Source organism: Micromonospora luteifusca, from assembly GCF_016907275.1.
Lineage (GTDB): Bacteria > Actinomycetota > Actinomycetes > Mycobacteriales > Micromonosporaceae > Micromonospora > Micromonospora luteifusca.
Genome location: NZ_JAFBBP010000001.1, coordinates 6003683 through 6465055 on the forward strand (window position 1 = coordinate 6003683; position 461373 = coordinate 6465055).

General features: G+C 69.4%; 369 protein-coding genes, 3 rRNA genes, 3 pseudogenes and 2 riboswitches (2 of these 377 only partly in view). Of the genes and pseudogenes, 187 read left to right on the forward strand and 188 right to left on the reverse strand.

The features are described from left to right. The 7 genes from JOD64_RS27240 to iolB form a co-directional block, all read left to right on the forward strand. A protein-coding gene (locus JOD64_RS27240) for a DUF2264 domain-containing protein (protein ID WP_204944856.1) crosses the window boundary here: on the forward strand, positions 1 to 768 show its 3' portion. Its footprint begins 1266 nt before the window's first position; the window shows 768 of its 2034 coding nt (coding positions 1267-2034); its start codon lies off the left edge, out of view; its stop codon occupies positions 766 to 768. Between the two features lie 10 nt (positions 769 to 778). After that, positions 779 to 2083: an ABC transporter substrate-binding protein gene (locus JOD64_RS27245; protein ID WP_204944857.1), complete on the forward strand. Its 1305-nt coding sequence runs from the start codon at positions 779 to 781 to the stop codon at positions 2081 to 2083. Between the two features lie 116 nt (positions 2084 to 2199). Continuing rightward, positions 2200 to 3063: a carbohydrate ABC transporter permease gene (locus tag JOD64_RS27250; RefSeq protein ID WP_307813706.1), complete on the forward strand. Its 864-nt coding sequence runs from the start codon at positions 2200 to 2202 to the stop codon at positions 3061 to 3063. Further along, the gene (locus JOD64_RS27255; protein WP_204944859.1) at positions 3063 to 3959 is read left to right on the forward strand and encodes a carbohydrate ABC transporter permease; all 897 of its coding nucleotides are present in this window, start codon (positions 3063 to 3065) and stop codon (positions 3957 to 3959) included. The genes JOD64_RS27250 and JOD64_RS27255 overlap by 1 nt, the downstream gene beginning before the upstream one ends. 5 nt (positions 3960 to 3964) lie before the next feature. Further along, the gene (locus JOD64_RS27260) at positions 3965 to 4642 is read left to right on the forward strand and encodes a hypothetical protein (protein ID WP_204944860.1); all 678 of its coding nucleotides are present in this window, start codon (positions 3965 to 3967) and stop codon (positions 4640 to 4642) included. Positions 4643 to 4726: 84 nt separating this feature from the next. Continuing rightward, positions 4727 to 5911 carry a glycoside hydrolase family 88 protein gene (locus JOD64_RS27265; RefSeq protein WP_204944861.1) on the forward strand — a complete coding sequence of 395 codons (1185 nt, stop codon included), beginning with the start codon at positions 4727 to 4729 and terminating at the stop codon, positions 5909 to 5911. 46 nt (positions 5912 to 5957) lie between these two features. Next, positions 5958 to 6782 (forward strand): 5-deoxy-glucuronate isomerase, encoded by an 825-nt coding sequence (iolB, locus tag JOD64_RS27270; protein WP_239561781.1) that lies wholly within the window; start codon positions 5958 to 5960, stop codon positions 6780 to 6782. A 389-nt stretch (positions 6783 to 7171) separates the two neighbouring features. On the opposite strand, the gene JOD64_RS27275 is transcribed toward iolB, so the two are convergent. Next, positions 7172 to 7654, reverse strand: coding sequence for a hypothetical protein (locus JOD64_RS27275; RefSeq protein WP_239559685.1), 483 nt, complete (start codon positions 7652 to 7654; stop codon positions 7172 to 7174). 191 nt (positions 7655 to 7845) lie between these two features. Next, a complete protein-coding gene (locus JOD64_RS27280; protein ID WP_204944863.1) occupies positions 7846 to 10116 on the reverse strand; it encodes a glycoside hydrolase family 44 protein in 2271 nt (756 codons plus the stop codon). A gap of 540 nt (positions 10117 to 10656) precedes the next feature. Here JOD64_RS27280 and JOD64_RS27285 point away from each other — a divergent pair. After that, a complete protein-coding gene (locus tag JOD64_RS27285; RefSeq protein WP_204944864.1) occupies positions 10657 to 11004 on the forward strand; it encodes a hypothetical protein in 348 nt (115 codons plus the stop codon). Between the two features lie 13 nt (positions 11005 to 11017). Here the strand turns inward: JOD64_RS27285 and JOD64_RS27290 are convergent. Continuing rightward, a protein-coding gene (locus JOD64_RS27290) for an IS5 family transposase (protein ID WP_204946279.1) occupies positions 11018 to 11883 on the reverse strand; the annotation gives its coding sequence in 2 pieces (ribosomal slippage) (positions 11018 to 11550 and positions 11550 to 11883; 867 coding nt in all). 197 nt (positions 11884 to 12080) lie between these two features. Here JOD64_RS27290 and JOD64_RS27295 point away from each other — a divergent pair. Next, complete coding sequence (locus JOD64_RS27295; RefSeq protein ID WP_239559687.1) at positions 12081 to 12410, forward strand: hypothetical protein; 330 nt, start codon at positions 12081 to 12083, stop codon at positions 12408 to 12410. Positions 12411 to 12491: 81 nt separating this feature from the next. Further along, on the forward strand, positions 12492 to 12983 hold the full coding sequence (locus JOD64_RS27300) for a hypothetical protein (RefSeq protein ID WP_204944865.1): 492 nt from the start codon (positions 12492 to 12494) through the stop codon (positions 12981 to 12983). A gap of 167 nt (positions 12984 to 13150) precedes the next feature. On the opposite strand, the pseudogene JOD64_RS33265 reads toward JOD64_RS27300, so the two are convergent. The 14 genes and pseudogenes from JOD64_RS33265 to JOD64_RS27365 form a co-directional block, all read right to left on the reverse strand. Further along, positions 13151 to 13309, reverse strand: a pseudogene (locus tag JOD64_RS33265) (cell division protein DivIVA); the annotation flags it as partial. 435 nt (positions 13310 to 13744) lie between these two features. Beyond that, a complete protein-coding gene (cspE, locus tag JOD64_RS27310) occupies positions 13745 to 13948 on the reverse strand; it encodes a transcription antiterminator/RNA stability regulator CspE (RefSeq protein WP_043326981.1) in 204 nt (67 codons plus the stop codon). Between the two features lie 451 nt (positions 13949 to 14399). Continuing rightward, a complete protein-coding gene (locus JOD64_RS27315) occupies positions 14400 to 15632 on the reverse strand; it encodes an MFS transporter (RefSeq protein WP_204944867.1) in 1233 nt (410 codons plus the stop codon). Positions 15633 to 15776: 144 nt separating this feature from the next. Then, positions 15777 to 16361, reverse strand: coding sequence for an NAD-dependent epimerase/dehydratase family protein (locus JOD64_RS27320; protein WP_204946280.1), 585 nt, complete (start codon positions 16359 to 16361; stop codon positions 15777 to 15779). 419 nt (positions 16362 to 16780) lie between these two features. Further along, on the reverse strand, positions 16781 to 17746 hold the full coding sequence (locus tag JOD64_RS33270; protein ID WP_307813709.1) for an aminotransferase-like domain-containing protein: 966 nt from the start codon (positions 17744 to 17746) through the stop codon (positions 16781 to 16783). After that, positions 17671 to 18222 (reverse strand): GntR family transcriptional regulator, encoded by a 552-nt coding sequence (locus tag JOD64_RS33275; protein ID WP_307813711.1) that lies wholly within the window; start codon positions 18220 to 18222, stop codon positions 17671 to 17673. Before JOD64_RS33275 ends, JOD64_RS33270 begins: the two co-directional genes overlap by 76 nt. A 110-nt stretch (positions 18223 to 18332) precedes the next feature. Continuing rightward, on the reverse strand, positions 18333 to 19151 hold the full coding sequence (locus JOD64_RS27330; protein WP_204944868.1) for a hypothetical protein: 819 nt from the start codon (positions 19149 to 19151) through the stop codon (positions 18333 to 18335). Then, positions 19148 to 20008: an MbnB/TglH/ChrH family RiPP precursor modification enzyme gene (locus JOD64_RS27335; protein ID WP_204944869.1), complete on the reverse strand. Its 861-nt coding sequence runs from the start codon at positions 20006 to 20008 to the stop codon at positions 19148 to 19150. Before JOD64_RS27335 ends, JOD64_RS27330 begins: the two co-directional genes overlap by 4 nt. Positions 20009 to 20037: 29 nt before the next feature. Next, a complete protein-coding gene (locus tag JOD64_RS27340; protein WP_204944870.1) occupies positions 20038 to 21897 on the reverse strand; it encodes an ABC transporter ATP-binding protein in 1860 nt (619 codons plus the stop codon). Between the two features lie 4 nt (positions 21898 to 21901). Further along, on the reverse strand, positions 21902 to 22561 hold the full coding sequence (locus JOD64_RS27345) for a nitroreductase family protein (protein ID WP_204944871.1): 660 nt from the start codon (positions 22559 to 22561) through the stop codon (positions 21902 to 21904). Next, entirely contained in the window at positions 22552 to 24192 is a 1641-nt protein-coding gene (locus JOD64_RS33860; protein ID WP_204944872.1) for a nitroreductase family protein, read from the reverse strand. The genes JOD64_RS27345 and JOD64_RS33860 overlap by 10 nt, the downstream gene beginning before the upstream one ends. Beyond that, a complete protein-coding gene (locus JOD64_RS27355; protein WP_204944873.1) occupies positions 24182 to 24841 on the reverse strand; it encodes a TOMM precursor leader peptide-binding protein in 660 nt (219 codons plus the stop codon). Before JOD64_RS27355 ends, JOD64_RS33860 begins: the two co-directional genes overlap by 11 nt. Continuing rightward, positions 24820 to 26103: a YcaO-like family protein gene (locus JOD64_RS27360; protein WP_204944874.1), complete on the reverse strand. Its 1284-nt coding sequence runs from the start codon at positions 26101 to 26103 to the stop codon at positions 24820 to 24822. The genes JOD64_RS27355 and JOD64_RS27360 overlap by 22 nt, the downstream gene beginning before the upstream one ends. A gap of 81 nt (positions 26104 to 26184) precedes the next feature. Next, positions 26185 to 26328, reverse strand: coding sequence for a hypothetical protein (locus JOD64_RS27365; protein ID WP_204944875.1), 144 nt, complete (start codon positions 26326 to 26328; stop codon positions 26185 to 26187). A gap of 163 nt (positions 26329 to 26491) precedes the next feature. Between JOD64_RS27365 and JOD64_RS27370 the strand changes: the two genes are divergently transcribed. Next, positions 26492 to 27799: a YcaO-like family protein gene (locus tag JOD64_RS27370; RefSeq protein ID WP_204944876.1), complete on the forward strand. Its 1308-nt coding sequence runs from the start codon at positions 26492 to 26494 to the stop codon at positions 27797 to 27799. 35 nt (positions 27800 to 27834) lie between these two features. Here the strand turns inward: JOD64_RS27370 and JOD64_RS27375 are convergent, their stop codons facing one another. The 5 genes from JOD64_RS27375 to cspE (JOD64_RS27395) all read right to left on the reverse strand — a co-directional run bounded on the left by JOD64_RS27375 (position 27835) and on the right by cspE (JOD64_RS27395) (position 34247). Further along, on the reverse strand, positions 27835 to 28593 hold the full coding sequence (locus JOD64_RS27375) for an AfsR/SARP family transcriptional regulator (RefSeq protein WP_204944877.1): 759 nt from the start codon (positions 28591 to 28593) through the stop codon (positions 27835 to 27837). A gap of 124 nt (positions 28594 to 28717) precedes the next feature. Beyond that, a complete protein-coding gene (locus JOD64_RS27380) occupies positions 28718 to 31906 on the reverse strand; it encodes an AfsR/SARP family transcriptional regulator (RefSeq protein ID WP_204944878.1) in 3189 nt (1062 codons plus the stop codon). A 296-nt stretch (positions 31907 to 32202) separates the two neighbouring features. Then, on the reverse strand, positions 32203 to 33246 hold the full coding sequence (locus JOD64_RS27385; RefSeq protein ID WP_204946281.1) for an NAD(P)-dependent alcohol dehydrogenase: 1044 nt from the start codon (positions 33244 to 33246) through the stop codon (positions 32203 to 32205). Between the two features lie 335 nt (positions 33247 to 33581). Beyond that, positions 33582 to 33863: a hypothetical protein gene (locus JOD64_RS27390; protein WP_239559691.1), complete on the reverse strand. Its 282-nt coding sequence runs from the start codon at positions 33861 to 33863 to the stop codon at positions 33582 to 33584. Between the two features lie 180 nt (positions 33864 to 34043). Further along, complete coding sequence (cspE, locus tag JOD64_RS27395) at positions 34044 to 34247, reverse strand: transcription antiterminator/RNA stability regulator CspE (RefSeq protein WP_043326981.1); 204 nt, start codon at positions 34245 to 34247, stop codon at positions 34044 to 34046. A gap of 926 nt (positions 34248 to 35173) precedes the next feature. Here cspE (JOD64_RS27395) and JOD64_RS27400 point away from each other — a divergent pair. Beyond that, positions 35174 to 36217 (forward strand): LacI family DNA-binding transcriptional regulator, encoded by a 1044-nt coding sequence (locus JOD64_RS27400; protein ID WP_204944880.1) that lies wholly within the window; start codon positions 35174 to 35176, stop codon positions 36215 to 36217. Between the two features lie 42 nt (positions 36218 to 36259). Here JOD64_RS27400 and JOD64_RS27405 read toward each other — a convergent pair whose 3' ends face one another. Next, positions 36260 to 37285, reverse strand: a complete 1026-nt coding sequence (locus JOD64_RS27405) for a LacI family DNA-binding transcriptional regulator (RefSeq protein ID WP_204944881.1) — start codon at positions 37283 to 37285, stop codon at positions 36260 to 36262. Between the two features lie 517 nt (positions 37286 to 37802). Here JOD64_RS27405 and JOD64_RS27410 point away from each other — a divergent pair. From JOD64_RS27410 to JOD64_RS27455, 10 genes are all read left to right on the forward strand, one after another. Beyond that, positions 37803 to 39044, forward strand: coding sequence for an ABC transporter substrate-binding protein (locus JOD64_RS27410; RefSeq protein ID WP_307813715.1), 1242 nt, complete (start codon positions 37803 to 37805; stop codon positions 39042 to 39044). A 146-nt stretch (positions 39045 to 39190) separates the two neighbouring features. After that, positions 39191 to 40069: a carbohydrate ABC transporter permease gene (locus JOD64_RS27415; RefSeq protein WP_239559692.1), complete on the forward strand. Its 879-nt coding sequence runs from the start codon at positions 39191 to 39193 to the stop codon at positions 40067 to 40069. A gap of 5 nt (positions 40070 to 40074) precedes the next feature. After that, a complete protein-coding gene (locus JOD64_RS27420; protein ID WP_239559693.1) occupies positions 40075 to 40986 on the forward strand; it encodes a carbohydrate ABC transporter permease in 912 nt (303 codons plus the stop codon). A gap of 2 nt (positions 40987 to 40988) precedes the next feature. Beyond that, positions 40989 to 42911, forward strand: a complete 1923-nt coding sequence (locus JOD64_RS27425; RefSeq protein ID WP_204944884.1) for a glycoside hydrolase family 127 protein — start codon at positions 40989 to 40991, stop codon at positions 42909 to 42911. Between the two features lie 109 nt (positions 42912 to 43020). Continuing rightward, positions 43021 to 47745 (forward strand): Ig-like domain-containing protein, encoded by a 4725-nt coding sequence (locus JOD64_RS27430; protein ID WP_307813717.1) that lies wholly within the window; start codon positions 43021 to 43023, stop codon positions 47743 to 47745. Between the two features lie 68 nt (positions 47746 to 47813). Further along, a complete protein-coding gene (locus tag JOD64_RS27435; RefSeq protein ID WP_307813718.1) occupies positions 47814 to 50999 on the forward strand; it encodes a family 43 glycosylhydrolase in 3186 nt (1061 codons plus the stop codon). A 24-nt stretch (positions 51000 to 51023) separates the two neighbouring features. Next, complete coding sequence (locus JOD64_RS27440; RefSeq protein WP_204944885.1) at positions 51024 to 51656, forward strand: hypothetical protein; 633 nt, start codon at positions 51024 to 51026, stop codon at positions 51654 to 51656. Between the two features lie 65 nt (positions 51657 to 51721). Continuing rightward, positions 51722 to 52783: a hypothetical protein gene (locus JOD64_RS27445; protein WP_204944886.1), complete on the forward strand. Its 1062-nt coding sequence runs from the start codon at positions 51722 to 51724 to the stop codon at positions 52781 to 52783. A gap of 26 nt (positions 52784 to 52809) precedes the next feature. Beyond that, complete coding sequence (locus tag JOD64_RS27450; RefSeq protein WP_204944887.1) at positions 52810 to 56208, forward strand: beta-L-arabinofuranosidase domain-containing protein; 3399 nt, start codon at positions 52810 to 52812, stop codon at positions 56206 to 56208. 307 nt (positions 56209 to 56515) lie between these two features. Further along, positions 56516 to 57544, forward strand: coding sequence for a LacI family DNA-binding transcriptional regulator (locus JOD64_RS27455; RefSeq protein WP_204944888.1), 1029 nt, complete (start codon positions 56516 to 56518; stop codon positions 57542 to 57544). A gap of 251 nt (positions 57545 to 57795) precedes the next feature. Here JOD64_RS27455 and JOD64_RS27460 read toward each other — a convergent pair whose 3' ends face one another. Further along, positions 57796 to 58689: an oxygenase MpaB family protein gene (locus tag JOD64_RS27460; protein WP_204944889.1), complete on the reverse strand. Its 894-nt coding sequence runs from the start codon at positions 58687 to 58689 to the stop codon at positions 57796 to 57798. Positions 58690 to 59084: 395 nt separating this feature from the next. On the opposite strand from JOD64_RS27460, the gene JOD64_RS27465 reads away from it, so the two are divergent. Continuing rightward, on the forward strand, positions 59085 to 60221 hold the full coding sequence (locus tag JOD64_RS27465; RefSeq protein WP_204944890.1) for a hypothetical protein: 1137 nt from the start codon (positions 59085 to 59087) through the stop codon (positions 60219 to 60221). A gap of 292 nt (positions 60222 to 60513) precedes the next feature. Here JOD64_RS27465 and JOD64_RS27470 read toward each other — a convergent pair whose 3' ends face one another. The 3 genes from JOD64_RS27470 to JOD64_RS27480 form a co-directional block, all read right to left on the reverse strand. Then, the gene (locus JOD64_RS27470) at positions 60514 to 61056 is read right to left on the reverse strand and encodes a hypothetical protein (protein WP_204944891.1); all 543 of its coding nucleotides are present in this window, start codon (positions 61054 to 61056) and stop codon (positions 60514 to 60516) included. 143 nt (positions 61057 to 61199) lie between these two features. Then, entirely contained in the window at positions 61200 to 61712 is a 513-nt protein-coding gene (locus JOD64_RS27475) for an NUDIX domain-containing protein (protein ID WP_204944892.1), read from the reverse strand. A 238-nt stretch (positions 61713 to 61950) separates the two neighbouring features. Further along, the gene (locus tag JOD64_RS27480; RefSeq protein WP_204944893.1) at positions 61951 to 62151 is read right to left on the reverse strand and encodes a hypothetical protein; all 201 of its coding nucleotides are present in this window, start codon (positions 62149 to 62151) and stop codon (positions 61951 to 61953) included. 769 nt (positions 62152 to 62920) lie between these two features. Here JOD64_RS27480 and JOD64_RS27485 point away from each other — a divergent pair. The 13 genes from JOD64_RS27485 (at position 62921) to JOD64_RS27545 (ending at position 78946) form a co-directional block, all read left to right on the forward strand. Continuing rightward, positions 62921 to 64437 (forward strand): 16S ribosomal RNA (locus JOD64_RS27485). A 385-nt stretch (positions 64438 to 64822) separates the two neighbouring features. After that, positions 64823 to 67931, forward strand: a 23S ribosomal RNA gene (locus JOD64_RS27490). Between the two features lie 86 nt (positions 67932 to 68017). Next, a 5S ribosomal RNA gene (gene rrf, locus JOD64_RS27495) occupies positions 68018 to 68134 on the forward strand. The 16S, 23S and 5S rRNA genes sit together here, the layout of an rRNA operon. 365 nt (positions 68135 to 68499) lie before the next feature. Further along, positions 68500 to 68727 (forward strand): MmyB family transcriptional regulator, encoded by a 228-nt coding sequence (locus JOD64_RS27500; protein ID WP_307813720.1) that lies wholly within the window; start codon positions 68500 to 68502, stop codon positions 68725 to 68727. Between the two features lie 811 nt (positions 68728 to 69538). Then, entirely contained in the window at positions 69539 to 70870 is a 1332-nt protein-coding gene (locus JOD64_RS27505) for a nitroreductase family protein (RefSeq protein WP_204944894.1), read from the forward strand. Then, positions 70867 to 72294: a class I adenylate-forming enzyme family protein gene (locus JOD64_RS27510; RefSeq protein WP_204944895.1), complete on the forward strand. Its 1428-nt coding sequence runs from the start codon at positions 70867 to 70869 to the stop codon at positions 72292 to 72294. The genes JOD64_RS27505 and JOD64_RS27510 overlap by 4 nt, the downstream gene beginning before the upstream one ends. Then, a complete protein-coding gene (locus JOD64_RS27515) occupies positions 72291 to 72548 on the forward strand; it encodes an acyl carrier protein (RefSeq protein ID WP_204944896.1) in 258 nt (85 codons plus the stop codon). Before JOD64_RS27510 ends, JOD64_RS27515 begins: the two co-directional genes overlap by 4 nt. Further along, a complete protein-coding gene (locus tag JOD64_RS27520) occupies positions 72545 to 73276 on the forward strand; it encodes a dihydrodipicolinate reductase C-terminal domain-containing protein (protein ID WP_204944897.1) in 732 nt (243 codons plus the stop codon). Before JOD64_RS27515 ends, JOD64_RS27520 begins: the two co-directional genes overlap by 4 nt. Then, positions 73254 to 74027: a class II aldolase/adducin family protein gene (locus JOD64_RS27525; RefSeq protein ID WP_204944898.1), complete on the forward strand. Its 774-nt coding sequence runs from the start codon at positions 73254 to 73256 to the stop codon at positions 74025 to 74027. The genes JOD64_RS27520 and JOD64_RS27525 overlap by 23 nt, the downstream gene beginning before the upstream one ends. After that, entirely contained in the window at positions 74024 to 75133 is a 1110-nt protein-coding gene (locus JOD64_RS27530) for an acyl-CoA dehydrogenase family protein (protein WP_204944899.1), read from the forward strand. Before JOD64_RS27525 ends, JOD64_RS27530 begins: the two co-directional genes overlap by 4 nt. A 9-nt stretch (positions 75134 to 75142) precedes the next feature. Continuing rightward, positions 75143 to 76489: an MFS transporter gene (locus JOD64_RS27535; protein WP_204944900.1), complete on the forward strand. Its 1347-nt coding sequence runs from the start codon at positions 75143 to 75145 to the stop codon at positions 76487 to 76489. A 28-nt stretch (positions 76490 to 76517) separates the two neighbouring features. After that, positions 76518 to 77711 (forward strand): LLM class flavin-dependent oxidoreductase, encoded by a 1194-nt coding sequence (locus JOD64_RS27540; RefSeq protein ID WP_204944901.1) that lies wholly within the window; start codon positions 76518 to 76520, stop codon positions 77709 to 77711. After that, positions 77708 to 78946 carry a nitroreductase family protein gene (locus tag JOD64_RS27545; protein ID WP_204944902.1) on the forward strand — a complete coding sequence of 413 codons (1239 nt, stop codon included), beginning with the start codon at positions 77708 to 77710 and terminating at the stop codon, positions 78944 to 78946. The genes JOD64_RS27540 and JOD64_RS27545 overlap by 4 nt, the downstream gene beginning before the upstream one ends. Before the next feature lie 38 nt (positions 78947 to 78984). Here the strand turns inward: JOD64_RS27545 and otsB are convergent, their stop codons facing one another. After that, positions 78985 to 79773, reverse strand: a complete 789-nt coding sequence (gene otsB, locus JOD64_RS27550) for a trehalose-phosphatase (protein WP_204944903.1) — start codon at positions 79771 to 79773, stop codon at positions 78985 to 78987. A 62-nt stretch (positions 79774 to 79835) separates the two neighbouring features. Here otsB and JOD64_RS27555 point away from each other — a divergent pair, with 62 nt between their 5' ends. Both JOD64_RS27555 and JOD64_RS27560 read left to right on the forward strand, forming a co-directional pair. After that, positions 79836 to 81305 carry a trehalose-6-phosphate synthase gene (locus JOD64_RS27555; protein WP_204944904.1) on the forward strand — a complete coding sequence of 490 codons (1470 nt, stop codon included), beginning with the start codon at positions 79836 to 79838 and terminating at the stop codon, positions 81303 to 81305. After that, entirely contained in the window at positions 81302 to 82624 is a 1323-nt protein-coding gene (locus JOD64_RS27560) for a condensation domain-containing protein (RefSeq protein ID WP_204944905.1), read from the forward strand. Before JOD64_RS27555 ends, JOD64_RS27560 begins: the two co-directional genes overlap by 4 nt. 1 nt (position 82625) lies before the next feature. On the opposite strand, the gene JOD64_RS27565 is transcribed toward JOD64_RS27560, so the two are convergent. The 10 genes from JOD64_RS27565 to JOD64_RS27610 form a co-directional block, all read right to left on the reverse strand. After that, positions 82626 to 83495 carry an MBL fold metallo-hydrolase gene (locus JOD64_RS27565; protein WP_204944906.1) on the reverse strand — a complete coding sequence of 290 codons (870 nt, stop codon included), beginning with the start codon at positions 83493 to 83495 and terminating at the stop codon, positions 82626 to 82628. Further along, complete coding sequence (locus tag JOD64_RS27570; protein ID WP_204944907.1) at positions 83488 to 84741, reverse strand: putative PEP-binding protein; 1254 nt, start codon at positions 84739 to 84741, stop codon at positions 83488 to 83490. Before JOD64_RS27570 ends, JOD64_RS27565 begins: the two co-directional genes overlap by 8 nt. Positions 84742 to 84836: 95 nt before the next feature. Then, on the reverse strand, positions 84837 to 85589 hold the full coding sequence (locus JOD64_RS27575; protein ID WP_204944908.1) for a hypothetical protein: 753 nt from the start codon (positions 85587 to 85589) through the stop codon (positions 84837 to 84839). Positions 85590 to 85680: 91 nt separating this feature from the next. Continuing rightward, positions 85681 to 86328 carry a dTMP kinase gene (locus JOD64_RS27580; RefSeq protein ID WP_204944909.1) on the reverse strand — a complete coding sequence of 216 codons (648 nt, stop codon included), beginning with the start codon at positions 86326 to 86328 and terminating at the stop codon, positions 85681 to 85683. A gap of 74 nt (positions 86329 to 86402) precedes the next feature. Then, on the reverse strand, positions 86403 to 87335 hold the full coding sequence (locus JOD64_RS27585; RefSeq protein WP_204944910.1) for a diiron oxygenase: 933 nt from the start codon (positions 87333 to 87335) through the stop codon (positions 86403 to 86405). After that, the gene (locus tag JOD64_RS27590) at positions 87335 to 87601 is read right to left on the reverse strand and encodes a PqqD family protein (RefSeq protein ID WP_204944911.1); all 267 of its coding nucleotides are present in this window, start codon (positions 87599 to 87601) and stop codon (positions 87335 to 87337) included. Before JOD64_RS27590 ends, JOD64_RS27585 begins: the two co-directional genes overlap by 1 nt. Before the next feature lie 46 nt (positions 87602 to 87647). Further along, on the reverse strand, positions 87648 to 88427 hold the full coding sequence (locus JOD64_RS27595; RefSeq protein WP_204944912.1) for a nucleotidyltransferase domain-containing protein: 780 nt from the start codon (positions 88425 to 88427) through the stop codon (positions 87648 to 87650). After that, positions 88424 to 90619 carry an asparagine synthase (glutamine-hydrolyzing) gene (gene asnB / locus JOD64_RS27600; protein WP_204944913.1) on the reverse strand — a complete coding sequence of 732 codons (2196 nt, stop codon included), beginning with the start codon at positions 90617 to 90619 and terminating at the stop codon, positions 88424 to 88426. Before asnB ends, JOD64_RS27595 begins: the two co-directional genes overlap by 4 nt. A 64-nt stretch (positions 90620 to 90683) precedes the next feature. Next, positions 90684 to 91949, reverse strand: coding sequence for an MFS transporter (locus JOD64_RS27605; RefSeq protein ID WP_204944914.1), 1266 nt, complete (start codon positions 91947 to 91949; stop codon positions 90684 to 90686). A gap of 1029 nt (positions 91950 to 92978) precedes the next feature. Beyond that, positions 92979 to 94208, reverse strand: a complete 1230-nt coding sequence (locus JOD64_RS27610; protein WP_204944915.1) for a PucR family transcriptional regulator — start codon at positions 94206 to 94208, stop codon at positions 92979 to 92981. A 255-nt stretch (positions 94209 to 94463) separates the two neighbouring features. Here JOD64_RS27610 and JOD64_RS27615 point away from each other — a divergent pair, with 255 nt between their 5' ends. The 4 genes from JOD64_RS27615 (at position 94464) to JOD64_RS27630 (ending at position 98704) form a co-directional block, all read left to right on the forward strand. Then, the gene (locus JOD64_RS27615) at positions 94464 to 95381 is read left to right on the forward strand and encodes a dihydrodipicolinate synthase family protein (protein WP_204944916.1); all 918 of its coding nucleotides are present in this window, start codon (positions 94464 to 94466) and stop codon (positions 95379 to 95381) included. A 182-nt stretch (positions 95382 to 95563) separates the two neighbouring features. Further along, positions 95564 to 97609, forward strand: a complete 2046-nt coding sequence (locus tag JOD64_RS27620; RefSeq protein WP_307813723.1) for a M6 family metalloprotease domain-containing protein — start codon at positions 95564 to 95566, stop codon at positions 97607 to 97609. An 85-nt stretch (positions 97610 to 97694) separates the two neighbouring features. Then, complete coding sequence (locus JOD64_RS27625; RefSeq protein ID WP_204944917.1) at positions 97695 to 98129, forward strand: hypothetical protein; 435 nt, start codon at positions 97695 to 97697, stop codon at positions 98127 to 98129. Then, on the forward strand, positions 98126 to 98704 hold the full coding sequence (locus tag JOD64_RS27630) for a TlpA family protein disulfide reductase (RefSeq protein WP_204944918.1): 579 nt from the start codon (positions 98126 to 98128) through the stop codon (positions 98702 to 98704). The genes JOD64_RS27625 and JOD64_RS27630 overlap by 4 nt, the downstream gene beginning before the upstream one ends. Before the next feature lie 131 nt (positions 98705 to 98835). Here the strand turns inward: JOD64_RS27630 and JOD64_RS27635 are convergent, their stop codons facing one another. From JOD64_RS27635 to JOD64_RS27655, 5 genes are all read right to left on the reverse strand, one after another. Next, complete coding sequence (locus JOD64_RS27635) at positions 98836 to 106434, reverse strand: SpvB/TcaC N-terminal domain-containing protein (protein ID WP_204944919.1); 7599 nt, start codon at positions 106432 to 106434, stop codon at positions 98836 to 98838. Then, a complete protein-coding gene (locus tag JOD64_RS27640; protein WP_204944920.1) occupies positions 106424 to 107419 on the reverse strand; it encodes a methyltransferase domain-containing protein in 996 nt (331 codons plus the stop codon). The genes JOD64_RS27635 and JOD64_RS27640 overlap by 11 nt, the downstream gene beginning before the upstream one ends. Next, on the reverse strand, positions 107416 to 108372 hold the full coding sequence (locus JOD64_RS27645) for a hypothetical protein (protein ID WP_204944921.1): 957 nt from the start codon (positions 108370 to 108372) through the stop codon (positions 107416 to 107418). The genes JOD64_RS27640 and JOD64_RS27645 overlap by 4 nt, the downstream gene beginning before the upstream one ends. A gap of 2 nt (positions 108373 to 108374) precedes the next feature. Next, on the reverse strand, positions 108375 to 118394 hold the full coding sequence (locus JOD64_RS27650) for a Tc toxin subunit A-related protein (protein WP_204944922.1): 10020 nt from the start codon (positions 118392 to 118394) through the stop codon (positions 108375 to 108377). Positions 118395 to 118685: 291 nt separating this feature from the next. After that, positions 118686 to 118886, reverse strand: a complete 201-nt coding sequence (locus JOD64_RS27655; RefSeq protein ID WP_204944923.1) for a hypothetical protein — start codon at positions 118884 to 118886, stop codon at positions 118686 to 118688. A 339-nt stretch (positions 118887 to 119225) separates the two neighbouring features. On the opposite strand from JOD64_RS27655, the gene JOD64_RS27660 reads away from it, so the two are divergent. Next, a complete protein-coding gene (locus JOD64_RS27660; protein WP_204944924.1) occupies positions 119226 to 119984 on the forward strand; it encodes an SDR family NAD(P)-dependent oxidoreductase in 759 nt (252 codons plus the stop codon). A gap of 190 nt (positions 119985 to 120174) precedes the next feature. After that, complete coding sequence (locus JOD64_RS27665; protein WP_204944925.1) at positions 120175 to 121074, forward strand: AraC family transcriptional regulator; 900 nt, start codon at positions 120175 to 120177, stop codon at positions 121072 to 121074. Between the two features lie 87 nt (positions 121075 to 121161). Here the strand turns inward: JOD64_RS27665 and JOD64_RS27670 are convergent, their stop codons facing one another. Then, on the reverse strand, positions 121162 to 121500 hold the full coding sequence (locus tag JOD64_RS27670) for a hypothetical protein (protein WP_204944926.1): 339 nt from the start codon (positions 121498 to 121500) through the stop codon (positions 121162 to 121164). Positions 121501 to 122021: 521 nt separating this feature from the next. Here JOD64_RS27670 and JOD64_RS27675 point away from each other — a divergent pair. Further along, a complete protein-coding gene (locus JOD64_RS27675) occupies positions 122022 to 122408 on the forward strand; it encodes a RidA family protein (RefSeq protein ID WP_204944927.1) in 387 nt (128 codons plus the stop codon). Between the two features lie 80 nt (positions 122409 to 122488). Further along, a complete protein-coding gene (locus tag JOD64_RS27680) occupies positions 122489 to 122833 on the forward strand; it encodes a cupin domain-containing protein (RefSeq protein WP_204944928.1) in 345 nt (114 codons plus the stop codon). A gap of 197 nt (positions 122834 to 123030) precedes the next feature. Here JOD64_RS27680 and JOD64_RS27685 read toward each other — a convergent pair whose 3' ends face one another. Beyond that, positions 123031 to 123375: a hypothetical protein gene (locus JOD64_RS27685; protein ID WP_204944929.1), complete on the reverse strand. Its 345-nt coding sequence runs from the start codon at positions 123373 to 123375 to the stop codon at positions 123031 to 123033. A gap of 239 nt (positions 123376 to 123614) precedes the next feature. On the opposite strand from JOD64_RS27685, the gene JOD64_RS27690 reads away from it, so the two are divergent. Further along, complete coding sequence (locus JOD64_RS27690) at positions 123615 to 124121, forward strand: GNAT family N-acetyltransferase (protein WP_204944930.1); 507 nt, start codon at positions 123615 to 123617, stop codon at positions 124119 to 124121. Between the two features lie 18 nt (positions 124122 to 124139). On the opposite strand, the gene JOD64_RS27695 is transcribed toward JOD64_RS27690, so the two are convergent. Both JOD64_RS27695 and JOD64_RS27700 read right to left on the reverse strand, forming a co-directional pair. Then, complete coding sequence (locus JOD64_RS27695) at positions 124140 to 124730, reverse strand: GNAT family N-acetyltransferase (protein WP_204944931.1); 591 nt, start codon at positions 124728 to 124730, stop codon at positions 124140 to 124142. Between the two features lie 99 nt (positions 124731 to 124829). Beyond that, positions 124830 to 125300: a hypothetical protein gene (locus JOD64_RS27700; protein WP_239559695.1), complete on the reverse strand. Its 471-nt coding sequence runs from the start codon at positions 125298 to 125300 to the stop codon at positions 124830 to 124832. Between the two features lie 305 nt (positions 125301 to 125605). Here JOD64_RS27700 and JOD64_RS27705 point away from each other — a divergent pair, with 305 nt between their 5' ends. Then, positions 125606 to 125806, forward strand: coding sequence for a hypothetical protein (locus tag JOD64_RS27705; RefSeq protein ID WP_204944932.1), 201 nt, complete (start codon positions 125606 to 125608; stop codon positions 125804 to 125806). Between the two features lie 58 nt (positions 125807 to 125864). On the opposite strand, the gene JOD64_RS27710 is transcribed toward JOD64_RS27705, so the two are convergent. From JOD64_RS27710 to JOD64_RS27740, 7 genes are all read right to left on the reverse strand, one after another. Then, positions 125865 to 127550, reverse strand: coding sequence for an NACHT domain-containing protein (locus JOD64_RS27710; RefSeq protein WP_204944933.1), 1686 nt, complete (start codon positions 127548 to 127550; stop codon positions 125865 to 125867). Continuing rightward, positions 127547 to 128992 (reverse strand): VWA domain-containing protein, encoded by a 1446-nt coding sequence (locus tag JOD64_RS27715; protein WP_204944934.1) that lies wholly within the window; start codon positions 128990 to 128992, stop codon positions 127547 to 127549. Before JOD64_RS27715 ends, JOD64_RS27710 begins: the two co-directional genes overlap by 4 nt. A 35-nt stretch (positions 128993 to 129027) precedes the next feature. After that, positions 129028 to 131172, reverse strand: a complete 2145-nt coding sequence (locus JOD64_RS27720) for a serine/threonine-protein kinase (protein WP_204944935.1) — start codon at positions 131170 to 131172, stop codon at positions 129028 to 129030. Further along, positions 131169 to 132029 carry a hypothetical protein gene (locus tag JOD64_RS27725; RefSeq protein WP_204944936.1) on the reverse strand — a complete coding sequence of 287 codons (861 nt, stop codon included), beginning with the start codon at positions 132027 to 132029 and terminating at the stop codon, positions 131169 to 131171. Before JOD64_RS27725 ends, JOD64_RS27720 begins: the two co-directional genes overlap by 4 nt. 12 nt (positions 132030 to 132041) lie before the next feature. Next, positions 132042 to 133136, reverse strand: a complete 1095-nt coding sequence (locus JOD64_RS27730) for a transporter substrate-binding domain-containing protein (RefSeq protein WP_204944937.1) — start codon at positions 133134 to 133136, stop codon at positions 132042 to 132044. 20 nt (positions 133137 to 133156) lie between these two features. Then, a complete protein-coding gene (locus JOD64_RS27735; RefSeq protein WP_204944938.1) occupies positions 133157 to 134515 on the reverse strand; it encodes a GlnX family signal transduction membrane protein in 1359 nt (452 codons plus the stop codon). 435 nt (positions 134516 to 134950) lie between these two features. Then, positions 134951 to 135379, reverse strand: a complete 429-nt coding sequence (locus tag JOD64_RS27740; RefSeq protein WP_204944939.1) for a hypothetical protein — start codon at positions 135377 to 135379, stop codon at positions 134951 to 134953. Positions 135380 to 135845: 466 nt separating this feature from the next. Between JOD64_RS27740 and JOD64_RS27745 the strand changes: the two genes are divergently transcribed. Beyond that, positions 135846 to 136481, forward strand: a complete 636-nt coding sequence (locus tag JOD64_RS27745; RefSeq protein ID WP_204944940.1) for a hypothetical protein — start codon at positions 135846 to 135848, stop codon at positions 136479 to 136481. A 72-nt stretch (positions 136482 to 136553) separates the two neighbouring features. On the opposite strand, the gene glnA is transcribed toward JOD64_RS27745, so the two are convergent. Beyond that, positions 136554 to 137978, reverse strand: coding sequence for a type I glutamate--ammonia ligase (glnA, locus tag JOD64_RS27750; protein ID WP_204944941.1), 1425 nt, complete (start codon positions 137976 to 137978; stop codon positions 136554 to 136556). 292 nt (positions 137979 to 138270) lie between these two features. Between glnA and JOD64_RS27755 the strand changes: the two genes are divergently transcribed. The 5 genes from JOD64_RS27755 to JOD64_RS33865 all read left to right on the forward strand — a co-directional run bounded on the left by JOD64_RS27755 (position 138271) and on the right by JOD64_RS33865 (position 146221). Next, the gene (locus JOD64_RS27755; RefSeq protein WP_204944942.1) at positions 138271 to 139725 is read left to right on the forward strand and encodes an alkaline phosphatase PhoX; all 1455 of its coding nucleotides are present in this window, start codon (positions 138271 to 138273) and stop codon (positions 139723 to 139725) included. Positions 139726 to 139922: 197 nt separating this feature from the next. After that, a complete protein-coding gene (gene lanKC, locus JOD64_RS27760) occupies positions 139923 to 142520 on the forward strand; it encodes a class III lanthionine synthetase LanKC (protein ID WP_204944943.1) in 2598 nt (865 codons plus the stop codon). 6 nt (positions 142521 to 142526) lie between these two features. Then, positions 142527 to 142646, forward strand: a complete 120-nt coding sequence (locus JOD64_RS27765) for a SapB/AmfS family lanthipeptide (RefSeq protein WP_120569348.1) — start codon at positions 142527 to 142529, stop codon at positions 142644 to 142646. A gap of 72 nt (positions 142647 to 142718) precedes the next feature. Further along, positions 142719 to 144446: an ABC transporter ATP-binding protein gene (locus JOD64_RS27770; RefSeq protein WP_204944944.1), complete on the forward strand. Its 1728-nt coding sequence runs from the start codon at positions 142719 to 142721 to the stop codon at positions 144444 to 144446. After that, positions 144443 to 146221: an ATP-binding cassette domain-containing protein gene (locus JOD64_RS33865; RefSeq protein ID WP_204944945.1), complete on the forward strand. Its 1779-nt coding sequence runs from the start codon at positions 144443 to 144445 to the stop codon at positions 146219 to 146221. The genes JOD64_RS27770 and JOD64_RS33865 overlap by 4 nt, the downstream gene beginning before the upstream one ends. Positions 146222 to 146251: 30 nt before the next feature. On the opposite strand, the gene JOD64_RS27780 is transcribed toward JOD64_RS33865, so the two are convergent. From JOD64_RS27780 to JOD64_RS27790, 3 genes are all read right to left on the reverse strand, one after another. After that, positions 146252 to 146836, reverse strand: a complete 585-nt coding sequence (locus tag JOD64_RS27780) for a response regulator transcription factor (protein ID WP_204944946.1) — start codon at positions 146834 to 146836, stop codon at positions 146252 to 146254. A 121-nt stretch (positions 146837 to 146957) separates the two neighbouring features. Next, positions 146958 to 147563: a response regulator transcription factor gene (locus tag JOD64_RS33870; RefSeq protein ID WP_307813727.1), complete on the reverse strand. Its 606-nt coding sequence runs from the start codon at positions 147561 to 147563 to the stop codon at positions 146958 to 146960. Between the two features lie 201 nt (positions 147564 to 147764). Then, positions 147765 to 148385 carry a hypothetical protein gene (locus JOD64_RS27790; protein WP_204944948.1) on the reverse strand — a complete coding sequence of 207 codons (621 nt, stop codon included), beginning with the start codon at positions 148383 to 148385 and terminating at the stop codon, positions 147765 to 147767. 282 nt (positions 148386 to 148667) lie between these two features. Here JOD64_RS27790 and JOD64_RS27795 point away from each other — a divergent pair, with 282 nt between their 5' ends. The 3 genes from JOD64_RS27795 (at position 148668) to JOD64_RS27805 (ending at position 151180) form a co-directional block, all read left to right on the forward strand. Next, a complete protein-coding gene (locus tag JOD64_RS27795; protein ID WP_204944949.1) occupies positions 148668 to 149012 on the forward strand; it encodes a hypothetical protein in 345 nt (114 codons plus the stop codon). A gap of 136 nt (positions 149013 to 149148) precedes the next feature. Then, entirely contained in the window at positions 149149 to 150321 is a 1173-nt protein-coding gene (locus JOD64_RS27800; RefSeq protein ID WP_204944950.1) for a DUF4241 domain-containing protein, read from the forward strand. 118 nt (positions 150322 to 150439) lie between these two features. Then, positions 150440 to 151180, forward strand: a complete 741-nt coding sequence (locus JOD64_RS27805; RefSeq protein ID WP_204944951.1) for a hypothetical protein — start codon at positions 150440 to 150442, stop codon at positions 151178 to 151180. An 83-nt stretch (positions 151181 to 151263) separates the two neighbouring features. Here the strand turns inward: JOD64_RS27805 and JOD64_RS27810 are convergent, their stop codons facing one another. Further along, positions 151264 to 152019, reverse strand: coding sequence for a formylglycine-generating enzyme family protein (locus tag JOD64_RS27810; protein ID WP_204944952.1), 756 nt, complete (start codon positions 152017 to 152019; stop codon positions 151264 to 151266). Between the two features lie 404 nt (positions 152020 to 152423). Here JOD64_RS27810 and JOD64_RS27815 point away from each other — a divergent pair, with 404 nt between their 5' ends. From JOD64_RS27815 to JOD64_RS27830, 4 genes are all read left to right on the forward strand, one after another. Next, entirely contained in the window at positions 152424 to 153134 is a 711-nt protein-coding gene (locus JOD64_RS27815) for an OBAP family protein (protein ID WP_204944953.1), read from the forward strand. A 140-nt stretch (positions 153135 to 153274) separates the two neighbouring features. After that, positions 153275 to 153433, forward strand: coding sequence for a hypothetical protein (locus JOD64_RS27820; protein ID WP_204944954.1), 159 nt, complete (start codon positions 153275 to 153277; stop codon positions 153431 to 153433). 226 nt (positions 153434 to 153659) lie between these two features. Then, positions 153660 to 154895, forward strand: a complete 1236-nt coding sequence (locus tag JOD64_RS27825) for a low temperature requirement protein A (protein WP_204944955.1) — start codon at positions 153660 to 153662, stop codon at positions 154893 to 154895. A gap of 378 nt (positions 154896 to 155273) precedes the next feature. Beyond that, on the forward strand, positions 155274 to 155831 hold the full coding sequence (locus JOD64_RS27830; protein ID WP_204944956.1) for a hypothetical protein: 558 nt from the start codon (positions 155274 to 155276) through the stop codon (positions 155829 to 155831). Between the two features lie 137 nt (positions 155832 to 155968). Here the strand turns inward: JOD64_RS27830 and JOD64_RS27835 are convergent, their stop codons facing one another. Next, positions 155969 to 156577, reverse strand: coding sequence for a TetR/AcrR family transcriptional regulator (locus tag JOD64_RS27835; RefSeq protein WP_204944957.1), 609 nt, complete (start codon positions 156575 to 156577; stop codon positions 155969 to 155971). 406 nt (positions 156578 to 156983) lie between these two features. Then, positions 156984 to 157568, reverse strand: coding sequence for a DoxX family membrane protein (locus JOD64_RS27840; protein WP_204944958.1), 585 nt, complete (start codon positions 157566 to 157568; stop codon positions 156984 to 156986). Positions 157569 to 157901: 333 nt separating this feature from the next. On the opposite strand from JOD64_RS27840, the gene JOD64_RS27845 reads away from it, so the two are divergent. After that, positions 157902 to 158891, forward strand: a complete 990-nt coding sequence (locus JOD64_RS27845) for an Acg family FMN-binding oxidoreductase (protein ID WP_204944959.1) — start codon at positions 157902 to 157904, stop codon at positions 158889 to 158891. 128 nt (positions 158892 to 159019) lie between these two features. On the opposite strand, the gene JOD64_RS27850 is transcribed toward JOD64_RS27845, so the two are convergent. After that, positions 159020 to 159985: an Acg family FMN-binding oxidoreductase gene (locus tag JOD64_RS27850; RefSeq protein ID WP_204944960.1), complete on the reverse strand. Its 966-nt coding sequence runs from the start codon at positions 159983 to 159985 to the stop codon at positions 159020 to 159022. Between the two features lie 201 nt (positions 159986 to 160186). Here JOD64_RS27850 and JOD64_RS27855 point away from each other — a divergent pair, with 201 nt between their 5' ends. Beyond that, positions 160187 to 160825: a response regulator gene (locus JOD64_RS27855; protein WP_204944961.1), complete on the forward strand. Its 639-nt coding sequence runs from the start codon at positions 160187 to 160189 to the stop codon at positions 160823 to 160825. A 3-nt stretch (positions 160826 to 160828) separates the two neighbouring features. Here the strand turns inward: JOD64_RS27855 and JOD64_RS27860 are convergent, their stop codons facing one another. The 4 genes from JOD64_RS27860 to JOD64_RS27875 form a co-directional block, all read right to left on the reverse strand. Next, positions 160829 to 162457 (reverse strand): GAF domain-containing sensor histidine kinase, encoded by a 1629-nt coding sequence (locus JOD64_RS27860; protein WP_239561809.1) that lies wholly within the window; start codon positions 162455 to 162457, stop codon positions 160829 to 160831. Between the two features lie 189 nt (positions 162458 to 162646). Then, complete coding sequence (locus JOD64_RS27865; protein WP_204944963.1) at positions 162647 to 164152, reverse strand: serine/threonine-protein kinase; 1506 nt, start codon at positions 164150 to 164152, stop codon at positions 162647 to 162649. A 112-nt stretch (positions 164153 to 164264) separates the two neighbouring features. Then, entirely contained in the window at positions 164265 to 164924 is a 660-nt protein-coding gene (locus JOD64_RS27870; protein ID WP_204944964.1) for a response regulator, read from the reverse strand. Beyond that, positions 164921 to 166033 (reverse strand): ATP-binding protein, encoded by a 1113-nt coding sequence (locus JOD64_RS27875; RefSeq protein ID WP_204944965.1) that lies wholly within the window; start codon positions 166031 to 166033, stop codon positions 164921 to 164923. Before JOD64_RS27875 ends, JOD64_RS27870 begins: the two co-directional genes overlap by 4 nt. Positions 166034 to 166252: 219 nt before the next feature. On the opposite strand from JOD64_RS27875, the gene JOD64_RS27880 reads away from it, so the two are divergent. Together JOD64_RS27880 and JOD64_RS27885 are read left to right on the forward strand one after the other, a co-directional pair. Next, on the forward strand, positions 166253 to 166630 hold the full coding sequence (locus JOD64_RS27880; RefSeq protein ID WP_204944966.1) for a DUF6223 family protein: 378 nt from the start codon (positions 166253 to 166255) through the stop codon (positions 166628 to 166630). After that, on the forward strand, positions 166623 to 168194 hold the full coding sequence (locus JOD64_RS27885; RefSeq protein WP_204944967.1) for a nucleotidyl transferase AbiEii/AbiGii toxin family protein: 1572 nt from the start codon (positions 166623 to 166625) through the stop codon (positions 168192 to 168194). Before JOD64_RS27880 ends, JOD64_RS27885 begins: the two co-directional genes overlap by 8 nt. Positions 168195 to 168270: 76 nt before the next feature. Here the strand turns inward: JOD64_RS27885 and JOD64_RS27890 are convergent, their stop codons facing one another. Beyond that, positions 168271 to 168927, reverse strand: a complete 657-nt coding sequence (locus tag JOD64_RS27890) for a TetR/AcrR family transcriptional regulator (protein ID WP_204944968.1) — start codon at positions 168925 to 168927, stop codon at positions 168271 to 168273. 377 nt (positions 168928 to 169304) lie between these two features. Beyond that, on the reverse strand, positions 169305 to 169811 hold the full coding sequence (msrA, locus tag JOD64_RS27895) for a peptide-methionine (S)-S-oxide reductase MsrA (protein WP_204944831.1): 507 nt from the start codon (positions 169809 to 169811) through the stop codon (positions 169305 to 169307). A gap of 667 nt (positions 169812 to 170478) precedes the next feature. Here msrA and JOD64_RS27900 point away from each other — a divergent pair. Then, complete coding sequence (locus JOD64_RS27900) at positions 170479 to 170682, forward strand: hypothetical protein (protein WP_204944969.1); 204 nt, start codon at positions 170479 to 170481, stop codon at positions 170680 to 170682. Positions 170683 to 170879: 197 nt separating this feature from the next. Continuing rightward, the gene (locus JOD64_RS27905; protein WP_204944970.1) at positions 170880 to 171797 is read left to right on the forward strand and encodes an NADP-dependent oxidoreductase; all 918 of its coding nucleotides are present in this window, start codon (positions 170880 to 170882) and stop codon (positions 171795 to 171797) included. 49 nt (positions 171798 to 171846) lie between these two features. Here the strand turns inward: JOD64_RS27905 and JOD64_RS27910 are convergent, their stop codons facing one another. The 4 genes from JOD64_RS27910 to JOD64_RS27925 form a co-directional block, all read right to left on the reverse strand. Then, a complete protein-coding gene (locus JOD64_RS27910; protein WP_204944971.1) occupies positions 171847 to 172140 on the reverse strand; it encodes a DUF6510 family protein in 294 nt (97 codons plus the stop codon). A 2-nt stretch (positions 172141 to 172142) separates the two neighbouring features. Then, the gene (locus JOD64_RS27915) at positions 172143 to 172883 is read right to left on the reverse strand and encodes a ferredoxin reductase (RefSeq protein ID WP_204944972.1); all 741 of its coding nucleotides are present in this window, start codon (positions 172881 to 172883) and stop codon (positions 172143 to 172145) included. Then, entirely contained in the window at positions 172853 to 173449 is a 597-nt protein-coding gene (locus JOD64_RS27920) for a sulfite oxidase-like oxidoreductase (protein ID WP_204944973.1), read from the reverse strand. Before JOD64_RS27920 ends, JOD64_RS27915 begins: the two co-directional genes overlap by 31 nt. Before the next feature lie 834 nt (positions 173450 to 174283). Next, the gene (locus tag JOD64_RS27925) at positions 174284 to 175489 is read right to left on the reverse strand and encodes a low temperature requirement protein A (RefSeq protein WP_204944974.1); all 1206 of its coding nucleotides are present in this window, start codon (positions 175487 to 175489) and stop codon (positions 174284 to 174286) included. A 187-nt stretch (positions 175490 to 175676) separates the two neighbouring features. Between JOD64_RS27925 and JOD64_RS27930 the strand changes: the two genes are divergently transcribed. The 3 genes from JOD64_RS27930 to JOD64_RS27940 all read left to right on the forward strand — a co-directional run bounded on the left by JOD64_RS27930 (position 175677) and on the right by JOD64_RS27940 (position 177958). Next, positions 175677 to 176144: a YkgB family protein gene (locus JOD64_RS27930; RefSeq protein ID WP_204944975.1), complete on the forward strand. Its 468-nt coding sequence runs from the start codon at positions 175677 to 175679 to the stop codon at positions 176142 to 176144. A 123-nt stretch (positions 176145 to 176267) separates the two neighbouring features. Further along, positions 176268 to 176750 carry a carboxymuconolactone decarboxylase family protein gene (locus JOD64_RS27935; RefSeq protein WP_204944976.1) on the forward strand — a complete coding sequence of 161 codons (483 nt, stop codon included), beginning with the start codon at positions 176268 to 176270 and terminating at the stop codon, positions 176748 to 176750. 320 nt (positions 176751 to 177070) lie between these two features. Next, positions 177071 to 177958, forward strand: a complete 888-nt coding sequence (locus JOD64_RS27940; protein ID WP_204944977.1) for a ferritin-like domain-containing protein — start codon at positions 177071 to 177073, stop codon at positions 177956 to 177958. A 207-nt stretch (positions 177959 to 178165) separates the two neighbouring features. Here the strand turns inward: JOD64_RS27940 and JOD64_RS27945 are convergent, their stop codons facing one another. Continuing rightward, a complete protein-coding gene (locus JOD64_RS27945; protein ID WP_204944978.1) occupies positions 178166 to 179416 on the reverse strand; it encodes a PP2C family protein-serine/threonine phosphatase in 1251 nt (416 codons plus the stop codon). A gap of 194 nt (positions 179417 to 179610) precedes the next feature. Between JOD64_RS27945 and JOD64_RS27950 the strand changes: the two genes are divergently transcribed. Together JOD64_RS27950 and JOD64_RS27955 are read left to right on the forward strand one after the other, a co-directional pair. Next, on the forward strand, positions 179611 to 180048 hold the full coding sequence (locus JOD64_RS27950; RefSeq protein WP_204944979.1) for an ATP-binding protein: 438 nt from the start codon (positions 179611 to 179613) through the stop codon (positions 180046 to 180048). A 218-nt stretch (positions 180049 to 180266) separates the two neighbouring features. Then, the gene (locus JOD64_RS27955) at positions 180267 to 180665 is read left to right on the forward strand and encodes a ChaB family protein (RefSeq protein WP_204944980.1); all 399 of its coding nucleotides are present in this window, start codon (positions 180267 to 180269) and stop codon (positions 180663 to 180665) included. A 24-nt stretch (positions 180666 to 180689) separates the two neighbouring features. Here the strand turns inward: JOD64_RS27955 and JOD64_RS27960 are convergent, their stop codons facing one another. From JOD64_RS27960 to JOD64_RS27980, 5 genes are all read right to left on the reverse strand, one after another. Beyond that, positions 180690 to 181403: a GAF and ANTAR domain-containing protein gene (locus JOD64_RS27960; RefSeq protein ID WP_204944981.1), complete on the reverse strand. Its 714-nt coding sequence runs from the start codon at positions 181401 to 181403 to the stop codon at positions 180690 to 180692. A 205-nt stretch (positions 181404 to 181608) separates the two neighbouring features. Then, positions 181609 to 182067 (reverse strand): hypothetical protein, encoded by a 459-nt coding sequence (locus JOD64_RS27965; RefSeq protein WP_204944982.1) that lies wholly within the window; start codon positions 182065 to 182067, stop codon positions 181609 to 181611. Between the two features lie 3 nt (positions 182068 to 182070). After that, on the reverse strand, positions 182071 to 184506 hold the full coding sequence (locus JOD64_RS27970; protein WP_204944983.1) for a molybdopterin oxidoreductase family protein: 2436 nt from the start codon (positions 184504 to 184506) through the stop codon (positions 182071 to 182073). Further along, positions 184475 to 185032: an HPP family protein gene (locus JOD64_RS27975; RefSeq protein WP_204944984.1), complete on the reverse strand. Its 558-nt coding sequence runs from the start codon at positions 185030 to 185032 to the stop codon at positions 184475 to 184477. The genes JOD64_RS27970 and JOD64_RS27975 overlap by 32 nt, the downstream gene beginning before the upstream one ends. Before the next feature lie 85 nt (positions 185033 to 185117). Further along, positions 185118 to 186911: a thiamine pyrophosphate-requiring protein gene (locus JOD64_RS27980; RefSeq protein WP_204944985.1), complete on the reverse strand. Its 1794-nt coding sequence runs from the start codon at positions 186909 to 186911 to the stop codon at positions 185118 to 185120. A 312-nt stretch (positions 186912 to 187223) separates the two neighbouring features. Here JOD64_RS27980 and JOD64_RS27985 point away from each other — a divergent pair, with 312 nt between their 5' ends. The 3 genes from JOD64_RS27985 (at position 187224) to JOD64_RS27995 (ending at position 190603) form a co-directional block, all read left to right on the forward strand. Beyond that, positions 187224 to 187589 (forward strand): STAS domain-containing protein, encoded by a 366-nt coding sequence (locus tag JOD64_RS27985; RefSeq protein ID WP_204944986.1) that lies wholly within the window; start codon positions 187224 to 187226, stop codon positions 187587 to 187589. Between the two features lie 161 nt (positions 187590 to 187750). Beyond that, positions 187751 to 190150: an aminopeptidase N gene (pepN, locus tag JOD64_RS27990; protein ID WP_204944987.1), complete on the forward strand. Its 2400-nt coding sequence runs from the start codon at positions 187751 to 187753 to the stop codon at positions 190148 to 190150. A gap of 87 nt (positions 190151 to 190237) precedes the next feature. Continuing rightward, a complete protein-coding gene (locus JOD64_RS27995; RefSeq protein ID WP_204946287.1) occupies positions 190238 to 190603 on the forward strand; it encodes a DNA polymerase ligase N-terminal domain-containing protein in 366 nt (121 codons plus the stop codon). A 113-nt stretch (positions 190604 to 190716) separates the two neighbouring features. On the opposite strand, the gene JOD64_RS28000 is transcribed toward JOD64_RS27995, so the two are convergent. Then, positions 190717 to 191298, reverse strand: coding sequence for a lytic polysaccharide monooxygenase auxiliary activity family 9 protein (locus JOD64_RS28000; protein WP_239559697.1), 582 nt, complete (start codon positions 191296 to 191298; stop codon positions 190717 to 190719). A 338-nt stretch (positions 191299 to 191636) separates the two neighbouring features. Further along, positions 191637 to 192218, reverse strand: coding sequence for a hypothetical protein (locus JOD64_RS28005; protein ID WP_204944989.1), 582 nt, complete (start codon positions 192216 to 192218; stop codon positions 191637 to 191639). A 541-nt stretch (positions 192219 to 192759) separates the two neighbouring features. Between JOD64_RS28005 and JOD64_RS28010 the strand changes: the two genes are divergently transcribed. Continuing rightward, on the forward strand, positions 192760 to 193974 hold the full coding sequence (locus tag JOD64_RS28010) for a PQQ-dependent sugar dehydrogenase (RefSeq protein ID WP_204944990.1): 1215 nt from the start codon (positions 192760 to 192762) through the stop codon (positions 193972 to 193974). Between the two features lie 362 nt (positions 193975 to 194336). Here the strand turns inward: JOD64_RS28010 and ybiA are convergent. Then, positions 194337 to 194804 (reverse strand): annotated as a pseudogene (gene ybiA / locus JOD64_RS28015) (riboflavin biosynthesis intermediates N-glycosidase); the annotation flags it as partial. Between the two features lie 9 nt (positions 194805 to 194813). Beyond that, positions 194814 to 195752 carry an AraC family transcriptional regulator gene (locus tag JOD64_RS28020; RefSeq protein ID WP_204944991.1) on the reverse strand — a complete coding sequence of 313 codons (939 nt, stop codon included), beginning with the start codon at positions 195750 to 195752 and terminating at the stop codon, positions 194814 to 194816. 71 nt (positions 195753 to 195823) lie between these two features. Between JOD64_RS28020 and JOD64_RS28025 the strand changes: the two genes are divergently transcribed. After that, positions 195824 to 196663: an NAD(P)H-binding protein gene (locus JOD64_RS28025; RefSeq protein ID WP_204944992.1), complete on the forward strand. Its 840-nt coding sequence runs from the start codon at positions 195824 to 195826 to the stop codon at positions 196661 to 196663. A gap of 31 nt (positions 196664 to 196694) precedes the next feature. Here the strand turns inward: JOD64_RS28025 and JOD64_RS28030 are convergent, their stop codons facing one another. Continuing rightward, positions 196695 to 197438 carry a phosphotransferase gene (locus JOD64_RS28030; protein WP_204944993.1) on the reverse strand — a complete coding sequence of 248 codons (744 nt, stop codon included), beginning with the start codon at positions 197436 to 197438 and terminating at the stop codon, positions 196695 to 196697. 200 nt (positions 197439 to 197638) lie between these two features. On the opposite strand from JOD64_RS28030, the gene JOD64_RS28035 reads away from it, so the two are divergent. From JOD64_RS28035 to JOD64_RS28060, 6 genes are all read left to right on the forward strand, one after another. After that, complete coding sequence (locus JOD64_RS28035; protein ID WP_204944994.1) at positions 197639 to 198202, forward strand: RBBP9/YdeN family alpha/beta hydrolase; 564 nt, start codon at positions 197639 to 197641, stop codon at positions 198200 to 198202. A 427-nt stretch (positions 198203 to 198629) separates the two neighbouring features. After that, a complete protein-coding gene (locus JOD64_RS28040; protein WP_204944995.1) occupies positions 198630 to 200069 on the forward strand; it encodes a glycoside hydrolase family 43 protein in 1440 nt (479 codons plus the stop codon). A 52-nt stretch (positions 200070 to 200121) separates the two neighbouring features. Beyond that, positions 200122 to 201612: an RICIN domain-containing protein gene (locus tag JOD64_RS28045; RefSeq protein WP_204944996.1), complete on the forward strand. Its 1491-nt coding sequence runs from the start codon at positions 200122 to 200124 to the stop codon at positions 201610 to 201612. A 188-nt stretch (positions 201613 to 201800) separates the two neighbouring features. Continuing rightward, positions 201801 to 203075 carry a sensor histidine kinase gene (locus tag JOD64_RS28050; RefSeq protein ID WP_307813731.1) on the forward strand — a complete coding sequence of 425 codons (1275 nt, stop codon included), beginning with the start codon at positions 201801 to 201803 and terminating at the stop codon, positions 203073 to 203075. Next, the gene (locus tag JOD64_RS28055) at positions 203072 to 203740 is read left to right on the forward strand and encodes a response regulator transcription factor (protein WP_204944997.1); all 669 of its coding nucleotides are present in this window, start codon (positions 203072 to 203074) and stop codon (positions 203738 to 203740) included. The genes JOD64_RS28050 and JOD64_RS28055 overlap by 4 nt, the downstream gene beginning before the upstream one ends. A 90-nt stretch (positions 203741 to 203830) precedes the next feature. Then, the gene (locus JOD64_RS28060) at positions 203831 to 204454 is read left to right on the forward strand and encodes a hypothetical protein (RefSeq protein ID WP_204944998.1); all 624 of its coding nucleotides are present in this window, start codon (positions 203831 to 203833) and stop codon (positions 204452 to 204454) included. An 81-nt stretch (positions 204455 to 204535) separates the two neighbouring features. Here JOD64_RS28060 and JOD64_RS28065 read toward each other — a convergent pair whose 3' ends face one another. The 6 genes from JOD64_RS28065 to JOD64_RS28090 all read right to left on the reverse strand — a co-directional run bounded on the left by JOD64_RS28065 (position 204536) and on the right by JOD64_RS28090 (position 210121). Further along, positions 204536 to 205831, reverse strand: a complete 1296-nt coding sequence (locus JOD64_RS28065; protein ID WP_204944999.1) for a ricin-type beta-trefoil lectin domain protein — start codon at positions 205829 to 205831, stop codon at positions 204536 to 204538. A gap of 80 nt (positions 205832 to 205911) precedes the next feature. Beyond that, entirely contained in the window at positions 205912 to 207285 is a 1374-nt protein-coding gene (locus JOD64_RS28070; protein ID WP_204945000.1) for an RICIN domain-containing protein, read from the reverse strand. A 423-nt stretch (positions 207286 to 207708) separates the two neighbouring features. Further along, positions 207709 to 208278 carry a DM13 domain-containing protein gene (locus tag JOD64_RS28075; RefSeq protein WP_204945001.1) on the reverse strand — a complete coding sequence of 190 codons (570 nt, stop codon included), beginning with the start codon at positions 208276 to 208278 and terminating at the stop codon, positions 207709 to 207711. 120 nt (positions 208279 to 208398) lie between these two features. Continuing rightward, positions 208399 to 208920 carry a hypothetical protein gene (locus JOD64_RS28080; protein ID WP_204945002.1) on the reverse strand — a complete coding sequence of 174 codons (522 nt, stop codon included), beginning with the start codon at positions 208918 to 208920 and terminating at the stop codon, positions 208399 to 208401. 137 nt (positions 208921 to 209057) lie between these two features. Beyond that, positions 209058 to 209480, reverse strand: a complete 423-nt coding sequence (locus JOD64_RS28085; RefSeq protein ID WP_204945003.1) for a LysE family translocator — start codon at positions 209478 to 209480, stop codon at positions 209058 to 209060. A 26-nt stretch (positions 209481 to 209506) separates the two neighbouring features. After that, a complete protein-coding gene (locus JOD64_RS28090; protein WP_239559699.1) occupies positions 209507 to 210121 on the reverse strand; it encodes a hypothetical protein in 615 nt (204 codons plus the stop codon). 131 nt (positions 210122 to 210252) lie between these two features. Here JOD64_RS28090 and JOD64_RS28095 point away from each other — a divergent pair, with 131 nt between their 5' ends. The 4 genes from JOD64_RS28095 (at position 210253) to JOD64_RS28110 (ending at position 213974) form a co-directional block, all read left to right on the forward strand. Next, positions 210253 to 210894, forward strand: a complete 642-nt coding sequence (locus JOD64_RS28095; RefSeq protein ID WP_204945004.1) for a TetR/AcrR family transcriptional regulator — start codon at positions 210253 to 210255, stop codon at positions 210892 to 210894. 120 nt (positions 210895 to 211014) lie between these two features. Continuing rightward, positions 211015 to 211440: a DUF6924 domain-containing protein gene (locus tag JOD64_RS28100; RefSeq protein ID WP_204945005.1), complete on the forward strand. Its 426-nt coding sequence runs from the start codon at positions 211015 to 211017 to the stop codon at positions 211438 to 211440. Between the two features lie 100 nt (positions 211441 to 211540). Further along, positions 211541 to 212302, forward strand: coding sequence for a cyclase family protein (locus JOD64_RS28105; protein WP_204945006.1), 762 nt, complete (start codon positions 211541 to 211543; stop codon positions 212300 to 212302). A gap of 13 nt (positions 212303 to 212315) precedes the next feature. Then, on the forward strand, positions 212316 to 213974 hold the full coding sequence (locus JOD64_RS28110) for a thiamine pyrophosphate-binding protein (protein WP_204945007.1): 1659 nt from the start codon (positions 212316 to 212318) through the stop codon (positions 213972 to 213974). Between the two features lie 51 nt (positions 213975 to 214025). Here JOD64_RS28110 and JOD64_RS28115 read toward each other — a convergent pair whose 3' ends face one another. Beyond that, positions 214026 to 215321: a GAF domain-containing protein gene (locus JOD64_RS28115; protein WP_204945008.1), complete on the reverse strand. Its 1296-nt coding sequence runs from the start codon at positions 215319 to 215321 to the stop codon at positions 214026 to 214028. A gap of 221 nt (positions 215322 to 215542) precedes the next feature. Here JOD64_RS28115 and JOD64_RS28120 point away from each other — a divergent pair, with 221 nt between their 5' ends. Beyond that, positions 215543 to 216175 carry an MBL fold metallo-hydrolase gene (locus tag JOD64_RS28120; RefSeq protein ID WP_204945009.1) on the forward strand — a complete coding sequence of 211 codons (633 nt, stop codon included), beginning with the start codon at positions 215543 to 215545 and terminating at the stop codon, positions 216173 to 216175. A 532-nt stretch (positions 216176 to 216707) separates the two neighbouring features. On the opposite strand, the gene JOD64_RS28125 is transcribed toward JOD64_RS28120, so the two are convergent. The 3 genes from JOD64_RS28125 to JOD64_RS28135 form a co-directional block, all read right to left on the reverse strand. After that, positions 216708 to 217184, reverse strand: a complete 477-nt coding sequence (locus tag JOD64_RS28125; protein WP_204945010.1) for a hypothetical protein — start codon at positions 217182 to 217184, stop codon at positions 216708 to 216710. Between the two features lie 2 nt (positions 217185 to 217186). Continuing rightward, positions 217187 to 217543, reverse strand: coding sequence for a PadR family transcriptional regulator (locus JOD64_RS28130; RefSeq protein ID WP_204945011.1), 357 nt, complete (start codon positions 217541 to 217543; stop codon positions 217187 to 217189). Positions 217544 to 217608: 65 nt separating this feature from the next. Continuing rightward, positions 217609 to 218256: a TetR/AcrR family transcriptional regulator gene (locus JOD64_RS28135; RefSeq protein ID WP_204945012.1), complete on the reverse strand. Its 648-nt coding sequence runs from the start codon at positions 218254 to 218256 to the stop codon at positions 217609 to 217611. Between the two features lie 78 nt (positions 218257 to 218334). Between JOD64_RS28135 and JOD64_RS28140 the strand changes: the two genes are divergently transcribed. From JOD64_RS28140 to JOD64_RS28160, 5 genes are all read left to right on the forward strand, one after another. After that, the gene (locus JOD64_RS28140; RefSeq protein ID WP_204945013.1) at positions 218335 to 218760 is read left to right on the forward strand and encodes a nuclear transport factor 2 family protein; all 426 of its coding nucleotides are present in this window, start codon (positions 218335 to 218337) and stop codon (positions 218758 to 218760) included. Continuing rightward, the gene (locus JOD64_RS28145) at positions 218757 to 219152 is read left to right on the forward strand and encodes a nuclear transport factor 2 family protein (protein ID WP_204945014.1); all 396 of its coding nucleotides are present in this window, start codon (positions 218757 to 218759) and stop codon (positions 219150 to 219152) included. The genes JOD64_RS28140 and JOD64_RS28145 overlap by 4 nt, the downstream gene beginning before the upstream one ends. 501 nt (positions 219153 to 219653) lie before the next feature. Further along, the gene (locus JOD64_RS28150) at positions 219654 to 220481 is read left to right on the forward strand and encodes an alpha/beta hydrolase fold domain-containing protein (protein ID WP_204945015.1); all 828 of its coding nucleotides are present in this window, start codon (positions 219654 to 219656) and stop codon (positions 220479 to 220481) included. Further along, positions 220454 to 221404: an RNA polymerase subunit sigma-70 gene (locus JOD64_RS28155; protein ID WP_204945016.1), complete on the forward strand. Its 951-nt coding sequence runs from the start codon at positions 220454 to 220456 to the stop codon at positions 221402 to 221404. Before JOD64_RS28150 ends, JOD64_RS28155 begins: the two co-directional genes overlap by 28 nt. Positions 221405 to 221474: 70 nt before the next feature. Then, a complete protein-coding gene (locus JOD64_RS28160) occupies positions 221475 to 222932 on the forward strand; it encodes a hypothetical protein (protein WP_204945017.1) in 1458 nt (485 codons plus the stop codon). Here the strand turns inward: JOD64_RS28160 and JOD64_RS28165 are convergent. After that, complete coding sequence (locus JOD64_RS28165) at positions 222929 to 223312, reverse strand: cyclic-phosphate processing receiver domain-containing protein (RefSeq protein ID WP_372434205.1); 384 nt, start codon at positions 223310 to 223312, stop codon at positions 222929 to 222931. The two genes, JOD64_RS28160 and JOD64_RS28165, sit on opposite strands and share 4 nt — an antisense overlap. Positions 223313 to 223383: 71 nt before the next feature. Then, entirely contained in the window at positions 223384 to 224022 is a 639-nt protein-coding gene (locus JOD64_RS28170) for a DUF4291 domain-containing protein (RefSeq protein ID WP_204945018.1), read from the reverse strand. Positions 224023 to 224273: 251 nt separating this feature from the next. Here JOD64_RS28170 and JOD64_RS28175 point away from each other — a divergent pair, with 251 nt between their 5' ends. From JOD64_RS28175 to JOD64_RS28200, 6 genes are read left to right on the forward strand one after another with little or no spacing between them, the layout of a single operon-like run. Beyond that, positions 224274 to 225149, forward strand: a complete 876-nt coding sequence (locus JOD64_RS28175; RefSeq protein ID WP_204945019.1) for a DUF4132 domain-containing protein — start codon at positions 224274 to 224276, stop codon at positions 225147 to 225149. After that, complete coding sequence (locus tag JOD64_RS28180; protein WP_204945020.1) at positions 225146 to 229876, forward strand: hypothetical protein; 4731 nt, start codon at positions 225146 to 225148, stop codon at positions 229874 to 229876. The genes JOD64_RS28175 and JOD64_RS28180 overlap by 4 nt, the downstream gene beginning before the upstream one ends. Next, positions 229873 to 230988 carry an ATP-binding protein gene (locus tag JOD64_RS28185; protein WP_204945021.1) on the forward strand — a complete coding sequence of 372 codons (1116 nt, stop codon included), beginning with the start codon at positions 229873 to 229875 and terminating at the stop codon, positions 230986 to 230988. The genes JOD64_RS28180 and JOD64_RS28185 overlap by 4 nt, the downstream gene beginning before the upstream one ends. Beyond that, positions 230981 to 234424: a DUF5682 family protein gene (locus JOD64_RS28190; RefSeq protein ID WP_307813737.1), complete on the forward strand. Its 3444-nt coding sequence runs from the start codon at positions 230981 to 230983 to the stop codon at positions 234422 to 234424. The genes JOD64_RS28185 and JOD64_RS28190 overlap by 8 nt, the downstream gene beginning before the upstream one ends. Beyond that, on the forward strand, positions 234421 to 236259 hold the full coding sequence (locus tag JOD64_RS28195; protein WP_204945023.1) for an SWIM zinc finger family protein: 1839 nt from the start codon (positions 234421 to 234423) through the stop codon (positions 236257 to 236259). Before JOD64_RS28190 ends, JOD64_RS28195 begins: the two co-directional genes overlap by 4 nt. A gap of 9 nt (positions 236260 to 236268) precedes the next feature. Further along, positions 236269 to 237447 (forward strand): MalY/PatB family protein, encoded by a 1179-nt coding sequence (locus JOD64_RS28200; protein ID WP_204945024.1) that lies wholly within the window; start codon positions 236269 to 236271, stop codon positions 237445 to 237447. A gap of 8 nt (positions 237448 to 237455) precedes the next feature. Here JOD64_RS28200 and JOD64_RS28205 read toward each other — a convergent pair whose 3' ends face one another. The 4 genes from JOD64_RS28205 to JOD64_RS28220 all read right to left on the reverse strand — a co-directional run bounded on the left by JOD64_RS28205 (position 237456) and on the right by JOD64_RS28220 (position 241218). Beyond that, positions 237456 to 238133 carry a TMEM175 family protein gene (locus JOD64_RS28205; RefSeq protein WP_307813738.1) on the reverse strand — a complete coding sequence of 226 codons (678 nt, stop codon included), beginning with the start codon at positions 238131 to 238133 and terminating at the stop codon, positions 237456 to 237458. 519 nt (positions 238134 to 238652) lie between these two features. Beyond that, a complete protein-coding gene (locus tag JOD64_RS28210) occupies positions 238653 to 239435 on the reverse strand; it encodes an ABC transporter permease (RefSeq protein ID WP_204945025.1) in 783 nt (260 codons plus the stop codon). A 31-nt stretch (positions 239436 to 239466) separates the two neighbouring features. Next, positions 239467 to 240225 (reverse strand): ABC transporter permease, encoded by a 759-nt coding sequence (locus tag JOD64_RS28215; protein WP_204945026.1) that lies wholly within the window; start codon positions 240223 to 240225, stop codon positions 239467 to 239469. Positions 240226 to 240240: 15 nt separating this feature from the next. Then, positions 240241 to 241218 (reverse strand): ABC transporter ATP-binding protein, encoded by a 978-nt coding sequence (locus tag JOD64_RS28220; RefSeq protein ID WP_204945027.1) that lies wholly within the window; start codon positions 241216 to 241218, stop codon positions 240241 to 240243. A 498-nt stretch (positions 241219 to 241716) separates the two neighbouring features. Between JOD64_RS28220 and JOD64_RS28225 the strand changes: the two genes are divergently transcribed. The 3 genes from JOD64_RS28225 (at position 241717) to JOD64_RS28235 (ending at position 244158) form a co-directional block, all read left to right on the forward strand. Beyond that, entirely contained in the window at positions 241717 to 242184 is a 468-nt protein-coding gene (locus tag JOD64_RS28225; RefSeq protein ID WP_204945028.1) for an SAM-dependent methyltransferase, read from the forward strand. Between the two features lie 162 nt (positions 242185 to 242346). Then, complete coding sequence (locus JOD64_RS28230) at positions 242347 to 242826, forward strand: GNAT family N-acetyltransferase (protein ID WP_204945029.1); 480 nt, start codon at positions 242347 to 242349, stop codon at positions 242824 to 242826. A gap of 222 nt (positions 242827 to 243048) precedes the next feature. Beyond that, positions 243049 to 244158: a pyridoxal phosphate-dependent aminotransferase gene (locus JOD64_RS28235; RefSeq protein ID WP_204945030.1), complete on the forward strand. Its 1110-nt coding sequence runs from the start codon at positions 243049 to 243051 to the stop codon at positions 244156 to 244158. Between the two features lie 206 nt (positions 244159 to 244364). Here JOD64_RS28235 and JOD64_RS28240 read toward each other — a convergent pair whose 3' ends face one another. After that, on the reverse strand, positions 244365 to 244850 hold the full coding sequence (locus JOD64_RS28240) for a hypothetical protein (RefSeq protein ID WP_307813740.1): 486 nt from the start codon (positions 244848 to 244850) through the stop codon (positions 244365 to 244367). A 343-nt stretch (positions 244851 to 245193) separates the two neighbouring features. Here JOD64_RS28240 and JOD64_RS28245 point away from each other — a divergent pair, with 343 nt between their 5' ends. The 3 genes from JOD64_RS28245 to JOD64_RS28255 all read left to right on the forward strand — a co-directional run bounded on the left by JOD64_RS28245 (position 245194) and on the right by JOD64_RS28255 (position 250103). Further along, a complete protein-coding gene (locus JOD64_RS28245) occupies positions 245194 to 248712 on the forward strand; it encodes an ALF repeat-containing protein (protein ID WP_204945031.1) in 3519 nt (1172 codons plus the stop codon). An 87-nt stretch (positions 248713 to 248799) separates the two neighbouring features. After that, positions 248800 to 249546 carry a hypothetical protein gene (locus JOD64_RS28250; protein ID WP_204946294.1) on the forward strand — a complete coding sequence of 249 codons (747 nt, stop codon included), beginning with the start codon at positions 248800 to 248802 and terminating at the stop codon, positions 249544 to 249546. 35 nt (positions 249547 to 249581) lie between these two features. Then, complete coding sequence (locus tag JOD64_RS28255; RefSeq protein ID WP_307814002.1) at positions 249582 to 250103, forward strand: serine hydrolase; 522 nt, start codon at positions 249582 to 249584, stop codon at positions 250101 to 250103. A 71-nt stretch (positions 250104 to 250174) separates the two neighbouring features. On the opposite strand, the gene JOD64_RS28260 is transcribed toward JOD64_RS28255, so the two are convergent. Beyond that, positions 250175 to 251179 carry a LacI family DNA-binding transcriptional regulator gene (locus JOD64_RS28260; RefSeq protein WP_204945033.1) on the reverse strand — a complete coding sequence of 335 codons (1005 nt, stop codon included), beginning with the start codon at positions 251177 to 251179 and terminating at the stop codon, positions 250175 to 250177. 140 nt (positions 251180 to 251319) lie between these two features. Between JOD64_RS28260 and JOD64_RS28265 the strand changes: the two genes are divergently transcribed. Genes JOD64_RS28265 through JOD64_RS28280 form a run of 4 tightly spaced genes read left to right on the forward strand, consistent with a single transcriptional unit; the run spans position 251320 to position 256849 of the window. After that, positions 251320 to 252627, forward strand: a complete 1308-nt coding sequence (locus tag JOD64_RS28265; protein ID WP_204945034.1) for an extracellular solute-binding protein — start codon at positions 251320 to 251322, stop codon at positions 252625 to 252627. Continuing rightward, positions 252624 to 253622 carry a carbohydrate ABC transporter permease gene (locus JOD64_RS28270; RefSeq protein ID WP_204945035.1) on the forward strand — a complete coding sequence of 333 codons (999 nt, stop codon included), beginning with the start codon at positions 252624 to 252626 and terminating at the stop codon, positions 253620 to 253622. The genes JOD64_RS28265 and JOD64_RS28270 overlap by 4 nt, the downstream gene beginning before the upstream one ends. Continuing rightward, the gene (locus tag JOD64_RS28275; RefSeq protein ID WP_307813741.1) at positions 253619 to 254485 is read left to right on the forward strand and encodes a carbohydrate ABC transporter permease; all 867 of its coding nucleotides are present in this window, start codon (positions 253619 to 253621) and stop codon (positions 254483 to 254485) included. Before JOD64_RS28270 ends, JOD64_RS28275 begins: the two co-directional genes overlap by 4 nt. A 39-nt stretch (positions 254486 to 254524) precedes the next feature. Further along, positions 254525 to 256849, forward strand: coding sequence for a beta-xylosidase/alpha-l-arabinosidase (locus JOD64_RS28280; protein ID WP_204945037.1), 2325 nt, complete (start codon positions 254525 to 254527; stop codon positions 256847 to 256849). A gap of 112 nt (positions 256850 to 256961) precedes the next feature. Here the strand turns inward: JOD64_RS28280 and JOD64_RS28285 are convergent, their stop codons facing one another. Together JOD64_RS28285 and JOD64_RS28290 are read right to left on the reverse strand one after the other, a co-directional pair. After that, the gene (locus JOD64_RS28285) at positions 256962 to 257741 is read right to left on the reverse strand and encodes an ABC transporter permease (RefSeq protein ID WP_204945038.1); all 780 of its coding nucleotides are present in this window, start codon (positions 257739 to 257741) and stop codon (positions 256962 to 256964) included. Positions 257742 to 257820: 79 nt separating this feature from the next. Further along, complete coding sequence (locus JOD64_RS28290) at positions 257821 to 258837, reverse strand: ABC transporter substrate-binding protein (protein WP_239559700.1); 1017 nt, start codon at positions 258835 to 258837, stop codon at positions 257821 to 257823. A 245-nt stretch (positions 258838 to 259082) separates the two neighbouring features. Here JOD64_RS28290 and JOD64_RS28295 point away from each other — a divergent pair, with 245 nt between their 5' ends. From JOD64_RS28295 to JOD64_RS28315, 5 genes are all read left to right on the forward strand, one after another. Next, on the forward strand, positions 259083 to 260018 hold the full coding sequence (locus tag JOD64_RS28295; RefSeq protein WP_204945039.1) for a DUF6282 family protein: 936 nt from the start codon (positions 259083 to 259085) through the stop codon (positions 260016 to 260018). Then, positions 260015 to 260731: a PIG-L deacetylase family protein gene (locus JOD64_RS28300; protein WP_204945040.1), complete on the forward strand. Its 717-nt coding sequence runs from the start codon at positions 260015 to 260017 to the stop codon at positions 260729 to 260731. Before JOD64_RS28295 ends, JOD64_RS28300 begins: the two co-directional genes overlap by 4 nt. Then, complete coding sequence (locus tag JOD64_RS28305) at positions 260728 to 261384, forward strand: RraA family protein (RefSeq protein ID WP_204945041.1); 657 nt, start codon at positions 260728 to 260730, stop codon at positions 261382 to 261384. Before JOD64_RS28300 ends, JOD64_RS28305 begins: the two co-directional genes overlap by 4 nt. Before the next feature lie 281 nt (positions 261385 to 261665). Beyond that, positions 261666 to 263204 carry an FGGY-family carbohydrate kinase gene (locus JOD64_RS28310; protein WP_204945042.1) on the forward strand — a complete coding sequence of 513 codons (1539 nt, stop codon included), beginning with the start codon at positions 261666 to 261668 and terminating at the stop codon, positions 263202 to 263204. After that, positions 263201 to 264835 (forward strand): fucose isomerase, encoded by a 1635-nt coding sequence (locus tag JOD64_RS28315; protein ID WP_204945043.1) that lies wholly within the window; start codon positions 263201 to 263203, stop codon positions 264833 to 264835. Before JOD64_RS28310 ends, JOD64_RS28315 begins: the two co-directional genes overlap by 4 nt. 206 nt (positions 264836 to 265041) lie before the next feature. Here the strand turns inward: JOD64_RS28315 and JOD64_RS28320 are convergent, their stop codons facing one another. Then, the gene (locus tag JOD64_RS28320; RefSeq protein WP_204945044.1) at positions 265042 to 266040 is read right to left on the reverse strand and encodes a LacI family DNA-binding transcriptional regulator; all 999 of its coding nucleotides are present in this window, start codon (positions 266038 to 266040) and stop codon (positions 265042 to 265044) included. A 715-nt stretch (positions 266041 to 266755) separates the two neighbouring features. Between JOD64_RS28320 and JOD64_RS28325 the strand changes: the two genes are divergently transcribed. The 7 genes from JOD64_RS28325 (at position 266756) to JOD64_RS28355 (ending at position 276841) form a co-directional block, all read left to right on the forward strand. Continuing rightward, entirely contained in the window at positions 266756 to 270010 is a 3255-nt protein-coding gene (locus JOD64_RS28325) for a DUF2961 domain-containing protein (RefSeq protein ID WP_204945045.1), read from the forward strand. A gap of 84 nt (positions 270011 to 270094) precedes the next feature. Beyond that, positions 270095 to 271633, forward strand: a complete 1539-nt coding sequence (locus JOD64_RS28330) for a sugar ABC transporter ATP-binding protein (protein ID WP_204945046.1) — start codon at positions 270095 to 270097, stop codon at positions 271631 to 271633. Further along, positions 271630 to 272694: an ABC transporter permease gene (locus JOD64_RS28335; protein WP_204945047.1), complete on the forward strand. Its 1065-nt coding sequence runs from the start codon at positions 271630 to 271632 to the stop codon at positions 272692 to 272694. The genes JOD64_RS28330 and JOD64_RS28335 overlap by 4 nt, the downstream gene beginning before the upstream one ends. A 23-nt stretch (positions 272695 to 272717) precedes the next feature. Then, positions 272718 to 273719 carry a substrate-binding domain-containing protein gene (locus tag JOD64_RS28340; RefSeq protein ID WP_204945048.1) on the forward strand — a complete coding sequence of 334 codons (1002 nt, stop codon included), beginning with the start codon at positions 272718 to 272720 and terminating at the stop codon, positions 273717 to 273719. 118 nt (positions 273720 to 273837) lie between these two features. Beyond that, the gene (locus JOD64_RS28345; protein WP_204945049.1) at positions 273838 to 275529 is read left to right on the forward strand and encodes a family 43 glycosylhydrolase; all 1692 of its coding nucleotides are present in this window, start codon (positions 273838 to 273840) and stop codon (positions 275527 to 275529) included. Between the two features lie 271 nt (positions 275530 to 275800). Continuing rightward, positions 275801 to 276187 carry a DUF302 domain-containing protein gene (locus JOD64_RS33625; RefSeq protein ID WP_275581604.1) on the forward strand — a complete coding sequence of 129 codons (387 nt, stop codon included), beginning with the start codon at positions 275801 to 275803 and terminating at the stop codon, positions 276185 to 276187. A 324-nt stretch (positions 276188 to 276511) separates the two neighbouring features. Next, entirely contained in the window at positions 276512 to 276841 is a 330-nt protein-coding gene (locus JOD64_RS28355; protein WP_204945051.1) for a TraR/DksA family transcriptional regulator, read from the forward strand. Positions 276842 to 276974: 133 nt separating this feature from the next. On the opposite strand, the gene JOD64_RS28360 is transcribed toward JOD64_RS28355, so the two are convergent. The 5 genes from JOD64_RS28360 to JOD64_RS28380 form a co-directional block, all read right to left on the reverse strand. After that, a complete protein-coding gene (locus tag JOD64_RS28360) occupies positions 276975 to 277646 on the reverse strand; it encodes a DUF2306 domain-containing protein (RefSeq protein WP_204945052.1) in 672 nt (223 codons plus the stop codon). Between the two features lie 123 nt (positions 277647 to 277769). After that, a complete protein-coding gene (locus JOD64_RS28365) occupies positions 277770 to 278432 on the reverse strand; it encodes a response regulator (RefSeq protein ID WP_204945053.1) in 663 nt (220 codons plus the stop codon). Next, positions 278429 to 279568: a sensor histidine kinase gene (locus JOD64_RS28370; RefSeq protein ID WP_204945054.1), complete on the reverse strand. Its 1140-nt coding sequence runs from the start codon at positions 279566 to 279568 to the stop codon at positions 278429 to 278431. Before JOD64_RS28370 ends, JOD64_RS28365 begins: the two co-directional genes overlap by 4 nt. An 84-nt stretch (positions 279569 to 279652) precedes the next feature. Continuing rightward, positions 279653 to 280300 (reverse strand): hypothetical protein, encoded by a 648-nt coding sequence (locus JOD64_RS28375; protein WP_204945055.1) that lies wholly within the window; start codon positions 280298 to 280300, stop codon positions 279653 to 279655. Between the two features lie 368 nt (positions 280301 to 280668). Then, positions 280669 to 280956, reverse strand: coding sequence for a hypothetical protein (locus tag JOD64_RS28380; RefSeq protein ID WP_204945056.1), 288 nt, complete (start codon positions 280954 to 280956; stop codon positions 280669 to 280671). 176 nt (positions 280957 to 281132) lie between these two features. Here JOD64_RS28380 and JOD64_RS28385 point away from each other — a divergent pair, with 176 nt between their 5' ends. Continuing rightward, the gene (locus JOD64_RS28385; RefSeq protein ID WP_204945057.1) at positions 281133 to 281567 is read left to right on the forward strand and encodes a glutaredoxin domain-containing protein; all 435 of its coding nucleotides are present in this window, start codon (positions 281133 to 281135) and stop codon (positions 281565 to 281567) included. A gap of 131 nt (positions 281568 to 281698) precedes the next feature. On the opposite strand, the gene JOD64_RS28390 is transcribed toward JOD64_RS28385, so the two are convergent. Beyond that, positions 281699 to 282187 (reverse strand): ribosomal maturation YjgA family protein, encoded by a 489-nt coding sequence (locus JOD64_RS28390; RefSeq protein WP_307813746.1) that lies wholly within the window; start codon positions 282185 to 282187, stop codon positions 281699 to 281701. 25 nt (positions 282188 to 282212) lie between these two features. Next, positions 282213 to 283397: an amidohydrolase family protein gene (locus JOD64_RS28395; RefSeq protein ID WP_204945058.1), complete on the reverse strand. Its 1185-nt coding sequence runs from the start codon at positions 283395 to 283397 to the stop codon at positions 282213 to 282215. A gap of 181 nt (positions 283398 to 283578) precedes the next feature. On the opposite strand from JOD64_RS28395, the gene JOD64_RS28400 reads away from it, so the two are divergent. Then, entirely contained in the window at positions 283579 to 284385 is an 807-nt protein-coding gene (locus tag JOD64_RS28400; RefSeq protein ID WP_204945059.1) for a class I SAM-dependent methyltransferase, read from the forward strand. Between the two features lie 21 nt (positions 284386 to 284406). On the opposite strand, the gene JOD64_RS28405 is transcribed toward JOD64_RS28400, so the two are convergent. The 6 genes from JOD64_RS28405 to JOD64_RS28430 form a co-directional block, all read right to left on the reverse strand. Continuing rightward, positions 284407 to 285258, reverse strand: a complete 852-nt coding sequence (locus JOD64_RS28405) for an SMP-30/gluconolactonase/LRE family protein (protein WP_307813748.1) — start codon at positions 285256 to 285258, stop codon at positions 284407 to 284409. Positions 285259 to 285687: 429 nt separating this feature from the next. Then, positions 285688 to 286722, reverse strand: coding sequence for a quinone oxidoreductase family protein (locus JOD64_RS28410; protein WP_204945060.1), 1035 nt, complete (start codon positions 286720 to 286722; stop codon positions 285688 to 285690). A gap of 44 nt (positions 286723 to 286766) precedes the next feature. Next, positions 286767 to 287627 carry a helix-turn-helix transcriptional regulator gene (locus tag JOD64_RS28415; protein ID WP_204945061.1) on the reverse strand — a complete coding sequence of 287 codons (861 nt, stop codon included), beginning with the start codon at positions 287625 to 287627 and terminating at the stop codon, positions 286767 to 286769. A gap of 75 nt (positions 287628 to 287702) precedes the next feature. Then, positions 287703 to 288566, reverse strand: coding sequence for a TIGR03620 family F420-dependent LLM class oxidoreductase (locus tag JOD64_RS28420; protein ID WP_204945062.1), 864 nt, complete (start codon positions 288564 to 288566; stop codon positions 287703 to 287705). Positions 288567 to 288663: 97 nt separating this feature from the next. Continuing rightward, the gene (locus JOD64_RS28425) at positions 288664 to 289281 is read right to left on the reverse strand and encodes a hypothetical protein (protein ID WP_204945063.1); all 618 of its coding nucleotides are present in this window, start codon (positions 289279 to 289281) and stop codon (positions 288664 to 288666) included. 336 nt (positions 289282 to 289617) lie between these two features. After that, on the reverse strand, positions 289618 to 290517 hold the full coding sequence (locus JOD64_RS28430) for a helix-turn-helix domain-containing protein (RefSeq protein ID WP_204945064.1): 900 nt from the start codon (positions 290515 to 290517) through the stop codon (positions 289618 to 289620). 134 nt (positions 290518 to 290651) lie between these two features. On the opposite strand from JOD64_RS28430, the gene JOD64_RS28435 reads away from it, so the two are divergent. Then, positions 290652 to 291671 (forward strand): aldo/keto reductase, encoded by a 1020-nt coding sequence (locus JOD64_RS28435; protein WP_204945065.1) that lies wholly within the window; start codon positions 290652 to 290654, stop codon positions 291669 to 291671. A 153-nt stretch (positions 291672 to 291824) separates the two neighbouring features. Here the strand turns inward: JOD64_RS28435 and JOD64_RS28440 are convergent, their stop codons facing one another. The 5 genes from JOD64_RS28440 to JOD64_RS28460 form a co-directional block, all read right to left on the reverse strand. After that, on the reverse strand, positions 291825 to 294305 hold the full coding sequence (locus JOD64_RS28440; protein ID WP_204945066.1) for a M14 family zinc carboxypeptidase: 2481 nt from the start codon (positions 294303 to 294305) through the stop codon (positions 291825 to 291827). Positions 294306 to 294567: 262 nt separating this feature from the next. Then, the gene (locus tag JOD64_RS28445) at positions 294568 to 296742 is read right to left on the reverse strand and encodes a HelD family protein (protein ID WP_204945067.1); all 2175 of its coding nucleotides are present in this window, start codon (positions 296740 to 296742) and stop codon (positions 294568 to 294570) included. Positions 296743 to 296980: 238 nt separating this feature from the next. Then, the gene (locus JOD64_RS28450) at positions 296981 to 298321 is read right to left on the reverse strand and encodes a M1 family metallopeptidase (protein WP_204945068.1); all 1341 of its coding nucleotides are present in this window, start codon (positions 298319 to 298321) and stop codon (positions 296981 to 296983) included. 64 nt (positions 298322 to 298385) lie between these two features. After that, positions 298386 to 302297: a Pls/PosA family non-ribosomal peptide synthetase gene (locus JOD64_RS28455; protein WP_372434258.1), complete on the reverse strand. Its 3912-nt coding sequence runs from the start codon at positions 302295 to 302297 to the stop codon at positions 298386 to 298388. Positions 302298 to 302538: 241 nt separating this feature from the next. Continuing rightward, positions 302539 to 305277: an ATP-binding protein gene (locus tag JOD64_RS28460; RefSeq protein WP_204945070.1), complete on the reverse strand. Its 2739-nt coding sequence runs from the start codon at positions 305275 to 305277 to the stop codon at positions 302539 to 302541. A gap of 134 nt (positions 305278 to 305411) precedes the next feature. Between JOD64_RS28460 and JOD64_RS28465 the strand changes: the two genes are divergently transcribed. Both JOD64_RS28465 and JOD64_RS28470 read left to right on the forward strand, forming a co-directional pair. Beyond that, complete coding sequence (locus JOD64_RS28465; protein WP_204945071.1) at positions 305412 to 306008, forward strand: dihydrofolate reductase family protein; 597 nt, start codon at positions 305412 to 305414, stop codon at positions 306006 to 306008. Between the two features lie 81 nt (positions 306009 to 306089). Continuing rightward, entirely contained in the window at positions 306090 to 306434 is a 345-nt protein-coding gene (locus tag JOD64_RS28470; protein ID WP_204945072.1) for a DUF1801 domain-containing protein, read from the forward strand. A gap of 381 nt (positions 306435 to 306815) precedes the next feature. Here the strand turns inward: JOD64_RS28470 and JOD64_RS28475 are convergent. From JOD64_RS28475 to JOD64_RS28495, 5 genes and pseudogenes are all read right to left on the reverse strand, one after another. Continuing rightward, positions 306816 to 307145, reverse strand: a pseudogene (locus JOD64_RS28475) (GyrI-like domain-containing protein); the annotation flags it as partial. Between the two features lie 29 nt (positions 307146 to 307174). Beyond that, positions 307175 to 308242, reverse strand: a complete 1068-nt coding sequence (locus JOD64_RS28480) for a glycosyltransferase family 2 protein (RefSeq protein ID WP_204945073.1) — start codon at positions 308240 to 308242, stop codon at positions 307175 to 307177. Positions 308243 to 308296: 54 nt separating this feature from the next. After that, entirely contained in the window at positions 308297 to 310081 is a 1785-nt protein-coding gene (locus JOD64_RS28485) for a putative glycosyltransferase family protein (protein WP_204945074.1), read from the reverse strand. 193 nt (positions 310082 to 310274) lie between these two features. Then, complete coding sequence (locus JOD64_RS28490) at positions 310275 to 310730, reverse strand: MaoC family dehydratase (RefSeq protein WP_307813750.1); 456 nt, start codon at positions 310728 to 310730, stop codon at positions 310275 to 310277. A gap of 136 nt (positions 310731 to 310866) precedes the next feature. Beyond that, on the reverse strand, positions 310867 to 311565 hold the full coding sequence (locus JOD64_RS28495; protein ID WP_204945076.1) for a haloacid dehalogenase-like hydrolase: 699 nt from the start codon (positions 311563 to 311565) through the stop codon (positions 310867 to 310869). Between the two features lie 84 nt (positions 311566 to 311649). Here JOD64_RS28495 and JOD64_RS28500 point away from each other — a divergent pair, with 84 nt between their 5' ends. From JOD64_RS28500 to JOD64_RS28530, 7 genes are all read left to right on the forward strand, one after another. Next, positions 311650 to 311907 (forward strand): DUF1737 domain-containing protein, encoded by a 258-nt coding sequence (locus tag JOD64_RS28500; protein WP_307813751.1) that lies wholly within the window; start codon positions 311650 to 311652, stop codon positions 311905 to 311907. A gap of 459 nt (positions 311908 to 312366) precedes the next feature. Further along, the gene (locus JOD64_RS28505; RefSeq protein WP_204945078.1) at positions 312367 to 313140 is read left to right on the forward strand and encodes a GntR family transcriptional regulator; all 774 of its coding nucleotides are present in this window, start codon (positions 312367 to 312369) and stop codon (positions 313138 to 313140) included. 147 nt (positions 313141 to 313287) lie between these two features. Beyond that, positions 313288 to 314490, forward strand: coding sequence for a tryptophan synthase subunit beta (trpB, locus tag JOD64_RS28510; RefSeq protein WP_372434207.1), 1203 nt, complete (start codon positions 313288 to 313290; stop codon positions 314488 to 314490). Then, entirely contained in the window at positions 314487 to 315269 is a 783-nt protein-coding gene (trpA, locus tag JOD64_RS28515; RefSeq protein WP_307813753.1) for a tryptophan synthase subunit alpha, read from the forward strand. The genes trpB and trpA overlap by 4 nt, the downstream gene beginning before the upstream one ends. 118 nt (positions 315270 to 315387) lie before the next feature. After that, positions 315388 to 315957, forward strand: a complete 570-nt coding sequence (locus JOD64_RS28520) for a hypothetical protein (RefSeq protein ID WP_204945079.1) — start codon at positions 315388 to 315390, stop codon at positions 315955 to 315957. Between the two features lie 231 nt (positions 315958 to 316188). After that, entirely contained in the window at positions 316189 to 317232 is a 1044-nt protein-coding gene (locus JOD64_RS28525; protein ID WP_204945080.1) for a fatty acid desaturase family protein, read from the forward strand. 35 nt (positions 317233 to 317267) lie between these two features. Further along, the gene (locus JOD64_RS28530) at positions 317268 to 318065 is read left to right on the forward strand and encodes a TioE family transcriptional regulator (RefSeq protein WP_307813755.1); all 798 of its coding nucleotides are present in this window, start codon (positions 317268 to 317270) and stop codon (positions 318063 to 318065) included. 50 nt (positions 318066 to 318115) lie between these two features. Here the strand turns inward: JOD64_RS28530 and JOD64_RS28535 are convergent, their stop codons facing one another. Continuing rightward, positions 318116 to 318610 carry a MarR family winged helix-turn-helix transcriptional regulator gene (locus tag JOD64_RS28535; protein WP_204945081.1) on the reverse strand — a complete coding sequence of 165 codons (495 nt, stop codon included), beginning with the start codon at positions 318608 to 318610 and terminating at the stop codon, positions 318116 to 318118. Between the two features lie 72 nt (positions 318611 to 318682). Here JOD64_RS28535 and JOD64_RS28540 point away from each other — a divergent pair, with 72 nt between their 5' ends. Both JOD64_RS28540 and JOD64_RS28545 read left to right on the forward strand, forming a co-directional pair. Further along, positions 318683 to 319159: a cupin domain-containing protein gene (locus JOD64_RS28540; protein WP_204945082.1), complete on the forward strand. Its 477-nt coding sequence runs from the start codon at positions 318683 to 318685 to the stop codon at positions 319157 to 319159. Positions 319160 to 319502: 343 nt separating this feature from the next. After that, a complete protein-coding gene (locus JOD64_RS28545) occupies positions 319503 to 322502 on the forward strand; it encodes a glycoside hydrolase family 95 protein (protein WP_204945083.1) in 3000 nt (999 codons plus the stop codon). A 73-nt stretch (positions 322503 to 322575) separates the two neighbouring features. Here the strand turns inward: JOD64_RS28545 and JOD64_RS28550 are convergent, their stop codons facing one another. The 3 genes from JOD64_RS28550 to JOD64_RS28560 form a co-directional block, all read right to left on the reverse strand. Beyond that, the gene (locus tag JOD64_RS28550; protein WP_307813757.1) at positions 322576 to 323439 is read right to left on the reverse strand and encodes an aminoglycoside phosphotransferase family protein; all 864 of its coding nucleotides are present in this window, start codon (positions 323437 to 323439) and stop codon (positions 322576 to 322578) included. Positions 323440 to 323535: 96 nt separating this feature from the next. Beyond that, positions 323536 to 324735 carry an MFS transporter gene (locus tag JOD64_RS28555; RefSeq protein ID WP_204945085.1) on the reverse strand — a complete coding sequence of 400 codons (1200 nt, stop codon included), beginning with the start codon at positions 324733 to 324735 and terminating at the stop codon, positions 323536 to 323538. Positions 324736 to 324768: 33 nt separating this feature from the next. Beyond that, a complete protein-coding gene (locus JOD64_RS28560; protein WP_204945086.1) occupies positions 324769 to 325551 on the reverse strand; it encodes an SDR family NAD(P)-dependent oxidoreductase in 783 nt (260 codons plus the stop codon). A gap of 57 nt (positions 325552 to 325608) precedes the next feature. Here JOD64_RS28560 and JOD64_RS28565 point away from each other — a divergent pair, with 57 nt between their 5' ends. Beyond that, on the forward strand, positions 325609 to 326598 hold the full coding sequence (locus JOD64_RS28565; protein ID WP_204945087.1) for an ArsR/SmtB family transcription factor: 990 nt from the start codon (positions 325609 to 325611) through the stop codon (positions 326596 to 326598). Positions 326599 to 326804: 206 nt separating this feature from the next. Here the strand turns inward: JOD64_RS28565 and JOD64_RS28570 are convergent, their stop codons facing one another. Further along, positions 326805 to 330260 carry an alpha-glucuronidase family glycosyl hydrolase gene (locus JOD64_RS28570; RefSeq protein ID WP_204945088.1) on the reverse strand — a complete coding sequence of 1152 codons (3456 nt, stop codon included), beginning with the start codon at positions 330258 to 330260 and terminating at the stop codon, positions 326805 to 326807. Positions 330261 to 330407: 147 nt separating this feature from the next. Further along, the gene (locus JOD64_RS28575) at positions 330408 to 331490 is read right to left on the reverse strand and encodes a LacI family DNA-binding transcriptional regulator (RefSeq protein ID WP_204945089.1); all 1083 of its coding nucleotides are present in this window, start codon (positions 331488 to 331490) and stop codon (positions 330408 to 330410) included. Between the two features lie 255 nt (positions 331491 to 331745). On the opposite strand from JOD64_RS28575, the gene JOD64_RS28580 reads away from it, so the two are divergent. The 4 genes from JOD64_RS28580 to JOD64_RS28595 are packed head-to-tail and all read left to right on the forward strand — an operon-like array spanning position 331746 to position 335870. Then, on the forward strand, positions 331746 to 332966 hold the full coding sequence (locus JOD64_RS28580; protein WP_204945090.1) for an extracellular solute-binding protein: 1221 nt from the start codon (positions 331746 to 331748) through the stop codon (positions 332964 to 332966). Beyond that, positions 332963 to 334087 carry an ABC transporter ATP-binding protein gene (locus JOD64_RS28585; protein WP_204945091.1) on the forward strand — a complete coding sequence of 375 codons (1125 nt, stop codon included), beginning with the start codon at positions 332963 to 332965 and terminating at the stop codon, positions 334085 to 334087. Before JOD64_RS28580 ends, JOD64_RS28585 begins: the two co-directional genes overlap by 4 nt. A 23-nt stretch (positions 334088 to 334110) precedes the next feature. Next, positions 334111 to 334983 carry an ABC transporter permease gene (locus JOD64_RS28590; protein ID WP_239559703.1) on the forward strand — a complete coding sequence of 291 codons (873 nt, stop codon included), beginning with the start codon at positions 334111 to 334113 and terminating at the stop codon, positions 334981 to 334983. Continuing rightward, a complete protein-coding gene (locus JOD64_RS28595; RefSeq protein WP_204945093.1) occupies positions 334983 to 335870 on the forward strand; it encodes an ABC transporter permease in 888 nt (295 codons plus the stop codon). The genes JOD64_RS28590 and JOD64_RS28595 overlap by 1 nt, the downstream gene beginning before the upstream one ends. Positions 335871 to 335897: 27 nt before the next feature. Here JOD64_RS28595 and JOD64_RS28600 read toward each other — a convergent pair whose 3' ends face one another. The 4 genes from JOD64_RS28600 to JOD64_RS28615 form a co-directional block, all read right to left on the reverse strand. Continuing rightward, positions 335898 to 337481 (reverse strand): gluconokinase, encoded by a 1584-nt coding sequence (locus JOD64_RS28600; protein WP_204945094.1) that lies wholly within the window; start codon positions 337479 to 337481, stop codon positions 335898 to 335900. Positions 337482 to 337556: 75 nt separating this feature from the next. Further along, complete coding sequence (locus JOD64_RS28605; RefSeq protein WP_204945095.1) at positions 337557 to 338270, reverse strand: hypothetical protein; 714 nt, start codon at positions 338268 to 338270, stop codon at positions 337557 to 337559. Between the two features lie 107 nt (positions 338271 to 338377). After that, positions 338378 to 339040, reverse strand: coding sequence for a response regulator (locus tag JOD64_RS28610; protein WP_204945096.1), 663 nt, complete (start codon positions 339038 to 339040; stop codon positions 338378 to 338380). After that, complete coding sequence (locus JOD64_RS28615; RefSeq protein WP_239559704.1) at positions 339037 to 340170, reverse strand: sensor histidine kinase; 1134 nt, start codon at positions 340168 to 340170, stop codon at positions 339037 to 339039. Before JOD64_RS28615 ends, JOD64_RS28610 begins: the two co-directional genes overlap by 4 nt. A gap of 142 nt (positions 340171 to 340312) precedes the next feature. Between JOD64_RS28615 and JOD64_RS28620 the strand changes: the two genes are divergently transcribed. From JOD64_RS28620 to JOD64_RS28655, 8 genes are all read left to right on the forward strand, one after another. Beyond that, a complete protein-coding gene (locus JOD64_RS28620; RefSeq protein WP_204945097.1) occupies positions 340313 to 341302 on the forward strand; it encodes a carboxymuconolactone decarboxylase family protein in 990 nt (329 codons plus the stop codon). Positions 341303 to 341311: 9 nt separating this feature from the next. After that, positions 341312 to 341767: a DUF6220 domain-containing protein gene (locus JOD64_RS28625; RefSeq protein ID WP_204945098.1), complete on the forward strand. Its 456-nt coding sequence runs from the start codon at positions 341312 to 341314 to the stop codon at positions 341765 to 341767. Continuing rightward, the gene (locus JOD64_RS28630; RefSeq protein ID WP_204945099.1) at positions 341764 to 343503 is read left to right on the forward strand and encodes a multicopper oxidase family protein; all 1740 of its coding nucleotides are present in this window, start codon (positions 341764 to 341766) and stop codon (positions 343501 to 343503) included. Before JOD64_RS28625 ends, JOD64_RS28630 begins: the two co-directional genes overlap by 4 nt. A 164-nt stretch (positions 343504 to 343667) precedes the next feature. Next, positions 343668 to 345095, forward strand: a complete 1428-nt coding sequence (locus JOD64_RS28635) for a glycoside hydrolase family 62 protein (RefSeq protein ID WP_204945100.1) — start codon at positions 343668 to 343670, stop codon at positions 345093 to 345095. A 146-nt stretch (positions 345096 to 345241) separates the two neighbouring features. Further along, complete coding sequence (locus JOD64_RS28640; protein WP_204945101.1) at positions 345242 to 345625, forward strand: hypothetical protein; 384 nt, start codon at positions 345242 to 345244, stop codon at positions 345623 to 345625. Between the two features lie 206 nt (positions 345626 to 345831). Then, a complete protein-coding gene (locus JOD64_RS28645; RefSeq protein ID WP_204945102.1) occupies positions 345832 to 346446 on the forward strand; it encodes a dihydrofolate reductase family protein in 615 nt (204 codons plus the stop codon). Between the two features lie 123 nt (positions 346447 to 346569). After that, complete coding sequence (locus tag JOD64_RS28650) at positions 346570 to 347463, forward strand: SGNH/GDSL hydrolase family protein (RefSeq protein WP_204945103.1); 894 nt, start codon at positions 346570 to 346572, stop codon at positions 347461 to 347463. A gap of 112 nt (positions 347464 to 347575) precedes the next feature. Next, entirely contained in the window at positions 347576 to 349033 is a 1458-nt protein-coding gene (locus JOD64_RS28655; protein WP_204945104.1) for a protein kinase domain-containing protein, read from the forward strand. Positions 349034 to 349131: 98 nt separating this feature from the next. Here JOD64_RS28655 and JOD64_RS28660 read toward each other — a convergent pair whose 3' ends face one another. Next, positions 349132 to 350118 (reverse strand): glycoside hydrolase family 11 protein, encoded by a 987-nt coding sequence (locus JOD64_RS28660; protein WP_239559705.1) that lies wholly within the window; start codon positions 350116 to 350118, stop codon positions 349132 to 349134. A gap of 345 nt (positions 350119 to 350463) precedes the next feature. Then, positions 350464 to 350883, reverse strand: a complete 420-nt coding sequence (locus JOD64_RS33630; RefSeq protein ID WP_204945106.1) for a VOC family protein — start codon at positions 350881 to 350883, stop codon at positions 350464 to 350466. On the opposite strand from JOD64_RS33630, the gene JOD64_RS28670 reads away from it, so the two are divergent. The 11 genes from JOD64_RS28670 (at position 350788) to JOD64_RS28720 (ending at position 365764) form a co-directional block, all read left to right on the forward strand. Continuing rightward, positions 350788 to 351243, forward strand: coding sequence for a Fur family transcriptional regulator (locus tag JOD64_RS28670; RefSeq protein WP_307813761.1), 456 nt, complete (start codon positions 350788 to 350790; stop codon positions 351241 to 351243). The two genes, JOD64_RS33630 and JOD64_RS28670, sit on opposite strands and share 96 nt — an antisense overlap. After that, complete coding sequence (gene katG, locus JOD64_RS28675) at positions 351240 to 353516, forward strand: catalase/peroxidase HPI (protein WP_204945108.1); 2277 nt, start codon at positions 351240 to 351242, stop codon at positions 353514 to 353516. Before JOD64_RS28670 ends, katG begins: the two co-directional genes overlap by 4 nt. A gap of 227 nt (positions 353517 to 353743) precedes the next feature. Further along, positions 353744 to 354562 (forward strand): basic amino acid ABC transporter substrate-binding protein, encoded by an 819-nt coding sequence (locus JOD64_RS28680; RefSeq protein ID WP_204945109.1) that lies wholly within the window; start codon positions 353744 to 353746, stop codon positions 354560 to 354562. Positions 354563 to 354638: 76 nt separating this feature from the next. Then, positions 354639 to 355433 (forward strand): amino acid ABC transporter permease, encoded by a 795-nt coding sequence (locus JOD64_RS28685; RefSeq protein ID WP_204945110.1) that lies wholly within the window; start codon positions 354639 to 354641, stop codon positions 355431 to 355433. 73 nt (positions 355434 to 355506) lie between these two features. Then, positions 355507 to 356277: an amino acid ABC transporter ATP-binding protein gene (locus tag JOD64_RS28690; RefSeq protein ID WP_443673905.1), complete on the forward strand. Its 771-nt coding sequence runs from the start codon at positions 355507 to 355509 to the stop codon at positions 356275 to 356277. 377 nt (positions 356278 to 356654) lie between these two features. Beyond that, entirely contained in the window at positions 356655 to 357659 is a 1005-nt protein-coding gene (locus tag JOD64_RS28695; RefSeq protein WP_204945111.1) for a multicopper oxidase domain-containing protein, read from the forward strand. A 22-nt stretch (positions 357660 to 357681) separates the two neighbouring features. After that, positions 357682 to 361629: a ThuA domain-containing protein gene (locus tag JOD64_RS28700; protein ID WP_204945112.1), complete on the forward strand. Its 3948-nt coding sequence runs from the start codon at positions 357682 to 357684 to the stop codon at positions 361627 to 361629. An 8-nt stretch (positions 361630 to 361637) separates the two neighbouring features. Then, positions 361638 to 363164 (forward strand): OmpL47-type beta-barrel domain-containing protein, encoded by a 1527-nt coding sequence (locus tag JOD64_RS28705; protein ID WP_204945113.1) that lies wholly within the window; start codon positions 361638 to 361640, stop codon positions 363162 to 363164. A gap of 32 nt (positions 363165 to 363196) precedes the next feature. Further along, positions 363197 to 364174: a hypothetical protein gene (locus tag JOD64_RS28710; protein WP_204945114.1), complete on the forward strand. Its 978-nt coding sequence runs from the start codon at positions 363197 to 363199 to the stop codon at positions 364172 to 364174. A 117-nt stretch (positions 364175 to 364291) separates the two neighbouring features. Continuing rightward, positions 364292 to 364924 carry a hypothetical protein gene (locus JOD64_RS28715; RefSeq protein ID WP_204945115.1) on the forward strand — a complete coding sequence of 211 codons (633 nt, stop codon included), beginning with the start codon at positions 364292 to 364294 and terminating at the stop codon, positions 364922 to 364924. Between the two features lie 306 nt (positions 364925 to 365230). Next, positions 365231 to 365764, forward strand: a complete 534-nt coding sequence (locus tag JOD64_RS28720; RefSeq protein ID WP_307813763.1) for a GNAT family N-acetyltransferase — start codon at positions 365231 to 365233, stop codon at positions 365762 to 365764. Positions 365765 to 366091: 327 nt separating this feature from the next. On the opposite strand, the gene JOD64_RS28725 is transcribed toward JOD64_RS28720, so the two are convergent. Further along, on the reverse strand, positions 366092 to 367705 hold the full coding sequence (locus JOD64_RS28725; protein ID WP_204945117.1) for an MFS transporter: 1614 nt from the start codon (positions 367703 to 367705) through the stop codon (positions 366092 to 366094). Here JOD64_RS28725 and JOD64_RS28730 point away from each other — a divergent pair. Continuing rightward, positions 367685 to 368287 carry a TetR/AcrR family transcriptional regulator gene (locus JOD64_RS28730; protein WP_204945118.1) on the forward strand — a complete coding sequence of 201 codons (603 nt, stop codon included), beginning with the start codon at positions 367685 to 367687 and terminating at the stop codon, positions 368285 to 368287. The two genes, JOD64_RS28725 and JOD64_RS28730, sit on opposite strands and share 21 nt — an antisense overlap. Before the next feature lie 110 nt (positions 368288 to 368397). On the opposite strand, the gene JOD64_RS28735 is transcribed toward JOD64_RS28730, so the two are convergent. Then, complete coding sequence (locus JOD64_RS28735; RefSeq protein ID WP_204945119.1) at positions 368398 to 369492, reverse strand: ROK family transcriptional regulator; 1095 nt, start codon at positions 369490 to 369492, stop codon at positions 368398 to 368400. Positions 369493 to 369533: 41 nt separating this feature from the next. Here JOD64_RS28735 and JOD64_RS28740 point away from each other — a divergent pair, with 41 nt between their 5' ends. After that, on the forward strand, positions 369534 to 370760 hold the full coding sequence (locus tag JOD64_RS28740; protein WP_204945120.1) for an MFS transporter: 1227 nt from the start codon (positions 369534 to 369536) through the stop codon (positions 370758 to 370760). Positions 370761 to 370787: 27 nt separating this feature from the next. Here JOD64_RS28740 and JOD64_RS28745 read toward each other — a convergent pair whose 3' ends face one another. Together JOD64_RS28745 and JOD64_RS28750 are read right to left on the reverse strand one after the other, a co-directional pair. Next, entirely contained in the window at positions 370788 to 372116 is a 1329-nt protein-coding gene (locus JOD64_RS28745) for an alpha/beta hydrolase (RefSeq protein ID WP_204945121.1), read from the reverse strand. A 97-nt stretch (positions 372117 to 372213) separates the two neighbouring features. Next, entirely contained in the window at positions 372214 to 373599 is a 1386-nt protein-coding gene (locus tag JOD64_RS28750) for a serine hydrolase domain-containing protein (RefSeq protein WP_204945122.1), read from the reverse strand. Positions 373600 to 373776: 177 nt separating this feature from the next. Here JOD64_RS28750 and JOD64_RS28755 point away from each other — a divergent pair, with 177 nt between their 5' ends. Continuing rightward, positions 373777 to 375153 carry an FAD-dependent oxidoreductase gene (locus JOD64_RS28755; RefSeq protein WP_204945123.1) on the forward strand — a complete coding sequence of 459 codons (1377 nt, stop codon included), beginning with the start codon at positions 373777 to 373779 and terminating at the stop codon, positions 375151 to 375153. Positions 375154 to 375201: 48 nt separating this feature from the next. Here JOD64_RS28755 and JOD64_RS28760 read toward each other — a convergent pair whose 3' ends face one another. From JOD64_RS28760 to JOD64_RS28785, 6 genes are all read right to left on the reverse strand, one after another. Further along, entirely contained in the window at positions 375202 to 375678 is a 477-nt protein-coding gene (locus JOD64_RS28760) for a heme-degrading domain-containing protein (protein ID WP_204945124.1), read from the reverse strand. A 33-nt stretch (positions 375679 to 375711) separates the two neighbouring features. Beyond that, a complete protein-coding gene (locus JOD64_RS28765; RefSeq protein ID WP_204945125.1) occupies positions 375712 to 377172 on the reverse strand; it encodes an SDR family NAD(P)-dependent oxidoreductase in 1461 nt (486 codons plus the stop codon). A 130-nt stretch (positions 377173 to 377302) separates the two neighbouring features. Further along, the gene (locus tag JOD64_RS28770) at positions 377303 to 378208 is read right to left on the reverse strand and encodes a siderophore-interacting protein (protein ID WP_204945126.1); all 906 of its coding nucleotides are present in this window, start codon (positions 378206 to 378208) and stop codon (positions 377303 to 377305) included. 27 nt (positions 378209 to 378235) lie between these two features. Continuing rightward, positions 378236 to 380344, reverse strand: a complete 2109-nt coding sequence (locus JOD64_RS28775; RefSeq protein ID WP_239559707.1) for an iron ABC transporter permease — start codon at positions 380342 to 380344, stop codon at positions 378236 to 378238. Then, complete coding sequence (locus JOD64_RS28780; RefSeq protein WP_204945127.1) at positions 380341 to 381324, reverse strand: ABC transporter substrate-binding protein; 984 nt, start codon at positions 381322 to 381324, stop codon at positions 380341 to 380343. Before JOD64_RS28780 ends, JOD64_RS28775 begins: the two co-directional genes overlap by 4 nt. A 35-nt stretch (positions 381325 to 381359) precedes the next feature. Then, positions 381360 to 382193: an ABC transporter ATP-binding protein gene (locus JOD64_RS28785; RefSeq protein WP_204945128.1), complete on the reverse strand. Its 834-nt coding sequence runs from the start codon at positions 382191 to 382193 to the stop codon at positions 381360 to 381362. 113 nt (positions 382194 to 382306) lie between these two features. Here JOD64_RS28785 and JOD64_RS28790 point away from each other — a divergent pair, with 113 nt between their 5' ends. Continuing rightward, complete coding sequence (locus JOD64_RS28790) at positions 382307 to 385486, forward strand: ATP-binding protein (RefSeq protein WP_204945129.1); 3180 nt, start codon at positions 382307 to 382309, stop codon at positions 385484 to 385486. Here the strand turns inward: JOD64_RS28790 and JOD64_RS28795 are convergent, their stop codons facing one another. Both JOD64_RS28795 and JOD64_RS28800 read right to left on the reverse strand, forming a co-directional pair. Next, positions 385487 to 386314, reverse strand: a complete 828-nt coding sequence (locus JOD64_RS28795) for an ABC transporter permease (RefSeq protein WP_204945130.1) — start codon at positions 386312 to 386314, stop codon at positions 385487 to 385489. Beyond that, positions 386311 to 387291, reverse strand: a complete 981-nt coding sequence (locus tag JOD64_RS28800; protein WP_204945131.1) for an ATP-binding cassette domain-containing protein — start codon at positions 387289 to 387291, stop codon at positions 386311 to 386313. Before JOD64_RS28800 ends, JOD64_RS28795 begins: the two co-directional genes overlap by 4 nt. Before the next feature lie 240 nt (positions 387292 to 387531). On the opposite strand from JOD64_RS28800, the gene JOD64_RS28805 reads away from it, so the two are divergent. Further along, positions 387532 to 389907, forward strand: a complete 2376-nt coding sequence (locus JOD64_RS28805) for an acylase (protein WP_307813765.1) — start codon at positions 387532 to 387534, stop codon at positions 389905 to 389907. Positions 389908 to 390056: 149 nt separating this feature from the next. Here the strand turns inward: JOD64_RS28805 and JOD64_RS28810 are convergent, their stop codons facing one another. The 11 genes from JOD64_RS28810 to JOD64_RS28860 all read right to left on the reverse strand — a co-directional run bounded on the left by JOD64_RS28810 (position 390057) and on the right by JOD64_RS28860 (position 402085). After that, positions 390057 to 390860, reverse strand: a complete 804-nt coding sequence (locus JOD64_RS28810) for a methyltransferase (RefSeq protein WP_204945133.1) — start codon at positions 390858 to 390860, stop codon at positions 390057 to 390059. 32 nt (positions 390861 to 390892) lie between these two features. Continuing rightward, positions 390893 to 391663, reverse strand: a complete 771-nt coding sequence (locus tag JOD64_RS28815) for an ABC transporter ATP-binding protein (protein WP_204945134.1) — start codon at positions 391661 to 391663, stop codon at positions 390893 to 390895. Next, positions 391663 to 392406 (reverse strand): ABC transporter ATP-binding protein, encoded by a 744-nt coding sequence (locus JOD64_RS28820; protein ID WP_204945135.1) that lies wholly within the window; start codon positions 392404 to 392406, stop codon positions 391663 to 391665. Before JOD64_RS28820 ends, JOD64_RS28815 begins: the two co-directional genes overlap by 1 nt. After that, positions 392403 to 393422: a branched-chain amino acid ABC transporter permease gene (locus JOD64_RS28825; RefSeq protein ID WP_204945136.1), complete on the reverse strand. Its 1020-nt coding sequence runs from the start codon at positions 393420 to 393422 to the stop codon at positions 392403 to 392405. The genes JOD64_RS28820 and JOD64_RS28825 overlap by 4 nt, the downstream gene beginning before the upstream one ends. Continuing rightward, positions 393419 to 394315, reverse strand: coding sequence for a branched-chain amino acid ABC transporter permease (locus tag JOD64_RS28830; RefSeq protein ID WP_204945137.1), 897 nt, complete (start codon positions 394313 to 394315; stop codon positions 393419 to 393421). The genes JOD64_RS28825 and JOD64_RS28830 overlap by 4 nt, the downstream gene beginning before the upstream one ends. Next, positions 394312 to 395505, reverse strand: a complete 1194-nt coding sequence (locus tag JOD64_RS28835) for an ABC transporter substrate-binding protein (RefSeq protein ID WP_204945138.1) — start codon at positions 395503 to 395505, stop codon at positions 394312 to 394314. Before JOD64_RS28835 ends, JOD64_RS28830 begins: the two co-directional genes overlap by 4 nt. A gap of 52 nt (positions 395506 to 395557) precedes the next feature. Beyond that, a complete protein-coding gene (locus tag JOD64_RS28840) occupies positions 395558 to 395962 on the reverse strand; it encodes a roadblock/LC7 domain-containing protein (protein ID WP_184185936.1) in 405 nt (134 codons plus the stop codon). A 16-nt stretch (positions 395963 to 395978) separates the two neighbouring features. Next, positions 395979 to 398375, reverse strand: coding sequence for a sensor histidine kinase (locus JOD64_RS28845; protein WP_204945139.1), 2397 nt, complete (start codon positions 398373 to 398375; stop codon positions 395979 to 395981). 252 nt (positions 398376 to 398627) lie between these two features. Further along, positions 398628 to 399107, reverse strand: a complete 480-nt coding sequence (locus JOD64_RS28850) for a helix-turn-helix transcriptional regulator (protein ID WP_204945140.1) — start codon at positions 399105 to 399107, stop codon at positions 398628 to 398630. A 257-nt stretch (positions 399108 to 399364) separates the two neighbouring features. After that, a complete protein-coding gene (locus JOD64_RS28855; protein ID WP_204945141.1) occupies positions 399365 to 400663 on the reverse strand; it encodes a cytochrome P450 in 1299 nt (432 codons plus the stop codon). A 297-nt stretch (positions 400664 to 400960) separates the two neighbouring features. Further along, a complete protein-coding gene (locus JOD64_RS28860) occupies positions 400961 to 402085 on the reverse strand; it encodes a glycoside hydrolase family 183 protein (RefSeq protein ID WP_204945142.1) in 1125 nt (374 codons plus the stop codon). A gap of 220 nt (positions 402086 to 402305) precedes the next feature. On the opposite strand from JOD64_RS28860, the gene JOD64_RS28865 reads away from it, so the two are divergent. Continuing rightward, positions 402306 to 403748 carry an FG-GAP repeat domain-containing protein gene (locus JOD64_RS28865; RefSeq protein WP_204945143.1) on the forward strand — a complete coding sequence of 481 codons (1443 nt, stop codon included), beginning with the start codon at positions 402306 to 402308 and terminating at the stop codon, positions 403746 to 403748. Beyond that, entirely contained in the window at positions 403745 to 405835 is a 2091-nt protein-coding gene (locus JOD64_RS28870) for an N-acetylmuramoyl-L-alanine amidase (RefSeq protein WP_307813768.1), read from the forward strand. The genes JOD64_RS28865 and JOD64_RS28870 overlap by 4 nt, the downstream gene beginning before the upstream one ends. A gap of 145 nt (positions 405836 to 405980) precedes the next feature. On the opposite strand, the gene JOD64_RS28875 is transcribed toward JOD64_RS28870, so the two are convergent. Then, entirely contained in the window at positions 405981 to 408335 is a 2355-nt protein-coding gene (locus JOD64_RS28875) for an AbfB domain-containing protein (protein WP_204945144.1), read from the reverse strand. 330 nt (positions 408336 to 408665) lie between these two features. On the opposite strand from JOD64_RS28875, the gene JOD64_RS28880 reads away from it, so the two are divergent. Together JOD64_RS28880 and pdxY are read left to right on the forward strand one after the other, a co-directional pair. Next, positions 408666 to 409460, forward strand: coding sequence for a S1 family peptidase (locus JOD64_RS28880; RefSeq protein WP_204945145.1), 795 nt, complete (start codon positions 408666 to 408668; stop codon positions 409458 to 409460). 142 nt (positions 409461 to 409602) lie between these two features. Beyond that, positions 409603 to 410454 (forward strand): pyridoxal kinase PdxY, encoded by an 852-nt coding sequence (pdxY, locus tag JOD64_RS28885; RefSeq protein WP_204945146.1) that lies wholly within the window; start codon positions 409603 to 409605, stop codon positions 410452 to 410454. A gap of 74 nt (positions 410455 to 410528) precedes the next feature. Here the strand turns inward: pdxY and JOD64_RS28890 are convergent, their stop codons facing one another. The 7 genes from JOD64_RS28890 to JOD64_RS28920 all read right to left on the reverse strand — a co-directional run bounded on the left by JOD64_RS28890 (position 410529) and on the right by JOD64_RS28920 (position 419654). Beyond that, positions 410529 to 410861, reverse strand: a complete 333-nt coding sequence (locus tag JOD64_RS28890) for a putative quinol monooxygenase (RefSeq protein WP_204945147.1) — start codon at positions 410859 to 410861, stop codon at positions 410529 to 410531. Positions 410862 to 410898: 37 nt separating this feature from the next. Continuing rightward, positions 410899 to 414159 (reverse strand): ATP-binding protein, encoded by a 3261-nt coding sequence (locus JOD64_RS28895; protein ID WP_204945148.1) that lies wholly within the window; start codon positions 414157 to 414159, stop codon positions 410899 to 410901. Then, on the reverse strand, positions 414156 to 414884 hold the full coding sequence (locus JOD64_RS28900; RefSeq protein WP_204945149.1) for a hypothetical protein: 729 nt from the start codon (positions 414882 to 414884) through the stop codon (positions 414156 to 414158). Before JOD64_RS28900 ends, JOD64_RS28895 begins: the two co-directional genes overlap by 4 nt. Next, positions 414881 to 415984, reverse strand: coding sequence for an endonuclease domain-containing protein (locus JOD64_RS28905; protein WP_204945150.1), 1104 nt, complete (start codon positions 415982 to 415984; stop codon positions 414881 to 414883). The genes JOD64_RS28900 and JOD64_RS28905 overlap by 4 nt, the downstream gene beginning before the upstream one ends. A 65-nt stretch (positions 415985 to 416049) precedes the next feature. Then, entirely contained in the window at positions 416050 to 417468 is a 1419-nt protein-coding gene (locus JOD64_RS28910) for a WGR domain-containing protein (protein WP_204945151.1), read from the reverse strand. Positions 417469 to 417576: 108 nt separating this feature from the next. Beyond that, positions 417577 to 418515 carry an acetamidase/formamidase family protein gene (locus JOD64_RS28915; RefSeq protein ID WP_204945152.1) on the reverse strand — a complete coding sequence of 313 codons (939 nt, stop codon included), beginning with the start codon at positions 418513 to 418515 and terminating at the stop codon, positions 417577 to 417579. 92 nt (positions 418516 to 418607) lie between these two features. Continuing rightward, positions 418608 to 419654 carry a polysaccharide deacetylase family protein gene (locus JOD64_RS28920; protein ID WP_204945153.1) on the reverse strand — a complete coding sequence of 349 codons (1047 nt, stop codon included), beginning with the start codon at positions 419652 to 419654 and terminating at the stop codon, positions 418608 to 418610. 722 nt (positions 419655 to 420376) lie between these two features. Here JOD64_RS28920 and JOD64_RS28925 point away from each other — a divergent pair. Both JOD64_RS28925 and JOD64_RS28930 read left to right on the forward strand, forming a co-directional pair. Next, positions 420377 to 425938: a GH92 family glycosyl hydrolase gene (locus JOD64_RS28925; RefSeq protein WP_307813771.1), complete on the forward strand. Its 5562-nt coding sequence runs from the start codon at positions 420377 to 420379 to the stop codon at positions 425936 to 425938. Between the two features lie 84 nt (positions 425939 to 426022). After that, a complete protein-coding gene (locus JOD64_RS28930) occupies positions 426023 to 426682 on the forward strand; it encodes a phosphotransferase (protein ID WP_204945155.1) in 660 nt (219 codons plus the stop codon). 51 nt (positions 426683 to 426733) lie between these two features. Here the strand turns inward: JOD64_RS28930 and JOD64_RS28935 are convergent, their stop codons facing one another. Then, on the reverse strand, positions 426734 to 427351 hold the full coding sequence (locus tag JOD64_RS28935; RefSeq protein ID WP_307813773.1) for a TetR family transcriptional regulator: 618 nt from the start codon (positions 427349 to 427351) through the stop codon (positions 426734 to 426736). A 320-nt stretch (positions 427352 to 427671) separates the two neighbouring features. On the opposite strand from JOD64_RS28935, the gene JOD64_RS28940 reads away from it, so the two are divergent. Further along, positions 427672 to 429174 carry an MFS transporter gene (locus JOD64_RS28940; protein WP_204945156.1) on the forward strand — a complete coding sequence of 501 codons (1503 nt, stop codon included), beginning with the start codon at positions 427672 to 427674 and terminating at the stop codon, positions 429172 to 429174. A 10-nt stretch (positions 429175 to 429184) separates the two neighbouring features. Here JOD64_RS28940 and JOD64_RS28945 read toward each other — a convergent pair whose 3' ends face one another. From JOD64_RS28945 to JOD64_RS28955, 3 genes are read right to left on the reverse strand one after another with little or no spacing between them, the layout of a single operon-like run. Beyond that, positions 429185 to 429781, reverse strand: a complete 597-nt coding sequence (locus tag JOD64_RS28945) for a histidine phosphatase family protein (protein ID WP_204945157.1) — start codon at positions 429779 to 429781, stop codon at positions 429185 to 429187. Next, a complete protein-coding gene (locus JOD64_RS28950) occupies positions 429778 to 430551 on the reverse strand; it encodes a CbtA family protein (RefSeq protein WP_204945158.1) in 774 nt (257 codons plus the stop codon). The genes JOD64_RS28945 and JOD64_RS28950 overlap by 4 nt, the downstream gene beginning before the upstream one ends. Then, on the reverse strand, positions 430542 to 430745 hold the full coding sequence (locus JOD64_RS28955; protein WP_204945159.1) for a CbtB domain-containing protein: 204 nt from the start codon (positions 430743 to 430745) through the stop codon (positions 430542 to 430544). The genes JOD64_RS28950 and JOD64_RS28955 overlap by 10 nt, the downstream gene beginning before the upstream one ends. Before the next feature lie 34 nt (positions 430746 to 430779). Further along, a riboswitch (cobalamin riboswitch) is annotated at positions 430780 to 430926 on the reverse strand. 237 nt (positions 430927 to 431163) lie between these two features. On the opposite strand from JOD64_RS28955, the gene JOD64_RS28960 reads away from it, so the two are divergent. From JOD64_RS28960 to JOD64_RS28975, 4 genes are all read left to right on the forward strand, one after another. Beyond that, positions 431164 to 432042 (forward strand): amidohydrolase family protein, encoded by an 879-nt coding sequence (locus JOD64_RS28960; RefSeq protein ID WP_204945160.1) that lies wholly within the window; start codon positions 431164 to 431166, stop codon positions 432040 to 432042. A 240-nt stretch (positions 432043 to 432282) separates the two neighbouring features. Then, positions 432283 to 433290 carry an ABC transporter permease gene (locus JOD64_RS28965; protein WP_204945161.1) on the forward strand — a complete coding sequence of 336 codons (1008 nt, stop codon included), beginning with the start codon at positions 432283 to 432285 and terminating at the stop codon, positions 433288 to 433290. Positions 433291 to 433330: 40 nt separating this feature from the next. Then, positions 433331 to 434383, forward strand: a complete 1053-nt coding sequence (locus tag JOD64_RS28970; RefSeq protein WP_204945162.1) for an ABC transporter substrate-binding protein — start codon at positions 433331 to 433333, stop codon at positions 434381 to 434383. Continuing rightward, on the forward strand, positions 434383 to 435201 hold the full coding sequence (locus JOD64_RS28975; RefSeq protein ID WP_239559708.1) for an ATP-binding cassette domain-containing protein: 819 nt from the start codon (positions 434383 to 434385) through the stop codon (positions 435199 to 435201). The genes JOD64_RS28970 and JOD64_RS28975 overlap by 1 nt, the downstream gene beginning before the upstream one ends. Positions 435202 to 435208: 7 nt before the next feature. On the opposite strand, the gene JOD64_RS28980 is transcribed toward JOD64_RS28975, so the two are convergent. Beyond that, positions 435209 to 435931, reverse strand: a complete 723-nt coding sequence (locus JOD64_RS28980) for a FadR/GntR family transcriptional regulator (protein ID WP_204945163.1) — start codon at positions 435929 to 435931, stop codon at positions 435209 to 435211. Positions 435932 to 435939: 8 nt separating this feature from the next. Next, positions 435940 to 437334, reverse strand: coding sequence for an enolase C-terminal domain-like protein (locus JOD64_RS28985; RefSeq protein WP_204945164.1), 1395 nt, complete (start codon positions 437332 to 437334; stop codon positions 435940 to 435942). 545 nt (positions 437335 to 437879) lie between these two features. After that, a riboswitch (cobalamin riboswitch) is annotated at positions 437880 to 438096 on the forward strand. A gap of 196 nt (positions 438097 to 438292) precedes the next feature. Here JOD64_RS28985 and JOD64_RS28990 point away from each other — a divergent pair. After that, positions 438293 to 440611, forward strand: coding sequence for a ribonucleoside-diphosphate reductase subunit alpha (locus JOD64_RS28990; RefSeq protein WP_239561861.1), 2319 nt, complete (start codon positions 438293 to 438295; stop codon positions 440609 to 440611). 11 nt (positions 440612 to 440622) lie between these two features. Further along, positions 440623 to 441657 (forward strand): ribonucleotide-diphosphate reductase subunit beta, encoded by a 1035-nt coding sequence (locus JOD64_RS28995; RefSeq protein WP_204946308.1) that lies wholly within the window; start codon positions 440623 to 440625, stop codon positions 441655 to 441657. Here JOD64_RS28995 and JOD64_RS29000 read toward each other — a convergent pair. After that, complete coding sequence (locus tag JOD64_RS29000; protein ID WP_204945166.1) at positions 441654 to 442568, reverse strand: MerR family transcriptional regulator; 915 nt, start codon at positions 442566 to 442568, stop codon at positions 441654 to 441656. The two genes, JOD64_RS28995 and JOD64_RS29000, sit on opposite strands and share 4 nt — an antisense overlap. 118 nt (positions 442569 to 442686) lie before the next feature. Between JOD64_RS29000 and eno the strand changes: the two genes are divergently transcribed. Further along, on the forward strand, positions 442687 to 443952 hold the full coding sequence (eno, locus tag JOD64_RS29005; protein WP_204945167.1) for a phosphopyruvate hydratase: 1266 nt from the start codon (positions 442687 to 442689) through the stop codon (positions 443950 to 443952). Positions 443953 to 443985: 33 nt separating this feature from the next. On the opposite strand, the gene JOD64_RS29010 is transcribed toward eno, so the two are convergent. From JOD64_RS29010 to JOD64_RS29020, 3 genes are read right to left on the reverse strand one after another with little or no spacing between them, the layout of a single operon-like run. Next, positions 443986 to 444393 carry an arsenate reductase ArsC gene (locus tag JOD64_RS29010; RefSeq protein WP_204945168.1) on the reverse strand — a complete coding sequence of 136 codons (408 nt, stop codon included), beginning with the start codon at positions 444391 to 444393 and terminating at the stop codon, positions 443986 to 443988. Between the two features lie 18 nt (positions 444394 to 444411). Next, positions 444412 to 445503 (reverse strand): ACR3 family arsenite efflux transporter, encoded by a 1092-nt coding sequence (arsB, locus tag JOD64_RS29015; RefSeq protein ID WP_204945169.1) that lies wholly within the window; start codon positions 445501 to 445503, stop codon positions 444412 to 444414. Continuing rightward, on the reverse strand, positions 445500 to 445853 hold the full coding sequence (locus tag JOD64_RS29020; protein ID WP_204945170.1) for an ArsR/SmtB family transcription factor: 354 nt from the start codon (positions 445851 to 445853) through the stop codon (positions 445500 to 445502). Before JOD64_RS29020 ends, arsB begins: the two co-directional genes overlap by 4 nt. A 95-nt stretch (positions 445854 to 445948) precedes the next feature. Between JOD64_RS29020 and JOD64_RS29025 the strand changes: the two genes are divergently transcribed. Beyond that, positions 445949 to 446446, forward strand: coding sequence for a GNAT family N-acetyltransferase (locus JOD64_RS29025; RefSeq protein ID WP_204945171.1), 498 nt, complete (start codon positions 445949 to 445951; stop codon positions 446444 to 446446). A gap of 75 nt (positions 446447 to 446521) precedes the next feature. Then, on the forward strand, positions 446522 to 447805 hold the full coding sequence (locus JOD64_RS29030; protein WP_204945172.1) for an FAD-dependent oxidoreductase: 1284 nt from the start codon (positions 446522 to 446524) through the stop codon (positions 447803 to 447805). Between the two features lie 75 nt (positions 447806 to 447880). On the opposite strand, the gene JOD64_RS29035 is transcribed toward JOD64_RS29030, so the two are convergent. Beyond that, positions 447881 to 448234 (reverse strand): TraR/DksA family transcriptional regulator, encoded by a 354-nt coding sequence (locus JOD64_RS29035; RefSeq protein ID WP_204945173.1) that lies wholly within the window; start codon positions 448232 to 448234, stop codon positions 447881 to 447883. A 117-nt stretch (positions 448235 to 448351) separates the two neighbouring features. Here JOD64_RS29035 and JOD64_RS33635 point away from each other — a divergent pair, with 117 nt between their 5' ends. After that, positions 448352 to 448942, forward strand: a complete 591-nt coding sequence (locus JOD64_RS33635) for a TetR/AcrR family transcriptional regulator (RefSeq protein WP_204945174.1) — start codon at positions 448352 to 448354, stop codon at positions 448940 to 448942. A gap of 116 nt (positions 448943 to 449058) precedes the next feature. Further along, entirely contained in the window at positions 449059 to 449409 is a 351-nt protein-coding gene (locus JOD64_RS29045; protein WP_204945175.1) for a DUF1330 domain-containing protein, read from the forward strand. Positions 449410 to 449472: 63 nt separating this feature from the next. Here the strand turns inward: JOD64_RS29045 and JOD64_RS29050 are convergent, their stop codons facing one another. The 5 genes from JOD64_RS29050 to JOD64_RS29070 all read right to left on the reverse strand — a co-directional run bounded on the left by JOD64_RS29050 (position 449473) and on the right by JOD64_RS29070 (position 454614). Further along, positions 449473 to 450690, reverse strand: coding sequence for a ferritin-like domain-containing protein (locus JOD64_RS29050; RefSeq protein ID WP_204945176.1), 1218 nt, complete (start codon positions 450688 to 450690; stop codon positions 449473 to 449475). After that, positions 450687 to 451532: a phosphate/phosphite/phosphonate ABC transporter substrate-binding protein gene (locus JOD64_RS29055; RefSeq protein ID WP_204945177.1), complete on the reverse strand. Its 846-nt coding sequence runs from the start codon at positions 451530 to 451532 to the stop codon at positions 450687 to 450689. The genes JOD64_RS29050 and JOD64_RS29055 overlap by 4 nt, the downstream gene beginning before the upstream one ends. Then, positions 451532 to 452701 carry an acyl-CoA dehydrogenase family protein gene (locus tag JOD64_RS29060; protein ID WP_204945178.1) on the reverse strand — a complete coding sequence of 390 codons (1170 nt, stop codon included), beginning with the start codon at positions 452699 to 452701 and terminating at the stop codon, positions 451532 to 451534. The genes JOD64_RS29055 and JOD64_RS29060 overlap by 1 nt, the downstream gene beginning before the upstream one ends. A 78-nt stretch (positions 452702 to 452779) precedes the next feature. Beyond that, a complete protein-coding gene (locus JOD64_RS29065; protein ID WP_204945179.1) occupies positions 452780 to 453727 on the reverse strand; it encodes an ion transporter in 948 nt (315 codons plus the stop codon). A 50-nt stretch (positions 453728 to 453777) separates the two neighbouring features. Then, positions 453778 to 454614 carry an alpha/beta fold hydrolase gene (locus tag JOD64_RS29070; RefSeq protein WP_239559709.1) on the reverse strand — a complete coding sequence of 279 codons (837 nt, stop codon included), beginning with the start codon at positions 454612 to 454614 and terminating at the stop codon, positions 453778 to 453780. A 62-nt stretch (positions 454615 to 454676) separates the two neighbouring features. Between JOD64_RS29070 and JOD64_RS29075 the strand changes: the two genes are divergently transcribed. Together JOD64_RS29075 and JOD64_RS29080 are read left to right on the forward strand one after the other, a co-directional pair. After that, positions 454677 to 455375 carry a TetR/AcrR family transcriptional regulator gene (locus tag JOD64_RS29075; protein ID WP_204945181.1) on the forward strand — a complete coding sequence of 233 codons (699 nt, stop codon included), beginning with the start codon at positions 454677 to 454679 and terminating at the stop codon, positions 455373 to 455375. Between the two features lie 143 nt (positions 455376 to 455518). Then, positions 455519 to 455878 (forward strand): hypothetical protein, encoded by a 360-nt coding sequence (locus tag JOD64_RS29080; RefSeq protein WP_239559710.1) that lies wholly within the window; start codon positions 455519 to 455521, stop codon positions 455876 to 455878. A gap of 83 nt (positions 455879 to 455961) precedes the next feature. Here JOD64_RS29080 and JOD64_RS29085 read toward each other — a convergent pair whose 3' ends face one another. Beyond that, a complete protein-coding gene (locus JOD64_RS29085) occupies positions 455962 to 456819 on the reverse strand; it encodes an SDR family oxidoreductase (RefSeq protein ID WP_204945182.1) in 858 nt (285 codons plus the stop codon). 90 nt (positions 456820 to 456909) lie between these two features. Here JOD64_RS29085 and JOD64_RS29090 point away from each other — a divergent pair, with 90 nt between their 5' ends. Beyond that, positions 456910 to 457314 carry a winged helix-turn-helix transcriptional regulator gene (locus JOD64_RS29090; protein ID WP_204945183.1) on the forward strand — a complete coding sequence of 135 codons (405 nt, stop codon included), beginning with the start codon at positions 456910 to 456912 and terminating at the stop codon, positions 457312 to 457314. A 21-nt stretch (positions 457315 to 457335) separates the two neighbouring features. Here the strand turns inward: JOD64_RS29090 and JOD64_RS29095 are convergent, their stop codons facing one another. Beyond that, entirely contained in the window at positions 457336 to 458313 is a 978-nt protein-coding gene (locus JOD64_RS29095; protein ID WP_204945184.1) for a phosphotransferase family protein, read from the reverse strand. A gap of 280 nt (positions 458314 to 458593) precedes the next feature. Between JOD64_RS29095 and JOD64_RS29100 the strand changes: the two genes are divergently transcribed. Together JOD64_RS29100 and JOD64_RS29105 are read left to right on the forward strand one after the other, a co-directional pair. After that, a complete protein-coding gene (locus JOD64_RS29100; protein ID WP_204945185.1) occupies positions 458594 to 460594 on the forward strand; it encodes a Xaa-Pro dipeptidyl-peptidase in 2001 nt (666 codons plus the stop codon). A 202-nt stretch (positions 460595 to 460796) separates the two neighbouring features. Further along, on the forward strand, positions 460797 to 461373 hold the 5' end (the start) of the coding sequence (locus JOD64_RS29105; protein WP_239559711.1) for a CehA/McbA family metallohydrolase domain-containing protein. The gene runs 923 nt beyond the window's last position; the window shows 577 of its 1500 coding nt (coding positions 1-577); the start codon lies at positions 460797 to 460799; its stop codon lies beyond the right edge, outside the window.

Genomic DNA, 461373 nt, shown 5'->3' on the forward strand with positions numbered 1-461373 from the left:
CGGCTGGGCTACTCCACCGCCACCACCCCGGTCCTCGACGACAGCGGCTGGGTCAGTCCGCTCGACCAGTCCGTCACTCTCGTCGACGACGTGGGTCGGGTCACTCACCGCGCCGGCATGCGCCTGCTGACCGTGCATGTCAACACCGACGGCGTGGGTGTGGCCGGATCACGTGCCCTCGCCCACTGGGTCGACCCGGATCCCGGTCAGCGCGATCACGGCGGCGGCCGCCTGGGCCAGTCCCGACCGGCCGGGCACCTCACGGTGTACTCGCTGGTCCGCGGCCCCTGGGAGCTCCGCCTGACCCGCGTCGACGACCTCGCCGACGGTGTCGAGGCGGCTGCGCTGCGGCTACGGATCGGCGGCTGGGCCGTTGCCGGGGACGCGATGGCGACCGTCGGCGACCGGGTGGCGGCCGTGACCGGGGCCGGCCTGACCAGCAGGCTCGAAAGCGTGCACGGCGGCGGAACGGCCGGTGCCACCGCCGTGCCACACGGCGGGCCGCTGGCTGGCGGGCTGGTCGTGCCCTGGCTGGACCACCCCGTCCGGCCGGGCGCATGGGCGGCCGCCCTCATCGAGTTGTCCACAGTGCCGGCAGCCGCGGCGGGGCAGGCATGCCAGGTCGTGGCCGACGAGGACGCCGACGGCCTTCACCTGGCGGTCGACTGGCCGGACGGGATCAGCACGTCGACCCGTCTGGACACGGAGTATGCCGGGCCCACCGTGTGGCCTGGTAGCAGTGCGGGCCCGTCCGGGCCCCTGACCTAAGGAGAAAGGGATGAAGCGTGCGATACCGGCCGTCATCAGCGCTGCGACGGCCCTGACGCTTGTTCTCGCCGGTTGTGGTGGCGGAGACGAGCCAGTCGACCCCAACGCCCCGGTGACGATCACCCTGGCTGGCTGGAGCCTGTCGTCCACCCCGGAGTTCAAGACGCTCGCCGACGGCTTCAAGGCGACCCACCCGAACGTGACGGTGGAGCTCAAGGAGTACGCCGCAGGCAACGACTACGACACCCAGATGATCACGGACCTGGCCGCCGGCACCGCCCCGGACGTCTACGTCATGAAGACCCTCAAGAACTTCTACACGTACCAGAGCGGTAATCAGCTGCTCGACGTCTCCGACGTCACCTCCGGTCTCGGCTCGGTCCCGGCGCTCGCGTCGTACCAGGTGGACGGCAAGGCGTACGCGGTGCCGTACCGGCAGGACTCGTGGGTGCTGTTCTACAACAAGGACCTGTTCGCGAAGGCGAAGGTGGCGCCGCCGGACGGCAGTTGGACCTGGGACGACTACACCGACGCGGCGAAGCGACTACACACCGGGCTGAAGGGGGCCGGCTCGAACGCTACCGGCGCGTACCAGCACACCTTCCAGTCGACCGTGCAGGGATTCGCGCTCGCCCAGACCCCCAACGCGGACCTGCTCTCCGGGGACTTCGGCTACCTGAAGCCGTACTACGAGCGGTCACTGGACCTGCAGGCGACCGGCGCGCAGCCGACCTTCGGCACCGCGAAGACCAACAAACTCACCTACCAGGCGCAGTTCGGCAAGCAGCAGTCGGCGATGCTGCTGATGGGCACCTGGTACGTGGCCACGCTGCTCAACCAGCGACAGAGCGGTGACGCCGACAAGTTCCAGTGGGGGATCGCCCCGGCGCCGCAGTTCGACAAGTCCACCACCGGCACCTCCGCCACACCTGTCACCTTCGGTGACCCGACCGGCTTGGGGATCAACCCGAAGATCAGCAAGTCGAAGGTCGCCGCGGCCAAGGAATTCCTCAAGTACGTGGCCGGCCCGGATGCCGGCAAGGCGCTGGCCGGGATCGGCATCACCCCGGCCCAGGCCACCGACGCGGTCACCGCGACGCTGTTCGGGCTGGACGGCGTACCGCAGGACGACCTGTCGAAGTTCGCCTACGCCAAGCACACCACCAAGCCGGAGAACCCGGTGTCGAAGCACACCGCCGGCTTGCAGAACCTCCTCAACGAGACGCACTCGGCGATCCTCTCCGACAGCAAGGGCGTCGACGCGGAGTTGAGCAAGGCGCAGTCCCGCGCCAAGAACGAAGTCCTCAACCAGTGAGCTGATGGCGGGCCCGGCGCGCCTGAGCCGCACGCCGGTCCCGCCCCCAGGCCGAACGCTCCCGGAGACTCCCTATGGCAACATTGCCGCGCACGAGACCCAGAAACCGGCGGCTGGTGTCGCGCAACACGGTCGCCGGCTGGTCGTTCATCCTTCCCAACTTCCTCGGCTTCGCCGCGCTCACCCTGCTACCCGTCGTGGTGCTGTTCTACGTGGCCTTCACCAACTGGAACGTCTTCGGGGTGGCCGAGTGGACCGGCACCGCCAACTTCCGGCGGATGTGGGACGACGCGAGCTTCTGGACCGCGTTACGCAACACCGTCTACTACGCCGTCTTCCACATCCCGCTGACCCTCGCGGCAGCACTCGGGCTGGCGCTGCTGCTCAACCGCAAACTGCGCGGCGTACGGTTCTTCCGCACCGTCGCCTTCTTCCCCTACATCACCTCGATCGTGGCGATCGCGGTCGTCTGGAACCAGCTGTTCAGCCCGGAGTACGGCCCGATCAACGCTCTCCTCGGTGCCGTCGGGGTGGACGATCCGCCGGGCTGGACCGCGTCGTCGACGTGGTCGATGCCGGCGGTCATCATCGTCGGCACCTGGCGGTACATGGGTTACTACATGCTGCTGTTCCTGGCCGGTCTGCAGACCATTCCGGCCCAGCTCTACGAGGCGGCCGAGACCGACGGCGCCTCACCATGGCAGCGGTTCGTGCACGTGACCCTCCCCGGGTTACGAACCACGACCTTCTTCGTCACCGTGCTGCTCACCATCGAAAGTTTCAAGGTCTTCGACCTCATCCTCGTGATGACCGGCGGCGGACCGGGACAGTCGACACTGGTGCTCTCGCAGTACATCTACCAGAAGGGCTTCGAGGAGAACCAGTTCGGTTACGCCTCGGCGGTCTCCATCGTCCTGTTCGCCATCTGTTTCGGCATCACGGTCATCCAGTTCTGGGTCAACAAGCGGAGGAACAGCTGATGACCGCGACCGACCTCTCCACCCCCGTCCCGGCCATCGCCGCGCCCGGCAACCACGCAACGTCCGCCCGACGTGTCAGGTCTCGGGGCTGGCGGCTCGTCGGGTACGTCGCTCTCGTGCTCGCGGCGGCCGGGCTGCTGCTGCCGTTCTTCTGGATGGTGGTGACGTCGTTGAAGACCAACAACGACGTCTTCACCATCCCGATCACCTGGCTCCCTGATCCCGTGGTGTGGCGCAACTATCTCGACATCTGGCAACGCTCGGACATGACGACGTGGCTACGGAACACACTGTTGCTGGCGGTGATCGTCACCTTCCTGCAGGTGCTCACCGGCAGCTTTGCCGCCTACGGCTTCGCCCGCGTCCGTTTCCCCGGCCGCAACCTGCTCTTCCTGGCATACGTCGGGACGATAGCGGTGCCCTGGCAGTCGTACATGATCCCGCAGTTCATCCTCATGTCGAAGCTGCAGTTGTCGAACACGCTGTGGTCGATCGTCGCGATCCAGGCGTTCGGCGCGATCGGCGTGTTCCTGATGAAGCAGTTCTACGAGACGATCCCCGAGGAGCTCAGCGAAGCGGCGCGGGTCGACGGACTCAGCGAGTTCGGCATCTGGCGACGGATCATCCTGCCGCTGTCCCGGCCGGCGCTCGCTAGCCTGGCCCTGCTGACGTTCACGACCACCTGGAACGACTACCTCGGCCCACTGATCTACCTGCGCAGTCCGGAGCTGCGCACCATCCAGTTGGGGCTGAACACCTTCATCTCCCAGTACAACGCCGAGTACGCGCTGATCATGACGGGCTCGGTGCTGTCCGTGCTGCCCGTCGCCGTCATCTTCCTGCTCGGCCAGCGCTACTTCGTCGAGGGCGTCGCCTCGACCGGACTGAAGGGCTGAGGCCCATGCGTTCGCGCCACACCATCATCACCGCCGTCTTCGACGGGTTCTACGTCGCGCTCGTCACCAACCTGCTGCTGGTGCTCGGTTGCCTGCCGCTGGTGACGCTCGCGTTCACCACCGATGCGGCGCGCTCCTGGCCGCTCTACGCGCTGACCGCCCCGCTCTGCGCGCCCGGGCTCTGTGCGGTCTTCGCGGTCATGTCCGCCTACTCCGCCGGCGACTCCAGCGGTGTGCTGCGCACCTACGGCCGCGCCTGGCGAGCCACCGCCCGACCGGCGATGCTCTGGACGGCGGCGGCCATGGCTGCCCTGGTGGTGCTCGCCGTCGATGCCCGCGCCGCGTGGGGCCACCGGGTCGGGGCACTCGCCCTGCCGGTGCTGGCGACCCTGATCGTCCTCACCGTCGCGGCCACGCTGCTCGGGTTGGTGACCGTCGCCGAGCGACCCAGCGCACCGCTGCGCGAGGTGGCCCGCGCCTGTGTGTATCTGGCGGTGCGCCGGTGGTATCTCACCGCCGTGTCCCTGCTCGTGCTCGCGCTGCTCGCCCAGCTTCTGGCGGCCCGCCCCGCGATCGCGCTCGGCCTCGCCGCCGCGCCGCTGCTCTACGTCGTCTGGGCCAACAGCCGCTTCACCCTGCGCGCCGCCCTCGACCCACCGACGGCCGCACCCCAGCCCACCTGAGCGCCACGTTCCGGCCACTGAGCCGGGACGCCGATGACACACCTGCCCGGCACCGGACCGGACCCACGAGGGAGAACAGCATCCATGACGGCGACCGACGTCCGTCCCAGCTCCGACGCAGAGGCCACGTCAGCCGCGGTGGCCGCCGCGATACGCACCGTCGACGCGAACATCGTCACCTTCGGCGACCGGTACCCCGCGGATACCACCGACGCCAATCGCTACCCGCTCCGGCCACCGAGCGCTGGCCAACCCGAGGGCGCCAACGTCGGCTGGACCACCAGTTTCTGGCCCGGCATGCTCTGGCTGGCACACGACCTGACGGGTGACGACCGCCACCTGCGGGCCGCGTTGTCCCACGTGGACAGCTTCGCAGATCGGGTGCACCGCGGCATCGACCTGGACACCCACGACCTCGGGTTCCTCTACACCCTCTCCTGCGTCACAGCGGCCCGCCGTACCGATGATCCGCAGGCCCGAGGCGCGGCTCTCGCCGCCGCCGACCACCTGATGACGCGCGTGCTCGAACCCGCCGGCATCATCCAGGCCTGGGGCGACCTCAACGATCCGCGCCAACGCGGCCGCACCATCATCGACAGCCTCATGAACACTCCGCTGCTCTTCTGGGCCAGCCACACCACCGGCGACGACCGATACGCCGCCGCGGCCCGCCGGCACACCGCTCAACTGCGCCAGCACATCCTGCGCCCGGACGGCACCACCTTCCACACCTTCTACTGGGACACAGACAGCGGTGTGCCACTGCGTGGCGAAACCGAACAGGGCCACGCCGACCACTCCTGCTGGGCCCGCGGACAGGCCTGGGGCATCTACGGGTTCAGCCTCAACCACCGGCACATCGGCGACCCCGCGCTGCTCACTGCCGCGAAGACCTGCGCCGACCGCTTCCTCGCCCACCTACCCGACGACCACGTCGCCTACTGGGACCTGGAGTTCGGCGACGGCAGCGGCCAGGAACGGGACAGTTCGGCCGCGGCCATCGCCGTCTGCGGCCTGCTCGAACTCGCCGACAGCCTCACCGACCCGGCCAGCGCCAGCCGGTACCGGACAGCCGCCACCGCGATCCTGCGCTCGCTCATCGACCACTACTCCACCGGTGGCCATCCGGCCTCGAACGCACTGATCCTGCACGGCGTCTACGACAAACCCAAGGACGTCGGCGTCGACGAGGGAACCCTGTGGGGCGACTACTTCTACCTGGAAGCCCTCACCCGCGCGACTATCCCCGGCTGGACCAGCCCCTGGTGACCACCGCGACCGACCCGCACCGCCCCGCATCCTGTGAAAGGTGACCATGGACTACCGCTACCACTGCACCATTCCCGCCGCCGCCGGCCGGAACACGCTACCCGTCAATCCCTGCCGGCTGCTGGACTTCACCCTCCTGCGGCTGTCGGCCGGCGAGTCCTGGACCGGCGAATCCGGTGACCGGGAGATCCTGGCCGTCATCCTCGGCGGCACCGCCAACTTCACCGTCGCCGGCCACCACTTCCCACAGGTCGGCAGTCGTCCGGACGTGTTCTCCGGCAAGCCGCACTCCGTCTACCTCCCGGCCGGCTCCCCGATCACCGTCGAGGCCGTCACCGACGTGGAGATCGCCCTCCCCAGCGCCCCCAGCGACCTGGCCACCGACCCCTACGTCATCGCGCCGGAGCAGGTCGCGACCGGCCGCTGGGGGGCGGCCAACTTCGGCCGCACCTACCACCAGATCCTCACCGAGATCGCCCAACCGGACCTGCCCGCCCGCCGGCTCATCGTCGGGGAGACCTTCACGCCCTCCGGCAACTGGAGCACCTACCCGCCACACCGGCACCGGGTCGATGACCTGCCCGCCGAGGCCGCACACGAGGAGATGTACTACTACCGCGTCAACCCGGCGGACGGGTTCGGTATCAGCCGGGTCTACACCGACGACGGATACGAGGAAAACGTCACCATCCGCGAGCATGTGATGCAGATGATGCCCGAGGGCTACCACACCGTGGTCAGCGCACCCGGCTACACCACCTACTTCCTGTGGTTCCTGGCCGGCACACAACGCACCCAGGGCGCCCGCGAAGACGCCGCCCTCGCCTGGGTGGGCCAGACCGTGCCAACCCTGCGCAGCCTGGGCCTGTAGCGGCGGTCCTGGGCACCTTTTCGCCTCGACGGCCGAGTCGCGATGGTTACCAACGACAGCCGGGGGATCGGCCGCACACCACATACAACGGAGACCTGGCTGCGACACTGAGCGGGTTCGAGGTGCGCGGTCGGTTCAACACGTGGCTGCCCGCCAGCCCGGGCCACATGCGACCGCCGGAGTGCCGGACGCCGCCACCCCTGACGGGATGACGGCGTCCGGAACGATTCGTCACTCAGAAGACGAACTTGAAGGCGTTCCAGCCGGAGCCGATGGTCTCGGGCCTGGTGCCTGGCTGCGGCCGCCACAGCACGAGGAACGTACGTAACGATCCGGAACGCGCCGACCTGCATGGCGGCGCGGCGCCCTGCCTGGAAATTCCGTTAGCCTCAGGTTTTGGAGGCCACCAGGACGATGCTCGCTCCGCTCACGCTTCCGTCCCCCTCCCGTATGGCAAAGATCAGGTTGTAGTAACCCGGGAGCGCATCCTCGGCGATTGGGATGACGCTGGAGGGCCGTTCGTCCGCCGCCCCGGAAGGCCGCACCGGGGGAGCCTGGAATGTCGCCTCTTTCGAAGCGGGGCGGACCTTGCCGGTCGTGGCGTTCTTCAATTCGCTGGGATCCGCATAGGGGCCGGTCAGACGCGCAGTCAGCTCGACCTGGGGTGACTTCGCGGCGGGCGCGGTCCCCGGCATGACGATCCATTGGAGAATGATGTTCTGGCCAGGCTGATAGACCGTATCGACGTCCGTGGCATCGCAACACGTGTACGTCGTTGAGGTGCCTTCCGCGGTGGTGAATTGCCCTAAGCCACAACCCGATGTGACCAGGCAGACCAGGAACGCGGCGACCACCAGCCGGCACGCTTTCATGAGCATGAGCGTACCGGGCACTGCCCTCGATTGGCGGGTGCGTCACTACAGCACGGACGGCGAGTTCAACAACCGAGCGCGGTTGCCGGTACCGCAGCCAAGCGCGCCTGCCTGGGGGCCCGGGACGCGGCTGCGCCCCGGACCCCTCTGGCCTGCTCCGCCGGTGTGGTACGGAGTAGGGGTCTCTCAGGTCACCCGCAGCGTTGACCGTTGAGGTTGAAGGCGGTTGGTGCCGGATTGGTGCCGCTCCACGTGCCGTTGAAGCCAGTGCTGGTGGACGCGCCGGGGGCGAGTTTGCCGTTCCAACTCATGCTGTCTGCGGTGACGCTCCTTCCGTTCTGTTTCCAGGTGGCCGACCAGCCCTGGCCGACCTTCTGGCCGGTGGTGGGGAAGTCGAAGGCGAGTTTCCAGCCGTCGATCGCGGTGGTGCCGGTGTTCTTGATCGTCACGGTCGCGGTGAAGCCGCCCGGCCAACTGTTCGCCGTGTAGCCGACCGTGCAGCCGACAGTCGGGGCGGTGGGCGCGGTCCGCACGGTCAGGCCGGGCGAGGCCGCCGAGACGTTGCCCGCCGCGTCGCGGGCGGTTACCACGAAGGTGTACGGGGTGCCCGGCGTCAGCCCGGTCACGGTGTACGTGGTGCCGGTGGCGCTGCCCACCTTCACGGTGCCGGTGGTATCGACGCGGTGCACGTCGTAGCCGGTGACGGCGGTGTCGTCGGTGGACGGCGTCCAGGCCAGCGCGGCGCTGTCGCCGGTGATCGTGCCAGCGGTCGGCTTGCCCGGGGCGGTCGGCGCCTGGGTGTCGCCGGGAGTGGTGCCGCGCGGCAGCACCAGGTGGGTGATCGAGTTGGCCGGGAAGGTGGCCGTGAGGCCGCTGGCGGTCACCGGCTGGTCAGCCTGCCGGACGACGCCGGCGAGGTCCGCCCCGCTGTAACGGTAGACCTGGGCGGTGCTGGCGGAGGCGCCGGTGAGGGCGACCGGGCTGGTCAGGTCGTCGCTGGTCTTGTTGATGACGACCAGGGTGAGCGCCTTGTCGGCGCTCCGCTCGGCGGCGTACACGGCCAGCCTGCCCTGGTCGGCGCTGGTCGCCTGGACGGAGGTTTCGCCGAACGCGCCGCCCTTGCCGTCGTAGTTGCGGTAGACGCGGAAGGCGTTGGCCACCGGTTGGTCGGCCGTGGGTGCGGTCCAGAGGGTGGCCAGGTCGAGCCCTTCGCGGCCGAAGATGCCGAGTACGTCAGCCTGGGCGAGCGCGCCGTTGAGCGACCCGTGGGCGCCCCAGTTGTACTCGGTCATCGCGATCTTCGTGCCCGGGTAGTGTTGGTCGACCAGCTCGCGCAGTCGCGGGATGTACCGGACCGGACTGTTGATCCAGCTCTCGTCCACGTAGGTCGGGTCCCAGAGCTGGCGGGTCGAGCGCAGTCGCAGCGCCTGGGTGTCGGCGTCGCCGGCCGCGTCGCCCAACACGCCGGCCTGCTGCGGGTAGAGGTGGACGTCGAAGTAGTCGAGGATGCGGGTGCCGTGCTGCTGCTCGTACTCGCGCATCCGGTCCAGGTACCACGGGCCGAGGTCCTGGCCGCCGTGCGCGGCCTTGTCCGGCGGGTTCGACCAGCAGCCGGTGCGCGAGCAGGTGTCCTGGTCGAGGCCCGAATACAAGATCGAGTTCAGGCCCCAGCCGACGGGACCGAGCGTCTTCGCGCCGGGGTCGGCAGCCTTGATCGCGGCGGCGTACTCGTAGGTGCGGTCGCGTAGCTCGTCGTAGCCCAGCCCGGTCGGGCGGACGTCGCGGTGGGTGGAGTGCCACAGGTCCGGCTCGTTGTCCAGGTTGTAGAACTGGACCCCGCCGTCGGCGGCGGCGCCGAACTGCCCCTTGAGGTGGTTGACGAAGTCGGTGGCGTACTCCGGACCGACGGCGACGCTGGTGTCCTCCGGATCGTTGCCGGTGACCGGTGACCCGTCCGGCTTGATGCCGTTGCCGCAGTCCGGCGCCCAGGTGTCGGTGGACTGCTGCGGGCCATACTTGGCGACGCTGAAGCCACACGCCCGCGACCGGTCCTTGGCGATCCAGCCGAGCATCGGCATTGTCATGACCGTGGCGGCGCCGGTGGCCTTGTTCTGCTGCACGAACCGGTCGCTCTCCGAGCCCTTTGGAAGGTCGGCCGGGTTCGGGTTGTCGTTGGGGATGTTCTCGAAATACCAGTCCGCCGCGCGGTTGGTGGTGTCGGCACGAAAGTTGTAGCGGGTGGTGGCGTTGCCGCCGTAGCGGTGCACCGGCAGCCGCAGGTCGCGGGCGAGGGCCTCGTCGGCGAAGTTCATGCCGTAGACGTACGGGCTGATCTGGTGCCGGGCGGCGGTGGTGTCCACGGCCAGCGCCGGGCCGGCCGCGGCCAGGGCGGGTTCCGGCAGGGCCAGACCGCCGAGGGCCGTGGCGAGCACGACCGGGAGTAGAGCTGCAGTGGGACGCACGAGCATTCCTTTCGAATAGAAGCTCGACGATGGGAGCGCTTCCACAGCGTTGCGCTTTCCTGGCTCCGAGTCAACGCCGGAGGGCTCCAATGTGGATCATGCGGGTTCGACGTCATGCCTGGCGCTGACCCATCTCGGGCGCGGGGCTCACTTCGAGCCGCTGCCCGTCGACGAGCGTTACGCGGAACGCGGGGTCGCCGGATCGGCATCGACCGGGCATGATCCTCTACGCACCGTACCCGGCGGATCCTTCGCCCCGTGCGGCGAGATATGCGATACCCAGCTCAACTGGCCTGGCGAAGTCTCGGCCGCCCCGTTCAGGAGAACACGTTGCACTGCACGAAATGCGGAACCGAACTCGAACACCTCGGTCAAGGCCACTCGTGCCGGCCCTCGACACCGCCACCCGCGCTCAGGACAGCAGGTTGGAACGCCGCGACCTGGTTCGTAGTCGGATTCGCCATCCTTTTCGCTCTAGGGCCTGTCCTGTCGATCTTGAATCGACTGGTCAGGTGACGTCACCCCGAGGGATCATGAGGCGTGACCGATGCTGATGCGGTGCTGAGGATCGCGGATTTGCGCCGAGCGTGCTTGATGCTGTTGGACGCGGCGGAGAGCCGGTTCGGTCCTCAAATCCAGCTGTCACAGCTAAGCGTCGACCACTACTGGAACGTCGATCTTCGTGCGGCATTCGCGATGGTCCCGCGGCCGGAGCTGGAGATCGACTGCGGGCAGAGCAGCGACGATCTCGCAGAGCTGTCCAGCCTCCTCCAGCGAGATCCGGAGGACGTCGTATCGCTGTGGCACGACATCGCGCACGTGAGCGGGCTCTTGCGGCTGCTGGCGTACCTCGACCTGCCAGACTCAGGCGAGGTTCGCGGCAACTAGCTGTTGCTGCCGATTACCGGAGCCAGATGATGGCGGCGATGAGGATCAAACTGGACCGGTAGAGCGATGCGCGTTTGGCGTAGCGGGTAGCCAGGTCGCGCCATTGTTTGAACCGGTTGAAGCAGCGTTCCACGACGTTGCGCCTCTTGTAGATCACCTTGTCGAAGGCTGGCGGTCGCCCGCCGACGCTGCCTCTGGCCGCTCGGCGGGCGACTTGGTCGGTGCGCTCCGGGATGACGTGCCGGATTCCTCGCTGCCGCAGGGCTCGACGAGTCGAGTCGTGCGCGTAACCCTTGTCCGCGATCAGCACCTCGGGACGCTTGCGGGGCCGGCCGGGCCCGGGCCCGTTAACGCGGATCGCGTCGAGCAACGCCAGAAGCTGCGGGTTGTCGCCGGCCTGACCTGGAGTGAGCAGGATCGACAACGGCCGGCCGCGTCCATCGACGGCCAGGTGAATCTTTGTGCTCAGCCCTCCACGTGACCGGCCGATGGCCTCACCATCTTGCGCACCAGGCGTCGCCGCACTTGCCGGGGAGCCCCCTTTTTACGGGCACCAGCGGCATGCTGGTGCGCCCGCACGATCGACGAGTCGATACTGATCGTCCACTGCACCGGTGTGCCGTCGTCATGCACCTGCGCCGCAGCCAGGATCCGATCCCACGTGCCGTCCGCCGTCCAGCGGCGCAGCCGCTCATGGCAGGTCTTCCACGGCCCGAAGCGCTCCGGCAGGTCACGCCACGGCGCACCCGTGCGCAGCTTCCACAAAATCCCGTTGATGACCTGACGGTGATCCCGCCACCGCCCCCGCGCACCACCCGGCTCCGGCAGCAGCGGCGCGATCACCACCCACGCCTCATCGGTCAGCTCACCACGACGCACCACCGGAACATCGTCAACGACCAACCACTACAAGATCGACAGGACACGCCCTAGCCGCGATCGCCGCGGCCGTCTTCGGCAGCACCCTGAGCGACCGGGCCCAGCCGCTGCCGCCGTCCGGTACCGGCGCAGCGATCGGCTACGTCCTGGCCAATCTGATCCTGTTCGTCGCCATCATCGGCCTGGTTATCAGCGGGTTGATCTGGGGACGCGCCACCCGCCAGCTCGCCGAGGCGCACGGCTCCTCCGGCCGCTCGTACAGCCGCCACTGGGGCACGCGCGTCCTCCCCTCGTGCATCGTCCTCAGCGCCGCCATCGCCTGGCTGGCCACCGACCGAACCGCCCCGGCCGTCCTGTTCGGCCAGGCGGCCCTGCGCACCCTCGGAGCCGCCGCGCTGGTCGGGGGCATGCTGCACAGCCGGGCGCGGGTCCTGCGGTTGATCGCCCACGTCGACCGAGTCGTCGCCGGACACTACTCGCCGGTCGACGGGCAAGACCCGGGCAGCCTCACCCGACAAGCGCGATAGCGTGCGCCGGTCTCGCAATATCCTCTCTCTCCTCGCGGCAACCCCGAAGGACTTCGAGCGTTGACCACTCAGCCTCGGCGCGTGGATGACGGACTACTTCGCCGGCTTCGGACCGAACAGGCCCGGGTGCTGCTCGACGACGTCGACCCGCACCACGCGGTGATGCTGGCCTGCGACCTGCTGATGGCCGGCGTCAACGGCGAGGCTGTGGCGGCACTCGCCGCCGAGTCAGCTCGGACACTGCCGGCGCACGACGCGAATCGGCGCCTGGCGGCGGTCACCGACGAACTCGGGCTCCCGGAGCCGGACCTGCCAACTGCGGTGGCGCTGATCGCCGCCGACACCTGCGAGCGGATCCTCGAGCGCAGCATCCCCGCCGAGGTGGGAACCCACCGTCTCTACGTGGTGGGACACGAGGGCAGCCCGCTGGACGACCTGCTCCCTGCGGTCGCCGCCCTTGCCACGCATCTCGAAGACGATCTCGGTGGACGGGCCGACGACGACCTGCGAACCCGGCTCGCCGCGCTGGCCCGGACCATCCTGAACCGCCTGACAGCTGGAAATCCGGCTTGAGGCCGCGCTGCCCGGCGGCAGGGGCGACCGGCGACTCGCGCGCCTGATGATCACCGACAGTCCGTACCCATCGGCTTCGGGTTGCTGTCACGGCATGGAGCCGGACGCCACTCACGGCCACGATCGGTTGAGTATGACGACGGCGGCGCTCGTCCGCCGTTGGGCTACTGGCTCCGGCGCAGGATCTCTTCCGCCTCCCGTCGGGCAGCGGTAACGATTCCCTCGGCTTCGCGTCGCGCCTCGGCACGGTGGTCCGCGGCCTGCTCCTCGGCGAGTCGGAGGATCTGTTCCACCCGAGTGCTCAGGCCGCTGAGGGTTGGCCGTTCCCGATCCTGCCGTCGTTCCATAGTTCTTGTGGTCGTACCGGCGCCTGCTAGTTCGGTCTTCTCGTCACGATCGACCAGGCCGTCGCCTATGAGATCGGATTCCGTCGTGCCGAGCAGGGAGAGCGCGACGCCGAGCGTGGCCACCGCGACGCCGGACCAGAGGGCAGCCGGCCCGAGGGACGGGCCGACCGTGGCACCCACACCGAGTCCGAACAGGACGGCGGCGGTCTTGGCCGGCTTGCGCACAGGTCCTCCTCGCGTGATCCGGGCAGGCGGTTTCCGGTTCCAGCATGGCGCACGCGTCAAGCTCGTAAGGTTTGGGCGCGGTGGCCGGACTTCTGCCGATCAGACGATTTTGGGATGCCGTGGTGAGCGCATGAAACGCCGAACGGCGGCCCGCTGAATCAGTCGGGCCGCCGTTCGGCAGAGTGTGGATCAGAGCGGGCGGATGTTCTCCGCCTGCGGGCCCTTCTGGCCTTGGGTGACGTCGAACTCCACCTTCTGATTCTCGTCGAGGCTGCGGAAGCCGCTCGCCGAGATCGCGGAGAAGTGGGCGAAGACGTCGGCGCCGCCGTCGTCCGGGCTGATGAAGCCGAAGCCCTTGTCGGCGTTGAACCACTTCACGGTACCTGTAGTCATGTCTGCTCCTGCGCAGGCTGTTAGAGACCGCACTGTGCGGACCCTTGCGCCGCCGCATTGATCACCCGCGTCGAAACGACACGAAAAACGAAAAGCGCCTGGATGGGTTTCAGATGCCCCATCAGGCGCCGGAAAACGTCTACGGAAATCAAAACTGCAACGCGGTCACCGTAGCACATGATCCTCGCCGACCCCGTGGAGGTGAGTGGACCGCACACCGCCCACCCTGGAGCGTCTGTGCGGAGACCCACAACTCGAAAAAGCCCTCGCCCACGGCGGTGGCCCGGTGCACCTGGCTGCGGTCTTCGGGCTCGACGCCACGACCGCGAGCCGCTACGCCACCACTGCCCGCCAGCTCCTAGAGTCGAATCCGGTTTCCCGCACTCAGGCGGGCCGGCTCTTTTCCGAACGGTGCGAGGATTCCCACCCCCGGTTGCCTACGTTGCGTCCGTCAGCCGCGGGTGCGCCGTGTAATGCGGGTCTGGGCGGCGAGGCTGATGAGCGTGAGCAGGACGGTCAACGCGGTGTAGCAGACGACTGCCGGCACTTCACCGAGAGGGCCGACGAGCTGCCCCTCGATGACGATGGGTAGCCCGAAGGCGACGTAGGAGACGACGTAGATTCCGCCGACGACTCCCGCGCGCTGGTGCGCTGCCGCGAGCGGGAAGATGAGGCGTAGCGCGGCGGTGAAGGACGCGCCGAAGCCGACACCGGCGATGGCCTGCCCGATGATCATGACGGCCAGGCTTTCGGCGAACACTCCACCGATGATGCCGATGGCCCCGGCGAGGGACGCGTAGATTCCGATGGTCATCGCTCGCCGCGGGTTGATGCGGGCGAAGGTCAGTCCGACGATGGCCGATACCGCCGGCGCGATGAACCCGGCCACGCCGTTGAGCAGGCCGCTGTCCAGATGGAAGACGCTGCGAACCATGCTCGGGGCCAGCCCGCCGGACAGACCTGCGAGCATCCAGACGGCGGCGACCACGGGTGCCGCGGCGGCGAACTCCGCTCGGGCGGTGGGCGGGATGGCGACGCGCGGAACCATCGAGCGGAGCCCTCCCGGGGTACGGGGCATGGTCTCCGGAGAGAGAGCGATGACGACGGCGCCGAGAATCGTGAGGACGACGAGGACGGCGAAGACGATCGAGTTCGCCCTGGGCGTGAGCTGGATGGCGAGACCGGCCAGCAGGGAGCCGACACTCAGACCACCGGTCAGGCCGACACTGCCGAGGACCGTACCCAGTCTCTTCTTGTTCGGCGGGGCGAGTTCGACGAGCGCTGCGGTGAAGGCGGCCGTCGCCGCGCCGCTGGCGACACCCTGCACGATGCGCCCGGCGATCACCCAGCTCACTTCGGGGGCGACGAGGAACAGCACATTCGACGCGAGCTGGACCACCAGTGCGCCGATCAGCACCGGGCGCCGGCCGACATGGTCGGACAGCGACCCCAGGGTGAGGACGGCGGCGAGGAAGCCGATCGCGTAGACCGCGAACGCCAGCGTGAGCAGCGACGGTGCAAAGTTCCACTGCTGGCGGTAGAGCACCAGCAGGGGCGTCAGCACACCCGCCGCGAGATACAGGCTGGTGAACGCGAGCGCCGTACCTGTCAACGCCAGTCCGGCGGGGAGAGTGCGCCGCCGGCGGGTCGAGGGCGCGTCGATGGTTCCCAGAATCGAGGACATGACAGCTCCATAGGGCGGCCGCAGCGATTCGCGGGCCAAGAATTGGTGAAGGTGGGAAGGGGAATCCGCCGCCGGGCCACTGCCGTCGGCCCGGAACTGGTCCACAGGGAAGTTCGGCGCGGCACGGCGGCCGGATCGTGATCGCTAGTCGGTGATGACGACGACGCCCGACGCTGCACCCAGCAGTTCCACCGTGCGCTCGGCAGCCCGATCGATCTGGACCCGAGGCTCGGCCGGGATCTGCTGCTCGTTGTAGGTGCCGGGCCCGTAGAACTGTCCGTAGCTCAGTACCACGCCACCCTCGGCGAGGACGGCGCGCTCCAACTCGGCGACAGCCCGGGCGTCGGGCCCGTCCGGAAGCTGCCAGGCGACGGTTTGGGCCAGGATCTTCGGCGATCCACTCTGCCGCGCCGCCTCGATGAGATTCTGGTTGCCCTCGGTCCGGATGCGAGCGTTCAGCTCCGCATGATCACCGATCCTCTCCACCTCATCCGGTAGATCGGTCAGTTCGTTCAGGATGACGTCTGGATTGAAGTCTCGAACCGCCTGGATCAGGGCGTCCCGGTCGAAGACGTCACACAGAATCGGCTCGGCGCCAAGTTGCGCCAGCAGTTCCGTCTTGTCGGACGATCGCGTCATGCCACCGACCACGTGCCCCATCTGAACCAGACGGGGGATCAGCCGCTGTCCGATCACGCCGGACGCACCGGCAAGAAATACCCGCATCATTTCTTCCAATCATTCTTGGTTCGGTAGGTCGAGCTATGTGCGCTGCCGCCGCCGGACGACACCGCTCCGCGCGACGACTGGCCCGCTATGGCAGCGCCGGTAACACCCGGTCGCTCAGCGGGAGCAAGATGTCCTGCCGTCCGCCGACCCTGATCGCCCGCACTGATGGGACGGAGCGAGGAGTGCCGGCCTGTCGCGGCAGCCATGCTCGGTGGGAATCAGCCCAGTTGAGGCGCGTCACGCGCTCTGGGAGTCTTGTCCGTTTGCTGGTGCTTGGTTCGTGGTCACGGCGGTAAAGTTACGCGACTGGTGGCACTGTGCACTGGTCCAGTTTCGCGGCAAAACCATGGGCCAATTAGGCATTGATCCGGAGCATCCACCTCACCAACCGGCGACACGTAACCCGCTGACCGGTCTGGCTAGGGCATGACCCTGCACAATGCGTCCAGCGCTCCCGCCCACGCGCTGTCCGAGGGAGCCGCGTAGTTGACCACCAAGGCGTCCCGCTCGGCCGACTGCCCTCTTGAGTCAGCCAGCTCGTGGCGGAAGTCGGCCATCCGGGCCACCGCCAGGCCCTGGCTCGCGGCCGCCTGGACGACCGAACCCTCGGTGCCGGGCGGGAGCTCGAGGACCGCTTGCAGCCCGGCTGCCAACCCGGTCACGCGGACGCCGGGCGCCCGCTGAGCCAGCGCCGCGACCAGTTCGTCCCGGCGGCGCCGGTAGCGCACACGCATCGAGCGCACCTGCCGGTCGTACGCGCCCGAGGCGATGAACTCCGCGAGCGTCAGCTGCTCCAGCGCGCTCGACATGTAGTCGATGTCCCCCTTGGCCGCCACGACCTCCGCGACCAGTTCCTTCGGCAGCACCATCCACCCGAGCCGCAGCCCGGGCGCCAGCGACTTGCTCGCCGTGCCGAAGTACACCACCCGCTCCGGGTCGAGGCCCTGCAGCGCGCCCACCGGCTGACGGTCGTATCTGAACTCCCCGTCGTAGTCGTCCTCCAAGATGAGCCCGCTGGTGGCGCGGGCCCAGTCCACCGCCGCCGTGCGCCGCTGCGGGGTCAACGCGACCCCCGTCGGATACTGATGCGCCGGCGTCAAGAGCGCCGCGCCCACCCCGTTCAACCCCGCCAGGTCGTCGGTGCGCGCGCCGTGCTCGTCGACGTAGAGGGGCGGGATACGCAGGCCAGCACTGGTCAACAGATCGCGATAGACGTCGAGGCCGTACGACTCGACAGCCAGCGCCGTCACACGCCGCGCCCGCAGGACCTGCGCCATCAGCGTCAGACCGTGGTGGAAACCGGCGCAGATCACGATCCGGTCCGGCTCGGCGTACACCCCGCGAGCCCGCGCCAGATAGTCCGCGAGAGCGGTACGCAGCTCCACACCCGCCCGAGAGCGTCGCCGTAGCCGAAGGCATCGTTTGGGGCCGCCGTCAGAGCCCGACGAGCCGCGGTGAGCCACTGCGTACGGGGGAACTCCGCGAGGGTCGGCGCACCCGGCAGCAGGCCGTACGTGGGACGGCGCTGGGCGGGCCTCGGGCGAGCGGCAGCGGGCGCCGCGCCGCGCGGTTCGGCCCGCTTGGCCACCCGCGTTCCGGAACCCTGTCGGGCGGTGATCCAGCCCTCGGCGACCAGTTCGGCGTAGGTGTCGGCAACGGTGTTGCGGGCGACGCCAAGATCGGCTGCGAGTGAGCGGGACGACGGTAGCCGCGTGTCGGGCACCAGACGTCCGGTCCGGATGGCCTCCCGCAGGGCGTCCGTGAGCCCGGCGCGCAGGCCGGAGCCGGTCAGGTCCAGATGTAGGTCGACGCCGAACACCGACGCTGATCTGGCCCCCGAATTGGCCCGCGAATCTGCCACGAAAACAGACCATATCGCAGTCCAACGGACCACGTAGCGATGCCGGCGCATGAGGTTGCGTCCGGGGAAGTGGTGTGCGAAGCGTCGATCCTTCAGACAGGGCCCATCGATTACCTGGCGTCGGGCCGTTCATACTCGGAGCCATCGGCGTCAATCCCGCCCAGGAAGCCCTTGGCGACCATGCCGCGCAGGCTCCGCTCGGCGGTGTCCGCGTCGAGCCCGACCCGGTACGCGACCGCCCGGGTTGTCCGCACGCCGTCGCAGGCGGCGAGCACTTCCGCCAACCGCGACGGCAGGCGGTACGTCCGCACCGGCCCTGAGCCGGTCGCGGCGTGTAACAGGTAGTGCGTGGTGCCCTCCGGCAGTTCGCCGACCGGCCGGACGGCGAGGACGAGACGCTGGATCTCCGCGATCGGGCGGTCGAACGTCCCGAGCACGACCCCCGGCCGTAGGGCGGGCGGGCCGGCTGGCGGGTCTGGCTCACCCGCGCCGACCCGCGCCTCGTACCAGAGGGTCTCGAACGCGAGCATCTGCCGGAGCAGCCGGACCCGGGCAGTGTTGGGCAACTCGGCGGCCGCCGCGACGAGTGCGCGGCCGACCGCCAGGCTGTCCTCTGGCCGGCTCAACGTTCGGCGTTCCAGGGCGGATCGCAGCAGGGCGTCTTCCTCGGCAGTGTCGCGTAGCAGGGCGGAACTGCCGGGGAAGGACGCCGTGACCAGGGCCTTCCGTTTAGAGGCAGTAATCGAGGCGGTGAGCTGGAGGCCGGGCAGCGGCGCGGCGGCCAGCCGCCGGACCAGCTCGGGGTCAGCTCCGTGCAGCCGGGCGAACCCCTCGGGGTCGGCGCGCAAATCCTCGGCGAGCGACGCGTCGATCAACAGCCTGGCCAGCAGTCCCTGCCCGCCGGCGGGGAGAGTGCCTTCCATGCTCATCGCCCACTCCTGGCGCTGCCGCCCGCCACGAGGGTGGTGCGGACCCGGTCCAACTCGTCGACCAGCTCGATGAAGTCGTCGGGGAAGTGGGCATCCCGCTCGATCATGGTGGCCCGGACAGGCTGGCGGCTCTCCAAGTATTCGAGCAGTGCGAACACGTCCTGCCCCACCGGGGCGTCGTGCCCGTCGATCACCTCCACGCCACCGATGCCCTGAGGGAGGTTGCCCGCCAGGTGCACCTGGACCACGCGGTCGAGCGGCAGCGCGTCGAGGAACTCGTAGGGATCGAACCCGTGGTTGGCCGCGTTGACGACCACGTTGTTGAGGTCGAGCAGCAGACCGCAATCGCAGCGGTCGAGGACGGCGGTGATGAACTCGGCCTCGCTCAGGTGACCAGGCAGGTCGAGGTAGTAGGTGATGTTCTCCAGCAGGAACGGTCGCCCCAGCCGGTCCTGCACCCGCTGCGCGTTGGCCGCTATGGTCCTGACCTTCTGCTCCGTGCGGAGCACCGGCGTCAGGTTGTGCAGCTCGACGCCGTTCTCTCGGGTGAAGCAGAGATGGTCGCTGACCCAGGGTGCGTCGACGGCGTCCGCCACCGCCGCGACGGCGTCCAGGTAGTCGGGATCCACCGAAGCGTCGGAGCCGATGGACATCTCCAGACCGTGGGTGACCACGACGAAGGAATCGCGAAGGCTACGCAGCAGTTCGTTGTTCGCCGGATCGACCAGATAACGATCCGTGACGATCTCCAGCCAGTCGATCGCAGTTCGGTGGGCAAGGATCCCATCGTGGAGTTCCTCGCGGTAGCCGAGCCCCACGCCCAGGTCGGGCAGGGCGGAGATTGCGGAATGGGGCATGGTGTCTCCTCGCGGTTCGTACGCGTGCTTCAGGTCAACGGCAGCGGCAGCGGCAGTTTCGGTTCACGGTGATTTGGTCCGCGGTGGCTCGGCCCCGGTCGGGTCGGCTCGATCTGGTGTTGCGCTGCCAGCAGGCTGGCGTAGGCGCCGCCGGACACGCTGAGCATTGCGTGCGTGCCCCGCTCCGCAACGCATCCCCGGTCCAGCACGACCACCCGGTCCTGCGGTTCCATCCGGGGCAGGCGATGTGCGATGAGAACCAGCGTCTTGTCCCGGCAGTGCTCCCGGAGTGCCGTGTTGACGCGGTCGGCGGTGTGGTGGTCGAGGGCACTGGTCGCCTCATCGACGATCAGCATCCGGTAGTCAGCCAGGAGCGTCCGGGCGACGCCGAGGCGTTGCCGTTCACCACCGGAGAGTTGTAGGCCGTTCTCCCCAATCGACGTGTCCCAGCCGTTGCGCAGCGCGGCAATCAGCGGGCTCAGCTGGACCGTGCCGAGCGCCCGGTCCAGCTCGGCCTGGGTGATGCCGCCACGGGCGAACAGCAGATTGTCCCGCAGAGTGCCGTGCAGCAGCGCGGTGTGCTGCGGGATCAGGGTGGCCTCCGAACGGAGGCGGCCGGACCGGCCGTCGATGCGAACGCTCCCGGCATCCGGGGACAGCAGACCAGCCAGTACGAGCCCCAGAGTGCTCTTTCCCGAACCGGTGTGACCGGTAATGACCGTCACCGATCCGGCGGGGAAGTCCAGGTCGACTCCGGCCAGGGCGGGCTTCGACGCCCCGGGATAGTGGCAGGAGACGTCGCGCAGCCGTACCTCCGCCGGCCCGCCGGTCCGGCGCCGGACCGGCGCAGGATCCTCCTCGTGCGCCTCCATGTCGAGGTATTCCAGGACCCGTTCGAACATGGCGACGGATGCCTGCACGCTGCCGCTGAGCCGCAGCAGGCTCTGGATCGGCTGAGACAGCCTCGTCTGGAGCATGACCAGGACCACCACGGCACCGACCGAAGCCGCGGATGTGAAGGTGCCGTAGGCCCAGAAGATCAGCGGCGGCACGCAGGCAAACGAGACACCGATGACGGTGTACGCCGACATGCCCGCCATCCGCTGGCGGAATGTCACGTCCCGGATGTCCTCGGCGACCTCGACGAAGCGGTCGCGTTGCCTGCCGGTACGGCGCAGCGTGCGGCCGAGTAGCACCCCGGAGAGGGACAGGTCCTCGGCGACGTACCGCAGGACGGTGGTGAGCAGGCGCTGCCGCTGCCGAAACAGCCGGCGGCGCCGCTTGGCGAAGCGGTTGTTGAACAGGCTGAGCAGCGTGGCCAGGGCCATCGAGACGAGGGCCAGTGGCCAGCTCAGGATAACCATGGCGACACCCGCCGCGACCAGGGAGACCAGCGCGGACAGCGCCTGATGGACGGTGCTGGTGAGGAATCGGTCGATGCCATCGATGTCGCTTATCAGGCGGGACTGGATCTGCGACTGCCCCTGCTCGCTGTAGAACCGTAGCGGCTGGGCTCTGGCGCGGTCGTAGACATCGACGCGCAACCGCGCCGAGACTCGCTGCCCGGTCCAGTTGGTCAACGCGGTCTCGGCCACCGCGAGGAGGCTGGCGGACAGGCCCAGGGCCATCATCAGGCCGCAGAGCACGGCGAGCAGGGTGGTGTCGTGGTTGGGCACGGCGTCGTCGATGACGCGCTGGAGCAGCAGCGGCGCCGCGGTGCTCAACCCGACGGTGACCAGGATCAACAGCAGTGAGCCGGCGGTGTGCCAGCGGTAGGGCCGGAAGCGGACGGCCATGCGGCGCAGTACGTGCAAGGTCGTGGCTTCCGCCGGTTCCCGCTCGATCGGCTCGGCTTTCGGGTGGGCCGGGTCAACAGTGGACTGTGCCATGGCGTCAACCGGCCTCGGGGAGCCGGGCCGGGTGTCCGAGCGCGACGGTGAACACGTGTCGCGCTCCCGGTTGTAGGCGGCACGCCTCCTGGCGGACCAGGTAGTGTCCGGCACCGAACACCGAGCACTCCAGACCGTGGGTCCGCGCGGCCAGCCAGATGGCGTAGCCGAGCGATCCCACGCGCACCAGCAGGCCACCGGCTGCGCCCGGCCCCACCCGCGACGGGGATCCGCAGACGAGCACGAACACCGGCGCGGCGGCGTAGTCGTCCGCTAGCTGGTCCAGCCAGTGCGGGACACCCAGCGCGCGCAGGGTGCCGTCGGGGGCCGAGGTGAACAGCCCTCGACCCAGGCCCTCGGCACTGCGCACCGCCAGCAGCAGCCGCAGGCCGGGATCTCCGTACCGGTGTACCGGCCACTGGTCACGCTGAGCCTGGGCCGCACGGTCGAGTACCGCGAGCAGCGTCGCCGCGCTCACCGGCTCGGCGGTGAACTCCCGTACGGACCTGCGGCCTTCGAGGACCGTCTCCAGCGGTGCGCCGTCGGTCACGGGCGCGGCCGCGCCGGTGTGCGGCCGCCGCTCCTCGACGCCGGGCAGCGGTGCTCGGCCGCGCACCAGTGCGGCGAGTGCCGCAGCCGGTTCGTCCAGGGGTATCAGTGGCATGTTCCACCTCGGTGAAGTCCGGCTACCGCGGTCACGTACTGGTCGTCCGGTGTCAGGTCGAGCAGCTCGGCCAGGCCCTCGTCCCAGCGGGTGGCGAACCCCGTGGAGAGTCCGTGCGCGGCGGCGACGGCGGCGAGTTGGGTGGTGGCGCAGCCTGAGTCCAGGTGAGTGAGGCGGTAGGCGAAGTCCTGGTACTTCCGCGCTACCCGCTCGTGTGCCGCGGTGAACACCAGCACAGCGTCCAGTCCTTCGGGGGGCAGGTCGGTACCGGCGAGCGCGTCCGCCAGCGGTAGGGCGTCGGCACGCAGCGAGATCAGCGCGTGGGCCAGGTCGTCATAGCGGAAGACGGTTCCGGGCAGGCCGGGCAGCCCTGTCTCGGTAACGAGGTAGAGCTCCACCGAGCCGAGCTGCCCGCCGCTGGGCACCCAGCGCTGCGACGCGCCGTCGGCGCTGCCCCGCCTGCGGCCGGCCACCCGGGCGAGCACATCGGTGATCAGCGCCTGGTCCAGGACCTCGGGCGCGCTCCGGCGCACCCCGTCGCCGAACGTTCCCCGTACCGGCAACCGCTCCTCCGGCAACGGCCGTCGTGGGTGCGCATGATAGGTCGGACGCTCGTCCGCCAGTTGCCGCCACCACCGTTGCACGGCTCGGGGCGGGGGGCCAGGGCGCAGGGCCGCGGGCACCACGCGCTCGGTCATCCAGAGGCCGACGTCCACGAGGTCCGAATCCGGGCCGTCGCCGCCGATGTCGGCGCAGGGGCAATCGGGGGAGGGCACGAGCACCCGCTGCTCGGTGTCCCCGGTGTCGACAGCGATCCTTGTCATGATTACGGGGGCCTGCCGGGACGCCCCGGAGACGATGTTCAGCGCCTCGGTTGCGGCGAGCCCAGCGAGCGTCTCCCCGGCTGCGGGGCCGGGATCGCTCTCCCTCGGCCACCCGGTCTCCGCTCGCCCGCGGCGCAGGCACGCCGGGCACGCCGTGAGAGCGGGCACGAAGCAGGGCCCGATCTCCAGATGGGTGCGGTCGGCGGCGGCCCGCAGCACGGGCACGGCGTACGGCGCGCACAGCGTGGCCGTCCGCGCCAACCTTTCCGGGTCCCCGCCCTCCTCGACCACCACGACCAGGAACCGCTCCGCTCCGGCGAGGGTCGCGACCCCGGCTTCGGTGAGCGGCCCCATGGTGGCGGCACCGACCCCGCACTCCCGCAGGTCGGCGGCGACGGCCGCCGCTACCCTGGCCGGCCCGACGACGTGCACGGCGACACCCGCCAGGGCATCGAGCAGAGCGCCGGTGCCGAGGTGGCCGCCGGTGCCGTCCAGACTGCGCGAGTAGTAGTCGACGACGTGGTCGAGGGCCGCGCCCCGGCAGGGCGGCGTGGCGAGTTCCAGCAGGCCGCGTTGGTCGAGCAGAGCCAGCGGCCGGTCCAGGCGTGCCGGGGTAAAGCCCAGTTCGGCGGCGACCTCCTCCCGGCTCCGGGAGCCGTCCAGCAGGGGAAACAGCCGGGGCAGTAGCGCGGTGGCGGCCCGGCCCCGGAACACGTGGCGTGGTCCTGAGCCCTGGACGATGAATGACTCGTCGGTCGGCAGCGCCGCGAGCCCTCGGCTCAGCCGGAACCGGGCTTCACCGGACACCGGTGTCCTCCTTCTGAGTCAGGCGCAGCAGGGTGCGCAGATCGCGTTCGGGCAGCGGTCGCCCGCAGCGGGCGCAGCCATGGCAAGCAACCACCGGATCCCGCCGGACGGACACCCCGCGCAGCGGTACGGAGATCACCCGGCCGGCCATCCCGTCGGGGCGCAGCAGTACACCAGCGGCCAGCCCGGCCGCCGTCCTGGCGTGCTGCGGCAGGAAACCGGCCGGCCCGAAGGTGGGGTCGCGGTCGTAAGCGGCGTACAGTGCCTCGGCCCCCGGCCAGTGCGGGTCGTGCTGTGCCCGGCGCTCCTCGAAGCAGCGGTGACAGGGCCCGGCTCCCGGCAACACCAACGGTCCGACCCGCAGGTGCGACGGTTCCAGGACGATCGGCAGCCAGGGGATGCCGGTCGCGTGGGCGCGTTCGTCGATGCGTTCACACAGGGTCGGCGATGGCCGCCACAGGGCCACCACCACCGCGCTGGGCGCACCAGCGAACGCGGTCTCAGCGGCACCATCCGGAGGGAGTTCCGTGCCGCCCGTCGTCTGGGCCAGTAGCCCGGTGACTCGGCGGCCGAACGGGCCGACCCCGAGCAGGGCTGTCCGTTCCGGCACGATGACCGCGGGAGTGGTTAGGCGAACGGCTGTGGCCATGGATTCAGCTCCTCTTCGGGCAGCACGCGGTAGCCCATCCGGGCGGGCGCTTCATACAGCCGTGGGTGTGCGGTGAACTGGGCGAGCGGGTGGAGGCTCAGCGGCTGGAGATCGGGGATGACGACGTTCACCGCGGTCAGCCCCACGTCCGCCAGTTCCCGGGTGGTCCGGTCGATGACGACGGGCCGCGTCCCGGCGCTGGCCAACCGCTCGATCAGCGCCGCGAGCGCAAGGTCCGGGTCCTCCGGTAGCGCCGGGCGTCGAGGCGGGGGTGCCGCAGCGGCGCCCGCCAGCAGGAAGTCGAACGCGGCTGCCCGCTCCGGCGCCCCCATGTAGCGGGCGCCGTCCTGCACCGCCGAGAACTCCGCAGGGTTGCCCGGCACAACGGTGCCCTCGGAGAGCAGTCCCAACAGGCCGACGGCCTCCTCCAGGGCCTTGGCCGCGGCACCCGGTAGATCCCGTGCGGTGCTGGCCGCGGTCCAGTGCCGTAGCCGCAGGTCGTGCTCGGCGGTCAGCAGGCAGTAGACCGTGGGGACACCGAGGTCGGTCGTCGCGTCGAAAAGGCGCACGGTGACGAAGCGGCGCCGGCAGCACTCAATCAGATGTCGCGTCGACGCGACCAACTCAGCGGGCGGGACGGCGGGAAGCGCCAGCCGCTGGAGCCAGAGAACGGCGACGGCGTCCCGCTCGATGACCTCGAAGGTGCCGCGGACGACGGCCTCCACCGGGTCGGTATGCACCGCATGGCCGGTGGAGAGCCGGTGCACGAAGCGTTCCGCGTCGTCCGCCGGTGCCAGGTCTCGACAAGCCATCACCGCCGGCACCCAGACCGGCGCACCGCTGATCAGATCGAGTCCGGTGACCCACCTGATCGCCGCCGCAGGGTCGAATGGGCGGACCGGGCAGCCGGGGTCGGCCAGTTCCCGCGCCGAGCAGCGCGGGTAGCGGAAGGGTTCGAGGCACTCGCCGGCCAGTGCGTGGGCAGTCGACCGGATGATCTCCCGCCGGTCGGGGCCCAACGCCATCGCGTACCGTTCGGCGCCTTCGGCTATGGCGACGAACCGGGCCAGCGCCGGGTCGGCCCAGCCGCGCCCGCCACCGCCGAGCCGGCCCGTTGTGCGGCGGGTGCTCGCCGGCCCCGGCGTGCCCACTTCGACCCCGCACGAGTAGAGCCGGTCGCAGATCCGCGACGGCCGCGGATCGCTGACGGCCGACACCACCCCGTAGGGAGACACCAACTCGTCGAGAGACTCCGGATTCACCATGCCTCCCCGGGCCCGCCCGTCGTGCTCGACGCACGACGGGCGGGCGGTCACATTCCACGAACTACGTGCGCCGGTGGCTCAGGCGCACATCGGGTTGGAGCACTGGACATTGGAGCTCTGCGACACGCCGCACATCTTGATCACACCCGTCGTCCCGAACTCGTCGAAGTCATCGACGTCGAGATCCAGCTCGACATCCGTGCTCGTGTCTTCCTCGGCCATGTTTCTTCTCCGTCCACTGGGGGTTGGTCGTGAGCAAGCTTGTCGGCACCGTCCGTCTCCGCCCGGTCGCCGCCCGGTCGGGCGGCGACCGGGCGCGGACCGGAGGCACTGCCAAGCTGTGGCCTGACAGACGCGAGCTGGCGGGGCTGGAACGGGAGTGATCGTGCGCCATCGGGAGATACCTGAAGATCTGACGTCGCTCGATGGCCTGGTCTCGTCCTACGGGCTGGTCTCGAGTGTCGGGGCGCTGCGCACGACCGGCCTTCCCACCGGCTTTTCCTACTGGAAGTCGGAGGTCGGTGCGCCGGGGCCTGCTCGCCGCCTCGGCCGCCTGGAACACCTCGTCAGCTCCGGACAGGCGTGGGACCGTCCGGACCTCGCGCGGTTCATCGCCATCGCCGAGGCCGCCGAACGGTACGCGGGCCGCGACGTCCTCGGGGAACACCGCATCAGGGCGACCGCCGAGGAGTTGAACGGCGAGTGTCTGGAGCCGGAGCGGTATCCGCGCTGCTCGGAGGCCGAGTACGCCCATCCGGACTGCCCGATCGTCCCCTTCGACGCGCGCGCGTCGATCCGGTGGACCTCCGGGCTCGACCTGATCACCGGGCAGTCGGTGTGGGTACCGGCCGTGATGGCCTGCTACGGACTTACCGAGACCGTGCCGGCGGAGCACTTCAGCTGTCGGATGTCCACCGGGTTCGCGGTCCACACCGACCCGGTGGAGGCCGTCGTCCGGGGCATGTTCGAGGTCATCGAGCGGGACGCCAACGCCGTCGTCTGGCTCCAGCGGCTCGCTCTGCCGGTGATCGATCCGGCCTGCCTCGGCGAACGGGTGAGGCGGCTGATCGAGTGGTGCCGCAGCCGGTTCAAGAAGGTCCGCCTCTTCGATGCCACCTCAGATCTGGGCGTGCCGACGGCCTACTGCGTGATCTCCGCCGAGTACGACCGGCGGGCCCACCGGGTGGTCGGTGCCAGTGCCGGCCGGGATCTGGCGGAAGCCGCGCAGAAGGCGCTGCAAGAGGCGCTGGGCGTCCCGCAGTTCATCCACTTCGTGGATCGGGCGGACGAGCCCGCGATCGAGGCGCAGATGCGAGCCGTGGGAGACACCACCCGCTACATGGGCCGGGCGGAGCAAGCTCACGCGTTCGACTTCCTCCTCAACGGTACGGACCGTCCCCCGTCCACGGGCCAGCCACCGCTGCCCGCCGATCCGTCCGAAGCGTTGTCCGAGGTCGTCGGCCGGCTCGCCAACGCCGGGATGCGGCCAGTGGCCGTCGATCGCACCACCCGGGAACTGGCCGATGTCGGGCTCACCGCGGTCAATGTCGTGATCCCCGACCTCCAACCGATGAGCGTCGAGCACCTGATCCGCTTCACCGCGCACCCCCGGTTGTACGACGCGCCCGCCCGGATGGGCTACCGCGTCCTGCGCCCAACGGAGTTGAACCCATGGCCGCAACCGATGGCATAACCAGGTGCGACGGCAGCGCCACGCCCAGTGGCGGATCACTGCGTGGCCCGGGAAAACTCGCCCGCGTTGCGCTGGAGCAGCCGCTGGTGCGTGTGCCGGAGGGCTGGTCCCGGTTCGTCTCCGAGCTGCTCCACCAGCCGGGCGCGGATGCCGGCATAGCGATCCAGGGCCTCGGCCTGGTGGCCGCACCGGTGCAGCGCCTCCATCAGCAGCCCCGTGATCGCCTCGTCCAGCGGATGCTCCTCGGCCAGGTACACCAGGTCTGGCACCAGCTCCGCATGTCGCCCAGCGCGCAGCCAGGCGTGGGCCACGGCCACCCGGGCCGACAGTTGCTCCCGGCGCAGCACCGTGCGGGCTCCGTCCGCCCACCGAGAGTCGACATCGGCCAGCGGCGTTCCGGCGGGCAACCGCAGGGCACGCTCGTAGAGGCAGGCGGCGGCGGTGTCGTCGCCCGCCTGTCGGGCCTCCCGGACCAGGCGACGGAACCGGTGCACGTCGATCCGCTCGGGGTCGAGGTCCAGCAGATAGCCACCACGCAACCGCACGAGCCCGCGTTCGGCCCCGCCAGCCTCCGCGAGGGCACGCCGCAGCCGCTTGGCACAGGTGTAGAGCGCGTCCCTCGGGTCGGTGGGCACCTCTTCGTCCCAGATCTGATCGATCAGCCGCTCGTCGGGGACGAGCTCGCGCGGCTGCCAGGCCACGCAGGCGAGCAAGCTCCTGACCCGGCCCGAGGCCGGATGGGTCTCCCTGTCCCCACTGACGATCGTCACCGCGCCCAACAGTCGGAACTCCACCTGTGCTCCTCGCGACGAAGTGCGAACATGTCGGGTCACAACGTCCCACCCGCCCGCATGGTCGCCGCTCGGATCGCGCATGGCGGCGGATCGCGCATGGCGGTGGGCAGCCCAGCAGCGGTGGTCAGCCCAGCAGCGCCGCCGTCTCGTCCTGGCGCGGGATGCCGAGTTCGACGAAGTGCCGGTGGGCCCGACCCCACGCTGTGCGGGCGGCCCTTTCGTCACCGACAAGCCGGCGTGCCCGCCCGAGCGGGATCAGCGCGTTGGCGTACCCCAGCCACTGCCCGGACCGGCGGGAGACCCGCAGGGCGCGTCGGCACTCCACGACGGCCCGGGGTGCCTCGCCCAGTTCCACGAGGATGGCCGCCAGCGTGGCGTGCGCCCTACCCAGCGCCAGCGGATTTCCCTGGACCGCAAGCCGCAGTGCCTCGGTCCCGTGCTCGTACGCCCGATCCGGGCGACCTGAGGACAGCGTGGCCCGGCCCAGACCGATGAGCATCTCGACCCGCCCGGCGTGGTAGCCGGTCCGGTCGGTGATGGCGGCGGCGGCGGCCAGACGAGCCAGCGCGTCCTCGATCCGACCCTGTCCCACCGCCGCCTCCGCAAGGCCGACCAGCGCGTCGACCTGGCAGTTCAGATTCTCCGCCCGGCGCGCGCAGAGCAGGGCCGCCTGGTGCGCCTCGGCTGCCAGCGGCCAGCGACCCGCGTGGTTGTGCACCCGGCCAACCGTCTCGTAGGTGATCGCCTCGCTGTACGGCATGCCGGCATTCCGCGCGATGGCCAGGGCGCGATCGAGCCAGTGCAGAGCGGCCGCCAACTGTCCCTGCTCCTGTCGGACAAGCCCGATATTCACCAGAACGATCGCCTGCATGTTCAGGTTTCCCGCCCGCTCGGCCACCGGAATACAAGCGGTGAGACACCGCTCGGCCGGGCCGAGTCGGCCGAGCTCGAGATAGGCGGACGCGAGGTTGTTCAGTCCCGACGACTCACCGCGCGCGTTGTCCAGCGCGTGGTCGAGCCGGATCGACCTGCGGTACCGGTTCAGGGCCTGCTGTGGTCTGCCCAGTTGCTTCAGGATGACGCCGATGCCCCGCAGCGCGTCCGCCTCCCCCCGCCTCCAGTTGGCCCGGCGGGCGAGCACAAGGGCCCGCTTGTACTCCGCCCCACCCGCCACGAGTCGGGTCATCCGCCAATTGGTGTGGCCGAGCGACAGGCGCATCGCGGCTTGGCCGCTGAGGTCGCCGCTTCCTTCCGCTGCCGCCAGCCCGATCGTCGCCATCCGCACCGACTCAGCCAGTGGCCTGAAGTGATGGAGGTAGTCCTGGAGGGCGATCACCAGAAGGCAGGCCATTGGCCTGGAGTCGAGCTCGGCGGAGAGGTGGACCGCCGCGGTGATTTCCTGCCAGGCATCGTCAAGCCACGCCAGCGCCTGTGACCTGTCCCCGAAGGCCTCCGGGGTGACGCCGGGCGGGATCATCGTCGGTGGGGACGAGATCAGGTAGAGTCCGCCGACTCGCGCAGCCTCGACGGCCGAGTAGAGGTAGTACGACATCAGCCGCTGGACGGCCTGCCGCCGCTCGGCCTGGCTGTCCTCCTCGGCGACGCGCTCCGCGGCGTACTCCAGCAGCAGGTCGTGGGCGGCGAACCGGTGGACGCCGACCTCGGTCACCAGGTGCACCCTGGCAACGCTGTCCAACAGTTCCTCCGCCTCGCCGCGGTCCACCCCGGCGAGCGCCGCCGCCGAGGCGGTGGCCAGACCGCCGCTCGGGGCCAGGGACATCAGCCGGAACATCCGCCTCGCCCGCAGGGACAGCGCACGGTAGGAGAGGTCCAGCGCGGCCCGGACCGCCGTGTGTTCGTCACCATCGACGCGGAGCCGGGCCAGCCTGCCCCGGTCGGCCAGCTCCGCGACGTACCCGCCGACGGTGTGGTGCCGCTGCTCGGCCAGCCGCGCCCCCGCGATGGACAGGGCCAACGGCATCTGTCCGCACTGGACCGCCAGCTGCACTGCGGCCTCGGGCTCTGCCCGCAGCCGGTCGGCGCCGACGCCGTGTGCGAGCAGCGCCAGTGCCTCCTCCAGCTCCAACGCGGCCACGCCGAGCCGGCTCGCCCCCTCCCGCGCCACCAGCCCGCCGAGCCGGTCGCGGCTGGTCATCACGACCAGGCAGCCGGGACCACCCGGCAGGATCGGCCGGGCCTGCTCCGCGCTCGCGACATTGTCCAGCACCAACAGGATGCGACGCTCCGCGAGCAGCGAGCGGTACAGCGCCCCCTGCGTCTGCAGATCGGCCGGAATGTCCTTGGGAGGCTGGCCGAGGGCTTGGAGCAGCACCGGCAGTGCCTCAGTGGGGGACATCTGTTGCCCCGGGTCAAACCCCCGCATTCCGAGGAAGATCTGGCCATCGGGGAAGTCGCGGGCCGCCCGGTGTGCCCAGTGCACCGCCAGGGCCGTCTTCCCCGCGCCGGCCGGACCGACCACCAACAGGACCCGGCCTCCGCCAGCCGCCAGCCCGTCAAGCTGCTTCAGCTCCGCCTCCCGGCCGACGAACCGCCCGATGTCGGCCGGCAGTTCCCGCGGAACCCTCGTCGGCGCAGAAGCGTACGGACGCTCCGGTCCGGCCGCGCCCGCCAGCACGCGCTGGTGCAGACTCCGCAGCTCCCCGGTGGGCTCCACGCCGAGCTCCGCGACCAGGCGGGCTCGGAAGTCCCGATACACCTTCAGCGCCTCGGCCGCCCGCCCAGCCGAGTACAACGCCAGCATCAGTAGCCGGTGGGATCTCTCCCGGAACTGGTTCTCCGCGACCAGCAGGGTCAGCTCCGCCACCGCCTCGTGGAATCGGCCCAGTGCCATCATGGCCTCGGCCCGTCCCTCCAACGCGGCCGTCCGGTACTCGGTGAGCCGTGCTGCCTCGGCCTCGACGTGCGGTCCCCGCAGGCCGGCCAGCGGGGCGCCGCGCCACAGCGCCAAGGCCCCGTCGTAGTCGGCGATGGCCTCCTGTGGACGGCCCTCGAACGTCGCCCTTCTGGCCGACTCCACCCGGCCCACGAACAGCGGCGCGTCGAACTCCCCGTCCCCGACCCGCAGCAGGTATCCGGGATTCCTGGTCTCGATCAACTCCGCACCCTCGGGCCCGCAGGCCCGACGCAACTCTGCCACCAGGGCCCGGACCCTGGCTGGGGCGGAGACGGGCGGATCCTCCCCCCAGAGCCGGTCGGTGATCCGCTGGACGGAGACGACGTGGTTGGCGTCCAGCAGCAGTGCGCCGAGTAACGCCCGCTGTTTGCCGGTCAACTCGATGCTGCGTCCTGCCACGGTCAGTCCCACCGGTCCCAGGAGACTGAACCGCGTGCCGCTCACCGCCATGGCACTGCACGGTAGAGCAGGATCCGCCCCGCTGCGAAACGGATCGGTTCAAATCCAACGGCTTCTACTATCGATCGCGTTGGGGGAGCAAGTGACGGTGCGGATCTCTGCGTCGTAGTCGAGGGACGGGATGAACTCGGTCCAGGCGTTGTTTCGCAGGCGGACCACCGCCGGCTACCGGTCGCCCTGGCCCGACTGTGGTCAGGGCCCGCCGTTCGGCGGACCCTGACGCACAACAGAGAAGATCAGCGCAGGGTGTCGATGTCGATGACGAACCGGTACCGCACGTCCGAGGCGAGCACCCGCTCGTACGCGTCGTTGACTGCCTCGGCGCCGATGACTTCGACCTCGGGAGCGATGCCGCGCTCGGCGCAGAAGTCCAGCATCTCCTGCGTCTCGGCGATGCTGCCGATGCTGGAGCCGGCGAACGAACGCCGATTGCCGAACAACGCGAAGACGGGCACCGGCAGCGGCTCCGCCGGGGCACCCACGCTGACAAGCGTGCCATTCAAACGCAGCAGACCGAGGTAGCTGGCCATGTCGATCGGTGCGCTGACCGTGTTGATGATCAGATCGAAGCTGTCCTTGAGCGCCTCGAACGTCGCCGGGTCCTTCGTCGCGTAGTAGTGCTCGGCTCCGAAGCGCAGGCCGTCGTCCTTCTTGCCCAGCGTCTGCGACAGCACGGTCACCTCGGCGCCCATCGCCGCAGCGATCTTGACAGCCATGTGGCCCAGACCACCCAGGCCCACCACGGCGACCTTCTTGCCGGGACCGGCGTTCCAGTGCGCCAACGGAGAGTACGTGGTGATGCCCGCGCACAGCATCGGCGCGGCCGCCTCGTACGGGATGCTCTCCGGCACCCGCAGCACGAAGTCCTCGTCCACGACGATGTGGGTCGAGTACCCGCCCTGGGTCACGGTCCCGTCCCGGTCGACGCCGGCGTACGTCGGGGTGTTGCCCTTGAGGCAGTACTGCTCGTTCCCGGTGCGGCAGTTCTCGCACTCGCGACACGAGTTGACCATGCAGCCAACACCGGCACGGTCGCCGACTGCGTGGCGGGTGACGTCGGCACCGACCTCGGTGATCCGGCCAACGATCTCGTGGCCAACGGTGAGCGGGTAGGGAACGCTGCCCCATTCGCCGCGCACGGTGTGGATGTCGGAGTGGCAGATGCCGGCGTAGCGGATCTCGATGAGAACATCGCGCGGGCCCAGGTCCCGCCGCTCGATCGTGGTACGCACGAGCGGTTCGGTGGCAGAGGGCGCGGCGATGGCGTTGACGGTGAAGATGATGTCCTCCGGTGACGTGATACTGACCTACCTGCACCTCACGAGAGCCGTGGCGGCGCTGCGAGTCTCTGTCAAGGCGTGTACTGCCAGTACCCCCTAGGAGCCCCGTTTGCGGCTCCGGTCGACCAGGCTACTTCGTTGCTGCGCTCAGTTTCCCGACAACACCAGTTGGCAGGCGGTGAGGCCGATGAGAATTGCCCTAGTCTGGGGGTGTGATACCAGAACATCCCCTTTTCTGCGGATTCGCCCTGGCCGTCGGGCTCCTGCCTCGTCGCTGCGTCAGCGCAGAGTGACCGCTTCGCGACGGCGATGTAGCGCGGCCGTGCGGCGCGCGCTCAGAATGGTGCGGGTCCGCGGCCTGCCAACGACATCAACACCTGCGTGGCGAGTAGCTTGCGTATGCCGGTGACGGCGACTGTCCCCATCCGATCGTAGGGCAGTTCCAGTTGCAGCCCTTCGACTGCGCTGCGAAGGTCTGTCGTGATCTCGTCCGGACGGAATGTGCCGCCCCAGCCGTTGAGTCCTCCGCGCTGGTTGGTACTGAGGGAAGCCATGCCGGATATGCATGCGCCGTCGGCCAGGATCAGCCTCGCAGGACCCGAGTAGGTCGTCGTCATAGTCATCAACCCTTCAGGATGTAACGCCGCGCGCCCCTTGTCCCGGCTGTCTGATTTTCATCAGGAGGCGAGGCGTCGAGTCCGACCATGGTGTGCTCCACCTGAGATGCCGTGGTGAGCGCATGAAACGCCGAACGGCGGCCCGCTGAATCAGTCGGGCCGCCGTTCGCAGAGTGTGGATCAGAGCGGGCGGATGTTCTCCGCCTGCGGGCCCTTCTGGCCTTGGGTGACGTCGAACTCCACCTTCTGGTTCTCGTCGAGGCTGCGGAAGCCGCTCGCCGAGATTGCGGAGAAGTGGGCGAAGACGTCGGCGCCGCCGTCGTCCGGGCTGATGAAGCCGAAGCCCTTGTCGGCGTTGAACCACTTCACGGTACCTGTAGTCATGTCTGCTCCTGCGCAGGCTGTTAGAGACCGCACTGTGCGGACCCTTGCGCCGCCGCGTTGATCACCCGCGTCGAAACGACACGAAAAACGAAAAGCGCCTGGATGGGTTTCAGATGCCCCATCAGGCGCTGGATAACGTCTACGGAAATCAAAACTGCAACGCGGCTACCGTAGCACATGATCCTCGCCGACCCCATCGAGGCGGACCAGGTCACTTGTCTGCTTCATCGATGCCGCCCTGGCCACAACCACCCGTAGTGTCCTGCGTTGGTTGCGGCGCCGACGTCGAACGCGGTAGCCGGATCACCAAGACTCTCCGGTGTGGCGACCGTCAGCGTTAGGTTCTCGTTCGCCGTCTCGCGGGGACGCCTCGAAATCCACAGGCAATGCGCGTTACGTGGCTCTTCGGCTTTGGGGCATCTTCGGCGCTCCACTGGGGAGCGTGCCTGCAACAGGGCCGTCCGCCCGCTTTGTGCTCGCCGGGCCGTCGCAGCACGCACGTGGTGAGTCGTCGTCCGAGGCCATCTCCTCAGCGTGGTCGTGCCAGCAGGGACGGCGGCGCTGCGCATCTGGCGGGGACCGGACGTGGTGCGGGATCGGCGGTCACGCCCCGCCGACGAAGAGCTCCCGCGAGGAGGTTGGGCCGGCGTGCCGAAACCGCGTGCGTGCCGTGCCGAAGATTTGCTGCAGATCTCCTGAGAGCCATTGCCGAAACCGTTTTCGGCATTCATTGTCATAGACCAGGCGGCCGGGGCCGATCGATGTGTACGGAAGGAGCACCTGTCGCCGGCGGCGCACGTCGAGACCTCCTGACGAGGGGATGCAGGGTGATCGAAGACGACGGACGTGACGGGCGAACCCTCCCGTCCACCTTGGCACGGCGCGACGAAGCCGAAGGGGCGACCAGGCTCCCCGATCGATCGCTCATGCGCGACGTCGCGGAGTTGGCGAAAGTGTCCTCGCAGACGGTCTCCCGCGTGATCAACGGGCACCCGTATGTCGCTGACGGGACCCGGCAGCGGGTCCTGGACGCGATGAGCAGGTTGAACTACCAACGGAATCCGGCGGCCCGGGCGCTGGTCACCCGCCGATCCGGCACGCTCGGCATCATCGGTTACGAGAGCCCGCTCTACGGGCCGACCTCGATGCTGTACGCGATCGAGGGAGCGGCCCGCGTCGCAGGCTACTTCGTCAGCGTCGCCAGCGTGCGCGACCTGGACCACCGGTCGGTGTTCGACGCGGTCGACTGGCTGCGGCGGCAATCGGTCGAAGGAATCATCGCCATCGCGCCCAAGCCCACGATGGCCGACGCGTTCGCCCAGGCGTCCTCCGGTCTGGCCTCGGTGACCGCGGGCGGCGGCCGCAGTCCGGCGGTTCCGAGCGCTCAGATCGACAACGTCGAAGGTGCGCGGCTCGCCACCCGCCACCTGCTCGAACTGGGGCACACCACCGTTCACCACGTCGCCGGCCCGGACGACTGGCCGGAGGCGGCTGAGCGGGCCGACGGCTGGCGCGACGCGCTTCGAGCCGCCGGTGCGCCGGTGCCTGCGGTGATGCCCGGTGACTGGAGTGCCGCAACAGGATACGAGCAGGGCGCGTGCCTGGCCCGTGATCCGTCCGTCACCGCCATTTTCTGCGCCAGCGATCAACTCGCCCTCGGCGTGCTGCGGGCGCTGCACGAGGCGGGCCGGCAGGTGCCCGACGACGTCAGCGTGGTGGGCTTCGACGGTGCCTTCGACGGCGCCCTTTTCCTGCCGCCACTGACGTCGGTTCGGCAGGACTTCGCCGAGCTGGGCCGGCGCAGCGTACGGCTGTTGTTGGCGCAGCTCGACCGTCCCGCACACGGATCGTTGCGGCGGCGTGACGTGCTCATGCCGGAGTTGGTGATCCGGGGGAGCGCGGCCGCACCCCGCGATCGTTACCGCCCGTCTGCGGAACAGACGCGCTCCGGCCTGACACACAGCGTCTGACCGGTCATATCTCGGCAACGCCCGCCCTGGCGATCCCGACCGTCAGCGGCGGGGCAGTGCCGGCCCCGTGGACTCACGCACCACCAGGCGGCCTTGTTGACGGATGACACCAATGCTGGGGCTGCCGTCCAGCGCCGCGATGAGGTGCTGGACCGCGGTTGCGCCGAGCTGCTCGAGATTGAGATCCACAGTGGTCAGCGTCGGTCGGCAGTCCTCGGCGAAGAACTCCCAGTTGTCGTAGCCGACGATCGCCACGTCGTCCGGGATCAGGCGGCCGAGATCGCGCAGCGTGTCGGCAACCCCGGCGGCCACCTGGTCGTTCCCGCAGAAGATCGCGTCCACGTCCGGCCTGGCCGCCAGTAGCAACCGTGCCGCGTGCCGGCCCCACCGCTGGGACCATTCGCCGAACAGTGGATCGCCAGAGGGGGACAGGCCCGCCTCGGCGAGCACCGTTCGCAGGCCGGCGGCTCGGTCCCGGGCGGCGCGGTAGCTGTCCGGGCCGGTGATGTGTCCGATCCGGCGTCGGCCGTGCGACACCAGGTGTTCCGCGGCGAGTCGGGCACCGCCCTCGTCGTCGGCGACGATCGACAGGTCGCTCGGGTCGGTGGACTCGGCATAGGCATAGACCACCGGGACCGGGATCTGCTGGGTCAGCGAGGGGCTCACCTCGTTGCTGTCGCCAACCACGATGAATCCGTCGACCTGGCGTGCCAGCAGGGTGCGGATGTAGTGCTGGCGGCGGATGGCGTCGCCCCGGGCGTCGCAGAGCAGCACGGACATCTGTCCGTTGCCCAGGGCGTTTTCCGCACCGAGCAGGATGGACATGGCGAACCTGCCGCCGAGTTCGTCGGTCAGCAGTCCGACCGTGCGGGTGCGTCCGGAGATCAGGCCGGCGGCCAGGGCGTTGGGCTGGAAGGAGAGATCGGCGGCGGCGCGCAGCACCCGTTCCCTGGTGGACGGCGCGACTTCGGCTCGACCGTTGAGCGCTTTGGACGCTGTGGCCACGGAGACGCCGGCGTGGCTCGCTACATCACTCAGCGTCACTGACTGCGATCGTCGCCGCCCCACCCGAAAGCCTTTCGCAACGTTTCAGGGCAACGGCAACTGCCCGCACACCCCTGCGGTTTCGGCCAGCGTAGTGCGCAGACAGGTTCAGGCGAAAGAGCGAGGGGCCATCGAAATCGATTCGGGTTTTACCCGCCCGACATCTTGCCGAAACCGTTTTCGTGGGACACCCTGGCGGCGGAACGTGATGCGCACCACCTCGGCCATGACGGTGACGATGTGCCGCACGAGCCGCGGGCCGGGACCGGCGACAGGGCGGAGAGGCGATGACGACACGGCAGGCATCGCCCGTCACGGCGGCGCGAGCAGCACCCACGTCACGGGGCGGATTCGAGCCGGCAGGCGGTCGACGGCGACGTCACCGCCCCAGCCGTCCGCATGCAGCAGCAAACCGGAGATCACATCTCGTCTTGTGGGGGCCGCCCAACGGGTCCCCTCCAAACGATGAACCCCCGTGGGAGGAATCATGAGGAAGACCCTGGGCAGGCGGACTGCCCTACGTTCGTTAGCAGGAGTCCTCGTGGCGGCGCTGACCGTGGGCGCGGCCGCATGCAGCAGCGACGACGGCGGCACCAGCGCGGCCGAGGCCGGCCCCAACGGCGTCGACGACGGCAGCGAACTCACCCTGTGGACCCGCGCGCCGCTGGAGAAGCAGGCGAAACTCCTCGTCGACGCGTACAACGGCGGCCACAAGAACAAGGTCAAGCTGACCGTCGTTCCCAACGACGACTACGTCGCGAAGGTCGGCGCGGCGGCGGGCTCGGACGGCCTTCCGGATCTCTTCGCCGCCGACATCGTCTACGTGCCGAACTGGGTGCAGCAGGGCCTCTTCCAGGACCTCAGCGCCAACATCGACGGCCTCAGCTTCAAGGACTCCATCAACAAGGGACACCTTTCGGCCGGCACGGTCGACGGCAAGAAGCACGTCCTGCCCTTCGTGCTGGACCTGTCGATGCTGTTCTGGAACAAGCAGTTGTTCAAGGATGCCGGTCTGGACCCGGAGAAGGCCCCGGCGACGCTCGAGGAGTACGCCGCTGCCGCCAAGGCGGTCCAGGCGTCGAAGAAGGACGGTGTCTACGGCACGGCGGCCGGCCTGAACTGCGGCGGGTGCCTGGTCTTCACCTGGTTCCCCTCCATCTGGGCCGCCGGCGGCGAGGTGCTGAGCGAGGACGGCAAGGAGTCCAAGCTCGCCGACGACAACGCCCAGAAGGTCTACAGCACCTGGAACGACCTGTGGAAGTCCGGAGCCGTGCTACCGGCTTCCGCCGGTGAGACGGGCCCGACCTGGACCGCCCCGTTCACCGAGGGCAAGGTCGGTTTGATGCTCTATCCGGCGACCCTGCTCTCCTCGACCCCGTTCGACGTCGGCGTGGCCCCGATCCCCGGCCCCAGCGGTGGTGGATCCACCTTCGTGGGCGGGGACGGCCTCGGCGTGTCGAAGGACTCGAAGAAGGCTGCTCAGGCCTGGAACTTCCTGAGCTGGATGATGTCCGAGGACGCCCAGGTCGGGGTGCTGGCGAAGAACAAGGACGTGGTGTCCCGCGCCGACCTCGCCAACAACAAGTACGCCGCCGAGGACCCGCGCCTGGTCACCATCAACGAGGCGGCCGGCAAGGGCGATACCCCCGTCGCGCTGAACTTCCAGCAGGCGTTCAACGCGCCGAACAGCCCGTGGCTGACCCTCGTTCGTAACCGCGTGCTGAACGGCAGCGGCGACCTGTCGAAGGACAACGGCGAGATCACCGCGGTGCTCAAGCAGTAGGCGCCCACCGCGGGTGTGTGCCGACGCACCGCTTCAGGCACACACCCGCGGCGGACCGACCCGCACCAGTCAACGAACACCCGTCGCCGACCGATGAGAGGGTTCCCATGAGAGTCACCGCACCGTCTCGCCCGCCCAGTGCGGCGATGCGGGGCCGTGCCCGGCCACGCGGCCGTCAGGCCCTGCTGGGCTGGCTCTACGCGACACCGACCGCGGTGTTCGTCGTGGCGCTCTTCGCCGTACCGCTGCTGCTCGTCATCAGGATGTCGGTGTCGAGATGGCCGCTGCTCACCGGCAACCAGGGGATCAACGCTCCCGACAACTTCGTGAAGGCGGTCAACCACCGGTTCTTCACCGACTCGGTGGTGTTCACCGTCAAGTACACAGTGCTCGCGACCGTGCTGCTCCTGGCCCTCGGCCTGGGGCTGGCCCTGCTCGTGCAGGAGTCGAGCCGGTGGAACAACCTGCTCCGCGCGTCGTTCCTGATCCCCAGTGCCCTCGGGCTGGCGTCGGCGTCCCTGCTGTTCTACGTGCTCTACTCGCCGTACGCGAGCCCCCTGGCGCCCGTGCTGGATCGGCTCGGCATCACCTTCCTCGGTTCACCGACCGCGGCACTGATCTCGACGACCTTCCTCATCGTGTGGCGCTACGCCGGCTTCTACATGGTGCTCATGCTCGTCGGCCTCCAGGGCATACCGGCGGACGTGTACGAGGCCGCCCGCGCGGACGGCGCCAGCCGGTGGCAGACCTTCCGGAAGATCACCCTGCCGCTGCTGCGGCCGACCCTGGCGCTGACGACCGTGCTCTGCGTGACCGGTTCGCTGCTCGCCTTCGAGCAGTTCTACATCCTGACGAAGGGCGGTCCGGACAACAGCACGATCACCGTCGTCCAGCTCATCTACATGGTGGCGTTCCAGGGTCAGAACGACCTTGGTGTGGCGGCGGCGCTCTCCCTCATCGTGCTGCTGGCCCTGGTCCTCATCAACGCGCTGCAACTGCGCGCCTTCCGGTCCGAGGAGAGCTGACAGCGATGGTCGCCGAATCCCGTTCCCAGATCGCCGCCGGCGGGCCTCTCCCGTCCGTCGCGGGACCCACTCGCCCCAGCAGACCCCGGGGCCTCACCATCGCCGGCATCGCGCTGCGCACACCGTACTGGGTGTTCTCCGGATCGGTCGGGCTGATCTTCCTGGCTCCGCTGCTCTGGACGGCGGTCGCCTCGGTCGGCCCACGGGCCGGCACCAACCAGGTGGACGGCTGGGGCTTCGGCAACTACGAGACGCTGGCGAACTACCAGGCCGGCATCTGGCGCTACCTCGCCAACACGGCGTTCGTCGCCCTGCTCGCGGTCGCGCTGACGCTGCTGATCTCCCTCCTCGGTGGTTACGCGTTCGCCCGGTTCCGTTTCCCCGGCAAGAACGTCCTGTTCCTGGTCACGCTCGCCATCCTGATGGTCCCGTACGCGACGTTGCTGATCCCGCTCTACGTGCTGCTCAATCAGGTGGGGTTGCAGAACTCCCTCGTCGGCGTCGCGCTGGTGCTGACGATGTTCCAGCTCCCGTTCTCCACCTTCCTGATGCGCATCTCCTTCGAGGCGGTGCCGCGCGAGTTGGACGAGGCCGCGATGGTCGACGGCTGCTCGACGTTCAGCGCGCTGTGGCGGGTGCTGTTACCCGCGGTGAAGCCGGGCCTCATCACCGTCGGGCTGTTCGCGTTCCTCACCGCGTGGAACGACTTCATGGCCCCGCTGATCCTCATCAACGACACCGAGCGCATGACCCTTCCGCTCGCTGTGTCCAATCTGCGGGGCCAGGTCCAGGGTGTCGTCGACTACGGGGCGACCGAAGCGGGCGTCGTCGTGCTCGCCCTGCCGTGCATCGTCCTGTTCCTGCTGCTCCAACGACACTACGTGCGCGGCTTCATGTCTGGCGCGATGAAAGGATGACCATGAGCGGCACCGTACCTGCGGCCGCCCCCGTCCTGCCGATCCGTGGCCGGCTCCGGCCGCTCGGGCTGGACCAGGTCCGGATCACGGGGGGATTCTGGGCCGAGCGTCAATCGATCAACAGTGCCGCGACTCTCCCGCACATCGAGCACTGGATCGAGCGGGAAGGCTGGATTCGCAACTTCGACCTCGCCGTGCGGGGCGACCTGGCACACAACCGCCGCGGCCGTGAGTTCTCCGACTCGGAGATCTACAAACTCCTCGAGGCGATGGCGTGGGAGATCGGCCGGACCGGCGATGCGCAGCTCGAGTCGAGGTTCCGCGCCGTCGTGCGGCGGGTGGCCGCGGCGCAGGAGGCCGACGGCTACCTCAACACGAGGTTCGGTCGCCCGGGGCAGGCGCCCCGCTGGTCCGACCTCGAATGGGGTCACGAGCTCTACTGCGTCGGTCATCTCCTCCAGGCCGCGGTCGCCCGCGCCCGAACGCGTCCGGGCGCGGACGACGGCCTGTTCGAGGTCGCCCGCCGTGCCGCCGACAACGTGTGCGAGACATTCGGGCCGGACGGTATCGACGGCCTCTGCGGACACCCGGAGATCGAGACGGCTCTGGTGGAGTTCGCCCGGGTCACCGGCGACGACCGCTACCTGACCCAGGCCGCTCTCTTCGTCGACCGGCGGGGCCACGGCCGGCTCAGCGATGTGGAGTACGGCCGGGAGTACTTCCAGGACGAGCTTCCCGTCCGGGAGGCGACGGCCCTGCGGGGGCACGCGGTACGGGCGAACTACCTCGCTGCCGGCGCCGCCGACGTCGCCGTCGACCTGAAGGACACCAGCCTGCTGGACGCGGTACGCAACCAGTGGAGCAACGGGGTGGCCCGCCGTACGTACGTCACCGGAGGACAGGGCTCCCGGCACCAGGACGAGGCGTTCGGCGAGGACTGGGTGCTCCCGCCCGACCGCGCGTACTCGGAGACCTGCGCCGGGGTCGGCTCGGTGATGCTCGCGTGGCGGCTGCTGCTCGCCGACGGCGACCCCCGCTACGCCGACCTCATCGAGCGGACGCTGTTCAACGTGGTGTCGACCTCGCCGTCGGCCGATGGGCGGAGTTTCTTCTACACGAACACCCTGCACCGCCGCGAGCTGGGCACCCTCCCGGACGCCGACCGGCCCAGCCTGCGCGCGGCGGCCTCCCTGCGGGCGCCCTGGTTCGAGGTCTCCTGCTGCCCGACGAACGTCGCCCGCACCCTGGCCAGCCTGACGGCGTACGTCGCGACGTCCGACGACGAGGGTCTCCAACTGCACCAGTACCTGCCGGGGACCATCGAGCACCGGCTCGCCGACGGGCGTGACCTCCGTGTCAGCGTGGCGACCGACTACCCACACGCCGGGCAGATCCGGGTACGGATCGAGAGCGACGACGACCAGCCCTGGTCGCTGACGGTGCGGGTGCCCGGCTGGGCGGCCGAGGGTGCGACGTTGACCATCGCCGGAGACACGCGGCCGGTCGGGCCGGGTGTCGTCACCGAGCGCCGGACGTGGCGCCGCGGCGACGAGGTCGTCCTGTCCCTGCCGATGGCTCCCCGGTTCACCCACCCGGACGCGCGCATCGACGCGGTCCGTGGCTGCGTCGCGGTGGAGCACGGCCCCCTCGTGCTCGCCCTGGAGTCAGTGGACGTGCCCGACGTCGAGACGGTCGACGAGCTCCGCGTCGACACCAGCCAACCGCCCCGCCTCGTGAACGGCCGGGTCACCGTGCACTGCCGACGCGTCCACCCGCGAGAGCACGACTGGCCCTACCGGACCGACGCGGTCGAGTCGACGCCGACGCTCGGTGAGGGCCTCGACGAGGTGGCGTTGGTGGCGTACCACGACTGGGCCAACAGAGGGCCCTCAACCATGCGCGTCTGGCTCCCGACCGTGCGCTGACCAGCTGTCACGGACCAAGAGGGCCGCTGATGTTAGCGCTAACTTCTACACCCGCCTCACCCGTTCAGCCGCACCGACGACAAGGAGGAACGACATGATCCATAGACGAGTGAGGAGGGTGCCCCTCTGGGCCGCCCTGGCCGCGTTGGTGGTGGGAGGGGCGGTCGGCATTCCGTCCCCGGCCAACGCCGCCAGCCCGATCCTGCCGGGCAACGAGGGTGACGTCGGCGTCTACACCAACGGGCAGAACCATGCCATGGAGATCGGCGACCCGGCCTACAGCAACCTCGGCGACGTCGTCAACCAGCTCAAGCCCGGTGTGCCGTTCACCGCGGGGAACATGCACCAGTCGATCTTCGAGAAGGATCTGGCCGCCGGCGGCACGGACTACTACCTCGACCGGGTGCTGGGCGTCCCCGGAACGCTCGGGTCGGCGGTGCTGATGACCCGGGGCCGCTCCCTCTACATGCGTGGCGCGAGCAACAACAACTTCAGCAGCATGGGCTTCGCCGGCAGCGCGTACGTCGGTGGCCCCAACAACCTCGGCAACCTGTACACCGTCACGGTGACCGGGCAGACCGTCACCGAGGTCAACGCCAACCGCTTCAACGCGCCGAGCCACGCCAGGACCCGGTACACGATCGGGACGACCGGCGTCACCGCCGACCAGACCAAGTTCATCACCGAGGACAACGTCGCCGTCACCGCCATCGACTTCGGCAATCCCGGCGACGCACCGGCCACCTTCACCGTCCGTGCCGCGTCACCGTTGGCCACCCAGGCCGGGCCGGGCACGGCCGCGCTGACCGGCACGCGCACCATCACCAGCGGCTCCAACAACGGCCTCGTCGACACCGCGTGGGACTCGGTCCGGGTCGACCTCACCGGTGCCGACTTCAGTCGTACCGGAGCAAACCTCGACCGAGAGATCACCGTGCCGGCCGGCGGCACGGTGTCGCTGTCGGTGGTCGGCGCCGTCTCCTCGGCCTCGCTGCCCCAGACGGTGCGGAGCTACCAGGAATACGCCGCCATGTCGCCGGCCACGGCCGTGCGTACCGGCATCACCGCGTTCCACCGCCGCTGGGCGCAGGACGTGCCCTACATCGACGTGCCTGACCCCGCGCTGGAGAAGGCCATCGTGTACCGCTGGTGGGGCGAGCGGTACAACACGCTCGACGCCAACGCACCCGGCCACGTCTACCAGTACCCCACGACGATCGAGGGGGTGAACCTCTACCAGAACGCCGTGGCGCTGACCCAGCCGATGCACCTGCAGGACACCAAGTGGCTACGCACGCCCTACCTGCCGTACGGCCAGGTCCTCAACATCGGTGAGCTGTCCGGCTCCTCGGCCTTCCTGGACAGCCCGGGGCACACGAGCTGGAACAACCACTATTCGCAGTACCTTGGCACCGCCGGGCTCGAGGCCTACAACGTGCACGGCGGTGGGAAGGAGATCGCCCGGAAGTTCGCGGGCTACTTCGAGGGCGACGGCGTCGGCCAGCTGGAGCACTACGACGGCAATGACGACAACCTCATCGCCTACGACACCAACTACATGCCGGGCAACGACGCCGACGCGATCACCTTCGGCTACCCGAAGGCCAACGCCGGCGCACCCGGCGCCCGCACCATCGAGCGCCCCGAATCGGCGTACGTGTGGGGCGCGTTCGACGCCGCCCGCCAGCTCTACCAGATGGCCGGCGCCGACCAGGGCAAGGTCGACGAGATGGCCGGCGACGCCAACGACATCCGCGCGGCGATCCTCGATCGGCTGTGGAGCCCCGACATGCGGATGTTCCTCGCCGGCACGTCGCACGGCGCCACCAGCGCGGCCACCGCCAACGGCCGACCCAACCCGCTGCCCGCGTCGGCCCGCGACCTGGTCCCCGCCAGGGAGTCGAACCTCTACGACGTCTACGCCGAGAACCTCATCCCGTTCGACCAGTGGCAGAACTACGTCGACGGGTTCCGGTTCCTGACCTACGGCGACAACTTCCCGATCTTCCCGTTCTACACCGCCAACCAGTACGACCGCACGGCCTACGGGATCGGCGGCTCCAACAACTTCTCCAACATCAACTTCACCGTGCAGTACCGCGGTGTCCGCTCGGCACTACGCCACTACGACCCGGAGCAGAAGTACATCACCCCGGCGTACGCCAAGCGGCTGTTGGACTGGATGGCCTGGAGCATCTACCCGAACGCGGACCTGCGCGCCCCGAACCAGGCGGAGTACTACTCCAACTGGAGCCCGACCGCGAAGACCTACAACCGCAACAACCCGAACCACGTGATGCTCGGCAACATGAACTACATCTTCGTCGAGGACATGGCCGGCCTCCAGCCGCGCTCCGACGACAAGATCGAGCTGTCGCCGATCCAGTTCGGCTACGACCACTTCATGGCCAACAACCTGCGCTACCACGGTCAGGACGTCACCATCGTCTGGGACCCCGATGGCAGCAACTACGGACTGGGCGCCGGCTACAGCCTGTTCCTCAACGGCCAGAAGAAGGTCAGCACCGACAAGCTCGGCAAGCTCACCTACGACCCGCGTACCAACCAGGTCCAGGCCGAGGACGGCCTGACCGTCACGTTCACCGCGACGACCGGGGCCAACTTCCCGAGCGCGGTCGACACCCCGATCGAGGACACCCGCGTCGTCGAGTACCTGAAGACGGCCGGCATCGACCTCACCGAGGACGCGCCGAACCTGGCGGCGGGCGCCAACCTCACCTCGTCGTACACCCAGCAGGGCGTGCGGCCGACGCCGTGGCGGCAGTTCCACACGCCCGGCTGGAGCGCCACCTCGATGAACCACACACCCGGCGCCATCAAGGAGACCGAGCGGCCGGTGTCACTCGCGGCCGTGACCGACGGCGTCACCGCCAACGAGCCGTACTGGGGCAACTACGGCACCACCGACAAGAACGGCTACATCGAGCTCGACCTCGGTTCGGCCAAATCCTTCGACAACGTGAAGGTGTACGCGGTCAGCGACCGCCAGGCCGGTGGCTACCGCGAACCCGCACGCTGGTGGGTGCAGGTCCCCGACGGCAACGGCGGCTGGAAGGAGGTGCCGGGCCAGTTCAAGAACCCGACCGTCCCGACGGCGAAGTTCAACGAAGCGCTGTTCCACACCGTCACCTCGAACAAGCTGCGCATCGCGTTCACGAACAACCCGACCTTCTACACGGCGATCTCCGAAATCCAGGTGTTCGACTCGGGACGCGACGTGCCGGAGGTGTCCAACCAGGCGCCCGTGGCCACCGCCGCGCGCGACGGCTCGGCGGACGGCAACCTGTCCACCCGACTCGTCGGCACGGCGTCCGACGACGGCATCCCCTACGACAGCGAGCTGACCTACGGCTGGGAGACCGTCTCGGCCCCGTCCGGAGCCGGCGTCATCTTCTCCGACCCGAAGGCACTGACCACGCGGGTGACCGGCACCGTCGAGGGTGACTACGTGTTCCGGCTCTTTGTCAACGATGGCGAAAAACGGTCCGAGGCGACCGTGGCCGTGACGCTCGCCAAGCGGGAGATGGTCGCGGAGTTCGGCTCCTCGGCGACGATCAGCACCAACGGCACCGCCTCGTGGGAAAACCACCAGCGGGTCAAGGAGAGCACCACCCCGACCAGCTCGAACCCGGGGGCCGGCAACGGCTGGGGCAACTGGGGCCAGCCGCAGAACGGCACCAGCCCCGAGCGGGAGGCGTGGATCCAGTACCGGTGGACCGCGCCGGTACGGCTGTCCTCGACCGACATCTACTGGTACGACGACAACGGCGGCACCCGCCGACCCACCGGCACGACGTACGCGATCGAGAGCTCCGCGGACGGCACCACCTGGACGCCGGTAACCCTCACCGGGGACTCGACGTACGCGAACGGGCTCGCCACCAACACCTACAACCACTTCGACTTCCAACCGACCACGACCAGCTATCTGCGCATCCGGATCTGGGGCCTCATGGGCAGCGGCGCGGGCACCGGCGTGCTGCGCTGGCGTGCCAACGGCGAGACCGTCGACTCGGTACGCTCGCCCGTACTCATCCGGACCACCGTGGGCGAGGTGCCCACCCTGCCAAGCACGCTCGACGCGGTCTACGCCAGCGGCGCCCGCGGCAGCGTCTCGTTCAACTGGCAGGAGATCACGCCGGCGGCGGTCGCGGAAACCAACGTCGAGCCGTTCGTGGTCTACGGCACGAACGACGCGTACGGCCTCCTCGCCGAGGCGCGCGTCTACGTGCGGCCCGAAACGGCGCCAGGCGGCATCTCGATCCAGGGCGCCGAGACGTTCGAGCGGTCCGTCGACGTGGGGGAGCTTCCCCACCTGCCGGACAAGGTAGAGGTTTCCTACAACGACGGCTCCCGGGACAACCAGGCCATCGGCGTCGACTGGGAGTTCGACGAGGACATCGTCGACACCGCCGGTCGCTACACCATCGTCGGCAACCTGATCCTGCCCGACTACGTCAGCCAGGCCGGTGCCACGCGGACCACGCTGACCCTCACCGTCGGCGACCCGCCGGAGACCCCGACGTGGAACGTCGAGGTGCAGGCGCGCACACAGTGCATCGGCACCCGCGCCTACGTCTCGCTCAACGCGCGCAACGCCGAGGACGTGCCGCTCAACATCGAGCTGATCACGCCCTACGGGTCGCGCACGGTGTCCAGCGTCGCCCCCGGAAAGTCAACGTACCAGGCGTTCACCACCCGCGCCGAGTCGGTGCCAGCCGGGGTCGCGACGGTGAAGGCCGCCGGCAGCGTGGACGGCCAACCGGTGACGGTGGCGTTCGAGGCGCCGTACGGCGCGCTCGCCTGCGGCTGACCCTTCGTGGTGGCGGCGCCGCACCGGCGCCGCCACCACCTCCGGACAACAGTGAGGAGAACGACACCGTGGACACCACCGTGGCGCGCGGCGCCGCCCCACCAACCCGCCGGCCAGCGCACCGGGTCCGCACAGCGCTCGCCGCGACGGCGGTCGCCGGGCTCGTCGCCGCCGGCCTGGTCGGGGTCGCCGCACCTGCCTACGCGGCCGACTCGTACACCTTCACCAACACCGTCAACCCGATCCTCGGCGACGGCAGCTACTACTCGGCCGACCCGGCGCCGGTCGTCGTGCCGGCCGGCGCCTCCGGCAACGACACCGGCCAGGACCAGCTCTACATCTACACCGGCCACGACCAGGCCGGTCCGTCCACCAACGACTTCATCATGAACGAGTGGGGCGCGTTCCGGACCACGGACGTCCAGGCCGGCCAGTGGACCCACTACCCGTCGCTGATGCGCCCGGAACAGGTCTTCTCCTGGGCGACACCGGGGCGCGCGTACGCCGGCCAGGTCGTCCGGGGCGTGGACGGGCGCTACTACTGGTACGTACCGATCAACGAACGGGACAGCCCGGCGTCCGACAAGTTCGCGATCGGCGTGGCCGTCTCGGACAGCCCGACCGGCCCGTGGACCGACCACGCAGGCGGGCCGGTCATCTCCCAACGCGTGCCGACCGCCAACACCATCCACAACATCGACCCGACGATCCTCATCGACGGCACCGCCCCGAACCAGCGGGTGTACCTCTGGTGGGGCTCGTTCAGCCAACTGCGGATGGTCGAGCTTCAGCAGGACATGAAGACCCCGGTCACCACCCAACGCTCGGTCACCGGCCTGACGGGCTTCTTCGAGGCGGCCTGGGCCTTCAAGCGCAACGGCACCTACTACATGGCGTATGCCGGAAACAACGCCGGCCCGACCTCGCCGTGCACCCCGGCGAACTACCACGCCTGCATCGCGTACGCGACGGCGTCGTCGCCGGAGGGACCGTGGACCTACCGGGGCACCATGCTCCGGCCGGTCTCCTCGACGACGAGCCACCCGGGCATCCTGGAGTTCAACGGCAGGTGGTACATCGCGTACCACACCGCCGACGCGGTGGGCGGCGGCCACTTCCGCCGGTCGGTCGCGATCGACCCGGTGGAGTGGGACGACACGCAGAGCCCGCCGAGGCTGAAGCTCGTGACGCCGACGCCGGTCAAGGGGCCCGACCGGACCCCACGGGCCAACATCGCCCAGGCGGCCAGGGTCACCGTGTCCAATGAGCCGGTGCCCACGCAGTACTGGGTGAAGGCGCTCAACGACGAGATCGTCCGGTCGAACCCGCTGCCACCGGACATGTGGGGGACGTGGACGGGCAACAACCCGCCCCAGCAGTCGGTGCAGTACACGTGGGACCAGCCGATGCGGATCTCCGGGTCGCAGATCGACTTCTGGAACGACCAGCCGCAGGGCACTGGCGCGGGAGTCGCCGCCCCCGCCCGCTGGCGCATCCAGTACTGGAATCTCGACAGCGGTCAGTGGGCCGACGTGCCGAACCCGAGCGGCTTCCCCACCAGCACACAGGGCTTCCAGGACACCACGTTCGACCCGGTGACCACGACCCAGGTCCGGGCCGTGTTCGACGCGTCCACCAATGGCAGCACCTATTCCGCGGTGGCGGTGGAGGAGTGGAAGGTCCTCGCCGCACAGCCGGAGTCCGTCACGGCCCCGGGGATGACGGTGGAGGTGGGGGAGACCGAACTGCCCGACAGCCTCCCCGTGGCGTTCGGTGCCGAGACGCTGCGGCTGCCGGTCTTCTGGGACCCGGTCACGCCCGACAACGTCGCGACGCCCGGGACGTTCACGATCGGGGGCAGCGTCCTCGGCTACGCCGCCGGTCGCGTCTCCGCGCAGGTCAGGGTCATCTCGCCGGAGGACACCGAGGGCGACGAGACCCCGCCGACGCTGACGCTCACGCCCAGCGGCAGCGCCGGCGGTGCCGGCTGGTTCCGGTCGGCGGTGCGGGTGCGCGTCGCCGGTGTCGACGACGGAGGCGGTCGGCTGACCATCGAGTCGCGGGTGGACGACGGCCAGCCGGTCATCGCGAGCGCCGTGCGGTCCGTCGACGTGACCGTCTCCGGCGACGGTCAGCACAGCGTCCGGGCGACCGCGACCGACCGTGCGGGCAACGTCTCGTCGCCCGCGACCCTGCCCGTGCACATCGACGCGACACCCCCGTCCAGCACGGCCACCGTGGACAGCGCCACCCGGGCGGTCACGGTGATCGCCAGCGACGCGACCTCCGGGGTCGCCCGCATCGAGTACGCCATCGACGCCGGCACGTGGACCACCTACAGCGGCGCCATCGCGGCGCCCGACTCGAACCGACACACCGTGTCGTTCCGCGCGCTCGACGTGGCGGGGAACCTGGAGACCGCGAAGACGGCCACCATCCCGGCCGACCTGTCCGGGCCACTCGCCGGCAACATCGGGCCCATCGCGACCCCGACCGCCTCCTACACGGCGGGCTGGAACAGCGTCACCGCCCTCAACGACGGCGCCGACCCGGCCAACCCGAGCCAGGCGCAACTCTGGGGCACCTGGTCCGGCACCCGCCCGGCGACCCAGTGGGTCCAGTACGACTGGGCGCGACCGGTGCGCATCACCGGCGCGGAGCTGAAGTTCTGGCGGGACACCAACCGCGGCACCGGCGACGGCGTCGCCGAACCCGACGGGTGGGTGCTGCAGTACTGGGACGAGGCGACCTCGGCCTGGCGCGACGTGACCGGCGCATCCGCGTACGGCACCAGCACCACCGCGTTCAACACCGTCACCTTCGACCCCGTCACCACGCCCAGGGTGCGCGCCACCATCCGGGCCAACGGCAACGGCACCACCTACTCCGCGGTCGCGATCACGGAGTGGCGGGTCGTCGCCGACGACCCGGGAGTCCAACCCGTGTTGCCCGTCACGGTCAGCGTGCAGGCGAGGTGTGTCGGCGGCAGGGCGTACGTCGCCGTGCAGGCGCGCAACGACCACGACGCGCCGGTGGACGTCGTCCTGGAGACGGCGTACGGCCAACGGTCCGTCGCCGGCGTCGCGCCCGGTGCGAACGCCTACCAGTCGTTCGCCACCCGGGCGGTCTCGATCCCGGCCGGCTCGGCGACCGTCCGGGCCACCGGACCCAGCAACGGTACCGACGTGACGAGCGTCCGCACCGCAGACCATGCCGGCGCCGATTGTGCCGGCGATCCCCGTCAGGCCCCGTAACCACTAGCGACGATGGAGCAGCACATGAAAACAGGAAACCGTAGGCGGTTGCTCGCTGCCGGTGCCGCAGGTGCGGTGCTGGTCGGGACGGTGGCGTTGCAGACGCCGGTCCAGGCCGAGCCCGGCGACAACACCGACGTGCGGGTGACGGTCGACATCGAGGAGATCACCGAACCCGGCGTGCTCGCCATGTCGATCGCCGGCAACGCGGTCGCGCTGTCCGAGGACGGCTCGACCCTGCTGGTCCGTCAGTTCGTCGGCAACCTGCCGACGGTGACGGTCACCGACACCCGTACGCCGGAGGAGGTGCCCGATAACGCCGCCTGGGCAGTGCTGGGCAGCGCCACCGACTTCGTCGGCGGCACCGGCCAAGCGCCGATCAGCGCCGGGCATCTCGGCTGGAAGCCGCGCCTGATCGACGGCGGCGACACCGGCGTCGTCACCGAGGGCGAAGAGGTGGTGACCGTCCTCGACGAGCCGACCCAGCCCGGCAACAACGTGGGCCTGGTCGACCAGGAGCTGCTGGTGTCGACGTTCGACTCCGAGGCGGTCACCGGCGACGCGTACTCGGTCGACGCCGACCTGTACCTGCGCACCCCGGCGGATGTCGCCGCCGGCTCGTACACCTCGACGTTGACCCTCTCCCTGTTCGAGTGACACACGGGTGGGGGTCGCGACGACGCGACCCCCACCCGTCACATCCCTCCGTCGAAGGACCCGCGATGATCCGGACCTCGCCGCGGACGCCGCTGCGACTGCTCGCCGTGCTGGCCGCAGTGTTCGTCACCGTGCCGATCGCACCCGCCGCCGCAGCGGCGCAACCGACCACTCCGACGCTGACCTGGTCGGTCCAGCCGGCCGACCAGCAGGGTCCCGACGGCCGCCGGTGGGTCGAGCGCACGCTCGACCCGGGTCAGGTGGTGACCGAGCACCTGGCCGTGCGGAACTTCAGTGACGGCGCGGTCGTCTTCGCGCTGAAGGCGGCCGACGGCTACCTCACCGACAAGGGCCGCTTCAACATGCTTGCGTCGAATCAGCAGTCGGCGGACGGCGGCACCTGGATCAGCGTGCAACAGACGGTCAGCGTCGGGCCCCACCAGACGAAGGTGGTGCCGTTCACCATCACGGCGCCCCGCGACGCCACGCCGGGGGACCACCCGGCCGGCATCGCGGCGGCGGTCACGAGCGTGGGAGGCACGGTCGCCGTCGAGAGCCGGGTCGGGTTCCGGGTCATGCTGCGGGCCAGCGGCACAGTCACCGCGTCCCTGGCGATCAGCGGCCTCACCGCCCGGTACGAGCGCTCGTGGAACCCGTTCTCGGCCGGCACGGTCCACCTCAGGTACACCTCGACGAACGACGGCAACATCGCGGCGGCCGGCACCGGCCGGACGACCGCCGCCGGACCACTCGGCCTGGCCGCCCGGCGCACCACAACGAACGTCGAGGAGACACTTCCCGGCGGCAGCCGCACCGTCGAGGCTCGCCTCGACGGCGTCTGGTCGGTGGGACGACTCGGGGCCCGGGTCAACCTCACCCCGGCCGTCCTCGGCGGTGACCCCACCGGCGCCCAGATCGAGCCCACCACCGCGACCGTGACGATCTGGGTGCTGCCATGGCCGCAACTGGCCCTGGCCGCCGCCCTCGCCGTTCTGGCCCTCGCCGTCCGCACCACCCTGCGTCGACGCCGGCGGCGACTCACGCAGCTGATCGCTGATGCCCGGGACGAGGGCCGGGCGGAAGCCCGGACATCGGCTCTCGCCGGCGGCGCGCCACAAGCTTCCTGATCCCCCGCGTGAAAGGACGGTCCGCAATGGTTCTCTCCGACAAGACGCCCGTCAGTCGACGTCAGGTACTTCAGGCGTCCGCCATCGGTGTCACCGCGGTGGCCACCGTGGCTGCGCTCCCCGCGACCGCCGCCCAGGCCGCCACCGAGGCGTCAGCGGGCCCGACTGCGCTCAACGTGACCCCGGCCGACCCCGGTCCCGGCGGCACCGCCCCCATCCGGCCGTTCCAGCTGCGCGACGTGACGCTGGGCGACGGCCTGCTCCAGGAGAAGCGCGACCGTACGAAGAGCTACCTCCGGCAGCTCGACGAGCGGCGCTTCCTCGTGTTGTTCAACAACCAGGCTGGCCGACCGAACCCGCCGGGCGTCTCCGTCCCTGGGGGCTGGGAGGACGGAGGGCTGCTCAGCGGCCACTGGGCCGGCCACTTCATGACGGCCCTGGCGCAGGGGTACGCCGACCATGGTGAGCCGATCTTCAAGAGCAAGCTCGACTGGATGGTCGACGAGCTCGCGGCGTGCCAGGCGGCGATCACCGCGCGGATGGGCGGGGGCGACCCGGGCGGTGAGGAGCCGCAGGAGCCACAGATCGGCCGGGTGCCGGGCCGATTCGGCAGCGGCCTGCGCCTGAACGGCCCCAGCCGGGCGCAGCACGTGACCCTGCCCCAGGAGGCGATCAGCCAGCTCGCCGACTTCACCATCGCCACCTGGGTGAACCTCGCCGCCACCCAGAACTGGAGCCGGCTGTTCGACTTCGGTCAGAACACCACGGTCAACATGTTCCTGACCCCGCGCGCCGGTGTCACCGGCAACGTGCCGAGGTTCGCGATCACGGTCAGCGGTAGCGGTGGTGAACAGCGGATCGACGGTACCGCCGCCTTGCCGACCAACCAGTGGGTGCACCTCGCCGTCACCCTCACCCAGAACACCGGCACCCTCTACGTCAACGGTCAACAGGCCGGCCAGAACACGGCCATGACCCTCAGCCCGGCCAACCTCGGAAACCCGGGAAACCGGTGGATCGGGCGCTCCCAGTACGGCGACGCGTACCTGGACGCGACCGTCGACGAGTTCCACATCTTCGACCGGGCACTGAGCCAGCAGGAGATCGGGTCGCTGCTGGACTCGGCGGCCGGGAGCACCAGCGGCGGGTCGATCGCCTGGTACCGGTTCGAGGAGGCCGACGGCTCCACGATCAGGGACGCCTCGCCCAACGGCCGCGACGGCGGCATCGTGGCCAGCCAGAGCGGCGGGGGAGCCCTCTGGGTCCCGACCCATCCCGGCTACCTGGGCGCGATCCCCGAGGACGCGGTGCTCCGACTCGGCCCGCCACGGTGGGCCGTCTACGGCGGTGACCTGAGCACCAACACCTGGGCGCCCTGGTACACCCAACACAAGATCATGCGCGGGCTGCTCGACGCGTATTACCACACCGACAACCAGAAGGCCCTCGACGTGGTCGTTCGGATGGCCGAGTGGGCGCACCTCGCACTGACCATCGGGGACAAGAACCACCCCGCCTACACGGGCCCGATCACCCGCGACAACCTGAACTACATGTGGGACCTCTACATCGCCGGCGAGACCGGCGGCGCGAACGAGGTGTTTCCCGAGATCTACGCGCTCACCAGCGACGCGAAACACCTGGACACCGCCAAGCGCTTCGACAACCGGGAGTCGCTCTTCGACGCCTGCGTCGAGAACCGCGACATCCTCGTCACGACACCACAGACCCGGCCCGGTCGTCGCCGTCCGGAACGGCTGCACGCCAACTCGCACGTGCCGCAGTTCATCGGCTACCTGCGCGTCTACGAACACAGCGGCGAGCAGGACTACCTCCAGGCCGCCAAGAACTTCTTCGGCATGGTCGTACCGCACCGTATGTACGCCAACGGGGGAACGGGCGGCAACTACCCGGGCTCCAACAACAACACCGAGCTGTTCCAGAACCGGGACAACATCGCGAACTCGATCGCCCAGGGCGGTGCCGAGACCTGCACCACCTACAACCTGATCAAGCTGGCTCGTAACCTCTTCTTCCACGAGCACGATCCGGCGTACATGGACTACTACGAGCGCGGCCTGATCAACCAGATCGCCGGTTCGCGGGCCGACAGCACCAGTGTCAGCAGCCCACAGGTCACCTACTTCCAGCCGCTGACCCCCGGGGCGACCCGCAGCTACGGCAACACCGGCACCTGCTGCGGTGGGACCGGCATGGAGAACCACACCAAGTACCAGGAGACGATCTACTTCAAGTCCGCCGACGGTGGAACGCTCTGGGTCAACCTGTACGTGTCGTCGACGCTGACCTGGGCCGAGAAGGGCTTCACCATCACCCAGCAGACCACGTACCCGCGCGAGGACCGCACCAGGCTGACCGTGCAGGGCAGTGGCCCGCTCGCCATCAAGCTGCGCGTGCCGGCCTGGGCGCGGAAGGGCTTCTTCGTCACGATCAACGGTGCCGCTCAGGACGTCACCGCCACACCCGGCAGCTACCTGACCCTGAGCCGGGCCTGGAACCCCGGCGACACCATCGAGATCCGGATGCCCTTCAGCATCCGCATCGAGCGGGCGCTGGACCGCCCCGACACACAGTCGATCTTCTGGGGTCCGGTCCTCCTGCAGATCCTGGGAAACCCGGGCGCCGGGAACTACCGGGAACTCTCGCTCTACCGGCACCTCAAGCGCGACGGCGACTACTCCCGCGCAGCGATCACCGACACGAGCACCACAGCGGCAGGCGACCACCTCTTCACCACGCACGGCTTCACCCTGCGGCCGTACTACATCGCCGACACCCAGGCCGCCTCGTCGTACTTCCGGCGGGTCGAGCCGACCATCGTGTTCGGCTCGGTTGACACCGGCGTACCGAACCGCAAGCGCAATGACGGCTTGCCGAACTACGACATCCCGGTGGCCGGGGTTCCCTCACCCGGCACCGACGGCCCCACCTTCCTCGACCTGGTGTGGGACCAGGCGCCCTTCGCCACCCACGGACAGTTCGTCTCGACGGTCACGCAGACCGCCGAGGCATTCGTCGCGGCGGGCACCTTCACCGCGGCGGAAAAGGACCTCGTCGTCTCGTACGCCGCACGCTCGAACAGGGAACTTGAGCCGGCGCCCACATGGAAAGTCGAGGTACAGGCCCGCACGCGTTTCATCGGCCCCAACGCCCACGTCTCCGTCACCGCCCGCAACGCCGACGACGTGCCGCTGACGATCGAGCTGAGCACGCCGTACGGCTCGCGGACCGTGGCCGATGTCGCCCCGGGGAAGACCGTCTACCAGGCGTTCAACGCGCGTGTGACGTCGGTGCCCGCAGGTACCGCGACCGTCAGGGCCACCGGGACGGTGGACGGTGGGTCGGTGACCGCCCAGACCGAGACGCCGTACGAGGCGATCGGCGGCGACTCGGGTAAGCCGTAGCCCTGACGGGGGTGGCGGGGGCCCGTCCGGACCCCGCCACCCCCACCCGGGTCAGCCGCCGCAAAGTTTCGGCCGAGATTTCGGTACGTGACCCGCCGGTGCATCGCTGGCACTGCCGCCGGTGTTCTCGGGTGTAGTGTTCCGCCCAGGTGAGGGCTTCGATGGGGGACCGCAGGGCCGCACCCCCACCGAAACATCGCCGAAAAGGCACTGAGATCCTCGTCCGCCAGGAGTGGTCATCACGGCACTCCCGGGCGGCCTGACGCCGCGTACCACGCCTGTGCCGGTCGCCGGGAGGGAGCACCACATGGCCAACGAACCCGAGATCCCCACCAACCGCACGCCCACGCTCACCGATGTCGCCAAGCTCGCGGGGGTGTCCATCGCGACCGCCTCCAAAGCGATCAACGGGCGTAGCGAAGTGCGGGCGACCACCAGAGTCCGGGTGTTGGAGGCTGCCGAACTGCTGTCCTTCGCACCGAACGCCCTCGCCCGCGGCTTGCTCAGTGGCCGCACCGGGACCGTGGGACTGTTGACGAGCGACCTCGAGGGGCGCTTCTCGATTCCCATCCTGATGGGAGCGGAGGACGCCTTCGGGGCCGGCCAGGTGTCGGTCTTCCTGTGCGACGCGCGCGGTGACGCCATCCGGGAGAAGCATCACGTACGCGCGTTGCTGTCGCGCCGGGTGGACGGTCTGATCGTCGTGGGATCCCGCACCGACGCCCGTCCACCGCTGGCCGGCAACATCCCCGTGCCGGTGGTCTACGTCTACGCACCCTCCTCGGATCCAGCCGACGTCTCAATCACCGTCGACAACGTGGGAGGCGGTCAGCTCGCCATCGAGCACCTGCTGGCCTGTGGTCGGCGCAACATCGCCCACATCACTGGAGAGCCGGGGTTCCAGGCGGCGCGGGATCGTGCCGAGGGTGCGGCGGCGGCACTCGCCTCCGCCGGCCTGAGCATGACCGGTGGGCGGCCTTACTACGGGACATGGGACGAGTCCTGGGGGCGGGCCGCAGCGCACATGGTCGTCGAGCACCATCCCGAGGTCGACGCGATCTTCTGCGGCAGCGATCAGATCGCCCGAGGTGCCCTGGACGTGCTGCGGGACCTCGGACGCAACGTCCCTGGTACGACCTCCGTGATCGGCTTCGACAATTGGGAGGTGATCTCCGCCCACTCTCGGCCCCGCCTGACCAGCATCGACATGAACCTCAAACAACTCGGGGCCATTGCCGGTCAACGGCTCTTCGAAGCCATCGACGGCGGCGTGCCCACCTCGGAGGAGTTCCCGAGTCGAGTCGTGATGCGCGAGTCGACCCTGCCGGTCGGCTGAAGTCCATAAGACTTGACGCGTCGTCCACGAGGTGACCGAAGTTCATGGTCCCCAGGCCGACCCGGCTGACTCTCCGGCCCAAGCATCTCGTCACTCATGCCGCGAGCATGCGTATTTCGGCCCTGACGACCTTCGTCGTCAGCCGCCGGAACTTGACGTCTTCGTCGTCCAGGCCGGTGGCGGCGACTCGCCGTGTGGAGCGTGGCTCTGTCGCGGACCGTGAGTCCTTCAGGACTCGCCTGAGGATCATGTCAAGCGTCTGGTGGGACGCGAGTGTCAAGCGTCTCCCGTGACCCGGCATGAGATTGCGGACCGAGATGGCTGACCTCGTACCCGTCGGGGTAGCTCTTGGCTTTGATCCCGTCGGCGAACAACGCGGTTGTCCGTGGTGCCCCGAACCACCGTAGAAGCCGCGAACGTATCTTCAACGCGGCGTGCAGGCCAGCCCGAACCGGCCACGCCGGCGCGTCGACCCGCATCGCGCGCCGCAGCGGCGCGTCGTACATGGCACTGACCAGAGCGTTTCCCAGCGGTGCGAGCATCCGTGGGATCCGGGTGAGCATCAGCATGCGGGTGGCCCGCTCGATGGCCGCCGCGTCGTCGTTGGGCTGCAGGTGAGCAGCGTCGTGGGCGGCGAACCAGGTTTCGAGCTCGTCGTACGACCCGGGAATGTCCGTGATGCCCATCCGCCGGCCCAACTCCCGGTAGAACAGGTACGTGGCCTGACGCTCGTGGCAGCAGGGCGGGCGCCAGCCGTACTCCTGCAACCACCGCGTCGGGATCACCACCAGGCAGCCGAGGACGTAGAGGAAGTCGTCGTTGCTGATGTCGTACGGGCGGTGGAGTTGGTTGACCCGCCGCAACGCGTCCCGGCCACGAGGCTGCTCGAAGCCGTTGAGCACCATCTCGTACATCAGCAGGCCGGTGTCGTCGATCCGCTTCTGGGTGCGTTCGGTCAGCTCGCCCGTGGCCATGTGCACCGCGGCGATGGCGGGGATGGAGAAGGATCGGTTGAAGGCCAGGTTGAGCCCGAGCTTCATGTCCCACGGGAACTCGTAGCGCAGCATGGTCTGGTAGATGGCCAGGTGGTCGCGCTCCGGGTCCAGCGTGCGGATACGCGTCAGGTTCGTGTAGCGGGCCCTCACCGGCGGGTGTCTCCAGCCGTGGGCTGCGTGACGTGCTGGGCTGCGGCCGGCGTTCGAACCGACCTGCCCGACGTGCTCGCGACGAACGGACCCACTGCCGCCTTCATCGATGACATTGTCTCCACCGGCCCCACCTTCGGACGTTGTGGTGGGCCACTCGGTCTCTTTGGCGTCCAAGGTGGTGCGTCGAGGTCGAGCGGCAGGTTCCGAGAGCCATCGTCACCGTCTCCGCAGGAAGGCGTAGACGATCTTCGGCCGTTGGCAGAGCCGCCCCTGACGGTGGCCCGCGCGAAACGGCGTTCTTACGGCTCTGTTACGGGCAGCGAGCTGGGTGCGCGCAATCCATTGACGAGCGCCACGCTGAAGGTCATCCACCAATCCAGGAGAGGACCACTATGCGATCACTGGCACGGCGCGGGCTGTCGGCGGCGACGCTCGCCACGGTGGCAGCAAGCATGTTGCTCCTGCCGGCAAACTCAGGCGCGGCCGCCATCCCGTCGGTGTGGAAGGCGACGGTGCCTCCGCTGATCCAGGACAGCCGGCTGACCGACGTGGCCGCTACCGGCCCGAACGATGCCTGGTCGGTCGGCTATCAGGCATCGACCTACACGGGGTATTCGATCGACGAGCCCTACGCACTGCTGCGGTGGAACGGGCGGGCGTGGACGGAACGGCGACTGCCGCACGAGGCCTTCCTGCTGTACAAGGTGGCGGCGGCGAGCGCGGGGGACGTCTGGACGGTGGGCCTCGGAGTCCACGGCCAGCCGTACGCCGGACACTTCGACGGCCAGACCTGGACGGGACACGCACCGATGGGCGCCTCGACAGGGCCCTCGACACTGCTGGACGTGGCGGCCACCGGCGGTGGGCGGGCGGTGCTCGTCGGCCACGAGGGCTCCGGGCCGCTCGTCCTCGAAGGCGACACCCGTCAGTTCAGCCGGGTGGCGGTGCCGGGGACGGCGCAGCTCAACGGTGTCCTGCGGGCGGTTTCGAGCACTCAGGATGGCAGCATTTTCGCCGCTGGCGATCGCTACGTCGCCGACGCCCCCTACCCGGAGCCCTTCATCGTGCAGCGCGTCGGTGGCGCGTGGCAGGTGGCGGCACTGCCGTCGACTCCCAGCACCCAACTGACCGGTGTGTGGGCTCGCTCGTCGACCGACGCCTGGGCGGTCGGCACGCAGGACTACGACTCGGCTCCCAAGCCCGTCATCCTGCACTGGGACGGCCAAACGTGGCAGCGGTTGGCTGGACCGGCGCCCGCCGGCCGGGCGTACGCGGTTGCCGGTGATGCGATCGGCAATGTTTGGATCAGTGGCACGAATCCGATTCCGCCGTACATCGAGTACCCGGGCACGCTGTTGCTGCGCTACACCAGCGGCCGGTGGAGTGTCGTGTACGGGCCGAAGGTCGACGGCAATGACCCGCACCTTGACGCCCTGGCCAACATCCCGGGCAGCTCGTCCTTCTGGGGTAGCGGCGCCGCTTCGAGCAACGGCCTCGGCATCGCCGGCGTCATCGAACGGACCAGGTGACGGAAGAGCCATGAGCACCGGTGCCGGCGTGTGCCCCGACCCGCGGGCCGCGCCGCACCGGGGCACGCGGTCCGCATCCCTGGCTCCTCCTGAACGCCCACCGGCACCTGGGGCGGGATCTCCAGGGCCGCTGGCAGTTCGGCCGTGGCGGCGGGGTCGCCGGCCAGCGCGGGAGCGAGAGCGGCGCAGGCGCGTACCGCCGTGTGAGGATCTGCAGGTGGCGGCGAGGCGACGCCGAGGTCACCGATGGTCAGGACCAAGGCGGCCCGCTCGTCCGGCCCGGCCGTCCGGGTCAATTCCTCCGAGCGAGAGGCGTCCCCCCACCGCAGGCGCCGATTGTGTGCGCGGCCGCGGCCTGGACCTGCGGGGACGGATCGGACAACGCCGCGGTGGCTGTGGCCAGCAACGCCGGCACGACCTGCCGGCAACCGCGCACGGCCCGGATGTAGAGGGCGCCCTGCAGCCGTCCGTCCTCCCAGATCCCTTCCTCGTCGCCGCCGCGGAGCGCCTGGGCCAGGGCGACGTCCACGTCGAAGTCCGGCTCGGACAGGTCCCTGTCCGTGATGCTGCCCGCCTCGGCCACCGCGGCCAGGAAGTTGAGCAATTCGGCACGCAGGCCGGGATCGGTCACCCGCGGGTCGGCGAGCAGCGCGGCTACCTCGAGGGCGGCCGGCGGGGTCGCGGTCCACGGCGTCCCCTGGTGGATGATCGCTGACCACAGATGCTCGAGCGCCCTCGCGCGGGCCGCCGGGTCGTCGCCGCCGAGCGCCGCCAGGTGGCCGGGGGTGTCCACGGCGAGGCCGTAGGCGTGCAGCAGAGCGGCGTACTCGGTCACGCCTGGAAAATACCCGGTCGGCATCGAGGATCACCGTATTGGCACTGCACCTGGCAACCGCCCATGGCTCCCCTCCTGTCAAGGAGTGTCACGCAGTCTGTGAAGCCAACCTGTAAGGCATCCAAGCGGAGTACGACACCTGTCTAGTCCCACCTGATGCTGGACGAAGCCGTCCCAGCGCACGCACGACAGTCGGTCTTGGTTCCTCGGTCGTCCTGGTTGCGGTCGGTGGCATCTGAGTGCCTGTGGGCGCACTCGAACTCAGGCAGAGAATGAACCATTGCCGCCAAGACGCCATGCACGAGGGGAAGGCCGTCCAGCTCGTTGATCCCGACCCATGCGATGTCGTCATGCTCGTCGGATGCACGGTTGGTCGGAGAGCCGACCCAGTCTCCAATTTGCCAGACGCCCACGTGCAGGGCGTCCTCACCACTGCCGGCATGCAAGACGCCCAACCGTGAAGCGGACTCCGCCACGATGTGAACACCGAGTTCCTCGTGCATCTCACGCGCGAGGGCCTGTAGTTCCGACTCACCCGCTTCGACCTGCCCCCCGGGCAGGTCCCAAACATCCGGGTACGCCCGTTTGGTCGGCCTGCGGTGTACCAGCAGGACCGCGTCGTTTTCAACGAGTGCGCCTGTGACGACGACATGCATGACGGGAGTAGAGCACAGGGATAGGACAAGCTCGCCAGAGCCAAAAGGGGGACGCGCAGGAGTCTGGATCTGCCGCGACCGCGTGTCCATCGGCCGATCGTGGTCAAGGTCAGCAACGGGCAGGTCGTCGACCGACCCGTCCACGTCGTCGCCGGCGTCACGGTCAACGGCGAGCAGGACATCTGGGGCCTGTGGGGCAGGCGACGACCACCTCGGGCTGAGGACGTGCCAGTAGGTCTCATGCACGGCGCAAAGCACGGACTTCAGTACTGATCGCTCGAACGGCAGGACCGGAGGGGCACCGGTACCGGCGGTCCATCAGGTCGTACCGCTCGTCCATGCAGTCGTAGCGTTGTTCGCCGTAGAGCTGCTTCCGTTCCAAGAAGGTGTGGAATACGCCGAAGGCGCTCAACCGTTCGCTGTCGCCGGCCCGGTCCATGAGCGGAGCGTGGACCACGGACAGGGCCTGGTTCAACACCGCGCGACGGACGGTGGTGACGAGTGGGGTCTGCCCGTTCGCGATGAGGCCCCAAGGTGTTCGAGGGCGACCCACGGGGACGGGCACCAGATGAACTGCGCGGGCTGGGGCAGGTAGGTGGCGCGGGCGAGGGCTTCGGCCCCGATGGTGGCCGGCCGGTTCGGTTGTCAGTGCTGCGCCACTCCAGGTGTGGGCGATGCCGTCGGCGGGGGAGGCAGCGGAGGTGTTCGAAGGGCTGAGGACCGGGCGGTGCGGAACCTCCGGGTGCGGATTTGCGAGCGCGACGCCGACCGGGTAGCTTACTGAAGCCGGCAGGAGCCGGGCGGAGAGCCGCGAAGCGGTGATCGGCCGGTCTGCGGTTTCCCACGACAGAAACGAACACTGGCGACGGTGTGCGTCATCGTGGAATTGAGAAATAAGAGTATCCGCATTATCGGGTGAAGCACGACGAGCCGGGAAACACCGGTTTGACGCGGCGGAAACGAGCGGGTAACGTAGTAAAAGTGCCTGGCGCTGGAAAGCGCTGGGGACGCTGAACGAAAAGCCCCGGTTGGGGTTCCGCTGAGGTGGGGCTTCTGGTCGGTGTGTGGTTGTTCTTTGAGAACTCAACAGGGTGCTTGTAAAGCCAGTGCCAATTATGATTTATACCCCGGACTGGTCAGTTTTTCTGGCTGGTTGGGATTCCTTTGGCAACATTTGTTTGTTGTCAGGATGCTGTTCAACTAATTTTTTGTTGGAGAGTTTGATCCTGGCTCAGGACGAACGCTGGCGGCGTGCTTAACACATGCAAGTCGAGCGGAAAGGCCCTTCGGGGTACTCGAGCGGCGAACGGGTGAGTAACACGTGAGCAACCTGCCCCAAGCTTTGGGATAACCCCGGGAAACCGGGGCTAATACCGAATAGGACCTTTGGCCGCATGGCCGGGGGTGGAAAGTTTTTCGGCTTGGGATGGGCTCGCGGCCTATCAGCTTGTTGGTGGGGTGATGGCCTACCAAGGCGACGACGGGTAGCCGGCCTGAGAGGGCGACCGGCCACACTGGGACTGAGACACGGCCCAGACTCCTACGGGAGGCAGCAGTGGGGAATATTGCACAATGGGCGGAAGCCTGATGCAGCGACGCCGCGTGAGGGATGACGGCCTTCGGGTTGTAAACCTCTTTCAGCAGGGACGAAGCGAGAGTGACGGTACCTGCAGAAGAAGCACCGGCCAACTACGTGCCAGCAGCCGCGGTAAGACGTAGGGTGCGAGCGTTGTCCGGATTTATTGGGCGTAAAGAGCTCGTAGGCGGCTTGTCGCGTCGACCGTGAAAACTTGGGGCTCAACCCCAAGCCTGCGGTCGATACGGGCAGGCTAGAGTTCGGTAGGGGAGACTGGAATTCCTGGTGTAGCGGTGAAATGCGCAGATATCAGGAGGAACACCGGTGGCGAAGGCGGGTCTCTGGGCCGATACTGACGCTGAGGAGCGAAAGCGTGGGGAGCGAACAGGATTAGATACCCTGGTAGTCCACGCTGTAAACGTTGGGCGCTAGGTGTGGGGGGCCTCTCCGGTTTCCTGTGCCGCAGCTAACGCATTAAGCGCCCCGCCTGGGGAGTACGGCCGCAAGGCTAAAACTCAAAGGAATTGACGGGGGCCCGCACAAGCGGCGGAGCATGCGGATTAATTCGATGCAACGCGAAGAACCTTACCTGGGTTTGACATGGCCGCAAAACTCGCAGAGATGTGAGGTCCTTCGGGGGCGGTCACAGGTGGTGCATGGCTGTCGTCAGCTCGTGTCGTGAGATGTTGGGTTAAGTCCCGCAACGAGCGCAACCCTCGTTCGATGTTGCCAGCGCGTTATGGCGGGGACTCATCGAAGACTGCCGGGGTCAACTCGGAGGAAGGTGGGGATGACGTCAAGTCATCATGCCCCTTATGTCCAGGGCTTCACGCATGCTACAATGGCCGGTACAATGGGCTGCGATACCGCGAGGTGGAGCGAATCCCAAAAAGCCGGTCTCAGTTCGGATCGGGGTCTGCAACTCGACCCCGTGAAGTCGGAGTCGCTAGTAATCGCAGATCAGCAACGCTGCGGTGAATACGTTCCCGGGCCTTGTACACACCGCCCGTCACGTCACGAAAGTCGGCAACACCCGAAGCCGGTGGCCCAACCCCTTGTGGGAGGGAGCCGTCGAAGGTGGGGCTGGCGATTGGGACGAAGTCGTAACAAGGTAGCCGTACCGGAAGGTGCGGCTGGATCACCTCCTTTCTAAGGAGCACCTTCCGACGAAAGTCGGTAAGGAGCCCGCACTACCCGAATGTGGTGGTGGGGTGCTCAGATGGCGGAGACACTGGCAAGTTTTACCCTGGCAACGGCCGGCGGCGCTTAGTACAGCCACTCTCTTCGGGGTGTGGTGGGAACGGATGACGTTGGTGCGGCTGGGGGAGAATGTGAGCACCCTGTTGGGTCCTGAAGGAACAACCATCGTGTTGTTGTTTCAGAGACTTGGCCAGCCTCCTTGTGGGGGCTGGAAGTCTGCCAGGCATGGCCTGGCTCCACATACCGCCGGCGGTTGTCGGGTTTGGTGTGGGGCGGATCGGGTTGTGGGTTGGTCGTTTGTTGAGAATTGCACAGTGGACGCGAGCATCTTTGTGGTCAAGTTGTCAAGGGCGAACGGTGAATGCCTTGGCACCAGGAGCCGATGAAGGACGTGGGAGGCCGCGATAGGCCTGGGGGAGCTGTCAACCAAGCTGTGATCCCAGGGTGTCCGAATGGGGAAACCTGGCACCAGTCATGTGGTGTCACCCACACCTGAACACATAGGGTGTGTGGAGGGAACGCGGGGAAGTGAAACATCTCAGTACCCGCAGGAAGAGAAAACAATTTAGTGATTCCGTGAGTAGTGGCGAGCGAAAGCGGATCGAGGCTAAACCGGCTGCGTGTGATACCTGTCAGGGGTTGCGTGGTCGGGGTTGTGGGACCCTGCTGAACAAGCTGACACTTGTTCGAGAAGTTACAAAGTTAGTGGCTAGTCGAACAGTCTGGAATGGCTGACCGTAGACGGTGAAAGTCCGGTAGGTGAAAGTTGCTGACCTTCTGTGGGTGTTCCCGAGTAGCGGCGGACCCCTGAAATCTGCCGTGAATCTGCCAGGACCACCTGGTAAGCCTAAATACTTCCTGGTGACCGATAGCGGACAAGTACCGTGAGGGAATGGTGAAAAGTACCCCGGGAGGGGAGTGAAATAGTACCTGAAACCGTTCGCCTACAATCCGTCGGAGCCTTGCGGGGTGACGGCGTGCCTTTTGAAGAATGAGCCTGCGAGTTAGTGGCATGTGGCGAGGTTAACCCGTGTGGGGGAGCCGTAGCGAAAGCGAGTCTGAATAGGGCGATTCAGTCGCGTGTCCTAGACCCGAAGCGGAGTGATCTAGCCATGGGCAGGCTGAAGCGCGGGTAAGACCGCGTGGAGGGCCGAACCCACCAATGTTGAAAAATTGGGGGATGACCTGTGGTTAGGGGTGAAAGGCCAATCAAACTCCGTGATAGCTGGTTCTCCCCGAAATGCATTTAGGTGCAGCGTCGCGTGTTTCTTGCCGGAGGTAGAGCACTGGATGGTCTAGGGGGCCCACAAGCTTACCGAAATCAGCCAAACTCCGAATGCCGGTAAGTGAGAGCGCGGCAGTGAGACTGCGGGGGATAAGCTTCGTAGTCGAGAGGGAAACAGCCCAGATCACCAGCTAAGGCCCCTAAGCGTGTGCTAAGTGGAAAAGGATGTGGGGTCGCATAGACAACCAGGAGGTTGGCTTAGAAGCAGCCACCCTTTAAAGAGTGCGTAATAGCTCACTGGTCAAGTGGTTCCGCGCCGACAATGTAGCGGGGCTCAAGCACACCGCCGAAGCTGTGGCATTCACATTTTATCCTCGCTTGGACTTGATTCCTTGTGCAGGTGTGTGGATGGGTAGGGGAGCGTCGTGCCGCGAGTGAAGCAGCGGGGTGACCCAGTTGTGGACGCGGCACGAGTGAGAATGCAGGCATGAGTAGCGAAAGAAGGGTGAGAAACCCTTCCGCCGGATGACCAAGGGTTCCAGGGCCAGGCTAATCCGCCCTGGGTGAGTCGGGACCTAAGGCGAGGCCGAGAGGCGTAGTCGATGGACAACGGGTTGATATTCCCGTACCCGCGAAAGAGCGTCCCTGATGAACCTCGTTGTGCTAACCGCCCGAACTTGGTGAGGTCTTCGGACTGAGCTGAGGGAGCGTGGGAACCTGATGGGTAGTAGTCAAGCGATGGGGTGACGCAGGAAGGTAGCTGAGCCCGGCCGGTGGTTGTGCCGGGGTAAGCGTGTAGGCCGTGTTGTAGGCAAATCCGCAACACATATAGGCTGAGACGTGATGCCGAGCCGATTCAGGTGAAGTCAGTGATCCTATGCTGCCGAGAAAAGCCTCTAGCGAGTTCTTAGCGGCCCGTACCCCAAACCGACACAGGTGGTCAGGTAGAGAATACCGAGGCGATCGGGCGAACTGTGGTTAAGGAACTCGGCAAATTGCCCCCGTAACTTAGGGAGAAGGGGGGCCGGAGACGTGAAGCCCCGCGCGGGTGGAGCGTTGTATGGCCGCAGAGAGCAGGGGGAAGCGACTGTTTACTAAAAACACAGGTCCATGCGAAGAAGTAATTCGATGTATATGGACTGACGCCTGCCCGGTGCTGGAACGTTAAGGGGACCTGTTAGCTCTTCGGGGCGAAGCGGAGAACTTAAGCGCCAGTAAACGGCGGTGGTAACTATAACCATCCTAAGGTAGCGAAATTCCTTGTCGGGTAAGTTCCGACCTGCACGAATGGCGTAACGACTTCCCCACTGTCTCAACCACAGGCCCGGCGAAATTGCAGTACGAGTAAAGATGCTCGTTACGCGCGGCAGGACGGAAAGACCCCGGGACCTTTACTATAGCTTGACATTGGTACTCGAATTAGCTTGTGTAGGATAGGTGGGAGCCGGTGAAGTCCATACGCCAGTATGGGTGGAGGCAATCTTGAAATACCACTCTGGTTGATTTGGGTATCTAACTTCGGACCGTTATCCGGTTCAGGGACAGTGTCTGGTGGGTAGTTTAACTGGGGCGGTTGCCTCCTAAAAGGTAACGGAGGCGCCCAAAGGTTCCCTCAGCCTGGTTGGCAATCAGGTGTTGAGTGCAAGTACACAAGGGAGCTTGACTGTGAGACTGACAGGTCGAGCAGGGACGAAAGTCGGGACTAGTGATCCGGCACTTGCGAGTGGAAGCGGTGTCGCTCAACGGATAAAAGGTACCCCGGGGATAACAGGCTGATCTTCCCCAAGAGTCCATATCGACGGGATGGTTTGGCACCTCGATGTCGGCTCGTCGCATCCTGGGGCTGTAGCAGGTCCCAAGGGTTGGGCTGTTCGCCCATTAAAGCGGTACGCGAGCTGGGTTTAGAACGTCGTGAGACAGTTCGGTCCCTATCCGCCGTGCGCGTAGGATACTTGAGAAGGGCTGTCCCTAGTACGAGAGGACCGGGACGGACGAACCTCTGGTGTGCCAGTTGTCCTGCCAAGGGCACGGCTGGTTAGCTACGTTCGGAAGGGATAACCGCTGAAAGCATCTAAGCGGGAAGCCTGCTTCAAGATGAGGTATCCCACCCACTTTGTGGGGTAAGGCCCCCAGCTAGACGACTGGGTTGATAGGCCGGAAATGTAAGCCCGGTAACGGGTTCAGTTGACCGGTACTAATAGGCCGAGGACTTGACTACTAAGCTGCTACGCGTCCACTGTGCAACTCTGAACAAGCGAACACCCGTGATTTTTGTGCCGGGGTTGTTTGATATGTTCATAGAGTTACGGCGGTCATGGCGGAGGGGAAACGCCCGGTCACATTCCGAACCCGGAAGCTAAGCCCTCCAGCGCCGATGGTACTGCACTCGTGAGGGTGTGGGAGAGTAGGACGCCGCCGGACAATCTTTCAGAAAGGGCCACCCCCACGGGGGTGGCCCTTTCTGCATATCCCCGTTTAGGGGTTGATCGACTCGGGTTCCCGGGAAACCGCGGTGTCCGGGATCGTTTGATTACCCCGGTATCAATGACACCGAGTCGATCATGCGCCAACCGGCGTGAGCGGGCCGGGGCGAGCGGCGGTGCAGTATTACCGCAAACGGTGGGTGCGCCGGCATGGTGGTCATCTGATTCCGTCCGCAGTGGGGCGAAAAGGTGAGCTGTGATGCCAGGACGCGGGCCGAGCCATGCACAGCGACGTCTACACCGGTCCGGCAAACATGCCTGACGTTGGTCGGTTCACCTTTCTCGGCAGTACCGCCGCCGTCGGTGCGCCCACAACGTCCGCACCCCCGGCACCGGCACCAAACAGTTCCACCACCAGCCGTCGGCGAGCTCGCCCTGGCGTACGAAAGCTTGGACCTGCGCGCCGAGCCGGACCTCACCCTGACCGTCTACGCCGCGGAGCCGGCCTCACCGACCGCCCAGGCACTGGACCATCTCGCCCCCTGGGCCGCCACCGCCGTCGACAGCGACAAGTCGATGCAACCGCAGTAACGGTGACGGTGGCGTGCGTGCTCTCGTCACCGTCCACTGGACGTCGCCGGGTCGAAAGGCCGATGGCCAGATCCTGCGGCGGCTGGCGTATGGCACGTGCTTTACTGTCCGACGGCGGTGCGGCTCTGCTGGAGCGAATGCCTGACCTCGCTTCGCCGCCGGCGAGGTGACCCCCCCCGAAGCCCCTGGGACGTCGAGTCGGGCAATCAGGTGCCACCCGACCATGGTGGCCGCACCTGTGGCGAGAACTGCGGGCCGACGGCGCACACTCTCCGCCGGGCATCATCCGAACTGGACGGATAGCCTGTATCGCCCCAGATCAGATGGCGGCCCTGACGGGGGATCACTTCTGCGAGTGCTACCGGTGGCGCTCCAGGTCCCTGAAGCGCATCGCTTGAGATCTTCCTCCTCTTGGGACATTGTGGGCCCTGACTGTGGGCCAAACCAGCGATCACAGCACCTTGCCGACGATCGATGGTCGTGTATCATCAATCGGGCCGCAAAGATCACGGGGGTGATAAGTCTTTTGGGTGATACGGCTCGACGTGTGCCGATTAGAGCTCCGCGTTTGGTGGTGCGCTGGCGACGATGCCGCGCAGCGAACGCTGTTTGCAGCGAATGCAACCTGACGCCGACCAATCGTCATTACGCCCACGTCTGAAATTCGGTAACATCACCTGGCTGAACAGGGCGCCCGCGACCTTCCCGCGCGTCTGTCCGGTCTTTCGCGAGGCGCAGCGTTGCCTTCCTCGCCTGCCGCTATCTCGACTGCAATCGGGGGATCGATGTCGCATGCCTGGGAACCATCGAGGTGTTGAAGCCCGTTACTCAACCCGGCTGGTCGGGTTCTGTGAAAGCGGCCTGGAATGCCTTTGAATACACGGAGTCGACGCCGGAGTACGGCACGATCAAAGTCGTCGACTATGGCATACGGCAGGCCGTAGATCTGATCGCATGCTCACTCTTCCCGGATGCGAATGGCAAGTGGCCAATTCCGTCCGCCGGTGGCATATACCCATTCACGGTCCTTGTCGTGACCATCGTCGAATCCTCCTGGCAGGTGTTCCGGCTGCCCGGCAGAGGTCAGGTGATCCGAGCCGACGTGCCACCCGGCCAGGCCGCCGCGCTCGCGACCGCGCTCGATCCCGCCCGATCGGGCCGCTCCTGCCACGTCCTGCTGCTGCTCCGGCCGTGGCTGTCGATGCGCAAGTACGGTCCGCGCGGCTACCTCTACACGCAGCTCGACGCGGCGCACGCCGCGGTGAACCTGACTGGCGCCACTCCGTCGCACTGGCGTCCCGTGCTGCGCGTCGGACCTGACCCGTGCGCCATCGAAGCGGCGGCGGAGGCCGCCGTTCCTCCCTTCCACGAGATTCACTCGGTGCTGTCCTTCGACCCCAGCCACGTCGTCGATCCGGCACCCGTCGCGGTGCGGGTGCCCCACGGGCGTGGCGCATTTCCGGAGCCTGATCCGGTGGAGGCGCTGTGCTGGGCGTTCCTGGTCGGAACGCTCCAACGCGGTGACCCGCCCCCGTCGGCGCCGGTCCGGACCGCGCTTGCGTCCACCCCCGGTGAGTCGTCGAACGACTGGCGGCGGTGGCGGAGATGGGCGGCGGCGCGACGGTCGTGCCGTCGCTTCGACGGTCCTCGTCTGGAGGCCCGGACGCTGTTGCGGACACTGTCGGTGTTGGAAGTCCGGCTGCCGGTGGATTTCGGGGAGACGGACGTCGGCGAGGTGCGCGCGACGGTCGTGTTGGGCCCGGGCTACGACGTGGACGAGAGGGTCCGCGCGCGCCTCGCCCCGTACGGCGATGTCGTGACGTGGCCGGACGACCTGTGCACGGAGGAGTTGGTGCGGGCGTGCGGCAGTCAGGAGCACGCCGGAGATGCCCAGGCCTTCGTCCTGCTGCATCATCCCGCCAGTCGCATCGTCGTCGACGGACGTCCTGATCTGCTGCGGGCGGCGTTGTTCCGGGCGGGGTGCGCTGCCCACCTGATCCAACTCGGCGCAGCCGGCGCCGGGGTGGCCGTGTTGACCATTGGCCGGTTCGATCAGGCCGTCTGGTCGCGCGCCGGCCGGCTCGACGTCGACGACCAGGTCCTCTACCTGATGGCCCTCGGGACGGCAAAGGAGAGCATGTGACCGCCCGACAACTGAGCGACGCACTCGACGCGGTGTTGCGCGAGCATCACGATCGGCTCGCGGTCGGCAGCCTCACGCACCAGATGACGTATCGGGAACTGGATGATGCCTCGGCCGCAACGGCCAGGGAGATCGCGGCCCGCGGGTGGCGTCGTGTCGCCCTCAAGGCGGGCAGTTCTCCCCGTTATGTCGTCTCGTTACTGGCCGTACTGCGTGCGGGGGCTGTCCCGTTCCTGGTCGACCCGGCGTTGAGCTCCGACGAGTCTGGCAGGTTGGCTGAGTCCTGCGGCATCGATGCCGCGATCACCGACGGGGACAATGCCGAGGCGGATCTGACCATCCAGCCGATTACGAGGTCGGAGCCCGCGCCAGACCTGCTGCCGGACACCGAGGTGTGCCGCTTCAGCTCGGGCTCGACACGCACACCGGGTTGCATCGAGTTCAGTGGCTCCGCCGTCCGCAACGCGGCCGCCGCCTGGACCGAGGTGAGCGGCCTGCACGCCGACGACGTGATCCTCTGCTTCGCCGGCCTCTACAACGGCCTCGCCTTCAACACCTCGCTGATTCCCGGCCTCCTGGCCGGTGCTTCTCTGTGGCTGCCTCGCGGGCTGCCTAGCGCCAGCCATGTGCAGCGGTACGTGGCGACCGTCCAGCCGAGCATCTTGGTCGGCTTTCCAGCGCTGTACGACGGGCTTGCCCGCCGCGCTGGTGGCCGACCGCCGATGACGGGCATCCGGATCGCCCTGTCCTCCGCCGCCCAGCTGTCCGAGGACACTGCCCGGACTGTGGCCGAGCATGACGGGGTGCGGATCGCCGACTACTACGGCATCGCGGAGACCGGGCCGCTCACCTTCGACCCCCATCCACGGCCTGGCGGTGGCCAGGGTGCGCTCCTGCCCGGAGTCGAGGTACGGGTCGTATCGCCGGACGGCCCGGGCGCGGAGCACGGCGAACTCGAGGTGCGGAGCCGCTCGATGGGTTCGCGCTACCTCAACTACCCCGGTGAGATGGAGCGCCGGATTACCGCGGACGGCTTCTACCGCACGGGTGACGAGGGATCGATGACCGACGGCCGGCTCAGGCTGACCGGACGCAGCGGCAAGCACCTCAACATCGGCGGTCGCAAGGTCTCGGCCGAAGAGATCATGGACGTCATCCGGACGCATCCCGCAGTGAGGGACTGTGTCGTCTTCGGGGCGACGAATCAGAGCGACACCGCAGTCATCGCAGCAGCGGTGGTTGCCGATGGCGCACTGACCGTCGAGGAGGTACGCCGGTTCTGCCTGTCCCGCATGGCGGCGTTCAAGGTTCCCGAACGCATCGCCTTCACGGACCGTATCCCACGCAGCGGCGCCGGCAAACCGCTCGCCGTGGCGCTCTCCGCACTGCTCACTGAGACCCGACCAGCCGGAGGAGACCGATGAAGGCCCAGGAAATCCTTCACGACCGTGTGGCCGAGCTGATCGCGGCGGCGTCCAACGGCACCGTCACGACGCAACAGGCCTTGGACGCCAGCAGCAATCTCCTGGAGAAGGGCTTCACCTCGCTCTCGTTTCTCCAGTTGATCGACGCGGTCGAGAACGAGTTCGGTCTCTACATCGACCTGGAGGAGGACACCACGTTCCTCGGGTCCGTCGATGGCATCGTCGGGTTCATCCACGCTCAGCAGGCGCAGTGACCGGATCGAGTGCGTCGGTCGCGGGCGTCGTCGGGGCCACGGGGCGGCTCGGCGCTGCGCTCTGCTCCGCGTTGGAGTCGGCCGGTGTTCCCATCGGGCTGCGGGCGAGCCGCGCGGGCTGGGCTGTCCAGGAGCCGCCCACCGTGGTGTTCGACGTGAGCGGGCCCGAGTGCTTCGACCGGACGGTGAGGCTGTGCCGGCAATGGTCTGCGGCGCTGGTCTACGCCGTGTCGGCGGTGCCGGATGCTCACGCCGACCGACTGCGGCAGCTAGGCAGGGAGGTGCCGGTCGTACGGGCGACCAACCTCTCGATCGGACACTGGATCCAGATCCGGCTGCTGGAGGCGGTGGCGAGCCTCGGCCCGTCCCTTCCGGTGCTGCCGGTCGCGGCGGTGTGGGAACGGCACCCGATCACCAAGGCAGACCGTCCTAGCGCCTCAGCGACGGAATTGGCCGAGGTGTGGCGCGAGTCCTCCGGCGCGCCGGCCGCCGACCTGACGAGTGTGCGCGCCGGGCACCCGGTCAGCGATCACGCGGTGCAGCTCGACCTGCCCGACGAGTCCGTCACCATCGCACACGCGGTAACCGGGATCGGTGCGGCGGTACGGGGAGCGCTGCTGCTCCTGCCCTGGGTGTCGACCGCTCCGGCGGGGCTGGTTACCGCACACCACATCTACGACGACCTGATTGCGAAAGGTGTTCCACATGCCGCCTCCCCCCAGCACTGAGTCGCTGTCGGCGGCTGAACGCAACCTCCGCGTTCAGGTCGCCATCGCCGCTCGCTCGCTGTCGATCGGCGGGCACGACGATTTCAACCAGGGGCAGGTTTCCGCCCGGATCCCCGGCTCGAACCGCTTCCTGATCAAGGCAGCCGTGACGGGTTTCGAGGAATGCACTCCGGAGGACCTGGTAGTCGCCAGCACCGATCCGAGTGCACCGCCACATCGCCTCGCACCCCCGGAACTCGTCCTCCACCAGGCCGTCTACCAGGCGCGCCCCGACGTCAACGCCGTCGTGCACAGTCACGCGGCGTACACGCTCGTCTTTGGCGCGACCGATCTGGAGCTGCGGGCCGTGTCGCATGACGGAGCGATGTTCGAGGGACGCCTGCCCCGGTACACGCTGACCAGCAACACCATCCTGGACCTGCCGGTAGCCGAGAGCGTCGCCAAGGCCCTCGGTGATGCGCCAGCCGCCCTGCTGCGTAATCACGGCGGTGTGGTCGTCGGCAAGTCCCTACGGCACGCCACGGTCCTCGCGCACCTCTTGGAGCGAGCATGCCGGCTGCAGCTGTTGGCCGAGCAGGTGCCCGGCGGCTATCACTCATCCAGCGGCGACGACGTCGACGCGAAGCGGGCGTTCAACTTTGCGGATCTGTCGGTCCGGTCGTACTGGGACTTCTGCGCCGGGCAGGTGGCCAGACGTTGGCCTGACACGGCGTTCTGGAAGCCCGTCCGCTCGGTCAAGCAGCCGATATGACCGTGACGGAACTGGCTGGAGCCGCCCTGCTCGACGAGGTGGTGCGGCTGACTCGCGACGAGCTGCGGCCGAGTGCCGACGCCGCGGAGGAGGCGAAGGAGTTTCCCCGTGAGCTCGTCCGCCGGCTGTGCGAGCTCGGCCTCGTCCGGCTCGGCCTGCCGGAGAGTCGCAGCGGACTGGTGTTCTGCCGCGCCATCGAGACGCTGGCGAGCGGTTGGCTGGCCGTCGCCGAGTCCGTGCATCTGCAGGTGCTGGCCGCCGTCGGACCAGCCCGCTTTGGCGGTACGCACGTGCGGGACGACGTGCTGCCGACGATGCTGTCCGGTGCGGTAATCGGCGGGAACTGCTTCTCGGAGCCGAACGCCGGCTCGGACCTGTCACACCTCGAGACGACGGCGGTGCTCGACGGCGACCGGTACCGGCTCAATGGCGAGAAGTCCTGGGTGGGGCACGCGAACGTGGGTGGTGTGTTCAACGTTTATTGCCGTACCGCCGGCGGTGGACTTGGTGGCATCACCTGCCTGCTGGTCGACGCCGACTCACCGGGCTTGAGCGTCCATCGCCCGGTGCGCAAGATGGGAGTACGCGCGCTGCCGACCGCGACCATCACCTTTACCGATGTCCTTGTGCCTCGCGATCGGGTGATCGGGCGACCGAATCGAGGAATGCTGGTCGCCTCCGACGTGTTCGTGCAGGGTCGGATCGGCCTGGCGGCATGTGCGGTGGGTCTGGCTCAGGGCGCGCTGGAGTACGCCGTCGCCTACGCGAAGAAGCGGATCCAGTTCGGTCAGCCGGTGATCCAGTTCCAGGGTGTGAGCTTCCTGCTCGCCGACATGGCAACGCAGATCCAGGCGGCCCGGCAGTTGCTGCACTACGCCGTGACGCGCCGTGATGCCGGGCACGACGTGTCGGTCGAGGCGGCCCAGGCGAAGTTGTTCAGTACGGACGTCGCCATGCGTGTCACGACTGACGCAGTACAGGTACTCGGCGCGTACGGCTACACGCAGGACAGCCCGGCGGAACGCTGGATGCGGGAAGCCAAACTGCTCCAGATCATCGAGGGCACCAACCAGATCCAGCGTGCGGCGATCGCCGCACGCCTTTAGGGAGTGACCGTGAAGACCGACATCGACGGCGCCGGCCCGGCAGCTCGCGGGCTGGGCCGGCTCACCGCCGTGGGACGTACCACGTGGTTACTATCGCTCAGCCAGGCACTCTACTTCGGTACGGTCAGCATTGACCTGACCCTGACCGCGGTCGTCGGTCTCCACCTGGCACCACGCATCGAGCTAGCCACCCTGCCCCTGGCCATGATCACTATCGTGGCCACCGTTGGTTCGGTCCTGGCCGGCTTGCTCACCAGCAGGATCGGCTACCGCGCCGTCATGATCATTGGAGCGGCGGCGGCCGTGGTCGGTGGCGGCCTCTCGGTCTACGCGGTCGTTCAGCACTCGTTCTTCCTGCTGTGCGTGGGCACCGGTCTGGTGGGTCTCTACCGGGCAACCGGGGGCTACATCCGCTTTCTCGCCGCCGACCTGGCACCCGACGGTTACCGCGAGCGCGCCCTGTCATTCGTACTCTTCGGCGGCCTGCTCTCCGCGTTCGGCGGGCCGTTCCTCGCCACGGCGAGTGTCGACTTCATCAGCACCCAGTTCGCCGGGCCGTATCTGATGGTGGCGCTGCTGTCGCTGGCCAGCATCCCACTGGTCCTGCTGGTTACCCGGGGACGGGAGGTGGCCAAGGCGCAGCCCAAGGATGCGTCGGTGAAGCCCGTTGCGATACGCGAGGTCGTCCGCTCCGCCAACTTCACCACAGCGCTGCTGGTGCTGACGGTCGCCGGTGCCACGATGACCATGATCATGGCAGTCGGACCGATCGGCAGCGAGCAGGCCGGCCACTCGATGCACCAGGGTGCCTCGATCATCCAGTGGCACCTCGTCGGCATGTTCGCGCCATCGATCTTCAGCGGCGCGCTGATGCAGCGGATCGGGCGGCGGTCCGTCGCCGTACTCGGCTGCGCTCTTCTGCTCATCGGAGCGGTCATCGGCAGCGCCGGCAGCGGGCACTACCACTTCCTCGCTGATCTGGCGCTCAACGGTCTCGGCTGGAACTTCCTGTTCCTCAGCGGTAGCGCGTACCTTATCGCCTGTTATCCACCCGGCCGCGGCGGGCGCGTCCAGGCCGCGGTGGAGGGCGTCTCCTCGGGTGCCGCAGTTATGGCCTCACTGTCGGCCAGCGCGATCTACAACGCACTCGGCTGGCGGATGACCAACGTCCCTGTGATCATCATCGGCCTCTTCGTGCTCGTCTGGCTTGGCGTGCGATTCGTCGCCGAGAGGTCGGCCTCGTCCACAGCGCCGCTGCCGGAAACGGTGGCCGTGCCCGAGCCAACCCAGGTGGCTGTGCTAGCCGGAACGGACGACGTCGAGCCGGCGGAGACCCGCAGCCCGCGTCGCACCTGAACATCCTCTCTGACAAGGAGAATCCTCGATGCTTCTGCCAACGACGTTCGGATGCTTTGTCTCGCCCATGCATCCCATCGGCGAGGACCCACGCTCGTTGATCGAGTACGAGCTTGAACTTGTCCAACTCGCCGATCGCCTCGGCTTCGACGAGTTCTGGGTGGGCGAGCACCACTCGAGCGGCTGGACGCTGATCGGCAGCCCCGAGGTGTTCCTCGCAGCCGCCGCTCAACTGGCCCGGCGGATCAAGCTGGCGACCGGCGTGGTCAGCCTGCCCTACCACAACCCGTTCATGGTCGCCGAGCGCGCTCGCCTGCTCGAGTACCTCACGGACGGACGCTTCATCCTCGGTGTCGGCGCCGGTTCCTACGTCGGCGACATGTACATGCTCGGCATCGACGCGGGCGAGACCCGCCGCCGAACCGCAGAGTCGACTGAGGTGATCGTCGAGCTCCTGAGCGGTGGACGGATTACCCGCAAGAGCGACTGGTTCGCGCTGCACGAAGCACAACTGCAGCTCGGCCCACTGGACCGGGCTGGTATCGAGGTCGTCGTCTCCAGCGCCGCCAGCCCCTTCGGTATGGAGTTGGCCGGACGCTTGGGCGTCAACGCGCTGTCGCACGCGGCTCCCCCATGGGGCATCGTGCGGCCCGGACGCGACCGCCTTGGTCTCGACCGCCTCGCCGAGCAGTGGAGCCGTCTGGAGGACGCGGCCGAGGGGACTGGAACGGTGCCGGATCGCGAGAATTGGCGCCTGACCATCCCGGTACACGTCTCGGACAGCCGGGAGCAGGCGCTTGAGGAGATCTACGCCGGCTGGGTGCGGCACCGTCAGGAGTTTCGTATCGAGACGCAAGGTCTGCCGATGTCACGGGCAGCGGAGGCGTCACGGAAGGCCTTCGACGCAACGGTCGAAGCCGGCGGCATTGTGGCGGGGACCGCGGACGAGTGCGTCGAGCAGATCTCCCAGCTGGCGAAGACCTGTGGCGGCTTCGGCTGCCTGCTGATCAGCATCCAGAACTGGGCACCACGTGAGGCGCAGCAACGCAGCCTGGAGTTGTTCGCCCGGTTCGTCGTGCCCAGGCTGCGAGGCCGTCTGGACCCGCTGCACGCCTCGCAGGCGTGGACCGTCGGAAAGAAGACAGCCTTTCAGGAGGCACACTTCGCCGCACAGAGCCGGGCCATGCAGGGCGTCGCCGCGGGCGAGTCGGATCATAGATGAGCACCTTCAGGGCGTACGCGGGGGACGGGCCGGACAGGAGCGACCTTTTGGTGCACGACCGGACCGTCGAGACACTGCGCTGGCGCGACATCGCCGTCCCGGTGGGGCGTGGTCCCGTGGTCGAACTGCGGACGGGTGACGCGGAGTTCGCCGGTCCACTGGAGATGCTGCGTGGCATCCTCCTGCGGAACAGTGAGGGCTGGACATCACCATCGGCCGGGGCCATCTACCCCTTCGAGTTGTGGGCGCACGACGACGTGACCGGAGCGCTCGGTCACGTCGACCTGGTCCGCCGCCGGGTGGTCACCACGAGCGTCGAGCCGTTCCGCAGCGCGCCGCGGGTGATGCTCGTGCTGCGGCCCTGGCTCTCCGTCCGGAAGTACGGCTCGCGCGGGCTCGCATACACACTGCTGGACGCGGGTCACGCGCTGGTGAACATGCAGATCGGGGCGAGCATGGTGGCGACCGACGCCACGGCGTTGTCCCTCGGGACCGCAAACACCGCACTTCCGGTGGGCCGCTTTCCGATCGCGGAGTTGTCTGGTGTGCCCGCGCGGCCCGTGGTCGCCGGCGAGCCGCAGTGGTGGCTTGAGCGGTTGGCGTCGGACGCGAAGGTGGCAGAGGTTGGGGAGTACGAGGAATTGTTCGCTCGCCGGCTGCTGGCGCACTGGCAAGTCCCCCCGGTTGACCTTCCGGTGCGCACCGGCTCCGAGGTTGCCGCCCGCCTGGCACGCCAACTGCGGCGGCGGCGGTCGGCGGCGTCCTTCGTCTCCGGCCTACCACCCGAGGACGTCCGTTCGGTGGTAACGGCGGGAGCGGCGGACAGTCGAGCGCTGGGATGGGCCGAGATCCTGCCGCCCGTCGAGAGCGCCCTGTTCTCCCGGGCCACTGACGTCGGGAAATTCACCATGGACAACCTCTTTCATCAACAGCACCTGGTGACCGCCGACCACATCGTTGCGCTCTCGGTACCACTGCCGGGCGGGCAGGCGCCGGTCACCGATCTGGTCGCCTCCTCCATCCTCGCCGCCGGGATGGTTGGCCAGTGCCTCTACCTCGAGGCCACCCAACGAGGTCTGGCCGCAACGGGAGTCGGCGGCTTCGTGCCCACGTCGTTCCGGTCGGCCGCGTCCACCTGGCCCGTCTACTGCATGGCGTACGGGCGGCTGCCCGAGCAACGGCAGATCAAAGAGGACGCGCTGGCCATCAATCGGGCGCACGGGTTCGGCTCGTGACCGGGCCACGCCCGACAGCAGCTTCCTTCGGCGACGGGTCAGCTCGGCGTTTGTGTGACCTCGACGAGGAAGTCGCGGAGCGATTCCGGCGAGGCCAGCGTGAAGTCGGCGCTCTGCGAGACTGCCGTCCCGGTCTCCGGGTTGAAAATGGCGACGCACACGTCACGGAACCCGGGATCAGCCGAGGATCGCGACCGCAGCGCGCGAAAGGCCGTGAGATCGGCCAGGTCGTCGCCGAAGAACCAGGCACCGTCGAGCTTCTCCGTCTCGTCACGCAGCACGGTGCCCTTGTCGCGCTCGACCGGCGGAAAGAATTCGACGGCCATCCGGGCAGTGTGCACACGCAGACCGAACCGCTCACCCGCGGCAACAGCCCAATCGCCGATCATCGCCGCGAGGTGGGGGTGGCGGCGGTAGTGCAACGCCACCGTCAGCCGCTTGTCCTCGATGGTCAGATCCGTGGGAAGCTCACGGCGAGCGAGAGCGACCACCGCGCGCAGCACCGGAATCCATTGCTCGGCCGCCGGGTGGACAACCGCGGTGGCGCCGGCGAGCCGGTGCTCCATGCCGTAGGCGCCGTGCAGGTCGACCGAAGGCAGCTCCGCGAAGATGGGCAGCAGGAAGCCGAGTGGACGGCCCGAGACCACCGCCACTGTCCGCACCTGGCGGGACAGTGCGGCAAGCGCCGCCACGACGCCGGTAACGGGCCGCGCGGCCGGGGGATCCGGCGTGATCGGAGCAAGCACACCATCGAAGTCAAAGAACAGGCCACCTGTGGCCATCCGGGGCGCGAACTCCTCCCAGTGGCGGTGAGGGCTTGGCAGCACGGCTGTGATCGTAGCGTGTCCTTCTCGTCCCCCGGGTCCCCGTCAAGACGAGGTGCTGACCAATGACCGCACGGCCGATCGTCATCTGCTCCAACCGAGGTCCGGTGACGGCGTACCCGCGCGGATCCTCCGGATACGACTTCACCCGGACCCGCCCCAACGGCCTGGTTCCCACGGTCTTCCCCGCGTTCGCCCGACACGGCGGCACCTGGGTGTACGCCGCCCGCTCGGAGGCCGACCGCGCGTTGGCGAAGGCTGCCCCGGTGCCTCTGTCCGGTATCGGTGATGCGGCGCCGATGAGACTGCGACCGCTGGCCGTGCCGTCCGCCCTCGCCCGGAGCCATTACGAGGACTTCTCAGTCGGCGTACTGGCCCGCTTGCTGCACTACCTTCATGACCGGAGCAGCGCGGCGGATCTCGACGGTGCGGCCTATGCCGCGTGGCCGGCCTATCAGGCGGTCAACGAGCAGTTCGCGGCCGCGCTGGCCGAGGAAGCCGCAGGTTGCCCCATTCTGGTGCAGGACTATCACCTGCTGCTTGTGGCAGCCATGTTGCGTCGTGCGGGCAAAGCGCCGCAAGCACCCCTGATCTACTTCCATCACGTGGCGTGGTGCGATCCCGACTACTTCGGCATGCTGCCCGTCGCGGTGCGGGAAGCGCTACTCGCCGCACTGGTGGACTTCGACGTCGTGGGCTTCCACTCACGACGGTGGGCGGACGCGTTCCTGGCGTGCTGCGCACGGTGGCTGCCCGGCGCGCAGGTCCGGCCCGACGCCGTACGCTGGAAAAATCGGACGTGCCGGACGGTCGTCGCACCGGCCGCGATCGACCGCGACGATCTGCTGGTCGAGACGCTGGACCCGCGGTACGAGTGGTGGCGGGCGCACCTGCGCGACGAGGCGGCCGGCCGGTGGATGCTCACCCGTGTAGAGCGGGCGGATCTGTGGAAGAACCCGCTGCGCGGCCTGCAATCGGTCGAGCGTTTCCTGACTGACAACCCCACCGTGGCGGACCACGTCTGGTTTCCCTGGGTGCTCACCCCCACCCGGGACTGGATGCCGGAATATCGCCTCTACCTTGACGACTGTCTGCGCGTTTCGAAGCGCATCAACGCGGAGTTCGGCCGGGCCGGCCGGGAGCCTGTCCAGTTGTTCGTCTCTCCCGATGCGGCGACCCCCGACCGGGCCCTCGCGTTGGCTGCGCTCAGCGTCGCGGATGGTGTGATGGTGACACCCACCTTCGACGGGCTGAACATCACCGCGAAGGAGGCGGCGATTCTGAGCGACGCGGATCCCGTGATGATCGTTTCCGAGAACGCCGGGATCATGAGCGAGTTTCCCGGGTTGATGATCAGCGTGAACCCGTTCGACGTCGCGGACACGGCCGGTGGTATTCGGCGGGCGTACCGGATGGGCCGGTCGGATCGCATTGGCCGATCAGCGGAGCTGAGGCGTCGGGTCCTCGCCAGAACGCCGCAGACCTGGCTCAACGACCTGCTCGGTGCGGTTCCGCTCCTGGAGAGCACCCGATGAGGAGCACTGGACGCTGGACGGTCAGGTGGGACGAGGGTCGATCGGGCATTGCCACAGCCACCTGGGGCCAGGGTTACATGTACCTCGTGCTGCGCACGCTGGAACCCGCGACGGCGCAGCTCAATCAGTCCGGCGGCGTCATCGTGCCGCCTGGCGTCACGCTCGACGGCGTGCTCGCCGCTGTCAGCCGGCTTCTCGTCCACTGTGAATCGCTGCGGACCGTCATTGTCGAGGAGGCGGACGGACGGCTCCTCCAACGTCTCACCACCGGTCCAGGATGGGTGGACGCCTGGGACACCACTGATCGGGACGACGAGGCAGCGATCGAGACCGCGCGGCTCGACGTGGCCGGTGTCTCATTCGACCCGGCCGGACTGCCCTTTCGGAGCGCCATCGTCATTCGCGACGGGATACCTGTCGGCCTGGTATGGGCCGCTTCGCACGTGGCCTGCGACGCGAACAGCATTCCCATCGTCAATCGCTGCCTCGCCGCATTCCTTCTCGGCGCAGCCCCACCCGACCCGGTGGACGAGTGCCAGCAGCCAATGGAGAGGGCCGCTTTCGAACAGTCCGAGGCCGGTCAACGGCTCGGTCGCCGAGCGCTCGACTTCTGGGAGCGGAAGGTTGACCTGTTACCCGTGGCAGCGCGCCGGCCCGAACACGATCCGGACGATCCACGGTTCTGGCGAGGCACCCTGACGTCCGCCGCGATCCAACCCGCCGCCGATGCGATCGCCCGGCGGCTCTCCACCGGCACGTCGGCTGTCCTGCTGGCGGCCGTTGCCCACGTGTTGAGCGACCTGCTGGGCACGGACCGGGTCGCGATGCAGCTCACGGCCGGCAATCGCGGGGCACGGGAGAGGATCCGCTCCGTAGCGAACATGACGCAGACCGGACTGGTCGTCCTGGACGTGGACCGATCCTCCCTCGCGACGACCGTCACTCAGGCGTGGCGGGCCGGGATGCAGGCGTACCGGCATTCGCAGTTCGACTTCGCCGAGTTCGAGGCCCTGTTCGATCGGCTCGGGCAGGCCCGCGGAGAGAGCGTGGACCTGGCGTACTTCTTCAATGACCTACGGACCGACACCCGGCCGGCGGAGGCCGCAGCGGATCCCGCAGAGATCGCGGACCTGCGGTCGGCAACCGTCTTCCGCTGGGAGGAGGGCATTCGGCAGCAAAACATCAAATTCCTGATCATGGTACGCGACGGAGGCGCGCTGACGATCCTCGTGGATACGGCCTTCTGCAGCAGGAAACGAGCGGAGATGGCCACCCTCGCCATCGAGGAGTTGTTGGTGACAACCGCCAACCCTGGTTGAGTCAGGGCTTCCCGGAGCCCGTCACGTCACCCAGTTCGCTGAGGAGCGTCGCGTCAGTGTCCTCCTCAACAGGCTCACCGGGATCGAAATGCGCGAAGGTCGGTGCGGCCGCCAGTCGGCTCAAAATCGCCGAACGACTCGCTAGGAGGTCGGTGGTGAGCGACGCCCGTCGCACCGCCTCGGTCGCCGCCGCGATCACCTCCGAGGCTCGCAGGCTGGCGGTGAGGATTCCCTGACAGTCGGCACCCCGAAACACACTGGTGCGGCCCCCCTGCCATTCCAGCGGGTGACCGACCACCATCAGGTCTATCCGCAGTTTCAGAAGACTGCGGATGCTGGCCCGGTACTGGCGGCCGGAGCCGTAGTAGACCGGGAGTTTCCGGGCGGATCCGGTGCCCTGCACGCTGTCGCCGACGATCAGCAGTCGTCGGACCGGTTCGTAGAAACAGACGCTGCCGGCAGTGTGCCCCGGCGTTTCGATCACGTCGAGGGTGATGTCGCCCCGGATGATCCGGTCACCCCCGGACACCGGCACGTCGGGCGCGAAACCGGCGAGGTCAGTGTCGTGCGGGGAGAAGTAGGAACGCGCACCACTGACCTCGCGGATCGCCGGGCTGCCACCCGTGTGGTCACGATGGCCGTGTGTGCTGCACACCGCGGTCACGTCCCGGACGCCTCTGCCGAGCAGGGTGAGCGCCGGGCTCAGTGCCGTCGGCATGTACTCGGACATCCCGCTGTCCACGAGGAGCACGCCCCCTGCTCCCGCGTCGATTGCCACCATCGTCACCATGCCGGTGTGGCTCTGGGGCTTGGGACAACGGGCCAGCACCACACCGGGCGCGATGGGGGTCGCCGCTTCATACTCAGGCACTGTTGATCCCCCGCCCGATGGCGTCGGCAACACCGTATGCGTCAACGAGCCGATCCGCCGCCACCGCCTGCGTCAACACTGGCGTCAGGCGATCGTGTGCCGCGGTCATCAACGCGGGTATCGGGCAGGACACCAGGAAACCGAGTTGCCGCGCGAACGCCCGGTATCCGGGGTCCTCGCCGGCGGCCCCGGACAGGACCGCGCTGATCCCTCGGCCGGTGCAGTCGTCGGCCAGCCTGCCCAGCAGTGCCAGGACCGCAGGGTGTGCCTCATGACGCGCGTCGACCAGTCGAACCGGCTTACGGCGCGGACGCGCCAGAGTGAACTGTGTGAGATCATTCGTGCCGATCCCACACAGCGCCGGGACGATTCCGTACTCCCGCTTCAGGTGGTCACTCCAGAGCCCCGTACAGAGACACGCGGCCGGGGTCTCGACCTCCCACCCGAAGCCCGGCCGAGTGAGGTCGTCGGGAGACGCCGCGAAGGTGACACCGCCACGACCCGCGAGCGCCACTGTCTCCGTCAACTCCGCGTAGGTGGCCACCATCGGCATCGCGAACACGTACCGGACAGCATGACGAGCCTGCGCCTCGGCAACGATCTTCGCAAGAAAACCCACCGCCTCGGGCAGTTGGTCTAGCAGCAGGGCCGCGCCACGCTGGCCGCCGCCGGTGCCGCTGTAGGCGTCGCCGTAGTCGAAACACCGGACGAACACCGGAGCGGACGGAGGGAAGGCGGAATTCGCCGCGTCCAGGATGAACATGAGCTGTTCAGCCAGCATGCGACGCAGCCGCTGATCAGCCAGCAGCCGGCAGAGAGTCCGCCATTCCCCGTCGCTCGCCAACGCGTCGGCGACCGTGCCACCTCCGGCGAACTGTTGGTTGACGAGCGCCGCAACCGCCACGGCGAAAAGGAACTCGCCGCGGACGAGCCCGAGTCCGATCGTCCCGAGCTCGGCGGCGCGCTTGAAACCGTCGGCCGTACACGCGTTGGCCAGCAGCTCCTCGCCGAGCGGCGGGCCGGCGCCGCCGTCCGCCGACGTGCGCCACGACGCGATCTCATCCCACAGGATCGAGGCGTGAGCGGCGGCCAATTCACCGGTGAACTGGACCTCCGCCACACCGACACGTTCCAGGAAGGCCACCGCCGGTAGGGGGGCGTCGACCGCGCACCGCACCGTCCTGCCCGTCACCAACTCAGGCGATCTATAGAAGGTGCTCGACCAATCAATCAACGTCCCGCTCACCGGCTCCCCGTCCGATTCATGTCCGCCGCTCCCCGCGTCGTCGTTCGGCCGCCGCGCGGAACGGTATGGCCGGCAGCCTCGGGTGTCGCGCTCAACTAGCGTGCGGGCTGCCAGATGCCGAGGACCTTCTCCAGCACCGTCTTGACGCGCGTCTCGTTACCCGTCAGCTCCGCGACCGTCTCGGCGCAAATCTGCCGCTCCTTGATGAGCTTGTCGCCAACCCCACCCGCGGTGAAGCAGTTTGTTCGGTATGCGAGCTGGTCGCCGCGATCGAACACGTAGATGCTGCCGAACTCGACGTCGCGTCCGGCCAGATGCTCGACCAACTGGTCGAGGTCGGGCTGCGGGGCGCTCCGGTCGAGGTTGAAGCCGTGGTGGTACTCGTACGACACCTGCGTGACGATCTGCCGGGCACCCGGCACGTCGAGTTTCACGCTGTCGTGCTCTTTCTGCACCGTCTTCGGCTGACCGTCCCAGGTGATCGCGAAGCTCACCTGCTCCAGCTCCACGATCGCGTGGGGGTACGCGAAGTAGACGTCGTTCAGGATCGCTGGCACCAGGGAGAGCCGCGCCACGTCGCCGAGGTAGACCGAGGCGAAGGAGTCAGCCTGTGGATCCTTGTCGTGCGCGGGGTGGTGTTCCGCGTAGGCGTCCGGTGACTGCTTGCGCTGCGGCCCACTAACCAGGTCCACAACAGGAACCGCCTTGCACGGCACGGGGTGCTTGGCATCGAGCATCTTCGCGATGTCGACGGCAGCGGCGAATCCACCGGCGTCGACGTGCATGTGGCAGGTTCCGATCCGGCTGAACATGCCGTCCTCAATGGTGTCGCCCTGATACCTGTTCACATTCTCTCCTCAGCTGGGGTTGGATCGATGCTGGAGCCACTCACTTACCGCGGAAATCATCTGATCGTGAAATCCGTGTCATGTTCTGCGCCTAGGCGGCCTTCTCAAATCTGTCCGGGAAGGCCGATCGGAGCGTCGCGCGCAGAAGCCCCGCCACGTGCTCTCGTGTGCCATTACCATCAACGACCACGAAATCATCAAATTCGGGAAGCGAACGGTACGCCTCCCGGAACTCCTTGAGAAAGACCACGTCCTCGGTGTCGATGCCACGATCGTTTATTCGCCGCGCCGCGGCTTCCGGATCCACGTCGAGAAAAATGGTCAGATCCGGACGGGGAAGACCAGCGAACATTCGCCGAAGGAAAGTCACGCTGCCGACCCGCTGAGCAACGGCGAGCGCGTACTGGCAGTAGGTGTATCGGTCAAGGATCACCAGGTCGCTGCTGTGACGCAGGGACTCTCGCAGGGCGGCGACCCTGGCCAGTTTGGAGCACGCCGAGATCAGCCGCATGGTCTCGGCTCCAATCATGTCGAGATGATCGGAGAACCCGTCTTCGTGTGCAATTTTCGTGAGCGCTGCACGTACTGGTGCCATCGATACGCTCGTCTGCGCCATGGCCGGCACTCCGCGCGATGCGAGCCAGTCGCCGAGGGCATGGACCTGGGTCGTCTTACCTGCGCCGTCGAGGCCCACCACCGCAACCAGGGTGCCTCTGCGCGGCGGCTCCTCCTCTCTCATGGGTGACGCCCTTCACTGAACGGTCTTTTATCGCGCATCGCGACCGGCCCCTTTCCGCTGTCGTAAACGCTGGCTCAACGGCTAATCAACAACCCCGCAGCCTGGAACGCGTCCTGCACTTCGGGATCTTCCATCGCCCCGACCTGCGAAAAACTCCGCACCGTGGCCTGGGATGCCTCACGGGTGTTGTTCAGAACCGCTTCAGGTTGATAAGACGTCCGAAGAATCTCGTCGATGTCAGGGCGGAGGAAACCGGTAGCGGTCAGAGCTGACGCCACTGCCGCATTGTCTGGATCGAGGAAGGTTCGGATGAACTCCGGCACTCTGGGCGCTATCATCCGGCGCTCCTGCAGCGACAACTGTGGCCACACCCGTTCGAGAACCTTACGAAAATATGCGTGATGTCGACCCTCGTCCGCGGCGTGGTCGGCGACGATCGCGCGCACCGGACCCGGCAGTCGGTGATCCTTCGGAATATCCGAGAGCAGCCCGGAGACCAGCGTTTCGCTCACCACCGCGAACATCAGGTCGACAAGGTAGCGAGAGTTCACGTCGAACGTCTCGCGCACTTCCGACAACCGCCGTACAAACTGAGGCTCGACGACAGTGTCCGCGGGAACCTCGACGGCGCGAGACACGTGCGTGATGAACTCGTGAGCGGACTGGGCGTGCCATGCCTCATCCGTGGTGATCTTGAAGGCGTCCGTTCGCATCGCGGCAGGCAGGTCAATCCCGCTGATCCCCGTGGCGATGCCGCAGGTGACCGGCAGAACGGCAACCTGCTCCAGCACCGTGGTGAAGTGCAGATACTGGTACAGGGAGTGCAGGAGGATCCGCCGAGCCGCCTCAGGACCGCGTGCCGCGACCAGCGGGTGGCTCACCGCCGGAACAAATTCTGGGGGAAAGAACAGCTGGACGTCGCGCGGGTCGTCCAGTGATCGACGCGGCTTGGTGCGCACACTGGCCCGTTCGTTCCAGTTGTCGAACGTGCTCCGATAGGGCTCCATTAGCGGTCCACCGAGGTGGGTGCCGCGTCTGAGGCCTCAAACAGGTCGACGATCCTCCGCTCACCCAGGTCAGCGACGAACTCGGCAACATCATCCATTATCTCGTCGACCGGAATGCCGAACGCCGCGGCCACCAACTCGCCTATCTCTGCCACGGAACGCTTGCCGTCGATGGCCCGGAACATCAACGCGCCGGAGTCGTTGAGCTCTATGTTGTCAGCAGGGTTCGGTGCCGCGATCAAAAGCGATCCCGCGAACTTTCGCATCCTCACCAGCCGGTGGCGTCTAGGAACTGAGCTGAGCCGCAACACTTCACACCTCTATTTCCATGCTCAGTTCCTTACACAGCTCGACGACTGTTTCAACCCACTCGCCGGGGTTGTTCGTCGAATATTCACGCATGGTCTCGATTGACCAGTACTGCTCATAGGAAACCAGACTGGGGGCCGCCGCACGCATCCTGCGCGGTCGCCACTTCATGTCGACGCTGTACTCACCATGACTGATGAGGAGCGCCTCCATCGACCACCCGAACGCCTGCCTGGCTGCCAGGACCGCGCCGTCCGCCTCGCCGCTCGCCATCAGCCCGAAGGCGGCGTCGGCTGCGCGGTCTGAATTGTTCAACGCTTGCATGATCATGAACCGTTGGAAGGCCGACTCCTGCAGATCCTGTTGACGCCGCAGGAGCCAGTCCTCGCCAAGGATCGGTATGCAGGTGCCCAGCCGGCCGAGAAAGAACTCCTCCACCTCGGTGAGTCGGCTGCCGATCCGCTGATCTTCGTCGAATGCCTTCCGGCTCACCTTGCCGAACAACTGGTCGACCTGAGTGTCAAGCCAGTACTTAACCTCGCCGCGGCGACCTTCATGGGTAAAAGCGGCCAGTCCCAACGAATCGGGTTCGAGGACAACGGTGATCTCCGCCAAGCGATCATCCGCGAAGGGCTCGGCCGACACCACGACGAGATCGATGTCGCTCGTCTCGTGGACCCATCCTCGAGCCAACGAACCCGTGACGAAGACGCACCGGGTGGACGACGGCAGCAAGCTGTGCTCCCGCAGGACGTCGACGTACTCAGAGAACTTCTGATTCATGTTCCGACCATCTTCAGAACGCCCGCATCGAGGGCATCGGACAGAGTCTTCTCGACAGCTGCGAACTCCACGCCGCCGCACACGTCGAGGATTTCGGCAACCGGTCGTTTGCCGTCGACCTCCCGGAGGAACGCCCACCAGGCGGCGTCCTCGTCTCGTTCGGCAACAAACTCGAATGTTCCGTTGAGGGCAATGAAGAGCCGGTCCGGATCGTCCGGCGTCTGAACCAGCAGCACCTCGGGCGCGAGGTCGATCACCGATTCAGGCGTCGGTTGCGGGCGATGGCGCAGCTGACGCATCACTGCGGGAGCGTCGCGATCCCAATCGGCGACAGCCAGTGCCGATAGCACCCGGTACGACGGCGCATCCAGTGGAACGGCGGGAAGCTCGCGGACCATCTGGTCCAACAGGCCGACGTTGACCAGCCGGAGCATAAACTCGACGTCCCACGGTTCCGGCTCGGTTTCCAGCCGCCGCAGCATCGTGCGCAACCCCTGTGGCGACAACAGGTCGCGGGCTCCGGGAGCGGCGAGCGCCTCCTCCAGGAGCGCGTCTCCGTCCTGGGCCAGCATCCGAACCATGGTGCGATGGGTGAACCCGGCCCCGTCGCCGTAGTAGAAGGGCACCTTCGGGCGGCCGGTTACGGCCGGCTCCAACAGGTCCCGGAAGCCGTCACGGAGGATCCGCTTGTCCCACAGCAGTTCGGCCCGACGCTGGGCGGGAATCCCGGCGAGGAGTTCGATGATTCGGTGGTCGAGGAAGGGCACTCGCGCCTCGACCCCGTTACCGGCAGCCGTACGGTCCTCGTGCCAGCAGTTGTACTGCTGCATGTGCCGGTGGCGCCACGAGACGTACGCCGAGTAGGCGTCCTCGAGGATGTCCCGAGCGGGCCCCAGCAGAAGGTCGTCGGTGAGCAGCGCCCCCTCCGGGTAGTCCCACCAGCGGGTTAGGCCGGGCTGACGATGCAGAGCCGAAGCCCGTGCCATCTGCTGGATGCCCGCTTCGAAGCCCGGCCAGTCCGGCTCCAGGCACAGCAGGGTGGAGAACCCGCCGTTGTACTCATCGCTGCCCGCGCCGAGCAGCATCCCGCGTAGTTCGGGTCGGACCTGCTTGGCGTACCGGTACAGCTCGTACTTGTAGAACTGCTCCGGACCACACAGGGGTGTCTCGAGGAGCCAGAGGAGCCGTTTCCACTGGTCGACACCAGGCACCGCGTCGGCGTCGAAGAACAGTTGGTGGTTGGGGAGGCCGAGACTCCGCGCTACCCGGTGGCCGAACTCCGCATCACCGTTGGTCAACGTGCTGCCGCTCAGGACGGTGAAGGTGTGCAGATTCTTGCCCTGCGCCGCCGCGAGAGCCGCCACGGCTGCCGAGTCGATACCACCACTGAGGAACATGCCCAGCTCGGCATCCGCGGTGGCGGCATCGCTCACGGCCGAGCCGAGCAGGTCCCGATATCGAGAGATGAACTCCTCGTTCGAGAGGTCGAGATCTCCGTCGAAGGTGGGGAGACGCCAGTAGCTGTGCTGTCGCGTTTCACCCGTGTTGAGGTCGATAACAACCAGCCCGCCAGCGGGCACGGATTCGATGTCCCGGAACCAGGTGTTGATGGGCGCGCTGGTGAGGTACGGCGCCCCATTCACTGATTGATCAGCCAGGGTGCTGTGCCAATCGAGTTCACGGCGACAATCCGGGTGCTGGAACAGGGCCTTGATCTCGGAGGCCACGAGAACCATGCCGTTGGTTCGGGTGTAGTAGAGCGGCTTGATCCCGAACCGGTCGCGGGCCAGTACCAGGCGGTTCGTCCGCTTGTCCCAGAGAATGATGGCGAACATCCCGACCACGTCGCGTAGGAAGTCCACACCGTCCCGGGCGTACAGGTGGGCGAGCACCTCGCAGTCGGAGCTGGTACGCAGCCGCATCCCATTGCGGCGCTCCAACTCCCGGTGGTTGTAGACCTCACCGTTGGCGATCAGGACGATCTGTTTGCCCGAGCTGAACAGCGGCTGATCCCCGCTGTCGGGGCCGACCAACGCGAGCCGCCGGAATCCCAGACCGACCGGTCCGTCCAAGAAGAACTGCTCCGCATCGGGGCCGCGATGTCCCACCGCCTTCGCCATGTTGCCGAGGACAGTCCCGGTACCAACGGGCAGGTCGGCACCCACTCTTGCCACAGCCGCTAGACCGCACATAAGTCGCTCCCGTTCCTCAGACGCCGGTATTGCCGATTTCGGCCGGAGCGTTCCCCGCCATGGGTCATCTCTTGTCGCCGTTTCCACTGACGCTGTGGACGCTTGCCGTTCTTGGTGAGGCAGCACCGCCGGTTGCGGAACCCTCGTCGATGAGCTGCTGCAGTTTTCGCACCGACAGGAGCATGAGCGGCAGCGGCGTGAAAAGTAAGGCGATACAGATGACCCAGATGGCAGAGCGAATCCCCATCAATTGACCCAGCGCGCCACCGCCCACCGCCCCGATCGGGAGGACTCCCCAGGACACGAATCGGACGGTCGCCGTGATCCGAGCCAGCAGATGCCGAGGTGCGGTCATCTGTCGGAAGCTGCGTGCGAGCAGGCTGTACATGGCGATGCCGGCTTCTCGACCGACCAGCCCGATCACGAAGAAGCCCAACCCCCAACCGACCCGACTGGCGGGTACCAGCAATCCAAGCCACGGGCCAACGACGGCGGCGATCATGATGGCGCGGGCACTGCCGACCTTGCGGGTGAGCAGCGGCCCGAAAGCGGCGCCCAGGAGGGCCCCCACCCCAGCGAGTGCCAATAGTGCACCGATTTGCGCCGGCGGCATCTTCATGTCGCGGAGTAGGAAGGGTATGAGTAACGTGTCAAAGGCGGAGCCGAACAGGTTCAGTCCGGTCACGACGATCAGAAGCGGTCGAAAGACAGGGTCATTCCATACGTACCGCAATCCCTCGCGAATCTGCGGCAGCATCCGCTCGGACGGGTTGCGCTGCGGCGCAGCCTCCCGGTGACGCACCCGCAGCAACATCAGCGCCGACAGCACGTACGTTCCCACGTCGATCAACAGGCTGAGCGCGGCTCCGATGAACTGGACGATGACGCCGCTCAGCGCTGGGCCGGCAGTCTGGGCCGCGGACTGACTGGCTTGGAGTTTGCTATTGCTCGACACGAGATCCTGTGCCGGCACGACTGACGGGAGATAGGTCTGGTTCGCGACGTCGTACAGGACTGAGCCGGTACCGATGATCAGTGCGACGATGACGAGGTGCGCAACGGTCAACGCCCCGGCGGCGAGGGTGATGGGGACGGTTGCCAGGGCCAGAGCACGCACGATGTCACAGGCGATCATGAGACGGCGGCGCTCGGTGCGCTCCACCCACACGCCGGCCGACAGGCCGAGCAGAAGCCAGGCGGTGACGCCAGCAGCGGTTACCAGCGAGACCTCGAATGTGGTGGCTTTGAGGTTGACAAGCGCGACGATAGGAAAGGCGACGGTCGTGACAGCGGTCCCGAACGAGCTGATCGTGCTGCCGAACCACAGCAACCCGAAGTCACCTTCGACAAACCTGAGTCTCCGGAAGTGACCTTCTCGTAGGGGCCGCACAGCCGTCCTTTCAAGTTTGCATGCAGGGAACACTTCACCGTGCCGCTCGGCGAGTGGACCACTATTGCCCGGGCAATAGTGGTCCACTCTCAGAGGGCTATCAGCCGTTGCCGCGCAGGACGGCGCTGCTGCCAACCTTCTTGATGGTCGGCTTGATGTACTTGGTCATGATGATCACCCCCATCCGAAGTCCAGGGAGAGCCGGGAATCATCTGGGACATCTACCCCGGCCAATCCGATTGGAATCGAACCACAGCAGACTGCCGCTGGCAAGGATGTGTCCTATTTATTGAGACGCACTTGGTTGCCCTAAAAAGGGCACGAAGAAAGGCGGCCTCGCGGGTGCGCGCGTCTAACAACACCTACCTCGTGTTGGCGCACAACAAAGGCCGCATTAAACAGGATCTGTCGTACCTGGAGAGACGCGAAGGTGCGAACGACCAACTGGCGCGGTGCCGACGAATTCGGCGTCAGCAGGATCAGGCCGTGTGGGTGCCAGGAATTTGCGCCCGGGAGCCCGGCACGCATGGCGGATAACTTGGTGTGGCGCCGACAGGCTCGAGCCAGAGCTGGAACCTCAACACAACCAGTGAATCCCGCACACCCATCGCGGGCCGGACCAGGCAGGGCCGCTCTGCCCGAATGCCTGGTGCCCGGTTGAACAGGCTCCGTGGAGCAGCGTGCGAGACGCATGCATACTAGCCATCAAATAAATCTCCCCCGTGACTAAGCAGATCTACTGTAAGCGACCGACTACACCTTGGCCACCCCGGAACCCTGGTGAAGTTGCCCGGTGATGCCGCATGGTTGCGGAGGGTAATGATCAACTCGACCGACGCCCGCCTCGGTCAGCACGGTGGCTGAGGGTGCGATGACACACATCAGTGGTCGTTCAGCCGGCGTCCACCCATGTCTCGCTGACGGTGTCAAGCACGCAGCCAATATGGCCGGCGGACCTGGCCGGCCGCGTCACGACGTGCGGTAGTGGCCGGTCAGCCGGCCGAGCTTCATAGCCAGGTGCAGGCACAGCCGTTCGTTGCCGTCCTTGAGGTCGGTCCCTGCGAGCTGTTCCACCCGTTGCAGCCGGTAGTAGAGGGTGGTCCGGTGCAGTCGGAGCTTTTCGGCGGTGGCATGCGCGTTGCCCGCCAGGTCGAGGTAGGCCTCCAGGGTCTCCAGCAGCACCTGGTGGGAGTCGTCGCGCAGCAGCCGCTCCACGCCGGGATGGACGCCCGCAACGTCGAGATGCTGGCTGTCCAGTTGAGACAGCACCCGGTAGATGCCCAGGCCGGCCCAGGAGACCACCCGGCCCAGCGCGGGAAGTTGCGTACCGACCCGGGCGGCCTGCGCTGCCTCCTGGTAGGACTCGACCGCGCTGGACAGCCCGGCGCGTGGCTGGCCGATCCCGGTCACGGTCCGGTCCACCGAGGCCAGGCCCCGGGTCGCGGTGCCCAGCGCCTCGTTGAGGTGCCCGGCGGAAGCTTCCGGCGAGGGGCGGCCGGCGACCCGGTTGCCGCAGACCAGCAGCACCCCGTGGTCGTGCCAGACGAGGTGCAGCGTCTCCCGTATTCCGATCCACCGGCGGGTGGTGACCAAGGCCTGTTCCAGGGCGATCCGGGCCACCTCGTCGGGTTGCCGCCCGCCGGCCGGCACGAGCTGGGCGACGAGCGCGACGGTCGACCCGTCGGCGGCCACCACGCCCTCCTCCAGCAGCGCCCGCGCCGCGTGCTCGCGCGCCTGCCGGCTCTCCACCAGTAGGGTGCGGGTGGCCTCGGTCTCCCGCTGCGAGGCGAGCTCACCGAGCAGGTTCTCCCGGTACAGGGCCAGCGACAGGTCGGTGAAGGGGCCGGTCGCGTTGGCGATGTCGGCGTCAGTCATCGAACCGTCCGCGTCGATGAACCAGACGAAGCCGAGCAGCAGGTCGTCGTGCCGGATCGGCACGCAAACCCTCGCCAGCAGGTCCAGCTCGGCGCACGCGGGGGTGCGGACCGGCGCGTGTGCCGTGAGCACGCCCATGCCTCGGAACCAGGCGATCACTTCCGGCGTCGTCTGCCGGCGCAGGATGGACGTCCGGCGGACGTCGTCCATCGGGCCGTCGTGCTCGCTGTAGGCGACCACCCGCTGCCGCCGGTCCTCGATGAGGGCGGGTCGCCCCACCCGGGCGGCGACGGCGTCGGCGATTCGCTGGAGCTCACCGTGCATTAAACTCCCCAGGTTGCGCTGCGTGACAGGGATCGCGCGGCGGCCAGTCCTTACCCTCCGGTGCGGTGGATGATCGCGCAAGTTCCACTGTCGAAAGTCACGACAAAGAGACGGGCGGCAACGCCACTGTTCCGGCACCTGTCCGAAGACCGGGGGCGACAGCGTTCCTAGGGTTCCGGTACGGAGCGCACCAGCGGCAGCGCGCACAGTGCGGGTGAGAGGGTGGGCGTTCCGGCGCGGAAAGGGGATTTCCGAGTGGGAACTGGTAGGCCCTGGCGGGGCGTGCTGGTCGCCATCACCACGCCGTTTCGCGCCGACCTGTCGGTCGACTTCGACCAGCTCCAGGAACACGTCCGTTGGCTCGCCGCCGAGGGGTGCCACGGGATCGCGCCGTGTGCGTCGATGGGGGAGTACCAGGCTCTCTCCGACGACGAGCGGGCCGCCGTGGTGAAGGCGACGGTGGAGGCCGCGCCGCCCGGCTGCGCGGTGGTGCCCGGCGTCGGCGGCTACGGAAGCAGGCAGGCCTGCCGCTGGGCGGAGCAGGCCGCCGAGGCCGGCGCCCACAGCGTGCTCGCGCGGCCACCCGACGGGCCCGCCGCCCGCGCCGCCGACGTGGTCGCCCACTACCGGGAGGTGGCGGCGGTCGGCCTGCCGGTGATCGCCCACAACGAACCGTACGACACCCGGATGGACCTCACACCGGACCTGCTGGCGACCGTCGCCGAGATCGACGGGATCGTCGCGGTCAAGGAGGTCACCGGTGACGTACGCAGGTTGCATCGCCTGCGGGACCTCTGCCCGCACGTCGACGTGCTGGTCGGCGCCGACGACGTGGTGCTCGAATTGGTGCTCTGCGGCGCCACGGGATGGGTCGCCACCCTGCCCAACGCGCTGCCCCGCCACGCCGCGCGGCTGTACGAGCTGTGCGTCGCCCGCGATTTGGGCCGGGCGCTACCGCTCTACGCCGAGCTGCACCCGATCCTCGGTTGGGCCTCCCGGCCGGAAGCCGTGCAGGCCGTCAAGCTCGCCATGGAGTGCGCCGGGCGGTTCGGCGGGCGGTGCCGCCCACCGCGCGGACCCCTGTCCGGGGCTGCTGCCGACCGGGTGCGCCGGGACGTGCTGCGGGCCCTCGCGGCAACAGCCGGACCGGCTTCCGGGGCTGGCCCTGGCTGATCCGCCGGTGGGCGCCGGTCCTTCAGGTGTCGGAAGTCGCCGGCCCACCTGCCGACATCTGCACGGTGACCGGCACCGGCCCGCCCTCCTAGATTCGCTGCGCGGCCTGCTGACAGGTATTCCCCCCGGATACCCCCACCGGGACGCCAGCGCCGCGTTTTCCTCCGACGAGAGGTGGTTCCGTGCACCGTGCTACCCCCCACCGAACCCGGCTGAGGCGGGCCGTGCTGGCCGCAGCCGTGGTGACCACGCTCGTGGCGACCGGGGCGGCGCAGGCCGCCGCCGCCCCGGCCAACCCGGCCGGCGGCACCGCGCCGTTCCAGGTCCTCGACCCGCAGGCCTGGCAGAACCCGGACACGATGACCTGGAACGACTACAAGGCCGTGCCCGGCAAGAACTGGGCCGACCCGAGCGTGTCGGGCTCGGTCCGTAACTTCAAGATCGCCTTGGTGGCGCTCGACTATCCTGACGAGACGTTCGCGGTCTCCCAGCCGGCGCGTTCGACGGTTTTCGGCAACCCCCAGTCCGTCGCGACCAACATTCCCCGGGCGGACGTGCCGAAGTTCTACCAGGACTTCCTGAACACTCCGAACACCCTCAACAAGGGCCACACCCTGCACGAGTACTGGATGCAGGACTCCAACGGCCGCTACGGTGTCGACCTCTCCGGGTTCGGGCCGTACCAGATGCCGGCGAAGTCCTACCAGTACGGGCTGGACAACGGGTTCAACCCGGGCGCCTGTCCGAGCGGCGACGTCTGCGGGAAGAACATCCGCACCGACGGCCTGGGCGCGTGGCGGGCGGCGGTCGGCGAGGAGGTCGCCAATCAGTACGAGCTGGTGTTCATCCTCAGCGCCGGCCAGGACGAGTCGTCGACCTGGCAGGAGTTCGGGCAGATGATCTTCCAGAACAAGGAGGACGTGCCGGACGCCTGGGGCCCCCCGGACCCCAACCTGCCGAACTGGGCGAAGACCCGCTACGTGGACTGGACCTCGTGGAGGGCGGCGGCGACGCTGTGGCCGAACGCCGGTGGCGGCTCCTCGACGCAGGGGGAGAGTTCCGGCATGGGCGTCTACGCCCACGAGCTGACCCATCTGCTGGGTATCGGCGACAACTACAACAATCCATATGGCGAACCGCTGCGCAGGGCGTACACCGGGATCTGGAGCATGATGTCTCGCGGGTCGTTCAACGGCCCGGGCGGTCCGCACACCCGTTGGCAGATCCCGCCGACCAACGGCGGCTCGATGGGCTCTCTGCACACCCTGCGGGACAAGCTCAAGATCGGCCTGCTCGGTGAGGAGCACGTGCTGCGGCTGTCGCGGGAGTCGCTGGCCTCCTCGGGCATGGTGGTCGCGCAGGTCAAGGCCCGGGCGGTTGACGCCGGCCCGAAGGGTCTGAGCGGCGTGAACATCGCGCTGAACAAGGACCTGTCGCCGACGTGTGGTGTCAGCACCGACCCCTTGTGCGACGGTGGCAACTTCAACAACTACACCGTCGAGGTCGTCGACCGGATGGGCGCCGACTCCTTCACCCCGGACAGTGGCGTGCTGCTGAGCAAGACGAAGAACGCCGACAGTGCGCCGTTTCAGTGGGTGGTGGACGCCAACCCGCAGGACATCGACATGATTGACTTCTACCGGCCCGACGGTACCCCGCAGAAGATCACCATGGGTGACTACCGGCAGCTCTCCGACGCGCTGTTCCACGCCGGCGCGGGCACCGGCAGCCAGTACGAGTACGTCGACGAGGCCAACCGGCTGCACTTCTACGTCATCGACCTCAAGCGGGACTCGGCCGGCTCACTTTCCTACACCGTGGCGGTGCGTTCGCTGGACGGCACCGGCGGGCCGAGCAGTCACGGCGTGCTGCTGGGCAAGGGCGAGGTGACCGGCGGCGGCAAGCCGACCAATCGCGGGGTGACCTGCTCGTTCGAGCTGACCAACACCGGTTCGTACTCGGCCGGCGGGCAGCAGCACCCGGAGAACGCCAGTGCGTACCTGAAGTCGGACGTCTACCGCCTGTCAGCGGAGGTGGCCGGAAAGGGCTGGCGGACCTGGTTGCCCAACCAGCTCGCCACCGCGGAGTTCGGCAAGGCCACCACGGTCAAGGTGTCGGTGGGTGCCACCGCCGCCGCCGGGAACACCGGTGTCGTGAAGCTCACCGCGACCTCGGAGAGCGACCCGACGAAGACGGTGACCAAGCAGTGCCGGGTCGAGAAGTCCTGACCGGCGCCCGAGGTTGACCCCGTTCCTGCCGGGTCCGCGGCGGCCTGCCGCCACGGACCCGGCAGGCGGACGGAAGGAGGATGACGTGCGGCGAAGCACCATAACTGTGCTGCCCCTGCTGCTGGCCGTCGCGACCGGCTGCGGCGCCGTCGGTGCCGCCCAGGAGGCGGTCTCCCCGACGACCGTCCGGGTCCTGGTTCGCGACATCAACATCCGAGCCGCGGGCGTGGACTGCGCCGGAACCGGTCCGTACCAGCACTTCCACAACCGGGCACCATTCCGCGTACTCGACCCGGACGGGGCGGCGCTGGCCAGCGGGCAGCTGCCGGCGGGGACTGCGGTGGCCGCCTTCGCCGAGGACCTGGGGGTCGAGCGCCTGCCCACCTACTGCGAGTTCGCCGTCGGAGTGCGCGTGCCGCAGCGGGCCTCCTACCGGCTGGAGGTGGACGGCCGGCAGGCGCTCGACCTGACGCCGGACAGCAGCGAGGGCCGGGCGCTGGCGGCGGTGGTCCCGTCATGAGGCAGGCACTTCTGCCGCTGTTGCTAACGGCAGCGCTGCTGGCCGGATGCAGCACACCCGAGCCACAGCCCGCGCTGGCACCCGCCGGAGGGGCGGCGGCGCTGCCCGGGCCGGTCCCCGCCGATCTGGCGCTGCGCCCGGCGCCCAGCACCGCCCCGGCCGCCCCGGCCTTCACCGGCGCACTGACCGACGGCACACCGTTCGCTGCCGCCGAGCTGTGGGCGCAGCGTCCCGTCGTGCTCACCTTCTTCAGCTCCTGGTGCACCACCTGCGCCAGCCGCCAGGCCGCCCTCAGTGAGCTTGCCCGCAGCTATCGGGACCGGGTGCTCTTCGTCGGCGTGGCCGGCGCGGACCAGGCCGACGAGGTCCAGGACTACCTACGCGCTCACCATGTGGAATATCCGGTCGTCCTGGACGACCAGCAGACGATCTGGCGTTCGTACGCGGTGCGGGAGCCGCCGGCCGTCGTGCTGGTAGCCAAGGGAGGCGCCCTGCTCCGCGGTTGGCCGGGTGGCCTGGACGCCCCGACACTCGACCGGCTGCTGCGGGAGCTGGTGCTGGCCGGCCAGCCGTAGTCCTGTCGCCCAGGCACCTCGGTGCGGCCCGGCCCGGCACCGGTCGGCGTCGCACCGAGGCCATCCCGCGCCCGGAGCATGGCTGCCCGCCTGCCGGCGTGAGGAGCCTCGTGTTCCGCGCAGACGTGCTCTCAATACACCGGCGGACGCAGGTTGGCCAGGTTCGGCGGGAGCGGCACCACCTGGTATTGAATGCCTACGTCGATGAGCGCCTGCCGCAGCCGGTTGCCCTCGCCGGTTGTCGGCAGCGCCTCGGTGCCGTACCACACGGCTTGCTGGATCTTGCCCTCTGCCCGTAGTTGCACGTCCTTGCCGACCTGCGCGACCTTGAAGTCGACCTTCTCTTTCAGCGCGTCCGCCGGCAGTTGGCTCCATGGGGTGGTGTTGAACTCGTAGAGGGTGCCGGTCGACGCGTTGTAGTGGTCGGCGACCCGGGAGTCCAGCTTGGTGTTGGCGGTGACCTCGAACTTCTTGGCCGTCAACGGACCTCCGACGACCGCCTCACCGTAACGGTCGTGAATGTAGGTGGCCCTGGCCTCCTGGGTCATCGGCTTGTTCACGGGCGAGTCGGCGGGGAGGGGCGGCGCCTGCTTCGGCGGTGGTACGGGTGCGGCTTCCTTGACCGCAGGTGTGTGTGGCGCCGCCGTTCGCGTCTTGGTCACCTTCGGCGCCCGCGTGGGGTCGACCACCTTGGCGTGCAGCTTGCCGCCCTCTCCCAGCGTGACCAGGTCACCCGCGACGACCGTCGCGGTCTCCAAACCCGCCAGGCCCGCGTCGACGTAGTGGCCGGCGGCCTCCAGGGACTTGCCCTGCTTCTTGGCCTCCTGCGCGGCGTCGATGTGCTCGGCGACCTCCTTGGTGCCCTCGACGACCGTCTTCACCAGCCCGACGCCCGGGATGTTGGAGGTGATGACGTCGTCGGCGAGCTTCTCGGCCTTCTCAGCGCCCTTGCCGTCGTTCGTGATGTAGCTGACGGCGACGTCGGTCAGGCCGTCGGACAGCCCCTTGATGGCGATGGCCCCGGGCCCCATCATGATCGTCGCGTATCGGTTGACCCGGCTGAGGTTGCGGTTGACGTCGGCCAGGCTGGGCAGGCGCCCGTCGGCGTCGATGAGCACCACCGGGTTGGCGGCTGCGTACTGGAAGACGTTCAGTCCGCCGGCGGGTCCCGCTGGGTCGGCGCTGGCCCATCGACACAACCAGGGGATGTAGTAGCGGGCGCCGATGTAGACGAAGCCTGTCTCATCGTCGCGTTCACGTCCGCAGAACCGGTATCGCTTCGGTACATCCGTTTGATTGGACACGGATTGGAAGGTCGTGCCGCCGTACGGGGAGTACTCCTCGAATGACACGATCCGCGCGGTCTGGTCGAGCTCCAGCGTCGCCGAGCCCAGATAGTTCGCAAACTGGTGACGGATCAGCTGGGTGGGCCCGGCGTCGACCCCGGCGGTGTCGACCGTGCGGGTTTCCACCACCGCGATGCAGTGGATGCCGTCCATGGCGCGGACGATCTCGCGCTCGATGAGGTTGGGGCCGCTGCGCGTGCGGTGGATTTCGAAGCCCGCGAGGTAGATGCGCTCCTCGCTCACGGCGCCCGGTTTCTCCCAGACCTTGCGCACGCGGTTGCCGTCGGCGTCGTAGCCGTAGTAGACGGTGCCTCCGCCGCCGAGGTCGGCGCGGTGCAACTGGTCGTAGAGGTCCCAGTGCAGGTTGGCGTCGCCACCACCGATGCCGGTGATGGTGGTGAGGTAGGCGTGCGTGTCGTAGCCACATGGCTCGTCGGGGTTCGCGCCTCCGAGTACCCGGGTGCGGGCGAGCCGGTTGTTCAGGTTCTCGTAGTCGAACGTCCGCGTCCAGCCTGGATGCACCGGATTGGTGCCGGTGTGCGTCATCCGCAGCATGTTTCCTGCGTCGTCGTACACGTAGCGTTCGGTGTACCCGCCCATCGCGGCGCCGTCGTTGGGGTGCGGCAGCCTGATGCGGAGCGCGTCGTGGCTGCTGTGCGGGAGGGGGCCGTGCTGACCGAGGTGCTCGCGGCCGGTGGCCTCGACCAGTCGGTAGAGCGCGTCGTAGGTGTAGGTGCAGCTCGGGTCGACAACTGTGTTGGCGAAGAACAGCACCTGTTGGGCGGCGTCGCGGATCGCGGTGACGTTGCCGACCGGGTCGTAGGCGTATGAGAAGTCCTGCAGCCGATCGCCGTTGCGCAGCGTACGCAGCGTTGTCAGCCGCGAGCTGGCCGGATCGTAGTCGTAGAAGGTGGTGACGTCGTTGCCGTGCACGAGGCGTATCCGTCGCCCGTGGGCGTCGTACTGCGTGGCCTTGACCAGCGGCGTCCAGACCAGTTCGCCCTGCGCGTCGGCCGCGGCGCGCAGGTTGACGTCCACCGCCTGTAGGCCGTTGCCCTCGTCGTAATGGGATCGGATCAGGGTGGGTGGCCGCGCCGACGTGTGCGGCGCGGTGACGACGACCGGTCGGTTCAGTGCGTCGTACGTGGTGGACGTGGTCCAGGTCTCGTCGTCCAGCATCGAGGCGAGGCGGGCCTCGAGCGCGGCGACGTCGATGAGTGCGTCGGCGGTGGTGGGCAGGGCCGTGTGGTCGGCGTCGACGTCGGTCCAGTCGACGATGGAGCGGTACCGGGTGCCGCCGGTGAGCCGTCTGGTCACCCGCACCAGGTTGTTACCCGCGTCGCGTTGCTCGGTCGAGATCGCTCCGGCCTGGTCGAGGTGCAGGTGCATCGCTCCGCGCAGATTGCGTTGCGCCGCTTCGGGGTGTTGCTCTCCGTAGACCATGCGTGCGACGAGCACCGCACGGGCGGGGTCGGTCGGATCCGCGCCGACGGCGAAGGTGCGTAGGGGACGTCGCATCGGGTCGTACTCGGTGTGCATCGTCACGCCGCGTTCGTCCCACGACCGCAACGGTTGTCCACCGGCGTCCGCGATGGTCCAGCGTGCGCCGGAGTCCGCGCTGCGCTGACGGATCACTCGTCCCGCCAGGTCGTAGTCGTAGCGCATCATGATCCGGCCCAGTGGGTCACCGGGCTGACGGTTCGCGTCGCGGCGCACGAGGTGGTTGCCCTCGATGTCCAGGGCTGCGCGGTTGGTGAGCAGGAGGTGGCGGTCCGGCCGCGACGGGTCAGGTCCGTTGTCGGTGAGCGTTAGAAACGGCCGCCCGAGCGGGTCGAGGTGACCTGTCTTCGGGGTGCGCGCATGCGCCGTGGCCTTGTCGGCGGCGTCGCGTTCTGGTGTGCCCGGGGCGGCCTCGGCGTTGACGTCGTGCCATGTTCGCCATGGCGGGGCGGGTGGAAGGCCGGCGATGTATCCCGCGACGAGGTGAGCGATGTCGGGGTCGGTGCGGGGATCGTCGAGCACGGTGTCGTTGCGGTCCCACGTCACCTGTGTCCACGCGGTGAGGGTGGTCTTGTCGTAGGTGTGGTCCGGGTGCAGCGTCGCCGCGACCCGGCCCAGCGGGTCGTAGAAGAGGACCGGACTGACCCCGATGCTCGCGCCGAACTCGAAGGCGGGGGTGGCGCTGAAGAACGGTTCGTACGTGCGCACGGGCCGACCCTTGTTGTCGTACACGGTCCACCCCGTGCAGCTCCACCGCGGTCCGTCGGGGGCGCCCGCGCTCACGGGCCCGGGTTCGGCCTGAAGCTTTTGCTGGATCGTCCGTCCGAATCCGTCGAGATACGACAGCCCCACCTGCAGTGCGGACGGGACTCCGGGCGCTAGCCCCGCGACGTGGATCTCACGCGAGATCGCCGCGGCGACAATGGGGTGGGGGAACTCCTGATGACGGGTGTCGGCGTACGCAGCGAGGTCGTAGAGCCGCCGCGTCGTCGCCGCCCCCAGCAGGTCCGCGGCGTGAGCTTGCGGGTCGGCGAGGAAGCCCCGGACCTCGTCGGGTGAAAGATCCGGCTTGATGCCAGCAAGGGAGTCACCCGTCAGCTGACCCGGCTTGCCGACGAGTGCGGTGGCGCTCACCGTGGCGAAGACATCGAACGCCGCCTCGCCGACGTTGCCGTTCGGATCGATGATCCGCCAGGGCTGCAGCACCCGGTAGTCGATGTCCGCGGTGAGGCGATTGCCGACGGCGTCACTGGTTTCGACGATCATCAACTCGTGCTCGTCGTAGCGTGCCGTGTGTTCGGTGCTGACCGCAGCGGTGTGGAACGGGTCGCGGATGCGGCGCGGCAGGAAGAAGTGCCTCTTGGCGTACGCCAGCTCGGCGGCGGGTGTGTCGGCACCGTTGGGCGACAAGAACGTACGCGAGCCCGGTATCCACCACTGGGTGCCGCCCGGGCCGTCGGAGACGTAGCCGCCCGCGTCGGACAGCACCGCGGCGGGATCGGGCAGCAGCGGGTCCGCGCCGCGGCGCAGCACCTCGTCGAGCAACCCGCGCGTGAACGCCAACCGGTACGTCTGCCCGGGAAACGCACGGGCGTCGAGCCCGCCGACGGCCAGCAGGCCGGACAGGTCGTCGGCGCGGTACCTGGTGCGGATCCATTCGACAAGTCGGCGCTGCCGCGACCCCGGTGCCGGGGATCGTTCGTAGTCGAGCTCCGAATCGAACACGGGCAGTCCGGAGTCCCGGTCGACGAAATCCGCGGCCTGGTAGCGGGAGTTGCGTCCCGTTGGGAGGTATCCGGTGAGTTCGAACGTCCTCGTCTGGGCGGGCATCGGGGTGCGGTGATCACCGGGGTGCGTATCGATGTCGACGATCGGATTGGTGACCTCCGCCTCGGTGTAGGTCACCAGGTCGGTGCACTGCCGCATCCGGTCGTCGGGCTCCGCCAGGGCAGCCGCCCCCGCCGGTAGCCGGCCGTAGGCGATCGCGACCGACTTGAGTACGGCGCCGAACTCGTCGATGTCCAGGTTGATCGAATGCGTGACCCTGGGGTCGTCGGGATTGCGCTCCAGTGCCCGTTCCACGGTTTCGTACGGATGCACCCTGAACACGGCGTGACGGTTTGCGCCGCGCGCGTGCACACGACGCACGGTGAACGTGTGCTCGACGACGACGTAGGGGAGGTCCTGCGCGGCGCTGCCGTCGCGGCCGTACACCTCCTGACGCAGCATGGCGCCCTTGCGCGCCCGGCGCGCCTCGGCCTCCTCGCGACCGTCCGCCCCGGTCGGCAGCGGGGGAGATTCCAGTGCCCCCGGCGGTAGGTGTTCCGTGGACGTGCCGAGATCGAACCAGGTGCGGGTCAGCACCGGTGCGACGTTCGACGCCGGGTCCTCGTTGTCGAAGGAGTCGTCGAGTGTGCCGGTGGCGTTGAGGGCCACCAGTTCCCCGGTGTCCCACTGGTCGACGACGCCGAAACCGCGGAACTCGCGCTCCTCGCCGTCGAAGTAGCCGTGGTGGTACGCGTAGCGCGTCGTGAAGCGGTTACGGCTCACCCGGTCGACGGTGTCGACGCGCTCGACGACGTGAACGGGGTAGGGAAGCTTCGTCGACCACGGCTGCCCATCGCGTGCGTCCCGGGCGCTGAACGTGTTCGAGGGGGTGTAGCGGATGCGCGTCTCGATGCCCTGGTTGTTGTCCATCCGGACCAACAGGTGCGGCTTTCGGTCACCGGTCAGCTGGAGGTAGCTCAACCGCTGCGGGTCGGCATCGACCGCCGAGGGCATCCGCACCAGACAGGCAGTGCCGTTGCCGAGCAGGTCGGTGACCATGACGGCGGATGGATCGACGACGGTAGGGAAGGCGTCGATGGACGTCGGTTTGCTCCATCCGTTGCCGCAGCGGTTCAGATACAGCTGGATGGCGTCGGGGTGCAGGTAGACGAGGTCGGTCGTACCCGAGCCGTCGACGTCGGCGAGCCTGAGAAGGTTCGGATCGAACCGGTCCGGGTGATCGAAGGTCTCCAACCCGTCCATGACGACCTTGGTGCCGAACCGGCCGTGCCCGAGATTCGGCCAGTACCAGACGACGCCATTACGAAGCTGAACGAGGTCGGCAAGCCCGTCGCCACTGAGGTCCGCGAAGTAGACCGCCTGGGTGGGATCGCGGAAGACCAGCCGCGGGCCTTCCTGATCGATGTCGGGCCGTGGTATCCGGATGCCCGGCCCGAAACCCGCCTCGGCCAGCGAGGGATGCCAGACGAAGGCGGCGTCCTCGACGAACACCACGTCGGCGCACCCGTCGCCGGTCAGGTCCGCCCAGTAGGCGTTCGGGGCTTGGACGCTGGCGCTGAGCCGTGACGCCAGCGGCCGGAAGGGCCGCCAACCCTCACCGTCGTCGTGCTCGTACAGTCCCGGTGTCGGGCCGTCGAAGATGACGACATCGAGTGTGCCGTCGCCGGCCAGGTCGACGAACTGGGCACCGTCGGCGCTGTCGACGTTTGGTCGGAGCGCGACTGATTCGGCCCGGCTGAACGCGGCGGCTCCGGACAGCGGGCTCGTGTTGCGGTGATACGACCAGGACCCGCGTCGGTCGACCAGCAGCCCCGCGATGCCCTCGCCGTGGAGGTCGACCCAGCGCGGGTCGTCACCGGATGAAAGTTCGTCGACGTCGACCGTGTGCACCGTCCGGTCGACGGTGGCGGGGCTGTAGTCGAACCGCACCGAAGGAAGCGCCCGGCTGATGATCGTTCCACCGTCGCTGCGGTATCCGCGGTGGGTGATCGTGCGCAACAGGCTGTAGGTCGCCGACTCGGCCGCGCCGTATCCGAGGTCCACCGACGACACGGGACCGTCGTAGCCGGGGTGGCCGGCCACGGAGTCCGGGACGTGGTGGAAGGTGATGATGCGCGCACACCGGCGCAGCGTGCGTACCTCGAAGCCGCTCCGGTAGCTGGAGAACTGGTCGTGCCGCACGTCCCAGTCCCGGACCGAACCCGGCGTGGGTGCGTCACCGTGGTGCTCGCCGTAGTCGAGCACCACCTCGAACATCCAGCCCGGATCCGGTGCCGCCGCCAGGTCGGCGAGGAAACGGGGCCTGCGCCCGTCGTCGTCGAGCAGCGGGATGCGGTTGCCGTACCGGATCGACTTGAGATAGCGGTTTGTCGCGCGCCCCGACGCGTCTCGCGCACCGCGGCCGATTTCGCACGGCCGGGTGAGGTCGACCCCGTCACCGTTCTCCGCCACGTACGCGTAGACGATGGCGTTTCCGCGGTCGTCACGGGTCTCGGTGAGCAGCCAACTGAACACCCGGCGCGGGCTGGCCGCATCGACCACGCGGGATCCGTTGTCCAGGCCGTAGATGCTCAACACGTTTGTCGAACTGAGCGAGCGCCAGTGGACGTCGCCGTCGGTGGTGCGTGTCCAGCGTTCGATGCGCGCGTACAGCCCGTCGATGCGCGGTCGGTAGCGGCGGATCGCATACCCGGGTGCGCTGTCCAGATCGTCGCGCTGGTCGTGCGGTCCGGGTACCGGAACCAGGTCCTCGGCGCCGGAGAGGATGAAGACGTCGGCGTCGACGTCGTCGCGGTAGGTGGGCACGCCCTTGTCGGTGCGGCGGGTGATCGACGCCACGGGAAGGCTCCAGCCGAGGCCGAAGGGTCCGTTGCCTGAAGCCGAGTCGTAGGTCAGCGCGAGCTGGGGCGCGAAACCGGCCCGCCCCGGCGGAATCCGGACGGGTATCGAGGTGGAACCTGTTCCGGTCACGGGCGCGACGGTGAACTTCTCGCCCATCGCGCGGACCGCGCCGCCGCCCTTCGGCAGCGCCGGCGGCAGGAACGCGGGGGCTTCCGACGAGGTGGAGGGGGCCGGTAGGCCGGCGTCAGCGGTCATGCGAGAGCACCCACATCTGCGTCGGCGGACCGTACGTCGGGTGGGCCTCCCCGATACCGCGCAGGGCCGCACGATATCCGGCGGGGGCGGCGTGCGCCGCGATCCAGCGCCGCATCTCCGACCGCGTCCATTCGAAGTGGTGCCCGGGGTGGCGGACGCGGGCCCGACCCGAGGAGTGGTCCTCGGGGAACAGGACGTTGTACTCGGCGTTGGGGGTCGTCAGCACGACCGTCGGCGGGGACAGTTCGCGAAACACCAGGCGCGCGAACAGCTCCAGGGTGGGCTCGTCGAGGTGTTCGATGACTTCGATGGCCACCACCGCGTCGTGGTCGGCCCACAGGTGCGGCAGGTCGGCGACCTCGGCGACGTCCAGCCGGGCCCGGGGGCGGAGTCGATCGTCCAACTCGCGGTCGAGTTGTTCGAGTCCGGAGCGTACGGCGTCGGTGTCCGGGTCGATGCCGTGGAACTCGGTGGCCTTCTGCGGCCACCGTCTCAGCGCCGCGAGCTCGAATTCACCCTGGGCGCAGCCGACGTCGAGGGCCTTGCGCACCCCGCGCCGGTTCAGCACGTCGGACGCGACGGCGTGGCGTTGCTGGTGCAGACCCTTCGGATAAGCAGGGCCGGTCAACGTGGCGACGGGGTAGGGAGGCGCAGGCCCGTTGCGAGGCTCCACCCCGCCGTCGGCACCCACCGGCAGCATTTCGAGCAGGATCTGGGTGCGGATGAAGCTGGGGGCGTCCTCGAGCGGGATCACGTCGACGTGACGACCCAGCTGACGCCGTAGTCGGGCCACCGCGGCGGAGAACTGGATGCGTGGCAACCCGATCGTGCCGAAGTCGATGTCGGACCGCGCGTCCCAGTGCTGAGCGTGGGCAAGCGACCCGGCGAGCCATACGCGTTGCGCCCCCGCCTCGTAGAGGATGCGTGCCGCGTCGCCCGCCAGGGTCAAGGCGGTGTCGTAGTCGGCGTCGGGCGGTATCGTCACGGCGCCAACCCGGTGTAGACGCTCAGCAGGGGTCCGTCGGCACAGATTCGCACGCTGACCATCGTGGGTCGCACGGGTTGGTCGATCGCGGCGCACCAGTCGCGGAAGGCCTGCTCGCCGTGCGGTCGCTCCACCAGCACCGCGCGGATCGCGGCCAGCGGATCGCCGTCCAGTACGCCGCGGGTCAGTTCGAGTTTGAGCTCGACGGAGTCACTCGTCGTACCCAGTGCGAGCAGCACTCCGGCCTCGGGCAGGATGAGCCTCCCGGTCAGCCGGCGCGTGACGTGTGCCGCGGCCAGCGCCGGCCGGGTGAGCCCATGGCCGGCCGCCCAGTCGACCAGCGTCGACAGCGCGATGCCGTTGCGGCATTCGTAGTACATCCGCGGATGCGCTGCGAAGCGGGCGCCGTCGAGCGCGACGAAGTGTGGCTCCAGGTCCGGGACCGCCTCCAGAAGGCTTTCGTGAACGCGCGAACGTGAACCCAGCGCAGCGAGCACCTCACGACTGCGCCGTACTTCCAGATACGCCTTGGCCGCCTGACCGTCGACGCCGACGACGGCGGAGACGAAGCCGCCGAACCGGTCGTCAGCGAAGTACGGCTCCCATCGACTCGCGGTCGATACGGGGACCTCGGCCAGCCGCAGGGCATCGGTCCGCCTGTCTGCCAGGGCGGTGTCCGGGTGGCCCCGTGTGAGGTCGAAGCGCAGCGCCCGCGGGGTCTGCTCCGAGAAGGACACCTCAACGGGCGTACCGCCGGGGTTGAGGGCGTTGGTGCGGTAGGCGGGGTCGCCGAGCGGGCGCGGGAACGCCGCGGTGGTCAGCCGGCGGATCTGGGCGTGCGCTGCCGCGCTGGGACCACTGCCGCCAAGCCGGGCCAAGATCGAGCACAGCCGCGCGGCCACCTCGACGTCGGTGGTCCCGGCGACGGGCGACTGCGCGATGTCGATGCTCACGGTCAGAACCGGTACTCGAAGAGCAGGCCGACGTCGTCGAGGGCGTCGGGCTTGAGTCGCGTCACCTGCTGCGCACCGACCTGGACCTGCTGCCCCAGAGCACCTGGCAGGGCGGTGAACTCGATGGTCCACGGCGTCGTGTCGTCGATCTTCACGCCCCCGCCGTCGAATTCGAAGACAGCGACGGGGAGGCCGCCGAGGTCGGTGTCGACGATGCGGACGGGCTGCTGGTCGCTTCGGCCGTCGGGTCTGGTGACCGTGATCGTGAAGTCGTCGGCGGTGTCGTAGTCGAGGCCGCGCACGACCACCGCCAGCCGCTCGACCGCCAACGCCGACGCGGCGTACGTGACCGGGAAGCGCTGCGCCCCGACCGTCGCGCGGAACGTGCTCGGCGTCGGTGCGTCGCCCGCCGGGTAGTACATCCGGTACCACTCGTCGGAGTAGTCGTGCCTGCCCGACAACAGTCGGTACAACCCGCTCCGGCCGTCGCTGACCTCCATGGACTGCAGCGCGTCCCTGAGGTCGGCCTGAGCGGCGTCGCGCAGCTGCGGACCCCCGTCAAGCGCTGTGTACCGGATGGTCAGCACGGCATCGGAGATGGTGTGGTAGTCGAACTGCCGGTACTCGGCGGGCAGTTCCAGGCGCCACGTGCCCACCACACCGGCACCCTCGAACGGAAGGAAACGCTCGTCGCGCAGGTCCGGCTGGAACATGCCGGAGTCGTCGCGGCCGGAGCTCGTGACCACCGACTCGACGGGGGAGACGTACGTGAAGCGCGGATCGTCGACTCCGCTGCTCCGGTAGGGCTCGACCGGTGTCGCAGCCGTGCGAACCCTGCTCGACAGCAACGTCACCGCACAGTTGACGCCAGTGTAGGGGCCGGTCGCGCAGGGCAGGCTCAGGCTGACCATCTTGATGCGACGGCAATAGTCACCGGGCCGGTCGAGGTCGAACAGCGCCTCGGGCAGCGTGACGGTGCAGGTTCCCGTCTCACGGAGTTCGATGAGTGCGGCGGGGTTGACGTTGGCGAGTGAGACGTGCTTGGTCAGCTCGTACGTCCGGTGGTTGCGTTGCAGGTAATCGGCCTGCATGCGGGTGACGGCGGCGTGCAGACGCTCGCCCGCCAGCAGCCCCTTGCGGGTGCTGTCCCAGTAGCCGAACTGCACGTACTGCGTTGCCCCGGTGCCCAGTTCGCGCTGCATCGCCCGCTCGGCGCCTTTGGCCGTGTCGTAGGCCACCTGATAGCTCTGGAAGTAGAGCGCGCTGAGCTGCGCCGACATCCAGTCGTACAACTCGGTGTTGGTGTACTTGCCGGCGAGGTACTCCTGCACCTGGTGCGCCTGACCCATGGCGATCCGGTGATTGGTCAGTTCCTTGGTGGCCGCGTCCAACCGGAGCTCCGCGGCCAGCCGCTGCCGGTCCGTCGACATGATCTCCGAGGCCGCCTGATTGTGCTGAAGCACCCAGTCGTGCTCGCGTACCACCGCCTGGGCCAGTCGGCTGGACTTGCTGGCGTCGAAGCCTGAGCTCGCGGCGTTCGCGTTGAACACGGCGCCGATGGCGTTCGCGGCGGCCGCCAGATTGCTTCCGCCCCACGATGATCCGACACCGATGCCCCACGGCTTGGCGGAGAACGAGAACGTCGGAAGGACCGACAGGATGCTGCCGGAGCCCTGTGCCACCGCGCCCGCGGTCTGGCTGTCGCGGCTCTCCTCGAGGCTGCCGAGTTCGGCCTTGTCGTGGCTGAGCAGCTTCACGCCCTCGGAACTGGGAATGTTGGCGCTCGCCGACGCGGCGACCGGTGCGATCGGCGCGTCCTCCGGTGGCACGGTCACCGTGGTGACCCCGAGCAGCCGTTGGTAGTGCTGGTAGCGGCTGACAAGCGTGCTGCGTTGCGCACGCAGCACCTCCACCTGCCGGCGGGCCTCAGCCTCCTGCTTCTCCCTGATTTCCTCGATTGCGTCGGCCAGCTCGGTCTCGTGGGTGGCGCGCAACATCGCCAGCGCTTCGGCGTCGCGCTTCTCCATCGCGGCCAGCAGCGCGGCACCGAGATTGCGGACGTCGTCGGCCAACGCCAGCGCCTGGGTCACCAGGGTGTGGAACCGGTAGGTGGGCGGTGCGGCGGTCACCTCGGAGAGCACCGACGCGATGTCGAGCCCCGCCGCCCGTGCACGCACCAGCAGCGCGGGGTCGATGGGTGGTTCGAACAGCGGCAGTTGGCGAACCACGCCTTCGATGGTCATGGAGTTGCGGATCTTGAACTGCCGGTCGGCGACGGTGTCCCAGTAGCCGAACAGCTTGTCGTTGCGGGGGACGCCGAAGTAGGTGACGCTCGGCCAGGACAACGGCGGTGCGTCCGGGTCGACGACGACGGTGTCCGGCGCTGTCGAACCGATGCGCTGCTCGATCGCCACCATCGTGTTCGACAGCCGTTCCAACTGCGGGTCGAGGCTGACGGCGGTACGAATCTGGGGCCGAACACGTTGCCCGATGGCCTTCGGCCGCTCACCGAGGATGTCACCGGCCAGCGTGTAGAGGTTGGCGGCGTAGTTGATCGACTCGATGGTGTCCTGACGGAAGAGCTGGTCGCCCCACGCGATGAGGTTGTCCAGGTAGGCCATCACGACCATCTTCTGGAACGCCACCACCCGCATCCGGCCGATCGCGTACGGATTGAACGGGTTGGCCCGCCAGGTGGCGACCTGGCGCAACAACCCGGCGTCGGCGGTACCGGCCGCGAGCGCGTTGATGATGTCCGACAACCGTTGGGGTACGACGCCGGCCACCGACGCGTCGAACAACGGCTTGGTGCGCCAGAAGCGCGCCGGGACTTGTTGTTTGGACGTGTCAGTGGGGTCGAACACGAGGTGGAACCAGCGCTGCGCCTCCTCGAAGCGACGGTTCGCCGACAGCCGCGTGGCGATCAGCACCGGCGCGTGGAAGAACAACTCCCAGTTGTACTGCTGAAAGAAGCCAGTGGGAGCGAAATCGACGTCCTCGACCGGATACGGCTCGCTGATGAGGCGTTCGGGTTTGTACGTGGCCGCGAATGTGGCCGCGGACCGCGACTGCCCTGCCCGGGTGACCAGCCGCTCGACGCCCCCGGCGGCGAGGTCGGTCTGGAAGTCGCCGACGTACGGGTGGAACGCGGTGCTGAAGAGGTAGCGGCGCACCTGCTTGGAGACCAGCACGGCGCCCAGTCCGGCGACGATGCGGTCGCGGCTGACGTAGTCGGAGACCTTCAGCATCGACTTGTCGGCCTTGGACACGAATTGACGTTGGTCGCCGACCTGGAAGAGGCTGCGCCGCGCCAGGGCTTGCCTGGGACGAATCGCGACATCGGTGGTGGAGGTCAGCTTCGCCAGCTGAAGCGGATCGGTGGTGCCGTGCAGGGCGGCCACGTCCACGACCGGGTCGGGGTGCACCACGAACTCGGGCAGGTACGGGGTGACGTCGAGGTAGTACTTGGCCTTGAGCTTGCCCACCACGGCAGGGTTGATCTTGTCCTTGGCGAGGTAGTCCCAGTGCCAGTCGGTGCCGGTGGAAGGATCGACGACGAAGCACCGCAGGCCGTCCTGGTAGACGAACGTCCGTGCGCCGCTGACGAACTGATCCTGATGCGCGTACGCCAACGTGAAGGGGCTGGGCGACCTGCCGAGCGCCATGGCCTCGGTGCGCCAGTCGAGCGTCGCGGGCAGGTTGAGTCGATTATTGCCGTTCTGCGCGAACAACATCCCGACCGGGACGGTGCCCGTGGGTTCGAAGATGCCCGCGATGGTCTGCCCGTAGGTCTCCACCTGACGGCTGCGCCCGGTGAAGTGGAATCCCGAGACCGACGCGTACACGGAGTTGTCCCCGGGGTTCGCGGGCGTGTAACCGGGCTTCACGGTGGAGACGTTGACGGCGGGGTTGTCCCACTCGGGCCAGATCCACAGGTCCGGTGACCCGACGACGGCCCGCAGGACCAGCTTCTGTTTGACGGTGTCAGGGTGGTCGTTGACCGGTACGAGCTGCGTCTGCACCGACACCTCGGTGACCTGCTTGGGCTGCCACTTCTTGCGGTGGAAGTAGGTGTAGGCCAACGAGATGTCGTAACGGCGGCCCGCCGGCAGCGTGGGTTTGTCACCGGGCTCCTGCTGCGGTGTGATGTCGGCGAAGATCGGCCAGAACACGTACAGCCGGCCGTTCCACACCACTGGCAGCACCTGACGCTCACTGATGTCGGCGTCGATGGCCTTCCATGGTGTCCACTCGGCGTTGTCGATTCTGGTGCGCCAGAAGTACCTGGGGGTCAGCCCGCGGGTACGCCCCACGGCGTAGAGAGTGACGGGGTTACCGGGGGTGGCGTCGACCTCGTAGAGCCCGAGGATCTCCAGCCGGGCGAGTTCGTCGAGTCGCTCGAGGTAGACGGTGAACGCGTCGTCGACCAGCTCGGCGGTGACGTCGTCGCGCATCAACGCCGACTCCAGCTCGCCGAACAGCGGTGTCTTGTCGTCGCGCAGCGTCGGTTCCATCCAGTTTTCGGGGAAGCAGAACACCTTGCGGTTGGCTTCCCAGACGCGGTAGTTCTTCATCCACGCCCAGTCCCGCCAGCCCGGGTCCACGGCGTCGTCGACCTCGATGCCGGCAACCAGGTTCATCGTGGCGCTCTGCACGAACAGCTGAACCGACGAGATGGCCTGTTTGATGCGTGACGTCGCGACGATCGGCTCGGTGCGGCTGTCCTGCAGAAGGTGGCGGTAGAGCTCCGACTCGGTGCGCAGAGTCGGCCACGCCGACGCCGGGTCGGCCAGCACGTAATCGAGCAGAGCGTCCCGCTGGGCGCGGCGCATCACGTCGCGTAGCGGCGCGGCCACCTCGCGCCAGCGGGCGTCGTCGTAGCGTGCCTTCACCACTTCACGCGCTGATCGGGCGGCCCGCTCGTCGCACTCGACGGCGGCGAACTGAGCCAGCTGCGCGGCCGACGCCCCGGTGCGGCGCACGAGCCCGATGACGCGCAACTGCGCCGCAGGGCCCGTTTCGTCGGCGAAGTCGGCGACGGTGAGGCCGGTGGTCTTGGCCAGCGCCGACAGGTCCGCAGCCGAGATCCGGAGGTTGTCACGGGAGGCCGCGGTCGCGATGGTCGCGGTGAGATCGTCAAGTGTGACGCCGGGTCGCCGTGCCGACGCCAGCAGGGCGGAGACAACCGGCCGGCCGAGCGTGGCCGCGCAACGGCTGAGCCGCAGCACCCGCAGCAACGCGGCCAGCGGCACCGGGTCGCGCGGCGTCGGGGTCACCGGCAGCGTCGCGGGCTGCCACCACGGCGCCTGCGCCGCGGGTTGCCAGGGAATCGGTCGCGGCGCGACGGTGGCACCGTAGTCGGCCAGCCAGGAGAGCTCGGTCGTGGTCCAACCCAGCCGGGTCACCAGGCGTGCGAGCTTGGCCAGCCGCACATAGGTGCGGAACTGCGCCTCGAAGCTCGCCGCGGTCAGCGGTACGTCCTGGTGGCTGGTGGCGAACGACGGCGCGAGGAAGTCCGCGAGCGCCGGTCGCGCCGGGTCGTCAGCCGACACGAGCCGGTGCGTGAGCAGGTCGTCGACAAGTGCGATCGGTACGCCCAACTGCTCCGCGCAGCCGGACACGATCACGCGGTGGCTCAGCTCGGCGCGCAGGTGTGTCGCGACACCGGCGGCGACCGCGGCGATCCGATCGTCGCCCGTGGTGTCGAGCAGCGCGTTCACCGCCGCGACGTCGAACAGGCGGCGCTCGGTGGCAGGCGCGTAGGCGGTGGCGGCGGCGGCCAGCGCGTCGAGCGCGGTGTGCCACGCGGGATCGACGGACAGGCCGGCGAGCCGGGCCTGTTCGTCGGTCGTCAGCGGGCCGTCGCTGACGATCTCTCCGGCGGGACCGTCGTAATGGATGCGGGTGCGCAGCTGCGGGGCGAGCACCAGGTCAGCGGGTAGCGCCGGCAGATCGGCCCTCAGCGGGGGCCACTGCCACGTCTTCAGGGTGCGCGAGAGGGCCCTGCGGGGTGCGTCGTAGGCGGTGTGTACGGCCACCTGGTAGGCGGCGTCGGCGTGCGCGCTCAGCAGCGCGTCACGTTGGGCGGTGGTCAACACTCCCCGCACCAGAAGCCGGCCGCCGGTGGCGGTGACGCGGGACCGCAGCGCCGCCGGGACAACCAGGTCGTTCGGCGGGGCCGGCAACGGCACGTCGAACGTCGCGGTGTCGTCGAGTACGGCCAGCACGTCGTCGACGAGCGTTGTGGGCCAGCGCAGTTGGGCCATCCACCGCCGTAGCGCCTCCGCCGGAACCTGGCCGGCGAGCTCGGTGCCAGCCGCGACGTCGCGCAGGGCGTCGCGTGTCTCACCCAGGCGCACGGCGATCTCCTCCTCCGAGAGGCCCATCGCCTGTCCGGGAGTCGTCGCCTGATGAAAGAGCAGATAGTCCACCTCGGGGACGGTGAGCCCGCTCTCGCGAACGTCGGTGACGAGGTCGACGAACCGTTCGGTGGCGGCCGGGCCGGCCACTCCCGACGGGAACACGTCGGCCGCACAGCCCCGCAGCGCCAACAGCTCGTCGACCGGCATGGTCAGCGCGCGGGCCAGCCGACTGAAGCGGTACAGCGCGGACAGGTTCGCGAGAGTGAGGCGCCCGTCGGTCAGCTTGCGCGTCAACGTGTCGAGTTCACCGGCGGTCAGATTGAGTGCGCTCATGATGGCCGACGCGTGCGCGGCGATCACGGCCTGCGCGGGATCGCGCGCGAGCAGCGCGATCTCCATGGCACCGGCCCCGTCCTCGGCCACGGCGAAGGCCGGGTCGCTGGGCCGCATCACTTCGGGGTTGCCGAACAGCTTGAAGTAGAGCTCGTCGGGCCGGTCCGCGCGCAGCGTCGCCCACAACGCGGGCAGTTCGGCGGGCGTGACGCCGAGCCGCTGGTGCAGGCGGGCCGCGCAGGACAGCGCGATCAGCAGCTGATCGTCGATCCGGTCGTTGACGTCGGCGAGCTCCGGGCGCAGCGCGGTGATGAGGTCGTCGCACTCCCGGCTGGTCCAACCCAGCGCCCGACGCAACCGTACGAACCTGCGTAGCCGATCGGCGGCCGCCGCGTCAAAGTTGACCATGACGAGCTTGGCGACGTCGCACGTCGCCGGGTCCTTCGGGTCGGCGGACTGGATGCGGATGGTGTCGTCGGGATCGACGAATTCGCTGGACAGCAGGCCGAGCAGGTCGGGGTAGTCGACGTCGAACCGGTGCAATACCTGTGCGACCCAGCGCAGCGCCTGGGTCCACGTGAGGTTGGCGGTCGCCATCGCCTGGGCGACCGCGTCGTACACCGCGATGGGATTGCCGTTCTCGGCGAGCCCGAAATCACTCCACGGAGTCGCGGACCGACCGGTTATTGGCGTGCGTTGCCCGACGGTGACGCCCAGCGACTCGCACGCGATGTCGACATCGGTGTACGAGTCGCCGGCGGGGGAGGCCAACGCGACCATCAGGTCACGGCGGTAGGTGGTGGGGGCGTCGGGATCGTCGAGCAGATGCCCGACGTAGGTGCGCACCTCCTCGGTCCACAGGTCCAGCGGCGCCGAGACGGGGTAGACGGCGGTACGCAGCGCGTCGTAGGCCTTGGCGTTGCGGTGCTCAGGTTCGGCGGCGAGTTCGACCGCGGCACCCGCGGTCTGATAGCTGCCGAACCGGGCGGTGAGCTCCGTCGGCGAGGTACGACGCAGCACCCACAGCACCCGATGGTCGGTGAGGAACCAATGGTCGTCGGGCGTGACGACGTAGCACGCATGGTCCTCGGCGAGCGGTACGCCCGCGGCGGTGAACGCGTCCCGTAGGGCGGCCGAGATGGTGCGCGCGTCGAGCTCGGCGGCTTCGGTGGCGTCGAGGGTGAAGTCGGCGATGGGGGCGACGAGGTTTTCGAGCAGCTCCAGGGTGAGGTCGAGGTGGGGCAGCGTCGTGTTGGTGTTCGCGCAGGACAACTCGATCTCGCCGATGTCCGGGCGGCGGCGGTAGAGCACGTCGAGCGCCGTGCCTCCGTCGGGCAGGTGCCGATCGGCCAGCCAGCCGAGCAGTTCGGCCAGGTAGGCGGCGGGGCTGAGGATCGAGTTGCAGTCCCCGCACTCGCAGTAGCCCGCCGAGCCGAACAGCGTCTCCAGATTGGCCCGGCCCTCGTAGTCGTACGCGGGGAGCACGTACATCGGGGTGTCGTTGAGTTCGGGAGCGAACGCCGAATAGAGCGCCGCACTGGTCGCCGAGATGTTGACCGCTCTCGTGACATAGTCCAGCGCCTGCTTCGGGCCGCCGAGCGCCTCGCCGTACCGACCGATGAACGTCGAGGCGCCCAACCGCGCGATCGCCGTTGCCGAATCCAGGCCCGCGTCGCGCAGCACCTTCATGTGCGCGGAATCCTTGGTGACATTGAACAGCCGCTTGACCGTGGCGACCTCATTGACGAGTGCCGCACGATCGGCGACGTCGTCGAACAGCCGCTCGTCGAGTTGGGCGGGGTCGATGCCCGTGCGCAGGTCGAACGTCGTGTCGTCGCGAAGCACGTTGCGCCAGAAGGTCCTCGCGTCGTCCGTCACCGCGTCGTCGGCGAGCAGCGTGTTCGCCAGCACTTCCGTGGGCATGGTCTCGGCCACGACGGCGCGTAATGTCGTGGCGTACGTCCTGATCTTGGCTTTTTCGATCTCCTCCGCCGGGGTGCCGTGGGGCAGCGCGGCGACAACCGCGGCGTCGATCTCCGGTGGCACCCGGTCGTTGTCGGGAAGTTCGCTGATCAAGGACTCGAAGTCGTCAACCGAGTACGCCGACAGCGCCTTGACGCCGTCGAGCCGGCGCGCCAGCGTGTCGACGAGCGGGGCGTGTTCGCCGGTGAGCGCGGCGAGCTGCATGTTGAGTTGCAGCCGGGGCACCTGCTCGGTGAGCAGCGGATCCGCGGCCACCGTCTCCCACAGCTGCGGGAGCTCGCCGTCCCCGCCCGGATCCGTCCACACCGCGTCGTGTTGAACGAGTTTCTCCACGTAGGCCGTTCGTGCGGTGCGGCCGTCGAGCGAATGCAGCAACCCGCCCATCGCGTCCGGGCTCTCGACGAGCACCTTGATCGCGGCGGCGCGGATGTCGGATGCCACGGACGCCACGTCCTCGACGGTGCGGGCTGGTACCAGCCCGCGATCGGAGGCTGATTGCATGGCGGCCTGCAACCGGTCGTCGCTCTGGCTGGCCAGCGACGCGAGGTCGGTGGCCATGCCCCGCCGGACCAGTCCGTACAACGCCTCGGCCGCGACGCCCGTCGTCTCCGAGAGCCGGTGGGCCACGACCAGATCGGCGAGCCGCCGCATCGGCTGGTTGGTCTTACCGGCCAGCAGCGACAGGTCGTGAATCCCTTCCTTTTCGTCGAGGTCGGCGATGCTGAGCCCGTCGAGGTGACCGTCGAGCTCGGTGACGGCTTGCTGGTATTCGGTCCAGCGAGTCTCCGGTCCGCCGTTTACCCGGATACGAACCTTCTCGATCGGTTGCGCCGCGTAGAAGATGCGCGACTGTGCAAGCGACGACTCGGCGGTGCCGCTGCGGGCCTCCTCCTCACTTGCGAACGCGCGTACCTGCAGGTCGACCCGGTCGCGGCCGATGTCGGCGGGGTCGTATTCGATGACGAACTCGCCGCGCTCGTCGGTGACCGCCGAGCCGAGTGGCACGTCGTCGCGCAGGCCGCGGTGCAGGGCCGTGAGGTGGACGTCGGAGATGGCCAACCCGCGCCGATACATCACCTGACCGCGAACCACGCGGCGCGAACGCGCCGGTGGTGGGTCGCGGCCCTCGAGGGCCGCCACGGTGCGATCGTCGACGACACCGCTGGCCTCGATGTCGCGGCGGCGCTGGAACTCCGTGACGACTTCCCGCGTGCCGCGTTCGAATATGTGGCCGCGAACCTCGTCGGGCGGTGCGGGATGGCCCGCGCTGTCGAGCAACTGGTGCAGTTCGACGACGTCGTCACCACGGGCACCGAGGCGAAGGTTCTTGCCGTACAGCGACATCCGAGCTCCCCCCGGTGGACGCTCCGAGTCGGACTGATGCTACTCAGTGATGGAACGCTCGCGCGGAGCAATCGCTGTCGACATGCCGATCGTTCGTTGCCTCCGATCGCGTGTGCCGCGCCGTGTTGGAGATGATCAACCACGCGGTGCAGGGCGCAGCCAGCGGCGTCAGCACGCCGAGCGGTGCCGCACGGGACAGGCGTTCAGCCCGGCTCCGTCGGCTGGATGTCTGCGGCTTTCGCTGTTCGTCTCTTGTGCGCTCGTCGCGTCCGCAGGCTGCTGTTCGCATCTTCAAGATTGGCGGCAGGTGGACATTTCTGAATGTGGGATTCCCGTCATTTTCGACCAGATCTCGATGCGCCTCGGGCGGCCGGTGCGCCGGCCCAGGGTGGTGATGTCGATGGTGCGTGCCTCGCGCGGCGAGCCCGGGCCGATGGCCAGAGCGCGCCTGGCCGTGCCCACGTCGTAGGTCCTGTCCGCGGTGTCGGTCATGGTCGACTGCCTCACTCGTGGCTGACGGAAATGGCTTTTGGGACAAGCCAACTGTCACGCCGGGAGGGCTGCTAGGGACATCCTGGCGGATCCTTGCACGATCCTGCCCACGCGCAGGCACAGCACGGCGACGAGCTGGGCAGTCACGCAGAGGCCAACGCTTCCCTGCAAGGCGGGCAGTGGCGGGGCACGGCTGAAACGGCCCATGTCCCGTCCATCCAAGAGGATTGGGCAAGAGGCGAAGAGGATCATTCTTTTCGCGGGCCCGGCACAGCGGTCTCCTGGAAGGGACAGACTCCCCACGGATTCCGACGAATCCTCAGGCCCAGGAGGCACACCATGAAGGTAGCCGTCGTCACCGGTGCAAGCTCCGGCATCGGCCAGAGCGCCGCCCTGCAGATCGCCCGGCGCGGTGCCGGCGTCATCCTGACCTACAGCTCCAACGAACAGGGCGCCAAGGACACCGTCGCGCGGATCGAGCAGCAGGGCGGCACTGCCGTGGCGCTGCACCTGGATCTCGGCGATACGGCGGGATTCACCATCTTCCGGGAGACCGTTGCCGAGGTGCTGCGCGAGGTCTTCCAGCGGCACTCCTTCGACCACCTGGTCAACAACGCCGGATTCGCCGGCATGGCGATGATCGAGGACACCCGCGAGGAGGAATTCGACCGGCTCACGGACGGCCTGTTCAAGGGGCCCTTCTTCCTCACCCAGGCCCTGCTGCCGCTCCTCGCCGACGGCGGCGCCATCGTCAACCTGACCAGCAACTCCACGCTGCCCCAGGTGACCGCGCCGGGATACTCCGTCTACGCGGCTCTCAAGGGCGCTGTGGCGGTGCTCACCCGCTACATGGCCAAGGAGTTCGGTCCCCGCGGCATCCGCGTGAACTCGGTCGCACCGGGAGCCACCGTCACCCGCTTCGCCGACGACGCGTTCAGCAAGAACCCGCAGATCATCCCGGAACTGGCGAAGACCTTCACTCTCGGGCGCGTCGGCGAGCCTGACGACATCGGCATGGTCATCGCCATGTTGGTCTCCGAGGAAGGCCGGTGGATCACCGCCCAGGACATCGAAGTCTCCGGAGGGCAGAACCTCTGAACTCCTGCTGTGAGCCGTGAGCCCCGTCAAACCCCTTCCGCCCTCTCACGCCGCCCACGGCTCAGTCCGCGACGGCCCAAGACAGCCGCCCAGGCCGCCCTGACCGGTGGGACACCAGCGCAATCATGAATATGTGCCCAATCCTGCCCAGCCAGCGACCCAGCGTGGAGGTTCGTGCAAAAATGGATTCATGTCTGCCCTGGACGAAATGCGTGAGCTTCTTAACCGGCATGCGCGGCCCGACATGAGCACGGCGATCGATGGAATTCAGGTTTGTAGATTCAGCCGTCCCAATGCTTCGGCGGCCGGGATGTCCGGGACCGTGCTCGCAGTCATCGCCCAGGGCGGCAAACGCCTCGCCCTGGGCGAGCGCCTGTACGAATATGGGCCCGGCGAGTACCTGATCGCCTCTGCCGACCTCCCCGTCACCGGCCATGTCCTGGACACCGGGCAGCCCACCCTCGGTTTCGGCATGACTCTCGCTCCCTCAGCCCTTGCTGAACTCCTCCTGGAAGCCGACCCCCGAGACCTGCCGGCCACCCCACGCGCCGCATCACCCGGCATTGCCGTCTCCACGGCCTCGCCTGCACTGCTGGACGCCATCGTGCGCCTGCTGCGGCTGCTGGAGCAGCCTGCAGACCGCAAGATCCTCGCTCCCATGGTTAAGCGGGAAATCCTCTGGCATCTCCTGCGCGGCGAGCAGGGAGTCGCCATCCGCCAGCTCGGTCTCGCCGACAGCGGACTGGCCCACATCAACCGCGCCGTGCGTCAGATCCGGGAGAACTACGCCACCGCCTTCCGCGTGGAGGACCTGGCGGAAATCGCCGGCATGAGCGTTTCCGCTTTCCACCGCAACTTTCAGACCGTCACAGGGATGAGCCCCATCCAGTTCCAAAAACGCATCCGCCTGCAAGAAGCCCGGCTCCTGCTCGCCAGCCGCCCCTCAGACATCACCGGTGTGGGCCTCAGCGTCGGCTACGACAGCCCCTCCCAGTTCAGCCGTGAATACCGCCGCATGTTCGGCACGCCGCCCAGCAAGGACACCCAACTCCGCACTCCGCCAGCAGAACCCGTCACTGCGCTGCCCTGAGCTCGACCCTGTCGGGGATCTTGGTGTTTCCCGGTGCGGCAGCAACGCACAGACGATCACACGGTGGCCGCCTCGCGTCACCCCGGCTCAGCAGCAAGATCTTGAACGGCAGCTGCCGTACCAATCTAGAACCGACGCGGTGACGACCCGGGGCCGCCCGGAGACGAGCCACGCAGTAACACGTGCGGATCCCGGCCGAGGTCCAGGACATTCGGACGTCGTCAAACGGGCGGCGGTGGCGCCGAGCAGCGCCAGCAGGTACGTCGCGCCGCACGATGTGCTGGCCGGCACGGCGAGTTGCACGGCTTCGTTGACCAGGTCCGCCTCACCGAGGCCCTGAATGACGGCGAACAGGTCGCAGGCCAGCAGGATGACCTGCACCACGACGATGTGGAACCATGCGCGCCGGATCGGCTCCCGGTCCACGAGCCCGGTGTAGACGACTGCGCAGACTGCGGCGGCGACACCCCCACGCTGTACCGGTCACGACTCGCGCCGCCGGGGTGTCGGGCAGGTCCATCAGGCCGGCGATGAGCAGCGCCAGCGGCATCCGGATCGACAGGCCGGCCAAGAACGACGCTTCCGGGTCGGCCGAGCGTCGGCTGGCCGACGGCTCCATTGCCCGCTTGAACGCGCCGACGAGCGATAGCCCAACGGTGATTCTCGTGCCGGCCAGCGCACTCAGCAGGCTGGACAGCAGGATGCCGCGAGTGCTCAGGTCGGCGAGACCGAGCGCCAGGACGAGCAGTTTGACCCCGACAACCACGACGTACACGATCGGCAGGCCGAGCACGAAGGCGAGGATCGCCGTGAAGGCGGCCTCGCCCGTGTGCTCTCAAGCAGTGCCCACAGCAGCACATGTATTGACGCAGCACGGTCAAACGCGCCAACCCGCTGCCGCTCAACGGGCCGCCACAACACGTTCCACGCCATGTGAGGATGCTCAAATGCAGCTCGTGCCACACGGCCCGACCGAGGGCGTCTACTCAGCCACCGACGACTACGTCCACGCGATGGAGGTGCGCGGCGCTGAGCGGTTGCTGTTCGTGGCTGGAACGATGGGCCTGGACCCCAGCGGAACACCCGGCACGACGCTCGCCGAGCAACTCGACCTGCTCTGGTCGAACATCCGCGCCATCCTCGCTGCCGCCGGCATGACGGTGGACAACATCGTGCGGCTGACCAGCTACCTACGCGACGCCTCCTACGCCGAAGCGAACGCGGTCGCACGTGTGGCAGCCCTCAACGGCCGGGTCGTCCCGACCACCGCGATCGTCGCCGAAACACTGGTCAGCGACTGGCTGGTCGAGATTGAGGTAATCGCCGCAGGGTGATGTTTCCCCCCGACCCGCTGCAGCGCCGCGCGACGGTCGCCATCGGTTACTGGCGATCCGCGTCGGGCTAGGCTTCCGCCATGCAGATCATCGAAGGCGCGGGTCGGTGGACCGCACCCGCCGGGGCTGCCAACGACTGGGTCGAACACCTGAGAGTGCCGGACCTGTCGGTGGGAACGTACTGCATCCCGACGGGCGGTCTCGACGATCAGAGTCCGCACACCGAGGACGAGATCTACGTGGTCACCGCCGGGCGGGCGCGGATCGTGACGCCGGACGGTGCGGCCGAGGTGGGCCCGGGTTCGGTGATCTTCGTACCGGCCGGCGAGGAGCACCGGTTCGAGGAGGTGACCGAGGACCTGGCGCTGCTGGTGGTGTTCGGCCCGGCGTACGGCTCGCGCGCTCCGAGTCTGCGAGACGAGTAGGGCGGCTGAGTTCGCCAGCCCGGCGGCCGGCGACCGTCGTGAGTGGGCCGACCGGCCGGGCCCACCTCAAGGTCCGCTTGATACGCCGGGCCGGGCCGCTGCCCACTCCTTGGCAGTGCGGATTGAGGGCAGACGGGAAGACATGCAGGTCGACCCAGGATGGACAGGCGTGACGGCTCTGCTCTGAGTCAACGAGTTCATCGCCGCGTCGAAGATCGCCGCCTGCGCCCCCTTTTGATTAAGGCTCCGAACAGGCCGGCACAGACAACCGAACAGGCACCCATGACTACCGCCGCGAACGGATCACTTCTCGGGCCCGACAAAATGCTCACGGATGTAATTCCGAAGAGGATGGCAAGCATGGGCAACGTCACGCGTGCCGCACGGCGGTGATGACGCTGATTGTGCGCGGCGTGAATCCGACGTTGCTCCGGACTGAGTTCCTTCTCCCACGGGGTGTTGAAGGGCCAGTTGGCGACCCAGATAATCGCGGCCAACCCCGCAACAACCACCAGCACCACAATGATGGCTTCGAAGAGCATGTTCCACCTCCAGAAGTCGTCGGTCCAGGACCGAACCGACGGCGTTGGTAAGGGGCATGGTCGGCGGCATCGCGGGTCAGACGGTGCGTGGGGTGATAGTGACTCGTACGGCGACGGTCTGTAAAGCAAGGCCGCCGGTTGATGCGGTCAGGCTGGTTCGATGGAGTGCCCTCAGGCGGGCGACCAACTGGGGGCCGACCGGGACGACCGACACTCGGAACGATGGGTAGCCTGCCGGGATGGCAAAGGTTGTCACCTACCTGGAGATGAATAACGCCAAGGACCTGCGACCTGGGAGGGTGGTGCCCGAACTCCTCCTACGGCGCGTTGACGGTGGCCTGCCGCTCGTGCGTGCCACCAATGCTCAGGTCGGAGCCCCCTACGGGTGGCGGAGTGCGTCTCGCACGAACGAAGAGTGGCAGGACCTGATGCGGTGCCGTCCGCTGCGCCAGTACTGGTGCATCACCCTGAAGGACAAGACCGTGGGGGTTGCAAATTTGGAACCCCAGCCTGACGGAGATGTGGAGATCACCACCTTTGGGCTGTTGCCCGAATATGTCGGGAGGGGTCTCGGTGGCCATGCGCTGACGCTGACCATCCGGCAAGCCTGGGACAGTGAGGCCGTGGACTCTCCGGCTGTACGCAGGGTGTGGCTGCACACCTGCTCGTTGGACCATCCGAATGCACTACGCAACTATCAACGACGCGGCTTGACTGCCTATCGCACCGAGGTCGAAGCCGAGTGATAGCCGGCTCAGCCGAATCTAGGACCGATGCGGTGACGACCCGGGGCCGCCCGGAGACGAGCCACGCAGTAACACGTGCGGATCCCGGCCGAGGTCCAGGAACATCCGGACGTCGTCAAAACGTTCGGCGCCCACCTCGATGACGTTGGGCAGCCGTCCCCACTCCTGGAATCCGAGCTGCTCGTAAAGCTCGATGGCACCGTGGTTGTTGCCGCGAACGCCGAGCGTCAGGGTCTCGATCCCGGCCTTGCGGGCGTCGTCGACCAGGGCGGCGGTGACAAGTCGTCCGATCCCACGACCTCGCGCCGCCGGGTGCGCGGTCACCTTTTCCACATCTGCATAGTGCGCGAAGATTGGTTTCGGGCCGCGTCGCCACAGGCCGGTACCAACCACCCGGCCGTGGAGCACGGCCAGTACCAGCGCCGCATCGCCGGCACCGACCAACATCAGCATGTGGTCCAGCCAAGAATCCGTCTCGCTCCGGCTGGGAGGCACCGCGTATCCGATCGCGCCACCGAGCTCGGCCACCGCATGCAGCACTCGGTGCACGTCAGCGCGGAGCTGCTCGTCCGCGGCGGTCGGCCATTGGAGCTCGACGCTCGATTCCATGACCGGTGATTCTACGGAGCCGAGTCGAGGCATCGTGCGGCGCGTCCCCAACCTCACGGGTCAGTACAACCAGCCATCAGGGGACCGATTACCGCGATGTCACTGTGGTGCCCGGGTGGCTGGAACCTCGTGTGGGCAGTCGACGGTCACGGGGGTGATGTCGCGGGGCCCACTGGTCTGTCGGCGAACATCGAAGCGCACGCAAATGTTGTAGGACACCTCGTCGCCGGCCAGCCAGCCCTCAGACACGCGGCCCACCATCATGATTTCCACTGTGGCCAATAGGCCAACCCCGCGCTCGTCAGGATCGTGGATTGAGGAGGTGAGCCGCTCGCCTCCGGTCTCGGCGACGAGCCGGTTGAGGACGGACTGGTTGCTTTTCCAGCCCTTCAGACTGGTTGAGTCGGTCGCCCATGGTTCGGTCTCGTGGGCGACCTGTTCGGCCCTCTCCAAGGCCCATTCGCGAGCCCTGTCGTGGCCTGAGGGGGCGCATCCAGCGGAAGGCAGCACGACGAGGCAGGCCAACAGCGCGCGGACGCCTGTCCACCCCCAGCGGGCTGGTTCGAGCACTCGTCGACTATCGATGATGTGTCGCGACATGACGCCAGAAAATCCCCGATCTCGTCGTCGCGCATCCGTCCGGGTACTCAGCGCGGGTACTGAGTCACCATGACCAATGACCCCCGCCACCAAAACCGGCTCACACATCGTGCTACAGCCGTGTGTTAAAGTCGGATGGACTTGCTCAGGCGGTCTGCTCGGCGACCAGATGCCCGTCGGCAGAGGCCCTGACCTGCTGTGGCCAGCCGGCACAGCTACTCAGGGTGCGAATCAACGCGCTTTCGAAGCTGATGGTCGTCCGGCAGGATGGCGGCGTGGACGCCTGGCAGTCGATCGACGACCTCATCGTGCAACGGCGGATCATCCTGGCGATGCAGGCGATCCGCCAGGCCGAGGGATGCAGCCTCCAGCGAGCGATTGACGTCTTCGCGGAGCGGTACGAGCTTCTACGGCGGACGAGGCCCGATGACTTCCACGTCTCCCGTGACGAGTACGGGCACGGTGTCTATACCTGACCGGCTGGGTGACGATCCGCTTGGGCGGCCGTATGCCGTGCCCGGGCCGTGCGGTCGACTATGGGTGGCCGTCGGCGCGGAAGAAGCGCGTGACGGCCAGGCGTGTGGCCCTGGACCGGTTCCCGTCTGCGCCGATTTTGAACAGCAGGTCCCGGTCGGCCTGGTTCGCGGCCAGCGTGCGCAACAGCGACAGGCAGGTGCGGCTGGTGTCGCCGACCGGGTCGGCGGCCCAGTGCCCCAGCAACGCCGCCAGTACCTCGGTCCGTAGCCCGGGGTCGTCGGTGCCTCGGACCGCGTCGGTGCTGACCAGCAGATGTCCGACGGCAGCGGCCCAGCTCGGTTCCGCCAGCCGGTCGCGCAGCAGCGCCTCTGGCGCTTCCATCCGCTGAAACACCTGCACCCCCACGAACCGCGTGCTGGTGGTGTTCATCAGAGACGTCCAGGCTTCCGGGCTCCACTGCCGGGTCAGCGGCCCGGCCGCCAGGTGGTCGATCAGGCTGGGCCAGACCGAGACCAGGGCATCCCGGTCGGCGCGGAAGAGGTCGGTGGCGAGCAGCAGGTCCCGGATCTGCTGCGGCCAGTTGTCGAGATGCTGGGCCGGTGGGTAGGGCGCGTGCTCCGCCGACCACTTCGCCACCTCGGCGACCGGGTCCGCGCCGGCCGCCGCCGCCGTGGCGGCGACCTCTACCAGTTCGGTGTGCCGCTCGGCGAGCCAGTCGGCGATCGCCGGGCCGTGCGGCGGGTGGTCGCGCAATGCCCGGCAGGTGGCGTCGAGGCTGCCCCGGCCGCCGTGCAGCAGGGCCTGCACGAAGTCCTCGAACAGCGCCGCCGGGCCGGGCCGGCTGACCGGGGCTGCCCGGCGGTTGCGCCAGACCAGGGCGGCGACGGTGGCGACCAGCGGGTTGCGCACCGGGTCGGTGATCCGCTGGGTATGCGTCCAGGTGAGGAAGCCCTGGGCCTCGCCGTGGTCCGGGAACCACCGGCCGGCCAGCGCGGTGACGTCGGCGCGGGTGAACGGCGCGAGCTGGTACGCGGGATAGTCCTCCCCGAGCGTGGCCAGTTCGTCGGCGTCCAGTGGCCGGGTGGTGACCAGGATCCGGCACGGCGAGGCGTCCCTTGCCGCGGAGCGGCCCGCCTCGGCGAGCCGGTTGAGCACGTTGCCCCGGTCGCCCGGGTCGGCGACGGCGTCCACCCGGTCCACGCAGATCAGCCAGCGCACGCCGGGTGCCGGCGGCCGGCGGAAGTCCAGCGGTGCCTCGCCGTACGCGTCGCGCAGCGCATCGGGCAGCGCGTGGTGGACCAGCGCGGCGGCCGGCAGACGCACCAGGACCGGTCCGACGGGCCGACTCCGCCGGCGGCCCCGGGAGCGGAGCCAACGCTCGGCGGACCGGGCGCTCTCGTACGCGATCAGCGCGGTCTTTCCGCTGCCCGGCTCGCCGACCAGCAGCACGTTCCGGGTGCCGGTGAACAGCTGTGCCGCGTCGACCGCCTCCTCGGCCCGGCCCAGCCGGGGCACCGCCCGTCGGGGCACGTACACCTCGGAGAGCGGGGGTACCTGCGCGTCGAAGTGGTGCGGGTGGACGATCCCCGCGTCGGTCTCCCGCTCCCACAGCCGGGTCAGCGTCGACCACCAGCCCTGTCGGCTCCGGTCGCGCAGATGCTGGCGGACGGCGACTGCGGCGGCGGCCAGCGCCAGGCTGCCGCTCACCACGCTGGCGACCTTGTCCCAGACATCCAGGGTCATCGGCGCTCCGGCACCGCTTCGCCGGTGCCGTGCTCAGCCCCGCACACCTGGCAGTACGCCCCGAGCTGCCGCTCCCCGCAGTGCGACCAGGGGGCGGCCCGGGGCGCCGGTGTGGGCGGGCGGCGCTCGTCGGCGGCCGCGCCCCACCGGGTGGTGGTGTGCACCACGACCCGGGACGACTCGGCCAGCCGCCAGTCGACGCCAACCTTGAGTCGGACCAGACCGGCTGCGGCGTCGTGCACGTCCACGATCCGGGCGATCCGCTGCACGTCGGCGTCCTTGCCGGTGGCGTGGGCGAGCGCCACCGCCCGCCCGAGTTTCTCCTCAGCCTCAGCGATCCGGTCCTCGCGGGCTGCGGCGAGGCCACTGTGGAACGCCGTGGCGTAGTCCTGCTGCACGGTGTAGAAGGCGACGCTGGGGTGGATCTCCGAGTGGCTCAGCACATCGTCGGTCCACTCCACGGTCAGCGGCACCTCTACCGGGGCCTCGCCGGTCTCGGTGTCGACGCTGAGCCAGCCGATGCGCCGCCGGGTGCCGGCGGCGAGTGGGTCCACCTCCAAGCCGACGTGGTAGTCCCGGCGGTCCTGCGGGCTCCAGGCGCCGATCGGGTACCCGGTGGTCAACTCGCCGGCCGGCTCGCCACGCCCGGTGAGGTCGGCGATGGCCGGGTGTACCTGCTTGACGAACCGGACCCGGGCCAGCTCGGTGGTGCGGATCCGCAGCCGCGCGTTCGCCACCCGCCGGGCCATCGCCCGGGCCAGGACCGTCCGGAACTCGTCACCGAGGCCGGCGAGGTCCTCCACCGGGACCACCGGGTTGGCGCCCAGCGCCTCGGCGATGCCGAGCAGTTCGGTCGCGTCCCAGTCGTGCACGCCGTCGGCCGAGCCGATCGCCCGACAGTCGACGGTGAGGTGGCCCTCGCACTCCTGGACCGCGGCCCGCAGGTCGTCGGGGTGCTGGGTCTCGTTGCGGCCGTCGGTGAGCAGGATGGCGTGCCCGATCGCGTCCGGCCGGGTCGCCAGCAGTTGCCGGGCCAGCAGCAGCCAGGTGCCGATGGCGGTGCCGCCGTGCGGTGAGACGGATTTCAGCGCGCGGCGGGCGGCAGCCCGGGTGCGTTCGTCGGCGACCGCCAGCCGCACCTCAGCCGGGAAGACCATGGTGGCGGTGCCGGTGCCGGCGACCACCGCGAAGGCGACCCCGTCGGGTAGGGCGTCGATCGCGGCGATGCTCGCCTGCCGGGCGGCCTGCATCTTGGCCTGCGGCGCGCCCATCGACCCCGACGTGTCCAGCAGGATCACCTCGGCCAGCCCGTCGTGGCGTACGTTGCTGGCCGGTTCCGGGCCGTGCACGGTCGCGATCACGTCGAGCACCGCGCCGTCCGCCGGCAGGAATTCCCGGTGGTGCGCGGTGACCGCGAGCGGCGGGCCGTCGGCGGGTTTCATCGGTGCCTTCCTTCCGTCGGAGCCGTCGGCCGCGGTCACCACCACGTCACCGGACGGTACGAGTTGGCCAGGTCGACCAGTGCGATCCGCTCCCGCTGGTCGGCGGTGCGCCGGGCGCGCGAGCGGCACCGGCGTTCGAAGGCGCGGCGCAGGCTGTCGTCGTCGAGCGGTTGCCCGAACAACCGCCGGCCGGCGTGCTCGGAGCCGGCCAGGTCGCAGCTGAGCGCGATCCGCAGGATGTGCGACTCGACCGTCTCGCGCTCGGCGAACGGCGGCAGCTTGTCCACGATCGCGGCCGCCTCCAGCGCGGTGGCCAGCCGACGCCCGTCGTCTGGCGCGTCGAGCAGGATGCGCACCGCGCAGGCGACCGCCTCGGTGCAGGCGCGGGAGGATTCCGGCACGCTCAGCAGGGCGTTGGCGGCCCCGCGCGGATCGGCCGTGGCCAGCCGGCAGCGGGCCAGCCCGAACGCGGCCGCCAATACCCCCCGGTCGGTGTCCCACACGCCCCGGTAGTGGTCGGCGGCGGCATCCGGGTTGTCGGCGAGTTCGCAGGCGACCGCGTACGCCAGCCGGGTGGAGACCTCGCCGGGCAGCCAGTCGTACACCTGCTGGAACCAGCGTAGGGCGAGGTCGGTTTCCTGCTTGCCCAGGGCCACCAGGCCCCGGTGCCACCACAGTGCCCAGTCCCGTTGGTGGTCGACGGGGATGTCAGCAAGCAGCGCCTCCGCCTCAACCCCCCGGCCGGCGGCGAGGTGAGCGCGCACCGCCCGGTAGACCACCTGCGCGGTCCGTTCGGGCGCGGTGGCCAGCAGTTCGATGAGTTCGTCGGGCTCGGCGGGGCCGAGCGAGGCGAGGAAGCCAGCTGCGGGGTCGGTGCCGTCGACCAGCGGCACCGGCAGACCCAGCAGCACCTCCACCGGGTTCACCGTGTCATCGGTGTGCAGGGCGAACGCGCACGCCGAAGGGCTGAACAGGGTGGAGCGGCTGGGCCGGGCCTCGCCGTCGGCGGCGGAGGCGACCTGCAGGCGTACGCCCTGGACCTGTTCACGCATCTGCGCGGCGGAGCCGAACCGGTCGGCCGGGTCGATGGCGGTGGCCCGGGCGAGCAGACGCAGGAACGGGTCGAGCCGGGCCGGCGTGGGCAACCGCAGCAACTCCTCCCCGGCGGCGACCCGGGACACGTTCGTCGACTGGGTGACCAGGGTCAACGCGGCGAGAGTCCGCCCGACGGTGTAGATGTCAGAGCGAACGCTGGGCCCGGCCGCGCCGAGCCGCTTGACCTCCGGGGCGGTGAATCCCTCGGTACCCCAGGCCGGGCTCACCCGGTTGTCGATCTTCCGGGCGGCGCCGAAGTCGACCAGCTTGATCGCGTCGTCGCCGACTCCGCCGCCGACCCGCATCACGTTCTCGGGTTTGAGGTCGCAGTAGAGCCAACCCTGGTCGTGCAGGTAGTCGAACGCGTCGAGGATCTGCACCCCGTACCCGAGGGCCTGGGTCGGGTCGAGGGCAGCGGCCCGCCCGCCCGGGCCCGCCGCGCTGCGTGCCTCCTCCAGGGTGCCGCCGTTGACGTACTCCATCACCAGGTAGCCGGTGTCGTGGTGCGCCTCGGGGCGCAGCGCGTGGGTGATGGTGACGATGCGCGGGTGGTTCAGCGCGATCAGCGCCTGCCGTTCGGCGACGAACGCCGCGACCGCCTCCCGGTCCTCCGGGTTGCGTTGCCCCTTGAGCACCCGCCAGGCACCGTCCATGTCCTGGTCGCGGGCGAGGAACACCCACCCCACCCCGCCGTTGCCGAGGCACCCGGCGATCTCGTAGCGCGCGGCCCGCACGTCGCCGACGGCCAGCGGCGGGGTGAACGAGTAGCGGGTGCCGCAGTTCGGGCAGTGGCCGCTGATCCGGGGCAGCCGGGTGTGGCAGGTGGTGCTCGCGCAGATCCGGGAGTGTTCCGGCACGACCGGCTCGGCGAGCACGGCGGTCAGCGGGTCCCGGGGGCGGGCCGCTGGGAACTGCACCGGTTCCTCCCAGGGCTGGGACGACGGCAACGCCGGACGGGGCACGAACCGTGTCACCGGGGCCCCGCCACGACCATCGCACTCGTGCCCCCACAACCGGCAGAACCCGTCCGCGTCCACCTCGCCGGAGCAGTGGCGTTCCACGCAGCTTTGGCTGGTCACCGTCATCGGGCTCCTCCGTTCACGGCCTGTTGGTAGGCGCGTACCGCCCGGCTCGCGGCGGCCACCTCGAACGACCCGGGACGCAGCCCGGCCACCGCGTCCCGGTAGGACTCTTCCAGTTCGGGATGTTCGGCTCGGCCCTCGTCGGCGGCCTTCTGCCGGTACGCCTCCAGCCGCCCGCTCAGCTCACGGTGGCACCGGCTGCGCAGGCCGCGCCGGATCGCATCAACCCGTTCCAGGTCCCGGTCGAGGGCCTCGCCCAGAGCCTCGGCGTCGGTGTCGGGCCGGTGGCCCGGATCGGCGGCGGCGAGCCGGCCGAGCAGCCCGTCGGCGGCGAGCGGGGCGATCGGGTCGGTGGCGCCGCCCAGCCCCTCGGAGGCGGCCTCCGCCGCGAGCCGGCGGAGCCGGTCCAGCGACGACCGGACCCGGAACCCACGCTCGGCCAGCCGGTACGGGTCGGGTGCCGGCCGCTCGTCGGCAGAGGCCGCGACGAGCGCGCGGATCTGATCGGCCTGGTCGGCGGCGTTCTGCACGATCCGGGTCACCCTCAGCTCTTCGACCTGGACCTGGTCACCGGTCGCGGCGGTGAACCGGACCGGGCAGGGCCCGGCGAGCAGTTGAATCAGCGCCGCCTCGTCTGCGGGCTGCGTCGGGTCGAGCCGGGCCAAGGCGTCCTTGCGCTGGACGAGGGCCAGCGTCAGGCAGTTCAGCCGCAGCAGATGCTCCCGCGCCGCCCGCGCGGCGGGTTGGCTGTCGGTCGGCGGAAACCGGCCGGCGACCGCGCGTTCCATGTCCTCCATCAGGTCGCAGACGCGGACGTGGGCGGTATTGAAGGCCTCCAGCCGGTCCTGGACGGTCAGCATTCGTCGGCCTCCTCAGTCCGTCGGGGCGGCGGACGGGCGCGGCGGTGGCCAGGAGGTGACCGGTTCGCCGGGCGAGGGCATCATCGGCGTCCGCGCGCCGGTGCCCGGGTCCCGTCCCGCGTCCGGATGCCCGACGAGCCATCTGGCGTGTGCTGTCAGCCACGCCTGCCGGGTACCGGGCAGGGCGAGGGCGTGGTTGACGAAGGCGGCCAACTCCAGGTCCTCCAGACGGAACGCGAAGGCGTGCGGCTCGTCGGTGAACCAGCGGCAGTCGTCGCTGAGGTTGTACGTGCAGAATCGCTGGTCCGGCCGGGGCGGCTCGGTGACCAGCATGGTGTCGGGGGCCATCTGGGCGAAGCCCTGCAGGATGTTCTCGTCGGTGCTGACCCCGTCGACCTGGCCCTGGCGCAGCATCACCAGGCAGTCGATGGAGTGTTCCGCCGCCACCGGCACCAGCCGCTGTCCGCCGGCCGTCTGGTAGCGGCGGATGGCGGCCAGCGAGGTGGTGTTGTTGGCGGCGCAGACCCGATGACCGCCGAGCTGTTCCACACCGGCGAACTCCGGCCGACCCTCGCGTGCCCGGACCAGCACCGTCTGCCCGGAGTCGAGGTAGTCGTTGGAGAAGAGCACCTCCTTGGCGCGTTCGCAGGACGCGGTGAGTGAGGTGGCGATCAGGTCGATCTCGCCGCGGTTGAGCATCTCGAAAGCGCCCTGGCCGGGCGGGACGACCCGGAACTCGATCCGGTCGCGGGGGTTGCCCTCCGGCCAGAGCGCCCGGGCCACCTCCAGCAGCAGGTCGATGTTGAAACCCTCGAACTGCTGCGTCGACGAGTTCCAGTGGCTCATGGTCGCGTCGGACGGGTCGACACCCGCGACCAGCCTCTGCTCGTCCCCACGGGCGAGGATCCGCTGCGGTGGGTTTGCGCTGGCCGGGAGGCTGCGCCGTACCGGACAGATCGGGGTTGCCTCCCCGGACGGGGTGAGGGTCTGCGCCCCGGGCGGGCCGGCGGGCGGCGCGGGCGTGGTCGCCACCGGCGCGGTGCACCCGGCCAGGGTCGCCAGCAGTACGCCGGCAAGCAGCGTCCGGGCCGTCGAGGAAATCGCCATCGGACCTCCGCCGCCGGTGTTCACTGGTACTCCAGGTAGCGCTGGCGTAGGCCGGCGACCACGCCGGCCCCGGCGAGCAGGGTGAGCCAGGCGGCCGCGCCGCCGAACTGTCGAGGGGCCGCGGGTAGTTGCTCCAGCGCGTCGTCCGCGCGGTCGCCGTCGGCGTTCAGGGCCTTCTTGAGGTTGCTCTTCTCCTCTTCGAAGGACTGGCCGATCGACCCGTCCCGGAGCACTGTGTTGACGGCTTTGCTGAACGCGTCCTGGGTTTTGCTCTGTCGGGCGGTCCAGACCTCGTTGATGGCCGGGCAGTCGAGCGACGAGGTCCGGGCCTGCGGGTCGGGGCAGACCCCTCGGGCGTAGAAGTCAGCCTGGTGTCCCGCCGGGTCGACGCTGGCCCCGAGGGCCAGGTAGAGGTCGGCGCGTCCGGCGAGCAGGTCGCCCAGGGTCTGCTGGCTGGTGTTCTGCGCCGCGATCGCCGTTTCCAGGTCGCCGAACTGATCGTCGGCGGCCGGCCAGTGCCACCACGAGGCGACCAGCATGGCCAGCACGGCCACGGCGGCGCCCGAGGCGAGCAGCAGCCCGGCGTTCAACCGCCGCCGGGTGCGGCGACGCAACCAGAGCTGGGTGGCGACGAGGGCGCCGAGCAGCGCCAGGGGCACCAGCACCGAAGCGGCCACCCAGGGCCGGGCGTCGGCCCGGGCGTGCAGCAGCCGCCGAGTGTCGTCGTCCCAGAGTCGCTGGGCCTCGGTGAGCAGTTCGGTGGACATGTAGTGGGACGCCTCGCGGGCGTACGCCGAGGCGAGCACCGCGCGTGCGGTCGACCCGGGGTCCGCCGCCGGTGCTGCCGCCGGTGCTGGTGGGCAGGCCGGTGACGCGCCCGACGGGGCGCCGGCGGTGGCCAGGGCCGCGCAGACCACTCCCCGGTAGACGGTCAGCCGGGAGCCGATCGCGGCCAGCCGGTTCAGCCGGTCGGGGTCGTTGACGGCCCCGCCCATCGCGTCGGTGAGTTGCCGTTCGACGATGTGCACGGCCGTGTCGTAGTCGGTTCGCAGCTTCTCATGCTGGTCAGCGCCCGGGGGTAGCAGGAAGACGGCGCTCGCGGCCACATCGGCGTCGGCCAGCCCCTGGTAGATCTCGCTGGCGGTGCTGCTGGTGGTCACGGCGACATCGGCGGCGCGTTCACCCAGGTTGTCGGCCGGGCCGGAGGATCGCACGGCCACCACGGCGGTGACGAGCAGAGTCAGGATCAGCAGGACCCCGTGCAGCACGATCAGCGCCGGGGTGCTGCGTAACGGGTCCGGGAGCCGGCCGCGGCGGACGGGCCACGCACCCCTCTGGGCGGGCGCGTCAGAGGCCCGCAGCACCGTCTCCTTCGCCATGCACGATCCTCTCTGGCCGGCCGGGGCCGCCCGACGGTGTGGGCGACCGTGGCGGGACGGGGCTGACCTGCCCGTAACGCGCCTCCACTGTAGAACCACCCACCGTAGTCGGACGAGCACGGTGGAGCGACCGATGTTGGGGAGTGGTCAGGGTTGCAGGCCAGCTCAGGTACCCGCACCGACTTGTCCGGTATCCGACGGCTCGGCCGGTTCGGCCGGGTCCGGTGCGAACGACCGGGCCGCAGCCCGTCGTACCCGCACTCCTCCAGCATGGCCAGGGTGCGTTCGCAGGCCGAGGAACGCCTCGAGGTGCGGCGGTGGGGGCTATGCGTGTCGCCAGGTCGGGGTGCGGGTGACGGTCAACCGGCGGACGATGCTGGCTATCGATGCCCAACACTCGCCGTGGACCGCTCTCCGACGGGACGTGGCGGGCCCTCAGGCCTGTGCCGTACGTCCCGTCTTCGCCACCCAGGTTCCGCTGAGTGCGACCACAAACACGAGGGCGGCGAGCATCCAGGCGAGCCAGGATGGGCCGTCGGGACGCACCACGGTCCATGCAACGATCAAGGACCCGATCAGCGCGACCGCCAGGGCTACCAGATAACCGACGCCGACAGCGCTGGCCGGAATGGGCAGGCGAGTTCCCGCGGCTCTCGCCGCGATACGGCTGGTCACTCCCACAAATAGGGCTGCGACGACGAGAAGGGGCCCCGCGATCTGCTGCGGCAAAAGGGCAGTTGCCGCGACTGCAGCGCCTGCGACTATCCCGATTACCGCGTAGTACCACCACGGAGCGACAATCTGGCGTTCAGCAACATTCGACCGGGAAAGCGGCTCTTGTTCTTCTGCTGGGGCCGGTCCCATAGCCGCCAGTCAACACCTGGCCCCATGTTGTGTCAAGCTCTTCACGAATGGGGGTAGCGGTGGGGTGAGGCCGGTTCTCTCGCTGATCGACGACGCCGTCCAGATCAGTCGCGATCGCCTTGCGGGTTCACGCGTACGAGACGGAATCTTCCCGAATGAAGGTGTAGCGGTGGGTGAGTTGGGCCTGCTGCACCGATAGGCGACATCTGAGCTGGCGCGCACCGTAGGCGGGCGGGAGTGACGGCCGAGCAGATCGCCAAGGGCGTCGGGATGCACCCCGATGACGTCGTTCAAATGGCTGCGCCAGGCCAATGTCAACCCAGGTTCCATGCCTGCGTTACCCGCCCGGGGACACCCGCGCACCGAGGAAGCCCTGTCCTCAGCACCTATCACCGAACTGCTTGACGACGTGTTCGCCGCATTGTCGGGACAGCGGGCGCGCGTCGGTCGATGAGAGCATCGGCCGATGCGGGTTCTCTTCGACGGCCAGGTACCGGTCGCGTACGGGCAGGTCTATGTGATGAGCCGTGACCTGCCAGGCATGGAGGCGGCATTCGCTGGGCAGGTGAACGGCCTCTGCGGGGCCAGCCGGCCGGGCGTGTTGTTTCTGATGACTGGCACGGACACGGGGCGGGTCCGGTTCACGATCGAGTTGCATGACATTGAGCCGCCGGCGGCAGCGCAGGAGTGGGAGGAGGTGGTGGAGGTGTCGTTTCTGCCGGGGGCCGCGGTGGTCGACCTGGTCCCGTGGGGGGACGGGTCACTCGCCCGGCTGCCGCTGACTCCGGAAGGGCAGGACACCGGCGGGCTGCCGGTCTACCGGGTGCGGTACTGCGCCGTGGGCATGGACGAGGGGCATGACCCGTTCGGCGGGATCGACCCTGACGACCTTGACGAGGACGACGACACCTACCTGGATCGGCGGCCGGACCGCTACCTGGTGTGCTTGTGGCCGGAGGCAAGAACGGGCGGCGGTCCGAGTGACGGCGTGACGCGCGCCGACGCGATCCTGCGCCAGACCAGCGGCGGCGCGGCCTACTGGCACGCCTGGGCGCGCGCGTTGCCGCCCCCCGCCGAGCCTCTGCGAGCAGATCGAGGCTGACCTGCGCGAGCTGCGGAGGGCCTGGACCACCTGGCCGCCGAGACCGCCGCTCGCTGAGATGTCGAGGGGTGTTCAGCAGTCGAAGTAGAGCGCGAACTCGTGCGGCGTTGGGCGTAGTGCCATGGGTTGGACCTCGTTGGCCCGCTTCCACTCGATCCAGGTGGAGATCAGGTCCGGGGTGAAGACGCCGCCGTCGAGCAGGTAGTCGTGGTCGTGGGCCAGGGAGTCCAACGCGTGCGCGAGGGAGGCGGGGACCTGTTTGACGTCGCCCCATTCCTCCGGCGGGAGGTCGTAGAGGTCCTTGTCGATCGGCGTCGGAGGCTCGATCTTGCTCTTGATGCCGTCGAGGCCGGCCATCATCATGGCGGAGAAGGCCAGGTAGACGTTGGCTGACGGGTCCGGGACGCGGAACTCGACGCGCTTGGCCTTCGGGTTCGCGCCGGTGACTGGGATGCGGGTGCAGGCGGAGCGGTTGCGCTGGGAGTAGACCAGGTTGACCGGTGCTTCGAAGCCGGGCACGAGGCGACGGTAGGAGTTGATCGTCGGGTTGGTGAAGGCCAGCAGCGACGGTGCGTGGTGTAGCAGGCCGCCGATGTACCAGCGGGCCATGTCGGACAGGCCCGCGTAGCCGGTCTCGTCGTAGAAGAGCGGTTCACCGTTGAGCCAGAGGCTTTGGTGGGTGTGCATGCCGGAGCCGTTGTCGCCGAACAGTGGCTTGGGCATGAAGGTGGCGGTCTTGCCGTTGGCCCAGGCTTCGTTCTTCACGATGTACTTGAAGAGTTGCAGTTGGTCGCCGGCGTGCAGCAGGGTGGAGAACCGGTAGTTGATCTCGGACTGGCCGGCGGTGCCCACCTCGTGGTGTGAGCGTTCGACGTTGAAGCCGGTGTCGACGAGGCGCCGGACGATGGAGTCACGTAGGTCGGCGTAGTGGTCGACCGGTGGGACGGGGAAGTAGCCGCCCTTGTAGGCGGTCTTGTAGCCGCGGTTGCCGCCCGGCTCTTCGCGGCCGGTGTTCCACGCGCCCTCGATCGAGTCGATGTAGTAGAACGACTGGTGGGCGGAGGTTTCGTGGCGGATCGAGTCGAAGATGTAGAACTCCGCCTCGGCGCCGAAGTAGGCGGTGTCGGCGATGCCGCTGGCGGCGAGGTACGCCTCGGCCTTCTTCGCGACGTTACGCGGGTCGCGGCTGTAGGCCTCGCGGGTGAACGGGTCGTGGATGAAGAAGTTCAGCGCGAGTGTCTTCTGCGCGCGGAACGGGTCGATGAACGCGGTGGCGACGTCCGGGAGCAGGAGCATGTCCGACTCGTGGATCGCCTGGAAACCGCGGATCGACGAACCGTCGAACGCGAGGCCGTCGGTGAAGAGGTCGTCGTTGACGGACTCGACCGGCAGGTTGAAGTGCTGCATCACGCCGGGCAGGTCACAGAAACGAACGTCGACGAACTTCACGTCCTCGTTCTTGAGGTATCGCAGCAGTTCCTCGGAGTTGGTAAACACAGGTCCCCCCGAAGGCGTGATCCGATCACGGGCCGGACCGCCGGTCCGGTCGGCGCACCCGTGCCTCGACCGTACGACGGCTCACCGGGCGGCGTCGCCCTTCCAGCGGGTTTCGCCGTTCCGGGGCGGCTGCGACCGGATGGGCGCCGACGACGGGTGACCAGACGAGCCGTGAGTGGCCCTGATTCTTAATTTCGATGTCACCTCTCGAACCCTCAGGCGACGTGTCGGTGTCTGCGCGCAGGAGTTTGCTGTGAGCCGTCGCACATACCCTGACCAGGAGCTGATTCGAGTGCCTTCCTCCCGTCGTACCTTCCTCGCGAGCGGCGCCGCCGCCGGCGTGGGCCTTGCCGTCGCCGGTGGGCTGCCGTCCCTCGCTCAGGCCAGCCCCGGCCGGCCGCACTCGCCGGTCAAGGGCGGTCCCGTGCCCTTCCCGCCGCTGGTGGACGACCCCAAGGGCATCCTGGCCCTGCCGGAAGGCTTCAGCTACACGGTGGTGACCCGGACCGGCGTCACCCGACTCGACCGTGGCCAGGGCGTGACGCCGTCGGACCACGACGGCATGGCCGTCTACGACGCCGGCCAGGGCCGTTACACCCTGATCCAGAACCACGAGATCGACCCGGGCGCCGAGTTCGGCGTACCGCACGTCAAGGGCACGGTGTACGACGCGGGCGCCGTTGACGCCGGCGGTTGCACCGTGATCAAAACCGACCGCGCGGGCCGTAACCTGGGCGAGTTCGTCGCCCTCTCCGGCACCATCTCCAACTGCGCTGGCGGGCCGACCCCCTGGGGCACCTGGCTCACCTGTGAGGAGACCGAGGACCGGGCCGGCGACGAGTGGGAAGAGGGCGGCCGGTCCGGCGTCTACCAGAAGGACCACGGGTACGTCTTCGAGGTCTGGGCCGACGGCAGCGCGGACCCGAAGCCCATCAAGTGCTTGGGCCGCTACTCCCACGAGGCCCTGGCGGTCGACAAGGACCGCACCAACATCTACCTCTCCGAAGACGCCGACGAGCCGAACGGCCTCTTCTACCGCTGGTCGGCGCCACGGGGCGTCAAGCTCGGTCCCGGCGTGCTCACCCGCCTCGCACCGAACGCAGGTGTCCTCGCCGCAATGCAGATCATCATGGACGACGGCTCGGTGCTGCCGGACGTCGCCTACCTGACCTCCGCCCAGTTGGGCCGCCCCTTCCCGGTGCGGTGGATCGAGGTGCCGGACCGCGACGCGCGGCACAAGTCCGTGCGCGAGCAGTTCGCCGACGGTCAGGTCACCCGGGGACGCAAGTTCGAAGGTGTGTGGGCCACCGACGAGGGCGTGTACGTGGTCAACTCCTACGCCTGGGACGACGGTGACCTGCCAGCCGACGCCGCGCCGCACGACGGCATGGTCTGGTTCTACAACTTCAGCACCCAGACCATCCAGCTGGTGACGTACTTCCCGCACCAGAGCGCGTCGGAGGAGGGCACGCCGGTCAAGTACAACGACCTCACCTTCGACGGCCCGGACAACGTATCCGTCACCCCGTGGGGCAGCCTGGTGCTCGCCGAGGACGGCACCGGGGCCTCCCACGTGCTCAGTGCGACTCCGGGCGGGCCGACGTACGCGATCGCCCGCAACCAGCTCAACGATTCGGAGTTCTGCGGGCCGACCTTCACCGCCGACGGCAGGGTCCTCTTCGTCAACATGCAGGACCCGGGCCTCACCCTGGCGATCACCGGGCCGTGGGAGAAGTACCTGGGCTGACGGAGTCAGACCGACCGGTGGGGACCAGGTGGTCGGCCTGGTCCCCACCGCGCTGCGGGCCTGACTAATGTCATGAGTGCCCGTGCGCCTCACATCGAACGTCGTGACTGAGTTCACTGGGGCTTGCCACGTCCCGTCCATGAGACTCGACTCAACGCCGGAACACCAGCCGGCCGAGTTCGAGGGGCGGCGGGACGGTGGACGAACGCTACGACAGCTACTGCGCCGCAGATCGACTGTTCTACGACTCGCTCGGCAGCGCCGTCGCGCAGCCCGTCTTCCCGGCCGCCGAACGGCCGATGCCGACCGGCTGGCGCCGCGAGCCGCTCGACGACTGGCTGATCTACGCGCCCGACGGCGGCTCGCTGCCGCAGCAGGGCTGGAAGATCCACGTGTCGGCGGGTCTGGCGAACGCCGAGCGGGTGCTGGACGCGGTCTGGAACTACTGCGTCCCCCGCGGCCTGTCCTTCAAGTTCCTGCGCGGGCCCCGCACGCTGCTGCTGCGCAACTCCAAGTACGCCACCCGCGCCGCCAGCGGCAAGTTCATCACGGTCTATCCCCGCGACGACGCGGAGCTGGAGCTGGCCTGCAAGGAGCTCGACGAACTTCTCACCGGTGAATCCGGGCCGTACATCCTCAGTGATCTCCGCTACGGCACCGGCCCGGTCTACGTGCGCTACGGCGGCTTCGCCGCCCGCTACTGCCACTCGCCTGACGGTCAGGTGGTGCCGGCGATCGAGGACGACTCCGGCACGCTGGTGCCGGACCGCCGTGAGCCCGTCTTTCACGTACCGTCCTGGATCACCCTGCCCGACTTTCTCGGCCCGCACCTGGCCGCCCGGAGTGGAACCAGCACGGACCAGGTGCCCTACCGGATCGAGCGAGTGATCCACTTTTCCAACGGCGGCGGGCTGTACGTGGGCAGGGACCTGCGTACCGACACCGAGGTGGTGCTGAAGGAGGCCCGACCGCACGCCGGCTTGGACGCCGACGGCACCGACGCCGTCGCCCGGCTGGCCCGCGAGGCGGAGGCCCTGCGGCAACTCGCCGACCTGCCGCAGGTGCCGCGGGTGCACGACGAGTTCGCCCTCGGCGATCACCGGTTCCTCGCGCTCGAGTTCATCGAGGGTCGAGCGCTGAACAAGGTGCTGGTCGACCGGTATCCGCTGATCGACGCCGACGCGACCGACGAAGACCGGGCGGCGTACGCCCGATGGGCCCGGCACATCTACGAGCAGGTCGAATCCGTCGTAGCGGCGATCCACGAGCGCGGACTCGTCTACGGGGACCTGCACCTGTTCAACATCATGATCCGGCCGGACGACCGGGTCGTCCTGGTCGACTTCGAGGTGGCCGCCCCGATCGCCGGGCACCGCCGACCCGGGCTGCGCAACCAGGGCTTCGCGGCACCGAGGGACCGGACCGGGCCGGCGGTCGACCGGTACGCCCTGGCGTGCCTGCGGTTGGCGCTGTTCCTGCCACTGACCCAGCTGGTCCGGCTCGCCCCGGCGAAGGTGACCCACCTGGCCGACGTCATCGCCGCGAACTTCCCGGTGCCGAGGTCCTTCCTCGACCCGGCGGTCGAGGAGATCACCGGTGACCCGCGGGCCACCGCGGACCCGCGAGAGGCCCTCGCCGCGGATGACTGGCACACCATGCGGGACCGGTTGACGACAGCGATCATGGCCAGCGCCACTCCCGAGCGAAACGACCGGCTCTTTCCCGGTGACATCGAACAGTTCCGCAGCGGCGGCCTCAACCTCGCCCACGGGGCGGCGGGAGTGCTGTACGCGCTCGACCAGAGCGGAGTCGGGCGGTGGCCCGAGCACGAAGACTGGCTGGTGCGGCGGGCGACAGCGCCCCCGTCCGGCACCCGCTGCGGCTTCTACGACGGGTTGCACGGCGTCGCTTACGCACTCGAGCACCTCGGACGTCGGCAGGACGCGCTCGACGTCGTCGACATCTGCCTGCGCGAATCCTTGGACGGGCTCGACCACAGCCTGGCGAGCGGACTGTCCGGGATCGCGCTCAACCTGGCCGAGTTGGCTGCGCGTACCGGCGAGGTGTCGTTGCACGCCGCCGCGTGGCGGGCCGCCGAGCGGGTGATCGGACAACTGGCCGACGACCCCGGCCCGGACGTCAGCGGCGGACGCAACCCGTACGCCGGGCTGCTACGTGGCCGGACCGGAGCGGCGCTCATGCTGTTGCGGCTCTACGAGCTCGGCGGCGACGACGAACTGTTGGGGCACGCCGCCACCGCCCTGCGTCAGGATCTGCGCCGGTGTGTGCTGCGCCCGGACGGTGCCCTGGAGGTCAACGAGGGTTGGCGCACCATGCCGTACCTGGCACACGGCAGCGTCGGCATCGGGCTGGTCCTCGACCAGTACCTGCGCCATCGCGCCGACGACCGGTTCGCCGAGGCGAGCGCGGGGGTCCGCCGCGCGGCGCGGTCACCGTTCTACGCACAGTCCGGGCTCTTCACCGGCCGGGCCGGCATCATCGCCTACCTCGCCGCCTCGGCCGACGAGGCCGACCGCCGCGAACTCGGTGCGCAGCTGGATCGGCTGACCTGGCACGCGCTGCCGTACCGGGAGGGGATCGCGTTCCCCGGTGAGCAGCTGCTGCGGCTCTCCATGGACTTCGGCACCGGCACCGCCGGCGTGCTCTTCGCGCTGGCCAGCGCGCAGCACGACCAGCCGCCGCCGCTGCCCTTCCTCGCGCCCCTGCCGGGCGCGCAGAGACTCCCTCGCGACAGCGGGGGCGACCTGATCGGCGAACGGATGGAAGGGAGGTGACACGACATGGCGCTTCTGGACCTCCAGGGCCTGGAGATGGCTCCGGCCGACCGCACGGGTGGCGGTAGCCGGGCGAGCCTGCTGCTCTGCGGCGACAGCTCGCTCTCCATCACGACCTGCAACTGATCCACACACACGTGGGGCCCTGGGTGGGTAGACGTACCCACCCAGGGCAACCGCGTACCAACGGGAGGACCGATGCCGACGTTCGCCAGGGGGGACAGGCTGCTCCGGCAGACGGTCTGGGCGGGCGGCGGCTGGACCGGGGGACTCGCGGCGGTCGCGCTGCTCGGCGCGGCCGCCGAACTGTTGCTACCCGCGGCCCTCGGCCGCGCCGTCGACGCCGCCCTCGCCGGCGGCTCCGGCTGGTGGGCGGTGTCCGCCTGCGGCCTGGTCGTCGTCCTCATCTGCGTCGACACCCTCACGGACCTGGCCAGCGGGTTCGGTGCGGCACGCGCCACCGCCGGGCTGCGCCGGCACCTGCTGCGTCACCTGTTCGCCCTGGACGTCCGCGCCACCCGCCGGCACCCGGTGGGTGATCTCGTCGGCCGGTTGGTCGGCCAGGCCGCCGACGCGGGACAGGCCGGCAACGCCGTGGTCCTGGCCATCGTGGCGGTGCTTCCACCGCTCGGCAGCGTCGTCGCGCTCACCATCATGGAACCGGTCCTCGGGGTCACCATGCTCGCCGGTCTCGTCCTGCTCGCCGTCCTCATGCGTGCCTTCGTGGCCGACGCCTCGGCCGCTACCACCGAATACCAGAGGGTGCTCGGCACCATCGCCGGCCGACTGCTGGAGTCGCTCACCGGTGCCCGGACCATCGCCGCCGCCGGCACCACCCGCCGCGAGGAGGACCGGGTGCTGGCGGCCCTGCCGGAGCTGGACCGGCACGGCCGGCGCGCCTGGGAACTGCTGGCCCGGGCGAGTGCGCGAACCTCGGCCGTGGCGCCGCTGCTGAACCTCAGCGTCATCGCGGTCGGCGGGTACGCCCTGACCACAGGCTGGCTCACGCCGGGCCAACTGGTCGCCGCGGTCCGGTACGCGGCCATGGGTGCCGGGCTCGGTGGAGTGCTCGCCACCCTGAACCATCTGGTCCGCAGCCGCGCGGGAGCACACCGGGTCGCCGAGTTGCTGACGCAGCCCGCCGCGCCGGCAGGCGATCGTCCCCTTCCACCCGGCGGCGGCGCCCTGCGGCTGCGCGGGGTGTGCGTGCACGCCGACGACGGCCGGACCATCCTGGACGGCATCGACCTGGACGTGCCGGCCGGCGCCACCGTGGCCGTCGTCGGAGCGTCCGGTGCCGGCAAATCGACCCTGGCTGCCGTGGCGGGACGGCTACACGACCCCGACGGCGGTGAGGTGCGACTGGACGGTGTGCCGCTGCGGGACCTCGACGGGGCGGCACTGCGCCGAGCCGTCGGCTACGCCTTCGACCGGCCGGTGCTGATCGGCGCGACGGTCCACGACGCGATCGGCTTGGCGCTGCCGGTCGACTCGGCGGTGCCGCCAACCGACGGTGGACCGGCCACGTCGGCGGTCCTCGGGGCGGCCCGCATGGCGGCGGTCGCCGACGTGATCGACCGTCTGCCCGACGGTTACCGCACCCCGCTGGTGGACACACCGCTCTCCGGGGGCGAGACCCAACGCCTCGGCCTGGCCCGCGCGTTCGCCGCCGAGCGGCTGCTCATCCTGGACGACGCGACATCCAGCCTCGACACCGCGACCGAACACCGGATCACCGAGGCGGTGGTCGGGCGGGCCGGGGAGCGTACCCGACTGGTGGTCACCCACCGGGCCGCGGCGGCCGCGTCGGCCGACCTCGTGGCCTGGCTGGACGGCGGTCGGCTGCGCGGCCTGGCGCCGCACCGGCGACTCTGGGCCGACCCGGACTACCGTGCCGTCTTCCAGCCGGCCGGCGGTGGGTCGTGAGCCGTCCCGGTGTACGCCGGGTGACCTGGCGGGCGCTCCGGGCCCGCCGGCGGGAGCTCGCCGGACTCGGCGGGTGGTCGCTTGTCGAGTCGCTGCCCGCGCTGCTCGCCGGCTATCTGGTCGCCCGCGCCGTCGACGACGGCTTCCTGGCCGGACGTCTCCTCGACGGCCTGGCCTGGTTGGGGGTCCTCGCCGTGGCCGTGCTGGTCGGGGCGGCGGCCACCGGTCGGACGTACCGGAGCCTCGGCGCCGTGGTCGAGCCGTTCCGCGACGATGTGGCCGCTCAGGTGGTCCGGGGTGCGCTACGTGCTGCCACCCGGGCGGGTGGACGCCCCGACAGCGCCGCCGTGACCCGGCTGACCCACCAGATGGAGATCGTCCGCGACACCTTCGCCGGTCTGCTGATGGTGACCCGCGGTTTCCTCTTCTCGGCTGGCGCGGCCCTGCTCGGCCTGCTCGCCCTGGCACCGGTGGTGGCGGCGCTGGCCGCCGCACCGCTGGTCGCCGGACTGGTCGTGTTTCTCGCCGCGCTGCCGGCGATGGTCACGCACCAGCGCGCCTACGTCCGGGCCGGTGAGCAGCTCGGCCAGTCGGCTGCGGCCGCGCTGGCCGGTCACCGCGACGTGCTGGCCTGCGGCGCCGAGACACGCGTGACGGCCGACGTGGAACGTTGGGTGTCGGCGCAGGCCGCCGCCGAACGCATGCTCGCCCGGATGGCGGCGATCCGCAGCCTCAGCCTCGGCATCGGCGGGTGGCTGCCGCTGCTGGTGCTGATGGTGACCGCCCCGTGGCTGGTCGAGCATGGTCTGACCGCCGGCGCGGTGCTGGGCGCGCTGATCTACGTCTCCACCGGGCTGCAACCCGCCCTGCACACCCTTGTGCAGGGCCTCGGCGGCGGCGGGCTGCGCTACGCGGTCACCCTGGAGAACATCCTGCGCACCTATCCGGTGTCCGACGACCGCCGCCCGTCAGCCCCCACCACCCGGCCGCCCCGTTCCCGGACTCCCACCGGTCTGTCCGGCCGTTCGCCAGCCGTCGAGGTCCGGGGACTGACCTTCGGCTACGGCCCGCGCGCCCGGCCCGTCCTGCAGAACTTCTCGCTGACACTGGCCGACCGGGACCATCTCGCCGTGGTGGGCCCCAGCGGTGCGGGCAAGTCCACGCTGGCCGCTCTGATCGCCGGTCTGCTGCCGCCGCAGGCAGGCACGGTCCAGTTGGCCGGCGCGACGGTCGCCGAGGTCGAGCCGGCCGTTCTCGCCCAGATGCGAGTGCTGGTGCCCCAGGAGGCGTACGTCTTCACCGGCAGTCTCGCCGACAACCTCCGCTACCTGCGGCCGGACGCCGACGACCACACGCTGGAGGTCGCCCTCGACACGCTCGGCGCGCGTCCCCTGGCGACCCGCCTGGGCGGCCTGGACGCGCCGATCGCGCCGGCCCTGCTCTCCGCCGGCGAGCGGCAGCTCATCGCGGCGGTCCGGGCCTGGTTGGCACCCGCCCCGCTGGTCGTCCTCGATGAGGCGACCTGTCACCTGGACCCGGCGCTGGAGGCGACGGTCGAGGCCGCCTTCGCCCGGCGGCCCGGCAGCCTCGTGGTGATCGCACACCGGATCAGTTCCGCGCTGCGGGCCGGCCGGGTGCTGGTCCTCGACGGCGACGAGCCCGTGGTGGGGACGCACGAACAGTTGCTGACCCGCTCGGCCACCTACCGGGTGCTCGTCGGCTGCTGGGACGACTCGGTGGTGCCGTCCGGGGCGGCGTCGGCGCGGCGGGGCTGAACCCCGCGCGCTCGAGCCCGACGGCGTCGGTCAGATCCAGCCTGCCTCGCCTGCCATCCGCACGGCCTCCACCCGGGTACGCGCGCCCACCTTGCGCGCGATCCGACCGAGGTGGTTGCGGACGGTGCCACGGGTGAGGCCGAGCGACACCGCCACCTCCGCGACCGGCGCCCCCGCCGCCGTCAGCCTCAACACCTCCGTCTCGCGGCTGGTCAGTGGGCCGTCCGAGCGCAGCGCCGCGACGACGAGATCCGCGTCGAGCACGGGCTCCCGCCGGGCGAGCCGACGGATCCCGTCGATGACCCGCTGGGGGGCGGCGTCGCTGCGCAGGATGCCGAGCGTCCTGGTCGGGCAGAGCATGCCCCGCAGTCGCCGGGCCCGACGCGGGTGGGCCAGCACCAGGACCGGGCACAGGCCGAGGTGGCCGGGATCGACTGCCTCGACGACATCGAGGTCGGCCACCACCACGTCCGGGCGTTGGGCGTGGACGGCTGCGGAGACCGCGTCGCCGCGATCCACCTCCGCCACGACACGGATGTCCTCCTCGGCGGCGAGGACGAACGACAGCGCGCCCAGAACCAGGGCGCCGTCCAAAGCGAGCAGGGTACGGATCACGATGAACCTTCCCGCACTCCGATAGTGATCACACAACGTCAACATTCAAACACGCCTGCGGGGGGTTCGCACGGCGACGGGGCGGGCCGGGACACATCCTCCGGACCCGCCCCCCAAACGGCTACAACCAGCCATTACGCTGTGCGCGCCACACCGCCTCCAGCCGGTTGCGAGCCCCGGTCTTGCGTAGGATCACCGACAGATGGTTGCGCACCGTCCCATGTGCCAGGTAGAGGCGGACGGCGATTTCCTTCAGGGGCAGACCCTCGGCCGCCATCCGCAACACGTCCATTTCCCGAGGCGTCAACGGGATCTCCGGAGGGCTCAGCACCGCCACCGCGGCGGCCGGGTCGATCGCCCGATCCCCGGCCGCGAGCGCGCGGATCGCCCGCACCAGCTCCGCCAGCGAGCTGTCCTTCCCGACCAGGCCGCGCGCGCCGGCCGCCAGCGCAGCCTCCACCAGGGCCGGGCTCCACCGAGGGCTCATCGCCAGCACAGCGGCGTGCGGCGCCTCGGCGCTGATCCTGGCGACCACCTCCACCGGATCGGGCAGCTCCGGCGTCAACGCCAGCACCACCACCTCAGGTCGGCACCGCCGGACCACCGTCAACAGCTCGCCGACACCCTCGACGTCGGCGACCACCTCCATGTCCTCCTCACGTGACAGCGCGGCGCAGAGCGCCCCGCGGAGCAAACCCATGTCCTCGGCGACGACAACGTGGATCACCACGTTTCTCCGATCTCAGGTACGCGTCACGACGGCCACCCATCCCGGAACATCCACGGGTTGGTTGAAGCGGTCGTGCGCGACAGGCGGATTGGCATCAGCCCGCAGCACCGTCACGGCGGACGGGCACGGGCACCGATCGACCAGGCCAGCGGTGGAACCGGCCACGCGGGCCAGCCACCCGGACTCGGTCGACCCGCCTCAGCCTGGGCGAGCGATCGCGGACGGAGTTCGGCTGTCGAACAGCGGCGGCACGAGATCGCAAAGCTGCCCAGCACCGACGGGCGACTGCCTGTCGACCGGCCAGACCAGCCCCGGCCCGGGCGTCGATCCATCGTCGACACCGGAGGCATCCTGGTCGACGGGGGCGACGGGCCGGCCCGGAAGGTCAGCCCTCGCGACCACCGACCCTGGGCGTGCGGCGAGGTGTTCCGTCGAGGCCGTGGGACGTGCGGGCCCGACGACGGACATCAGCGGCGGTGGCGCGGGCGGGATCGGTAGCGCTGCGGCGCGTACGGGCACCACCGCCGAATCCGCCGACAGCGTCGGCACTGTCGGTACAGGTGCCGAATCGGTCACCGGCACGGCGGCCGGCCCGAGCGCTGGGGGAGCAGGCGGTGGAGGTGCCGCCGCCGGGACGATCACCGCGCCGAGAGCGGGTGGTAGAACGGCGTCGGCGACACAGAGGAGCGCCTTGGCGATGGGCCGGATCGCCACCGCGCTCACGGTGTCGACGACGTACGGCAGCGGGGCGGTGATCAGGGCCGCCAGCCGGTAACTGTCGGTGGCGAGCACCGCAGGCAGATCGGCCAGCGGGTGCACCGCGGGTGGGTCGGGCGCGGCGGTGGCTGACTGTCGCGGTGGATCAGCGGCCGGCCGCGGCGGGTCGGCACGGTGAGCTGGACGATGAGCCGCGCGAGCCACGGAGGCCGGCCCGAGTCTTTCGCGCTTCGCCGCTCCGGGTGGGACGGATGCGCCGACCCGGGGCAGCGGCACGGACACGGGCGACGCACTCGCCGACCGTCGAGGCCCGGTCGCGGGTGTCGCTTCGCGGGGGGTGACGACGCCACCGGTGATCCCTGCCAGCGGTGCGAGGGGCCTGTCGTGGCGGCGGTCGTCGGCGCCCGCGGCTTGCTGGCGCTCATGGCTGGGGTGCTCTACGACCGTGATGAGCCGCGCGACCGGCTCGACCAGCCCGCCGATCCGCCGATGAGGTTCTTCGCCGGACCCGCTGCGCATCCCGTCTGCGGCGGCCGGCCCCTGAAACAGAGCGGCCACGACGAAACCGGCTCCGACGGCGAGCGCGATCAGCACCACCCGCCGCGCGAGTCTGCGCAACCGGTCGGCCACAAGTGGCGCGGATCGGCCCGGCGCAGACATCGGCGCGGTTCCGATGACGGGACTTCGCACGCGGGCACCACCCCTTCCCTCTGGCTTGCTGACCCATAGTAGCGGCGTGCTCACGTAGCCGCATCCGGTGATGTGCACGCTCGTCAATACCCCCGTCACGCGGTCTCCCACCCGGGACGGACCCGACAGGCCGCCCGATCTTGAGGGAGACGTGGCGGTAGGTAGGGTCACCGCCGTGCTGGCGAGACTTGAGGCTGTCTACTGCGACGGCTGGGACGCCGGTGTGGTCAACCCGTTGACCGCGGCCACTGCGAAAGCACGCGACGCGGTGGGCGAGCCGTACACCGTTTTGTTCTTGCTCAACGGTCGGCTGCGTGCGGCGATGGACCTGTCCTGGTGCGATGGGTACTGCCGGATAACTCGATTCGACGCCGCCGACAGGACGTTGTCCATGCATCTGCTGCGCGGCACCGGCGACGGCGATCTGTTTCTGCGCGAAGCCCGCACCTGGGACGGCCCAGCCGACGCGGGCAGGTACGAGTATCCGCACGTTGCGACCAGGACGACCACGACGTACAGCGTCTCCGGAACGCGCACCGACATCGTGGAGCCGCACGGAGACCGGGGTGTCAGGCAGGAGTCGACTTCGGAGCAGAGACCACCTCGGCTGCCCATTCCGGCGTTCGGTCAGTGGCACGAGCTGTTACGCCTCGCCAAGGAGGCCACCAGTGAGGTTGTCGACGCCGTCCACCACGAGTTGCCGGTATCCGTGGAGTCGAGCGCGCCGTGGCGACCACCCCGACCCCTGAAGCCGGACGGTATCGAGGAGCTGTTCGTTCCTGGCACCATCGTCGAGATCCACGACAAGCGGCTTCAACTGTCGGTTCATGAGGCGGGGGAGCTTCGCCTGACCTCGGGCCGTTTAGTGGCGGCTGACCCGTCGTCGCTGGAGTTCGACGCCGAGCCGTTCACCGTCACCGTGCCACCCGGCACGTACCCGGTCTCGATCAGCCTTGCCACCTTCCTCGACGACCCACGCCACAGCCGAGTGTGTGCCGCCCGCCTTGCTGTCGACGACCGGCCCACCGTGCGGTGGGAGTTGGCCTTGCGTGATGGCCAGGAAATCATCGATCTGGGCAATCGGCAGTTCTTCGGGTTCGGCGTGGACGCGGGCATGGCCTGCTTCGTCGATGCGGACGCCAGCGAGCGGATGAAGGACGTCTGGCTGACCCTCGACGGCTTGGTTGATCCCCGGCATCGCACGATTGACTCCGGGGAGATGGTCGCGTGGTCCAGCGGTTGGGGCGACGGCGCCTACCCGACCTGGATCGGCTACGACGCTGGCGGAAGCGTGACCTGCTTTGTCGCGGACATGCTGCTGTTTCCCACCGATCACGACGACGACTGAGCTGGGAGGATTCGTGAGCCGGCCCCACCCAGAACGCCATACCCAGCGCTCAGGTCGGCCGTGACCAGGGCCAGGCCAGGTGCCCTGTGACGGGTCGGCCGGGGTGGATGATGGGCGGATGGAGGGACGAGCGTACCTGGAGAAGTACGTTGCCGATCGACTGGCCGCCGGTCAGGGTCAGCCGCCGGAAGGGCGTCGCCTGACGTTGGACCGTTCGGAGGTCCGCGGAGTGGCGATCGGGTTGGTGGCGGCCGGTGCCCTGGCTCAGGAGGAGATGGAACGCATCCTCGCCGACCTGGATCAGGAGCTGGAGCGACGTGGCTGGTCGACCCGCGTGGAGACGCGCGTGGAGACGCGCGTGTCGGCCGAGGCTGGCCTATCGCCCGTTCAAGGGGCGCCTCTGTCGGTCGAGGCCCGGCAACAGTTGGTGTTACGGCACGCTCGTGAACGCACGCAGTGGCAGGAGCCGGTTGGGGGCCCTGCGCAGTTGCGGGAGGTCATCTCGCTGGCCGGTCGCACGCCGATGCTTGAAGCGGTGCCCGCCACTCTGGTCAGCCTGGAACGCTGGTCGACGATGGTCGTGGTGCGGCTGGCGTATGCCGGCACCGGCACCCGCGATCCGGGTTCGCTGGACAGCATTCAAGTCCGCATGAAGCGGTGGCGCGGGTGGGACGATGCGGGAACTCAGTATCGGTACCGCAGCGGCAGCGTGGAACGGCGCGGAGGGCTATTCATGGAAACCGTGGTCTTCGAACCCGGCGCTCCGGACGAGGCGCGCACGCTGACGCTGGCGTTTGACCATGACGGCGGGCCCGAACGTTTCACAGTTGCCCTCGGCGGCAGGACAACGCCAGCCTGAACGGGATCACCAGCGGTTCCCGACCAGCCGAAAGGGCTGTTCAGGGAAGCCGCTGAGGGTATGAGGGACGGGTTGGACCACCCTCAGCGGGGTGGCAGTGATGCGACTGGGCGTACCGCCGTGAAACTCGCGTGCTCGTACCGGGTGGCCGACAGCAGCAGCAGCCACTCATCGCAGCCCTGCCAGGGATACAGGTCGGCGGCTCCACCACGTACGACCCGAGGTCCGTCACCAATCCGTGGTCGCGCGTCTGCCGGCGCCCCGTCGAAGCCGGAGATCCACACATCCGCGCAGAGTTCGTTCGCCGACCCCATCGCCACCAGGCCGAGGGCGTTCTCCCCGACGGCCGTCCGCGTCTCATCGCCGAAGTCGTCGAGAAGCTGATCCTCCCCGGGTTTCCCATCACCGCGGAAGGTCAGCGTGGTGGTGCCGGCCCGGGCCGCGTATTCCCACTGCGCCTCGCTGGGCAGCTCGAACGGCATCAGCTTGAGGAGGTCGGCCAGGTCGCCTTCGAGCCGGGCCGTGCCGGTGTCCGACTCGGCGTAGTCGTCTTCGTATTCGGGCAGCCAATGCCGGACCTGCGCCACGGTCAGCGGGTGCCGGGCGATCAAAAACGGCTCGACCCGCACCTCGCGTACCGGCTGGGCGTCCCCGGCCCCGTTGAGGAACGGCTCGATGGTGTCCTCGACCCCACCGCTGCGCTCGATGGCGCGCACCGCGTCCAGCTCCGCCTCGGACAGGCCCATCCGAAACGTACCGCCCGGAACCTCCCGGAACACGACCCCCGACGATATGTGCCGCCATGCCGGGCGCCCGGCCACGATCTCCTCGGTCCACATGGCGGCGAACGCTAGCAGCCCGGCCGTTGCTCCCGATCACCCGTCAGTTCCCGCCCAAATCAACTGCTGGTGAAGCTGCGGAGCGGAAGCTGCCGACACCCGAACAGTCCTGGCTGGTTGTGTCCGTGAGTCAGCGGCCCACTTTCCGCCCCATCCGTTGGTGAGATCATCTCGGCGCCACGACGTTGAAGGCTTTCGGCAGGGTGGACCGAAATCGACCGTGGCTGGACCTCACAACAGTCTCCGCGCACGGCCCGGGTCCGCTTCGGGTGAGCGACACGATGCATGTCCGGCCCGGGAAGAGGGAACACCCGAAGCGGAGCAACACCCCAAAGCGCGAAAGCTGATCTTCAGCCCGCCCAGCGTGGCCTGAAGACGACATGATCCTGGCGAAGGAGTGATCGATGGAACGGCGCCCAAGCCCGGTACGACCGCCGGGAGAGTCGACCAGCCTGTGGCACCAGGGGCTGTCCCTCGGCTCCAAGGCCCTCCAGGACGCGACGCCCCTGAAGGGCTTCGATGCGTACGTCGTCGGGTTCCACCCGGCGAAGGACGACCCGTCGATGCAGATGGAGGCGCATCACTACTGCCGTCAGGTCAACGACGACTTCCTGCAGTGCGTGCTGTTCGACGGCAACACGGCCGAGGCCAACCTCATCGGCGTTGAATACATCGTCTCCGAACGGCTGTACGGCACGCTGCCCGAGGCCGAACGCGGGTACTGGCACCCGCACAACTTCGAGGTGCTCGGCGGCTCGCTGATAGCACCGGGGCTGCCGGAGCCCGCCGAGCGGGCGCTGATGGCAATGTTGATGAACAGCTACGGCAAGACCTGGCACACCTGGCACACCGGCCGCCTTGATACGGGCCCAGGGGACACGCTGCCGTTGGGCGAGCCGATGCTGATGTGGTCGTTCAACCGCGATGGCCAGTGTGACCCAGCCCTGGAGCAGCACCGCGACCAGGCCATGGACGTCGACCGCGCCAAGAAGCGAGCCTCGCGGTCGGAACTGGTCGAGCGCGCCCATCCCCAGGACGGGGTGGCGCTGCTCGACGACGCATTCCCGGACAGCACCCCGATCCCCGGTGCGGTGGATCGGAGCACCGGGCGGTAGTCCACTGCTCGATCTGCTCGCATCCGCAACGTCCGACAAGCTGCCGGGGTCAGCGCCGGCTGAGGCCGTTTACACCCCCTACCGGCGGGAAAGCGATCGATGAAGGCGGTGCGGAGCCAGCGCTTTACGGGGAGGGCGAGATGGGTGACCGGGATAAGCTACACGATCTTCGCCAGCAGGCCCACGACGCAGGCATCGAGGGCAACTCAAAGATGACCGAGGAACAGTTGCGCGAGGCACTGCGCAAGGTCGGCAAGGGCGAGCGGCCCGAGATGGCCAAGCACAACGCCAAGCGATGACGAGTGCGGCGGTGCCGGCACCCTCTCGGGTGCCGGCACCGCCCGTGCTCACAGCCAATGCTGGCCAGCAGGGAACCACCATGCGGTACGACCGAGTTCGTTAGAGCCGCGACCGGCACCCCAGCTGTTCGATTGTCGTCGGCATGTGCAATCTGGAATGCCGCCACTGACGCAACTCCTTCCGCCGCCGCCTCGTTGGTGTGACGAGGGAGGGCGGAGGCGGACGATGGCGGCGGGGCGAGGTGCCGGGCTGCTGCGCCCTCCAATGAGTTCGGGCCGTGCCACGTTCCTGGAGCTCTTTTTCGATCTGGCCTTCGTCGTGGCCCTCAGCCGGGTCTCGCAACGATTCGCCGCTCTCGGCGATGACACCGGCTGGGCGCTCGTCACGGGGTTCGGGCGTACCCTGCTGCTCTTCTTGGCGCTCTGGTTGATCTGGTCGCACACCGCCTGGATCACCAGTCGTTACGAACCGGAGCAGCCGGTCATTCAGGCCGTCGTGGTCGCCACCATGTTCGCCGGCCTGGTCATGGCGGTGACGCTGCCACGCGCCATGGAGGAGCGAGCACTGCCGTTCACGGCCGCGTACCTGATGGTGATGGTGGTGCGGCCGCTGGTGGTCGCCGCCGCGCTGCGTGGCCATCCACGACGGCTGGTGCCGTTCCGGCTTGCCGTGTGGGCCTCGGCGAGCGCGCCGCTGTGGTTGGCCGGCGCGTTGGGTCCGGACCACCTCCGCCTGCCGCTGTGGGTTGCCGCCCTGGCTGTCGACTACGTCGCCTGGGCCCTGGGCTGGCCGCTGCCGTGGCTCGGGGTCGCGAAAGTAGGTCGGTGGCGGATCGCTGGGACGCACCTTGCGGACCGTTATCAGCAGATGTTTCTCATCGCACTCGGTGAGTCGATCCTGGTCATCGGGGTGGTCTTCGGCGGCGCGGACTACTCCGCGGAGCGGGCCGCCGCCTTCGCGATCGCGTTCGCCACCAGCGCGCTGCTCTGGCGGATCTACTTCTACCGTGCCGGTCTGCTGCTGACGAAGGCGTTCGACCGGGCGGGCATGCCGGGCCGGCTGGGCGCGGCGTCAGAACGGACCCACCTGTTGATCGTGCTCAGCGTGCTCGTCACCTCGGTCGGCTACGAACTGGTGATCGATGAACCGTTCGGCCAGCCGCGGCCCAGTTGGTTGCTGTTCGTGGTGGGCGGTCCGATGCTCTTTCTCGTCGCCCGGATGCGGCTGGAGTGGGAGATCTTCGGCCAGGTCTCTCGGTCCCAGATCATCGGCTTGGCCGCCCTGCTGCTGTTCACGCCGGCGTTGGCTCGCTGGGCGCCGATGGTCGGGCTGAGCGTGGTGGCCGGAGTGCTGGCCTTGGTCCCACTGATCGACGGGTTGCGAAGGCGGAGACAGCCGCAGGAGGTTTCGGTTTCACCCACCCGACCGGAGACGTCCGGAGATCGCGACTCCGAGGCGTGACGCGGCGGTCCTGCGTAGCTATGTCAGCTTGGCGTGGGCCGCTCGCCGAAGGGCCGGCCGGCACCGCCCGCTTCGCGGGTCTGCCTCGGGTGAAAAACGCTCAACGTCATCCGTGACGAACTCGCCCTGGTCGTCGAACAGTGCTCGGCCGCGATCAACCGTTCCGCCGTGGGATCGGGCGGCGAGACACGGACCGCGCGTTGATGTCGAATCGGCCCTTCTTTCACGCGTGGTGGCGAGCGCCGCCGCGCCTCCCAAGCCATCACCACAAGGGTGGATAGAACGGTCGGTCTTGACGGTGGGGGCCGGCGTCAGTACGGTTCCTGGGGGCAGAACGTTCGTTCTGCTTAGCGCTCCGGAATCACCCAAAGGATGACCATGAACACCGTTGCCGTTCCCGGCGTTTCGACGACGGCCGCTGCCCTGCGGCGGTTGTACTTCGGTCGCTTCGCCTTCGCGATCGTCTGGGCTGCCGTGACGTTTCCCCTCGCCAAGCACCTCAACCCCCTCACCGCAGCGCTGCTCGTGATCTACCCGCTGTTCGACGTGGCCGCCGCCATCGTCGATGTCCGCGCGTCGCGGGCCACCGGATCGCCCACCCTGCTGTACGTGAACGTCGCGATCAGCCTGCTCGCCGCGGTCGGCCTGGGCGTCGCCGGCGCGTCCGGCATCCCAGCTGTTCTGCGCGTCTGGGGCGCCTGGGCGATCGTGGCCGGGCTGATTCAGCTGATCGTGGGCGTCACCCGCCGCAAGATGGGTGGCCAGTGGCCGATGATCATCAGCGGTGGCATCTCCGTAATCGCCGGTGGATCGTTCTTCGCGGCTGCCTCTGCGGACAACCCGGCGCTGACCAACGCGATCGGCTACGCCATCCCCGGTGCCATCTTCTTCCTCGTCGCGGCCATCCGCCTCGGCCGTGCCACCAAGGGAAACTGACGTGGAGAACGCCGACGTACGACGTCATTGTCATCGGCGCGCGGCCGGTGGGGGGAGAACGTCGCCGACCGCGCCGTGCCCGCGTACCCGACCAGCTGGTCGCTGGTGCCGTGGCTGAAGGGCGGTCGCGCAGAGGATTAACGGGCGGACTCGGCCGACTGACGCTCCGAGTTGATCCTGAGGAGGCCTTCGATACCACGCAGGAAGGTCTCGGACACCAGCGTGGGGTCGGCAAGGCATCCGGCCGCCATGGCACCGTCGCGGAGCATGACGAAGTGACGTGCAGCGGGCTCCGCCGTTCCTTCGTGGACCTGCGCCATGAGCATGGTGATGGTGTCCAGGAACCATTGCCGGTGGGCCATGAGTTCTTGGTGCACGGGATGATTCGTGTCGGGATACTCCGCTGCGGCGTTCAGGAACGCGCACCCACGGAACCCGGGGGACTGGATGTTCTGAGCGATGGAACCAGCGATGGCCAGGAGGGGATCGACCGGCGATCGGTTGGCGGCGATGGCCTCGTCGACCATGTCGCGCTCCATCTGATGTACCTCGCGCAGGTAGGCCAGGATGAGGTCGTCCTTGCTGGGAAAGTGCCGGTAGAAGGTAGCCCTGGTCACCTTCGCCTCGGCGATGATCTGGTCGACCCCAACGGAGTGAATGCCCTCGGCGTAAAAGATCCTGGTCGCCGTGCGGAGAAGCCTGAGTCGTGCCTCAGAGGGCCGGGAATCGGGTTCGTCGCGGGTCACCCCACCATCTTAGCGAATAGAACGTTCGGTCCGATCTGTGCGCGGTATTGGCTCCGACCTGGCAGCGGGCATCTACGAGTCGGCACTGACGTTTGGCCTCGCGCCCCCACTCAGCCGCGCGAGCCCTGCACGCTGCTGTCCGCCAGCTTCGCGACAACCTTCACCTGCCCATGGGAGTCTGGACACCATTCACCCACGCTGGCCCCTGACTCCGTCCTCGCAGGAGCGCCGTTGAGCGATCCACCGGCACCGCTGCCCTTTCGCCGGGCTTGCAAGCGCCTCGACGGCGACCACTGCCTCGTCATAAGCCTTGGCCGGGTCGGGGCGCCGTCCGTAGCCGGTGGCCGTCGGTGCGCACAGCGATGCCCGGCCGGTCGTCAACCGGCCGGGCCGCGAGGGTGCTGGTTTACACGAGCCAGCGGTACTTCTGGACGATTGGCAGTTTGGTCCACCAGCGGCCGAGGCCCCAAGTGTGGCCAGCGTAGGTCAGGGCAAGCACGACGGCACCGACCGCGTAGATGAAGTGGTAATCGGTGATCGGGTTGGTCGATCCGCTCGGCTCGCCGATGCTGGTGTGCTGGGCGAGCGGATACTCGGCCAACCACATCATGACCATCATCAGGACGGCGGCCCCGGCGGCGATCCGCAGGCCGACCCCGGCGATCAGGGCGATGCCGATGCCAAGCAGGCCGAGCATGAAGGCCCAGTTGGCGAAGGTGGTGCCGGCGAGGCTGTGGAAGGTGCCTTCGAGCGGGCCGACGTTGATACTTGACAGGAACCCCTTGGTGGGCGAGCCGCCATTGATCCACGCCTTGGCGGACGGGGTCGAATAGCCGAGGCCGAAGGTCTTGTCGGCAAACGCCCACATGAAGACGAATCCGGTGGAGATCCGCAAGGCGGCGAGCGCACGAGCGGCAGCCTTGGTGAGCATGAAGCCGGGTGCCTCGACCTGCTCGAGGTGAGCCACCGTGTTCTGGCCGATCGATGTCATCGCGTCCTCCTCAGTCGATGTCGTCACCTCTGAGGGTTCTCCCTCGGCTGCCGCGGCAACCGGGCCTGACTTCCCGACTGTCCCAGGACCAAAGTCCCGACAACCTGGTGACCACCACCGGCTGCACCGGTTGGCCCGTGGAGAGAGGTCCATCGGCCCTGACCCGGGCGTCCCGGCACGCCTAACGTCGGGGGTGCCGCTGAGCGCCCGGCACGACCGGTCGGCGTCAGGTCGCCCCGGGGGACGAGGGCCCGGCCCGGGAGCCGCTGACCGTTGTCAGCGTCCCGCTGGCGGGAGACGCCGTACCGCAGATTGAGCCGGAGGATGAGGACGATGAACCAGGACACCAGTGCGCGAGAAGCTGCGGCCGCCCTCGCGACCGCCGCCGCAGCCGCCGGGTACGCACCGTCGGTGCACAACACCCAGCCGTGGCGGTGGCGGGTCGTCGCCGACCGGCTCGAGTTGTTCGCCGACCGCAGCAGGCAGCTGACCGCGACCGATGCACCCGGCCAACTCCTGCTGATGAGCTGCGGGGCCGCGTTGGACCATGCCCGGGTCGCACTCGCCGCTGAGGGCTGGACGGTCGAGACCGAGCGCCTACCCGACCGCGCGCAGCCTGACCTCCTCGCCCGGCTGCGGCCGACCGGAAGGACGCCGGTCACGGCCGAGGCGGTTCGCCTGGCGCAGACAATGCGGATCCGGCACACCGACCGCCGCCCGGTCAGCGACCAACCACTACCGGCAGATGTCCTGCGAGTCATCGAGAAGGCCGTAACCGCCGAGGTGCGGGTCCAGATTCTGTCGTCCGACCAAGTCCTCGAACTGGCTGCCGCGGCGTCTAGAGCGGCCGCGGTGGAGGCTGCCGAACCGCAGATCCGGGAGGAACTCGAGTACTGGACCGGGCGGGCCCGACCTTTGGGTAGCGGCCTGCCGGCGGCGGTGCTGCCCGAGCGCGAACAGCAGACGACCGTCCCCGGGCGGGACTTTGGCCGATCAGGAACGCTGCCGATCGGATCCGGACATGATCGAGCGGCTGTCTACGCCGTGCTCTACGGTGACGAGGACGACCCGCGAGGCTGGCTACGCGCAGGCGAGGCGCTCTCGGCGGGCTGGTTGCGGGCCACCGAGCTCGGCGTGTCCGTTGTACCTCTCAGCGGTGTCATCGAGGTGGCGAGCACCCGACAGGCCCTGCGTGCCCTACTGGCCAATCTCGGTCATCCCTACCTGGTGCTCCGACTCGGGATCACCGACCCGGAACACTCCGGCCCGCCACACACCCCACGGCTGCCGGCCGAGCAGGTTGTTGACGCACCTGGCGTCTGAATCCTCTCCAGGGCCGGTTGGCCCACCAGTGGGACCGCATGACACCCGTAGGGCGGGACATTCCTTGTCGTGTCCGACCTCCAGGCGCCCCACACGGTTGGGGCCGGAGGGCTCCGAGGTCCTGCGGGTCAGGCGAGGTCGATTACCTCGTTGATGTCGCGGCGTGGGGGCGGCCAACCTGATTGCCCGTACCCGATTCGCATGACCATCTGCGGCGTGCCGGACTTGCCGAGGGCCAGTCGCAGTTGCTCGCGGGCTCGGGGCACCTCGATGGGTTGAGACAGCATTGAGACGGCGAGACGGCTGTCGGTGGCGGTGAGGAGCACGCGTTGCAGCGCCTGACCGGTGGCGATCTGGTCGGTCGCGGTATCGCCGGGAGAACCGAGGATGGCAACGAGAGGTTCGGGTTCGAAATCCCGGCCAGGCGCGCGGGTGCGCACCGCGAACGCCCGTTGGGGGAGTAGGTCCTGCGGTTCGGGTACCAGACCGCCCGCCTCGACCGGGACACCATCGACCGCCGGGAAGGTGCGTACCCACCGCGCCAGCTCAGCCTGGTAGTTCCGGTCGCGTTCCAGAACCCGGTTGGCGCTGCGGGCGATCTCGGCGACCGCCTGCATGGGGCCGGCTCCGATGATCATCTCCAGCCACGCGCCCTCGGCATGGGCGGCCTGAATGAGACGCCACCGGGCGTCCGCCGGGACCGGGTTGGGCCAGAACGGCGCGCGGTTGCTGTGGCGTTGGCGGATGGCGGCGTGCAGGTCCTGCTCCGCTGGCGTCGCGGGCCGTGGGCGGCCAGGGACCAGCCGGGCCACGGTCTCCAAATCGTGTGGGTACGGGCGGAGCCGGACTTCGGCCGGTGTGCCGGCGACGGCGAGCGCCAAGCGCAGGTTGAACACGGCGGCGCCGCAACTGAGCCGTGCCGCCCAGTGGGTGGGATCGCTGGCTGGCAGTAACCGGTCCGGATCGATTCGCACCTCGATCCCACCGTCGACGAGCCGGAAACGCCAGGGCTGCGTGTTGTGCATTGACGGCGCCCGAATCGCCGCGGCCACTGCGGTACGCAGATCGGTGGGAGTGAACGCCGTGCTGATCATCGCGCTGCCTCCTGCGAGTCGCGGATTTGCCGTCGGCCAGGCCGGGACCTGGTGCGAACCCTGTGCCCCACCATGGCTGTGACCAGGCGAAACCGGCAGGGTCGAACGTCCCGAACGGCCGGGCCCGAGTTCCTGTCCGATCGCGGGTAACGGGACCTTCGGCCCTGTCTGTGCCGGTGCCGCACCCGGTAGAAAGGGGAGATGATCCGTGTCTTCCTCCTCGACGACCACGAGGTCGTCCGTCGTGGCCTGGCCGACCTGCTGCACGCCGCTGGTGACATCGAAGTCGTGGGTGAGTCAGGGTTGGCCCGGGAAGCCACGGCGCGCATACCCGCATTGCGGCCAGATGTGGCGATCCTCGACGCACGGCTGCCCGACGGCAGTGGGATCGACGTGTGTCGGGACGTCCGTGCTGTCGACTCGTCGATCCGGGGTCTGATTCTCACCTCCTACGAAGACGACGAGGCGCTGTTCGCGGCGATCATGGCGGGCGCTGACGGGTACGTGCTCAAGCAGATTCGCGGCACCGACCTCGTCGACGCGGTCCGGCGCGTGGCGGCGGGCCAGTCGCTGCTCGACCCGGCGGTGACCCAGCGGGTGCTGGAACGCATCCGCAACGGTGTCGAGCAGCCGCGCGAGCTGGAGATGTTGACCGAGCAAGAGCGTCGGATCCTGGAGTACGTCGCCGAAGGGTTGACCAACCGCGAGATCGCTGGGCGAATGTTTCTCGCCGAGAAGACCGTGAAGAACTACGTGTCGAGCCTGCTGGCAAAGCTGGGGCTGGAACGGCGTACCCAGGCCGCGGTGTTGGCGACCCGGCTACTCGGCCAGCGTTCCTGAACCTCAGGCGCCGAGCGGAACGCTCCAGCGCAGGCGCGTGCCGCGCGGTTCGGCTGGTTCCACCGCGAACTCACCACCCAGACCCAGGGCGCGCTCGCGCAGGTTCACGAGACCACCACGGGCGGCATCGGGGCTCGTGCCGATCCCGTCGTCATCGACGGTGAGGGTGACCCGTGCCCCGTCGACCTGGACCAGCACCCTGACGTGGGTCGCGTGCGCGTGCCGGACCGCGTTGGACAGGGCTTCCCGGAGCACCGCGAGTAGATCCGGGCGTACGGCGTCCGGCACAGCACTGTCGATCGGTCCGGAGATCTCCAGCGTCGGCCGGAACCCGAGCGACCTGGCGGCGGTGTCCACGGCGTCGCGGATCTCGCTCCGCAGGGCGGCACTCATCGGTGTCCGTAGTTCGAAGATGGCTCGCCGGATGTCCCTGATCGTGGAGTCGAGCTCGTCCACGGCGGCGTTGATCCGCCGTCCGACCTCGGGCCGGGCGATCAGCGGCGCGGTGCTCTGCAACTGCAGCCCTGTGGCGAACAGCCGCTGAATCACCACATCGTGCAGGTCACGGGCGATCCGCTCACGGTCCTCGAGGACGACGAGAAGTTCCCGTTCCTCCTGCGCGCGGGCGCGCTCCATCGCCAGCGCCGCCTGGGCGGCGAAGCTGGCCAGCAGCGGCACGTCGTCGTCGCTCTGCCGCACCTGACCGGCCGGGTACGCCACGACCAGTACGCCGTGCAGAGTGTCGCCCGCCGACAGTGGAGACACGACGGCCGGACCGTCGGTGACCGGTACGGGCCAGGGTGCGGCCTTGGCCAGACTCTCGATGGCCGTGTGCCTTCGGTCCGTCACCGAGGCGGCGAAGGTGGTTTCGACGGCCGGCAGTACCGAACCGACCAGCGGGTAAACCGCGCCGCCGGTCGAATCGACGACCTCGACGGTGAACTGTCCGATCTCCTCGTCGTAGAGCAGGACCAGAACCAGTTCGGCATCTGCGACTTCACGGGCTCGGCGGGCGACGAGGCTCAGCGCGTCGGTGCGACGGACCTCGCCCAGCAGCACGGTCGTGATCTCGGCGGTGGCGGCGAGCCACCGCTCGCGACGGTGGGCGATCGCGTAGAGCCGGGCGTTCTCGATCGCGACGCCGGCAGCGGCGGCCAGCGCGACGGCGATCTCCTCGTCGTCCTCGGTGAACTCGCCCGACCCTCGCTTCTCGGCCAGATAAAGGTTGCCGAAGACCTGGTCCCGGATCCGGACCGGGACACCGAGGAAGCTGTGCATCGGCGGGTGATTCGGTGGAAACCCGTATGACTGGGGATGGTCCGTGATGTTCGGCATGCGCACCGGCCGGGGCTCGGCGATCAGCAGGCCCAGCACGCCCCGCCCACGGGGCAGGTCGCCGATCCGGGCATGCAGCTCGGCATCGATGCCGTGTGTGATGAACTCCGTCAGGAGCCGGTCCGGGCCGATCACACCGAGCGCGCCGTAGCGGGCGTCGAGCAGCTCACACGCGGCTTCGACGATGCGTCGCAAGGTGCTCCGCAAATCGAGATCGGAGCCGATCGCGACCACCGCGTCGAGCAGGGCACGCAATCGCTCTCTGCTGGTGACGACCTCGCCGACTCGGACCAGCATCTCCTGCAGCAACTCATCCAGACGCACCCGGGACAGCGGGCTGAGTCCAAGCAGGGGAGTGTCGCGCTGGTCGTCCTCGGGCTCGCGCCGGTCATCGTCAGGAAGGTGCGGCGCATTCATCCGCCGATGTTATCGGCAGCTGTCAGGCACCTGACACCGTCGAAGAGTCCGAGAAATGCCGAGCAGCGTTCACTGACGGGTTTCCTTGATCTTCGGAAGCGGCGCACCGTCGTCGCAGCGCGCCTTGATCTCGCTCTTGTGAGCTGCGGACAGCAGCACCACCTGGACCTCCTTGGCAGGCCCCGAGCGGTAATCCTTGATGCTGTAGCCCGGGGCGGGATCGAGGCTGACAGCGCGAGCTTGATCGTCGGTGCAGAGCACCCTCAGCACGCCACCGAGTGCCTGAAGGGGTGTGCCTGCCGTTTCGGCGGTCGGCGCAGGTGCGGCACTGGGGGGTGCCGCCGGCTGCCCGGCGGTGGGTGAGATGGTACGGCCGGGGCTGGCCGGCGCCTCGGCTCCGACGGTAGGTCCAGCCGGCCCAGCCGGAGCGGCCGGCGTGCGGCGTGGTTGGCGGACCGGTGCGGGCTCCCCGGAGACCTGCGGGGAAGCGGATGGTTCAGCGGCTGACACATCTGAAGCGGCGCCGGACGGGGTGGCACCGGAACGGGAGGCGGTGCCTCCGCCCGAGCTGCCGTCGATGGGTGGGAACTGGAAGAGCGGGAGCAACGTGATCCCTGCCGTCGCCGTCAGAACTACTGGGATCAACAAGGCACGGGGGGTACGGCGACGCCGACCGGCAGGGGATACGGCGGTAGCCGGGGCCGACAGAGGTGCGACGGGCACCCGCTGCGCCGCTTGTTGCACCCGCCGCTCGACGTCACCGGCCAGACCGTGCAGGGTCGTCGCCACCTCCCCGGCGTCCGGCCGATCGGCGGGATCCCTGGCAAGGCAACGGTCGAGCAGACGGTGAACCTCGGGTGACACTCCCTCAACATCAGGCAGCGGTTCCGGATCGACGTACACGTGAGCAGTCAACATCTGCGTGGGGGTCTCCGCCGACCACGGCAGCTCATTGGTCAGTGCCCGGTAGAGCAACAGCCCGAGCGCATAGACGTCGGAGGCAGGCAGAACGGTGCCACCGGCCAGACGTTCGGGCGCGAGGTAGGCCGCGGTGCCCAACAGTTGTCCGTCCGCCTCCAGTTCCGGTCGACCGGCAGTGGTGGCGATTCCGAAATCGAGCACCTTCACACCGGCGGGTGTCAGCATCACGTTGGACGGCTTGATGTCCCGATGCACCAGATTGCGATCATGCGCGGCGGCGAGCGCCTCGGCGACCTGCGCGCACGTCCGCATCGCGGCGGCCGGCGGCAGTGGACCGGCGGCAAGTCGCTGGGACATGGTCTGGCCGGGCAACAGTTCCATCACCACATACGAGACGTGACGGCCGGCGCGATCGGTGTGCTCGCCGTAGTCGTACACACTCGTTACGTGGGGGTGCCAGAGGCCCGCCGCGGCCCGGGCCTCCGCCTGGATGCGTTGTCGTGCGCCTCGGGCGGCGGCCTGCGCGCCGGCCAGGACCTTGACGGCCACCGCACGTTCGAGGACCCGGTCCCAGGCCCGCCAGACGACCGACATTCCACCAGCGCCGAGACGGCTCTCGACCTGATACCTGTCGTCCAACAGATCACCGACCATCACTGGAACAGCTTGCCAGAGTGGAACCGCAGAGGCATGGCGAGCGAACCTGGTCCCTGATCTTTGGGACGCTGCCCCGCTCCCTAGTTGGTCCGTACCGGGCTGTCGCGCGTCAGCGGTTGCGGGGGATCACCAGGCCGGACTCGTAGGCGAGCACGACCAGTTGGGCACGGTCGCGGGCGTGCAGTTTGGTCATGGCGCGGTTGACGTGGGTCTTGGCGGTCACCGGGCTGATTCCCATCCGTTCGGCGACCTCGTCGTTGGACAAGCCGTGCGCGGCCAGGGTAACGGCCTCGCGTTCGCGGGTGGTCAGGTGTGCCAGCGCGGTGTTCCTGGAGGGTGGCGGCTGGGTGACGTACCGATCGATCAATTTGCGGGTGATCGATGGTGCGAGCAGGGCGTCGCCGCGCGCGGCGACGCGGATGGCGTGCAGGAAGTCTTCCGGCAGGATGTCCTTGACGAGGAAGCCGGCCGCGCCGGCCCGCAGGGCGTTGAAGACATACTCGTCCAAGCCGTAGTTGGTCAGGATGACGACGTGGACCGCGGCCAGGGCCGGGTCCGCCGCGATCCGGCGGGTCGCCTCGATTCCGTCGAGGACGGGCATCTGGACGTCGATGAGCGCGACGTCGGGCAGGTGCTGTCTGGCCAGCGCCACCCCTGCACGGCCGTCGGCTGCCTCGGCCACCACCGTGATGTCGTCCTCGGCGTCGAGCAGGGCGCGGAACCCGCTGCGGATGAGCGGCTGGTCGTCGACCAGCAGGACCCGGATCACGACGCCCGTTCCACGGGTAGTTCAGCCTGCACCCTGAAGCCGCCCTCGCTGCGCGCCCCGGCGCGGAGCAGGCCGCCCAGAGCGGTCACCCGTTCCCGCATCCCGAGCAGCCCGACCCCGGGAACGAGCCCGGACTCCGGCCTGGCCGTGCCGTCGTCATCGACCTGGACGACGACCGCGTCGGGGCGATACTCGACACGGACCGAAGCGGTGACGGCCGCGGCGTGCCGGGTGATGTTGGTCAGTGACTCCTGCACTATCCGGTACGCGGTCCGGTCCACGGCGACCGGCACACCCGTGCGGTGCCCCTCGATCGTCAACGACGTGGCCAGACCGGTCGTCCGCGCCCGCTGCACCAGGTCCGGGATCTGGTCGAGCCCGTGCGGCGCGGTGCTGCCGTCCTCGCGCAGCGCTTCCAGGGTCGCGCGCAGTTCCCGGGACGCCTCACGACCGGCGTCCCGGATCGCCAGCAGCGCGTCCGGCACCGGTTCGCCCCGCTTCTGGGCCAGGTGCACGACGGCTTCGGCCTGCACCTTGATCACCGAGATCTGGTGGGTGAGCGTGTCGTGCAGCTCGCGTGCGATGTGCAGCCGCTCCTCGTCGGCGCGGCGCAGCGCGATCTCCTCGCGGGTGCGTTCGGCCTCGTCCGCCCGTCGCTCGGCTTGGCGCAACGCCTCACCCGCCGCACCTGCGGCGATCAGCCAGGCCAGCTCAAGGACCCCCCTGGCCTGTGCGAACGCCTCGCCCGCGGGCAGGCCCGAGGTCATCGCCGCCACGGGAAGGGCGGCCAGCATGAGCACGCTCGTCACCACGGTCGTGGTCCGGTGCCCGGCCCGCACCGCCGCGTACACCGCGACCAGATATGCGACCGCGAACACGTCAAACCCGGCCGCCTGGTAGCCCGCCGCGCACACCCCGGCCACGACCAGGACAACGACCGGAGCCCGCCGCCGCGCGACCAGCGCCAGACCGCCGGCGCCCAGCAGGACGACGCCGAGCGGATCGAGGCCGGTGGCGGTGCGTTCCCCCGACAGCCCGCTGATCAGCAGGATCGCCGCTACCCCGGCCGCGATCAGCCAGTCCCGGACACCGATCCGTGCACTGCTCATGCGCGCACCCTAGCCGGACACCCGCCCAGGGCGACTCGTGCGAGGGGAGGAGCCAGCCGTACCGCATTCGCAGTACCTTCCCGGCTCGCACCCGCATCCGCAGCAGCCGGGGTCCACGACCGCAGCAGCATGACATGACCACGCCGGCACGACGCCAGACGGCGAACCACCGGACAGGATCAGGTGACAGCCAGTTCCGGCCAGACGAAGGAGCACCTCATGCCCATCAGCGACCTGCTCGCCGCGTCCACCGTCGACGCATCCACCCTGACCAGCGACCGCATCGTGGCCACCGCGGCCGTCGTGGTGGCGTTGGCCGGCGCGATCATCGGCGGACTGGCGCTGGCCCGCCCCACCAGCCACAGCCGGAAGCGGAGATCAGCCGTGGCCCTGGCGGCGGGAGTGACCGGCGTGCTCGTCGGCGGGCTGGTGGTGGTCACCGCCGACGGAGGACCTGGCACCGGCAACGGCATCGTCGGCGGCTACGCAGCCCTGGTCCTCGGCCTGCTCGCCGCACTCCTCGTCGGACTCGCTTCCGCCCGCGGGAAACGAGTTCTCCGGACTGAGGACCGTGCCATAGACTCCGCCGGTGCTTGAGGTATCGGGGGACTTCGAAATCCACATTACGGTTCACGCCTCTCAGGCCGAGAAGCTGCGGGCGTTCGCCAGCGAGCATGGCGTGAAGTTCGTCCATATTGTGCTCGACCGCGGCGCATACGTCTCTAAACCAATGCTCACGCTGAACGGGCGAGGCACGCTGACCGAGCAGCAGGACACGGCACGGCGTTGGCGACACGAACTGCGCGAGGGGGAGATATACCCGTGCCGTTCAAAGATCGAGGCGGCGCCATGGTGTACCGGCGTACCGCAATCGGATGAGCAGGCCGCAGCCGAGCCCGGTGGCCGGTACTTCGAGCATCACGTCAAACTGCTGCTTCCCCGTACGGCGGTGGCGGATCTGGTGGCCCTCACCGATCTGGTCGCGCCGCACGGGGCACGGCTGTCCCGCAACGCCCGCCGGGAGTGTGCCGACGGCGCGCAGGAGCGGTTCGTCAACCAGCGCTGTCACGGTGTCGGGCTCGCCACGGCCAGGCAGCGGCTGGACGACCTCGTCGAGACTCTCCGCGCCGCGGGCCACGAGCCCACAACGGTGGAGCAGGAGTACGTCGTCTCCGATAGCGACCTGCACCACGACCACGGCTGGCTGGAATCGCCCACGCCGGGCGCGAACGGTTATACGCGGGAGCGCGAGAACAGGCTGAGGTACGGGCCGGCCGATTCCCCGGGCTACCCGCCGACCTACCAGCCGCTACCCGCCGGCTCGACCGTGCGCCAGCGGGCGGCGTTCGACCCAGCCCTGAAGCAGTACCCGAACGCCTACCGCGCCGGCGAGCCCGACTTCCTCGTAACGGCCACCGGCCAGCGGTGGACCAACGCCCGACGCGCCGCCATGAAAAACGTCTTGGCGGCCATCGCCGCAACTACCTGGAGTCAGCATCTGGTGCTGCGCGGCAGCGTCACCATGGCCGCCTTTGTCGGCGACGCCGCCCGCGAGCCGGGGGACCTCGATTTCGTCGTCACCCCGCACACCATCACCAGCGACAGCACCGACGCGCGCACGCTGCTCGATGACATCAAGACCGCCATCCGAACCGCAACGGGCGCCGGCGTGCAACCAGACCGGATCACCGAGTCCGCCATCTGGACGTACGAACGCGCTGACGGACGCCGCCTGGTCATCCCGTTCAGCACCCCGGAGGCACCGGACGGCCACGTACAGATCGACATCGTCTTCGGCGAACGACTCCCTCTCCCACCAGAGATGCTGGCCCTGCCGGACCTCGACAAGCCGTTACTGACCGCGCCCGCCGCGCTGGCGCTGGCGTGGAAGCTGCTGTGGCTGGCCACCGATAGGTACCCGCAAGGCAAGGACCTCTACGACGCGGTCCTGCTCGCCGAATACACCGCCGTCGACCAATCCCTCGTCCGCCAGCTCATGCGACCGGAACTCGGCGCTGAAGCCGATACCTTCAGGGCCGAGACGGTTCTGTCCTGGGCGGTCGACTGGTCCAACTTCACCGACGAATACTCCGGAATCACGGGCACTGCCGAGGAGTGGACCAGGCGGCTGGCACTGGCCCTCGACCACGCCTGGACCTGACCGAGCCAGAACAGGTCGGCAGGACCGGCACCCGCTTCCCCGCCGTGACCAGCCTGATCTGGATGAAACGGTTCAATTAATGGGTTGGCTCGCCGGAGGGCTGCACGAGGAACGATTTGATGTGCTCCAGCGCCATGTCCAGAGCAACTTCCATGGGTGCGATGTTGTGCGCGGCGTTCGCCAGCAGGTAGCCGCCTTGCAGAGCTGCCATCAATCCCGTGGCCAACTTCTCCGGGTCGGCGTCCTGGCGCAGTGCACCGCTGTCCCGCATCCGGTGCAGACCGTCACTGATCAGCTTTTCCCATGCCGTAAACGTCTCCGACAGCATCGATCGAGCCTGCTCATCTTGATCGGAGAGCTCAAGGGCCATGGACCCGAGGCCGCACCCGTATTTGCCGTTGTTCAGCGAGTTGGCCTGAACCAGCGCGTTACGCCACCGGACCAGCCCCGAGAACGATCGCAGTCGCTCGAGCCCTCCGCGCTCGCGTTGAAGCACAAGCGCGCCTCGGTATTTGACCAACGCGCGCACGAGCTCCTGCTTGTCGGCGAAGTGGTGGTAAAGCTGAGACTTGCTCGTCTGGCTTGCCTCGCGGACGTCGTCAAGGGTCGTCGCGTTCACTCCGCGCACGAACATCAGTCGGTTTGCCGCCTCGAGGATTCGCTCTCGCGTGGCGATGCCCCGTTGACTGATCCTCCGCTGGTTCGTCGGCGCAGCCACCCGGTCGTCGCTCATCGGTCAAGTGTATCCAGCACGCCAGATAATTCATGGAGAATGGGACCTTGAAGTCCATTCGTCATGATGTCGCATTCGCCTGATGGTGAAGGGCTATGCATGATCTTCCGAGTTGGCCGCGCGGTGCAATGTCGGCGAGATGAGCGACGGCGTGCCTTTATCTGGACTACTTGGTCCTCTGTGCGGCATGCTGCCGCAAGGGATCGCTCGGGGGTGTCCTCCCGCAACGCCGCGCGCACCATCATCTCGTGCAGCCGATCGAATGCCAGGTCTCGCTCGGTGCCGGAGAGGCTGCATCCACCCGGCTGGCTCCTCGTCCAAGCCGGCCGCGGCGGTGTGGGCCGGCGCGCGGACCCGGGGTCAGCGCGCCGGGAGTGTCAGGCCTTCGCCCGCTTCGGGAGCTTCCACCCGGGGCGGGGGAAGTGGCAGGTGTAACCGTTGGGGTAGGTCTGCAGGTAGTTCTGGTGCTCGGGCTCGGCCTCCCAGAAGTCGCCCGCCGGGGTGACCTCGGTGACGACCTTGCCGGGCCACAAGCCCGAGGCGTCGACGTCGGCGATGGTGTCCTCGGCGACCCGCTTCTGCTCGTCACTGGTGTAGAAGATCGCCGAGCGGTAGCTGACGCCGATGTCGTTGCCCTGGCGGTTCTTCGTCGAGGGGTCGTGAACCTGGAAGAAGAACTCGAGCAGCGCGCGGAAGTCGGTCTTGTCGGTGTCGTAGACGACTTCGATGGACTCCGCGTGGGTGCCGTGGTTGCGGTAGGTGGCGTTCGGGACGTCGCCGCCGCTGTAGCCGACGCGCGTGGACACGACGCCCGGCTGGTGGCGAAACAGTTCCTCCATGCCCCAGAAGCAGCCGCCGGCGAGGATCGCCTTCTCGGTGGTCACGTCGTCTCCCTACTAGTCGTCGGTGTCAGTGTTGCGGTCACTCGTGAACAGGGTGCGGTATTCGCCGTACCCTGCGTTCTCCAGGTCGTCGAGGTGGATGAACCGCGAGCGAGCCTCAATCCGGATCATCCCGCGGCTGGACTCTTCGCGCTCAAAGATGCGAACAGCGGCTCGCCGGACACAACGTCGGCGTAGATGCCGGGCTCGGGTGGGGCGCGGCTCTCCCTTCCCGGCCTTGGCGTAAAGCTGGGAACAGGTGGAACGCGCCTGGGTCCCCAAATGTACAGACACCTTGCGGGCCAACGATATTTGCGCAACCCTCACCCTCCGTGGACCACAAGGTCCAAGCAAGATGGTCTCTGCACGTCTGCTTGGCTGCCGACGTATGGCCTATGAGCTGGGATATTTAGCCGACGCGATAGCATCCGCCAGGCCCCACAAGTGGACTTGACCGGCCACTTTTGCCGCGACTGGGTTCGAAACGTCCGGCTGCGTGCCCCCGCTCGCGACGAACGTCCGAATGCCCACCGGCGGCCGAGTTCTAAGGACCTCGCGCCACTGTGAGGCAACCGGGTGCTGCCGGACACGAATCGCGATTCGGTGAGGAAGGAGCAACTGTCATGAGTGACAGCGTGGAGGGCCGTAAGGTCGTGGTCGTCGGCGGAAGGTGCTCAGCGAGCACGACGAAGCCTTCTGCGACTCGTACAACGAGTTGAACCCTGCGCTGTTCTTCATAACGCAGACCGTCGTCGCGGGCATGGACGCCGAGGCCGGGGCGGCGCGCGCCATAGCCGACATCGGCCCGATGTTGGCGCACCAAAGGATTGCCCCGGTGATCAAGCTCGATGAGGCCGTCGGCAGCCGCAACTGACCCTCGAAACGGCGGGCCTCGACGCCGGTGCCGTTTACCGACGACTTCGCCATCGCGCTCGTTCCGCGCCACCCTCGCGCTGCAACCGCTACCGATCAGCGTGGTAAGACCCCGAGGCCTAGTGCCGCTAATGCTGTTAGAACAAAATGAGCTCCTCGTAACCGTGCAAACGAGGACTGGATAAAGTGAGGTACCGGATGAAGGCGATCGTGGTGACGGACGAGGCCGCGGGAACGGCCGGGATGACGCTGGTGGAGCGGCCCGAGCCGGCACCGGCGCTGAACGACGTCGTCGTTCAGGTTCATGCCGCGGGATTCGTCCCCACAGAGACGGCGTGGCCCTCGACCTGGACTGACCGCCTCGGCCGTGACCGCACGCCGTCGATCCCCGGGCACGAACTGGCCGGAGTGGTCAGCGCTCTCGGCTATGGCACGACGGGACTGTCTGTGGGACAGCGGGTGTTCGGCCTCACGGACTGGACTCGCGACGGCACCCTGGCGGAGTACGTGGCCGTCGAGGCGCGCAACCTCGCGCCGCTGCCGGGAGACGTCGACTTCACGGTGGGCGCGAGCCTGCCGATCTCGGGCCTGACCGCGTGGCAGGGACTGTTCGAGCACGGCCGCCTCCAGCCGGGGCGAAGCGTCCTCGTGCACGGCGCGGCCGGCGCAGTCGGTTCGATGGTGACGCAGCTCGCACGTGAATTCGGCGCCTACGTCATCGGCACCGGACGCACCGCCGACCGTCAGGCCGCGCTCGACTTCGGCGCACAGGAGTTCGTCGACCTCGGCAACGACACCCTGGAAGACCTCGGCGGGGTCGACCTGGTGTTCGACGTCATCGGCGGTGACATCGGGAAACGATCCGCAGGCCTGATTCGAGCCGGAGGAACGCTGGTGACCATCGCCGGGCCGCCTGAGGCGCGACCCGCGGACGGCCTGGCGGTCGATTTCGTCGTCGAGTCCGATCGCGCCCAACTGGGCGAGGTCGTCCGGCGGGTGCGCGACGGACGACTGCGGACGAACATCGGCAACGTCGCGACCCTCGACGACGCCGTCGCCGCCCTCAACCCGACCGAGCGAACCAAGGGGAAGACGATCATCCGCGTTCGTCCGTAAGCGGGTGAGGCCGGGCTGCGTACGTGTACGGGTACCTGCTCGGCAGCGCTCAGGCAGTGGGCGTCGGGAGGCGGACGACGAGTGATCCACGCATGTCGATCAGAACCCGGCCGGCCATGCGCACCACGCGCATCACGACGTCCTCGCAGCCGGGGCATCGGGCGACGAGGCCGGGCGCTCGGTCGAACACGCGCATCGCCGCTAGCGGACGGGTCGTCCGGCAGCCGGCGCAGGTGAGGTCGGCAACGGTGAGGTCGGTCCCCATGATCTCGCCGAGCGGTCCGGCGAGGGCGTTACCGTCGACCCAGGGTGCGTCGTCTGCTCCGACATTGGTGGTCAACATGGTCATCCTCCGGTGGGTCCAAAGCGTTCGGTACGGATGTTCATGGGGTCGTGGCCGAGATCAATGAGGAGATCGGCCACGGTCTCGACGAATCCGGTAGGCCCACAGACGAACGCCACAGCGTCGGCCTCACGTGGCCAGGCGACGCCGGCAAGGGCATCCGCGTCCAGCCGTCGGGGTGGGCCCGACCAGCCGGGGGGCGCGGCCCTGGTATAGACCCGTGTGACAGCGACGCGACCATCGCCTGCGGCTTCTGCAGTAGCAAGATCCGCAGAGAACAGCGCATCGGACGGAGAACGGGCCGAGTAGAGCAGCCTGGTGGGATTCGTCGCCGCACGCACCATCGACATCAGGGGCGCCACACCGGACCCGCCGCCGATCAGCAACGCCGGGCGCGGATCGGCGGGTCGGCGTACGAACCATCCGCCGAGCGGCCCACGGATCTCGAATTGGTCACCTGGCTCTGCAACGCCGACGAGATACGGCGAGACCTCACCGTCGGTCACCACCTGGACGGTCACCTCGAGCCGGTCGGGCCCCGGGGCGGACGAGATCGAGTAGCTGCGGTGCGTGGTGTAGCCGTCGGAAGCCGTCAACCGGATGTCGACGTGCTGGCCCGGCACGTGACCTGTCCAGCCGTCAACGGCGAGGACCAGGGTCCGCGCAGTCGCAGTCTCCGCGCGGGTGGCGGCGACGGTCGCCGGCTGCCAGGTCAGTCTGCCAGGTATCGCTGCTCGCGCCATGGGTCCCCGTAGTTGTGGTAGCCGGCCGTCTCCCAGAACCCGGGCTCGTCGTCGAGACGCAGTTCCAGAGCGCGCAACCATTTCGCGCTCTTCCAGAAGTACAGGTGAGGAACGAGGAGACGAGCCGGCCCGCCGTGCACCGGAACCAGCGGCTCTCCGTCAAACTCGTACGCCACCCAGGCCTGACCGTCGAGAAGGTCCTCGAGCGGGATGTTCGTGGTGTAGCCGCCGTAGGAGTGGGCGACGACGTACTCGGCGGCGGTCTCGACGTCGGCCAGCAACGTGTCCACCGAGACGCCTCGCCAGTTTGTGCCGAACTTCGACCAGTGCGTGACGCAATGGATGTCCACGGTCGGCTCGTCGGCAGGAAGGGCGGTGAACTCCGCCCATGACCACGTGCTCCGCTCGCCGGTCTCGGTGACGACGGCGAGCTCCCACTTGTCGAGGCCGATGCGCGGCGTCGGTCCCGCCGACAGTACCGGGAAGTCGTCGGTGCGGTACTGGCCAGGAGGGAGGTCGGCGTCGTCGCGTCTGCGGCCGCCGAAGCCGCGTGTGATCACTGCCATGCGCCCCTCCCCAATTGGCCGAGCAGCTGCCATCCCGCTGCCACCTGTGCTTCCACTCGGCCGGTGGATGTCGATGTGGTACCCGCCCACGACGTCAACGTCAGCGAGTGCCCCGGTGATGAGATTCTCCGCGGTGGGGACGTGGTCGCCCGCAATCCGGGATATATTAACTGGACCATCACGTCCAGAGTAGGCTGGCGCGGCGCCAGCCCGCAAGCCGCTTGTCACAGGCTGGCGGCGCGCCGCTCGATCTGGTAAATGTCTCCACAGCGGGCGGTTAGTGGACCAAGCAGTCCATATGGTGCGGCTGGGAGTGTTCCGCGTTGGTCGTTCGACATGTCGTGCCCCGCTGCGAGATGGCGGCGACCAGTGTCTTACCCGATGTCAGGAGAGTTCGATGGGCCCTGTTCCTTCCCGTGGGAACGTTGTCGATGGCCAGCCGGTCGATGCGGTGGACATGATCGCCGCCCTGACCGCTGCACAGCTCGTGTTCCAAGACGGTGCAACTCAGACATTCACGGCAGATGGTCGAACGACCTACGCCGACAGGGGAACACCGTCGACTGGCGAGTGGTCTGTGACGGGTGACGGGAGCTTCGCTTCATTCTGGCCGCCGACGTACCGGGCGACGTACACGGTTCGGTGGATCGTCGAGGACGGGGTACGGGTGGGCGTCAGCTTCATGGATACCCGGAGCCGAGTCCGCTACGACGGCCGGTACCGATGATTGGACGAGCCTGCTCATCTTGATCGGACAGCTCCACGGCCATCGGCCCGAGACCGCACCCGTATCTGTCGGGGTGCTCGAAGATCGTCCCAGGCCTGGATAGGTAGTCATCTCGCCGCGGCGGTTGGCTGCCAACTGATCCGTTCATAGCAGACCAGCGCGATCACGATGATGGTGACCAGAGCGAGGGCGGCGAGGGCGGGAAGGTGCCGGGCGACGGGCAGCAGCGCGAGGATGGCGCCGGTCGCGAGGATCGGGGCGAGTGGGGTGTGCCGCACGGTGAGTTGAAGAAACAGGGCCCGACCAATGAGGTAGAGGGCCGGGCCGCCGAACAGCACGGCGGTCGAAGTCCAGTGCAGCGGGGTTCCAGCGGGCTGCTGGAGTGGGTGGTGGGTCATGTGGGCGAGGACCACCTCGATGCCGACGGCCAGGTAGATGATCCCGGCGATGAGCACGAAGTGAGCCAAGCTGTAGGCGATGCTGCCGGTCCGAGTCCGGTCCGGAACGGGGATCCGTGCCAGGGCTTGTGCGGCAGGTGCGGCGGCGTTTTCGAAGTACAGCCACCACAGGGCCAGTGCCGTGGTCAGGGCGAGCAGCGCGGCGACCAGGACCGGCCAACGAGTGACCGCCGATCCAGCGCCGACGCCCACCGAGATCAGCGACTCGCCCAGAGCAATGATGACGATCAGGCCGTGCCGCTCGGCGAAATGGCTGGGGCTGGGCAATGGAGCGCGTCCGGCGGCCACCGCGATGATTAGGCCGCCGACGCAGTCGATGAGGAACGCCGCGGCCCACAACAGCGTCTGCGTGGCGCCGCCGAACACCGCGCCGAGCAGTAGCGCAGGAAAGCCCACCGAGAGCGGGATGACCCGGAAGCGCAGCGAAGCGCGTAGCCGCGCGTTAACGACCGATATGTGCCAGACAAGGGCCAGGTATACCGCCCGGATGACGATGTAGACGACGGCCAAAGTCATGGGCGCGGCCAGTGACTGGTTGCCGTGCCGCCATGCCTCGGGAAGGACCAGGGCGGCCACGAACATCGCGGCCATCACAGCGGAGTTTCCGGCGCGGACCAGGCCCACGTCGGCGCGGACCTGGTTGGCCAGCCAAGCGTAGTTGGTGAACGGCCACCACAGCAGTAGCAGGAGCACAAGGCTATGAGCCAGCCTGAGTGGCGTCGGCGCCTGTGCCGTGAACGTCGCCACCCGGATGAAGGCAAACACGAACACGAGGTCGAAGAACACCTCGAACGGCGTGGCCCGATGGGTTTCCTCGGTCTGCACGGGCGGCCCGGCTCGGAAGATGTGCCTCATGGAGCAATCTTGTTCGCCCAACATCCGACAGATACGGATTCAACACTTAAACCCGTCTGCCGTCGCTGGCCACATGGATGACGCGATCAGGAGATAGATGATCGGCACGTCCCCGTTGTGTGTCGCGGGTCCCAGCGGGTAATGGTCCCAGGCACGCCGATATCGGCACAAGGACTAGGAGCGAGCGATGGGCATACGACACGCCTCGGCCGATGACCTCGCTTCCGTAGGCTTCGCGGTCCTGCGCTCCGCACTGGCGACGAACATCTTGTGGATCGGTGCGCTCAAATTCAAGCAGTACGAGGTCGAAAACGACGAGCCCCTGATCACATCGAATCCGCTGTTTTCAGCGTTGCGCAAGAAGCTGGGCGCACAGAAGCTCAACCGCCTCATAGGCGTCACGGAGATCACCGTAGGCTCGCTGATCGCCGCGAAGCCGTTTGCGCCCAAAGCGTCGGCAGTCGGTAGCTTCGGGGCGGCGGGGTTGTTCCTCACCACACTCAGTTTCCTGGCCACGGCGCCCGGGACTCGGCAGGGAGGGCAGGGGATGTACAGCCTTTCTCTGCTGGGGCAATTCCTGTTGAAGGACACAGTGCTCCTCGGTGCCGCGCTCCTGACAACTGCCGACTCGCTGCGCGTCGCCCGGCACCGATAAGGCGGGGCCGTCCGCTCGGAGCGCTTGACGCAATGACAGCGCCTGGGTCAACGCGGCTGTCCACTTTACGTGGACGTCCCCCACCCACTGGTGTTGTCGTTGTGACCTAGAGGAGGCCATCTCTTGGACACCAAGATCCAGAACGTTCGACTGGATGCCACGTCGAACGAGCAACTCATGGCTCTGGCAAACGCCGGGGCCGCAGCTTTCGGCCATACCGCCACACTTCAGGTGGAACGGGCCCTGGCCCAGCTTCTGCGGTTACGCGTGGCACAAATCAACAATTGCAGCTACTGCCTTCTGGTGCACCACGCCGCTGCCCGTACCGCCGACATCCCGCCGTCCAAGGTCGAGACCCTCACGGCGTGGTGGGAGACGCACCTGTTCACCGAGGAGGAGCGAGCTGCGCTGGCCTACGCCGAGGCATTGACCCGAGCCGCCGACGCTACTGTCAACAACCGGGTCCAGGAGGCACACGACAGGATGGCCATGCACTTCACGGAGGAAGAGATCCTGGAGATCGTGGCCGTTGTGATCAATATGAACATCTGGACGCGACTCAAGCTCGCCGAGGGTGCCATGCCCACGACGTCGCATCCCGTGTGAGTTGATACCCGGCCCCGTGCGGTCACCGGCACCCGGGTACCGGCCGAGAAGAGGACACGACAAGCCCGGGAGGCGAGCACCGCTGATGGGAAGTATCCGGACATCGGGAACTCTGGAGCACTCGGCGTACGTTGGAGATTGCGCGCCACGACCGGTGCAGGGGTTGCCGCGCGGAGCGTAGTCGAAGTTTGATTCACCCCGTATCGCCTTTCGGCAAACAATTCCAGGTGTTCGTTCGCCAACTAACGTGGGTGTCATCCATTCGAGTCAGGTCGCCCGACGCGGACAGGTGGGACCTGGATGCACCAAACGGAGGCGTTATGGACAACTGGTTCATCTCGGAGGCAGTGTCGCGCAGTGCAGAATCCGAAACGGATCGGCAAAGGCTCGCGGCCCTGGTGGATCCAGGGGTTTGCAGAGCCGACCCGGCGGGCGGTGGCTCGCCGAGCGACGCGGCTATCCTCAACTTCGCGCTCAATCTCGAATATCTCGAAGCTGAGTTCTATCTCCGTGCGACGACGGGATCCGGCCTTCCTGACGGGATGACTACCGGCACCGGGGTGCGCGGCGAGGTGTCCGGCGGAGGATCAGTCAACTTCAGCAGCAACTTCGTGCAGAGGTTCGCAAAGGAGATCGCCTCCGACGAGATGCAGCACGTGACGTTTTTGCGATCCGCGCTCGGCAATGCCGCTGTTGCTCGTCCCGCAATTTCGCTGGACACGAGCTTCACTGCGGCGGCAACTGCCGCTGGTCTGATCAAGCAGGGCGAGAGCTTCGACCCGTACGCGAACGACCTTAACTTCCTCTTTGCGGCGTTCCTCTTCGAAGACGTCGGAGTGTCGGCGCTCAAAGGCTCCGCGTCACTGCTGTCGAACAAAACCTACCTTGATGCGGCAGCCGGCCTGCTGGCCACCGAGGCCTACCACGCGGGGATTGTCCGATCCGCGCTCTACAGCGCCGGACTCACCGACGACACAGTATTTGACTCGGTACAAAAGATCTCCGACGCGCGCAACAGCCTTGATGGTCCGGCGGATGACGACCAGGGCGTCGGCACCGCGGCGGACCCGAATTTCATCCCCACGGATGAAAACGGGATGTGCTACGGCCGATCGGCCCAGTCCGTTTTGAACATCGCATACCTGAGCCCAAAACCGGCGGCTTCGGGTGGCTTCTACCCGGCCGGCATGAACGGCGAAATCGCGTGAGCGCCGGCACGACCTGAGGGTTCAAGTTGCCCGAGCAGGTCCCTTGAGGGAGCCCGCACGCGTGCGGTGGCGCCCCTCGGGGGAGGGGCCTTCGAAGGACGTTTGCTCGGCGGCCGAAAGTAACCCCTCAACAAATACACCGTTCGTTTTGACAGGCCCCGCGAAAGTATGCACCCGGGTCAGTTGCGGGCGGCGGGTCGTGTCCTTTTAGTAGATCGAATCCGCTACCCGAGTGGCTTCATCGGATGGTGGCTGGCGGCGGATGACGAGTAGGGCGATGTCGTCGTTAGGGTGCTCCTCGGCGGTGGTGGCCATGATGTGGTCGCACAACGCCTCGGCTGGCCCGGACTGTACGGCGTCGGCGAGGCGCTCGATGCCGGTATCGATCAGCTCGCTGCGGCGTTCGACCAGTCCGTCGGTGTAGAAGACGAGCGCCGCGCCCGGCGGTAGGTCCACAACTGTGGTGCGGCGATTGGTTAGTGGTCGGCCCACACCAAGTGGCCGGTCCACCGGCAGGTTGACGGGCTGGGTGGGTTGACCGGGCGTAGCCAGCAGTGGTGGGAGATGGCCCGCGGAGGAGAGGAGCACCCTTGCGCGGTCGGGTGCGATGAGGGCGTAGACGGCGGTGGTGAGGGTGCCCGCTTCGAAATGGTGGATCTTGCGGTCGAGGGAGGCCAGCGCTTGGGCGGGATCGTCGGAATCGAGGGCGTAGGCACGTAGCGCGCTGCGGATACGTCCCATGACGACGGCGGATGGCAGCCCGTGGCCGGAGACGTCGCCGATGACGGCGCCCAGCCAGCCCGAGGGCAACGTGAACACGTCGTACCAGTCGCCGCCGATGCCCAGGTCGTGGCCGGGCACGTACCGGGCTGCCAGGTCCAGGCCCGGGATGTCGGGTAGCCGGCCTGGCAGCAGGCTACGTTGCAGCGCCAGCGCTGCCTGTCGGTCGAGAGCCTGCGCTCGGGCCTGACCCGCGAGGCTGGCACGATCGGCAACGAGCTGCAACAGTTGCACGTCGTCGGGACCGAACCGCCGCAGGGCGAGGGAGCCGACGTGCAGTACGCCGACGAGGTTGCCGTTGACGAGCATGGGCACGCCCAGCAGGGCACGTATGCCCGTGGTGAGCAGGATGGGATTGACCACGTCGTCAGGCGTGACGTCATAGATCGTGACCGGGGCGCGTGTCGCCGCCACTCGGCCGGCGAAGCCGCGTCCGACCCGGACGCGGAAACCGCGGCGCACCTCCTCCTCCAAGCCCTTGGCCGCCGTCGCGACGAGCTCGCCGGTGTGGTCGTCCAGCAGCAGGATGGTGGCGGTATCGACCTTGAGTAGGTCCCGGACCCGTTCAAGCAGCTCGTCGAGTAACTCGGCGACGTCCAGCCCCGACAGGGCACCGTCGGTGATCGCCCCGATACGACGCAGTCGCTCCTCGTTCGTCACCAGCTCGGCATCGGCCACCCAGGAAGCCTAGACGCCGGCCCGCCGCCGATGGCACGTCAGGAGCGAGATCAACAGTGTTGCGCCTTCCACGTGGGGGTACCTCCCATGCCACATCGATGCATCGGTCGTCCGGTGAGCCCGTTCCGGAGAGCTATCCTCCCTCGTGCCACCGATAAGGTCACCGGCTCCACGTCCGACAGGGAGGGGAAGCAGTGGCGAACCCACCGCTGGACCAGCATGCCCCTACCGCCGGCACGCCCCTGTTCTCGACGTCATTCACCCTCGCGGACTTGACCCGCGTCCGACACGAGGTTCAGGCCGTCAGTCGCCGGTGCGGCCTTGACCACGACGAGATTGAGAACTGGCTCATCGCGGTCAACGAGTTGATGATCAACGTGATTCGGCACGGGGGTGGCGCAGGCGGACTACGCCTGCTCCTAGACGATCAGCTCATCTGTGAAGTCACTGACCAGGGACGGGGCTTCAACGCTGCGCATTACGTTTCCTGCGTCGAGCGACCGCCGCTGTCCGACACCGGAGGGATGGGCCTGTGGGTGGTCGGGCAGATGGCCGGCTACGTCCTCGCCGACAGTGGACCCGCCGGCACCACCATCCGCATCGCAGCACGCTCGCGCAGGACTCTCGAGTAGTTGCTGGCTCCGCCAGTCCGCCGGCAGGGTGGAACCCGCCGATCTGGGCCTGCTCACCGCCGCTCTGCGGCGCCATCATCGAGGACGCGCCGGTCATCTTCTCGGCCGAGAACCTGGCCGCCAACTACCTGGTCGCCGAGACCGCGTCGAGTTAGAAGCGGTTTGGTGCGGGCTCCGCGCGGGCACGTCACCGGCAAAGGTCGACGAGAGGAGCGACGATGCCGGCACGCAAGGACATGCCCAGCACACTGAAGCGATCGCCGAAGAAGGCACAGGACACCTACGCCGAGGCGCACGACTCGGCGGTCGACTCGTACGGCGAGGGCGAGCGCGCTCACCGCACCGCGTTCGCCGCCGTCAAGCACTCGTTCGAGAAGGTGGGCGACCACTGGGAGCCGAAGAGCAAGAAAGGGCCGAGCGACAAGAAAGCCGCAGGTGGCCGCGGTTCCTCCGGCAGGACGGCCGGTGGGGTCGACGCGAACGCCAGCAAGGAGCACCTGATGGACCTGGCGAGGAAACTCGACATCCCTGGGCGGTCACGGATGAAGAAGGCCGACCTCGTTGAGGCCATCCGCAAGTCCAACAACGGCAGCACCCGCAAGGCCCGCACCAAGTAGTCGAGAACGAAGCGGTGCCGTGGGTCAGCGCTCGGGTGTTCCAGCTGCCCGGTCCACCAGGGCTTGAGCTACATCGCGGACCTTGCGGTTGGAGTCCTGCGACACCTTCGCCAGGATGTTGAACGCCTCGGTGGGGGTGCACCGGCGCTCACCCATGATGATGCCCTTGGCCTGCTCGATGACGGCGCGGCTGGCCATCGCCTCCTGCATCTGGCGGGCGAGGCTGGCGGTGCTGTCGTAGAGCTGCGCGTTGGCCAGGGCGACGGCGGCGTACGCCGCGAAGGTTTCCAGCACGGTGATCGCGTCGTCGTCGAAGGCGTGCGGGATGCGGGCGTAGACGTTGAGCCCGCCAACGACCGCCTCCTGGATGGGCAGGCCGACCGAGACGGAACTGCCCACTCCCGCCTTGTGGCCGCGCTCGGCCCAGTCGGGCCAGCGGTCGTCGGCGGCGAGATCGGGCACGGAAAGGACGTCGCCACTGGTGGCGGCATCCAGACACGGGCCGGCCCCCTGGGCGTACTGCCGCTCGTCCATCTCCAGGGCCAGGTCGTCGGTGAACGCCGCGGTGTGCCCGATCCCGCCGCGAACCAGCGTGACCGACACCTCCACCGGCACGGGCAGCACCCGTTTGGCCAGCTCCGCGACGCGCTGGAGAACGTCGTCGAGGCCGACCTCGCCGAGCTTGATGCGGCCGAGTTCGGCGAAGGCGTCGGCGGGGTCCGTCGGTGAGTGGGTCATGGCACCAGTCCTCACGACCGGCGCGTCCGTCGTAGAACCACGGATCGGGTGGGGCGTGGACGCGCGGATGGCGGCCCGCACGTCGCGGGCCGCTGCACGGCCCCCCAACCGGGTGGAGCCGGGACCAACGCCGCCTGCTCGACGCCGATTCGCCACATCCGGTACGGCGGATGTGGGCTACAGGCCCACCAGGGTACGCGGGCTGTCAGTCGGCGACGACGAGGGCTTGGGGCGCGGCGGCCTTCATCCGCGTACGCAGCCACTTCAGCTGGATCGCCGTCTCGCCCTCACAGCGCCGCACGACCGCGAGCAGGTCCTTGTCGCGGACACCGTAGGCGGCCTGGCCGACGACGGTCCAGGTGATGTCGCACTCGGCAGCCATCAGGTAGAGGTCCTGGAGGTCACGCAGCAGGCCGATGCCGCCGGTGCGGGTGCCGGTGAACAGTTGCGAGTACAGCCGGTCCGGCTCGTCGGGGGCGTCCTCGGAGTAGCGGACCACGAACGGATGCAGCTGTTCGGCGTACGCGTCGCAGCGCTTGGCCTGCTGCTGGCAGAGGTGCTCGATGTCGGGTTCCTCGGCGTGCGCGTCGGCGACCTGCCGGAACGCGTCGGCCAGGTTGACCTGCGCCCGGTGCAGAAGACCGAGGTAGTGGGCGAGGTGCACGGCTCACTCCTTCCCGCTGGTGGCCTCGGCTGCCGGCCCACCAACGGTGGGCGGCACGTCAGCGTCCGCTGGTGGTGCGCTGCCGCCGACCGTCGGCGCCGGCGAGGGTACGCCCCGACCGTCGGCGAGTTTCGTCACGGCGACGGCGGCGACCTTGAAGAGGGGCTGCTTGGATACCGGGTCCCAGGCGGTGATGGTCAGCTCGTTCGCTGCCCGGGGGGTGCGGTCGGCGGGGTCCTGGTCGAAGTAGCCGTAGTGGAATGGCAGGAAGACGACGCCGGGCCGGATGCCGCAGAGCCGGGCGCGGGCCTGGATGGCGCCGCGCGCCGAGGAGACGCCGACGAGGTCGCCCTCGACGATGCCGAACCGGGCCGCGTCGGCGGCGTTGAACTCCACCCACACGTCCGGTGCCGCCTGGTTGAGCTGTGGGGCGCGGCCGGTCTTGGTGCGCGTGTGGAACTGGTACACGGTGCGTCCGGTCGTGAGGAGCAGCGGATGCTCCTCATCGGGCACCTCGGGTGAGGGCTGGTAGTCGACGGTGTGCAGGAACGCCCGCCCGTTCGGTTCCTTGGCCCGGTATTCCGGCTCGGTGAACTCCGCACCGGTGACCAGGTCCTGGCCGAACGTCTCGCAGTAGTCGGGGTCGGTGTTGAAGGTCCCGTCGGTGTAGAGGCGCTCGGTGCCGTCGGGATGCTCGTCGGTGCAGGGCCACTGGATGCCGGAGCCGCCGCGCAGCTTCTCGTAGGTGATGCCGGTGTAGTCGCACGGCCGACCCCGCGAACACTCCTTCCACGCCTCGAACACCTCCTCCGGCCCGCTCCAGTCGATCAGCGGCTGGCCGTCGCGATCGCGGAAGTTCATCCGGCGGGCGTAGTCGAGGAAGATGTCCAGGTCCGAGCGGGCCTCCCCGGGCGGGTCGACGGCCTTGTCGGAGATGTGCACGGTCCGGTCGACGCTGGTGAACGTACCGGTCTTCTCGCCCCAGGTGGCGGCGGGCAGCACGACATCGGCCAGCTCGGCGGTCTCGGTGCGGAAGAGATCCTGCACCACCACGAACAGCTCCGGCTGCTTGAGGATGCGCCGGATGCGTGACAGGTCCGGCAGGGAGACCGCGGGGTTGGTGGCGCTGATCCAGAGCAGCTTGATCGAGCCCTGCTCGGCGTACCGGAAGATCTGCATGGCGTGCGTCGGCGGCGCCCAGTGCGGGATGGTGTCCATGTCCACGTTCCACAGCCGGGCCAACTCCTCGATGTGCCGCTCGTTGTCCCAGTTACGCAGGCCGGGCAGGTCGCCGTCGGCACCGGTTTCCCGGGTGTTCTGAGCGGTGGGCTGGCCGTTCATCTGGTAGATCCCGGCGCCCGGCCGGCCGATCATGCCCCGGAGCAGGTGCAGGTTGTTGACGGCGCAGGCGGCGGCGGTGGCCTGGTTGGACTGGTAGAAGCCCTGCAACACGGTCGACAGCAACCGCTGCGAGGTGCCGAGCAGTTCGGCGGCGCGCTCCACGTCGGCGGCCGGCACGTCGCAGATGTCGGCGACCCTTTGTGGCGGGTAGCCGTCGGTGATCCGGCACAGCTCGTCGAAACCCAGGGTGTGCGCGTCGACGTAGTCATGGTCGTACCAGCCGCGCCGGATGATCTCCCGAAGCAGGCCGTTCATCAGCGCCACGTTGGTGCCGTTACGCACCGCGAGGTGGACATCGGCCTCCCGGGCGACCGGGGTGGCGCGCGGGTCCACCGCCAGCATCGTCGGCGGGTTCGGTCCGCGCCGACGGTCGAGCATCCGCATCCACAGCACCGTCTGGGTCTCCGCGACGTTGTGGCCCCACAGCGCGATCGCGTCGCAGTGGTCCACGTCCGTGTACGAGCCAGGCTGCCCGTCGGTGCCGAAGCTGGCCTTCAACGCCGCCGCCGCCGTCGCCGTGCACAGCCGGGTGTTGCCGTCCATGTGTGGCGTGCCCAGCCCTGCCTTGCCGATCACCCCGAGGGCGTAGTACTCCTCCAGGAAAAGCTGCCCGGTGGTGTAGAAGCCGAAGTGTCCCCACCCACCCGGCCCGTCGAGAAGTTCCTTCGACCGGCTGACGATGCGGCCCATCGCGGTGTCCCAGTCCGTCTCGACCAGGCGATCACCATCGCGGACCAGCGGTCGGGTCAACCGGTCCGGACTGTGGTTGGCCTGCCAGCCGTACAGGTCCTTCGGGTCGACCCGACCCCGGTTGATCCGGTCCACGGCCCGACCGCGCACCCCGACGATCCGCCCCTCGGCAACGCCGATGTCCAGCGCGTCGCCGTTGGAGTGCAGCACCGACGCCGACTGCACCCACCGGTCCACGTCGGCATCACCCCGGCCGTCGGCCAGGTACCGGTCCACCCGCACCGGCCACTCCTGTCCCGGCCCGTACGGGGTCCGCTCACCCCACGGATCGGCGATCCGGTCCACCATGACGTCCTCCTTCCGACGGCGGCGCGGGCGCCGCCCACAGCGGCATCGGCCGGCCCGACACCCGTCCGTACCACCAGTCGACGACCGTGACCAGCACCACCGCGCCGGCCGCGACGAGCAACTGGGTCGGGGTACGCAGCAGACCGAGGCTCACGATCAGTGTCGTCGCACCCGCCGGGGCGTGCGACGACTTCAGCAGCACCAGCACCGATGCGGTCACCGCCAGCGACCCGGCCACCGCCACGATCCTCGCCCCACTCACCCCCTCCTGGAGCGCCGAAGGTTCGTCGGCAAGCCCGCAGGCCACCAGGAACAGGTACCCGGCCAGCAGGGCCACCCCGTGTCCGATGAACGTGTTGCGCGGCGACGCATCGGGCGATCGTGGCTTCTCCACGTGCAACATCACCGCCGGTCCCAGACTGGGGAACAGCCACGGCTGGTGCGTGACGAGTGCGACCAGCCCGGCGAGCATCACCGCCAGTGCGCCGCCCACGAAGGCGTGCGCCGAGCGCCCCGCTCGGCCCATCACATTCCCCCTGCCAGTCGTGCCGCTCCGCATCTTCTCGGGAACATTTCTCCCGAATCCTGTTCGTCATGCGTGCCGTCCGATGTCACTGCGGATCGTCGAAGCCTTCGGTGGCCCGTTCGCGGCGCAGGTGCGCCAGCGCCCGCCGGCCCAGGTCGGTGGCCTCCCGACCGAGTGCCTCATACATCGTGGCGACCTTCTCGTAGGGCTGCGCGGGCGGGAGCAGCGGGATCGCCGGGTCCACGATCGCCTCGATCAGCGTCGGCCGGTCCGCGGACAGGGCCTCGTCCCAGGCGGTGTCGACCTCGGTCGGGCTGGTCACCCGGACACCGTGCAGGCCCAGCAGCTCCGCCCAGCGGGCGTACGGCGCGTCCGGCAGGCGCTGCGAGTCGACGAAACGGGGGTCGCCCTCCATCTCCCGCTGCTCCCAGCTCACCTCTGCCAGGTCGCGGTTGTGCAGCACCAGCACCACGAACCGGGGGTCCGCCCAGTCCCGCCAGCGGTGCGCGACGGTGAGCAACTCGGCCAGCCCGTTCATCTGCATCGCCCCGTCCCCGGCGAGTGCCACCACCGGTCGGTGCGGGGCGGCGAGTTTCGCGGCCAGCCCGTACGGCAGCGCCGAGCCCATCGAGGCCAGGGTGCTGGACAGGTGCGCGTCGACACCGACGGGCAGCCGCAGGTGTCGGGCGTACCAGTAGGTCACCGACCCGACATCCACCGCTACCTGCGCGTCTCCGGGCAGCCGGTCGCTCAGCGCGTGCAGGACGTACTGCGGATTGAGCGGTTCGGCTTCGGCGGTGGCCCGCTGTCGGGCGATGTCCCGCCAGCGCGTCACCTCGCCCTCGACGCGCTGACGCCAGCTCCGATCCGGTCGGGGCGTGAGCAGCGGCAGCAGCGCCCGGATGGTCTCGGCGGCGTCACCGAGCAGCGGCACCTCCACCGGGTAGCGCCCGCCCAGGCGTCGACCGTCGATGTCGATCTGCACCGCCCGGGCCTGTCCGGGCGCTGGGTAGAACTCCGACCAGGGATCGTTGCTGCCAATGATCAGCAGGGTGTCGCACTCGTTCATCAGCATGCTGCTGGCGGTGCTGCCCAGGTGGCCCATCACCCCGGTGTGGAACGGCAGCGCCTCGTCCAGCACCGGCTTGCCGAGCAGCGACGCGGTCACCCCCGCGCCGAGCGCCTCGGCCAGCTCGATCACCTCGCCGGCGGCAGCTCGGGCACCCTGCCCCACCAGGATCGCCACCCGCTCCCCGGCATCGAGCAGGTCCGCGGCGGCCCGCAGATCACCGGCGCGGGGCCGCAGTTCCGGCACCGGCAGGCCCGGGTTGGTCACCATGATCCCGTGCTGGTGCGCGCCGAGGTCCGGGGCCGGTGCGATCTGCACGTCGTGCGGCAGGATCACACACGTCGGGCTCCGAGTCGCCAGGGCGGTGCGGATCGCCCGGTCGAGCAGCATGGGCAACTGCTCCGGGGTGTACGCGGTCTGCACGAACTGTGCGCACACATCGCCGTAGAGGCGTACCAGGTCGATCTCCTGCTGGTAGCCGCTACCCAGTACGGACGTCACCTGCTGACCGACCAGGGCGAGCACCGGTTGGGAGTCCAGCCGGGCGTCGTAGAGACCGTTGAGCAGATGTACGGCGCCCGGTCCCTGAGTCGACAGGCACACCCCCAGCCCGCCGGTGTACTTGGCGTGCCCGCAGGCCATGAACGCGGCCGTCTCCTCGTGTCGGGCCTGCACAAACTCCGGCCGACCGGCGCGACGCAGAGCCCCCATCACCCCGTCGATACCGTCGCCGGAGTAACCGAAGACCCGGCCCACGCCCCAGTCGGCCAACCGAGCCACCACCAGGTCCGACACCGTCGCGTCCGCCACCGTCGCCTCCTCGCCTCAACCGCCCTTCCAGCATGTGGCCCTACCCGCAGGCCGGCAGACCGAACCGGACGGACGGCACCTCTTCGGGGATCCTCACGATCAATCCCACTGCGGAACTCGTCGATCGCGCGAGTGGTGCCAGCGGCGAACATCGTGGGTAGAGTGGTCCGCGGGTCAAGACATGCGCCCAGGTCCGCCGCCCGCGCCTCGTCGCTGCGGGAGGATCCGACTCACCGATGCACCAGATCGGGAGGGGTCATGTCTGTCTTCGAGCAGCCCACTCGGCACCGCGCTCGGCTCACCAAACCGATCATGACGCTGGACCTGGACACGGACGGGCCGGTGCCACTGATCACCGTTCGCGGCGAGGTCGACATGAGCACCGCACACCTCATCAGCGAGCTGGCCGAACACACGATCGCCCGCCGCCCCGCACGGTTGGTACTCGATCTCTCCCGGGTGACCTTCTTCAGCGCCCACGGCATCAGCGCCCTGCTGCGAACACGGCGCGCCGCCGCAGGTGCCGATGTCGGGCTGATTCTGCGCGATGCCGCCCCGTGCGTCACCTACCTGTTGATGGTTACCGGTACCCGAAGGAACTTCAGGGTGGCGACGACGCGGGTCGATGATCCGGTCCCGGTGGGGAAGCGCCGGACAGGGGAACACAGCCCCGTGTGAGGTTCGCAAGTTTGGTGGTAGCGCAGGCTTTCAGGACTTCGCGGAACGCTGTTCGTCCGGTCCGACACGAGCTCACTGTCGGCGCGTGCCTGGACCGTCACCGCTCGCCGCCGTCACTGACCGCCGCCAATGCCGCTACGCCGCCGAGATAGCCTGTCGGGGTGTCGCTGACCCTGGATGAAGCCCGCGCTCGGACCGCCATGCTCTCCGAGGTCTCCTACGACCTGCTGCTCGACGTCACGTCCCCGGACGCCTTCCGTAGCCGGGTCGCCGTGCGGTTCCGTACCAAAGGTGGCGACACGTTCATCGAGCTGCACCGGGCCGAGTCGGTCGAGGTGACGCTCGACGGCGCGACCGTCGTGCCGGCGTACGACGGATGCCGCATCCCGCTCGACGGCCTGACCCCCGGGGTGCACGAGGTGGTCGTGGACGCGCGGCTGCGATATGTCACCGACGGTGAAGGTCTGCATACGTTCACCGACCCGGTGGACGGGGAACGGTACGTCGGCGGGTATCTCGGCCTGGACATCACCCAGCGCCTGTTCGCCTGCTTCGATCAGCTCGATCTCAAAGGCCCGATCACCCTGAACGTGATCGCCGATCCCACGTGGACGGTCTTGTCGAACGGCCTGTCCACGGTCGCTGATGGGGGTCGGTTCGGGTTCGCCACCACCCGGCCGATCGCTTGTGATCTGTTCGCTGTCGTGGCGGGGCCGTACCACTCGGTGAGGTGGGAGCACCAAGGCCTGTCCATGGGATGGCACGCCCGCCGTTCGTTGGCCGCCGAACTGGAGCGCGACGCCGCGGAGCTGCGTCGGGTGACCGAGGTCTGCTTCGACCACTACGCCAAGACCTTTTCCGAGCCGTTCCCGTTCGACTCCTACGACCAGGTCTTCGTGCCCGAGCTCAACTGGGGCGCGATGGAGTGCCCAGGGTGCGTCACCTTCAACGAGTCCCTGCTGCCGCGAGAGCGCGTCACCGACGACGACCGCCGGCGCCGTGCGATGGTGATCGCGCACGAGATGTCGCACATGTGGTTCGGCGACCTGGTGTCCCCGGTGTGGTGGGAGGACGCGTGGCTCAACGAGTCCTTCGCGGACTACATGGGGTTCGAGGTGGCCGAGACCGTGGCCGGGTACGCCGGCACCCGGGTGTCATTTGAGGCGGCATACAAGCCCGGTGCCTTTCTCGCCGACCGACGCCGTTCCACGCACCCGGTCGCACCGGCCGCCGAGGACGTGCCCGACGTCGACACCGGCACGACGATTTTCGACGCCATCTCCTACGGCAAGGGAAACGCCGTCGTACGCCAGTTGGTGACCTGGCTGGGAGCGGCGGACTTCCTCGCCGGGGTGAACACCCACCTCACCCGGCACCGCTTCGCGAACGCCACGCTCGAGGACCTGCTGTCGGCGCTCGACGCCGTCTCGCCGCGCGACGTGCGCGGTTGGGCCGAGGTGTGGCTGCGGCAGTCGGGACATGACACGATCCGAGTCTCGCGCTCGGACGACGTTCCGGTGCTGACCCGTGACGGCGTACGGCCACACCGGTTCACCGTCGCGGCGTACTCCCCGTCGCTGGAGCCGGTCGGCTCGCGGCTGGTCGACCTCGCGGACGAGCCACTGGAGCTGCCGGAGTGGGCCGGGCTGGTGGTGGTGCCCAACGCGCACGGCGAGACCTTCGCCCGGATCGAGCTGGACCCGTTCTCCTACGACAGCGTCGCGCGCTCGCTGGCGGACCTGCCGGACCCGCTCGTGCGGGCGGTGCTGTGGGCGATGGTGCTCGACCAGGTGCCGCCAGCTGCACACCTGGATCTGCTGGCGCGACAGCTGCCGCGTGAGTCGTCGCCCACCCTGGTGACCGCAGCGCTCGACCGGAGCCTGAACAACCTGGTGCGCCGCGTCCTACCGCCTGCGGACGTACCCGCCGCGCTTGAGGTGGTCGCCGCGGCGTGCGTGCTTGATGGCGAGGCGAACGAGCAGCGCGCGGTCGCGCTGGCACGTGGGCTGGCCCGGAGCACGAGCGACACCGCGCTGTTGCGGCGCTGGCTGGACGCAGACGCGACCGACCAGGGGTTGGCGCTTGACCCGGAGCTTCGCTGGGCCGCCGTACATCGGCTGGCCGAGCTCGGTGGCGTCGAGGCCCCGGAGATCGAGGCCGAGCGGCTGCGGGACGGCACTGCCGCGGGCGATCTCGGTGCTGTCACCGCGCTGGCCGCTCGCCCCACCGTCGAAGCGAAATCGGCGGCCTGGGCGGCGATGACCGAAGACCCCGACGTCTCCGTACGCCGCTTCCGGGCGTTGGCCGCCGGGCTCTGGTCGCTGTCGCAACGGGAGATTGTCGCGCCGTACGTCGCCGCCTATGTCGCGGTTGCCCCGTCGTTGGCCCGGCGTGGTTCGGCGTTCGCTGCCGAGGTTGGTCGGGCCTTTCCTGCCCTCCCGCTGACCGACGAGGAGCTGGAGCTGGTACGTGACGCGTTGCGCGGCGACGTGCCCGCCGTGCTGAGGCGCTATTGGGAGGACGAGCTGGACGACCGCACGGCGCGGGCCGTCAGCTTCTGACTTCGGCCGCAGCCGGACAGCCGTGCTGGAGAACGAGTCTGCGTGGAACGCATCCGATCGCCGCGGAGGCGACGAAACGCGCCGACAATGGTAAGAGTGGCACCCGCTTTCGTCCTGCACCACCACCGCAAACCTCGACCGCATTTTGACCTGCGGCTCGAGGAGGACGGTGTGCTGCGCTCCTGGGCGGTGCCTCGCGGTCTGCCGGACAGTCCCAGTGACAACCGGCTCGCGATTGCGGTGCCCGACCACCACCTTGATCACCTCACCTACGAGGACGTCGACAAGTCGATTGCCGACATCGGTACGTGGGAGGAGCACGACCGCACCGACCGCCGAATGCTGTTCACGTTGCACGGCCGCACCGGTCATCGGCGATACGCGCTCATCCGCACGGGTGCGGGGTGGCTGATCCACTTGACGAAAGAGCAGCCTCCGGACGAGCGCAGGTAGAAGTCTCCCGTGCCGGCCCACGTGCCGTCACCGTGGCACTGCCGGAAGAACGATCCGGCTCAGGGCGCGAACGCCCTGAGCCGGAATGGTTCCGCAGCTGGCGGTCCTGCCGATCAGGTGATGTTGATGTCGCTGCACCACATGTAGGTCTGGTCCATGTGTGATGCCTTCCAGATCACGAACAGGACGTGGCCTCCGGAACGTCCAGAGACCGAGACGTTGAACGAGATGTTCTGCGCTGGCGCGTAGCGCCCGGTCGTTGCGATCAGGTCGAGGTTGCCCCACCCGACCTGTTGGGTGGCCCGATTGAATCCCGGCTTGGTGACGTAGACCCGGAAGTAGTCAGCACCGTGGCTGGCCTGGTCGTACATCTGGACCGTGAAGTTGGGGCTGACGTTGGTCGCCTTCCACGCGCCGGGCTGGTTCACCGTGTTGTTCCTGGAGAGGGCGTTGCTGCACAGTTGTCCGTCCGGGGTGCGGGCTTGGAACTGGCCGCCGAGGCCGTCTCGCAGCTGGCTCATCCAGTTCCACATGGTGTCGGGGTTGGCCTGGAACGCCTGCCAGCACATGGGGTCTTGTTGCTGCATGGCCGGGTTGGTGTGTTGGTTGCCCCAGGTCTTCCAGCACTGGTAGGCGCGGCTCGCCGGGTTGATGACGGTGCCGTGGGCCTGGGCCGCGCCGGTCGAGGGCAGCATGCCGATCACCATGGCGAACAGCAGGACGAGCGCTTGGAGGGACCGGCGGACTGTTGACCGGGATCGTCCGCCGGATTGATCGGACGTTTGTGAACGCACTGTTCATCCTCCGCTCTTCGGTACTAAAGATCAGAATGGGAACGCTCCCAAACCAACTGTTACATCCATGAGCCTAAATATCAATACTGATCTATTTATGGTGGGATGTGGATCGAGCTGACCCGGGAGCGCCGCCGGGCGCAGATCCCGCCACCCACCGGACGGCGTGGCACGGGTTGCCGACTCGACGCCGGATCAACGACGGCCTGAGCGCCGAGCTCAGCAGCCACCCGGCATGGTCAAAGCCCGGCTGCGGCGTCGTACCGGCGGCGCTGGTCGGCCATTTCCGAGTCGGCCAGCGCCTCCTTGAGCGCCAACTCCGCGTACGTGCCCGGGAACATCTGCCGCAGCCGGTCGGTGAACATGACGTCGGCGGTCGCCTCGACCACCTGGATGCCCGGAGGGTCGGTGGACATGTCCATGATCACTGGGCTGGCCAGCTTGACCGCCACGTCCCAGGGGCGCTTCTGCTCGGCGACCCCGCAGAGGTGGAAGCCGTAGACCGTCCGCACGTCGGCGAGTGTGGTGACCTCCGCCGGCTCGTAGCCGTAGACGCGGACCCCACAGATCACCGGCGGCTTCTTCTCCTCGGTGGTCACCTGCTGGGCGCCGTGTCCGGCGTGGTTGTGCTGCCCCGGGTCCGCCTGCTCGAGCGTGGTACGCATCCGGTTCATGATCTGTCCTTGCAGATCCGCCGGCTCAGCCTCCGGGCCGGCCCGGTTGAGCAGTACGACCGCGCCGGCCGACACCGCCAGCACGATCACCGCCACCCACACGAAGCGGTTCCGGTACCAACCCGCGAAACTCTCTCGGGAAATCATGATTGCTTCTCACCTCGTCGCCGGTTCTGCTGCGCTGGCAGGCCGAATCGGACGCCCTCGACGTGTCAGACGTCGAGCGCGTCGACCATCGGGGGACGTGCCGGGGGATAGGTGCGGCGGGCGAGCATGCCTGCCCGGCAAAACGCCCGTCGTTATGGCGATGGCCCGGCGATGCGGCATGCGAGCGTCTGCCCAAAGCGGCGCGCTGCCGGCACTGCGATGCTCCCGTGCTGGCCGTTCTCAGCACGGTTGCCCCCGCGCTGCGGCGATATGAGCCATTCCAGCACGCCTGGGCCCGTCTGGCAACATCGACGAACATAAGCGTGGATTCGGTCGCCATTCTCGGCGCCGACGGGGGATATCTCGCCGAGCGGAACCACGCGCCTTGCTCATCTCGCTGACCAGCATGGTCGGTAGCGAGATGCCCGTGGCTGCCCGGCGACGTCGATGACGGCGGGATAGAGCATTTGCGTAAGTCAATGTATGGTGGGAACGCTCCCAGACCGCGCCCACCACCCCACTCGCTCGAGGAGCTGAAAACATGTCGCGACGGCGTCATCGCCCGGCCACCATGCTGGCCGGGCTGCTCGTTCTAGCCCTGTCTGCGTCTCTGCTGCCACCGGCGCCGGTGGTCGGCACCGCCGAGGCCAGCACATCCCACACCCGCGCTGTGCCACTCGCTGAGCTGACCGTGGTCTCCGAACAGGTGGCTTTCGGTCTGCAGCGTCCAATCGCGATCACCGGTCTGCCGGACGGCAGGATGTTGATCGCGGAGAAGAACGGCACCGTCCGCGCCTACCACCCCGACACCGGCTTGGCGGCCGAGCCGGTGCTCGACCTGACCGCCCGGATCGACACGTCGGACAACGAGCGTGGCCTCCTCGGCATCACGCCTGCGCCGAACTTCGCGCGGACCGGGATCCTCTACGTGGCCTACACGAGCCTCCCGGCCGGCGCGCTGACCCTGGCGCGAGTGCCCATCAGCGCTCCTGAGCGGGTGCAGGTGCTGCTCACCCAGGAGCACGCCGAGTACGGCAACCACAACGGCGGACAGGTGGCGTTCGGCCGCGACGGCTACCTCTACTGGTCTCTCGGCGACGGCGGCCACACGAACGACCCGTTCAAGTCAGGTCAGAACCTCGGCACCCTGCTCGGCAAGATCGTGCGGATCGACGTCAACCGCTCCTGCGGCGGGAAGCCCTACTGCGTGCCCTTCGACAACCCCTTTGTCCGCACGGCGGGCGCGCGACCGGAGATCTGGGTCTACGGGCTGCGCAACCCGTGGCGGTTCTCCATCGACCAGGCTGACGGTTCGCTGTGGATCGGTGATGTCGGCCAGGGCCTGGTGGAGGAAATCAACCACATCCGCCCATCGCAGCGTGGAGCGAACCTCGGCTGGTCCTGCCGAGAGGGCACTCCGATCTTCGACCCGGGGCAGTGCCGGCCGGGCGTGCGGTACACCGATCCGGTCTTCGAATACGAGCATTACATGACGGAGAGCTGCTCGGTGACCGGGGGCGTGGTGTACCGAGGGTCCGCCACCCCGGAAGCGCGGGGGACCTACATTGCGAGCGACTACTGCTCGACCCTCGCGTTCGCCGTGCGTCCCAAGCCGACAGGCGGCTACGAGAACGCGATAATTGGCAACTTCCCCACCCAGCCGACCGCGTTCGGCACCGACGTGCAAGGCGAACTGTACGTGCTCAGTGACCTCCCGGGCTTCCTGAGTCGGGTGCGGTTCGAGCGGGTCCAGTAAGCCCTCAGCGGCGGGGCGGCGATCCTCTGAACCTCGGGGCAACGCCCGCCGCACCCGCAACACCCCTCGGGGACGGCCGCATCCGAGCGGCCGTCCCCGGCTTACTTCGATACGGGCGCCGGGTGCGTTTCTTCATGAGCGACCTGAGCGCGCCGGGCTTGACCTCCTCGACCCAGCGATCAGCGACCGGTTCGCCAAACTAGAGATCTTCGGCGAGGACGTCGACATGCCGCTGTCAGTACGGCCAGTTCATGCAGCGCCGGCCCGTCGTGCCCGGCAGCGAGCCGCTCCGTTGCAAACCAGGGCACCCGCTCACCTCGACGCTGCACAGCGCGTATTCAGCGGCGATGAATTCCGAGCTGTTACCCATCGGTTGGTTCCTGCTCGCGCAGGAGCGTGCGGGTTCGCATGAGTGCGAAGCCGAGCAGGTTCAGCCCTCGCCATCGTGCGGGGTCGGTGGCGTGCGGGTGATCGGCGGCCAGGCCGATGCCCCAGACCCGGTCGGGTGGACTGGCCTCCACGAGCACCCGCTCACCGGTGCCGAGCAGGTAGGAGCGCAGCGCAAGTTGCTGGCCGAACTTCGCCGCGTTGCCGGCCACCACGATGTCGTAGCGGTGCTGCTCCCATGTCTGCTGGTTGAAGCCGGTGACCTGCTGGCCGAGGGCCTTTGCCGCGTGCGGGTGCGCCACCGCCAGAATCTGGGCGGCGATCGCTTGGTCGCCGAACAGGGTGGCCTTGCGCCACATCATGTAGTGCTCGGCCGTGGCGAAGCGCAGCCCGTCGATGGCGAACGGTGCCGGCCACCACTGACTCAAGCAACCGGCCCCGATGCAACGCGGCTATTCATGTGCGGCCACTCGGTGCTTCCGAGGGCTCACCCCGCGGCGACGTTTGAAGGCGGTGCTCAGGGCGAAGGGGCTGCCGTAGCCGACCTTATGGGCGACCGTACTGACGGTGGCGTCCCGCTCGCGGAGCAGGTCGGCGGCAAGGGCCAGCCGCCACTCGGTGAGGTATGACATGGGCGGTTCGCCGACCAGCGCGGTGAACCGGCGGGCCAGCGCGGCCCGGGAGACCCCGGTCTGGGCAGCCAGTGACGCCACGGTCCAAGGTTCGGCGGGGTTGTTGTGGAGTATCCGCAGAGCCCGGCCGACCACGGGGTCGCTGTGTGCCTTGTACCAGGCAGGAGCCTTGGCCCCGGGGCGGGCGAACCATTCGCGCAGCGTGGCGATCAGCAGAAGGTCGAGCAGGCGGTCGAGCACGGCTTCCTGGCCGGGGTCGTCCTTCACGATCTCGGTGGCCAGTAGCGGAACCAGCGGCGAGTCCCAGGACTCGCGCGGGACGAGCACCAGCGGCGGCAGCGCGCCCATCAGGCGTTGACCAACCGCGCCCTGCATCGTGTACGTGCCGGTGAGCAGGATCGTCGGACCGTCCAGCCCGTTGCCCCAGGTGCGGACGCCCAGCTGGGTCATCTCGAACAGTTCCTGGCCGTCCGGCGTGGTGCAGCGCTGGCCCGGATGGATGACCACCTGCGGTGTCGTGGCCGGGTCGTCGGCGACGCGGTACGGGTGGGTGCCCCGGATGATCGCTACGTCCCCGGGGCCGAGCCGCACGGCCACACCCTCATCGGGGACGATCCAGGCGTCGCCTCGGACGATGGTCACCAGGGTGAGCGGCGCCTCGTCCTTGATGGCTATCGACCAGGGCGGGGTCAGGATCGAACGGAGCAGGAACGCGCCCTGCGCCCGGGGGCCGTCGAGAAGACCGGAGACAACATCCACGTAGACGATTGAACATGAAAACGCGCGTCTTGGCTATGTGCAGTCTCACCGGCCCGGTCTTGAATGTACTTATGACGAACGAGCAAGAGCGAAACATGATCCTGGTCCTGGGTGGCACGGGCAAGACCGGCCGCCGCGTCGTAGAGCGGTTGCGGGACGCGGGAGTGCCGGTCCGGGTCGGTTCCCGGTCCGCCGAGCAGCCCTTCGACTGGACGGACCAGACGACCTGGGCCCCGGTGCTCCGGAATGTCAACGCCGTGTACGTGTCCTTCTACCCGGACCTCGCGGTGCCGGGCGCTCCCGAGGCCGTCGGCGCGTTCGCCAATCTAGCGGTGGCCTCCGGGGTCACCCGGCTGGTGCTGCTGTCCGGCCGGGGTGAGGAGGAGGCCCAGGCCGCCGAGAAGCTGATCCAGTCCGCCGGGGCCGAGTGGACGATCCTGCGGTCGAGTTGGTTCAGCCAGAACTTCAGCGAGGACTATCTGCGGGAGCCGGTGGTGGGTGGCGAAGTGTTTCTCCCGGTCGGGACCGTGCCCGAGCCGTTCGTGGACGCCGACGACATTGCCGAGGTGGCCGTGGCGGCGCTGACCGGGGGCGGGCACGCGGGGCAGCTCTACGAGTTGACCGGACCGCGGCTGCTGACCTTCGCCGACGCGATCGGTGAGATCGCCCAGGCAACGGGCCGGCGCATCGACTTCGTTCCGGTCTCCGTCGAGGAATACGCGGGGGCACTGGCCGCCGAGGGTGTGCCGGTGGAGGTCGTCGAGTTGTTGACGTACCTGTTCACGACCGTGCTGGACGGCCGTAACGCCCTGCTCGCGGACGGGGTGCAGCGTGCCCTGGGTCGTCCGCCGCGCGACTTCACCGACTTCGCCAGGGACACCGCCGTCACGGGCGTGTGGGACAGGACGTAGGAGGCGGAGGCTCGCCGGGTGACGGACGGGATCACGGCCGGGATGACAGGACGGCGACCTCGGGGAACTCGTCCGGTGAGCCGTAGCCGTGCTCGGCCAGCCAGCGCACGTTGGTCAGGCATCGCAACGACCACCATGCGCGGATGAGGTCGCGGTCCACGTCGGTGCCGTAGCCGGCGAGGACGTCGCCAAGGTGCTCCTGGTGTCCGAGCGTGAGGATGGCGAGGTCGAAGAGCGCGTCGCCCTGGGATGCCTCGGACCAGTCGACGACGCCGGTGACCTCGTCACCGGCGACGAAGACGTGGTCGACCTGCAGGTCGCCGTGGATGAACACCGGTGTCCACGGCCGGAGCGCGGTCTCGGCGAGCCGGCGGTTGCGTGTGACCACGTCGGCGGGAAGGACGTCGTTCGCGACGAACCACTCGCACTCGTCGGCGAGGAGCGATGCGAGCTCGTCGAGGCTCCGCCCGGGCCATGGCGGCAGCGGCGCGTCGTGCAGCATTCGAGCGGCGGCACCCGCCGCGGCCCACGCGGCCGACGAGGCGGTAGACGGCTCGCCGAGGTGGCCGAGTGCTGTCCCCGGGAGAGCGGCGAGCGCGAGCACGGGCGGCTTCCGCCACAGGATCTCCGGGGTTGGGATCGGCGCCATTGCCATCGCCTCGACCTCGACGTCGGTGCGGGCCTGATCAGCGTCGATCTTCACGAACACGTCGCCGACGCGCAGGGTCGCGCGCTCGCTATGGGCGACGACTACTTCGACCTCGTCCACGTCCATGTCGGCATCATTGCGCAGATGACCCCCAACGTCGCCTTGCGGCATTGTGGGCGTCGATCCGTCGCGTGGGAGCGGGGCGGCTCGACGCTCGGCGGCCGGCGGCCTGGCTCCAGGACGCCGAGCACGCCGACTGCCCAGGTTGCGGCCGGCCGATGGATCGCTACCCCCTGCGGAGCCGTCGTCGCACTACCCTCACCAGCATGACGCGTCACCTTGTCGTGCCGGGTCGAGGAGTTCCCTTCCCCGATCACTGGTCGCGCGGCTGGGTCAGGGATTTCCCGGAGTACCAGTGGGCGCCCGAGCCGCCCGGGCCACCGTACGTCGCCGCCGAACGGGTCGCCGCGTTGCACGCCGCCATCAGCGCCGACAGTGAGCCGGCGGTCCTCGTGGCGCACAGTGCGGGATGCCTGACCGTTGCTGTCTGGGCGAGCCAGCACGTTGGTCCCGTCCGTGCCGCCCTGCTGGTCACGCCGCCGTACGTGGATCCGGACTGGACTCCCGATCCTCACGAGGCCGTCGATGTCTTCATCGGCGACGTGCCACGCGAGCCGCTGCCCTTCCGCTCGATCCTGGTCGCTAGTCGCAACGACCCAAGTGCCACGTTCGAGCAGTTCGAAGCGTACGCGCGAGACTGGGGCTCGGAACTGTTCGACGCGGGCGCAGTCGGGCACCTGGACTCCAAGACCGGGTTCGGCCCATGGCCCGACGGCCAGCGTCTGGTCCGATCGTTGGCCGTGCGCGCCACGGTCGCGTCACTGGTCTGAGTGGCCGCGCCGATCTGAGCCGGAGCTGCAGCACCCAGCCTCCGCCGCGGGCGAATCTGAACGAGCGTCTTCGATGCCTTGACACTCCAGATGCGATCGCTAACACTTGTCCGCAACACGAATTTAATCAATAGACCACATGGCGGCATACCCGTGGTTGGCTCGTGCGGCACGGTGCCCACCGCCCAAAGCCGCACATCCGCAAGGTATGCACAGCGCAGTGATGTTAACGCTAACAGGCGTGATCATCGAGCAATCGGCAGCGACACCTGGCACGCCGCCCACCACCGGCTCCCCGCGCCGCCGGCAACGGCACCAACCGCGAGACCGCCATCGGCCGAATGGAGTTTCACGCCGACGGCAGCATCCGCCCGTCGTACCGACTCTCCAGCCGATTCGTCAGCGCCTCCGCGAAGGAGAAGGACCCATGTCGAGACTCTTCGCCCGGCTCTGCGCGGTGTCGGTCGCCGCCTGCCTGCTGTTCACCACCTGGTCGGCGGCAACGCCGAAGGAGGCGGCCGCGCTCGATCCGACCGTCGGCTACCTGATGGCGCACTTCACCGGCGAGTCGTCGACCGACCAACAGATCTACCTCGCCCACAGCACCGACGGCCTGCGCTGGACGGACCTGAACAACGGCGGGCTCGTACTGCGTTCGACCGTCGGCACCCGAGGCGTTCGCGACCCCGCCCTGGTCCGCTCGCCCGGCGGCGACCGGTACTGGATGATCGCCACCGATCTGTGCATCGGCTGCGGCCAGGACTGGTCGACCGCGATCAACAACGGCAGTCGCAATCTCGTCGTGTGGGAGTCCACCGACCTGGTCAACTGGTCGGCGCCGTGGCTGCTGAACGTCGCCGGCGCGATCCCGGACGGACGCAACGCCTGGGCTCCGGAGGCGATCTGGAACCCGGCCACCGGCGACTACGTCCTCTACTGGGCGACGAACGTCCCGCTCAACGGGGTGACCAAGCACCGCATCTACTACGCGCGCACGGCGAGCTTCCGCAGCATCACGACGCCGCAGGTCTACATCAGCCGGCCGGGCAGCCAGGAGATCATCGACACCCAGATCGTCGAGGTACCGACCGGCGTCGGCGCCTACCGTTACGTCCGGGCCTCCCGGGACGGTCAGATCGCCATCGAAGGCAGCAACTCCATCCTCGGCACCTGGACCAACCTCGGCACCCTGTCCGGCATCGGGCTGACGGGCGCACAGGTCGAAGGCCCGATGTGGATGAAATTCAACTCCCGCGACGAGTGGGTTCTCTACCTTGACCAGTACTCCACCGGGCGCGGCTACCTGCCTGTCCTGACCACCAATCCGTCGAACCCGGGCGGCTACCGGCTGCCGGCGTCCGGCTCGTACGCCATGGGCGGCACCAGGAAGCGGCACGGAACGATCCTCAACCTGACCGCCGCCGAGCAGAACCGCGTGCTCGCCCGCTGGCCCGCCACCGCGGTCACCCGCATCCAGTCGTACAACTTCCAGGACCGGTTCGTGCGGCACGCCGATTACGACGTCCGCATCGACCCGAATGTCAGCCCCGCCCAGGACGGCCAGTGGCGGCTGGTGCCCGGCCTCGTCGGCTCCGGCACGGTCTCCATCCAGTCGGTCAAATACCCGGGCTACTACCTGCGCCACTACGGGTTCGACTTCCGGCTGGAAGCCAACGACGCCACCGCCACCTTCGCCGCCGACGCCACCTTCCGGCAAGTCGCCGGCCTCGCCAACTCCTCGTGGACGTCGTTCCAGTCCTACAGCCACCCGGACCGCTACATCCGGCACTACAGCTACCTGCTCCGGCTCGACCCGGTCGCCGACGCGCAGAGCCGTGCCGACGCCACCTTCCGCGTGACCAGCTGAACTCTCTGCACCTTCGAACCCGGAGAGGCAAGATCTAGTGATTGGACATCGCATGGAACGGATCAGCCGGTCGTTGCGCCGGACGATGGTCGCCCTGGTGACCGCGATGACGGCGATGGTCGGCGGTGTGGTCTTCGTTGCGTCGTCGCCTGCCACTGCCGCCACCAACCAGTTCCGAGGCATGAACTGGGCCATGTTGGGTGACAATTTCAAGACCAGCCCGCTCGTCGTGCAGGGCCTCAGCGCGTCGGACAGCAATGCGACCGTACGGGCCAAGGCCAATGCGCTCTACGACGACATGGCATCCACCATGGGGATCAACACCATCCGGTTGCCCATCAACACCCACACGGTGGGTACTGCCTGGTGGGAGGCGTACCGAGGTGCCATCGACGCCGCCACCGCCCGCGGATTCAAAGTCATCCTCGCCTACTGGGAGGACGGTGCCGCCTCCGGCGGCAGAATCACGAATCTCGCCGCGTGGAACGCGATGTGGTCCACGGTGACCAACGCGTACGGCTCGAACACGAACGTCTACTTCGAGCCGATGAACGAGCCGCACGGTTACAGCTCGGCGGAGTGGCGCAACGTCGCCGCGAACTGGCTCACCTACCACTACTCGGCGGTGCCCAGCCGGGTGTTGATCGGTGGCACCGGCTTCAGCCAGGACCTGCGCGACATCTGCAACGACAGCCGCTTCAACGCGACGCTGCTGTCCTTCCACTACTACGCCTTTTTCTACGGCGCGATGACCTACGACGCCTTCCGCAGCCACATCCAGGCCCGCCTCGGCAACTGCGCCTCCCGCGCGGTCGCGACCGAGTTCGGCGCGCCCATGAACGACGGCCGCAACTACGCCGACGCCGGCAGCACCGACAACTTCGTGCGCTACATCCGGGCCATGGCCCAGGTCATGCGGGACAACCAGATGGGCGGCACCTACTGGCCCGCCCTCGGTGGCAAGACCGGCACCATTGGCTACGACTGGTACTCGATGTTCGCCCTCACCGGCAGCGGCACCGACCTCAACCTGACCGTCCGCAACACCTCCGGCGCGGATCGGATCCGGTACGCGTGGGGCGACGCCATCGGCGGCGACCCGACGACGCCTCCACCGTCGACGGGGACGTTCTACCGGATCACCGTGCGGCACAGCGGCAAGGCCATGGACGTCCAGTCACCGAACACCGACAACGGCGCACGTGTCGGTCAGTACACGTACGGCGGCAATGCCTGGCAGCAGTGGCAGTTCCAGGATGCCGGCAGCGGCTACTGGCGCATCGTCAGCCGAAACAGCGGCAAGTGCCTCGACGTGGTGAGCGCGTCGACCGCCGACGGTGCCGAACTCGTCCAGTACACCTGCGGCACCGGGACCAACCAGCAGTTCCAGATGGTCTCCAACGGCAGCTACTTCCAGCTCCGGGCGCGACACAGCGGCAAATGCGTGGACGTACCGGCCGCATCGACCGCGGACGGCGTGGTCCTCAAGCAGTATTCGTGCAACACCGGCACCAACCAGCAGTGGTCACGCACGGCCGTCTGACGAACGTCTCCGGTCACCGCATGATCATCGATGGTTCGTGAGGACAACCGAAGATCGTGCGGTGGCCGCGGGCCACAGCGCAACCCCCACCGGGTGGCGAGCCATCCTTGCCGAAGCGGCGCGGCGGCCACCAGCGGATACCGCATTCGTGGTATGCCGCCGGCCGCCATCTTCCGTACCGTGAGCGGGTGACGTTCGAGGCGTTGCGGCGCTGGTGGGCGACGGTGCCGCCGTGGGTCGGCGAGTCGGCCCTGGTGGTCGTCGTGGCGGTGGCGACCGTCTTCCGGATCCGGGCCGGCGTGCTGCAGCCCGGGGACCGGCCGCCGGACCAGGCGGCGTACCTGCTCGGGCTGGCCATGTCGACGGTGCTGCCGCTGCGCCGCCGCTGGCCGGCGCTGGTGCTCACGCTGGTCACGGTGGGCTGGCTGGCGTACCACATCCTCGACTACCCGGGTGGGGCGCCGGCCGCGCCGATCTGGGTCGCGCTCTACACCGGTGCCGCCGCGACCGACCGGGCCGCGTCGATGCTCGTCGCCGCGTTCCTGATCGCGTCCGATCTGCAGGGGCGCGTCGCCACTCACCACCTCGACCCCCTCGATCCCACTCTGGACGGCTCGTTCGGTGTCTTCATCGCCGCGCTCCTGCTCGGCGAGGCCGCGCGCAGCCGCCGCCACTGGCAGGCCGAGACCCGGGCCCGGCTCGCGCTGCTCACCGCCGAGCGGGATCGGGCGGCCGAGGACCGGGACCGGGCCGCGGCGGAGCGCCTTGCCCGGGAACGGATCCGCATTGCCCAGGAGCTGCACGACATCACGGCGCACACGATCGCGGTGATCGGGGTACAGGCCGGGGTGGCGGCGGAGACGCTGAAGGACTCGCCCGAGCAGGCCCGGGCGGCGCTCGGCGCCGTACGCCAGGCGAGCCGGGAGGCGATGCGCGACCTGCGCGCGGCGGTGGGAGTACTGCGCGACGGCACCCCGGCCACGGCCGATCCGCCCGGCGACGCCGATCCGGCGGACACCGGTTCACCCGAGGGCGTCCCGCTCGGCGCCGCACCGGTCCAACCGGAGCCGCCGGCGCCGAGCCTCGACCGGCTACCGGTGATGGCCCGAGCCTGCGGGGCCGGAGACGGACCGACGGTGGCGCTCACCTGGCGCGGCGACCGCCGGCCACTGCCCCGGGCGGTCGAAGCGACCGCGTACCGGATCGCCCAGGAGTCGCTGACCAACGTGCTGCGGCATGCCGCAGCCAACCGGGTCGACGTCACCGTGGAGTATCTGCCGGACGGACTGCGACTGGAGATTGTCGACGATGGCACTCAGCCGGCCACACCGGGGACCGGATTCGGCATCCGCGGGATGGCGGAGCGGGCCGGCAGCCTCGGCGGCTGGCTGACCGCCGGCTCGGAGCCGGCCGGCGGCTTCCGGGTGCGGGCCTGGCTGCCGGTACGGGAGGCGACGACGTGATCCGCGTGCTGGTGGCCGACGACCAGATCCTGGTCCGCGGCGGGTTGCGGGCACTGCTGGAACGGGCGGACGACATCGAGGTGGTCGGCGAGGCCGGCGACGGCGCGGAGGCGATCGCGTTGACCCGGGCGCACCGCCCCGACGTGGTGCTGATGGACATCCGGATGCCGGGGACGGACGGGCTCACCGCGGCCCGGCGGATCCTCGCCGACGACCGGCTGCCGGGTGTACGGGTGCTGATGCTGACCACGTTCGAGCTGGACGAGTACGTCTACTCCGCCCTGCACGCCGGGGCGAGTGGATTCCTGCTCAAGGACATCGAGCCGGAGGAGTTGCGGCAGGCGGTGCGGACGGTGGCCCGCGGCGACGCGATGCTCGCGCCCACCGTGACCCGGCGACTGATCGCGGCGTTCGTCGGCCGAGCGGCCGGTCCGGCGGTTCCGGCGGCGTCGTTGGCCGCGCTCACCCAGCGGGAGCGTGAGGTGATCACGCTGGTGGCGGCAGGGCTGTCCAATGCGGAGATTGGGGTACGCCTGACGATGAGCCCAGCGACGGCGAAGACGCACATCAACCGGGCGATGGTGAAGCTGGGCGCCCGGGACCGGGCGCAACTGGTGGTCTTCGCCTACCAGTACGGCCTGACGGATCTGCCGCCGTCGCGGTAGCCGGCGCCTGGACGGCTACCGCGCTTGCGGTAGGGCGACGACCGCGTTCGCCGGACGGATCGATTCGGATCGAACCATAGCGTCATCGGCATGACTACTTACTCGCAAGAAGCGCAGGAACTGCCCAGGTCGTACCGGCGGATCGCGGGGGTCGGACTGCTGCTCGGCCCGGCGTTGAGCGTCGTTGGCACGTTCTACTGGCAGGACGGCGGCGTGCAGGGAGTCGACGCCGCGGTGTTCAACGTGCTCTCCTCCCTGGCCTGGCTGGTCGGCCTCGTCGGGGTGTTCCGGGCGATCGAGCCGCGGGCACCCCGGTACGCCGCCATCGCCCTGCCGCTGGCCTGCTACGGGGTGCTCGGCGGGGTGGCGTTCGGGCTGCAGGGCATGCACGAGGAGTTGTTCGGCGTCTCGCACGGCGATGCGGTACGGCTGCTCGAGCCGTACCCGGTGGCCGGGTCGCTGCTCTTCTGGTTCGCCGGCCCGCTCTTCCCGATCAGCCTCTTCCTCCTCGGCCTGGTGCTGGCCCGGGTCCGGGCCGTGCCGGTGGCGATCGGCGGGCTGATCTGCCTGGGGGCCGTGGTCTTCCCGATCAGCCGCATCCCGCGCGAGGTGCTGATAGCGCACGTCGCGGATCTGCTGCTCCTGCTCCCGTTCCTCTACGTCGGGATACAGATGATCACCGGGCGGCTGCGTCCCCGGGCGGCCACCAGGTAGGACGCCCACCGCAGAGCCAATGCTCTCGCGGCGGGCGCCCACCGACGTTCGACCCGCAGCCCTACCGGCTCCGAACCTGCCTTAGCTGCGTGTGCTCCACTGCTGGTTGGCGCCGCCGTGACAGGCCCAGAGGTGAAGTTGCGTCCCATTGGCCGTGCCGGAACTGATGGCGTCGAGGCAGAGCCCCGATTGGGCTCCGGTGATGGTGCCGTTGGAGTTTAGGTTCCACTGTTGGTTGGGTTGGCCGTTGCAGTCCCAGATGATGACCGCGGTGCCGTTGCTGCTGCCCGCCCCGCTGGCGTCCAGGCACTTGTTGCCGTAGACGGTCACGGTGCGGTTGGTGGTGTGGGTCCAGCGCTGGTTGGTGCCACCGTGACAGTCCCACAGTTGCGGGCGGGCGCCGTTGCTCGTGCTGGAGTTGGGTACGTCGATGCAGCGGCCGGACTGGCTACCGGCGATCAGCACGTTCTGCTGGCCGGGCGGCGGGGTCGATGGCGGGGGAGTGGTGGGTGGCACGGTGGACCCGAACTGTGTGAAGAACCGCCACACCTCCTGCTTGACCCAGCTCCGCGCGCCGCTCTCACAGCCGGCGCACCCGTCCACGGGACCCTGCTGGTGGCCGCCGTCGAAGGCGGCCCAGACCACCGGATATCCGGGCTGGCAGGAGTAGGCGGTGGTGATGTGGGTCAGGCTGCCAGCCCTCGGCTCGGGCGGGTTCTGTGCGGCGCAACCGTTGTTCCGGACGAACCTGTCGCGCAGCGACCGTCCGCTGGGGATGTTGTCGTTGATGCCGTGGATCCCCAGGTATGCCACTGGCTGGGTGCCGCCGCTGCATCCGCTGATCGCCCCCGGGGCCGCGATTGCCGCGACCGCACGGAACACCGTCGGCCGGGAACACGCCAACGAGTAGCTCATCGCGCCGCCGTAGCTGAACCCGACCGAGAAACGTTGCGTCGTGTCGATACAGAGCGCGTTGTCGATAGCCCGGATCATGTCGTCGGTGAAGGTCACGTCTTCACCATTGGAGTTGCCCCAGCCGTTGTTGAGGCCCTGCGGGGCGACGAAGATCGTGGTGTTGTTCGACTGGGAGAGCATGCCGTAGTAGGCCCACGCGGCTCCGTCGGTTCCCCCCGACGCGACCTGACTGGCGGTGCCGCCCAACCAGTGGAACCCGAAGGCCAGCCGGTGGGGATAGTTGTTGTTGTAGCTGTCGGGCAGCCGAAGGATGAAGCTGCGGCTCTTCCCGCTGCTCTGGATGGTGTGGGTGCCGCTGTTCAGTCCGGGCGCCTTGCCGCAGCCGGCAGTGGTGGCCGCGGCCGCCGGTGCGACAGTCGTGACGACGTACGCTCCCACAGCGGCCAGCACCATGACAGCCATGGCTACCCCTATCCAGGGGCTGGAGAATTTGCGAAGTGGCACAGTCGAGCCTCCTTGTTCAGGAATGAAATTCGCCGGGCTCAGCTCCGGCTCCATCGTTGGTTGGCCGCACCGGTGCAGTCCCAGATCTGGACGCGCGTGCCGTTGGCCGTGCCGTTGCCGACCAGGTCCAGGCACCGGCCCGAACCAACTGCGGTGATCGAGCCGTCGGCGTTGAGCCGCCACTTCTGGTTGGACTGACCGTTGCAGTCCCAAATGATCACCGAGCTGCCGTTCGCGGTGCCGGCGCCGCTGACGTCGAGACACTTGCCGCCGAAGACGCGCAGCTCCTGAGCGGCGGTCGAGGTCCAGCTCTGGTTGCTCTGGCCATGGCAGTCCCAGATGATCGCCGCAGTGCCGTTGGCCTGCGAGGCGCCGTTGACGTCCAGGCACCGTCCAGAGGACGTGCTGCGCAGGGCCGACGTGCCGCTCGGCGGCGGGGTGGTCGGCGGCGCGGTGGTCGGAGGCGAGGTGGTCGGACCCGACGTCGGATCGGTGCTACCGAACTGGGTGAAGAATCGCCACACCTCGCCCTTGGTCCAGGTCCTGGCTCCGCTGTCCCCACCGCCGTCCACCGGGCCGGGGGTGTGCCCGCCGTCGAAGGCGGCCCACACCACCGGATAGCCGGACCGGCAGCCGGAGTAGGTGGTGGTGACGTGGGTCAGGCTGCCCGCCCTCGGCTCGGGCGGATTCTGTGCGGTGCACCCGTTGTTCCGCACGAACGTGTCACGCAGGGACCGTCCGGCGGAGACGTTGAGCACCGGGTCCCCGATGCCATGGATCCCCATGTACGCGACCGGCTGGGTGCCGCCGCTGCACCCGCTGAGTTGCCCGCCGGAGTAGACCGCGACAGCGCGGAAGACACCGGCCCGGGAACAGGCCAGCGAATAGCTCATGCCTCCGCCGTAGCTGAAGCCGAGCGCGAAGCGCTGCGTGGTGTCGACGCAGAGGTCCGCCTCGATCACCCGGATCATGTCGTCGACGAAGGTGACGTCCTGGCCGCCGGGGTTGGCCCAGCCGTTGCCGTTGCCCTGGGGGGCGACGAAAATGGTGCTGTTGTTCGCCTGCTGCCGCAGCCCGTAGTAGGACCAGGCCGCCCCGTCGGACCCACCGCCGTCGACGTCGTTGGCGGTGCCGCCGTTCCAGTGAAATCCGAAGATCAACCGGTAGGCGTGGCTCCTGTCGTAGTTGTCGGGAATCCTCAGGATGAAACTACGGTTCTGGCCGCCGCTCTGGATGGACCGTTGGCCGCTGGTCAACGTGGGCGCCTTGCCGCACCCGGCGGTCGCTGCGGCCGCCGCGGGGTTCGCGGCCGACGCGGTGGTGCTCAAGCCACCGGCCAGCGCCGCCGCGCCCACGGTCACGACGGCCGCCGCCGTCGCGAGAGAAGCAAGGATGGGTCTACGTCTTGTCATGAGGGGGCTCCCGCCGCTCGGCACGAACTGATTCAGGGGGTGGGTCTACGGCGACCCGCACGCCGCGGCGACGCGCCACTCCCGGTCCTCCGCCGACCACACGTGACGCGGACGAAACCCCAGAAGGCGCGATGTGCCCACGGTGTCCGGCCGGCTCATCGCCACAGGTTCCTGCCACCGGTCTCGCCGCCCATGCGAGACCAGTGGCTCGTCGAATCGTTGGTGGCCCGCTCCGCATGCGCCCGAACACCACGCGCCCGACCGCCGGACGGCGCCGGAGCATCCGGCTCGGCGTCGAATCGATTCGACTCGACTCGACTCGACGCTAGATCGTGCAGTGATGGATGTCAATGATGCGTTCGGCAGGGCAGCCCTCACCCGGCCCGCACCGCGGTGAAGACGGCCTGGAGCCGAGTGGCCAGGTCAGGCGCTCTTGAGATCGGCCGCGCCGAAGGAGACCGCGAATCGCTTGCACCAGATGGAGACGCTCCGGAAGTCGCGTGGGTCAATCGATTCCGGCAGCTCGTACACCTGGTTGCCCTGATTGCCCTTGAGCCGTGCCAGCTCGACCCATTCGCCATCATCGAACACCCGCCAGCCGGCCGTGCCCTGGGTGACCGGTTGGTCGGTCAGCCACACCCGCAGGTCCGGACCGTTCGACGTCTTCAGGTCCCGAAGGACGAGCTGGTGGCGCCCGTCGGCGAGCCGGTGAATCTCGGCAGTGCCGGTCGTCCGGTGCTCATGGGTGACGAACTCGCCAGCGGTCACGATCCCGATCGCCGCTGGTGCGGCCGCCGAGGTCGCGGGGGCCGGGTTCGCGGACGCCGGGGTAGGGGTGGCCGATGTCGTCCCTACGCGGGGAACTGCTTCGTCGACGTACGTATCGGTGAACAGCTTCCACGGCTGGAACCAGTAGAGGGCCAGAATCGCCACGACCACAGCGGAGGCGAGACCGGCCCGCGCCAGCGGCGACCGGAAGATCCATTTTCCCACCCCCGCAGCGTACGGCCGCGGAAGCCGTCGAACTGGTCGCCGACCCTTTCGGAACGCTTACGAACGCGAGCGTCGAGCCTTGGCATTTGCGCTGGATCTCGGCGGCTGATCGGCTCGGCCTCAGGTGTCGTAGAGCCCGTCCCATGGCTCGTGAAATCCGAGGCGATCTGGGTACAGCTCGACCCAGTCGACGTGGCGGCCGTCGCGGGCCCGGTCGCCGGACTCATCGATCAAGCCGAAGATGACGCCGTCCTGGTGGGTCTGGAACAGTTGAACAGCGATGTCGCCGTACGACTTGCCGGGCAGGCCCGCGAGCAGCCCGTCGAGGGTCTCATCCAGAGCGGAGCGATCCTCGACCCGTCTGATCGTTGAACGCCGGTATGCCCCATCGTGGTCGAAGAGATGCACATATGCGTGGTGGTCCCACGCCGACGCGAGGAACAACCCGTCGTCGTAGCTGCCAATCCTGTCCGTACGGTAGTCAGGCTCGTGCGCAATAGGAATCAGCCGAGGTACGGGCACCCGGTCAACGTAGCGTGCGAGTTTCGCCGCCCGCGAGTCGCGCGCCGAAACAGAACTGGTGAGACTGGTTTCTGGCAGCCTGTCGCGGTTGGGGTCGGGTGGGTGAAACGGACGCGTCACCCTGGCGTGACCGTTCAAACGGTACGGGCCGTGGAAGAGCGCCCACCAGCGCTTCTGTGCAACCGCACACCGCCGGTAACCGTGAAGGGGCTCAACCGGGCAAGGCAGTCGTCGCCGCGGTCGAAGGATCGGCGAGGTCAGTGGCCGCTGGCGGCGAGTCGGATTCCGAAGCCGGCTATCACAGTCCCGGTGATGCGGTCCACCAGTCGGCGGGCCGTGGGACGGTTCAGCACTGTGCGCAGCCGACGTGCCAGTACGACCAGCACGGCGGACCAGGCAGTACCCAGGAGGATATGCACGCAGGCCAGGAGCACACCGAAGGCGAACGGGGAAGCGCCGGAGGGGATGAACTGTGGTAGGAGCGCGACGTAGAACACGCCTACCTTAGGGTTCAGGAGGTTTGTCAGCGCGCCGCGACGCCACCCGGGATAGAAATCGTTGCCGGAGGTCCCCGGTTCGTCGACCGGTTGGGCCGCCTGCTCTGGTCGACGACGGCGCGCGGCCCACAGCATGCTCAGCCCCATCCAGATCAGGTAGCAGGCGCCGGCCCACCGCAGCACGTCGTAGGCCAGGCGCCGCCACGTTGCTAACGGTTACTTCGGCGGCCGGAGCCGCCGTAAAGATGGACACGGTTGTCGACCTCGCGGTCCAGTTCGCCGCTCAGAAACCGGTCGGGTGCAACGTCGCCGTTGCTGACATGGACCACCCAGTCCTCGTAGTACCAGTTGGGGTTGCACGCGCAGTCGGTGAACCGCAACCGGAAGTTGGCCCTGTACCGGCCGACCTGTCCGGGACTGAGGGTGAACAAGCGGGTGGACATCTCCGCCCGAGGGAACGCCGCCCGGCCGGGCAGGCGCTCGACGGTTACCGCCGGGCCGTCGAGGGTGAGCCACAGCGTGAGGCCGCGGGCAATGTTCACGTCGCCGGTCAGTAGGTCGTCGCGGCGCGCGTAGTTGGCGGCCTCATCGGCCAAGACGTCATGGACCAGGACCTCGCCTGTTGGCAGCGGCGCAGGAAGTATCACTGCCTTGTTGAGTCCTCGACGGGCGTTTGCCTCTGGCGCGCCGCGCCCGGCGGCGCTCCACCGCACGCGTACCCGCTGGATGACGATCACGCCCCAACCATGGCCCACGGCCTGCACGCCTCGCCAGCCGATATCCGCTCCTGCCTTTGACCGGGCGGACCCGAAGATGTCAGCCATGACGGTCCCGGTCGTCAGTCGGGCGACGCCCGCTTGTGGGGAGTTGAGTGCAGTCGATCATGCCGGGGAACGGATGCCGGGCCGAGGATTACCGTTGGCGGAGTGAGTACTCACTCCGTATGGTTCAGGTTATGACCGAAGCACCGAGCCGGCGGCGTGCGCCGGGAATGAGCCCCGACCAACGTCGAGACATGGTGGTGCGAGCCGCTCTACCGCTGATCGCCGAGTACGGCGCGGCAGTGACCACCGCCCAGATCGCCCGGGCCGCCGGGATCGGCGAAGCGACCATCTTTCGCGTCTTCGCCGACAAGGATGCGGTCCTGGACGCCTGCGTGGCCGCGGCGCTCGACCCCGGCACCGTGCTGCAGGAACTGAACACCATCGACGTCGAGCAGCCGCTGGCCAACCGGCTCCTAGAGGCAGCCGATGCCCTCGACGCCTACCTGGGCCGCATGGGCGCCGTCCTGGGTGCCCTGCACGCCTCCGGTCTGCCGAACCGGCGCGGCCAACGCGACCGCTCAACACCAGACCGACCTGTCGAGCGCTCCACCGGGCGCGACAGCGCGCAGGCCGCCACCCGGCAAGCCATCGCGGAATTGTTCGAACCCGACCGTGACCTACTGCGCCTGCCCGTGGACGTGCTCACCGACGCCTACCTGCGCCTGCTGTTCGGCCGCACAACCAGACCGGGCGAACAGGTGGCCGAACACGACCAGCGGCAACTCATCGACCTGCTCCTGCACGGTGCCGTACGCCCGCAGGACCGGCAATGACCAACGGACGCCGTGCTACGCGGCGTCACCGCAGCCGCAACAAGCCGGGGGACCCGTCATACCGAGAAGCCGCGCCCCTGTCGCGACCGAGGGGAGGTCCGGTTTCGCTACGCTTTCCCGATGGCCCACCTGCCAGAGACGTGGTGCGTTCCGGTCGTTCGTGCGGACTTCCGCGCTGACGATGTGTGGGAGCAACTCAAGGACGAGATCGTCAGCCCCACAGACGAGGGCTTCGTGGCCCGTGTCGAGTTCGTCGAGGACCGAACGCTGATTGGCCTCAGCGACACGGCAATCACGGCCGGCTATCCTCGCGCCTACCCGCGTCAGTACCGGCACCCGGTGGTGTTCGTCGTCGACGCCGTCACCGTCTCGCTGCCGGAGCGTCCCCTGCTCGTCGTCAACCTGAACGAAGGCGACGACACAGGCCCGTTCAGGACACTGCCACGGCAGGTCCAGGCTATTGAGAACAACCTGTCGCTCGCCAACATGGACTTCTTCGAGTTCGCGCGGTCGGCAGGCACGGACGGCGTCTTTCGAGGCTTCTGAGCGCAATGCCCGCCGGCTCAACGCGGGGCCCGGATGCACTGATCGGCTGGCGCGCAGTCGGGGTCCATCGTGGAGAGAGCGTGCGGTGTACCGTCGCCGCATGACGGTGCTGCAGGAGTTTGTCGCCGCTCTTTCCAGCGGCCGGATCCAGGTTGTCGACCTCACCGCTCCGCTCTCGGACCAGACCCCGATCCTGGGTCTGCCCGAGCAGTTCGGCCAGACCTGGCCGTTCCGGCTCAGTGAGATCAGCCGGTACGACGACCGCGGTCCGGCCTGGTACTGGAACAACTTCTCCACCGGCGAGCACACCGGCACGCACTTCGACGCCCCGGTGCACTGGGTCTCCGGTCAACAGGGCGCGGACGTGTCGCAGGTCCCGGTGAGCCAGTTGATCGCCCCGGCGGTCGTGATCGACCATGCTGCCGACGCCGCCGACGACCCTGATTTCCTGCTCGAGGTCGAGCACATCAAGGCGTGGGAGGCGGATCACGGTGCCCTGCCCGCCGGTGGCTGGCTGCTCTACCGCACCGGCTGGGACGCGTACGGCGACGACCCGGAGCGGTACGCCAACGCCGGGCGTACCCCGGGCATCTCCGTCGAATGCGCCCGCTGGCTGGCCGAGGAGTCGCCGATCCAGGGCGTCGGGGTGGAGACGGTCGGCACCGACGCGGGTGCCGCGCACTCGTTCGACCCGCCGTTCCCGTGCCACTCGTTCCTGCTCGGCCAGGAGAAGTACGGCCTGACCCAGCTCCGTAACCTGGCGCAGTTGCCGGCGACCGGCGCGGTGGTGATCGCCGGACCACTGCCGATCGTCTCTGGGTCCGGCAGCCCGTGCCGGGTCCTCGCGCTGGTCGAACGGTAGGACCGGGCCACAGATGCGGGTAGCCGAGGTGGTCGGGCGGGTTCTGTACGCACACGGCGCACAGTACGTCTTCGGAGTGGTCGGCAGCGGCAACTTCCACGTCACGAACGCGCTCGTGGCGGCCGGCGCCCGATTCGTCGCGGCGGCCCACGAGGGCGGCGCGGCGAGCATGGCGGACGGGTACGCCCGCACCTCCGGGACGGTGAGCCTGCTCTCGGTGCACCAGGGTCCCGGCGTCACCAACGCGCTGACCGGCCTCACCGAAGCCGCGAAGAGCCGTACGCCGATGGTGGTCCTGGCCCCGGAGGCGACCGCGCCGCGTTCGAACTTCTTCATCGACCTGCCGGCGCTCGCCGCTGCGGTCGGGGCCGACTTCCATCGGGTACGCGCGACACACGCGGCCGAGGACGCGGGCGCGGCGTACCGGGCCGCCGCCCGGGGTGCGACGGTGGTGCTGGGCCTGCCGTTGGAGGTGCAGCTCACCGTGACCGAACCGTGGTCCGGCCCGGTCCCGCCGGTCGCGCCGACCCGGACCACCGACCCGGAGGTTGAGCCGTTGCTGGCCGCGCTCCAGGCCGCACGTCGACCGGTCTTCATCGCGGGTCGGGGCGCCCGGGCGGCCCGGGAACCGTTGACCCGGCTCGCCGACGCGTGCGGCGCGCTGCTCGCGGTCTCGGCCGCGGCGAAGGGCCTGTTCGCCGGCAACCCGTGGAACATCGACGTGGCCGGCGGCTTCGCCACCCCGCTCGCCGCCGAGCTGATCGGCGCGGCGGACCTGGTCGTCGCGTGGGGCAGCACGCTGAACATGTGGACCACTCGGCACGGAGAGCTGATCCCGTCCTCCGCCGTCGTCGTCCAGGTCGACCACGATCGGGCCGCGTTCGGGGTGAACCGGCCGGTCGACCTGACGGTGGCCGGCGAGGTGGCGGTGGTCGCCGAGGCGGTGCTCGGTCGGCTGCGCTCCGGCTCCGCGGGGCCCGTGGACGCCGGGAGCGGCGGCTGGCGTACGCCGGAGCTGGCACAACGGATTCGCGACCACGGCCGGTGGCGGACGGTTCCGTACTCAGACGAGGGTGGATCGGCGCGGGATGGCGCCCCGGCGACGATCGACCCGAGGACGCTCTCTGCCGCCCTGGACGACCTGCTGCCGCCCGACCGGACGGTGGCGGTCGACTCCGGCAACTTCATGGGCTACCCGTCGATGTGGCTCGACGTGCCGGACGTGGCCGGATTCTGTTTCACCCAGGCGTTCCAGTCGATCGGGCTCGGCCTGGCCAGTGCGCTCGGCGCGGCGGTCGCCCGGCCCGACCGGCTCACCGTCGCAGCGCTCGGTGACGGAGGCTTCGTCATGTCCGCGACCGAACTGGTCACCGCAGTCCGGTTGGCGCTACCCCTGCTCGTCGTGATCTACGACGACGCGGCGTACGGCGCCGAGGTGCACCATTTCCGCCCGGACGGGCACCCATTGGAGACGGTGACCTTCCCCGAGACCGACCTGGCCGCGATCGCCCGTGGTTACGGCTGCGACGGGTTGACCGTCCGGACCGTCGACGATCTCGAGCCGGTACGCCGCTGGCTCGCTGGTCCCCGTACCCGGCCGCTGGTGGTCGACGCCAAGGTGAGCGCCGCGCGCGGCTCGTGGTGGCTGGAGGAGGCGTTCCGTGGCCACTGAGCCATCGCCGTGGGTGCGGCGACGCGGAGCAGCGTAACGACGGGGCAGCGATCAGCGGTTGAGGTAGGCGGTCAGGCCACCGAGTTCCTCGCTGGCGATGAACACCGACCGCACGTTGAGGATGGCTTCCTCGACGTGGGCCGGGCAGCCCCACGCCGCGTCGCCCCACGAATCGGCGATCTTGATCTCGGCCGGCGCGGTGCAGCCGGCGGCGCCGCCGAGCTGGCAGTGCTCGGGGTGCGGCGTGGCGGCCTGCGCGGCCGCGGCGGCACGCATCTGGGTGGCGAGTTGCGCAGCGGCGGCGGCGCGCTGCTCAGCCTCGGCGCGCAGCTCCCGCTCCACGCGTAGCACCTTGGCGAGCTCGTCATTGGCTGACTGGGCGCGTGCTTCGGCGGCGAGTTTCGCCTGCTCGATATGGTGGCGTTCGATGGCGAGGGCGGCGGTGCCGGCGAAGAGCCGGGTGAGAGCGAGGTCGGTGTCCTGCGGGACGCGCGGGGTGCGGTGGTACATCGCAAAGGTGCCCAAGAGGCCGCCGTCGCGGGCCAGAATCGGCGTGGACCAGCAGGCGGCCAATCCGGCCTGGCCGGCCAGGTCCCGGAAGTCGTCCCAGAACGGATCGGTGGCGATGTCGGTGACGATGACTGGTTCCCGCCGGTGGGCCGCGGTGCCGCACGAGCCGACACCCTCGCCGGTCGCGATGCCGTCGATGGCCTGGTTGTAGAAGTCGGGCAGGCTCGGCGCGGCGCCGTGACGCAGGTGCCGGGCGTCGGGATCGGCGAGCAGGACGGAGACGAGCACCTCCTGCGGTGCGAGGTTTTCGATACAGCGGGCCATACCGTCGAGCACCTCGGTCAGGGGCGCCTGGCGGGCGATCTGCTCCAGCAGGGCACGGTGTTCGGTCATCAGCCGTTGGGCATGTTTGACCTGTGTGGTCTCCACGCCGATCACGCGGATTCCGATCATGTTGCCGTCGGCGTCTCGGCGCGGTTCGTAGGTGAAGTCGAAGAAGGCCTCCCGAGCGTGTGGGCCGTTGCCCAGCACGACCCGGACGTCACGGCCGGTGTGGGGCTCACCCGTGTGGAAGACCTGGTCCAGCAGGGCGATGAAGCCTTGACCGGCCAGTTCAGGCATCAGTTCGGCGAGCGCGACCCCGACGCGGGCCCGTTCTTCGCCGATGGTGGCGAAGAACGCCGGGTTTGCCGTCTCCACCAGGTGTGCCGGCCCCGCCAGCGACGCGAAGACGGCGATGGACTGCCCGAACAACGCCCGCAGGTCTTCCTCCGCTGCTCGCCCGGCAGCCGGCGGACCCGCAGCAGCAGTAGGCCTTTGGCCCGGTACGGCCGTCATGGTGTGGTGTCGCCTCTCGTCTGCGGATGCGGGGATCGACCGGTCGTGCCGCCGGTGACGGAGGCCGCGGTGCGGTGGGAGTTGGCTGAGGCCGCTGGTGCAGCGTACCCACGTGCCCCGCCGATCACGTCTTACCCACCAACCAGGCACCGCAACCCGTCGCCGAGCTAGGAGCGTGTCTCAGTAACCCCGCCTTCGACCGTCCCTGCCATAGTGGGCGCATGCAGTTGATCAAATATGGCCACGCCTGTGTGCGCCTGGAGGCGGACGACCGGGTGCTGGTGATCGACCCGGGGACGTTCTCGGAGGCCGAAGCGCTCGACGGGGTCGACGAGGTGCTGGTGACGCACGAGCACCCCGACCACCTCGACATCGCCAAGCTCGTGGCGGCGAGTCAGCGCAACTCCGCGTTCCGGGTGTACCTGCCGTCGGCAGCGATCGAGTCGGCCCCCGAGCTGGGCGGCGCAGCTGTCGCCGTCGATGCGGGGCAGCGGTTCACGGCGGCCGGGTTCGCCGTCGACGTCGTGGGCGGGGCACACGCCGAGATCTACGACGGTCTGCCCGGCTGCGCGAACGTCGGGTTCGTCGTCGACGGCACGGTCTACCACCCGGGCGACTCGCTGTTCGTCCCGCCGTCGCCGGTGGCGACGCTGCTTGTGCCCGCTGCCGCACCCTGGCTCAAGCTCCGCGAGGCGTTGGACTTCGTGCGGGCGGTGCGGCCGAAGCAAGCGTTCCCGATCCACGACGCCACGCTCAACGAGCTCGGCCAGGAGTACTTCGACGGCTGGTTGGACTTCAAGGGCGGCACCGAGTACGCGCGCATCCCGGTCGGAGAGTCGGTGACAATCCGCTAAGAGCGTTGCTCAGCAACCGACAATCCGCGCATGTCTCGTGATCATTCGAGAGGGATGATCCGGTTTTGCGTGATCGGGAAGGGTTGTTCGAGGCCGAGCCGGTCGAGCCAGAGCAGCCGCGGGCGCGTGCGGCAGCGGTGGGCAGGAAGTTCTGGGCGCTCGACCGTCCTCGATACCGGACGCGACGCCCCGATCGCCCGCCGAATCTTGGGTCCACACAACCACGAGAGTCAGCGGTGGCTACTTGCTGTCCACGGACAAAGCCACACCGTCACTCAATCAGGTTGTCCGGATTGATGAGGGAGGTGTTCCGAGGCCCCGCCGACACCAGGACCCGCTCGTCCGTAGGGATCGGCACGTGGGGCGGCCCGGCCGGGTCGGGGCTGACGGCGAACCTTCCCAGGGGTACCCATGCCGGGAAGGGCTCACCGGAGCGCTGGTCACCCGGTGCAACCCGGTCGGGCAACTCTCCAAACTGCACCTCGTCGAGGTCGCCGCTAAGGGCGTCTCCGCAACCAAGGTCGCTGCGGCGTCAGCCGGCCAGATCGTCGCCCGCTCTGTGCCTGCGACGAACGTTCGCGCCCTGCAGGATGGCCGCGACGACGGCGGCCACCGCCGAGAGAAGTGTGAGCAGCAACGCTGGTGCCACGACACCTGTGATGTCTTCGCCGGTGCCGCGCGCCAGCACCATGACCGTGGCGATCCCCGCCACCATCAGGCCACCGGTGGCCAGCGCGAGGTACTTGACGATCCTGAAGACGTTGGTTGCGTTCCTGGCCATGGTCAACCTCGCAAGGTCGGTCGCGCGCTCCCGGATGATGCCCGCGAACGTTTCGGCGAAGATCCAGAGGATGAAGGCGCGATGCCCACGGCCCTCGGTTCCGGCTCGTTCGCGCCAGAGATCGGTGAACGTCTGCTCCATGCTGTCGGCAAAGCGTTCACGGTACGGCCCCGGATAAAGACCGAGCAGCCTTCGGTACCAGCGCCGATATCGTGTCTGCCCGTCCATGGTCAGACACCCATCGCCTTGGGTATGAGGGATCGCTCCTGGGCGACCGCGACGACCTGGCGGTATCGCTGCAACTCCGCCGCGAGGGTCTGTTGACCGAGCGCGGTGATGCCGTAGTAGACGCGGCGCTCGTCGTCCAAGTTCGGGTCGATCTTCTTGTCGCTCTCGCGGATCAAGCCCGCTTCGGTCATCCGGCGGATCGAGCCATAGAGCGTTCCTGGCCCCATCCTGACTTTTCCCCGGGAGTCGGACTCGACCTGTTTCATGATCCCGTAGCCATGGCGTTCCTGGGTTGAGAGCACGAGCAGGATGTGCAGCACCGCTGGGGTGAGGGGCCCACCGGTTCTGGTGCTCGTCATGAATCGAAACTATATCCGCAACGGATATACGTCAAGCTGTTGCGAGGCATACCTCTGCGGCGGCGTCAATCGTCGAACCCTTCCGCAGCGGCCTTGCCGGTATCTGCCGGTCCCGATGGATCGATATCTCTGGCGCAGAGGCGCCGCGCGCTCTCGCGGAAGGCCGTGCCAGCATCGCCGATGCTCATCAGGTCCGCCTGTACCTGCTGTCCGGCGGTGTGGCCGAGACTGAGGATGGCTGCCACCAACCAATCCGCAGGCGTATCCCGGTGGAACTCGCCTGACCGCTGCCCCCGACGGATGAGCGAGTCGAGTCGCTGGGTGATCGGCAGATGCCGTTCGTGCTCTTCCTGCGGGTTCGCACTGGCCATCACGGGACTGAGCAGGATCGGGTACCGGTGGAGAAGCGTCCAACTGGCATCCGCCCATCGGCTCAGGGTGTCTGCTGCGGGACCGGTTTCGAGCTCCACCGCATCGATCGCCGCCACCACCTCGGCGGTGATTCGATCGACGATGGCGTTGAGCAACGCGTCGCGCGACGCGAAGTGAGCGTAGACGGTCTGACGGGCGACACCTGCCTCAGCTGCGATTTCTTCCATGGTCGCCTCGGGTCGCCTGCCTAGCAGGTTGATGGCGGCGTCGAGGGTTGCAACGATGCTTCGCTCGGCGTCGGCACGCCGACGTCGCGTTCGTGGCTTGGATAACTCAGACACAGTTGTCAAGGCTACTTGGTTGGCTTAGATTGGACATCGTCGTCAGAGTTAATTGACCTGCGATGGGAGCGGTGCGAGATGTCCAGTGAAGAGAGTCTCCCCGGCCGCAATCTCGGCGCGTACCTCATGGGGTATCCCGTGGAGGTCGCCTTCGGGGAGGACGATGCCGCCGCGGTTTTCGATCGCTACCACACGCCCGACTTCGTGCTCTACAACGACGGGATACCACTCGACCGGGAGAAGCTCCTCGCGCATGTGCGGCCTGCTCGCCGGAGGGCCGCCAGCGTGCATACCGAACTTCATGAGACCTTGGTGTCTGGTGACCGCGTGGCGGCCAAATACGTCCTGACCGCGGTTATGGTCAAGGGCGCCGTCATCACCACCGAGATCTACATGTTCGGCCAGCTGGCCCGAGATGGGCGACTACAACGGGTCGACCAGCTGACGCGCCTGGTTCCGGCGCCCGTGGTGGCCGCAGACCCGACCGTGCTGCCGCCGCAATGACCTCGGCCGACCCCCGCGACATCGCGCGTCGGCTCTACACGGCCATGGCCGACGGCGACGCGGGGACCATCGCCGAACTGCTCCATCCCGCAGTAACCCTGTCCGTGCCAGGCACCAATCCGGTTGCCGGCCGGTACGAAGGCACGGCCAGCCTCGCCCGGTTCCTAGCCGCCAGCGCCGCGGTCGTCCCAGGCGGCGTGCGGACCCAGGTCATCGAGGTCCTGGGCGGCGGTCGGCACGCCGCGGTCTACGGCATCTCCCGTGCTACCCGACCCGGACAGCCACCACTTGAGAACCACACCCTTCACCTCATCACCGTCGACAAAGGGTCGATCATCTCTATCGACATTTATAACCGGGACCAGTCATCGGTCGACGCGTTTTGGTCCTGAGACGGCTGGATACCACCAATATCAGGCGTTCGTATCCGAGTTGCCGCCCTCGCCGGTACAACTCGAACGCGGATAGTGCCGGCTTCCCGACATAGGTGTGGAGCCCCACTGTCGTGCCGTCGGCGGGCCTGAAAAAGGGCCTGGCTGCGGTAGCACCAGTAGATCGTCTCGGTCCTGACCGCATCCGCGTCCCGCACGTGACGACAGTCCGTCCGAGGACGAGGGCTCGACTGGGTCCTGGCCGATAAGGCGTACACATCGATGCGAACCCGGCTTACCCGCCACGGCGGCGATTCCGGCCTTCGCCTCGGATGTGCCTGCGGAGACAGGCCGCCATGGCACAAACGCGATCCCTGCCCGCTCGCGAGCCGCAAGAACGGGCTCACCGGCCAGGCGCGATGACCGCAGACGAGCCTGCATCGATCAAGGTGTTGCCCCTGGATCTCCACCTGCGCCCGCACACGCCGATTCCTTTCGAGTACGCCGGCGGTCGGTATTGACATGACTGCGATAAGAGAGATGTACGCCCGCTGGGCCGCGGGGGACATGGGTGAGGCCGACCAGTGGGGAGACGTCACAGCCGAGCCACGCGGCTTGGACTACGCGGAGGTGTCGGCGGGCGGTGTGCCGGCGATGTGGCTCAGCCCGCACGGCGTCGGCCCTGACCGGGTGATCGTCGCGCTGCACGGCGGCGGCTTCGTGAGCGGGTCGCTCTACAGCCACCGCAAGATGTACGGGCACCTCGCGAAGGCGGCCGGTGTGCGGGTGCTGCTCGCCACCTATCGGCGGGCCCCCGAGTTCCGCTTCCCGGCCCAGATCGAGGACGCGGTCACGGTGTACCGGTGGGCCGCGGCGCGTACCCAGACGGTGGCGCTGGCGGGCGACTCGTCCGGCGGCGGTCTTGCCGTGCAGGTCGCCCTCCGCGAGCCCGGCGCGGCGGCGCTGCTGTTGCTGTCGCCATGGATCGACATGGACCCGGCGCAGGCCGCCACCTCGTACGAGGAGAATGCCGCAACCGACCTTTTCTTCACTCGGCCGATGGTGCAGGGTCTCATTGCGCAGTACCTGCCCGAGGGAGAAAGTGGGCTTGCGCCGGAGGTCAACGCCTTCCACGCCGACCTGTCCGCGCTGCCTCCGATCTATGTGCAGTGCGGCAGCGAGGAGAGCGGCCGGGGTGACAGCGAGCGCCTCGCGAAGCTGACCGGCGCCCGGCTTGACGTCTTCGACGGGCAGTTGCACACGTTCCAGATGGCGGCCGGGCGCGCATCGGTGGCCGATGAGGCGATTGGGAGGTTGGCCGCATGGGTGCGCCCGCAGCTGGGGCTCTGACGGAAGCCTTCGAGGGGGAACGTCGGGGGTTGTTCGCCCACGCGTACCGGATGCTTGGCGCCTATCACGAGGCCGAGGACGTCGTGCAGGACACGTACGTGCGGGCCCTGCGCGGGTGGGGGACGTTTGAACGGCGTTCGTCGGTACGGACCTGGCTCTACCGGATCGCCACGAACGTCTGCCTGAACGTGATCGAGGGCCGCGGGCGGCGCGCGCTCTCGTCCGGTCTCGGTCCGGACGACCTGGGTCCATGGCTTGAGCCGCTCCCGACGGATCCGGCCGATCTGGTGACCGCGCGGGAGAGTGTGCGGCTCGCCTTCGTGGTCGGGTTGCAACACCTCGCTCCCCGGCAGCGCGCCGTCCTGCTCTTGCGGGAGGTGCTGGCCTTCTCGGCGGCCGAGACCGGCGAGGCGCTGGGCATGTCCGTGCCGGCCGTGAAGAGCGCCCTGCAGCGGGCCAGGGCCCGGCTCGCCGAGGCGGCTCCCGCCCGCGACGATGTGCTGGACGCCTCCTCGCCCCGGGCCCGGGAGTTGCTTGGCAGGTACATGGCCGCGTGGGAGGCGTCCGACGCGGACGCCTTTCGCGAAATACTGCGCGCGGACGCGTCCATCGATCCGGTCGGCTCGCCGGCCTCGTACGACGGTCGTGAGGCGTGCCTGGCCTTCGCGACGCCTGCGATGCGCACCGCCGGGGATTGGCGGATGGTGGCGACCGAGGCAAACGGCCAGCCCGCCGCAGTGGCGTGGTTCCGCGGCGAGCCCTTCGGCGTGGCGGTGCTGACGGTCGCCGAGGACGGGATCCTCGCGATCACGCTTTTCCAGAACCCGCAGGTGGCGGAATCGTTCGCACCAGCGCCCGCTCCGCCGTGCTGCGAGGGTTCGGTGAGGTCGGCCGTAGGATCTGGGAGTGGCCGACTTGAATGACGCCGATCATCGGAGTCCGGCATCCGTGGCCAGTTGGGCGAGGTTCTCCGTCAGCCACTGTCAGTACGAAGTGTCTGCCGTGCCGGGCGCGTCCGGCATGGGGATCTACACCCTCGGCGACGGTCTGCTGCACGTCGTTGGGCCGCATCAGTTCACCGGCTTCTGCGGCATACACACCGGTTGGATCGAGGCGCGCGTCCGTGTCCTGCCCGGGCCTCCCGCGGGAGTCGACGTCGGCTGGGACGCGATCAGTGAGGCGACCCTCTTCAGTCCCAGCGGCCGGCTGTCGGTCGTCGGCCTGATGGGCGGCATCGCGGAGGCCCTCACCGACGTCGCCGTCCCGCGCGGGTTGATCCGGGTGCGGGTGCACGCGCGCGACCGCCTGCACGAGACCGTACGCACCGACGACGACCCGCCCGAGCGGCACGAGCTGCACATCTGGGCGGTGTCCGAGGAGACGCCATGGCGCACCGTGCTGGCCGACCCGGGGGACCGCGACTGGGAGCAGAAACCGGCGAAGGCCGCCGAGCAGGCGATGCTGTCACTGGTACCGCGTCCGTCCGGCCGTCCGGCCCTGCTGCCTCCTCTGCCACCTGACCCGTACGAGGACGACACCGGCCTGTCCCGGGTGGCGGTGGTCCGCCACCGGCCCGCGCCGGTCGAGGTCCCGGCGGGAGTGCTGCCCGCCGGCGACCTGGAGGTCCGGCTCAGGCGGGTCGACGACGAGACTCTGCTGTGGTCGTGGTCCACCGCCGACGAACCGATCTTCCCTCATCCGCTGACCACGCAGCCGGACAACGAGCCGAGTACCGTACGGCTGACGTCCGGCCCCGACGGCTTCACTTTGCGGCACGAGGGGGTGTTGGGCCGGCACGCCTTCGCCCTCGGCCTGATCTGGGACCATCTGCTCGACGCCGCCGGGTCGTATCCGTGGGTGGAGACGTTGCGTGGGCAGGCCGCCGAAGCGACCGCGCTGGCCGACAGGTACCGCCGCCTGCAGGCCGAGCGCGACGCCGAGCGGTGGGGAGGTGCTCCACCGTCGGATCGTGTCCGCGGACTCGCCGGCCAGGCGCAGTCCCTGGCCCGCATCGACCGCCGGCTGCTCGACCGCGTCGACGCGCTGCCTGCCGCCCGCCAGCGGGAGGCAGCCTGCTGGGCGGCCCGCCGCGCGATGCGGGTGGCCGGGCTGGAGCAGATCGGGTGGATCGCCGACGCGCTCGCCGCCGCCGAGGCCGACCGTCCACTGCCCTCGTCCTTCACCGACCAGAGCGGCACCGCCGCGTTTCACCGGCTCCTGTCCGATCCCGAGGTGCCCCACACCACCGTCACGCTGCACTTCGGCTCGACAGCATTCGGCACACGCCACGTCAGCGAGGCGCTCCAGCAGGCCGCCGCGTTCCCCGCACTGATCGCCCTGGCGAATGACGATCCGTTGGCCGCTGCGATCGACGCCGTCTACAACGCGGCAATTGCCCACGGTGACGAGCGTGACCGCTTCCTCACGGACGCCCACATCGCCTTGCGTTAAGCCTGGTTCGGCATACCGGCGGGCCCTTCGAGATAGCCGACGTCGTTCGAGCCGGACCAGACGTGGACCCGGTAGCCCCAGTGCCGCAAGACCTGGGCGATCTTCGTGGCACCGGCCGGGTTGGCAGAGTGGACGTTGATGACGCCGATGTCGAACGGGCGATCCTCGAAGGCGGCCCGCTCCAAGACCTCCACGATCGGCCAGACCGTGTCGTCCGCACCCAGGTCGTGGTCCAGCCACAACTCGTCCAGCCGCCGACCTCGATAGCTGTCGAGGAGGTGGACCCCGGCCGCACTCGTGCGGGCCACCTCCGCGCTGCGACCATCGACGAAGGAGCGGAGGTCGTCAACCAGAACGACGCTCGTCTCGGTGGTTTCCACCAGAAGATGATGCCTGGAGTCGCCGTGGGCCGGCATCCGTATTGCCGGCGCGCTGGCGTGCCCGGCTGCCGTCACTGTCCGTACTTTGGCTCGGGCACTTCGTCGGTGGTGTCCGGGCTGGCGTTGAGGCCGGCGACGATCTGAGCCGGCAGCGGGTAGGCATGTTCGACAGGCAGGTGAGCTGCTGCCGCCTGTTCGTCGCCGTCGCGCAGAAGGTCCCGCAGCCGGTGAACGGTGGGGGTGATGTCCGTGATGGCCACCATCCAGTCATCGACGTACCGGTCGACAGCCTCGCCGGACAACCCGACCTGCAGCGACCGATGCGGCAGCGCCTTCAGATGCAGTGATCGTTCCGGATCCCACTGCACTCGTACGGGGCTGGTCTTCAGTTGCCGCGACCAGGTCGCCTTGTCACCGTGCAGGTCTCGGTCGTAGTGACTCAGGCAGGCCCGCGCCAGCGCCCACTCAAATCCCTCCCGCGTGATGTCGATGGACAGCACGCGCTCCTGCCCTGGCTTGGTGGCCCAGCCGCAGCGGTACATCATCCACAGGAAAGACGGCTTGATCCACGTCATCCGCTCTCGCTTGAAGGGGGCCACGAAACGGCCGGCCGCCACCGCCGGCAGCGCGATCTCCGGCGGATACGCCTGGTACACGGTGATGGCGTCGGCCGAGTAGCGGGCGCGGATCTGACGGGCGGGAACGGACACGGCCCGATCCTCACAGATCGGGACCAGCCTGCTCCACCGAGATTCCGCAGCCACGGCAGTCGGTGTGGGCCGTGACCGCGATCGCCGGGTTGGGCGAACCGACTGACCAGTGAGTGAGTAGAACCCCGGCCCGCAGAGCGGCCTGCGTACCGCGCTGCTGACCGCCGCGGGCACCCTCCCGCTGACGGTGATCCCGAGTGTCGGTCGCAGATGGCAGAATCCCGCTCACTGCCCCGCGGGAGGAGATCAACATGGGCTGGCTGGCAGCCGGTACCGACTACGAGGTGAGCCTGGAACGCGGAAAGGTGATCGCGCGTAACCGCCGGGGCAAGCTGCTCAAAAGCCTCCCGAAGGCGTTGCGTGACACCGACGTGGTAGTCGGCTTGCGGCAGCTCTCGGAGTGGTTGAAGCGGCACGAGGTTTCCTGCCGGCAGGAGGTCGAGCAGTGGATGGTGCGGTCGCTGCCGGTGCCGACCACGGTGCTCTGCGAGGTGTGGGCAGACGAGGCATGGCGTACGTCGCTGCGTGATCTGGTCGTGGTGCCGATCGACGGCGCGGGGCGATGGGACACCGACCACGCGGGGCTGCTGCGTGACGCGGACCCGGAGAAGGGTCTGGGTGTGGTGGATCTGGACGGCGAGAGTGGCCGGATCACCGCCGTGCAGGTTGTTCTCCCGCACCCGGTTCGCCTGCCTGATCTGGCAGACCTACGGGAGTTCGCGGCGGACCTGGGGGTGCGGCAGGAGACGCTGCAGTTGTTCCGGGAGGTGTGGGCGCTGCCAGAGTCACACGACGAACGGCGGCGCGAACTGCCCCGTTACGCCGGGGGCCGCTACAAGGAGTTGCGCCACGTGCAGGCGCGGGCGACGTCGGCGGGCTACCGCGTGCAGGGTGGCGCCGCGTCGGTGCGGGTGTGGGAGGACGGCGTTCCGATGGTCGCGTCGGTGTGGATCGGCGAGGGCGATCCGCTGTACGAAACCGAGACCGGTCCGCTCTATTTCACCGACCCGGAGGGGGAGGCGGTGGCATTGGCGGCGGTGGGGCCAGTGGCGTGGTCGGAAGGAATGCGGATGGCGGCGAATCTCTACGCCGGACGGGTTGTCGACGAGGACGGTGAGCGGGCGTGAGTGAGGCGCTGTTGGAGGCGGGGGCGATCCTGCCTGGCGGTGAGGCGCAGACCGGACGTGATGTGGTGACTGCGCGTCGTTACACCCATCCGGCGCTCACGGGTCGCACCGTCGTCCGTCTGGCCGGGGCGACCCTGGGCGAGGCCGAGGATCTGTCGATGGAGTTCCTCGGTTTCGGCCGTACCGCCGAACCGACGCCGGTGGGCACCGCCCGGCGGCAGTCGCTCGGGTTCCCAGCCTGGGCGTTGATCAATGATCCGGCGAATGGTCGACACGCACTGGCGATGGTCAAGGACATGGCGCGGCTCGCCCGAACCGCCGCCTCCAAGCCGGGCAACGCGCGCGACGGTTACCAGGAACTTGCCGCCCGGCTGGGTGCGGCGGCACCGCATTTCCTGCCGACGTTCTGGGAGGAGGCCGGACGGGCGTTCCGCGCCGCCGACAACCCACGGATGGCTGGCGGCTGCTTCGCCGACGCCCGGCGCGCCGAGCAGGTGCACGGGCTGCCAGTGGACGAGGAACGGCTGCGGGAGGTGCATCTGGAGTTCGCCTTCGCGGGTGCGCTGACGGCGAAGATGCTGACCGAGTACTCCCGCGCGGTCGCGACGCGGCGCCCGGCGCCCGAGGCGTACGAGCTGGTGCGGACCCTGGCCATTCGTCGCGTCGCCGGCGGGCTGCCGCCGTACGCCGGGATGGCGGAGGATCTCCGACGGCTGGCGAAGGCGGCCGGCGTGGACGTCGACGAGCAGGCCGAGGCGGTGATCCGGCAGTTGCTGGCGTTCCCCGCGATGACCCGATCGAGCGAGGCGGTGTGGAAGGCGTACCGTAAACCCCTGCTGCGGCTGGCCAAGCATGACCCGGCGGTGCGCCTTCGGTTGGTGGAGATCTTCCCCGAGCCGCCCGGTTGGTCCACGGACGTCACCGACTTCTGGTTGGAACTGTTGGACGCGGCCGGCACGCTCGATCTGCTGCGTGACGAGGCGGCGACGGTGTCCGCGGCGCGGTGGCTGGAGCGGCTGATGGCGCTGCGGGAACGGCGCGGCCGGCGTCGTTGTGAGCGGCTCATCCGCGTCGTTGCGGACCTGGCACCGCGGTTGCGGGCGGAGGGCCGGCCGGTGACGTTGTGGAGCGACTTCGCTCACCGGGCCGACCTGGACGTTCTCGACGTGTGCCTGGCTGGCGGGGTACCGGTGGCGATCGACAGCGACAGCGGTTCGTTCAACGTGTCTCCCTGGGTGCACGACGTCGGCCCCGGCCGGCGGGACCTCCGCGCCGTGGCCGCCGAACCCAGATGTCGGGTGCTGCTGGCGCGGGGGGCCGCCGAGGCCCTGTCGCAGCTGCACAACAGGCAGGGGTCGGGGCCACTGCCGGCGCAGATGGTCGCTGAGACGCTGGGAATGGCCGGCCTACGGGAGGTGCTGTCCGAGCTGCTCGTCGAACGGGCTGCCCGGGTGCCGGACGGCACCCTGATCGGCTTGGACGAGGCGCTGTCCCAGCTCGCGGCCGTGTGGTCGCCCGCCGGTGTGGCGTTGGCACCGGGCGCGTTCACCGCCCTGGCGGGGGTCGACGTGCCTGCGGTACTCGCCCGGTCATTGCGGGCCGGCCTGGTCGCGGAGCTGTCCTGGCCCGCGTACGAGCAGGTGGCCGAGGACAAGCTCGGCCGACGCTTCGGCGACGGTTGGCCGCAGCTGGTGGTGCACGACAACCGGACGGCACACGTCGTCGACGTCGACGCCCCGACCACTGAACACATCTTCCGGTATCCGCCCTCGGACAGCCCGCACGCACGCAACTCCTACGGCGACACCACCTGCCGCCTGGTCAATGGGCAACTCCTGGTCACCTGGTACGGCACCAGCGGCCGGCTCGTCGGTTACTGGTCGGCCGACCCGGACGTGCTGATCGAGCCGGACCAGCCGACGGACCACGCCCTGTGGGGCCGCCGGTCGCTGCCGTTGCCGTTGCCCGACGGTGCGATGACCATCGGCAGTCGGCCCTGGCACGCCGGGGACACCCGCAGTCCGGCCGCGACGTATCCGGTCGCTGGGGACGGCGTCTCGTTCTGGCGGTGCGAACAGCCCACCGACCCGACGGCCGTGGAGCGGCGCTGGCGGGAGTACGACCCGGCGACGGGCGAGGGCGGCCGACACAGCCTGCCCGCGTTCTTCGCCGCCGACCTGCCCCCGGGTGCGACCCTCGTCGCTGACCTGTGCGAGCTGCGGCCGGCGCCGGCGCAGTTCGCCTCGTCGCCGCTGGGTTGGCGCGACGGTCTGATCGGGTGGCGGGTGACCCGCCTGCCGGACGGCACGCAGGTGGGGGAGGGGGTTGACGGGCGGCGAGTGTCCTGGCATTCGAGCGCGGTCCAAGCCAGCCGCAACCCGTTCCACGGCGACGCGCTGGTTGCCGGCCTCCGGCTACCGGGCAGCGACGTCGTGTTACCGGTGACCGGGCGGCCCCATCACCGGGCCGAGTTGGAGCTGACCGTCTGGAGTGCCGACGGCCGAGACCCGGTGGACCGGTGCCGACCATCCCGGTACCTTCCGCCGCTGGCCTGGTGGCACGCACTGGCCCCACGCGATGTGCCGGGCTCGGCCCGATTGCGGCGGCTCGACGCCGCCGACGCGGCCCGGTTGATGGCAATCGACGACACCGTCACCAAGTCCACCGAGATCAACGCGGTGGCGCTGGCCATCGTCACCGAGGTCCTGACGGAGGTGACCGATTCGGTGCTCCGTACCGTCGTGGCGGAGAAGGTGGTGCACGCGGTACGGCTGCGCCGGCGGATGGAAGGGGTGCCGCAGCTGTTGACGACCGACCCGGTCGACGAGACCGGGGTCGAAGCCGTCGCCGACGATGTGCTGCGCACCGCCTGGTCCGGGCTGTTGCCGGCGCAACGGTTCACCTACTACAGCGGCAGCGCCCAGACGCGGCAGGAGATCCTTCGGCAGGTCACCGCGGTCGCCGACCTCCTCACGGCCGGGACGGTCGAGGACGTACCGCAGGCCACCCCGACGTGGGTGGACGCACTCGGCGGACTCGGCGCCCTGGCCGTCCGCGCCGCCGCACCGGTCACCAATGACCAGGAGCGCCCAGCGCTGGCCCAGTTACTGTCCACCCTGGCCGGTACCGTTCTGACCGACCCGGCACAGACGGTGCGGGTGCTCACCGCGACCTGGGACGAGGCGCCCCCGGAAAGCCACCGGGTCATTCAGCGCGACGGCGCCCAGGTCACGGTGCTGCTGCCAGAACGCGGCCCCACCTGGTATGCGGGGCGAGACAAGCAGTGGCGGCGCACGGCCGTGCAGGTGTCCCCGAACGGACAGTTCACCCCGCCGCACGGTGCCACGGTCGAGGCGGAGACCGTCGCTGCCGGCTGGCGGGGCGCTGATCGCATCAGGGCATTCTGCCGGTTGCTCACCGAGCAGGGCCCGGCCCCGTGGCGCGCGGAATGCGTCGACGACCTGGTGCGGCGCACCGGCATGACGCGCGCCGAGGCCGCCCTGCTGCTGGCTGGTCTCCCCGGCATCGACGACTGGCAGGCGAACTTCCTCACCGCCGACCAGCGGCGCATCCTCGGAGTGAACAGCACCCAGGCGCGCACCGCCCGCGACGCGTTGAAGTCCCTGTCGTACACGCAACGGATCGCGCTGGTGGACGCGGCGATGCCGCAGGACCCGGCCGAGCTGTGGCGCAAAGGCCCGGACGTCGACCGCCTCGCAGCGGCCTGGCTGGCACTGCGCGGGGCCCGCGTGGTCATCGGCGAGCAACTGCTCGCCGACGCCACCCGCATCCTGCCCTCGACCCGAGCCGCCGACATCCTGCAGACGATCGCCAACCCGGCACCCGGAAGCTGGCTGACCACCGACGGGGAAAGCCAGCCCGGCGACTGGGGCCGACTGGAGACCACCACCACTGAGGGAACCCCGTTCGACGGCAACCACCTGTACGGGTGCACGGTGGCGCTGCTGTGGCTGGCCTACCAGCTGCCGTGGGGCGAACCAATGCGCGACGCTCTGCCTCGGGCGTTGGAGCTGCTGCGGCAGCGGCTGCGCAACCCGCGACTGCTGATCGGCGCCGGGCGACACGAGGTGGACGAGCCACCCCAGGTGGGATCAGCGCTGGTGGCCGGGCACACCTTCCGGGACATGGTCGCGCACCACCTGGCCCCGGCCCGCCTCAGCGGACCGCAGGACCCAGCGATCAGCTTCATCTCCGGCCCGGTCGCGGACACGCTGCGGCTGGTGCTCGCACCGGACATCGCCGCCGCGCTGTCCACCCCGGACGGGGCCTGCGGCGAACACCGCGACCCCCGGGTCAGCGCGCCCGACCTGGTCGACACCGTCGCGGCTCACACTGGCCTCGATCGGGATTCGGCCGGCTACTACCTGCAGCTGCTCGCCCTGCCGAACCCCACCGATGTCAACGTGCGGACCTGGAACGCGTGGAAGCCCGCCGCCCTCAAGCACGCCCAGGCGGCTCTGCTCGACTCCGGACTGGTGGTGGCAGGCAAACGGGAACGGGCCGGCCGGGGCGTCTTCCTGCCCGGCGGCTGGCTTGCGGCGAAGAACCCCACCCCGCCCATGGAGAGCTGGAAGCAGCCGCTGTACCTGTTCCTCAACGGGTTGGCTCTGGTCACCCGCCCGACGCCGGAGCTGTTCCGCGCGGCCTGGGATCGCGTTACCGCCGGTGACAAACCTCGCTACCTCGACCTGCAGGAGAAGGCGTGAACGCCCGACAGATCGACCCGCCGGAGCACCTGTACGCCGACGAACTGGCGTTCCTGGCTGCCGCCGACAGTGGTCCCCGCCCGCCCGGCTGGAAGCTGACCCCCCAGGCGGTGGTCACGTTCATCGCCGGCTCCGCCGGCCGTCCCGTGCCGGGCCCCGACGGCCGTCAGGTCAGCATCGCGCCGAAGTTCGTGGGGGAACGGGCCCTGGTCGAGCGGTGTGTCGTGACCCTGGCCGGAGAACGGGGCCTGCTGCTCGTCGGCGAACCGGGCACCGCCAAGTCGATGCTGTCCGAGCTGCTCGCCGCCGCCGTCTGCGGCACGAGTGCCCTGGCTGTGCAGGGTACGGCCGGTACCACCGAGGAACAGCTGCGCTACGGCTGGAACTACGCCCTCCTGCTGGCCAAGGGGCCGTCCCGGGAGGCGCTGGTGCCCTCGCCGGTGCTCACCGCGATGACCACCGGCGCCGTCGCCCGGGTCGAGGAGATCACCCGCTGCCTGCCCGAGGTGCAGGACGCGCTGGTGTCGATCCTGTCCGACCGTCGGTTGGTCCTGCCCGAACTCCCCGACGACTCCGTCGCCTACGCCGCTCCTGGCTTCTGCGTCATCGCCACGGCCAACCTGCGGGACCGAGGCGTGTCCGAGATGTCGGCGGCGTTGAAACGCCGGTTCAACTTCGAGGTGGTGCCTCCGATCGCCGACTTCGACGCCGAGGTCGCCCTCGTCACCCGGCAGGCCCGGGCCGCCGTGCAACGGGTCGGCGCCGCGTACGCGGTGGACGAGGCGGTGCTGGAGACCCTGGTGACCGCCTTCCGCGATCTGCGCACCGGCAGCACCGTCGAGGGCTGGGAGGTGGAACGCCCGTCCTCGGTCATGAGCACCGCCGAGGCGGTCGCCGTCGCGGCGTCGATCGGCCTGTCCACCGCTTATCTGCCCGGCCCGGACCCGTTGTCGCTGCTCCCCGGGCATCTGGTGGGTGTCGTACGTAAGGACGACCCGGCCGACCACGCGCGGCTGCTGGCGTACTGGGACGGCGCCCTGCGCCGCCGCGCCGAGGCCGGCGGCCGGATGTGGCGGCAGCTGTGGGAACAGCGCGATGTCCTGCGTGACTGACAGCGCACCTGACGACCCGCGCGCCGCCGTCGCACGTCTCAGCGACACCGGCCGCGTCACCCTGATCGGAGTGCGGCATCACTCGCCGGTGCTCGCCGCGGCGATCCCGGCCCTGCTGGACGCGGCCGCCCCGGACGCGGTGCTGGTCGAGTTGCCCGCCGACATGCAGCCGTGGTTGACCTGGTTGGCGCACCCCGACACCCAGGCGCCGGTCGCCCTCGCCGCCGCCAGCGCTGACGAGGGCGGACCGCTCGCCTTCTACCCGTTCGCCGACTTCTCCCCGGAGCTGGCCGCGCTGCGGTGGGCGCAACGGCGAGGCGTGCCGGCCCACTGCTGCGATCTTCCGCTGAGCGACCCGGCGTGGCAGGAACGCCCGGCGTCCGTCGGACCGCGGGTGAGCGGGTACGCCGACAGCGTGCGGGCCGCCCTGACCGGTCGGACCGGTGACGACCTGTGGGACCGCTGGGTCGAGGCGGCGGCTCCCGGCTCACCGCCCGAAGCGGTACGCCGGTCGGCGCTGGCGGTCGGCTGGGCGCTTCGCAACGATGCCGCCGGCCACATCGACGTCCTCGATGAGCGGCGGGAGGCGTGGATGCGACAGCGCATCGCGGAAACCACCGGCCGCCTCGCCGTCGTCGTCGGCGCCTTCCACACTCCCGCTCTGATCCCACCGGGACACCCAGGGCCCACCACGCCGGCGACACCCGATGCCGAGGCGCCACGGCGAGCCCCGGTCATCTCCCTGGTGCCGTACTCGTTCGAGCTGCTCGACGCGCGATCCGGCTATCCCGCCGGGATCCGCGACCCTCGCTGGCAGCAGGCTGTCCACGATGCTCACGCCGATCCGACCGCGCTGGCCGCCCACCTGCGCGGTTTCGCCGTCCAGATCACCCGGCACCTGCGGGACCAGGGACACCCCACCGGACCGGCGGAGGCCGCCGAGATCACCCGGCTCGCCCATGATCTGGCGCGACTGCGGAACCTGCCCGCCGCCGGACGCGGTGAACTCGTCGAAGCGTTGCAGACCGTCCTTGCCCAGGGTGAGCCGGCCGGCCGGGGCCGAGCGGTCGCCGCCGCGATGCAGCACACCCTGATCGGACAGCACCGCGGTCACCCCTGCCCGGACACACCCGTCTGCGGGCTGACTCCCGCGACCACGGCTCTGCTACAGCAGTTGCGCCTGCCCGGCCCTGGTGACCCGCCCCGCACCGTTCGGCTTGATCCACTGCGTAGCCCACTCGACCGGCGACGAGAGGCCACCCTGCAGCGACTGCTCGCCTGCCAGGTGCCCTACGCCGAGCCCGCCGAGGCCACCACAGCCGAAACCCTCACCACCCGCTGGCGGCTGCACTGGCAGCCCGGCACCGACGCCGGGCTCGCCGCCGCCAGCCCACATGGCGTGACCCTCACCCAAGCCGCCGCCGGCATGCTGAATACCCGGCGCCGCCGAGAGGTGACAGGAGGCGGCCCCACCGCGGCACAAGCTGTCGCCGGGCTCGCCCGTGCCGCCGCCTGCGGCCTACCCGACGCCGTCGAGGTCCGCCTCGCCGATCTGCACACCGCCGTGACCGGCACCGCCACCCTCGCCGAACTCGCCACCGCCAGCCAACTGCTCCAGCGGCTGCAACGTGGGCACATCCCCGCGACCCCGTCGCCACCGGCCGGCCTCGACGAGCACCTGACACACCTGCACGCCGCGGCAGTCCGCGCCATCGACGGGCTCGCTGGATCCACCGACCCCGGGGACGCCCGCGCGCTGCTCGACCTTGTCCGGCACGCTGACGACAGCGGTCACCTGCTGCGCCTCAGCCACGCCGTCAGCCGCCTCGCCCGCGACGGATCACCGCTGATGCGGGGAGCGGCCCACGCCGTCCAGGTGCTGCTCGGCAGCACCGCCCCCCACGCGTTCGGCGCGGTCCTGGCGTCCTGGACCGAGATGCCGGCCGCCGAATGCACCGACCGACTCCGCGGAGCGCTCAGCCTCGCTGGCGCCCTGCTCGAGGCCGGTGGGGACACGCTGGCCCCGCTGCTGCAGACCATCGACGGCTGGGACGACGACCACTTCATCCGGCGGCTGCCGGCGCTGCGCGGCGGCTTCGACGTGTTGAGCCCCGCCGATCGGGACCGTCTTCTGGACACCGTCCGTCAGCGCATCGGTGACGTCGATGCGACGGTGAGGGTCGCACCGAGTCTGCTCGCCGACTGGCTCGCCGTCGACCAGTCGGGACAGCAGGCACTGGCCACCCTTGGATTGCCGACGGGCAGAGACAACCACACCGCCGAGAAGTCGGCTCCACCACCGTCCCCGGCAGAACCCGGCCCGGCTCACCGACCGCACACGCTGCCCGCCGCGCAGCGCTGGCGGCTGCTGCTCGGCCGCCGCCCCGACGACCTGCCGCCGCACGCCCGCCGACTCGCCACGGCACTCGACGAGCTGTACGGCAGCGGCAGGGGAGAAGGTTCCCACACCGCCACCGGACCTGGCGGCGGGCGACAGCCCGCATACCCGCAGGTGCGTGATTGGGCCGACGACCTCGAAGCGCTGTTCGGCGCCGCGGTACGCGACGAGGTGCTCGCCCGCGCCGCCGAACGCGGACGTGTCGACGCCCTGCTCACCATCGCACCCGACGACGTCCGACCCTCGGTGGAACTGCTGCACACCGTCCTGGCGCTGGCCGGCGGGCTTCCCGAGGCGCGGCTCAACCGACTGCGCCCACTCGTCGCCAGGCTCGTCACCGAGTTGACCGCGCAGTTGGCCCGACAGATCCGACCGGCACTGGCTGGGCTCGCCACACCACGACGTACCCGCCGACCCGCCGGGCGCCTCGACCTCGGCGCCACCGTGCACGCCAACCTGCACACCGCACACATCGACCACCACGGCGCAGCGCAGATCCGCCCCGAACGGTTCGTCTTCCGCAGCCGCGGTCGACGCAGCGTCGACTGGCAGATCATCCTTCTCGTCGACGTGTCCGGGTCGATGGAACCGTCCACGATCTGGGCGGCGCTGACCGCGTCCGTCCTCGCCGGCGTGACGAGCCTACGAACCCACTTCGTCACCTTCTCCACCGAAGTTGTCGACCTCACCGACCGGGTCGCCGACCCGCTCAGCCTGCTGTTGGAGATCAGCGTCGGCGGCGGCACCCACATTGCCGCTGCCCTGCGCTACGCCCGGCAACTCGTCACCACCCCCAGCCGCAGCCTCGTCGTGCTCGTCAGCGACTTCGAAGAGGGACACCCGATCGGCGGACTACTGGCCGCCGTCCGGGCACTCGCCGACGACGGGGTCACCCTGCTCGGCTGCGCCAGCCTCGACGACCGGGGTCAACCCCGCTACAGCACGGGCGTCGCCGGGCAACTCGTGGCCGCCGGGATGCCCGTCGCCGCGCTGAGCCCCACCGAACTGGCCCGCTGGATCGGAGACCAGGTCCGATGAGCCTGCCCGCCGTCGCACCACACGTCGTCGCCGACGCCGTCGCCGCCCTTCCCAACAGGTTGCTGTCCAAGCTCGACCAGGCCCTCGAGAAGCAGCCGGCCTGGTCCGTCACGACCTCCGCCGGCGGTGCGACGGTCACCATCGACGACCAGGTCACCGTCACCCTCACCACACCTGTCGACGCCGCCGAACGAGCCACCTGCGACTGCCTGCTCGCACCACGCTGCCTGCACCGGGCCGCCGTGCTCAGCGCCGCGCCTGTCCTCGCCACCCACCCGCACCAGGCGGCCGCAGCCGGACCGGACCCGGGCACCGCCCAGACCAGTGTGACGACCCAAGCCGACCTGCCCGACGCCGCCGCCGGCTCGCCCACCACCGCCGAGCAACACGCCACCGCAACACAGGTACGCGATGTCGCCGCGGCGATCCTCGAACACGGGGTGGCGGGCGCTGGCGCGGTGCTCCAGGCGGACCTGCTCCGGGCCATCCACCAGGCCCGCGCCATCGGGCTGCCCCGACTGGCGACAGCCGCGACCAGAGTGGTGGAACTACTCCGCGCGGCCCGCCAGAACGTCCCCGGATTCCGGCTCGCCGACCTCACCGAGGACCTGCGTGAAGTGCTGACCGTCTGTCACCTCCTGACCAACGGCATCGGTGACCAGCAAGCCGCTCGGGGCGCGAGCCGACGCGGCTACAGCCCGGTCGGGGATCTGCTCCTGTACGGGCTGTGTGCCGAGCCGCTGCGCACCACCACAGGCCACGTCGGCGCGGTCAGCTACCTCACCGATGGCAACGCGACCATCTGGAGCCTGGCACAGGCACGTCCCGGCGATGGCGACGCAGCCCGCAACGCCGCACATGGAAGCGTTGACCTCGGTGACACGACGATCAGCCACCGGGAACTGGGCCGGGCCGGGATTCTCGCCGTCAACGCGCATGCCTCAGCTGACCGGCGGCTCAGCCACGGCAGAGCAGTGCAGGCCGTACGTACCTCAGGCCGCTCGTGGCACGAGGAACCGGCCGCGGCCCACTGGCGGCAGCCGATCCCCGAACAGGCCGCCCGCTGGCTGAAGACCCTCGACCTCGTCCCACACGAGCGCCCCGCCGGTCACGACCTCGCCTTCCTCGACGGTGTCCTCACCGCCGACCAGCGAGGTCTGCTCCTGAGAGCGGCGCAACTGCCGGAGCCCGTCATCGTCCTCGCTCCGCACGATGATCCGGTGCTCCCGTACGTCGCGAACCTGCGCCTGCTCGCCGCCCACGCCACCGGCATGCCGGTACGGATGATTGGACGCTTCCACGGACCCCGCCGGGTCCACGGGCTTGCCGTTGCCGCGCCGTGGCTGCCGGACCGCTTCGGCGGACACGTCGACCTTGGCATCGACCACCTGCAGCGCGCCGACCTACCCGACGCCGTGACCGTGGAGCCTTCCGGCACCGACCAACCGCAGCCGCCACTGCATCTCCTCGCCCACCACCTGCAACGAGTTGTCGCCGCTGGCCGCGCCGCCCTGGTGCCGGACGTCGACCGGGACGCGCAGGCGCTCCTGGACGCTCAGCTGCCGACAGCCGCGTCCGTGCTGTGCGAACTACGGCGGGCGGGCCACCGACGCAGCCGCGACGCGTTCGGCCGTTTGAACCAGCAGGACTCCACCGCCCTGGCGGTGGCCTGGCTGACCGCTGCGACTTATCACCACGCTGCGACGACAGCCGCAACCGCAGGATCATGGCAATTCAACGGCGGCCGTGAGGGGATTCGGCAGCAACCGCCCGAACCAAGGCGCTCACCCTCCACGAGCAACTCCATGATGATGGGCGTCCACGGAGCGGAATAGGCTGCGGCGATGAGTGGTGTGGTTATTGGTGCCCGAGACACGGTGAATCCCCTTCGCCAGCTCACGATCGACCAGCTCCGGCAACGGACGAGCCTCAAGTGGCGGGAGTACCCCGACGACGTGCTGCCGCTATGGGTGGCGGAGATGGACGTGCCGCTGGCCGAGCCGGTCGCGAAAGCGATCACCGACGCCGTCTCCCGCGGCGACACCGGGTACACCGCCGGCACGGCGTACCCGCAGGCGCTGGCGGACTTCGCCCGGCGGCGGTGGGGTTGGGACGGGCTGGCCGTGGAGCGCACCGCGCTGGTGCCCGACGTGATGCACGGCGTCGTCGAGGCGCTGCGGCTGGTCACCGAGCCGGGGGACGCGGTGGTCGTCAACTGCCCGGTCTACCCGCCGTTCTACGAGTTCGTGGCGCACGCCGGCCGCCGGATCGTGGAGGCGCCGCTCGGCGAAGACCTGCGGATAGACCTCGGCACGTTGGAGGACGCGTTCCGGCGGGCGCGCTCCGGTGGACGGCCCGCAGCGTATTTGCTGTGCAGCCCGCACAACCCGACCGGCGTCCTGCATACCGCAGACGAGTTGGCCGCCGTCGCCAACGTGGCGGAGCGGCACGGGGTGCGGGTGGTCGCCGACGAGATCCACGCTCCGGTGGTGCTCGGGGGAGCGCGCTTCGTGCCGTACCTCTCGGTGCCTGGCGCCGAGAACGGCCTGTCGCTGATGTCCGCCTCCAAGGGATGGAATCTGGCCGGCCTGCGGGGTGCGCTGCTGATCGCCGGCCCGGCCGCGGCCGCAGACCTCGCCCGCGTTCCGTTCGAGGCCAGCGTCAGCACCAGCCACCTCGGCGTGATCGCCCACACCGCCGCCCTGCGCGATGGCGGCGAGTGGCTCGACGCCTTGTTGACCGGCCTGGATGACAACCGCCGGCTCCTCGCCGCGCTGCTCACCGAGCATCTGCCGGCCATCCGCTACCACCCCGGCCAGGCCACCTATCTCGCCTGGCTCGACTGCCGCGCCCTGGGCCTCGGCGACGACCCCGCCACGGTGTTCCTCGACCGTGGCCGGGTGGCGCTCAACTCCGGTCTGGCCTTCGGCACCGGCGGTGGCGGTCACGTCCGGCTGAATCTGGCCACCGCGCCGGAGCTGATCACCGAGGCGGTACGCCGAATGGCCACCGCCGTCGCCTGAGACGTCATTCAGCTCGGCCGCTCGGTGGCGTCGTCGTCCTCGCCGTATTCACCGCGGACGGGGAGGTAGTAGGCGGGTAGGAAGCCGGCGATGATGGCGACGCCAGCGATCGGTGCGAACGCTCCGACGAGGATGCCGAGGCCGATCCAGATCAGCGCGAACGCGAATCGGCGGCCGATGGCGTGGACGCCGTGGGGACCGAGGCCGGGGTCCAGTAGTTTGGCGCGGCGGAGACGGGCCCAAATGATGTTGAACAGGAATGCCGCCGTCCACAGCGTGGAGCCGTAGACGACGACCGCCGTGCGTAGGCCCCGCTCCGCGCGCAACGCGTCGGCGAGCAGCGACGTGGAGAACGGCAGGAACGCGATGACCATCAGGAGCAACGTGTTGAGGAACAGGACCCCGCGGTCGACGTGCCGGACACGGTCGAACATGACGTGATGATTGACCCAGACCTGCCCGACGAGCAGGAAGCTCAGCGCATACGCCAGGTACGACGGCCACAACGCCCCGAGACCCTGCAGGAGATGGCCGAAGTCGTGCGGCGGTTGGATCTCCAGCACGAGAAGCGTCACGGCGATGGCGAAGACACCGTCGCTGAAAGCCGCCAGGCGGTCCGGGCGACGCGTGAACCGCGAAATGTCGCTTTTGGGATGCACGCCACGATTATGCTGTCCCTCGGCCACGCGACCGCTTCAATGTCGAACAGATAAGAGCCGCACCGTCCGCGCCACAGCGGCACCTTGAACGCCCATACCAGGTGCACCGGGACGAAGCCGATCACCGCGGCGGCGGCGCAAGCTGGAGACCGTCGATCGGGCGGGCTCGGCGTTGCGATACCGTCAAGGTGCCCAGGTTGGCGTCGAGTGGTCCGCGTCCGCCGGCTGCCGATGGTCCGCAGGGCGCCCCACGAATCCAGGGAGACACCGATGACGGAGCCTGAGCCCGTTCAAGACGACCAGGCGGCGGATGCCGACGCCTCGACCACGGCCGAGACCGACCAGCCCGTTCCCGCGAATCGGGCTGCCCGACGCGCGAAGGGCAAGGGCACCTCGCCGCAACCCTTTGGAAAGGGACAGCACCTCGGCGGCCGTGGCTCGGTCCAGAGCCCGCGCCAGTGGGGTAACCGCCGAAGCGGCTGATCCATCCGCGGAGTCCTCGTCGATGGCACAGGGACAGCCCTGTGGTGTCCGCGCCGACGATTGTCAGCGCAGCATCGCCCGAGTCATTCGGCGGACGGCGATATACATCGCGATCGACCCGAAAGCGATGAGGTAGAACACCGGGATCAGCAGATCCCAGCTGAGGCGGCCCAGCGCTGGTTCGCGGACGAGCTCGATGCTGTGGTAGAGCGGCAGCACTCGGATCAGCGGCTGCACTGCCTCCGGGTAGACCGACAGCGGGTAGAACGTCGTTGCGAAAAGGTACATCGGCAACATGAAGAGCTGGATGTACTGGAAGTCGGGGAAGTCGCGCAGGTACGTCGTGACGGCCAGGCCGCCCGCCGCGAACGCGTACGAGATCAGCACCGACGCGGGTAGGGCCAGTAGCACCCAGGCCGAGGTGACCAGCCCGCCCACCGCCATGAGGGTGAGGAATCCGATCGACGTCAGCAACGCGTTGATCATCGCGCTGGTGACCTCGCCGACGGCGATGTCGGTGACGGAGAGCGGTGTCGGCAGGATCGCGTCGTAGGTCTTCTCGACTTTCATTCGGGTGAAGACGCCGAAGCTTGTCTGGTTGAACGCGGTGTTCATCGCGGTCGTGGCCAGGATCGCCGGGGCCACGTAGACGGCGTAGGGGACATCGACCCCGGGTACCGTGCCGACGAGCAGCCCGACGCCGACACCGATCGACAACAGGTACAGGATCGGTTCCACGAGCGCGTTGAGCAGCGGCGTGATCGACCGGCGGTAGACCATGAAGTTGCGTTCGACGAGAGCCAGGGTTCGACGTCTCGTCCAGGCGGGCGTGGCGACGGTGGTCATAAGGTCTCCACGGGGTTCTGGACGTGGGCCGTCATGGGTGCAGTCTCCGTCGGTAGGTGATTCGAGCGACCAGGAAGCCGCCGATCGCGAGCGCCAGCAGGTAGGCGATGTGGACGGCGCTGCCGGTGATCGTCGCCGTTCCGAGGCTGAGCGTTCGGCACAGCTCGACCCCGTGCCAGAGCGGCAACAGGTAGGACACCGGTTGGATCCACTCTGGTAGCTGCGAGACCGCGAAGAACGTGCCGGAGAACATGTAGAGCGGCATGATGACGAAGCGGAACATCGTGTCGATGTGGCGCAGCTTGTGCACGCCTACCGCCCAGGCTGCGGCCGGTGCTGCGAACGCGACGCCGGTAAGCGTCGCACCGAGCAGGGCGCCGAGAGCCCACCATCCGCCGGTCAACCCGAATGCGGCCATCACCGCGATGAAGGCTCCGCTGGCGATGAGCACGCGGAAGGCGATGAAGAGCAGGTGCCCGCCGGCGAGCTGCTCGGGTTCGAGGGGCGTCGGTGTGGCGCCCCGATAGGCCCCGTAGCCCGCAGCCCGGGCGACCCCAGCGGACCCCTCCAGGAACGCGCTCTGCATCGCGGCAGCGGCCAGCATGCCCGGAGCGAAGAACGCCGCGTAGGAGACGCCGGCCATCTGGGCCGGGGCATTGGCGTCGACGAGGGCGCCCAAGCCGGCGCCGATGCCGATGAGGAACAGCATCGGGTTCAGCACGCTGATCACGATCGAGCCACGCCAGTTGCGCCGGTAGAGCGTGATCCAGTATCCGAATGCGCGAAGCATCAGTGGTCTCTTCCGCTACTCGATGAGTGATCGGCCGGTGAGCTTGAGGAACACGTCCTCCAACGTCGCGCGGCGGACCAGCGCGGTGAGTGGGGTGAGCGACATGGCGTGCACAGCGGAGAGGGCCGCCTCGCCGTCGGTGGCGTAGACGAGCACCCGGTCGGGGAGTAGCTCGACCCTGCCGTCGGTGTCGGTGCCGCCGGTGGCCAAAGTCGACGTCTGGAGCTTCTCCGCTGCGGTGTCCCGTTCGTCAAGGTGGAAACGGAGTTCGAGAACCTCTCTGGTGGCGTACCTGTTGATGAGTTCGCGAGGGGAGCCTTGCGCGACGATCCGGCCGTGGTCGACGACGATGAGCCGGTCGCAGAGCTGTTCGGCCTCGTCCATGTAGTGCGTGGTGAGGATGAGCGTGACGCCCTCCTGCTTGAGTCGGAAGAGCCGGTCCCACAGGATGTGCCGAGCCTGCGGGTCGAGGCCGGTGGTCGGCTCGTCGAGCAGCAGGATCTCGGGTTCGTTGATCAGGGAACGGGCAATGGTCAGCCGTCGGCGCATACCACCGGACAGCGTCTCGACCTGGTCGCCGGCCTTTTCCTGAAGCTGGGCGAAGTCCAGCAGTCTGTTCGCGCGTTCACGGATGACCGCCCGCGGCAGGCTGAAGTATCGCCCGTAGATGTGCAGGTTCTCCCGGACGGTGAGCTCGTTGTCAAGACAGTCGTCCTGCGTCACGACGCCCAGCCGGGCACGGATTTCCGGCCCCTGTTTCGTCGGGTCCATTCCGAGCACACGCAAGCTGCCGCCGCTGATCGGCGACGTCGCGGCGATCATGCGCATGGTGGTGGACTTGCCGGCGCCGTTAGGGCCGAGAAGGCCGAAGGCTTCGCCCCGCTGGAGCTCGAAGTCGATGCCGTCGACTGCGTGGAACTCCTTTGTGGACCCGCGTGCGGGATAGATCTTGGTCAGATTTCTCGCCTCGACCAGGGGAAGTTCGCTCACCACGGCAGCCTAGAAAATTAGACAGTGCTTTGCAAGATTTGAGCAGAGCCATGAAATTTTGTGACGACTAGATCAGCTCCTGGTGTGGCCGGTCTGCTCCCCGCAGCGCATCGACACCAGGTCGGCGACATGGCGGCATCGCACCCGCCGGGTTACCCCCACATCGCCGACCTGGAGTGGATCAACCCGCCTGGACACTCGCGACCCGTTTCGGCTGCCGCGGGTCGCCAGGCGCCCTGTGGGGGCCCTCTGGGCCCCCGGTCGGCTACGTCGTCTGGCTCGACGACCCCAAGACGGTCCTGTCCGCCGGTACCGACGAGCTGCTGGTACTGGCCGATCAGGAGTCCTTGACGCGCTGACGCGCGAGACAGGTAGTCAACGGCGGGAGCCGGCCCTCTCGGGCCGGCTCCCTGTCGCATGGGCCACCGCCGTGGCGCTGCTGGCGATCAGCGTGCTCCTGCGGGTGGCGTAACCCTTGTCGCGGGAATTTAGCCTCTAGTCATGCTCAGCTTCGAGGTCACCCCGATAGGTACGGTCCGCAATGACAGGACGGATGTCCAGCACACCGACAACTGGGGTGCCGTCCGCAGCACGATCACGGTTGACGAGCGCTTCGGCGAAGCGTGCCTCCAGGGCCTGGAGGGCTTCTCCCACGTGGAAGTCCTCTTCATCTTCGATCAGTTCCCGGAACACGGCGACTACCGCGAACCCCGCCCCTACCGCGGCCGCTCCGACCTCCCACCCGTTGGCGTATTCGCGGGCCGCGCTCCCCGCAGACCGAACCGCATCGGGGTGACGTGCTGCGCCATCGAATCCGTCCAGGGCCGCGAATTGACGGTGGTGGGCCTCGACGCGGTCTCGGGCACCCCCGTCATCGACCTCAAGCCGACGATGGCGGAGTTCCTCCCGATGGACGTCAAGCAGCCACAATGGGTCAGCCACGTGATGTCGGAGTACTTCCAGCCGTGAGCGCCAAGCCGGGCTGGTCAAGGCGACGCTCCAGGCGTGCCCGCCCACCAACTCGACCAAGCGGCGGCAGCCGGTCGGGACGCACTCTCGCCATGGAAGACTGCCGGGATGCCCTGGGAAGCCGCGATTCCAACTCGACCGCCGTCGAGTCCCGTCGCCCTGATGCCGGTCGACCGTTCGCACCGGGCGGTGCTTGGCAATCTGGGTCAGTTGTACCGTCATGATCTGTCGGAGGCGTACGGTCACCTCCCGAATGACGATGGCACGTTCAACGACCGACCGCTCGACCGGTTTCTCGCCGGTGTCGACCCGCAACGACGCGCTTGGCTGATCACTGCGGCCGGCCGGACGGCGGGCTTTGTGATGACGAACCCGACCGAGGACGGCGGTATGTCCATCGCCAGTTTCTTCGTCGTCCGCGCGCTGCGCCGCACGGGCGTTGGTCGTGCCGCAGCCGGTCAGCTCATCTCTCTGTTCCCAGGCCGATGGAGCATCGCCTTTCAGCGTTACAACTCTGGCGTTGAAGCGTTCTGGTCGCAGGTGGCGACCCAGATCGTCGGGGACTCGTGGGAAACCCACGACGGCCCCACTCACGAAACCCGGCCCCCCGATACCTATCTCACCTTCACCACCTCCGGATGACACCAGTTCTTAGCTGCGCCGGGCGGTAGCGAGGCGATGAACGGCCTCGCACGGCAGGCGGACCCACCGGGTCTGGCCGCCGGGAACGGCGGGTACCCGCCAGTCCGGGAGGTGGTGGGCCAATTCGGCACGCAGGGCTGCGCACGCAGCCAGCCGATCCGGAGAAATCTACTCGCTGTTGGCTCTGCCCCAGCCCGACGTGCAACCCCGATGATGTATGTCATGACCGCCTTCGTGCCGAGCCCCATGACCGCTCTGATCGACCTCCCGGTCCGCTACGACCTAGCCGAGAGCACCTGCCCGCCGCTGAACCTGGGTGACCTTGCCGACGAGGCGACGCTGGCCGCCGTCCCGCTGGCCTACGGCACCTCACGGGGTGCTGCCGACCTGCGAGCGCTGATAGCGGCCGACGTCGGGGTGGACGCCGAGCAGGTGCTGGTGACGGTCGGCGCGATTGAGGCCATGTTCCTCTTGGCCCAGACGACCTGTTCCCCAGGAGATCGGGTTCTGCTGGCGACACCGTGCTTTCCGCCGGCTCGATTGGTCCCGGAACAGCTCGGGGCGCGGGTGGACGTGGTGCCGTTGTCGTTCGACGACGGCTACCGGTTGCCGCTGGACCAGATCTCCGAGCAGCTCGACCCGCGCACACGCCTGGTGTCCCTGGCTTCGCCGCAGAATCCGTCTGGTGTCCGGTTCACCGACCAGGAGTTGCGCACGTTGCTCGCGGCCGTGCAGGAGCGCGCTCCGGACGCGGTCGTCCTGGTTGACGAGACCTATCGGGATTCAACCTACGGTGACGGCACGGCACCGCGCTCGGCGGCGACGCTGTCGCCACAACTCGTCACCTGCTCGTCGGTGTCCAAGGCGCACGGCGCACCCGGCCTACGCCTCGGCTGGTTGACCACGACGAACACCGCGCTCTACGACCAACTGCGCGAGGCCAAGTTCCTGACCACGATCGCCTGCTCCACAGTCGACGAATTCCTCGCCGCACAGGTACTTCGGAAGCGGCCCGAGATCCTCGCGCCCAGGGCCAAGCGACTCCGGGAGGCGCTCGACGAGCTACTGCACTGGACGCGGGACCGGCCGATCGCCATCGTCGTCCCCGACGGCGGCGCCATGTGTTGCCTACGCCTGCCCGCAGACCGGTTCTCCGACGACGCGGTTACGGCCTTCTATGCCCACCTCACCGAGCGCGACACCCGAGTCGCGCCGGGATCCTGGTTCGGCGAGCACGACCGCGTCTTCCGGCTGGGCTTCGGCCACCTCTCAGCAGCCGACTTCAGCGCGGCCCTCGCATGCGTCGCCGACGCCCTCGACGCATGCGGTTGACCATATTCGTTCCACGCTGTTCATCAGCACCGACGGAGGGGCCACCTGAAGGCCTCGGTACCAGGATCCCGTCGGGCATGTCAGAGACGTGCCCGACGGGCCAGTTTCGCGGGAGCCGCCTTGTTTAGCACGACACGGATGGCCTTCGAGACGCTGACTCCAGCGGTTGCCACCGGTGCGCCCGTCATTTCACGACGGGCCGGATGTCAGACCCTGAGCTCGAGCAGGATCGCGTGGTTCTTCGGGTCCTCGGCGCCGACGGGCTCGCCATCATTCGCGGCGACGACAACCGGGTCCTTCTCGACGCCGCCGACCGTGACGGTGGCGGTTACCTTCTCGTCGCCAGCCCAGATGAAGTAGACCTTCGGGATCTCCAGGGTCAGGTATCCGCTGGAGCCGAGCACCTTGAAGCAGTACACAGGCTCCGAGGAGTCGTTGTAGGACTCCACCTGGATGAGGTCGGTGGCGGACCCGCACTCGGCGAGCATGATCTTTCCATCACCCTTGAGCAGCTTGATCTGCTTGTCGGCCTCGATCTGAGCTGCGCCGGGGTAGCTGTAGTCCTCGACCAGGCTGGAGGGCTCCGAGCTGGAGGCCTCGGCCTGGACCGAGGCGCCGTAGGCCAGCGAGCCGCCGAGCACCGCCGCTCCGACGAGGGCTCCGAACACGACGTTCCTGCGGGCAGCACGCACGATTATTGTTCCTCCCGTGATTGTGGCACCCGGTGATTGGTAGGGTGGCACCCCAGCACCTTAATCGGGCACGTCGATAGACATGGCGCCCGATTAAGTGATCTGGACCATAGCAGCCGGCACGGGTGGTGCGTGCCGGCCTTTTGCCCGCCGAGTTCCCGTCTCAGCCCAGAACCAAGCGCCCGCCGTGCCCCGGCGACCAGGCGAGGGTGGCCGCCGCGATCACTATGTGTTGTTACCTTGGTCACAATCCACGACATTGACTAGCGTCGTCGCGGTGCGGTTGACTCGTCCGCGCCGATTCGTTCCTCTGTGGTCGATCGGCGTAACTACGGGGGAGACAATGCGAATACGATCCACACTGGTTGCCGCCCTTGCAGCGGCGGTCACGGCCGGTTTCGCGCCGGCCCCGGCCTACGCGGCCGAGGAACCCATCGAATCCGTACGGGCGGAAGCCGTCACCCTGCTCAGGGAAGGCGGGCCGGTCCTTTCTCGGGCAGCCGCGACGGCTCTGACCGGCTCTGACGACGAAGTGCGCACCTTCGTCGCCGACGGGCAGCACGCGGCCCGCGCGTTGGACCAGCGCGCACGTCTGGACGACCTGGTCTCCTCCAGCGGTCCCGCCATGGCCAGTGCCGCCCAGCCGGTCCTGAGTGGCACCGACGCGGGGGTGGACGCGTTCCTGAACAGCGGCTACCAACAGCCGCTCGAGCAGGACCTGCGGGTCCGGACCTCCGACACGATCGCCGCAGGCGGCGCCGCCACCGGCATCGCGGGCCGCCAGGCCCTTGCCGACGGGCCGGAGGCCGTACGCGCGTTCCTGCTCGGCACCTCCTACGACACGGCCGTCCAGGACGACCGGGTCCGAATCGCGGACATCATCGCCACCGGCGGCCCGCAGGTCCAGGCCGATGGGAAGGCCGCGCTGGCCGGCACCACCGAGGACATCCGCTACTTCCTCCTGCGCGGCCAGGACGTCGCACGGGCACGCGATCAGGAGATCATGACGGTCTCCCAGCTCGCCGAGGTCGCTCGGGCGGCGCGTGAGACCGCCGCCAGAGAGACCCTCGCGGCACGCGAGGCCTCTGACAAGGCAGTCGCCGCCGCTGCCGCGGCGAAGAAGGCTGCGGAGAAGGCCGCGGCCGAGGCCGCGGCGGCCAAGGACGACGCGAAGAAGGCCACCGCGGCGGCCGGTCGTGCCGCCGACGCCGCGGGGCGGGCCGCCGACGCGGCCCAGGACGCGGTCACCGCCGCCTCCGCCGCGCGCCAAGCCGCCCGGATCGCCTCCCACGCCGCCGCCCGGGCCGCCAACGCCGCGACGCTCGCAGGGCAGGCCGCCACCCGCGCCTACAACGCGGCCGCCGCCGCGTTGGGTGACAGGAACAAGGCCGACGCCGCCCGCAGCGCGGCCCAACAGGCCCGTGCGGCGGCCAACCAGGTCAAGAGCATCATCGACTTCATCAACGTGGCCGTGGCCGCCGCCGACGCCGCCGCGAACGCGGCCATCGCCGCGGTGAGCGCGGTGGGCAACGCGGGTGCCGCCGCTGCTGCCGCCGACGAGGCCGCCGGGCACGCCGCAGTCGCCGACTCCGAGGCCGCCCGGGCCCGCGAGCAGGCCGCCCGCGCACGGCGGCTGGCAGCCTCGGCCACCCGTTCCGCGAACGAGGCGCAGTCGCTGGCCCGCACGGCCGCTGCGGCGGCCCGCCAGGCGAAGACGTACGCCGAGCGCTCGGCCGCCCATGCCGACGCCGCGGCCGACGCCGCCGAGGCCGCGGCCGACTTCGCTGGAACCGCCAAGGAAGCCGCCGCCAAGGCCAGCCAGCACGCGACCGCGGCGCTGGCCGCCGCCAAGGACGCGGCCGACGCGGCCCTGCAGGCCGAGACGGTCGAACAGGCCGCGCGCGCCGCCGATGAGCAGAGCCTCACCACGGACACCGCCAACGCCCTGGCCGAGGCGGCTGCCGCCCGTGTCGTCGAGCAGGCCAAACCGGCCGACATCATGGCCGACGTGCCGGAGGCGCAGCGGGTCTCAGCAGAGGCCGCCGGGCTGCTGGCGGCCGCGACCGCGAGCGGTGCGTCCACCGAGACCATGCTGGCCAACGGTCGCCGGGCGGCTGTTCTGCTGCGCGAGGAAGGTGGGCCCTGGACTGCACAGGCCGCCGAGGAGGCCCTGGCCGGCGACACCGAGACCATGCGGACCTTCCTGTTCAACGGCCGCGAGGAGGCCGCCACGCAGGACGACCGTTCCCGGGTGCTCGAGCTGATCTCGCAGGACCCGGAGAACACGGCGCTGGCCGAGGCGGCCAAAGCGGTCCTCGGTAAGAGCCACGCCGAGATCGTTCAGTTCCTTGCCTATCCGAACTACCTCGGTCGAGCCACGAAGGACCGAATCGCGGTCTCGGACCTCATCGCCACCGGCGGGCCGGCCACGGTGACGGCGGGCAAGGCGGCGCTCAGGGGCACGCCGCAGGATGTTTACCAGTTCCTGCGTACCGGCAAGGACACTGCGGCTGCCACCGACGACCGGGTTGCGATCGCAGACATCGCCGCGGCCGGCGGACCCGAGGTGCAGGCCGCCGCGAAGGTGGCGCTGGCCGGCCCGACCGCCATGGGTAAGAAGTTCTTGGCCGTCGAGCAGTACCGCGCCAAGCTTCGCGACGAGCAGACTGCGGCGCACGTGGCGACCGTACAGTCCATCGTCGCTGCTGCCGCGCAGTCGGCGAACCTCGCCGCCCAGGACGCGGCGCTCGCCGCAGAGTTGGCGGCCCGCGCCAACGACGCCGCCGCAGACGCGGAGAAGTACAAGACGCAGGCCGCCAACTCGGCGAAGGCGGCCGCGCTCTACGCCAGCCAGGCGGCCACCGCCGCGGCTGCGGCGAAGAGGTCCGCCGACGCCGCGGCGGCCTCGGCGCAGACCGCCAAGAACGCTGCGGCCGACGCCAAGGCCGCCGCGGCCGACGCGCAGCGCTCGGCCGATCAGGCCACCTCGTCGGCCGCGTCCGCGCACTCGTCCGCCAACGCGGCGTACGAGTCAGCGGCACAGGCCCACGCGTCGGCGATCGCGGCCGGCAAGAGCGCAGCCGAGGCGGCCAGCATCGCGCTGGACGCGATGAAGATCGCCACGGGCAAGCTTCTCGAGGCCTGGGCCGCCTCCGACCCGAACCCGACTCCGCCGCCCGTACCCGATGAGACGGGCATGGAGGACTCCGGCGACCCGGTTGAGACCCGCGCGATGCCCGAATCGGTGGGGATTAGCAACTCGGAGATCGCTCAGCTCCTGCTCGACCTGATCGGCATCTTTGACCCGACCGGTGCCGCCGATGGTGCCTCCGGGCTGATGTCGCTGTGGAACGGCGACTGGTCGGGCGCCGGTCTCTCGGCCATCTCTCTGTTCCCGTACGCGGGCGACGCCGCCGCCAAGGGCCCCAAGATCATAAAGGATCTCAAGGGATTCGCCTGGCTCGCCAAGCGGGCGCACAGCGCGGAGTTCGTGAACAACCTGGCGTTCAACGTGCGGTACGCCGGCGCAGCCCGCGCCAACCGGGCACTGGGTGCCATGGACAATTTGCTGAAGGAGGCGGCGGAGTTCTACGCGAAAAACCCTGGTGCCGTCGAGGCGGCGCGAAAGCTCCGCCTGCCCACCAAGGGCCCGATTGTCTTCGTGCCGCCCAAGGGGTGGAATCCCGCCAAGCCCCGCATCAAAAACGGCGGCTACGAGGATGCCTACGGTTATCAGTGGCGCTGGCACCCTGCCCAGCAGGAGTGGGACGTTCAGCTCAAACCCGGTAAGGGCAGCCTCGACCTGTTCGGCAAGGATGCGGGGCACGCGAACATCTCGCCGACCGGCCGGGTCACCCACTGACGGTTCTCGGATAATGGGGCCTGGTTCGCCAGGCCCCATTATCGGTAAGGAGCACTTGTGTCGAAAAAGAGCAAGCCGCCGTTCGCGATGAAGGCGATGCTCAGGCTGGACCGAGGCCCCGCGAACGCCGCCGAAACTTTGCGCCAGTACGCTCCGCTCGCCGACGAGATCGGCGCCGACGGGATGGACGTCGACGTCGAACGCGCGGACCTGCTGCTCTCGGGCGCCCTCGTCGCCCTGAACGAGGAACGCGCCATGCACGCCATGGCCTACCGGCTGCTGGACCGCTTTGGCTGGCGCGAGCAGGACTTCCTCTACTCACCGAACGTCCGCTACGCCGAGACCCTCGTACCCCCGTCCGGCCCGCCGGCCATCCGCCTGGTGATCAACCGGGCCGACCAGGACTTGGGCTGGGAGGGCGCGACCCACGGCACCGGCCTCACCCCCGACCGCACGTTGGAGATCGGGCCGGCCGAGGCCGATGTGGTCGCCCGGCTCTTCGTCAGCGTCCCGGCGACCACGATCGCCGGGACCGTGGAGGCGCTGGAGCCGTGGCTGGCCCGCGTCGAGCCCGCTGCGGTCGGCGTCGACCCGGGCCGCGCCGCCCTGTCGTTTCTCGCCCGCGCCGACCTGCGGACCGAGGCGGAGAGGCTCGGCCTCGGCCCGATCGAAACCGGCCGCATCGAGGCGGACGCCGACCACGTCATCGAGACCGCGACGGCCGCCGACGGCACGACCCTCTGGCTGCGCCGCGGCACCGACCCGGTCTCTCGGCGCTGGCCCGGCATCGACGAGATCCGGGAGATGGTGATCGACCCCTCCTACCCGGACTAGCCAGATCGACATCGACCCCGCGCTGCAGGCCGTCGATCACTCGGCACAGCGGTGAGGTCGGGTACGAGTCGCAGTACACCGGCACAACCGTGCTGGACAACTCCGGCACCATCGTGGACTCCCCGTACGGCACGTTCAACATGCGCCTGCACGACGCCAACGGCGGGTGGATCGCCTCGGCCGTGGACCTGGTGCGCTGGGCGTCGGCCTTCGACACCGGCAGTCCGATCTTGAACAGCACCTCGCTGGGTCGGGCCTGGGCGGTGCCGAACCCGACCGGTGTGAACTCCAATGGCTGGTATTACGGCCTGGGTTGGCAGGTGCGCCCGGTGACGACCGGCGGCACCGGGCGTAACACCTGGCACACCGGCAGCCTGCCGGGCACGTACAGCATCGTGGTCCGCACCTGTCACGGCCTGAGCTGGGCGGCCGTGTTCAACCGCCGCGACGACGAGTCCGGGCTGACCTACGGCGACATCGACCCCGCGCTGTGGGGTGCCTTTCGCGCGGTGACCAGTTGGCCCACCCACAACCTCTGGTCGACGTACTTCGGGTGACGCCCGCCGTGCGGCGGGCCTGCCGCACGGCGGGGCGGCGTCGTGGACCGGCAGTTGCCCCGGTGCGGGCGTTACTGAAGTGGGCGGCAGGAGGAACGGATCACCAGCTCGGTGGGGAGCCGGATGTGGGTGTCCCGTTCGACACCGGCGATCAGGTCGACCAGCAGGCGCAACGCCTCGGCGCCCATCCGCTGCAGCGGTTGCATGATGGTCGTCAGCGGCGGGTTCACCAGCGCCGACTCCGGGACGTTGTCGAAGCCGATCACCGACAGGTCGTCGGGCACCGAGAGGCCCATGCCGCGCGCCACGTCCATCGTGGATATCGCGGAGAGGTCGTTACCCGCGAAGATCGCGCTCGGCCGGTCGGGGAGGGCGAGAAGTTCCGCGGCCGTGCCGGCGGCGCTCTCGATCCGGAACCCGCCGACGCGGACGAGCCTCTCGTCCACCGGTACGCCCGCGTCGGCCATCGCCCTGCGGAAGCCGGCCTCGCGCAGCCGCGCCGACTTCAGGTCGGCGCGTCCACTGATGTGCCCGATCCGTCGGTGGCCGAGGGACAGTAGGTAGTTGGTCGCCAGCACGGCGCCGGCGAAGTTGTCCGAATCGACGGTGGGCAGGTCGGACGGCCCGGTGTGCGGGTCGACGGCCACGACGTGGAAGCCATGCTTGGTCTCGACCACGGTCGGCGTGACGATCACGGCCCCGTCGATGAGAGTGCCGGAGAGACGGGCGAGCGAACGCCGCTCCCACCCCACGGCGGCGCCCTCGCCGTCACCGCTGGAGTAGGCCAGCAGCTGGTATCCGCTGCCCGCGACCTCCTGGGACGCCCCCTTGAGCAACTCGGTCGAGAACGGCTCGAACTCGGCGACCAGGATGCCGAGCACGTTGGTGCGGTGGCTGCGCAGGCTTTGCGCCCCCAGGCTCGCCTCGTAGCCGAGCTCGTGGATGACCTGCTGGACGCGCAGCACGGTGGCTTGGGCCACGCCGTATCGGCCGTTTACGACCTTCGATACGGTCGCGACCGAGACGCCGGCTGTGCGTGCGACATCCGACATCTTGACGCGCTCCTGAAAGACCACGCCGATGATGATAGGCCGCCCGCTGGGCCGCGTCACGAGCGACTCGAAAACGTTATCGATACCGATTGACATCAAGTTACATGACTGTAAAACTTCGCCGGAAAGCCGAGTACCGCGACTGAGTAGTCGAGGAGACATCGATGGCAACGAAGCGACGTGCGGGTGCCGTTCTGGCACTGCTAATGACAAGTGTTCTCGTTGTCACCGGGTGTAGTGGCGGTGGCGACGAGGCAGCCCCTCAGAGCGAGCTGTACAAGAACCCGGTGACCCTGACCTGGTGGCACAACGCCTCACAGGACGGGCCTGGCAAAACCTACTGGGAGAAGGTCGCCAAGGACTTCTCCGCACTCCACTCCACGGTCAAGATCGAGATCGAGGCGATCGAGACGAACCAGCTCCAGCGCACCCGGATCCCCGCCGCGCTGCTGAGCAGCGACCCGCCGGACCTCTTCATGACCTGGGGCGGTGGCGAGATGAGCGAGCAGGTGGAGGCCGACTACCTCAAGGAGATCACCGACCAGACCAAGACCGAGGTCGCCAGCATCGGAAGTCCTGCGGAAATCTGGCAGGTGAACGGCAAGCAGTACGGTCTGCCGTTCCGGATGGGCATCGAGGGCATCTGGTACAACAAGGAGATGTTCGCCAGTGCGGGCATCGCGGCACCGCCGACCACCTTCGAAGAGCTCAACGCCGCGGTCACCAAGCTCAAGGCGATCAACGTCGTCCCGATCGCCGTGGGCGCCGGTGACAAGTGGCCGGCCGCGCACTGGTGGTACAACATGGCGCTACGCGCCTGCTCTGTCGACACCCTGAAGAAGGCGGCGAAGGACAAGACCTTCGACGACCCGTGCTTCCTGAAGGCCGGCCAGGACCTGAAGACCTTCATCGACACCAAGCCGTTCCAGCCCAACTTCATCGCCACGCCCGGCCAGAACGACCCGACCAGCGCCAACGGCATGCTCGCCAACGGCAAGGCCGCGATGGAGCTCATGGGTGACTGGAACCGCGGCACGCTGGACACCGTCGCCACGGACCCGGCGAAGGTCGCGAAGTTCCTCGGCTGGTTCCCGGTGCCGGCGATCGCCGGATCCCCGGGTGACCCGAAGGCGGCCCTCGGCGGTGGCGACGGGTTCGCCTGTTCCAAGAACGCCCCGGCCGAGTGCGTCGAGTTCCTCAAGTACATCGTGAGCCCCGAGGTGCAGAAGGGCTATGCCGAGACGGGCACGGGCCTGCCTGTCGTCAAGGGCGCCGAGGTCGGCGTGAAGGACCCCGCGCTGAAGTCCATCTCGGACGCCACCGCCGCAGCGAGCTACGTCCAGCTCTGGCTGGACACGGCGTACGGCAGCACCATCGGCACCGCGATGAACGACGCGGTCGTCGCTATCTTCGCCGGCAACGGGACGCCTGAGAAGGTCGTCTCAGGGATGAAGGCGGCCGCAAGCAAGTGACCTCCGCCAACCAGATCCGTATGCCCGCCGGCGGCGCTTCCGCGTCGCCGGCGGGCCCCGACGGGGCCGGGCGCGCGTCCGCCCGCCGAGCCGAGACCCGCCGCAAGTGGTACGAGATCATCGGGCTCACCACGCCGGCCGTCGTCATCTACGTGATGTTCGTGCTGGTGCCGATGGGCTTCGCGGTCTACTACAGCCTGTTTCGGTGGCGCGGGGTCGGCCCTCCCACCGAGTTCGTCGGCCTGAGGAACTACACCCTCGCCTTCCAGGATCCGATCTTCCTCGACGCGTTGCGCAACAACGCCATCATCGTGTTCGGGTCGCTGCTGATTCAGGGTCCGATCGCCCTGGGCATCGCCCTGCTGCTCAACCGTCGCTTCCGTGGGCGCGCCGTGTTCCGCCTGCTGGTGTTCGTGCCGTACGTGCTCGCCGAGGTCACCGTCGGCATCATGTGGAAGCTGCTCCTGACCGGCGACGGCACGGTCGACGCGCTGCTGCGGTCACTGGGCATGGGCGGTCTGGTGCACGCCTGGCTCGCCGACCTGGACCTGGTCATCTGGACCCTGCTGGCCGTGCTCACCTGGAAGTACGTCGGCTTCGCCATCATCCTGCTCCTCGCCGGGCTGTCCAACGTGCCCGACGAGCTGACCGAGGCGGCGGCCATCGACGGCGCGAGCTGGTGGCAGATCCAACGGCACGTCACGATCCCGCTGCTCGGCCCGACGATCCGGATCTGGATGTTCCTGTCCATGATCGGCTCACTGCAGATCTTCGACATGATCTGGGTGACCTCGGTGCCCGCGGTGCGGTCGCTCGGCGCATCCGCCACCATGGCCACGTACATGGTCGACAACGGGTTCTTCGCCCGGCTGTGGGGCTACGGCAACGCCGTGGCGGTAATCCTGTTCGTCATCTCCTTCGTGGCGGCGCTGCTGTTCCAGCGGTTCCTGCTTCGCCGCGACATCCAGGGCGCCATCACCGGAAGGGCGAAGTGACGATGGCTGTGAACTCCGTTCGCTCCCCGTCCCCCGGGCGCCGTCAGGTGTCCTGGGGCACGCCGCTGACCTACGCGCTCGCGCTCGCGGTCGCGGCGGTGTCGATCGGCCCTGTCATCTACGTGGTCATCGGCGGTTTCCGCACCACTCCGCAGATCGTCGCGAACCCGGCCGGCCTGCCCGACCCGTTCGTCTTCGACAACTACATAAGGGTGCTGACCCAGAGCAACTTCTGGCAGCAGGCGTTCAACAGCGCGGTCATCTCCCTCGGCACCACGCTCGCCGTCGTCGTGCTCGGGCTGGCCGCGGCGTTCGTGCTCGCCCGCTACTCCTTCCGCGGGCGGGAGGGGCTCTACACCTTCTTCACGCTCGGCCTGCTGTTCCCGGCCGGGGCGGCGATCCTGCCGCTCTACCTCATGCTGCGTGACCTGAACCTGATCAACTCCTACTACGCGGTGATCCTCCCGCAGGTCGCCTTCTCGCTGCCACTGACGATCGTGATCCTGCGACCGTTCCTGTCGGCGATCCCGAGAGAGTTGGAGGACGCGGCCGCCATCGACGGTGCGAGTCGGCTCGGTTTCCTCTGGCGGGTCGCGATGCCGCTGTCGCGGCCCGCGCTCGTCACTGTTGGCGTCCTGGCGTTCGTGGCGAGTTGGAACTCGTTCCTGCTGCCGCTGCTCGTCCTCAGCGACGTCAACCTGCACACCCTGCCGCTGGGGGTGCAGAACTTCTCCAGCCAGTACTCCACCGACACAGCAGGCGTCCTCGCCTTCACCTCGCTGGCGATGCTGCCGGCACTGCTCTTCTTCACGCTCGCGGAGAAGCAGATCGTCGGTGGCCTGCAGGGTGCGGTCAAGGGCTGAGCGGCAGCGGTACGGGGCACGACCAGAGAAAGGCACAGCATGACTGAGGTCCACACGCTGGTGGACGGGCCGGCGCCGGCCCAGACAGGTCGGGACCACGGCCGACCGGACGGGCACGGCGGCGAAGCACGCCTGCGCGATCTGCTTGGCCGGATGACGATCGAGGAGAAGATCGCCCAGCTCGTCGGCTTCTGGGAGAAGGAGGACGGCGAGGCGGTCGCACCGCTGCAGGGAGAGTTCGGCGACGTCTTCAAGCTCGAAGACTTCTCCCGGCACGGGCTCGGTCACCTCACCCGCGCCTACGGCACCCGCCCCGTGGACGCGGCGGCACGCGCGTCCTGGCTGTGGAAGTTCCAGCGGGACCTCGTCACGGGGACCCGGCTGGGCATCCCGGCGATCGTTCACGAGGAGTGCCTCACCGGGCTGTCGGCGTGGAAGGCGGCAACCTTCCCCACCCCGCTGGCCTGGGGGGCCGCGTTCGACCCCGAACTGGTCACCGAGATGGCCACGGCGATCGGCGCCTCGATGCGGGCCCTGGGCATCCACCAGGGGCTCTCACCGGTGCTCGACGTGATCCGTGACCCCCGCTGGGGCCGGGTGGACGAGTGCATCTCCGAAGACCCGTACCTGGTCGGCACCATCGGCACGTCGTACGTGCGCGGCCTGCAGTCGCAGGGGGTGCACGCCACCCTCAAGCACTTCGCCGGCTACTCCGCCTCGCGCGCCGGGCGCAACTTCGCCCCGGTGCACGTCGGCCGCCGGGAACTGGCCGACGTACTGCTCCTGCCGTTCGAGATGGCGATCATCGACGGCGACGCCCGCAGTGTCATGCACTCGTACACGGAGATCGACGGGGTGCCCGTCGCCGCCGACCCGACGATGCTGACCGGTGTCCTGCGGGACCGGTGGGGCTTCGACGGCACGGTGGTGGCCGACTACTACGGGGTCGCGTTCCTGAACCTGCTGCACCACGTGGCGAGCGACCACGCGGAGGCGGCCGGCCAGGCGCTGAGCGCCGGCGTCGACGTCGAACTGCCGACCGGCGACGCCTATCTGACCCTGCGGGAGTCGGTGCGGGCGGGCAAGGTCGACGAGGCGCTCATCGACCGCGCGGTGCTGCGGGTGCTGCGCCAGAAGCAGGACCTGGGTCTGCTCGACGCGACCTTCGCCGACGAGCCGCCCCAGGCGATCGACCTCGACTCGCCCGAACACCGGTCGATCGCCCGCCGGCTCGCCGAGGAATCGATCGTGCTGGTCGCCAACCAGGGCGCGTTGCCGTTGCCGGCGGGGCGACGGGTGGCCCTCATCGGCCCGAACGCCGACCGGCAGGGTGCGCTCTTCGGGTGCTACTCGTTCCTCAACCACGTCCTCGTCCAGCATCCCGGCGTGGAGACCGGTATCGAGGTGCCGACCGTGCTCGACGCCATGCGGGTCGAGTTCGGCGGCGACCTCGTCGCCTGGGCGCGCGGCTGCGACGTGGACACCGACGACCGATCCGGGTTCGACGAGGCTGTCGCCACGGCCGCCGCGGCGGATGTCGCCGTCCTGGTCGTTGGTGACCACGCCGGCCTCTTCGGACGCGGCACGGTCGGTGAAGGCTGCGACCGGGACGACCTGGAGCTGCCCGGCGTCCAGCGCGAACTGGTCGAGGCGGTGCTGGCAACCGGCACACCCGTTGTCCTCGTGCTGGTCACCGGCCGGCCGTACACGGTCGGTTGGGCGCTTTCGCGCTGCGCGGCGGTGGTGCAGGCGTTCTTCCCGGGCGAGGAGGGCGGCGGTGCGATCGCGGGGGTGCTCTCCGGGCGGGTCAACCCGTCGGGCCGGCTGCCGGTCACCCTGCCGGGGTCGGCCGGCGCGCAGCCGTACTCGTACCTGCACCCCACCCTCGGTGCGGGCAACGAGGTGACCAACCTGCCGGCGACGCCTGTGGCGCCATTCGGCCACGGCCTGTCCTACACGACATTCGCGTACACCGATTTCACCGTGCCCACCACGGTGCCCACCGATGGGGCGGTAGGCGTGACGGTGCGGGTGACGAACACCGGCACGGTCGCTGGCGACGACGTGGTCCAGCTCTACGGTCGCGACCTGGTGGCCTCGGTGACCCGGCCGGTGGCGCAGCTGCTCGGCTACCGGCGCGTCCACCTGGAGCCGGGCCAGTCCGTCACGGTCGAGCTGACGGTGCCCACCACCCGCCTGGCCTTCTCCGACCGCACGTTCACCCGGGTCGTGGAGCCCGGCGACGTCGAACTCTGGGTCGGTACCAGCGCGCAGCGGGACACACAGGCGATGACCACGCTGGTCGGTGACACCGTCCCGGTTTCCAACGCGTCCCCGCGCTGGACCACCGCGGATATTCGCTGAACCCGGTCCGCCGGCGTCCGCTGGGGACGCCGGCGGGCCGGCATCGTCCGCGTGCCGGTTCCCCTGGTGCTGCTGTACGCGAGGTTGATCCACCGGGTACGTGCGGTCGAGACTACGACGAGATCGCCCGCGCCCACGGGGCGACGAGCCGTTCGAGGCCGGCCATCAGGTAGAAGAGCAGCGCGCCCATGATTGCGAGCAGGGTCAGCGCCGCGAACGCGAGTGGAGTGTCGGCGGACTGGCCGGAGCTGGCGATCACCGCACCGAGCCCGGCCTCGGGGTTGATCACCTCGCCGATGGTCGCGCCGATGATGGCCAGTGAGGTCGCGACCTTCAGTCCGACGAAGACCTGCGGCAGGGCCCACGGGAGTCGAACCTTCACGAAGGTCTGCCACCACGAGGCGGAGAGGGACCGGGCGAGTTCGCCGAGTTCGTTCGGGGTCGAGGTCAGCCCGGCCATGGTCGAGACCAGGATCGGAAAGAAGCAGAGCAGCACGACCATCACGACTTTGGTTTCGTAGCCGAACCCGATCCAGACCAGGAGCAGCGGCGCGAGGGCCACCTTCGGCACCGCGTTGACTCCGGCGATCATGGGGAGGGCCATCCGCTCGACTGTCCGGGACGCCGCGAGCAGGACGGCGAGCAGGAGCCCACCCACGCTCGCGATCCCGAACCCGATGACCGTCTCCAAGAAGGTGACCAGGGTCTGCTCGGCGAGGTAGCCGGGGAGCCGGACGAACGCGTCGACCACGTCCGGAGGTGCGGGCAGGAAGAACGGCTCGATGTCGAAGGCCCAGGTGCCCAGCCACCAGAGCGCGATCGTCAGCACCGCACCGAGGGTGGGTAGCCCGACGTGCGGCCAGCGTTGTGACGGCGGGGAACTGTCAGTCACGATGATCTTCCTGAGGTTCGAGAGTGGGCCGCACGGGCCACGGCCGACGTGCGGTGGCTCCGTGGGGTGATGCCTTCCGTCAGGACTTCTTCACGAACCTCAGGTCCACGACCTTCTCCGGAGTCAAGCCGGGCGGAATCAGGTTGGCGCCCTGCAGAATGGTGATGGTCTGAGCCACCTGCTTCTCATCCATGAAGCCGATCGGGGCGCCACTCGCGGGGCGAACGTGGGGGGACATCGCATCGATCTCGCCCTTGCCCGCTGCCACGGAATAGGTGGGCTTCACCTTGTTGAGGATCGCCGCGGCCTCGTCCGGGTGCTCGATGCTGTACTGCAGCCCCTTGAGCACCGCGTCGGTGAATCGTTGCACCAGGTCGGGGTCCTTCTCGATGAGTGAGGGAGTGGTGATGATCGCGTTGCCGAAGAGGTCCCGCAGATAGTCGCTGTAGGGCAGCACCACAACCTCCTTCTTGGAGGCGACCTGCAGTGCGCCGCGGCTGAGCAAAAACGTGCCCAGCGCGTCGACCTTCCGGCTTGCCATGAGTCCGTTGAGCGCCGTGGCCTGGACGCCCTCGATCTTCACCGTCTTCGGGTCGAAGCCGGCCAGCCGGGCGTACGCCGGGAAGAGCAGCTCGGTCACCGATCCGGCGCCGGTCGCCATCGTCTTGCCCTGCAGGTCCTTGGGGGTGGTGATGTTGGTGTCCGTGGTGGTCATCACCGAGATCAGCGTCTGCTGGTGCACGGCGGCGATGGCCCGCCAGTCAGTGAACTCACCCTTACCTGCTTGAATCACGGCACCGGTGAAGTCGAGCGCGGCGAACTGGACCTGACCGGACTTGAGGGCCGTCAGGTTCTGCTGGTTGCCAGCGCCCTCCTTGATGTCGACCTCGATGCCGACCTCGGCGAAGTAACCCTTTTCCTTCGCCACCCAGGCGAACGCATCCCGACCCACCGCGCCGAAGGCGGTTATGTAGGCGACATTGTCGGTGGGTTTGCCGGTCGGGTCGCCGCCCTTGTCATCGGTACCGCTGCAACCGGTCACGGCGAGGGCCGCGGCGAGCAGCGTCATCACCAGCATGCGAGAGCGCTTGACCATGTGATGCCTCCAGCTTGAAAGTCTCGGGGAAGGCGTGCGCCATGCCGACACGGTTCGCATGAGGCAGTTCCGTCCACATTGCTCTCGTCGATCAATGATCGTAGATGAAAGTTGCCATGGCTGTCACCGGAACGATTTGCAGACACCTGTCCATGAACCCTGCGAGGGAGACGTTCCCGCAGCTGGCGATTGGTTGACAATGGACGGTCAGACCGCAAAGGCGCAGATCCCCACGAAGGAGCACGATGTCTGATCACCCTGTCCCGTCCGCCCGGGCCCGCGCCCTGGTCCGCGGCGCCTACGACACGCACGTACACGTGGCCCCCGACGTGATGGCGCGGCGCATCGACGATGTCGATCTGGCGTACCGGTGCGTCGACGTCGGGCTCGCCGGCTTCGTCCTCAAGTCCCATTACGTGGCCACCGCCGAACGGGCGGCGGTCGTCCGCAAGGTGGTCCCCGGCGTCGAGGCGCTCGGCGCGATCACTCTCAACGGCGCCATGGGTGGCATCAACCCGGTCGCCGTCGAAGTCGCCGCACGGCAGGGCGCGCGGATCGTCTGGATGCCCACGGTGGATTCCGGAAACCAGCGGCGCAGCACCGCCACCGATCTGCCCGGTGCCACACCCGCGATGTGGGGGGCGTTCCAAGCCGACCTGCACAGCCAGGGCATCGTGCCGGAGCCCGTCGACGTCGTCGATGACGAGGGACGTGTCCTCGACCGGGTACGCCAGGTGCTGCGGGTGATCGCCCGACACGACATCGCGCTCGCCACCGGCCACCTCAGCGGCGCCGAGATCGTCAGCGTGGTCCAAGCCGCCCACGAAGAAGGGGTACGCCGAATCGTGGTCACCCATCCCGAGTTCACCTCCCAGCGGCTGCCGGCCGAGCAGCAGCGGGAGTTGGCCGAGGCGGGCGCCCTGTTGGAACGCTGCTTCACCACCCCGCACTCGGGCAAGGTCGCCTGGGTGGAGCTCTTCGCCACCATTCGTGCGGTCGGGGTGGCCCACTCCGTCCTCTCCAGTGACCTCGGGCAACCCTTCAACCCGCCGGTCGAGGACGGTCTGGCGCTCTTCGCCGACCGCTTGCTCGACGCCGGCTTCACCGATGAGGAGATCCACGTCATGGCGGTGGTCAACTCGCGTCGCCTGGCGACGCCCACGGCGACGGTGCCAGCATGAGCGCGCGGCGAATGCTCGTGGTGGGTGCCCACTCGGCCGACTTCGTCTGGCGTGCCGCAGGGGCGATCGCCAAGCACACCGCGGCGGGTGGTGAGGCCGTCGTGCTCGCCCTCTCCTACGGTGAGCGGGGCGAGTCCGGCGAGCTGTGGAAGGACCCGAACCAGACGGTCGAGAACGTCAAGCGACTGCGGCACGCGGAGGCGGAGCGCGCGGCCGCCGCGGTCGGCGCCCGCTTGGAGACGTTCGATCGGGGCGACTACCCCCTGCGGATCAGAGACGAGGACATCGACCGGCTGGCCGCACTGATGCGGGAGTACGCCCCGCACGTGGTGCTCACCCACCCGGACCGTGACCCGTTCAACCCGGATCACCCGGTGGCGCACAGCGCGGTGGCGACCGCCCGGCAGCTCACCGCGGGAGCCGGGGTGTCCAGCGGCTTCCGGACCGCCCCGCCCTCGGAGTTCCTGGTCTTCGAACCGCACCAGCCCGAGCTGTGCGGGTTCGTTCCCACCGTCTTCGTCGACATCACCGATGTGATGCCGGCCAAGCAGGAGGCGATGGCGTCGATGGGTGCCCAGGGCTACCTACGTGAGTACTACACGCAGCGGGCCGATCAGCGTGGCAACCACGCCCGCCGGGTGACCGGTGACGCCACCATTCGGCAGGCCGAGGCGTTCCAGCGATTGATCCCGACGGTGGTGGGTGCACTGTGAGCGAGAATCGTGACGCGGCGGTCGTCGGGCCGGGCGTGATCGAGACGTTGACTGCCGGCGGGGTGGCGACCGTCTTCGAGGCCGCTGGCCGGTGTGGCCTCATCGACGTCGATCTTGTCCAGATCGTGCCGGGCACCCGGGTCGCCGGCGTGGCCCGGACCGTCCGCTGCGGTCAGGACGACAACCGCGCCGTGCACGAGGCGATGACGGTGGTACGCCCCGGGGAGGTCCTCGTGCTGACCATGCCCGAGCCCACCCCGGTCGCCCTGATCGGCGAGTTGCTGGCCACCCAGGCCAAGGTCGCCGGCGCGGCGGGCCTACTCGTGGACGCCGCGGTGCGCGACGTGGACGAGCTCCGAGAACTCGGGCTGCCGATCTGGGCCCGGTGGCAACGGGTACGAGGCGCGACCAAGCGCGAGCGGGGCTCGCTCGACGTCGCGGTCCGGGTGGGTGGGGCGACCGTCAACCCGGGGGACGTGGTGGTCCTCGACGCAGACGGTGCCGTGGTCGTGGCGCGGGGGAGTGCGGTCGAGGTGGCCGCCGCGACGCGGAGTCGGATCGAGAAGGAGACCCGGTTGCGGGCCCGGCTGGAGGCCGGTGAGTTCAGCTACGACCTGCACGGCTTGCGGGCGCAGGACGAGGCCGCCGGCTGAGCGGGAGCCGCCGACCGTCGAGGCCGCCGACCAGCAGCATGTGGTGGATCCACCACAGGTCGCCGGTCGGGTCGCGGAAGCGGCTGACGTAGAGACGCGGGAAGGCGGGCGTGGTCGTCGGCAGCCCACTCAGCCGGCTGATCGGTTAACGATTTCTCACCCAGGTCGGGCGGGCGCACCGCCAGTACGCCGAGGAAGGTGCGGTCGGGCGTCGGCGACCGGTGAGAAAAACGTGAGCCTCGGCCTTGATTCGGAAATCGATTGCTGAAACAGTGGGCGCCATGAAAGTCGCGGCTGTCCTCGGCGTGGACATCGGCACATCGAGCAGCAAGGGCGTGCTCGTCAACGTCGACGGCCGCGTCCTGCGGTCGTCCACCCGGACGCACGAGGTGAGCCGACCACGACCTGGCTGGGTCGAGATGGACGCCGACGTCTGGTGGCAGGAGTTCGTCTCCCTCACCAGCGACCTGCTGGCACCCGGCGACGCCGAGGTCGTCGCAGTCGGGGTGAGCGGCATGGGACCGTGCGTCCTGCTCACCGACGCCGCCAACGTCCCACTCCGCCCGGCCATCCTCTACGGCGTCGACACCCGCTCGACCGATCAGATCGACCGGCTCAACGAGCGGTTCGGCGCGGACGAGATCCTGCGTCGGTGCGGCTCGGCCCTGTCCAGCCAGGCGGCGGGCGCGAAGGTGGCCTGGGTCGTCGAGAACGAGCCAGACCTCTACCGCCGGGCCCGTCGGCTCTTCATGCCCAGTTCGTGGCTCGCCGCCAAGCTCACCGACGAGTACGTGCTGGACCACCACTCGGCGAGCCAGTGCACGCCGCTGTACGACACCGACGGCCACGACTGGTACCGCCCATGGGCCGCCGAGATCGCCCCCGGGTTGGCCCTGCCTCCGCTGCGTTGGCCCGGCGACGTGGCAGGCCGGGTGACGGCGGAGGCGGCGGCGCTCACCGGGCTGCCGGCGGGCGTCCCCGTGATCACCGGAACCATCGACGCCTGGTCGGAGGCGATCAGCGTCGGCGCTCAGGGCGTCGGCGACCTCATGCTGATGTACGGCACGACGATGTTCCTGGTCCACACGGTCGCGGCCCGGGTCACCGACCCGTCGCTGTGGGGGACCGTCGGCGCCCTGCCCGGGACGCGCAATCTCGCAGGTGGCCTGGCGACGTCCGGCGCGATCACGGCGTGGCTGCGCGAGCTGTTCGGCTCGCCGGACTACCCCGATCTGCTCCGCCTCGCCGAGGCCTCGGGTCCGGGCGCCCGAGGGCTGCTCATGCTGCCCTACTTCGCCGGCGAACGGACGCCGATCCTGGATCCGCAGGCCCGCGGCATCCTCGCCGGCCTCACCATCTCGCACGACCGCGGTGACCTCTACCGCGCCGCGCTCGAAGCGACTGGCCTCGGCGTACGCCACAACATCGAGACCATCGAGGCGAGCGGCGGTGACATCCGGCGCGTCGTCGCGGTCGGCGGGGGCACCCGGGGCGGGCTCTGGACACAGATCGTCTCCGACGTCACCGGGCGCGCCCAGGTGATCCCCGCGCAGACCATCGGCGCCAGTTACGGCGCGGCGTTCCTGGCCGCGCAGACGGGGTGGACCGTCTCGATCGAGGCGTGGAACCCCGCCACGGAGGTCTGCGAGCCACAGGCCGAGTTCGCCGCCGACTACGACGAGCTGTACGGCCTGTATCGCGAGCTGTACACGAGTTCCAAGCGGGTCGCTCACGCGCTCGCCGCACGTCAGGTCCGTTTCCTGGGCGCTGCCCGGACGGACGCCAGCAAAGAGCAACGCAACGAAGGAGTCGCCCCATGACCAGTTACACGCTGCCCGTGCCTGTCGATCCGCCGGCGATGGCACCCGGTACCGTCTACACGGTTGCCAGCGGCGATCTCCGCCTCAGCGCGAACGTCACCTGCTGGCCCACCCAGCAGCAACTGGAGGCCGACCTCAGCGCGGCGGTCAACGCGCTCGGCTGGAAGGTCGAGCGCGGGCACGGCGTCGACCCGGTCAAGGGGCACGGCTTCATCGACAGTCAGCGCGCGGGCATCGAGGTCTTCAAGCAGATCCCCGTCGACGCGCCGCTGATCGTGGTCGAGGCCGTCTGGCAGTACAGCCACCACGTCCTGGCCGGGCTGCGCAGCCACCGGGGGCCGATCCTCATCGTGGCGAACTGGAGCGGTGAGTTCCCCGGTCTGGTCGGCCTGCTCAACCTCACCGCGAGCCTTACCAAGGCCGGCATTCCGCACTCCGCGCTGTGGAGCCGGGACTTCACCGACGAGTGGGCCATCAACGGGCTGCGGACCTGGCTCGAAACCGGCCAGCTGCGCCACGACACCAGCCACGTACGTGACCTGCCCGCCCTGCCCGACGACCCGGAGGTCGCGCTGGGCCGGTCGCTGGCCAGCCAGCTCGTGACGGAGAAGGCCATCATCGGCGTCTTCGACGAGGGATGCATGGGGATGTACAACGCGATCTTCGACGACGAGTTGATCAATCCGCTTGGCATCTACAAGGAGCGGCTGTCGCAGAGCGCCCTGGTCGCTGAGATGGCGCGCGTCTCCGACGAGGAGGCCCGAGCGGTCCGCCGGTGGTTGGACGACGCCGGGATGACCTTCCACGTGGGCACCGACGAGGCCAGCGAGCTGACCGAGGCGCAGTTGCTCAGCCAGTTCAAGATGTACGTCGCCGCCCTGCGCATCTCCGACGACTACGGCTTGGACGCGGTGGGCATCCAGTACCAGCAGGGCCTGAAGGACACCGTTCCGGCCAGCGACCTCGCCGAGGGTCTGCTGAACAACGTCCAGCGGCCGCCGGTGCTCAGCCGCGACGGGAGCCGCGAGCTGTACCCGGGGGCGCCGCTGCCGCACTTCAACGAGGTCGACGAGGGGGTGGCGGTCGACTCGCTCGTCACCAACCGGATCTGGACGGCCATGGGCCTCGACCCGGCGACGACCCTGCACGACATCCGGTGGGGCGAGCAGTACGGCGACGACTTCGTCTGGGTGTTCGAGATCTCCGGCTCGGTGCCGGCGTCACACAACGGTGGTTACGACAAGTCGTACAGCATGCGCCAGCCCCCGATGTTCTTCCCGCTGGGTGGCGGCACCCTGAGCGGGGTGTCGAAGCCAGGGGAGATCGTCTGGTCCCGGGTGTTCATCATGGACGGTGTGCTGCACGTGGACCTGGGTCGCGGCACCGTCGTCGAGCTGCCGGCCGAGGAGACCCAGCGCCGGTTGGACGCCACCAACCCGCAGTGGCCGATCATGCACGCCGTCCTGCACGGGGTCGGCCGGGACCAGTTGATGGCGCGGCACAAGGCCAACCACGCCAACGTCGTCTACGCGCCGGACGCGGAGACCGCCGACAAGGCGCTGCGGGCCAAGGCGGCCCTGTTCGCCGAACTCGGCGTCCAGGTGCACCTGTGCGGTGAGGTCAACCTCTGACGGCTCGGGCCGGTCGAGCCCGCACGGTTGCGGGTGATCCACCGGAGTGACGGCGAGACCGCTGGCGCCGCGGAGCGGAGCCGGCGGAACACGGACGGGGAGCCTGACGGTGTACCGGGGGCAGGTTCCCCGTCCTCCAATCCAATCGCGGGCGGCTCGGCCACCGGCTCCGACAGCGGTGGCCGTGGGCTCGCCGGCTGCGGGGTTCAGCTTGGGCGGCTGGAGCTCTCGCGTACCTGCAGGCCCGTGCTGAGGGTGACGGTCGACGGCGGTCGCGCCGGGTTCGCGATCCGTTCGCTGAGCAGGACCGCGGCCGCCCGCCCCAGGTCGTACGTCGGCTGGGAGACGGTGCTCAGCGATGGCCTGACGAGGTGGGCCCAGGGTATGTCGTCGAATCCGACCACCCCGAACTCGGCCGGCACCTTGACCCCGCGGTCGACGAGGCACTCGACGGCGCCGACGGTCATCAGGTTGTTCGTCGCGAAGACGCTGTCCGGCGGGTTGTCGCTGTCGAGCAGCGAGGCCATGGCCCGGTAGCCACCCTCCTCGCGGAAGTCGGCGTACCGCACCAGATTGTCGGTTGCCTCGCGGGCGTGCGACCGCAACGCGCGCTGGTAGCCGCGGAGTCGTTGGGCGGCGGTGGAGATCCGGCGCGGACCGGTGATGCAGGCGACCCGCTGGTAGCCGTTGCCGAGCAGGTGGGTGGTGGCCAGCTCGGCCCCCTGCACGTTGTCGACGAGTACGGTGTCGATGTTGACGCCGCGCAGTTGGCGGTCGATCGCCACGACTGGGATGCGTGCCTCGACGAGCCGGTTGATGACGGTCGGTCGGCCCGACGTGGAGATGATGACGCCCGCCATCCGTTCGGCCAGGGCCGCTGCGATGTACCGGGACTCCTTTTCCGGGTCCTCGTCGCTGTTGCACAGGACCACCGAGTAGCCGGCGCCTTGCGCGACGTCTTCCACCCCTCGGACCATCGAGGTGAAGAAGGGGTTTCCGATGTCGGAGATGATGACCGCCCAGAGGCTGGTCTGACTCAGGCGCAGGTTGCGGGCGACGGCGTTGGGGCGGTAATCGAGTTCCCGCATCGCCTGCTGCACCCGCGCAGCCATGACTGGATCGACTGTGGTCCGTCCGTTCAGTACCCGCGACACTGTCGCCGGTGAAACCTGAGCCTGCCGCGCCACGTCATAGATCGTCGCCATTCGCCTCCGTTCGCTCGACGCTTCTGATGGTGTGCTTCGGCGCGGCTGCCCAGCGCGCTCCGGTGCCGGAACCCGGCATCCTACGGGTGGGTAGTAACGAAATCGTGACCGGTGTTTCGAGCCGGTGTCCGGCGCGGACGGGGTCGCCGACCGGGCCTGTCACGCTCCACCCCTGACGGTGAGCCGCAGGGCAGCATGCCGACCGACCGCCACCATTGCGGCGTTCGTCGTCACGAGGATACGCCCGTCCCGGCACGTTCAGTCACGGGCCGGCAGCAGGCGGTTGCGCTGCGTGCCGTGCGTGGGGTCGCTGCTCATCGCCGGCGCCGCGCCGGCGATCCGGAGCCGGCCATGCCGGATCTCGATCGCGCCCGCGCGGTTTCGGTGTCACGGCGGGTGCCGGTCAGCAGGGGGAGCGGTGGTGGTGGTCTTGCCCGCGCCGAGAGATCCGGTGAGGGCGACGAGTAAGGGCACGGAGGGGCCTCCCAGTCGCAGCAGTGGCCGCGACGCGCTTTCTGGAGCGGAGAAATCGGTTGCTCGGCTCTGATCGAGGACCATAAAAGCGCGCCGGGTCGCTGTCAACAGCGTCACCGGTCGGTGGCGATCAAGGATTGACCGCCGCGCGGCGGCGTGCATACCCTGTCGCTGACGCAGCGGGAAATCGATTCCTCGACTGGCTCGCAACCCGCCCCACCCACCGACGTGGAAGGCGCTCATGACATCCACCACCCACGCACCACGTACCTCCGCTCGCCGGCTGGTACGCGCCGCGTTCACCGCGGCCCTGCTCGCCGGAACCGCCCTGGTCGGCCCGGCCGGGCCAGCGTTGGCCGCGCCCCCCACCCCCCCCGACAACGGCCCCACCGGATGGGACGTCTACCGCAGGCTCGACCGGCTCGCCGAGCTTCCCGACGGACCCCGGGCCTACCAGTTCTCCAGCTTCGACCGCGCCGGCGGCAACGACGACGGCTTCTCCGGCCAGTACTCGTGCCTGCGTACCGGCGCCGATGGCTGCGTCCTCGCCGAAGCCGCCGGTGCCGGTGAGATCGACTCGATCTGGTTCACCCGCGACGAGGGCGACGTCTCCGCCACGGGAACCATCAAGGTCGTCCTCGACGGCGTGACCGTGCTCGACGCCAAGCTCCAGGACGTCGTGGACGGCAAGCTCGGGGCACCCTTCGTCTACCCGGTGGTCGCCAACGGGGCGCAGAGCTCCGGGGGTGTCTACATCAAGGCGCCCATGACCTACCGCAGCTCGATGCGGGTGACGACCGAGAAGAACCCGATCTTCTACCACGTCACCTACCGCAAGTTCACCACCGCCGACGGGGTGCGCACCTTCGACCCGTCGGACCGCGCGTTGGACGTCATCGACCAGCTCAAGGCCGCCGGGACGAGCGACCCCAAGCGCCCGGAGGCCGGCGCGACGACCGCCAACCGGCAGTTCAGCGTCCCCGCCAAGGGCGCGGTCACCCTCGCCAGCGGCGTCGGCCCTGGCGCGATCAGTGCCCTGCAACTGCGGATCCCGCAACTCGTCGGGCCGCCGACGCCGGTCACCGATGACGGGCGTGCCTACGGCTCCGGCGGCGGCAGCGAATTCCAGGTGGCCGTCGACCCGGCAAATGCCGGGGTACGCCTCACCCGCCGACTGGACCCGCACATCGGGCACCAGCGGGCGCAGGTCCTGGTGGACGGCGTGCCGGTCGCCGAGTGGCCGGCCAACGAGATGGTGCCCTTCGGCACCTGGCTCGACCAGAGCGTCGATCTTCCGGCGAGTGCCACGGCCGGCAAGTCCACGATCACCATCCGGAACCAGTTCGCGTCCTCCGACCTGGACATCAACGAGTTCACCTACTGGGTCGACAGCCTCGTCGGCGGCACCGCCAAGCGGACCGACACCCTCGACCTGGGCCCGTCCCACACCGACGCCGAGGCTGCCCACAGCTACCGGATCACCAAGCAGAGCTGGCAGGGCAGCAACACCATGAGCTACCCGGCCGACGCCGACCGCAAGGCGGCCGTCGCGGCCTCCGACGCGGTGCTGCGGGACAGCCGGCTACGCATCACCTTCGACGGTGAGACCACCGTGGACGCTCCACTCGGCGAGTTCTTCGGCACCGGCCTCGGGCTGCACCCGGTGCGGTCGCTGATGTTCGGCGTCGACCCCGAGACCGCGACGCTGTCGGCCTGGTGGCCGATGCCCTACCGGTCACGGTTCAGTATCGAGTTGCGCAACGGTTCGGGCGTGCCGATCACGACGTCGACGGCCTCGGTGACCACCGCACGCTCCACCCGCTGGGCGTCGGCACTGCGTTCAACCGGCACGGCGGGTTACTTCCGGGCCACCGCGACGAGCGCCGACACCACCCCCGGCGCCGACCACCCGTTCATCGACGTGGCCGGCCGTGGAAAGTTCGTTGGTGTCACGCACACCATGGAGGGGCACATCCCCGCGGGCAACCAGCGCAACTACCTTGAGGGCGACGAGCGGGTCTACGTGGACGGCGCGCAGAGCCCGAGCATCCACGGCACCGGGACCGAGGACTTCTACGAGAGCGGCTGGTACTTCAACCACGGCACGTTCTCGGCGCCCACCAACGGCAACCCGGCCCACGAGGTCAGCGACTACGGCTGCCAGTACGACTGCACCGGCGCGTACCGGCTGATGCTCGCCGAGTCGGTGTCATTCGCCACCGACCTGCGCTTCGGCATCGAGCACGGCCCGGGCGACCAGGATCCGGCCCGGTACGGCTCGACCGCCTACTGGTACGGGCAGGACACCGTCGGCCAGCGCTGGACCGACACCGTCGACGTCGGCGACGCCGGCAGCGAGTCGGCGCACGCGTACTCCTCCGACGGCAAGCGCGAGGTACTCACCGCGACCTTCGAGGGCGACGACGGCGCACCCCGACCGGTCACCGACGACACCCGGGCGTCCACGACGCCGATCCGGTTCAAGGTGGCCCTGGACCCGCACAACACGGGCGCGGTGCTGCGCCGGGTGGGCGACCAGTCCGCCGGGTACCAGTCGGTGGCCGTGCAGGTCGACGGGCGGGACGCCGGCACCTGGTCGCAGCCACTGGCCAACGGTTCGCACCGCTGGTTGGAGGACGAGTTCCGGCTGCCGCCCGCGCTCACCCACGACAAGTCGACGGTGACCGTCACGTTGCGGCCGACCGCCGGGGCTCCGGCCTGGTCCGCGGCCCGGTACGCGGTGCTGAGCGAGGTCACCCCCTTCGTCGACCAGACCAGGCCCACCCAGGTCACCGGGCTCACCGCCACCAGCGGCACCACCAACGCGGTGGCGCTGACCTGGCGGCCGGCCACCGACGACGTGTACGCGCCGACCTACGAGGTGTTCGCCTCCCGGAAGGCCGGGTTCACGCCCGGGCCGGAGAACCGGGTGGGCGTCACGACCCGGCCGAGCTTCGAGCACAGTGGGCTGAGCCTGCGGGAGACCTGGCACTACCGGGTGCGCGCGGTGGACGCCGCGGGCAACCTCGGCCCGTACTCGGCGCCGGCATCGGCCACCACGGGCGACACGCTGCGGATCGAAGCGGAATCGCTGCTGCCCGCGGTCTCCACCGACGCACCGGCGGAGGTCCAGGGCGACTGCTGCGGCATCCACTGGTCGCGGAGCGCACAGCTGTGGTTCCGGCCGGACGCGCCGAACCGGAGTGTGACGGTGGCGTTCGAGGTGCCCACGACCGGCACCTACCAGCTGCATCTGGTGCAGACGCTGGCGGGGGACTACGGCACCAACACGGTGGCGATCGACGGTAGCCAGATCGGCGAGGCGTTCGACGCGTACCACTCGCCGGGGGTGATCGTCAGCGACGCGCTGGACTACGGCCAGCGGGAGCTGTCGGCGGGCCGGCACACGCTCACCCTCACGGTGACCGGCAAGGCCGCCGCGGCGAGCGGGTACCTGGCCGGTCTCGACTACGTCGAGGCGCGCCTCACCTCGTGACGGCCCGGGGTCGGAGGCCCGCCCACTCGGGCCTCCGACCCCGCCCTCACCCGCAGATCCCGCAGACAAGCTACGAGGTGCCGTATGACAGATCGGCCGCTGGTCCGGATGACCGGCATCGGCAAGCGGTTCGGCGGCGTGCACGCCTGCCGCGACATCGACCTCACCGTGACCGCCGGTGAGGTGCACGCGCTGCTCGGCGAGAACGGGGCCGGCAAGTCCACGCTGATCAACGTGCTCTCCGGGGTGATCAGCGAGCACGACGGCACGATCGAGGTGGACGGGGAACCGGTCAGCTTCACCAGCCCGGCCGATGCCCAACGCGCTGGCATCGCGACCATCCACCAGGAGCTGGACCTGGTGGCCGGGCTGTCCATCGCGGAGAACATGTTCCTCGGGCGCGAGCCGCGCACCCGCCTGGGCACCGTCGACCTGCGGAAGATGCGCCGGCAGGCCGAGGCGCACCTGCGGACGCTCGGCGCAGACCTGGACCCGCGCCGGCTCGTGGGGTCGCTGCGCGTCGGCGAGCAACAGCTGGTCGAGATCGGCCGAGCCCTGTCGCTGCGCGCACGGGTCCTGATCATGGACGAACCGACAGCGGCACTGGCCGACGCCGAGGTCGAACGGCTCTTCGCGACGATCGCCGAGCTACGCCGGGCCGGCGTCGGCATCGTCTACATCTCGCACCGGATGGCGGAGATCGAGCTCATCGCCGACCGGGTGACCGTGCTGCGCAACGGCACTGTCGCCGGCACCGTCGACCCGCGGGTCGCCTCCCGCGACGACATCATCCAGCTCATGGTCGGCCGGTCGGTCGACGCGCTCTTCGGCGAGGGCCGCAACGAGCCCGGGGACGTGCTACTCGACGTACGCGGGCTCGCCGTGACGCCCCGCCGGCCGGTGCCCGGCCGTACCGAGCCAGCCGGCGTGGATCTCGCCGTGCGCTCCGGCGAGATCGTCGGCCTCGCCGGGTTGATGGGCGCCGGGCGTACCGAACTGCTGGAGACGTTGTTCGGCGCGGGCGGCTCCGGCCGGCGCGCCGGCCAGGTGACGATCGGCGACCGGCCGTACCGCCCGAGCGGCCCCCGGGCAGCCCTGGCGCGCGGGGTGGCCTTCGTCCCCGAGGACCGGCGCGGCGCGGGGCTGATGCTGGAGCACTCCGTGGCGGACAACGTGGTGCTCTCCGCGCTGTCGTCGCTGACCACGCTCGGGCTGGTACGCCGCCCGCTGCTGCGCCGGACCGTGGCCGAACAACTCACCGCCCTGGCGGTGAAGGCGGCATCACCGTCGATCCCCGTGGCGACGCTCTCCGGTGGCAACCAGCAGAAGATCGTGTTCGCCAAGCAGCTGCTGATGCGACCGCAACTACTCCTGCTCGACGAGCCGACCCGGGGCGTGGACATCGGCGCCAAGGCCGAGATCTACCACCTGCTGCACCGGCTCGCCGACTCCGGCATGGCGATCCTGCTCGCCTCGTCGGAGCTGCCGGAGCTGCTGAGCCTCTGTGACCGGGTGGTCGTCCTGCACCGTGGTCGCACCGTGGCCGTGCTGCCCCGTGCCTCCGCCACCCAACAAGCCATCCTCGCCGCGGCCAACGGGGACGACGTCAAGGAGTCTGGATGAATTCGCCCAATCCCACCACCGTCGCCGCTTCGCCGCCGGAGACACCGCCCCGCCGCGGGGCGATCCGACTGCCGAAGGACCGGCACGCGATCGTCGACAACTTCTTCCGGTTCCAGAGCCTGTTCGGGCTCGTCGCCGTCTTTGTGATCGCGATCGCCGTCTCGCCGTCACGCAACGGCGAGAACGTGTTCCTCAGCTCCGGAAACCTCGCCAACATCGTCCGGGCGGTCTCGGAGATCGGCATCATCGCGGTCGGGATGACGTTCGTGATCCTGATCGGCGGCATCGACCTCTCCGTCGGGGCGGTGCTCGGGCTCGCCGCGGTCGGATCGGCCACGTTGATGGTCGACAGTGGCCTGGGCATCGTGCCGACGGTCCTGATCGTGCTCTTCATCGGCACCGCGTTCGGGGCCACCCAGGGCGCGATCGTCGCCCGGCTCGGGATCCAGTCCTTCATCGTCACCCTGGCCGGCCTGCAAGCGGCGCGGGGCATCGCCCGGATGTGGTCCGGAGGGCTGGGCATTCCAATCGCCTACGGCGACGGACCGCAGGAGGCTCCCGAGGCGTTCTCGCTGCTGAGCGGTTCCATCAACGGAGTGCTGCCGGTACCGGCCCTGATCTTCCTCGCCATCGGCGTCGGCGCGCTCCTGGTGCTGCGCAGCACCGCCTTCGCACGGCACGTCTACGCGATCGGCGGCAACGAGAAGGCCGCCCGACTCTCCGGCGTGCCCGTACGGCGCGTCCGGGTCACCGTCTTCGCGATCTCCGGCCTGCTCGCCGCGCTGGCCGGGATCATCCACGCCGGTCAGCTCAACCAGGGCAGCCCGAACGACGGTGCCGGCTACGAACTGGACGCGATCGCGGCCGTGGTCATCGGCGGGACGAGTCTCGCCGGTGGCAGTGGATCCATGGGCGGCACGATCGCCGGCGCCCTGCTGCTCGGGATCCTGAACAACATCCTCGCCCTCAACAACATCGACGCGAACGTGCAGCTGGTCGTCAAGGGACTGGTCATCGTCGCTGCCGCCGCGTTGCAGAGGCTCCGTCCCCGCATCGCCTGACCCACCACCACCCTGGAGGAAACATGCGTTACACCCGAAGAGCCATCACGATCCTCACACTGACCACGCTCGCGCTCACCGGATGCAGCGTCGAGAAGGACGGCGGCGACGGCGGCACCGACGCCTCGGCCCAGTGCGGCAGCGGCAAGGAGTTCCTGATCGGCATGTCGCAGGCCAACAACGCCGAGCCGTACCGGCAGGTCATGAATGACGACGTGAGCACCGCCGCGAAGGCCGTGTCCGGGTTCAAGGTCGTCGTCTCGGACGCGGCCCAGGACAACAGCAAGCAGGTCGCCGACGTGGAGAACTTCCTCTCCCAGGGGATCAACCTGCTGATCATCTCTCCGAACGAGGCGAAGCCGCTCACCGCCGTGGTGAAGAAGGCATACGACAAGGGCATCCCGGTCATCGTGCTCGACCGCAAGGTCGAGGGTGACGCGTACACCGCCTTCATCGGCGGCGACAACGTGGCGATCGGCAAGGCGGCGGGGGAGTACTACGCCAAGACGCTGCTGCCGCAGGGCGGCAAGGTCGTCGAGATCTCCGGCCTGCCCGGCTCCACCCCGGCCGCCGAGCGCGCCCAGGGCTTCCGCGAGGGCATCGCGAGCAACCCGAAGATCGAGATCGTGGCCACCCAGACCGCTGAGTGGCTGCGGGAGAAGGGGCAGAGCGTGATGGACGCGATGCTCAAGGCCCAGCCGGACATCGACGCCGTGTACGCGCACAACGACCCGATGGCGGAGGGCGCCTACCTGGCGGCGAAGGCCGCGGGTAAGGAGTCGGCGATCAAGTTCACCGGGATCGACGCGCTGCCCGTCCCCTCCGGCGGCATCAAGGCGGTCGAGCAGGGTCGCCTGCAGGCGACGTTCCAGTACGCGACCGGCGGACGCGAGGCGATCGACCTGGCCAAGAAGATCCTGGTCGACTGCTCGAAGGACGTGCCGAAGTCGACCACCCTCGGCACGACGCAGATCACCAAGGACAACGCTGCCCAGGTCTACACCGAGCTCGGCGGGAAGCAGTAACAGCTTCGGTGCTGCGGGTCCGCCGCTGAGGCTGGCGGGCCCGCAGCACCGATCGGCCGGCGAATCAGCCACCGGGAAGCCACCACCGCAAACCCGCATCGAGCCCTGGAGGAAAGCGATGTCCCGCCTACCGTCCCGTGTTGGTTGGCTGTCCGCGCTGGTCGCGGTCGCCCTGAGCCTGATCGTGACACCGGTCGCGGCTCGGGCGGCCGACCCGCCCGCGATCGACAACCAGCCGTACGAGAACCGGTCGACCGTGGTCGGCGCCGGTGACTTCGTGCCCGTCTACGACCCGAGCGTCGGCGAGAACGAGCGCTGGTACTACAACGACCACACGATGGTGCGTGACCGCCGTACCGGCGAGTGGCACATCTTCGCGATCACCCACGCCGAACCCGCCAACCCGCTCGACGAGCGGTTCTTCGGTCACGCCACGGCGCCGTCGCCCCGCGGACCCTGGACGAAGCAGCCGTTCGCGTTGGAGGCCGACCCCGCCGCCGGCGAAAGCCACATCTGGGCGCCGTACGTCCTGTTCCACGGTGGCACCTACTACATGTACTACGCGGGCGGCACCGCGGACCACACGGCCTACCGGATGCAGTTGGCCACGTCGAAGGATCTCAAGACCTGGACCCGGCACAAGGCGAACCCCCTGTTCACCGACGGCTTCGACGGCCGGGACCCGATGGTCACCCGCGTCGGCGACCAGTGGGTCATGTACTACACCGCCAACAGCACACCGGCGGGGGGTAACCACATCGTCGCCTACCGCACCAGTAGGGACCTGGTGCACTGGGGCGCCCGGCAGACGGCCTTCGAACACCCGGCCACCGGCACCTTCGGCGGGCCGACCGAATCGCCGTTCGTGGTGCATCACGACGGATCGTGGTACCTCTTCGTCTGTTGCGAGAGCGGATACCAGGACACCCGCGTGTACCGCAGCGCCGACCCCTTCCATTTCAGCGTCGACCAGTTGGCGGGGCAGATCAACGCGCATGCCGCCGAGGTGGTCAAGGACGACTCCGGCACCGGCGACTGGTACGTCACAGGTGCCGGGTGGGGCCAGGGTGGACTTTCGCTGGCACCACTGCACTGGCGCACGCCGCTGGTGACGAAGGGCCGCATCGTCACCACTCCCTACTACCGTGCCGTCGTGCAGACCGCACCCCAGGCCCGGCTGGTCTCCTACGACGCCGATCCCGCTGGACGTGGCGAGTACCGACCCGTCACGGACTCGTCGTCCCGCTCCACGACGCCCTACCTCGCGGTCGGAGCGTTCGGACCAACAGACGTGGCGGGCGCCGCGAGGGACGTGACCGTCTCCGCCGACGGCACCGACCTGAGCCTCAACGGCATCCCCCTCGGTGACGAGCCGGTGACCACCGACTGGCGGTTCCGGTTCGATACGGCCACCACGGACCTCAGCTTCGTCTGGCACGTGGCCGGCCCGACCACCGCTCCGGTCTGGGAAGCCGCCTGGAGTCTGGACTCGTCCCTGCCGCGGCTCGGTGACCCCGACCAGCAGGACAGGGACGGCGACGCCGCGGGCTTCAGCAGTTGGACACTTGCCACCGACGACACGACCACGTTGGTGGCCGCCTACCGCGCCGGCTCAGCCTGGAATGAGGACAACCGGTGGTTCAACCGCCCCAGCGGATCGGTCGCATGGCAACCGCTGTGGCAGCCCGGCGGACGGTCGTTGCCCCTCGGTGACCTCCCTGGCGGCACCTGGCGGCTCGGAGTGAGCGGGACCGCCGCGGACACGTCATTTGCCGAGGCACTGGCGGCAGGTCTCAACGGATCGAGGTAGCGACCCGCTTCTCCCGCCGGTGTCGACGGGGGACCAGCGGACCAGGCAGGGGCGCGAGGACGAACATCCTCGCGCCCCTTCCCTTCGGCTTGGCGGTGGACGTCGCGGAACAGGTCGCCGTCCGCGTATTCCGCTGATGCTTGCCCATCCCCTTTGCGCGGCGAGAAGGGAAGCGCCGGCCGCCGTTTTACGACAAACCCACCCGGGCCGGCCACCTGTGCGGGCAGGATGAGATGGATTCGCCCAGCGATACGGTGAGCGGGGGTCGGCCATGAACGACGGATTGGTGACCAGGCGGAGTGCCCACGATGTCGGAGAGACAGTCTCTGCGCTGCGGGCTGAGGCGGAACGCGTGGGTGCCGCGGTGGCGGCGGTGGTCGACCATGCGGCGGCCGCTCGCAAGGCCGGGCTGAGTATGCCCGACACCCAGGTCATCATCTTTGGCAATCCACAGGCGGGCACGCCACTCATGCAGGCCCATCCCGAGATTGCCATCGACCTGCCAATGCGACTCATGGTGCGGGACGACGGCCAGCCCGGCTCGCTGGTCACCTGGCAGGACCCCGCCTACCTCGCCCAGCGGTACGGACTGGGCGAGGACCAGCTGGCACCCCTGAACGCCCCGGCCAAGATCGCCTCCGCCCTCGACGGCCGTTGAGCACGACCCGAATCGGGCGTTGGCATAAGGACGATCGCCACTCTATGGTGGGGGCATGCCGCCGGTGACTTTCCGTTCGCCTGCCGTCACCGAGGTGGCGGCACCCGGCGCTGTCCGGGTGGCGACGGAGGCACGCCTGAGGTCCGGGATGCGGGTGCCGGTTGTCCGCGTGCCGCGGACCGCGCCCACGCACAGGCTGTCGAGCCCGGCGCGGACCGGCCGAGGCCCTCCGGCGGAATCGTTGCAATTCAGAACGACCGCTAGGGCGAAGCTATTCGAGCTTCGGCCCTTTTTCTTTTTCACACCCCTTTTGAGAGGTAGGCCATGAGCCTCGATCATCACGTTGTCGACCAGGGTTGGTTGGCTGATCTGCGAGCGTCCCTGGCGGACGATTTCGCCACACAGACGGCTCGGTTGCGGGAACTGACCGAGCTCAACGCGGACACCGGCGACCCCGGCGAGGCCCACAACCAGGCCGCGCTGCTGGTGGTCACCCGCCGCAACATCGAGCAGATCACCGGTGCGCTGAGCCGGATCAGCGACGGCACCTACGGTGCCTGCGAGAAGTGCCGCAAGAGCATCCCGGCGGAGCGGCTCGAGGTTCTCCCACATGCTCGCTTCTGCGTGCCCTGCCAGGAGAAGCACAACAGGTGACGTCCCGGGTGGCTGCCGTGTCAGCGGCTCGGCAGCCACCCGCCGTCTCGTCACGTCCAGGATGTCCAGCGCGCCCGGTGAGGGCCACGCCCTTCGGATGGGGCCGAGGTCGGTGGAGACGACCCCGCGGTTTTCACTCGGTGAAAGCTCCAGTCCCCTGCGTGGACCTCGCCCGGGCTGTCACGGTGACCCTCAGGGACGGACGCCGCAGGTACCACTCGGCCACGGCAAGGTTGATCAACCAGCCGGCGAGGACCAGCCCGGCCCGGACGTTGCCGTCGGGCTGTTCGCCGGTCGCGAGGAGGTACGGCGCGTGCGTGAACGCCTGAGTGCCGGCACCCAGGCCGATCGCGTAGCCGCGCACCATCCACCTGCGGTGCTGGTCAAAGTGCCGGCGCAGCGCGTTGGCGAAACCGAGCAGGATCGCGCCGGCCATGGCCGAGCCGAAGACGAGCCGCATGACGGCGAGCGCGTCGTTGTCGTGGGCCGGAAGGTCGTACGCGAAGGCCATCCACACGCCGGTGAGCGCGACCGTCAGTCCGCAGGGGACAAGCACCCGACCGGCGAGGCGGTGCCAGCGGTGGCGGCGCAGGCCGGGCACGAACTGGAAGGCGCCGAGAACCGTGTAGACCACCGCGCCGACGATGTGCAGTACCACCGGCAGCGGGTCGGCGACGAAGCGAGCGTTCGCTGAGGTGACCTCCGGTCCGGTGCCCAGCTCGGTAAGGCGTGCCGCACCAGCGACCATCGGTATCAGGCCCAGCAGGATCAACGCGGCCGGTAGCCGCCACTCGCGCATCGTCATGCCATCGATGGTGGACGCCGCGCCGCCCCTGCTCATCGGCACATGGGCCGCAATCGGGCCGGCCCATGGTCCTACCCCGTCGTCGTACTTACGTCGATGGTCGGCCGGTCGACATCGGCTCCGTCACCAGCGCGCCCGTCCGCGGTTGGTCTCGTACGCCCACATCGCCACCTCGACCCGGTTACGCACCCCGAGCTTCATCATCAGGCTGGTGACGTGCGACTTGACCGTGCTCAACGTGATGTAGAGCTCGTCGGCGATCTCCTTGTTGGTGCGGCCCCGCGCGACGGCGACCAGGACCTGCTCCTCCCGGTCGGTGAGCGCCTCGACGGGCTGCTTCCGCGGCGCGGCGGGACCCGCGTCAGCGAACGCCTTCAGCAGCCGCGTGGTGACGCTCGGCGCGATCAGAGCATCCCCGTTGGCGGCCGCGTGCACGGCCTGGCTGAGCAGGGCCGGACCAGCCTCCTTGAGCAGGAAGCCACGGGCGCCGGCACGCAGCGCCGCGTACACGTACTCGTCGAGGTCGAAGGTCGTGATGACGACAACCGCGAGCGGCTCCGCGACCGATGGCCCAGCGAGCGCCCGGGTGGCCTCGATGCCGTCCATGCCCGGCATCCGAATGTCGAAGAGACACACGTCGGGGCGGAGCCGCCGGGCGAGCTCGACCGCCTGACGGCCGTCGCCAGCCCCACCGACGACCTCGATGCCGGGCTGCGTGTTCAAGATGATGGTGAGGCCGGTGCGGACGATCTCCTGGTCGTCGGCCACGAGCACGCGTACCGTCACGCGCCGACCCCCTCGCGTGGGAGCACCGCCGTGACGGTCCACCCACGGTCGGGATTCGGGCCGGCCTCGCAGGTGCCGCCGAGCAGGTCGGCGCGCTCCATCATGCCCACCAGGCCGAAACCGGGGGAGCCGGTTTGGCGGCTGGCGCCGGCCTCGCCATCGTCGCTGACCCGCAGGCGCACGGAGGTGTCGTCGGCCGCGACGCTGACCTCGATGCGGGTGGCGTGGCGGGCGTGGCGACGGGCATTGGTGACCGACTCCTGGGCCAGCCGGTAGAGCGCGGAGCCCACCGTGGGCGGGATGTCGCCGAGGTCACCGCGGAGATCCACGTCGACGGCCGGCCCAGTGCGGAAGCGGCCGGCGAGCCGCTCGATGTCGGCGACCTGCGGGCTGGGCCCCAGGTCGGCGGGCTGGTCGCGGCGCAGGACGCGGACCATCGCGCGCATCTCGGCGAGGGCACGGGACGCCTCGGCCTCGATGGCGTGCAGCGCCTCGACGGCGGAGCCCGGCTGGCTCGCCGACGCCGCGATGCCGGCCTGCGCGCGGATCGCCATCGCCGACACGTGGTGGGCCACCGTGTCGTGCAGGTCACGGGCGAGACGCTCGCGCTCCAGCAGCTTCACCTGATCGAGTTCGCGCAGGCGGGCGGCGGCGCGGAAGCGGATCGCGGCACCCAGTGTGGCGGCGGCGAACATCACCGCGAAGCCGGCGACCAGTTCGCCACCGTCGATCGAGCCGACCAGGCCGGCGGCGGTCACCTTGGCCACCACGAAGAACGAACCGATCACGGCATCCCGGCCGGAGCCCCAGCGGAACAGCGCGTAGACCAGGAGCACCAGGAAGCTCGCCGTGAACATCTGGCAGGGGTCGCCGGGCAGCACGAACGGGGCGACCGTTGTGCAGCCGAACGCGATGGCCACCGTCGCGAGTGGGTGGGTACGCCGCCACAGGAACGTGGGCAGCAGCGCGAGCGCGACGACGACGCAGCCCACCCGCCACGGCAGATCGGGCCGCATGATCCCTTCCACCACGACCGCTGGCGCGACGACCGCGACCACCGCCCAGTCGCGCCACACGCGGGATGGTGCAGGCGAGACGCGCGGCTCGGCCAACACAGCGTGCAGGCGAGGGTGCATAGGACCATCGTACGAACGGCGGTGCTGCCGCAGATCGTCCCAAAGTACGACCGCCGGCTACCCGGCAGCCGACTTGAGGTTTCCCTAGCGCAACTCCACCAGACTGCGATGAAGCTGCAGCGCCGACTGTTGCAGGGACTCGGCCGTCGATTCGAGTGAACGCCACGCGGCGTGCGGCGCCAGCGCCCGAATGGAGAGTATCTTCGCGTCGACCTCGCCCGGACCGGACGCCCAGTGCTGAATGTAGGGAGCCACCCCGTCCAGACTGACCAGGAGCGCGATCGCGATCACGCCGGTCAGGGCGACATCCGTCCGCGCGGCCGAGCACGCATCGGGGACGGTCGACGCGGCGGCGTTGGCCACGGCGGTGCCCGCCGACTCGGCGCACACTCTGCTCGCCGCCTTCCGCGCCGCCGTCGCGGCCGCTTCGTCGAAGATGTTGCCCCGGTACTCGGCGATCGTCTTCTCAGCCTGGGCGGGAGTGCTTGCCAGCACTCCGACGAAGTTGCCCGCGGCCTCAGCCGTGGCGAGGTCGGTGATCGCCGGCAACCCTTCGAGTCTGGCCGCCAGTTCCTCGCCGACGCCGGGGACGAACCTCGTCCATCGCGGAGTCCAGGTGCGGACCAGCCAATCGAGCGCCAGATACGCGCGCCGACTCTCGTAGTCCGCCGAGGAATCGACCGGGCCGCCGAGGGCCGCCGAGATGCCCGCACGGCGACCGTCCGGCAGCACGCTCTCCAGTCCGGCCGACAAAACGTTGAGGAGCGCCGATGCCGACTCGGGGTGCCGGGGTGCCGGCGGTGCAGCGACCTGGTGGGTTGTCGCCGGTTGAGCGCTTCGCTTCTTGAAGAACGACACGTCTACCTCCCATATCCAGCGCGGGCGATCGTACGCAGGCGATCCTCGGCGGGACTGTCGGGCAGCTGACGTGCGGCTCGCTCTTGGCCGGGACGTCAACCAGTCGCCCGCACCGGCCATGGAGAGCGCACGTGGCGGCACGTCGAGAGCAGCCGTTGGGGGATAGCCAGCGCCCGACCGATGGCGTATAGACGGGCGTCGCCACCGGTCGGACCCGCCGTGCCGAACCGGCCCGCGCGCCGCTACCGACCTGTCGCGCGTCGTGCGTCGGCAGCGACCCGGACGTCACGGAAGTCGATGACTGCCTCGCGAGCCACCACGATCAGGGCGGCGAGGTCACCTTCCGCCAGCAGCAGGACATCGTCCAGCACGGCCGGCGGAACCTCCAACTCTCGTGGGCCGTAGCAGTCGTGCCAGGCCATATCCATCAGGTGCAGTAGGTCGAGCGCGGCTTCGACCTGCCGCCCGGCGAACAGCCCCTCGATGCGCGGCTTGCGTTCTGCACGGCGTTGCTCGCTGCCAAGTGCCACGGATACCCCGTTCGGACCACGTCTGCTGCCCGCTCCAGGCAACCGAATCATTGCCGTCGAGGTGGCGCGGTCGAGGAAACAAGGCCCGACATGGGTACGCCGCCGTTTGCGAGATTACACACGACAGTGTGCGGGCGTGTTCGAGCAAGCCCGTACCTGGCGGTAGAGTCGCCGGCGTGCTGCGGCGATGGACTTTTGCGATCCTGATGGCGGTGTGCGGCGTGCTGGTGGCGGTTTCGCAACTGGCCGACGGTCTACCTGTCGTCGGCGGCGTCGAGTTGCTGATCTTCTTGGCGCTGGCACTGCTGCTGTCGCCGTGGGCCTTCCCCCGCTCGGTGGAGGCTGCCGAAGCGCAGCGGGCCAGCGCGGCGGACGGCCGGCCGATCGTGTACTGGCGTCCTGGTTGTCGCTACTGCCTCCAGCTCCGGTTCTCCCTGGGTCGGCTCGCCCGGCGGGCGCACTGGGTAGACATCTGGCACGATCCGGCGGGTGCTGCCGCCGTCCGGGCGGTAGCCGACGGCAACGAGACGGTGCCCACCATCGTGCTCGCCGGTCAGGCCGTCGTGAACCCCGATCGGGCCTGGTTCCGCGAGCAGCTCCGCTCGTCCTGAGCACCGCCGCTGAACGCATCAGGTGGAAAGCGCGCCGGTCAGCCGCTCCCTCGTGCACGCGGATGTCATCCGCGCCCTGCCACATCGGTACCAGTACGTCGAGGTCCCGGTTCCACATGTCGACAATCTTCTCAGCGGACGGGCCCCGGAGCACCTTCACCACGAGCAGCGGTGCGGTCAGCTATGGGTGCGGGGGATGACGTCGCGTGGTGGTTGCGGCGGTGGCGGGCGCGTAGGAGGTGGTGCAGCACCATCAGGGGGACCACGCCGACCGGGTACCAGGCCAAGTCGACGGGGTCGAACTGCACACCCAGCGCCAGTCTCGCGGCCAGGCTCCGCGCCGACAACTCGGCCGGCACCCCGGTCAGCTGCGCGAGCTCCACTGTCCAGCAGAAGGCGGTGGCGACGGCCCCGGCCGACAGCGGCGCCATGCGCGGCCACAGGAACAGCACCGCGGTCCAGACCATCGACGCGTACAGCGCGGTGCCGGAGTACTGCCGCAGCGCACCGTCGTCGACGGCGCGGATCAGCAGCGCGAGGCCGAGGACCAGCAGCGCGGCCACCGGCATGAGCAGCCGCACCGTACGGGCCGTGAGCGGCACTCTCGCGATGGTGGTCACCGCAACAAGGTACGCGGGGAGGGGCTCAGGAGGGTTCGCCGGCGCGGTACACGGCGAGCGGCCGGCGCAGTACCGTGATGTCTCTCGTCGGGTCGCCGGCCACGACCAGCAGGTCGGCCTCGAATCCGGGACGGACACGGCCCTTGCGCTGCCCCAGGCCGCACACCTGCGCGCCGACCGAGGTGGCTGCGGTGAGAGCGGCGGTGGCGGGGATGCCGCACGCGACGTACTCGATGAGCGTCTCCGGCAGGATGCCGTGCGGCTTCGCGGGGCCGAGCCCCGCGTCCGAACCGGCCACCAGGCGGACCCCGGCCCGATGCAGGGTGGCGGCGCCGTCGCCTAGCGCAGCCTCGCTGAGCCCGGCCCGCGCCGCCATCGCCACCACCTCCGGCGGCGCGACCACGGCCGGGTCGGTGCCGAGGGTGGCACAGACCGCCACCCCGGCTGCGGCCAGGCGGTCCGCGAGCTCGTCGGGTACGTGGGCGCCGGCCGCCGTCACGCACGTGCAGTGCTCGATGCCGTCGACGCCGACGCGCAGTGCCTGCTCGACCGCGCTGAGCGCGTGGGCGTGCGCGGTCACCGGCAGGTCGAGATTGTGCGCCTGGGTCAGCGCGGCGATCAGCTCCTGGTCGGTGAACTGTGGCCGGGTGGTGTCGGTGCCGGGGGTGAACACGCCGCCGCTGGCCATGACCTTCACCAGGTCGGTGCCGGCCGCCGCCCGTCGGCGCACGGCCTCGCGGATCCCGTCGACACCGCTCGCCTCGCCACCCAACGACCAGCAGTGTCCGCCGACACTGGTGACCGGCGCGCCCGACCCCACCACCGTTGGTAGGCCGTCGGGCACCTCCCGGCCCCGCCAGCGGAGCACGGCGTCGCGGCGGTCGCCCAGGTCCCGGACGGTCGTGACGCCGGCCGCCAGGTGCGCGCGCAGTGACGCTTCGATGACCGTGTCGAGGTCCGTCTCGGGACGCTCAGCGAGCCGGCCGAGCGCGTCCGGCCCGGCATCGGCGCACAGGTGTACGTGCGCGTCGACCAAGCCGGGCAGCAGGGTGCCGTCCGGCTCTTCGCGTACCGGCCAGCCTTCCGGTGCCTCGGCCCGACCCTGGTGCACGTCGGCGATCCATCCGTCGTCCAGCAGGACCAGCACCCCGCCGTCCACGAGCCGCTCACCGTCGAACATCCGCGCCGCCCGGACAGCATGTTTCGTCATCGGCCCTCCCCGTCGAGTTGAACGGTATCGGCCGTACGCTCAGCGGCCAGGGGTTGCCGGGGCAACCGAAATGAATCTATGGTCGACGATGCTGGGTGAGAGGCGCTGCGACGGACCGGGTCCGCCACGCTCGCCCGGAGCATCCGACCCAAGGGCGCCTTCCTGCGATCAGGGAGGCCTGGTGCGTACATTCGCAACCACCTGGGGTGTCGGCGACTACCCCGCGATGGCCCGGCTGTTGATGCCGGCCGCCGAAGCCGTGGTGGCGGCGGCCGGGGTTCGGCCGGATGACCGGGTGCTCGATGTGGCCACCGGCACGGGCAACGCCGCGGTGCTGGCCGCCCGGTGCGGAGCGCGTACGACCGGGGTGGACCTTGAGCCCGCTTTGCTGGCGCTTGCCGGGCGCCGCGCCACGGATGCCGGCCTGACGGTCGATTGGCGACTCGGTGACGCGATCCGGTTGCCCCTGCCGGACGACTCGGCCGATGTGGTGTTGTCGGTGTTCGGCGTCATGTACGCGAGCGACCATGACGTGGCCGCGCGGGAGTTGAGCCGGGTGTGCGCTCCCGCCGGCCGGGTGGCGTTGGCCGCCTGGACGCCGGGCGACCTTCTGCCGGCCATGGGACAGGTTTTCGGCGGTTTTCTGCCACCTCCACCGCCCGGAAGCGTCCCGCCGAGCCGATGGGGCGACCGGAAGTCGGCCGGCCGGCTCCTGGAGGCGGCCGGACTGCACGTCGTTTCGACGGATGCCCACCGGTTGCACCTGACGTTTCCCGACGGCGACGCGGCGACCAGCCTGCTCATCGAGACCGCCGGGCACGTCGTCGCGGAACGGGACCGGCTCGTGGCGCAGGGCCGATGGGAGGTCATGTGCGCAGCCCTGCGCTCGTTCGTCGGCGAACGTGGGGTGACCGACGGCGACCTCTTCCGGCTGGAACTCGAGTATCTGGTCATGACAGCCAGGCCGGCGCTGGCGACGACGGCCTGACCGCCTTGTCGAGGTTCCTGATCAGTACGGGTATCCGGGAATGTTGAGTCGCACGCTGTACAGGCCGGAGTCGTTCCTCGGGCCCGAGGTGATGTAGAGGGTCTGCCGGTCGGGGCCGCCGAACGCCACGTTGGTCGTACCGGAGGTGCCGGCCCGGATGGTGCCGAGCTGGGTGCCCGCGGGGGAGTAGACGTGGACCAGGGCGTCTGAGCCCGACGCCCAGTACACGTTGCCGGCGCAGTCGATCGTGACGCCGTCTGGACCGCCGAGGTAGCTCACGAAGACGCTGCGGGCGCCGGTGCTGCCGTCGGGCTGGACGGCGTACTTGTAAATCCTGTTCTCGGAGTATGCGCCCACGTACAGCGCCGTTCCGTCCGGTGAGAGCGCGATGCCGTTGGGCTGGCGCAGCCGGTCGTCTACCAGCGACACCTGGCCGTTGGAAACGCGGAAGACACTGGTACGCCCGTTCATCTGGTCCGAGCGGTTGCCTCGCTGGAAGTTGGGGTCGGTGAAATAGGTAACGCCATCCGAGCGGACCGCGACGTCGTTGGGCGAGTTGAACGCCCGGCCCTGATAGTTCGCCGCGACGGTGCTGCGGGTCCGGTCGCTCAGCCGGTATGCGGAGAGGTTCCGCTGGTCGTGGGTGGCCGCGATGAGCTGCTGGGCGTCGGCGCTGAGCGCCAGACCGTTGCTGCCGGCGTTGGCGATGAACGTGTCGAAGGTCGCCGGTGGGGTGAACCGGCGGATCGTCGACGGTTGGACGTTGTACGGCCCGGAACCGGCGGCCATGTCTGACATCAGCAGATAGCCGCCGTCGGCGACCCAGACCGGCCCCTCCAGGAATGAGAATCCACTGTGGATCTTTGGGGCCACGACGGAACTGCTCGGCAGCGGTGGGCCGTATCCGGCCCCTGCCGGGCAGACGCCGGGCGGCGTGCCGGGCGGACCGGCGAGCGTCCCACCGGCCGTGGTCACTGCGGCGTGAGCGCTAACATGGACAGCGCGTGGGGTTTCTGGGGGCGTGGCGGCGGCACCGGTGGGGAATGTTGCGGTGCTGAACGCGAGGCACAGACCGGCCAGCGCGGCAGTTGTCGGACGCCAGGTCATCGGATGCTCCAATCGGCGTCGGCGGTGGTGAAGACCGGCGGTCGACGCGTTGTGCGTGATCGCGACGGCCGGCACGACGTGGGTGTGGGCCGCCGATGCGGTTATGCGGCAGCATAATGTCGAAAACTAGCGGGCCGCACCGGTTTCACCCCGATTATTTCGTCCAAGGATCGGGTCAGCATACAAAGACGCTGGTCAATGTGTTGGCGTCCGGAAAAATTGATTGAGGTTGGGGGGAAGCGCCTTGAGCCCGCCAGCCACCTGAAGGACGAGCTTGCCGGTGGTCGTACCGGACTCGATGCGGCGGTGGGCGTCGGCGGCCCGGTCGAGGGGGAGCGTCTCGACTCGTACTCGTAGGTCGCCCTTCGCCGCGGCGGCGACCGCGCGGCGCAGCGCCCGTCCCGCCTCGTGGGGGTACGCGGCGGCGAAGGCGGCGAGATTGAAACCGGAGACGGTCTTGTTGGTGAACCACAGTTCGTTCGCGGGGATCCCGACGTCGTCGCTGCCGGAGGCGTTGCCCATGACGACCAGGCGTCCCATCGGCGCCAGTAGGTCCAGGCTGGCCCGGCGGGTCACGCCGCCGACCATGTCGACCACGATGTCGAACTCACCGACATCGGCGAGCTGGTCGCGGGGGACCACCTCGTCGTAGCCGAAGCCCATCGCGGTTTCGATCTTGGCGGTGCTACCGACGGTGCCCACCACCCGGCCGGCGCCCAGCAGCCGCGCGACCTGGCCGAGTTGGCTGCCGACGCCCCCGGCGGCGGCGTGCACCAGCACCCGTTCGCCGGGCGCGATGCGGGCGACGCGGTCGAGCACCAGGAACGCGGTGGTGCTGTTGGACGGCAGGGCCGCCGCGAGGTCAAGCCCGAGATCCAGGCCGTCCAGTGGGGCGACCAGGTCGGCGGCGGTCACGGCCACCTCGGCGTAGCCGCCGCTGTTGACAATGGTGAGCGCCGCCACCGGCTGGCCCACCGCCACGCTGTCCACGCCCGCGCCGACGGCCCGAATCCGACCGGCGACCTCGATGCCGGGCACGAACGGCAGTCGTACGTCGACGACGCCGCGCCGGTAGAGGACCTCGGCGAAGTTGGCGCCCGCGTACGCCACGTCGATGCTCACCTCGCCCGGCCCAGGCTCGGGAACTGTCATCTCGTCGCGGCGAAGCACGTCGGCCGCACCGAAGCCGGGGATCGTCACTGCCGTCATCCGCATGGTGTCGCTGTTCATGACGACCATCCTGGGTTGCCGGTGCGGCACCAGACAGTGTCGGCTTATCCGGGGTGTGCCACCACCAGGCTGCGCTCGCGCATGAGCCGTTCCAACCGCTCCTCCGTGCCGCTGCCTGGACGCGGATTGTGCAGGATCAGGTGACTTCCGGGGTGGTCAGGCAACGGCAGCAGTGTGGCGTCGAACAGGAGCATGCCTGCCTCGGGGTGGTCGACCGCCTTGACCGCACTGGTGTGCTCGGCGACGTCGTGGCGCGCCCACAACTCGGCGAACTCCGGACTGACCGTGGCCAGGTCGGCGGCGATGCGCGCGAACTCCGGATCGTCCGGGTAACGCGCGGCGTCGGCGCGGAAGCCGGCGGCCACCTCGGGTGCCGTCTGCGTCCAGTGCCGGTGCACCACTCGGTAGCGGTTGTTGGTGAAGAAGGAGACCAGGCAGTTGTGGTCGGTCTCGCCGTAGCCGAACACCGCCCGGGCCGCGTCGTTCACCGCCGTGAAGTTCCAGTGTCGGTCGCGGACGTAGGCCGGGCGAGGCGACCAGGCGCAGAGCAGCCGTCGCAGCTCGGGCGACGCGGGCACCGCCGGCGTGGGCGGTGCCTCGGGCGGATTGAGTCCAGCCAGACGGTAGAGGTGCGCGCGCTCGATTGCCTCCAGCCGCAGCGTGCGCCCGATCGCGTCGAGGACGTCCTCGGACACGTTGATGTCACGGCCCTGTTCCAGCCAGGTGTACCAGGACACCCCGACGCCGGCCAGCACCGCGACCTCCTCCCGGCGCAACCCCGGCGTGCGCCGCCGGCCGCCACTGGGCATACCGACGTCGGCGGGCGAGACCCGCTCTCGGCGACTACGCAGGAAGTCGCGCAGTTCGGCCCGGCGGTGGTCGGCGGACGCGGAGGCACTGGCCATGGCCGCAATCCTACGGACCGCTGGTTGCCTGGCCAGGAGTGGTGCGTGCCACGGCGGACGGCGCTTTCGAAGACGTCAGATCAGGGCGGCGGCGAGAGTGCGGAAGGCGTCGGCGGGGAATGTCGTGGCGTCGCCGCCGTTGAGTACCTGGATCGCCACCTCGTCCGCGCCGGCCTGGTAGTGCTGCTCCAGCCCGGCCGCGACCTGCTCGACCGTGCCCCAGGGGATCAGAGCGTCGACGAGGCGGTCGCTGCCGCCCGCGACCAAGTCCTCGTCGGTCCAACCGAACCGCCGCAGGTTGTTGGTGTAGTTCGGCAGTGCCAGGTATCCGCTCGCGTACTGCCGCGCGGTGGCGCGCGCGGTGGTGGCGTTCGCGTCGAGGACCACCGCGACCTCGGTAGCGAGCAACCGGTCCGGCCCGATTGCCGCCCGGGCCTCGGCGGTGTGCTCGGCAGGGACGAAGTACGGGTGCGCTCCGGCTGAACGGTCGCGGGCGAGTTCGAGCATCCGCGGGCCGAGTGCGGCCAGGATCCGCCGCTCGGGAGGAAGGCCGGCCGCGTCGAGACCGTCCAGATACTCCACCATCTTCGAGTACGGCTTGCGGTAGTCGGTGCCGCTGCCTTCCAGCAGCACCGCGTGGCTGGCACCGAGGCCGAGCAGGAATCGGCCGGGATGAGCCCGCTCCGCGTCCTGTGCGAACGCGGCCACCTGAGGGGGCGACGAGTGCCAGATGCTCACGATCCCCGACGCGACCCCGATGTGCCTGGTCCCGTCCAGGATCTCCCGGAAGCGTGGGGCGACGTTGTCGCCGAAACCGCCCGAGAACCAGAGCCGGGAGTAGCCAAGTTCCTCCAACTCGGTCGCGGCATCGATGGCCGCGCCCTGACTCTCGCTACTGAGGAAGAACGGTTGCCATACGCTGACGAGTCGTTGTGCCATACCGGAACACTACGACCAACGGCTCCGGTACGAGCGCAACCCGGGTGACTACCAGTGCCCCCGGTCGGACCGGTCCGCCATGTCCTCCGCGACTGCCTTAGAGCAGCCGTTTCAGGGCGAGAGACAGGCCAACGCCCCTGGCGTGGACGAGGAGTCTTCTGCCGGGCTCGCGATCACCCCACGTCTTCGTGCCGCGGCCGTGCGTGCCGTGCTCGGCGTACGTCTTCTCAAAGTCGAACGACCTCAACTGCGAGTCACCGACGTCAACGACGGAATGGGAGTGTTTGACGAAGGCACTCGTCACGCCCCGCTCAACGTGCATGACCTCCTCCTCCCAGAGGACGACATGCTTCAGGGCGCCGTCCGGCAGGAGGAGGAAGGTGTGTTGTTCGTAGGTGATCTCCTGGTGCGTGCCGCCGCGCAGCCGGGTGTTCCGTTCGATGTGGTAGTTACGGCGGTCGAGTGCCCAGTGGCCGCCGACGACGCCGATCCGCCTCGTGACCGGCTGCTGCTGGGAGGTCAGCTCCCTACGCGTGAACAGCCCGAACGGGCCGGACTTGCGCACACGCTCCTTCTCGACGGTCTGATACTCCGTCGTCGTGTAGCTGATGGAGCCCTCCTGCGGCTTGCGTGTATCCCGCGCCACCCGCTTGGCATAGGCGCGCAGTCGGGGCCAGTCCGCCACGCTCGCCTCGTACGCCTGCCGATCCGGCATGATGCCTCCCCCAACGCTCCAGCCGCATCGAGAACGTGGTGCCACCGATCCCACCCATGTCTCAGAAGGTCAGGACGTTGCACCGGACCGCCTCACCGAGAGTGACCACGCTGTCGACGACGCGCTGAAGCAGCTAATCAAGCGAGCCCGGCGAGCGGAGCCCTTCCATCAGCTCCAACTTCTGACCACAGCGACCGGGCAGAACGGCGTTATATTCACATCCGTCGACGATCGGTCAGCTCAGGGCAGCCAAAGTCATCCTCTCGGCTTGATCAACGACCTCGTCCAACCGCCCGCCCGTTGCGGGATCGCGCATGCCTCGACCTGGTCGCACGCCTAGAGGTGACGTCCGTCCGGGGCAGGTCCAACGCCGACGCGGTCGTGTTCCGCTGTCGTCGGGATGGCCGGGTGGTTCACCAGGAGGCGCAGGGCCTGCTCAGAGCGGGATCCGCCTTCGGCGGTGTACAGCCCGAGGACTTGCTCTGAATCGGCGGCGTGGGCGAACGCCTCGTAGTTGAGAATCAACTCGCCGACGACCGGGTGGTGGAAGCGTTGGGCACCGTAGGTGTGTCGATGCACGTCGTGGTCGGCCCACCAGCGGCGGAAATCCGGGTCACGTTCCGACAACTCGTGGACCAGTTCGGCGAGTTGGGCGTCGTCCGGATTGCGCCCCGCGTAGAGATGCAGGCTGGCGACGGCACTGCGGGCGACTTCCGGCCAGTCGAGGTAGAGCTGCCGCGCCGCGTCGTCCAGGAAGAGGAACCTGGCGAGATTGCGACGTCGGGGCGGTAGCGCGTCGAAATCGGTGAAGAGGGCACGGGCCAGCGCGTTGGTGGCCAATACGTCGCAGCGGCGCCCGATCACGAGCGCAGGCACCTCGAGTGCGTCGAGGGTGTGCCGCAGGCTGGGTCGCACGCGCTGCGCCGGCATCAGTTGGTGCCCGGATGGCGACCGTCGAAATCTCGCCAGCGCGAGGAGGTGGCTGCGTTCGGTCTCGTCCAGTTGTAGAGCGCGGGCCACGGCCTTGAGCACCGACTCGGAGACGTTCAGGTTATGACCGCGCTCCAGCTGGATGTAGTAATCGGTGCTCACCCCGGCAAGGCGGGCCACCTCCTCACGGCGTAGCCCTGGCACTCGGCGGGTGCCCGGCCGCGCGGACAGTCCCGCCTGCTCGGGCGCGAGCCGTGCCCGCCGTGCCCACAGAAACGCCCGAAGGTCCGCATTGCCACCGCTCATGACCTCCAGACTATTCCGCCTGGGCCTTTGCAACCCGTCGTGAGGGGGTCCACTGGTACCTCCCGCATTGCGGGAAATGAGCCCGCTGCGGTGCTTGACTGGGCTGAGGCCTTCAAAGCAGTGGAGAGCACACCATGAAACGCAGAATCCTCGGTGGCACGGGCATGTCGGTGAGCGGATTCGCGCTCGGCGCCATGATGCTCGGCGCGATGGGTAACACCGATCACGACGAATCAGTGGGTTTGATTCATACCGCGCTGGACGCGGGCATCAACTTCATCGACACCGCGGACGTCTATTCCGCGGGCGAGAGCGAGGAGATCGTCGGCAAGGCGCTGAAGGGGCGGCGTGACGAGGTCGTCCTCGCTACCAAATTCGCGCTGCCGATGGGATCGGACACCAACCACCGAGGTGGCTCCCGCCGGTGGATCATGCAGGCGGTGGAAGGGAGTCTGCGCCGCCTCGGTACCGACTACATCGATCTCTACCAGATGCACCGGTGGGATCCGGACACCGACCCCGACGAGACGCTTTCGGCGCTGTCGGACCTGATCCGGGCCGGCAAGGTGCGCACGATCGGCTCGTCACTGTTCCACCCGGAGCAGATCGTCGAGGCGCAGTGGGTCGCCGAGCGGCGTAACCACCAGCGCTTCCGGTCCGAGCAGCCGCCGTACAACATCCTGTTGCGCGGCATCGAGGCCACGACACTGCCCACCGCCCAGCGGTACGGGATGGGTGTGCTGACCTTCGGCCCGCTCGGCTCCGGCTGGCTCTCCGGCCGGGCCGACCCGACAGCGGGTCACCGTAACGCGGGAGCCGCGACGCGGCTGTTCGACCAGACCGAACCGGGAAACCAGGCGAAGGCGGAGGCCGTCGGGAAGCTCACCGAGTTGGCGGCCGAAGCGGGCCTGAAGATGTCCCATCTGGCCGTCGCCTTTGTGCTGACCCACCCGGCGATCACCTCGGTCCTCATCGGTCCTCGCACCCCGGCGCAGCTCACCGATCTGCTCGCCGGCGCCGACATCGAACTCAGCGACGACGTGCTGGACCGGATCGACGAGATCGTTCCGCCCGGGGTGAACCTCAACCAGCAGGACATCCTCTTCCTGCCCACCACTCTCGGGGACAAGCACGCCCGCCGTCGTCCTCGCTGACGCCACCGACCTAGCGTCAGGCTCTGCGAGAGAGCCGTCGTGAGGTCCGCCGGTACAGGTCCTGCAGGAGAACCAGAACCTGTACCGGCGGACCGATCTGAGCCAATCGGGTCACATGACTGACCCGCGATTCCGCCCGGACCAGGTGGGCGCCTACTTCGTGCGGATCGTGATCGTCGCCTTGCGGTAGTTGTTGCGCCTGTCGTTCTTCGTCGGGTCGTAGTTCTGCTCGATGTTGCCCGCCGCGTCGACCGAGAACCAGTGGAACGTCGTCGTCTCGGTCAGGTGGAACACCTCGCCCGGCTCCCGGAACTCGGTCGCTTCGTAACGCGGCGACTGGAGGGTCGGCCGGCTGCCGTCCGTCGTGTAGTAGATGGTGGCCGGCTCGTTCGTCTCGAAGCGCACGTCGACGGGCTTGGAGTATTTCCCGCCGCCGGGAACGAGCTTGGACGTCGGGTCCTTCTTGTCCTTGCCCCAGTCCGCCGCGACCCGGAACATCTCCATGATTCCGTTGGCGTACTCCATCGTCTCGGCGTGGCCGCTGACGAGGTTCGGATCGCCCTCCCACACCGGCTGGAACGATCCGCCCTGCCAGTTGCCGGTGGCCGGGTTGTAGACCGAGCCGCCGACCTCCCAACCGAAGGCGTAGACCCCATAGGTGTGGTACAGGTCCTCGCGCACGTTACCCGCGGAGGAGTAGAGGACATCCGATGAGCCGCCGACGTTCTCCGGCGTGACGACGGTTTCCCGGTGCGCCTTGACCTGCGACAGGATCCTGCCGGCCGACTGCCAGTAGAACGCCTCGTCTCCCAGCGGCGGGCGCGGCGTGGTGATCCGCCCGTCCGCGATGTAGGCACCGGGCTGCCAGAACAGTTGGCCGCCGTTGGAGTGCACCGACATCATGAACTTGATGTTCGAGTACTTCTCGACCAGCCAGATGATGTTCTTCGACTCGGGCTCGGACAGCTCTTCCGGGCCCTGGTAGGTGTCGCTGACACAGCTGGTCGACGCACCCGAGTAGCCGTCGTGACCCGACCCGACCCGGTAGTTCCGGTTCAGGTCGACGCCCCAGGAGTTACGCCGGGCCGGATCGGCGTTCGCATCCGGGCAGTGGTTCGTCATGTTCCGGCGCTGCGAGGCGAAGTTGTAGAAGCTGTAGTTCGCCCCATCGGGGTTGTTGGACAGGATGAAGAAGACGTCGGTGCTCTCGACGATCTTCTTGGTTTCCTTGTCCGTCTTGTAGTTGTGCACCAGACGCTCGGCCGACTCCAGTGAGGTCGTCGCGGGCACCCACTCGCGGGCGTGGTCCTGTGCCTGGATCAGTACGCCGGGGTTCCTGCCGTCGCGGTACTTACCGATCCGCAGGACGGGGATCGTGACCGGCCCACGCGGCACCTCACCCTCCGGTGCGCCGACGCGCTTCTGGTCGAGGAAGTCGGTCAGCGCGACCGGGCCGGACGTCGGCGCGACGATGCCGGTGCCCGCGTTGGTCCGGTACGGGTGCGCCCGGTCGATGAGGCCCTGGGACTGGGCCTCCAACGCCGCCGCCACCTCGGTAGCCGTACTCGCGACACCTGCGGAGGCGTCCTTCGCGAGGAGGACGCGGATCGCCTTGCCCGCCACCTCGACGCTGAGCGGGAGGTTCGCCTCTGGCCGCTCCACGAACTCGACGGTGATGTCGTTGCCACCCTCATGGCCCCACGCCGCCGAGCTGACGACAACCGCGGACGGCCCGGTGCCACCGATCGTGGCCTGTGCCTTGCGCTGGTAGCCGTTCGTCTGGTTCGGCAGGTAGACGATCTCAGCGATGTCCGGGTACTGCTGGGCGATCTCCTTGGCGCGGCTGTAGAGCTGCTGCGGGTTGCGGTAACCGTCGACGAAGTCGGACTGGTAACCCAGATTCTCCGTCAGCGGCGGCGGAGCATCCTCCAGCCAGTCGGAGACGTCGCCGGTGGTGACGCCGCCGGTCGAGCTCGTGACCCGGATCTGGTTCGGGCGCGCGTCGAGCTTGAACAGGTTCCGGTGGAACATGTACTGCCCGGAGTCGACGAACCGGCTCATCGTCCGGGCGAAGCCGAACGAGGTGCGCGGGCCCGAGTTGTTCTCGAGCTGCATCGTGACGATCGGGTCCGCCTGCTGCCCTTCGGTGGTGCGCGCCTCGACGTAGAGGAAACCCTGACCCTTCGTGGTGAACCAGTCGGCGCGGACGATCCGTACCGTCGCCTCGTGGCCGTGCGGCTGGTCAGCCTGCGTACGGAGGGCCTGGATGCCGCCGTCGGCCTCTGCACTCCAGGCGAAGCCCTCGTTGTCGCCGAGGATGTCGACGCCCATCGCCTCAAGTTCGGCGGTCTGCGCGGCGGTCACCACCGCCTCGCCCTCGATGCCGTTGGGCACGCGCCGGAGGCCGTGCTCGAGGTCGAAGCCGGCGGCGACGACCTTGTCCAGCATGTCGGCACCGGTCAGTTGGATGCGTACGAGACGTACCGATTCCTGGACCTCGAGTGGAGATCGCCCCGAATCCGCCATGGCTGTGGACGCCGCGGGATCCGCGCCTACGGGCGCGGGCACGGTGAGGACGCTCGCTACCAGGGCGGGCAGCGTGAGAAGCGCGATGCGCAGTCGTGTGCGTTGCATGCTTCCCTCCTTCTGTTTGCGGCCTGTGGTTGATGCCGTGGCCGGCCCACGAGCGGACCGGACCGATCCATTCGGACGGACATGCTGAGGTCGCCCACGGTGAGCCTGGTAACGACGGCGGTCGTCGTCGTAGGAGGCGCGTGCGGGCTGCGGGCGAGCTCGGAGCGGTGAGTGTATGTGAATTCGTCGCTCCGACGGGACCGGGTGAGCCCGATCTTGAGCATTCCTTGAGGTAGTCGCTTGAGAGCGTTCCTGGGCGGGGTCAGTGCGTGAGGACCAGCTGTCCGAGTTCCTGGGTGCATCGGGTGAGCGCGACGTAGAGGCCGTTCCAGCCGCGCGGTTCGGCCGCGATGCCCTGCGGGTCGATGAGGAGCGTGGCGTCCCACTCCAGTCCCTTGGACTGGGTCGCGGTGAGCACCGGCACGTCACTCAGCACGGGTAGGACTCCGGCGATGCGCTCGGCGGGGGCGATGACGCCGACCATGCCACCATGCCACCGTTGCTGCAGCAGTCGCAGAGCTCGGGCGGCGGCGTCGGCAAGCTCGGCGGGCGTGACCGTGAGCTCCCAGGGAGCGATGCCGGCGGAACGTACCGCCCGTGGCGGTGCGTTGTGGCTGCCAGCCTTCTTCAGCACCGGTTCGGTGAGGTCCATGACCTCACGCGGGGTCCGGTAGCAGATGGTCAGTTCCGCGGCGGTCCAGCGATCTCCGAAAACGGCCCGCACCGCCTGTGCCCAGCTGGTGTGCCGGTGCGCCGCCTCCGCCTGGTCGATGTCGCCCACGGCCGTGATGGAGCGGCTGGGACAGCGCCGTAGGACCATCTGCCACTGCATCTCGGACAGCTCCTGCGCCTCATCGATGACGACGTGGCCGTACACCCAGCTGCGTTGCCGGCGAGCGTGGTCGGCGACGAACCCGCCCTGTGGTTGCGGGGCTTCGCCGTCGCCCAGCAGGTCGGCGAGAGCGTCGAGCAGGGGGATGTCGCTCGATGCCCACGGGGCAGGCTCGGCCGAGACGGCGGTGATCTCCTCCGGGGAGAGCCGCGGGGCGAACTGGGCCAGCAGGGTGCGGTCGGTCAGGAAACCAGACAGCAGGGCTTCGGCGTCGAGGGTGGGCCACCATGCCTCGATGAACCGGGCGATGGTGGCGTTCTCGGCGATGCGAGAACGAAGATCCGCGATCTCGTCCTCGGAGAGCAGCCCGTCGACATCACTGCCGGAGGATGCGCTGCCGACGTGGTGGTCGTGTTGCATGCCCTTGTCGACGCGGGCGAGGATGTCCTCGAAGCCCTCCTCCATCTCGTCCATCAGCGCTTTGCGCTGCTCGACGACGGCTTCGGCGAGGAGGTGGTGCAGTTGTTCGGCGAACGCCGTACGGGCGCGATGGTACGGGCGTCCCTGCACCGCCGAGGTGAGTGCCTGGGCCACTGTTGCCGCCGGAATGACGTGGAATTCGCCCTCCCAGCGCAGCTTCAGCTCGCGGGGCCGGGGCAGCAGCGACGTGACGTAGTTTTCGAGCGCGTGTTGCCAGAGGGCGCGGCCCTTGATCTCGGCGACGAACCGGCTCTCGTCGCGGCCCACCCGAACATTGGTCAGCAGGGTGTCGCAGGTCGCCGAGACGACGGCGGTCTCACCGAGCGCGGGCAGCACCTGGGCGATGTACTGCAGGAACCGCGGCGACGGGCCGAGGACCAGGACCGCCTGGTCGGCCATCTTCCGGTGGGTGAACAGCAGGTAGGCGACGCGGTGCAGAGCGACCACGGTCTTGCCGGTGCCGGGACCGCCCTGAACGATCAGCGGGCCGGTCGCCTCGGCCCGGATGATGTCGTCCTGTTCGCGTTGCAGGGTGGAGATCGCCGTCGACATGTGGCCGGTGCGCCGCTGGTCGAGGGCGGCCAGCAGAGCGCCCTCACCGACGAGTTCCGCCGTCATGGTTCCGTCCAGTGGCTCGTCGTCCACGCCGACGACGGCCGCTCCCGTCGTGCGGATGTGGCGGCGCCGTGCCTGGCCCTGTGGGTCGACAGCCGTCGCGGTGTAGAACGGCCGAGCCGCGGGAGCGCGCCAGTCCAACAGCAGTGGTTCACTGTCCTCGCTGTCGTCGCGGAGACCGACCCGGCCCACGTGTCGCACGGTGCCGTCGAGGCCGTCGAGGCGGCCGAAGACCAGCCCTTCCCGTGCTCGCCGCAGTTCCTCGTACTGCTGGCGGAGCATGCGCTGCCGGGCCTGTTCCACCGCGTCCAGGGCCTCTGTGGAAAGCTCGGCCTGTAGATGGTCGACCAGCCTGTCGCGTCGGGCCGTGGCGGCGTCGAGAAACTCCTGTTCCTCGGCGACCGCGGATCGCCGCGCGACGCCCTCCACGGTGGAGGTCGTCGGCCCGCCGTGTGTCGCTACGTCGCCGACGTGCGCGGTGCCGTTGTCCAGAGCAGAATTCCGGCGCATTCGCAAATCCTTGTATTCGTGCTTTCCCTTGGCCCGGACGAGCCGCAGTGCAATCCGGCGGCAAGCCTAGAGTTGGTTCTCCTCGGCGGCCAGGAAATCTGTCGGCAGAGATGCGACTCTCAATGCCTTGCGGCTTTGGGCGGTGTGTGGCCTCACCCAATCGTGATTCCCGTGTCGACTCGGTGTTCAAGCCGCGCGATTGTCCGTCGACGATCGATCGGGTGCGGCGCCTGGCGGTTCAGCGAGGTAGCGGAGGCAGCGCCGGGTTGTCGAGCCAGGCGGCGAACAGGTCGTCCAGGGGCTCGCGGGCGAAGCGCTGGGCGTGCGACCGGAACTGCTCGGTCGTCACGGTCGCGTGCCGGTGCTCGGCAACCCAGGCCCGCAGGAGCGCGAAGAACGCCTCGTCGCCGATCCTCTTCCGCACGGCGTGCACCGTGAGGGCACCACGCTTGTAGACCAGCGGGTCGAACATCCGGTCGACACCGGGATTCGCGACGATGACGTCCCTGGGGCGAGCCGCGATCCACGAGTACCAGTGCGCGGCCAGAGCATCTGCCGGCAGATCGCCGCAGATGCCGGACCACAGCCATTCGGCGTACGTGCCGAAGCCCTCGTTGAGCCAGATGTGCCGCCAGTCCGCCACGGTGAGGCTGTTGCCGAACCACTGGTGGGCCAGTTCGTGCACGACAAGCCGCTCGTGCGTGCGCCGCCCGTCGACGTGGTTCCTGCCGAAGACGGCCATGCCCTGCGCCTCGACCGGATCGTCAAGGTCGTCGTCGGCGACCACGACGACGTACTCCCGGAACGGGTACGGCCCGAAGAGCCGCTGCAGCGCCGACATGATCTCACCGTGCCGACCGAAGTCGTGGGCGACGTCCCCGCGCAGTGCGGGCGGGAGCGCGATGCGCTGCACCACCGGGCCGACGGCCAGGTCCACCAACTCGTAGCGTCCGACCTGGACGCTCATCAGGTACGGCGAGGTGGGCTCGCGCCGCTCGTACACCCAGGTCGTGCTGCCCGCGCCCCGCCGCCGGAGAACGGGGTCACCGGTCACCAGGACGGTGTACGGGGAGGAGGTCGTGACCGCCACCCGGAAGGTGGCCTTGGCGCTGGGCTGGTCGTCGCAGGGGAACCACGACGGTGACCCGTTCGGCTGGCTGGCCACGAGCACCCCGTCGGTGAGCTCCTCCCACCCGAGGTTGCCCCAACGGCCGGAGATGGGGACCGGCTTGCCCGCGTACCGGATGGCCACCCGAAAGGTGTCCCCGACGCCGATCGGTCGCTCGGGTTTGATCTGCAGCTTGTCCGGCCGGTGGCTGTATTTTGCCGGGCGCCCGTCCACCCGGACGTCCTGTACGCGGAACTGACCGAGGTCGAGGGTGAACCGCGACAACGGCTGTCCGGCCACCGCGGTGATGTCCGCCCGGCCGGCCAGCCGGTTCGACACGACCCGGTAGTCGAGGTCGAGGTCGTAGTGCAGCACCCGGTAGCCGCCGTTGCCGTGCTCCGGCAGGTACGAGTCGCCCGAGCGGTCGGCACCGGGTGTGGCATCGCGCGACACCGATTCCTTCGGAGTCACGCCGGGACGCCCTCGCCTGCGACGCCGCGAGAACGTTCCGGCGTGTGCCGGCCGGTGTGGCCGGTCATGCTGGCCGCGCGGCCGGCGCCGGCCAGGTCGCGATCGGGTTGCCCCGCCACCGGCTGTCGGACGGGACGGCGTCGCCCCGGGTCACCAGCGAACCGGGCCCGACGGTGGTCCGCGCACCGATGCTCGCGCCGGGCAGAACGATGCCGTGCGGGCCCAGCGCGGCTCCCGCGCCGAGCGTCACCTCATCCATGCTCATGACACGATCATGGAACAGGTGGGTCTGCACCACACAACCGCGGTTCACCGTGGCACCGTCGCCGAGCCGCACCAGGTCGTACTCCGGCAGCCAGTACGTCTCCAGCCAGACGCCCCGGCCGATCTTCGCGCCGAGCGTGCGCAGCCATGCCGTGAGCAGCGGGGTGCCGGTCGCGAAGCGGACCAACCACGGCGCGGCGAGCACCTCGACGAACGTGTCGGCGAGCTCGTTGCGCCACACGAAGGAGGTCCACAGCGCGCGTTCGGTGACCCGGAACCGCCCCACCAGCAGCCACTTGGCAGCCGTCGCGATGGCGGCCGCGACGAGCGCCGCACCCAGCAGCACCGGCCCGGAGGCGAGCACGGCCGCGCCCCACCCGGCGGTCCGCCACAGGGCCGCGAGTACAGCCAGGACGCCGACCGCCAAGGCGGCGGCGAACATCACCGGGACGATCCGGCACAGCTCAATCGCCGCCCGGGCCAGCTTCAGCCGGACCGGCGGGTCGAAGGTTCGGCTGGTGTCCGCGGCTTCCACGGTACGGCGCAGGGGCATCGGCGGTGCGCCGAGCCACGACGAGTCCTTCTTCGCCTTACGCGGCGCCGACGACAGCACGCCGACAAGCCCACGCTTGGGCACCGACCTGCCGGGTGCCGCCATCCCGGAGTTGCCGAGGAACGCCTGTTTGCCGATGCGGGCCGGAGCGACGCGCAACCACCCGTGGCTCAGCTCGTACGTGGCGACCAGGGTGTCGTCGGCGAGGAAGGCCCCGTCGTCGACCGTGGTCATCGTGGGCAGCGCGAGCACCGTCGACGCCTCCACCCCGCGCCCCACCCTGGCACCCAGCAGCCGCAACCACACCGGTGTGAAGAGGCTGGCGTAGAGCGGGAACAACCCGACCCGGGCCATCCCCATCAGCCGCTCGGTCGTCCAGACCTGCCACGCCACCCGCCCCTGCACCGGGTGGTACCCGGCGCGCAGACCGATGCTGAGCGCCCGGACCGCCCCGAGCACCAGCAGCGCGTAACCCACGACATAGGCGACGGTCGCCACCGCGACAGCGGCCAGCACCGCGCCGACCGTCGGTCGGACGACGAGCGTCCAGCCCAGCAGGGCCAGCGCCGGCAGTGCCGCGACGACCGGCACCAGCCCCAGCAACTGGGCGGTCATCCCATAGGCGACGGGCCAGAGGCGTGCCCGCATCCGCGATCGCGGCGGACGCTGCCCGGGCCAGCCGGCCGAATCCTTGGCCGCGGCGGGTGCGGCCGGCGACCCGGCCCAACGTTGGCTCGCCGGTACGGCGCCGGCCACCGTCGAGCCAGCGGCGATGCGCGCGCCCTTGCCGATCCGGGCGCCCGGCATCAGGGTGCTGCGGGATCCGACCCGGGCGCCGGCGCCGACGCGTACCTTGCCGATGCGGACGACATCGCCGTCGACCCAGTGGCCGGACAGATCGACCTCCGGCTCGATCGCCGCGCCACGGCCGATCTTGAGCAGGCCGGTGACCGGCGGCGCGGAGTGCAGGTCGACGTCGTCGCCGATCTGCGCGCCCAGCGCCCTGGCGTAGGTGATCATCCAGGATGCTCCGGCGACACTGGTGGCGCCGGTCAGCTCGGCGAGCCGTTCGGCGGCCCACAGCCGCAGGTGCACGCTGCCCCCACGCGGGTAGCTGCCGGGGCGTACCCCGCGGAGCAGCAGTCGCGCTCCACCGGCGGCCAGGGCGATCCGGCCGAGCGGGCTGAACAGCAGAAGCCAGCCCAGCGCCACCCACCACCAGGACACGGCCGGCGCCCAGGGTGCCGGAGCGACCAGGGCGAGGAGGTTGCCGAGGGCCGCCAGGACGGTCAACCAGCGGAGCCCGACCAGCGCGAGCATCGGCACCATCAACAGGGCCTGGATGAGCCCGGCACGTCGCGGCGTCGGCCGGACCTCCCGGCGAACCTCCGCCGTGCTGTCCAGCGCGTCGAGCACGACCGCGAGCTGCCACAGTCTCGGGTGCAGGTAGATGTCGGCCACCGAGACCCGCGGGTGCCGGCGTCGGATCCACGCCACCAGTTGCGCCGCGTTCAGGCTGCCGCCGCCATTGTTGAAGAAGTCCGCGTCCGCCTCGGTGGGACGTACCCCCAGCACATCGGCCCAGCCGCCGGCGAGCCAATCCTCGGTCGCGGTCAGCTCACCCGTCGCGTCCTCGTCGGTGGCCAGCGGCCAGGGCAGCGCGGCCCGGTCCACCTTGCCGGACGTCCGGGTGGGCAGCGCGTCCACCACGGCCAGCATCGGTACGAGCGCCGCCGGCAGTTGCGCACGGATCCGCAGCGCCGCCGCAGCGGTGTCGAACGCGACGCCGTCGTGCGGGACCACGTACCCCACGAGCAGCTGGTTACCCGCAGCGGTCCGTTGCACCGCGGCGGCAGCACCGGCGACTCCCGGCAGAGCCTGCAGCGCGGCGTCGATCTCACCCAGCTCGATCCGGCGTCCACCGAGCTTGACCTGTTCGTCGCCGCGACCGACGAACACGAGCCCCTCGGGCTCCGCCCGGACGATGTCCCCGCTGCGGTAGGCCCGCTGCCAGCCGAGCGCCGGCAGCGTGGCGAACTTTTCGGCGTCCTTGTCCGGGTCCAGGTAGCGGGCGAGTCCCACCCCACCGATCACCAGCTCGCCGGTCTCGCCCATCCCGACCGGAACGCCGGAGCCGTCGACCACCGCGAGCTCCCAGCCGGCCAGCGGCAACCCGATGCGTACCGGCCCAACGCCGGTCATCCGCGCCGCGCAGGCGACCACGGTCGCCTCCGTCGGCCCGTAGGTGTTCCACACCTCGCGACCCTCGACGGCCAGGCGCTGCGCGAGCTCCGGCGGGCAGGCCTCCCCGCCGAAGATCAGCAGCCGGACCTCCTCCAGTGCCTCGACCGGCCACAGCGCGGCGAGCGTCGGCACGGTCGACACCACGGAGATGCGCTGCTCGGCCAACCACGGACCGAGGTCGACGCCGCTGCGGACGAGCGACCGCGCGGCCGGCACCAGACAGGCGCCGTGCCGCCATGCCAACCACATCTCCTCGCACGACGCGTCGAACGCCACCGACAGCCCGGCCAGGACCCGGTCCTGCGGGCCGATCGCCTCACTGGCCTCGCTGGCGAGGAACAACCGCGCCTCGGCGTCCACGAACGCCGCCGCCGCGCCGTGGCTGACCGCGACGCCCTTCGGGGTGCCCGTCGAGCCGGAGGTGAAGATGATCCAGGCGTCGTCGTCCGGGCCGGGCCGGCCGGTCCGGGCCGCAGGGGTACCCCGGAGCGACACCGTCAGCCCGTCACCGAGCACCGCGGCGACGCCCGCCTCGGCGAAGACGAGTTCGGCGCGTTCCTCAGGATCGTCCGCGTCGACCGGCACGTAGGCCGCGCCCGCCGCCAGTACACCGAGGATCGCCAGGTACAGCTCGGCCGTACCCGAGGAAATCCGTACGCCCACCCGGTCGCCGCGGCCGATCCCGTGCCGGGCGAGCGACAGCCGTACGGCCTCGACCTCGTCGGCCAGTTCGCGGTACGTCAGGGCCGTGGCACCGTCGTCGAGAGCATCGGCCGCAGGGTGTGCGCGCACGGTCTCGTCGAGAATGTCGACAAGTGTGCGGCGGACCGGGGCCGAGGAGGAACGGTAGACGGCGGCGGACGCCAGTGCGGTGACGAGCGGCGGAAGCGCGCGGGGCTGAGGAACACTCGTCACGGTCACCGGGCGTGCACCATCTTCACCTCACGGGTCAGCGTCAACCAGGCGTGCGGCATGCGGACCCGCCCTGGGCAGCCCTCAACGCTACGTCGCACCATCGACAAAAAGACGGCACAGCAGCGGATTCGTGGCCACCACCACAACGAATCGCTGGGGAATACCGGTCGGCTGTGGCCTAACGCCGACTGGCCGACACCGACGCCGCCGCCCGTCCACCCGAACGTCCAGGCTCATCTCCTCAGTGAGCCGAGGCCCCGACACCGAGGGCGGCGAGGTCTCGTCGGCCCTCGGCGGCACGATCGGGTAACAGCAGGAGCGTGCAGGCTCGCTCGAAGCGGGCGCCGATGCGTTCCCAACCCGCCACGGAGGCGGTGAGGGCGGCGGCGTCGCCGTACAGGCGGCCTCGGGCGCGGGCAGTGCAGGCGGCGGCCCACGCGCTCTCGTGCCGCTCGGCGGCCGACAGCAGGTCCGCTGCGTCGGGGAGTTCGGCGACGACGGCCAGTTCGGCGCCCACCGCCCGCGAGTAGGGCGGAGACCAACTGCGGATGCCGTTGAACGTCAGGCGGACAAGCGCCGCGGCGTCCTCGACCCGCCCGGTGTGCACGGCGAGCCGCGCGTCGACCATCGACACGAACGTGGAGTGCGGGGGTAGCTCCCCGATGACCTCGATCGCCCGGGAACGCCACAGCGCGTACCCCTCGTCGTCGCCGCGCAGCCCAAGGACGAGGGCGACCGCGGCCATCGGCGGCGACATCGTGCCGGTACGCGGCCGGCCGGCCCGCCGCCAACCCTCCCACGCGGTACCCGCCATCCGCAGCGCCTCGTCGAAGCGTCCGCTGAGCACCAGCGGCGTGATCAGGAGGGCGGCCGAGTAGTAGGAGCTGCCGGCGAGATCGTCGTCCATGGTCCGCCGGCCGATCGACAGGGCGGCCGGCAGGTCACCGACGCCGAGGGCAGCCAGGTGGGCCATCAGGTACGTGTCGACGATCTCCGGGGCGGCGTTCGGGTCGTGCCGGGACATCGCGGGCAGCAGGGCCAACCGTTCGTCCATGATCCGGCGAAGGTCCGCGCCCCGCCCGGCCACGATGTCGGCCGTGGCCACCGTGTCCAGAGCCGCGCTGATCAGCACCGGATCACCCGTGGCCCGGGCGGCTGCCACGGCCGCCGCGGCGAGCGCCGGGTCGGCCTCGTACCTGTCGGAGGTCGCGGCCCAGGCCACCGCCTCGGCGAGGCGGGCCGCCACCACGGCGTCACTCGACCCGTCCGCTGCCGACACCGCCTCGTCGAGGAGGTCACGCAGGCGTTCGTGCGGAACCTCGGCGGCGAACCCGGCCGGGTGCCGCCGCGCGGTGGTGACCGCCTGTGCCAGCGCGATGGCCGTGACTCCACGATTCCCGGCCACCCGCGCCGATTGCGCGGCGGAGAGCAGCAGGTCGAAGGGCCGCTGACCGTCGTCGCCGATCGCATGGGAAACGGCGGAGGCCGCGCGCAGGTCCGCCGCGGCCTCGCCCGGAGCGGGAGCCCGAACGGCCGCGGTCCGGTAGTGACCGAGCGATTCCATCAGGAACCGCCGTGTGTAGGCGAGGTGTGCCAGTGCCCGGGCCAGCCGGTGCGGCAGCTCACCCGGGCCGTCGGGCGTGACCGCGAGGGCGGCTCGCAGATCGTCGGCGACGCCGTCGAACTCGTCGTACCACTCGTCGCCGTCCAGCCTCGTCTCCAGCTCCGAGGCGACCTCCGCCGCCCAGCGCAGGTGCCGGTCCTGGATCTCCGGCCGCTCGCCCGACACGTCGAGCTGTTCGATGGCGAACGCGCGCACCGTCTGCAGCAGCCGCCACCGGGCCGCTCCGCCCCAACGGTGCACGCTGACCAGGCTCTTGTCCGCCAGTCTGCCGAGCACGTCCGCAACCGCACCGCGGGTGCTCCCGGCAGGGTTCACCCCGGCGACGGCGGTGAGGTCGAACGCCCCGGCGAAGACGGCGAGCCGCCGGAACAGTGCCTTCTCCTCGTCATCGAGCAGGTCGTGGCTCCAGCCGATGACCGCGCGCAGCGAGCGGTGCCGCTCGTCCACACCCCGACCGCCGGCCACCAGCCTTAGCTGGTCGTCGAGCGCGGCTATCAACCCGTCCTCGCCCAGGGTGGCACTGCGGGCGGCGGCCAACTCGATCGCCAGCGGCATACCGTCCAGTCGCGCGCACAGCTCGGCGACCACCACGGGGTCCGCCCCGAAACCGGGGTTCGCGGCGGTAGCGCGATCGATGAAGAGTCGCTCGGCGTCGGACTCCAGCGGCAGCGGGCCCAGCGGTACGGCACGCTCACCGCGTACGCCGAGGCGTTCCCTGCTGGTGGCGAGGATGTGGGTGCCCGGGCAGGCGGCCAGCACCCGCTCCGCGAACGGTGCCACCACGTCGATCACATGCTCGCAGTTGTCCAGCACCAGCAGCGATCGACTCTCGCCGAGCCGCTCCACCACTGCGTCCTCCAGCGACTGCTGGGGGCGCTCGCTGACGCCGAGCGCGCTGGCCACGGCCTGTGCGACGTACCCGCCACGCGCCGGGACGAGGTCGACGAACGCCCCGCCGGCGGGGAAGGAGGGCCCCGCCGCCCCGGCGATCTGGCCCGCCAGCCGAGTCTTCCCCATCCCGCCTGGTCCCACCACGGTCACGAGTCGGGCGGAGCGCAGCGTCTCCATCAGGTGCTCGCGCTCGGCGCTCCTGCCGACGAACGTGGTGAGCGCCGATGGAAGGCCGGCCAGCCGTCCAGGTAGCGGCGCCCCCGCCTGCACCTGTACGGCGAGCTCGCCGAGCGCCCTCCGGTCGGCGACGCCGTACTTGCGCAGCAGCGAGGAGACGTGGTTCTCCACGGTCCGCACGGAGATGTGCAGCCTGCCGGCGATGTCGGCGTTGGACAGGCGCGCGCCGAGCATGACGAGCACCTCGATCTCCCGCTTCGACGCTCCGGCGGGATGGGGGACGTCCATCGCGCCATCATGCCTGACAGTCGATCATTGGTGGGTAGTCCAATGAGTGGTGGACTGCGTGGTCGTCACCGATGCCCCTCGTACCCCTCGTGCCGCAGGATCCATCTGAGCCACCGAGACCATTGGGAGACACCATGGGGCGCGTCGTTCTGTCCATCTTCACCAGTGCTGACGGGGTCGTCGGCGACCCACAGCGGTTCACTTTCCAGTTCGTCAGCGAGGACTCCATGCGGACCGGGCTGGCGCAACTGCGGGCCGCCGACGCGCTGCTGCTGGGCCGGGTCACCTATGAGGGGTTCGCCGCGTCCTGGCCGACCATGACCGACGAGGCCGGCTTCGCCGACAAGATGAACACCATGCCCAAGTACGTCGTCTCGACGACGCTGGACCGGGGCGAGTGGAACAACACCACAGTCATCAGCGAGAACGTCGCCGAGGCGATCACCAAGCTGAAGGCCGAGGTGGACGGTGACATCCTGGTCTACGGCAGCGTCGCTCTGGTCAGGTGGCTGCTACGCAACGAACTCGTCGACGAGCTGCGTCTGGTCACCTATCCCGTCGTGATGGGCGGTGGCGTGCGCCTCTTCGCGGAGTCGAACGAGCCGGCGGTCCTCCGATTGGTCGACGCGCAGGCGTTCGACTCGGGCGTGGTCGTGCTGACCTACGCCCCCACCAGGGACAAGCTCGTCGGTTGGGGGCAGGAGTCCGGGGCCCCGGGCGATGAAGGGTAAGGGCGGGCCCCCACTCGACCTCGCGTACGACACGATCTACAGGCCCGTGCTCTTCAGCGAACAGCAATGAAGGAGAAGACCGTGAACGACGATGTCACCCAGTACATCAACAAGACGCAGCCGTGGCAGATCGACGTCTGCGAAAAGCTACGGGCGATGATCGGCCAAACCATCCCGGATGTCGAGGAACAGCTTCAGTACGGCAAGCCGCACTACGTCAAGAACGGTCACTACGCCGCGGTCATCGCGGTAGCCAAGTCCAAGATCTCGTTCATGGTCTTCAACGCAACGGACGTCCCTGCGGTCAAGGGATTCCTGCGGGCAATGGGCAACGGCGAACGCAAGACCGTCGACATCACAGAGGGGCAGGACGTCGACTACGACGCACTCGCCAGCATCCTGGCGAAGACCTCTGCCGCGCTGTAGCCGCCAGCAGGTCTGTCGTGGCAGGGCCTGCTCGATCTGGCCCGCCGCGAGCCGGGGTCGGTGAGCACGAAGCCTGACCCGTCTGCGCTCGTGGTAGCCGCTCCACAGAACGACGTTCAGTTTGTGGGCGTCAGCCGGCCGGTCTCGTCGCCCTGGGCGTCAAGGAGCACCAGAACCTCACCGTCGAGGCCGGCCCGTCTGGCCGTCGCGAGCCAGCGGCCGTTCGTGGGAACGCGATTCCGTCACCTACCCAACGCGGCGGGAAGGCTGCACGGGCTCACGCACTCTTCCCGCCGTGCCGGACGAACCGAAGCCGATGCGCTTCCGCTGGGCGATTAGGTATTCGAGCCGCTGCCCTCGGTGGGAGCCAGCCGTTCACGCTCAGGTCTCGCTGGTGATCGGCTGCCGGAGGATGGTGCGCCGCTTGTCGGGTGCGACCTTCCGAAAGTCGCTGAGATAGATCTCGTGGTGGGTGCCGGCCAGGCGAAGGCGGTGTCCGGGAATGAACTCCTGGTGCAGTCTCGCGAGCACGTCGGCCTCGTCGTCGAAGGAGCCGACGTGCAACGTCTGCACGCACCGCCCCTCGGTCAGCGTCTGGAGGCGGACGTCGTCCAGGCGCGCTGGTCGGTGCTTCGCCCCGGTCTGCTCGACGGCTGCGGCGAACATGGTCTGGTCGATCCAGACCGGAACCATGAGCATCAGCGTCCAGTCCCTCCTGAAGTCAATCTTCTCGTCGCCGGTCACGAGGTCTCCGGCCGCCGGGCGCCGGGGGGACGCCGGGGTGGATCCTCCCGGGTTGGTACCCCCTGCTGGCCCCGCTCGGTCGACCGTGCCGCGGGCCGGGTCGGCATCCGTGGCGCCTCGCCGGTCTCCGTGACCAGGTGCTCAGTTTCCTGCACCAGATAGTGCGGTCGGCGCTTGGTCTCGTAGTAGATCCGGCCGATGTATTCCCCGATCACCCCCAGGATCGTCATCTGGATGCCGCCGAGCCCGATCACGCTGACGATGATGGTGGTGTAGCCGGGGACGTCGATGCCCTTCTCGACGGCGTCCGCGACCACCCAGGTCATGTAGGCCAGTGCGATAAGGGTGAGGAACAGGCCGCCGTAGATCGCCAGGCGCAGCGGTCGGTTGTTGAACGACAGCAGGCCGTCGAACGCGTAGTTGAAGAGCTTGCTGAAACTCCACCGGCTCTGCCCCGTCTGCCGGGTCTCGTTGTGATGGGCCACCACCACCGTCCGGAAGCCGATCCAGGAGAACAGGCCCTTGGAGAACCGGTTGTATTCCGGCATCGCCAGGATCGCGTCCACCGCGAGCCGGGACAGCAGCCGGAAGTCACCTGCCCCGTCCAGCAGGCGCACGTCGATCCACCAGTTGATCATGCGGTAGAAGGACCGCGAAGCGACCATTCGCACGAACCGGTCACCGCGCCGGTCCCGGCGGGCGATCACCTGGTCGAAGCCCTGCCGGTACAGCGCCACCATCTCGGGCAGCAACCGCGGAGGGTGCTGCAGGTCGGCGTCCATGATGACGACCGCGTCGCCGGTGGCCCGCTGCAGACCGGCGAGCATCGCCGCCTCCTTGCCGAAATTGCGGCTCAGCGACGTGTAGCAGACAGCGGGGTCGGCGGCGGCGAGCCGGCGCAGCGCCGCGAGGGTGCCGTCCTCGCTGCCGTCGTCGACGTACACCACCTCGACGTCCACGTCGGGCAGCTCGGCGAGCGCCATGCTCACGGTCTCGTGCAACCGCTCCACCGACGCTTCCTCGTTGAAGCACGGCACCACGACGGACAATCGCACCCTCGTCACCCCGCCCGGCCCGTGCCTGGGCATCTGCCGCCGGCACGCCCGGCGCACCCCTGGTCAGAGGTGGTAGAGCAGCGTGCCATCGAGATCCTCTCGGGTGATGCCCAGTCCGTCGATGGGCCGGGCCTCGATACCCTCCCACGGCGTCCCCGCGGCGCGGCTCGGCACAAACACCACCGACCGCACGCCGATGCCACGCAGGTATGCCACGCTGCCCGGGTCGGGGAACGATGCCACTGCCGTCCGCGTCTGCGCCTGGCTGACCGGCTCGAAACCGGCCAGCCCGTTGGTCACCCGTGGGAACCCGTCGGTCGACCACAACATGTACGTCAGGTCGCCCACGCCACCGGCGGGCAGCACCAGCATCGGCTCCTGTGCCGCCCGCATCGCGGCCGGCTGCTGCGGCACGGTCGGGTGGGGCGTCCGGTTGACGCCCTCCAGAGTCACCATGGCCAGCGGCACCAGCAGGACCAGCGGCATGACGAACCGCGTCCAGCGGCGGGCCGAGGACTGGCCCGACGACTCGGCCAGCGCCGTCACCGCTCCCGCGGCGAGCACCGCCAGCAGCAGGCTGGTCCAGTGCATCATCCGGCCCGGTGTGCGCAACGCGTCCCAGCCCGGCAGGTGCAGTGACAGAGTCAGATAGCCGGGATCCCCATCGCCGCCGAGGGTGGCGCCCAGGCCCAGCAGCACCGTGCCGAGCACGCCCAGCCCCAGCGCGACCTGGTGCCGGAGCCGGAACACCGAGAAGAACAGCCCTGCGGCAGCCAACCCGATCAGCGTCATCCCCGGCAGCAGCGCCATCTCCGGGGGCCAGGACAGCTGTTCGCGTGCGGCCGAGTGGGCCTCGCCCCACAACCACGAGTCCGCCGGTGCGGTGACGAACCCGATCAGCGGAGGCGAGAACATTTTCGTCCAGTCCAGCGTCCGCTCGGCCTGCGGGTTGAAATCGACAACGCGCAGGTAGACCAGGCCGAGCAGCAGCGTCACCGCGCCGAACACGGCCCCACCAGCCAGATCCGCGAGCAGCAGCCGCCGGCCGAACGGCGGGCGTTCCCGCTTCCGCCACCAGGACCAGCCGTAGCAGCCGGCCGCCACCAGCACCGAGGCCAGCAGGAAATACACCAGCGGCAGGCCGATGCCGAAGCCGAGGGTGATCTGCCAGGCGGCGACAAGCCACCCGGCCAACGCCCAACCGGGCCGTCGTCGCTCCGGCCGGTACCCGTGGCGCAGCGACCAACCATGACCACGGGCCAGCATCGCCAGGGACAGCGCGATTCCGGCGCTGGACAGGATGTTCAGGTGACCGGAGTGCGCCAACCGCCAGGGCGCGAACGCCCACGCGATCCCGGCGACGGCCCCGCCCCACCGGTTCGCCCCGAGCTGCCGGGCCAGCGCGTACGCCCCGAAGGCCGCCAGCGCGTGCAGCAACACGTACAGCACGTTGTATCGGATCACGGCGGCCTCGACGCCGGAACCGAGCATCCCGATCGGGGCGTATCCGAGCAGGGTGTCGCTGTAGGCGTACGTGTACTTCTCGGGGTAGAACGTGTTCGAGTGCCAGAGGTCGAGCGGATTGCTGAGAAGAGCGTGCCCAGACCAGGCGACCTGCCACGCCTGCAATGTCGGATCGCCGAGGTCGCCGGGGATCGTGCTCGCCGGATGCCGAAGCGTCGGCCAGGTCAGCGCCACCGCCAACAGCAGACTCGCCAGTGCTGCCAAGGTCCATTCGTGGCGGGCCCAACGCCACCGGCCCCGCCCGCCCGGAGTCGGGTCGTCGGAGGTCTGGTCGGGGCTCGCGTTTTCGGCGTCCTGCCGGGCGACGGTGGAGCGGGTATTCACGGAATAGATCCTCTCCGATGACCTGCACCTTGTCCACCAGTTGTCCGAACGGTGGATCCCCGCGCCGACCTTTTCGATGATGTCGAAGCGCCCTTTGCGGAACGCGGGAACTCCTGTTTCAGCAACGGCCGAGTGACTGTCTGGGTGACGACGGGCCCGAGCAGTGGTGGACACCCACCGATGCTTGAGGCGGTCACTGCTGGAACACCAGGACCCAGTCGGCGACGCAGGCGGGTTTGCTCTCGCCCTCGATCTCCACCCGCATCTGCACGACCACTCGGCACCCGGCCGCCATTCGGCGGGCCTCCAGGAGGGTCGCGGCGCCGCGTACCCGCGAGCCGGCCGGAACCGGAGCGCGTAGGCGTACGTTGTTCAGCCCGGCGTTGATGACCAGGCCGACGCCGTCGACCTCGACCAGTTCGGACAGGAAGGTGGCGCAGAGCGAGAGCGTGAGCATGCCGTGCGCGATTGTCGTCTGGAAGGGACTTTCCGCCGCCGCCCGCTCCTCGTCGACGTGTATCCACTGGTGGTCGCCGGTCGCCTCGGCGAACGTGTTGATCCGGGCCTGGTCGACGAGGTGCCATCCGGTTGTGCCGAGTGGTTGGCCGGTCCGCTCGAGCAGAGCGTCGATGGTGTCGTATCGAGTCACGCTGTTCACCTTTCCGGCAGAGACGGCCCGCCATAACCCCGCCGCGGTCATCGGCAGTGAAGTCGCGTCCATGGTGGTGCCCGGCGGACGGAGTGCCCCGGCAGCGGTGTCGCGACGACGATCGGGGACGCCGCGGTCAGCTGACCGGCCCCGGTGCCTTGTCTTCCCGGGAGAGGCCGCCGCCCCTCCAGGTCACCGTGGTCAGCCGGGCACCGAGCAGTCGCCGTGCTCTGGCGACCTGGCGCGCGTTCGCGTTGACCAACACTGCCTGCTCGGCGGCGGCAAGCACGGGTAGATCCGAAAGCGAGTCGCTGTAGGCCACCCGCCAGGGTGGCGTCACGCCCTGGGCGGCGAGCTGCACCATTTTGGTCGCCCCGTAGTTGTGCACGAGCAGCTTCGGCCCGTGGATGTGCGAGGCCACGAGTTCGACCTCGGCGAGGCCGATCGCGTCGAGCACCGCGCGGGCCAGGGTGTGCTCGCAACCGGTGACCACGACGACCCGATCGCCGGCGTCAAGGTGGGTGCGGATCATCTGCAGGCCGGGCGCGATGATCCGCTCGGGCTCCGCACCGAGGTCCGCTCCGAAACGCCCCAGTTCCGCCCGTAACTGGTCCGCGCTGCGGCCCCGCAGGCCTATGCGGCTCATCCACCACGCTGCCCGGGGGCGGTAGGCGGGAATGGCGACCATGGGTGCGAGGAGGACAGCCAGGATGACGGCGACCGGCAATCGGGCACCCGCGAAAGCAATGCGTCGCATGAAGAGCCCGAATGCATCCCCGCGCAGCAGCACGCCGTCGAAATCGAAGATGACGGTGGCGGCGGAAGGTGCCCTCATCGGTCTATCGGCTCCCGGGCCGCAGGTGATTCGGCATGCGCCGATTGTATGGGGCCGGTCCTGCACCGGTGCCCGGGCAAACAGGTGACCGAGAGTGTGTACGGCCCGGCGCGCTGGGCTCAGGCATCGCCGAGTGGGCACAATGTGCTGGTGTCAGATTCTCCTGAACCCCTCCGCTACCGGCTTATCACCGGACCCGATGATGCGGACTTCTGCGCCCGTATCAGCGGCCTTCTCGATCAGGGCTATCGGCTGTACGGCTCTCCGGCGCTGACCTTCAACGGAGAACGGGTCATCGCCGCTCAGGCGGTGGTGCTGCCGAACCCGGCCGACGAGCAGTGAGCAGTTCTCATCCCGGGTAGGCGGCGGTGTCGACGCGGTGCAGGACGAGGACGACCCACACGCTTGTGGTCATCTGGCGCGCAGCACCAGGCCGGCGAGGCTGTGGCTGCGGTACGGGCGGTTGTCCCCATGATCGCGCTCGAACATGGATGTGGTGGCCTCCCGAGAAGGCGAGGCCACTACGTCCTGGATCGAGCGTGACCTTGCCCGGCATCGGGACGGACGGGCGGACGGGTTGGTGCGGGGTGGGGGTTGATCTTGACGGGCTGGTCGCCGCGCAGCGCCGCCGGCAGTTGGCCGGTTGATCCCGCTGCACGGCACACCGCCTGCGCCGCGGCACCCGTGCGTAGGTCGGGACGGACGTCAGCCATACGCTGGCACCCAGCACAAGGACGTGGAGCTCCGCACTCATCGGGCGGCGCGACCCGCTCCGTTCCGACTCCCAGGGCTGGGCAGAGCATGCGCGACATTCCGGGTAGAACTCCGAAGTACATGGTCATCCGCGACGACCTGATCAGGCGAATCAGGAGTGGGGAGTTCGCTCCCGGCGACGCGCTGCCCGGCCAGCGTCACCTGAGCGATGAGTACGGCGTCAGCCTCATGACGCTGCGCCAGGCGCTGGACGAGCTCTGCGGTCGGGGAGTGGTCGAGCAGCTTCCCGGCAAGGGCACCTACGTCCGGGCGGTGCCGGTCCCGTACTCGATGGGCAATCTGCGCAGCCTGGCCGACGACTTGCGCGCGCACGGCATCGAGGTGCTGACCCGGGTGCTCGGACGAGACATCATTCCCGTGCCCGAGGATCTCGTCACGCGGTTGGGGATCCCCTCGGACGGTGAGGTGCTCAAGCTGGAGCGGATCCGGGTCGTCCGGGGCGCACCGCTGATCCACCAGCTGTCCTACCTTCCGCAGCCCTTCGCCGGCCTGCTCAAGGACGTCGATTTCGAGGAGCAGGAGCTGTACGCCGTGCTCGCCGAGCGGGCGGACGCGGTGGCCGTACAGGCCGAGGAGACGATCTCGCCGGTGCTCATGCCCGAGCACATCGGCGAGCTGCTCGGACTGCCCGCCGGTGAGCCGGCCATGCGTAGCGAGCGGATCACCCGGGACGCCAGTCGGCGCATCCTGGTCGTCGACCTTGCCATCCTCGCCGGAAACAGCGTCGTGATCATGAATACCCGCGAGGTCAGCGGCGACCAGGTCAGCTATGCGATGGGCGACGGCACCAGGCTGTCGTGACCACCGGCGCTGCGGACTCTGCCTGCGGCGCGTCGTCCTGGCCGACGGCGGGGGACCGTTCTAGAACTATTTCTCCAGAGATCTAGAACTGGATCAGGTTGCCCTGCTATAAACAGGCGACTGTTATAGAACTGTGGGAGGACTGCCGTGGATCAGCTACTGCGCACCGGCCACCAACCCGACCCGGTCGACTCTCGTCGACCCTCGGGGCTCGGCAGATTCGGCGAGTACGGCGGGCGCTTCGTTCCCGAATCGCTGGTCCCGGCCTGTGAGGAGGTCGAGCGCGCCTTCGCCGAGGCGTGGGGCGACCCGCTGTTCCGGGCCGAACTGAACCACCTGCTCGCCGTCTACGTCGGCCGCCCGACGCCGCTGACCCCCACCGCGCGACTCTCCGCAGAGTTGGGCGTCAACCTGTGGCTCAAGCGCGAGGACCTCACCCACACCGGCTCGCACAAGATCAACAATGTGCTGGGTCAGGCACTGCTGGCGCGGCGGATGGGCAAGCGGCGGCTGATCGCCGAGACCGGTGCGGGCCAGCACGGCGTGGCCACCGCCACCGCCGGGGCACTGCTCGGCATGCCGACCACCGTCCTGATGGGCGAGAAGGACACCGAACGGCAGCAGCTCAACGTCTTCCGGATGAAGATGCTCGGTGCCGAGGTGATACCGGTAACCTCCGGCAGCCGCACCCTCAAGGACGCGTGCAGCGAGGCTCTGCGCCACTGGGTCACCTCCGTCGATGACGCCTACTACTGCCTCGGCTCGGCGATGGGCCCGCACCCGTACCCCTGGATGGTCCGCCAGTTCCAGCGGGTGATCGGTGAGGAGGCCCGCGCGCAGTGCGCGGCCGACCTCGTCAGCGGCACGCCCGACTACGTCGTGGCCTGCGTCGGCGGCGGGTCCAACGCGGCCGGCACGTTCGCCGGCTTCGTCGACACACCGGCCCGGTTGATCGGCGTCGAGGCGGCCGGTGGCGCCGCGATCAGTGCCGGCACGACCGGCGTGCTGCACGGCTTCCGTTCCAAGGTGCTGCAGGACGAGCACGGGCAGATCAGCGAGGCCCACTCGATCGCCGCCGGCCTGGACTATCCGGGTGTCGGCCCGGAGCACGCGTACTTGGCCGAGTCGGGCCGGGCCACCTACGTGACGGTGGACGACGTCGAGGTGCTGGCCGCGACCCATCGGCTGGCCCGCACCGAGGGCATCCTCTGCGCGCTAGAATCCGCCCACGCGGTGGCCTGGGTGATCCGCGCCGCCGGTGACGGCACGATCCCCCCGGGCTCGACGGTGATGCTGACGCTCTCCGGCCGGGGCGACAAGGACATGGCGACCCTGATGGAGCTGTCGTGAACGCAGTGGAAACCCGCGCCCGTGCGGCCAAGGCCACCGGCCGCAAGCTGCTCGTGCCGTACGTGACCGGCGGTGTCACCGAGAACTGGACCGACCTGCTGCGGGCCGCCGTGGACGCGGGCGCCGACGCCATCGAGATCGGCCTCCCGTTCTCCGACCCCACCCTGGACGGGCCGGTCGTGCAGCAGTCGTCGCACCAGGCTTTGAGCCGGGGTGCCACCACCCGCCAGATCCTCGACGACGTCTCGCGGCTCGGACTGCCCGTGCCGCTGATCGCGTTCACCTACGCCAACCTGGTCCTGCACGGCGGCGCCGATCAGTTCTGCGCCGCGCTCGCCGATGCCGGGGTGGGCGGCCTGATCGTGCCAGACCTGCCGGTCGACGAGATGGAGCCGGTCGCCACCGCGGCGGCGGACACCAAGCTCGACCTGGTGCTGCTCGCGTCCCCGGCGACCACGCCGCACCGCCGCACCGAGATCGCCAAGCGCAGCCGAGGCTTCATCTACGCCGTCAGTGTCATGGCGACCACGGGCGAGCAGTCGCAGCTGGGGCAGGCCGGCCAGCAACTGGTGACGTCGCTGCGGCAGGCCACCGACCTGCCCGTGGTTCTCGGCTTCGGGATCTCCGGTCCACGGCAGGCGGCCGAGGCCTGTGGTTACGCCGACGGCGTCGCGGTGGGCTCGGCGCTCATGCGTCGCGTGCTCGACGGGGCCGGGGCGGCGGAACTCGGCGACTTCCTGGGAGAGTTCCGGACCGCGCTGGACAGGACCACCCGATGACGCCACCGCTGGGGCGCAGTTGCAGACTCGCTGCGAGGTGTGGTCGTCGGCGCCATGCTGGCCCACGATGGTGGGAAACGGAGATGACGCGAGACGCCGATTGGTGAATCTTGTAGGGATGGCGGCCGCCGATGACATGAGCGACGACGAGAACTGGGCGGGCGGGTTCTACGAAGTCATCCTCGTCCTCGGCGCAACCGACGATGCCAGACTCGACCGGGCCGTGCGGTCTCTGTGGCGGGCCGCCGGCGTCCGCGAGTGCCGCGTAGGGCCTGGACTGGTCGACGTCGAGCCTGGTGCGGCCGCGTTCGAGGTGGGTGGGCACCTGCACGGGACCCTGACCCTGCCGTCCGGCGGCCGGATGGTCTGCGGTGGCTTCTCCTCCCGGTACGAGGGAACCGACAGCCTCGCGTTCTACCTACCGCTCGGTGCGCTGGCCCGGCTCGACGAGCGGATCGGCGGGTACCCCTTCGATGAACGTAGCGGGGTCGAATCACTGACCTGGCGAGCGCCGCTCGATCGGTGGCTCGCCGACGTGGCCGTCGCCGTGTACGCCGACGTGCCCTTCCACCGTGCGCTGATCGGCTTCGAGGTCGATCAGGACGCCGACATCACGGCCGACGAGAGGTATGCCGCCGTCCTGCTGCCCCGACCCGACGGCATGGACTACCGGCCAGCAACCGCATGACCGTCTGACGAGGCCGTGCAGCGGCGACCGACGCCCACACCAGTGCGCGTGGGCGTCACCGATCGTCATGCCGTGAGCCGCCGTTTTCTCCTGCGGGGACCAGCCGTGAGGAAGACTGGAACCATCAGCGGCGGTTCGCGTTCGATCTCGGTGCTACGACGATCGGATCGCGCGCCTCTCGGGCCATGGCTGACGACGGAGCCAGCGCGCTGACGGGCGGGCTGACAAGGAGTGGCGAGCGTGAGCAATACGGATCTTGGCGCCCGCAGTGACCGGGGCAGTGAGTACGCCGACCTGTCGCGCCTGGTCCGCGGCGCGGGCCTCCTCGACCGACGACCTCGCTACTACGCGGCGCGAGTGACGCTGGTGCTGGTTTGCCTCGGTGCCGTGGGCGTGATCTTCGTTCGACTCGGGCCGTCGTGGTGGCAGACGGCCACCGCCGCAGCGCTCGCGGTGCTCTTCGCGCAACTGGCGTTCCTTGGTCATGACGCGGGCCATCGGCAGATCTTCCGCACCCGCCGAGCGAACGACGTGGTCGGCCTGGTCTGTGGAAACCTGCTGACCGGGATCAGTTACGGCTGGTGGGTCGACAAGCACAACCGCCACCACGCACACCCGAACACCGAAGGCCGAGACCCCGACATCCTGGTGGTTCCGCTGTCCTTCACTCCGGCCCAGGCCGCGACCCAGCGTGGCCTGCGGGCGCTGTTCGTCCGGCACCAGGCGGCGCTGTTCTTCCCCGTGCTGCTGGTGGAGGGTCTGCATCTGCACGGCGCCAGCGTCCGGGCGGTCGTCCGCGGCGGGCTCCGGCACCGGGCAACGGAGGCGGGCCTGCTCGTCCTGCACCTCGCTGGCTACCTCGCGGCCGTCTTTCTGGTCCTGAGCGTCCCGCAGGCGATCGTGTTCATCCTGGTCAATCAGGCCGTCTTCGGCCTATACCTGGGCAGCTCCTTCGCGCCGAACCACAAGGGGATGCCCATCCTGACCGAGGCCGACGACCTCGACTATCTACGCCGACAGGTCCTCACCTCCCGCAACGTGCGTGGCGGGCGGCTCGTCGACGCGCTGCTCGGTGGGCTCAACTACCAGATCGAGCACCACCTCTTTCCCAGCATGCCCCGACCGAACCTGCGCGACGCCCAACCGTTGATCCGCCAGTTCTGCGCCGATCACGGCATCGCCTACCACGAAACCACCCTGACCCAATCGTGGGCGCAGGGCCTGGCGCACCTGCGGGCGGTCGGGACCGGATCGACCCGACCGGGTGACGACTGATCGTCTAACTGCCGACCGGTCGGACGTCGCGGGGCGTGGCCGGTCCGGGAGAGCCAGTACTCGCCCACTCAACGCTATGGTCGAACCGGCCGTTGAGACTTTCGAGCGGTATTGGCAGGGCTGTGGGGCGCAACCTTCAAGACCGTGGACGGCTCAGGCCGGTTGATCTGGCGCGAGCGCACGGTCTGTCGACACAGGCGGTCAGGAACTACGAGGAGGTCGGCATCCTTCCGGCCGCTGAACGCACCTCGCACGGGTACCGCACCTACACGACGCTGCACGCGCAGGCGTTGCACGCGTTCCTCGCGCTCGTGCCCGGCCATGGGCACCGGACGGCCACGGCGATCATGCAGGCGGTCAACCGGGACGCGACCGAGGATGCGCTCCGGCTCATCGACGAGAGTCACACTCAGCTCGTCGATGACCGCCGCACGCTCGAATCTGTCGAAGCCGCTCTTGGCGATCTGGAGCCCTCGCCACCGCAACGCGCCGACATGTTCGTCGGTCCCCTGTCGAAGAGGCTCGGCGTTCGCCCGGCCACCCTGCGCAAATGGGAGCGAGCTGGCGTGGTCCAGCCACACCGTGACCCGCAGACGGGCTACCGGGTCTACAGCGCGGCCGATGTACGCGACGCCCTGCTGGCGCACCAGCTCAGGCGAGGCGGCTACCTGCTTGAGCAGATCGCCCCGCTGATCGCCCAGGTCCGGTCGGCCGGCGGCATCGCGCCGCTCGAATCCATGCTGCGTGACTGGCGTGCCCGCCTCTCCGCGAGGAGTCGCGCGATGCTCAGCGGTGCTGGCGCACTGGACGCCTACCTGCGCCGTGGATCGTGACGGCCGAGTTGTCGACGGCTTAGATCAGGCCCACATCGTGCTGCCCCGCGTCAACGATCGACCGCGCCGGCGAGGTCGCGCAGCAGGTCGGCCAGGCGGCGGGCGTCGGTGGGGTCGATCGTTGCGAGCGCCTCGCGTTGCACCGCTAGCCCCGCGGTGACCGCCTCGTCGACCAGGTCACGGCCGGCCGGGGTGAGCTGCGCGCGAAGCGAGCGGCGGTCGCTGGGATCGGAGGTGCGCGTGATGAACCCCGCTCTCTCCAGCTTGTCGAGTCGCCCGGTCATGCCGCCCGTGGTGAGCATGAGGGTGTCGGAGAGTTGCTTGGGGGAGAGGTTGAACGGCTCACCGCTGCGGCGCAGCGTGGCCAGCACGTCGAACTCGCCGCGTCCGATGCCGAGGCGCTGGTACGCCCGCTCCATCCGGTCGCCGATGGCGGCGGCGACGCGGTAGACGCGGCCGAAGACCTCCATGGGCAGCAGATCGTCGAGATCCGGGCGCTCGTCGCGCCACTGGGTGATGATCGCGTCGACGGCATCGTGGGTCATGGGAGGCATGATAGCTTGACGGCAAGTAGCTTAGTGGTAAGTTAATTGCAAGCTAAATGGGGGAGGATCGTCATGACGTACACGGCGGAGTTCGGCGCGGTCAACGCCGTCCACCATCCGGAAGCCGCGCAGGAGCGGACGGCGATGAGGTCCGGCACGGTCGGTCGGTTCGTCGCCCCGGGCAGCGCCACCCAGGGCCGCTTCGGCCTCTTCGAATGGCGGATGCCGGCCAGGGCCGGTGGGGCCGACGCGCACTTCCACCGAACCTTCTCCGAGTCCTTCTACGTGGTGTCCGGGACGGTGCGGCTCTACGGCGGGTCGGGCTGGATCGACGGGCGGCCCGGTGACTTCCTGCACGTACCCGAGGGTGGTGTGCACGGCTTCCGCAACGACAGCGACGCCGAGGCCGTGATGCTGATCCTGTTCGCGCCGGGCATCCCGCGCGAGGCCTACTTCCGCGAGCTCGCCGAGATCGCCGCGACTGGCCGGACGCTGTCCGAAGAGGAGTGGACCGACCTGTTCGCCCGCCACGACCAGTACCGCGCCTAAGAAGTTGGTGCCGTACATCGGATGTATGAGTGTCTGGAGCGGCGAACGCTGGCCCATCTGCGATGCTCCGCCGTGGCGGGCCGCAGGGTCGCACCGCTGACTTGCTGTCGATTCCCCCTGTCACCGGGGCCGAGGATGAGGGCTCCCACGCATCGATCGATCATTGCCTATTCTGTGGCTCCGGAGTAACCTTCCCGAAACACATCAGATGTCTGACTGTCTCAGGGCCCAGCGCCGGCCTGCGCAGCAAGGCCCCCCGGTTGGCCATCGAGCGGATCCCCAGGTCGGGTTTCGTTGTTGTCACGCTTCGGGGTGGCCGGATCGGTCACCGTTTGGAGGATCGATGTCAGACCTGACCCGACGGCAAGCCCTCAAGATCGGTGCGGCCGGCGCGGGCGGTGCTCTCCTGCCCCTACCCTGGACCGCCGTGGCCCGAGCAGACTCGGTGGCGCCGCCGCAGGTGCTGGCCGCCGGGGACCTCGCGCTGTGGTACGACGAGGCCGCCGGCACCGACTGGCTACGGGCGTTGCCGATCGGCAACGGCCGGCTCGGCGCCATGGTCTTCGGCAACGTCGACACGGAACGACTCCAGCTCAATGAGGACACCGTGTGGGCCGGTGGGCCGCACGACCCCAGCAACACCAGAGGCGCGGGAGCGCTGGCGGAGATCCGGCGGCTGGTCAACGCGAACCAGTGGACCCAGGCCCAGGATCTGATCAACCAGACCATGATGGGCAACCCCGGCGGCCAGCTGGCCTACCAGACCGTCGGCAACCTCCGGCTCGCCTTCGGTTCCGCCAGCGGAGCGTCTCAGTACAACCGGACGCTCGACCTCACCACCGCCACCGCCACGACGACGTACGTGCTGAACGGCGTTCGACACCAGCGGGAGGTGTTCGCCAGCGCACCGGACCAGGTCATCGCGATCCGGCTGACCGCCGACCGGACCGGCTCGATCAGCTTCACCGCCACCTTCGACAGCCCGCAGCGCACCACGGTGTCCAGCCCGGACGGCACCACGATCGGCCTCGACGGCGTCTCCGGAAACATGGAGGGCGTCACCGGCGCGGTCCGCTTCCTCGCCCTGGCCAACGCGACAGTCAGCGGCGGCAGCGTGTCCAGCTCCGGCGGCACCCTGCGGGTCACAAACGCCACCAGCGTGACCCTGCTGATCTCCATCGGCTCCAGCTACGTCAACTATCGCAACGTCGGCGGCGACTACCAGGGCATCGCCCGGCAGCGCCTCACCGCCGCGCGGGCCAGCAGCTACGACCAGCTGCGCAGCCGGCACGTGGCCGACTACCAGGCGTTGTTCGGCCGGGTCAGCCTCGATTTGGGCCGCACCTCCGCGGCCGACCAGACGACCGACGTCCGGATCGCCCAGCACAACAGCGTCAACGACCCACAGTTCTCGGCGCTGCTGTTCCAGTTCGGGCGGTACCTGCTGATCTCGTCCTCGCGGCCCGGCACGCAGCCGGCCAACCTTCAGGGCATCTGGAACGACTCGCTGACCCCATCCTGGGACTCGAAGTACACGATCAACGCCAACCTGCCGATGAACTACTGGCCGGCCAACACCACAAACCTGGCCGAGTGCCACAACCCCGTCTTCGACCTGGTCAGAGACCTTGCCGTCACCGGAACGCGGACCGCCCAGGTGCAGTACGGCGCCGCCAGTGGCTGGGTCACCCACCACAACACCGACGCGTGGCGGGCCACCGCCGTGGTGGACGGCGCGTTCTGGGGCATGTGGCAGACCGGCGGCGCCTGGCTGTCCACGTTGATCTGGGACCACTACCTGTTCAACGGTGACATCGAGTTCCTGCGGACGAACTACCCGGCCATGAAGGGCGCCGCGCAGTTCTTCCTCAACACCCTGGTGACCGAACCGACCCTCGGTTACCTGGTGACCAACCCCTCGAACTCGCCGGAGCTCAGCCACCACTCGAACGCCAGCGTGTGCGCCGGCCCCACCATGGACAACCAGATCCTGCGGGACCTGTTCGACGCCTGCGCCCGCGCGAGCGAGATCCTCGACGTGGACAGCACCTTCCGGGCCCAGGTTCGCGCCACCCGGGACCGCCTCCCACCCATGAAGATCGGCTCGCGCGGCAACATCATGGAGTGGCTCTACGACTGGGTGGAGACCGAGCCCAACCACCGGCACATCTCGCACCTGTACGGCCTGGCCCCCAGCAACCAGATCACCAAGCGCGGCACCCCACAGCTGTTCGAGGCGGCCCGGCGGACCCTGGCACTGCGCGGCGACGACGGCACGGGCTGGTCGCTGGCCTGGAAAATCAACTTCTGGGCTCGGATGGAGGAGGGCAAGCGGGCCCACGACCTGATCCGCTACCTCGCCACCACCGCCCGGCTCGCGCCCAACATGTTCGACCTGCACCCGCCCTTCCAGATCGACGGCAACTTCGGCGCCACCGCCGGCATCGCCGAGATGCTGCTGCAGAGCCACGCCGGCGAGCTGCACATCCTTCCCGCGCTGCCGCCGGCCTGGCCGAGCGGGCGGGTGACCGGCCTGCGGGGTCGGGGTGGGCACACGGTCGGCATCACGTGGGCGAGCGGTCAGGCCACCGAGGTGCTCATCCGACCGGACCGCGCCGGCACTGTCCGCCTGCGCTCCCGGATCCTCACCGGCACCGTCACGGTGGTCGACACCGCCGACGGTACGGCGGCCCGGGTCACCCGGATCGAGTCCGACCTGATCGAGGTCACCGTGCAGGCCGGGCGCACCTACCGGGTCACCAGCACGGGCGTCACCCTACCGACGCTGGAGCAGAGCTTCAGCAACGTCGGCATCACCAGCGACAGCAACACCAACGTCGGCAACTTCGACGGCGGCGGGGCGTCGCTCTCGGCGCAGGCCCTGGCCGCCGCCGGTGCCAGCCCAGGCGGCACGGTGAGCCGCAACGGAGTCAACTTCCGGTGGCCCAACGTCAGCTCGGGCGCCGCCGACAACGCCACCGCCTCCGGGCAGTCGATCAGCGTGACCGGCACGGGCAGGACCCTCGGCTTCCTCCTGACCGGCACCTACGGCGCCCCATCGGGCACCGGCACGGTGGTCTACGCCGACGGCACCCGCCAGACGTTCACGCTGAGCACGCCCGACTGGTACGGCGGGCCGAGCTCCGCGGGGACAGCCGCCATCGTGTCCGCGTACCAGAACCGGCCCAACAACCAGCGGCAGAACACCGCCGCCTGCGTCTACTACGTGGGTGTCGCGTTGCAGAGCAAGGCGGTCGCCTCGGTCGTGCTGCCCAACATCAGCGCACGGCCCGCGACGAACGTGCCGACCATGCACATCTTCGCCATCGCCATCGGGGGCTGACGGCAACGGATCCCGCTCGGGGGAGCGTGACCGGGCCCGTCCCAACCGGGGACGGGCCAGGTCGCGTGCCGGCTCAGGCTCGTGGCGGGTCGGCAATGATGCGCGCGAGAGTGCACCGGCCCATCAGACTCATGGCGGCGTTGGTCTGGTGGTAATACCAAACCACCCCCATTGCCTGCTGGAAGGCCCACGCTCTGCCGCGCTCCCATTCGAGATCGTCGCAGCCGAGTTGCTGCCGAAATGCCTGACGTGGTTCGCGTTCCAGCAGGTGCCAGGCACTGACGAGGTCAAGGGCAGGGTCGGCAGGCCCCAGTCCGCCCACGTCGAGTACCCCGGCCAGCCGCCCGCCGGAGACGAGGACGTTTCCCGGAATGAGATCACCATGGTTCATCCTGTCCGGGGCTTCGCCCCGCGGCAGTTCCCTCATGACCTCCCAGACCCGGCGGAGCAGCGGGACGTCCAGCAGCGTCTCGCTGCGCCCGAAGCAGGTCTCCATCCACCCGTCGTGCGCTGGTAGCTCGCCACCGCGACCCTGGCCTGTGAACGTGCGTCCCCGTGTGTTGATGGCTCGCACGCCACTGACGAACTCGGCCAGATCGTGCGCGAACGCGACGGAGTCGCCCGGGTCGTCATCGGTGGCTACGACACCGGGTACCCACGTCTGTACCGACCACGGAAGCGGATAGCCGGCGCCGGGTTCACCGATGGCGGCCGGCTCGGGGGTGGGAAATCGCGTACGACCCATCAGTTCTCGGGCCGCTTCCGCTTCGCGTTCCAGCCAGCCCCGCACCGCGTCGACCTCACCCGGCTGAAGGGGGAACCGGGCCGTGAACCGTTCCCCGATACGGAAGATGGCGTTGACCGTTCCCCGCGAAGCGACGCGCCTGAGAGGCAGGCTTCGCCACTCGGGGAACTGCGCGGCCACCAGCTCACGCACCGCGTTGAGTGAGACTGTGAGCTGGCCATCGTGCATCGGCACATCCGGCGATGGAGATGGGCGGTGGGCAGAGGCTGGCACGACAATCATCCTTGATCAGGTGTTCTGGGCGGCGACTGTGGTTCGAGGGTGGCCGGTGGTAGGGCTTGACGCCAGGTGGCGGGCAAGAGCGATCGCGGCGAGGAGCGCCAGGACCGCGCATACGCCCAGCCACCCGAAGTGGGCGTAGGCGCGGGCTCCGAGCCAGGAGCCGAGGCTGCCGCCGAGGTAGGCACAGGTCATGTAGGCGGTGTTGAGCCGGCTCCGGGCTTCGGGCCGCAGGGCGTAGATGCGTACCTGGTTGGCGACCATGCCGGACTGCATCCCGACGTCGAGCAGCAACGTGCCGAGCGTCAGTGCCGCGAGGCCTCCCGCCCCGCCGAGACTGGCGAACGCGAGAACGACGGCCGAGGCGATGACCCCGAGCAGGCAGGCCAGATTCACCGCGTCGCTGCCCCTACGGTCCACCTGCCGTCCGGCGACCGGGGTGCACAGCATTGTCGCCGCGTTGACAAGTGCGAGCGTTCCGACCGCCGGTGCGCCCAAGTCGTATGTGGGGCCGGTGAGCAGCAGCGCGACGGCGGTCCAGACCGCGGAGAAACCGGCGAAAACCGTCGCCTGGTAGAAGCAGGAGCGGCGCAGGTCGGCCTCCGTGCGCAGCAGTCGCAGCGACTCGGCCAGCAGCGCAGGGTATCGGTGTCCGGACGGCGGTCGTGTTGTCGGCAGTACGCGGGCCATAACCACGGCGATGAACAGCACGGACGCCGCCGCCGTCAGGTAGGGGGCCCGCCATCCGAACCAGTCGCCGATGGTGCCCGCGACGGTGCGGGACAGCAGCATGCCAGCGATGGAGCCGCTTAGCAGGGTGCCGCTGACCACGCCGCGCTGGTCGTCGGCAACGAGTCCGGCTGCCATGGGGCCGATGATCGGCGCGACAACCGTCGTGACCCCGACGAGGGCGCTCGCGCCGACGAACGGCGGCAACGCGGGTGCGGCGCTCGCGGCGAGCAGCCCCAGCCCGCTGAGGCCGAGCAGGGTGACGATCAGCGGGCGGTGCGGGAGCCGGTCGCCGAGCGGCACCAACAAAAAGATCCCGGCGGCATAGCCGAACTGCACCGCGGTCACCACCAGGGCGGCCGAGTCAGCGCTGACGTGCAGGCTGGCGGCGACCAGCGGGCTGATCGTCTGGGGGAAGTAGATGTTTCCGACGGCGACCCCGCAGGTGAGGGCGAGGAGCACCAGCAGCCTGCGACTCATGTGCGAACCGCCTGTGCGAAAGCGCCGATCACGTCAGTCCACCGGCCCGCCGGCGACATAGATGACCTGGCCGGAGACGAACCCGGCTTCGGGGCTGACCAGGTACGACGCGGTGTGCGCGATGTCCTCGGGCTGGCCGACCCGGCGCACCGGGATGGTCTGCGCCACGATCCGCTGGTGCTCCTCGAAGCTGCGGCCCCGCCGCTGGGCCCCGACCCTGGTCATGTCACTGACCACGAAGCCTGGCCCGATGGCGTTCGCCGTCACGCCGTGCTGCCCGAGCCGCAGCGCGAGCGATTTGGTGAAGCCGATCAGACCGGCCTTCGCGGCGGCGTAGTCAACGCGGCCGGAATCGCCGAGCGCGGAAATACTCGACATGTTGACGATCCGTCCCCAGCCGGCCGCCAGCATGTAGGGGGTCACGGCCCGGGTGAGGAAGAACGCTCCGCGCAGGCTGACCCCGGTGACCGCGTCCCACTGCTGGGTGCTCGTCTCCTCGACGCCGGCGTTGGGGCCGCCGATGCCGGCGTTGTTGATCAGCACCGTCGGTGCTCCCAACTCGGCCGCGATCCGAGCGACAGCGGCGGTCACGGCCGACTCGTCGTTGACGTCGGCGGCGAACGCCGCCGCTGTTCCGCCGTCGCGGGTGATGGCATCCACGGTGCCGGCGCAGTCTTCCTCGACCAGGTCGACCACGGCGACCGCGAGGCCATCGCGTGCCAAACGCCTGGCCACCCCGGCGCCGATGCCGCGTGCCGCGCCCGTGACGATCGCCGTGCGCCGAATGGCGTGGTTTGTCATGTTGATCTGTGTCATGCCGGATAGTCCACGGCACGTTGGCGGCGATCGCCAAGCGATGTAGCGTCCAGCTTAATGATCAGCTTCGTGCTCAGCGTCGAGGACCTCGCGGACACCCGCTTCGCGATCTCACCGATCTACCAGACCGTGCTCAGCCTGCGGGTGTTGCGCGAGCCCGGCTTGTACGCGCTGCACCTGCCGTGGCGCAGGTCGGTTCTCGGCAGACTCGACGCGCCCGGTGCCGACCTGCTGATGTCCCTGGTCGGGCCAGACCGCGCCGTTGCGGATTTCCTGACGCCCCGGCCGACGGAGTTCGTCGTGACCTTCGAAGAAGAGTTGGCCGCCGTACGCCGGACGCCTCCGGATGTCGTTCGCCGCGACGTGTTGGCCGTGTACGTACGTGGCCGGCTTCCGGACAACTTGCAGGAGATCACCGCGGACGACGATGCTCCTGTCCTCGCACTCCGCGATGCCGTCTGCGACCACCTGCAGCGTTACTGGGAGATCGCGATCAAGCCGACCTGGCCGCAGATGCGACTCGTCCTGGAAGCAGACATGACCTACCGCGCCCGACAACTGGCCGTTGGAGGCGCGCGCCTGCTCTTCGCCGACATGCACCCGAATCTGCGCTGGCAGGACGGCGTCCTGCACATCGACAAGATGATCGGCAGGCACCATGTCGCGGCAGCCGGCCGAGGACTTCTGCTGGTGCCGTCCGTGTTCTCCTACAAGCCCGCCCCGCCAGTCAGCCCGCAGGAACCGCCAGTGCTGGCATACCCCTGCCGTGGAGTAGCAACGCTCTGGGCGCCGACACCGACCGCCGACGCGACCGCCGTCACATCGCTTCTCGGCGCGCCCAGAGCGCGACTGCTCCACCTCCTTGCCGAACCGCTGCCGACCGTGGAGATCGCCCGCCGGCTCACCGTCACACCCAGCGCCGTGTCACAACACCTCAAGGTCCTCCACGCGACGGGACTGATCACTCGCGCCCGCGACGGACGGCACGTGCTGTACCGACGCAGCCCTCTTGGTGACCAGGTGGTCGGCCAGTCGGCGGAGCAGTGATCCCAGGTGCGCGCAGCCAGCGGCCGGCGGTGACTGTCGGTCACCTCCGTGGGCGAGGATGCGGTAGTGAGCGGTATACCTCAGAGTCATATTCATACCTCTGAGGTATACCGCTCAACAGCACATCGACATGGCGGGCAGCCGAAGCGGATGGCGAGCGCTTTTCGCTGCGACCCCAGCCCCGTCTTGAGTTAGGACTTATTCGTCTAGCGGATGCGCTCCCCTCGGCTCTCGATCCGGTAGTAGTCGAAGGTGACGTCGAGGTCGGTGGAGGTGCCGGCCCGGTTGAAGGCCATCAGCCCGGCCTTCGTCGGTTCGGCGTTCAGCGTCGTGGAGCCGATGTAGCGGTAGACGCTTCCGTCACGGGAGTAGTAGGCGCGGTAGCTGTCACCGATCTTGGTCAGCCGGAGCCAGATGGCGCCGTCGGCCCCGACGATCCGCTGGGCGTCGGCACCGGTGATCTCCAGCGTCGATGTCGCACCGTTCTGCTCGCGGAGGAGGACGAGCCGGACCTTGTTGGCGGCGGTCGCGTTGCCCATCTCCCAGGCGAGCTTCACGTAGTTGTTGTCGTCGGCGTAGGCGAGGACACCGCCCTGTTCGTTGTTGTTGGCGAGTGGGCGGGAGAAGACGATCCTGGATTCGGCCGTCCAGTCGCCGTCGACGTTCTGAAGGGCCAGGTTCTTCGCGGTGTTGGTGTTGCCCTGCAGGTCACCCTGCTGGGCGGTGATGACCAACGATCCGTCGGCCAGCCGCCATTTACTCTCGTCCGGCCGTACCCACTGCCACTGGGATCCGAGTTGGGTGGAGTCGAACTCGTCGCTGCCGGTGATGGTGGTGTTCAGGTCCACCGTGTAGACCGACGATGCCTCGCCGTTCGTGACGGTGACCCGCGCCTGCCCGGTGGCGCTGGTCGCCTGCTCGATGGTGACCGAGGCCGCGGGGTCGGCGGCGCTGGCGGTGACCGCCGGCACGGTCGTGGTGCCGGCCGGCGCGAGTGCGTTGTAGCGCAGCACCGTCGGCGAGAAGGATGCCAGGCGCTTGCCGTCGACGCGCAAGGCCGTCAGTGTCGTGTCGGGAACCAGGTTGAAGACGTAGTTCTTCACGAGAGGGCCGAAGAAGCTCTCCGTCGTCACCTTGACGACCGCCTGTCCGGGTACGTCGGCGGCCTGGGAGATGATCTCGTAGCGAGCCTTCCGGTCGGCCGTCCGCACCTTCGTGATGGTGGGCGACGCCCCGGCCGGAACCGGGATGGTGTACGAGTTGTCGGACAGGTTGAAGCCGCCGAACTCCTTGCCGTTCACGACGATCTTGGCCGAGAGCGGCGCGTCGTCGACCGGGATGTCCCGCCCGCTGAACTCCTTCCAGTAGTTCACCGAGGTGTCCCGCCAGTCGGCGGCATCTGTCTCGTGAACGGCCAGCTTGGCGCGGACCTCTGCGAACCGTCGCGCGTCGATGTCGGGCTGGAGCGCCTCCCAGGTCTCCCGCATCCAGGTCACGTACTGGACGCCCATCTGGTAGCGGTAGACCAACTCGTCCCAGAAGGTCCGGCCACTGTCCATCCGATGGCCCCATGGCACATGGTGGAACCACATCAGCAGGTTCTCCGGCACCGAGTCGATGTCCCCGTAGCGTTGCTGGAGCCGGGGGAAGTACTGGGCGGCCAGGTTGCTGCCGGTGGGGGAGCGGTCGAAGCCCAGGCCGACGGTGTCGGCCTGGTTGTAGTAGACCGGGCTCCAGTCGTCGCGGCCCGCCCAGTCGGCGGGGTCGGGACGGTAGTGGGCGCCCTCGGCGAACTGGTGGCCGATGCCCAGCGGCGTCTGATAGCTGACCAGCGCCTCCCACGAGCCCATCATCATCTTCCGGATGGTGTCGACGACACGCTTGTCGTTGCCCCAGGTCATCCGGACCCAGTCGGTCGCGATGTCCGCCGAGTTGAGCTTCCAGTCCCAGGCCTGGCGGCCGAAGGCGAAGAGGTTCGCCTGGGAGAAGTGGTGCCCGGTCAGGTTGTCGGCGTTGCCGAGGTTGGCGACACCGACGATGGCGGTGTCCGGATGGTGCTGGGCGCTCCCGTCGACGATGTCGCCGACCAGGCGCTTCTTCAGCAGCTTGCCACCTGCGTCGGTGGCGTACGTGTCGGTTTTGAGGATCTCCTCGTACATCGGGCCGAGGTAGCTCAGCATCCAGTTCTGACCGGTGTACTCCTGGGTGATCTGGAGTTCCAGGGCCTGGTTGGTGTTCTCCATCCGGCCGAACATCGGGTGGATGGGCTCCCGGGCCTGGAAGTCCAGTGGCCCGTTCTTGGTCTGGAGGAACACGTTGTCGGCGAAGCGTCCCCTGGTGCCGTCGGGCTGGGCTTCGTCGTCGATCGGCCCGAACTCCAGGTAGGCCCGCTTGAGTCGGTCGTTGTCGACCTCGGCGTTGTAGACGAACGTCCGCCAGTGCACGGTCATCCCGAGCGGGGCGACCGCGGCGCCGATGCCGTTGGCGCCGTCGCCGTGGTCGTACCCGAAGTCCTGTGGCCCGGGCTGACCCTCCGAGTTGGCCTTCACGGTGAAGCCCATGAAGTCCGGGATGGCGGTCTTGATCATCTGGGCCCTGCGGTTCCACCAGCCCCGGAAGTCGGCGCCGTAGGGGTCGAGTTGGCTGTTGGTCAGCGTGTCCGGCGCGAATCGGCTGTCTGTCGGCGCGGTGTAGCGGATCGAGAGGCCCAGCTTGATGCCGTACGGGCGCAGGGCGTCGGCGAGGGCCGCCTCCTGTGCGATGCGGGTGCTCGTCAGGTAGGCGTTGTCGGCGTTGACGTTGTTGATGGTGATGCCGTTGATGCCGAGCGAGGCCAACGCGCGTGCCACGACGATGTAGCGGTCGAGGATGACGGGGAGATTCTTTCCGGCGCTTGCTCCGGTGGCGGCGAAGTTGAAGATCGCCCCGTTCTCCCCGTTCAACCCGCCCAGTCCGGAGGCGTTGTTGCCGGCGTAGAGGCGCTCGGTCTCCCAGTTGTTCAACAACCGATGCTTGATCTTCGGTGTCTCCGAGATGCGGAGGTGGTCGATGGGCTTCTGCGTCTGCATCAGCCGCAGGAAGGCGTAGGTCCCGTAGAGCGCGCCGAGGTCGCTGTTGCCGGCGATGACGGTGAACCTGTCCCTGCCATGGGACACGGAGCGCACGAGGTAACCCTCGTCGCCGACCTGGGCCAGCTCGCGGGTCGAGACGGCGTGGCGCACCAGCGGTGAGCTTGCCGGCGTACCCACCACGACCGAACCGTCCGGGATCCTGCCGCCGATCTTCGTCGTTACGGGTGTCGCCTGACCGAGGAGCCCGCTCAGGCCCCGGACCAATTCGTCGCGGGCGGCTCCGAGCGTGGTCTCGGCCAGCTTCTCGGTGGAGCCGGGCGCCATGGCGAGGTCTGCCGTGCGCCGGTGGACCTTGTCGGCGTCGGCGTTCTCGACCACGATCGCCGTGGCCGTTCGACGGTAGTCGCGGAGCAGCTTCGCGTCGCTGACCGGCACGTACCGCAGCCACAGGTCTGAGCCGCTGTAGTCGTCGGGCGACTGGGCTGCGGCGACGGGCGTCGTGGCGACCGTGAGGGTGGCCGCGATCATGGTGAGCGCCGTGCCCAGCACGATGAGACTTCGTCGTAGCCTGGGCACCGAACCTCGGTTCATTGCCTTCTCCTCCTTCGTCCGCTCGAGACGTCGATCGACCATCTCGCGAACGCAGTGACGTGGATGGATGGGCGGATGCGCCGATACTGTCCGGCGCCGCCCAGCATCGGCAACGAGTTGTCGTTTCTTGTCGCGGGCCTTCCGACCTCACGGCAGGTGCGCCGCCGGTTGGGTCGCGGGCCGCTGCCGTACCCAGGGTGGGCGGACCCGACCCGGGTTCAGGTTGCGGGCGGCCGTCGATTGGCGGACCACGAGGCGTACCGGCAGGACCATCGGTCGGCCGGTGTGCCCAGGGGCCCCCTCGATCATCGTGAGCAGATGCCGGGCCGCGGCCGAGCCCGCCGCGTAGAACGGTGCCGCGACAGTGGTCAGCCCGGGTGTGACGATGTCAGCGGCGAGGATGTTGTCGAAGCCCACGATGCTGACGTCGCCCGGAACGTTGACGCCTTTGCGGCTGAGACCACGGATGAGGCCGATCGCCATCTGGTCGTTGAAGGCGAGGACCGCCGTCGCCGGACGAGCGCACAACTCCTCGGCGGCGCGTTCGCCGCCCTCGATGGTCGGGCTGTACGGGCCGATCTGGCGCACCTTGATCTCCAGCTCCATGCCCGCTTCGAGCAGCGACCGCCAGCGGATGCCGTTCGGCCAGGACGCCTCCGGCCCCGCGACGTACGTGATGTGGTCGTGCCCCAGCTCACCGAGGTGCTCGGCGGCCCGCCGGGCCCCACGCGGGTTGTCCGTCACGACGCAGGGCACGTCCGCGATGGCGCGGTTGAGGACCACCACCGGCCGCTGCTTGGCGAACATCCGGATGGCCGAGTCCGACATCCGGCTGCTGGCCAGCACGATGCCGTCGACGGTCGACATCGTGCGTTCGATCGCCGCCCGTTCCAGCCGGTCGGACTCCTGGGCGTCGATCAGCACGGTGGTGTATTCGTCGCCGATCGCGGCCTCCTGCGCGCCGCGGACGATCTCGGCGTACACCGGGTTGGTGATGTCGGCGATGACCAGCGCGATCATGTGCGTGCGTGCCGTGGTCAGGGCGCGTGCGAGTGGGTTGGTCCGGTAGCCCAGCCGCTCGGCGACCTGCCGGATCCGCTCGGCGGTCTCGGAATTGACGCGGCTCGGTCGGGAGAAGGCACGGGACACCGTGGAGGGTGAGACGGCGGCGGCAAGCGCGACGTCGTAGATCGTGACCCTCTTGTCGGGCGGCCTGCTGTGGTCGGGCATCTTCATGCTCCTCCCGGCTACGCGCCGTGATCATGGTAAGACGCCGGTGAGTACTCGGCAATGCCCGCGCAACATTCCGCCGGCTTGGACACATTCGCGCAAGGCAATACATGGCAACCCGTTGCCGTCGGTCCGCGTCGGCTGTCTCAATGCATGACGGATGGCGCGGGTAGGGCAGCCTCGCCGGGGCGACCTCACCTGAGCGCAGCGTGGACCTACCTGGCCGGCCCGGGTAGTCGATGAAGGGAACGACTCATGGGTATGACGCGGCGCGGCGCTCTCATGGTCACGGCATCGTCGCTCTTTGTGGGCGCCGTCGGGTGTGGGGCGCCGGACAGTCCCGGCAAGTCCTCGGGCGACACCACGGGCGAGGTGCCGGAGCGGCCCGGTCGAGCCGTGACGCTCAACGTTCTCGACGTCGCCGGCAACCTGCAGCTGACGCAGGGGATGATCGACGAGTTCGTCTCCAAGAACTCCGGGGTGATCTCCCGGGTGACCTATTCGAAGGCACCGGCACCCGAGCTGGCCGGCAAGATCAAGGCTCAGCAGGGCGCAGACCGGGTGGACATCGGTCTCGTGCTGACCGGCGTCGACGGTCTGGCCGCGGGGATCGAGCAGGGCCTCTGGATCGACGTGTTGCCAAAGTTCCAGGACCGCCTCAGCGGCATGGGAAACTACCTGCAACCGGCCGCCGCGATGCAGCAACTCGCCGGCAACGCCGGCGTCACGGTCACCTACTACCCGTCCGGTCCGCTGCTCGAATACCTGCCGTCCCGGCTGCCGACGCCGCCGACCAGCGCGGACGCCCTGCTCGCCTGGGCCAAGAGCAACCCCAAGAAATTTCAGTACGCACGACCCGCCAACTCCGGCCCCGGTCGGACGTTCCTGATGGGCCTGCCCTACATCCTGGACGACACGAACCCCAAGGATCCGACGGCGGGGTGGGACAAGACGTGGGCCTTCCTCAAGGAGTTGGGCCAGTACGTCGACTACTACCCGTCCGGCACCACCGAGACGATGAAGAACCTCGCCAACGGCACCGCTCACCTGATCGTCAGCACGACCGGCTGGGACATCAATCCCCGGGTGCTGGGCACCGTGCCCAAGGACGCCAGGATCGCCACGATCGACGGTTTCCACTGGGTCACCGACGCGCACTACGCCGTGCTGCCCAAGGGCATCTCGACCGACACGCAGGCCGCGGTGCTCGCCCTGCTCGCGTTCATGCTCACCCCCGAGCAGCAGGCGAAGGCGTACGACGAGGGCTACTTCTACCCGGGGCCGGCGGTGAAGGACGTCGGGCTCTCGTCAGCGCCGCAGAAGAGCCAGGACGCGATCCGGGAGTTCGGCCGCTCCGAGTACGACGCGCTGATCGCCGGAAACCCGACCGAGGTTCCGCTCGACGCGAAGAGCCTCGTGGCGGCGTTCAACCGTTGGGACCGCGAGATCGGCGGCGGGAAGGTCAAGCAGGGATGAGCGCCTTCACCCAGCTGCGGTTGGACGGTGTGTCCCGTCGGTTCGGCGGCCAGGACGCGCTCACCGAGCTGGACCTGACGATCGAAACGGGCGAGTTCATCGCCCTGCTCGGCCCGTCCGGCTGCGGCAAGTCGACCGCATTGAACTGCCTGGCGGGGCTCCTGCCGCTGACCCAGGGGAGCATCTGGCAGGACGAGCGCCGGATCGACACGCTGCCACCGGAGCGCCGCGGCTTCGGCATGGTGTTCCAGAGCTACGCCCTCTTTCCCCACCTGACGGTCCGGGCGAACATCGCCTTCGGGCTGCGCATGCGGCGGCTGCCGAAGGAGGAGACGCGCCGGCGTACGGAGGAGGCGGTGCGGCTGGTGCGCCTTGAGGACCACGTCGACAAGCTGCCCGGCCAGCTCTCGGGTGGTCAGCAGCAACGCGTCGCCATCGCCCGCGCCGTGGTGTTCGAGCCGTCGCTCGTGCTGATGGACGAACCGTTGAGCAACCTCGACGCCAAACTGCGTCTGGAGATGCGTACCGAGATCCGCCGGCTGCACCAGTCGCTGGGGCTCACCACCGTCTACGTCACCCACGACCAGGAGGAGGCGCTCTCCCTGGCCGATCGGCTGGTGGTGCTGCGGGAAGGGCGGGTGCAGCAGATCGGGTCGCCGCGCGAGTTGCACACCCGGCCGGCAAACTGGCACGTCGCCGACTTCATGGGCTACCGCAACCTGTGGCGGGGACGGGTGCAGCAGGTGGACGGCACCCGGGTCACGCTCGAGTCGTCCGGCCACCGGCTGCTCGGCGAGGCCATCGGTGACCTCCCCACCCAGTCGGATGTGATGGTCGCGGTACGCCCCGAGGACGTCCGCGTCGACGGCCCCGGCGAGACCCCCAACGCCATGTCGGCGACCATCGAGGTGGTGGAGTATCAGGGCCGGGAGTTGGCGGCTGAGGCTCGCACCGACACCGGCCAGGCGCTGCACCTGCGTACCGAGCAGCGGGTCGCACCGGGCGACCAGGTCAAGCTCTCCATCGATCCGCAGCGGCTTCTCGTCTATCCCGTCGACGCGACGCGGGAGACCGACCCGCGGCCCGACCGCCTCGCGGACACCTCGGGGGCAACGCGGTGAGCGGCGCCGGACCAGGCAGACCGTTGGCGCACTGGCAGCACCGTCTCGCCGAGCGGGGCGTCGACCGTCAGCTCTGGCTGCTGGTGCCGGCGCTGGTCTTCGTCATCGCCCTGTTCCTCTACCCGTTCTTCTACGGTCTGACGCTCTCGTTCCAGCCGACCGACGGCGGCCCGTTCAGCGACTACGCCCGGTTCTTCTCCGACTCCTACGAGCGGGGCACGATCTGGATCACGCTGCGGATCGCGCTGCCCGCCGCGCTGCTGAACGTCCTCGCCGCCGTGCCGATCGCCTACCGGATGCGCGGCCGGTTCCGGGGCAAGCGGCTGGTCACCACACTGCTGGTCGTGCCGATCACGCTCGGCACGGTCCTCACCGCCCAGGGGTTGCTGAACTTCCTCGGCCCGACCGGTTGGTTCAACCGGATCCTGCTCGCGGCGAACCTCGTCGACGAGCCGGTGCGGCTGACCCACAACTACTGGGGCGTGTTCTTCTCACTGGTGATCACCGGTTTTCCGTTCGCGTTCCTGCTGGTGCTCTCCTACCTCTCCGGGATCGACCCCACCCTGGAACGGGCGGCCGCGACGCTGGGAGCGGACTGGCGTCGCCGGTTCACCCGGATCACCCTCCCGCTGCTGATGCCGGGTTTGGCCACGACCTTCTGCCTGACGTTCGTGCTGGCGTTCAGCGTGTTCCCGTCGGCCGTCCTGGTCGGCAACCCGGCGGGTGAGACGCGGGTCATCTCCCTCGCCGCATACCAGGCGGCCTACGAGCAGTACGACTACCCGTACGCGTCGGCGATCGCGATGATCATGGGCTTCGTCGAGCTGGTCATCATCGCGCTGGTCCTGGCCGCTCGCAGCCGTTTCTACACAGGCTCCACCGGAGGCAAGGGCTGATGGCAACGATCACGCGGACGCGACCATCGCCGCCCCCCGCCACCACCGACCGACGGCGGCGCATCACCGCTCGCCCGGCCGCCTGGATCGTGTGGGGCGTCGTCATCTTCTTCTTCCTCAACCTGCTGGGCGTCGTGGCGTCCGTGCTGGTCAGCTCGTTCGGCCAGCGCTGGTTCGACACCTGGTTGCCCGACGGCTACACCACCAGCTGGTACGGCCGGGCCTGGGACGAGTTCGCCCTCCTGCAGGTCATCGTCGTGACACTGGAAGTCTCCGTACTCGTCGTGGGCCTCTCGCTGCTGATCGGCGTGCCGGCGGCCTACGTCCTCGCACGACGGTCGTTCCCCGGCAAGCGGCTGATCTTCCTCGTGTTCCTGCTGCCCATCCTCATGCCACCGATCACGTACGGCATCCCGTTGGCGACGGTGCTCTACAAGTTCGGCCTGGCCGGGAACATGTCCGGGGTCGTGCTCGCCAATCTCGTACCCTCGGTGCCCTTCGTCATCCTGACCATGACGCCCTTCATCGAGCAGATCGACCCGCGGATCGAGAGCGCCGCGCGCATGTGCGGTGCGGGCCTGCGGACGGTGTTCCTGCGGGTCCTCACGCCGTTGCTCGTGCCGGGCATCCTCGCGTCCGCGATCCTCGTTCTCGTCCGGACCGTCGGCATGTTCGAGCTCACCTTCCTGACCGCGGGACCGGACTCACAGACCCTCGTCGTGGCGCTCTACTACTCGATGTCCGCGTCCGGGATCAGGGCGCAGCAGTCGGTCGACGCGATGGCGGTCATCTACACCTCGATGATGCTCGTCCTGCTCGTCGTCGCACTGCGCTACGTCAACCCGACCCAGCTCGTCGCCCAGGTCAAGGAGGACCCCGAGCACTGAGGCCCGGGCAACACATGGTCGGTCCGGTCAACCGCCCACGGTGTCCCACGGCGCCGCGGTGACCCGCCAGTCAACACCCGGGCCGGCCGCCACCTCGTCGAGGATCTCGCCCACACGGCCCAGGACCGTGACGAGCGCGGGCAGCTTCGCACGCAGACCGCGGTAGGCAGTGGCGAGGCTCGGGTCGACCGTGATCGGCTCGGTGTGGGCACCGTCGGGATCGAGCAGGGCGACAGCGTCCTTGAGGTCGGGTGCGAGGCCGATCGCGAAGAGCCCGAGCGCGGCGGCGCCGAGGGTGGGGTCATCGTCCTCGCCGGCAAGCTGGGCTGGACAATCCAGGACCGCGGCCATCACCTCGCGCCACAACGGCGCACGGAAGGCGCCGCCGGTCAGCCGCACGCTGCTGATCGGCGTCAGCTCGGCCAGGCGGTCACGGACACCGCCGAGTTGCAGGCACACGCCCTCGACGGCGGCCCGCACCAGGTGGCCGCGGGTGTGCTCGCTGCGCAACCCCAGATACGCGCCGGGTGGGCCGGACTGGCCGGCCGGTGCCCGGTCGGCCAGCAGATAGGGCAGCATCACGAGGCCGTCGCTGCCCGGGGGAATCCGCTCGGCGAGGCGTAGGAGCGCGGGCCCGGGACGGCCGTCCCCGGACGCCGTGGCCAGGTCGGGAGCGAGGGTGTGTCCCGCCCACCGCACGACGTTGCCGCCGTTGCCGACCGATCCGCCGACAATCCAGGCGTCCTCGGTCAACGCGGCGCAGAAGAGGGACTCCGCAGGGTCCGCGAGGGGAGCGGCGACGACGGTACGCAAGGCCCCGGTAGCTCCGAGCGTCAGGCTGCCGACGGTGCTGTCGATCGCGGCGGCGCCCAGGTTGCCCAACGGGCTGTCTCCCGCGCCGACGACGACGGGTGTACCGGACGGCAGGCCGACGGCCCGTCCGGCCGCCGCCGACAACCGCAGCAACGCCGTGGTGGGCAGGACCGGCGGCAGTTGGCCCTCCGCCACCCCGACGAGGTTGAGCACCGCCGGGCTCCAGACCCGACGGTGAACGTCGAACAACCCCGTGCCGGACGCCGAGGACAGCTCGGTCACCAGCCTTCCGGTGAGCCGATGGAGCACGTAGTCCTTGAGGCCGACCCACCACCGCGTCGTCGTGCAGAGATGCGGCTCGTGGCGGGCGAACCACATGAGCTTGCAGAGAGGGCTCATCGGGTGCACGGGCGTCCCCGTCAACCGGTGCAGCTCCCGGCTCTGGCCGGACATCCACAGGTCGCGGGCCGCCTCCGACGACCGTGAGTCCAACCAGGTCAGCAGCGGCGTCCTCGGCGTCATGGCCGCGTCCAACCCGATCAGGCCGTACATGGCGGAACTCAGCGCGAGCGCGACCACCTCCGGCCCGGCGGTGTCGGCGACACAGGCGGCGATCGCCTCCAGAGTGGCCGCCACGAGCACATCCGGATCCTGTACCTGCCAGCCGGGCACCGGCTGAAGCAGCGGGTACGTCCGCGTCGCGACGTGCCGCACGGTGCCGTCCAGCGCGAAAGCGGCCGCCCGGACAGCCGTGGTGCCCACGTCGACCCCGAGAATGACACCACGCCCTGGCCCCATGCGCACATGTTCAGGCGACGTTCCCCGCACCGGCAAGCGGTTGCGCGCAGTTGTCGTCGCGGTCGCCCGGCACCGTCAGACCAGGAAATTCTCCCGCATCCTCGCACCCAGATTGATCCCACCCACGACCCGAGGGCCAGCCGGGTCGTACACGTCGAAGGTGTTGTTGCGGCGCATCAACTCACGGACCGGAGGTGGCAGCCGCGGAGGGTCATCGACGGCCGCGAGGACCTGCCCGGCGCTCGTGATCAGGTGACTGGCCAGAGTGGCGGCGTCGGTGTCCACCCGCACCCGGCCGTACTCCCAGCCGGCGGTGGTGAGGTCGAGCACCTCGAACACCCGGGTCAGGAGCGGGTTCGGGTCGGTCACCCGGTCGAGCCGGTGCGCTCGGCTGCCGACCACCGCGACGGCGGCGGCCACCTGCGCATACGGGTGGAAGCCGGACGGCAACGCGAACAGCGGCCACCGCAGGGCAGGACCGGCCTCCCTCCACAGCGGCCGGTAGTTGCGGCGGTGCACCAGCAGCCGCCGGCCCGTCCGTCGGAGAATCTCCTGGGCCTGGGCCTGCAGGTCCAGGTGGGCCTCATCGGCGACCTGACCCACGACTCGTGCCGCCACCACCAGGCCGTCGTCACTGTTCAGCGTCGCGGTCAGCGTCTCGACCTGCTCGGTGAACCGGGTCTGCGCATGGGCGCCGTATCGGTGCTGAACGTCCCGCAGCAGCGCCTGCTGTCGTTCCGGATCGAGCTGGACCCGCCTACCGCCCAGCAACCGCCGGAGCCAGCGCATGTCGCCTCGTTTCAGCAGAGCCGTCGCGGACGGCGGCAATGTTAGTGCGTCAGACCTCCGTCGTGTGCCGACGGGGTGGTCCAACGACCAACGAATCGCGCTGGCGGTCAGCGGCGGCGCGCAGTGACAAGTCCCGACTCGTACGCCCACACGACCAACTGGGCTCGGTCGCGGCAGTGCAGCTTCATCATCGCGCGATTCACGTGCGTTTTGGCGGTCAACGGACTGATCACCATGCGCACGGCGATCTCGTCGTTACTCAGCCCTTTGCCGACCAGCTCGACGATCTCCTGCTCGCGGCTGGTCAGCACGTCGCGGCCGGCCGCCGGCTCGGCCGGTGGTGGGCCGGACACGAACTCGCTGATGAGCGTACGCGTGACGGCCGGCGCGAGCAGTGCGTCGCCGCGGGCCACAACGGCGATGGCCTGCAGCAGGTCGGCGGGGTCGGCGTCCTTGAGGAGGAAACCGCTGGCGCCCGCGCGGAGGGCGGCGAAGACGTAGGAGTCGAGCCCGTAGTTGGTGAGGATGAGGACGTGGGTCGCGGTGAGGTCGGGATCAGCGGCGATCCGCCTCGTGGCTTCGATGCCGTCGAGCCCCGGCATCTGCACGTCCATGAGCACGACGTCCGGGCGCAGACGGCGCGACAGTTGGACCGCTGAGGTGCCGTCGGTGGCCTCGCCGACGACCTCCAGGTCGTCCTCGGCGTCGAGCAGGGCCCGGAATCCGGCTCGCATCAGAGCCTGGTCGTCGGCGAGCAACACCCGGATCATGAAGGGCCGTCCAGCGGGAAGGTCGCGCGCACCGTGAACCCGTGGTCGTCGTCGTGCGCGGCGGCCCGCAGGGTGCCGCCCAGCCCGGTAACCCGCTCCCGCATACCGCGCAGGCCCACACCCGGTGTCATCGGCCGGGCCGGTGACGCCTGGCCGTCGTCGGTGACCGAGACGGTGAGCTGGGCCGGGGCGTACTCGACGTGGATGTGCGCGGTCGCGAGGCCCGCGTGGCGGGCCACATTGGTCAGCGCCTCCTGGACAACGCGATACCCGGCCTCGTCGACCTCGGCGCGCAACTGGCGGGGCGGGCCGCTGACGGTCATGTGTACCGGTACGCCGGCCGCCCGGGTCCTTTCGGCGAGTTCGTCCACCCGGGCCAGCCCGACGCGGTCCTCGTCGGCGGGTGAGCGCAGGACGTCGAGCGTCGTGCGCAGCTCCCGCATCGCGGCAGCGCTGGCCTCCTGGATCGCCAGCAGCGTGGCCGACGGCTCCTCGCCGTGTTTGCGGGCCAGGTGCACGGCGATCCCGGCCTGCACCTTGATCACGGAGATGCTGTGGGTCAGAGAGTCGTGCAGGTCGCGGGCGATGCGCAGGCGCTCCTCCCCGGCGCGACGCAACGCCATCTCCTCGCGGGTGCGTTCGGCCTCGATCGCCCGCTGCTCGACCTGTTCCAGGTATGCCCGGCGCTGCCGCGCGACCAGCCCGGCGACGTTGGCCGCCACGAACCAGCCCAGCAACAGGGCCGTCCGCTCGACGATCACCTGGCCCGGCCGGCCGGCCGGCGCCACCGAGATGTCGCGGGCCAGGAACCCACCGAGGAAGGCGAGGCTGGCCACGGCGGTGGCCGACCGGTGCCCCCGCCAGGCGGCGACGTAGACCACGCCGAGAACGGGGAACGCGGCGGCCACCCCGGGGTGTACCCGAACGTGGAGGGCCAGCATGGTGACTGTCACCACGCTCAGCGCCACCACCGGATACCGCCGGCACACCGCCACGGCCACCGTCATGGCGAGAACCAGGACGACGTCGACCGCCCCGACCGCTGCGGCGTCCGGCGCGATGGCGGCGTTGCCGAGCAGGAGGGCGCCGAGGGCGAGGCCGCTGAGGGCGTACGGCAGGTCGCGACGCATGGTCGAACTGTAGAACGGGCCGTCCTCAGGCAGCATCCACCGGCCGCGGTAGGAGGCGTACCGCGGACGCGGTATCGGCCGTCGGTCAAGTGTCTGCGGCGGCACGACGTTTTCCCGGTTCGTCGAGGCAAGCATCGAACCCATGACATACCGCTTCTTCACTCCCGTGAGAGCGTCGACCGCGACCGGTCTGACCGCGCAGGTCTACCGCCAACTGTCGGACGAATTCCTCGGACCGCTGCCGACCTTCCAGGCGCTCTCGGCCGTACCGGAGGTGCTGGCCGCGACCTGGGCGCTGTTGCGCGAGGCACTGCTCGCCGGCGACGCCTCCCGGGTCGACCGCGAACTCGTCGCATCGGCGGTGTCCCGGGCGAACCGCTGCCAGTTCTGCGTCGACGCCCACGTGCTGCTGCTCCACGCGTTGGGCGAACCGAAGCTGGCCGAGGTCGTCGCCCGGGGCGAGACACCACCCGAACCGAGGCACGCCGAGCTCGTCCGCTGGGCGCAGGCTAGCCGCAGCCCCGAAGCCGCCGACTGGTCCAGCCCGTACCGCCCCGAAATCACCGGCACACTGCTCGCCTTCCACTTCATCAACCGGATCGTGTCGGCGCTGCTCGATTCCGATCTGCTCCCCGGCGGTCTGCAACGGTCTCCGCTGGTGCGGTCGGTCGGAGGCCGCCTCTACGCCAGGACGGCCCGGGAGCCGAAGGAACCAGGCCGAAGCCTCCCGCTGCTCCCGGTCGGCGCGACCGCGTCACCGGGCTGGGCGGGGGACAGCCCGGTCGGTGTCGCGTACGCGGCGTTGAAGGAAGCCGCCACACAGGGCGGGGAACTCCTGGGCGACGTGGCACGCCAGACCGTCACCGCCACCGTGCGCTGGGAGGACGGGCGACTCCCGGCCAGGCCCGCGGACTGGGCCATCGACCTGGTCCGGGACGTGCCCGGCCGGGATCGCGTCGGAACGCGGATCGCGCTGTTGGCGGCGTTCGCACCGAGTGCGGTCAGCGTCGGTGACGTCGCTCTCTGGCGGTTCTCCCATCCGGCCGACGCCGACCTCGTACGGCTGGTCGCCTTCGGGGCGATCACGGCCACCGACCACGTCGCCCGAGCCCTGGCTTCGGCGCACCTCTAGGAGGTCACCATGCGCAAGCTCTTCGTCATCGTCAGCATTCTGTTGCTCGTCGCGTTCGCCGTGCAGTTCGTCCTCGCCGCCGTGGGCGCGTTCACGAAGCCCGCGGACGACGACTCGTTTGCCCTGCACAGTGTCAACGGGGTGGTGATCATCCCGGTCCTCACCGTTCTCACGATTCTGTTCGCCGCGCTGGCGAGGGCACCGGGTCGGCTCATCGGGCTGACGATCCTGCCGCTCGGCCTCGTCGTGGTGCAGGCGGTCACCGCCATGCTCGCCAACGGGTCCACCGACGCCGCGGGCGTCAGCAGTCCGGTCGGCCTGACCATCGCCGGGCTGCACGCGGTCAACGGAATCATCGCGGTGCACGTCGTCGTCGGCATCCTCCGGGGGGCGCGAGAGCTGGCCAACCCGGCGCCGGCCGACGCCATCGGTGGTGTGACCGTCCGCGAAGGGGAGCCGGTATGACGACGGGCTCGCTGCTAGCGGTCGACCTCGTGATCGCGGTGCTCGCGGCCGGCGGCTGGCTGGGCGGCGGTGCCGCGTCGGCCGCCCGGCGTCGCCCGCTCGCACTGGGGTTGGCAGGCTTCGCGCTGCTCGCCACGCTGGCCCGCGCGATCACGATCACCGCGCTCGCTCGCGCCGGCTGGTGGTTCGCGGCGGAGAAGGTCCTCATCGCCGCCCCACTGTCACTCGCGGCGGCGGCCATCGCCGGGCCGCGGTTGCTGCGGGCCGCGGGCGACATCCGGTCCGTCGCGGTCCCGCTTCTGTTCGCCGGGTACGCCACGAGCGGCGCCCTGCTCGTGACGGTCCTGCACGGCTACCCGGCGTCGGCGGGAGTGGGGCTGCTCACGGTCGCCGGGGTCGTCGCGGCGACGGCGGTCTCGTGGCGTGCCCTCGGCGCGCGCCCGTCCCGGACGGTGTCCCGGGCGACCCTCGCGGTGGCGGTCGCGGCGCTGGTCACCGGAACCGGGCTGACCGCCGCCCCGGACGGCGCGCTCGACGTACCCCATGACCATGGGTACCGGGATGCGCGGACCGTCGACGAACCCACCAGGCGGTTCACCCTGACGGCCGGGACCGCCACGGTGCGGGTGAGTGGCCGCGACGTCGCGGCGTGGGCGTTCAACGCGCAGGTACCCGGACCGGAGTTGACCGCCGTGGTCGGTGACGTCGTGGAGGTGACGCTGCGCAACCGGGACATCGAGCGAGGCGTCACGCTGCACTGGCACGGGTACGACGTGCCGAACAGCCAGGACGGAGTGCCCGGCGTGACGCAGGCGGCGGTGCTGCCCGGACAGGAATTCGTCTACCGGTTCCGCGCCGATCAGACCGGTACGTACTGGTACCACACGCACTCGGTCTCCGACGTCGGCGTGCGGATGGGCCTCTACGGTGTGCTGGTGGTCCGCCCGGGACCGATGACCGGCCTCGACGTCACGGTGCCGGTGCACACGCTGGCGGGCCGGCCGCTGCCCGCGCCGAGAACGGAGCCCGTCGAGGCGGGCACCCCCGTGCGGCTACGGCTGATCAACACCGACAGTACGACGCACCGCTACGCCCTGGCCGGGACCGCGTTCCGGGTCGCCGCGATCGACGGCTTCGACCTGCGAGGCCCGACGTCGCTCGTGGACACCGCCGTGCTGATCCCGGCCGGTGGTCGCTACGACCTGGTGTTCAACGCGCCCGCCACGCCGGTGGCCTTGTTCGTCGACGGACGGGCGCTCTACTCGACCGGACCGGTGTCGACCGCGACGGGCGCCTGGCCGGTGCTGGATCCGCTCAGCTACGGCGTCGCCTCGCCGGCGCCGTGGCCCCGGATCGACAGGGAGTTCACCCTCGTTCTCGATCGCGGCCTCGACCTGCACGAACTGCTGCCGCGCTACGCCCACACCGTCAACGGCGCAGCCGACCCGGACATCCCGCCGCAGGTCGTCCGCCTCGGCGACGTCGTCAGGTTCACGATCGTCAACCGATCTCAGATCGTGCACCCGTGGCATCTGCACGGCCATCACGTCCTGGTGCTGTCGCGCGACGGGGAGCCGGCGGCCGGCAGTCCGTTGTGGCTGGACTCGTTCGACGTCCGACCGGGCGAGGTGTGGGAGGTGGCGTTCCGGGCCGACAACCCGGGAGTGTGGGCCAACCATTGCCACAACCTGGCGCACGCCGACGCCGGGATGACAATGCACCTGATGTACTCGTGATCCTCCGATCCGGGCGAACGGAAACAGGATCCGCATCGATCGAGGTTGATGGTCTGGGAGCGCTCCCGTATCATACCTGTCGCGGCCTGTTAACGCTCACAAAGCGACCCGCATCAACCACCACCACCAATGTGCGGGCCGCCGTCCCGTCAGGAGGGTGTTGTATGAACAGATCCAGGGCTTCCAATGTTGGTTTGGTGTCGGCGGGCGTCGCTCTACTGGTGTCGTCGACGGTTGTCGCGGCGTTGCCGGCCGGTGCCGCGGCGGAGGGCTGCTCGGTGAACTATGCCGTGCCGTCGCAGTGGCAGGGCGGCTTCGGCGCCGACGTGTCGATCACGAACCTGGGTGATCCGTTGAGCAGCTGGACGTTGACCTGGTCGTACGGCGCTGGGCAGACGGTCACGCAGGCGTGGAACACGACGCTGACGCAGAGCGGTTCGGCGGTGACGGCGAGGAACGTGAGCTACAACGGTTCAGTCCCGACCAGCGGCACGGTGTCGTTCGGGTTCAACGGGTCGTGGACGGGCAGCAACCCCGCGCCGACGAGCTTCGCCCTGAACGGTGTCACCTGCACCGGTGGAACGACGCCGACGACGCCGCCGCCGACGACCGCACCGCCGACGACACCGCCTCCGACAACCCCGCCGCCGACCACCCCTCCGCCGACCACGCCTCCGCCGAACACGTGCAACCTTCCGTCGACGTACCGCTGGTCGTCGACCGGCCAGCTGGCGACGCCGAGGTCGGGGTGGGTGTCGCTGAAGGACTTCACCGTCGCCCCCTACAACGGCCAGCAGTTGGTCTACGCCACCACCCACGACACCGGGACGAGGTGGGGTTCGATGAACTTCAGCCTCTTCACGAACTACTCGCAGATGGCCTCGGCCAGCCAGAACGCGATGAACTCGGCGACCGTCGCCCCGTCGCTGTTCTACTTCGCGCCGAGGAACATCTGGGTGCTGGCGTACCAGTGGGGTGCCACGGCGTTCTCCTACCGGACGTCGACTGATCCGACCAACCCGAATGGCTGGTCAGCGGCGCAGCCGCTGTTCACGGGGAGCATCACCGGCTCCGGCACCGGGCCGATCGACCAGGCGGTCATCGGTGACGGTACGAACATGTACCTGTTCTTCGCCGGAGACAACGGCAAGATCTACCGGGCCAGCATGCCGATCGGCAACTTCCCCGGCAACTTCGGCTCCAACTACACCACCATCATGAGTGACTCGACGAACAACCTCTTCGAGGCTGTTCAGGTCTACAAGCTCCAGGGCCAGACCCGCTACCTCATGATCGTCGAGGCGATCGGCTCGCAGGGCCGCTACTTCCGCTCCTTCACGGCCACCAGCCTCGGCGGCACGTGGACGCCGCAGGCCGCCAGCGAGAGCAACGCGTTCGCCGGCAAGGCCAACAGTGGCGCCACCTGGACCAACGACATCAGCCACGGTGAGCTGCTGCGCACCAACGCCGACCAGACCATGACCGTCGACCCCTGCAACCTGCAACTGCTCTACCAGGGTCGTTCCCCCAGCTCCGGCGGCGACTACGGCCTCCTGCCGTACCGGCCGGGTCTGCTGACCCTGCAACGCTGAACGCACGGGCGGGCTCGGCATCGTGCCGAGCCCGCCCGAACCCTTGAGTGAGCCCGTGCACCAACCTCCATGGAGCGACATCGGGGCGGCGGGACTGCCCTCAGGCGAGAGAAGATACGCCGAGCCGAGCATGGAGGTCGTCACTGATGGACAGCACCAGCAGGTACGCGGCGGCCCGCCTTCCCGTCGACGTGGTGGCCCACGGTGTCTGGGTCCCGACCGGTGCCGGCCCGGATGGCGGTCGCATCGTGTTCGTCACCGAGCGGTCCCGCCGTCGGGTCGCCGTGCTGATTCTCCCCGTCGTGCTGCTGGGTCTGGTGCTCGTCATCGCCTACGCCCCGGGCGCCTGGCTGGTGACGCTGCTCGTGGCGGCGCTCGCGGTCGCCGGCGCCGTGGCGGATTACCACCGGGGCGGGCGGGCGGGTTTCTACCGTCTGGAGGACGACGGGCGGCTCGGTGAGTTCCTCGGTCGGCAGAATCCCGGTCTGTCCCAGCACCAGCGTGTCCGGGCTTCCTCCGCCGGGAGCTGATTGATCGGTGGGTGGCCTGCCCCGCCTGGCCATGCCTTTCTCTGTGAGCCATATACCTCTGAGGTATAGATATGACTCAGGGGTATATCGCTCGACGGTAAGTGCCCGGTCGGACGGGACACGCCCAGGCTGGCCAACGCCCAGGACGGCAAAGAACCGGCACACTCGACACCAGCGAAACCACCTGACCCGAAGGGATCCCCGCGATGGCAAAGGTCATCTCCACGCTGTTCATCTCCGCCGACGGCGTGGCCGAGATCGACCCGGACTGGCACTTCCCGTACTTCGACGAGAACATGGGTCGCGCCGTCACCGAGGACTACGACGCCGCTGACGTGCTGCTGATCGGCCGTGAGACCTACGACAGCTTCGCCGGCGCCTGGCCGGACCGGGAGGCCGCCGGCGGGGAGGACGCAGGGTTCGCCAAGCAACTCGGGGACGTGCGCAAGGTTGTCGTCTCGCGGCAGTCGCTGGAGTTGCCCTGGCGCAACTCGGAGCTGATCGCGGGCGATCTTCTCGGTGCGGTCACCGCACTCAAGGCCGACGCCGGTGTCAGAGGCATCCTCATCCCCGGGTCGATCTCGGTGGTGCAGCAACTGCTCGCCGCGGGGCTGGTCGACGAGTTGCGCCTGCTGGTGCACCCGGTGGCGGCGCGCAAGGGCCGCAGGCTGTTCGACGAGGGCGACACGGCCTACCACCTGCGCGTGTTGGCGACGGAGGCGTACCCGACGGGCGTGCTTCGGGTGATCTACGCGCCGGGTGAGGCACCCGGAAAGGCCGGTTACGACGACGTCAAGGACCAGGTGCCCGCCGGTAGCTAGTGAGCACCACCGGTCCATCCCACACCTCGGAACAGCATTTAGTGAGGCTCATCGATATTGACGTCTGGCGGCGGCAGCGACAGGATCTCGGCACCACCACCGTGATCCCCTCTGGGAGGCGTCATGACCCGTCCCCGCCTGCCCCGCCTGCGGGCAGCCAGCCGGTTGGCCGCACTCGCTGTGGCCACCGCTGGCGTGCTGCTCACCGTCGCCACGCCCGCCAGCGCCGCTGTGCCCGCCGGCCGATACGTCGCGCTGGGCGACTCGTACGCCGCCGGTCCGCTGATCCCCACCCAGGTCGACCTGAACTGCCTCCGGTCCAACCGCAACTACCCGTCGCTGGTGGCCACGTCCGCCGGCTCGTCCTCCTTCGCCGACGTGAGCTGTTCCGGCGCCACCACGGACGACATCCTCTACGGTGGCAGCGGCCAGTTGGGCATCACGGTGCCACCGCAGCTCAGCGCCGTCACGTCGAACACCGCGCTGGTGACGGTGCAGATCGGCGGCAACGACATCGGCTTCTCCGGCATCATCGGCGACTGTGCGGAGGCGAGCCTCAGCAGCCCGCTCGGTTCGCCGTGCAAGAACCGTTACACCGCCGGCGGCGTCGACCAGTTGCAGGCGAGGATCGTCGCCGCCACGCCGAAGGTGACCGCCGTGCTGCAGGCGGTCCGCCAGGCCGCGCCGAGCGCGCGGGTGGTGGTACTCGGGTACCCGGCGATCCTTCCGGACACCGGTTACGGCTGCTGGCCGGTCGTGCCGATCGCCTACCAGGACGTGCCGTACCTGCGCGGCATCGAGAAGTCGCTCAACGCGATGCTGGCCAGCACGGCGACCGCGAACGGCGCCACCTACGCCGACGTCTACACCCCGTCGATCGGCCGCGACGCCTGCAAGAGCAGCGGCACCCGGTGGGTCGAGGGACTGGTGCCACAGAACTCCGCCGCCCCGTTCCACCCGAACGCCCGCGGTGAGCAGGGCATGGCAACCGCCCTGCTCACCAGACTGAACAGCTGACCGAGCCGCAATCGGTCGAGCCGGCGCCGTCGAGCAGCGGCGGGGCCGGCCATCGGTGGCTCGTCGCCTGTGCGGTGCTTGAGATCGGCGAGTCCGGGGTACCGAAAGCTTTATGCCGAGTGTGGGGCAAGTCATCGGAAACCGTTACCGCCTGGTCGAGAGCATCGCCAGCGGCGGTATGGGTGATGTGTGGCGGGCGGTTGACGAGACCCTGGACCGCTGCGTGGCGGTGAAGATGCTGCAAGCCCGGCTGGTCAGCGACGCCGGCTTCTCCGAGCGGTTCCGCCGCGAGGCGCGCGCGATGGCGGCCCTGCGTCACCCGGGGGTCGCCCAGGTCTACGACTACGGCGAGGTGTCCCGCTCCGGTGAGCCGGTCCTCGCCTACATCGTGATGGAGTGTGCGCAGGGACAACCCTTGTCGGAGCGGATCGCCGAGGTCGGCCGGCTGGACGCGGCCGAGACGATGTCGATCGCCGCGCAGACCGCTCGCGCCCTGCAGGCCGCCCATGACGCCGGCGTCGTCCACCGTGACGTCAAACCCAACAATCTGATCATCGAGCCCGACGGGCACGTCGTACTCGTTGATTTCGGGGTTGCCGTGACGCAGGAGGCGGCGAGCCTGACCGGGACGAACCAGGTCGTCGGCACCGCCCTCTACATGGCACCCGAGCAGGTCTCGAAGAACGAGACCTCACCGGCGATCGACATCTACGCGCTGGGTGCCGTCGTCTACCACTGCCTCGCCGGCGAACCCCCGCACCAGGGCGAGAACGCTGTCGCGGTGGCGCTACGGCACCTCGAAGAGGAGCCGCCGCCGCTGCCCGAGGACGTCCCGGTGGCGGTACGGCGGTTGGTCGCCACCGCGATGGCCAAGGACCCCCTCCACCGCTTCCCGACGGCCGGGGCCATGGCCGCCGCGGCGCAGACACTCGCGGACTCGTCCGACCAGGCCACCGAGGCGACCTCGATCGGGGTAGGAACCGAGCGCATCGCCGTCCGGCGGTCGGCGCTCGGTGGTGCGGCGAGTCGGGCGTCCAGCCCTGGACCCAAGGCGCTCGCGGTGCTTCTCGGATCGTTGGCCGCCGCGGCTGCCGTCCTGGTGTTCGCCGACCCCACCGGGATGATGCCGGGCCAGCCCGTGCGACCCACGGTGCCTCCCGCAGTGCCGCCTGCGGTGCCGCCTGCGGTGTCGACATCGGTGCCGCCGCAGGGAGGCCCTGGCCCGGGCACCGGTGGCGGCGAACCGGCCACGCAGGGTCCTGCGGGCCTGCCGGTTCGAGCGTCCGGATCCCCGACCCCGACGGCAACGCCGCCACCAGGCGAAGGGCCGACAGGGCAGGCCACACCATCGGGGGAGAGCACCGTGGGTGTACCCGGGCCCAGCACCTCCGAGAGCGCCCCTTCGAAACCGACGGAAGCTCCGACGGGCGGATCGACGCCGACCGGGGAGCCGACGGACGAACCAGCGGCCGACCCGACGGAGGAGCCGGCGGAGGATGCGACCGAGGAGCCGGGGGCGGAGGAGTCGGCAGCCGGGGGGACCACGTCAACCGCCCGGGATCCGTCCTGAATGTCGAGGTCGACTGTTCGTAACCACTCGCCATACCCACGTCTGGCGTGGCGGCCGAAGCCGCCACGCCAGACGTGTCGTGCAGGAGTTGGTCGCGCTCAGCCGGTACGGCAGGTGATCGTCGGCCAGTTCCAGTTGCCGTTGGCCATGATCGTCACCCCGAAGTTGTTTCCGTTGCCGTTCGGTCTGGCGGTGACGGTGCCGCTCGTGCCGCTGACGGAGGCGTTCCAGCTGTTCTGGATGCTCTGACCGCCGCCGAGGCCGAGGCTGACCACCCAACTGTTGGTGCCGCTGACCGCGACGTTGAGGTTGAACCGGTCACCCCACTGCTGGCCGGCGGAGATCGTCGCGTTGCAGTTACCGGTCCCTGGGTTGCCGGTGGTGGGTCCGGAGGTCGGGTTGCCGCCACCGCCACCGCCCTCCCGGACGGTGATGTCGGAGCTTCCGGCGCTCTGGTAGCCCTCGGTGGCCATGATCTGGTAGCTGTGGTTGGTGCCGAGGTTCAAGCCGGCGCGGGCCCAGGCGTCGAAGTGGTTGGCGGTGGTGATGGTGCCACTCGAGCGCTTCTGCTGGCGGACGCTCCAGAACTGGTAGAACGTCTGGTTGCCGTCGATCGACGGGGCGTTGACCCGCTGGCTGCGGAGGATGTCGTAGGTGCCGCCGTCAGTGGTGACCGTGCCCATCCGGGTGGCACCGCTGCTCGGGTTGTAGCTGCCGAAGTTCTCCACCACGTAGTACTCGATGAGCGGGTTGCGCGTCCATCCGTACAGGGCGAGGTAGGTGTTGTTGTTACCCGGGTTGTAGGTGCCCGAGTAGCTGACCGTCCGGCGGTTGCCGGTGGCCCAACCCTTGCCGCCGACCCAGTTGTTGGTGCTCCTGTCCCAACTGCTGGAGTAACGGCCGTCGGCACGCAGCGTCATGCTGGCGTTGCCGCTGTCCTTCCAGAACGAGAAGTAGTACCCGTTGTGCGTGCCGGTGGTGCTCGAGCTGACCGTCCGATCGGCCTCGGCGTACGCGTTGGTGGCCGTCATGGTGCCGGCGACGGCCAGGACGGCGGCGCACGCGGCGCCGAGGAACAGCCGCATGCGGCCGCGTCTCCTCGGTCTGGTGGGGGTGTGCTTGTCGATCATGGACGTGTTCCTCCTTGTGGCGGCTGGCGGGGGCCAGCGCGGTGCGGTACGACCCAGCGGGCTGGCGGTGGCCGAATGACGGCCACGGCGTCGTAGCGCGTGGTGGTGGTCGGCCGGTCGTCCTGCACGACGACCGGAGGAGTGGGTCGCGGTGACTGCCATCGACGGTGATAGAGCGCCGTCGATGGCGACCGTATTGACCCGGTGGTCGACTTGTCAACAATTTCCGGAAGCGCTGCGGCATCCACATTCCGGCGGCCGGCCTCGAGCATGGCGGCATCCAACCTGGTCAGTAGTTGATCAGGGTTCAGGGCGGTCACACCGGTGCCTCGCTGGGGGATCGGGGGCCACCAGGCGGGCCGCCGAAACTTCCGAGGACTTTCCGGACCGCCGGAACGCGGTGCGTTCAGGTCGGCGGTAGTACTGGACCAGGCAGAACTCGTGATCCTCCGGGTCGGCCATCACGACAACCACGCCCTCGTCGTAGTCGTGCCGTTCGCCGGTGAACCGGCCACCGAGATCGACGACCAGGGCCATGGCCTCGTGGATCTCCTTCCGCCACGGCGACGCGCGGATCTTCGAAAAACTTGATCCGTTCCAAAATAGTGAGCTAGTGTCCGTCACGTGATGTCCGACTTCGAGGCGCAACTGCGGGCCGCCTCGCTGCGCGTGACACGGCCCCGACTGGCGGTGCTCGCGGCGCTGCGCGACCACCCCCATATCGGCACGGATGCGGTGATCGCGCTGGTACGGGCGGATCATCCCACGGTCTCCCACCAAGCGGTGTACGACGTGCTGCGTGTGCTCACCGACGCTGGTCTGGTGCGGCGCATCCAGCCCGCCGGCGCGACCGCCCGCTACGAGTCCCGGGTCGCCGACAATCACCACCATGTCGTGTGCCGCTCCTGCGGCGTGATCGCCGACGTCGACTGCGCCGTCGGCCACGCTCCCTGTCTCACCGCCTCGATCGACCACGGGTTCGTGATCGACGAGGCGGAGGTCGTCTATTGGGGCACCTGTCCCGACTGTGCGACCGACCGCACGCCCCAGAGATCCGCAAGCTCGGAAGGAAACAAATGAGCGACACCCAGGACAACGGCCCCACCAGTGCGCAGGGCGTGGACGAGAAGGCAGCCGCCGGTTGCCCGGTCGCGCACGACTCGGTGACCGCGCACGGCAGCGAGAGCGAGAACCCGGCGATCGACTCGCCGACCCCGAAGACCGGCGGTCGTCCGCGCACCAACCGGGACTGGTGGCCCAACCAGCTCGACCTCTCGGTGTTGCACGCCCACTCCTCCAAGGGCAACCCCCTGGGGGAGAACTTCAGCTACGCCAAGGAGTTCGCGAAGCTCGACGTCGACGCCCTCAAGCGCGACATCGTCGAGGTGCTCACCACCTCGCAGGACTGGTGGCCGGCGGACTTCGGCCACTACGGCGGTCTGATGATCCGGATGAGTTGGCACGCCTCGGGCACCTATCGCATCCAGGACGGCCGGGGCGGGGCCGGCGACGGCGGTCAGCGGTTCGCGCCGCTCAACAGCTGGCCCGACAACGCGAACCTCGACAAGGCCCGGCGACTGCTGTGGCCCGTCAAGCAGAAGTACGGCCAGCAGATCTCGTGGGCCGACCTGCTCGTGCTCGCCGGCAACGTCGCGTTGGAGTCGATGGGCTTCAAGACCTTCGGCTTCGGCTTCGGCCGCGAGGACGTGTGGGAGCCCGAGGAGATCTTCTGGGGTCCGGAGGACACCTGGCTCGGTGACGAGCGCTACGTCTCCGAGGCGCAGATGGCCGAGGGCGTCGGCTCGACCGAGATGGGGCTCATCTACGTCAACCCCGAGGGGCCTCGCGGCAGCGCGGACTTCCGGGCGGCGGCGCACTTCATCCGCGAGACCTTCGCTCGCATGGCGATGAACGACGAGGAGACCGTCGCCCTCATCGCGGGCGGCCACACCTTCGGCAAGGCCCACGGCGCTGCCGTGGCCGACAACCACGTGGGCGCGGAGCCCGAGGGTGCCCCGCTGGAGTCGCAGGGCCTCGGCTGGCTGAGCACCCACGCCAGCGGCAAGGGCGCTGACACGATCACCAGTGGCCTCGAGGTGACGTGGACCGACCAGCCGACGCAGTGGAGCAACCGCTTCTTCGAGATCCTCTTCGGCTACGAGTGGGAGCTGACCCGGAGCCCCGGCGGCGCCAAGCAGTGGGTCGCCAAGGACGCCGAGGCGATCATCCCGGACGCCTTCGACCCGGAGAAGAAGCACAAGCCGACGATGCTCACGACGGACCTGTCGCTGCGCTTCGACCCGACCTACGAGAAGATCTCGCGCCGCTTCCTGGAGAACCCGGACGAGTTCGCCCTGGCCTTCGCGAAGGCCTGGTACAAGCTGCTGCACCGCGACATGGGCCCGGTCAGCCGTTACCTCGGACCGTGGGTCGCCGAGCCCCAGCTGTGGCAGGACCCGGTGCCGGCCGCCAGCGGCGCACTCGTTGGTGACGCCGACGTTGCCGCCCTCAAGGCGAAGGTCCTCGACTCCGGCCTCACGACCGCTCAGCTGGTCTCCACCGCCTGGGCCTCCGCCGCGAGCTTCCGGTCCACGGACAAGCGCGGTGGCGCCAACGGTGCCCGGATCCGTCTCGAACCCCAGCGCAGCTGGGAGGTCAACCAGCCCGAGCAGCTCGCGACCGTCCTGGACACGCTCGAGGGCATCCAGCGGGAGTTCAACGCCGCGGGCGGCGCGACGATCTCGCTCGCCGACCTGATCGTGCTGGCCGGCTCGGCCGCCGTCGAGAAGGCGGCGCGCGACGCCGGCGTCGAGGTGACCGTGCCGTTCCGGGCGGGCCGCACCGACGCCACCGCGGAGCAGACCGACACGGATTCCTTCCGGGTCCTCGAGCCACGCGCGGACGGGTTCCGCAACTACCTGCGTGCCGGCGAGAAGACCCAGCCGGAGGTGTTGCTCCTCGACCGTGCCTACATGCTCAACCTGACCGCACCCGAGATGACCGTCCTCGTCGGCGGTCTGCGCACGCTCGGCGCCAACACCGGCGGCACCCAGCACGGCGTTCTCACCGACCGGCCCGGCGTGCTCACCAACGACTTCTTCGCCAACCTGCTCTCCCCGGGCACCCGGTGGAGCGCATCGAAGTCCGACGAGCACGTGTACGAGATCCGCGACCTGGCCACCGACGAGGTGAAGTGGACCGCCACCGCGGTCGACCTCATCTTCGGCTCCAACTCGCAGCTGCGAGCCCTCGCGGAGGTCTACGCCAGCCAGGACGCTCGCGACAAGTTCGTGACCGACTTCGTGGCGGCCTGGAGCAAGGTCATGGAGCTCGACCGGTTCGATCTCGCCTGACAGGTTCCGATCGACGAGCCCCGGTCATCCACCGCGATGATCGGGGCTCGTCGCCGTGCGTGGTTGTTCACCAAGTGTCGGGTTTGCCGACGGTGATGCTGCTCGCACTGGCCCAACGGCACGGTGGAATCTGGGTGCCACGCGCTGAATCAGGTACCGTCGCGTGTCACAAAGTCTTTGCACCACTGGCTTCCTGCGTCGGGGAGCCGAACCGGAGGGACACACCCGTGAGGTTCCAAAGCGCCGTCCGCCAGGCCGGTCTCGTCGTGGCGGTCGCCGCCCTCGCGGTGACCGCGGGATGTGCCAAGAAGGACGACAGCGAGGTCCAGGCGAGTGGGGTCAAGCTGGTCGAGGCGGGCAAGCTGACGGTCTGCACCCACCTGCCGTACCCGCCGTTCCAGTCCAAGGACACCAGCGGCAAGGTGACCGGCTTCGACGTCGAGATCATGGACCTGGTGGCCAAGGACCTGGGCGTCCAGCAGACGATCATCGACACCCCCTTCGAGGGGATCAAGTCCGGCCAGGACCTGAACACCGGCAAGTGCGACGCGGCGGCCGCCGGCATGACGATCACCGAGGAACGGCAGAAGGTAATGAACTTCTCCGATCCGTACTTCGACGCCACCCAGGCGATGCTGGTGAAGACCGGTAAGCCGTACAAGTCGCTCGACGACCTCAGGGGCAAGAAGGTGGGCGTGCAGGCGGCCACCACGGGCCGTGACTACGCCAAGAAGTTCGAGAAGGAGAAGGGCCTGCAGATCGTCGAGTTCGAGGATCTCGCCGCCGAGCAGCAGGCCCTTTCCAACGGCCAGGTCGAGGCCGCCATCAACGACCTGCCGGTCTGGACCGAGTACCTCAAGTCGAACCCGGGCGGGTTTCAGGTGTCCGCTGAGTTCGACACCGGCGAGCAGTACGGCTTCTCGGTCAAGAAGGACGGCAACCCGGAACTGCTCAAGAAGATCAACGAGGCGCTGGCCAAGGCCAAGCAGGACGGCACGTACGACACGATCTACGAGAAGTGGATCGGCAAGCGGCCGAGCGCGTGATCGAGGCTCACAGCAGGAGGGCGCGCGTCTCGCGCGCCCTCTTCGTCGGTAATCTCCGGGAAGGCAACGAGCGAACGTGAAGCTGCGACGCCGCCAGCGGGAGCGGCTGTCCCTCGGGCTCCAGTACCTGGTCTTCATCGCCATCATCGCCACGGTGCTGTTCGCCGCGGACTGGGACAGGTTGAAGGACGCGTTCTTCCGCGTCGACATCATCAAGTCGATGTTTCCGACGATCATCACCGTCGCGCTGCGCAACACCGTCCTCTACACGCTTGGCGCGTTCGCCTTCGGCCTCGTGTTCGGCACCATCCTCGCGTTGATGAAGCTGTCCCGGGTGGCGCCGTACCGCTGGGTGGCGACGGGGTACATCGAGTTGTTCCGGGGCCTGCCCGCGCTGCTGGTGCTGTTCCTCGTCGGGTACGGCATCCCCATCGCCTTTCCGGAGCGGGAGATTCCGGGCGGTGTGTTCGGTTCGATCGCGATCGGTCTCGGGTTGACTGCCGCCGCCTACATGGCGGAGACCATCCGGGCTGGCATCCAGGCTGTCCCCAAGGGGCAGATGGAGGCGGCCCGTACCCTCGGCATGTCGCACTTCACCGCGATGCGCACGATTGTGATCCCCCAGGCGTTCCGGATCGTGATCCCGCCGTTGACGAACGAACTGATCCTGCTCACCAAGGACTCGTCGCTGGCCTACGTGCTGGGCGTGACGGCGCAGACCATCGAGATCACCAAGTTCGGTCGGGACATGCTGAACGACCGGGTGAACGCCACGCCGCTGCTGGTGGCCGGCCTCGCCTACCTGATCATCACCCTGCCCCTGTCCCAGGTGGTACGACGCCTCGAACTCCGCTACGCCAAGGCTCGGTGACCCGCATGACGACCGCCCAATCCCGCCCTCCGTCGAGATCCGCGACCTGCACAAGTCCTTCGGGGCGCTCGAGGTGCTCAAGGGCATCGACTTCGAGGTCGGCCAGGGCGAGGTGGTCTGTGTCATCGGCCCGTCCGGGTCCGGTAAGTCGACGCTGCTGCGCTGCGTCGACCTGCTGGAGGAGCCGACGGCCGGCAAGATCTGGGTCAACGGGGTCGAGATGACCGATCCGGACGTCGAGATCGACGCGGCGCGCCGCGGTATCGGCATGGTCTTCCAGTCGTTCAACCTGTTTCCGCACCTGACCGTCCTGAACAACCTCACCATCGCCCAGCGTCGGGTGCTCCGGCGCAGCCGCGCCGAGGCCGAGCGCATCGCACGGGTCAACCTGGAGCGCGTCGGGTTGACCGACAAGGCCGACGCGTTCCCGGCGCAGCTCTCCGGTGGGCAGCAGCAGCGGGCGGCGATCGCCCGGTCGCTGTCGATGGAGCCGAAGCTGATGCTCTTCGACGAGCCGACCTCCGCGCTCGACCCGGAACTGGTCGGTGACGTGCTCACGGTCATGCGCAAGCTGGCCGAGGACGGCATGACGATGATGGTCGTGACCCACGAGATGGCGTTCGCCCGCGACGTCGCCGACCGGGTCGTGTTCATGGATGGTGGCGTGGTGGTCGAGCAGGGGCCGCCGCAGGAGGTGCTCGGCGCGCCGAAGCACGAACGGACCCGCGCGTTCCTGTCGCGGGTCCTCGACCCGACCCATGTCGCGCAGCTCGGTCAGCCCGAGCAGTCGCCCGAGCCGCCGGAGGCCACCGGTCTGCCGGTCGACGACCGCCACAACCTCTGACCAACCCATCCCGTACGTCGGTCCGCCGGGCTGCCTCAGCAATGAGGCAGCCCGGCGTCGTTTCTGCGTCCGCCCGCTGATCGTCGAGGCCGATGAGCGGTCCGCCGGTGGCCGAGTCGGCCCGGATGCCGGGCTCGTGACCTGCGTGTCAGGTTCATGTCAATCGAAGTACGTCGTGATGTCAAGGTAATCTTCTTGCAATCAGACCTGGACTTTCGTCGATGGATTACATAAGTTGCTGATATCCATCGAAAGTTCTGAGTCTTCCGAGCAGAGTCCGCGACGAGCCTCACCTCAGTCGTGCTGCCGCCGCCTGTGCTCGGCGGTCGATGCACCCTGCCCTCGTCGTGTCTTCGCCCGGTTGGGAACGGAGACCCATGGACGATCACGCCGTTGGCTCCCACCGCCACCTGTCCCGCCGATCACTGATCGCCACCGGGGCGCTCGCCGCCGGAGCGCTGGGCGCGTCCGCCCCGACGATCGGCACCGCGTTCGGAGGCAGCCCCGCACAGGCCGCCGCCGGCGTCACGAAGAAGGTCACCATCTACGCCGAGCAGTTGCCCGACGGCCTGTTCGGTTATGGTCTGGCACCCGGCCAGGCGACCGTGCCGGGGCCGATTCTGGAGATCTACGAGGGTGACACCCTGGAGATCACCCTGGTCAACACCACCAACCAGCGGCTGTCCATCCATCCGCACGGGGTGGACTACAGCACCGAGTCGGACGGCAGCCCGTTGAACGCCTCGTTCAACAATCCGGGCGAGACGCGGACGTACGTCTGGCGCTCGCGGGAGATGTTCGCCGCAGCCGGCCGGCGGTTCATGCCGGGCAGCGCCGGCTACTGGCACTACCACGATCACGCCATGGGCACCGACCACGGCACCGCCGGGGTGGCAAAGGGGCTGTACGGCGCGCTGATCGTCCGCCGCCGCGGCGACATCCTGCCGGAGAAGCAGTTCACTGTCGTGTTCCACGACATGACGATCAACAACCGGATGGCACCGGAAACGCCCATGTTCGAGGCGAACCTGGGCCAGCGGGTGGAGTGGATCGCCATCGGGCACGGCAACCTGTTCCACACCTTCCACCTGCACGCGCACCGCTGGGCGGACAACCGCACCGGAATGCTGGAGGGGTTGAGCGACCCGAGCCTGGTGATCGACAACAAGGACCTCAACCCGGGCAGCTCGTTCGGGTTCCAGGTGCTGGCCGGGGAGGGCGTCGGGCCCGGCGCGTGGATGTACCACTGCCACGTGCAGAACCACTCCGATGGCGGTATGGCGGGGATCTTCCTGGTGCGCAACGCCGACGGCAGCATGCCGCCGGGCGCCGAGGAGGCGATCCACCGGTTCCAGGGCCACACCCACACGCACGGAAGCTGACCGAACCGAAAGTAGGGACGGGATGACCAGAAAATCACGACGAGCACTCGCCGCGATAGCGGCCTTCGCGGCGCTGATCCCGGCAACGACGGCAGCAGCCGCGCCGGGAACCGCAGCCGCACCACGAACGGCGGCGGCCGCCGCGCAGCCGCAGAAGACCGCTGTCCTGGTGTTCCACGGCCCGGTGGCCGAGCAACAGGACCCGGTTTCGCGCGCGGTGGACACCATCAAGCAGCTTGGTGCCGCTCATGACATCGATGTCACGGCCACCACCGACCCGGCTGTCTTCACCACGGCCGGGCTGTCGGCGTACCGCAGCGTGGTCTTTCTCTCCGCGACGGGCGCCGCGCTCAACCGCGACCAGGAGTCGGCGCTGCAGAGCTACATGAAGGCCGGCGGCGGCTTCGTCGGCATCGCCGACGCCGCCCGTGCCCAGGTCGATTCGGCCTGGTTCACCGGCCTGATCGGCACCCGCCCGGCGGGCGCCATCCCGGTCGCCGAGCCGGTGGCCCGGGTGACCGCCAGCGGCGAGAACCCGCCGAACGAGACCAAGGAGAAGCTGACCGACGGCGACGCCAACACCAAGTGGCTCGTGCGCACCCCGACGGCCTGGGTGGCGTACGAGCTGAGCGCACCCAAACGAATCACCGGGTACGCGTTGACGTCGGCCAACGACTCCTCCGGCCGTGACCCGAAGGACTGGACCCTGCAGGGCTCCACGGACGGCCAGAACTGGACCGATCTGGACCGACGCACCGGCCAGGTCTTCCCCGACCGGTTCCAGACCCGCCGGTTCGACCTCGCCACCCCGCAGGAGTTTCCGCGCTACCGGCTGAACATCACCGCCAACAGCGGGGAACCGCTGGTCCAACTCGCCGACCTGCGCCTGTTCACCGGCAGCACGACCGCGCCGGAGCCGCCCGCGGTCAACCGCGCGGTGGTGGACATCCTGGACCGGAACCACCCGGCCACGGCGTCGCTGCCGATGACCATCACCCGGTCCGATCGCTGGGAGAACTGGGACCCGAACCCGATCGGCACCGTGCACACGCTCGCCCAGGTCGAGGAACGGCACTACAACCCGGGAGCGGCCGCGAACGGCGCGTTCCACCCGGTGTCCTGGTGCCGGGACTACGACGGCGGCCGGTCGTTCTACACCGGTATGGGCCACACCGAGGGCAGCTACGGCGAGGAGGCGTTCCGCACGCACCTTACCGGCGCCCTCAACTGGACCACCGGCCGCGTACGCGGCGACTGCCAGGCCACGATCGCCTCGAACTACAAGGTGGAGCGGCTCACCGCGGCCAACCAGACCGGGCAGTTGGACCAGATGGGCGAGCCGCACGGCCTCACCATCGCGCCGGACGGCACGGTCTTCTACGTCGGTAAGGCGGCCTGCCCGAGCGGCCCGATCGCCGACTGGAACGACCCGAACGTCGGCCTGGGCTGCGGCACCATCCACTCCTGGGACCCGCGGACCAAGCAGGTCAAACTGCTCACCACCCTTGAGGTGATGGGCAACCGGGGCAGCGGCTCCGAGCTGGTGAAGAACGAGGAGGGCCTGCTCGGCATCGTGCCCGACCCCGCGTTCGCCGAGAACGGCTGGCTCTACGTCTACTGGATGCCGCACGAATCGGTCGACCGGGTGAAGCGGGTCGGGCAGCGCACCGTCTCGCGGTTCACCTACGACCGCCAGGCGCAGACCATCGACCAGGCCACCCGCAAGGACCTGCTGCAGTTCCCGGTGCAGGTGCACAGCTGCTGCCATGCCGGCGGCGGCATGGCGTTCGACGCCAAGGGCAACCTCTACGTCGGCTCCGGCGACAACAACTCCTCGGAAGGGTCGCAGGGCTACTCCGGCAACAACTGGACCCAGGAGTACCAGGGGATCTCGTTCCAGGACGCCCGCCGCACGTCGGGCAACACCAACGACCTCGCCGGAAAGATCATCCGGATCCACCCGGAGGCGGACGGCACGTACACCATCCCGGAGGGCAACCTGTTCCCACCGGGCACCGAGAAGACCCGGCCGGAGATCTACGTGATGGGCGTACGCAACATCGCCCGCCTGCAGATCGACCCGGTGCACCAGTGGCTGACCGCCGGCTGGGTCGGCCCGGACGCCGCATCGCCCAGCCCCACCCTGGGCCCGGCCAAGTACGAGACCGCCACCATCATCACCTCGGCCGGTAACCACGGCTGGCCGTACTGCATGGGCAACCGGCAGCCGTACCGCGATCGCAGCAGTACCGACGCGACAGTGCTCACCGGTTGGTACGACTGCGACAACCTGAAGAACGAGTCTCCCCGCAACACCGGTCTGGTGGACATCCCGGCGGCCCGGGACAACATGATCTGGTACTCGCCGGACGGCGGCGGCCCGGTGTTCCCCAAGCGGACCGACGGCAGCGGCCTCCCGACGTACGTCGCGGCCGACGCCACCTACACGCAGCCGTACCTGCGGGGCGGCGGGCAGGCCATCATGTCCGGCCCGACGTACCACCGCGAGCTCGTCGACACGAACAGTGGTGTGGCCTGGCCGGAGCACTGGGACGGCAAGTGGTTCATCGGCGACCAGTCGAACGCCAACAACCGGGTCGCGGTCACCGTCGATCCGGCCGGTGTGCCGCAGGCCGCCCCGCCGGTGTACGCCGAGTCGCTGCGGGCCATCATCCCGGGCGGCAACGGTGACACCCGGCTGCAGAGCTGGATGGACGCCAAGTTCGGCCCGGACGGCGCGCTCTACCTGCTGGACTACGGCGGCGGGTTCTTCAGCCTGCACCCCAACCAGAAGTTGATCCGGGTCACCTACACCGGCGGTGCGCCCACCCCGGCGCCGGCCGCGACGTCGGTCGCCGTGCAGAACAAGCCGTTGACCATCGCCTTCAACGGCTCCCGTTCCGGCGGCGTCAGCCACCGGTGGGAGTTCGGCGACGGCGCCACGTCGACCGAGGCGAACCCCCGGCACACGTACGCCAAGGTCGGCACCTACACGACGAAGCTGACCGTCACGTACGCCGACGGTGAGACCGTGACGGTGCAGAGCACGGTCACGGTGGGCTGCGCGGTGCCGGACGCCCGACAGAACGTGTGGCTCGGCGACACCGACACCGGGGTGCCCAGTCGTACGGTCGGGCAGGGCTGCACCATCAACGACCTGATCGACGACGAGAGCACCTGGGCCGACCACAACGGATTCGTCCGGCACGTGAGCGCCCTGACCCGCGCGTTGCAGGACGACGGGCTGCTCAATGCCCGCGAATCCGGCACGCTGACCCGCCTGGCCGCCGCATCCGAGATCGGCCGGGACGGACACACCGGGTACGAACCCCTCTTCGACGGCACCCCCGAGTCGCTGCTCGGCTGGCAGCAGGCGCCGTCGGGATCGTTCAGCATCCAGCCGGACGGGGCGCTGCGCTCCAGCGGTGGCCTGGGCATGCTCTGGCACACCAAGGAGTTCGGCGACTTCTCGGTGCGGCTCCAGTTCAAGGACATCGCGCCGGGCACGAATCGGGCCAACACCGGCGTCTTCACCCGATTCCCGGACCCGCGGATCCCGCTGGAGCAGCGGCCCGAGGGCAGCTGCGGCACGATCGGATCGGCCCGGACGTCGCAAGCCTGGGTGGCGATCTTCTGCGGACACGAGATCCAGATCTACGACGGCGAGACCGGTGAGCCGCAGAAGACCGGTTCGGTCTACAACTTCGACTCCGTGCCCCTCGCCCAGGCCGGCGTGACTCCGAAGAACCAGTGGAACGACTACGAGATCCGCGTCGTCGGGCAGCACTACACGATGATCCGCAACGGTGTGGTGATCAACGAGTTCGACAACACGCCGGGCAAACAGTCCTCCCGTGCCGGCGATCCACCGACCGACCTGCGGCAGTTCCTCCGCGGCTTCATCGGCCTACAGAACCACGGTGACAACGACCTGACCGAGTTCCGCAACGTCCGCGTGCGGGAACTCTAGGAGAGACGATGACCCGACGACTCACGGCTGCGCTGGCGGCGCTCCTGCTCACGGTGATCCCGTGGACCGCGACGCCCGCCTCCGCCGCCCCGCGCGTCGCGGAACAGGTGTTGACCTGGACCGCCGACGACAGCATCACCCGCTACAAGTCCGCACCCGCCCAGGCGGTGGCCGGCGCCACCACCATCATCTGGGAGAACAGCGCGGCCACCGGCAACACCACCGGGATGCCGCACACGCTGACCTTCGACACCTCCACCGAGGGATACAACCACGACGTCACGATCAACATCCTGGCCAGCCCGTTCGACGCCAACGACGGCCGCCACCAGGCGACCGTCAACCTGACCCCGGGCCGGTACCGCTACTTCTGCTCGATCCCCGGCCACAGCTCGATGGTCGGTGAGCTGGTGGTCACCGACGGCGGTGGAGGCGGCGACACCACGCCGCCGACGGTCGCCGGCGCAGTGGCCGGTGAGCGCGACCAGGACGGCAACTACCTCGCCGCGGCCACGGTGACCGTCACGGCCACCGACGCCGACTCCGGTATCGAGACCATCGAGTACCAGGTCGACGACACCAGCTTCCAGCCATACACGCAGCCGGTAGAGGTGACCGCGGTCGGCGACCACTCGGTGCAGTTCCGCGCCACCGACCAGGCCGGTAACACCAGTGCCGTCGGCTCGGTGTCGTTCCGGATCGTCGAGCCGGGGGAGGAGGACACCACCGCGCCGGTGGCGACGGCGACCCTGGCCGGCGACCGTGACGGCGACGGCAACTACATCGGTACGGCCACCGCCACGCTGGCCGCCACCGATACCGGCTCCGGCGTCGCCACCATCGAGTACTCGCTGGACGGGGCCGCCTTCACCGCGTACACGAACCCAATCGTCGTGAACGCGGCCGGGATGCACATGCTGCACTACCGGGCGACCGACGTCGCCGGGAACACGTCGGCCGAGCAGATGGAACACTTCACCGTCGTTCCGCCGGCGGCCGAGGACACCACGCCACCCGCGGCGTCCGCGACGGTCACCGGCGAGCGCGACAGCGACGGCGCGTACGTCGGCGGTGCGACAGTCACCGTCACCGCGACCGACGCCGACTCGGGTGTGGCGTCGATCGAGTACGCGCTCGACAGTGGTGGCTGGACCGCGTACGGCGGCCCGGTCTCCGTCCGGACCGTCGGCGCCCACACCCTGCGGTACCGGGCGACCGACACCGCGGGCAACGTCTCCACCGAGCAGTCGACGACGTTCACGGTGGTGGCCGACGGCACCGACGGCTGCGCCGACTCGGACACCCGGGCCACGGTGATCATCGACGGCGACGACACCGGCGTGGCCAACGTCGACACCGGCGACGGCTGCACCATCAACGATCTGATCGACGAACACGCCGACTACCCCGGCCACGCCGATTTCGTCCGGCACGTCGAGGCGGTCACCGCCGTGCTCGTGACCGGCGGCACACTCAACCGGCGGCAGCAGGGCGCCATCGTCCGGGCCGCGGCCCGATCGGACGTCGGCGCATGAGTCCTCGAATCTCATCGACAGGGAGTACAACGATGCCCGGACGTACCGTCGTCAAGCTCGCCACCGTGAGCGCCTTCGTCGCCGCCTCAGTGTTGGCGGTGGCGCCCACCGCGCACGCCGACCTGGTCACCCACTGCATCGGCACCGGTGGTGCCGTGACCGTGCCCAACGACCTGTTGGTGCCGGCCGGCCAGTCGTGCGCGCTGACCGGCACCACGATCACCGGCAACGTCACCGTCGCGGCCGGCGGCAACCTGGTGGTTGCCGGTGGCCGGGTCAGCGGCGAGATCCGCGTTGCCGCGGACGGCTACCTCGACGCCACCGAGACGACCATCGGCGGCCAGGTGGTGCTGGCCGCCGGCGGGTACGGCGTCTTCCTCTCCGACGCCCGCAGCGGCAACGTGACGGTGCGGCCGAAGGGCTCCGCGACCATCGACAGCTTCCTGTTCGTGGAGGAGTCGACGATCGTCGGGACCGTCAACGCGGGCGCCGGTGAGGTCCGGCTCGACCGTGGCACCCAGGTGGAACGCAACGTCAGCAGCACCGGCACCTACTACACCGACGTGCACGACTCATTCGTCGACGGCACGCTGTCGGTGCTGAACAGCGCCACCGGCAGTGTGGTGTGCGGCAGCGCGGTCCGTGGCCAGGCCACCTTCGCCGGCAACCTGGGTGGTGTGCAGCTCGGCCCGAACGGCAGCCTCGACAGTTGCGCCTCCGGCGGCTACTGGGGCCGGGACGTCAGCATCACCAGCACCACCGGTGGCGTCAGCGTCGACGACAACATCATCGACGGCCAGTTGACCGTCACGTCCAACGACCCGGCCGCCCAGGTGGCCGCGAACAACCGGATCCGCGGCGGCGTGACCGGTGACCAGGCCGCCGCGACCACCAACCGGGCCGCCCGGATGGCCGCCCCGGACCGGGAGGACGCCGGCGACCAGCGGGCCGAGACCCGTCGTACCTCGGCGGTGCAGGAGGCCACCGAGGCGGGCGCCGCCCGGCTCTAGCTGATCGACGCAACGGTGGCCGGTCACCCGGATCCGAAGGGTGACCGGCCACCGCCGTCGTACCGCGTCGCGGCCCGTGCTTGCGTGTCGGTGCCGGCGTCGGCAGAATCCCCGGTCGTGACGGAAGATCACGAGCCGGCGCACGGGGAAGACGAGACGGTCGTCGAGAACTACGTCGCCGAGTGCCCCATCGACGCGGAGCTGGCCGATCAGCTGATCGGTTTGGCCGACCTGCCGTGGAACGATCCGGACGCCACCAGCCGGGCGATGCGCGCTCTCGGCTGGACCGCCGACGCGGCGCCGACCGATGAAACTCGCTTCGTCACCGCGGCCGGTCACGCCATCTACGGCGACTACTGCCTCTACATGCCCTTCGTCCACTACTACACGGTGGGTGGAGAGCTGTGGCCGGATGACTTCTGGGGCTCGCAGCCCGGCTGGTCGAGCCAGCGCGACGCCGGTCGCCAGGATTTCGAGGCGTGCGTCGACGCCGCGATCGGCCGGTTCACCGAACGGCTCGGCCTCCCGGAGTGGGACGTCCGGACCGAAGGCAGGAACATCTCCATCGGCGGCTACTCCTGGCGGTACGCCGCCTGGCGGCGGGCCGGCAACATCCTTGTCGTCGGCCCGACCCTGGACGGCTACTCCTACTCCCAGGACGAGGAGGCCGTCGTCTACATCGGTCAGTTCGCCGAGGACAGGCCGTTCCCGGACGCCGTCGACTTCCTCAGTCTCATGCGTACGGCGTGATCGTCAACCCGGGGCCGATACACACCGACCCCGGGTTGACGATCACGCTAGAAGTTGCCTGCCGAGTTGCACTTGACGCCTTGGTCGAGGCAGTTGCGCACCCGTGCGGCGAGCGCCTCGTCCTTCCACGCGTTGAAGAAGTCGGCGTGCATGGAGAACGAGGTGGGTCCTGCTCGGGTCCTTCATTGCACCCGGATCGACGCCGACGCCCTCGTGTCCTAGATGAGCAAGCCCTGACCGGGGGGTGCAGCTTCCCAACCCGATAATCCATCGCGCCCGTGGGTGCCTGAGTGCTACGAAGGGAAAGTGCCTGACCTTGATGCCACGTCCCTGGAGACTCCGCGGTTGTTGTTGCGCCGCTGGCACAGCGATGATCTGGACGGGTTCGCCGCAGTCAACGCGCAGCCCGAGGTGATGCGTTACATCCACGACGGCCGCACCCTGGACCGGGCCGGGACCGCGGAGCGTGTAGCCACCTACCAGCGGCACTGGGACGAACAGGGCTTCGGCCTGTACGCGGTGCAGATCAAGGAGACCGGCGAGCTGGCCGGTTTCACCGGACTGGCGGTGCCGACCTTCCTGCCGGAGATCATGCCGGCGGTGGAGATCGGCTGGCGGCTCGGCCGCGCGTACTGGGGCCGGGGCCTGGCCACCGAGGCTGCCCAGGCCGTTGTCGCCCACACTCGTGCCGAGCTCGCTCTGCGGCGGCTGGTCAGCATCCACGTCGTCGGCAACGAGGCGTCCGCGCGGGTGATGGTCAAGCTGGGCATGTCGCTGGAGCGCGAAACCGTGCAGCCGGACACCGGCCGCCGGGTCCGGGTCTACGCGATGGACCTGTAGACAGATCTTCGCGGCCAGGCCCGAGGCCGCCGACACGAAGGGCGGCAAGAAGGGGACGTTCAGCACGAAGGCCAGCCAGAAGGTGGCCGGCGGTGACCGTCGGTCACCTCGATAGGCGGCGGATGCGGTGGTGAGCGGTATACCTCAGAGTCATATTCATACCTCTGAGGTATACCGCTCAACAGCACATCAACGTGGCGGGCAGCCAAAGCGGATGGCGAGGGCCCTTCGCAGCGACCCCAGCCCCGTCTTGAGTTAGGAGTCTTACTCGTCTAGAGGTGCGGTCGGTGCACCGCTTCGTGTTCCGCACCTGGCAGACCGGTGAGGTCAGTGGGCGTGCGGCAGCCCGCTCAACTCCGGCTTGCCGGGCGGGACCAGGGCCGGAACGAGGATGGCTGCCACAGTGGCGGCGATGGCCGTCGCGGTGTAGGCGTCGGTGAATCCGTCGATGGAGGGCGCACTGGTGAGCCCGGCTGCGGCGAGGGTGGAGGCCGTCGCGACGCCGATGGCGCCGCCCAGTTCGTGGAAGGTGTTGAGCACGCCCGAGGCGAGACCCTCCTCTCCGTGGTTGACGTGTGCCAACGCGGACGTGGCGGCGGTGACGAATACCGGGCCGACTCCGGCCGCGGCGATGACTATCCCGGGCAGCAGCCCGGTGTAGACCGTGCCGTCGGCAGAGAGTTGCGTGAGCAGTCCCGTGCCCACGGCGACCAGCGCGAGGCCGATGGCGGCGACCGGCCGTGTGCCGATGCTGGCAATCAGGCGGCCGGCCAGGTGCGCCCCAACCCCGGTGGCCAGTGCGGCGGGCAGGAACAGCAGTCCGGTCTCCAGCGCGCTGAGGTGGCGAAGGTGCTGCAGGTACAGCGAGCCGAGGAAGAACACGGAGATCAGCAGCCCCGATCCGATGAGCATCAGGAAGGCGCCCGCGACCACGGGTCGGCGGGCCAGCATCCCCACGTGCATCAGCGGGTTACGTACTGTCCGTTCGATGACGACGAACACCGCGTACAGCAGGGCTGCGGCAGCCAGCGGCACCAGGGTTGCGGCGCTGCCCCAGCCGGCGTCGCCGGCCGTGACCAGCCCGTAGATGAGCGAGCCGGTGGCGGCGGTGACGGCCAACGCTCCGAGAATATCGATGCGCTGCTTGCCGCGGTGCGCTCGCAGGGTGGCGGGGACGGTCGCCGGGAGGAACGCCAGCACGGCGGCGCCGACCGGCACGTTGACGAAGAAGGCCCATCGCCAGCCGGGACCGGCGGTGAGGACGCCGCCTGCCAGTACCCCGGCGGCGAAACCGATGCCGCCGAGCCCCGCCCACACGCCGAGCGCCTTGTTGCGCTCGCGGCCATGGAAGGTGGCGGTGACGGTCGACAGCGCCGCGGGGGACAGCAGAGCCGCCGCGATGCCCTGTGCGATGCGTCCGCCGATCAGCAGCGTCTCGTTCTGGGCAAATCCGGTGCCCAGCGAGGCGACGGTGAAGACCGCCAGCCCGATGAGCATCATCCGGCGGGCTCCGAAGAGATCGGCGAGCCGTCCGCCGAGCAGCATCAGCCCGCCGAAGAACAGTGTGTAGCTGGTGATGGCCCAGGTGAGCGCGGTGCGGTCCAGTCGCAGGTCGGCGCCGATCTCGGGGAGGGCGACGTTCACCACGGTCACGTCGAGGATCAACATGAACTGGGCCACGCTGATCAGCGCGAGCGCTGCCCAGCGGCGCGGATGTGCCGAGGCCTCAGGCCTCGGTGGGCTATGCAGCGCAGGTGAGGGATGAGGCATCGGGCGTTCCGTTCCTGGTGATTGGAGGGGCACCGCGGCGATCACGGTGTCCGGCCGGACATAAGTCGTACAGGTGTGTTCGGCTTTGAAGATACCCCATGGGGGGTGGGAAGTTGAACAGTGCTGTTCGACTACTTGTATGATCTGGCCATGGCGCGCACCAGAGACCACGGAGACCGAGTGGCCGGGACGCCCAGAAGGGCCGACGCGGAACGCAACATCGCGACGATCATCACCGCCGCCACCGAGTGTTTCGCCCGTGACCCGGATGCCAGCATGACCGCCATCGCCAAGGCGGCCGGTCTGGGCCGGGTCACCCTGTACGCGCATTTCCCGTCCAGGGAGCAACTACTGAGGACGGTGCTCGCCGAGACGATCGCCGAGAGCGCCGGCATCATCGAGGCCGCTTCACCTGACGAAGGGCCGCCGGCCGAGGTGTTCGCCCAGCTGATCCGATCCTGCTGGCCGCTGCTCAGCAGGTTCGGCAGCCTGCACGCCGCCGTGCAGCGTGCCCTGCCCGCCGACGAAGTGCGCCGCCGCCATGACCAGCCGTTGGCCCATGTCGAGCGGCTCGTCGCCCGTGGCCAGGCGGAGGGTGCCTTCCGTACGGACCTGCCGGTCGAGTGGCTGGTCACGACCGTCTACACACTGCTGCACGCGGCCGCCGACGAGGCCGCCGCCGGGCGACTGGCCACAGATTCCGTCGGCGAGATCCTCGAGAAGACCCTGTTGGCCATGCTCAGGCCCGAGTAAGAGCATCTGGGTCGATCCGGCGCCGCCCTCGCAACCCAGATCGTCCAGGTGCACCACGGCATCCACGTGTCTGTCCGCGTCGTGTCGCGTCCGCTACCTGCGGGTTCGGGTCAGATCGGGGCAAGCTCCGGGATGCCGTAGTGCTGGTCGAGGACCTGCATGGCGGCGCCCGCGGCGATGACGTCGGCACCCAAGCTGGACAGGGTCACCTTCGTGGTGAGCCAGTCCGTGCGTCGCGCGTCCGCCTGAACAGCGTCGGCGACTGCCGCCAGATAGGCGTCCGGGTGCCGTAGGAGATCCGCGCCCGCCAGCACCACGTGGGCGAGGTCGAGTGTCTGGAGCAGGTTGACGACGCCCACTGCCACGACCCGTGCGGCGCGTGCGACGTCTCCGGCCGCAGTGGCGTGGTTGTGCACGATCTCCAGACATCCGTGACGGCCGCAGACGCAGCGGGGCCCGTCCAGGTCGACGACCGTGTGGCCGAATTCTCCCGCGTTGGTGTGCGCGCCCCGGTGGGCTGTGCCGCCCAGCCAGAAGCCGCCGCCGATGCCGGACTCGATCATGATGAGAGCCGCGTCGCCGAACGTCGCGCCGTGTCGCCAGGCCTCGGCCGTGATTCCGGCGGTGACGTCCTTGTCGAGGTGGACGGGCAGGCCCAGGTGTTTCTCGGCGATCTCGCGCAGCGGCACGTCGTGCCAGTGGCGTAGACCGTGGGCGCCGCGGACCAGGCCGTGGGCGTGGTCCAGCGGGCCGATCATGCCGATGCCCACGCCGGTGAGTCGGCCCCCGAGGTCGTTGACGCCGGTCATCGCCTTGATGCCGGATGCCAGGGCGTCGAGAAGTTGCTGCGGGGTGAAGTCGCTGGGCAACGGGCTGACCGCCGAGTACTGCACGGTGCCGGCGAGATCGACCAGGACCAGCCGCAGCGTGCGCCGGGCGACGTGGGCGCCGATCGCGTACCGGCTGTGGGGGACGAGTTCGTAGACGACCGCGGGCTTGCCGACGCCGGCGCGGCGGACGCCGGTCGGACGGATCAGGCCGTCGACGGTCAGGCGAGCGATGACCTTGGAGACGGCCTGCGGCGTCAGGCCGGTGGCCTCGACCACGGTCGACCGCTCGAACGTTCCGACGGTACGCCCCACCGCCATGACCAGTGCCTCGTTGTAGCCGCGTAGGAAGTTGACGTCCGCAGTGACGCGAGTCATCTCACCACCCTATTACGCAACGCTGTTGCTAAATTTTCGCGGTGATCGAGTTGAGCAGAGGTCGACGGACGGCGGCGTTGGTCGCACTGGCACTGGGTGGCGTCGCGATCGGCCTGACCGAGTTCGTGGCGATGGGCCTGCTGCCCGACATCGCGCGCGATCTGCTCTCCCAGGAGTACGCCCAGTCGTCGTCGGGCGCGGTCGCCCGCGCGGGCTGGATGATCACCGCGTACGCGCTCGGCGTGGTCGTGGGCGCGCCCCTGATCGCCGCGCTGAGCGCGCGTCTGCCCCGTAAGAAGCTCGTCCTCGGGCTGCTCGTGTTCTTCGCCGCTGGCACGGTCGCGTCCGCGATCGCCCCCACCTTCGACCTGGTGCTGGTGGCCCGGTTCGCGGCGGCGCTGCCGCACGGCGCGTACTTCGGAGCGGCCGGACTGCTCGCGGCGACGCTGATGGGCCCCGGTAACGAGGCCCGTGGTTTCGCCATCGTGCTCAGCGGCCTGACCGTGAGCAACGTGGTCGGCGTACCCCTCATCACGCGGCTCGGGCAGACGGCCGGCTGGCGTGCCGCCTATCTGGTCATCGCCGGTGTCTTCGTGCTCACCCTGCTGGCGGTGCTGGCGGTCGTCCCGGAGGTGGCCGCCGCGGTCGACGGCTCGCCGGCCGCCGAGTTGCGGGCGCTGCGAACACCGCAGGTCTGGCTGGTCGCCGTGACAGGCGCTGTCGGTTTCGCCGGGTTCTTCGCGGTGAACACCTACATCGCACCGGTCACCACCGACGTCGCCGGTCTCTCGGCCGCGACGGTGCCGTGGGCGCTTGTCGCGGTGGGTCTCGGCATGACCGTCGGCAATGCCCTGGGCGGCTGGTTCGCGGACCGCGACCTGCGGCGGAGCATGGTCATCGGGTTCGTCGCGATGATCGTGAGCATCGCCGTGTTCAGCCTCGTCGCGTCGACCCCTGTCGGCCTGTTCGTGGGCGCGTTCCTGGTCGGCGCGACCAGCCTCTACCTCGGCCCGGTCCTGCAGGCGTGCCTGATCACCGCTGCCCCGGGAGCGCAGCTGATGGGCGCGGCGGTCAACCAGTCGGCCACGAACATCGCGAACAGCCTGGGCGCAGCCCTGGGCAGTGTCGCCATCACCGCGGGGCTCGGATACCTCGCACCGGCCCGGGTGGGCGTTGTCCTGGCGGTCCTCGGGCTGGCCCTGGGAGTGGTCAGCTTCGCCGCCGGGCGACGCGTGCATGAGCGGGTTCCGGCCACCGCCGCGAGGTGAGGCGGCCGGACCGCTCGGGGCAGGCGATCAGAAGTCGTCGACGTTGACCGTCACCCGATGGGCGCTCGATCTCCAGTTGGGCACGGTGATCACGTCGTACCCGCCGCCGCGTTGACCCACGGTGAGCCGCACGAGGCCCAGATGCGCCGGGGTCGCCGGGATGAACACGTCTATTCCGGTGATGAAGGTCTGGCTGAAGAACTCCGGCAGCGGTGCGGTCAGATCGGTCACGCCGTCGCTGCCGTCGTCGAAGGCGAAGATGCCGATCGTCCGCTTGACGCGTGGGGCGTTGGCCGCGTTCAGGACATCCCTGCCGTTGATCCACAAGTTGTCGCCGGCATCGCCCTGGTCGCCCCACCATTCCTTCTGGCGTTGGATCGTCAGCGCCGTGTGCCGGTCGCTGGTGTCGACCAGTGCGCTCAGACCCTCGCCCGGCGTGCTCGTCGCCAGCCGTAGGAACGAATCCGAGCGCAGGAACGGCTGGAAGTAGAAGTGGTGCGTCGCGGCGCCGGCGCGCACGATCGCGAACTCGTAGCGGGCCGTGGCGAGCACCGCGAAGGGGCCGAACGCGCCATCGCCACTCAGGGGCACCCGATGCGCCGGCCGGTGCGACAACCGACCGCCGGTCAGGGGGTTCACCGGGTAGACCTCAAGAGTCGCGTCGGTGACGCCGACGTTGCTCGGGAAGAGCACCGCGCGGCCGGAGACCCGCGCCGTACCGAAGAGTTGCGGCACGATCCGCGTCGTCTGGGGCGCGCGACCCTGAAGGAAACCGAAGATCTCGCTGAACGACTCCGGTGACGACACGGTCTGGGTGTGGGACTGGTCGGGGAGGTACACGTTGGTCGCGCCGACGATGGCGCGGGCCGGGTCGCCCTCACCCCAGATCGCGAGGGTGGGCACACCGCCCGGCGGGGAGGTGGCGGTGCGCCCGTCCAGATTCACGTAGTGCGCGACCCGGGCGGCGCGCGCCGGTGAGCTGGTGAGATAGCCCTGCATGACGAAGGTGCCCAGGGAGTGTGCGAGCAGGTCGACCTTGTCCGTGCCGGCCGTCGCCAGCAGGCGGGAGATCCGCGCGTCGAGGCCCGCGTACACCTGGGGCAGGATCGCCGCGATGTTCGGTGAGTCGTACTCGTGCGCTTCGATGATGTCGATCGGGTAGCCGTTGCTGGCCAGGCGTTTGGCCTGGGACTCGAACTGCGACGCCGATCCGGCACTGCCGTGCACGAAGATCACTGGACGGTACGTCGGTGCGGTGGCGGCTTCGGCGGCGCGGGGGACGGGGGCGACGGACAGGCTGACGGCGAGCGCGACCCCGGCCAGCACGGAGAGCAATCTGCGGCGAGACGTGTGCATCGGTCCTCCACCTTGAGGGACGAAGTATTTGCACTACTAGCGCAAGTATCGTGTCAGGGTGGGGCGCGACGGTCCACACCTTGCTGTGGGCCCTCGGTCAGCCGACCTCTTTGGCGAGCAGGTCCCCGACGGCGGCGCGGACCGGATCGGGGTTCGACCAACTCCAGTTCGGGTGCGCTCGGTTGGTGAGCAGGGCGAGGACGAGTTTGCGGTTGGGGTCGACCAGCAGCGAGGGGCCGGCGAAGCCGGTGTGGCCGAAGGTCCGACTCGAAGCGAGCCTGCCCATGAACCAGGTCTGGTTGAGGACAACCCCGAGGCCGTGCGCGGCGGTCCGGTTGGGCCGCTCGGGGTCGACGGCGGGCTTGCCGGCGTTGTGGTTGGTCAGCATCTGGCGCACGGTCGCCGCGGCGAGGATCCGCTTGCCCTGGTGAATCCCCCCGTTGAGGAGCATCTGCCCGATGGTGGCGAGATCGGTGGCGGTCGCGAAGACTCCGGCGTGACCGGCGATGCCGCCGAGGTGGTTGGCGACGTCGTCGTGGACGGTGCCACGCAGCAGGCCCCGAGACGAGCGGGCGTCGGTGGCGACGAGGCGGCTGGCCTTCGCGTTGCTCGACAGCCAGGTGTTGGGGTTGAAGCCGGTGTCGCTCAGGCCGAGCGGGCCGGTGAGGTTGCTCTTGAGCGCCTGGTCGAGCCGCTGACCGGTGACCTTCTCGACGATCTTGCCGGCGACCATCAGCCCCACGCTGGAATAGCGGAACGTGTCCCCGGGCACGGCGCCGGAGATCAGCCCGGTGGTGAGCACGGCGTTCCAGCGTGCCGCGTTGTCGGCGAGGCCGGTGACCTTGGCGCCGACGGGGAGGCCGCTGGTGTGGGTGAGCAGCATCTCGACGGTGATCCGCTCCTTGCCCGCCCCGGTGAAGGTGGGAAGGTAATCGCGGACCAGGGCACCCAGCTCGACACGCCCTTTGTCGACCTGCTGCAGCAGCAGGACGGCCGTGTAGACCTTCGTGACCGAGGCGAGGTCGAAGATGGAGTCGGGGCGCATCGCAACTCGCTTGCTCGCCGGGAGGAGCTTCGGCCCCGCGCCGTAGCGCAGCGCCTCCCCGACCGCGGTGTGCACCGTCGTCTTCCCGTCAACCAGGACGACAGCGACGGCACCCGGGAAGCCCTTGTGCGTAACGGTCTGGGGTGTGGCGGGCAGTTGCTTGCGGAGCAGCGCGGTCACCCCCGGCGCGTAGCGCGCCTGGCCAGCCGGCGCGACACCGCCGTTCGGGGACGCGGTGGTGCTCGGCGCGCCGGAGGGCGGGCTGGTGTTCCCGGCCGAGCCGAACCCCACCCGGTTCCCGGCGGCGTCGGTCGTGGTCACCGCGTCGCCGGGGCCGGCCGCACCGGGCCCCGGCGCGCCGTCGTCACCGCAGCCGGTGAGGGCGGAGGCCGCGGCGGCCAGGCCGGCCCCGAGCAGAGTACGACGCGCAACGGGCATGCCGGAGATGGTGACAGTTGACATCGACGCGCGCCACCGACCCGCCCGAACGTCGATCGCGCTGCCCCATCAGGCGACACACCGTTACGGGACGGGCACTGTCAGTTGGCGTTCAGTGGTGTGCGACGATCGACGGGCGTCACGTCGAACGACCATTCGTACCCCTTGGAGAGCACGATGTCCCTCTCCCCATCCCGGATCTTCGCCGAGCTGAACGCGGTGCGCCCTCCCGCGCTGCCGTCGCCGATCATGGGCACGGCGATCGTGGTCGGCGGCAGCGTCGCCGGTTTGCTGGCCGCCCGCGTGCTGTCCGACTACGCCGACAGCGTCGTCATCATCGACCGGGACGACCCGCAGGTGACCGGCGCGCGTCGAGGCGTACCCCAGGGGACGCAGCTGCACGCGCTGCTGCCCGGCGGCTTCTTCCAACTGGAGCGCCTGTTCCCGGGTTTCCGCGACCAGGCCGTGGCCCGTGGGGCGGTCGAGGCGCCACCCACGGCCAGGCGGAACTACCTCGACGGTCGGCCGAGGGTCGTCGTCCCCGACGACGCCGACACCCTGGCGGGCAGCCGACCCCTCCTGGAGGGCCTGATCCGCCAGCAGGTGCTCCGCCTGCCGAACGTCAAGACGGTCACCGCCCGTGCCACCGGCCTCGTGTTCGACGGCACCGCGGTCAGCGGCGTCCGTTACGACGTCGGTGGGGTGCCCGGCGTCGAGAGTGGTGACCTGACGGTGGACGCCATGGGGCGTTCGAGCAAACTGTCGGCCTGGCTGGAGCAGGCCGACTGGGACCGGCCCGTCACGCGACGGATGAGCGTGCACCTGAACTACGCGACCGCCCAGTTCCGACGCCCAGCGGCGACGCCGGCCTCGACGGTCGTCCTGGCGCTGCACACCGCGAAGACCGCCTCGGACGTGGCCGGCGCCGCGTTCTTCGCCATCGAGGATGGTCGGTGGATGGCCATGATGGCCGGATACGGCGACAACCGCCCCGGCCACACCGCAGAGGATTTCGTCCGCCGACTACGGGAGCAGTTTCCACCCGAGTTCGGCGATGTCGCCGGCCAGGAGATGCTCGGCGACGTCCAGACCTACCACCATGCCGACAGTCGACGACGGGACTTCCACGCGCTGAAGCGGTTTCCGGCCGGGCTCGTCAGCGTCGGCGACGCCGTCGCGTCCTTCAACCCGGTGTACGGCCAGGGAATGACGGCGGCGGGCCTGCACGCGGCCTGCCTGTCGACGTACCTGCGGTCCGGCCCGGATCTGACCCAGCCCGCGCACCAGTACCTGGCCCTGCAGAAAGTCGTGGTCGACGCCGCATGGTCGACGTCGACCTCCGCCGACCTGGCGCTACCCCACGTCGACGGGCCCTACCCGCGCGGCTACCGGATCACGAGCTGGGCCAGCAGGCAGATCATCGCCGCGACCGTCACGGACCTGCCGACCGCGCGACGGTTCAACGAGGTCGTCTCCATGCGGGCGCACCCACTGTCCCTGGCCAGGCCGGGGGTGCTCCTCGGCGCCGTGCGGGCCAACCGCCGCGCACGCTGACGGTTGGCCCGTCCTGAGCCAATGGCCGACGGCGAGCAGTTGATCCGACTAGCGGGGCAGCTTGCGCAGGATGTCGACGACGAAGCGGTGGTCATCGAGCTGCGGAAGACCGGAGACGCCCACCCAGCCCACCACGCCGGTGCCCCGTACGCGCAGGGGCACCGCGCCCCCGGCCGCCGCGTACCGGGAGGCTGGCAGACTGAATCGCTCTGCCAGCGTCACCTGCTTGTCCTGGCACAACCGGGCCATGTACAGCGACGAGTGCTCGAAGCGCATCACCACCCGCCCCTTGCGACGCAGCCACCCGTCGTTGTCCGCCGTCGACCCCGGCAGGCCACAGTGGAACAGCTGACGCCCGGCCCGCCACACGCCGACCGAGACCGGCAGCCGCTGTTCACTCGCGGCGGCGACGGCGAGCATTCCCAGCTGGTACGCGTCCGTCTCGGACAGGCCGGCGAGCTCCAGCTCGGCCTCCTCGCGCAGCAACTCGTCAAGCGTCGGCCACGGTTCACGGTCAACTGACATGGGTTTCTCCTCGTTCAACGGTGGCAAAGTCGGTCACCAGGCGCAGGGCGCGTAGTCCTTCAGGAAACAGCCGTACAGGTCCTCGCCCAGCTCGCCGCGGACGATCGGGTCGTACACCCGGGCCGCACCGTCGACCAGGTCCAGCGGGGCGTGGAAGCCCTCGTCGGCCAGCCGCATCTTTGTCGGGTGCGGCCGTTCGTCGGTGATCCAGCCCGTGTCGACGCTGGTCATCAGGATGCCGTCGGTCAGCATCTCCTGCGCGCTGGTGCGGGTCAACATGTTCAGCGCGGCCTTGGCCATGTTGGTGTGCGGGTGCCCCGGACCCTTGTAGCCGCGGCCGAACTGGCCCTCCATCGCCGACACGTTCACCACGTATTTGCGGCGGGCCGACGCTGCGGCCATGGCCGGGCGGAGTCGGCTGACCAGCACGAACGGCGCGGTGACGTTGCACAGCTGCACTTCGAGCAGCTCGACGGGGTCCACCTCCTGCACCCGCTGGACCCAGCTGTTGACCGAGTCGAGGTCGGGCACGAGACCTCCGGCGTCGATGGCCGTGGACGCGGCGATCCGTTCCGGCGAGGCCGAGCCGCTGGTCAGGGCGAGCGCGGTGAGCGCGTGTGGGGTGAGCGCGGTCGACTGCGGCCCGGCGGTCAGGCTGCCGACCGGGCCGCCCTGGCTGTCCGGCTTGGCGAACGTGATCAGCTCCGGCAGCGGGCCGTCCGGCAGGGCCGCGGCCTCCGCGGCGATGAGCTGCGCGTACGCCCCGGGGGAGCGGCGGACGGTCTGCGCCGCGTTGTTGATCAGGATGTCGAGGGGGCCCTGGCTGCTGACCGAGTCGGCGAGGGCGATCACCTGGGCGGGGTCACGCAGGTCGATTCCGACGATGCGCAGGCGGTGCAGCCAGTCCCCGCTGTCGGGCATGGCCGCGAACCGGCGGACCGCGTCGTGCGGGAAGCGCGTGGTCACCGTCGTGTGCGCGCCGTCGCGCAGCAACCGCAGCGCGATGTACATGCCGATCTTCGCCCGGCCGCCGGTGAGCAGCGCGCGCCGGCCGGTCAGGTCGGTACGGGCGTCGCGGCGCTCCCGGTTGAGCGCTGCGCAGGACGGGCAGAGCTGGTGGTAGAAGGCGTCCACCTCGCGGTAGCGCTGCTTACAGACGTAGCAGCCGCGCGGATTGTGCAGGAACCCGGCCGTCTCGCCCGCCGCGGAGGACGCGAGGGGGATGCCCTGGGTCTCGTCGTCGATCCGGCCCGGGGCACCGGTGGCGGTGGCTTCCGTCACTGCCCGGTCGGCCGCGAGGATGGCGTCTCGCCGTTCCTCGCGTCGTCGCTGCTTGATCACCTTGTAGAGGCGTGCGGTTGCCCGCTGCACCCGCACCACGTCGGGGTGGTCGGAGGGCAGCTCCTCCAACGCCTCGAAGACGCTGAGGCAGGCCTCCAGCCGGTCTCGGTCAATGCCGTTTTGACCGTTTTCGGTAATGTTGTCCACCGTCATGCGTCTGTGTCTCGTCCCGTTTCCCGTGCCGGATCCAGCCGGCCCGCCCCAAGTCCGACCCGAAACTGTACGCACCGCGCGGTCCTCACCGCACCCCGCGCTCGCCGTGCGGCCTGAGCAGGGTCCGCGTTCAGTCGGTGTCGGCGCGGCCAAGACGCCAGTAGCCCATGAAGGCCACCGCCCGCCGGTCCAGGCCCCGCTCGGCGACCAGGTGCCGGCGCAGGTGACGGATGACGCCGGCCTCTCCGGCCAGCCACGCGTACAGCGGTGCTGCGGCCACCTCGTCGGGCACCTCCCACAGGATCTCGGTGTCGACGTCCACGTCGGGGACCGGCTGGGCGGCAGGCGTCGTGCCCGGGGCCAGCAGTTCGCCCGCCGCGTCGGCGACGGCGGGCACCAGCCGGCTGCCGTATCCGCTGACGCCCCGGGAGAGCCAGCGCACGTCGACGCCGGGGGGAGCCACCAGGGGCAGCACGTCGTCGGCGTCGGGCACCTCCAGGACCACCGTGCCCCGGGCGGCGAGGGGAAGCCGCTCGCAGATGGCGCTGATCGCCGGCACGGCCGTTTCGTCCCCGGCCAGCAGCAGGGTGGCCCCCGTCGGCGGTCGGAACTCGACCCCGCCGTGGTCGCCGTCGTAACCGGCGTCCGGCCCGACCATGGCGATGTGGTCCCCGGCGTCCACCCGCCGAGCCCAACGCGTCGCCGGGCCGCTGTCACCGTGCAGCACCAGGTCGACGTCGACCTCGGCCAGGTGCGGTCGGACCGCCCGCACGGTGTATGTGCGTATCGGGTTGCGCAGGTGCTCCGGCAGGGCTCGCCACTGCGCGTACCAGTCCGCTCCCTCTGGCAGGGTCACCCCGTGCTGACCGGGCAGCGGCAGCGCCAGCTTGATCCGCTGGTCGTAACCGTTGTCGGCGAAGCGGTCGAGGTCTGCCCCGGTGAAGGTCACCCGGGCGAAGGACGGGCTGAGCCGGCGTACCGCGCGCACGGTGACGGCGAACACGCGCCACGGCGCGATGGGCAGGGTCGTGGTCATGGTGCCTCTCTGGGTTCGGGCCGGCGTCTACCGGGTGTTGTGCGCCACGGCGCGGGACCGCCACAGCAGCCAGACGAAGTACGGGGTGCCGATCATGGCGGTGACCAGGCCGGCGGGGATCTGGGCCGGAGCGATGACCGTCCGGCCGAGGGTGTCGGCGATGCTGACCAGCGCCGCGCCGAGCAGGGCGGCCACCGGGAGCACCCGGGAGTGCCGCCCGCCGACGAGGGCCCGGGCGGCGTGCGGGGCGACCAGGCCGACGAAGCCGATGACCCCGACGGCCGAGACCGCGGTGGAGGTGAGCAGCGCCGCCGCGCCGAGCGCGACCAGCCGGGTGCGTTCCAGCCGGACGCCCAGCACCCGGGGGGTGTCGTCGTCCAGCGTCACCAGGTCGAGTTCGCGGCGGGCGGCGACCACGGCCGGAGTGAGCACCAGTAGGGCGATCAGCACCGGGAGCACCTGGGTGGACGTGCGGCCGTAGGTGGAGCCGGACAGCCAGGTCAACGCCTTTCCGGTGTTCCACGGGTCGAAGGCGACGATCAGGTACGTGATCAGGGCGATGCCGCCCTGCCAGGCGCCGAAGCCGATCAGCACCAGTCGGTCCGAGCTCAGGCCGCCGCGCCAGGCCAGGCCGTAGACCAGGGCGAAGGCCAGCATCGCGCCGAGTCCGGCGACGCCGGAGACGGCCCACACACCGGCCAGCGGCACGAAGGTGAGCAGTGCGACGGCGCCGAGCCCGGCACCGGCGGTGATGCCGAGGATGCCGGGTTCGGCCAGCGGGTTGCGGCAGACGGCCTGCACGGTGGTGCCGGCGATCGCGAGCGCCGCGCCGGCCAGGACCGCTGCGGCGACGCGTGGCCACCGCTGGTCCAGCACGAACGTGTACGCGGGCCCGGTGGTGCCGTTGACCCAGTTGACCAGGTCACCGAGCAGCACGAAGGTGTCACCGGCGAGCATGCCGACCGCCACGGCGCAGACGGTCAGCACGGCGGTGACGGCGACGACGCCGCGGTGGAAGGCGGCGGAGCGGACGGCCGCGTGACCGCCGGGCGGGCGGCGGGTGGGCCCCGCGTCGCGGTGCCGGCGGGCCAGCCAGATGAGGATCGTCGCGCCGAACAGGGTGGTGACCACGCCGGTGGGAATGTCGACCCCGGCCTGTCCACCCAGGACAGCGCGCAGCAGCACGTCGGAGCCGAGCACGATGATGACCCCGGCGATGCCGGACAACGGCAGCAGGATGCGGTGCCGGTGCACCCCGGGCACCACAGGGGCGAGTAGCCGGACGATCACCGGGGCGCACAGCCCGACGAAGCCGACCGGGCCGGTGAGGGTGACGGCCGCGGCGGACAGCAGCACGGCCAGCACGGTGACGACGAGTCGGGTGCGCCGCACGTCGAGACCGAGGACGGTGGCGGTGTCGTCGCCGAGGGCGAGGATGTCGAGGCGGTGCCCGAGTAGGACCAGGACGATGGCGGAGCCGACGATGATCGGGGCGAGCTGGGTCAGCGCGGTCAGGTCGCTCTGCACCAGCGAGCCGTTTCCCCAGGCGAACAGCCCGATGGTGGCCTGCTCGAACAGGAGCAGCAGCAGGGTGGTCACCGACCCGAGCGCCAGCGCGGTCGCCGAGCCGGCGAGGATGAGCCGGGTGGTGCCGGCCTGTCCTCCGGCGGACATCGCCATCACCAGGCCGGCGGCGGCCAGTCCTCCGCAGAAGGCGAGGCCGCCGGCCGGCAGCGCGGGCAGCGAGACCCCGAACGCGGCGATCGAGACGATCGCCAGGTGGGCACCGGCGTTGACCGCGAGGGTGTCGGGGGAGGCGAGCGGGTTGCGGGCGATCGACTGCAACGCGGCTCCGGCGAATCCGAGCGCGACGCCGATGGTCAGCCCGGCGAGCAGGCGGGGCAGCCGGGAGGCGATCAGGACGCGGGCCGCCTCGTCGTCGGTGCCGGTGACGAGCCGCAGTAGGTCGAGGGGTCCGACGGTGGAGGTGCCCTGGGTGAGGTGCACCGCGCCCACCACGAGCAGCAGGAGGATCACGGCGACGAAGACACCGACGACGCGGGGCGCGGTCGGGTGCCCGCCCGGAGCCGGCTGGGTGGCCTGCTCCGGGCGTGCGGGTGCGGTCAGCAGGGTCATGCCGTGTAGGTCTTGAGGAACTCGTCGATGTACTGCTTGCCGGAGAGCGGACCACCGAAGGTCCAGATGCCGTCGGGCATCTTGTGCAGGTTGCCCTGCCGGACGAAGGGCAGCGACTTCCAGATCGCGTTGGCGGCGAGGCCGTCGGCGAACACGTCGGTGCCGTCGGAGGCGTTGTAGAACAGGTGCAGGTTCGGATCCTTGAGGACGGTCATACCTTCGACATCGGTCTGGCCGAGGCCCCACGCCTCATCGGTCCTGCCCGTCCAGGCGTTGGTGAGACCGAGCTGGATGCCGATCTGCGAGACGAGCGCACCCGCGCCGAACATCCGGATGCTGACGGTGCTGCCCTCCTTCCAACCGTCGGCGATGGCGAACGGCCGGCCGGCGGCCCCGGCGTCGGCGATCTTTTTCCTGCCGTCGGCGATGGCCGCGTCGAAGTCGACGAGCAGCTTCTCCGCCGCAGCGGTCCTGCCGACGGCCTTCGCGATCATGTTGAGGTCCGCGCGCATCCGGCCGAGGTTGTCGGTGGCGTCGCTGCCCTTGGCGACCACGACGGGCACGTACTTCTCCAGTTGGTCGATCAGGTTGGCGGTCCCGTCGCCCTCCATCACCACCAGATCGGGCTGGAGAGCGACGATCGAGTCGACGCTCGGCTCGCCGCGGGTGCCGACGTCCTTGACGCTCGGGTCGAGCTTGGCGGCGGTGACCCACGTGCCGTAGCCCTTGGGGTCGGCGACGCCGACGGGCATGACACCCAGGCTGACCAGCATCTCGACCTCACCCCACTCCAGGCCGACGACCTTGGTTGCCGGGGCCTTGAGGGTGACGGCCTTGCCGCGGCTGTCGGTGACGGTGACCGGGCCGCCGGCCGGCGACGGGGAGGATGCGGGGGCCGCGGCGTTCTCGGTGGTGCCGCAGGCGCCGAGCGTCAGCGCGGCCACCACGGCGATGAGGGCGGTGAAACGGGTACGGGTCATCACGAACTTCCTCTGGCTGTGGATCGGGGTGTCGTTCAGACCGGGACGCGGGTCGAGTGCCGCCCCAGGGGGCGGGTGGTGACCAGTCCGCTCTCCGGATCGCTGGTCACCTCGATGCGAATTCCGTAGGTCTCGGTCAGGGCGTCCTCGGTGAGGACGGTGGTCGGGGTGCCGGTGGCGCGGACGCGGCCCTGGTGCAGCAGAACCACTTCGTCGGCCACGGCGGCTGCCTGGTTGAGGTCGTGCAGCACGACGCCGACGGCGACGCCGTGGTCGTCGGCGAGGTCACGCACCAGGTCGAGGATCTCCACCTGGTAGCGCAGGTCGAGGAATGTGGTGGGCTCGTCGAGGAGCAGCACCGGGGTGTCCTGGGCCAGGCAGGTGGCCAGCCACACCCGCTGCAGCTCGCCTCCGGAGAGTTCGTCGACGGGACGCTCGGCCATGGTGGCGACGCCGGTGACATCCATGGCGCGGGCGATGGCGGCGGGACCGCTCGGATCCTCGGCGCGCCAGCGCCCCCGGTAGGGGTGGCGGCCATAACCCACGACGTCACGGACGGTGACCCCGCTGGGCACCGGTCGGCTCTGGGCGAGCAGGGTGACCCGACGAGCGAACTCCCTCGACGGGAGGCTGGCGGATGCGACGCCGTCGGCGAGGTGAACCAGGCCGGCGTCGATCGGATGCAGCCGGGCCAGGGCCCGCAGCAGGGTGGACTTGCCGCTGCCATTGGGACCCACCAGCGCGGTCACGGCACCCGCGCGAAGGCCGATCACGGCGTCGTGCACCACCGGCACACCGTGATAGCCCAGACGGAGATCGACGCCGGACAGGCTGTACTCCCCGTTGGCCGACGCCAACTCGCTCTGCATGAAGTTAGGCTAACCTAACTAAATGGCGACGTGTCAAGCCGGCCGAGCGTCCGAGGCCAGCCTGGCGGACCGGTGGTCGTCGGGTCCGTGCACGCGTGGGGGATGCTGGTTGCGTGCAGATCACGACCCTCGGCCCACTCGCCGTCGACGGCCAGCCCGTTCGGGGTGAACGGCTCGCGGCGGTGATCCGCGCGCTCGCCGACGCGCGTGGCCGGGCAGTCTCCACGAGCCTGCTCGTGGACGCCGTGTGGGACGGCGCGCCGCCCGACGACGCGACCGGCGCCGTCCAGGCGCTCGTGTCCCGGGTGCGCCGTCTCGGGCTGCCCGTGGTCGCGGTGCCAGGCGGATACCGTCTGACCACCGAGGACGTCACCGTCGACGCGGTCGAGGCGCGGGCGCTCGTCGATCAGGCGCGGACCGTGCTCGGCAGCGGCGACGTCCGCGCCGCCCGCAACCTGGCCGATCAGGCGCGTGCCCTGTTCCCCGAGGTCCCGGAGCTCAGCACCGCAGAGGACACGCGACTGTTCGCGGACGTCGCCGCGCTGCGCGCGCAGGCGGCACTCGCCGGTGCGGGGGCGTTCGACGAGGTCGACCTGAGCCGCCTCGTCGCGCGTACGCCCCCGGACGAGCCGTCCGCCGCCCTGCTCGTCCAGGTGCTCGCCGCCCAGGGGCGCGAGGCGGAAGCACTGGAGATGGTGGAGCGACTCCGGGCCGAACTGGCCGACCGGTACGGCATCGACCCGTCACCCGTGATCGCACAGGTGCATCTGTCGTTGCTGCGCGGCGAACTCGCCGCACCGGCGGTCGTGACGCCACCCCGGCAGCCGGCGCGGATCGCCCTGCCCCCCGCGTGGCGGCGACGGCTGACCGCCCTCGTCGGTCGCGAGCGCGACGTCGAGACCGTGGGCGAGGCGCTGGCCGAGGTGGCCCTGGTGACGATCGTGGCGACCGGCGGTGCCGGCAAGACCCGCCTGGCCGCCGAGGTGGCCCGGCGCGCGGCGGCGGCCGGGCGGGCGGTACGGGTGGTCGAACTCGCCGGCCTGCGCTCGTCCGACGAGGTGCTGCCCACGGTGCTCGCGGCACTCGGTGGCGCGGACACCGCGGTGGCCGGGGGCAACCTGGGCCTTGAACGGCGGGTTCTCAATCCCGAGGAACGGCTGCGCGCCGTGGCGCCGGATCTCGACGGACTGGTCGTGTTGGACAACTGCGAGCACGTCCTCGACGCGGTGGCCACCGTCGTTGCGGACCTCCTCGCGGTGACCTCGCCGGAGGTCGCGGTGCTCGCGACGAGTCGGGCCCCACTGGGCCTGGCCGGTGAGCAGGTCCACCGACTGACCGCGCTACCCGACGCCGATGCGCTCTCGCTGATCGAGTCCCGGGCACGGGCCGGTGGCGCGGTGCCGACCTGGGACACGGCACGGACGCTCGCGCTGTGCCACCGACTCGACAACCTGCCACTGGCGCTCGAACTGGCCGCCGCGCGACTGCGGCACATGCCGATCGACGATGTGCTCGCCGGGCTGACCGACCGGTTCGCGCTGCTCGACGACGCGCTGCGCGGCCTGCCCGACCGCCACGCGAGCCTGTGGGCGATGGTCGACTGGAGTCGGGAGCTTCTCGCCCCCGACGACCGTGCGCTGCTGCAGCGGATCGCGGTCATTCCCGCGCCGTTCACTGCGGACCTCGCCGCCGCGGTCGCGCAGAGGACGGACGTACGGCGAGGGCTCGCGACGCTCGTCGAACAGTCCCTGCTGACCCTGGTCGAGGGCGACGGGCCACCCCGCTACCGGATGCTCGAAACCGTCCGTGAGTACGGCGAAGCTCGCCTGGACGCCGCAGGTGACCGTGCTCCGGCGATGGCGGGCCTCGTCGGTTGGGCCCGGGCGGAGGCCGCCGCGCTCGCCGGCCGCTTCGTCGGCCCCGGCCAGGTCGAGGCGCTCGACCGCTGCGCCGCCGAGCAGGACAACCTGCTCGCGGGCCTGCGGTGGGCACTGGGGCAGGACGACGAGCCCGCCGCCGTCGACGTCGCCACCGCGTTGTTCCACCTCTGGACCGTGCGTGGCCTGCACCTCGAAGTCCTCGCGTGGGCGCGGGGGCTGCTGAACGTCGATCACCCGGAGCGGCGACAGCGGTCGGCCATCCTGCGGGGCCGGGCCAGCGGCCGGCCACTGCCCGACGCCGATCGACTCGCCTGGACGTGCGTGGTGATCAGCGTGAACTCCGGCATCAGTGGCGAGCTGCGGCTCGCCGCGCTCGCCCGGCGGGCCCTGCGGACGCTCCTGGCCGAGCGACCCGCCGAAGTGTCGCCCCGGCTGACCGCGCTCGCGTCGGCGTTGCCCGACTTCGACAGGTCCGATCTGGAGCGGAGCCTGAAGAGCGCGGGCGAGATGATCGGGCATCCGGACCCGTACGTGCAGGGACTCGGCCTGTTCGCGCGCGCGGCGGTACGGGAGAACGGCGGCATGTCGGAGGATTCGATAGTCGACGCCGAGCAGGCGTACCACCGCTTCGAGGTCGTCGGTGACCACTGGGGAATGGCGGTGGCGGCGCAGGCCGCCGGGCACTTCTTCGCCCCGCGCGGTGACGCCCGCTCCACCGACTGGTTGGCGCGCAGCGTCCGCCACATGGATCTCCTCGGAGCGACACAGGACGCCCGGTCGATCCGGGTGATGCTGGACGTTCAGCTCGCCCTCGCCGGCGACCCGGAGGCAGAGCGGCGCCTGGGTGAGACCGCCACACCGAGCCACGCTGAGCTGACGGACGTCGCGCAGGCGCGTCTCGGCCTGGCCCAACTGGCGTGGCAGCGAGGACGGTACGACGACGCACTCGCCCACGCCGACGAGGTGACCCGCACCCTCGCCGGGTGGACCGGGCGGCCGGTTCAGCCGCGCGTCATACTCCGGGTCGCGGTGGCGGTCCTCTACCTACGCGTGGCCGAGACGCGGCGGGTGCCCGGGACCGAGGCCGCCGTCCAGGCCGCCGCGTTGCTGTCGCTCGCTCGCGACGAAGCGCTGGCCTCGAAGGACCTTCCGGTGATCGGGGCGTGGGCCTCCGGCGGCGCGGAACTCGCCGCGTGCCGCGACGACGTCGGCGCCGCCCGCGCGCTGTCCGCACTCGCGACGCGCATCGGCACCCACATCGAGATGTTCTTCCCCGCCGGGAAGGGCGAACGGCTCAACGCCGCCCTCGGAGACGAGGAGCAGCGTGAGCCGTTGCTGGCCGCGTGGCGTGAGGAGCCGGTCGCCGCGGCCGTCACCCGCATCCGCGAGCTGATGGACGACCTGCTCGCCTGACTAGACCTTCTTGCGGTACGCGCGCAGCGCCAGCGGCATGAACAGCGCCACGAAGCCGGCGCACCAGGCGAGCGTCCACCACACGTGGTTGCCGAGCGGGGTGCCGAGGAACAGTCCGCGTACCGACGCCACCAGGTGGGTCATCGGGTTGACGTCCACGAAGGCCTGCATCCAGCCCGGCAGGGTGTCGGCGCCGACGAACACGTTGGACGCGAAGCTCAGTGGCATGATCAGCGCGAACATCACGCCCTGCACGGCACCGGCGGTCCGCACCTTCATCGACACGAGCACCGGCAGCCAGCTCAGGCAGAGCGCGAACAGCACCGCGAGCAGACAACCGGCGATCGCCCGGAACGGGTCGGTGTCGATCCGGAAACCCATCACGTAGCCGATCGCGAGGGTCGACACGGTGACGATGACGTACCGGACGACGTCGCCGAGGACCGCGCCGACCAGTGGTGCCGAGCGGGGGATCGGCAACGACCGGAACCGGTCGAAGATGCCCTTGGCGATGTCGGTGTTGAGGTTGACGCCGATCGCGATGGCACCGGTGGCGATCGTCTGCGCCAGGATGCCGGGCAGCAGGAACTGCAGGTAGTCGTGGGTGGATCCGGCGACGGCGCCGCCGAAGACGTACACGAAGATGATGAGGAACAGCACCGGTTGCAGGGTGACGTCGATGAGCGCCTCTGGCGTACGCCAGGTCTTGATGAGGCTGCGCTTGGCGAGCGCCAACGAGTGCCTGAGCAGCCGGAACGGCCGTGGGTTCGGTACGGAGTTCGAGAGCCGACGGCTTCTCGCGGGTGGGGCGTCGATCAGAGTGCTCATGCCGCGACCTCCGTGGGGCGGGTGGTGTCGTCTTCAGATGCCGTACGCCCGGTGAGGGTGAAGAACACCTCGTCGAGGCTCGGCAGGTGCAGGGAGAGTTCGGTGACCGCGATGCCGGCCGTGGCGAACCGCGCGACGCTCTCGGTCAGGGCCGCGTCGTCGGTGACCGGCACCGCGAGCACGCCCTTGCGGATCTCGTCGGCCGGCGCGCCGGAGCCGACCTGGGTGAGGATCTCCGCGGTTCGGGGCAGGTGCGCCGGGTCGGACGGCCGGACCTCCAGGGTCTGCCCGCCGACCACCCGCTTGAGCCCCTCGGGGGTGTCGTGCGCGATGACCCGGCCATGGTCGATCACCGTGATCGCGTCGGCGAGCGCGTCGGCCTCCTCCAGGTACTGCGTGGTGAGCAGCACAGTCGAACCGTTGTCGACAAGTGAGCGGACCACGTCCCACATGTCCTCGCGCTTGGCCGGGTCGAGCCCGGTCGTCGGCTCGTCCAGGAAGATCACATCGGGGGAACCGACGAGGCTGGCGGCCAGGTCCAGTCGCCGCCGCATGCCGCCGGAGTAGGTCTTGGCCGGCCGGTTCGCGGCGGCGGTCAGGTCGAACCAGTCGAGCAGGTCGGCGGCCCGTCGCCGGGCGCCGGTGCGGCCCAGCTCCAGCAGGGTGCCGAACAGCTCCAGGTTCTGCCGTCCGGTCAGGTCCTCGTCGACCGAGGCGTACTGGCCGGTGAGGCCGATGGTCTGCCGAACGCGTTCGGCGTCCCGGACCACGTCGAAACCGCTGATTCGGGCGGTCCCGCCGTCGGGGGTCAGCAGGGTGGAGAGGATGCGTACGGCGGTGGTCTTGCCGGCGCCGTTGGGGCCGAGCACCCCGAGCACCGTCCCCCGGGGCACGGCGAGGTCCACGCCCTGTAGCGCCCTCGTCTTTCCGAAGGTCTTGACGAGGCCCTCGGCCTCGATCACCAGGTCAGCTGTCATGTCCCAGAGTGTGCTCGGCTCGCCTGACACCGCCCCGACATGTCGCCGACACCGCCCCTGACATGCCGCCGACACCGACACCGACCCGCGGCCGAGCCCGTGTGGCCTCGCGGCGAACCGCCGCTGGCCGCAGTGGTCGGCGGTGAGGGGTGTACGGGGAGACCCGAGAGCGACGAGAATGCCGACCAACGTGAATGTCTCTCGGGCAGCGGCGCCCGGGGGCGACGGGGGGAGGACGCGGTGACAGCATCAACACGTCTCGGCGCGGCGGCGGTCGTCCTGGGCTTGATCCTGGTGGGCCTGAACGGCCCCCCGGCCGGCGCGCACCAGCGCGACCGGGGCTACTCCGCCGAGATCCGCCGTGCGTCGTACGGCGTCCCGCACATCACCGCCACGAGCTACGCCAACCTCGGCTTCGGAGTCGGGTACGTACAGGCGGAGGACAACCTGTGCGTCATCGCCGAGAAGGTGGTGACGGTCAACGGCGAGCGCTCCCGCTACTTCGGTGCGACCGGCCCGACCGACGCGAACGTGCGCAGCGACCTGTTCTTCCGCAAGGCCATCGACGACCGGTCGGTGGAGCGGCTGCTCGACGGCCGCCGCGACGGCGTGCACTCGCCGTCCGACGACGTCCGCGACCAGATCCGTGGCTTCGTCGTCGGCTATAACTCCTACCTGCGCCGCACCGGCGCGTCGCGGCTCACCGACCCGGCGTGCCGGGCCAAGCCGTGGGTGCGCCCGCTGACCGAGCTGGACATCTGGCGCACCACCTGGGCCAGCATGGTCCGGGCCAGCTCGCGTGCCGTGCTCGACGGGATCGTCGCCGCCGCGCCGCCCACCGCCACCGGCCCGGCCGCCGTCCAGGACGCGCCCGGCGCGGCCGCCGTGCTCGCCGCCAGCGACGGCGCCCCCGCCGGAGTGGGCAGCAACGCGTACGGGATCGGCGAGGCGGCGACCGCCAACCGGGGCGGCATGGTCCTGGCCAACCCGCACTTCCCGTGGGACGGCGCGGAACGCTTCTACCGGATGCACCTCAAGGTGCCCGGCCGATACGACGTCGAGGGCGCTGCCCTGATCGGCGACCCGATCATCGAGATCGGGCACAACGGCACCCTCGCCTGGAGCCACACCGTCTCCACCGCTCGCCGGTTCGTCTGGCACCGCCTCGCACTGGTCGCCGGCGACCCCACCTCCTACTACGTGGACGGTCGACCACGAAAGATGACCACCCGCACGGTCACCGTCCAGGTGCCCGACCGGAACGGCGGCACGGTGCCGGTCAGTCGGACCTTCCATGACACCCATTTCGGGCCGGTCGTGGTGGTGCCCGGCACGTTCGACTGGAGCGCCGACACGGCGTACGCCATCACCGACGTCAACGCCACCAACAACCGGGCGTTCGACGGTTGGCTGCAGATGGGCCGTGCCGAGACGGTCCGCGACCTGAAGCGGGTGCTCGACCGATACCAGTTCCTGCCCTGGGTCAACGTGATCGCCGCCGATGCCCGCGGCGAGGCGCTCTACGCCGACCACTCCGTGGTGCCCCGGGTGACCGACGCCCTCGCCGCCGCCTGCATCCCGGCGCCGTTCCAGCCGCTCTATGCCAGCAGCGGTCAGGCCGTCCTGGATGGCTCCCGCTCGGCCTGCGCGCTCGGCGCCGACGCGGACGCCGCCGTGCCCGGCATCCTCGGCCCGGCGAACCTGCCGGTGCGCTTCCGCGCCGACTACGTCACCAACTCCAACGACAGTTACTGGCTGGCCAACCCCCAGGCTCCGCTGGAGGGCTACGCGCGGATTCTCGGCGACGAACGCACCCCTCGCAGCTTGCGTACCCGCCTCGGCCTCGACCAGGTGCAGCAGCGCCTCGCCGGCACCGACGGGCTGCCCGGCCGCGGGTTCACCGCCGACCGGCTGTGGCGGACCGTCTTCGGTAACCGGGTGTACGGCGGTGAACTGGTCCGCGACGACCTGGTGGCGCTCTGCACCGCCCAACCGACCGGCACCGCCTCGAACGGCGCCACGGTGGATCTGCGCGCTGCCTGCGCGGCACTGGCAAGCTGGGACCTGCACGTCGACCTGGACAGTCGCGGCGCACACCTGTTCACCGAGTTCACCCTGGCCAACGGGCTGCGTTTCGCGGAGCCCTTCGCCGCCAGCGATCCGGTGCACACGCCGCGCCGGCTCGACACCGCCAACCCTGGTGTGCGTACCGCGCTCGCCGACGCCGTGCAGCGCCTCGCCGGCATCCCGCTGGACGCACGTCTCGGCGACGTTCAGACCGAGCCGCGCGGTGACCGGCGCATCCCGATCCACGGCGGGCGCGCCGAGGCCGGAATCTTCAACATGATCGTCAACAACCGGGTGCCCGGCGTCGGCTATCCGAAGGTGGTCCACGGTTCGTCGTTCGTGATGGCCGTCGAGTTGGGCCCGCGTGGGCCCGCAGGGCGCCAGATCCTCACCTACTCCCAGTCGACCAACCCGAACTCACCCTGGTACGGCGACCAGACCGCGCTCTTCTCCGGCAAGGGCTGGGACACGATCAAGTACACCGAGGCGCAGATCAAGGCGGACCCGAACCTGCGCACCTACCGGGTGGTGGAGGGCCGCCACCACTGACCCAAGCACGGATCGGCCGGGCTCCCTGGCGGGGAGCCCGGCCGGTGCGGTCGACGCCGTCGCAGAGCTGTCCGGCTCAGCGGGGGGCGTGCTGCGTCGGAGGAGGTACGGGCGGCGCGACCGCTCTCCACACGGCGGTCTACCTGCTCTCAGCTCGGTAGGCGGCCCCGCGTGGAGACGAGGTGGTACGACATGACGGCGAAGCCGGGGTCACGGACCAGCCGCCGGAAGGCGTGCAGTTGGTCGGGCGACAGCCCCGCGGCGAGCAGGTCCGGCTCCAACTGCCGGGAGTTCGTCTCGTAGAGCGACGCCCCGGTCGAACCACCGGCCCAACTCTGCGAATGGGTGATGGTGTCCACCTCGGTCAGACCGGCGAGGGTCATCTCGGTGTGCACGTCCTGCGCCCATCCCAGGTCGGCTCCGTGTTCCTGCAGGACACCCATCATGGCGTCCATCACCTGCGCGAAGAGCTTCGCGGCGTCGTCGTTCGGTGCGGTCAGCACCCGCTGCGGCGCGGTGCAGTCGAACTCCTCGACCACCAGCCACCCGCCGGGGGCCAGCGCGCCGGTGAGCGTGCGGAGCACCCGCCGTCGTTCGGGGAGGTGCAGCAGCACCAGCCGGGCGTGGATCAGGTCGAACGCGTCTCCGGGTGGCGGTTCGGTGCGCACGTCGTGCCGGCGTACGTGCAGGTTGCCCTTCGCCACCAGGTGCGCGGGGTCGATGTCCGTGGCCAGCACGTGACCAGCGTCGCCGATCGCGCGGGCGATCTGCCGGGCGATCGAGCCGCCGCCCGCCCCGACCTCCCAGCAGGTGGCCCCTGGCCGCAGCACCGGGTGGGCCAGGCGACGCGTCGTGATGGGATCCAGGAAGGACTCCAGCGCGTGCATCTGTGCAACGGCGTCGGGTGCGCCGTTGTCGAACGTGTACGTGCCGTCGCTCGTAGCGGTTGCCATCGGTGTCCACCTCTCCGAGGGGGTTCGGGTGACTACGGGGTGTCGGCCCAGAGCCGAGGGGTTGGTCGGCTGGCCGGGGGCGGCGGGACGGCGGCGACGCTCAACATCGCCGCCAGTGGGGCCGGATCGACGCGGGCCTCGCCGGTCGGTCGGTCGTAGACGAGCCGGCCGTACTCCAGCACCGCCACCCGGTCCGCGATCTCGATCGCGTGCTGGAGTTGCTGCTCCACGAGCAGCACGGTCAAGCCGTCGGCGGCGAGGGCGCTGATGAGCCCCCGGACCCGCGCCGCCAGGTCGGGCGCGAGGCCCTCACACGGTTCGTCGAGCAGCAGCACCCGCGGCTGGCCGAGGAGAGCACGGGCGATCGCCAGCATCTGCTGCTCGCCGCCGGAGAGCTCGCAGCCACGGTGGCGCAGCCGCTCGGCCAGCCTCGGCAGCAGTTCGAGGATCCGGGTCACCGTCCAGCCCTCGCCACCGGCGGTCGCGGCCCGCCAGGGTGCGGCTGCCAGGACCAGGTGTTCGGCCACGGTCAGGCGGGAGAAGACCCTCCGGCCCTGCGGAACGAGACCGACCCCGGACTGGGCGATCCGGTGCGGTTGCCGGCCAGCCACGTGCACGCCGCCGATCTCGATGCGACCACTGCTGGCACGTACCAGCCCGGCGATGGTGTGTACGAGGGTGCTCTTGCCGGCCCCGTTGCGGCCCACCACGGCCTGGATGTTGCCGGGCTGCACCCGGAAGCTGACCTCGTGCAGCACGATCCCCCCGCCGTAGCCGGCGCACAGGCGTTCCACACACAGCATCAGGCCACCCCGTCGGCGTAGGCCTGCCGCACCAGCGGCGAGGTACGGATCTCGTCTGGCGTACCGGCGGCCAATGTCTGGCCGTCACGGAGCACGGTGACCGTGTCGGAGAGGGCGTACACCAGGTCCAGTCGATGTTCGACCAGCAGCATGGCGATCGCCCTGGGCAGCGCCCGGAGCAGGTTGACCAGCCGGCCGACCTCGGCGGCGGACAGTCCCGCCGCAGGTTCGTCGAGTAGCAGCAGCCGGGGGCTGCCGGCAAGGGCCATCGCGATCTCCAACTGGCGTCGTTGCCCGTGTGCGAGGTGCCCGGCGGGCACCGCCGCGACGTCGGCGAGGCCCATCCGCTCCAGCAGCGGGCCCGCCCGGTGTTGCGCGGTGCGGCGACGGCCACCCGGCCACCACCGACGTTGCGGAACGACCCGTGGCAGCGCGGCCACCACGACGTTCTCGGTCGCGGTGAGCGTCGCAAAGACCGCTGGTCGTTGGTGTATCCGGTTGATGCCTCGGCGAGCCCGTGCCGCCGGGCCGAGCCGGTTGATGTCCCGTCCGTCGAAGCGCACCGTGCCGCGCTGCGGCTTCGTGGCGCCACCGATCACGTTGAGAAGGGTCGTCTTTCCGGCTCCGTTGGGACCGATCAGGGCGTGCCGCTGACCGTCGTGGATGGACAGGTCGACGCCGGCGAGTGCGGTGAGCGAGCCGTAGCGCACGCGGACCTCCTCGGCGCTGAGCAGGGGGTTCATGCGCGTAGCTCCGGTACCGCCGCGTGGTCACGGGCGGGCGGCGACTGCGGGTGGCCCGGCGCGGCGCTCGACGGGCGCAGCCGCACCCGTGCCTGGTTGACGCCGGTGGGCAGCAGGTAGACCGTCGCCACGAACAGCGCGCCCAGCACCAGCGGCGCGTGCCCGGGCAGCACCCCGAACAACCAGTCCCGAACAGCGATGACGAGTGCAGCGCCCACCAGGGCGCCGCCGATCGAGGCGGTGCCACCGATGACGACACCGAGCAACAGCAGCGCGGACGTGTCGAAGCCGAAGTCGGCGGGGGAGATGTACTGCTGGGCGACGACCAGCAGCGAGCCGGCACCGCCGGCTATCGCCCCGGCGGCGATGTGCGCGCCGGACACGTGCAGCGCCACGCGGTGCCCGCTGGCCCGCAGCCGTGCCTCGTCGTCCCGGCCGGCACGCAGCAGCAGCCCGGCACGGGTACGCAGCAGTAACAGCACCGCGCCGACCAGCGTGGCCACGACGGCCAGGGTGTACATGTAACGCGCCTGATCGCTGGCCAGGGCCGGGAGGCCCCAGAATGGGCGGACCGCGGGCATGCCGGCCAACCCGTCCGTGCCACCGGTCACCGACCGCCAACGACCGAGGATGGTCACGACGAGTTCACCGATGGCCAGGGTGATCATCAGGACGATCACTCCTCGGGCGTGAACGACGAGCGGCACGGTGAGCGCGGCCAGCACCGCCCCGGCGCCCGCCGCGACGGCGAGCTGCACGACGCCGACGTCGGAGATCCGGCCGCCGACCACGACACAGGCGTAGGCGCCCGCCGCGTACGGTGCGGTCTGGCCGAGGGTGGGCATGCCGGCGACGCCGGTGAGCAGAGCCACGCTCACCCCGACCAGGGCCAGCGCCAGCGTCCGGGCGAGGATCGCCGTCGTGTAGTCGTCGACCACCCAGGGCGCCACGACCAGACCGGCCAGGACGAGCGCCGCGACAGCGCCTCGTGCCCGCCGGATCACCTCGTCTCTCATGTCGCCCTCCATCTGCTGGCGAGACCACGCGCCCGCACGGCCAGCACGGCGGCCATGGCGGCGAACAGCAGGAAAGGCGCGGCGGACGGCAGCAGCGCTACTCCCAGCGTCTGGATCTCGCCGATCGCGAGCGCGGCCAGCAGAGTGCCCGCCATGGATCCGAGACCTCCGAGGACCACGACCACCAGGGACAACAACAGCACGGTGTCGGCGGTGTCCGTGCCGGGGCCGATGATGGGCGCGCCCAGGACCCCGGCCGCGCCGGCCAGCGCGCCGGCGGCGGCGAGCACACCGGCTCGGATCCGCGCGGGACTCACGCCCAGGCAGGCGACCATCTCCGCGTCGTCGACAGCCGCCCGCACCAGCATCCCGGCCCTGGTCCGCCGCATCACGAGGTAGAGCGCTGCGGCGATCACCGCGGCGACGACGATGAAGACCAACCGGTACGCGGCGTAGCGGTGGCCGGCGACCACCACCGACCCCTCCAGGGCGGCGGGCACCTGGACCCGCGGATCGTCTGGCCCGAAGCCGGCAACGAGGAGGCTGCCGCCGGCCAGCGCCACCCCGAACGTCAGCAGCGCCTGGGTCAGGTGGTTACCGGTGGCGACCGGGGCGAGCAGGCCGGCCAGCAGCACGCCCGCCGCGGCGGCCGCCAGCACACCGACCGCCAGCGCCAACGCCAGGCTCGCCCAGCCGCCGTCGAGCAGCGCCGCGGCAGTGTACCCACCGATCGCGTAGAGCGTGCCGTGCGCCAGGTTGAGGATGTTGGCGACGCCGAAACAGAAGACCAGGCCCGACGCGGCGACGAACACGAGCAGCCCGTAGGCGACCCCGTCCAGCGCCGGGATCAGGTACGGGTCGATCCGGTTCGTGCCGGCCGCCACCGCCATCATCGGCCGACGGTCGCGAGGTCACCCACGACGGTGTTGGACAGCGCCCGGCCGTCCTGGCGGACCTGCCGCAGGTACCACTTCTGCACGGGTGAGTGCGTGGTGGTGGAGAACTGCCAGGTGCCGCGCGGGCTGGCAATCTGGCCGAGCTGGCCGATGGCCGTGTTGATGGCCTCCGGAGTCGGGTCGTTCCCGGCGGCGCCGATCGCCCGGTCCAGCACCGCGGCCGCGTCGTACGAGGCGAGTGCGTACGTCGTCGGTGAACCGTCGTGCTTGGCCTTCCAGGCCGCGACGAAGGCGCGGTTCTCCGCGTTGTCCAGGTCGGGCGAGTAGTTGAGCACCGAGTAGATGTCCCGGGCGGCCTCGCCCTGCGCGTTGAGCACTCCGCCCTCGGTGAGGAAACCGGCCGCGTACAGCGGAACGTCCTTGATCTCGGACTGCGCGTACTGCTTCACGAAGTCGACGGCGGCGCTGCCGGCGTAGAAGGTGTAGACGGCCGCCGCGCCCGAGGCCTTGATGCGGGCGAAGTACGGGGTGAAATTCGTGGTGGCCGGGAACGGGGTGAAGGTCGTCTTGCCGTCGGCGTTCGCGAGCTTCCCGCCGATCTTCCCGAACGTGTCGGTGAAACCACGCAGCTCGTCCCAGCCGCCCTGGTAGTCCGGGCCGATCGCGTACACGGAGCCCTGCACGTTGTCGCGGACGTGCTGGGCGATCGCCTCCCCCGGCTCGTCGGAGAGGTACGAGGTGTGCCAGACCCGGGAGACGTCCTTCAGCTCGGGTCGGCCGTTGGAACCGACGAGCGGCACCTTGGTCTCGTTGAGCAGGGGAGTGACTCCGGCGACCGAGCCACCACCGACGATGCCGGTCAGCGCGGCCACCCGGTCCTGCTTGAGCAGTTTGGTCGCCGCCGGGACCGCGGTCTGGGCACCGTTGCCCTCGTCCGCGATGACGAGGTCGACCTTTCGACCGCCGAGCTTGCCGTCGTGGGTGTCCAGGTAGAGCTGGAAGCCGTCGCGGATCTCCGTGCCGACGGCCTGGTACGTCCCGGACAGCGACGCGAGCAGGCCGATCTTTATCGAACCGCTGGCGCTCGGGCCCGACCCGTCATCGCCGCAGGCGGTGCCGACGGTCAGCACGACCGCGAGCAGTGTGGCGCCGAGGGCACGGCTGCGCCAAGGGGTGGTGTGAGGCATCTCGTCTTCTCCAGGGGAAGGAAGGGTCTCCGGCGTGGGGGCGCCGGGGTTGTCAACGGCTGCGGGCGAGTGCCGCTCGGGCTGCGGGGGTCAGGGCGTCCCCGATGCGGTTGGCCAACTCGGTCATCTCGTAGGAGACCTTGCCGACGTCACACTCGGGTGCGGCGAGCACCAGCAGCGAGGCGCCGTCGTTGAAGGCCATCGAGAACATGAACCCGCCCTCGAGTTGCGTGACGTTGGAGATCACCGCGCCGGCGTCGAAGAAGGCCGCCGCCCCGCGCAGCAGGCTGACCAGCCCGCTGCCCGTCGCGGCCAGTTGGTCGGCCCGGTCCGGCGGCAGGTCGCGGGTGGCGGCCACCATCAGGCCGTCGCTGGAGATGGCGATCGCATGGCTGACCTCGCTCGCGCGCGCGGCGAAGCTGTCCAGCAGCCAGCCAAGATCCTGTTGGTCGCTCACGTGCTCTCCTGTCGCGTCATTTGTTGGCGAGGTTGATCGGGGTGCGCCGTCGGTTCGCCACACCCCGCGCGTACGCGGCCATCGCCGTCGCCACCTGGGCCGGGTCGCGGTACTCGGAGCGTTGCCGCTGCTCGGGCACGGTCACGCCGCCGGGCACGAGATGCCGCTGCGGTTGCCGTTTGGGCAGGCCGGCCGTGGTGGTCGTGGCGACCTCGGGGGCGGTCGCCTGGGCGGCCGTGCGCCAGGCATCGTCCGCGGGGCTGGACCACTCCGGGGCGTCGTGGCCGTCGACGGCATCCGTCTGGAACCAGTGGTTGACCTGTTCGAAGATGAGTAACTCCTCGGTGGGCGCGTCACCCTGGTCCTGGGGTGGGGGAGCGGGAGCTGGTCGGAACACCGGCGCCGCCGGCAGGAGCCGCCCGGCCGGGGGCCGCCCGGCGGTGGGCTCGGGGCGTGGCTGGTACGGCGGCGGAGGGCTGGCCCTGCGCGCCGCCCGCCGTGACAGTCGGCCGGGTGCGAGCAGGAACTCCTCCGGTGGCATCGACCGGATGATCGCCGCGGGCAGCGTCGCCTCGGCGAGGGTGCCGCGGCGGGGACCGCGTCGCAGTTGGACGGTGGCGCCCAGCCGTGCCGCGAGCTGACCCACGACGACCAGCCCCATCGCCCGCACGGCGGCCACGTCGATGGCGGGTGGTCGGGCCAGCAGTTCGTTGAGCTGCTGCATTCGCTGCGGGGACAACCCCACGCCCTCGTCGCTGATCTGCACGATGACGCGGTCACCGAGGCTCCGGCCGCTCACCCACGTCTCGCTGTCCGGTGACGAGTACGTCGTCGCGTTGTCCATGAGTTCGGCGAGCAGGTGCACGACCTCGTCGACGGTTTTGGCCGCCACGGCGACGTCCCCGTCGATCATGCCGAGTCGGACCCGCGCGTAGTGCTCGATCTGGGACAGCGCCGCCTGGAGCACCTGTTGCAGCGGCACGTCGCGTTGGCGTACGCGACCGACGCCGACGCCGCCGAGCACCAGCAGACTGGCGTTGATCCGGCCCATCCGGGTCGCCAGGTTGTCCAGCGTGTAGAGCTGGTGCAGCCGGTCGGGGTCGGTCTCGTCCCGCTCGACCAGATCGACCTGGGCCAGGACGGCGTCGACGAGTCGCTGTTCGCGGCGGCTGAGGTGGATGAAGATGTCGGCGGTGTTGGCGCGCATGACGGCCTGCTCGGCGGCGGTCCGCACGGCGGCCTGGTGCACGGCGCTGAACGCTTGGCCCAGCTCGCCGATCTCGTCGTCGCTGGACGGTTCGAGGGCGTCGGTGGACTGTTGGCGGGCCAGCTGGTGCGGGTCGACCGCGGCGCTGCCCGGCTGCTGGAGTTGGGCCACCACGGCGGGGAGTTGTTCGAACGCCACGGCGTTGGCGGCATCCCGCAGGCGGCGTAGCCGCCGGGTGATCTGCCTGGCGACGGCCCAGGTCACCAGCGCGGTCAGGAGCAGTGCCAGGAGGACGCCGGCCGCCTCGGCCACTGCCCGGCGGCGCTGGTCGGCATGCGCGGCCCGGACGTCGTCGAGAACCGCGACGTCGACCCGCCCTCGCAGGTCGGCCAGGCGTGCGGCGCGCGTCTGTGTGGTGGACACCCAGGCTGGGGTCTCCAGTTGCAGCTGTGACCCCGGTTGGGCCCGGGACACCTCGTCCTGCATTCGTTGCAGGGTGAGCGCTTCCTTGCCGGTGCCCGCCTGCTCCCACCAGATGCTCCAGTCGGGCGGAGCCAGTGCCAGGAACGAGAGGCTCGACTCGGTGTAGCTGGTCCGGGCGGCGTTGATGTCCTGCTGCATGGCGGGGGTGAGTTCGCCCGCCGCGACCGCGCGCAACACGGCGACCTGCTGCTGGCCGATCGCCTCCGCCGTCTTCGACAGCGCCGCCGAGGCGCGGATCCCGTCGGCGAGCTGGGCGTTGACCACGCCGTGCGAGACGTTCTCCCGGAAGTTGATCAGGTCGGCGATCGCGATGCGGTAACTGAAGGTCATCGCCGAGACCGAGGCGTGCGCTGCCGTACGTACCTGGGTGCGTAGCGGAGCCAGGCCGTCGAGGGCCTCGTCGATGCGGCGCAGCAGGGGCTGGTTGGCCCCGGTGTCGGCGGCCAGCAGATCCCGTTGCCGGCGGTAGCGGGCGGCGGCCTCGTCGGTGGCGGCCATTTCCGTGCCGAAGGCGTCCTGCTGCTGCGCTGCGGGATAGGTGAGCAGGTCGGCCGCCGCGATGCGCTCGCGTTGCAGGCGATAGGCCAGGTCACCGGCCTCGGCGCCGACCCGGGCCAGGACCTCCAGGTCGTTGGCGCGGGTTGTCTGGCGTGCGCTCTCGGTCAGCGCGAGGCCGGCGAAGCCGATCACGGCGACGAGCGGCGCCGCGACGATGAGGCGCATCCGACCGGCAATCTTCCAACCGCGTCGGCGGGTCGGGTAGGGTCGGGCCGCGTGGGACCTCGTGCTCGACGCCAAGATTGACTCCCACGACTCGTCGATGACGGTCTATCCGCACATTGCCAAATGCAAGTCCCATTCGGCCGGAAGCCGCGCTCATAGGCCAGACCTGAGCGTGGTACAAACTGCCCGTACCAGCATCTGTACCCAGCGTCAGCGAACGGTGACAGCGCGCGGCGTCACCCGATCGCGAGGTCAGTGTTGGTCGCTGCGGTGCCCGGCCGGTGTGTCGCGCTCGGGGTCGTCCGTCTCGGATTGGCCGTTGAGGACCTGACCGATCAGCTCGCGCAACTCGTCGATGGCGTCCACCACGGCACCCGGGTCGCTGGCGTCCCGGCGACCGCGTTGACGTGGGACCGGCCGGTCCGACCGTGCCGGTTCGAAGGAACGTGGACCGCGGCGGCCGTCGGCCGCCAACTGCTCGGCGGCGACCTGCGGCCACAGCGCTGCCAGCAGGCCGTCGGTGTCGAGTACGTCGTCGCAGCGCACCGCGAACTCGTGACTGCCGAACCGGCGACCCGACTCCACCGCCGCGACCGTCTCCCGGCTGAACCGCACCAGATCCGCCAGCGCCCGCTGGGTCAGGCCCCGTCGAAGGCGGCAGTTGCGCAGTTCCCACCGGAACCGCTCGCTGGCCGCGGGTTGAGCGGAGCTCGACGGCGATGTGTGCTCCATGCGCTCACCTTCGTGGCAACGGGGAATCGGCAGCGGACAGATCAAACGTGTCGCTGCGCCGGGGCATTCGTAGAGGGCAATTCTTAACCCTGGACGTGATGGGTGTGAAGACGTTGACCGACATGGATTGCTCGGCAAAGCGCAAAAGGTGTGTGCCGGACCCGGTGCGGGCGTCGCGTCGTGGCGGGTGGGAGCAGGGGTACGCCGTCCGCCCGCACCCCGCGTTCGGATGCGTGATGGGGCCGCCCGGTGCGCGCTCACTGTCCGCCGATGTACGCCTCGGCGCTGGCCGCCTCTCGTGTCGCCGGGACGGAAGTGGGTGCCACGACGTCGATTATCGCGTTCAACCCGTGATGCGCGCGAAACGCGACATTGGGTTTGTATGAGCGACGGTGACCGGGCGTCAGTCGTAGGCCGGGAATGGCCTCGGCCAGTCGGGTGAGAGCAGTGCCGGCCTCAAGTCGCGCCAGTCCCGCCCCAATACAGAAATGTGGACCGTGGCCGAACGACAGGTGATCCCCGGCGTCCGACCGGTGCGGATCGAACCGGTCCGGATGGGCGAAGACCGCCGGATCCCGGTTGGCCGCCCCGATCAACAGCAGGCACCGCGCTCCCGCCGGAATGGTGACCTTTCCCAGCGTGACCTCTCGGCACGTCACCCGGAGCCAGCCGTCGATGGCGGGCGCGAACCGGAGCGTCTCGGTGACGAAAGCGGGGACGAGCCCCGGATCCGCCGCCATCGCCGACCATCGCTGCGGGGTGGACAGTGCCTGGTCGAGGGCGTGGGCGAGCAGCCCGGCGGTCGTTTCGTGACCGGCGACCAGGAGATTGAAGGCCAGGCTCGCCACCTCGGGCACCGTCAGCACCGCGTCGTCGTCGTCGCGGTAGATCAGGGCGCGGCTGATGAAGTCGTCGCCCTGCGGGCCGCTCTCCACCCGCTGGCGGACAATCTCCTCGCAGTAGTGCCAGAACTCCAGCAGACCCTGCGCCAGACGCACCTGCTCGGCCGGGTCCGGCTGCCCCCAGATGAGGGCGATCTGCCCGTCCGCCCAGCTCCGGATCCGCCCGATGTCGGTGTCCGGCACCCCGAGGATGTCGAGGACCACCAGCAGGGGAAGCTCGGTGGCGAACTCCGGGATCAGGTCGACCTCGTCGCCCTGACGGACGACGAGCCGGGACACCAGCTGGTCGACCCGGCGCCGAACGATCGCGCCGTACTCGGCCTCGACCCGGTCGGCGGTGTTCGCGAAGATTGCCCGTACCGCCCGACGCGTGCGGGGGTGCACCGGGGGGTCCGCGGCGGCCGTCGTCGGCGGCGCGTCGATCTGCGTGATCACGCTCATCGCCTCCGGGCAGACCTCGTAGACCGGCGCGAGGGTGAGGGCGTTGGCGAACGTCGCGGTATCGCCGAGAGCGCGCCGGACGTCCGCGTGTCCGCTGATCAACCACACGCCCAGATCTTCTGCGTAGTGCACCCCGTCAGGTTCGCCGAGAATGCGTCGCCACAACGTCGCCGGATCGTTGAGATAAGCCCCGGTGAACGGATTCAACCGCATGGAACGCCTCCTGATGCACGCGGCGCGAAACCGGCAGGGCGACTATTTGGCGAACCACGTCGGCCAAGCCGACGATGTCGCGCATCTGCCTTTGTCTCTTTACGTTCCGCTGAATGACCGTGCAAGTCAAGATTGACCGGCATCTAATTGATGGGCGGCTATTTGCGCGTTGCATGGATGGGCAATTCCAGGCCGGATGCAAGTTGCGAGCCGGTGCTTGCTCTGGCTCGGTCCAGTTGGGGCACTTCCCTCATGACCGGGAAACGACACCCGCTACGGCAGGTGACGGTCGGTCGGTCACACCGAGCCGACGAACTGGCTGACGTGGTAGGCCGTGCTGCGGCCGTCGGGGGTGCGGGTCCACTTCGAGACCATCAGGTGCAGGTCGTTGGCGTCGCGGCTCGACCAGGGATGGATGAACCCACCGTAGAGGGCGGGCTCCTGCCAGCTCGTGACCTGGATCTTCTCTGCCGTCCACACCTGGTCCGGTCCAGCAGCGGTCCGGGTGACCAGGCAACCGGTCTGGCAGTTCAGGTAGGACATCACCCAGGTGCCGTCAGCCAGGCGGCGTACGGACGGCTCGCCGAAGCGGCCGGTGAGGATGGGTGTGCAGGGCCGTCCCCAGCCCCAGTTCGTGCCGTCCCAGCCCCAGCCCTCGTAGGATTCCGGGTAGAAGAGGCGGTCCCATCGGACGCGACGCAGCATCATCGGGCCGCTCTGGCGTCCTGCTCGTACGGAGAAGACGTAGACGTGGTCACCGGCGCGCTGCATGGTCCACATCTGGAACGGGTCTCTGTTGTCCGTGCTGTTCCACCACTTCAGGGGCGTGCGCACAAAGTCGTTGCCGTTGTCGGAGTAGGCCAGCCCCGCGTAGCGGGACTTCCAGTGGGGTCCCGCCGGGCCGGCCGAGTTCCAGTTCTCGATGCTCATGTACGAGATGACCTGCCGGCCGGTCTCGGGGAAGCTGATGCCGTCGTTGGGGATGACGGTCACCTCGGGAAGACCGTCGATGCCGATGCCGTAATGGCCGTTGTGCAGCACTTCCGGAGCGCGACCGTTGCCCGCGACCCGTGCCGCGCTGTCGAAGACCACTCCGCCCGGCGCCCCCGGGTGGATGGCGGAGCGCAACATGACCGGTGACCGCCAGTCGTTCGGCAGGGGTGGGCCCTCCGGCCAGGGTGTGTCGAAGGTGTCACCGAAGAGGTAGCCGATCGACCCGTTCTCCAGCACGTAGGGGATGCCCAGGTCGGTGCCGGCGACCCGCCAGCGGGCGTTGGTGTCGAGGTCCGCGCCGGTCAGCCGCTTCTTCCACGTCGCCGCCTGGGCGGGGCCGGCCGTGGTCAGGGCGCCGGCGGCACCGAGGGCGCTGGCCGCACCTACCGCGGCGACACGCTTGATGAACGAGCGGCGAGGCATGGCCATGATCGTCCTCCCGGACGGCTGGACGTCGGTTACCGGCGAGTAAAGCTGCGTCGGTGGTCAATGTCAATACCTTCCCTCTTCTGCCCGCATGGCGAAGGAAATCTTCACCATCCATTGACATTGGTCATCGTCGTGATGGCACACTCGGCACTCGACATCGGCGCCGGAGGACAGGTACGCGACGTCACCCAGCTGATTCCCCGACCTCGCGAGGAGCACCGTGAGACGTACTCTGCCAGCCCTGCTGGTCGCCCTCGGCGTGGTCGTGGCGACGGCCGCCGCGGCGCCGGCCCACGCCGAGCCGATCGGCACCCTGGCCTGCCCCTCGATCCCCGCCAACCGGGACCCCGCCGTGACCCTGGTGGTCTATCGGGTCGCGCGCGCCTACAACGCCAACGACAAGGTGGCTCTGTCCGCCTTCGAGGCGGGCTGGGTCGAGTCGCACATGAACAACCTGCCGTGCGGTGACAAGTCGTCGCTCGGGGTGTTCCAACAGCGATGGGACTACGGCTGGGGCACCCCGGAGCAGATCATGGACGCGGTCTACGCCAGCACCCAGTACGTGACCAGGGCGATCGTCTGCGACCGCAACAACCCCGGGTACAGCGCGGGTCAGGTCGCGCAGTGTGTCCAGAGATCCGGCTTTCCCGACCGGTACGACCAGGCGGCCGCCGTCGCCCGAAGCCAGCTCAACGAGGCGGCCCGTACCCACGCCATCGCCGGCGGTTCCCGCACCGACGTCACCGGTGACGGCCGCGACGACATCGTCGCCTTCACCCAGAACACTCTCGCCGACGTCTACGTGGGCGCCTCCACCGGTAGTTCCTTCGCCGGCACCTCCGTGAAGTGGAATGACTTCTTCTCCATCGGCGGCGAGACCGCCTCGACCGGTGACGTCAACGGCGATGGCAGGGACGACATCGTCACCTTCGCCCACAGCAACACCGGCGACGTGTACGTCGCCCTCTCCGCCGGTACCTCCTTCGCTGGCGGCGGGAAGTGGCACGACTGGTTCGCGCCGGGCGCGGAGATAGGCGCGGTCGGCGACGTCGACGGCGACGGCCGCGACGACATCGTGGCGTTCACCCACGACGGAGCCGGGGACGTGTACGTCGCGCTCTCCACCGGCACCTCGTTCGGGCCCGGCCTCAAGTGGCACGAGTACTTCAGCCCGTTCGGCGAGTTTCCCGCTCTCGGTGACATCAACGGGGACGGTCGTGACGACCTGATCACGTTCACTCAGGGCCCGGCGAGTGCCGCGGATGTGATCGTCGCGTTGTCCAGTGGCAGTGGGTTCGGTGCGCCGCAGAAGTGGCACGACCTGTTCGCCGTCGGTGCCGAGTTGCCGCGCGTCGGGGATGTCAACGGTGACGGTCGCGACGACATCGTGACGTTCACCTGTAACGCCGACGCCGACGTCTACGCGGCTGTCTCCACCGGGACGGGCTTCGCCGGGACCACGGTGAAGTGGAACGACTTCTTCTGCCTGGCCGGCGAGTTCCCCTACCTCGGTGACTACAACGGCGACGGCAGGGACGACATCATCGCCTTCACCAAGGGCAGCCTCAACGACGTCCACGTCGGTCTCTCCACCGGCACCGGCTTCCTCGGCGGCGCCAAGTGGCACGACTTCTTCGGCCTCAACGGAGAGACGACGCTGTGACCGACGAACTGGAGACCTCCATGCGACTGACCAGGCTCTCGCGGTACGCCTGCGCCGTCCTCCTGGCGGCGGCACTCGCCGGTCAGGTGGCGTCCGCGCCGGCGACCGCCTCCCAACCCGCTGCCCTCGGTCCACTCGCGTCCGCCTTCGACCGGGCCGCCGACGAGTTCGACGTACCACGGGACCTGCTGGTCGCGGTCGCCTACGGTGAGTCGCGGCTGGAGGCGCACGGCGGCCTGCCCAGCCAGGCCAACGGTTACGGGGTCATGCATCTCGTCAGCAACCCCACGCAGCACAGCCTCGAACGAGCGGCGACGCTCACCGGCGAGCCGGTCCACCGGCTGCGTTCGGTCACCTCCGTCAACGTCCGGGGCGGTGCCGCGGTGCTCCGCGAGCTGGCCGACGGCGAAGGACTGACGGCCGGTGCGCGGGACCGGCTCTCCGCCTGGTACCCGGCCGTGGCGCGGTACAGCGCCGCCGTCAACGACGCGACGGCCCGCCTCTACGCAGACCACGTCTACGACCTTCTACGGGCCGGCATCAAGGCTGGCCCGGTGCAGGTCGCGCCGCAAGCGGTCCGACCCGAACTCGGCCGCTACGCGGGGATCGCCCCTGCGGGCGCCGCCGATCCGCACCTCGCCGCCGCGGCGGTGCCGGAGTACGGCCCGGCGCGTTGGGTTCCCGCCAACGGCGGTAACTATCAGGCGGGCCGATCGTCGCGGATCACCACAGTGGTGGTGCACGTGACCCAGGGGTCGTACGCGGGCACGGTGAGCTGGTTCCAGAACCCGTCGTCGGGGGTGAGCGCGCACTATGTCGTGAAGTCGAGCAACGGTGAGATCACCCAGATGGTGCGCGAGGGCGACACGGCCTACCATGCGCGCTCGGCCAATCCGTACGCCCTCGGTATCGAGCACGAGGGGTTCGTGGACAACCCGGCCTGGTTCACCGACGCCATGTACCGGTCGTCAGCCGCGCTGACCCGCTACCTCTGCGACAAGTACGGGCTGCCGAAGAACCGCACGGCGATCAAGGGGCACAACGAGATGCCCGGCAACGACCACACCGATCCCGGCCCGAACTGGAACTGGAACTACTACCTCTCCCTGGTCGACGCCGGTGGTTCGGGAGGCCGGTACCTGGCGGGTTCACCGACGGACTTCACCGGTGACGGTCGGGATGACGTGGTCACGTTCACGCAGGGCAGTCTCAACGACGTGTACGTGTCGGCGTCCACCGGATCCTCGTTCGCTGGGACGTCCGTGAAGTGGAATGACTTCTTCGGTCTGACCGGGGAGACGTTGCTGTCCGGGGACTTCAATGGTGACGGGCGTGACGATGTCGTGGCGTTCACTCACGGTTCGCTCGCTGACGTGTACGTGGCGCTGTCGACCGGGTCGTCGTTCGGGGGCGCCACGAAGTGGCATGACTGGTTCGCGCCGAACGCCGAGGTGGCCGCGGTGGGGGATGTCAATGGTGATGGCCGCGACGACGTCGTCGCTTTCACTCACGACGGCGCGGGGGATGTGTACGTGGCGTTGTCCACCGGGTCGTCGTTCGCCGGTACGGCGCTGAAGTGGCACGAGTACTTCTCGATCGCCGGGGAGTATCCGGCGCTCGGGGACGTCGACGGGGACGGTCGTGACGACCTGATCACTTTCACTCAGGGCCCGGCGAGTGCCGCGGATGTGATCGTCGCGTTGTCCAGTGGCAGTGGGTTCGGTGCGCCGCAGAAGTGGCACGACCTGTTCGCCGTCGGCGCCGAGTTGCCGCGCGTCGGGGACGTCAACGGCGACGGCCGCGACGACATCGTGACGTTCACCTGCAACGCCGACGCCGACGTCTACGCGGTTGTCTCCACCGGGACGGGCTTCGCCGGGACCACGGTGAAGTGGAACGACTTCTTCTGCCTGGCCGGAGAGTTCCCCTACCTCGGTGACGTCAACGGCGACGGCAGGGACGACATCATCGCCTTCACCAAGGGCAGCCTCAACGACGTCTACGTCGGTCTCTCCACCGGCACCGGCTTCCTCGGCGGCGCCAAGTGGCACGACTTCTTCGGCCTGCCCAACGAGACGACCCTCTGAGCGGCCCGTACGCGGCCGTCCGGATCGCAGCTCCCCATGCGCGGACGCCTGCGTCGCGCCCGCTGACCGCGGGGGTACCGGCCTGGCCGGAACCCCCGCGGTCGTCAGATGGCGGCGACGACCCTGTCGCGGGGCCTCTTTTCGATCAGGGCGCCCACGGTGCGGCGATGGTCCAGGTGCTGTCGGCGGCCCACAACGCCGGCGTGTTGTACGCGTCGCCACCCGTGCCGTTGCTGAGCCAGACCTCCGAGTTGTAGTGCCGCAGGTACTTACCCCGGAAGTTGTACGACTCCAGCGACACACCTGAGCCGGTCAGTCCGACACGTGCGCACCAGGTGGCGTCGGCGCGCGTCAGCGCCGAGCCGTCGTCCGGCGAGTTGCGCACCCGGGAGTTCTGGTGGCGCAGGTACTGCCCGGGGAAGTTGACCGACTCGAACGAGTAGCAGCCGGTACCGGCCAGGCCGGCCCGGACGGTGTACGTGGCGTCGGCCTTCAACAGGCTGGGACTCGCCGCGGCGATCACCTCGGTGTAGGCCAGGCCGTCCTGATGGCGCAGGTAGCGGTTCGTGTAGCCGGGCGTGGTCACCTGCAACGATCGTCGGGTGTTGACCGGCAGGGCGACGGGCGCGGCGCTGCCGATGGCCTTCGAGGCGTTGATGAGGGCGGTGTTGGCGGCGCGTACCCGCGCCTGATCCATCTTGATCACCTGCCGGTCGTAGGTGAGGAAGCCGTTCAGCTCACCCTCCAGGTCGGTGATCTCGGTGTAGACCGAGGCGCTGAGCCCCTTGCCGAGCATCAGGTTCTGGCTGCCCTGCACCAGTCCCACGTACCGGTCGGTGAGCGCGGTCGAGCTGGCCTGCCACTCGTAGGCGAAGAACTGGCCGTTCGGGCTGTGCTCATGGCCCGGGGTGTGCAGGCCCAGACCGCCGAATTCACCGAGCACCGCGATCCGGCTGCCCGACGGTGCGGGGGAGTCCGGCCCGAGGTAGACGTGCCAGTCGTCGATGTCACCGTTGCCGGGGTTGCCGAGGGACTGGCAGCAGTTGTGGCCGCTGTGGGGGTTGACCAAACGGGTCGTGTCCTGGTTCTTGATGTTCTGTGCGACCCGTCGCGTGTCGGCGAGGGACCGCTCGCCCCAACCCTCGTTGTACGGTGTGTAGGCGACCACGGCGGGGGAGCTGCGGTGTTCGTCGACGATCTCGCGTGCCTCAGCCTCGAACTGCGCCTGCTGGGCGTCGGTCGGGTTGATGTCCTGCGCGGTCAGCGACGGGATGTCCTGCCAGACCAGCAGGCCGAGCCGGTCCGCGTGGTAGAACCAGCGCTGCGGTTCGACCTTGATGTGCTTGCGCACCATGTTGAAGCCCAGGTCCTTGTGCTTCTGCAGGTCGAAGGCGAGGGCGGCGTCGGTCGGCGCGGTGTAGAGCCCGTCCGGCCAGAAGCCCTGGTCGAGGGTGCCGACCTGGAACACGAACTGGCCGTTGAGCTTCGGACGCAGCACGCCGTTCACCAGGCCGGTGGTGATCTCCCGCATGCCGAAGTAGTGCAGGGTCCGGTCCACAGTGGCGTTTCCGGCGTTACGCAGGCTGACCCGCAGGTTGTAGAGGAACGGGTCGTCGGGTGACCAGCGGCGCGCGTTGGGCACCGGCACACTGAAGTCGGTGAAGCCGCCGGTGGACGTACCGACCACGGTGCTTCCGTTCAGCGCCTCGGCGAGCACGCTGTGGCCGCTCACGTCGCCCCGGGTGAAGACGCGGACCCGCAGGGTGTTGGTGGCGAGGTTCGGGTAGACGTCCACGCTGCTGATGGAGGCGGTGGGCACCGGCTCCAACCACACCGTCTGCCAGATGCCCGAGCTGGGGGTGTAGAAGATCCCGCCAGGTGTCTTGGTCTGCTTGCCGATGGCGGGCAGGCTGCCGTTCTGCCGTGTGTCGGTGGGGTCCCAGACCTTGACGACGATCTCGTTGGTCCCGGCGGTGAGCTGGGGTGTCACATCGAAGGTGAACGCGTCGTAGCCACCGGTGTGCGCACCGACCCGGACGCCGTTGACCCAGACGGTGCTCTGCCAGTCGACGGCGCCGAAGTGCAGTAGGGTCCGCCGACCCGACCAGTTCGTGGGGATGGTGACGGTGCGCCGGTAGAACAGGTAGTTGCGGTTGTCGTTGGCGGCCCGCTGGATGCCGGACAGGGCGCTCTCCACCGGGAAGGGCACGTTGACCCGCTCGGGCAGGTCGGTGCCGAACTGCGGGGCGTCGTCGGTGGCCGACTGGCGGAGCTGCCACTCGCCGTTGAGATTGAGCCAGTCCGGCCTGGTCATCTGCGGTCGCGGGTACTCCGGTAGTGGGGTGCCGACCAACGCCTGACTGGTCCACGGGGTGGTCAGTGGCGGTGTCTTGGGCGGGGCGGCCTGTGCCGGTCCGCTGGGTGCGGCGAACAGGGTGGCGACCAGGGTGAGGATGAGCAGCAGGGGCAGGGCGGGGCGGATGCGGACCTGTCGTGTCATGCCGTCTCCGGGGGGCGAGTCGCCGCGGGCGGTGCAGCCGGGCCCGAAGCGCGTTGGCGGTGGGCATCGGGGGTCAGGTGACGGGGGTGGGCGTCATCGACGGATGTCGGTGGATTTCACGCGCCAGCAGCGGCAAACGTATAGACATCCGTCACCAGATGTACAACGTTATAGAGCCGCGCCGGACGTCCTGTCAACCGTTCGAGATCCATAGTGCCGGTGGTACGACCCAGAGAGGATGACCCGCAACATCCATGCTTCTCAATATGATGATCGCTATCTCGAATGAGGTGCGCTCACGAGGCGTGCCATCCTGATGCGGAGGAATGCATGGTTCGCTGGCGTACCCTCACTGGCCTCCTGGCCACCGCGTTGGCCGCGGTGACCGCAGCCAGCCTCACTCTCGCCGCGCCGGCCGCCGCGGCCGACAACCCCGTGACGCCGAACGTCGTCGGCGGCACCCGCGCCGCCCAGGGCGAGTTCCCGTTCATGGTGCGGCTCTCGATGGGCTGCGGCGGCGCCCTGTACAGCTCGCGGCTGGTGCTCACCGCCGCGCACTGCGTGGGCGCCACCGGCACCAACACCAGCATCACCGCGACGCTCGGGACCGTCGACCTCCAGTCGTCCAGCCGAATCACCGTCCGGTCGAACTACGTCTACCGGGCCCCCGGCTACAACGGCAGCGGCCGGGACTGGGCGCTGATCCGGCTGGCCACCCCCGTCACCGGGCTGAGCACGCTGAAGATCGCCACCACCACCGCGTACGACAGCGGCACCTTCACCGTCGCCGGCTGGGGTGCCGCGCGCGAGGGCGGCGGCCAGCAGCGGTACCTGCTCAAGGCGACCGTCCCGTTCGTCAGCGACTCCACCTGCAACTCCTACTACGGCGGCGACATCATCGCCGCCCAGGAGATCTGCGCCGGTTACGCCAGCGGCGGCACGGACACCTGCCAGGGTGACTCGGGTGGCCCGATGTTCCGCCGCGACGCCGCCAACGCCTGGATCCAGGTCGGCATCGTCAGCTGGGGCAACGGCTGCGCCCGACCCAACTACCCGGGCGTCTACACCCAGGTGAGCTACTTCGCCTCGTCGATCGCTTCGGCCGCGGCGAGCCTCGGCGGCTGACCGTACGACCACTCGGGCGGCCCGGACGACGATGTCCGGGCCGCCTGCTCGTGCCCCACCGACGGGTGAGCGCCGAGTGGGCCACCCGACAGATTCGGCGGGCCGCGTGTGCGGTGCCTGCCGCAACGGCCATGATGAGCCGGTGAAGATCCTGTCCATCCAGTCGTCGGTCGCCTACGGTCACGTTGGCAACTCGGCGGCAGCCTTTCCCCTGCAGCGGCTCGGTCACGAGGTCTGGCCGGTCCTGACGGTGCACTTTTCCAACCACACCGGGTACGGCGCGTGGCGCGGGCCGATGCTGGCGGCGGCCGACGTGGCTGAGGTGATCGAAGGTATCGCCGACCGTGGGGTCCTCGGCAGCGCCGACGCGGTGCTGTCCGGCTACCAGGGCGACCCGGCCATGGGCGCCGTGATCCTCGATGCGGTGGAGAAGGTCAAGGCGACCAACCCGGCCGCGGTGTACTGCTGCGACCCGGTGATGGGCGACGCAGGTCGCGGGATGTTCGTCCGGCCGGGCATCCCGGAGTACCTGCGGGACACCGTCGTGCCGCGCGCGGACATCATCACGCCGAACCACTTCGAGCTCGACTTCCTCGCCGGCCGTACGACGAACTCGCTGGCCGAGGTGCTCGACGCGGTCGACGACGTGCGCGCGACCGGGCCCCGGCACGTCCTCGTGACCAGCGTGCTGCACGGCGACCTGCCACCGGAGTCGCTGGAGGTGGTGGCCGTCTCGGACGAGGGCGCGTGGGCGGTGACCACACCGCTGCTGCCGATCAACCCGAACGGCGGGGGCGACGTCACCGCGGCGTTGTACCTCGCGCATCTGTGCACGACCGGCTCGCCCGCGACCGCGCTGGAACGCACCATCGCCTCGGTCTTCGCCGTCCTGGAGGCGACCCTCGCGGCCGGCACCCGGGAGATCCAGCTGATCGCGGCCCAGGACGTGATCGCCGACCCGCCAGCCCGGTTCACCGCCCGCCGGCTTCGCTGACGACGGGTCGGGAACCACCCGCTGGCGGGTCGAAAGACACCGCCAGCGGGATCGGTGTCACGCCTCGGCAGCGGTCAGCGGCCCTCGGGAACGGCCATCTCGCCCAGCAGCGACCAGTCCTCCTGCGCGACGGTGGCATTCACGATGCGCGGCGTCTCGGCCAGGTGCGGCGGCAGGGTCTCCTGCGCCGCGCGGAAGTGGGCGGACTGCACGTGAGCCCCGCCGGCCTGGTCGTCGCGGAAGGCCTCGACGAGGACGTACTCGGTCGGGTCGTCCACGCTGCGGGACCAGTCGAACCACAGGCAGCCCGGCTCGGCCCGGGTCGCCTCGGTGAACTCGGCGGCGATCTGTGGCCACCGGTCGGCGTGCTCGGGCAGGATCCGGAACTTGGCGGTAATAAAGATCATGGCTCCAGGCTACGTCCTGACGGAGCCCGGGAGCCGGCTACCCAGACCGGCCGCCGTTCGAGTGCGCGCGGGCGATGACCTCCTCGGGGCTCAACGGCGCCTTCGGATGGTGCGTGAGGCACAGCGGGGTACGCACCTTGACGAACGAGAACCCCTCCCCGGCGGCGTAGAACTCACCGCTGTTCAGCAGGCCGATGTCCGGAAGTCGCCCACCCTTGGCCTCGGCGAGCTGGCGGGCCGCGTCAATCTGCGCGGGCGCGTTGAGGAGCCCGAAGAATTGCGTCGTCGCGTTGCCGGAGATCTGGTTGTGCAGACCCTTGGGCGCCTGGGTGGCGAAGACCAGCCCGAGCCCGTACTTACGGGCCTGTGCGGCGAGCGCGATCGAGCTGGCCGTGCAGGCCGTGGTGCCGGTCGACGGCGCGAGCGTCTGCGCCTCATCCATCACGAACAGCCCACCCAGCGGTCGATCACCGGCGGGGTGCCGCTTGATCCAGGCGAAGAGCGCCATCTGCAACTGGTTGACGAAGCTCTGCCGCTCCTGATCGGACGTGAGGCCGACGAAGCTGATCACCGACACCCGAGCCCGCCGGCCCGGCGACGGCGTCAGCAGCAGCCCGGGGTCAGCCGGCGCACCGACCCCGCCGAAGAGTGGATCGGTGACCATCGCCGCCTTGAGAGCCTCCGCCAACTCCTCGGCGAGCTTGCCGGCACGGGCCAGCCGACTGACCCCCTCGGGCAGGTCGGCAAGGAACTCGGTGAAGCCGGGCAGACCCACCATCCCGCTTCGTGCGTATGCCTGGAGGGCCTCGGTGAGGACGGCCTTGCCCTGCTGGGCGAGCCTGCTCGACCGGTCGACGCCGGCCCGTGGCGCGAGCGCCTCCACGGCGGAGCGGACAGCCTGGTCGAACTCGTCGGGCCACTCCCGCAGCGAGGTGAAGTCGGGCAGCGGCTGGAAGCTCAACGGCCTGCCGGCGGTGACCCGGGGTGTCCACACCACCACCTCGGTGTGTGCGAGGTAGTCCGTGGCCCGTTCGGCGTCGCCGGGACCCCAGCCGCTCGGCGGCTCGGGCCACGCGTCCCCGAGCCGGGCGAGGTCGTTGTTGGGGTCGAGCACGATCGCGGAGACACCCTCCCGGGCGCACTCCTCGACCAACCGGCGGATGAGCACCGTCTTGCCCGAGCCGGACCCGGCGAACACGACGGCGTGCCGGCGCAGCGACTCCAGGGGCACCGTGAACGGGTGACCACCGTCGACGGTCTGCCCCAGCCCGACCGCCTGACCGCCGGCGCGGACCGCGACGTCGGCCGGGTCAGCGGGTACGGGCGCGGCCGACGAACCGGTCGACGGACCACCTGCCACGTCGGCGACCGGCACGTTGGTGGGGTCGGAACCGGGGCCGCCGGACGATGGCTCGCCGTCATCGGGCGTCGTCGGCGGGGCACCGCCGCGCGTCCCGTCGGGCCCGGGCAGGACCGTGCGGAACAGCTCGGTGCCGCTGGCCGGGCGACGGGCCACCAGCCACTCCTGCAGGGCCGTGGACGGCTCGGTTGCCATGGCCCGCAACGCGGCGAAGACCCGCAGGTCCGCCTCCGGCACCGCGCACCGCAGGCCGCCGGCCGCGTCGAAACCGGTCAACACCTCGGTCGTACGCTTCCCGGTCGGCCATGGACCGTTGCGCAGCAGGATCAGTCGCCGTTGTGGCAGGTCCCGGTCCAACCCTGCGAGGGTGCACGCGGCCTTGACCCGCGCGGTCACGGCGATGGCATTGGGGTGCGCGATGGCCCGGAAGCACCAGTGCGCCTCGTTCTCGGTGGCCTCGTCGAGCACCTCGATCAGCCGCCCGTGCAGCGCGGGCTTGCGCCCGGGCGGCGGATCGTACTTGTAGGTGGCGCCGGTCGGCGCCTGCTCGGCGATCCAGGCGGCCAGGCCGGCGGCGAGCAGCGGCGGCATGTGCTCGTCCTCGCCCGCCGGGTCGACGGCGGCCGACACGTCCGCGGCCTCGACCAGCTCGGCGAACCGTGCGTCCAACTCATGCAGGCGACGCTCGTCCGTCGCGGGGTCGGCGGAAGCGCCACGGACGGTGCTGACCGTCGGTGTCGACTCGGCGCCGTCGATGAGCCGGTCCAACTCGACCACCTCGTCGCTGTCCCGGCACCAGGCGAGGTGGCGGTCCACCCGGCGGAGCAGGGCGCGTGGCGTCAGGGTGGGTGCGTCGGCGAAGGCGGCGGGGGCGATCGGCCATGTGGGGTGCGGTGGCACGAAACGCGGACCCGCGAACGCGCCGGCGAGACGCTTGGCCACGATCGCCTGCCCGATCTCCGGGGTGGGGATCCGGTCCGGCAGGGTCGCCGTGCGAAAGCGGTCGGCGACCGGGGTGGGCGCGGTGCGGGTCATCAGCACCCAGGTGTCCGGCAGGCACGAGACCACGACCAGCGTGCGGCGGGTGATGTCGCGGAGCTTGAGCAGGCCGTCGGCGATCGGGCCGAGCACCTTGGCCTGGCCGTCCTCCAGCCCCTGATGGTGGTTGAGCAGCGAGGTGCTGGTCTGGGCGAAGAGCGTGTCGAGCTGGTCCACGGCGATGACCGTGGGATCCAGGGTCAGGGCCATCAGTCGCGAGATGTCCTGCACGACCTGCTGCGGGGTGCGGATCGCGGCGCTCAACCCCCAGGCCGCCCGCGCGGCCGGCTCACCCGGTTCGGAGATCAGGTGGCCGTAACCGACGTCCTGTGCCTCGAAGTCGGTGGCACCGTGCAGGACGAGCGCCCGGGCGGTGTCCTGGGCGTCGCGCCCGACCTCCCGATCGCGCTCGCGCAGTGCCCAGATGAAGGTGTCGAGCTGGGCACGGGTCACCGGTCGGGCACCGGCGACCGCGTCGCGGACCTCCATCGGCAGGCCGAGCTGGGGGGTGAGTCGACGCAGAAAGGTCTTCAGTTGGGTGCCCCAGCCGACGTGGGTGCGGCCCATCCCCTCCACCAGGGCCAGGGCCACGCTCTCCCAGAACGTCTTGCCACTGACCATGTCGACCAGGAAGAAGTAGCCGCCGTCGCGTTGGATCCGTTCGCGGACCGCCCCGAGCAGGTGCGTCTTGCCGGCGCCCGCGCGGCCCTGCATGGCCACGCCGAGCGGCATGCTCGTGTCGTCGGTGCGGGCCCGCGCCACCCCGCGCAGGATCTCCGCGGCCACCTTCTCGTGCAGCTCCGGCACGTTGTGCGGGCTCGGTCGCCAGACGTCGTCCGGGGTGACCGCCGGGTTGAGACTCACCGCTTCCAGCGCGGTTCGCTGCTCGTCAGAGATCATGCCGGGCCGATCGACAGGGCGTGGTTGTCCTCGTTCCCGATGCGGACGGCCGCGGCCCGGTCCCGTGCGGTCAGTGACTTGGTGTTCGCCACCGGGATGATGCGGACGTCATCCCGGCCGATCATCGCCCGCAACGCCGCGTCCAGGGCGGCCCGGTCGGTGTCGGCGAGCCGGTCCCGGACGTCGGCGAGGCCGACCCAGGCGCCCGGCGCGGTGGCCAGATCGCGGTACGCCGACCGAACCAGCGCCTCCACCTCCGCCGCCGCCGTGGGTGCCGCCGCCGTGGGTGCCGCCGCCGTTGGTGCCACCGCGGCGGGTGCCGGTGCTTCGTGCGGAGGCTTGCTGGCCGCCAGCGCCGTTGCTCCGGTCTGCTTGAAGAAGTCGCCGTGGCTGACCCGGAGCCGGTCCAGCGAGCGGTGCAGGTTGGACAGGACGACGAACAGCGACCGGGTCGTCGAGCCGCCCTGCTTCGGCGGCGTGGAGGTGTGCAGCTGACGGACCACCCGCCAGCCCTCGTCGGTCAGCTCGTGGGCGAACGGCCGGTGCGTCCGATCGGTGTCCACCAGGCCCAGGTCGACGAGCTTCGTGTTGTCCTTGCCGGTCAGCGTGAAGCCGGCCAGCTCGCGCAGCTCGACGTTGGTGAGTCGGCGTGCCTCGACCATCAGCACCACGAGGGCGTTGATCTGGTTCGGCGTCAGGTGCGGGACGTCCGCCGGGCTCGTCATGATGTCTCATCTCCGTGGGGGTGCGTGCCGCCCGCGCGTCGCCGGGCCAGCAGCCGACGGATCCCGTCGACCACCGCCGGCGCGTCGGTCAGCACCTGCTCGTTGGTGAAGCGAAGCACGTCCAGCCCGAGGAGTTGCAACTGCACGTCTCTCCGCCGATCGTTGGCGAAAGCGATTCGCCCACGATGCTCCGGGCCGTCCACCTCGACCGCAAGACCCTCCACGGGCCAAAACAGATCCAGTCGGTACGCCGCACCCAGGACATGCCACTCGTAGGTCTGGTTCCACCGCCGGCCCCGCGCCCAGTCGTGCGGCGCGAGCGCGCGTTCCAACGCCTGCTCGGCGGTGCTGTCACCGCGTGGCACGCCCGCGATCGGCGGCCAGGCCAGCACCGTCGACTCCGGCTCGACGGCGGTGGCCGGAATCCGTTCGTTCGTGCTGGCCAGCTCGGCGAATCGTGCCGGCACCGGCACCGGGACCGAGCGCACCCGGTCGGCGTGGCGCAGCGGGCCACCGGCCAACCACACCGTGAAGCCGCCGTGCCGCACGAGCCACTCGGCGGCGGCCACCAGCGTCCGCTCGGCGTCCGCATCCAGGTCAGGCAGGGCCACGACGAGTACGCAGCTCTCCCGGTCGTACGCCTCGGCGATCACCCGGGCGAGCCCGGCGGCGCGTACCCCCGGGGCGAAGCGGGACCGGCCGGCGGGGCGGCGCCGACCGCGCAGCCCACGCTCGGCGAGGTCGGCGAGGAACGGGCCGAAGTGCCGGGAGCGGGCGGCGGTACGGGCCGCGAGGGCGCGCACCGCCGCCACGCCGAGCGTGCCCTCGCTGTCGAAACGGTCGGCCCCTGCCAGCCAGCGGGGAAACATCGCGAGGGCTGCGGTGTCCAGTTGGTCGAGCAGGGTGTCCACGAGGTCACCGAGCGGACCCGCCACCGTGGGCCGGTAGTGCACGATCGCGGGCGCTGCCGGTGGCAACGGGTCCAGTGCCACCCGCAGCAGCTCCGGGTCGACGTCCGGCAGGTGACTCACTCGCCGCGTCGGCGGGGTAGCCCACCAGGCCCCGTTGGCGTCTACGTCGACCCAAACGGGCTGCGCCATGCCGGCACCCTACGACACGGGCGTGCGCGACCGGGACCCCCTCGGCAGCGGTTGCGATCGGTTGCTCAGCGCAGACGGCGGATGTCGCCGAACGCCCGGTAGAACCCGCCACGGCTGGACTCGCGGACCTCGGTCACCAGATAGCGGGCGCCCGGCTCGCGGATCCCCTTGGGGAACTGCACCGACCAGTCACGCCGGTAGCCGTCGGACAGCACCTGAACCCGCATCCGCCCCCGATCGTCGAGGCACTGCACGATCACGCCGCCGCCCGCGTCGCTGGTCACCTCGACGATCGTCGGCTCGACCGGCCGAGGCGCCTGGCGGGGAGCCTTGATGTCGCGCACCGCGGGCACATCCCCGGCCTGGGCCGCCCGGATCGCCGGCTCGCTCGCGTCGATGCAGGCGAGATGGCCGCCGGTGGTGACAACATAGAGCCGGTCGTCGTGATACTGCATCGAGTACGCCGAGCCGCAGCCGGTGCCGAGTTTCCACAACCGGGTGCCCGCCGCGTCGAAGCAGTAGATCGAGGACTGGCTGTCACCAGCGAAGACGTACCGGCCGCCCTCCGCCGTGGCGCAGGAGAACACCGGGGCGTCGCACAGGTAGCTGCGTTCGAACCGACCGGCCTTGGACAGGCGCACCACCTCACGGGTGCCAGTTCCGGCGAAGACGCTGCCGTGCTCCTGCCAGCCGAAGAGCACCGAACCGGTCCTGGTGTGCCACAGTTCGCGGCCGGTACGCCACTCGTAGCCGGTCACCCCCTGCGAATGGCCGTGGTAGATCGCGTCGGTGTCGCACCGCACCATCCAGGCCGAGCGGCCCCGCCCGGGCCTGCGCCACAGGAACTCGTCCTCGTGGTCGACCGCGGTGATCCCGCCGTCGGCGTCCGAGACGCCCAGGACACCGTCGTGGATGTCCAGCCAGTAGATGTCGATCTCCGGAGCGATCGCGTACGCCACCCGGGGGACCTTCCCGGAGAGGTCGTAGACGTTGCCGTCATCGCATCCGGCGTAAATCCAGGCGTCGTCGGCGACGATGCACTTCACGCCGTCGGGGAGGCGGACCTGGCTGCGCACCTGGGCGTCGTGGTCGAGCGTGGTGATCACACCGTGCTCGTTGCCGACCATGCAGTGCCGCCCGTCGACGAAGATGCCGAAGGCGGGGGCGCCGGAGTCGTAACGCCAGAGCACCGGTGCGGTGTGGGCGGTGGAGCGGGTGCTGACGATCTGCCGTCGGGAGACGGTGCGCTTCTGTCGGACGCCGGGGACCGCCGGTGCATAGCCCTTGCGGACCTTCTCCCCGATCTTCTTCGCCGCGGCTGCCCGGGCCCGCGCATTGTCCGGATAGGCGCTCGCCTTGACCTGCCCCTGGTCGCCGATCCGACCGAAGCGCACGGTCAGTGTGGCATCGTCGACGCTGACCTCGTAAAACTTGTGCGCACCGTCCACTTCGGACAGTTCGAGGTAGGTCGTCTCCTGGGACATGGGAACCTCCGAGGGGTCAGCGATCGGCTCGACGTGGCCGGCGCGGCGACAGTGCCCACACGCTAACGGCGACCCCCGACACGATCGGCTCGTCCGAGCCTCGACACGTCAGTGCCCCGGCCGGCGCAGCGCGTCGTCACGGAGCACCGCGTGCGCACCGACGGTCTGGTTGACGATCTGCGTCACCCGTACGTCGACAGTGACGCTGGCCAGCGCCACGGCGTCCGGGCGGCTGAGGCCGTGCAACCGCTGCATCAGGGTCAGCATCGAGTCCAGGGCCATGAACGTGGCGTCGTCGAGGGACGCGCCGATCCCCTGGGTCAGCCAGGCGTCGGCGATGCGGGCCACCGGCCCGGTGACCGGGAAGTCGTCGCGGACGTCGAAGGTCAGCGTCACCTCGTCCATCGGACATTCGATGGCGGTGCCGCCCACCTCGCCGTCGCCCTGTGCGGCGTGCCCGTCCCCGACGGAGAACAGCGCCTCGTCGACCGGGATCGGCAGCAGCAGGGTGCTGCCGGCGGTGAGGTCCTTGCAGTCCAGGTTGCCCCCCCAGGCGCGCGGCGGGATCGTCGAATGACGCCCCGGCTCGGCGGGTGGCATCCCGAGCACACCCATGAAGGGCCGGAGCGTGACGGTGTGGCCATGCTGGTTGCGACCGGTCATCGTCACGGGGTCCAGCTCCCAGGAATGCACGACGCCTTCCTGGTCGACGCCGTACCGCTGGTTGAAGCCGCTGGGCCAACCGCCGGCCACGGTGGTGCCCCAGGTGGCCGGGACGACCGCGTCGATGCGTACCGCGAGGGTCTGGCCGGCGCGAGCGCCACGGACCGCGACCGGACCGATCAGCGCGTGCCCGTGGTCGGGTTGGTACTGCGGCGCCCGGGGTCGGTCCCGGTGCGAGCCGCCGGGATACGCGCCGGCCGACCACCAGCAGTCCAGGGTGCGGTAGGTGACGGTGTCGCCGGGGTCGATGGTGAGCACGGGGGCGAAATCGGGGGAGAAGTGGCCGTGCAGGGTGTCGTCCCCGGGCGTGAGGGTGTGTCGCATCAATGCAGGCTAGTGGCCTCTGATCCGCGCCGGAGTGCCGCTGTGCGGCGGGTGCCGGAGCACCCGCCGCACACCTAGTCGGTCCGGGTGGGTCAGCCTGCGGTGCAGGAGCGGATCTGCGGGCGGGCGCTGCTGTTGCCGTTGGTCATCGTGGTGAAGCCGAAGGTGTTGCCGCTGCCGTTGGACCGCATGGTCATGACGGTGCCGCTGCTGTCCCAGGTGGCGTTGCCGTTCCAGATGGTGGAGACCCGCTGCGGTGCGGTGATGGCCACCACCACGGTCCACGTGCTGGCGCCGCTGACCGTCACCGACGTGTTGTACCGGTCGCCCCAGACGTTGGGGGTCGTCGCCGTCGCGGTGCAGCTGCCGTTGCCGGGCGGCGGAGTCCCCGTGCTGGGCGGCGGGGTGCCGGTGCTGGGCGGCGGGGTCGAGCCGTCGGGCGCGACCGCACGGCCGGTGGACGGCGAGATCATGCCGGGGCACAGGTTGCGGCTGGTCAGGTTGGCGACGATCTGGGGGATCGCGTCGCGGGTGTTCTGGATCCCGTCGTGCATGAGGATGACCTGACCCGCCTGGAGGCGGCTCGCGTTGGACACGATCTGGCCGACGCTCGCGCCGTTCCAGTCCTGTGAGTCCACGTCCCAGATCACCTGGCGCATGCCGAGCGAGGACGCGACCGACTGGAGGGTGGAGTTGGTTTCCCCGTACGGCGGCCGGAACAACTGCGGTCGGACGCCGGTGGCCGACTGGATCGCCGAGCTGGTCTGGGACAGGTCGGACTGCATCTGAGACTGGCTCATCGAGGTCATGTGGGCGTGGTTCCAGCTGTGGTTGGCGACCCACATGCCGGCGGCCACCTGTGCCTGCGCCGCCGACCGGTTGTTCTGGACGTTCTGCCCGACGTTGAACATCGTGGCCCGTACGCCGTTGTTGCGCAGCACGTTCAGCAACGCGCTGGTGTTGCCGGTCGGGCCGTCATCGAAGGTGAGGCCGACGTAGCCGTTGCAGGTGGCGGCGCTCGACGGGGTCGAGGTGGCCGCGAGGACGACGCCGCACATCGCCACGGCGGTGGTGAGGACGGCCAGTGCCGCGCGCAACCGCCTCGACCGCGGGGCCGTGCCGGGGGAGAGCCTGCTCATCTGGTGCCCCTTCTCGCAGGCCGGATGCGCCCAGTGTGCGGGCAGCACAGTCCGGACAGGTGTGGGTGGGTGGGGAGGTCGAACCGAAACCGTCACGACGTCGATCGCATTGACCTCAATGGATCGGAGTATTGCAGTGAGAATTCCAACACGTCAACAAGTTCCGGTAACACTCCGAAACGAGTCGGGGTGACGCGCGGCGGGTCACGTCGGGTCTGGCCAGGGTGGGCTGGCCGTAGGTGTGCACCCTTTGGCCGTCGGCGGACAAGGTCCCGCTCGAAGTGATCCGACATTTGCCGAAACTATCGGCGTCGATCCGGTGGCATGAGCGGGTCGGCTCAGGAGGCGGGACTCGGCACCGGTCGGTGTGCGCGATCGGCGGGCTCTTCGCCCCCGCATGCACCGCGGCGCCGACGGTCCGACACGCTGACCCGGGCCCTGACCGGCACCCGGTGGACGTTTCGCTTCGATCAACCCGTTGACACCGTCGTGCTGTGCCCGGAACTATCAGCGGCAGTCCACTGCTCCCGCCCTCATCGGTCGAGTCTCATGACAACGATGTCAGGCCTACTCCGAAGGAGAGCGTATTGGCCGAGACCGGCGGGCCCAGCGGTCCACTCTGCCCAGACGTTCGACGTACTCGACCCCGATCGAGTCGAAAGGCACCGTCCCTCATGTCGCACAGCCCCCATGCGCGTTCCCTGCCACCCCGCCTGATCGCCGTGACAACAGCCGCCCTGCTACCGCTGGGACTGCTCGTCGCCGCGCCCCTGGCCCACGCCGCTCCCGCCGCGGCAACGCCCGGCAACTTCAGCTCCTCGTTCGAGCCGGCCGACCCGCAACCCGTCACCAGCACTGTCGAGCTTGGCGCGAACGGAAAGCCGGTCCAGGCGAACGCGAGCGGCCAGGTCAACACGCTGCCCGGCAGCCTGCTCGGCCAGGTCAGCACCGTGACCGCGAGCGCCGAGCACCCGCCGGACGAGGTCGCCGCGAACCTCAAGGACGCCGACCCGTCGACCAAGTGGCTCATGTTCCAGCCGAGCGGCTGGGTGACCTACCAGCTCGCCAAGCCCGCGACGGTGGTGCGCTACTCGCTGACCGCGGCCAACGACGAACCGACCCGGGACCCCAAGGACTTCGTCGTGCAGGGGTCCAACGACGGCAGCACGTGGACCGACCTGGACAAGCGCGCCGGCGAGACGTTCAGCGGCCGCTTTGCCACCAAGACGTACAGCTTGACCAACACGAGCGCCTACGGCTTCTACCGGCTGAACATCACCGCGAACTCCGGTGACTCGCTCGTGCAGCTCGCCGACTGGAACATCAGCGACGGCTCGGACGTCCTCCCGCCGATGGTCAGCGAAGCAACCGCCGGCCCGAGCGGTGGCTACACCACGAAGCCGGACGTCGGGTTCACCGGACTGGCGGCGCTGCGCTACGCGGGCGGTGCCGAGGGCAACGGCCGCTCGTACGCGACCAACAAGCTGTTCGACGTCCACATCCCGGTCGGACCCAAGACCCGGCTGTCGTACAAGCTCTTCCCCGAGTTCACCGGTAAGGACGCCGGATACCCGTCCACCTACGCCGCCGTCGACCTGCACTTCACCGACGGCAGCTACCTGAGCGGACGCTCACCCGTCGACCAGCACGGCTACCCGTTGACGGGCGCCGGACAGGGCGCATCGAAGGTGCTCTACGCCGACCAGTGGAACCTGGTGCAGGCCGACCTCGGCACCGTCGCACCCGGCAAGACGATCGACCGCATCCTGCTCGCGTACGACAACCCGCAGGCCACCGGGGAGACCCGGTTCCAGGGCTGGATCGACGACATCGAGCTGACCGCCGCACCGGCGTCGATCGACGGCTCGAAGCTGACCAACTACGTCGACACCCGGCGCGGCACCAACTCGACGTCCGGCTTCTCGCGCGGCAACAACCTGCCGATCACCTCGGTGCCGAACGGCTTCAACTTCTTCACGCCGGTGACCGACGCGACCTCCGACACGTGGGAGTACCAGTACCACCGGATCAACAACGAGGCCAACCTGCCCATGCTGCAGGGTCTCGCGATCTCCCACGAGCCCAGCCCGTGGATGGGTGACCGCAACCAGATGTCAGTCATGCCGGTCGCCGGCGACGGACCCCTCACCGGCGCGCCCGCCAGCCGTGCGCTTGCCTTCCGCCACGACGACGAGACGGCACAGCCGGACCTCTACCGGGTCACGCTGCAGAACGGCCTGATCGCGGAGATGTCGCCCACCGACCACGCCGGGATCATGCGGTTCACCTTCCCGGCCGGGCAGGCGACCGGAAGCCTCGTCTTCCACAACGGCACGTTCACCATCGGCGCGGACGGCACCTTCACCGGCTGGGTCGACAACGGCAGCCCCCTGTCGGCCGGTCGGAGCCGCATGTTCGTGTCCGGTGCCTTCGACCGGGCACCGACCGCTTCCGCGGCGACGTCCGCCACCTTCGACCTCTCTGCGAGCCGGGAGGTGACGATGCGCCTCGCGACGTCGTTCCTCTCCGTCGACCAGGCGCGCCGGAACCTCGACCTGGAGGTCACTGGTAAGAGCTTCGACCAGATCCACGCCGCCGCGACGGCCGCGTGGAAGGACCGGCTCGGCCGGGTCGAGGTGCGCGGCGCCACCGAAGCGCAGTTGGTCACGATGTACTCGAATCTGTACCGGCTGAACCTCTACCCGAACTCGCAGTCGGAGAACACCGGCACCGCCGCCGCACCACGCTGGCAGTACGCCAGCCCGGTCTCGACGCCGACCGGTGCATCGACCCCCACCCACACCGGCGCGAAGATCGTCGACGGGCAGATCTACGTCAACAACGGCTTCTGGGACACCTACCGCACCGTGTGGCCCGCCTACGCTCTGCTGTACCCGGACATCGCCGCCAAGATCTCCGATGGGTTCGTGCAGCACTACCGCGACGGCGGCTGGATCGCCCGCTGGTCGTCCCCCGGCTACGCCGACCTGATGACCGGCACCAGCGCCAACGTGGCCCTGGCTCAGGCGTACCTCACCGGGGTCAAGCTGCCCGACCCGCTCGCGGCGTACAACGCGGCCGTCAAGGACGCGACCGTCGCGTCCGGGCGCGGCGAGGTCGGCCGCAAGGGCATCGAGACCTCCCTGTTCCTCGGCTACACGCCGACCTCCACCGGGGAGTCGGTGTCGTGGGCGCTGGAGGGTTACATCAACGACTACGGCATCGGCAACATGGGTGCGGCCCTCGCCGAGGACCCGGCCACGCCGAAGTCGGAGCGTGCCCGACTCAAGGAGGAGTCGCGGTACTTCCTGGAGCGGGCCCAGAACTACGTCCACCTCTTCGACCCGAAGACGAAGCTCTTCCAGGGTCGCGACGCGGCCGGCAACTTCCTCGCCGGTGACCCGCTGGACTGGGGTGGCGTCTACACCGAGACCAACGGGTGGAACTTCACCTTCACCGCCCAGCAGGACGGTCAGGGCCTCGCCAACCTGTACGGCGGGCAGAAGGCGCTGCAGGACAAGCTCGACACGTTCTTCTCCACCCCCGAGAACGCCGACCGCCCCGGCGGGTACGGCGGCATCATCCACGAGATGATCGAGGCGCGCGCGGTGCGGATGGGGCAGCTCGGCATGAGCAACCAGCCGTCGCACCACATCCCGTACATGTACAACTTCGCTGGCGCGCCGGCCAAGACCCAGGCGGCGGTACGGGAAATCCTGCGCCGCCTCTACGTCGGTAGCGAGATCGGCCAGGGCTACCTGGGCGACGAGGACAACGGCGAGATGTCGTCGTGGTACATCCTCAGCTCGCTGGGCATCTACCCCCTGCAGGCCGGGTCGTCCGAGTGGGCCATCGGCTCGCCGCAGTTCACCAGGATGACCGTGCGTCGCCCCAGCGGCGACATCGTCGTCAACGCGCCGAACAACAGCACGCGCAACGTCTACGTGCAGGGCGTGTTGGTCAACGGCAAGAAACAGCGCAGCCTGTCCCTGGACGTGGCCACGCTCGCCAAGGGCGGCACCATCGACTTCCAGATGGGCCCCAACCCGTCGTCGTGGGGCAGCGGCAAGAAGGACGCGCCGCCGTCGCTGACCAAGGGCGACAAGACGCCGGAGCCGTTGCAGGACACCACCGGCCCCGGTCTCGGCACCGCGACCGCGAGTGGCGGTCAGGACGCGTCGAAGCTGTTCGACGACTCGTCGACCACGCAGGTCACCTTCACCTCGGCGACCCCGCAGATCAACTGGGCCTTCCGTAACGGCAAGCAGAAGCCGACCTACTACACCGTCACGTCCGGGGCGAGTGCCGGCGATCCGGCCGACTGGCGGCTGCAGGGTTCCAACGACGGCCTCACCTGGACCACCGTGGACACCCGCAAGGACCAGGTCTTCCCGTGGCGTAACCAGACCCGGCCCTACACCGTCGACAAGCCGGGCCGGTTCACACAGTTCCGTCTCGCCGTGACGAAGACCCTCGGCGCCGCGCAGACCAACCTCGCCGAGATCGAGCTGCTCGCCGGGGGCGACCTCGACCTAGACGGAGGCGACATCACGGTGACCGCCGCGGACAGCGTGCACCCGACCGCCGGCGTGCCGGTCTCGGGACCGCTGGCCCTCGTCACCGGCGGCACCGCCAGCAGTTACCAGGCCACGATCGACTGGGGTGACGGCACGCCGGTCACCGAGGGCACCGTGACGCTGAGCTCGCGGGCCGTCTACCGCATCGGTGGGTCACACACCTACGCCACGCCGGGCTACCACCAGGCGAACGTCACGGTGACCGACGGCGAGAGCCAGAGCTCCGCGACGGTCGGCGTCGAGGTGGGGTACGCCCCGAGCACCGGTCTCACCGCCGCGTTCGACACCGTCTGCGTCGGCGACGAAGGAGTTCTCGCGGCGGACTGCGACGCCAAGACGTGGGCGTACTCGCGGGCGGCCCTGACGGCGGGCGGCGCAACCCAGGGGCAGCGGCAGCAGGTCCCCGGAACGGCACTGCAGTTCACGCTGCCGGTGATCCCGGCCGGGCTGCCGGACAACGCCACCGGTAACGGTGCGACGATCGGGCTCGACCTTCCGGACGACGCGAGGAGCATCTCCTTCATCGGCGCCGGAACGCAGGGCAACCAGAGCACCACCGCCACGGCGACGTTCAGCGACGGCAGCACGGCCAGCGTCCCGATCCAGCTGAGTGACTGGACGTTGGGCGGCAACCCCGACGGCACCCCGTCGTACGGCAACACCATCGTCGCGAAGACGGCGTACCGCCTGTACGGCACGAGCCGGGACGGCGCCCAGCCGTTCCTGTTCGCCACCGCGCCGTACCAGATCCCGGCGGGCAAGACGCTGGTGTCGGTGACCCTGCCGACGCAGACCGGTGACCCTCGCTCGGCGGGCCGGATCCACGTGTTCGCCGTCGCCAACGACGGCACGCCGGCCCCCGCACTCACCACCGTCGCCCCGAAGGACCAGACGGCGAACGCCGGTCAGGATCTCGCGGCGAACCTCGGTTCGGTGACCGGCGGCGTTCCCGGCACGACGGGCTACCGCGCCCGCGTCCAATGGGGAGACGGCACGGCTCCGAACGACGCGACGATCGGTGCGTCCGGTGCGATGAGCGGGCAGCACACCTACGCGCGGGAGGGCACCTACACCGTGCGCGTCACCGCGTGGGACACGCTGTCGAGCAGCACCGGGTCCTTCACCGTGACCGTGGCACCTGGCAGGTCCCAGCCGACGATCGCGCTGTCGGCCGCCAGCACCACCGTCACCACCGGTGCGGCGATCACCGTCGACGGCAGCGGGTTCGCCGCCGGCGAGCAGGTGACCGTCACCGTCGGCACCAACCCGGCACGGACCACGAAGGTCGCGGCCTCCAAGGCGGGAACGGTCCTAGCCTCGGTCGCGATGTCCGGTGACGAGCAGCCCGGCCGGTACGCCGTCACCGCGACGGGAACGTCCTCCCGTACGCCGGCCACGGCCACCGTCCGGGTGACCGAGCGGCAGCCCGCGTTGACGTACCAGCCGAGGGTGGCGCTGACGACCACCTCGGGGCCGCGCGCCACGTCGATCACGGTTGACGGTTCCGGGTTCGCACCGAACGAGGCGGTCACGATCGCCTTCGGCAACGGTCTCGCGGTGAGCACCGTGCGCGCGAATGGCGACGGTGTCATCTCCGGCGCGACGGTCAGCGTCCCGGGTGTGGCGAAGGCGGGCGCGACAAGCGTCACGCTGACCGGTGCCACGTCCGCGACGGCGGTGGCCCGACCGTTCACCGTCACCGGCTAGCGCTACTGCCGCCGTGTCGGGCGGGCCGTGTTCACGGCCCGCCCGACACGGGGTGGGACTGATCGCCTGTTAGCGTCGGTGGCCGTGGCCGATCTCGCACTGCTCGCGTCCGGGCGCGACGCCGATGTCTTCGCGCTCGACGAGTCGAGGGTGCTGCGTCACTACCGCCAGGGCGGGGACACCGCGCCGGAGGCCGACGTGATGGCGTACGTCGCCGCCGCCGGCTACCCGGTGCCGGCCGTGTACACCGTGGATGGCCCCGACCTGGTGCTCGAACGACTCGACGGCGAGACCCTCCTCGACGCGCTCCTCGCCGGGCGCGTCGCCGTTGACACCGCCGCCGACCTGCTTGCGGACCTGCACGATCGCCTCCACCGCCTGCCGGCTCGGTTCAGCGCCGAGCCGACGGACCGAGTCCTGCACCTCGACCTGCACCCACAGAACGTCATGATGACCTCGCGGGGGCCTGTGGTGATCGATTGGCGCAACGCCGCCGAGGGGCCGCCCGACCTGGACGTGGCCATGACCGCCCTGATCTTCGCCGAGGTGGCGGTCGGTCCGGACGCGCAGCTCGCCGACTTTGCCCGGGCGGGACTCGGCGCCTTCCAACAGCGGGCGGAACCACCCCGTGCCACCCACCTGCGGACCGCGCTGGGCATGCGCAGGGTCAACCCCACACTCTCTGTCGCCGAGAAAGCTGCCCTGGACGACGCCGCCGCCCTGGTCCACACCCGCGCGGGCTGACCCGCCCTACCCGATCGTGGTTGCCGGGGCGGCCCGGGCTTCCGGTCCCGGTCAGCGGGGTGGCAGCAGTGCGTCCACCAGGTCACGCAGGGGGCCGACCAGGTCCTGTTCGGTGGCGGAACTCAGCGGGTCCAGCCGGATCGACGAGCGCAGCACCGCCACCCCGATGCCGGCGGCGAGCGCCATCTGGGCGCGGAGGAGGACCTGGTCGCTGCCCGGCTCGTCGGGGCGCCACCCGCGGGCCGCCGCCAGCTGTTCGCTGGAACGGGCCAGGACGGCGCGTCGGATCTCGTCGGCCCCCGCGTCCCCGGACGACCGCAACAGCAGCGCGAGCTGGCTCGACAGCCCTGCCGCGCCGAGGTCGGCGATGTGCCGGGCGATGGCCTCGGGCACCCGGTCGGCGGGCGTCTGGTCGGTCGTTCGGCGCAGTTCGTCGCCCGCAGCCCGCAGGCACTCCTCGAACAGGCCCTCCTTGGAGACGAAGTAGCGGCTGATGAGCGCGACGTTGACGCCCGCCTCGTCGGCGATGTCTCGGACCGTGGTGGCTGCGTAGCCATCCTGGGCGAAGCGGCGGCGGGCGGCGTCGAGCAGGAGCTGCCGGGTTTCGCTCGCGTCCCGGCGCCGGCGGCGGGCCGGTTGCCCCGATGGTGGGGCAGTGTCACTGGTCACGGCGTGTCCTCTCTCGCTCTGGCCGGGGCGGTGGCGCGGTCGGCGCCCACACCGCCCGGCACCGCTGGTGCGGCCCGCGAGGGCGCAGCGGTGTCGCTGTCGGTCGGGATACCGCAGAGTCATATCCCTACCGGCGAGGTAGATCGCACTCTGGACCATGCCCCGGCCGTTCGCTGCTCGTCCGAAAGTAAACATATGTTGACTTGCGGACGAAATGCAAGGCGCACTGCGGCGGCGTGACGTAAACAACTGTTGACATGACTCCAGCGCTGCGGATACTGGTAAGTCAGCAAACGTTTACATCTAGTTTCGGGGATCTCATGACCCACACCATCCAGGAGTCGACCCCGGTCGGCGCCACGGCCGATGGCGCCCCACGCGCCCGCAGCACCCTCCTGGTGCTGTACCTGTCACTGGGCGGCCTGGCGTTCGCGGTGTTGCAGTCGCTGGTCGCGCCCGCTCTGTCGACCATCGCGAGGGACCTGAGCGTCTCGACCGGAGACATCAGCTGGGTGCTCACCGCCTACCTGTTGGCAGCCTCGGTGCTGACGCCCATCCTCGGCCGTCTCGGTGACATGGTCGGCAAGCGCAGGGTCCTCATCGGCGTCCTCGCCGCCCTCGCCGCAGGCACCCTGCTCGCCGCGCTGGCCCCCAACCTGGCCGTGCTGATCGTCGCGCGGGCGCTGCAGGGAGCCGCCGGAGCGATCCTGCCCCTGTCGATCGGCATCGTTCGCGACGAACTGCCCCGGGAGAAGGTCGGCGTCACCGTCGGCCTGCTGTCGGCGATCTTCGGTGTCGGTGCCGGCGTCGGCATCGTGGCCGCGGGTCCGATCGTGGAGCACCTGTCGTGGCACTGGCTGTTCTGGTTGCCGCTGGTCCTCGTCGTCGTCGCGCTGCTCGGGGCCGTCTTCGGGATGCCCGAGTCACGGGTCCGCACGCCCGGACGGCTCGACATGCTCGGCGCCGGCATCCTGTCGGTCTCGCTGGTCGCACTGCTGCTGGCGGTGAGCAAGGGGCAGGCCTGGGGTTGGGGTGAGACGAAGACCGTCGGCCTGTTCGTGCTCGGTGTGGTCGCGCTGATCGTGTTCGTCCTGGTCGAGCTGCGGGTACGCGAGCCGCTCATCGACATGCGACTGATGAGGATTCGCGGTGTCTGGGCCACCGACCTCGTCGCCCTGATCCTCGGCTTCGCGATGTTCGGGACGTTCGTGCTCGTGCCGACCCTGCTCCAACTCCCCGCGGCCACCGGGTACGGGTTCGGCAAGACGGTGTCCCAAGCGGGTCTGTTCCTGCTGCCCACCGTCCTGATGATGGTGGTCTTCGGGCCCCTCGCGGGTCTGCTGGACCGTCGCTTCGGTCCCAAGGTTCCGATGTTCCTCGGCGCGGTCGCGGTCGTCGTCGCGTTCGTGCTGCCGGCCCTCGCCCACGGCGCGTCCTGGCAGGTGCTGCTCTCCGGAGTGCTCACCGGCGCCGGCATCGGACTTGCGTTCGCGGCGATGTCCAACGCCATCATCGAGAGCGTCCCGGCCGGGCAGACCGGTGAGGCGAGCGGTGTCAACACCATCGCGCGGACCATCGGCAGCAGCATCGGCGCGGCGGTCGTCGCGGCCGTCATCACCTCGCACAGCACGCCGCAGGGCCTGCCCACCGACGGGGCCTTCACCGCGGGCTTCTGGGTCTGCGCCGGCGTTGCCGTCCTGGCCGTCTTCGCCTCGCTCGCCCTGCCCTCGGCACACCGCCGCCACCAGCAGGCCGTCGCCGCCGGTGTCGACGACCTCCCGCCCGAGCCCGTCGAGCTGCACCTGCCCCACCGGCACCACTGAGGGGCGTTCCTCACCCTGCTCGCGGTGCGGGTAGTCGTAACTGCCACCGCCCACCCTGGCTGGTGAGCCGGATGATCGCCAATGGCTCCACGTCCAACTGCCGGTACGTCGCGATCGGCAGGTCGAGGGCGTGGACCACCGCGATCCGGATCACCAGCGGGTGGGCGACGGCGACGATCCGCTGGCCGCGTGTGCGTTGCCCGTCCAGCCAACGACCGACCCGGTCCCGCACCGTCGCGACGGATTCGCCTCCGTGCGGGGCCGAGTCCGGTATGGACATCCACTCATGCAGCGCCTGCGGCTGCTCGACGGCGATCTCCTCGAACGACCGTCCGGTCCAGTCGCCGTAGTCACAGTCGGCCAATGCCGCTTCGATGGTGGGCAGCAGACCGAAGGCGTCGGCGGTCTGTGTGGCGGCCGCCTCCGGACCGGACAGGCAGGCATCGTCGACACGCAGGTGCCCGCGCCGGCCCGATTCGGTGCGGGCCTGGGCGAGGGCGGCACGCAGGCCGCCCTCGTCCAAGCCGTCGTCCGCCCCACCGAACCGAGCCCGGCGCAGGGCGGTGGTGTGACCGTGGGCGACCAGCCGGAGGCTGGTGGGGATCACGTGCCCGGCAGCGCGGCGGCGGCCCGGCGACGCCGGTCGTGGTGCATCAGCGCCGCGAACAGCAGGCCGATCCCGGTCCAGAGCACCACCTGGGTGCCGAGCGAGGCCAGCCGGAAGTCCCACAGCAGAGTCGCGGGGAAGTCGTCCGGGACCTCCTGGAAGGAGGGCATCACCACGTAGGCCACCACGGTGACCAGCAGGAACCCGGCAGCGGCCGCAGCGGCGCGTTGCCACGTCGGCGCCGCGTCGCCGACCGCCCGATAGCCCAGCGACCCGCTCCACACCGCCACCAGACCGAGCACCACCATCAGCAGATAGGTGACGGTGCGCTGGTTGAAGGTGGCCGGGTCGCCGACGGCCGGAGGGTTCGCCGGATATTTCAGGAACGGCACGATCACTGCGCCGAGCAGTGCCGCGCCGGCCAGCAGCAGACCCGCCCGGCCGTCGTCGTCGTAGATCCGTCGCCGACGGGACAGCAGGGCGTACGCCGTGGCCAGCAGGCCACCCATCGCGGCGCCGAACAGGCCGGTGGCCAGGAACAGGCCGCCGCGCTGACCCGTCCGGCTGACCAGGGCGTCCTCATGATCGTGCCCACCGGCCGCGGGCTCGGCGTGCGCCGCCGCCTCCTCGATGGCGATGGCCGCCTCGACGTGCGGCTCACCGGCGACGTAGGCGAACGCCCCGGCGAGCAGGCCGGCGATCAGACCGGCGAGCAGCCCACGGACGAGGACGGTGACGAACGGGGGAGCGGTGGTGGCTGTCAGTGGCACGGAACGCCCAGCAGATGCCGGCCGTCGTGCATCAGCTCGTGCAGGTACATGCCGCTGCGCGAGACGGCTCCCTGATCGAAGGCGACGAGGTAGGCCAGCAGGCTGAGCACCGCAACGGTCGCCAGGACCGTCCACAACAGACGCGCACTGGCAGCGGGGTGCACCAACGGCTGGCTGGACGTGGAAGTAGACATGGAACACGAACCTCCCCGGGGATGACGCGTCCCCATCGCAAGGCTGCGGACGACCGAGCGTCCTGGCTCGCGGTCCCCGTGGTGAGACTGAGGAACCGCTTACAGTGGCGCGACCGCGCCGGATTCACACCGGCTTCCCTCGCGTCGCCGCAGATAGTGGGTCGACGGTATCGGTGCCGCCGCAGTCGGTCAACCCGGCCCCGCCAGCCGAACGGGCCGACGAGAGGGTAGCCATGGGGGTGGATGTCAAAGATATGATGCTTGATTGGTCGTGGCGCGCCGCCTGCGACCCGCGAGCGCCCTGTTACCGCTAACATGGTCAAACTGCCGGATGGGTCCGAAGCACCGGGCCGACCCGGACGTCTGACCAATGACTGGGCGGGGTGTGGGTGTACGTGAGCGCGCTGGGACGTGTCCGATGACGACCAACGAAACCCCGTCGGGACCGGGCATCGTGGACGCGCACCACCACCTCTGGGTCCGGGCACGGCACCCGCAGCCCTGGATCGATCCGCACACCATGGCCGTGATCGACGACGACTTCACTCCGGTCGACCTGGCCCCGGCAGCCCGGGCCGTCGGGGTCACCCAGACCGTCGTCGTGCAGTCCGTCGCCGCCCGGACGGAGACGCCCGAACTGCTGGGCATCGCGGCCGACGACCCCCTCATCGCCGGAGTCGTCGGCTGGGTCGACCTCACCGCGGACGACGTCGACCATCGCCTCGACCGGCTCCGGGCCGCACGGGGTGGAGACCGGCTGGTCGGGATCCGGCACCTCGTCCAATCCGAACCTGACCCGGCGTACCTCGACCGCCCGGAGGTCCGGCGGGGCATCGCCGCGGTCGGCGCCGCTGGCCTCGCCTTCGACCTGCTGGTGCGCGACCACCAACTGCCGGCGGCCACCCGGCTCGTCCGCGATCTGCCCCAGATGCGGTTCGTCCTGGACCACCTCGGCAAACCGTCGCTCGGGCGTGCCGGCCTCGGCGACTGGCCCCGTGACCTGCGTACGCTCGCCGCCGAGCCCAACACGACGGCGAAGCTCTCCGGCCTGGTGACCGAAGTGGACGGCCCGTCCTGGACGACGGCGGATGTGCGGCCCGCCGTCGAGCACGCGCTCGACGTGTTTGGCCCGGACCGGTTGATGTTCGGCTCGGACTGGCCGGTGTGTCTGCTCGCCACCTCGTACACCCGCTGGGTCGAGGCCCTCACCGACCTGCTGGACCCGCTCCGCGACGACGAGCGTGCGGCGATCTGGCGACAGACGGCCCGTCGGGCCTACCGGCTGGAGACGTCGTGAGGCCGCAGCGGCTCGCGGCCTGACGGGCCGAAAGCCCCTCCCCGCCTGGGCATGGTGATCGATCGGTCGCAGGTTGTGCCAGTTTGATCAGACGTATGCCCGTGGTGGCCTGGGCATCGCTGACAAAACATGTCGGCAAGACCTTGGCAACATATGTAGATGCGTGGCAAGGTAACGCCTGATCGAGGGAAACATCCGACCTATCTCTACGGGCGGTGCCCGGGCATGCGAGGTCCGACGATGAGTACGGTCGAGGCAGCCGCCGGCTCGCAGCGCGGCGAACTCAGCGATTGGTTCCGGGAACGGATCTCCCACGCCGTCTCCGAGCTGACCGCCGCGACCGCGCTCGTGGTCCTGTTCATCGCGTTGACCCTCGCCAGTCCCTACTTCCTGACCGCGGACAACCTCTTCAACATCGGGGCGCAGACCGCGGTGATCGCCATCATCGCCACGGCGCAGACGATGGTCATCATCACGAAGGGCATCGACCTGTCCGTGGGGTCGATCGCCGCGCTGGCCGGCGTCGCGGGCGCGATGGTCGTCCGCGACCTCGGCTTCTCGCTCTGGGCGGCGACGATCGTGGCGATCGGCGTCGGCGCGCTGGCCGGGCTGCTGAACGGGCTGCTGGTGACCGTGGCCCGGATTCCGCCGTTCATTGCGACGCTGGGAACGATGTCCGTGGGCCGCGGTCTCGTCTTCATCGTCAGCGGAGCGGTCGGCGTCTACGGTTTGCCCCGATCCTTCCAGCTGCTCGGCAACGGGGAGATCCTCGGCATCCCGTTCGCCGTGGTGATCACCGTCCTGGTCGCCGTCGGGGTTGCCTTCCTGCTCTCCCAGACGCGCTTTGGCCAGTACACCTACGCGATGGGCTCCAACCTGGAGGCGGCCCGCCGCTCCGGCATCGGGGTGCGGCGCCACCTGACCGGGGTGTACGTGCTGGCGGGTGTGCTGGTCGGGTTGGGCGGCATGATCGCCGCGTCCCGGGTCAACTCCGGCCAGCCGAACTATGGGATCTCGCTGGAGCTCGATGTGATCGCCGCCGCGGTCATCGGTGGAGCCAGCCTCTTCGGGGGCCAGGGCCGGATCGTCGGGACCATCATCGGCGCGTTCCTCATCGCCCTGGTGCGCAACGGCGCCGTCCTGCTCGACATCAGCATCCACTACCAGCAGGTGATCGTCGGCCTGATCATCTGGGCCGCCGTCTACTTCGACCAGTACCGCCGACGGCGGCTGGAAGCACGGGGTTGACATGCCATTCCGAGAGTCCGAACGAGGAAGGACACGCATCATGGCGCACACCACCACCAGCCGACGGACGCGACGGCCCATCCTGCGCGCACAGGCCATGTTGGCCGTAGCCGCGGCGACCGCTCTTCTCAGCGCCTGCGGCGGAGTCGACGTCCGCGACGGAGGCGATGGCGCGACCAAGGACGCGAGTGGCCCGTTGAAGCTCGCCGTCGTCCCGAAGGCCGTCGGGGCCGACTACTGGAACACGGTGAAGGCCGGGGCGGAGTGTGCCGCGCAGCGCGCCGGCGACGTCACCGTCCAGTGGGACGGGGTGACCACCGAAACCGATGTCGAGGGCCAGGTCAACCTGATCCAGAACTTCGTCACCAAGAAGGTCGACGGCATCGTCTACGCGGCGACCGACTCCCGCGCGTTGGCACCGGCGACCGACCAGGCGATCGGCGCCAACATCCCGGTCGCGATGATCGACTCCGGCACCAGCCCGCAGCCGTCGAGCGTGCCCCTCTTCGCCACCGACAACCGTGCGTCGGCCACCGAGGCGGCGAAGATGCTCGCCACCGAACTCGGCCCCGGCAACCACGAGGTGGCACTTGTCGAGTTCCAGCCCGGATCGCAGACCAACACCGAGCGGGTCGACGGCTTCAAGGCCGGCCTCGCCCAGTTCCCCAACCTGAAGCTGGTCGGCCAGCAGCCCAGCCGCAGTGACGTCAACGAGGCACGACGCGTCACCGAGAACATCCTCACGGCCAACCCCAACCTCGCCGGCATCTTCGCGGCCAACGAGCCGAGTGTGCTCGGCGCCGCGCAGGCCATCCAGGCGGCGAACAAGTCGGGCAAGGTGGTCATCATCGGCTGGGACGCCGCCCCGGACGAGATCGCCGGCGTGCGTAGCGGCCAGATCTCGGCGCTGGTCGTGCAGAACCCGTTCAAGATGGGCTACTTCGGCGTCGACAAGATGGTCAAGCACCTGCGGGACAAGGCGCCGCTGGCGTCGGCGGACACCGGCGTCACGTTCGTCACCAAGGAGAACATCGACTCCGCGGAGATCAAGGCGGTGCTCGAACCGAGTTGCGCCAACCCCCCGGTGCAGTGATGGGCACGACCCCGACGGCCACCGCCGACAGCGAACGGCAGCCGACCGCCGACGAACCGCCGGTCCTCGAAGCTCGTGGCATCGTCAAGCGGTTCGGGCACGTCGAGGCGCTGCGCGGTGCCGACTTCACGGTCCACCGGGGTGAGGTCGTCGCGCTGATCGGCGACAACGGCGCCGGAAAGAGCACCCTGATCAAGACGCTGTCCGGCGTGCACCCGCCCGACGAGGGCGAGATCCGGGTGGGCGGTCGTCCCGTCCAGTTCTCCACCCCACTGGACGCACGGCGCGCAGGGGTGGAGACCGTCTACCAGGATCTCGCCGTCGCCGACGACCTCAGCGTGGCCGCCAACCTGTACCTCGGGCGGGAGATCCTGCGCTCCGGGCCGCTCGGCCGGCTGGGGCTGCTCGACAAGCGCGCCATGCGGCAGGGTGCCGCCGCGGCCCTCGACGAACTGGGTGTCCGGATCCCCCGGGTCACCACCCCGATCGCGATGTTGTCCGGTGGGCAGCGGCAGTGCGTCGCGGTGGCCCGCGCCATCATCTGGGCCACCAGCGTGGTCATCCTGGACGAGCCCACCGCGGCGCTCGGCGTGGTCCAGACCCAGCGGGTGCTCGACGTCGTCCGGCGTGCCCGCGACGCCGGCATGTCGGTGGTGCTGGTGAGCCACAACATGCCTCAGGTGCTCGAGATCGCCGACCGGGTCGAGGTGCTGCGTCTCGGCCGGCGGGCCGCCCGGCTGAGCGCGGACGAGGTCACCACCGACGATCTGGTCGCGGCGATGACCGGGAGCATCAGCGCGGAACGCGACGAGCGCTGACGGCGGCTCAGAACCGAGCGGGCTCGGCGTTCGTGTCACCGTCGTCGGGCAGCCCGTGCAACGACTCCTCCACCCCGATCAGGTGGTTGGCCATCCGGATGCGGGCCCGCTCCGGGTCGCGTGCCAGGAGAGCCTGCAGGATTGCGACATGTTCGTCATGAGTACGCCGGTCCGCGCCCTCCTCGTGCAGGCTCCGCCAGAGCCGCCCGCGTAGAGTGCGCCCGGCGAAGGCCTCGATCAGACCGACGAGCACCGGATTCTCGGCGTGCACGGCGATGATCCGGTGGAACGCGATGTCGATCTCCATGATCCGCTCGTGGTCCTGCGGTGACCGACCGGCGATCCGGGCCGCCTCGTCGAGCAGTTCTCCCGCCTGGGCGAGAGCCTCGTCGGTGATCCTGGTCGCCGCCAACCGGGCGGCCTCGCACTCCAGCAGCCGCCGGACGGTGTGGATGTGCCGTGGGTCGCCCTGGCCCTGGAAGTCCACCACGAAGCCCATCGGGGCCAGCAGTTGCGGCGCGTCGAGGTTGGTGATGTAGGTGCCGTCACCCTGGCGGATGTTGACGATGCCGAGGATCGACAGGGCGGACATCCCCTCACGCAGCGATCCCCGGGAGACGCCGAGCGACTCGGCGAGGTCCTTCTCGATGGGCAGCCGGTCCCCGGGCTTGAACCTTCCTTCGAGGATCATCCGCTTGATGCCGTTCACCACCTCGTCGGTGCGCGACATGACACCTCCTAGCGGCCGGCGGGGGTGGCCGTTCCACCCGCGATCACGTACGGCTCCGGAGATGACACGGTAGTCGGCTGTGCCGCAGCCCAGTAGGGGCCGTCGGGAAAGCGGTAGAGCGCGACCGACTGGGGACGCATCCGCGTGGAGTAGCCGGGCTGGCTGGGCAGGACGTAACCGCTGCCCGAACCGGCGTCGCGGACGATGCACGGGTCGGTGAAGTGCTCGTGCAGGTGGTCGACGAACTCGGTGACACGGTCGGTGAGATCTCCCGAGATCGAGACGTAGTCGAGCACCGAGACGTGTTGCACCATCTCGCACAGCCCGACACCGCCGGCGTGTGGGCAGACGGGGACGTCGAACTTCGCGGCGAGGAGCAGCACGGCGACGATCTCGTTGATGCTGGCCAGCCTGCCGGTGTCCAGTTGGCAGAAGTCGATGGCCCCGGCCTGGAACAGCTGCTTGAACATCACCCGGTTGTGGCAGTGTTCGCCGGTGGCGACTCCGATGGGAGCGACGGCGCGGCGGACGGCCGCATGGCCCAGGATGTCGTCGGGGCTGGTCGGCTCCTCGATCCACAGTGGCTCGAACTGGGCGAGGGCCTTCACCCACTCGATGGCCTGTCCGACGTCCCACACCTGGTTGGCGTCGATCATCAGGTTGCGGTGTGGGCCGAGGATCTCGCGGGCGATCCCGCACCGGCGGATGTCGTCGTCGAGGTTGGCGCCCACCTTGAGCTTGACGTAGCCGTAGCCGCTGTCCACCGCCTCCTGACACAGCCGGCGCAGCTTGTCGTCGCCGTAGCCGAGCCAGCCGGCGGAGGTGGTGTAGGCGGGGTAGCCGGTCCGGTCGAGCTCGGCGAGACGATCGGCCTTCGTGCTCTCCTTGGCGCGCAGGATGGCCAGTGCCTCGTCCCGGGTCAGCGCGTCGGACAGGTAGCGCAGGTCCGCGATGTCGACGAGTTCTTCGGGGGACATGTCGACGAGCAGCCGCCACAGCGGCTTGTCGGCGAGCCGGGCGACCAGGTCCCACGACGCGTTCAGCACGGCGGCCAGCGACAGGTGGACGACGCCCTTCTCCGGCCCGAGCCAGCGCAGCTGCGAGTCGGAGGTGAGGAGGCGGTAGACCGCACCCATGTCCGCTGCCATCGTCGCGACGTCCAGGCCCACGAGGCTCTGTGCCTGATGGACCGCCGCCGCGACGACGATGTCGTTGCCCCGGCCGATGGTGAAGGTCAGACCGTGGCCCGCGAGCGGCGCACCCACGCTGTCGACGCCGTCGGTGTGCAGAACGACGTAGGCCGCCGAGTAGTCGCCGTCCTTGTTCATGGCGTCGGAGCCGTCAGCGGTCAGGGAGGTGGGGAAGCGGACGTCCTCGACGGTGACGGCAGTGATCTGCGGCATGCGCTCCTCGCCCGGCTAGGCCAAAGATCAGATGATCACTGGGAGTATACGGAGGGCGGATCCGGCCCGTCAACGATGTCGATCACCCCCCGGCCACAGACATCCAATGTTTCGAATGGTCTGCTTTTGACGACGCTACCGGTTGGCGGGTGCCCGCCGTGGGCTGCGGTGGCAGGCCTCGTGCTGGTGGACGCCGCCCCCGTAGTCGATTTTTCTGGGCATTCCCGGGCTGCGGGCGTCGGCTCGTCCCGGTCGAGGCATTGACAAGAGGATCCGGATAGGACCCGTGAAGATAAGATGTTCATTCAGGACGGAAACATTGACGGCGAAGTATGAGCAGGATTCTTTACATCTGTTGACTCGATACATCGCACCTTTCTGGCTCCACCACGCCTTCGTCCGGGCCTCGGCGGCGCCGGCGTTCACCGCCTCGCATCGGCCGGGCCGAGCGTGTCCCTCGGGGCCGGTGACGGTCGTCACCAGCCCGGCCGCCGACACGCCCCGGGACCGACATGTGGGGTGTGACAACGGCAGCGTCCCTATATATGGTGTCGAGCGCAGCTGGTTCGGCCGCTCATCCGGGGCGGTCGAGGCAACAGGGAACCCGGTGGAAATCCGGGACTGTCCCGCAGCGGTGAGTGGGAACGACCGCCGTCAGAAGCACTGGGCCACCAATCGGTCTGGGAAGCGACGGCCAGTAGGAGACCGGCGAACCCGGTCCTGCCCGCGAGTCCGAAGACCTGCCAGCGCGCCACGTACCCGAACCCGGGTTGCGCGGCGGTCCGAGGCCGCGTGGGACGGCTGACGCCACCCGACCCACGTCCGCATGGCGTGGCGTCCGCCGGTGTCTGTCTCCACGCGTCCGAGGGCCATCAGGTCTCGAACTCGCGAGGAGTGAGTGGTGACAGTCACCGAGGTAGTCCCGGCCAGCGGCGACGCGGCCCTGCGACGGACGCCGATGCAGGTCCGCAAGCGCAACGGCAGCACCGAGTCCGTGGAGTTGAACAAGATCGTCCGGGCGGTCGAACGGTGGGCCGACGACCTGACCGACGTCGACCCGATGCGCGTCGCCACCCGCACGATCAGCGGCCTGTACGACGGCGCGACGACGGCCGAGTTGGACCGGCTGTCCATCCAGACCGCCGCCGAGATGATCGGTGAGGAACCGCAGTACTCGCGCCTCGCCGCCCGGCTCCTGTCCGGCTACGTCGACAAGGAGGTGCGCCGGCAGGGCGTCACCTCGTTCAGCGCGGCGATCCGGATCGGCCATGCCGAGGGGCTCATCGGTGACGACACCGCGGCGTTCGTCGCCGCTCACGACGCGATGCTCGACGACGCCATCGATCCGGACGGCGACCGGAGGTTCGAGTACTTCGGCCTGCGCACGGTGTACGACCGGTACCTGCTGCGCCACCCCACCAGCCGGCTGGTGCTGGAGACCCCGCAGTACTGGCTGCTGCGGGTTGCCTGCGGGTTGTCCCAAACGCCGGACGAGGCGATCGGCTTCTACCGACTGATGTCCAGCCTGGCTTATCTGCCCAGCTCACCGACGTTGTTCAACTCCGGGACCCGACACACCCAGATGTCCTCCTGCTACCTGGTCGACTCGCCGCTGGACGAGTTGGACTCGATCTACCAGCGGTACGCCCAGGTCGCCAACCTGTCCAAGTTCGCCGGCGGCATCGGCATCGCGTACTCCCGGGTCCGGTCCCGGGGCGCACTGATCCGCGGCACCAACGGGCAGTCCAACGGGATCGTGCCGTGGCTGCGCACGCTGGACGCGAGTGTCGCCGCGGTCAACCAGGGCGGCCGGCGCAAGGGCGCGGCGTGCGTCTACCTGGAGCCGTGGCATCCGGACATCGAGGAGTTCCTGCAACTGCGGGACAACACCGGCGAGGACGCCCGGCGCACCCACAACCTGAACCTGGCCAACTGGATCCCGGACGAGTTCATGCGCCGGGTCGAGGCCGACGAGATGTGGTCGCTGTTCGACCCGCACGAGGTGCCCGAACTGCCCGACCTGTGGGGGGAGCGCTTCGACGCCGCGTACCGGGAGGCCGAGGCGCAGGGTCGCTACGTACGGCAGGTCCCGGCCCGCGAGCTGTACGGGAAGATGATGCGGACCCTCGCCCAGACCGGCAACGGGTGGATGACCTTCAAGGACGCCGCCAACCGACTGTGCAACCAGACCGCCGAAGACGGCAACGTGGTGCACCTGTCCAACCTCTGCACCGAGATCGTCGAGGTGTCCAGCGACGCCGAGACCGCCGTGTGCAACCTCGGTTCGGTGAACCTCGCCGCCCACCTCACCGACGACGGCATCGACTGGGAGCGCCTGCGCGCCACCGTCCGTACCGCGGTGACCTTCCTCGACCGGGTCATCGACATCAACTACTACCCGACCCCGCAGGCAGCGGCGAGCAACCCCCGCTGGCGGCCGGTCGGGCTCGGCCTGATGGGTCTGCAGGACGTGTTCTTCGCACTGCGGCTGCCGTTCGACTCCCCGGTCGCGCGGGAGCTGTCCACCCGGATCAGCGAGGAGCTGTACCTGACCGCGCTGGAGACCTCCGCCGACCTGGCCCGCCGCTTCGGCGCACATCCGGCGTACGGGCAGACCCGGGCCGCGCGGGGCCAGTTGCAACCGGACCTGTGGGGTGTCGAGGGCACGCAGACCGCACGCTGGGCCGCGCTGCGGGAGCGGGTCGAGGCGTACGGGCTGCGTAACTCGCTGCTGGTGGCGGTCGCCCCGACCGCGACCATCGCCTCGATCGCCGGGTGCTACGAGTGCATCGAGCCGCAGGTGTCCAACCTGTTCAAGCGCGAGACCCTGTCGGGGGAGTTCCTCCAGGTCAACACCGCTCTGGTACGCGAGCTGAAGGCCCGCGGTCTGTGGACCGACCGGATCCGGTCGGCGATCAAGCGCGCCGAGGGGTCGGTGCAGGAGATCGCGGAGTTGCCAGCCGGCGTCCGGGAGCTGTTCCGCACGTCATGGGAACTGCCGCAGCGGGCGCTGATCGACCTGGCCGCCGCCCGCGCCCCGTTCATCGACCAGTCGCAGTCGCTGAACCTGTTCCTGGCCGCACCGACCATCGGCAAGCTCTCCTCGATGTACCTGTACGCCTGGAAGGCCGGGCTGAAATCCACCTACTACCTGCGCTCGCGCCCCGCCACCCGGATCCAGCAGGCCACCGTCAGCGCCGTCGCACCCGTCACGGTCGACGCGGAGGCGCTGGCCTGCTCGCTGGAGAACCCCGAGTCGTGCGAGGCCTGCCAGTGAGCACCGCCGACATGATCGCCGACACCACCGCCGACCCGAGGACCACGCACATGCTGCTCGACCCCGGGATGGACCTCACCCTCCGTCCCATGCGCTACCCGCACTTCTTCGACCGGTTCCGCGACGCCATCCGCAACACCTGGACGGTCGAGGAGGTCGACCTGCACGCCGACCTCGCCGACCTGGACAAGCTGTCGCCGGCTGAGCGGCACCTGGTCAGCCGGCTGGTCGCGTTCTTCGCCACCGGCGACACGATCGTCGCGAACAACCTGGTGCTCAACCTCTACCAGCACGTCAACAGCCCCGAGGGTCGCCTCTACCTGTCCCGGCAGTTGTTCGAGGAGGCCGTGCACGTCCAGTTCTACCTCAACCTGCTCGACACGTACGTGCCCGACGAGAATGAGCGGTTCGCCGCCTTCGCCGCGATCGAGAACATCCCCTCGATCCGCCGCAAGGCTGAGTTCTGCTTCCGCTGGATCGACTCGTTGAACGACCTGCGGGAGTTGCGGTCCCGGGAGGACCGGCGCACGTTCCTGCTCAACCTGATCTGCTTCGCCGCCTGCATCGAGGGGCTGTTCTTCTACGGAGCGTTCGCCTACGTCTACTTCCTGCGTTCCCGTGGCCTGCTGCACGGCCTGGCCTCCGGCACCAACTGGGTGTTCCGTGACGAGTCCATGCACATGGCGTTCGCGTTCGACGTCGTCGACACCGTCCGCGGCGAGGAGCCGGACCTGTTCGACGACGACCTCGCCGACCAGGTTCGGCAGATGCTGACCGAGGCTGTCGAGTGTGAGGTGCAGTTCGCCGAGGACCTGTTGGGCCACGGTGTGCCCGGTCTGACGTTGACCGACATGCGGGAGTACCTCCAGCACGTCGCCGACCGCCGCCTCGCCCAACTCGGCATCGCCCCGCACTACGGGTCGAGCAACCCGTTCGCCTTCATGGAGTTGCAGGACGTGCAGGAGCTGTCCAACTTCTTCGAGCGGCGGGTGTCGGCGTACCAGGTCGGGGTGACCGGCACGGTCGCCTTCGACGACGACTTCTAGGCGGCAACCGATCCGGGAGCCTGGCGTCGCTTGGTGAGCCACCGCATTACGTGCAGGGGGTGCGACGCCGGGTCCGGAATCGGATGGAAGACATGTTCCACCTCGCCGTCGGCGATGATCAGGGTCAGCCGCTCGTAGAGCGTCATGTCACCTGCGGTGCGGGTGGGCAGACGCAGTGCGTCGGCCAGGGTCAGCCTCGGGTCGGGGATCAGCGGGTAGGGCAGCCGCAGCCGGTGCGCGAGTTCACGCTGATAGCCGGTCGACTGCGCCGACAGGCCGTACACCCGGGCAGCGCCGGCCGCCCGGAGTTCCGCGTGGTGGTCGCGGAACCAGGCGGCCTGCTCGGTGCTGCCGCGGGCGCCGTGGATCTCCAGCAGCCCGTTGGGCAGGTCAACGCCCGGCCGCCCGGTAAGGGGGTAGACGAAGATGACGCTCCGCCCGGCGCCGAGCGCGCCGAGATCGACCGGGCGGCCGTCGGTGCCGTAGAACGACAGCTGGGGCAATCTGGTGCCGACCAGCGCGGTGGGGTCGGCGTCGACCGGGTGAACGCCGGGTACGACCTGAGTCGCGGCCGCGTCGAGGCGAGCGTCCAGCGCGTCCCGCTGGGCGGTCAGCTTGCCGATCCGTTCCTGCAGGTTGGTGATCGTGCTGCGGTAGGTGGCCACCGCCGCCGCGCACACGTCGGAGTCGTCGGAACCACCGGCGATCGACTCCACGAACGGGCGGGTCTCCTCGACGGTGAGACCGAGCGCCATCAGCTCGCGTATCTGCGCCACCAGCCGTACGGCGATCGCGTCGTACTCGCGGTAGCCGTTGCCCAGCCGCCGCGGGACGACCAGCCCGGCCGATTCGTAGTACCGCAGCGCCCGGACCGTGGTCCCGGTCCGGCGTGCCAGCTCACCCACCCGCATCCTGCGACCCTAAACCCGCACCCCAGGGTACGGGTCAACGTGTTCATCGTCGCGGTGTCACGGCCGCCGTTTCCTGCCAGTCTGGCTGCGAAAAGGCATCCTGAACAGGGAGTGTGTGATGACGGCAATCAGTCGGGTGCGTGGTCGGCAGATCCTCGACAGCAGGGGTAACCCGACGGTGGAGGCGGATGTGGTCCTCGCCGACGGGTCGGTCGGCCGGGCCGCCGTTCCGTCCGGCGCGTCGACGGGGGCGAACGAGGCGGTCGAGCTGCGCGACGGAGATCGGACGCGCTTTCACGGCAAGGGCGTCAGTACGGCCGTCGCCGCGGTCAACGGCGAGATCGCCGACGCCGTGGTCGGCCTCGACGCGGAGGACCAGGCGCTGATCGACGAGACGATGATCGCTCTCGACGGTTCGAAGGACAAGGGTCGGCTGGGCGCCAACGCGATCCTGGCGGTGTCCCTGGCGACCGCGAAGGCGGCGGCGCTGGCTCACCGGCAGCCGCTCTACCGCTACGTCGGTGGCGTCGGTGCCCGCCTGCTGCCGGTGCCGATGATGAACATCATCAATGGTGGCGCGCACGCCGACAACCCGATCGACTTCCAGGAATTCATGATCGCCCCGGTCGGAGCGCCGACCTTCGCCGAGGCGGTCCGGATGGGTTCGGAGGTCTTCCACACCCTCAAGGCGTCCCTGGCCGCGGCCGGCCACAGCACCAGCGTCGGTGACGAGGGCGGCTTCGCGCCGAACTTCACGAACGCCGACGAGGCGCTGCGGTTCGTGCTGCGGGCGATCGAGGACACCGGCTACGAGCCCGGGACCGACATGCTGATCTGCCTCGACCCGGCCAGCTCGGAGTTCTTCCGCGCGGGTGTCTACGACTACGTCGGGGAGGGACGCAAGCGCACCGTCGAGGAGCACATCGACTACCTGCTCGACCTGGTTGCCCGCTACCCGATCAGCTCGATCGAGGACCCGATGGCGGAGGACGACTTCGATGGCTGGAAGCGGCTGACCGCGATGGCGGGGGAGCGCGTGCAGTTGGTCGGCGACGACGTCTTCTGCACCGACGTCGACCGGTTGCGCGACGGGATCGCCGGCGGTTACGCCAACGCCATCCTGGTCAAGGTCAACCAGATCGGCACGCTCACCGAGACCCTCGCGACGGTGGACGCCGCCCACAAGGCGGGCTACCGGGTGGTGATGTCGCACCGGTCCGGGGAGACCGAGGACACCACCATCGCTGACCTGGCCGTGGGCGTCGGCTGCGGTCAGATCAAGACCGGCTCGCTGTCGCGCTCCGACCGCACCGCCAAGTACAACCAGCTCATCCGCATTGAGGAGGAGCTCGGTGACCGTGCCATCTACGCCGGGAGCCGTTGAGGACACCCGGGCGTGGCGGGTGCACCCCGCACGTCAGGCGACGGGGTTCAGCTCGGTGAGGAGCTGCTCCACCCGGGTGCGGATCTCGTCGCGGATCGGGCGGACGGACTCGACGCCCTTGCCGGCCGGGTCGTCGAGCTTCCAGTCCTCGTAGCGCTTGCCGGGAAAGACCGGGCAGGTGTCGCCGCAGCCCATCGTCACGATGACGTCAGAGGACTGCGCGGTCGCGTACTCCAGGATCTTGGGGGTCTGGTCGGTGATGTCGATGCCGACCTCCCTCATGGCCTGCACGGCGGCGGGGTTGACCGTCTCGGCCGGCGCGGAGCCGGCCGAGCGGACCTCGACGGTGTCGCCGGCGAGGTGGCGCAGCCAGCCGGCGGCCATCTGGGAACGGCCGGCGTTGTGCACGCAGACGAACAGGACGCTGGGCTTGTCGCTCATCAGGGGTTTCCTTCCGGGTTACGCGGTTGCGGAGTGCGCGGTGGTGAAGAACCGGCGGCGTGCCCAGAGGGAGACGTAGACGAGCCCGACCAGGACGGGCACCTCGATCAGTGGGCCGACGACCCCGGCGAGGGCCTGCCCGGAGGCGATGCCGAAGGTGCCGACCGCGACGGCGATGGCGAGTTCGAAGTTGTTGCCGGCAGCGGTGAAGGCCAGGGTGGTGGTGCGCTCGTAGCCGAGACCGATGGCCCGGCCGAGGGCGTAGGAGCCGGCCCACATGAGCGCGAAGTACACCAGCAGGGGCAGCGCGATGCGGACCACGTCCAGGGGTCGGCTGGTGATGGCGTCTCCCTGCAGAGCGAACAGGATCACGATCGTGAACAGCAGTCCGTAGAGGGCGGCCGGGCCGATCCGCGGCAGGAAACGGGCCTCGTACCAGTCGCGGCCCTTGGCACGCTCGCCGAGACGGCGGGTCAGGTAACCGGCGAGCAGCGGGATGCCCAGGAAAATGAGCACGTTGCGGGCGATGTCCCAGGCCGAGATGGTCAACTCGGCGCCGGACAACCCCAGCCAGCCGGGGAGCACCGAGAGATAGAACCAGCCGAGCAGGCCGAAGGCGACGACCTGGAAGACGGAGTTGAGGGCGACCAGGACGGCGGCGGCCTCCCGGTCGCCGCAGGCCAGGTCGTTCCAGATGATCACCATGGCAATGCAGCGGGCCAGGCCGACGATGATCAAACCGGTCCGGTACGCGGGCTGGTCGGCCAGGAAGATCCAGGCCAGGGCGAACATCACGGCGGGTCCGATGAGCCAGTTGAGGACCAGCGAGGAGATCAGCAGTCGGCGGTCGCCGGTGACGGTGTCGAGTCGGTCGTAGCGGACCTTCGCGAGCACCGGGTACATCATGATCAGAAGGCCGATCGCGATCGGCAGCGAGATCCCGCCGATCGTCACCGAGTCGAGCGCGCTGTTCAGGCCGGGGATCAGTCGGCCGAGGAGCAGCCCGGCAACCATCGCCAGCCCGATCCAGACCGGTAGGAACTGGTCGAGTCGGGAGAGGCGGCCGACCACGGCGATCTCCGGCGAATCGCTCCGGATTGTGGTGCTCATGCGGCCGGTGCGACGGTGAGCAGGGTGGCGAGTTGGCGCAGGAGGGCCGGTCGGGCGCGGTAGTAGACCCAGGTGCCCCGACGCTCGGCGTCGACGAGCCCCGCTTCACGCAGGGTCTTCAGGTGGTGCGAGATGGTCGGGCCGGTCAGGTCGAACGCGGGGGTCAGATCGCAGACGCAGATCTCCCCGCTCTCCGCGGAAGCGATCATCGACATCAGTTGCAGACGCACCGGGTCGCCCAGGGCCTTGAACGCGGACGCGAGCACCGCGGCGGCCTCGGCCGGTACGCGTCGCTCGGTCAGGGGAGGGCAGCAGGGCACGTCCACGGCCGGCGCCGCTTGATTCGACATTCCTCTAGGTTGACATTGATCTAATCAGCGTGCAACTGTCTGTTTCGACGGACGTCGAGTCAGGCGTCCGACGTCTTCCGGGAGGGAACCCGCTGATGGTCGACATCACCGTGCGTCCCATGGTCGCCGCCGACGCCGACCGGGTCCTGGCGATCTACCAGGCCGGCCTCGACGCCGGCAACGCCAGCTTCGAGATCACCGCCCCGACCTGGGCGGCGTTCGACACCGCGCGGCTGAGCGCGCATCGCTTCGTGGCCATCGACGGCGACCGCACCGCCCTCGGCTGGATCGCCGTCACACCCACCTCGACCCGCCCGGTGTACGCCGGTGTCGTCGAACACTCCGTCTACGTGGACCCGGCTGCCCAGGGCCGTGGCATCGCCCGACTGCTGCTGGACGAGTTGATCACCTCCACCGAGGCCGCCGGCATCTGGACGATCCAGTCCGGCGTCTTCCCGGAGAACACCGCGAGCCTGACACTGCACCAGCGGGCCGGGTTCAGGGTCGTCGGCGTACGCGAACGGGTCGGTCGCCACCACGGCCGCTGGCGCGACGTCGTCCTGCTCGAGCGACGCAGTCGCGTCATCACCTGACCGATCCTGGCCCCGGAAGCCGGGCCGCCGCCCGCCTCTTTGCTTCGACAGTCTTCTAGATAGAGGAGTTGTGTGATGAGTGCCCCGGACGACCTTCCTGTCGTGGTGATCGGCGCCGGTCCGACCGGTCTCGCCGCAGCCGCACACCTGCACGAGCGCGGCCTGACCTTCACCGTCCTCGAAGCCGGCGACACCCCGGGCGCCGCCGTACGGCAGTGGGGGCATGTGCGCGTCTTCTCACCGTGGCGTTTCAACATCGACCCGGCCGCCCGCCGGCTCCTCGACGAGGCCGGCTGGGTCGCCCCCGACCCGGAGGCACTGCCGACGGGCGCGGAACTGGTTGGCGACTACCTCCAGCCCCTCGCGGAGTTGCCGCAGCTCAAGCCGCACCTGCGGTACGGGGCACGCGTCGAGGCGATCAGCCGCCTCGGCCTCGACCGGCTGCGCACCGCCGGACGCGACACCGCACCGTTCCTGCTCTGCCTCGCCAACGGCGACGAACTGTTCGCCCGTGCCGTCATCGACGCCACCGGCACCTGGCGTACGCCGAACGTCCTCGGTGCCTCCGGCCTGCCCGCGCGGGGTGAGGCGGACGCGACGGCGTACCTGGAGCACGCGCTGCCGGACGTGCTCGGTGTCGACCGGGACCGGTTCGTCGGCCGGCACACCCTGGTCGTGGGCTCCGGCCACTCGGCCGCCAACACGCTGCTGTCCCTGGCGGAACTGGCCGAATCCGCACCGGGCACCGAGGTGACCTGGGCGATCCGGACCGCCTCGCCGGCGCGTACCTACGGCGGCGCGGCGGCCGACGCGTTGCCCGCCCGCGGCGCCCTGGGCTTACGGCTGCGTACGCACGTCGACGCCGGGCGGATCCGGCTGCTCACCGGATTCGCCGTCCATACGCTCACCCCGGCAGACGGTCGCGTGCGCGTCGTCGTGCGGCACGCCGGCGGGAACGACGAGTCGGTCACCGTCGACCGGATCGTCGCTGCCACCGGCTTCCGCCCCGACCACTCCATCGCCGCTGAGCTGCGTCTGGACCTGGACCCGGTCCTGGGCGCCACCCGCGCTCTGGCCCCGCTGATCGACCCCAACGAGCACTCCTGTGGCACCGTTGCGCCGCACGGCGTGGACGAACTCGCCCACCCGGAGAGCGGCTACTACGCCGTCGGCATGAAGGCCTATGGTCGGGCGCCGACGTTCCTCATGGCCACCGGCTACGAGCAGGTTCGCTCCGTCGTCGCCGCCCTCGCCGGGGACTGGGTGGCCGCTCGTGACGTCCAGCTCGACCTGCCCGAAACCGGCGTGTGCAACAGCAACCCCGCCGACGGTCAGCTGGGCGGCTGTTGCGCCAGCTGATCACCGACTACGACGAAAGCTCTCCTCAGCTGTCCCATCGACGGTCCCCGTCACCTGCCCGGTCGACGGGGGCCGTCACCGCCGGTTGGCGCAGGCGACGCACGTACGCGCCGACGGGCGGGCGACGAGCCGCTCGGCGGGAATCAGACGGGAGCACCGTTCGCACACGCCGTAGCTGCCGTCGTCGACCCGTTGCAGCGCGACGTCCAGCTCGGCCAGGCGTTGGCGCGTCGCGTCCAGGACGGCGGTGAGCTGTGCGCGTTCGAGGGCGATCGTGCTGCCCTCGGGGTCGTGTTCGTCATCGGCGTTGGACGACCGGGACGCCTCGAAGAGGCCCCGTAGGTCGCGGTCCAGGGCGGTGGCCTGAGTTTCGGTCTGCGCGCGCAGCCGCAGCAGTTCCTGGCGGATCGCGCTGGACTCCGGGTTCATGGCCGTTCCACCGTACTTCCCGATGACGGTGATCACAGCACTGGCATTCCGAGACGACCGGTCATATTGTGGTGTCTGTCAGCCAGCCGGAACCCCGGGGGAGAGGAGTGCCAGGAGATGCCACGACCGAAGTCACCAGCCTCCGCCGGGACCAGGCAGCGGCTGTCCGACGCCGCGTTGGACCTGTTCCACCTGCGCGGCTACAACGGAACGAGCGTCCAGGACATCGTGGCCGCCGCCGGGGCGCCCAAGGGCACCTTCTACAACCACTTCGCCAGCAAGGAGGACCTCGCCCTCAACTCGGTGGCGAGGTACTCCGCGGCCATGGGGTTGGAAATGCTCGACGAGAAGCAGGGCGCCACGCCGCTCGAGCGGATCACCAACCACCTCCGCTTCATCACCGGTCTCAGCGACACCATGGGTGACCGTGGTTGCCTGCTCGGCAATTTCGCCACCGAGATCCCGGCCCACAGCGGCGTTCTGCGGGACGCGGTCGACGCCGGCTTCGGCCGCTGGGTCGCCGCCCTCGCCGTGGCCATCGAGCAGGCCCGTGCTGCCGGTGAGCTGCACGGAGAGGAGCCCGCGCGGGAGCTCGCCGGATTCGTCGTCTCCAGCTACGAGGGTGCGGCGGCGCGGGCGAAGGCATCCGGTGACCCGGCAGCCGTCCACGAGTTCTTCGCGATCACCACGGCGCGGATCCTCACGTGATCCTCGCCGGATCCAACCCGTAACAGCCGCGGTGTCTCCTAGGTCGCGGCGTCTACCAGTTATAAGACGACCGGTCGTACGCATTCGACCGGTCAACCACCTCTGAGGAGTGAGACATGAGCACGTACCTGATCAACCACCTGCGTATCCCCGGCGGAGTGCCGACCGAGGAGTCCCTGCGTTACCTGGAGCAGGTAGAGGCCACCACCAAGGCGTACGGCGGCAAGTGGCTCGTCCTGGACGCCGAGGTGCAGATCATCGAGGGCTCCTGGGAGGGCTCGGCCGTCCTGATCGAGTTCCCGGACGCGGAGACCGCGAAGGCCTGGTACAACTCCGCCGAATACCAGGCGATCCTGCCGCTGCGCGTCAACCACACCATCAACGACCTGATCCTGGTGGACTCCGTCAGCCCCGACTTCACGGTGGCCGGCTACGCGCAGAAGATCCGGACCCTGCTCGGTCAGTGACCAGAGGTCGCTGAACTGCCGTACCTCGACCCCCGCGCATGCCACGGCCGGCGCGGGGGTCGCTCACATGAAGTTGCGGGTGTGCAGGGCGGAGAGCGCGGCGGCCTCGTCGGGACGGAAACCCAGCCGGACCAGTCGGCGCTGGCGGCCCTGATCCATCGCGTGTTGCAGAGCCTGCACCCGATCGAAGCCGGCGGACACGTCGTCGGGGTGCCAGCCACCCGCCGCGAGCACCACCAGCGCGTCGAAGACGTCCGCGTTCAGGCCCGCGGTGTCGACGAGCGCGTCGTGGCGGCGGTGGATCGCCGCCCGCAGCCGATCCCGCAGCAGCGGATCTAGCTGCGCCTGATGCTCCAGGTGCGCCATGCCGAACACCACGTGCCGGCGCTCGTCCTGCATAGCGAGCCAACAGACCCGGCGCGTCACCGGGTCCGGGGCATTCTGGTGCAGGAACGACAACAGGTCGACGAAGCTGCCCTCACCGAGTACGGAGAGCAGGAACGAGGCCAGCGCGAAGTCAGACTCCGCGACGAGCGTGAAGAGCGAGTGCCGGCCGCCGGCTGACGACGTGCCCAGCTCGGTGCCCCGCAGCAGCGCCCGTCGGCTGAACACCTCCATGTGCCGCGCCTCGTCGGCCATCTGCACCGCGAGAAGCTGCACCACCTCACGGAAGTGCGGGTGGATGCGCCCCACGAACCGGGCCGGCACGACGAGCGCGGCCTGCTCGTTCTCGACCAGGTACGTCATCACCTGCACCACCGCGGCCTCGACATCGGCCGGCAGCGCGAACGGATCGGCCCACGGCACCGCGGTCTGCGGATCCCACTGTCGCGCGGCCGCCTGGGCGTACAGGTGCGGAGCGACATCGGCCCACACCAGGTCACGGTCGTCCAGGTCGAACCGGGCCTCGGGACCACCGGCTTCGAGCAGCGCGCCCCGGGCGCCGAGCCCCCACCGCGCCGGCGGGCGGCTGCTCAGTGCCGACGGAAGGGCGGGCCCGGCCCGCTCCGCGCCGAACCAGCGGTCGTCATCCGCCGTACCCCGGACGACCACAGCCACCAGCTCGCTCCGGTCGCCCAGGGCCGGCCATTCGACCCGATGACCCCGACCACGACACCAGGCGGGCAGGTGCACGGGCAACGCCGGGTCGCGCCCGGAGACCGCCAACCGGCCGCCGGGCGGCAGCCCCGCCAGAGCACGTTGGACGAGTAGGTGCGCTCCCCGGCCGAAGCCCAGGTCGCCGAGGTGGACCTCGACGTCGGCAGCCGGGGCCGCGCTCACGGCCGGTAGTCCGTGGCCGTCACCCGCCCGTCGGGCGAGAAGAACCCGGTGGCGTCGACCGCCCTGGCGAGGAGGTCATACCCCGTGGTGCGGCCGTCCTTCCAGGCCGTCAGCCCCTCCAGGTCGAGCAGCGGGCGCACCTGCGGATCGGCGTACGACATGCCGAGCAGAAGCGTCCCGAAGAGCCGGACCCCGGCGGACTCCGGCTGCCGGACCGTCATGTTGCAGTGGTCGTACCGGGCGGTCTGCGCGATGATCCGGGTGCCCTCGGGTGGCAGCGTGCCCTCCTGGACGAACGCCAGGTGGTTGGCGTCGATCATGCAGGCGGCGTCGACCTCGCCGGCCACCAGGGCGCGGGCCGCGTCACGCTCGCCGCCGATGTGATCGCCGTGCAGGCCGACGCCGACGTCGAAACGGCGCACGTCGACCTCGACCCCGGCGGCCGCGAGGTGACCCAGCGGAATCAGCGTCGCCTGTGGACTGTCGACCGCGCCGACGGCGACCAGCATCCCCGCGAGGTCCGCGACCTGCCGCACCGGCGAGTCGGCGCGGACCACCACGATCGAGGTGAGGTCCTGGTCGGTGTCACGCATCGTGAGCGCGCGGACAGCCGTGCCGTTGGCGGCCGCCAGTCGCTCGGCCCGCAGCCAGGCCAGGGGAGAGTTCCACGCCGCGTCGATCCGCCCGGCGACGAGATCCTCGACCTGTCGCTCGTAGTGCGAGTAGAGGACGAAGTCGAAGTCCAGGCCTCGCCCGCGCAGCCAGGCGCGGAAGCCCTCCCAGATGGTCACCACCTTGGGGTCGTACGCGACCGCGCCCATCAGGACGGTTGGCGTCGACATCAGCGATTGGCCTCGTCGAGCAGCGGCAGCCCGGTGGCGACGCGACCGACGAAGTCGTGCAGGGCGTCGGTGGTCGGGGCCATCACCCGGGCTGCGCGCGAGTCACGGAAACGGCGCTCAAGGCCCAACTCCTTGCGGAACGCGCTGCCACCGCAGAGTTGCATCGCGCCGTCGGTGACATCTGCGGCGGTCTCGCCGGCGAGCGCCTTGACCTGCAGCACCCGCAGCATCGCGTCGTCGCGGCCGGTCTCCAGCGCGGTGAGGGTGTCGCCCAGGAAGGCGCGCAGCGCCTCGGTGCGGATGATCAGGCGGGCGAGGTCACGTCGGGTGACGGGCGCGTCGCAGAGGGCGGCCCCGGTGTGCGTGAGCGTCGTCCCGGTGAGGTGCCGGCCGGCCTCGGCGACCGCGCTGTCGGCGAGACCGAGACAGAACGCGCCGTTGAGCACCAGGAACCAGGGGAGGACCGCGCCGAGCGCGGTGTCGAGCCCGGCGCCGTCGGCGGCGAGCATTGCCGCCGACGGGATCCGGAGCCCCTCGGCGGTCATCGGCCGGGAGCCGTTGCCACGCAGGCCGAGCCCGTCGAAGTCGCCGGTCACGCTCAGGCCGGCGCTGCCGGCCGGCACGAGCCACAGCGTCATCGGACCGGCGTCGGCGGACAGCGGGAGGCTCGACCAGACGTAACTGTCGGCCTCGCCGGCCGAGGTGACCCAGCTCTTGCGGGCGTCGAGGCGGACGCTGCCGTCGTCGTCGGCGCTGGCGGCGCCGGTCGGCGACCAGAAGTGGCTGCGCGAGCCGTACTCGGAGAAGGCCAGGGTGGTGAGATGACCGCCGGTGGCGATGGCCGTGCGGACCTCGCGCGGGCCGTGCGCCTCGATGACGGCGGTCGCCGCGTAGTGCATGAGCAGCACCATCGCCGTGGACCCACACTCGGCGGCGAGCCGTTCGATGACGTCGGCGGCCGCCCGCATGCCCTGGCCGCTGCCGCCGACCTCGGTCGAGGAGGCCAGGCCCAGCAGGCCGGCCGCGGCGAGGGCGTCGACCCCCGGCCGGGGGAAGGCGCCCTCCCGGTCGACGGTCGCGGCCTGCGGGCGGATCACCTCGTCGATGACCGTGTCGAGCCGGTCTGCGAGATCGGTGTCGGATTGAATGTTGTCGACACTGGTCGTCATGTCGGTGTCCCTTCAGCCAGACCGGGTGGGACCGCCGTCGAGACTATCCGAACTGGAGGACGCAGCGCGAGCGTCGGATTACCGTCTGGTACGGGCGCCGTCCCGGTGGGGCCGTCCGTGCCCGTCGTCCCGGTCGATCCGCAGCTCCCGCTCCAACTCGGCGATGACCGCCCGCAGGTCGTCCAACCGTTGGGTGATCGCGATGCGGTCCACCTCGTCCGGTACGCCGTCGCCGTCCTCGTCGTAGTCGGGAGCCAGTCGCTCGGTCATCTCCAACCGGCGTGCCTCCTCCATCGAGTTGACGATGACCGCGATGAGGATGTTGAGCAGCAGGTTGACGGTGACGATCACGTAGCTGACGTAGTAGAGCAGCGTCCACGGCGAGATTGCCATGCCCTGCTCGATGAGGTCCGGCAGCGTCTCCAGCGACAGCAGCACGAACAACGTCAGCAGGGAGCGGCCGATGTCGCCGTACTGTTCCGGATACCTGCTGCCGAAGATCAGCCAGCCGGCCATGCCGTACACGTAGAGCGTCACCACGGCCAGGGCGAGGAAGCCGGTGACGCCCGGCAGGCTGCGCCACAGCGCGGAGACGATGGTCCGCAGGCCCGGCGAGAACCGCACCAACCGGACCATGCGGGCGACCCGTACGACGCGGAGCAGTGCTGGGTCGCCGTGCAGGCCCGGTATGAAGATCGCCGCGATCACCACGAAGTCGAAGACGTTCCAACCGTGCCGGAAGAAGTCCTGCGGACGCTTGCCGTAGGCCGCCAGCCGGACGCCGATCTCGACGACGAAGACGGCGCGGAAGAACAACTCCAGCCAGTGCAGTGCCGCGCCCGCCCGGATCAGGCCGTCGTACGTCTCCAGACCGAGGACGACCCCGTTGGCGAGGATGAGCACGACGATGACGACCTCGAACGGGCGCGCCCCGGCGAGCCGGGCGCAGCGGTCAGCCCAACCGGATCGGTGGTGCGCGGACGGAGCCGGCTCACCTCGCTGGGCGGGCACGGGGGCGGCGGGCATGCCCGCCAGCCTAGCCAAGATCAATGACCGTGGGTGATCGCGCGACCCGCTCAGGCGTGGCTCGTCCGCTCCGGCGTCACGGGGGCCGCGAAGAAGTCGGCGAGCGGGTCGACCATCCTGGGGTACGCCCGGTTGATGGCGTCATGACCGCTGCGCGGAATCGTCAGTGTCCGGGCCCGCGGCAGCGCGCGGGCCAGCGCAGCGTTCAGACCCGGGTAGTAGGGCGGGCCGTCGGCACCACAGGCCAGCAGCACCTCGGCGGTCACCCCGGCCCACTGGCTGGCCGGACCGTCGTGTGCCCGGATCAGCGCCGATTCCTCCAGCGTCATCGGCAGCAGTTCGGCCATGGTCCGGCCGATCTGCGTACGCATGAACGCGCGAATGATCGCGATTCGTACACCGAGCGGAAGCTTTCCCGCCGCCATCTGTGGATTGACCCCGGCGGCGGTGATGGCGAGGCCCCGGGCGATGTCACCGGCCCGCAGTGCCGCCTGGGCGGATGCGAGCCACGCCGACGGGAACCTGCCGTCGATGCAGATCGCGGCGTCGTAGAGGGCGAGCCGGTCGATCGGCAGCCGAAGCGCGGCCTCCAGTGCGATGAAACCGCCGGAGCTGTGGCCGATGACGTTTCCGGACCCGGTGTGCTCCAGCACCACGGCGAGGTCGTCGATGTCCTGTTCGAAGGTGTAGGGCATCGACCGGGGTGGCGCGTCGGCCCGTCCCCGTCGGTTGTAGAGGTGCACGGTGAACCGGTCGGCGAGCGTCGTCGCCAGCCGGCGGTAGACGTCGATGGTGACCCCACCGCCGTGCACCACGACGATCCCGGGCCCGTCTCCGGTGGAGTGCAGCACGATGCTCGCGCCGTCCCGTGCGTTGATCCGCTCCATGATCGTCCACCCTTCCGCGAGGACAACAACTGCGAACGACGTTTGCAGTTTACAGTAGATCAGTGAGCGACGCATCCACGAAGGCCGACGACGACGACTCCACCCGGCAGCCGATCTGGAGCAGGCCCGAACGCGGCAGCCGTGGGCCCGCTCCGGCGCACAGCCGGGACGCCATCGTCGTGGCCGCCATCGCCCTGGCGGACACCGAAGGGCTTGCCGCGGTGTCGATGCGGGCTGTCGCCGGCGCGCTCGGCACCGGAGCCGGGTCCCTCTACCGCTACCTGTCGTCGCGCGACGATCTCCTGGACCTGATGACCGACCGGGTCGTGGGGGAGTTGCGGCCGTATCCCGAGGCCGAGGGGGGCTGGCTGGACTCGATGCTGCTGTTGGGCCGCCGGCAGTTGGCGCTGCACCGTGCGCACCCGTGGCTGATCGAGGTGAGTCACCGGCCGTCGGGTGTCGGCCCAGAGAGCCTGGCCTGGTTCGACAACTGCATTCGAGTCCTGGAGCCTGTGCGCGCCCCTGTCACCGCCAAGTTCGAGGCGATCGCGATGATGAGCGGCGTGGTGACCCTCTTCGCCCGCAGCGAGGCCGCCTCCGAAGCGTTCAGCCTCGCCGGTGCCGACCTCGGGGCGTACCCGCACCTGGTCGCGGCGTTCAGCCAGCCCTCCGCGCCCGCGCCCCGAGCGGACCTCTTCGAGCGGACCCTGCGCGGTCTGCTGACCGGTCTGCTGCTCGCCGAGCCGTCCGACCCGGACTGACGGGACCGGCACCCAGGTGGTGTCGGCCGTACCGTCCTCCGGCGCGGCCCCGGCTGGTCTACGTTTTCGATGGTGGACGGGACCGGCCGGTGCGCGTCGTTGGACGACGAGAAGGTCGCGCGTGAGCTGGTGAGAGGTGCGCGATGTCAGATTCTGATCTTGCCGGCCTGCGGGAGCGGGCCGCGAACGGTGACCGGGACGCGGTCGACCAGCTCGTCGAGCTTGCTGGCGAACGGGGTGACCTGGCGGAGCTGCGCCAGCTCGCGGAGAGCGGCAACGCCGACGCGGCGGCGCAGTTGGTCGAGCTCGCCACCGAGCTTGGCGACATGAAAGAGCTGCGGCGTCTCGCCGACCGGGGCGACCGGGACGCGGCCGATCAGCTCGTCGAATTGGCGGCAGAGCGGGCGGACGTGGGCGAGCTTCGACGGCTTGCCGACGGGGGCAACCGCGACGCGGCCGACGTGTTGGCCGAGCTCACCGAAGAGGAGGACGAGGAAGAATAGTCGGCGCGCCACGGCCGACTGCCGGGCGGGCGACGAGACGTGGATCCCGCGGCCCACCCGGTGTCGACGTGGTCGACGGCGGGTCAGGCCTGCGCGGCCCGGATGGCATCGCGCAGCGGGGTGCTCGGCCGGCCGATCAGCCGGCTGAGGTCGTCACTGTCGGTCACCAGCTCACCGATGGCGATCGAGTGGTCGAGCGCGGCGACGAATCCGGCGGTGCCCGCGTCGAGCCCGACGCCCTGCAGGGCCGAGGCCAGCTCGGCGGCCGACAGGTCCTGGTGCACGACCGTGGTGCCGGTGACCTCCGTGACCGCATCGGCCAACTCGTCGAAGGTGAACGCGGTGCCGCCCAGCTCGTAGACGGCGTTGCCGTCCTCCTCGCGGGTCAGCGCCGCCACGGCGGCCTGCGCGTAGTCGGCCCGGGTCGCCGCGGAGACCTTGCTGCCACCGGTGGCACCGAGGATCGTGCCGGACTTCAGGTACTGCGGCAGCTGGTCGGTGTAGTTCTCGGTGTACCAGCTGTTGCGCAGCACGGTGTGGGCCAACCCCGACATGGCAAGGACCTCCTCGGTGGCCTTGTGCTCCGGGGCGAGCGGGTTCGTGGTGGTGTCGGCCTTCAGGATGCTGGTGTAGATCAGGCGCTCGACCCCGGCGAGCTTGGCCGCGTCGATGACCGCGGTGTGCTGCGCGACGCGCTGGCCGGGAGTGTTACCGGAGATGAGCAGCAGGCGGCGTACGCCGGCCACGGCGCCGGGCAGCGTCGACGGGTCGTCGTAGGTGGCCTTGCGGATCTCGACCCCGCGCGCGGCCAGGTCGGCGGCCTTCTCCGGGCTGCGGACGATGGCGGCGATCTCGGCGGCGGGTAGGCCGGTGTCGAGCAACTGCTCGATCACCAGGCGGCCGAGCCGACCGGTGGCGCCGGTGACGGCATAGGTGGGCATGGGGAACCTCCGTTAGTGCGGTGGCAGATCTGCAGGCACTTACGAATCTACAGCACCGGCTCGTAGGTAAGCTTGGGGTAGGCTGGTGAGGTGAGCGACAATCCGTCCCAGCACCCGGCGGGGCCTACCCAGGAACTCGTCAGCGATGTCTTCGCGCGGGGCTGCACCTCCCGTGCCGCCTTCGAGGACGTCACCTCGAAATGGGCCTCGCTCGCCCTGCTGGCGCTCGGTGAGAGCCGCTACCGGTTCAACGCGCTGCGTCGTCGCATCGACGGCATCAGCGAGCGAATGCTCTCCCAGACCCTGCAGACCCTCGAACGCGACGGCATGCTCACCCGCGAGGTGCTCACCGCGATCCCACCGCGCGTCGAATACTCGCTGACCCCTCTCGGCGCCCGGGTCGCCGAGCAGTTGCGCGGCCTCGCCGACCTGCTGGAAGCCTCGGTGCCCGAGTTGCAGACCGCCCGCGACACCCATGAGCGCGACCGCGCCTAGCCCGCTGGGTGGGGTGCGGCGTCAGAGCGGGGCGAGCGCTTTGGCGATGTTCCGTTCGGCGAGGTCCAGCATCCACTGCCGGTTGGGGAAGTCCGTGGCAGCGATACGCAGTGGGCCCTCGATCAGGGACAACACCTGCGCGTACCGGTAGAGCTCGAGCCGGTGAGGGTCGAGGTCGACGGGGCGCAGTGCCGGGTACGCGTCGCCGAAGCGCATCTGGAGCCAGGCGTGCTCCCACTCGACGTCGAAGTACGTCAGACCCTCGATGTCGATCATGGCGGGTTCGTTGGCGCGCGTGACGAGTACGTGGTCTGGCCCCAGTTCGCCGTGTATCAGCCCGTACGTCTGTCGTGCGGTCACCGCGCTTCGGAGGTGACGCACGTGGGCGGCGATCCGGTCGTGTGCGTCCGCGAGCCGAACGTCGCCGGTCGCCACCGCGTCGAGATGACCGAGCGCCCGGTCCGCGATGATGTCCTCCGCGCATCGAGTCGGGGATGCGTCTCCGCGGATGATGGTCGCGAGCTTGCCGTAGTGCGGGCCGAGTGTGGTGTGCATGCTGCGCAGGGCGTCACCGAGCGCGGACAGAACAGTGGCGGCTGCGGCCGGGTCGCGGCCCAGCAGCACTTCGAGCGTCAGTTCACCGACGTCCTCGACCAACGCGATGTCGAAGTGGAGATAGCGGCCGTCGCGGTCGAGCATGAGCAGCCGCGGGATCCGCACGCCCGCGGCGGTGAGGGCCTCATGGTTGATGGCGAACAGTTCCGCGCCCGACGCGTCGGTGAACGGGTCGTCCGGGACGGTCGGCGACGGTGGCCAGTAGTTCTCGCCGGCTGCCCACACGTAGAGGACCACGCTCGTCTGGTCGTCGAGCCGAAGTCGGTAGACACCCTTCTTGCTGCCGCCGGTCAGCCGGTCCAGAGCAGTAAGTCTCCGGGCGCTGCCCAGCTGCTCCGCCACCAGGTCACGCACATCGTCCGGCCGCAGGAACGCCCGTGTCACGTCCGTCTCCTCCCGTCACAGGGCGTGCACTACGCGCCACGCCTCAGGCGTGCAGTGTTTCGCGCGGCGGCACCCGTAGCTGGCGTGGTAGCGGGCGGTGAACCTGCTGTGGCTGGCAAACCCCCATCGACTGGCGATCGCCGAGACAGTCTCCTGACGGGGATCGGCCCGCACCAGGTCGTGGTTCGGGTCCGCCGGCTGGCGCCGGGATCGGCACTAGGCAAGAGGGCCATCGATGCGATGGAATGTGATCCACGCGTCGCGCCCTGGGAGGACACCCATGACGTCTGCTCCGTCGTCCGTCGGCACCCGCGCGCGGGTCGCCAGCGTCCTGGTCGGCCTGCTGGTGGCGGCGCTACCCGCCGCCCCGGTGGCTGCCTCTCCCGGGACCGGGTCCGCGGCAGCCCAGGCCGAGTCGGCGGCACGCCACCGCCCGGTTCCGCCGCACGTCGTGGGTGACCACACCGTCCCGGCCTACTCCTACGCCGACGCGATAAGGGAGAGCGTCTGGGTCCAGACCCGCGCCGACAGCGACGGCGACGGCGTACGAGACCGGGTGGCCGTGGACCTGGTCCGGCCTCGGGAGGCCGCCGCCGCAGGGGTCCGGGTGCCGGTCATCATGGACGCCTCGCCCTACTACCTCTGCTGTGGCCGGGGCAACGAGAGCGAGCTCAAGACGTACGACGCGGCCGGCGTGATCGCCAAGGCGCCGCTCTTCTACGACAACTACTTCGTCCCGCGCGGGTACGCCTTCCTCGCCGTGGACCTCGCGGGCACCGCCCGCTCGACCGGCTGCGAGGACGTCGGCGGCCCGGCCGAAGTGGGCAGCGCCACGGCGGTGATCGACTGGCTCAACGGGCGGGCTCGCGCCTTCACCGCCGACGGACGGCCGGTGAGCGCTGCCTGGAGCACCGGACAGGTCGGCATGATCGGCAAGTCGTGGGATGGCTCGGTCGCCAACGGGGTCGCCGCCACCGGGGTGCCGGGGTTGGCCACGATCGTGCCGATCTCGGCGATCTCCAGCTGGTACGACTACATGCGTTACCAAGGTGTCCTTCGGTCCACCGACTATCCCGGCTTCCTGCACTCGTACGTCAATGGCCGCGACGACGACGCCTGCGCGGACACGCTGGCCCGGCTCCGCGCGGACAGCGCCGAGGAGACCGGCGACCACAACAGGTTCTGGGCGCAGCGCGACTACCGGCCCTCGGCCGACCGGGTCCGGGCCAGCGTGTTCGTGGCGCACGGCCTCAACGACCTGAACGTCACGACCAACCAGTTCGCCGGCTGGTGGCAGGAGTTGGCCGACGAGGGCGTGCCCCGCAAGCTCTGGCTCTACCAGGCCGGCCACGAGGACCCGTTCGACGTGCGGCGCGCCGAATGGGTGGCCGCGCTGCACCGTTGGTTCGACTACTGGTTGCAGGGTCTGCGCAACGGGGTGATGGACGAGCCGCGGGTCGACCTGGAGACCGCTGCGGGTGTCTGGACGACACAGCGGGACTGGCCGGCCCCCGGCACCCGGGACGTCCGGATCGCCCTCGGCGGCGGCGACGGCGTGACCGGCACCCTCGGTGGTCGCGGCGCGCGGCCGGGCCAGGAACGGGCGTACGTCGACGAGTCACTGACCGAGGCCGAGTTGGTTGCCGAGCCGAGCACGGCGACCGCCGGCCGGTTGGTCTTCCTCTCCGGCGCGCTGACCACCGCGTTGCGGATATCCGGCAGCCCTTCAGTGCGGCTGCGGATCCGGGTGGATCGGCCCACCACCGAGCTGACCGCCCGGCTGGTCGACTACGGCACCGCCGAGCGAGTCCAGTACGGCAGCTCGGAAGGGGTGCGAACGCTGGACACCGAGTCCTGCTGGGGAGCCTCCACGGACGCCGACGATGCCTGCTACCGGGACACCGAGGAGATCACCGAGGTCTCCGACCACGCGGTGCTGACCCGGGGTTGGCTCGACGCCGCACACCACCGCTCGCTGCGCTTGCGCACCCCGCTGCTGCCGGACCGGTGGTACACCGTGACCGTGCCGCTGAACGCCTACGACGCGGTGCTGCCTGCCGGGCACGTGCTCGGCCTGATGCTCGGTCAGAGCGACCCGGAGTTCACCGAGACCAACGACCGGGACGCCACGGTCCGGGTCGACCTGGGCCGCAGTGAGCTGATCCTTCCGATCGCCGGCCGTGCCGGCCTGCCCGTGATCGACGACGCCCCGCCGGTACGCACCGCGCCCGCCGATCCGTCGGCCGCCCGGACGGCCCGCGACACCCGGCAGGTGCCCTGACCCGGCCGGGCGCGGTCCCGATCGGGCACCGCGCGCGGTGGGGTTGTCACGCGCTGCTGCCCCGGCTAGGTCTTTCGGCCGGCCGGGGCAGGGTGTTCATCGTGGGCACGAACCTCGTACGACCGGTGTTCACCACCTTCTTCAAGGCTCCTTGATCGAAAGAGCATTCGCTTGATCGAGGAGAGGCTCTCACGTGAGAGACATGCAACCCGAAGAGACCGAGCGCGCGCAGCTGTCGCGGCGCAAGCTGGTCAAGTACGCGGGCATCGGCGCGACGCTGGCCGCAGCCAGCCCGCTGGTTGGGGCCAGCGCGGCGTGGGCCGACGAGGACCGCCGGCCGGGTGACGACACGGGTGACCGGGGCAACTCCAAGAACCGCGTGTGGCGCGCTGGTGACCACCACGTCCACTCCGAGTACAGCGGCGAGTTCGACACCACGAAGTCGCCGATTGTCTTCCACAAGGGCGCGGACGCGGTCTACCCGATCGTCACCAACGCCATCATGGCGAAGAACTTCGGTCTGACCTGGGCGATGTGCACCGACCACGGTGGACCGACCCACTCGAAGGTGAACATCGAGCAGGCCTACCCCGATCTGCTGCGGTCGCGCAAGCTGGTCCCCGAGGTGCTGCAGTTCTGGGGCATGGAGTTCGACGCGCCCTCGCTGGACCACCACACGCTGATGATCCCGCGGCACGACGACGAGGCGAAGCAGCTCTTCGAGTTGGAGAGCCGGTTCGCCAAGTACGACGCGTTCCCCACCGATCCGGCCCGGGACA

Excerpts from the sequence above, each read along its gene's own strand:
- JOD64_RS28570 (WP_204945088.1), bottom strand. The coding sequence starts at position 330,260 with ATGAACCGAGGTTCGGTGCCCAGGCTACGACGAAGTCTCATCGTGCTG.
- JOD64_RS28425 (WP_204945063.1), bottom strand. The coding sequence starts at position 289,281 with ATGCCGGATCGGCAGGCGTACGAGGCGAGCGTGGCGGACTGGCCCCGA.
- JOD64_RS28410 (WP_204945060.1), bottom strand. The coding sequence starts at position 286,722 with ATGAACAGCGACACCATGCGGATGACGGCAGTGACGATCCCCGGCTTC.
- JOD64_RS27660 (WP_204944924.1), top strand. The coding sequence starts at position 119,226 with ATGAAGGTAGCCGTCGTCACCGGTGCAAGCTCCGGCATCGGCCAGAGC.
- JOD64_RS28845 (WP_204945139.1), bottom strand. The coding sequence starts at position 398,375 with ATGCGCCTCATCGTCGCGGCGCCGCTCGTCGCCGTGATCGGCTTCGCC.
- JOD64_RS29055 (WP_204945177.1), bottom strand. The coding sequence starts at position 451,532 with ATGTCGACGCCAACCGTCCTGATGGGCGCGGTCGCGTACGACCCCAAG.
- JOD64_RS28635 (WP_204945100.1), top strand. The coding sequence starts at position 343,668 with ATGAACAGATCCAGGGCTTCCAATGTTGGTTTGGTGTCGGCGGGCGTC.
- JOD64_RS27655 (WP_204944923.1), bottom strand. The coding sequence starts at position 118,886 with ATGACCGACACCGCGGACAGGACCTACGACGTGGGCACGGCCAGGCGC.
- cspE (WP_043326981.1), bottom strand. The coding sequence starts at position 13,948 with ATGACTACAGGTACCGTGAAGTGGTTCAACGCCGACAAGGGCTTCGGC.
- JOD64_RS27445 (WP_204944886.1), top strand. The coding sequence starts at position 51,722 with ATGATCCGGACCTCGCCGCGGACGCCGCTGCGACTGCTCGCCGTGCTG.
- JOD64_RS28695 (WP_204945111.1), top strand. The coding sequence starts at position 356,655 with ATGGACGATCACGCCGTTGGCTCCCACCGCCACCTGTCCCGCCGATCA.
- JOD64_RS27940 (WP_204944977.1), top strand. The coding sequence starts at position 177,071 with ATGGACAACTGGTTCATCTCGGAGGCAGTGTCGCGCAGTGCAGAATCC.
- JOD64_RS27400 (WP_204944880.1), top strand. The coding sequence starts at position 35,174 with ATGCGCGACGTCGCGGAGTTGGCGAAAGTGTCCTCGCAGACGGTCTCC.
- JOD64_RS28265 (WP_204945034.1), top strand. The coding sequence starts at position 251,320 with ATGGCAACGAAGCGACGTGCGGGTGCCGTTCTGGCACTGCTAATGACA.
- JOD64_RS28650 (WP_204945103.1), top strand. The coding sequence starts at position 346,570 with ATGACCCGTCCCCGCCTGCCCCGCCTGCGGGCAGCCAGCCGGTTGGCC.
- JOD64_RS27330 (WP_204944868.1), bottom strand. The coding sequence starts at position 19,151 with ATGAGCATGGAAGGCACTCTCCCCGCCGGCGGGCAGGGACTGCTGGCC.
- JOD64_RS28030 (WP_204944993.1), bottom strand. The coding sequence starts at position 197,438 with ATGGACGTGGACGAGGTCGAAGTAGTCGTCGCCCATAGCGAGCGCGCG.
- JOD64_RS28105 (WP_204945006.1), top strand. The coding sequence starts at position 211,541 with ATGACGGTGCTGCAGGAGTTTGTCGCCGCTCTTTCCAGCGGCCGGATC.
- JOD64_RS29080 (WP_239559710.1), top strand. The coding sequence starts at position 455,519 with ATGTCAGATTCTGATCTTGCCGGCCTGCGGGAGCGGGCCGCGAACGGT.
- JOD64_RS28655 (WP_204945104.1), top strand. The coding sequence starts at position 347,576 with ATGCCGAGTGTGGGGCAAGTCATCGGAAACCGTTACCGCCTGGTCGAG.
- JOD64_RS28340 (WP_204945048.1), top strand. The coding sequence starts at position 272,718 with ATGCGTTACACCCGAAGAGCCATCACGATCCTCACACTGACCACGCTC.
- JOD64_RS28995 (WP_204946308.1), top strand. The coding sequence starts at position 440,623 with ATGATCGCCGACACCACCGCCGACCCGAGGACCACGCACATGCTGCTC.
- JOD64_RS27890 (WP_204944968.1), bottom strand. The coding sequence starts at position 168,927 with ATGAGCGACGACCGGGTGGCTGCGCCGACGAACCAGCGGAGGATCAGT.
- JOD64_RS29085 (WP_204945182.1), bottom strand. The coding sequence starts at position 456,819 with ATGCCCACCTATGCCGTCACCGGCGCCACCGGTCGGCTCGGCCGCCTG.
- JOD64_RS27880 (WP_204944966.1), top strand. The coding sequence starts at position 166,253 with ATGCCCATCAGCGACCTGCTCGCCGCGTCCACCGTCGACGCATCCACC.
- JOD64_RS28815 (WP_204945134.1), bottom strand. The coding sequence starts at position 391,663 with ATGCTGTGTGTGGAACGCCTGTGCGCCGGCTACGGCGGGGGGATCGTG.
- cspE (WP_043326981.1), bottom strand. The coding sequence starts at position 34,247 with ATGACTACAGGTACCGTGAAGTGGTTCAACGCCGACAAGGGCTTCGGC.
- JOD64_RS28505 (WP_204945078.1), top strand. The coding sequence starts at position 312,367 with ATGCGCGACATTCCGGGTAGAACTCCGAAGTACATGGTCATCCGCGAC.
- JOD64_RS27455 (WP_204944888.1), top strand. The coding sequence starts at position 56,516 with ATGGCCAACGAACCCGAGATCCCCACCAACCGCACGCCCACGCTCACC.
- JOD64_RS27530 (WP_204944899.1), top strand. The coding sequence starts at position 74,024 with ATGACCGTGACGGAACTGGCTGGAGCCGCCCTGCTCGACGAGGTGGTG.
- JOD64_RS28465 (WP_204945071.1), top strand. The coding sequence starts at position 305,412 with ATGGGGCGCGTCGTTCTGTCCATCTTCACCAGTGCTGACGGGGTCGTC.
- JOD64_RS28290 (WP_239559700.1), bottom strand. The coding sequence starts at position 258,837 with ATGGTCAAGCGCTCTCGCATGCTGGTGATGACGCTGCTCGCCGCGGCC.
- JOD64_RS28520 (WP_204945079.1), top strand. The coding sequence starts at position 315,388 with ATGGCGGCCGCCGATGACATGAGCGACGACGAGAACTGGGCGGGCGGG.
- JOD64_RS28200 (WP_204945024.1), top strand. The coding sequence starts at position 236,269 with ATGAGTGGTGTGGTTATTGGTGCCCGAGACACGGTGAATCCCCTTCGC.
- JOD64_RS28370 (WP_204945054.1), bottom strand. The coding sequence starts at position 279,568 with ATGCACCCTCGCCTGCACGCTGTGTTGGCCGAGCCGCGCGTCTCGCCT.
- JOD64_RS28755 (WP_204945123.1), top strand. The coding sequence starts at position 373,777 with ATGTCCCTCTCCCCATCCCGGATCTTCGCCGAGCTGAACGCGGTGCGC.
- JOD64_RS27720 (WP_204944935.1), bottom strand. The coding sequence starts at position 131,172 with ATGACGGTGACCAGCCAAAGCTGCGTGGAACGCCACTGCTCCGGCGAG.
- JOD64_RS27320 (WP_204946280.1), bottom strand. The coding sequence starts at position 16,361 with ATGATGCGGGTATTTCTTGCCGGTGCGTCCGGCGTGATCGGACAGCGG.
- JOD64_RS28245 (WP_204945031.1), top strand. The coding sequence starts at position 245,194 with ATGCGAATACGATCCACACTGGTTGCCGCCCTTGCAGCGGCGGTCACG.
- JOD64_RS28100 (WP_204945005.1), top strand. The coding sequence starts at position 211,015 with ATGGCCCACCTGCCAGAGACGTGGTGCGTTCCGGTCGTTCGTGCGGAC.
- JOD64_RS27665 (WP_204944925.1), top strand. The coding sequence starts at position 120,175 with ATGTCTGCCCTGGACGAAATGCGTGAGCTTCTTAACCGGCATGCGCGG.
- JOD64_RS28120 (WP_204945009.1), top strand. The coding sequence starts at position 215,543 with ATGCAGTTGATCAAATATGGCCACGCCTGTGTGCGCCTGGAGGCGGAC.
- JOD64_RS27875 (WP_204944965.1), bottom strand. The coding sequence starts at position 166,033 with ATGAGCAGTGCACGGATCGGTGTCCGGGACTGGCTGATCGCGGCCGGG.
- JOD64_RS27635 (WP_204944919.1), bottom strand. The coding sequence starts at position 106,434 with ATGACCGCTGACGCCGGCCTACCGGCCCCCTCCACCTCGTCGGAAGCC.
- JOD64_RS28855 (WP_204945141.1), bottom strand. The coding sequence starts at position 400,663 with ATGCGGTTGAATCCGTTCACCGGGGCTTATCTCAACGATCCGGCGACG.
- JOD64_RS28540 (WP_204945082.1), top strand. The coding sequence starts at position 318,683 with ATGACGTACACGGCGGAGTTCGGCGCGGTCAACGCCGTCCACCATCCG.
- JOD64_RS33625 (WP_275581604.1), top strand. The coding sequence starts at position 275,801 with ATGAACGACGGATTGGTGACCAGGCGGAGTGCCCACGATGTCGGAGAG.
- JOD64_RS28585 (WP_204945091.1), top strand. The coding sequence starts at position 332,963 with ATGAGCGCCTTCACCCAGCTGCGGTTGGACGGTGTGTCCCGTCGGTTC.
- JOD64_RS28310 (WP_204945042.1), top strand. The coding sequence starts at position 261,666 with ATGAAAGTCGCGGCTGTCCTCGGCGTGGACATCGGCACATCGAGCAGC.
- JOD64_RS28235 (WP_204945030.1), top strand. The coding sequence starts at position 243,049 with ATGACCGCCTTCGTGCCGAGCCCCATGACCGCTCTGATCGACCTCCCG.
- JOD64_RS27590 (WP_204944911.1), bottom strand. The coding sequence starts at position 87,601 with ATGCGAAAGTTCGCGGGATCGCTTTTGATCGCGGCACCGAACCCTGCT.
- JOD64_RS27265 (WP_204944861.1), top strand. The coding sequence starts at position 4,727 with ATGACGGCGACCGACGTCCGTCCCAGCTCCGACGCAGAGGCCACGTCA.
- JOD64_RS28645 (WP_204945102.1), top strand. The coding sequence starts at position 345,832 with ATGGCAAAGGTCATCTCCACGCTGTTCATCTCCGCCGACGGCGTGGCC.
- JOD64_RS28615 (WP_239559704.1), bottom strand. The coding sequence starts at position 340,170 with ATGCGTCGCGACCTGCCGTACGCCCTCAGCGGCCTCGCCCTCGGCGCC.
- JOD64_RS27650 (WP_204944922.1), bottom strand. The coding sequence starts at position 118,394 with ATGTCGCTGTACGGCAAGAACCTTCGCCTCGGTGCCCGTGGTGACGAC.
- JOD64_RS28965 (WP_204945161.1), top strand. The coding sequence starts at position 432,283 with ATGAGTACGGTCGAGGCAGCCGCCGGCTCGCAGCGCGGCGAACTCAGC.
- JOD64_RS28535 (WP_204945081.1), bottom strand. The coding sequence starts at position 318,610 with ATGACCCACGATGCCGTCGACGCGATCATCACCCAGTGGCGCGACGAG.
- JOD64_RS29060 (WP_204945178.1), bottom strand. The coding sequence starts at position 452,701 with ATGACGACCAGTGTCGACAACATTCAATCCGACACCGATCTCGCAGAC.
- JOD64_RS27555 (WP_204944904.1), top strand. The coding sequence starts at position 79,836 with ATGACCGCACGGCCGATCGTCATCTGCTCCAACCGAGGTCCGGTGACG.
- JOD64_RS28565 (WP_204945087.1), top strand. The coding sequence starts at position 325,609 with ATGATCAGCTTCGTGCTCAGCGTCGAGGACCTCGCGGACACCCGCTTC.
- JOD64_RS28830 (WP_204945137.1), bottom strand. The coding sequence starts at position 394,315 with ATGATGGCGGTGGCGGCCGGCACGAACCGGATCGACCCGTACCTGATC.
- JOD64_RS28000 (WP_239559697.1), bottom strand. The coding sequence starts at position 191,298 with ATGCTGCCCTCGACCGGCGCGGCCCAGGCCCACGGCACCGTCATCAAC.
- iolB (WP_239561781.1), top strand. The coding sequence starts at position 5,958 with ATGGACTACCGCTACCACTGCACCATTCCCGCCGCCGCCGGCCGGAAC.
- JOD64_RS28230 (WP_204945029.1), top strand. The coding sequence starts at position 242,347 with ATGCCGGTCGACCGTTCGCACCGGGCGGTGCTTGGCAATCTGGGTCAG.
- JOD64_RS28395 (WP_204945058.1), bottom strand. The coding sequence starts at position 283,397 with ATGACGAAACATGCTGTCCGGGCGGCGCGGATGTTCGACGGTGAGCGG.
- JOD64_RS27995 (WP_204946287.1), top strand. The coding sequence starts at position 190,238 with ATGGTAAGAGTGGCACCCGCTTTCGTCCTGCACCACCACCGCAAACCT.
- JOD64_RS28440 (WP_204945066.1), bottom strand. The coding sequence starts at position 294,305 with ATGCAACGCACACGACTGCGCATCGCGCTTCTCACGCTGCCCGCCCTG.
- JOD64_RS27255 (WP_204944859.1), top strand. The coding sequence starts at position 3,063 with ATGACCGCGACCGACCTCTCCACCCCCGTCCCGGCCATCGCCGCGCCC.
- JOD64_RS28750 (WP_204945122.1), bottom strand. The coding sequence starts at position 373,599 with ATGCCCGTTGCGCGTCGTACTCTGCTCGGGGCCGGCCTGGCCGCCGCG.
- JOD64_RS29070 (WP_239559709.1), bottom strand. The coding sequence starts at position 454,614 with ATGGAGCGGATCAACGCACGGGACGGCGCGAGCATCGTGCTGCACTCC.
- JOD64_RS27910 (WP_204944971.1), bottom strand. The coding sequence starts at position 172,140 with ATGTTGACCACCAATGTCGGAGCAGACGACGCACCCTGGGTCGACGGT.
- JOD64_RS27925 (WP_204944974.1), bottom strand. The coding sequence starts at position 175,489 with ATGAGGCACATCTTCCGAGCCGGGCCGCCCGTGCAGACCGAGGAAACC.
- JOD64_RS27725 (WP_204944936.1), bottom strand. The coding sequence starts at position 132,029 with ATGCTGACCGTCCAGGACCGGCTGGAGGCCTTCAATACCGCCCACGTC.
- JOD64_RS28890 (WP_204945147.1), bottom strand. The coding sequence starts at position 410,861 with ATGATCTTTATTACCGCCAAGTTCCGGATCCTGCCCGAGCACGCCGAC.
- JOD64_RS28065 (WP_204944999.1), bottom strand. The coding sequence starts at position 205,831 with ATGGCTGTCATGGTGCTGGCCGCTGTGGGAGCGTACGTCGTCACGACT.
- JOD64_RS27905 (WP_204944970.1), top strand. The coding sequence starts at position 170,880 with ATGAAGGCGATCGTGGTGACGGACGAGGCCGCGGGAACGGCCGGGATG.
- JOD64_RS28150 (WP_204945015.1), top strand. The coding sequence starts at position 219,654 with ATGACTGCGATAAGAGAGATGTACGCCCGCTGGGCCGCGGGGGACATG.
- JOD64_RS28560 (WP_204945086.1), bottom strand. The coding sequence starts at position 325,551 with ATGACACAGATCAACATGACAAACCACGCCATTCGGCGCACGGCGATC.
- JOD64_RS27610 (WP_204944915.1), bottom strand. The coding sequence starts at position 94,208 with ATGCACGGTGAGCTCCAGCGAATCGCCGACGCCGTCGCCGCCCGGGTG.
- JOD64_RS28630 (WP_204945099.1), top strand. The coding sequence starts at position 341,764 with ATGACGACGGGCTCGCTGCTAGCGGTCGACCTCGTGATCGCGGTGCTC.
- JOD64_RS28355 (WP_204945051.1), top strand. The coding sequence starts at position 276,512 with ATGAGCCTCGATCATCACGTTGTCGACCAGGGTTGGTTGGCTGATCTG.
- JOD64_RS27425 (WP_204944884.1), top strand. The coding sequence starts at position 40,989 with ATGAGCGGCACCGTACCTGCGGCCGCCCCCGTCCTGCCGATCCGTGGC.
- JOD64_RS28700 (WP_204945112.1), top strand. The coding sequence starts at position 357,682 with ATGACCAGAAAATCACGACGAGCACTCGCCGCGATAGCGGCCTTCGCG.
- JOD64_RS28800 (WP_204945131.1), bottom strand. The coding sequence starts at position 387,291 with ATGACAGCTGACCTGGTGATCGAGGCCGAGGGCCTCGTCAAGACCTTC.
- JOD64_RS29000 (WP_204945166.1), bottom strand. The coding sequence starts at position 442,568 with ATGCGGGTGGGTGAGCTGGCACGCCGGACCGGGACCACGGTCCGGGCG.
- JOD64_RS27630 (WP_204944918.1), top strand. The coding sequence starts at position 98,126 with ATGAGGCAGGCACTTCTGCCGCTGTTGCTAACGGCAGCGCTGCTGGCC.
- asnB (WP_204944913.1), bottom strand. The coding sequence starts at position 90,619 with ATGTGCGGTCTAGCGGCTGTGGCAAGAGTGGGTGCCGACCTGCCCGTT.
- JOD64_RS27815 (WP_204944953.1), top strand. The coding sequence starts at position 152,424 with ATGGAACGGCGCCCAAGCCCGGTACGACCGCCGGGAGAGTCGACCAGC.
- JOD64_RS28415 (WP_204945061.1), bottom strand. The coding sequence starts at position 287,627 with ATGGCCAGTGCCTCCGCGTCCGCCGACCACCGCCGGGCCGAACTGCGC.
- JOD64_RS28155 (WP_204945016.1), top strand. The coding sequence starts at position 220,454 with ATGGGTGCGCCCGCAGCTGGGGCTCTGACGGAAGCCTTCGAGGGGGAA.
- JOD64_RS29045 (WP_204945175.1), top strand. The coding sequence starts at position 449,059 with ATGAGCACGTACCTGATCAACCACCTGCGTATCCCCGGCGGAGTGCCG.
- JOD64_RS28115 (WP_204945008.1), bottom strand. The coding sequence starts at position 215,321 with ATGACGGCCGTACCGGGCCAAAGGCCTACTGCTGCTGCGGGTCCGCCG.
- JOD64_RS27985 (WP_204944986.1), top strand. The coding sequence starts at position 187,224 with ATGACGCTGGACCTGGACACGGACGGGCCGGTGCCACTGATCACCGTT.
- JOD64_RS28345 (WP_204945049.1), top strand. The coding sequence starts at position 273,838 with ATGTCCCGCCTACCGTCCCGTGTTGGTTGGCTGTCCGCGCTGGTCGCG.
- JOD64_RS27335 (WP_204944869.1), bottom strand. The coding sequence starts at position 20,008 with ATGCCCCATTCCGCAATCTCCGCCCTGCCCGACCTGGGCGTGGGGCTC.
- JOD64_RS28125 (WP_204945010.1), bottom strand. The coding sequence starts at position 217,184 with ATGGACGGGCAGACACGATATCGGCGCTGGTACCGAAGGCTGCTCGGT.
- JOD64_RS27345 (WP_204944871.1), bottom strand. The coding sequence starts at position 22,561 with ATGCCACTGATACCCCTGGACGAACCGGCTGCGGCACTCGCCGCACTG.
- JOD64_RS28315 (WP_204945043.1), top strand. The coding sequence starts at position 263,201 with ATGACCAGTTACACGCTGCCCGTGCCTGTCGATCCGCCGGCGATGGCA.
- JOD64_RS28875 (WP_204945144.1), bottom strand. The coding sequence starts at position 408,335 with ATGACACGACAGGTCCGCATCCGCCCCGCCCTGCCCCTGCTGCTCATC.
- JOD64_RS27595 (WP_204944912.1), bottom strand. The coding sequence starts at position 88,427 with ATGAATCAGAAGTTCTCTGAGTACGTCGACGTCCTGCGGGAGCACAGC.
- JOD64_RS28990 (WP_239561861.1), top strand. The coding sequence starts at position 438,293 with ATGCAGGTCCGCAAGCGCAACGGCAGCACCGAGTCCGTGGAGTTGAAC.
- JOD64_RS27475 (WP_204944892.1), bottom strand. The coding sequence starts at position 61,712 with ATGCATGTCGTCGTCACAGGCGCACTCGTTGAAAACGACGCGGTCCTG.
- JOD64_RS27915 (WP_204944972.1), bottom strand. The coding sequence starts at position 172,883 with ATGGCGCGAGCAGCGATACCTGGCAGACTGACCTGGCAGCCGGCGACC.
- JOD64_RS28595 (WP_204945093.1), top strand. The coding sequence starts at position 334,983 with ATGGCAACGATCACGCGGACGCGACCATCGCCGCCCCCCGCCACCACC.
- JOD64_RS29035 (WP_204945173.1), bottom strand. The coding sequence starts at position 448,234 with ATGAACCCGGAGTCCAGCGCGATCCGCCAGGAACTGCTGCGGCTGCGC.
- JOD64_RS27830 (WP_204944956.1), top strand. The coding sequence starts at position 155,274 with ATGAACACCGTTGCCGTTCCCGGCGTTTCGACGACGGCCGCTGCCCTG.
- JOD64_RS28940 (WP_204945156.1), top strand. The coding sequence starts at position 427,672 with ATGACCCACACCATCCAGGAGTCGACCCCGGTCGGCGCCACGGCCGAT.
- JOD64_RS28775 (WP_239559707.1), bottom strand. The coding sequence starts at position 380,344 with ATGACCCTGCTGACCGCACCCGCACGCCCGGAGCAGGCCACCCAGCCG.
- JOD64_RS28780 (WP_204945127.1), bottom strand. The coding sequence starts at position 381,324 with ATGACCCGTACCCGTTTCACCGCCCTCATCGCCGTGGTGGCCGCGCTG.
- JOD64_RS28610 (WP_204945096.1), bottom strand. The coding sequence starts at position 339,040 with ATGATCCGGGTGTTGCTCGCCGACGACCAGGCTCTGATGCGAGCCGGA.
- JOD64_RS28895 (WP_204945148.1), bottom strand. The coding sequence starts at position 414,159 with ATGATCTCTGACGAGCAGCGAACCGCGCTGGAAGCGGTGAGTCTCAAC.
- JOD64_RS28640 (WP_204945101.1), top strand. The coding sequence starts at position 345,242 with ATGGACAGCACCAGCAGGTACGCGGCGGCCCGCCTTCCCGTCGACGTG.
- JOD64_RS27855 (WP_204944961.1), top strand. The coding sequence starts at position 160,187 with ATGATCCGTGTCTTCCTCCTCGACGACCACGAGGTCGTCCGTCGTGGC.
- JOD64_RS27920 (WP_204944973.1), bottom strand. The coding sequence starts at position 173,449 with ATGGCAGTGATCACACGCGGCTTCGGCGGCCGCAGACGCGACGACGCC.
- JOD64_RS28295 (WP_204945039.1), top strand. The coding sequence starts at position 259,083 with ATGTCTGATCACCCTGTCCCGTCCGCCCGGGCCCGCGCCCTGGTCCGC.
- JOD64_RS27390 (WP_239559691.1), bottom strand. The coding sequence starts at position 33,863 with ATGACGACGACCTACTCGGGTCCTGCGAGGCTGATCCTGGCCGACGGC.
- JOD64_RS28985 (WP_204945164.1), bottom strand. The coding sequence starts at position 437,334 with ATGCCGCAGATCACTGCCGTCACCGTCGAGGACGTCCGCTTCCCCACC.
- JOD64_RS28625 (WP_204945098.1), top strand. The coding sequence starts at position 341,312 with ATGCGCAAGCTCTTCGTCATCGTCAGCATTCTGTTGCTCGTCGCGTTC.
- JOD64_RS33630 (WP_204945106.1), bottom strand. The coding sequence starts at position 350,883 with ATGGGGGTGGTCGCGCAGCGCCGCGAGCACCGCCAGTCGGGGCCGTGT.
- JOD64_RS28250 (WP_204946294.1), top strand. The coding sequence starts at position 248,800 with ATGAAGGCGATGCTCAGGCTGGACCGAGGCCCCGCGAACGCCGCCGAA.
- JOD64_RS27825 (WP_204944955.1), top strand. The coding sequence starts at position 153,660 with ATGGCGGCGGGGCGAGGTGCCGGGCTGCTGCGCCCTCCAATGAGTTCG.
- JOD64_RS28955 (WP_204945159.1), bottom strand. The coding sequence starts at position 430,745 with ATGTCTACTTCCACGTCCAGCCAGCCGTTGGTGCACCCCGCTGCCAGT.
- JOD64_RS27245 (WP_204944857.1), top strand. The coding sequence starts at position 779 with ATGAAGCGTGCGATACCGGCCGTCATCAGCGCTGCGACGGCCCTGACG.
- JOD64_RS27355 (WP_204944873.1), bottom strand. The coding sequence starts at position 24,841 with ATGGCCACAGCCGTTCGCCTAACCACTCCCGCGGTCATCGTGCCGGAA.
- JOD64_RS27715 (WP_204944934.1), bottom strand. The coding sequence starts at position 128,992 with ATGAAACCCGCCGACGGCCCGCCGCTCGCGGTCACCGCGCACCACCGG.
- JOD64_RS27865 (WP_204944963.1), bottom strand. The coding sequence starts at position 164,152 with ATGGTCGGTGATCTGTTGGACGACAGGTATCAGGTCGAGAGCCGTCTC.
- JOD64_RS28210 (WP_204945025.1), bottom strand. The coding sequence starts at position 239,435 with ATGACCACCGTCGCCACGCCCGCCTGGACGAGACGTCGAACCCTGGCT.
- JOD64_RS28980 (WP_204945163.1), bottom strand. The coding sequence starts at position 435,931 with ATGTCGCGCACCGACGAGGTGGTGAACGGCATCAAGCGGATGATCCTC.
- JOD64_RS28025 (WP_204944992.1), top strand. The coding sequence starts at position 195,824 with ATGACGAACGAGCAAGAGCGAAACATGATCCTGGTCCTGGGTGGCACG.
- JOD64_RS28215 (WP_204945026.1), bottom strand. The coding sequence starts at position 240,225 with ATGCTTCGCGCATTCGGATACTGGATCACGCTCTACCGGCGCAACTGG.
- JOD64_RS29010 (WP_204945168.1), bottom strand. The coding sequence starts at position 444,393 with ATGAGCGACAAGCCCAGCGTCCTGTTCGTCTGCGTGCACAACGCCGGC.
- JOD64_RS28785 (WP_204945128.1), bottom strand. The coding sequence starts at position 382,193 with ATGCAGAGCGAGTTGGCGTCGGCCAACGGGGAGTACAGCCTGTCCGGC.
- JOD64_RS28195 (WP_204945023.1), top strand. The coding sequence starts at position 234,421 with ATGAGCCTGCCCGCCGTCGCACCACACGTCGTCGCCGACGCCGTCGCC.
- JOD64_RS27975 (WP_204944984.1), bottom strand. The coding sequence starts at position 185,032 with ATGGGCCGAGCGGGGCGCTCGGCGCACGCCTTCGTGGGCGGCGCACTG.
- JOD64_RS27805 (WP_204944951.1), top strand. The coding sequence starts at position 150,440 with ATGGAGGGACGAGCGTACCTGGAGAAGTACGTTGCCGATCGACTGGCC.
- JOD64_RS28730 (WP_204945118.1), top strand. The coding sequence starts at position 367,685 with ATGGCGCGCACCAGAGACCACGGAGACCGAGTGGCCGGGACGCCCAGA.
- JOD64_RS28960 (WP_204945160.1), top strand. The coding sequence starts at position 431,164 with ATGACGACCAACGAAACCCCGTCGGGACCGGGCATCGTGGACGCGCAC.
- JOD64_RS27765 (WP_120569348.1), top strand. The coding sequence starts at position 142,527 with ATGGCGCTTCTGGACCTCCAGGGCCTGGAGATGGCTCCGGCCGACCGC.
- JOD64_RS28420 (WP_204945062.1), bottom strand. The coding sequence starts at position 288,566 with ATGGCACAACGACTCGTCAGCGTATGGCAACCGTTCTTCCTCAGTAGC.
- JOD64_RS27960 (WP_204944981.1), bottom strand. The coding sequence starts at position 181,403 with ATGACCCACTCACCGACGGACCCCGCCGACGCCTTCGCCGAACTCGGC.
- katG (WP_204945108.1), top strand. The coding sequence starts at position 351,240 with ATGAGCGACACCCAGGACAACGGCCCCACCAGTGCGCAGGGCGTGGAC.
- JOD64_RS28045 (WP_204944996.1), top strand. The coding sequence starts at position 200,122 with ATGGAACGGATCAGCCGGTCGTTGCGCCGGACGATGGTCGCCCTGGTG.
- JOD64_RS28580 (WP_204945090.1), top strand. The coding sequence starts at position 331,746 with ATGGGTATGACGCGGCGCGGCGCTCTCATGGTCACGGCATCGTCGCTC.
- JOD64_RS27850 (WP_204944960.1), bottom strand. The coding sequence starts at position 159,985 with ATGATCAGCACGGCGTTCACTCCCACCGATCTGCGTACCGCAGTGGCC.
- JOD64_RS29065 (WP_204945179.1), bottom strand. The coding sequence starts at position 453,727 with ATGCCCGCCGCCCCCGTGCCCGCCCAGCGAGGTGAGCCGGCTCCGTCC.
- JOD64_RS28325 (WP_204945045.1), top strand. The coding sequence starts at position 266,756 with ATGACATCCACCACCCACGCACCACGTACCTCCGCTCGCCGGCTGGTA.
- JOD64_RS28605 (WP_204945095.1), bottom strand. The coding sequence starts at position 338,270 with ATGCGCTGGCTCCGGCGGTTGCTGGGCGGTAGGCGGGTCCAGCTCGAT.
- JOD64_RS27275 (WP_239559685.1), bottom strand. The coding sequence starts at position 7,654 with ATGAAAGCGTGCCGGCTGGTGGTCGCCGCGTTCCTGGTCTGCCTGGTC.
- JOD64_RS27420 (WP_239559693.1), top strand. The coding sequence starts at position 40,075 with ATGGTCGCCGAATCCCGTTCCCAGATCGCCGCCGGCGGGCCTCTCCCG.
- JOD64_RS27685 (WP_204944929.1), bottom strand. The coding sequence starts at position 123,375 with ATGCTCTTCGAAGCCATCATTGTGGTGCTGGTGGTTGTTGCGGGGTTG.
- JOD64_RS28435 (WP_204945065.1), top strand. The coding sequence starts at position 290,652 with ATGAAACGCAGAATCCTCGGTGGCACGGGCATGTCGGTGAGCGGATTC.
- JOD64_RS28760 (WP_204945124.1), bottom strand. The coding sequence starts at position 375,678 with ATGTCAGTTGACCGTGAACCGTGGCCGACGCTTGACGAGTTGCTGCGC.
- JOD64_RS27675 (WP_204944927.1), top strand. The coding sequence starts at position 122,022 with ATGCAGCTCGTGCCACACGGCCCGACCGAGGGCGTCTACTCAGCCACC.
- JOD64_RS29020 (WP_204945170.1), bottom strand. The coding sequence starts at position 445,853 with ATGTCGAATCAAGCGGCGCCGGCCGTGGACGTGCCCTGCTGCCCTCCC.
- JOD64_RS28880 (WP_204945145.1), top strand. The coding sequence starts at position 408,666 with ATGGTTCGCTGGCGTACCCTCACTGGCCTCCTGGCCACCGCGTTGGCC.
- JOD64_RS28970 (WP_204945162.1), top strand. The coding sequence starts at position 433,331 with ATGGCGCACACCACCACCAGCCGACGGACGCGACGGCCCATCCTGCGC.
- JOD64_RS27930 (WP_204944975.1), top strand. The coding sequence starts at position 175,677 with ATGGGCATACGACACGCCTCGGCCGATGACCTCGCTTCCGTAGGCTTC.
- JOD64_RS27860 (WP_239561809.1), bottom strand. The coding sequence starts at position 162,457 with ATGCTGGTCCGAGTCGGCGAGGTCGTCACCAGCAGAGAGCGATTGCGT.
- JOD64_RS27585 (WP_204944910.1), bottom strand. The coding sequence starts at position 87,335 with ATGGAGCCCTATCGGAGCACGTTCGACAACTGGAACGAACGGGCCAGT.
- JOD64_RS28320 (WP_204945044.1), bottom strand. The coding sequence starts at position 266,040 with ATGGCGACGATCTATGACGTGGCGCGGCAGGCTCAGGTTTCACCGGCG.
- JOD64_RS27260 (WP_204944860.1), top strand. The coding sequence starts at position 3,965 with ATGCGTTCGCGCCACACCATCATCACCGCCGTCTTCGACGGGTTCTAC.
- JOD64_RS28495 (WP_204945076.1), bottom strand. The coding sequence starts at position 311,565 with ATGAGGGCACCTTCCGCCGCCACCGTCATCTTCGATTTCGACGGCGTG.
- JOD64_RS28140 (WP_204945013.1), top strand. The coding sequence starts at position 218,335 with ATGTCCAGTGAAGAGAGTCTCCCCGGCCGCAATCTCGGCGCGTACCTC.
- JOD64_RS28330 (WP_204945046.1), top strand. The coding sequence starts at position 270,095 with ATGACAGATCGGCCGCTGGTCCGGATGACCGGCATCGGCAAGCGGTTC.
- JOD64_RS28335 (WP_204945047.1), top strand. The coding sequence starts at position 271,630 with ATGAATTCGCCCAATCCCACCACCGTCGCCGCTTCGCCGCCGGAGACA.
- JOD64_RS27440 (WP_204944885.1), top strand. The coding sequence starts at position 51,024 with ATGAAAACAGGAAACCGTAGGCGGTTGCTCGCTGCCGGTGCCGCAGGT.
- JOD64_RS28040 (WP_204944995.1), top strand. The coding sequence starts at position 198,630 with ATGTCGAGACTCTTCGCCCGGCTCTGCGCGGTGTCGGTCGCCGCCTGC.
- JOD64_RS27515 (WP_204944896.1), top strand. The coding sequence starts at position 72,291 with ATGAAGGCCCAGGAAATCCTTCACGACCGTGTGGCCGAGCTGATCGCG.
- JOD64_RS27560 (WP_204944905.1), top strand. The coding sequence starts at position 81,302 with ATGAGGAGCACTGGACGCTGGACGGTCAGGTGGGACGAGGGTCGATCG.
- JOD64_RS28745 (WP_204945121.1), bottom strand. The coding sequence starts at position 372,116 with ATGCACACGTCTCGCCGCAGATTGCTCTCCGTGCTGGCCGGGGTCGCG.
- JOD64_RS28735 (WP_204945119.1), bottom strand. The coding sequence starts at position 369,492 with ATGACTCGCGTCACTGCGGACGTCAACTTCCTACGCGGCTACAACGAG.
- JOD64_RS28035 (WP_204944994.1), top strand. The coding sequence starts at position 197,639 with ATGACGCGTCACCTTGTCGTGCCGGGTCGAGGAGTTCCCTTCCCCGAT.
- JOD64_RS27450 (WP_204944887.1), top strand. The coding sequence starts at position 52,810 with ATGGTTCTCTCCGACAAGACGCCCGTCAGTCGACGTCAGGTACTTCAG.
- JOD64_RS27955 (WP_204944980.1), top strand. The coding sequence starts at position 180,267 with ATGCCGGCACGCAAGGACATGCCCAGCACACTGAAGCGATCGCCGAAG.
- JOD64_RS28300 (WP_204945040.1), top strand. The coding sequence starts at position 260,015 with ATGAGCGCGCGGCGAATGCTCGTGGTGGGTGCCCACTCGGCCGACTTC.
- JOD64_RS27970 (WP_204944983.1), bottom strand. The coding sequence starts at position 184,506 with ATGGTGGACCGGATCGCCGATCCGTGGGGTGAGCGGACCCCGTACGGG.
- JOD64_RS27480 (WP_204944893.1), bottom strand. The coding sequence starts at position 62,151 with ATGGACCGGGCCGGCGACAGCGAACGGTTGAGCGCCTTCGGCGTATTC.
- JOD64_RS29030 (WP_204945172.1), top strand. The coding sequence starts at position 446,522 with ATGAGTGCCCCGGACGACCTTCCTGTCGTGGTGATCGGCGCCGGTCCG.
- JOD64_RS28915 (WP_204945152.1), bottom strand. The coding sequence starts at position 418,515 with ATGCGACACACCCTCACGCCCGGGGACGACACCCTGCACGGCCACTTC.
- JOD64_RS28860 (WP_204945142.1), bottom strand. The coding sequence starts at position 402,085 with ATGGCCATGCCTCGCCGCTCGTTCATCAAGCGTGTCGCCGCGGTAGGT.
- JOD64_RS28810 (WP_204945133.1), bottom strand. The coding sequence starts at position 390,860 with ATGGCAACCGCTACGAGCGACGGCACGTACACGTTCGACAACGGCGCA.
- JOD64_RS27730 (WP_204944937.1), bottom strand. The coding sequence starts at position 133,136 with ATGGCGATTTCCTCGACGGCCCGGACGCTGCTTGCCGGCGTACTGCTG.
- JOD64_RS28620 (WP_204945097.1), top strand. The coding sequence starts at position 340,313 with ATGACATACCGCTTCTTCACTCCCGTGAGAGCGTCGACCGCGACCGGT.
- JOD64_RS27810 (WP_204944952.1), bottom strand. The coding sequence starts at position 152,019 with ATGTGGACCGAGGAGATCGTGGCCGGGCGCCCGGCATGGCGGCACATA.
- JOD64_RS27415 (WP_239559692.1), top strand. The coding sequence starts at position 39,191 with ATGCGGGGCCGTGCCCGGCCACGCGGCCGTCAGGCCCTGCTGGGCTGG.
- JOD64_RS27340 (WP_204944870.1), bottom strand. The coding sequence starts at position 21,897 with ATGGCACAGTCCACTGTTGACCCGGCCCACCCGAAAGCCGAGCCGATC.
- JOD64_RS27525 (WP_204944898.1), top strand. The coding sequence starts at position 73,254 with ATGCCGCCTCCCCCCAGCACTGAGTCGCTGTCGGCGGCTGAACGCAAC.
- JOD64_RS27690 (WP_204944930.1), top strand. The coding sequence starts at position 123,615 with ATGGCAAAGGTTGTCACCTACCTGGAGATGAATAACGCCAAGGACCTG.
- JOD64_RS27740 (WP_204944939.1), bottom strand. The coding sequence starts at position 135,379 with ATGGGACCGGCCCCAGCAGAAGAACAAGAGCCGCTTTCCCGGTCGAAT.
- JOD64_RS28820 (WP_204945135.1), bottom strand. The coding sequence starts at position 392,406 with ATGAACCCCCTGCTCAGCGCCGAGGAGGTCCGCGTGCGCTACGGCTCG.
- JOD64_RS28360 (WP_204945052.1), bottom strand. The coding sequence starts at position 277,646 with ATGACGATGCGCGAGTGGCGGCTACCGGCCGCGTTGATCCTGCTGGGC.
- JOD64_RS29025 (WP_204945171.1), top strand. The coding sequence starts at position 445,949 with ATGGTCGACATCACCGTGCGTCCCATGGTCGCCGCCGACGCCGACCGG.
- JOD64_RS27745 (WP_204944940.1), top strand. The coding sequence starts at position 135,846 with ATGCGGGTTCTCTTCGACGGCCAGGTACCGGTCGCGTACGGGCAGGTC.
- JOD64_RS27735 (WP_204944938.1), bottom strand. The coding sequence starts at position 134,515 with ATGGCGAAGGAGACGGTGCTGCGGGCCTCTGACGCGCCCGCCCAGAGG.
- JOD64_RS28710 (WP_204945114.1), top strand. The coding sequence starts at position 363,197 with ATGCCCGGACGTACCGTCGTCAAGCTCGCCACCGTGAGCGCCTTCGTC.
- JOD64_RS28280 (WP_204945037.1), top strand. The coding sequence starts at position 254,525 with ATGACTGAGGTCCACACGCTGGTGGACGGGCCGGCGCCGGCCCAGACA.
- JOD64_RS28660 (WP_239559705.1), bottom strand. The coding sequence starts at position 350,118 with ATGCGGCTGTTCCTCGGCGCCGCGTGCGCCGCCGTCCTGGCCGTCGCC.
- JOD64_RS27580 (WP_204944909.1), bottom strand. The coding sequence starts at position 86,328 with ATGAGAGAGGAGGAGCCGCCGCGCAGAGGCACCCTGGTTGCGGTGGTG.
- JOD64_RS29100 (WP_204945185.1), top strand. The coding sequence starts at position 458,594 with ATGACGTCTGCTCCGTCGTCCGTCGGCACCCGCGCGCGGGTCGCCAGC.
- JOD64_RS28825 (WP_204945136.1), bottom strand. The coding sequence starts at position 393,422 with ATGAGAGACGAGGTGATCCGGCGGGCACGAGGCGCTGTCGCGGCGCTC.
- JOD64_RS28090 (WP_239559699.1), bottom strand. The coding sequence starts at position 210,121 with ATGGCTGACATCTTCGGGTCCGCCCGGTCAAAGGCAGGAGCGGATATC.
- JOD64_RS28770 (WP_204945126.1), bottom strand. The coding sequence starts at position 378,208 with ATGACCACGACCCTGCCCATCGCGCCGTGGCGCGTGTTCGCCGTCACC.
- JOD64_RS28920 (WP_204945153.1), bottom strand. The coding sequence starts at position 419,654 with ATGAGCAGGCTCTCCCCCGGCACGGCCCCGCGGTCGAGGCGGTTGCGC.
- JOD64_RS28445 (WP_204945067.1), bottom strand. The coding sequence starts at position 296,742 with ATGCGCCGGAATTCTGCTCTGGACAACGGCACCGCGCACGTCGGCGAC.
- JOD64_RS27845 (WP_204944959.1), top strand. The coding sequence starts at position 157,902 with ATGAACCAGGACACCAGTGCGCGAGAAGCTGCGGCCGCCCTCGCGACC.
- JOD64_RS28430 (WP_204945064.1), bottom strand. The coding sequence starts at position 290,517 with ATGAGCGGTGGCAATGCGGACCTTCGGGCGTTTCTGTGGGCACGGCGG.
- JOD64_RS28850 (WP_204945140.1), bottom strand. The coding sequence starts at position 399,107 with ATGGAGCACACATCGCCGTCGAGCTCCGCTCAACCCGCGGCCAGCGAG.
- JOD64_RS28110 (WP_204945007.1), top strand. The coding sequence starts at position 212,316 with ATGCGGGTAGCCGAGGTGGTCGGGCGGGTTCTGTACGCACACGGCGCA.
- JOD64_RS28460 (WP_204945070.1), bottom strand. The coding sequence starts at position 305,277 with ATGGACGTCCCCCATCCCGCCGGAGCGTCGAAGCGGGAGATCGAGGTG.
- JOD64_RS28175 (WP_204945019.1), top strand. The coding sequence starts at position 224,274 with ATGGGCTGGCTGGCAGCCGGTACCGACTACGAGGTGAGCCTGGAACGC.
- JOD64_RS28765 (WP_204945125.1), bottom strand. The coding sequence starts at position 377,172 with ATGACGGTGGACAACATTACCGAAAACGGTCAAAACGGCATTGACCGA.
- arsB (WP_204945169.1), bottom strand. The coding sequence starts at position 445,503 with ATGAGCACCACAATCCGGAGCGATTCGCCGGAGATCGCCGTGGTCGGC.
- JOD64_RS27680 (WP_204944928.1), top strand. The coding sequence starts at position 122,489 with ATGCAGATCATCGAAGGCGCGGGTCGGTGGACCGCACCCGCCGGGGCT.
- JOD64_RS27545 (WP_204944902.1), top strand. The coding sequence starts at position 77,708 with ATGAGCACCTTCAGGGCGTACGCGGGGGACGGGCCGGACAGGAGCGAC.
- JOD64_RS27840 (WP_204944958.1), bottom strand. The coding sequence starts at position 157,568 with ATGACATCGATCGGCCAGAACACGGTGGCTCACCTCGAGCAGGTCGAG.
- JOD64_RS28005 (WP_204944989.1), bottom strand. The coding sequence starts at position 192,218 with ATGATTTCCCGAGAGAGTTTCGCGGGTTGGTACCGGAACCGCTTCGTG.
- JOD64_RS27465 (WP_204944890.1), top strand. The coding sequence starts at position 59,085 with ATGCGATCACTGGCACGGCGCGGGCTGTCGGCGGCGACGCTCGCCACG.
- JOD64_RS28795 (WP_204945130.1), bottom strand. The coding sequence starts at position 386,314 with ATGAGCACTCTGATCGACGCCCCACCCGCGAGAAGCCGTCGGCTCTCG.
- JOD64_RS28835 (WP_204945138.1), bottom strand. The coding sequence starts at position 395,505 with ATGCCTCACACCACCCCTTGGCGCAGCCGTGCCCTCGGCGCCACACTG.
- JOD64_RS28555 (WP_204945085.1), bottom strand. The coding sequence starts at position 324,735 with ATGAGTCGCAGGCTGCTGGTGCTCCTCGCCCTCACCTGCGGGGTCGCC.
- JOD64_RS27695 (WP_204944931.1), bottom strand. The coding sequence starts at position 124,730 with ATGGAATCGAGCGTCGAGCTCCAATGGCCGACCGCCGCGGACGAGCAG.
- JOD64_RS28575 (WP_204945089.1), bottom strand. The coding sequence starts at position 331,490 with ATGCCCGACCACAGCAGGCCGCCCGACAAGAGGGTCACGATCTACGAC.
- JOD64_RS28070 (WP_204945000.1), bottom strand. The coding sequence starts at position 207,285 with ATGACAAGACGTAGACCCATCCTTGCTTCTCTCGCGACGGCGGCGGCC.
- JOD64_RS28145 (WP_204945014.1), top strand. The coding sequence starts at position 218,757 with ATGACCTCGGCCGACCCCCGCGACATCGCGCGTCGGCTCTACACGGCC.
- JOD64_RS27365 (WP_204944875.1), bottom strand. The coding sequence starts at position 26,328 with ATGGCCGAGGAAGACACGAGCACGGATGTCGAGCTGGATCTCGACGTC.
- JOD64_RS27820 (WP_204944954.1), top strand. The coding sequence starts at position 153,275 with ATGGGTGACCGGGATAAGCTACACGATCTTCGCCAGCAGGCCCACGAC.
- JOD64_RS27710 (WP_204944933.1), bottom strand. The coding sequence starts at position 127,550 with ATGACCCTGGATGTCTGGGACAAGGTCGCCAGCGTGGTGAGCGGCAGC.
- JOD64_RS28910 (WP_204945151.1), bottom strand. The coding sequence starts at position 417,468 with ATGTCCCAGGAGACGACCTACCTCGAACTGTCCGAAGTGGACGGTGCG.
- JOD64_RS28130 (WP_204945011.1), bottom strand. The coding sequence starts at position 217,543 with ATGACGAGCACCAGAACCGGTGGGCCCCTCACCCCAGCGGTGCTGCAC.
- JOD64_RS28060 (WP_204944998.1), top strand. The coding sequence starts at position 203,831 with ATGACTACTTACTCGCAAGAAGCGCAGGAACTGCCCAGGTCGTACCGG.
- JOD64_RS27315 (WP_204944867.1), bottom strand. The coding sequence starts at position 15,632 with ATGTCCTCGATTCTGGGAACCATCGACGCGCCCTCGACCCGCCGGCGG.
- eno (WP_204945167.1), top strand. The coding sequence starts at position 442,687 with ATGACGGCAATCAGTCGGGTGCGTGGTCGGCAGATCCTCGACAGCAGG.
- JOD64_RS27540 (WP_204944901.1), top strand. The coding sequence starts at position 76,518 with ATGCTTCTGCCAACGACGTTCGGATGCTTTGTCTCGCCCATGCATCCC.
- JOD64_RS28545 (WP_204945083.1), top strand. The coding sequence starts at position 319,503 with ATGTCAGACCTGACCCGACGGCAAGCCCTCAAGATCGGTGCGGCCGGC.
- JOD64_RS28225 (WP_204945028.1), top strand. The coding sequence starts at position 241,717 with ATGCTCAGCTTCGAGGTCACCCCGATAGGTACGGTCCGCAATGACAGG.
- JOD64_RS28010 (WP_204944990.1), top strand. The coding sequence starts at position 192,760 with ATGTCGCGACGGCGTCATCGCCCGGCCACCATGCTGGCCGGGCTGCTC.
- JOD64_RS33635 (WP_204945174.1), top strand. The coding sequence starts at position 448,352 with ATGCCACGACCGAAGTCACCAGCCTCCGCCGGGACCAGGCAGCGGCTG.
- JOD64_RS28600 (WP_204945094.1), bottom strand. The coding sequence starts at position 337,481 with ATGGGGCCAGGGCGTGGTGTCATTCTCGGGGTCGACGTGGGCACCACG.
- JOD64_RS28905 (WP_204945150.1), bottom strand. The coding sequence starts at position 415,984 with ATGGCGCAGCCCGTTTGGGTCGACGTAGACGCCAACGGGGCCTGGTGG.
- JOD64_RS28900 (WP_204945149.1), bottom strand. The coding sequence starts at position 414,884 with ATGACGAGCCCGGCGGACGTCCCGCACCTGACGCCGAACCAGATCAAC.
- JOD64_RS28705 (WP_204945113.1), top strand. The coding sequence starts at position 361,638 with ATGACCCGACGACTCACGGCTGCGCTGGCGGCGCTCCTGCTCACGGTG.
- JOD64_RS28095 (WP_204945004.1), top strand. The coding sequence starts at position 210,253 with ATGACCGAAGCACCGAGCCGGCGGCGTGCGCCGGGAATGAGCCCCGAC.
- JOD64_RS27770 (WP_204944944.1), top strand. The coding sequence starts at position 142,719 with ATGCCGACGTTCGCCAGGGGGGACAGGCTGCTCCGGCAGACGGTCTGG.
- JOD64_RS28975 (WP_239559708.1), top strand. The coding sequence starts at position 434,383 with ATGGGCACGACCCCGACGGCCACCGCCGACAGCGAACGGCAGCCGACC.